Annotated in this window: 384 protein-coding genes, 2 tRNA genes, 2 rRNA genes, 1 pseudogene and 2 riboswitches (2 of these 391 only partly in view); of the genes and pseudogenes, 219 read left to right on the top strand and 170 right to left on the bottom strand. The window is 68.1% G+C overall.

The window, feature by feature from the left end; translation table 11 throughout:
• Both ABL840_RS35085 and rrf read left to right on the top strand, forming a co-directional pair.
• Positions 1–2,430 (top strand): 23S ribosomal RNA (locus tag ABL840_RS35085) (it extends 441 nt beyond the left edge of the window).
• Positions 2,431–2,557: 127 nt separating this feature from the next.
• Positions 2,558–2,670: ribosomal RNA gene (rrf, locus tag ABL840_RS35080) — 5S ribosomal RNA — on the top strand.
• A gap of 84 nt (positions 2,671–2,754) precedes the next feature.
• Here rrf and ABL840_RS35075 read toward each other — a convergent pair.
• The 5 genes from ABL840_RS35075 to hppD form a co-directional block, all read right to left on the bottom strand.
• Complete coding sequence (locus tag ABL840_RS35075; protein ID WP_093304729.1) at positions 2,755–3,687, bottom strand: MBL fold metallo-hydrolase; 933 nt, start codon at positions 3,685–3,687, stop codon at positions 2,755–2,757.
• Positions 3,688–3,690: 3 nt separating this feature from the next.
• The gene (locus tag ABL840_RS35070; protein ID WP_093304727.1) at positions 3,691–5,388 is read right to left on the bottom strand and encodes an AMP-binding protein; all 1,698 of its coding nucleotides are present in this window, start codon (positions 5,386–5,388) and stop codon (positions 3,691–3,693) included.
• Between the two features lie 137 nt (positions 5,389–5,525).
• Positions 5,526–6,398, bottom strand: coding sequence for a phenylalanine 4-monooxygenase (phhA, locus tag ABL840_RS35065; protein ID WP_093304726.1), 873 nt, complete (start codon positions 6,396–6,398; stop codon positions 5,526–5,528).
• 28 nt (positions 6,399–6,426) lie between these two features.
• Positions 6,427–7,233 carry a transporter substrate-binding domain-containing protein gene (locus ABL840_RS35060; protein WP_093304724.1) on the bottom strand — a complete coding sequence of 269 codons (807 nt, stop codon included), beginning with the start codon at positions 7,231–7,233 and terminating at the stop codon, positions 6,427–6,429.
• A gap of 37 nt (positions 7,234–7,270) precedes the next feature.
• Positions 7,271–8,398: a 4-hydroxyphenylpyruvate dioxygenase gene (hppD, locus tag ABL840_RS35055; protein WP_093206016.1), complete on the bottom strand. Its 1,128-nt coding sequence runs from the start codon at positions 8,396–8,398 to the stop codon at positions 7,271–7,273.
• A 154-nt stretch (positions 8,399–8,552) separates the two neighbouring features.
• Here hppD and ABL840_RS35050 point away from each other — a divergent pair, with 154 nt between their 5' ends.
• The 4 genes from ABL840_RS35050 (at position 8,553) to lnt (ending at position 12,432) form a co-directional block, all read left to right on the top strand.
• On the top strand, positions 8,553–9,026 hold the full coding sequence (locus ABL840_RS35050; protein WP_093206014.1) for an Lrp/AsnC family transcriptional regulator: 474 nt from the start codon (positions 8,553–8,555) through the stop codon (positions 9,024–9,026).
• 120 nt (positions 9,027–9,146) lie between these two features.
• Complete coding sequence (locus ABL840_RS35045; RefSeq protein ID WP_093206012.1) at positions 9,147–9,875, top strand: GNAT family N-acetyltransferase; 729 nt, start codon at positions 9,147–9,149, stop codon at positions 9,873–9,875.
• Between the two features lie 110 nt (positions 9,876–9,985).
• Positions 9,986–10,864 (top strand): HlyC/CorC family transporter, encoded by an 879-nt coding sequence (locus ABL840_RS35040; RefSeq protein WP_093206010.1) that lies wholly within the window; start codon positions 9,986–9,988, stop codon positions 10,862–10,864.
• On the top strand, positions 10,864–12,432 hold the full coding sequence (lnt, locus tag ABL840_RS35035; protein ID WP_093304723.1) for an apolipoprotein N-acyltransferase: 1,569 nt from the start codon (positions 10,864–10,866) through the stop codon (positions 12,430–12,432). The genes ABL840_RS35040 and lnt overlap by 1 nt, the downstream gene beginning before the upstream one ends.
• A 3-nt stretch (positions 12,433–12,435) precedes the next feature.
• Here lnt and ABL840_RS35030 read toward each other — a convergent pair whose 3' ends face one another.
• The 7 genes from ABL840_RS35030 to ABL840_RS35000 all read right to left on the bottom strand — a co-directional run bounded on the left by ABL840_RS35030 (position 12,436) and on the right by ABL840_RS35000 (position 19,340).
• Positions 12,436–13,818 (bottom strand): FAD-binding oxidoreductase, encoded by a 1,383-nt coding sequence (locus ABL840_RS35030; RefSeq protein WP_093304721.1) that lies wholly within the window; start codon positions 13,816–13,818, stop codon positions 12,436–12,438.
• Positions 13,819–13,827: 9 nt separating this feature from the next.
• Positions 13,828–14,637, bottom strand: coding sequence for an ABC transporter permease (locus ABL840_RS35025; RefSeq protein WP_093304720.1), 810 nt, complete (start codon positions 14,635–14,637; stop codon positions 13,828–13,830).
• A complete protein-coding gene (locus tag ABL840_RS35020) occupies positions 14,634–15,470 on the bottom strand; it encodes an ABC transporter ATP-binding protein (RefSeq protein ID WP_093304718.1) in 837 nt (278 codons plus the stop codon). Before ABL840_RS35020 ends, ABL840_RS35025 begins: the two co-directional genes overlap by 4 nt.
• 64 nt (positions 15,471–15,534) lie before the next feature.
• Positions 15,535–16,518 carry an ABC transporter substrate-binding protein gene (locus tag ABL840_RS35015; protein WP_093304716.1) on the bottom strand — a complete coding sequence of 328 codons (984 nt, stop codon included), beginning with the start codon at positions 16,516–16,518 and terminating at the stop codon, positions 15,535–15,537.
• An 82-nt stretch (positions 16,519–16,600) separates the two neighbouring features.
• Positions 16,601–17,464, bottom strand: a complete 864-nt coding sequence (locus ABL840_RS35010; RefSeq protein ID WP_093205998.1) for a creatininase family protein — start codon at positions 17,462–17,464, stop codon at positions 16,601–16,603.
• A gap of 17 nt (positions 17,465–17,481) precedes the next feature.
• Positions 17,482–18,756, bottom strand: a complete 1,275-nt coding sequence (locus ABL840_RS35005; protein ID WP_093304714.1) for an amidohydrolase family protein — start codon at positions 18,754–18,756, stop codon at positions 17,482–17,484.
• Positions 18,753–19,340 (bottom strand): NAD(P)H-dependent oxidoreductase, encoded by a 588-nt coding sequence (locus ABL840_RS35000; RefSeq protein WP_093205994.1) that lies wholly within the window; start codon positions 19,338–19,340, stop codon positions 18,753–18,755. The genes ABL840_RS35005 and ABL840_RS35000 overlap by 4 nt, the downstream gene beginning before the upstream one ends.
• Positions 19,341–19,659: 319 nt before the next feature.
• On the opposite strand from ABL840_RS35000, the gene ABL840_RS34995 reads away from it, so the two are divergent.
• The 6 genes from ABL840_RS34995 (at position 19,660) to ABL840_RS34970 (ending at position 25,392) form a co-directional block, all read left to right on the top strand.
• Positions 19,660–20,175, top strand: a complete 516-nt coding sequence (locus ABL840_RS34995; RefSeq protein ID WP_093304712.1) for a spore coat U domain-containing protein — start codon at positions 19,660–19,662, stop codon at positions 20,173–20,175.
• A gap of 20 nt (positions 20,176–20,195) precedes the next feature.
• Positions 20,196–20,927 carry a molecular chaperone gene (locus ABL840_RS34990; RefSeq protein WP_093304711.1) on the top strand — a complete coding sequence of 244 codons (732 nt, stop codon included), beginning with the start codon at positions 20,196–20,198 and terminating at the stop codon, positions 20,925–20,927.
• Positions 20,878–23,289, top strand: a complete 2,412-nt coding sequence (locus ABL840_RS34985; protein WP_418116106.1) for a fimbria/pilus outer membrane usher protein — start codon at positions 20,878–20,880, stop codon at positions 23,287–23,289. Before ABL840_RS34990 ends, ABL840_RS34985 begins: the two co-directional genes overlap by 50 nt.
• The gene (locus ABL840_RS34980; protein WP_093205988.1) at positions 23,286–24,302 is read left to right on the top strand and encodes a spore coat U domain-containing protein; all 1,017 of its coding nucleotides are present in this window, start codon (positions 23,286–23,288) and stop codon (positions 24,300–24,302) included. Before ABL840_RS34985 ends, ABL840_RS34980 begins: the two co-directional genes overlap by 4 nt.
• A gap of 251 nt (positions 24,303–24,553) precedes the next feature.
• Complete coding sequence (locus ABL840_RS34975) at positions 24,554–24,949, top strand: hypothetical protein (protein WP_418116105.1); 396 nt, start codon at positions 24,554–24,556, stop codon at positions 24,947–24,949.
• A 131-nt stretch (positions 24,950–25,080) separates the two neighbouring features.
• Positions 25,081–25,392, top strand: coding sequence for a hypothetical protein (locus ABL840_RS34970; protein ID WP_093304707.1), 312 nt, complete (start codon positions 25,081–25,083; stop codon positions 25,390–25,392).
• 46 nt (positions 25,393–25,438) lie between these two features.
• On the opposite strand, the gene ABL840_RS34965 is transcribed toward ABL840_RS34970, so the two are convergent.
• Together ABL840_RS34965 and ABL840_RS34960 are read right to left on the bottom strand one after the other, a co-directional pair.
• Positions 25,439–26,569: a hypothetical protein gene (locus ABL840_RS34965; RefSeq protein ID WP_143042965.1), complete on the bottom strand. Its 1,131-nt coding sequence runs from the start codon at positions 26,567–26,569 to the stop codon at positions 25,439–25,441.
• A gap of 185 nt (positions 26,570–26,754) precedes the next feature.
• Positions 26,755–27,432 (bottom strand): TetR/AcrR family transcriptional regulator, encoded by a 678-nt coding sequence (locus ABL840_RS34960; protein ID WP_176947546.1) that lies wholly within the window; start codon positions 27,430–27,432, stop codon positions 26,755–26,757.
• Between the two features lie 173 nt (positions 27,433–27,605).
• Here ABL840_RS34960 and ABL840_RS34955 point away from each other — a divergent pair, with 173 nt between their 5' ends.
• Complete coding sequence (locus ABL840_RS34955; protein ID WP_093206052.1) at positions 27,606–28,676, top strand: asparaginase; 1,071 nt, start codon at positions 27,606–27,608, stop codon at positions 28,674–28,676.
• Positions 28,677–28,758: 82 nt separating this feature from the next.
• Here the strand turns inward: ABL840_RS34955 and ABL840_RS34950 are convergent, their stop codons facing one another.
• Positions 28,759–29,577, bottom strand: a complete 819-nt coding sequence (locus ABL840_RS34950) for a phosphatase PAP2 family protein (RefSeq protein WP_093205978.1) — start codon at positions 29,575–29,577, stop codon at positions 28,759–28,761.
• 149 nt (positions 29,578–29,726) lie between these two features.
• On the opposite strand from ABL840_RS34950, the gene glyQ reads away from it, so the two are divergent.
• From glyQ to ABL840_RS34920, 6 genes are all read left to right on the top strand, one after another.
• Positions 29,727–30,635, top strand: a complete 909-nt coding sequence (glyQ, locus tag ABL840_RS34945; protein ID WP_093205976.1) for a glycine--tRNA ligase subunit alpha — start codon at positions 29,727–29,729, stop codon at positions 30,633–30,635.
• Positions 30,636–30,650: 15 nt separating this feature from the next.
• Positions 30,651–31,202, top strand: a complete 552-nt coding sequence (locus tag ABL840_RS34940) for a metal-dependent hydrolase (RefSeq protein WP_093304704.1) — start codon at positions 30,651–30,653, stop codon at positions 31,200–31,202.
• 98 nt (positions 31,203–31,300) lie between these two features.
• Positions 31,301–33,433: a glycine--tRNA ligase subunit beta gene (glyS, locus tag ABL840_RS34935; protein WP_093304702.1), complete on the top strand. Its 2,133-nt coding sequence runs from the start codon at positions 31,301–31,303 to the stop codon at positions 33,431–33,433.
• Positions 33,434–33,473: 40 nt separating this feature from the next.
• Positions 33,474–34,052 (top strand): D-glycero-beta-D-manno-heptose 1,7-bisphosphate 7-phosphatase, encoded by a 579-nt coding sequence (gene gmhB, locus ABL840_RS34930; RefSeq protein WP_093205970.1) that lies wholly within the window; start codon positions 33,474–33,476, stop codon positions 34,050–34,052.
• Complete coding sequence (locus tag ABL840_RS34925; RefSeq protein WP_093205968.1) at positions 34,052–34,825, top strand: lysophospholipid acyltransferase family protein; 774 nt, start codon at positions 34,052–34,054, stop codon at positions 34,823–34,825. Before gmhB ends, ABL840_RS34925 begins: the two co-directional genes overlap by 1 nt.
• 24 nt (positions 34,826–34,849) lie before the next feature.
• Entirely contained in the window at positions 34,850–35,806 is a 957-nt protein-coding gene (locus ABL840_RS34920) for a M48 family metallopeptidase (RefSeq protein WP_418116104.1), read from the top strand.
• A gap of 688 nt (positions 35,807–36,494) precedes the next feature.
• Here ABL840_RS34920 and ABL840_RS34915 read toward each other — a convergent pair.
• From ABL840_RS34915 to ABL840_RS34900, 4 genes are all read right to left on the bottom strand, one after another.
• The gene (locus tag ABL840_RS34915) at positions 36,495–37,265 is read right to left on the bottom strand and encodes an SDR family oxidoreductase (protein WP_093205966.1); all 771 of its coding nucleotides are present in this window, start codon (positions 37,263–37,265) and stop codon (positions 36,495–36,497) included.
• A gap of 77 nt (positions 37,266–37,342) precedes the next feature.
• The gene (locus tag ABL840_RS34910; protein WP_093304700.1) at positions 37,343–38,263 is read right to left on the bottom strand and encodes a pseudouridine synthase; all 921 of its coding nucleotides are present in this window, start codon (positions 38,261–38,263) and stop codon (positions 37,343–37,345) included.
• Positions 38,260–39,570, bottom strand: a complete 1,311-nt coding sequence (locus tag ABL840_RS34905; RefSeq protein ID WP_093304699.1) for a protein kinase — start codon at positions 39,568–39,570, stop codon at positions 38,260–38,262. The genes ABL840_RS34910 and ABL840_RS34905 overlap by 4 nt, the downstream gene beginning before the upstream one ends.
• Positions 39,571–39,579: 9 nt before the next feature.
• Positions 39,580–40,659: an MBL fold metallo-hydrolase gene (locus ABL840_RS34900; RefSeq protein ID WP_093304697.1), complete on the bottom strand. Its 1,080-nt coding sequence runs from the start codon at positions 40,657–40,659 to the stop codon at positions 39,580–39,582.
• Between the two features lie 128 nt (positions 40,660–40,787).
• On the opposite strand from ABL840_RS34900, the gene ABL840_RS34895 reads away from it, so the two are divergent.
• The 10 genes from ABL840_RS34895 (at position 40,788) to iaaH (ending at position 51,710) form a co-directional block, all read left to right on the top strand.
• Complete coding sequence (locus tag ABL840_RS34895) at positions 40,788–41,207, top strand: MerR family transcriptional regulator (protein ID WP_093205958.1); 420 nt, start codon at positions 40,788–40,790, stop codon at positions 41,205–41,207.
• A gap of 27 nt (positions 41,208–41,234) precedes the next feature.
• Positions 41,235–41,975 carry a carbonate dehydratase gene (gene can, locus ABL840_RS34890; protein ID WP_093205956.1) on the top strand — a complete coding sequence of 247 codons (741 nt, stop codon included), beginning with the start codon at positions 41,235–41,237 and terminating at the stop codon, positions 41,973–41,975.
• A 48-nt stretch (positions 41,976–42,023) separates the two neighbouring features.
• Complete coding sequence (aceK, locus tag ABL840_RS34885; RefSeq protein WP_093304695.1) at positions 42,024–43,844, top strand: bifunctional isocitrate dehydrogenase kinase/phosphatase; 1,821 nt, start codon at positions 42,024–42,026, stop codon at positions 43,842–43,844.
• Between the two features lie 64 nt (positions 43,845–43,908).
• Positions 43,909–45,093: an acetyl-CoA C-acyltransferase gene (locus ABL840_RS34880; RefSeq protein WP_093304693.1), complete on the top strand. Its 1,185-nt coding sequence runs from the start codon at positions 43,909–43,911 to the stop codon at positions 45,091–45,093.
• A gap of 163 nt (positions 45,094–45,256) precedes the next feature.
• Entirely contained in the window at positions 45,257–45,880 is a 624-nt protein-coding gene (locus tag ABL840_RS34875) for a hypothetical protein (RefSeq protein ID WP_143042964.1), read from the top strand.
• The gene (locus tag ABL840_RS34870; protein ID WP_093304689.1) at positions 45,881–46,762 is read left to right on the top strand and encodes a hypothetical protein; all 882 of its coding nucleotides are present in this window, start codon (positions 45,881–45,883) and stop codon (positions 46,760–46,762) included.
• A gap of 73 nt (positions 46,763–46,835) precedes the next feature.
• Positions 46,836–48,083, top strand: coding sequence for a glutamate carboxypeptidase (locus ABL840_RS34865; RefSeq protein WP_093304687.1), 1,248 nt, complete (start codon positions 46,836–46,838; stop codon positions 48,081–48,083).
• A 47-nt stretch (positions 48,084–48,130) separates the two neighbouring features.
• Entirely contained in the window at positions 48,131–49,261 is a 1,131-nt protein-coding gene (locus ABL840_RS34860) for an acyl-CoA dehydrogenase family protein (protein ID WP_093304685.1), read from the top strand.
• Positions 49,258–50,091, top strand: a complete 834-nt coding sequence (locus ABL840_RS34855) for a metallophosphoesterase (protein ID WP_093304683.1) — start codon at positions 49,258–49,260, stop codon at positions 50,089–50,091. The genes ABL840_RS34860 and ABL840_RS34855 overlap by 4 nt, the downstream gene beginning before the upstream one ends.
• 98 nt (positions 50,092–50,189) lie before the next feature.
• The gene (iaaH, locus tag ABL840_RS34850) at positions 50,190–51,710 is read left to right on the top strand and encodes an indoleacetamide hydrolase (RefSeq protein ID WP_093304681.1); all 1,521 of its coding nucleotides are present in this window, start codon (positions 50,190–50,192) and stop codon (positions 51,708–51,710) included.
• Positions 51,711–51,740: 30 nt separating this feature from the next.
• Here the strand turns inward: iaaH and ABL840_RS34845 are convergent, their stop codons facing one another.
• Positions 51,741–52,499, bottom strand: a complete 759-nt coding sequence (locus tag ABL840_RS34845; RefSeq protein ID WP_093304680.1) for a helix-turn-helix transcriptional regulator — start codon at positions 52,497–52,499, stop codon at positions 51,741–51,743.
• Between the two features lie 128 nt (positions 52,500–52,627).
• Between ABL840_RS34845 and ABL840_RS34840 the strand changes: the two genes are divergently transcribed.
• The 6 genes from ABL840_RS34840 to ABL840_RS34815 all read left to right on the top strand — a co-directional run bounded on the left by ABL840_RS34840 (position 52,628) and on the right by ABL840_RS34815 (position 59,332).
• Positions 52,628–54,451, top strand: coding sequence for a hybrid sensor histidine kinase/response regulator (locus ABL840_RS34840; protein WP_093304678.1), 1,824 nt, complete (start codon positions 52,628–52,630; stop codon positions 54,449–54,451).
• A 56-nt stretch (positions 54,452–54,507) separates the two neighbouring features.
• Entirely contained in the window at positions 54,508–54,927 is a 420-nt protein-coding gene (locus ABL840_RS34835; protein WP_093205936.1) for a YchJ family protein, read from the top strand.
• Between the two features lie 40 nt (positions 54,928–54,967).
• Positions 54,968–55,073, top strand: a riboswitch (TPP riboswitch).
• A 92-nt stretch (positions 55,074–55,165) separates the two neighbouring features.
• Positions 55,166–57,049, top strand: a complete 1,884-nt coding sequence (gene thiC, locus ABL840_RS34830; RefSeq protein ID WP_093304677.1) for a phosphomethylpyrimidine synthase ThiC — start codon at positions 55,166–55,168, stop codon at positions 57,047–57,049.
• A gap of 697 nt (positions 57,050–57,746) precedes the next feature.
• On the top strand, positions 57,747–58,439 hold the full coding sequence (locus ABL840_RS34825; protein ID WP_093304675.1) for an HAD family hydrolase: 693 nt from the start codon (positions 57,747–57,749) through the stop codon (positions 58,437–58,439).
• A gap of 61 nt (positions 58,440–58,500) precedes the next feature.
• Complete coding sequence (locus ABL840_RS34820) at positions 58,501–58,827, top strand: thioredoxin family protein (protein WP_093205930.1); 327 nt, start codon at positions 58,501–58,503, stop codon at positions 58,825–58,827.
• A 43-nt stretch (positions 58,828–58,870) separates the two neighbouring features.
• Positions 58,871–59,332 (top strand): hypothetical protein, encoded by a 462-nt coding sequence (locus tag ABL840_RS34815; RefSeq protein WP_093304673.1) that lies wholly within the window; start codon positions 58,871–58,873, stop codon positions 59,330–59,332.
• Between the two features lie 6 nt (positions 59,333–59,338).
• Here the strand turns inward: ABL840_RS34815 and ABL840_RS34810 are convergent, their stop codons facing one another.
• Positions 59,339–60,367, bottom strand: coding sequence for an AraC family transcriptional regulator (locus ABL840_RS34810; protein ID WP_093304672.1), 1,029 nt, complete (start codon positions 60,365–60,367; stop codon positions 59,339–59,341).
• A 143-nt stretch (positions 60,368–60,510) separates the two neighbouring features.
• Here ABL840_RS34810 and ABL840_RS34805 point away from each other — a divergent pair, with 143 nt between their 5' ends.
• The 10 genes from ABL840_RS34805 to yfcF all read left to right on the top strand — a co-directional run bounded on the left by ABL840_RS34805 (position 60,511) and on the right by yfcF (position 71,715).
• Positions 60,511–61,683 (top strand): isovaleryl-CoA dehydrogenase, encoded by a 1,173-nt coding sequence (locus ABL840_RS34805; protein WP_093205924.1) that lies wholly within the window; start codon positions 60,511–60,513, stop codon positions 61,681–61,683.
• A gap of 75 nt (positions 61,684–61,758) precedes the next feature.
• Positions 61,759–63,441 carry an AMP-binding protein gene (locus ABL840_RS34800; RefSeq protein WP_093304670.1) on the top strand — a complete coding sequence of 561 codons (1,683 nt, stop codon included), beginning with the start codon at positions 61,759–61,761 and terminating at the stop codon, positions 63,439–63,441.
• Positions 63,438–65,060, top strand: a complete 1,623-nt coding sequence (locus ABL840_RS34795; protein ID WP_093304669.1) for a carboxyl transferase domain-containing protein — start codon at positions 63,438–63,440, stop codon at positions 65,058–65,060. The genes ABL840_RS34800 and ABL840_RS34795 overlap by 4 nt, the downstream gene beginning before the upstream one ends.
• A gap of 22 nt (positions 65,061–65,082) precedes the next feature.
• Entirely contained in the window at positions 65,083–65,946 is an 864-nt protein-coding gene (locus tag ABL840_RS34790) for an alpha/beta hydrolase family protein (RefSeq protein ID WP_176947545.1), read from the top strand.
• 16 nt (positions 65,947–65,962) lie between these two features.
• Positions 65,963–66,763, top strand: coding sequence for an enoyl-CoA hydratase/isomerase family protein (locus ABL840_RS34785; RefSeq protein WP_093205916.1), 801 nt, complete (start codon positions 65,963–65,965; stop codon positions 66,761–66,763).
• Positions 66,739–67,275, top strand: a complete 537-nt coding sequence (locus ABL840_RS34780; RefSeq protein ID WP_093429395.1) for an SMI1/KNR4 family protein — start codon at positions 66,739–66,741, stop codon at positions 67,273–67,275. The genes ABL840_RS34785 and ABL840_RS34780 overlap by 25 nt, the downstream gene beginning before the upstream one ends.
• Before the next feature lie 19 nt (positions 67,276–67,294).
• On the top strand, positions 67,295–67,969 hold the full coding sequence (locus ABL840_RS34775) for a DUF4126 domain-containing protein (RefSeq protein ID WP_093205912.1): 675 nt from the start codon (positions 67,295–67,297) through the stop codon (positions 67,967–67,969).
• Positions 67,962–69,968 carry an acetyl-CoA carboxylase biotin carboxylase subunit gene (locus ABL840_RS34770; RefSeq protein ID WP_093304664.1) on the top strand — a complete coding sequence of 669 codons (2,007 nt, stop codon included), beginning with the start codon at positions 67,962–67,964 and terminating at the stop codon, positions 69,966–69,968. The genes ABL840_RS34775 and ABL840_RS34770 overlap by 8 nt, the downstream gene beginning before the upstream one ends.
• Before the next feature lie 71 nt (positions 69,969–70,039).
• Positions 70,040–71,011 carry a DUF4349 domain-containing protein gene (locus tag ABL840_RS34765; RefSeq protein WP_418116103.1) on the top strand — a complete coding sequence of 324 codons (972 nt, stop codon included), beginning with the start codon at positions 70,040–70,042 and terminating at the stop codon, positions 71,009–71,011.
• A gap of 71 nt (positions 71,012–71,082) precedes the next feature.
• Positions 71,083–71,715 (top strand): glutathione transferase, encoded by a 633-nt coding sequence (gene yfcF / locus ABL840_RS34760; protein WP_093304662.1) that lies wholly within the window; start codon positions 71,083–71,085, stop codon positions 71,713–71,715.
• 21 nt (positions 71,716–71,736) lie between these two features.
• Here yfcF and ABL840_RS34755 read toward each other — a convergent pair whose 3' ends face one another.
• The gene (locus ABL840_RS34755; RefSeq protein WP_093205902.1) at positions 71,737–72,051 is read right to left on the bottom strand and encodes an EthD family reductase; all 315 of its coding nucleotides are present in this window, start codon (positions 72,049–72,051) and stop codon (positions 71,737–71,739) included.
• 118 nt (positions 72,052–72,169) lie between these two features.
• On the opposite strand from ABL840_RS34755, the gene ABL840_RS34750 reads away from it, so the two are divergent.
• The 14 genes from ABL840_RS34750 (at position 72,170) to ABL840_RS34685 (ending at position 83,556) form a co-directional block, all read left to right on the top strand.
• Positions 72,170–73,090 carry a 2-hydroxyacid dehydrogenase gene (locus ABL840_RS34750; RefSeq protein ID WP_093304660.1) on the top strand — a complete coding sequence of 307 codons (921 nt, stop codon included), beginning with the start codon at positions 72,170–72,172 and terminating at the stop codon, positions 73,088–73,090.
• Between the two features lie 93 nt (positions 73,091–73,183).
• Positions 73,184–73,933 (top strand): IclR family transcriptional regulator, encoded by a 750-nt coding sequence (locus tag ABL840_RS34745; RefSeq protein ID WP_093304659.1) that lies wholly within the window; start codon positions 73,184–73,186, stop codon positions 73,931–73,933.
• Positions 73,930–74,328: a cupin domain-containing protein gene (locus tag ABL840_RS34740; protein ID WP_093304657.1), complete on the top strand. Its 399-nt coding sequence runs from the start codon at positions 73,930–73,932 to the stop codon at positions 74,326–74,328. Before ABL840_RS34745 ends, ABL840_RS34740 begins: the two co-directional genes overlap by 4 nt.
• A gap of 31 nt (positions 74,329–74,359) precedes the next feature.
• Complete coding sequence (locus tag ABL840_RS34735) at positions 74,360–75,376, top strand: Bug family tripartite tricarboxylate transporter substrate binding protein (RefSeq protein ID WP_093304655.1); 1,017 nt, start codon at positions 74,360–74,362, stop codon at positions 75,374–75,376.
• Positions 75,377–75,506: 130 nt separating this feature from the next.
• Positions 75,507–76,724: a CaiB/BaiF CoA transferase family protein gene (locus ABL840_RS34730; RefSeq protein ID WP_093304653.1), complete on the top strand. Its 1,218-nt coding sequence runs from the start codon at positions 75,507–75,509 to the stop codon at positions 76,722–76,724.
• A 1-nt stretch (position 76,725) separates the two neighbouring features.
• Positions 76,726–77,895, top strand: a complete 1,170-nt coding sequence (locus ABL840_RS34725; RefSeq protein WP_093304652.1) for an acyl-CoA dehydrogenase family protein — start codon at positions 76,726–76,728, stop codon at positions 77,893–77,895.
• Between the two features lie 17 nt (positions 77,896–77,912).
• Positions 77,913–78,209 (top strand): acylphosphatase, encoded by a 297-nt coding sequence (locus ABL840_RS34720; RefSeq protein WP_093205888.1) that lies wholly within the window; start codon positions 77,913–77,915, stop codon positions 78,207–78,209.
• Positions 78,210–78,367: 158 nt separating this feature from the next.
• Positions 78,368–79,288 carry a hydroxymethylglutaryl-CoA lyase gene (locus tag ABL840_RS34715; RefSeq protein ID WP_093304650.1) on the top strand — a complete coding sequence of 307 codons (921 nt, stop codon included), beginning with the start codon at positions 78,368–78,370 and terminating at the stop codon, positions 79,286–79,288.
• Positions 79,289–79,321: 33 nt separating this feature from the next.
• Positions 79,322–79,960, top strand: a complete 639-nt coding sequence (gene rhtB / locus ABL840_RS34710) for a homoserine/homoserine lactone efflux protein (RefSeq protein ID WP_093205884.1) — start codon at positions 79,322–79,324, stop codon at positions 79,958–79,960.
• Positions 79,961–80,017: 57 nt separating this feature from the next.
• The gene (locus ABL840_RS34705) at positions 80,018–80,506 is read left to right on the top strand and encodes a YbaK/EbsC family protein (protein WP_093205882.1); all 489 of its coding nucleotides are present in this window, start codon (positions 80,018–80,020) and stop codon (positions 80,504–80,506) included.
• Entirely contained in the window at positions 80,503–80,778 is a 276-nt protein-coding gene (locus tag ABL840_RS34700) for a DUF1289 domain-containing protein (RefSeq protein WP_093304648.1), read from the top strand. The genes ABL840_RS34705 and ABL840_RS34700 overlap by 4 nt, the downstream gene beginning before the upstream one ends.
• Positions 80,775–81,422: a 2-hydroxychromene-2-carboxylate isomerase gene (locus tag ABL840_RS34695; RefSeq protein ID WP_093205878.1), complete on the top strand. Its 648-nt coding sequence runs from the start codon at positions 80,775–80,777 to the stop codon at positions 81,420–81,422. The genes ABL840_RS34700 and ABL840_RS34695 overlap by 4 nt, the downstream gene beginning before the upstream one ends.
• Before the next feature lie 176 nt (positions 81,423–81,598).
• On the top strand, positions 81,599–83,293 hold the full coding sequence (locus ABL840_RS34690) for an MFS transporter (protein WP_093205876.1): 1,695 nt from the start codon (positions 81,599–81,601) through the stop codon (positions 83,291–83,293).
• Positions 83,294–83,406: 113 nt separating this feature from the next.
• Positions 83,407–83,556, top strand: coding sequence for a hypothetical protein (locus tag ABL840_RS34685; RefSeq protein ID WP_019656389.1), 150 nt, complete (start codon positions 83,407–83,409; stop codon positions 83,554–83,556).
• Positions 83,557–83,667: 111 nt separating this feature from the next.
• Here ABL840_RS34685 and ABL840_RS34680 read toward each other — a convergent pair whose 3' ends face one another.
• Together ABL840_RS34680 and ABL840_RS34675 are read right to left on the bottom strand one after the other, a co-directional pair.
• On the bottom strand, positions 83,668–84,780 hold the full coding sequence (locus ABL840_RS34680) for an ABC transporter substrate-binding protein (RefSeq protein WP_093205874.1): 1,113 nt from the start codon (positions 84,778–84,780) through the stop codon (positions 83,668–83,670).
• Between the two features lie 175 nt (positions 84,781–84,955).
• Entirely contained in the window at positions 84,956–86,068 is a 1,113-nt protein-coding gene (locus ABL840_RS34675) for an ABC transporter substrate-binding protein (RefSeq protein WP_093205873.1), read from the bottom strand.
• Between the two features lie 187 nt (positions 86,069–86,255).
• On the opposite strand from ABL840_RS34675, the gene uvrA reads away from it, so the two are divergent.
• Positions 86,256–92,006: an excinuclease ABC subunit UvrA gene (gene uvrA, locus ABL840_RS34670; protein ID WP_093304646.1), complete on the top strand. Its 5,751-nt coding sequence runs from the start codon at positions 86,256–86,258 to the stop codon at positions 92,004–92,006.
• Positions 92,007–92,046: 40 nt separating this feature from the next.
• Here uvrA and ABL840_RS34665 read toward each other — a convergent pair whose 3' ends face one another.
• The 7 genes from ABL840_RS34665 to gabT all read right to left on the bottom strand — a co-directional run bounded on the left by ABL840_RS34665 (position 92,047) and on the right by gabT (position 100,223).
• On the bottom strand, positions 92,047–93,525 hold the full coding sequence (locus ABL840_RS34665; protein ID WP_093304644.1) for an NAD-dependent succinate-semialdehyde dehydrogenase: 1,479 nt from the start codon (positions 93,523–93,525) through the stop codon (positions 92,047–92,049).
• A 50-nt stretch (positions 93,526–93,575) separates the two neighbouring features.
• Positions 93,576–94,538, bottom strand: a complete 963-nt coding sequence (gene speB / locus ABL840_RS34660) for an agmatinase (protein WP_093304761.1) — start codon at positions 94,536–94,538, stop codon at positions 93,576–93,578.
• Positions 94,539–94,549: 11 nt separating this feature from the next.
• Positions 94,550–95,368: an ABC transporter permease gene (locus ABL840_RS34655; RefSeq protein ID WP_093205867.1), complete on the bottom strand. Its 819-nt coding sequence runs from the start codon at positions 95,366–95,368 to the stop codon at positions 94,550–94,552.
• A gap of 34 nt (positions 95,369–95,402) precedes the next feature.
• Complete coding sequence (locus ABL840_RS34650; RefSeq protein ID WP_093304642.1) at positions 95,403–96,659, bottom strand: ABC transporter permease; 1,257 nt, start codon at positions 96,657–96,659, stop codon at positions 95,403–95,405.
• Between the two features lie 42 nt (positions 96,660–96,701).
• Complete coding sequence (locus ABL840_RS34645; protein ID WP_093205863.1) at positions 96,702–97,730, bottom strand: ABC transporter substrate-binding protein; 1,029 nt, start codon at positions 97,728–97,730, stop codon at positions 96,702–96,704.
• 66 nt (positions 97,731–97,796) lie between these two features.
• Complete coding sequence (locus ABL840_RS34640; protein ID WP_093205861.1) at positions 97,797–98,903, bottom strand: ABC transporter ATP-binding protein; 1,107 nt, start codon at positions 98,901–98,903, stop codon at positions 97,797–97,799.
• A 27-nt stretch (positions 98,904–98,930) separates the two neighbouring features.
• Positions 98,931–100,223 carry a 4-aminobutyrate--2-oxoglutarate transaminase gene (gene gabT, locus ABL840_RS34635; RefSeq protein WP_093304641.1) on the bottom strand — a complete coding sequence of 431 codons (1,293 nt, stop codon included), beginning with the start codon at positions 100,221–100,223 and terminating at the stop codon, positions 98,931–98,933.
• Positions 100,224–100,393: 170 nt separating this feature from the next.
• Here gabT and ABL840_RS34630 point away from each other — a divergent pair, with 170 nt between their 5' ends.
• The 4 genes from ABL840_RS34630 to ABL840_RS34615 all read left to right on the top strand — a co-directional run bounded on the left by ABL840_RS34630 (position 100,394) and on the right by ABL840_RS34615 (position 105,199).
• Entirely contained in the window at positions 100,394–101,803 is a 1,410-nt protein-coding gene (locus tag ABL840_RS34630; protein ID WP_093205857.1) for a PLP-dependent aminotransferase family protein, read from the top strand.
• 147 nt (positions 101,804–101,950) lie between these two features.
• Positions 101,951–103,000, top strand: a complete 1,050-nt coding sequence (locus ABL840_RS34625) for an ornithine cyclodeaminase (protein WP_093205855.1) — start codon at positions 101,951–101,953, stop codon at positions 102,998–103,000.
• Positions 103,001–103,040: 40 nt separating this feature from the next.
• Positions 103,041–104,081, top strand: coding sequence for a histone deacetylase family protein (locus ABL840_RS34620; protein ID WP_093304639.1), 1,041 nt, complete (start codon positions 103,041–103,043; stop codon positions 104,079–104,081).
• A gap of 131 nt (positions 104,082–104,212) precedes the next feature.
• Positions 104,213–105,199 carry a tripartite tricarboxylate transporter substrate binding protein gene (locus tag ABL840_RS34615; protein ID WP_093304637.1) on the top strand — a complete coding sequence of 329 codons (987 nt, stop codon included), beginning with the start codon at positions 104,213–104,215 and terminating at the stop codon, positions 105,197–105,199.
• Here ABL840_RS34615 and ABL840_RS34610 read toward each other — a convergent pair.
• Entirely contained in the window at positions 105,186–105,764 is a 579-nt protein-coding gene (locus ABL840_RS34610; protein WP_093304635.1) for a TetR/AcrR family transcriptional regulator, read from the bottom strand. The genes ABL840_RS34615 and ABL840_RS34610 overlap by 14 nt on opposite strands.
• Positions 105,765–105,853: 89 nt before the next feature.
• On the opposite strand from ABL840_RS34610, the gene ABL840_RS34605 reads away from it, so the two are divergent.
• Positions 105,854–107,110: an MFS transporter gene (locus ABL840_RS34605; protein ID WP_093304633.1), complete on the top strand. Its 1,257-nt coding sequence runs from the start codon at positions 105,854–105,856 to the stop codon at positions 107,108–107,110.
• A gap of 203 nt (positions 107,111–107,313) precedes the next feature.
• A complete protein-coding gene (locus tag ABL840_RS34600) occupies positions 107,314–108,531 on the top strand; it encodes a porin (RefSeq protein WP_093304630.1) in 1,218 nt (405 codons plus the stop codon).
• Positions 108,532–108,656: 125 nt separating this feature from the next.
• Here the strand turns inward: ABL840_RS34600 and ABL840_RS34595 are convergent, their stop codons facing one another.
• Positions 108,657–109,511 carry an HAD-IIB family hydrolase gene (locus ABL840_RS34595; protein WP_093304759.1) on the bottom strand — a complete coding sequence of 285 codons (855 nt, stop codon included), beginning with the start codon at positions 109,509–109,511 and terminating at the stop codon, positions 108,657–108,659.
• Between the two features lie 92 nt (positions 109,512–109,603).
• Here ABL840_RS34595 and ABL840_RS34590 point away from each other — a divergent pair, with 92 nt between their 5' ends.
• From ABL840_RS34590 to ABL840_RS34580, 3 genes are read left to right on the top strand one after another with little or no spacing between them, the layout of a single operon-like run.
• Positions 109,604–110,599, top strand: coding sequence for an ABC transporter ATP-binding protein (locus ABL840_RS34590; protein ID WP_093304628.1), 996 nt, complete (start codon positions 109,604–109,606; stop codon positions 110,597–110,599).
• Positions 110,600–110,604: 5 nt separating this feature from the next.
• A complete protein-coding gene (locus tag ABL840_RS34585; RefSeq protein WP_093304757.1) occupies positions 110,605–111,447 on the top strand; it encodes an ABC transporter permease in 843 nt (280 codons plus the stop codon).
• 5 nt (positions 111,448–111,452) lie between these two features.
• Positions 111,453–112,256, top strand: a complete 804-nt coding sequence (locus tag ABL840_RS34580; protein WP_093304626.1) for an ABC transporter permease — start codon at positions 111,453–111,455, stop codon at positions 112,254–112,256.
• Between the two features lie 7 nt (positions 112,257–112,263).
• Here the strand turns inward: ABL840_RS34580 and ABL840_RS34575 are convergent, their stop codons facing one another.
• The 9 genes from ABL840_RS34575 to ABL840_RS34535 all read right to left on the bottom strand — a co-directional run bounded on the left by ABL840_RS34575 (position 112,264) and on the right by ABL840_RS34535 (position 121,305).
• Positions 112,264–112,923, bottom strand: coding sequence for an SIMPL domain-containing protein (locus ABL840_RS34575; RefSeq protein WP_093304624.1), 660 nt, complete (start codon positions 112,921–112,923; stop codon positions 112,264–112,266).
• Between the two features lie 9 nt (positions 112,924–112,932).
• Positions 112,933–114,561 carry a peptide chain release factor 3 gene (locus ABL840_RS34570; RefSeq protein ID WP_093205838.1) on the bottom strand — a complete coding sequence of 543 codons (1,629 nt, stop codon included), beginning with the start codon at positions 114,559–114,561 and terminating at the stop codon, positions 112,933–112,935.
• Positions 114,562–114,641: 80 nt separating this feature from the next.
• Positions 114,642–115,256: a GNAT family N-acetyltransferase gene (locus tag ABL840_RS34565; RefSeq protein WP_093304622.1), complete on the bottom strand. Its 615-nt coding sequence runs from the start codon at positions 115,254–115,256 to the stop codon at positions 114,642–114,644.
• Positions 115,253–116,329, bottom strand: coding sequence for an alpha/beta fold hydrolase (locus ABL840_RS34560; protein ID WP_093304620.1), 1,077 nt, complete (start codon positions 116,327–116,329; stop codon positions 115,253–115,255). Before ABL840_RS34560 ends, ABL840_RS34565 begins: the two co-directional genes overlap by 4 nt.
• The gene (locus ABL840_RS34555) at positions 116,326–116,769 is read right to left on the bottom strand and encodes a hypothetical protein (protein WP_093304618.1); all 444 of its coding nucleotides are present in this window, start codon (positions 116,767–116,769) and stop codon (positions 116,326–116,328) included. Before ABL840_RS34555 ends, ABL840_RS34560 begins: the two co-directional genes overlap by 4 nt.
• Positions 116,770–116,820: 51 nt before the next feature.
• A complete protein-coding gene (locus ABL840_RS34550; protein ID WP_093304616.1) occupies positions 116,821–117,741 on the bottom strand; it encodes an alpha/beta fold hydrolase in 921 nt (306 codons plus the stop codon).
• A 35-nt stretch (positions 117,742–117,776) separates the two neighbouring features.
• Positions 117,777–118,277, bottom strand: coding sequence for a TIGR01841 family phasin (gene phaP, locus ABL840_RS34545; protein WP_093205828.1), 501 nt, complete (start codon positions 118,275–118,277; stop codon positions 117,777–117,779).
• Between the two features lie 160 nt (positions 118,278–118,437).
• On the bottom strand, positions 118,438–119,085 hold the full coding sequence (locus ABL840_RS34540; protein WP_093304614.1) for a hypothetical protein: 648 nt from the start codon (positions 119,083–119,085) through the stop codon (positions 118,438–118,440).
• 144 nt (positions 119,086–119,229) lie between these two features.
• Entirely contained in the window at positions 119,230–121,305 is a 2,076-nt protein-coding gene (locus tag ABL840_RS34535; RefSeq protein ID WP_143042963.1) for a hypothetical protein, read from the bottom strand.
• A 176-nt stretch (positions 121,306–121,481) separates the two neighbouring features.
• A riboswitch (S-adenosyl-L-homocysteine riboswitch) is annotated at positions 121,482–121,552 on the top strand.
• A 67-nt stretch (positions 121,553–121,619) separates the two neighbouring features.
• Here ABL840_RS34535 and ahcY point away from each other — a divergent pair.
• The 4 genes from ahcY to ABL840_RS34515 all read left to right on the top strand — a co-directional run bounded on the left by ahcY (position 121,620) and on the right by ABL840_RS34515 (position 125,386).
• Positions 121,620–123,059, top strand: a complete 1,440-nt coding sequence (gene ahcY / locus ABL840_RS34530) for an adenosylhomocysteinase (protein WP_093205822.1) — start codon at positions 121,620–121,622, stop codon at positions 123,057–123,059.
• A 29-nt stretch (positions 123,060–123,088) separates the two neighbouring features.
• Positions 123,089–123,874, top strand: a complete 786-nt coding sequence (locus ABL840_RS34525) for a TlyA family RNA methyltransferase (RefSeq protein ID WP_093304610.1) — start codon at positions 123,089–123,091, stop codon at positions 123,872–123,874.
• 10 nt (positions 123,875–123,884) lie between these two features.
• Positions 123,885–124,709: a methylenetetrahydrofolate reductase [NAD(P)H] gene (gene metF, locus ABL840_RS34520; RefSeq protein WP_093304608.1), complete on the top strand. Its 825-nt coding sequence runs from the start codon at positions 123,885–123,887 to the stop codon at positions 124,707–124,709.
• Positions 124,710–124,771: 62 nt separating this feature from the next.
• On the top strand, positions 124,772–125,386 hold the full coding sequence (locus ABL840_RS34515) for a septal ring lytic transglycosylase RlpA family protein (protein WP_093205816.1): 615 nt from the start codon (positions 124,772–124,774) through the stop codon (positions 125,384–125,386).
• Positions 125,387–125,418: 32 nt separating this feature from the next.
• On the opposite strand, the gene ABL840_RS34510 is transcribed toward ABL840_RS34515, so the two are convergent.
• Positions 125,419–126,372, bottom strand: a complete 954-nt coding sequence (locus tag ABL840_RS34510; protein WP_093304606.1) for a 23S rRNA (adenine(2030)-N(6))-methyltransferase RlmJ — start codon at positions 126,370–126,372, stop codon at positions 125,419–125,421.
• 157 nt (positions 126,373–126,529) lie between these two features.
• Here ABL840_RS34510 and ABL840_RS34505 point away from each other — a divergent pair, with 157 nt between their 5' ends.
• The 6 genes from ABL840_RS34505 to mdtD all read left to right on the top strand — a co-directional run bounded on the left by ABL840_RS34505 (position 126,530) and on the right by mdtD (position 131,490).
• The gene (locus tag ABL840_RS34505; RefSeq protein ID WP_176947544.1) at positions 126,530–127,141 is read left to right on the top strand and encodes a hypothetical protein; all 612 of its coding nucleotides are present in this window, start codon (positions 126,530–126,532) and stop codon (positions 127,139–127,141) included.
• Positions 127,138–128,412, top strand: a complete 1,275-nt coding sequence (locus ABL840_RS34500) for a S1C family serine protease (RefSeq protein WP_093304604.1) — start codon at positions 127,138–127,140, stop codon at positions 128,410–128,412. The genes ABL840_RS34505 and ABL840_RS34500 overlap by 4 nt, the downstream gene beginning before the upstream one ends.
• 174 nt (positions 128,413–128,586) lie before the next feature.
• Positions 128,587–129,018: a 50S ribosomal protein L13 gene (gene rplM, locus ABL840_RS34495; protein WP_093205810.1), complete on the top strand. Its 432-nt coding sequence runs from the start codon at positions 128,587–128,589 to the stop codon at positions 129,016–129,018.
• 12 nt (positions 129,019–129,030) lie between these two features.
• Positions 129,031–129,423 (top strand): 30S ribosomal protein S9, encoded by a 393-nt coding sequence (rpsI, locus tag ABL840_RS34490; RefSeq protein WP_093205808.1) that lies wholly within the window; start codon positions 129,031–129,033, stop codon positions 129,421–129,423.
• A gap of 183 nt (positions 129,424–129,606) precedes the next feature.
• Entirely contained in the window at positions 129,607–129,972 is a 366-nt protein-coding gene (erpA, locus tag ABL840_RS34485; RefSeq protein ID WP_007827949.1) for an iron-sulfur cluster insertion protein ErpA, read from the top strand.
• Between the two features lie 90 nt (positions 129,973–130,062).
• The gene (gene mdtD, locus ABL840_RS34480; protein ID WP_093205806.1) at positions 130,063–131,490 is read left to right on the top strand and encodes a multidrug transporter subunit MdtD; all 1,428 of its coding nucleotides are present in this window, start codon (positions 130,063–130,065) and stop codon (positions 131,488–131,490) included.
• 1 nt (position 131,491) lies between these two features.
• Here the strand turns inward: mdtD and ABL840_RS34475 are convergent, their stop codons facing one another.
• On the bottom strand, positions 131,492–132,616 hold the full coding sequence (locus ABL840_RS34475; RefSeq protein WP_093304602.1) for an anhydro-N-acetylmuramic acid kinase: 1,125 nt from the start codon (positions 132,614–132,616) through the stop codon (positions 131,492–131,494).
• Between the two features lie 37 nt (positions 132,617–132,653).
• Positions 132,654–134,000: a M23 family metallopeptidase gene (locus tag ABL840_RS34470; RefSeq protein WP_093304600.1), complete on the bottom strand. Its 1,347-nt coding sequence runs from the start codon at positions 133,998–134,000 to the stop codon at positions 132,654–132,656.
• 185 nt (positions 134,001–134,185) lie between these two features.
• Between ABL840_RS34470 and tyrS the strand changes: the two genes are divergently transcribed.
• Positions 134,186–135,394, top strand: a complete 1,209-nt coding sequence (gene tyrS, locus ABL840_RS34465) for a tyrosine--tRNA ligase (RefSeq protein WP_093205800.1) — start codon at positions 134,186–134,188, stop codon at positions 135,392–135,394.
• 35 nt (positions 135,395–135,429) lie between these two features.
• Here the strand turns inward: tyrS and ABL840_RS34460 are convergent, their stop codons facing one another.
• Entirely contained in the window at positions 135,430–136,062 is a 633-nt protein-coding gene (locus tag ABL840_RS34460) for an OmpA family protein (protein ID WP_093304756.1), read from the bottom strand.
• Positions 136,063–136,073: 11 nt separating this feature from the next.
• Positions 136,074–136,610 (bottom strand): FecR family protein, encoded by a 537-nt coding sequence (locus ABL840_RS34455; RefSeq protein ID WP_093304598.1) that lies wholly within the window; start codon positions 136,608–136,610, stop codon positions 136,074–136,076.
• A 152-nt stretch (positions 136,611–136,762) separates the two neighbouring features.
• Between ABL840_RS34455 and ABL840_RS34450 the strand changes: the two genes are divergently transcribed.
• Positions 136,763–137,680, top strand: coding sequence for a cation diffusion facilitator family transporter (locus ABL840_RS34450; RefSeq protein WP_093304596.1), 918 nt, complete (start codon positions 136,763–136,765; stop codon positions 137,678–137,680).
• Positions 137,677–138,120: a D-aminoacyl-tRNA deacylase gene (gene dtd / locus ABL840_RS34445; RefSeq protein ID WP_093205794.1), complete on the top strand. Its 444-nt coding sequence runs from the start codon at positions 137,677–137,679 to the stop codon at positions 138,118–138,120. The genes ABL840_RS34450 and dtd overlap by 4 nt, the downstream gene beginning before the upstream one ends.
• Before the next feature lie 19 nt (positions 138,121–138,139).
• Here the strand turns inward: dtd and ybeY are convergent, their stop codons facing one another.
• Entirely contained in the window at positions 138,140–138,607 is a 468-nt protein-coding gene (gene ybeY / locus ABL840_RS34440) for an rRNA maturation RNase YbeY (protein ID WP_093304594.1), read from the bottom strand.
• A 1-nt stretch (position 138,608) separates the two neighbouring features.
• Complete coding sequence (locus ABL840_RS34435) at positions 138,609–139,565, bottom strand: PhoH family protein (RefSeq protein WP_176947543.1); 957 nt, start codon at positions 139,563–139,565, stop codon at positions 138,609–138,611.
• 20 nt (positions 139,566–139,585) lie between these two features.
• Here ABL840_RS34435 and ruvA point away from each other — a divergent pair, with 20 nt between their 5' ends.
• A complete protein-coding gene (ruvA, locus tag ABL840_RS34430) occupies positions 139,586–140,158 on the top strand; it encodes a Holliday junction branch migration protein RuvA (protein WP_093205790.1) in 573 nt (190 codons plus the stop codon).
• A 22-nt stretch (positions 140,159–140,180) separates the two neighbouring features.
• On the opposite strand, the gene ABL840_RS34425 is transcribed toward ruvA, so the two are convergent.
• From ABL840_RS34425 to ABL840_RS34390, 8 genes are all read right to left on the bottom strand, one after another.
• Positions 140,181–141,176, bottom strand: coding sequence for a Bug family tripartite tricarboxylate transporter substrate binding protein (locus tag ABL840_RS34425; protein ID WP_093304592.1), 996 nt, complete (start codon positions 141,174–141,176; stop codon positions 140,181–140,183).
• A gap of 30 nt (positions 141,177–141,206) precedes the next feature.
• Positions 141,207–142,484 carry an alkyl sulfatase dimerization domain-containing protein gene (locus ABL840_RS34420; RefSeq protein ID WP_418116102.1) on the bottom strand — a complete coding sequence of 426 codons (1,278 nt, stop codon included), beginning with the start codon at positions 142,482–142,484 and terminating at the stop codon, positions 141,207–141,209.
• Positions 142,481–143,815 carry a DUF1254 domain-containing protein gene (locus ABL840_RS34415; protein WP_093304590.1) on the bottom strand — a complete coding sequence of 445 codons (1,335 nt, stop codon included), beginning with the start codon at positions 143,813–143,815 and terminating at the stop codon, positions 142,481–142,483. The genes ABL840_RS34420 and ABL840_RS34415 overlap by 4 nt, the downstream gene beginning before the upstream one ends.
• A gap of 9 nt (positions 143,816–143,824) precedes the next feature.
• Positions 143,825–145,213: a DUF1254 domain-containing protein gene (locus ABL840_RS34410; protein WP_093304588.1), complete on the bottom strand. Its 1,389-nt coding sequence runs from the start codon at positions 145,211–145,213 to the stop codon at positions 143,825–143,827.
• Between the two features lie 49 nt (positions 145,214–145,262).
• Positions 145,263–146,255, bottom strand: coding sequence for a Bug family tripartite tricarboxylate transporter substrate binding protein (locus tag ABL840_RS34405; protein WP_093304586.1), 993 nt, complete (start codon positions 146,253–146,255; stop codon positions 145,263–145,265).
• A gap of 22 nt (positions 146,256–146,277) precedes the next feature.
• Positions 146,278–148,389: an acetate--CoA ligase family protein gene (locus tag ABL840_RS34400; protein WP_093304584.1), complete on the bottom strand. Its 2,112-nt coding sequence runs from the start codon at positions 148,387–148,389 to the stop codon at positions 146,278–146,280.
• Positions 148,390–148,411: 22 nt separating this feature from the next.
• A complete protein-coding gene (locus ABL840_RS34395; RefSeq protein WP_093304582.1) occupies positions 148,412–149,476 on the bottom strand; it encodes a porin in 1,065 nt (354 codons plus the stop codon).
• Positions 149,477–149,614: 138 nt separating this feature from the next.
• Entirely contained in the window at positions 149,615–149,770 is a 156-nt protein-coding gene (locus tag ABL840_RS34390; RefSeq protein WP_170217215.1) for a hypothetical protein, read from the bottom strand.
• Between ABL840_RS34390 and ABL840_RS34385 the strand changes: the two genes are divergently transcribed.
• Complete coding sequence (locus ABL840_RS34385) at positions 149,769–150,383, top strand: Crp/Fnr family transcriptional regulator (RefSeq protein ID WP_093206039.1); 615 nt, start codon at positions 149,769–149,771, stop codon at positions 150,381–150,383. The two genes, ABL840_RS34390 and ABL840_RS34385, sit on opposite strands and share 2 nt — an antisense overlap.
• Before the next feature lie 18 nt (positions 150,384–150,401).
• Here the strand turns inward: ABL840_RS34385 and ABL840_RS34380 are convergent, their stop codons facing one another.
• Genes ABL840_RS34380 through ABL840_RS34350 form a run of 7 tightly spaced genes read right to left on the bottom strand, consistent with a single transcriptional unit; the run spans position 150,402 to position 156,856 of the window.
• Positions 150,402–150,995 (bottom strand): YdeI/OmpD-associated family protein, encoded by a 594-nt coding sequence (locus tag ABL840_RS34380; RefSeq protein ID WP_093304581.1) that lies wholly within the window; start codon positions 150,993–150,995, stop codon positions 150,402–150,404.
• On the bottom strand, positions 150,992–151,948 hold the full coding sequence (locus tag ABL840_RS34375) for a phosphatidate cytidylyltransferase (RefSeq protein WP_093205772.1): 957 nt from the start codon (positions 151,946–151,948) through the stop codon (positions 150,992–150,994). The genes ABL840_RS34380 and ABL840_RS34375 overlap by 4 nt, the downstream gene beginning before the upstream one ends.
• Complete coding sequence (locus tag ABL840_RS34370; protein ID WP_093206037.1) at positions 151,945–152,637, bottom strand: lysophospholipid acyltransferase family protein; 693 nt, start codon at positions 152,635–152,637, stop codon at positions 151,945–151,947. The genes ABL840_RS34375 and ABL840_RS34370 overlap by 4 nt, the downstream gene beginning before the upstream one ends.
• A 47-nt stretch (positions 152,638–152,684) precedes the next feature.
• The gene (locus ABL840_RS34365; protein ID WP_093205770.1) at positions 152,685–153,131 is read right to left on the bottom strand and encodes a hypothetical protein; all 447 of its coding nucleotides are present in this window, start codon (positions 153,129–153,131) and stop codon (positions 152,685–152,687) included.
• On the bottom strand, positions 153,121–154,473 hold the full coding sequence (locus tag ABL840_RS34360; RefSeq protein WP_093304579.1) for a phosphatase PAP2/dual specificity phosphatase family protein: 1,353 nt from the start codon (positions 154,471–154,473) through the stop codon (positions 153,121–153,123). The genes ABL840_RS34365 and ABL840_RS34360 overlap by 11 nt, the downstream gene beginning before the upstream one ends.
• The gene (locus ABL840_RS34355) at positions 154,470–156,236 is read right to left on the bottom strand and encodes a bifunctional alpha/beta hydrolase/class I SAM-dependent methyltransferase (RefSeq protein ID WP_093304577.1); all 1,767 of its coding nucleotides are present in this window, start codon (positions 156,234–156,236) and stop codon (positions 154,470–154,472) included. Before ABL840_RS34355 ends, ABL840_RS34360 begins: the two co-directional genes overlap by 4 nt.
• The gene (locus ABL840_RS34350; RefSeq protein WP_093304575.1) at positions 156,233–156,856 is read right to left on the bottom strand and encodes a CDP-alcohol phosphatidyltransferase family protein; all 624 of its coding nucleotides are present in this window, start codon (positions 156,854–156,856) and stop codon (positions 156,233–156,235) included. The genes ABL840_RS34355 and ABL840_RS34350 overlap by 4 nt, the downstream gene beginning before the upstream one ends.
• Before the next feature lie 88 nt (positions 156,857–156,944).
• Here ABL840_RS34350 and ruvB point away from each other — a divergent pair, with 88 nt between their 5' ends.
• Both ruvB and dmeF read left to right on the top strand, forming a co-directional pair.
• The gene (gene ruvB / locus ABL840_RS34345) at positions 156,945–158,009 is read left to right on the top strand and encodes a Holliday junction branch migration DNA helicase RuvB (protein ID WP_093205760.1); all 1,065 of its coding nucleotides are present in this window, start codon (positions 156,945–156,947) and stop codon (positions 158,007–158,009) included.
• 5 nt (positions 158,010–158,014) lie between these two features.
• Positions 158,015–158,962 carry a CDF family Co(II)/Ni(II) efflux transporter DmeF gene (gene dmeF, locus ABL840_RS34340; RefSeq protein WP_093304573.1) on the top strand — a complete coding sequence of 316 codons (948 nt, stop codon included), beginning with the start codon at positions 158,015–158,017 and terminating at the stop codon, positions 158,960–158,962.
• A 40-nt stretch (positions 158,963–159,002) separates the two neighbouring features.
• Here the strand turns inward: dmeF and ABL840_RS34335 are convergent, their stop codons facing one another.
• Positions 159,003–160,748, bottom strand: a complete 1,746-nt coding sequence (locus ABL840_RS34335) for a lysoplasmalogenase family protein (protein WP_093304571.1) — start codon at positions 160,746–160,748, stop codon at positions 159,003–159,005.
• A 94-nt stretch (positions 160,749–160,842) separates the two neighbouring features.
• Between ABL840_RS34335 and ABL840_RS34330 the strand changes: the two genes are divergently transcribed.
• The gene (locus tag ABL840_RS34330; RefSeq protein WP_093205753.1) at positions 160,843–161,712 is read left to right on the top strand and encodes a UDP-2,3-diacylglucosamine diphosphatase; all 870 of its coding nucleotides are present in this window, start codon (positions 160,843–160,845) and stop codon (positions 161,710–161,712) included.
• A 24-nt stretch (positions 161,713–161,736) separates the two neighbouring features.
• Here the strand turns inward: ABL840_RS34330 and ABL840_RS34325 are convergent, their stop codons facing one another.
• Entirely contained in the window at positions 161,737–161,982 is a 246-nt protein-coding gene (locus tag ABL840_RS34325; protein WP_093304569.1) for a hypothetical protein, read from the bottom strand.
• 249 nt (positions 161,983–162,231) lie between these two features.
• Here ABL840_RS34325 and ABL840_RS34320 point away from each other — a divergent pair, with 249 nt between their 5' ends.
• From ABL840_RS34320 to ABL840_RS34300, 5 genes and pseudogenes are all read left to right on the top strand, one after another.
• Entirely contained in the window at positions 162,232–163,431 is a 1,200-nt protein-coding gene (locus ABL840_RS34320; protein ID WP_093304567.1) for an acyl-CoA dehydrogenase family protein, read from the top strand.
• Positions 163,432–163,440: 9 nt separating this feature from the next.
• Positions 163,441–164,592 (top strand): acyl-CoA dehydrogenase family protein, encoded by a 1,152-nt coding sequence (locus tag ABL840_RS34315; protein WP_093304565.1) that lies wholly within the window; start codon positions 163,441–163,443, stop codon positions 164,590–164,592.
• 73 nt (positions 164,593–164,665) lie between these two features.
• Complete coding sequence (locus ABL840_RS34310; RefSeq protein WP_093304563.1) at positions 164,666–165,796, top strand: CaiB/BaiF CoA transferase family protein; 1,131 nt, start codon at positions 164,666–164,668, stop codon at positions 165,794–165,796.
• A pseudogene (locus tag ABL840_RS34305) lies at positions 165,750–167,344 on the top strand (long-chain-fatty-acid--CoA ligase). The gene ABL840_RS34310 and the pseudogene ABL840_RS34305 overlap by 47 nt, the downstream one beginning before the upstream one ends.
• 46 nt (positions 167,345–167,390) lie before the next feature.
• Complete coding sequence (locus ABL840_RS34300) at positions 167,391–168,539, top strand: acyl-CoA dehydrogenase family protein (protein ID WP_093304561.1); 1,149 nt, start codon at positions 167,391–167,393, stop codon at positions 168,537–168,539.
• A gap of 18 nt (positions 168,540–168,557) precedes the next feature.
• Here ABL840_RS34300 and ABL840_RS34295 read toward each other — a convergent pair whose 3' ends face one another.
• The 4 genes from ABL840_RS34295 to ABL840_RS34280 all read right to left on the bottom strand — a co-directional run bounded on the left by ABL840_RS34295 (position 168,558) and on the right by ABL840_RS34280 (position 173,755).
• Positions 168,558–168,935 (bottom strand): hypothetical protein, encoded by a 378-nt coding sequence (locus ABL840_RS34295; RefSeq protein ID WP_093205737.1) that lies wholly within the window; start codon positions 168,933–168,935, stop codon positions 168,558–168,560.
• A gap of 73 nt (positions 168,936–169,008) precedes the next feature.
• A complete protein-coding gene (locus ABL840_RS34290) occupies positions 169,009–169,836 on the bottom strand; it encodes an AP2 domain-containing protein (protein WP_093304559.1) in 828 nt (275 codons plus the stop codon).
• 221 nt (positions 169,837–170,057) lie between these two features.
• Complete coding sequence (locus ABL840_RS34285) at positions 170,058–170,885, bottom strand: AP2 domain-containing protein (RefSeq protein ID WP_240652274.1); 828 nt, start codon at positions 170,883–170,885, stop codon at positions 170,058–170,060.
• A 203-nt stretch (positions 170,886–171,088) separates the two neighbouring features.
• A complete protein-coding gene (locus tag ABL840_RS34280) occupies positions 171,089–173,755 on the bottom strand; it encodes a LuxR C-terminal-related transcriptional regulator (RefSeq protein WP_093304557.1) in 2,667 nt (888 codons plus the stop codon).
• Between the two features lie 113 nt (positions 173,756–173,868).
• Between ABL840_RS34280 and ABL840_RS34275 the strand changes: the two genes are divergently transcribed.
• The 4 genes from ABL840_RS34275 to ABL840_RS34260 are packed head-to-tail and all read left to right on the top strand — an operon-like array spanning position 173,869 to position 177,960.
• A complete protein-coding gene (locus ABL840_RS34275; protein WP_093304555.1) occupies positions 173,869–174,651 on the top strand; it encodes an SDR family NAD(P)-dependent oxidoreductase in 783 nt (260 codons plus the stop codon).
• Between the two features lie 47 nt (positions 174,652–174,698).
• The gene (locus tag ABL840_RS34270; RefSeq protein ID WP_093304553.1) at positions 174,699–175,877 is read left to right on the top strand and encodes an acetyl-CoA C-acetyltransferase; all 1,179 of its coding nucleotides are present in this window, start codon (positions 174,699–174,701) and stop codon (positions 175,875–175,877) included.
• A gap of 2 nt (positions 175,878–175,879) precedes the next feature.
• Positions 175,880–176,740, top strand: coding sequence for an enoyl-CoA hydratase-related protein (locus tag ABL840_RS34265; RefSeq protein ID WP_093304551.1), 861 nt, complete (start codon positions 175,880–175,882; stop codon positions 176,738–176,740).
• Between the two features lie 50 nt (positions 176,741–176,790).
• Positions 176,791–177,960 (top strand): GGDEF domain-containing protein, encoded by a 1,170-nt coding sequence (locus ABL840_RS34260; protein ID WP_093205720.1) that lies wholly within the window; start codon positions 176,791–176,793, stop codon positions 177,958–177,960.
• Between the two features lie 23 nt (positions 177,961–177,983).
• On the opposite strand, the gene ABL840_RS34255 is transcribed toward ABL840_RS34260, so the two are convergent.
• From ABL840_RS34255 to ABL840_RS34230, 6 genes are all read right to left on the bottom strand, one after another.
• A complete protein-coding gene (locus ABL840_RS34255) occupies positions 177,984–178,343 on the bottom strand; it encodes a hypothetical protein (protein WP_143042962.1) in 360 nt (119 codons plus the stop codon).
• Positions 178,344–178,468: 125 nt separating this feature from the next.
• Complete coding sequence (locus tag ABL840_RS34250; protein WP_093304547.1) at positions 178,469–179,374, bottom strand: DMT family transporter; 906 nt, start codon at positions 179,372–179,374, stop codon at positions 178,469–178,471.
• A 36-nt stretch (positions 179,375–179,410) separates the two neighbouring features.
• Positions 179,411–180,214 (bottom strand): helix-turn-helix domain-containing protein, encoded by an 804-nt coding sequence (locus ABL840_RS34245; RefSeq protein ID WP_093304545.1) that lies wholly within the window; start codon positions 180,212–180,214, stop codon positions 179,411–179,413.
• 33 nt (positions 180,215–180,247) lie between these two features.
• Positions 180,248–180,508 carry a hypothetical protein gene (locus tag ABL840_RS34240; protein ID WP_093304543.1) on the bottom strand — a complete coding sequence of 87 codons (261 nt, stop codon included), beginning with the start codon at positions 180,506–180,508 and terminating at the stop codon, positions 180,248–180,250.
• Between the two features lie 79 nt (positions 180,509–180,587).
• Positions 180,588–181,382 carry a phosphodiesterase gene (locus tag ABL840_RS34235; protein WP_093304541.1) on the bottom strand — a complete coding sequence of 265 codons (795 nt, stop codon included), beginning with the start codon at positions 181,380–181,382 and terminating at the stop codon, positions 180,588–180,590.
• Between the two features lie 60 nt (positions 181,383–181,442).
• Positions 181,443–182,114, bottom strand: a complete 672-nt coding sequence (locus ABL840_RS34230) for a nitroreductase (RefSeq protein WP_093304539.1) — start codon at positions 182,112–182,114, stop codon at positions 181,443–181,445.
• Between the two features lie 122 nt (positions 182,115–182,236).
• Between ABL840_RS34230 and ABL840_RS34225 the strand changes: the two genes are divergently transcribed.
• Both ABL840_RS34225 and ABL840_RS34220 read left to right on the top strand, forming a co-directional pair.
• On the top strand, positions 182,237–183,877 hold the full coding sequence (locus ABL840_RS34225; RefSeq protein WP_093304537.1) for a 3-(methylthio)propionyl-CoA ligase: 1,641 nt from the start codon (positions 182,237–182,239) through the stop codon (positions 183,875–183,877).
• Positions 183,878–184,341: 464 nt separating this feature from the next.
• The gene (locus ABL840_RS34220) at positions 184,342–184,653 is read left to right on the top strand and encodes a hypothetical protein (RefSeq protein ID WP_093304535.1); all 312 of its coding nucleotides are present in this window, start codon (positions 184,342–184,344) and stop codon (positions 184,651–184,653) included.
• A 63-nt stretch (positions 184,654–184,716) separates the two neighbouring features.
• Here ABL840_RS34220 and ABL840_RS34215 read toward each other — a convergent pair whose 3' ends face one another.
• From ABL840_RS34215 to ABL840_RS34190, 6 genes are all read right to left on the bottom strand, one after another.
• On the bottom strand, positions 184,717–185,223 hold the full coding sequence (locus tag ABL840_RS34215; RefSeq protein WP_256229609.1) for a hypothetical protein: 507 nt from the start codon (positions 185,221–185,223) through the stop codon (positions 184,717–184,719).
• A 278-nt stretch (positions 185,224–185,501) separates the two neighbouring features.
• Positions 185,502–185,981 carry a copper chaperone PCu(A)C gene (locus ABL840_RS34210; RefSeq protein ID WP_176947542.1) on the bottom strand — a complete coding sequence of 160 codons (480 nt, stop codon included), beginning with the start codon at positions 185,979–185,981 and terminating at the stop codon, positions 185,502–185,504.
• 33 nt (positions 185,982–186,014) lie between these two features.
• A complete protein-coding gene (locus tag ABL840_RS34205) occupies positions 186,015–186,626 on the bottom strand; it encodes an SCO family protein (RefSeq protein WP_093304533.1) in 612 nt (203 codons plus the stop codon).
• Between the two features lie 132 nt (positions 186,627–186,758).
• Positions 186,759–187,163, bottom strand: coding sequence for a DUF2946 family protein (locus tag ABL840_RS34200; protein ID WP_418116101.1), 405 nt, complete (start codon positions 187,161–187,163; stop codon positions 186,759–186,761).
• Between the two features lie 93 nt (positions 187,164–187,256).
• Positions 187,257–187,333 (bottom strand) — tRNA-Met (locus tag ABL840_RS34195).
• A gap of 55 nt (positions 187,334–187,388) precedes the next feature.
• A complete protein-coding gene (locus tag ABL840_RS34190; RefSeq protein WP_103893622.1) occupies positions 187,389–188,921 on the bottom strand; it encodes a vWA domain-containing protein in 1,533 nt (510 codons plus the stop codon).
• 136 nt (positions 188,922–189,057) lie between these two features.
• Here ABL840_RS34190 and ABL840_RS34185 point away from each other — a divergent pair, with 136 nt between their 5' ends.
• The gene (locus ABL840_RS34185; RefSeq protein ID WP_093304751.1) at positions 189,058–189,723 is read left to right on the top strand and encodes a sigma-70 family RNA polymerase sigma factor; all 666 of its coding nucleotides are present in this window, start codon (positions 189,058–189,060) and stop codon (positions 189,721–189,723) included.
• On the top strand, positions 189,720–191,087 hold the full coding sequence (locus ABL840_RS34180; RefSeq protein ID WP_093304529.1) for a hypothetical protein: 1,368 nt from the start codon (positions 189,720–189,722) through the stop codon (positions 191,085–191,087). Before ABL840_RS34185 ends, ABL840_RS34180 begins: the two co-directional genes overlap by 4 nt.
• Before the next feature lie 25 nt (positions 191,088–191,112).
• Here the strand turns inward: ABL840_RS34180 and ABL840_RS34175 are convergent, their stop codons facing one another.
• A complete protein-coding gene (locus ABL840_RS34175; RefSeq protein WP_019656299.1) occupies positions 191,113–191,892 on the bottom strand; it encodes an enoyl-CoA hydratase in 780 nt (259 codons plus the stop codon).
• Positions 191,893–191,998: 106 nt separating this feature from the next.
• Between ABL840_RS34175 and ABL840_RS34170 the strand changes: the two genes are divergently transcribed.
• Positions 191,999–192,334 (top strand): SMR family transporter, encoded by a 336-nt coding sequence (locus ABL840_RS34170; protein ID WP_093304527.1) that lies wholly within the window; start codon positions 191,999–192,001, stop codon positions 192,332–192,334.
• A 66-nt stretch (positions 192,335–192,400) separates the two neighbouring features.
• The gene (locus ABL840_RS34165; protein ID WP_093304525.1) at positions 192,401–192,991 is read left to right on the top strand and encodes a DUF2325 domain-containing protein; all 591 of its coding nucleotides are present in this window, start codon (positions 192,401–192,403) and stop codon (positions 192,989–192,991) included.
• A 7-nt stretch (positions 192,992–192,998) separates the two neighbouring features.
• On the opposite strand, the gene ABL840_RS34160 is transcribed toward ABL840_RS34165, so the two are convergent.
• Genes ABL840_RS34160 through ABL840_RS34150 form a run of 3 tightly spaced genes read right to left on the bottom strand, consistent with a single transcriptional unit; the run spans position 192,999 to position 196,710 of the window.
• Entirely contained in the window at positions 192,999–194,825 is a 1,827-nt protein-coding gene (locus tag ABL840_RS34160; protein WP_093304523.1) for a M61 family metallopeptidase, read from the bottom strand.
• Complete coding sequence (locus ABL840_RS34155; protein ID WP_093205676.1) at positions 194,825–195,547, bottom strand: DsbC family protein; 723 nt, start codon at positions 195,545–195,547, stop codon at positions 194,825–194,827. Before ABL840_RS34155 ends, ABL840_RS34160 begins: the two co-directional genes overlap by 1 nt.
• 35 nt (positions 195,548–195,582) lie before the next feature.
• A complete protein-coding gene (locus ABL840_RS34150) occupies positions 195,583–196,710 on the bottom strand; it encodes an FAD-dependent monooxygenase (protein ID WP_093304521.1) in 1,128 nt (375 codons plus the stop codon).
• 182 nt (positions 196,711–196,892) lie between these two features.
• On the opposite strand from ABL840_RS34150, the gene ABL840_RS34145 reads away from it, so the two are divergent.
• Complete coding sequence (locus ABL840_RS34145; RefSeq protein WP_093304519.1) at positions 196,893–197,774, top strand: MOSC domain-containing protein; 882 nt, start codon at positions 196,893–196,895, stop codon at positions 197,772–197,774.
• Positions 197,775–197,889: 115 nt separating this feature from the next.
• On the opposite strand, the gene rbsD is transcribed toward ABL840_RS34145, so the two are convergent.
• The 6 genes from rbsD to ABL840_RS34115 are packed head-to-tail and all read right to left on the bottom strand — an operon-like array spanning position 197,890 to position 203,978.
• On the bottom strand, positions 197,890–198,282 hold the full coding sequence (gene rbsD / locus ABL840_RS34140; protein WP_093304517.1) for a D-ribose pyranase: 393 nt from the start codon (positions 198,280–198,282) through the stop codon (positions 197,890–197,892).
• Positions 198,279–199,244 carry a ribokinase gene (rbsK, locus tag ABL840_RS34135; RefSeq protein ID WP_093304515.1) on the bottom strand — a complete coding sequence of 322 codons (966 nt, stop codon included), beginning with the start codon at positions 199,242–199,244 and terminating at the stop codon, positions 198,279–198,281. The genes rbsD and rbsK overlap by 4 nt, the downstream gene beginning before the upstream one ends.
• Positions 199,241–200,359 carry a LacI family DNA-binding transcriptional regulator gene (locus ABL840_RS34130; protein ID WP_093205664.1) on the bottom strand — a complete coding sequence of 373 codons (1,119 nt, stop codon included), beginning with the start codon at positions 200,357–200,359 and terminating at the stop codon, positions 199,241–199,243. The genes rbsK and ABL840_RS34130 overlap by 4 nt, the downstream gene beginning before the upstream one ends.
• Positions 200,360–200,393: 34 nt before the next feature.
• The gene (locus tag ABL840_RS34125) at positions 200,394–201,389 is read right to left on the bottom strand and encodes an ABC transporter permease (RefSeq protein WP_093304513.1); all 996 of its coding nucleotides are present in this window, start codon (positions 201,387–201,389) and stop codon (positions 200,394–200,396) included.
• A complete protein-coding gene (locus ABL840_RS34120; protein ID WP_093304511.1) occupies positions 201,386–202,978 on the bottom strand; it encodes a sugar ABC transporter ATP-binding protein in 1,593 nt (530 codons plus the stop codon). Before ABL840_RS34120 ends, ABL840_RS34125 begins: the two co-directional genes overlap by 4 nt.
• Before the next feature lie 46 nt (positions 202,979–203,024).
• Positions 203,025–203,978, bottom strand: a complete 954-nt coding sequence (locus ABL840_RS34115) for a sugar ABC transporter substrate-binding protein (protein ID WP_093304509.1) — start codon at positions 203,976–203,978, stop codon at positions 203,025–203,027.
• 211 nt (positions 203,979–204,189) lie between these two features.
• On the opposite strand from ABL840_RS34115, the gene ychF reads away from it, so the two are divergent.
• Positions 204,190–205,281 (top strand): redox-regulated ATPase YchF, encoded by a 1,092-nt coding sequence (gene ychF / locus ABL840_RS34110; RefSeq protein ID WP_093205654.1) that lies wholly within the window; start codon positions 204,190–204,192, stop codon positions 205,279–205,281.
• A 180-nt stretch (positions 205,282–205,461) separates the two neighbouring features.
• Positions 205,462–206,136, top strand: coding sequence for a glutathione S-transferase (locus ABL840_RS34105; RefSeq protein ID WP_093205651.1), 675 nt, complete (start codon positions 205,462–205,464; stop codon positions 206,134–206,136).
• Between the two features lie 18 nt (positions 206,137–206,154).
• Here ABL840_RS34105 and ABL840_RS34100 read toward each other — a convergent pair whose 3' ends face one another.
• Positions 206,155–206,625 (bottom strand): YqaA family protein, encoded by a 471-nt coding sequence (locus tag ABL840_RS34100; protein WP_093205649.1) that lies wholly within the window; start codon positions 206,623–206,625, stop codon positions 206,155–206,157.
• A 175-nt stretch (positions 206,626–206,800) separates the two neighbouring features.
• Here ABL840_RS34100 and dusB point away from each other — a divergent pair, with 175 nt between their 5' ends.
• From dusB to purH, 3 genes are read left to right on the top strand one after another with little or no spacing between them, the layout of a single operon-like run.
• Positions 206,801–207,865 (top strand): tRNA dihydrouridine synthase DusB, encoded by a 1,065-nt coding sequence (gene dusB, locus ABL840_RS34095; protein WP_093205646.1) that lies wholly within the window; start codon positions 206,801–206,803, stop codon positions 207,863–207,865.
• Between the two features lie 17 nt (positions 207,866–207,882).
• Positions 207,883–208,119 carry a Fis family transcriptional regulator gene (locus ABL840_RS34090; protein ID WP_093205644.1) on the top strand — a complete coding sequence of 79 codons (237 nt, stop codon included), beginning with the start codon at positions 207,883–207,885 and terminating at the stop codon, positions 208,117–208,119.
• 16 nt (positions 208,120–208,135) lie between these two features.
• Positions 208,136–209,743, top strand: a complete 1,608-nt coding sequence (gene purH / locus ABL840_RS34085; RefSeq protein ID WP_093304507.1) for a bifunctional phosphoribosylaminoimidazolecarboxamide formyltransferase/IMP cyclohydrolase — start codon at positions 208,136–208,138, stop codon at positions 209,741–209,743.
• 90 nt (positions 209,744–209,833) lie between these two features.
• On the opposite strand, the gene ABL840_RS34080 is transcribed toward purH, so the two are convergent.
• Genes ABL840_RS34080 through thiD form a run of 3 tightly spaced genes read right to left on the bottom strand, consistent with a single transcriptional unit; the run spans position 209,834 to position 212,565 of the window.
• Positions 209,834–210,319 (bottom strand): hypothetical protein, encoded by a 486-nt coding sequence (locus tag ABL840_RS34080; RefSeq protein WP_093205639.1) that lies wholly within the window; start codon positions 210,317–210,319, stop codon positions 209,834–209,836.
• Positions 210,320–210,322: 3 nt separating this feature from the next.
• Positions 210,323–211,603: a glutamate-1-semialdehyde 2,1-aminomutase gene (gene hemL, locus ABL840_RS34075; RefSeq protein ID WP_093304505.1), complete on the bottom strand. Its 1,281-nt coding sequence runs from the start codon at positions 211,601–211,603 to the stop codon at positions 210,323–210,325.
• Positions 211,603–212,565 (bottom strand): bifunctional hydroxymethylpyrimidine kinase/phosphomethylpyrimidine kinase, encoded by a 963-nt coding sequence (gene thiD, locus ABL840_RS34070; protein ID WP_093205634.1) that lies wholly within the window; start codon positions 212,563–212,565, stop codon positions 211,603–211,605. The genes hemL and thiD overlap by 1 nt, the downstream gene beginning before the upstream one ends.
• Before the next feature lie 111 nt (positions 212,566–212,676).
• Between thiD and ABL840_RS34065 the strand changes: the two genes are divergently transcribed.
• From ABL840_RS34065 to ABL840_RS34040, 6 genes are all read left to right on the top strand, one after another.
• Positions 212,677–212,847: a rubredoxin gene (locus tag ABL840_RS34065; protein WP_007838397.1), complete on the top strand. Its 171-nt coding sequence runs from the start codon at positions 212,677–212,679 to the stop codon at positions 212,845–212,847.
• Between the two features lie 84 nt (positions 212,848–212,931).
• The gene (locus ABL840_RS34060; RefSeq protein ID WP_093205631.1) at positions 212,932–213,330 is read left to right on the top strand and encodes a response regulator; all 399 of its coding nucleotides are present in this window, start codon (positions 212,932–212,934) and stop codon (positions 213,328–213,330) included.
• Positions 213,330–213,695 (top strand): response regulator, encoded by a 366-nt coding sequence (locus ABL840_RS34055; protein ID WP_093304503.1) that lies wholly within the window; start codon positions 213,330–213,332, stop codon positions 213,693–213,695. Before ABL840_RS34060 ends, ABL840_RS34055 begins: the two co-directional genes overlap by 1 nt.
• 19 nt (positions 213,696–213,714) lie before the next feature.
• The gene (locus ABL840_RS34050) at positions 213,715–214,248 is read left to right on the top strand and encodes a chemotaxis protein CheW (RefSeq protein WP_056595423.1); all 534 of its coding nucleotides are present in this window, start codon (positions 213,715–213,717) and stop codon (positions 214,246–214,248) included.
• Between the two features lie 30 nt (positions 214,249–214,278).
• Positions 214,279–216,588 carry a methyl-accepting chemotaxis protein gene (locus tag ABL840_RS34045; RefSeq protein WP_093304501.1) on the top strand — a complete coding sequence of 770 codons (2,310 nt, stop codon included), beginning with the start codon at positions 214,279–214,281 and terminating at the stop codon, positions 216,586–216,588.
• Between the two features lie 38 nt (positions 216,589–216,626).
• Positions 216,627–222,782 carry an Hpt domain-containing protein gene (locus ABL840_RS34040; RefSeq protein ID WP_093304499.1) on the top strand — a complete coding sequence of 2,052 codons (6,156 nt, stop codon included), beginning with the start codon at positions 216,627–216,629 and terminating at the stop codon, positions 222,780–222,782.
• A gap of 64 nt (positions 222,783–222,846) precedes the next feature.
• Here ABL840_RS34040 and ABL840_RS34035 read toward each other — a convergent pair whose 3' ends face one another.
• Positions 222,847–224,346, bottom strand: coding sequence for a cryptochrome/photolyase family protein (locus tag ABL840_RS34035; protein ID WP_093304497.1), 1,500 nt, complete (start codon positions 224,344–224,346; stop codon positions 222,847–222,849).
• Between ABL840_RS34035 and ABL840_RS34030 the strand changes: the two genes are divergently transcribed.
• The 6 genes from ABL840_RS34030 (at position 224,347) to ABL840_RS34005 (ending at position 229,263) form a co-directional block, all read left to right on the top strand.
• Positions 224,347–224,946, top strand: a complete 600-nt coding sequence (locus ABL840_RS34030; RefSeq protein WP_093205621.1) for a YqgE/AlgH family protein — start codon at positions 224,347–224,349, stop codon at positions 224,944–224,946.
• A 118-nt stretch (positions 224,947–225,064) separates the two neighbouring features.
• A complete protein-coding gene (gene ruvX, locus ABL840_RS34025) occupies positions 225,065–225,493 on the top strand; it encodes a Holliday junction resolvase RuvX (protein ID WP_093304495.1) in 429 nt (142 codons plus the stop codon).
• The gene (gene pyrR / locus ABL840_RS34020) at positions 225,490–225,987 is read left to right on the top strand and encodes a bifunctional pyr operon transcriptional regulator/uracil phosphoribosyltransferase PyrR (protein ID WP_093205616.1); all 498 of its coding nucleotides are present in this window, start codon (positions 225,490–225,492) and stop codon (positions 225,985–225,987) included. The genes ruvX and pyrR overlap by 4 nt, the downstream gene beginning before the upstream one ends.
• A complete protein-coding gene (locus ABL840_RS34015) occupies positions 225,987–226,949 on the top strand; it encodes an aspartate carbamoyltransferase catalytic subunit (protein WP_093205614.1) in 963 nt (320 codons plus the stop codon). The genes pyrR and ABL840_RS34015 overlap by 1 nt, the downstream gene beginning before the upstream one ends.
• Positions 226,950–227,088: 139 nt before the next feature.
• Positions 227,089–228,375 carry a dihydroorotase gene (locus ABL840_RS34010; protein ID WP_093304493.1) on the top strand — a complete coding sequence of 429 codons (1,287 nt, stop codon included), beginning with the start codon at positions 227,089–227,091 and terminating at the stop codon, positions 228,373–228,375.
• Positions 228,376–228,516: 141 nt separating this feature from the next.
• Positions 228,517–229,263 carry a lysophospholipid acyltransferase family protein gene (locus ABL840_RS34005; protein ID WP_093304491.1) on the top strand — a complete coding sequence of 249 codons (747 nt, stop codon included), beginning with the start codon at positions 228,517–228,519 and terminating at the stop codon, positions 229,261–229,263.
• 78 nt (positions 229,264–229,341) lie between these two features.
• Here ABL840_RS34005 and ABL840_RS34000 read toward each other — a convergent pair whose 3' ends face one another.
• Entirely contained in the window at positions 229,342–230,139 is a 798-nt protein-coding gene (locus ABL840_RS34000; protein ID WP_093205606.1) for an IclR family transcriptional regulator, read from the bottom strand.
• 186 nt (positions 230,140–230,325) lie between these two features.
• On the opposite strand from ABL840_RS34000, the gene ABL840_RS33995 reads away from it, so the two are divergent.
• The 10 genes from ABL840_RS33995 to ABL840_RS33950 all read left to right on the top strand — a co-directional run bounded on the left by ABL840_RS33995 (position 230,326) and on the right by ABL840_RS33950 (position 241,484).
• Positions 230,326–232,086 (top strand): FAD-dependent oxidoreductase, encoded by a 1,761-nt coding sequence (locus tag ABL840_RS33995; RefSeq protein ID WP_093304489.1) that lies wholly within the window; start codon positions 230,326–230,328, stop codon positions 232,084–232,086.
• 37 nt (positions 232,087–232,123) lie between these two features.
• Entirely contained in the window at positions 232,124–232,900 is a 777-nt protein-coding gene (locus tag ABL840_RS33990) for an SDR family NAD(P)-dependent oxidoreductase (RefSeq protein ID WP_093205600.1), read from the top strand.
• A 61-nt stretch (positions 232,901–232,961) separates the two neighbouring features.
• Positions 232,962–234,170, top strand: coding sequence for an ABC transporter substrate-binding protein (locus ABL840_RS33985; protein ID WP_093304488.1), 1,209 nt, complete (start codon positions 232,962–232,964; stop codon positions 234,168–234,170).
• Between the two features lie 31 nt (positions 234,171–234,201).
• Positions 234,202–235,125: a branched-chain amino acid ABC transporter permease gene (locus ABL840_RS33980; RefSeq protein ID WP_093304486.1), complete on the top strand. Its 924-nt coding sequence runs from the start codon at positions 234,202–234,204 to the stop codon at positions 235,123–235,125.
• Positions 235,122–236,912, top strand: a complete 1,791-nt coding sequence (locus ABL840_RS33975) for an ABC transporter permease subunit (RefSeq protein WP_093304484.1) — start codon at positions 235,122–235,124, stop codon at positions 236,910–236,912. Before ABL840_RS33980 ends, ABL840_RS33975 begins: the two co-directional genes overlap by 4 nt.
• A 19-nt stretch (positions 236,913–236,931) precedes the next feature.
• Positions 236,932–237,642 (top strand): ABC transporter ATP-binding protein, encoded by a 711-nt coding sequence (locus ABL840_RS33970; RefSeq protein ID WP_093304749.1) that lies wholly within the window; start codon positions 236,932–236,934, stop codon positions 237,640–237,642.
• A gap of 29 nt (positions 237,643–237,671) precedes the next feature.
• Positions 237,672–238,640, top strand: coding sequence for an MBL fold metallo-hydrolase (locus tag ABL840_RS33965; RefSeq protein ID WP_093304482.1), 969 nt, complete (start codon positions 237,672–237,674; stop codon positions 238,638–238,640).
• A gap of 1 nt (position 238,641) precedes the next feature.
• Complete coding sequence (locus ABL840_RS33960) at positions 238,642–239,571, top strand: DMT family transporter (protein WP_418116100.1); 930 nt, start codon at positions 238,642–238,644, stop codon at positions 239,569–239,571.
• 24 nt (positions 239,572–239,595) lie between these two features.
• A complete protein-coding gene (locus tag ABL840_RS33955; protein ID WP_093304480.1) occupies positions 239,596–240,786 on the top strand; it encodes an NADH:flavin oxidoreductase/NADH oxidase in 1,191 nt (396 codons plus the stop codon).
• The gene (locus ABL840_RS33950; RefSeq protein WP_093304478.1) at positions 240,783–241,484 is read left to right on the top strand and encodes an EthD family reductase; all 702 of its coding nucleotides are present in this window, start codon (positions 240,783–240,785) and stop codon (positions 241,482–241,484) included. Before ABL840_RS33955 ends, ABL840_RS33950 begins: the two co-directional genes overlap by 4 nt.
• 28 nt (positions 241,485–241,512) lie before the next feature.
• Here the strand turns inward: ABL840_RS33950 and ABL840_RS33945 are convergent, their stop codons facing one another.
• Positions 241,513–243,027, bottom strand: coding sequence for a hypothetical protein (locus ABL840_RS33945; protein WP_176947541.1), 1,515 nt, complete (start codon positions 243,025–243,027; stop codon positions 241,513–241,515).
• A gap of 201 nt (positions 243,028–243,228) precedes the next feature.
• Here ABL840_RS33945 and ABL840_RS33940 point away from each other — a divergent pair, with 201 nt between their 5' ends.
• On the top strand, positions 243,229–243,549 hold the full coding sequence (locus tag ABL840_RS33940) for a hypothetical protein (RefSeq protein WP_093304474.1): 321 nt from the start codon (positions 243,229–243,231) through the stop codon (positions 243,547–243,549).
• A gap of 20 nt (positions 243,550–243,569) precedes the next feature.
• Here the strand turns inward: ABL840_RS33940 and ABL840_RS33935 are convergent, their stop codons facing one another.
• On the bottom strand, positions 243,570–245,246 hold the full coding sequence (locus ABL840_RS33935) for a methyl-accepting chemotaxis protein (RefSeq protein WP_093304472.1): 1,677 nt from the start codon (positions 245,244–245,246) through the stop codon (positions 243,570–243,572).
• Between the two features lie 385 nt (positions 245,247–245,631).
• Positions 245,632–248,607, bottom strand: a complete 2,976-nt coding sequence (locus ABL840_RS33930; RefSeq protein WP_093304470.1) for a hypothetical protein — start codon at positions 248,605–248,607, stop codon at positions 245,632–245,634.
• A 447-nt stretch (positions 248,608–249,054) separates the two neighbouring features.
• On the opposite strand from ABL840_RS33930, the gene ABL840_RS33925 reads away from it, so the two are divergent.
• On the top strand, positions 249,055–249,426 hold the full coding sequence (locus ABL840_RS33925; protein ID WP_093206025.1) for a phage protein NinX family protein: 372 nt from the start codon (positions 249,055–249,057) through the stop codon (positions 249,424–249,426).
• A gap of 192 nt (positions 249,427–249,618) precedes the next feature.
• On the opposite strand, the gene ABL840_RS33920 is transcribed toward ABL840_RS33925, so the two are convergent.
• Positions 249,619–250,725: an S-(hydroxymethyl)glutathione dehydrogenase/class III alcohol dehydrogenase gene (locus tag ABL840_RS33920; protein WP_093304468.1), complete on the bottom strand. Its 1,107-nt coding sequence runs from the start codon at positions 250,723–250,725 to the stop codon at positions 249,619–249,621.
• Between the two features lie 657 nt (positions 250,726–251,382).
• On the opposite strand from ABL840_RS33920, the gene ABL840_RS33915 reads away from it, so the two are divergent.
• The 5 genes from ABL840_RS33915 to ABL840_RS33895 are packed head-to-tail and all read left to right on the top strand — an operon-like array spanning position 251,383 to position 255,818.
• On the top strand, positions 251,383–252,561 hold the full coding sequence (locus ABL840_RS33915) for an aminotransferase class V-fold PLP-dependent enzyme (RefSeq protein WP_093304466.1): 1,179 nt from the start codon (positions 251,383–251,385) through the stop codon (positions 252,559–252,561).
• A gap of 41 nt (positions 252,562–252,602) precedes the next feature.
• On the top strand, positions 252,603–253,502 hold the full coding sequence (locus ABL840_RS33910; RefSeq protein ID WP_093304464.1) for a transporter substrate-binding domain-containing protein: 900 nt from the start codon (positions 252,603–252,605) through the stop codon (positions 253,500–253,502).
• A gap of 42 nt (positions 253,503–253,544) precedes the next feature.
• On the top strand, positions 253,545–254,318 hold the full coding sequence (locus ABL840_RS33905; protein ID WP_093304462.1) for an amino acid ABC transporter permease: 774 nt from the start codon (positions 253,545–253,547) through the stop codon (positions 254,316–254,318).
• A complete protein-coding gene (locus tag ABL840_RS33900) occupies positions 254,315–255,007 on the top strand; it encodes an amino acid ABC transporter permease (protein WP_093206506.1) in 693 nt (230 codons plus the stop codon). The genes ABL840_RS33905 and ABL840_RS33900 overlap by 4 nt, the downstream gene beginning before the upstream one ends.
• A 19-nt stretch (positions 255,008–255,026) precedes the next feature.
• Entirely contained in the window at positions 255,027–255,818 is a 792-nt protein-coding gene (locus ABL840_RS33895) for an IclR family transcriptional regulator (RefSeq protein ID WP_170217132.1), read from the top strand.
• Between the two features lie 34 nt (positions 255,819–255,852).
• On the opposite strand, the gene ABL840_RS33890 is transcribed toward ABL840_RS33895, so the two are convergent.
• From ABL840_RS33890 to ABL840_RS33880, 3 genes are read right to left on the bottom strand one after another with little or no spacing between them, the layout of a single operon-like run.
• A complete protein-coding gene (locus ABL840_RS33890) occupies positions 255,853–256,587 on the bottom strand; it encodes an amino acid ABC transporter ATP-binding protein (protein WP_093206508.1) in 735 nt (244 codons plus the stop codon).
• Positions 256,588–256,611: 24 nt separating this feature from the next.
• Positions 256,612–257,859 (bottom strand): M20/M25/M40 family metallo-hydrolase, encoded by a 1,248-nt coding sequence (locus ABL840_RS33885; protein ID WP_093304460.1) that lies wholly within the window; start codon positions 257,857–257,859, stop codon positions 256,612–256,614.
• Between the two features lie 5 nt (positions 257,860–257,864).
• Entirely contained in the window at positions 257,865–260,813 is a 2,949-nt protein-coding gene (locus ABL840_RS33880) for an FAD-dependent oxidoreductase (protein WP_093304458.1), read from the bottom strand.
• A gap of 109 nt (positions 260,814–260,922) precedes the next feature.
• Here ABL840_RS33880 and ABL840_RS33875 point away from each other — a divergent pair, with 109 nt between their 5' ends.
• The 6 genes from ABL840_RS33875 (at position 260,923) to ABL840_RS33850 (ending at position 268,267) form a co-directional block, all read left to right on the top strand.
• Positions 260,923–261,819 (top strand): dihydrodipicolinate synthase family protein, encoded by an 897-nt coding sequence (locus tag ABL840_RS33875; protein WP_093304456.1) that lies wholly within the window; start codon positions 260,923–260,925, stop codon positions 261,817–261,819.
• A 104-nt stretch (positions 261,820–261,923) separates the two neighbouring features.
• Complete coding sequence (locus ABL840_RS33870; protein ID WP_093206512.1) at positions 261,924–262,757, top strand: ABC transporter substrate-binding protein; 834 nt, start codon at positions 261,924–261,926, stop codon at positions 262,755–262,757.
• Positions 262,758–262,805: 48 nt separating this feature from the next.
• Positions 262,806–263,528: an amino acid ABC transporter permease gene (locus ABL840_RS33865; RefSeq protein WP_093206513.1), complete on the top strand. Its 723-nt coding sequence runs from the start codon at positions 262,806–262,808 to the stop codon at positions 263,526–263,528.
• Between the two features lie 25 nt (positions 263,529–263,553).
• Entirely contained in the window at positions 263,554–265,008 is a 1,455-nt protein-coding gene (hydA, locus tag ABL840_RS33860) for a dihydropyrimidinase (RefSeq protein WP_093304454.1), read from the top strand.
• Between the two features lie 72 nt (positions 265,009–265,080).
• A complete protein-coding gene (locus tag ABL840_RS33855; protein WP_093206515.1) occupies positions 265,081–265,767 on the top strand; it encodes a GntR family transcriptional regulator in 687 nt (228 codons plus the stop codon).
• Between the two features lie 103 nt (positions 265,768–265,870).
• On the top strand, positions 265,871–268,267 hold the full coding sequence (locus ABL840_RS33850; protein ID WP_176947540.1) for a DNA polymerase II: 2,397 nt from the start codon (positions 265,871–265,873) through the stop codon (positions 268,265–268,267).
• Between the two features lie 74 nt (positions 268,268–268,341).
• On the opposite strand, the gene ABL840_RS33845 is transcribed toward ABL840_RS33850, so the two are convergent.
• Positions 268,342–269,265, bottom strand: coding sequence for a LysR substrate-binding domain-containing protein (locus tag ABL840_RS33845; RefSeq protein ID WP_093304452.1), 924 nt, complete (start codon positions 269,263–269,265; stop codon positions 268,342–268,344).
• Positions 269,266–269,392: 127 nt separating this feature from the next.
• Here ABL840_RS33845 and ABL840_RS33840 point away from each other — a divergent pair, with 127 nt between their 5' ends.
• Positions 269,393–273,013 carry an ABC transporter ATP-binding protein gene (locus ABL840_RS33840; protein WP_093304450.1) on the top strand — a complete coding sequence of 1,207 codons (3,621 nt, stop codon included), beginning with the start codon at positions 269,393–269,395 and terminating at the stop codon, positions 273,011–273,013.
• Between the two features lie 82 nt (positions 273,014–273,095).
• Here ABL840_RS33840 and ABL840_RS33835 read toward each other — a convergent pair whose 3' ends face one another.
• Both ABL840_RS33835 and ABL840_RS33830 read right to left on the bottom strand, forming a co-directional pair.
• The gene (locus tag ABL840_RS33835) at positions 273,096–273,911 is read right to left on the bottom strand and encodes a class I SAM-dependent methyltransferase (protein WP_093304448.1); all 816 of its coding nucleotides are present in this window, start codon (positions 273,909–273,911) and stop codon (positions 273,096–273,098) included.
• A complete protein-coding gene (locus tag ABL840_RS33830) occupies positions 273,908–274,297 on the bottom strand; it encodes a hypothetical protein (RefSeq protein ID WP_093304446.1) in 390 nt (129 codons plus the stop codon). The genes ABL840_RS33835 and ABL840_RS33830 overlap by 4 nt, the downstream gene beginning before the upstream one ends.
• A gap of 141 nt (positions 274,298–274,438) precedes the next feature.
• On the opposite strand from ABL840_RS33830, the gene ABL840_RS33825 reads away from it, so the two are divergent.
• Positions 274,439–277,594 carry an ATP-binding protein gene (locus ABL840_RS33825; protein WP_093304444.1) on the top strand — a complete coding sequence of 1,052 codons (3,156 nt, stop codon included), beginning with the start codon at positions 274,439–274,441 and terminating at the stop codon, positions 277,592–277,594.
• 121 nt (positions 277,595–277,715) lie between these two features.
• Here the strand turns inward: ABL840_RS33825 and ABL840_RS33820 are convergent.
• Positions 277,716–277,790, bottom strand: a tRNA-Arg gene (locus ABL840_RS33820).
• A gap of 252 nt (positions 277,791–278,042) precedes the next feature.
• Here ABL840_RS33820 and ABL840_RS33815 point away from each other — a divergent pair.
• The 4 genes from ABL840_RS33815 (at position 278,043) to ABL840_RS33800 (ending at position 282,113) form a co-directional block, all read left to right on the top strand.
• Positions 278,043–279,074 carry a Bug family tripartite tricarboxylate transporter substrate binding protein gene (locus ABL840_RS33815; protein WP_176947539.1) on the top strand — a complete coding sequence of 344 codons (1,032 nt, stop codon included), beginning with the start codon at positions 278,043–278,045 and terminating at the stop codon, positions 279,072–279,074.
• A 105-nt stretch (positions 279,075–279,179) separates the two neighbouring features.
• Positions 279,180–279,701, top strand: a complete 522-nt coding sequence (locus ABL840_RS33810; protein ID WP_093206545.1) for a tripartite tricarboxylate transporter TctB family protein — start codon at positions 279,180–279,182, stop codon at positions 279,699–279,701.
• Positions 279,702–279,726: 25 nt separating this feature from the next.
• On the top strand, positions 279,727–281,259 hold the full coding sequence (locus ABL840_RS33805; protein WP_093206546.1) for a tripartite tricarboxylate transporter permease: 1,533 nt from the start codon (positions 279,727–279,729) through the stop codon (positions 281,257–281,259).
• 17 nt (positions 281,260–281,276) lie between these two features.
• The gene (locus tag ABL840_RS33800) at positions 281,277–282,113 is read left to right on the top strand and encodes a cytidylate kinase family protein (protein WP_093304442.1); all 837 of its coding nucleotides are present in this window, start codon (positions 281,277–281,279) and stop codon (positions 282,111–282,113) included.
• A gap of 71 nt (positions 282,114–282,184) precedes the next feature.
• Here ABL840_RS33800 and ABL840_RS33795 read toward each other — a convergent pair whose 3' ends face one another.
• Positions 282,185–282,793, bottom strand: a complete 609-nt coding sequence (locus ABL840_RS33795; RefSeq protein WP_056595369.1) for a Crp/Fnr family transcriptional regulator — start codon at positions 282,791–282,793, stop codon at positions 282,185–282,187.
• Between the two features lie 150 nt (positions 282,794–282,943).
• Between ABL840_RS33795 and oxc the strand changes: the two genes are divergently transcribed.
• From oxc to ABL840_RS33740, 11 genes are all read left to right on the top strand, one after another.
• Positions 282,944–284,773: an oxalyl-CoA decarboxylase gene (oxc, locus tag ABL840_RS33790; RefSeq protein WP_093304440.1), complete on the top strand. Its 1,830-nt coding sequence runs from the start codon at positions 282,944–282,946 to the stop codon at positions 284,771–284,773.
• Positions 284,774–284,806: 33 nt separating this feature from the next.
• Complete coding sequence (gene frc / locus ABL840_RS33785) at positions 284,807–286,078, top strand: formyl-CoA transferase (protein ID WP_093206549.1); 1,272 nt, start codon at positions 284,807–284,809, stop codon at positions 286,076–286,078.
• Between the two features lie 94 nt (positions 286,079–286,172).
• Positions 286,173–286,619, top strand: a complete 447-nt coding sequence (locus ABL840_RS33780; protein ID WP_093304438.1) for a PAS domain-containing protein — start codon at positions 286,173–286,175, stop codon at positions 286,617–286,619.
• A 154-nt stretch (positions 286,620–286,773) separates the two neighbouring features.
• Entirely contained in the window at positions 286,774–288,021 is a 1,248-nt protein-coding gene (gene frc / locus ABL840_RS33775) for a formyl-CoA transferase (RefSeq protein WP_093206551.1), read from the top strand.
• A gap of 234 nt (positions 288,022–288,255) precedes the next feature.
• Entirely contained in the window at positions 288,256–288,573 is a 318-nt protein-coding gene (locus tag ABL840_RS33770; protein ID WP_093206552.1) for a hypothetical protein, read from the top strand.
• Positions 288,574–288,608: 35 nt separating this feature from the next.
• A complete protein-coding gene (gene sucC / locus ABL840_RS33765; protein ID WP_093304437.1) occupies positions 288,609–289,787 on the top strand; it encodes an ADP-forming succinate--CoA ligase subunit beta in 1,179 nt (392 codons plus the stop codon).
• 34 nt (positions 289,788–289,821) lie between these two features.
• Positions 289,822–290,721 (top strand): succinate--CoA ligase subunit alpha, encoded by a 900-nt coding sequence (sucD, locus tag ABL840_RS33760; protein WP_093206554.1) that lies wholly within the window; start codon positions 289,822–289,824, stop codon positions 290,719–290,721.
• Positions 290,722–290,772: 51 nt separating this feature from the next.
• On the top strand, positions 290,773–291,555 hold the full coding sequence (locus tag ABL840_RS33755; protein ID WP_093304435.1) for a fumarylacetoacetate hydrolase family protein: 783 nt from the start codon (positions 290,773–290,775) through the stop codon (positions 291,553–291,555).
• A 46-nt stretch (positions 291,556–291,601) separates the two neighbouring features.
• Positions 291,602–292,615, top strand: coding sequence for a 2-dehydropantoate 2-reductase (locus ABL840_RS33750; protein ID WP_093304743.1), 1,014 nt, complete (start codon positions 291,602–291,604; stop codon positions 292,613–292,615).
• A gap of 154 nt (positions 292,616–292,769) precedes the next feature.
• The gene (pyk, locus tag ABL840_RS33745) at positions 292,770–294,188 is read left to right on the top strand and encodes a pyruvate kinase (protein WP_093206556.1); all 1,419 of its coding nucleotides are present in this window, start codon (positions 292,770–292,772) and stop codon (positions 294,186–294,188) included.
• A gap of 21 nt (positions 294,189–294,209) precedes the next feature.
• Positions 294,210–295,133, top strand: coding sequence for a LysR family transcriptional regulator (locus ABL840_RS33740; protein ID WP_093206557.1), 924 nt, complete (start codon positions 294,210–294,212; stop codon positions 295,131–295,133).
• 66 nt (positions 295,134–295,199) lie between these two features.
• Here ABL840_RS33740 and ABL840_RS33735 read toward each other — a convergent pair whose 3' ends face one another.
• A complete protein-coding gene (locus tag ABL840_RS33735) occupies positions 295,200–295,364 on the bottom strand; it encodes a hypothetical protein (protein ID WP_170217133.1) in 165 nt (54 codons plus the stop codon).
• 678 nt (positions 295,365–296,042) lie between these two features.
• On the opposite strand from ABL840_RS33735, the gene oxlT reads away from it, so the two are divergent.
• From oxlT to ABL840_RS33700, 7 genes are all read left to right on the top strand, one after another.
• Positions 296,043–297,323: an oxalate/formate MFS antiporter gene (gene oxlT, locus ABL840_RS33730; RefSeq protein WP_371287213.1), complete on the top strand. Its 1,281-nt coding sequence runs from the start codon at positions 296,043–296,045 to the stop codon at positions 297,321–297,323.
• A gap of 107 nt (positions 297,324–297,430) precedes the next feature.
• A complete protein-coding gene (locus ABL840_RS33725; RefSeq protein ID WP_093304429.1) occupies positions 297,431–297,919 on the top strand; it encodes a gamma carbonic anhydrase family protein in 489 nt (162 codons plus the stop codon).
• Between the two features lie 306 nt (positions 297,920–298,225).
• The gene (locus tag ABL840_RS33720; RefSeq protein WP_093206559.1) at positions 298,226–298,738 is read left to right on the top strand and encodes a formate dehydrogenase subunit gamma; all 513 of its coding nucleotides are present in this window, start codon (positions 298,226–298,228) and stop codon (positions 298,736–298,738) included.
• Positions 298,735–300,294 carry a formate dehydrogenase beta subunit gene (locus tag ABL840_RS33715; protein WP_093304426.1) on the top strand — a complete coding sequence of 520 codons (1,560 nt, stop codon included), beginning with the start codon at positions 298,735–298,737 and terminating at the stop codon, positions 300,292–300,294. The genes ABL840_RS33720 and ABL840_RS33715 overlap by 4 nt, the downstream gene beginning before the upstream one ends.
• A gap of 188 nt (positions 300,295–300,482) precedes the next feature.
• Positions 300,483–303,356 carry a formate dehydrogenase subunit alpha gene (gene fdhF, locus ABL840_RS33710; RefSeq protein ID WP_093304423.1) on the top strand — a complete coding sequence of 958 codons (2,874 nt, stop codon included), beginning with the start codon at positions 300,483–300,485 and terminating at the stop codon, positions 303,354–303,356.
• A gap of 19 nt (positions 303,357–303,375) precedes the next feature.
• On the top strand, positions 303,376–304,230 hold the full coding sequence (gene fdhD / locus ABL840_RS33705; RefSeq protein ID WP_418116384.1) for a formate dehydrogenase accessory sulfurtransferase FdhD: 855 nt from the start codon (positions 303,376–303,378) through the stop codon (positions 304,228–304,230).
• 43 nt (positions 304,231–304,273) lie between these two features.
• Positions 304,274–304,528 carry a formate dehydrogenase subunit delta gene (locus ABL840_RS33700; protein ID WP_093206563.1) on the top strand — a complete coding sequence of 85 codons (255 nt, stop codon included), beginning with the start codon at positions 304,274–304,276 and terminating at the stop codon, positions 304,526–304,528.
• A gap of 15 nt (positions 304,529–304,543) precedes the next feature.
• Here the strand turns inward: ABL840_RS33700 and ABL840_RS33695 are convergent, their stop codons facing one another.
• Complete coding sequence (locus ABL840_RS33695) at positions 304,544–304,879, bottom strand: hypothetical protein (protein ID WP_240652167.1); 336 nt, start codon at positions 304,877–304,879, stop codon at positions 304,544–304,546.
• Positions 304,880–305,235: 356 nt separating this feature from the next.
• On the opposite strand from ABL840_RS33695, the gene ABL840_RS33690 reads away from it, so the two are divergent.
• Together ABL840_RS33690 and ABL840_RS33685 are read left to right on the top strand one after the other, a co-directional pair.
• Entirely contained in the window at positions 305,236–305,856 is a 621-nt protein-coding gene (locus tag ABL840_RS33690; RefSeq protein WP_093304418.1) for a TetR/AcrR family transcriptional regulator, read from the top strand.
• Positions 305,857–305,907: 51 nt separating this feature from the next.
• Positions 305,908–306,507, top strand: coding sequence for a DUF6151 family protein (locus tag ABL840_RS33685; protein WP_126471270.1), 600 nt, complete (start codon positions 305,908–305,910; stop codon positions 306,505–306,507).
• A 63-nt stretch (positions 306,508–306,570) separates the two neighbouring features.
• Here ABL840_RS33685 and ABL840_RS33680 read toward each other — a convergent pair whose 3' ends face one another.
• The 6 genes from ABL840_RS33680 to ABL840_RS33655 all read right to left on the bottom strand — a co-directional run bounded on the left by ABL840_RS33680 (position 306,571) and on the right by ABL840_RS33655 (position 315,625).
• Entirely contained in the window at positions 306,571–310,647 is a 4,077-nt protein-coding gene (locus ABL840_RS33680) for a translocation/assembly module TamB domain-containing protein (protein WP_093304412.1), read from the bottom strand.
• A 15-nt stretch (positions 310,648–310,662) separates the two neighbouring features.
• Positions 310,663–312,609 (bottom strand): autotransporter assembly complex protein TamA, encoded by a 1,947-nt coding sequence (locus ABL840_RS33675; RefSeq protein ID WP_093304410.1) that lies wholly within the window; start codon positions 312,607–312,609, stop codon positions 310,663–310,665.
• Between the two features lie 63 nt (positions 312,610–312,672).
• Positions 312,673–313,860: a vWA domain-containing protein gene (locus ABL840_RS33670; protein ID WP_093304408.1), complete on the bottom strand. Its 1,188-nt coding sequence runs from the start codon at positions 313,858–313,860 to the stop codon at positions 312,673–312,675.
• Between the two features lie 44 nt (positions 313,861–313,904).
• Positions 313,905–314,492: a GNAT family N-acetyltransferase gene (locus ABL840_RS33665; protein ID WP_093304406.1), complete on the bottom strand. Its 588-nt coding sequence runs from the start codon at positions 314,490–314,492 to the stop codon at positions 313,905–313,907.
• 29 nt (positions 314,493–314,521) lie between these two features.
• Positions 314,522–314,767, bottom strand: coding sequence for a hypothetical protein (locus ABL840_RS33660; RefSeq protein WP_093206568.1), 246 nt, complete (start codon positions 314,765–314,767; stop codon positions 314,522–314,524).
• 3 nt (positions 314,768–314,770) lie between these two features.
• Complete coding sequence (locus tag ABL840_RS33655) at positions 314,771–315,625, bottom strand: AAA family ATPase (RefSeq protein WP_093206569.1); 855 nt, start codon at positions 315,623–315,625, stop codon at positions 314,771–314,773.
• A 169-nt stretch (positions 315,626–315,794) separates the two neighbouring features.
• Between ABL840_RS33655 and ABL840_RS33650 the strand changes: the two genes are divergently transcribed.
• Positions 315,795–316,487, top strand: coding sequence for a c-type cytochrome (locus tag ABL840_RS33650; RefSeq protein WP_093206570.1), 693 nt, complete (start codon positions 315,795–315,797; stop codon positions 316,485–316,487).
• Positions 316,488–316,579: 92 nt separating this feature from the next.
• On the opposite strand, the gene pcaG is transcribed toward ABL840_RS33650, so the two are convergent.
• The gene (gene pcaG, locus ABL840_RS33645) at positions 316,580–317,188 is read right to left on the bottom strand and encodes a protocatechuate 3,4-dioxygenase subunit alpha (RefSeq protein ID WP_093304741.1); all 609 of its coding nucleotides are present in this window, start codon (positions 317,186–317,188) and stop codon (positions 316,580–316,582) included.
• A gap of 17 nt (positions 317,189–317,205) precedes the next feature.
• Complete coding sequence (pcaH, locus tag ABL840_RS33640; protein WP_093304403.1) at positions 317,206–317,931, bottom strand: protocatechuate 3,4-dioxygenase subunit beta; 726 nt, start codon at positions 317,929–317,931, stop codon at positions 317,206–317,208.
• 118 nt (positions 317,932–318,049) lie between these two features.
• Between pcaH and ABL840_RS33635 the strand changes: the two genes are divergently transcribed.
• A complete protein-coding gene (locus ABL840_RS33635; RefSeq protein ID WP_093304401.1) occupies positions 318,050–319,048 on the top strand; it encodes a LysR substrate-binding domain-containing protein in 999 nt (332 codons plus the stop codon).
• Between the two features lie 3 nt (positions 319,049–319,051).
• On the opposite strand, the gene ABL840_RS33630 is transcribed toward ABL840_RS33635, so the two are convergent.
• Positions 319,052–319,486 carry a DUF1841 family protein gene (locus ABL840_RS33630; RefSeq protein WP_019656213.1) on the bottom strand — a complete coding sequence of 145 codons (435 nt, stop codon included), beginning with the start codon at positions 319,484–319,486 and terminating at the stop codon, positions 319,052–319,054.
• Positions 319,487–319,799: 313 nt separating this feature from the next.
• Between ABL840_RS33630 and ABL840_RS33625 the strand changes: the two genes are divergently transcribed.
• The 6 genes from ABL840_RS33625 to ABL840_RS33600 all read left to right on the top strand — a co-directional run bounded on the left by ABL840_RS33625 (position 319,800) and on the right by ABL840_RS33600 (position 333,425).
• Positions 319,800–324,446 carry a hypothetical protein gene (locus ABL840_RS33625; protein WP_418116099.1) on the top strand — a complete coding sequence of 1,549 codons (4,647 nt, stop codon included), beginning with the start codon at positions 319,800–319,802 and terminating at the stop codon, positions 324,444–324,446.
• Positions 324,447–324,542: 96 nt separating this feature from the next.
• On the top strand, positions 324,543–325,046 hold the full coding sequence (gene pal, locus ABL840_RS33620; protein ID WP_093206713.1) for a peptidoglycan-associated lipoprotein Pal: 504 nt from the start codon (positions 324,543–324,545) through the stop codon (positions 325,044–325,046).
• A 112-nt stretch (positions 325,047–325,158) separates the two neighbouring features.
• The gene (locus tag ABL840_RS33615; RefSeq protein ID WP_093304399.1) at positions 325,159–328,245 is read left to right on the top strand and encodes a glutamate ligase domain-containing protein; all 3,087 of its coding nucleotides are present in this window, start codon (positions 325,159–325,161) and stop codon (positions 328,243–328,245) included.
• Between the two features lie 392 nt (positions 328,246–328,637).
• Positions 328,638–330,461 (top strand): peptidase domain-containing ABC transporter, encoded by a 1,824-nt coding sequence (locus tag ABL840_RS33610; protein WP_093304397.1) that lies wholly within the window; start codon positions 328,638–328,640, stop codon positions 330,459–330,461.
• 40 nt (positions 330,462–330,501) lie between these two features.
• On the top strand, positions 330,502–331,818 hold the full coding sequence (locus ABL840_RS33605) for an HlyD family type I secretion periplasmic adaptor subunit (RefSeq protein ID WP_093206578.1): 1,317 nt from the start codon (positions 330,502–330,504) through the stop codon (positions 331,816–331,818).
• Complete coding sequence (locus tag ABL840_RS33600; protein WP_093304395.1) at positions 331,815–333,425, top strand: TolC family protein; 1,611 nt, start codon at positions 331,815–331,817, stop codon at positions 333,423–333,425. Before ABL840_RS33605 ends, ABL840_RS33600 begins: the two co-directional genes overlap by 4 nt.
• Before the next feature lie 160 nt (positions 333,426–333,585).
• Here ABL840_RS33600 and ABL840_RS33595 read toward each other — a convergent pair whose 3' ends face one another.
• From ABL840_RS33595 to ABL840_RS33515, 17 genes are all read right to left on the bottom strand, one after another.
• Positions 333,586–335,022: a sigma 54-interacting transcriptional regulator gene (locus ABL840_RS33595; RefSeq protein WP_093304393.1), complete on the bottom strand. Its 1,437-nt coding sequence runs from the start codon at positions 335,020–335,022 to the stop codon at positions 333,586–333,588.
• 18 nt (positions 335,023–335,040) lie between these two features.
• Positions 335,041–337,107, bottom strand: coding sequence for a TadG family pilus assembly protein (locus ABL840_RS33590; RefSeq protein WP_093304390.1), 2,067 nt, complete (start codon positions 337,105–337,107; stop codon positions 335,041–335,043).
• Between the two features lie 14 nt (positions 337,108–337,121).
• Entirely contained in the window at positions 337,122–337,613 is a 492-nt protein-coding gene (locus tag ABL840_RS33585; protein ID WP_418116098.1) for a TadE/TadG family type IV pilus assembly protein, read from the bottom strand.
• Complete coding sequence (locus ABL840_RS33580) at positions 337,610–338,089, bottom strand: TadE/TadG family type IV pilus assembly protein (RefSeq protein WP_093304388.1); 480 nt, start codon at positions 338,087–338,089, stop codon at positions 337,610–337,612. The genes ABL840_RS33585 and ABL840_RS33580 overlap by 4 nt, the downstream gene beginning before the upstream one ends.
• 36 nt (positions 338,090–338,125) lie before the next feature.
• The gene (locus tag ABL840_RS33575) at positions 338,126–338,590 is read right to left on the bottom strand and encodes a DUF3613 domain-containing protein (RefSeq protein ID WP_093304385.1); all 465 of its coding nucleotides are present in this window, start codon (positions 338,588–338,590) and stop codon (positions 338,126–338,128) included.
• Positions 338,587–339,561, bottom strand: a complete 975-nt coding sequence (locus ABL840_RS33570) for a hypothetical protein (RefSeq protein WP_093304382.1) — start codon at positions 339,559–339,561, stop codon at positions 338,587–338,589. The genes ABL840_RS33575 and ABL840_RS33570 overlap by 4 nt, the downstream gene beginning before the upstream one ends.
• A complete protein-coding gene (locus ABL840_RS33565; RefSeq protein WP_093304380.1) occupies positions 339,558–340,520 on the bottom strand; it encodes a type II secretion system F family protein in 963 nt (320 codons plus the stop codon). The genes ABL840_RS33570 and ABL840_RS33565 overlap by 4 nt, the downstream gene beginning before the upstream one ends.
• Complete coding sequence (locus tag ABL840_RS33560; RefSeq protein WP_418116097.1) at positions 340,517–341,533, bottom strand: type II secretion system F family protein; 1,017 nt, start codon at positions 341,531–341,533, stop codon at positions 340,517–340,519. Before ABL840_RS33560 ends, ABL840_RS33565 begins: the two co-directional genes overlap by 4 nt.
• Positions 341,526–342,848, bottom strand: a complete 1,323-nt coding sequence (locus ABL840_RS33555) for a CpaF family protein (protein WP_093429401.1) — start codon at positions 342,846–342,848, stop codon at positions 341,526–341,528. The genes ABL840_RS33560 and ABL840_RS33555 overlap by 8 nt, the downstream gene beginning before the upstream one ends.
• A 4-nt stretch (positions 342,849–342,852) precedes the next feature.
• The gene (locus ABL840_RS33550) at positions 342,853–344,136 is read right to left on the bottom strand and encodes an AAA family ATPase (protein WP_093304375.1); all 1,284 of its coding nucleotides are present in this window, start codon (positions 344,134–344,136) and stop codon (positions 342,853–342,855) included.
• Between the two features lie 44 nt (positions 344,137–344,180).
• Positions 344,181–345,599: a type II and III secretion system protein family protein gene (locus tag ABL840_RS33545; protein WP_093304373.1), complete on the bottom strand. Its 1,419-nt coding sequence runs from the start codon at positions 345,597–345,599 to the stop codon at positions 344,181–344,183.
• A 49-nt stretch (positions 345,600–345,648) separates the two neighbouring features.
• Positions 345,649–346,644, bottom strand: coding sequence for a Flp pilus assembly protein CpaB (gene cpaB / locus ABL840_RS33540; protein WP_093304371.1), 996 nt, complete (start codon positions 346,642–346,644; stop codon positions 345,649–345,651).
• Between the two features lie 81 nt (positions 346,645–346,725).
• A complete protein-coding gene (locus tag ABL840_RS33535) occupies positions 346,726–347,250 on the bottom strand; it encodes an A24 family peptidase (RefSeq protein WP_093206592.1) in 525 nt (174 codons plus the stop codon).
• 15 nt (positions 347,251–347,265) lie between these two features.
• On the bottom strand, positions 347,266–347,451 hold the full coding sequence (locus tag ABL840_RS33530; protein ID WP_093206593.1) for a Flp family type IVb pilin: 186 nt from the start codon (positions 347,449–347,451) through the stop codon (positions 347,266–347,268).
• A gap of 85 nt (positions 347,452–347,536) precedes the next feature.
• Entirely contained in the window at positions 347,537–347,725 is a 189-nt protein-coding gene (locus tag ABL840_RS33525) for a Flp family type IVb pilin (RefSeq protein WP_093206594.1), read from the bottom strand.
• 423 nt (positions 347,726–348,148) lie between these two features.
• The gene (locus tag ABL840_RS33520; protein WP_093304369.1) at positions 348,149–349,708 is read right to left on the bottom strand and encodes a L,D-transpeptidase family protein; all 1,560 of its coding nucleotides are present in this window, start codon (positions 349,706–349,708) and stop codon (positions 348,149–348,151) included.
• On the bottom strand, positions 349,675–350,766 hold the full coding sequence (locus tag ABL840_RS33515) for a nuclear transport factor 2 family protein (RefSeq protein WP_093304368.1): 1,092 nt from the start codon (positions 350,764–350,766) through the stop codon (positions 349,675–349,677). The genes ABL840_RS33520 and ABL840_RS33515 overlap by 34 nt, the downstream gene beginning before the upstream one ends.
• Positions 350,767–350,924: 158 nt before the next feature.
• On the opposite strand from ABL840_RS33515, the gene ABL840_RS33510 reads away from it, so the two are divergent.
• From ABL840_RS33510 to ABL840_RS33465, 10 genes are all read left to right on the top strand, one after another.
• Entirely contained in the window at positions 350,925–351,887 is a 963-nt protein-coding gene (locus ABL840_RS33510; RefSeq protein ID WP_093304365.1) for a LysR family transcriptional regulator, read from the top strand.
• Between the two features lie 254 nt (positions 351,888–352,141).
• On the top strand, positions 352,142–352,672 hold the full coding sequence (locus ABL840_RS33505; protein ID WP_093304363.1) for a hydroxyquinol 1,2-dioxygenase: 531 nt from the start codon (positions 352,142–352,144) through the stop codon (positions 352,670–352,672).
• A gap of 37 nt (positions 352,673–352,709) precedes the next feature.
• Complete coding sequence (locus tag ABL840_RS33500; protein ID WP_093206599.1) at positions 352,710–353,717, top strand: hydroxyquinol 1,2-dioxygenase; 1,008 nt, start codon at positions 352,710–352,712, stop codon at positions 353,715–353,717.
• Positions 353,718–353,874: 157 nt separating this feature from the next.
• The gene (locus tag ABL840_RS33495) at positions 353,875–355,338 is read left to right on the top strand and encodes an aldehyde dehydrogenase family protein (RefSeq protein WP_093304738.1); all 1,464 of its coding nucleotides are present in this window, start codon (positions 353,875–353,877) and stop codon (positions 355,336–355,338) included.
• Between the two features lie 48 nt (positions 355,339–355,386).
• The gene (locus tag ABL840_RS33490) at positions 355,387–356,640 is read left to right on the top strand and encodes an ABC transporter substrate-binding protein (RefSeq protein ID WP_093304360.1); all 1,254 of its coding nucleotides are present in this window, start codon (positions 355,387–355,389) and stop codon (positions 356,638–356,640) included.
• 13 nt (positions 356,641–356,653) lie between these two features.
• On the top strand, positions 356,654–357,373 hold the full coding sequence (locus ABL840_RS33485; RefSeq protein WP_093304358.1) for an ABC transporter ATP-binding protein: 720 nt from the start codon (positions 356,654–356,656) through the stop codon (positions 357,371–357,373).
• Positions 357,370–358,089: an ABC transporter ATP-binding protein gene (locus ABL840_RS33480; RefSeq protein WP_093304356.1), complete on the top strand. Its 720-nt coding sequence runs from the start codon at positions 357,370–357,372 to the stop codon at positions 358,087–358,089. The genes ABL840_RS33485 and ABL840_RS33480 overlap by 4 nt, the downstream gene beginning before the upstream one ends.
• On the top strand, positions 358,082–358,945 hold the full coding sequence (locus ABL840_RS33475; protein ID WP_093304353.1) for a branched-chain amino acid ABC transporter permease: 864 nt from the start codon (positions 358,082–358,084) through the stop codon (positions 358,943–358,945). Before ABL840_RS33480 ends, ABL840_RS33475 begins: the two co-directional genes overlap by 8 nt.
• Before the next feature lie 5 nt (positions 358,946–358,950).
• Complete coding sequence (locus ABL840_RS33470; protein ID WP_093206604.1) at positions 358,951–359,991, top strand: branched-chain amino acid ABC transporter permease; 1,041 nt, start codon at positions 358,951–358,953, stop codon at positions 359,989–359,991.
• Positions 359,992–360,094: 103 nt separating this feature from the next.
• Complete coding sequence (locus ABL840_RS33465) at positions 360,095–361,105, top strand: Bug family tripartite tricarboxylate transporter substrate binding protein (RefSeq protein ID WP_093206605.1); 1,011 nt, start codon at positions 360,095–360,097, stop codon at positions 361,103–361,105.
• A 37-nt stretch (positions 361,106–361,142) separates the two neighbouring features.
• Here the strand turns inward: ABL840_RS33465 and ABL840_RS33460 are convergent, their stop codons facing one another.
• Entirely contained in the window at positions 361,143–362,600 is a 1,458-nt protein-coding gene (locus ABL840_RS33460; RefSeq protein WP_093304351.1) for an esterase-like activity of phytase family protein, read from the bottom strand.
• Positions 362,601–362,696: 96 nt separating this feature from the next.
• Entirely contained in the window at positions 362,697–363,482 is a 786-nt protein-coding gene (locus ABL840_RS33455; protein WP_093304349.1) for an IclR family transcriptional regulator domain-containing protein, read from the bottom strand.
• Positions 363,483–363,621: 139 nt separating this feature from the next.
• Here ABL840_RS33455 and ABL840_RS33450 point away from each other — a divergent pair, with 139 nt between their 5' ends.
• The 4 genes from ABL840_RS33450 to ABL840_RS33435 all read left to right on the top strand — a co-directional run bounded on the left by ABL840_RS33450 (position 363,622) and on the right by ABL840_RS33435 (position 367,358).
• On the top strand, positions 363,622–364,323 hold the full coding sequence (locus ABL840_RS33450; RefSeq protein WP_093304346.1) for a 3-oxoacid CoA-transferase subunit A: 702 nt from the start codon (positions 363,622–363,624) through the stop codon (positions 364,321–364,323).
• Positions 364,320–364,973, top strand: a complete 654-nt coding sequence (locus ABL840_RS33445) for a 3-oxoacid CoA-transferase subunit B (protein WP_093206609.1) — start codon at positions 364,320–364,322, stop codon at positions 364,971–364,973. Before ABL840_RS33450 ends, ABL840_RS33445 begins: the two co-directional genes overlap by 4 nt.
• A 29-nt stretch (positions 364,974–365,002) precedes the next feature.
• The gene (gene pcaF / locus ABL840_RS33440) at positions 365,003–366,208 is read left to right on the top strand and encodes a 3-oxoadipyl-CoA thiolase (protein WP_093304343.1); all 1,206 of its coding nucleotides are present in this window, start codon (positions 365,003–365,005) and stop codon (positions 366,206–366,208) included.
• 145 nt (positions 366,209–366,353) lie between these two features.
• Positions 366,354–367,358: a Bug family tripartite tricarboxylate transporter substrate binding protein gene (locus ABL840_RS33435; RefSeq protein WP_093304340.1), complete on the top strand. Its 1,005-nt coding sequence runs from the start codon at positions 366,354–366,356 to the stop codon at positions 367,356–367,358.
• Positions 367,359–367,377: 19 nt separating this feature from the next.
• Here ABL840_RS33435 and ABL840_RS33430 read toward each other — a convergent pair whose 3' ends face one another.
• The 3 genes from ABL840_RS33430 to ABL840_RS33420 all read right to left on the bottom strand — a co-directional run bounded on the left by ABL840_RS33430 (position 367,378) and on the right by ABL840_RS33420 (position 369,033).
• Positions 367,378–367,788: a ribbon-helix-helix domain-containing protein gene (locus ABL840_RS33430; protein ID WP_093304338.1), complete on the bottom strand. Its 411-nt coding sequence runs from the start codon at positions 367,786–367,788 to the stop codon at positions 367,378–367,380.
• A 71-nt stretch (positions 367,789–367,859) separates the two neighbouring features.
• Positions 367,860–368,438, bottom strand: coding sequence for a DJ-1/PfpI family protein (locus ABL840_RS33425; RefSeq protein WP_093304336.1), 579 nt, complete (start codon positions 368,436–368,438; stop codon positions 367,860–367,862).
• 136 nt (positions 368,439–368,574) lie between these two features.
• Positions 368,575–369,033 carry a hypothetical protein gene (locus tag ABL840_RS33420; protein WP_093206614.1) on the bottom strand — a complete coding sequence of 153 codons (459 nt, stop codon included), beginning with the start codon at positions 369,031–369,033 and terminating at the stop codon, positions 368,575–368,577.
• Positions 369,034–369,327: 294 nt separating this feature from the next.
• Here ABL840_RS33420 and ABL840_RS33415 point away from each other — a divergent pair, with 294 nt between their 5' ends.
• Positions 369,328–369,744, top strand: a complete 417-nt coding sequence (locus tag ABL840_RS33415) for a hypothetical protein (RefSeq protein WP_093206615.1) — start codon at positions 369,328–369,330, stop codon at positions 369,742–369,744.
• 40 nt (positions 369,745–369,784) lie between these two features.
• On the opposite strand, the gene ABL840_RS33410 is transcribed toward ABL840_RS33415, so the two are convergent.
• Positions 369,785–370,297 (bottom strand): DinB family protein, encoded by a 513-nt coding sequence (locus ABL840_RS33410; RefSeq protein ID WP_093304334.1) that lies wholly within the window; start codon positions 370,295–370,297, stop codon positions 369,785–369,787.
• A 112-nt stretch (positions 370,298–370,409) separates the two neighbouring features.
• Here ABL840_RS33410 and ABL840_RS33405 point away from each other — a divergent pair, with 112 nt between their 5' ends.
• Together ABL840_RS33405 and ABL840_RS33400 are read left to right on the top strand one after the other, a co-directional pair.
• On the top strand, positions 370,410–371,045 hold the full coding sequence (locus ABL840_RS33405) for a TetR/AcrR family transcriptional regulator (protein ID WP_093304331.1): 636 nt from the start codon (positions 370,410–370,412) through the stop codon (positions 371,043–371,045).
• Between the two features lie 83 nt (positions 371,046–371,128).
• The gene (locus tag ABL840_RS33400; protein WP_093206618.1) at positions 371,129–371,491 is read left to right on the top strand and encodes a hypothetical protein; all 363 of its coding nucleotides are present in this window, start codon (positions 371,129–371,131) and stop codon (positions 371,489–371,491) included.
• Between the two features lie 23 nt (positions 371,492–371,514).
• Here the strand turns inward: ABL840_RS33400 and ABL840_RS33395 are convergent, their stop codons facing one another.
• From ABL840_RS33395 to rtcR, 6 genes are all read right to left on the bottom strand, one after another.
• Positions 371,515–371,781 carry a hypothetical protein gene (locus ABL840_RS33395; protein ID WP_418116096.1) on the bottom strand — a complete coding sequence of 89 codons (267 nt, stop codon included), beginning with the start codon at positions 371,779–371,781 and terminating at the stop codon, positions 371,515–371,517.
• Positions 371,782–371,876: 95 nt separating this feature from the next.
• Positions 371,877–372,815 (bottom strand): ornithine cyclodeaminase family protein, encoded by a 939-nt coding sequence (locus tag ABL840_RS33390; RefSeq protein WP_093304328.1) that lies wholly within the window; start codon positions 372,813–372,815, stop codon positions 371,877–371,879.
• An 11-nt stretch (positions 372,816–372,826) separates the two neighbouring features.
• Positions 372,827–373,687 carry an alpha/beta hydrolase gene (locus tag ABL840_RS33385; protein WP_093304326.1) on the bottom strand — a complete coding sequence of 287 codons (861 nt, stop codon included), beginning with the start codon at positions 373,685–373,687 and terminating at the stop codon, positions 372,827–372,829.
• Positions 373,684–374,262 carry an exonuclease gene (locus ABL840_RS33380; RefSeq protein ID WP_093304324.1) on the bottom strand — a complete coding sequence of 193 codons (579 nt, stop codon included), beginning with the start codon at positions 374,260–374,262 and terminating at the stop codon, positions 373,684–373,686. Before ABL840_RS33380 ends, ABL840_RS33385 begins: the two co-directional genes overlap by 4 nt.
• 4 nt (positions 374,263–374,266) lie before the next feature.
• Entirely contained in the window at positions 374,267–375,106 is an 840-nt protein-coding gene (locus ABL840_RS33375) for a 2'-5' RNA ligase family protein (protein ID WP_418116095.1), read from the bottom strand.
• A gap of 37 nt (positions 375,107–375,143) precedes the next feature.
• Complete coding sequence (rtcR, locus tag ABL840_RS33370) at positions 375,144–376,748, bottom strand: RNA repair transcriptional activator RtcR (protein WP_093304318.1); 1,605 nt, start codon at positions 376,746–376,748, stop codon at positions 375,144–375,146.
• A gap of 734 nt (positions 376,749–377,482) precedes the next feature.
• Between rtcR and ABL840_RS33365 the strand changes: the two genes are divergently transcribed.
• The 8 genes from ABL840_RS33365 (at position 377,483) to rtcA (ending at position 384,783) form a co-directional block, all read left to right on the top strand.
• Positions 377,483–378,634 carry a slipin family protein gene (locus ABL840_RS33365; RefSeq protein WP_093304316.1) on the top strand — a complete coding sequence of 384 codons (1,152 nt, stop codon included), beginning with the start codon at positions 377,483–377,485 and terminating at the stop codon, positions 378,632–378,634.
• A gap of 288 nt (positions 378,635–378,922) precedes the next feature.
• Positions 378,923–379,417, top strand: a complete 495-nt coding sequence (locus tag ABL840_RS33360; protein WP_093304313.1) for a hypothetical protein — start codon at positions 378,923–378,925, stop codon at positions 379,415–379,417.
• 24 nt (positions 379,418–379,441) lie between these two features.
• A complete protein-coding gene (locus tag ABL840_RS33355) occupies positions 379,442–380,677 on the top strand; it encodes an RtcB family protein (protein ID WP_093304737.1) in 1,236 nt (411 codons plus the stop codon).
• 36 nt (positions 380,678–380,713) lie between these two features.
• Complete coding sequence (locus ABL840_RS33350) at positions 380,714–381,253, top strand: hypothetical protein (RefSeq protein WP_093304310.1); 540 nt, start codon at positions 380,714–380,716, stop codon at positions 381,251–381,253.
• A gap of 5 nt (positions 381,254–381,258) precedes the next feature.
• The gene (locus ABL840_RS33345) at positions 381,259–381,909 is read left to right on the top strand and encodes a zinc-ribbon domain containing protein (RefSeq protein WP_093304735.1); all 651 of its coding nucleotides are present in this window, start codon (positions 381,259–381,261) and stop codon (positions 381,907–381,909) included.
• Between the two features lie 2 nt (positions 381,910–381,911).
• Entirely contained in the window at positions 381,912–382,871 is a 960-nt protein-coding gene (locus ABL840_RS33340) for a ribonuclease Z (RefSeq protein WP_418116094.1), read from the top strand.
• A 27-nt stretch (positions 382,872–382,898) separates the two neighbouring features.
• Positions 382,899–383,753: a nucleotidyltransferase domain-containing protein gene (locus ABL840_RS33335; RefSeq protein ID WP_176947537.1), complete on the top strand. Its 855-nt coding sequence runs from the start codon at positions 382,899–382,901 to the stop codon at positions 383,751–383,753.
• The gene (gene rtcA, locus ABL840_RS33330) at positions 383,746–384,783 is read left to right on the top strand and encodes an RNA 3'-terminal phosphate cyclase (protein ID WP_093304305.1); all 1,038 of its coding nucleotides are present in this window, start codon (positions 383,746–383,748) and stop codon (positions 384,781–384,783) included. Before ABL840_RS33335 ends, rtcA begins: the two co-directional genes overlap by 8 nt.
• 1 nt (position 384,784) lies before the next feature.
• Here the strand turns inward: rtcA and ABL840_RS33325 are convergent, their stop codons facing one another.
• Positions 384,785–385,234: a MarR family winged helix-turn-helix transcriptional regulator gene (locus ABL840_RS33325; protein WP_093206630.1), complete on the bottom strand. Its 450-nt coding sequence runs from the start codon at positions 385,232–385,234 to the stop codon at positions 384,785–384,787.
• A 74-nt stretch (positions 385,235–385,308) separates the two neighbouring features.
• Between ABL840_RS33325 and ABL840_RS33320 the strand changes: the two genes are divergently transcribed.
• The 7 genes from ABL840_RS33320 to ABL840_RS33290 all read left to right on the top strand — a co-directional run bounded on the left by ABL840_RS33320 (position 385,309) and on the right by ABL840_RS33290 (position 392,869).
• Positions 385,309–386,304, top strand: coding sequence for a Bug family tripartite tricarboxylate transporter substrate binding protein (locus ABL840_RS33320; RefSeq protein WP_093304301.1), 996 nt, complete (start codon positions 385,309–385,311; stop codon positions 386,302–386,304).
• Positions 386,305–386,311: 7 nt separating this feature from the next.
• Positions 386,312–387,283 carry an amidohydrolase family protein gene (locus tag ABL840_RS33315; protein WP_093304299.1) on the top strand — a complete coding sequence of 324 codons (972 nt, stop codon included), beginning with the start codon at positions 386,312–386,314 and terminating at the stop codon, positions 387,281–387,283.
• A 1-nt stretch (position 387,284) separates the two neighbouring features.
• Complete coding sequence (locus ABL840_RS33310; RefSeq protein ID WP_093304297.1) at positions 387,285–388,511, top strand: 3-hydroxybenzoate 6-monooxygenase; 1,227 nt, start codon at positions 387,285–387,287, stop codon at positions 388,509–388,511.
• Positions 388,508–389,905: an MFS transporter gene (locus ABL840_RS33305; protein WP_256230020.1), complete on the top strand. Its 1,398-nt coding sequence runs from the start codon at positions 388,508–388,510 to the stop codon at positions 389,903–389,905. Before ABL840_RS33310 ends, ABL840_RS33305 begins: the two co-directional genes overlap by 4 nt.
• On the top strand, positions 389,902–390,327 hold the full coding sequence (locus ABL840_RS33300) for a DoxX family protein (protein ID WP_093304293.1): 426 nt from the start codon (positions 389,902–389,904) through the stop codon (positions 390,325–390,327). The genes ABL840_RS33305 and ABL840_RS33300 overlap by 4 nt, the downstream gene beginning before the upstream one ends.
• Positions 390,328–390,423: 96 nt before the next feature.
• Positions 390,424–391,782 carry an MFS transporter gene (locus ABL840_RS33295; RefSeq protein WP_093304292.1) on the top strand — a complete coding sequence of 453 codons (1,359 nt, stop codon included), beginning with the start codon at positions 390,424–390,426 and terminating at the stop codon, positions 391,780–391,782.
• Between the two features lie 22 nt (positions 391,783–391,804).
• Positions 391,805–392,869, top strand: coding sequence for a maleylacetate reductase (locus ABL840_RS33290; RefSeq protein ID WP_093304290.1), 1,065 nt, complete (start codon positions 391,805–391,807; stop codon positions 392,867–392,869).
• A 9-nt stretch (positions 392,870–392,878) separates the two neighbouring features.
• Here the strand turns inward: ABL840_RS33290 and ABL840_RS33285 are convergent, their stop codons facing one another.
• The 3 genes from ABL840_RS33285 to ABL840_RS33275 all read right to left on the bottom strand — a co-directional run bounded on the left by ABL840_RS33285 (position 392,879) and on the right by ABL840_RS33275 (position 395,685).
• Positions 392,879–393,259, bottom strand: coding sequence for an alpha/beta hydrolase (locus ABL840_RS33285; RefSeq protein ID WP_093304287.1), 381 nt, complete (start codon positions 393,257–393,259; stop codon positions 392,879–392,881).
• A gap of 239 nt (positions 393,260–393,498) precedes the next feature.
• Entirely contained in the window at positions 393,499–393,888 is a 390-nt protein-coding gene (locus ABL840_RS33280) for a helicase SNF2 (protein WP_093304284.1), read from the bottom strand.
• A gap of 114 nt (positions 393,889–394,002) precedes the next feature.
• Positions 394,003–395,685, bottom strand: a complete 1,683-nt coding sequence (locus ABL840_RS33275; protein WP_093304283.1) for an adenylate/guanylate cyclase domain-containing protein — start codon at positions 395,683–395,685, stop codon at positions 394,003–394,005.
• 67 nt (positions 395,686–395,752) lie between these two features.
• On the opposite strand from ABL840_RS33275, the gene ABL840_RS33270 reads away from it, so the two are divergent.
• Entirely contained in the window at positions 395,753–396,472 is a 720-nt protein-coding gene (locus ABL840_RS33270) for a Crp/Fnr family transcriptional regulator (protein WP_093206641.1), read from the top strand.
• A gap of 12 nt (positions 396,473–396,484) precedes the next feature.
• Here the strand turns inward: ABL840_RS33270 and ABL840_RS33265 are convergent, their stop codons facing one another.
• Positions 396,485–396,958, bottom strand: a complete 474-nt coding sequence (locus tag ABL840_RS33265) for a DoxX family protein (RefSeq protein ID WP_093206642.1) — start codon at positions 396,956–396,958, stop codon at positions 396,485–396,487.
• 129 nt (positions 396,959–397,087) lie between these two features.
• Positions 397,088–398,017 carry a LysR family transcriptional regulator gene (locus tag ABL840_RS33260; protein ID WP_093206643.1) on the bottom strand — a complete coding sequence of 310 codons (930 nt, stop codon included), beginning with the start codon at positions 398,015–398,017 and terminating at the stop codon, positions 397,088–397,090.
• 178 nt (positions 398,018–398,195) lie between these two features.
• On the opposite strand from ABL840_RS33260, the gene ABL840_RS33255 reads away from it, so the two are divergent.
• The 3 genes from ABL840_RS33255 (at position 398,196) to ABL840_RS33245 (ending at position 400,531) form a co-directional block, all read left to right on the top strand.
• Positions 398,196–399,035, top strand: a complete 840-nt coding sequence (locus tag ABL840_RS33255) for an intradiol ring-cleavage dioxygenase (RefSeq protein WP_093304281.1) — start codon at positions 398,196–398,198, stop codon at positions 399,033–399,035.
• A gap of 31 nt (positions 399,036–399,066) precedes the next feature.
• Positions 399,067–399,672, top strand: coding sequence for a nuclear transport factor 2 family protein (locus tag ABL840_RS33250; protein ID WP_093304278.1), 606 nt, complete (start codon positions 399,067–399,069; stop codon positions 399,670–399,672).
• A 100-nt stretch (positions 399,673–399,772) separates the two neighbouring features.
• The gene (locus ABL840_RS33245) at positions 399,773–400,531 is read left to right on the top strand and encodes a sulfite exporter TauE/SafE family protein (protein WP_093304275.1); all 759 of its coding nucleotides are present in this window, start codon (positions 399,773–399,775) and stop codon (positions 400,529–400,531) included.
• A gap of 100 nt (positions 400,532–400,631) precedes the next feature.
• On the opposite strand, the gene ABL840_RS33240 is transcribed toward ABL840_RS33245, so the two are convergent.
• From ABL840_RS33240 to ABL840_RS33220, 5 genes are all read right to left on the bottom strand, one after another.
• A complete protein-coding gene (locus ABL840_RS33240; protein WP_093206647.1) occupies positions 400,632–400,991 on the bottom strand; it encodes a DUF1428 domain-containing protein in 360 nt (119 codons plus the stop codon).
• Between the two features lie 70 nt (positions 400,992–401,061).
• Positions 401,062–402,528, bottom strand: coding sequence for a DHA2 family efflux MFS transporter permease subunit (locus tag ABL840_RS33235; RefSeq protein ID WP_093304273.1), 1,467 nt, complete (start codon positions 402,526–402,528; stop codon positions 401,062–401,064).
• Between the two features lie 36 nt (positions 402,529–402,564).
• Positions 402,565–402,984, bottom strand: a complete 420-nt coding sequence (locus ABL840_RS33230) for a VOC family protein (protein WP_093304271.1) — start codon at positions 402,982–402,984, stop codon at positions 402,565–402,567.
• Between the two features lie 34 nt (positions 402,985–403,018).
• Positions 403,019–403,546, bottom strand: coding sequence for an SRPBCC family protein (locus tag ABL840_RS33225; RefSeq protein WP_093206650.1), 528 nt, complete (start codon positions 403,544–403,546; stop codon positions 403,019–403,021).
• Positions 403,547–403,594: 48 nt separating this feature from the next.
• Positions 403,595–404,032 carry a VOC family protein gene (locus ABL840_RS33220; RefSeq protein ID WP_093304268.1) on the bottom strand — a complete coding sequence of 146 codons (438 nt, stop codon included), beginning with the start codon at positions 404,030–404,032 and terminating at the stop codon, positions 403,595–403,597.
• A gap of 131 nt (positions 404,033–404,163) precedes the next feature.
• Between ABL840_RS33220 and ABL840_RS33215 the strand changes: the two genes are divergently transcribed.
• Positions 404,164–404,817 (top strand): TetR/AcrR family transcriptional regulator, encoded by a 654-nt coding sequence (locus ABL840_RS33215; RefSeq protein ID WP_093206652.1) that lies wholly within the window; start codon positions 404,164–404,166, stop codon positions 404,815–404,817.
• 15 nt (positions 404,818–404,832) lie between these two features.
• Here ABL840_RS33215 and ABL840_RS33210 read toward each other — a convergent pair whose 3' ends face one another.
• The 6 genes from ABL840_RS33210 to ABL840_RS33185 are packed head-to-tail and all read right to left on the bottom strand — an operon-like array spanning position 404,833 to position 411,597.
• On the bottom strand, positions 404,833–405,324 hold the full coding sequence (locus ABL840_RS33210) for a MarR family winged helix-turn-helix transcriptional regulator (RefSeq protein ID WP_093206653.1): 492 nt from the start codon (positions 405,322–405,324) through the stop codon (positions 404,833–404,835).
• A gap of 46 nt (positions 405,325–405,370) precedes the next feature.
• Positions 405,371–407,119, bottom strand: a complete 1,749-nt coding sequence (locus tag ABL840_RS33205; protein ID WP_093304265.1) for an acyl-CoA dehydrogenase family protein — start codon at positions 407,117–407,119, stop codon at positions 405,371–405,373.
• Positions 407,120–407,152: 33 nt separating this feature from the next.
• The gene (locus ABL840_RS33200) at positions 407,153–408,145 is read right to left on the bottom strand and encodes a Bug family tripartite tricarboxylate transporter substrate binding protein (RefSeq protein WP_093304262.1); all 993 of its coding nucleotides are present in this window, start codon (positions 408,143–408,145) and stop codon (positions 407,153–407,155) included.
• Between the two features lie 41 nt (positions 408,146–408,186).
• Complete coding sequence (locus ABL840_RS33195; RefSeq protein WP_093304260.1) at positions 408,187–408,951, bottom strand: SDR family NAD(P)-dependent oxidoreductase; 765 nt, start codon at positions 408,949–408,951, stop codon at positions 408,187–408,189.
• A gap of 22 nt (positions 408,952–408,973) precedes the next feature.
• Positions 408,974–410,827: a feruloyl-CoA synthase gene (locus ABL840_RS33190; protein WP_093304258.1), complete on the bottom strand. Its 1,854-nt coding sequence runs from the start codon at positions 410,825–410,827 to the stop codon at positions 408,974–408,976.
• Positions 410,824–411,597 carry a crotonase/enoyl-CoA hydratase family protein gene (locus ABL840_RS33185; RefSeq protein ID WP_093304255.1) on the bottom strand — a complete coding sequence of 258 codons (774 nt, stop codon included), beginning with the start codon at positions 411,595–411,597 and terminating at the stop codon, positions 410,824–410,826. The genes ABL840_RS33190 and ABL840_RS33185 overlap by 4 nt, the downstream gene beginning before the upstream one ends.
• 102 nt (positions 411,598–411,699) lie before the next feature.
• Here ABL840_RS33185 and ABL840_RS33180 point away from each other — a divergent pair, with 102 nt between their 5' ends.
• A complete protein-coding gene (locus ABL840_RS33180; protein WP_093304253.1) occupies positions 411,700–412,578 on the top strand; it encodes an amidohydrolase family protein in 879 nt (292 codons plus the stop codon).
• Here the strand turns inward: ABL840_RS33180 and ABL840_RS33175 are convergent.
• Positions 412,567–413,466, bottom strand: coding sequence for a MurR/RpiR family transcriptional regulator (locus ABL840_RS33175; RefSeq protein WP_093206718.1), 900 nt, complete (start codon positions 413,464–413,466; stop codon positions 412,567–412,569). The genes ABL840_RS33180 and ABL840_RS33175 overlap by 12 nt on opposite strands.
• 116 nt (positions 413,467–413,582) lie before the next feature.
• Between ABL840_RS33175 and ABL840_RS33170 the strand changes: the two genes are divergently transcribed.
• A complete protein-coding gene (locus tag ABL840_RS33170) occupies positions 413,583–414,578 on the top strand; it encodes a Bug family tripartite tricarboxylate transporter substrate binding protein (protein ID WP_093304251.1) in 996 nt (331 codons plus the stop codon).
• Between the two features lie 11 nt (positions 414,579–414,589).
• Entirely contained in the window at positions 414,590–415,540 is a 951-nt protein-coding gene (locus ABL840_RS33165) for a succinylglutamate desuccinylase/aspartoacylase domain-containing protein (RefSeq protein ID WP_093304732.1), read from the top strand.
• A 26-nt stretch (positions 415,541–415,566) separates the two neighbouring features.
• Here ABL840_RS33165 and kefC read toward each other — a convergent pair whose 3' ends face one another.
• Positions 415,567–417,423 (bottom strand): glutathione-regulated potassium-efflux system protein KefC, encoded by a 1,857-nt coding sequence (kefC, locus tag ABL840_RS33160; protein WP_093206662.1) that lies wholly within the window; start codon positions 417,421–417,423, stop codon positions 415,567–415,569.
• Positions 417,424–418,185: an NAD(P)H-dependent oxidoreductase gene (locus ABL840_RS33155; RefSeq protein ID WP_093304249.1), complete on the bottom strand. Its 762-nt coding sequence runs from the start codon at positions 418,183–418,185 to the stop codon at positions 417,424–417,426.
• A gap of 101 nt (positions 418,186–418,286) precedes the next feature.
• Here ABL840_RS33155 and ABL840_RS33150 point away from each other — a divergent pair, with 101 nt between their 5' ends.
• Together ABL840_RS33150 and ABL840_RS33145 are read left to right on the top strand one after the other, a co-directional pair.
• The gene (locus ABL840_RS33150; protein ID WP_093304246.1) at positions 418,287–418,907 is read left to right on the top strand and encodes a ParA family protein; all 621 of its coding nucleotides are present in this window, start codon (positions 418,287–418,289) and stop codon (positions 418,905–418,907) included.
• Between the two features lie 70 nt (positions 418,908–418,977).
• Positions 418,978–419,295, top strand: the 5' portion of a protein-coding gene (locus ABL840_RS33145) for a MaoC family dehydratase (protein WP_093206665.1). The gene runs 153 nt beyond the window's last position; 318 of the gene's 471 nt are visible here — the first part of the coding sequence; its start codon is at positions 418,978–418,980; the stop codon falls past the right edge of the window.

Below are 419,295 nucleotides of genomic sequence, written 5' to 3'. Positions count from 1 at the left end.
TAGTGAACTAGTACCGTGAGGGAAAGGCGAAAAGAACCCCGGGAGGGGAGTGAAATAGATCCTGAAACCGCGTGCTTACAAAAAGTAGGAGCCCGCAAGGGTGACTGCGTACCTTTTGTATAATGGGTCAGCGACTTACATTCAGTGGCAAGGTTAACCGAATAGGGAAGCCGTAGAGAAATCGAGTCCGAATAGGGCGATCAGTCGCTGGGTGTAGACCCGAAACCAAGTGATCTATCCATGGCCAGGATGAAGGTGCCGTAACAGGTACTGGAGGTCCGAACCGACTAGTGTTGCAAAACTAGCGGATGAGCTGTGGATAGGGGTGAAAGGCTAAACAAACTTGGAAATAGCTGGTTCTCTCCGAAAACTATTTAGGTAGTGCCTCAAGTATTACCTTCGGGGGTAGAGCACTGTTTTGGCTAGGGGGTCATGGCGACTTACCAAACCAAGGCAAACTCCGAATACCGAAGAGTACAGCTTGGGAGACAGAGCACCGGGTGCTAACGTCCGGACTCAAGAGGGAAACAACCCAGACCGCCAGCTAAGGTCCCTAAAATTGGCTAAGTGGGAAACGAAGTGGGAAGGCTAAAACAGTCAGGATGTTGGCTTAGAAGCAGCCATCATTTAAAGAAAGCGTAATAGCTCACTGATCGAGTCGTCCTGCGCGGAAGATGTAACGGGGCTAAGCCAGTTACCGAAGCTGCGGATTTGCAATTTATTGCAAGTGGTAGGAGAGCGTTCTGTAAGCCTGTGAAGGTGCGTTGTAAAGCGTGCTGGAGGTATCAGAAGTGCGAATGCTGACATGAGTAGCGTTAAAGGGGGTGAAAAGCCCCCTCGCCGTAAGCGCAAGGTTTTCTACGCAACGTTCATCGGCGTAGAGTGAGTCGGCCCCTAAGGCGAGGCAGAGATGCGTAGCTGATGGGAAACAGGTCAATATTCCTGTACCGATGTGTAGTGCGATGTGGGGACGGATCTTAATAGGTCATCCGGGTGTTGGATATCCCGGTTTAGTTGGATGTAGGCGTGCATTAGGCAAATCCGGTGCACATATACCGAGGCCAACGATCGAGCCAGCTTGCTGGTGAAGTGACTGAACGAGGTTCCAGGAAAAGCCACTAAGCTTCAGCTACACACGACCGTACCGCAAACCGACACTGGTGCGCGAGATGAGTATTCTAAGGCGCTTGAGAGAACTCAGGAGAAGGAACTCGGCAAATTGACACCGTAACTTCGGAAGAAGGTGTGCCCTATTAGTGTGAAGTGAACAACGGAGCATGAATGGGTTGCAAAAAATCGGTGGCTGCGACTGTTTATTAAAAACACAGCACTCTGCAAACACGAAAGTGGACGTATAGGGTGTGACGCCTGCCCGGTGCTGGAAGATTAAATGATGGGGTGCAAGCTCTTGATTGAAGTCCCAGTAAACGGCGGCCGTAACTATAACGGTCCTAAGGTAGCGAAATTCCTTGTCGGGTAAGTTCCGACCTGCACGAATGGCGTAACGATGGCCACACTGTCTCCTCCTGAGACTCAGCGAAGTTGAAATGTTTGTGATGATGCAATCTCCCCGCGGAAAGACGGAAAGACCCCATGAACCTTTACTGTAGCTTTGTATTGGACTTTGAACAGATCTGTGTAGGATAGGTGGGAGGCTTTGAAGCAGGGTCGCTAGATCTTGTGGAGCCAACGTTGAAATACCACCCTGGTGTGTTTGAGGTTCTAACCTAGGTCCATTATCTGGATCGGGGACAGTGCATGGTAGGCAGTTTGACTGGGGCGGTCTCCTCCCAAAGCGTAACGGAGGAGTTCGAAGGTACGCTAGTTACGGTCGGACATCGTGACGATAGTGCAATGGCATAAGCGTGCTTAACTGCGAGACTGACAAGTCGAGCAGATGCGAAAGCAGGACATAGTGATCCGGTGGTTCTGTATGGAAGGGCCATCGCTCAACGGATAAAAGGTACTCTGGGGATAACAGGCTGATACCGCCCAAGAGTTCATATCGACGGCGGTGTTTGGCACCTCGATGTCGGCTCATCTCATCCTGGGGCTGTAGCCGGTCCCAAGGGTATGGCTGTTCGCCATTTAAAGAGGTACGTGAGCTGGGTTTAAAACGTCGTGAGACAGTTTGGTCCCTATCTTCCGTGGGCGCTGCAGATTTGAGGAAGCCTGCTCCTAGTACGAGAGGACCGGAGTGGACACACCTCTGGTGTATCGGTTGTCACGCCAGTGGCATTGCCGAGTAGCTAAGTGTGGAAGAGATAACCGCTGAAAGCATCTAAGCGGGAAACTCGTTTCAAGATGAGATCTGCCGGGGCCTTGAGCCCCCTGAAGAGTCGTTCAAGACCAGGACGTTGATAGGTCAGGTGTGGAAGCGCAGTAATGCGTTAAGCTAACTGATACTAATTGCTCGTGCGGCTTGACCCTATAACTTTGATCAGTCAGATCAAGGTGTTATGCCAAGTTGACGCATTCAAAACAATTCGCCAAAGCTGATTCCAAACTCTATGAATTCGTTTGATTGATCACGTGATCAATCAGACAACCCTTTATGCCTGATGACCATAGCGAGTTGGTCCCACTCCTTCCCATCCCGAACAGGACAGTGAAACGACTCAGCGCCGATGATAGTGCGGGTTCCCGTGTGAAAGTAGGTCATCGTCAGGCTCTTACAGCCCAGAAACCCCCAGTCGAATATCGGCTGGGGGTTTTTGCTTTGCAGTCGCGGAAACGGAAAATACCGAGAAGCAGCTAGAGATTGTGCAGGCCTGAAATGTTCACCTCGGCTCCGCCTGCGGCTATCAATTCCGCCAAGATATCTCCGGTCAGCCGATCCAATTCGATCTCGCTGAAAAAACGCGACCGAATTGCATCCAGATAGGCAGTGCCTCGCAGCCAGGCCTCCCAATCCGCAACGGAGATCGACTGCACCTCCAGCAGCTTGAACTTCATCAGCACCTTGATGGCGTGCCGCGCATGCTTGATCGGATCGCGCCGCAGGCCGTCAAGCCGCCGACGCGCAACAGACAGCGCCGCATCGACGTTATCGAACACGGCGCCATGTCCCGGAATCACCCGCTGCGGTGCAAGCTCCGCGATCAGATCCAAAGTGGCCCCCACATCGTCGAACGAAGGCTCTCCGGCCAGTTCGGGAAACGCAATGCCGAAGCCGTTTTCCCATAGAGCGTCCGCAGAAATCAACGTCCGCGTCTCAGGCTCGAACAGAATGACCGAGTGAGGATCGTGTCCCGGCGCGGCATGCACCTGCCACGGCCTGTCCCCGAGCACGCACTCGCTCCCCGGCCGCAGCAGCCCGGTGAAGCCGAATCGCGGACAGGTCTGCCCCGTCGCCAGAAAACTCAAGCCTTGCTGATCCCAGCTTTCGACGAACGCAGCTTCGCCTGGCGGGATATCCGTACGAACTGACGGGTAACGTGCTTGCAGTGCCGCGTTCCCTCCGCAGTGGTCGCTGTGCAAATGCGTATTCAGGATGCGATCGAGCGGCCTGCCGCCAAGCACCGACTCGATAAGGGCGACCGTCTGCTCCGCATGCGTCGCATACCCCGTATCGACGATGGCTGTCTCTTCGCCGCCCACGAACAGCACATTGTTCGACGAGAGCCAGCCCCGCTCGAAAACGACGACATTCGCCGGCAGCCCGGCGCTCGCCGACGAATGGCTCATCGTTCAGGCGCCCGCGTTGACGCGAAGTTCGCGGCGCAGAATCTTCCCGACATTGGTCTTCGGCAACGATTCCCTGAACTCGATGTGCTTGGGCCGCTTGTAGCCGGTCAGCTGCGAATGGCAGTACTGCAGCACCGCATCCTCGGTCAGCGTCGGATCCCTGCGGACCACGAAGACCTTGATGGCTTCGCCCTGCTTCTCGTCGGGCACGCCCACTGCGGCGCATTCCACGACACCCGGGCACAGCGAGATCACGTTCTCGAGCTCGTTCGGGAACACGTTGAAGCCACTGACCAGGATCATGTCCTTCTTGCGGTCGACGATGCGGCTGTAGCCGTCTTCCTGCATCACCGCGATGTCGCCGGTGCGCATGAAGCCGTCGGGCGTGAACGCCGCGGCGGTTTCCGCCGGCTGGTTGTAGTAGCCCGTCATCACGTTCGGCCCCTTGATGCAGAGCTCCCCGGGCTGGCCGTCTGGCAGCGAATTCCCCTCGTCATCCTTGATCGCGATCTTGATGCTGGGCAGCGGCAGGCCGATCGTCCCGGTGAACTTCGTGTTCGACACCGGGTTGTTCGTGCCGATCGCACAGGTCTCGCTCATGCCCCAGCCTTCGATCATCGGACAGCCGGTGGCCTCGAACCACTTGCGCGCCGTGCCTTCGGAGGCAGCCATGCCGCCCGCCTGCGAGACGAACAGCGTCGAGAAGTCGATCGACTTGAAGTCCGGATGCATCAGCAGCGCATTGAACAAGGTGTTCACCGCAGGCAGCATGTGGAAGGGCCGCTTCTTCAGCACCGCGATGAACTTGTTGAAGTCGCGCGGGTTCGGAATCAGCGTCATGTGCGAGCCCTGGCGGATCACCAGCAGGCACAGCGTCAGCGCGAAGATGTGATACAGCGGCAGCGCCGCGATGCTGTTGACCTTCGCCAGATCGCCGGCACGCGACAGCGCCGGCGTGAACCACGCCTCGGCCTGCAGGGTGGCCGCGACGATGTTGCGATGGGTCAGCACCGCGCCCTTCGACAGGCCGGTCGTACCGCCCGTGTACTGCAGGAAGGCAATGGAATCGAGGGTACTTTGGTCCGGGCCCAGCGTGCGGCCGCGTCCCTCCGAAATGGCCTGGTTGAACGGCGTCACGCTGCGCCCGTCGCTCAGCGGCAGCTTGTAGGCAGGCACCAGCTTCGCGAGGTGCCGCACGGCCATCGTGATCCATGCGCCGTACAAGCCACCGAGCAGGTCGCCCATCGAGGTCATGACCACGTGCTTCACCGGCGTGCGCTCGATCACCTTCTCGAGCGTGGCCGCGAAGTTCTCGAGGATGACGATGGCCGTCGCGCCGGAGTCTTTCAGCTGGTGCTCGAGTTCGCGCGCCGTGTACAGCGGGTTGACGTTGACGCAGGTGTACCCCGCGCGCAGCACGCCGCACATGGTGACCGCGAACTGCGGAATGTTGGGCAGCATGATCGCCACTCGTGCACCGGGTTCGAGTCCGCGCGACTGCAGCCAGGCGCCCAGCGCCTTCGACAGGGTGTCGAGCTCGCCGTAGGACATCCAGCGCTCCATGCAGACCGAGAAAGGCCGGTCGGCATAACGGGCGAAAGCCTCGTCGAACATCTGGGGCAACGAACGGTACTGCTCCGGATGAATCTCGTGCGGCACGCCGGCCGGATAGTTCTGTCGCGCGGAAGATGTGGTCTGCATGCAAGCTCCTTTGGCGCGGATTGTGGAAGGCACTTTGCCTCCGCGACCAGCGGGCTTGTCCTAGGGCAAGGGCGCGTGCTGTCGCGCGCGCGATAGCTGCGCGCAGCGAAGAGGGCGCAGAGCAACCCTTCGGAAATTCAGGCCTTGCCCGATTCGCCCGACAGCAGCACCCCGGCCTCGATGTCGGTCGCGACCTCCAGCGACTCGTACAGCGGCGTGAAGTCGGGCTCCGTGAGGTCGAACAGCTGCTTGAAGCTGTCGATCACGAAGTAGTTGGCCTGGTAGGTGTCGATCTTGTAGCGCGTGCGCATGGTGCGCAGCAGATCGAGCGGCAGCCGCCGCGGCTCGTCGCTGAGCACCGCGTGCTTCAACTCGCCCACCGAGCTAAGGATGCCGGCGCCGTAGGCGCGCAGGCCGTCCGGCTGGCGGATCAGCCCGAACTCCACCGTGTACCAGTAGAGCCGCGCCAGCTTCTCGCCGGCACCAAGATCGTGCGCCTTGATACCGCCCTGCCCATAGCGCTGCACGTAGTCGGCAAAGGTCGGGTCGAACAGCATCGGCACGTGACCGAACAGGTCGTGGAACACGTCGGGCTCGACGATGTAGTCGAACTCCTCGGGCTTGCGGATCCAGTCCGTCACCGGAAACTTGCGGTTCGCGAGCAGCGTGAAGAAAGGCAGCTCCGGAATCAGCCCCGGCACCGCCACGATCTCCCAGCCCGTCGCGCGGTGCAGTCGCTCGTTGAGTTCGTCGAAGCGCGGGATGCGGTCCTTTACGCCCAGCGAGGGCAGCGCCTTGATGAAGGCGTCGCAGGCCAGCCCCGGCAGTTGTGCCACCTGGCGCTCGTAGAGCCGGCGGTAGGTGTCGTGATCGGCCGGCGTGTAGCTGGCCCAATCCTGCGGGCAGGTGTAGTCGGCCAGCACCGCGCCGCCGCGCGAATAGTCGCCGCGGGGCGGGCGGTCCGAGGCACCGTAGACGGCGGGAGTGACGACAGCTGCAGGGGTTTCCATCGAGATCGGTCTTGAGTTGCTTCGTTGCTTACTTGAGCCAGCGGTCCATCGTCCGCTGGAAGTCGCCGCCGGCCTGCTGCAGGTGCAGCCACTGGTCGACATACGACTTGAATGCCACATCGTCGCGCGGCAGCATCCATGCCATTTCGCCGTACTGCAGCGGCTTGTCGGGGTTGACCGCGCACAGGCCAGGCTTGAGCTTCTGCTGTGTGATGGCCTCGGCCGCCTCGGTGACGAACACGTCGGCGCGGTTGGCGAGGATCTCGTCGAAGATCGTCACGTTCTCGCCGTGCAGCGTGAGCTTGGCCTGCTTGAAGTTGGCGCGGGCGAAGCGCTCGTTGCTGCCGCCCGGGTTGAAGATGACGCGCACCGACGGCTTGTCGATGGCCGCCACGCTCTGGTACTTGGCCACGTCGGCGCAGCGCGCGATGGGCGTCTTGCCATTGACCATGTAGGGCGCGCTGAAGAAGGCGCGCTTCTGGCGGTCGGTGGTGACCGACACGCCGCCCACGGCGATGTCGCACTTGCCGGCGGTCAGGTCGGGCAGCAGGTTGGCCCAGGTGGTCTTGACCCACTCGGGCTTCGCGCCGAGGCTGGCGCTGAAGCCCGCCATCAGGTCGACGTCGATGCCCTCGAAGCTGCCGTCGGTCTTCTGGAAGCTGAAGGGCTTGTAGTCGCCCGGCGTGCAGATGCGCAGCACCGCTGCCTTCTGCACCGTGTCCAGGTGCGAGGCGCCGGCCGCCGGCGTGGCCGCGGGCGCCATCGCGCAACCCGAAAGAACGGCGGCAGCCGCCGCAATGAAGGTCAAACCGATCGAAGGCGTACAGCTGCGCATGCGTGCTCCAGAAGCAGGTAAATAAGGGAAGGGGCCCTTATTTTGCGGCGCTCAGCACGCCGCGGCGCATCTGGTCGAGCTCGATGCTCTCGAACAGCGCCTTGAAGTTGCCGTTGCCGAAGCCGTCGTCGCCCTTGCGCTGGATGAACTCGAAGAAGATCGGGCCGAGCTGGTTCTCGCTGAAGATCTGCAACAGCAGGGCATCCTTCTTGCCGTCGATCAGGATCTTGCGCTTGTGCAGCGCTTCCACGCTTTCGCCGTGGCCCGGGATGCGCTTGTCGACCAGTTCGTAGTAGGTGTCGATGGTGTCCAGCAGCGTCACGCCGTTGGCGCGCAGCGCGTCGACGGTGGCGTACAGGTCGTCCGAGCCCATGGCGATGTGCTGGATGCCTTCGCCCTTGTACATGTCCAGATATTCCTGGATCTGGCCGGCCTGCTCCTTGCCTTCCTCGTTGATCGGGATGCGGATCTTGCCGCAGGGGCTGGTCATGGCCTTGCTCTTCACGCCCGTAACCTGGCCTTCGATGTCGAAGTACTTGATCTCGCGGAAGTTGAAGAGCTTCTCGTAGAAGCCGGCCCAGACGTTCATCCGGCCGCGGTACACGTTGTGCGTCAGGTGGTCGATGTAGGTCAGGCCGTTGCCGAACGGCGAAAGCGCCTGTTCCGGGGGCACGCCGGGCAGAGCCTCGAAGTCGACGTCGTAAAAGCCGATGTTGCCGATGTCGCCGGGCTTCGCTCCGTTCTTGCCAGGCCAGCGGTCCACCAGGTAGATCAGGCTGTCGCCGATGCCCTTGATGGCGGGAATGTTCAGCTCGCCGGGGCCGGCCTTGTCGGCGAAGCCCCATGCGCCCAGCGCCGTGGCGCGTTCATAGGCCTGCTTGGCATCCTGCACGCGGAAGGCAATGGCGCACACGCTCGGGCCATGCTCGCGGGCGAATTTCTGCGCGAACGAGTCGGGCTCCGCATTCAGGATGAAATTGATCGTGCCCTGGCGATAAAGCAGCACGTTCTTGTGGCGGTGCTTGGCCACGGCCTTGAAGCCCATGCGCTCGAATACCTTGCCCATGGCAACCGGATCGGGTGCCGCGTATTCGATGAATTCGAAGCCGTCGGTGCCCATGGGGTTCTCCCAGGGAGTGAAGGCGGGTGCGTCGGCTTGGCTCATGTGCGGTCTCCGGTAGAGGTGGGGATTGATTGGATTGAATGAACAAGGCGCGAAATCGGCCGGTCATGCAATGTAGGGTGGATGCCTCTCAGGTTTTCTGCGTTTCCACGCGCCCATGGTGGTCATCACGCAGTAAAACTGCAAGAATGATGAAATGGAAGCACTGGACAAGATTGATAGGCTGATTTTGCGCACGCTGCAAGCAGACGGTCGCGCAACCTACGACCAGATCGCCGAGCAGGTGAGCCTGTCGCCCAGTGCAGTGCTGCGGCGGGTCAAGCGCCTCGAGGAACACCGCGTGATCGACCGCTACGTGGCGCTGGTCCAGCCCGAAGCCATCGGCCTGGGCCTGACCGCCTACCTCAACGTGCGGCTCGAAAAGCACACCGAGACCCACAAGCGCAACCCCATGGACCTGTTCCGAGCCAGCGTGCAGACCTGGCCCGAGGTCGTCGAGTGCGCCGCCCTGACCGGCGACATGGACTACCTGCTGCGCGTGGTGGTGGCCGACATGGCGCACTACAGCCGCTTCATCATGGACACCCTGCTCAAGCACCCCAGCGTGGAGGACTGCAAGACCAGCTTCGTGCTCGACCGTGTCAAAGCCACAACAGCTGTGCCCGTTTAGCTACATTTCGGTTGCGTGAGAGCCACACGGTCTGGTCGCGGTCTGGCACTGGGTCACAAATGTGTCCCGTGATTGACCTTGCGAACTTGTTGTTTAAGGGGAAACCCTTATATTTGAGCCATGCTTACCGCCAAGACCCTTCTCAAAGCGTCTCTCGGCATTGGCTCTTTCCTGAAAGCGCCGATGGTTGAGGCGCAACCACGCGCCGTCAGCGCGCCTCAACCGGTGATGGTGCCGATCCGCTCGATCGGCCCGCGCGAACGCGAGCGCATCGCCCGCCACCTGCTCGACCTCACCCCGCACGATCGCTACCTGCGCTTCGGCTATGCGGCGGCCGACGAGCAGATCCAGCGCTACGTCGACAGCCTCGACTTCGAGCGTGACGAGCTCTTCGGCATCTACAACCGCCGCCTCGACCTTATCGCGATGGCGCACCTGGCCTTCGCTCCCGGCGACCAGCACAGCGACTGCGCCGAGTTCGGCGTGTCGGTCTCGGCCCATGCCCGCGGCCGCGGCTACGGCGCCCGCCTGTTCGAGCGCGCAGTGGTCGTGGCGCGCAACGAAGGCGTGGGCATGCTCTTCATCCATGCGCTGAGCGAGAACGCCGCCATGCTGAAGATCGCACGTAATGCAGGCGCCACCGTGGTGCGCAGCGGCGCCGAAGCCGAAGCCCACCTCGAGCTGCCCAGCGCCACCTTCGACAGCCGCATGAGCGAGATCGCACTGGAGCACTACGCTGCCGTCGACTACGCGCTCAAGACCCGCGCCAAGCAGTTCTGGGCCTTTCTAGCCAGCCTGCAGGAAGTGCGCAGCGGCATGCGCGACGCGCGCAAGAAGTCGGCCCAGTAGCTGCCGGCGCCCGGATGGCGCCTGCGTGCTTACCCTCGCCGGAATTGCCCGGTAGAGCGTGTCACACGCAATCCGGTATCCTTGTTCCTCCTCAACTCCGCCCTCCCGCAGTGGCCGACCCTCACCCTGAACGCGCTCCCGTCGAACGGGAAGACAAGCGCAGCTTTCTCCAGAAACTCGCCGAATTCATCCACCCCGGCCCTGACTCGCGCGACGAACTGATCGAAACCCTGGCTGACGCCGAGGACAACGAGGTGATCGGCGCGGAGTCGCGCGTGATGCTCGAAGGCGTGCTGCGCATGGCCGACATGACCGCCGGCGACGTGATGGTCGCCGCGCCGCGCATGGACCTGGTGAACATCGACGCGCCCTTCGACGCGCTGCTGCACCTCGTCATCGACACCGCGCACTCGCGCTTCCCGGTGTACGAGGGCGAGAAGGAAAACATCATCGGCATCCTGCTCGCGAAGGACCTGCTCAAGCTGCAGCGCGCGCCGGGCCTGAACATCCGCGCGCTGCTGCGCCCGGCCACCTTCGTTCCCGAGAGCAAGGGCCTGAACGACCTGCTGCGCGAGTTCCGCGGCAACCGCAACCACCTGGCCATCGTCATCGACGAGTTCGGCCGCGTCGCGGGCCTCATCACCATCGAGGATGTGCTCGAGCAGATCGTGGGCGAGATCGAGGACGAGTTCGACATCGCCGAGGACGAGGGCGACATCTTCGGCCTCGCCGACCACACCTACCGCGTCTCGGGCGACACGCCCATCGAGCGCGTCGCCGAGGCCTTCGGCATCGTGTTCGACGAAGAGCAGCTCAGCGAAGACTTCGACACCATCGGCGGCCTGATCGCGCACGAGATGGGCCATGTGCCCAAGCGCGGCGAGCACCACGCGATCGGCGGTTTCGACTTCGTCGTGCTGCACACCAAGGGCGGCGCCGTGCGCTGGTTCAAGGTGTCCCCGGCACGCGGCGGCGACGCGGCCGACTGATGGCTCGCGCGCAGGCTTCCTCCCTCGCTTCCCTGTTTCGCCCGCTCGGCTTCGTCGCCGCCGGGCTCGCCCAGGCGCTGTCGATGGCTTCGCCCGCGGGCGGCAAGCCGCTGTGGTGGCTGCAGCTGCTGTCGCTCGGCGCCTTCGTCTGGCTGCTCGACGGCCTGCGCGCGCAGGGCGCCGGCTGGCGTCGCGCCGGCCTGCATGGCTGGCTGTTCTCCACCGCCTGGCTCACCGGCAGCTTCTGGTGGCTCTTCATCTCGATGCACACCTATGGCGGCCTGCCTGCGCCGCTTGCGGCCATCGCCGTGCTCGCGCTGGCGGCTGCGCTGGGCCTTTACTACGCCATCGCAGCGGCATGGTTCGTCGTGCGCGGACCCGAGGGACGCGTGACAGGCGCGGTGGTCTTCGCCGCGCTCTGGACGCTCGCGGAGCTGGTGCGCGGCAGCTGGTTCACGGGCTTCCCATGGGGCGCGGGCGGCTATGCGCATGTCGAAGGACCACTCGCGGCGCTCGCGCCATGGGTGGGCGTGTACGGCATCGGCGCGGCTGCTGCGCTGGTCGTCGCGCTGATCGTGCTGCACCATCGCCCGCTTCGCATTGCCGAAGCCGTGCAGGTCGTGGTGCTGGTCGCGCTGGTGTTCGCCGTGCCGAATCTCGTGCCCGCGCTTCGCGAAGACGTGCAGAGTGCGAAGGGCACCGCCGGCAGCCTGAACGTCGCTCTCCTGCAGGGCAACATCCCGCAGGACGAGAAGTTCATTCCCGGCGGCGGTATCGAGACCGCGCTTCGCTGGTACGGCGAACAGCTGCGCGATGCCAAGGCCTCGCTCGTCGTAACGCCCGAGACCGCATTGCCGCTGCTGCCCGTGCAACTGCCGGCCGGCTATCTCGACGCGATCCGGGCGCGCTACAGCCAGGGCACGCAGGCGGCCATCGTCGGCCTGCCCCTTGGCGGACAGGGCACCTACAGCAACTCGGTGCTCGGCTTCCGCCCCGGCGACGCGCAGCCCTACGTCTACAGCAAGCACCACCTGGTGCCCTTCGGCGAATTCATTCCGCCGGGCTTCCGCTGGTTCATCCAGATGATGAACATCCCGCTGGGCGACTTCGCGCGCGGCGGCCTCGCGCAGGCGCCCTTCGTGTGGCAGGGCCAGCGCATCGCGCCGAACATCTGCTACGAGGATTTGTTCGGCGACGAGATCGGCGCGAACTTCCGCGACGAGGCCACGGCGCCCACCATCCTGCTCAACGTGAGCAACATCGCGTGGTTCGGCGACACCGTCGCCATCGACGAACACCTGTCGATCTCGCGCATGCGCGCGCTCGAATTCGCGCGGCCGATGGTGCGCTCCACCAACACCGGCGCAACTGTGGTGATCGACGCCCAGGGCCGCGTGACGCACGAGCTGCCGCGCCTCACGCGCGGCGTGCTCGAAGCGAACGTGGAAGGCCGGCGCGGCCTCACGCCCTTCGCGCGCTGGGTGGCGCCCTTCGGCCTCTGGCCTTTGTGGCTGCTGGCCATGGCCATCGTGGCGGTGACCTGGGTGCAGGGCCGCCGCCGGCGCTGAGCATCAGGCTGCTGCGGGCAGAGCCTTCACCGGCCAGTCGCGCAGCTTGCCCGGGTTCAGCAGGCCCAGCGGGTCGAAGCGCTTCTTCACCTCGATGACTTCCGGCGGCAGCGGCCCGCCGGCCTTGCCGTCTTCGACGATGTTCACGTGCGGGTTGTTGATGTGCACGTTGTGCTCGCGATGGATGCGCATGATCTCCTGCAGCCGCTCCTCGGTGCTGAAGCGCACCAGCTGCAGCCCGCTGCAGGTCATGAGGCCGGCCACGTTGCGCAGGAACTCAATGTGCATCATCACCTCGCCTTGCTCAGCGCCCAGCAGCTTCTCCATCTCGATGACCTGTTCGACGTGCCTGCCGGGAATGAAGCCGCTCTGCAGGTAGGTCAGGTTCGGGTCGATCTTCAGCGCGTGCAGCGTCGTGTGGTTCCAGGTGAACTCCATCAGCGTGCGGTTGCTCTTCTGCACCTCGGCGGCAGTCTTGCGGTAGCTCACGGTGCCGCCGTGCGCTTCCACCAGCTGCAGCAACGCGGGCTCGCACGATTCGGCCACCAGCGACAGCACCGTGTGGCAGCCCTTCGGCAGATGCGCGGCCAGTTGCGCCAGATGGTCGGAGATTGGCGCCGCGAAGAAGGTCACGCCGCGCTTCACGATGCCCGGCGCGTGCGCGAGCTTGTCGGCGAAGTTCAGCGCGCTTTCGAAGTCGCCGAAGGTCACCAGCGTCTCGAGCCACGGATGCGCGGGTGCCAGCGCGATCTCCAGTTCCAGCACGAGGCCGTTGGTGCCCCACAAATGATGCATGCGCATCGCCTCCGCGCCGCGCAACTCGACCACCTGCGGCTCGGCCTCGATGGTCATCGCGCGGATGCCGATCACGTTGCCCGGCGCGCCCAGCGGCCCGTAGTTGATGGAGCCCACGCCGCCGAAGCCGCCGCCGAACAGGCCGCCCAGCGTCGCGCTGCGGTAGGTGGAGGGCACGCAGCGCAGTTCCTGCCCCGTAGGCTTCGTCTGCTTCTCGAGCTCGCCGAGCCGGATGCCGGCCTGCGCGCGCGCCACTCCCGGGCGCACCCATAGGCAAGTGTTGTAGCCCGTCATGTCGAGCACCACGCCGCCGGCCAGCGGCGTGGTCTGGCCGTAGTTGCCGGTGCCGCTTCCGCGGATGGTGATCGGCACGCAGCGGCGCGCGCAGGCGCCGACCACCGCGCGGATCTCTTCCTCGGTGCGTGGGCGCACGACGACGTCGGCGCGCTTGTCCTTCAGCTGGCGCACGAGCACCGGGCTGAACCACGAGAAGTCGGAGGACAGCCGCGTGACGCGGCTTTCGTCGGTGATCCAGTCGAGGTCTGGCAGTTCGAGCAACAGCTGCTCGATGGCGGAAACAGGAGCGTTCATGGTCAAGGTTCAATCCTGGGAAAGTTCGCTCGCATGCCACGAGCCCAGCGCCAGCTTCGTGAGCCAGGCCATCAGCACGAAGAGCGCGACACCGGTGAGGGAGATGAGCAGCAGGGCCGCGAACATGCGCGGAATGTTCAGCTGGAAGCCCGCCTGCAGGATCTGGTAGGCCAGCCCCGCGCCGGAGCCACCCGTGCCCGCGACGAACTCCGCCACCACCGCGCCGATGAGCGCGAGGCCGCTGGAGATGCGCAGTCCGCCGAAGAAGTAGGGCAGCGCGCTCGGAATGCGCAGCCGCACCAGCTGCTGCCAGCGCGTGGCACGGTTGAGCTTGAAGTAGCTCTGCAGGTCGGGGTCGATGCTGCGCAGGCCCAGCGTGGTGTTGCTGATGATCGGGAACAGCGCCACCAGCGCCGCGCACACCGTCATCGCCGCCACCGGGTTCTTCACCCAGATGATGATGAGCGGCGCCACCGCCACGATCGGCGTCACCTGCAGCAGTACCGCGTACGGAAAGAGCGCGGTCTCGATGCGCTTGCTCTGCACGAACAGGAAGGAGATCAGCACGCCCGCCACCGTTGCGAGCAGGAACGAAAGCACCGTGATCTTCAGCGTGACCAGCAGCGCGTTGCCCAGCGGCGCCCAGTCGGTCACCAGCGTCTGCACCATCAGGTACGGAGAGGGCACGAGGTAGGGCGGCAGCTCCATGGCCACCACCATCCATTGCCACAGCGCGACCAGCACCACGCCGATCAGCACGGGGTAGAGCACGCGCTGCACGCGCGGCTGGCCCAGCAGGGGAACGGCCTTGGCGGTCATCGTGCGGCCTCCTCGTCGGTGCTGCTGGCGCGCAGCAGGCTGTCCTGCAGCCGCTTGGCGTGGCGCGCGAACTCTGGCGTGACCATGAAGTCCGCGCTGCGCGGATAGGGCTCGTCGATGCGGAACTCCTCCACCACGCGGCCCGGCCGCGCGGCCATCATCACCACCCGGCTCGACAGGAACACCGCCTCGTGGATCGAGTGCGTCACGAAGATCACCGTGAGCTTCTTCTTGCGCCACAGCTCCAGCAGGTCGGCGTCGAGCTTGTGGCGCGTGATCTCGTCGAGCGCGCCGAAGGGCTCGTCCATCAGCAGCAGGTCGGGCTGCGTGACGAGGCCGCGCGCGATCGACACGCGCATCTGCATGCCGCCCGAGAGTGCGCGCGGCAGCGCGTCGGCGAACTTCTCGAGCCCCACGAGTGCGAGCGATTCCGTCACCCGCGCATCGGCCTCCTTGCGCGGCACGCCGGCCAGGTCCAGCGGCAGCCGCACGTTGGTGCGAACGCTGGCCCAGGGCATCAGCGTGGGGGACTGGAACACGAAGGACATCTTGTGCGGGCAGTCGTGCAGCTGCGCCACCGGCCTGCGCCACACCAGCAGGCGGCCGTCGCTGGGCTCGAGCATGCCCGCCACCATCTTCAGCAGCGTGCTCTTGCCGCAGCCCGAGGGGCCGAGCAGGGTGACGAACTCGCCCTCGGCGATGGACAGGTCCACCGGCAGCAGCGCCTGCGTGCCGTTGGGGTACGTCTTCTCGGCCGAGAGCACTTCCACTGCCGGCACGGCGGGCGCGAGTTCAGGCGGGGGCGCCAGCGTGTGAGGGTCGATGCGATTCATTCGTGAGGCCTTTCGAGAACGGCCGCATTGCGCGGCCGCCTGGTTTCAGGGCAATGCCGGAGCGTCAGGGCAGGACCTTGGCGTCCTTGACGAACTCGGTGCTGTAGGTCTTCGCCAGCTCAACCTTCGACGGGTCGAGCAGCTTCGCACTCACCAGGAAGTCGTAGCTGGCCTTGGCGCGCGCATCCGTCATCACGCCGATGCCGAGCTTGGCCGCGTCGCCGCCGGTGATCATCCCCATCTCCTTGAGCTTGGCCACGCTGTAGGCCAGCTGGTCGTCGGTCATGTTGGGGTTGTCCTTCTTGATGAGGGCATTGGCGGGCGCCGGGTCGGCGAGGTAGCTCTTCCAGCCTTCGGCCGAGGCCTTCACGAAGGCGGCGACCTGCTTGCTGCGGTCCTTCACCGTCTTCTCCATGCACGACACGGTGGTCGCGTAGGCCGGGAAGCCGTGGTCGCTGAACATCAGCACGGTGCTTTTCACGCCGGCCTTCTGGATGGCGTAGGGCTCGGAGGTGAGGTAGCCCTGCTGCGCGGTGTTCTTGTCGGCAACGAAGGGCTGGATGTTGAAGGTGTAGGGGCGCGTCTGCTCGTCGGTGAAGCCGAACTTCGCCTTCAGCCAGGGCCAGTAGCCGCGCTGCGCCTGGGCGCCGATCAGCAGCGTCTTGCCCTTGAGGTCCTCGAACTTCTTCACGTCCTCGTGCGCGATCAGCACCTGCGGGTCTTTCTGGAAGAAGGCCGCCACGTTGACCACCGGCACGCCGCCTTCGCGCACCTGCATCATCTGGATGTCGCTCGAACCCATGATGCAGTCGGCCTGGCCGGCGGCCATCATCTGCGTGATGTTGACCTGCGGGCCGCCCATCTTGATGGTGACGTCGAGGCCATACTTCTTGTAGATGCCCTGTGCCACGGCCTGGTAGAAGCCGCCGTGCTCGGCCTGCGCGTACCAGTTGGTCATGTAGGTGAACTTGTCCTCGGCCTGCGCGGGTGCGGCGGCGAGGAATGCGATGGCGGCGGCGCCGGCGATGGACAGTGCGAAGGAGCGCATGGAGTGAACCTCTCGTGGCAGGGGAGTTGAAGAAGAAGGAAAAGGAGAAGCGGCCGTTGCAAGAAGCGGGCTCGGGCCGGGCTCAGGCCGGCTGGAAGCTCTGCTGCACGAAGCCCTGCTGGTGCCCGCGCTCCCAGGTGGCTTCTTCGCGCACCACCCAGCGCAGCGCGTGCAGCTCGGTCAGTGCCTGCACCCAGCTGTCGGAGAGCGTGTCGAGGATGGCTTCGCCCTGTTCGCGCGTGGCGGTGGTCGGGTCGCCGATCACGCCGCTCGGGCCGAAGTCGCGCGAGGTCCAGGCGCAGGCCGGACGGCCATCGGCCGACAGCAGCTTGATCGGGAATGGCGGCGGAAAGTTGGCGACCGCGTGCTCCATGTGCACCGTCTCGGGCGCCAGCGCGAGCATCAGCGCCGTCTCGGAATGGCCTGCGTGCATCGCGAGCTTCTTTTCCTGCTCGCTCACCTGCTTGCTCGCAGCGCTCGGCAGGCGAGACACGCCGTGCGGTACCACCACGAAGTCGCCGTGGCGCAGGCGCAGTTCGCGCGCCGCCATCTCCAGCACCTGCGGCTGGCCGCCGTGGCCGTTGGCGAACAGCAGCTTGCGAAAGCCCGAGCGGTATACCGACTCGCCGATCTCGATCACGGTCGACAGCAGCGTGGTGCCGGTCAGCGTCATGGTGCCCGGGAAGTGCAGGTGCTCTTCCGACTTGCCGTAGGTGATGGTCGGCAGTGCGAAGGCGCGCACCTCTGCGGGCAGCTTCTCGAGCGCCTTGCCCATCACGCCCGAGCAGATCACGCTGTCGACCGAGCACGGCAGGTGCGGGCCGTGCTGCTCGATGGCGCCGCAGGGCAGCACGATGACTGTGTTCTCGCGATCGGGCAGCGCGGCGATCTCGGTCCAGCTCAGGTAGGGCAGGAAGCGGTGGGGCGGGATGTAGCCGTGGAGCATGGGAAGTCCTTGTTCTCTTACTTGGGGAAGAAAGGCGTTGCGTCGCCGTGCGTGACGCGGCCCTCGCGCAGCACCACGCGGGTGGCGGTGCGAGAGGGCCAGCCGTGGCGGTCGGCCTGCGTGAACAGCACCAGGTCGGCGGAACGGCCGACCAGCGAAGGCGTGGCCGACGCAGGTGCGCGCTGCAGCCAGTCGCTGCGGCACAGCGCCTGCGACCAGGTGTCGAAGGGCTCGTCGAGCTGGGCCACCAGCGCGGCGGTGCCAAGCGCTTCCACGGGGTCGAAGCTGCCCAGGCGGCAGAAGGGGTCCTGCACGTTGTCACTCGCGAAGAGCAGCGGAATGCCGCGGTCGCGCGCCTCCTTCACCAGGGTGATGCCGCGCAGGCGCGGCGTGCGGCCGGTGACTGCGTCCTGCAGCAGCAGGTTGGTGGCGGGCAGCGAAACGACAGTGATCGGCGCGCGCGCCACCGCGTCGAGCGTGGCGAAGGCCTGCGCCTCGGGCTGGGCCGCGAGCGCGCAGATGTGGCCGCAGACCACGCGGCCTTCGTAGCCGATCTCGCGCAGGATGCGGGCGGTGGTCTGCAGGCCGACGGCCGAGGCGTTGAGTTCCTCGTCGACGTGCAGGTCGATGTCGAGGTCGCAGGCCTGTGCCGACAGCAGCAGGTTGCGCAGTGCGTTCTCGCTCCAGTTGGTCGAATGCACGAAGCCGCCGAGCAGCGCATGCGGCCCGGTCGCCTTCACTTGCCTGGCAAGGCGCATGGCCTGCGCGGCGTCTTCGAAGAGCGGCAGCTTGATGAGGCTCACCTGCTCCAGCCGAACCCTGCCGGCCCACTCCTGTGCCAGCTCGGCCATCACCGGCCATGCCATCGGCACGGCATCGGGCTCCCACCAGTCGACGTGCGTGCGCAGGTGCGCCGTGCCGCATTCCCAGGCCCATTGCAGGCCGCGCGAGGCGCGCTCGCGCACGTCGGCGGGCGTCCAGTGCACGCGGTCGGCCAGCATCGCGTCGATGGCGCCGAGCAGGCCGGGCTCCACCTGCTTCATGCGCGGCAGGGTGAAGGCCTTGTCGAGATGCGTGTGGACGTCGACGAACCCAGGCAGGGCCAGCGTGCCGGCGAGGTCCCAGGCGGAAGGCGACGGCTCGGACGCGGCCGGCTGCACCGACTGCACGCGGCCCGCATCGATGGCGATGCGCGCGAGAGCCGGCACGCCGTCGTGCTGCGGCCAGCCGCCGGGCAGCAGCCAGCGCGGCAGCCGCACGTTGTCGAGCAGGGTGGGGGCGGGCGCGTTCATGCGAAGCGCGCCATCGCCTGGCCCACGCGTGCCATGAAGCGCTTGAGCTGGGGCTCGGTCGCGACGTTCATGTGGTAGTGGGCGTGGTAGTCCACCTTCGCGCGCTGGCCGGTCAGCCGCTTCATGTAGCGCGTGACGATCTTGCGTGGCGGATCGCCCATGTAGATGGCCATCCAGCGCGGCCGCCCGTAGGTGACGACGGCGCTGATGCGCTTGATGTGCGTGAGCATCGGCTTCACGTTGGCCGGGTCGCTGATGTCGAAGGCCACGCCCGGCATGAAGAGCCGGTCGAAGTAGCCCTTGAGCATCGCCGGCAGGCCGAAGCACCACGTCGGAAAGCAGAACACGATGCCCTCGGCCCACTGCAGCCGCTCCACATAAGGCTTCAGCGGCAGCTGGTTTGAGGGCACGTCGTGATAGCCGAGCCGCTCCTCGCGCGAGAGCACCGGGTTGAAGCCCTCGGCGTAGAGATCGCAGTCGTCCACCTCGTGCCCGGCGGCGCGCAGGTTCTTCAGCACCTCCTGGTGCAGGGCGGCGTGGAAGCTGGTTTCGACCGGATGGCAGTAGACGACGAGCACGCGCATGGTGTGTTTGACCGCTTAATCAGAGCAAGTGGTCAGGTTATGCAAGCGACGTGCCAGTGGTGGTGCACTGGTTTGGGGCGGCGTGGTAGCCGTGCGACGGAACCGTCGGGAGGCTGACCGACGAGTGGCCTAATTTCGTAACAAAAGTCACGCTGGCCTGGAAAAACGCGGCTGTCGGGAAAGAGTTTTGGTTGTTTCTGTAACAGTAACTCACCCTTTCTGCCAATTGTTAACTAAAATTCACAGTCCCAAATTTGTGAACTTTGGGCCTCATTTCTCTCTTCATCAACGCGTTCGATAACCGAGAGTCCTGCTTCTCATGAAAAAACCTACCCTCATCGTTGCCGCCGTCCTTGCAGTCATGGCCACCAGCGCGGCGATCGCCGACACGGCCAGCTCCACGTTCAAGGTCCTCATCACCGTGACCAAGGCCTGCTCGGTCACGGCAGGTGCGGGCTCGAACATCGACTTCGGCTCGGTGACCTCCGCCGCCACTGCCCTGTCGGCCAGTAGCAACATCAGCGTGACCTGCTCCAAGTCGACGCCCTACAACATCGGCCTGCAGCCCTCGAGCACCGCCGCCACCGACACCTCCGGCGCCGGCTTCATGAGTCCCATCGTGGCTGGCCCGGACACCATTGCCTACCAGCTTCGCTCGGTGAGCGCGACAGGTCCCATCTGGGGCAACACCGCCACGCCCACCGCGGTTGGCAATGGTGTGGCCGGCACCGGCACCGGCGCGGCCCAGTCGATTCCCGTGTTTGCGACGGTCGCGAGCGCCAACGTGACGCCCGGCGCCTATGCCGACACCGTGACCGTCCAGGTCAACTACTGATCCATTGCCTGAGACAGACCGTGCACCGCCTGCTGCGCCACACCCTTGCCCTCGCGCTCGCCCTGCTGGCGCACGCGGCCGCCTCGGCGAGCGGGCTGCAGGTCTCTCCGGTCACGCTGACGCTGCAGGCCACGCAGAACGCGGATGGCCTCTGGCTCAGCAACACCGGCGACGACGTGGTGCATGCCCAGGTGCGGGTCTATCAGTGGGCGCAGGAGAACGGAGCCGAAAAGCTGACGCCCTCGCGCGAACTCCTCGTGAGCCCGCCGATGGTTCAGCTGGCCCCGTCCGAGCGGCAGCTGATCCGCGTCATCCGCACCGGCATTCCCGCCGGCGCGGTCGAGAACTCGTACCGGGTCATCATCGATGAGCTGCCGGTCGAGATGAAGGAAAAGAAGGGCCTGCAGCTCGTGCTGCGCTATTCGGTGCCCATCTTCATCGCAGCCGCTGGGGCACAGCCGACAACGCCCCAGCTCACGTGGTCGCTGCGCCGCGAAGGCGGCCAGGCGTTGCTCGAAGTCGCCAACGGCGGCGGCATGCACGCCCAGCTTGCCGATCTGGATTTTGTCGATACCGCCGGCCGCCGCACCGCGGTGCACGGCGGCCTGATGGGCTACGTCCTGCCGGGCGCGAGCATGCGTTGGCCCTTGAAGACTCCCGTGGAAGCATTTGCTTCCGGCGGCGTCCTGGAAACGAAGATCAATGGCAACGCGACGCAGGAAAAGATTCCGCCACTTCCACGCGTCCGCTGAGCGCCTGCTCCCACTGCTGCTTCTGTCGGGTCTGGCGCCATTCAACGCCCAGGCCGAGAAGACTGCAGCCGGACCGGGTTCATGGCTGGTCGCATCCGCCGCGGAAGGCGACCTCACCGGTCCGACCGGCAACGACCTCTATCTCGAGCTGAGCCTCAACGGCAATCCCCAGGGGCTGGTGCATTTCGGCTTGCGCGACCGGGAACTCTGGGCCAGCGCCGCGACGCTGCGGCAACTGGGTTTTATCCTGCCGGCGGGCGTGTCCGATCCCGTGAGGCTCAAGAGCCTTCCCGGCGTCAAGGTCGCGTACGACGCGGCAACGCAGAGCGTTGCAATCAACGCCTCCGCCGACGTGTTGCGGCTGCCCACGACCGTGGTGAACACATCGACGGTCCTCACGCCGAAGGCCAGCGCATCGCCCGGCCTGCTGCTCAACTACGACCTCTATGGCACGCAGGGCCGGGGCAACAGCTCCAGCCTCAACGCGCTTGCCGAAGTGCGCGCCTTCAGCGGAAGCAGCGTGTTCACCAGCACGATGATGTCGCGCGCCTACCGCTCCGGCAACGAGGACTGGACGCACGACTCGGTGCGACTCGACACCACCTGGAGCCAGTCGTTTCCCGATGACATGCTCACGCTTCGCGTGGGCGACACCACCACCGCGTCGCTGCCGTGGTCGCGTTCGACCCGGATCGGCGGCATCCAGCTTTCGCGCAACTTTTCGCTGCAACCCTATCGCACCACCACCCCGCTGCCGGCCTTCCTTGGGTCGGCCACGCTGCCCTCGCAGGTGGAGCTCTACATCAACGGCCTGCGCCAGTACACGGGCCAGGTCCCTGCGGGGCCCTTCCAACTGAACACGGTTCCGAGCATCAACGGCGCGGGCAACGCCCAGGTGGTTCTCACCGACGCCTTCGGTCGTGCCACGACGCTCGACTTCTCGCTGTACGACACCCAGCGGCTATTGCAGGAAGGCCTGTCCGACTGGTCCGTCGATCTCGGCGTGGTGCGCAAGAACTACGGCCTGCGCTCGAACGACTACGGCAATGACCCCGCCGCCACCGGTACCTGGCGCTACGGCGTGAGCAACGGCTTCACGCTGGAGGCGCACGGCGAGGCCACCAAGGGGCTGGTCAAGGGTGGCGTCGGCGGTGCATGGCTGCTCGGGCAGAGCGGCGTGTTCACGGGCGCCGTGGCGCACAGCAGCTATCGCGGCGAGCAGGGTTCGCTGCTCAACCTGGGCTACAGCTGGCGCGACAACCAGTTCAATTTCGCGGTCGAGGGCACGCGCACGCGCGGCGAATACCGCGACGTCGCCTCCCTGTACGGCAGCGCGCCGCCGCGCGGCTCGGGCCGGGCGTCGATCGGCTACACCACCAAGGACTTCGGCAGCTTCGGCCTCAGCTACCTCTACCTGCGCTACCCGGCGCAGGAGGCGACGCGCATGGCGAGCGTCTACTGGTTCAGGGCGATCGGAAGCCGCGCCTCGATGAACGTGAGCCTCAACCAGAACCTGGACAACCGCCGGGAGCGCAGCCTCTTCGTCGGCTTCACCTGGGCGCTGGACGGCAACATCACGGCCAGCGCCGGCGTGCAGCGCGACAACGGCCAGACCGTCTACACCGCCGATGCGCAGAGCTCCATGCCGGGCGACGGCGGCATCGGCTGGCGCGCCGGCCTGCGCCAGGGTGGGGGCCAGAACGGCGGACAGGCCGAGATCGATTACCTGGGCCGTTACGGACGCGCCATGGCCGGCATCAGCGTGCTCGGCGACAGCCGCTTCGCCTATGCCGGCGCCACCGGCTCGATCGCGGTCATGGGCGGGCAGCCCTTCGCGGCCCGGCGCATCGACGACGCCTTCGCGGTGGTCTCCACCGATGGCATCGCCGGCGTGCCCGTGAGACTGGAGAACCGGGACATCGGCACTACGGACGACAAGGGCATGCTGCTGGTGGCCCCGCTGCGCTCCTACCAGAACAACCAGCTGTCCATCGACCCGATGCAGCTGCCCGCCGACGTGAAGATCGAACGCGTGAAGACGGTCGCCACGCCGAGCGACCGCGCCGGCACGATGGTGCGCTTCGGCATCACGCCGGTCAGCGCGGCCGCGCTGCTGCTGGTGGACGAGGCGGGCAAGCCCCTGCCGCTGGGCAGCCGTGTGCGCGTCAACGGGCAGGGCGGCGAGCCGGCCCTGGTCGGCTTCGACGGCGCGGTGTATCTCGAATCGCTCCAGGCCCACAACACGCTCGACGTGCAGACGCCCGGTGGCGCCTGCCGGACCAGCTTCGACTATCGCAAGGACGGCGCCGCAATCCCGCAGATCGGGCCGCTGCGCTGCGCCAGGGAGGCCAAGACACCATGAGTCTTCTGATCCGCACGCTGCAGGCCCTGCGCCTGCCCCTGTTCTGCGCGCTGCTGTGGCTGCTGTCGGTGGGCAGCGCCCAGGCATCGATCAATTGCACCGCGTCGATGACGGCCGTGGCTTTCGGGCCGGTCGACCTGGTCGCCGGCACGGCTACGCCCGTCAATGCCACGTTGAGCTACACCTGCACCAAGACCGGCAACAACAACACCACCGAGTACGCCAGGGTCTGCTTCAACATCGGCGACGGCAACGAAGGTCTCACAAACTTCAATCCTCGCGTCATGAAGAGCAGCGCAGGCAACTCCTTGAAGTTCCAGCTCTACCAGGGGACGAGCAGCACGATCTGGGGCTCGAACGGCAACGCCGCGGTCCCGAATCCGTTCACCATCAACATCAGCATTCCCGCCCGGTCCACCACGTCCTCGGGGACCGCCACGATGCGCGGGGAGCTGCTCTCGGGCCAGAGCACGGTGCCTCCGGGCTCGTACCAGGACAACTTCGCCGGAATCCATACGTCGATCACGCTGACCTCGAGCACGAGCGCTCCGCCGACCACGTGCGGCACGACGCTGGCGGACCAGTTCGCCTTCATCGTCAGCGCGACCGTTTCCAAGAGCTGCCTGGTCACGGCCGATCCGCTGAACTTCGGGTCCGTCGCAGGTCTCCCGGGCGGGGCCAACATCGACCAGATCAGCACGATCAACGTCACCTGCACGACGCCGACTTCCTACACGGTCGCGCTGACGCCTTCCAACAACGTGACCTCCGGTGCAGGGGTGATGACACCGACGGGAGGCGTGCCCGGCAACACGGACACGGTGGCCTACCAGCTCTACCGCAACGCCGGCCGCACAAATGCCTGGGGCAGCGTCACGGGAACCAACACCGTCGCGGGCACCGGCAGCGGCCAGGTTCAGGCGCTGCCCCTGTACGGCCGCGTTCTGGGGGCCAGCGCCAACGTGCGGCCCGACAGCTACATGGACGTCGTGACGGTCACCGTGACCTACTAGCCTGGGCCGCAGCGGCGCCTGCGGCCGCCCCGGTACGGAATGCCCGCTGGCAAATTCCAGGCAATGCGCCAAGAATAGCGCCCGGACAGCCTTCATTTTTCCGCGACTCTGCCGATAAGCCTGACTGGGCATCGATCCGATGCCTTCCCCAGGTTGCGACGAGAGGAGTTCCCATGCCCGGAAACAGGCGCGCTGCAAGGACGACCGCGCTGCGGTCGCCGCAAACGGTACCCCCGCTGGCTGCCGTCGGCATGCTGTTGCTCCTGCTGCCGCTGCCTCTGCAGCTCAGCTCCGCGGAGCCGATGCGCGGCACGAGCAGCGCCATGGGCCGCTTCAACCTGACGATCAACGTTCTGCCGACCTTCAAGGTGCTCGAGGTCACGCCCGTGAAAGGTGGGCATGAATACCGCGTCTGGACCAACATGGCGTCGGTGGTCATCAAGGGGCGGGAGTACAGGTTCGACAAGGTTGGCGAAACGACCTTCACGGTGCCCGGAACCGATGCCGACGGCCGCGACAGCCTCGGCTTCGCCTGGCACGGCGCGATCGGTGCGATGGCCGCGACCACGGGCGGCGCGTCGCCGCAGGCCACAACCGCTCCGGTCGGCGATGGCAGCAACGCAATCCGGGTGACCGTGACCTACTAGGCCGCAGGCGGGGCGCCGATCCTGCCCGGGCGGACCCTGCATTTCTTCTCGTTCCTGCCGATATCCGGAGATCGGGCGCATGTGTCGCGCCCGCACCTCATGTTCTTGCGATGGACAACGGATCGGGCCTTATGACGGGAAGTCGACTGCAATCGGCGCGCGCCACCCTGGGTGCGCTGATGCTTGCGCCGATGCTGTGCGCGGCGGAGAGCAGCCTGGGCGCCGGTTCAGCAACGGCGAGGGTGCGCCTCGTGGTGGTCGTGCCGGCGGTGTTCCAGGTGCTGCGGTCCACGCAGACCGCCGAGGGACATGACTATCTGGTCTGGACCAACATGAAGTCGATCATGATCGGCGGCCGTGAGTACCGCTTTGCCCGGCCCGGCGAGAACACCGTGCACGTACGCGCGCCGCCTGCCGGTGCCTGGGTCGTGCACGGCCTGTAGGCCGCCTGCGCAACCCAGAAGAGCCCGCTCGCTGCGGGCTTGCCGCTCAGTTCCGGTCGCTGGTCTCGGTTCGGTCGGGCGACAGGCACAGCGGTCCCGTGCAGGCCGACGACCGGAAGAAGATCGGCGAGTCGGGTACGCCGAAGTAGCGGAGGCCGTTGGCCGTCTGCGCGTTCGCCTGTGCTGCATTGGCCTCCTGCAGGCCGAACACGGGGTCCGGGTTGTCGAGGAACTCGTATTCGAAGCTGCTCGACTGCGTCGTGTCCTTCACGTAGTAGATGTAGTCCTTCGATTCGCCGTTCGCGTCTTTCAGGAAGCGGTCCTTCAGCAGCCGGTAGCCTTGCGCACCCTGTTCCCGGATCTGTGCCTTGACGTCCTTCACTTCGCCGCCCACCACGCTCAGCGGGCTGATCACGGCCTTGAAGTGGTAGCGCGATGCGCTGCCCAGGTCTTTCAGGAAGAACTGGTAGCCGCCCTGGTTGACCAGGAAGGGCGTGGCCCACGGCCGGTAGCCGTTCGCGCCCTGCGCGTTCGCGCGGCTCACGTAGTCGGCGACGTTCTCGGCATACAACTCGGCCGTCACGTCGTAGGTGGCCGACGAGCCGAGATCCTTGCGGTAGAGCACGGCGAATTCGGGATCGAGGTTGCTGTTGAGATCGATGGGCGCCAGGATCTTGAGCAGCACCATGCCCTTGGCTCCCTGTTCCTTCGCCTGCTGCAGCAGCGCCTGCAGCGCGGTGGTCTGCAGGATGTCGTAGGTCAGCCGCTTGTACTCGTAGCTGTAGGTGCTCTCCGTGTCCTTGACCAGCATGAAGCTGTCCTGCAGGCGCACGATGGTGCCCCCGGCCTCTCCCTCGAGGTAGCGGTAGCCGGCGGCGCCCTCCCGGTTGAGCAGTGCGATGTAGTCGTTGAAGCGCTTCTCGGCCGATTCGGTGTCCGGATCGCGGTTCTGCTCGAATTTCAGGAACTTGTAGCTCGCGGCAATGGGCGTGGGCGTCGGGGTCGGGTTGGGGTTCGGCTCCGGGTTGGGTTCGGGGCTCGGGCCCGCGCCCGGCCCCGGTGACGGAGGCACCCAGCCGACTGGCAGGCTCCCGAAGTTGCCGCCGCCTCCTCCACCACCGCCGCAGGCTACCAGTGCCGCCGTCGCGAGCGCCGCAAAGAACAATCTCGTTTTCATGATCCTCTACTCCTGTTTGTTCGTGATTCGCCGCCGCAAGAAAAAAGAGGGCGGGCGGCGAAGCGAGCGAAGGTAGGCGCGCGGGCACGCCCAACACAGTGCAGAAAGTCACTGCGTTGCAGGAAGCGCGAGGAATACGGGAGGGAGTTAAGACGAAAGGATTGGCCCTGGGGCAGGGCCCGCGTTCAGGCCTTGATGCCGCAGCCGTTGAGCACGAAGGCCACGAGCTCGCGCGCGATGGGCTCGCGGTCGATGGGCGCGTCGGGCGGCAGGCCGAGCATCACGCGCGTCTGGATCGCGTAGTCGGCATAGCTCTGGGTCATGGCCCAGATGTGCATCAGCAGGATGCGCGCGTCGAGCGGACGCATCTGGCCGCGCGCGATCCAGCCGTTGATCACGTCGATCTTGTTCTGCGTCCAGGCCCGCGCGTTGGGCCAGTAGCGGTCGAGGTTGCGCCCGCCGTCGAGGATCTCGCGCGTGAAGAGGCGCGACATCTCGGGGCTGTCGATGGCGTGGTCGAGCTTCTTGCGGATGTAGTTGCCCAGCACCGTGGCAGGGTCGCTCGCGTCCTCGAAGGAGAACACCACCTTCCATGCGTGCAGCACCTGCATCAGCAACTCTTCGTAGAGCTCTTCCTTGCCGGCGATGTAGTAGTGCAGCTGTGGCTTGGTGAGGCCCGCGCGCGCTGCGATGGCCTGCGTGGAGGTGCCCTTCAGGCCGTGCAGGCTGAACTCCGTGACGGCCGCGGTGCGGATCGCCGCCATGATGCGCTCGCGCCCCGGCCGTGCGCGCGACAGGGGCCCGTCTGGCGCGGGCATTTCCCGGGCGGGTGAAACGGGGAGGGCGGCGGGATCGGCGTTCATGGTGGCGGATGGGCGGTGCGGCGGTGCGCCCGGTCGATGGTAATACCACCGGCTCCACCGGCGTCCCGCGCATGACCGCATGCCATGCCGGCATGGGCGCGAAGGGCATGCAGGCATGGTTCATGTATCGTCCTCGCCGCCTCGAAAGAATCCACTCAACACAGGAGTTCTACATGTACCTCTCTCCCCGTTTCCGTGCCTTCGCGGCCGGCGCCGCGCTGCTGGCCGCCAGCGCGCTCGCGCAGGCGCAACAGGCGCTGCCCAACGTGGTGATCCTCGCCACCGGCGGCACCATCGCCGGGGCCGGCGCCTCGGCCGTCAACAGCGCCACCTACGCGGCCGCCAAGGTCGGCGTCGAGAAGCTCATCGCCGGCCTGCCGGAGCTCTCCAAGGTTGCCAACGTGCGCGGCGAGCAGGTGTTCCAGGTCGCATCGGAAAGCCTGACCAACGACAACCTGCTGACGCTGGCCAAGCGCGTGTCGGCGCTGTCGAAGCAGTCGGACGTGGACGGCATCGTCATCACCCACGGCACCGACACGCTGGAAGAAACCGCCTACTTCCTCACGCTGACCGTGCACACGAACAAGCCGATCGTGGTGGTCGGCTCGATGCGCCCGGGCACCGCGCTGTCGGCCGACGGCGCACTGAACCTGTACAACGCCGTGAACGTGGCGGGCAGCAAGGACGCAATGGGCAAGGGCGTGCTCGTGACGATGAACGACAACATCGACACCGGCCGCGACGTGAGCAAGAACGTCAACATCAAGACCAGTGCCTTCTCCAGCCAGTGGGGCCCGCTGGGCATGATCGTCGAGGGCCGCAACTACTGGTTCCGCGCGCCGGTCAAGCGCCACACCATGAACTCGGAGTTCGACATCGACAGCATCACCACGCTGCCGCCGGTGGAGATCGCCATGGGCTACGAGGGCGTGAGCTCGGTGGCCATCGACGCCATCGCCAAGAGCGGCGCCAAGGCGCTGATCCATGGCGGCACCGGCAACGGCTCGGTGGCCGATCGCATCGTGCCGAACCTGCAGAAGGCCCGCTCCGACGGCGTGATCGTGATCCGCAGCGCGCGCGTGCCCGACGGCTTCGTGATCCGCAACGCCGAGCAGCCCGACGACAAGTACGACTGGGTGGTGGCGCACGACCTGCGCCCGCAGAAGGCGCGCATCCTGGCGATGGTCGCCCTGACCAAGACCAACAACACCAAGGAACTGCAGCGCATCTTCTGGGAGTACTGATCTCCCTTGGGGGCGTCTTCGGCGCCCCGTGCGTGCCAGGCCGCAGCGGTGAAAGCCGCCGCGGCCTTTTCTTTTTTCCTGCCTATCGGCGGCCCGTTCCGCGATGGTGCCGTGCGTACTCGATGCTCGCGATGCAGATCGCCAGCCATGCGGTGCCCGAGCACAGCCCCGCGAGCACGTCGCTCGGGAAGTGGGCCCGCACGAAGATGCGGCTGCAGGCCACGGTGACGATCACGGCGGTCGCGGCCATCACCGAAGGCACCCGCCAGCGCGCCGGCAGCATGCGCAGCCCCAGGTAGCCCAGCATGCCGTAGAGCACCATCGAACCCGAGCTGTGGCCGCTCGGAAATGAATAGCCCGACACCTGCGCGAAGCCGAAGTCGTGCACCGGCCGCGCGCGCTCGAAGATGTGCTTGAGCATGTGGTTCAGCACCGCATTGCCGACCGTGGCCGCGACCCAGCCGGCCGCGAAGCCGCGATGCCCGCGCAGCCACAGCGCCACCGCCACGCCGGTGCACAGCAGCACCACGGTGATCGGGTCGGCCAGATGGGTGAGCCACGAGAACACCTCGCGCACGGCCGGCGGGGTATGGACGCCGACCGAATGGCTGATCGTCTCGTCCAGCAGGCCCATCGGCCGGCCGTCGCCCAGGCCTTCGGCCACTTCGGCGAACCCCCAGGCTAGCGCCAGCACGGCCGCGGCGCCGATGGCCAGCCCGCCGAACAGCAGCCCGGTGCCCGGCTCGGGCTGTGCCGCGCGGCGGCGCCGCAGGTGCTCGAAGCTCCAGGCGGCGATGCCGGCGACCAGGGTCAGCAGGGCGAGAAGAACCAGGAATCCGGGCCAGGCCTGGGCGCCGACGCGTTCTCCCAGGGCGATCAAAGCGGCATGGTCAACGGGCATGGAAGACAGAGGGGGTTTCGGGGCGGGGCCGGGTGGGCAAAGGGCGAGAGCATAGCGGCCCGCTCCTGACTGCCCGCTGCCTCGTAAAATAGCCGGCTCGTTGCGCCGCGGGTTCTTCTCCCGCCGGGCGGCCGCCTTCACGCAGATCCATGCTGACCTTCCAACAAATCATTCTCAAACTGCAGTCGTACTGGGCCGACAAGGGCTGCGCGCTGCTGCAACCGTACGACATGGAAGTGGGCGCGGGCACCTCGCACACCGCCACCTTCCTGCGAGCCCTGGGCCCGGAGCCCTGGAAAGCCGCCTACGTGCAGCCCAGCCGCCGACCCAAGGACGGCCGCTACGGCGAGAACCCCAACCGCCTGCAGCACTACTACCAGTACCAGGTCGTGCTGAAGCCGGCGCCCTCGAACATCCTCGAGCTCTACCTCGGCAGCCTCGAAGCCCTGGGCTTCGACCTGAAGAAGAACGACATCCGCTTCGTGGAAGACGACTGGGAGAACCCCACGCTCGGCGCCTGGGGCCTGGGCTGGGAGGTGTGGCTCAACGGCATGGAAGTGACGCAGTTCACCTACTTCCAGCAGGTCGGCGGCATCGACTGCAAGCCCATCACCGGCGAGATCACCTACGGCCTGGAGCGCCTGGCCATGTACCTGCAGGGCGTGGACAACGTCTACAACCTGACCTGGACCGACGGCCTGAGCTACGGCGACGTCTACAAGCAGAACGAGGTCGAGCAGTCGACCTACAACTTCGAGCACAGCGACGCCGAGTTCCTGTTCACCGCCTTCAATGCGCACGAGAAGCAGGCGAAGCACCTCATGGAAGCCCAGCTCGCGCTGCCCGCCTACGAGCAGGTGCTGAAGGCCGCGCACAGCTTCAACCTGCTCGACGCGCGCGGCGCGATCAGCGTGACCGAGCGCGCTGCCTACATCGGCCGCATCCGCAACCTCGCGCGCAGCGTGGCGCAGAGCTACTACGACAGCCGCGAGCGCCTGGGCTTCCCGATGGCGCCGCGCGAATGGGTCGCGCAGATCCCTCCGAAGAAGGCTGCCTGAAGCAGCTGTCGTCGCATGCCCACCGTCTTCACCCACGTCGCCGTCCCGGTCTGCGCAACCATTGCGCTGGGCACGCGGCGCGTGCCGGTCGCGGCGCTGCTGGCGGGCATGCTCGCTTCCATCGTGCCCGACTTCGACGGCCTGGCCTTCAAGCTCGGCATCGCCTACGGCGGCATGTCGGGGCACCGCGGCTTCACGCACACGCTGGTGTTCGCGCTGCTGCTGGGGCTCGCCGGCTGGTGGCTCGCGCCCCGCTGGGGCATGCGCCGGGCGGCGGGGTGGGCGTGGATCTCGCTGTGCACCGTGTCGCATCCGCTGCTGGACATGCTGACGAACGGCGGCATCGGCATCGCCTTCTTCTGGCCGTTCAGCGACGTGCGCTACTTCAGCCCGTGGCGGCCCATCGAGGTGTCGCCGATCGCGCTGAAGAAGTTCTTCTCGCCGCGCGGCGCGCAGGTGCTGTTCAACGAGATGCTCACCGTGTGGGCGCCGTTGCTGGTGGCTTCGGTGGCCGTGCTCGTCGCACGCCGCAATGTGGAGCGGCGCGTCGGCGCCGTCGCCGCATGAATCCGGTTCTTCCTCTTTCTTTCCCTTCCACGGCGCTGCCCAGTCGCGTGCCCGTGGCCGGTGCCGCTCGCGGCCCATTCCCTCCTACTCTCTGAGCCATGTCGTCTGCCAGCCTTCTTGTCGAACTGTTTGTCGAGGAATTGCCGCCCAAGGCGCTGAAGAAGCTCGGTGACGCCTTTGCCGGCGTGCTGCGCGACCAGCTCGCGGCGCAGGGGCTCGTGGAGCCCGGCGCCGTGCTGACCCCGTACGCCTCGCCTCGCCGCCTTGCCGCGCACGTCACGCATGTGGCCGAGCGCGCTGCCGACAAGGCCGTGTCGCAGAAGCTCATGCCCGTGGCCGTCGGCCTCGACGCATCCGGCCAGCCCACGCCCGCGCTGCTCAAGCGCCTGGGCGCGCTCGGCGCCGATGCCTCCGCCGTGCCCGGCCTCAAGCGCGCCATGGACGGCAAGGCCGAAGCGCTGTTCTACGAAAGCACCGCCAAAGGCGCCACGCTGGCCGAAGGCCTGCAGAAGGCGCTGGCCGAAGCCATCGCCAAGCTGCCGATTCCCAAGGTCATGAGCTACCAGCTCGAAAGCGGCTGCGAGCTGCCGGGCTGGAGCAGCGTGAGCTTCGTGCGCCCCGCGCACGGCCTCGTGGCGCTGCACGGCGATGCCGTGGTGCCGGTCGAGGCGCTGGGCCTGAAGGCCGGCCGCGAAACGCACGGCCACCGCTTCGAGGCGGCGGTCGACCCGGTCGTGCTGCGCGATGCCAACAGCTACGCGCTGCAGCTGCAGGAAGAAGGCGCGGTCATCGCGAGCTTCGAGGCACGCCGCGCCGAGATCGCGCGCCAGCTCGCGGCGGCCGCGGTGAAGGTCGGCGGCGGCTCGGTGCCCATCGAGGACGAAGCCCTGCTCGATGAAGTCACCGCCCTAGTCGAGCGCCCGAACGTGCTGGTCTGCTGCTTCGAGCGCGAGTTCCTCGAAGTGCCGCAGGAATGCCTCATCCTCACGATGAAGGCCAACCAGAAGTACTTTCCGCTGCTCGACGCGTCGGGCAAGCTCACCAACAGGTTCCTGGTCGTCAGCAACATCAGCCCCGACGACGCGAGCGCGGTCATCGGCGGCAACGAGCGCGTGGTGCGCCCGCGCCTGGCCGACGCCAAGTTCTTCTTCGACCAGGACCGCAAGAAGTCGCTGGCCTCGCGCGTCGAGTCGCTGGGCAAGGTGGTCTATCACAACAAGCTGGGCACGCAGGGCGAGCGCGTGGAGCGCGTGATGCGCATCGCGCGCGGCATTGCGGAGAAGCTCGGCGACGCGACGCTCGCCGCGCATGCCACGCAGGCTGCCCAGCTGGCCAAGGCCGACCTCGTGACCGACATGGTCGGCGAGTTCCCCGAGCTGCAGGGCATCATGGGCCGCTACTACGCGCAGCACGACGGTCTCGACGCCTCGGTGGCCGACGCCATCGAGGATCACTACAAGCCGCGCTTCGCCGGCGACGAACTGCCGCGCAACACCGTGGGCCTCGTGGTGGCGCTGGCCGACAAGCTCGAGACGCTGGTCGGCATGTTCGGCATCGGCAACCTGCCCACCGGCGACCGCGACCCGTTCGCCCTGCGCCGCCACGCGCTGGGCGTGATCCGCATGCTGATCGAGAAGGACCTGCCGCTGGGGCTCGACGCGTTGCTGCAAGACACCGCCGCGCAGTTCAGCGGCATCGCCGGTTTCGAGAGCAGCCGCGCCACCGGCGAACTGCAGGACTTCATCCTCGACCGTCTCGCCGGCTCCCTGCGCGAGCAGGGCGCCAGCGCCCAGGAGGTCGAAGCCGTGCTGGCTCCGCGCCCGCAGCGCCTGGGCGAAGTGCCCAAGCTGCTGGCCGCCGTGCGCGCCTTCGCGGCCCTGCCGGCCGCCGCCGCGCTGGCCGCTGCGAACAAGCGCATCGGCAACATCCTCAAGAAGGCCCCCGAGGCCGACGCGCACGTCAGCGAACTGCTGCTGCAGGAGCCCGCCGAGAAGGCGCTGCACGCAGCCATGGCGCAGGTCGTGCCCGCCGCCAACGCGCAGTTCGAGGCTGGCGATTACACCGCCTCGCTGCAGACGCTGGCCGCGCTGCGCGAGCCGGTCGACGCCTTCTTCGACGGCGTGATGGTCAATGCCGAGCAGGCCGATCTGCGCCTGAACCGCCTGGGCCTGCTGATGTCGCTGCACGCCGCGATGAACCGCGTGGCGCAGCTCGAACGGCTGGCCGTCTGACCCCGACCACGACGCCTCCACTACCAGGAGCGGCACCGCCATGAAACTCGTCATCCTCGACCGCAACGGCACGATCAACGTGCACCGCGAAGACTTCGTGAAGAGCGACATCGAGTGGACGCCGCTGCCCGGTGCGCTGGAGGCGGTTGCGCGCCTCAACCATGCGGGCTGGCACGTGGTGATTGCGTCCAACCAGTCGGGCCTGGGCCGTGGCCTGTTCGACATGGCCTCGCTCAACGCCATGCACGCCAAGATGCACAAGATGCTCGCGGCCGTGGGCGGCAAGGTCGACGCGGTGTTCTACTGCCCGCACAGCCCCGACGAGGACTGCGACTGCCGCAAGCCCAAGCCGGGTTTGTTCCTGCAGATCGGCGACCGCTACGGCATCGATCTCGAGGGCGTGCCGACCTGCGGCGACAGCCTGCGCGACCTGCAGGCCGGCGCGGCCGCCGGCTGCGAGCCGCACCTGCTGCTCACGGGCATGGGCGCGGCCTGCCGCGGCGTCGATCCGCTTCCTTCCGAATACCCGGCGAACACGATGGTCCACGACGATCTCGCCGCCTTTGTCGACTTTCTGCTCGCGCGCGAAGCGCGGGACGCACTGCAGGTAGCTCTCTGATGGCGTTGTTCCGTTCCGTTCTCCACGCACTGTGGATGCTCGTCACCGTGGTGCCCTGGGGCATCATCATGTGCGTCAGCTCGCTCTGGAAGCGCGGCGTGCCGCTCTACTGGATGGCCGTGCGCTGGCTCGGCTGGGCCATCGGCGGCGCGCGCGTGCTGCTGGGCATCAAGACCCGCGTGAGCGGCATGGAGAACCTGCCGACCGACAAGCTCGCCGGCGCGATCCTGCTGGTGAAGCACCAGTCCACGCTCGAGACCTTCCTGATGCCCACGCTGATGCCGCACCCGCTGGCCTACGTGTTCAAGAAGGAGCTGATCTACATCCCCTTCTTCGGCTGGGCGATGGCACGGCTGGACATGATCCACATCGATCGCAGCCAGCGCGCGCAAGCCTTCAACAAGGTCGTGAACCAGGGCCGCAAGCTGCTCGCGCAGGGCATCTGGATCATCATGTTCCCCGAGGGCACCCGCATTCCGCGCGGGCAGAAGGGCACCTACAAGAGCGGCGGCACGCGGCTGGCCTGCGAGACCGGCGTGCCGGTGATCCCCATCGCCGTGACCTCGGCCAAGGTGTGGCCGCGCAAGGCCTTCATCAAGCGTCCGGGCGTGGTCGACGTGTCCATCGGCCCGGCCATTCCCAGCGTGGGCCGCAAGCCCGACGAGCTGATGCGCGAGGTCGAGGAATGGATCGAGGCCGAAATGCGCCGCCTCGACCCCGAAGCCTACGTCGACAGCTCCCCGCAGCCCGCGCAGCAGGAAGCGGTGAGCTGAGGAAGAAGAGAGAGAAGGCCCGCCATGGGGGGACTGCTCCGGTTCACGATGGACCTCTTCGAGGGGCTGGGCAGCGAATTCGCGCCACCGGCTCCCGCGCCGGCGCGGCCGCGCCGGACCAGTAAGAAACCGGAGCCCCCGGTTGCGCCACCGGCCGTCGTGGCGCCGGTCGAAGACCCGCACGCGCCGCCGGCGGTGCCGCTGGCCGACACGCTGACGCTCGCGAACTTCGTGCACCCCCAGGCCACGCGCGAGGTGGTGCTCGGCTCAGCGCGCGTGGCTTACGAATTCAAGCGCGGCAAGCGCAAGACGATCGGCTTCCTGGTCGGGGCCGAAGGGCTGTCGGTGCGGGCGCCGCGATGGGTGGCGCTGCGCGACGTCGACGCGGCCATTCGCGAGAAATCCGACTGGATCCTGCGCAAGCTGACGGAGACGCAGCAACGCCATGCACGCGTCGAAGCCACGCGCATCGAATGGAAGGACGGCGCGGGTTTTCCCTTCCTGGGCGAGCAGATCGTGATGCGGCTCGATCCGAAGCACGGCTTTGCCGGCGTCGGGGGCACGCTCGATCCGGCCGAGGGCGACGGGCCCCGGGTCCTGAGGCTGGCCGTGTCGCAGAACGCCGAGCCTTCGCAGATCCGCGATGCGGCGCAGGCCTGGCTCATGCGGCAGGCGCGAAAGCTGTTCATCGAGCGGCTGGATCACTTCGCGCCGCTGCTCGGGGTGCGGTGGGAGAAGCTGTCGCTTTCCAATGCCGCCACTCGGTGGGGGAGTGCGAGTGCGGATGGGTCGATTCGGCTCAACTGGCGGTTGATTCACTTTCGGTTGGAGGTGATTGACTATGTCGTTGCGCATGAGCTTGCCCATTTGAGGGTCATGGATCACTCGCATCGGTTCTGGGAGACGGTGGAGAGTGTTTTGCCGGACTATGGGGTGTTGAGGCAGCAGCTTAAGGATGAGGCTGTTCCTCGCTGGAACTGATTGCTCTTAGGTGGTTGTTTCCCGGGGCCGGGACTCGCCCCGGCGGGCGACCTACTTTCTTTTGCTTCGCCAAAGAAAAGTAGGCAAAAGAAAGGCGACCCTACTGTCTGCGTCCCTTCGCTTCGCTGCGGGCAACCTGCGGTGCTCGACGTAGGAGGGGGTCCGCAGAACTCGCTTCGCTCAAACAGCTGCGAGCCCTGATCCGCGAAACGCTGCGCTCCTCGGCGCAGCCAGAGGGGAGGGGGAACAATTGGGCCATCGCGTTGCTCGGCCCCCAAGGCACAGCAAGCGCTTCGCGCCTGCTGTGCTTGGAATAGAGCGTAGTGTCTGCAGGAGTCGCGGGGACTCAATATGTGGCCGAGCGAAGCGAAGGCCAGTGTGGGCTGTTCAGAAGGCCGAGCGCAGCGATGGCCTGTTTGGCCTCCAACTCCCTTCTGGCTGCGCCGAGGAGCGCAGACGTAGGAGGGACAAGGGCCGCAGCTGTTTGAGCGAAGCGAGTTCTGCGAGACCCCGCGAAACGCGAGCACCGCAGGTTGCCCGCAGCGAAGCGAAGGGTCGCAGACAGTGGGGTCGCCTTTTCTTTGCCTACTTTCTTTTGGCGAAGCAAAAGAAAGTAGGTCGCCCGCCGGGCCGAGACCCGGCCTCGGAAAGCAACCCCCCAGCAAACATCGGCTTAGGGAGTAGCAGCTCACCGAGCATGCGTAACCCCCCCATCCACCACCAACGTAGACCCCATCACATAGTCCCCAGCCCGCGACGCAAGGTAGATGGCCGCCCCCGCCATATCCTCCGGCACCCCGATCCGCCCAGCCGGAATCCTCCCCTTGATCTCATCCCCATGATCCCGGGCCACCTTGTTCATGTCCGAAGCAAACGCCCCAGGCGCAATCGCACTCACCACGATGCGATCCTGCGCCAGTCGCAACGCCATGCGGCGCGTGAGCTGGATCAGTCCGGCCTTGCTCGCCGCATACGAATACGTCTCCTGCGGATTGATCGAGATCCCGTCGATCGAAGCGATGTTGATCACCTTCGCCAGGTGATCCGTCGCGGCCTTCTTCAGCATCGGCGTCAGCGCCTTGGTCAGGAAGAAGGGCGTCTTCAGGTTCAGGTCCACCACCTTGTCCCAGCCGCTCTCTGGAAACTCTTCATAAGGCGCACCCCAGGCCGCGCCTGCGTTGTTCACCAGGATGTCCAGCGAGCCTTCGTGCTTCGCATAGGCATCGACCAGCGCCTGTGCGCCCTCGACGGTCGACACGTCCGCCGGCAGCGACACGCAGTGCCCGAAGGCCGACAGTTCCTTCGCCGTCTCGTCGCAGGCCGCGGCCTTGCGCGCAGAGATGTACACGCGCGCGCCCTGGGCCAGGAAGCCTTCGGCGATCATGCGGCCGATGCCGCGCGAGCCGCCGGTGATCAACGCGGTGCGTCCCTTCAGCGAGAAGAGTTGGGTGGTGTCCATGGTGCGGGTGTCTCCTGAATGAGTGATCGTGATCGGATTCAGGAAACGAGCTTAGTGCGCGCCGCGCCGCGCGCGCGTCACCTCGGTGTCAGCAGCAGGCTGCGGGGGCTGGTGAAGCTGCGGGGAGCGCCGGTCAGCGGATCGGAGAAGTCGAGCGACCGGGCCAGCAGCTGCATGGGCTTGTCGAAATCGTCGGCGCCCTCGGGCAGCAGCACGGGGTAGATCGGGTCGTTCACGATCGGCATGCCCAGCGCCATGCAGTGCACGCGCAGCTGGTGCTTGCGGCCCGTGATCGGCGACAGCCGCAGCAGCGCCTGGCCTTCGTGCACCCGCAGCACCTCGATGCGGGTCTCGGAGTTGGGCTCGCCGGGCTCCTCGCGCACGCGCATGAAGTGATCGTCGTCGACCAGCCGGCTGCGATAGACCTCGGGCACCGACGACACGCCCTCGCGCCAAGGCACCACGGCCTCGTAGTGCTTGGTGATGCGCCGCTCGGGAAACAGCGACTGGTAGGCGCCGCGCGTGGCGGGCCGCACGGAGAACAGCACCAGCCCCGAGGTGCTGCGGTCGATGCGGTGCAGCGGCACGAGGTCGTCGAGCTTCAGCTTGCGCTTGAGGCGCACCAGCAGGCTTTCCTTCAGGTACTTGCCCTTGGGCGTGACGGGCACGAAGGGGGGCTTGTCGACCACCAGCAGCTCGTCGTCCTGGAACACGACCTGCTCCTCGAAGGGAATGGCCGTCTCGCCGTCGAGCGTGCGGTAGTAGTACACGCGCAGAGGCGACTGGTAGCGGCGCGTCAGGGTCACGGGCACGCCGTGCTCATCGACCACGTCTCCCGCCTCGATGCGCTCCAGCCAGGCTTCGCGCGTGATGACGGGAAAGCGCTCGATCAGGAACTCGGCGATCGTCGGCCAGGGGCCGTACGGCAAGCCGATGCAGCTCGGGCCGACGCCGTCGCGCGTGGGCAGCGGCAGCTGGGGTGGCCGGCGCCGGGTCATGGCGCGGAAGATGCCTGCTGTAGCAGCGACAGGGCCTCGGCGAATGTCGGGCGCGTGGCGGGGGCGGGATGCAGGCAGCGGTCTTTCAGCGCGGCCACCGATGCGGGAGCTGCATCGGTGCAGCGCTCGAGCAGTTCCTCTAGCAGGCAGCCGAAGGCGCGCACTTCCAGCGCCTGGAAGGCTCGTGCCTGTGCCGCATCGAGCGAACCCGTGAGCCAGGCGGCGCCGAAGTCGCCCAGCCGTCCGCCGCCCTGGGCGTGCCAGAGGATGTTGTGTGCGTAGAGGTCGCCGTGAAGAATCCCGCGCGCGTGCAGGTGCCGCATGGCCGATGCGATGTCGCGGGCGATGCGCAGTGCCGCGCCGGATGTCCAAAGCGCCTCGTCGGCATAGACGTCGCGCGTGCACGATGCGAGGCTCGGCGGCCCTGCGAGCGTGGCGAACGCGGGATCGACCAGCGCCATCACCAGGCCCTCCGTGCCTTCGGGATGGCCGTCGATGCGGCTCTGCGCGGCGATCAGCGTGGGGTGTGCGCCGGCCGCAATGCTGGCGGCCATTTCGCTGTGCGGCCAGCCGTCGCTTGTCACCGCGCCCTTGAAGAGCTTGACCGCCACGGGCTGAGCGGCAGCGCCGAGCGTGGCCCCGTGGATCACGCCCGAGGCGCCTTCGCCGAGCTTCTCGCCCAGTGTCAGTTCGCTCCAGTCGACATGCGGTACCGACTGGGCGACGATGGCCGCGTCCTCGGCTTGCGTGTCGAAGGGATTGCCCGCGCAGGCGAGCCACGACAGGCGCGGCAGCGAAAGCAACCATTCGGGCAGGGCCTCGAAGCGATTGGCGGAGATGCGCAGCAGTTCCAGCTGCCTGAGCGCGGCCATCGACGCGGGCAGCGCGCGCAGGCGGTTGCCTGCCAGCATCAGCTTCTGCATCCGCGTGCATGCGCCCAGCGACTCGGGCAGTTCCTCGATTGCGTTGTCGGTGAGGATCAGCCAGCGCAGCGAAAGCGGCAGCGCCGCGGCCGGAACCCTGCTGATGCGGTTGGCCTTGAAGCCGACGATGTCGAGGCCATGGCAGCGGCCTATCGATTCGGGCAGCGTGGTGAAGCGGTTGTCCGAGCAGAAGAGCACGCGCAGCCTGCGCAGGCGATGCAGGTCGTCGGGCAGGGCGTCGAGCGCATTGCCCGACAGGTTCAGCACCTCGAGCGAATCGGCAAGGTCGAAGACCTCGCGCGGAAACTCGGTGAGTCCGCACGAGAGGTCGATGCGTGTTGCGCCTGCCAGCCGGCCCGCGCGCAGCTGAGCCAGCGTGTCCATCCGCCGAGTCTAAGCCGTCGCGGCCACCGTGGCCTTGGGGCCGAAGCGATAGATGCCGTCCTTGCCCAGCTCGCGCCGCACCTGGCCCGCGAACCAAAGCAGGTGAAGGTGCGCCACGGTTTCGCCCATCGCGAAGGTCATCTGGTGCAGGTCGAGTTCGCGCTTGAACAGGATCGGCAGGCCCTCGGCGGCCGTCAGAGCGCGCGCGGTGCAGGCCTCGAGCAGTTCGGCGAGCCGGTCGCGGTGGTGCTCCTGCAGCTGCTCGACGCGGCGATGGATGCCCCGGAAGGGCTTGCCGTGCGAGGGCAGGCCCAGCGTGTCGGCCGGCAGCGACTTGAACCTCTCGATGCTGTCGAGGAAGAGGCGCAGCGAGTTCGCCTCGGGCTCGCCCGCGTGCACGCTCACGTTGGTGGAGATGCGCGGCAGCATCATGTCGCCGCCCAGCAGCAGCTTGAGCTCGTCGCAGTACAGCGAGATGTGCTCGGGCGCATGACCGTAGCCGCTGATGCAGCGCCAGGCGTGGCCACCGATGTTCACTATGTCGCCGTCGAGCATGCGCACGAAGCTGTCGGGCACCGAGGGCACCATGTTCGCGTAGTAGTTGGTGCGCGCACGGATCTTCGCGACGGACTCGGGGTCGGTCAGGCCGTGAGAGGCGAAGAAGCGAGCGGCCTGCTCGCCGCCCGCCAGGGTGTCGCCGGCGGTGCTGAGCACGCGGGCCACGTGGTAGTCGGTCGAGCTGATCCACAGGGGGGCGTTCCAGCGCTTGCAAAGCCAGTCGGCCAGGCCGATGTGGTCGGGGTGCATGTGCGTGACGATGACGCGCAGGATCGGCATGCCCTGCAGCTGCGTCTCGAACACCTGTTCCCACTGGGCGCGCGCCTCGTCGCGGGCGATGCAGCAGTCGACCACCGTCCAGCCCTCGACGCCGTCGATGCTGTCGCGCAGCAGCCAGAGGTTGATGTGGTCGAGCGCGAAGGGCAGTCGCATGCGGATCCAGCGCACGCCGGGTGCCACTTCCAGGGCCTGGCCGGGCTCGGGGAGCGTGTCGCCGAGGGGGTAGTGGAGTTCGCGTTCGAGGAGGTTCATGTAAGATTGACGTTTACGTAAACGTCATGAGTCAAGGGCACCATTGTAGGGATCGCGGCGCAAACCTGCTGTCGCGCCCGTAACGCCCCCAGTCAAGGCCATTTTTCCCGCCAGCCGCCATCGTCGTCATGCCCGCGCAGACCTTCACCATCAGCCAGCTCGCGAAGGAGTTCGACCTCACGACGCGGGCCATCCGCTTCTACGAGGACATGGGCCTGCTGGCCCCCGAGCGCGCCGGGCTGCAGCGCATCTACAGCACGCGCGACCGCGCCCGGCTCACGCTCACGCTGCGCGCCAAGCGCCTCGGCCTGAGCCTGACGGAGGCAAAAGATATCCTCGACATGTACGACAGCCCGCGCGATACCGTCGCGCAGCTGGAGAAGTTCCTCGGCGTGCTGGGTACCCACAGGGCCCAGCTCGAGGCGCAGCTGGCCGAATTGCAGGCCAACCTCGCGGAAGTGAAGGAGCACGAGAAGAAGGGGCGGGCGACGCTCGCCAAGGCGCAGAAGGCCGGCAAGGCCCCCAGACCGGCCGAAGCCAAGGCCTGATACACGACTCATCGACAATAGCCAACTATGTCCGACAAATCCGATACCCTCGACGACCTCTTCGCCCACAACCGCGCCTGGTCCGCCCAGATGGAGCGCGACCGGCCCGGCTTCTTCACCAGCCTGGTGAAGCAGCAGACGCCGCGCTACATGTGGATCGGCTGTTCCGACAGCCGAGTGCCCGCCAACCAGATCACCGGCCTGGAGCCGGGCGAAGTGTTCGTGCACCGCAACGTCGCCAACATCGTGGTGCACTCCGACCTCAACGCGCTCTCGGCGATCCAGTTCGCGGTCGAGCACCTGAAGGTCGAGCACATCATGGTGGTGGGCCACTACGGCTGCGCGGGCGTGAAGGCCGCGCTCAGCGGCAAGCGCATCGGCCTGGCCGACAACTGGATCCGCCACATCCAGGACGTGCGCGACCGCCACCACGTGATGCTCGAGAGCCTGCCCGACGAGGATGCTCGCGTCGACGCACTGTGCGAGCTCAACGTGGCAGAGCAGGTGGTGAACGTGGCCGTCAGCACCGTGATGGTCGATGCCTGGGCGCGCGGCCAGAAGGTCAAGATCCACGGCTGGACCTTCGGCGTGCACGACGGCCTGCTGCAGGACCTGGGCCTGAGCGTGGACGGCACCCAGCCGCTCGACGCCGCCTACAAGGCCACGGTGCAGCGCATCCGCCACAAGTGGAGCAAGCCGGGCGAGGTGGTGCGGTCGGTCGGGGCGCAGGGCACGCAGCCCAAGGCCGAAGGCACAGACCAGGCCTGACACCGAGCGGCCCGCCGCCTTCCCGTCCAGCCGCGCCTTCGCCCCGTCATGTTCCCGCAGCGCCTCGATTCGCCGCTGGCCTACGACATCGCGAAGGCGATGATGGACGGCTTCAACCGGCACTACCGGTTGTTCAGGGCCGAGTCGGCGCGCGCCAAGCACCGCTTCGAAACCGCCGACTGGCACGGCCAGCAGCGCGCGCAGCGCGAGCGCATCGAGTTCTACGACCTGCGCGTGAGCGAGGCCGTGGCCCGGCTCGAGAAGGAGTTCAAGGCCGGCGAGCAGCCCATGGACGTGTGGCACCAGATCAAGCTGCACTACATCGGCCTGCTGGTGGACCACCACCAGCCCGAGCTGGCCGAGAGCTTCTTCAACTCGGTCACCACGAAGATCCTGCACCGCGCGTACTTCCAGAACGACTTCATCTTCGTGCGCCCGGCCATCAGCACCGAGTACATCGAGCCGCGCGGCGCACCCACCTACCGCCCCTACTACCCCGCGCCCGACACGCTGGCCGACACCATCGAGCAGATGCTCGACGACTTCGCCCTGCTCGGCAGCTTCGCCAACAAGCGCCGCGACGCGGAGCGAGTGGCTCGCGTCATCCTGAACCGCTTCCACCAGGTCAAGCTGCGCGCCAACTTCCAGCTGCAGGTGCTGTCGGGCCTGTTCTTCCGCAACAAGGGCGCGTACGTGGTCGGCAAGATCATGAACGGCTTCACCGAGCTGCCGTTCTCGCTGCCCATACTGCACGACAGTCACGGCCGGTTCTACATCGACGCGGCGCTCTTCGGCGAAGACGACCTGCAGATGCTCTTCAGCTTCGCGCGTGCGTACTTCATGGTCGACATGGAGGTGCCCTCGGCCTGGGTGCAGTTCCTGCGCTCGCTCATGCCGCGCAAGCCGCGCGCCGAGATCTACAACGCGCTGGGCCTGGCCAAGCAGGGCAAGACGCTCTTCTACCGCGACTTCCTCTCGCACCTGAACTACTCGAGCGACCGCTTCCGCATCGCGCCCGGCATCAAGGGCATGGTCATGCTGGTGTTCGACCTGCCGTCGTTTCCGTTCGTGTTCAAGGTCATCAAGGACTTCTATCCGCCGCAGAAGGACACCACGCGCGAGCAGATCAAGGGCAAGTACATGCTCGTGAAGCAGCACGACCGCGTGGGCCGCATGGCCGATACGCTGGAGTACAGCGACGTTGGCTTCCCGCTCGACCGCTTCGAGCCCGAGCTGATCGAGGAGATCCGCAAGTTCGCGCCCAGCCAGCTCGAGATCGGCGACCGCGACGGCAACGGGGAAATGGAAGTCGTGGTCAAGCACGTCTACATCGAGCGGCGCATGATCCCGCTCAACATCTACCTGCAGGAAGCCTTCGACGCACTGGCCAACCCCGAGAGCCCGGCGCACGCCAAGCGCGCGAAGGAGCAGCTGGAGCGCGCGGTCATCGAATACGGCAATGCCATCAAGGACATGGTCGCGGCCAACATCTTCCCCGGCGACATGCTGTGGAAGAACTTCGGCGTCACGCGCGGCGGCAAGGTCGTGTTCTACGACTACGACGAGATCGAATACGTCACCGACTGCAAGTTCCGCAAGGTGCCCGCGCCGCGCAACGAGGAAGACGAGATGAGCGGCGAGGTCTGGTACTCGGTGGGCCCGAAGGACGTGTTCCCCGAGACCTTCGAGCCCTTCCTGCTGGGCAACAAGGACGTGCGCGCGGCCTTCATGGCGCACCACGCCGACCTGCTCGACGCCGCCTTCTGGCAGCACCACAAGGAGCGCATCCAGGCCGGCCAGATGCTGGATGTGTTCCCTTACGAAGAGTCGCAGCGCTTCCAGCACGAGGGGCACGCGACGCATTTCTGACCGATCGTTCCCTATTCCGCTTTCGTGATTCCGCTTTCGCATTACTGAACTGAAGGAGACCTCCATGTCCGAATCCATCGTCATCGTCGGCGCCGCACGCACCCCCATGGGCAGCTTCCAGGGCGACTTCGCCTCCCTCTCCGCGCACGACCTCGGCGGCGCGGCCATCAAGGCCGCCGTCGAGCGCGCCGGCATCGCGCCCGACAGCGTGGGCGAGGTGCTGTTCGGCAACTGCCTGATGGCCGGCCAGGGCCAGGCCCCGGCGCGCCAGGCGGCCTACAAGGGCGGCCTGCCCGACAGCGCGGGCGCGGTCACGCTCAGCAAGATGTGTGGCTCGGCAATGAAGGCCGCGATGCTCGCGCACGACCTGCTGCTGGCCGGCACGCACGAGGTGATGGTGGCCGGCGGCATGGAAAGCATGACCAACGCGCCCTACCTCATGCTCAAGGGCCGCGGCGGCTACCGCATGGGCCACGACCGCATCTTCGACCACATGATGCTCGACGGCCTCGAAGACGCCTACCAGCCCGGCCGCTCCATGGGCACCTTCGGCGAGGACTGCGCCGCCAAGTACAAGTTCACCCGCGAGCAGCAGGACGCCTTCGCCATCGCCAGCGTCGAGCGCGCCAAGAAGGCCACCGACACTGGCCTCTTCAAGGACGAGACCGTGCCCGTCACGGTCAAGGGCCGCGGCGGCGACACCGTGATCTCGGTCGACGAAGGCCCGGGCAAGGTCAAGCTCGACAAGATCCCCACGCTCAAGCCCGCATTCAAGAAGGAGAACGGCACCATCACCGCCGCATCGAGCTCGTCGATCAACGACGGCGCCGCCGCGCTGGTGATGATGACCGAGTCGCACGCGAAGAAGATCGGCGCGAAGCCCATCGCCCGCGTCGTCGGCCATGCCACGCACGCGCAGCAGCCCGAGTGGTTCTCCACCGCACCGGTCGGTGCCGTGCAGAAGCTCTTCGCCAAGACCGGCTGGAAGGCCCGCGACGTCGACCTGTGGGAAGTGAACGAAGCCTTCGCAGTGGTGCCGATGGCGCTGATGCACGAGCTCGACGTGTCGCACGACATCGTCAACGTGCACGGCGGCGCCTGCGCTCTGGGCCACCCGATCGGCGCCAGCGGCGCGCGCATCATGGTCACGCTGATCCACGCGCTGAAGGCGCGCGGCAAGACGCGCGGTGTGGCCACGCTGTGCATCGGTGGGGGTGAAGGTACGGCCGTGGCGCTCGAACTGATTTAATTTATTTGTTGTTAACGATTTATATATTTCGTCATTTTTGGTCATTAATGACGTCATTGAAAAAATAATGTAAATCGGCATTTATTTTTCTGCTTCTCTGATACCATCCGCGCGCCAAAGATCGCCAAGGCGTGGCGACAAGGCGCGTGGAATGGAATTCATAATGAACGAGAAGAGAGGGATGGGGCTCGTATTGGCTGCAGGCCATCCGGCGATTTGTGGGCAATTTCCGCGGTCATTGCTCGATGCCCTGAAATTGCCAGCATTGGTATCGATCGGGGCGATTTTTCTGGCACTCCTCGCCTTGCGGGAGCCGTCTGCCAGTCTCGTTTTTGCCGAAGCCGATGAAATACTTTTGAGGCTGACGGCATTGGGTCGGGAAGGCGCCGCCGTATTGTGCGATCCTCAAAGCATCGAGCGACGACTCTCCGTTCGAATTGACGGAAATTACCTGAATAAAGGCTCTGTCAGCAATTTCTCGAATTTCACGGAAATGCCGGGGCAGGCTGTTTTGGGCAGCTATTCGAAATTCCAGTCAGATGGCAGCACCATCTGCAGGCTCCAGCTGCGGGTTTCGGGCCATCGTTTTTGCGACACCGATTCTGCGCGCGCGCAGCGCCTAATCGGCCGTCGTCTCCAGCCTCGGCTGGCCACGCTGGACGAGTCGGGCATCTACGACCATGGCTATGAGCTTGTGCGCGACGCACGCACAAGAACGGTCATCGGATGGCGGGAGCCCGGTCGCTCGTGTCCCGCCGATGTGGAAATCGTTGCGGCCAGCCGTTGAATGGCCGCGCAGAATCGTCGGCCGCTGCCTTGGCTGGCGGCATCCGTGGGGGCGCTCTTTTTCGCCGCCTGCGCCATGCTGCTGTTCGAGTCGACTCGCGAGCATTTCCCTCGCAGGGACCTGCCCGCCTTCGACTCGCGACACGCCGCCCGGCTGAGCGTCGAGCAGCGGACCATTCACGAGCGGGAGCTCTTCAGCGAGTTGTCCCAATGGAATCGACCCAGCCGCCGCTATGCGACAAAGGAGGGCCTCATTCAGCGCGAGAGGCGTTGGAGGCAACTGGCGGCCGAAGGCTTCGAGTTGGCGCACCTCGCGCTGCAGGTGCTGCAGCCGGATGGAGGCTTCGTGTATCCGCTCGAACGGCCGATGAATCGATTGGAGGAAATGGCGAAGGGCGGTGACGCTGCAGCGATGTGCCTGATGACGGGCCTTGTGAGCCAGGTCAAGCGCGGACGGCTGTCCTCCGGGCATGCCGACATCGCCAGGCATTGGCTGCTCCGGGGCGCTGAACGCGGACATCCGGAGTGCCGTCTGCAGCTGGGGCGCCGCCTGCTTCTGGGCATCGATGGCATGACCAAGGATGCGGCGCGTGGCCTGGAGCTGGAGTTCGCAGCGCGCCGGGCCGGATACGCGCACGATACGGATGGGCTGGTCGCGTATTTCCAGCAGCGATGGTCGACCGACCCCATAGATCTCACGAGACTTTATTGCTGGCTCTCGATCGATGCGCAGTCGCGGCTCACAGACGCACAGCTGCACATGCTGAAGCTTCTGCGTGCCGATGCGCATCGCCTCGGATCGGAGCGGCTGCAGGGCCTTGCGAATCAGCTCGGGGGAACCGCCTTTTCACTGCAGCAGTGCGTCGAACTCGGGGCTCGCTGAGAGCGTTTTCTCCCTAGAGCGGTGCCTAGAATGGCAGCTTCGCCTATCTATTTGTCACCTGGAGACTTCGCTCATGTATTCGGCCATTCCCCGTCACACCGTCGCCGCATTGGCCGCCCTGATTTTCCTGGCGCCGGCTGCCTGGGCCCAGAAGCGCGACAACGTGCTGTTCCAGGCCGCCACCGACGAGCAGCCGGCCGTGATCAAGACCCTGGAGAAGCTGGTCAACATCGAGACCGGCACCGGTGACGCCGAGGGCATCGCCGCCGCCGGCAACTACCTCGAGGCCGAGCTCAAGAACCTGGGCTTCACGGTCACGCGCAGCAAGTCGGTCGGCCTCGTGGTGGGCGACAACATCGTGGGCAAGATCAAGGGCCGCGGCGGCAAGAACCTGCTGCTGATGTCGCACATGGACACGGTCTACCTGAAGGGCATCCTCGCGAAGGCGCCGTTCCGCGTGGAAGGCGACAAGGCCTACGGCCCCGGCATCGCCGACGACAAGGGCGGCAACGCGGTCATCCTGCACACGCTCAAGCTGCTGAAGGACTACGGCGTGCGCGACTACGGCACCATCACCGTGCTGTTCAACACCGACGAAGAAAAGGGTTCCTTCGGCTCGCGCGACCTGATCCAGGAAGAAGCCAAGCTGGCCGACTACGTGCTCTCCTTCGAGCCCACCAGCGCCGGCGACGAGAAGCTCTCGCTGGGCACCTCGGGCATCGCCTACGTGCAGGTCAACATCACCGGCAAGGCGTCGCATGCGGGCGCGGCGCCCGAGCTGGGTGTGAATGCGCTGGTCGAGGCCTCCGACCTGGTGCTGCGCACGATGAACATCGACGACAAGTCGAAGAACCTGCGCTTCAACTGGACCATCGCCAAGGCCGGCAACGTCTCGAACATCATCCCCGCCAGCGCCACGCTGAACGCCGACGTTCGCTACGCGCGCAACGAGGACTTCGACGCAGCCATGAAGACGCTGGAAGAACGCGCGCAGCAGAAGAAGCTGCCCGAGGCCGACGTGAAGGTGATCGTCACCCGCGGCCGTCCGGCCTTCAATGCCGGCGAAGGCGGCAAGAAGCTGGTCGACAAGGCCGTGGCCTACTACAAGGAAGCCGGCGGCACGCTGGGCGTGGAAGAGCGCACCGGCGGCGGCACCGACGCCGCCTATGCGGCGCTCTCGGGCAAACCCGTGATCGAAAGCCTGGGCCTGCCGGGCTTCGGCTATCACAGCGACAAGGCCGAGTACGTGGACATCAGCTCCATTCCGCGTCGCCTGTACATGGCCGCCCGCCTGATCATGGACCTGGGCGCCGGCAAGTAAGCAGAAGCAAGAAGCACGAACGAGAAAGAAAGACAGGAGACAACGCCATGCTGCTCAGCGCCGACCAGGAAGCCATCCGCGACGCGGTACGCGATTTCTCGCAAGCCGAACTCTGGCCCAACGCGCCGAAGTGGGACCGCGAGCACAGCTTTCCGAAGGAAGCCCACCAGGGCCTCGCGGCGCTGGGCGCCTACGGCATCTGCGTGCCCGAGGAGCATGGCGGCGCCGGCCTCGACTACCTCACGCTCGCGCTGGTGCTGGAGGAAATCGCGGCCGGCGACGGCGGCACCAGCACCGCCATCAGCGTGACCAACTGCCCCGTCAACGCCATCCTCATGCGCTACGGCAACGCGCAGCAGAAGAAGCAATGGCTGGAGCCGCTGGCGCAGGGGCAGATGCTCGGCGCCTTCTGTCTCACCGAGCCGCAGGCCGGCAGCGATGCATCCAGCCTGCGCACCACGGCGCGCAAGGACGGCGACGGCTACGTGATCGACGGCGTGAAGCAGTTCATCACCAGCGGCAAGAACGGCCAGGTGGCCATCGTCATCGCCGTGACCGACAAGGGCGCAGGCAAGCGCGGCATGAGCGCGTTCATCGTGCCCACCGACACGCCCGGCTACGCCGTGGCGCGCCTGGAAGACAAGCTGGGCCAGCACAGCAGCGACACCGCACAGATCAACTTCGACGGCTGCCGCATCCCGCGCGAGAACCTGATCGGCGCGGAAGGCGAGGGCTACAAGATCGCGCTCGGCGCGCTGGAAGGCGGGCGCATCGGCATCGCCGCGCAGAGCGTGGGCATGGCGCGCAGCGCCTTCGACGTGGCGCTGGCCTATGCCAAGGAGCGCCAGGCCTTCGGCGGCTCGATCTTCGACCAGCAGGCCGTGGGCTTCCGCCTTGCCGAATGCGCGACGCAGATCGAGGCTGCGCGCCAGCTCATCTGGCATGCGGCCAGCCTGCGCGATGCCGGCCTGCCCTGCCTGAAGGAGGCCGCCATGGCCAAGCTGTTCGCCAGCGAGATGGCCGAGCGCGTGTGCAGCGCGGCCATCCAGACGCTGGGCGGCTACGGCTACGTCAACGACTTCCCGCTCGAGCGCATCTACCGCGACGTGCGCGTGTGCCAGATCTACGAAGGCACTTCGGACATCCAGAAGCTGCTGATCCAACGCGCGCTGGCGTGAGCGAACGCCGCGGGCGCCGCTGGGGCCGCATCGCCGCGGCGCTCCTGCTGGCGGCGCCGGCAATCTGGGGCTTCGTCATCGAGCCGCGCTGGGTGGCGGCGCGTGTCGAGCCCTTGAGCTCGACGGAGTGGACCGCGCCGGCAGGCCTCAAGTTGGCGGTGGCGGGCGACTGGCATCTCACCACGCGTTCTGCGTGGCGCATCACGAGCGTGGAGCGGGCCGCGCGCCTCGTCGACGAGATCAATGCCGCGCAGCCCGACGTGGTGCTGCTGCCCGGCGACTTCCTCGCCGGCTCGGGCGACGACGAGGCGCTCTCCATCGAGGAGATGGCCGCCGTGCTGGGCCGGCTCGCGGCGCCGCAGGGCGTGTACGCGGTGCTCGGCAATCACGACTGGTGGCATGACGGGCCGCGCACCGCCCAGGCGCTGGCCGCGCATGGCATCCGCGTGCTGGAGAACGCCTCGGTGCGGCTGCCCGGCCACGACGTCTGGGTGGTTGGCATCGGCGACCACTCGACCGGCCATTCGGAGCCCATGCGGGCGCTGGCCGGCGTGCCGCCCGGCGCTGCGACGCTGGTCATGATGCACGACCCCTTCAGTTTCGCGACCATGCCGCGCACGCGGGGGCTGGTGGTGGCTTCGCACACGCATGGCGGACAGGTCAGCCTGCCGGGGCTCGGGGCGCTGATCGTGCCGGGAGCGGCCCCGCGCGAGTGGGCCTACGGCTGGGTCACCCACAAGGGCCGGCGCATGTACGTGACCAGCGGGCTCGGCGTGAGCCTCCTGCCGGTGCGCTTCAACATGCGGCCCGAGTGGGTGATGTTCAGGTAGGGCGGCGGCGACCCGTTCCTGCCTGTCATCGGTTTGGATGACAGACAGGCGCCGCGCGCCGGCGCACCATGGCCGCCTCTTTCCCGGAGGCCCTTGCCATGACCGTTCAGAAACCCATTCCCCTTGCCGCGCGGCTGGCGCTCCTGCCGTTCGCCGTCGCGTTCGCCTTTTCCGCCCGGGCCCAGCCGGCGGCACCCGACATCGCAACGCTGACAGCGACGGAGGCCATGCGGCAGCTGTGCGCGGGCACGGTCACCAGCGAGCAGCTGACGGCGGCCTACATCGCGCAAGCCAAGGCGAAGGCGAACCTCAACGCTTTCATCACCCTCGACGAGGCCGGTGCGCTGAAGCAGGCGCGCGCGGCCGACGCACTGCGCAAGCGCGGCGGCGCATGCAAGCCGCTGGCGGGGCTGCCGGTGGCCATCAAGGACAACATCCAGGTGCAGGGCCTGCCCGCGACGGCCGGCTCGCCCGCGCTCAAGGGCTTCGTGCCCGCGGCCGACGCTCCTGTGGTGGCGAAGCTGCGCGCCGCCGGCGCCGTCATCCTCGGCAAGACGAACATGCACGAGCTGGCCTTCGGCGTCACCGGCTACAACCCCGGCTTCCACAGCGGGCCCGACGTGGGCGTGCGCAATGCCTACGACGCGACCCGCATCGCCGGCGGCTCGTCCTCGGGGAACGGCACGGCGCTGGGCGCGCGCATGGTGCCGGCCGCGCTGGGCACCGACACGGGCGGCTCGGTGCGCATTCCCTGCGCGTTCAACGGCTGCGCGTCGCTGCGTCCGACGGTGGGGCGCTACCCGCAGCAGGGCATTGCGCCGATCTCGCACACGCGCGACACCGCCGGGCCGATGGCGCAGTCGATGGCCGACGTCGCGCTGCTCGACAGCGTCATCGCCGGCGGCAAGCCGTCGAGGCCCGCCGACCTGAAGCGCGTGCGCCTCGGCGTGGTGCCGGCATTTCTCGCCAACCTCGATGCCGACACGCGCGCCGTCACCGACGCCGCGCTCGCGAAGCTGCGCGCGGCCGGCATCACGCTGGTGGACGTGGAGATGCCGAAGCTGATGGAGCTCAATGGCGCGGTCGGCTTTCCGCTCGCGCTCTACGAGGCGAACGACGACATGGTGGCCTACCTCTCGAAGTACCGCACCGGCATCGACATCGCGCAGCTCACGGCCGGTATCGCCAGCCCCGACGTCAAGGGCACCTTCGAGGCCTTCGTCATCCCGCGCAAGCTGCCGGCGCCGAACGGCGTGGTCGATGCGAAGCCGGTCTACGACAGCGCGATGCGCGTCGCGCGCCCCGCGCTGCAGAAGCTCTACCGCGACACCTTCACGAAGAACAGGCTCGACGCGCTGGTGTTCCCGACGGTGCCGCGCGTGGCGCTGGCGGCGGCCCCGGAGGCCAGCAGCCCCGAGAACTTCGGCGCGCTGATCCAGAACACCGACCCCGGAAGCAACGCCGGCATTCCGGGCGTGCAGCTGCCCTCGGGCCTCGGCGCGACGACGGGCCTGCCGGTGGGGCTGGAGCTCGACGGACCGGCAGGCAGTGACCGCAGGCTGCTGGCCCTGGGGCTCGCGGTGGAGCAGGTGCTGGGCCGCCTGCCGGCGCCGAGGTGATGACGGCCGGGCGATAGGCGGGCGTCGTCGTCAGCGCGCGGCCGGCATGGTCCGGCCCGCCAGCGCCGAGCGGCGCTCGATGCCCAGCTTGTCGAAGATGCGACGCAGGTAGGTGCGCACCGTGGGCACGCTCACCGCCATGCGCCGCGCGATCTCCTTGTCTGTGAGCCCTTCGCGCACGCAGCGCGCCACTTCCTGCTCGCGTGCGCTCAGCAAGGCCCAGGCGGCGTCCTGCGCGCCGGACGGCAAGGGCGATGCAGTCGCCGCCACGCGCTGCGCCCGCTGCAGGGCCCCTATGAATGCCGGCTCGATCAGGTCCAGGAGCGCCTTCTCGTGATCGCCGAAATCGCCGCGCCCCTTGCGACGCCAGATGCGCAGATCGCCCAGCGCACGATCGCCCTCGAAGGCATGAAGGTTCATGCCCCAGTGCAGCCCGTCGCGCGCGAGGAAGTCGTTGAAGAAGGGTGTGCGCATCAGCTCGCGCTGCGGTATCACCTCGGTCACGCGCGTGGCGCGGCGGCGCGACTGCAGCACGAAGGTGATCGGGTCGTGGTGCTGGTGCCACCGCGCGTAGCTGTCGAGGTTGGCAGGGTCCATGTGCAGCGCCACGCGCGAGCCGAAGCTGCCGCTTGCGGCGTCCCACACGAACGAGGCGAACTGGTCCGCATGCAGCAGGTCGAGCAGTGCCCGGCCCAGGCGCTCGCGGATCTCGCGTTCGTCGCGGTCGTCTTCGGCCAGCAGCGCGAAAACGCCGCGCAGGGCCTGCTGTTCAGGAGCTGTGAGGTACATCGCGTGCTTTCTCGAAGGCGTTGTAACGCTAACGTTTAGCAAGCGCCGCGCCAAGAGTGGATGCCCGCGGGGCCCGCGCGAATGCCCTGCAAAGCGCGCAAAATCGGGCGCCGGTTACCTGCCCCTCAATGCAGCCGTCCTCCCCCAGCTCCACCCGCGCGCCCTTTCCGGCACCGCTGCTGCGGCGCCTGCGCGACTACTGGGTCGAGGCGCCCAACCCCAATCCGCTGGTAGACCAGAGCCTCGCACGGGCCTACCTGGACGACACCTACGACACGCCGCTCATGGCGGCCAGCGTCGCCGCCATCTTCTGGATCACCTTTCTCGTGCTCACGCACAACCTGGGCGCGCTGGCGTGGGGGCTGCTGGTGCACACCTCGCAGTGGCAACGGCATCGCTACCTGCGCCGCTTCGATCCCGCCGGCATCGACGCGGGCAATGCGGTGAGCATGCGCCGCCGGCTCGAAGTGCGCATGCTGGTGCCGGGGCTGATCTGGGGGCTGGCGCCGTGGCTCTTCTTCCCGCACGACAACCTCACGCTGATCCTGCTGATGTATTTCTTCATCAGCGGCGTCTCCGGCGTCGTCATCGCGGCGCTCGCGCAATGGTGGCTGGCCGCGCTGTGCTTCAGCGTGCCGATGTTCCTCGGCATGGCGCTGCGGCTGGTGGTGGAGCCGGGCAGCGTGACCATCCTCATGGGCTGCCTGGTGGTGTCGCAGATGTTCGCGGCGCTTTATTACGCGCGCAAGCAGAACCGGCTGATCGTGCGCTCCATCGAGCACGGCTTCGAGAACGCACGGCTGGCCGATGCGCTCGCGCGCCAGCTCGACCACGTGGCCCAGCTCGCGGCGCAGCGCGCGCGCATCTTCGCGGCCGCCAACCACGACCTGCGCCAGCCGATGCATGCGCTGGCGATCTTCGTCGATGCGCTCAACACCCGCGACGCGCCGAACGCCGACAACCTGCGCTTCATGCGCGACAGCGTCGATGCGCTGCGCGGTTCGGTCGATGCCCTGCTCGACATCGCGCAGCTCGACGGCGGCGTGGCCCCGGTGCGGCTGGAGGCCGTGCAGCTCGATCCCGTCTTCGAGGCGCTGAACGGCCGCTTCGCCGCGCTGGCAGATGCCAAGGGCCTCGCGCTGCGCATCCGCCCGACCGAGGCCGTGGTGCGCGCCGACGCGCGCATGCTGGCGCGTCTTTTGGGCAACCTCGTGGACAACGCCATCAAGTACACGCCCGGGGGCACGGTCTTCGTCTTCGCGCGCCGGCTGCATCGTTCTGCCGATGGCCTGCCCGCATGGCGCATCGAGGTGCGCGACTCCGGCGTGGGCATCGAGGCGCGGCACCAGGCGCATGTGTTCGAGGAGTTCTTCCAGGTCGACAACCCGGGGCGCGACCGCAGCCGGGGCCTCGGGTTGGGCCTGTCGCTGGTGGCGAGCATGGCCCAGGCCATGGGCTCGCGCATCCAGGTGCGTACCGCGCCGGGGCGCGGCAGCACCTTCTCGCTGGTGCTGGAGGAAGCGGCCGCGTCCGCCGGTGCGGCGGCGCAGCAGGACGGCGAAGCGGCGGCCGTACCCGTTGCGGGAGCGGCCCTGGCGCCGATCCGCATCCTCGTGCTCGATGACGAGGAGCCTGTGCGCGAAGCCATGCGCTCGCTGCTGACCAGCTGGGGCCACGAGGTCGCGCTGGCCTCGAATCCGCGCGAGGCCCTGCAGCACGGCGGCGTGTTCGACCTGATGCTGAGCGACCTGCGGCTGGGCAGCGGCCTCTCGGGCCTGGCGGCGGCGCAGGCCCTGCAGGCCGTCGGCAAGGCGCGCAACGTGGTCATCCTCACCGGCGAGACCGCGCATGCGACACGGGCCGAGGTCGAGCGCGCAGGCTATGCGCTGATCTACAAGCCGGCCGACGCGCAGGCGCTGCAGGAGGCCATCGCCGCGAGCCGGTCTTCATAGCCTCGGGGCTTGCCCTGTCGGCAGCAGGTCCGCAAGGTGTTCCAATAGCGGTCTTCATGAGTTCCATCGATCCCCCTACCGGGCCTTGCCCCTGCGGCCGAACCGACCGCCGCGACAAGCCCGTGGCCTACGCCATGTGCTGCGGCCGCTATCTCGACGATTTCTCGAACACGCCCGCGCCGGATGCCGAATCGCTGATGCGTTCGCGCTATTCGGCCTTCGTGCTGGAGCGAGGCGAGTACCTGCTCGCCACCTGGCACGCGTCGAAACGTCCGGCTTCCATCGAGTTCGAGCCGGGCGTCAAGTGGCTGGGGCTCGACGTCCGTTCGCGCTCCGTGCTCGACGCGGACCATGCCGAAGTCGAGTTCGTCGCGCGCCAGCGCGGCCCTTCCGGCGCCGCCACGCGCCTGCACGAGCGCAGCCGCTTCGTGCGCGAGGACGGGCGCTGGTTCTACGTCGACGGCGACCTGCAGTAACAACCCCGGGTTGACGCGCCGGGCCGGGGCTCGCACAATCGGCCCCGCTCCGGGGTGCACGCATGTGGCGTGCTGAGATGGCAAAGCTGCCGACCCGCGAACTTGATCCGGGTCATACCGGCGTAAGAAGAGCTGCACTCCCTGACTCCGGTCCGTCACCCCCCCCTTCCGTGACGGGCATCCCGAAGTCCACCGAGCGATTGCGGAGCACCCTTTCCCTCAACAAGGAGTGCCTCCGATGAATGCCCCCGACAAGTTCACCTCGCTGCTTTCGCTGACGCGCGAGCCCTTTCCCGCGTCGCACAAGTGCGTGATTCCGGGCAGCCGGCCCGATCTGTTCGTGCCCGTGCGAGACGTGCAGCTGACCAACGGCGAGACCGTGTCGCTCTATGACACCTCGGGCCCGTACACCGATCCGAAGGTCGAGATCGACGTGCGCCGCGGCCTGCCGGACGTGCGCGGCGCGTGGATCGCGGAGCGCAACGACACCGAGAGCTACGAGGGCCGCATGCACCATGCGCTGGACGACGGCGCGAAGAACGAAGACCGCGACGCCCAGCGCCTGGCAGAGCTTCGCGCCGGCGCCTCGGCGCTGCAGCGCACGCCGCGCCGAGCGAAGTCGGGCGCCAACGTCACGCAGATGCACTACGCGCGCCGCGGCATCGTCACGCCCGAGATGGAGTACGTGGCCCTGCGCGAGAACGGCAAGCGCGAGTGGATGGCCGAATACCTCGCCAACGAGGAGCGCGCGAAGCGCGTGGCGGGCAACCCGATGGGCGCGAGCATTCCGCGCATCATCACGCCCGAGTTCGTGCGCGACGAAGTGGCGCGCGGCCGCGCGATCATTCCGGCCAACATCAACCACCCCGAAGTCGAGCCGATGGCCATCGGTCGCAACTTCAAGGTGAAGATCAACGCCAACATCGGCAACTCGGCCGTCACCTCGAGCATCGAGGAAGAGGTCGAGAAGCTGGTGTGGGCCATCCGCTGGGGCGCGGACAACGTGATGGATCTTTCCACCGGCAAGAACATCCACACCACGCGCGACTGGATCGTGCGCAACAGCCCCGTGCCGATCGGCACCGTGCCCATCTACCAGGCGCTCGAGAAGGTCGGCGGCGTGGCCGAGGACCTCACCTGGGAGATCTACCGCGACACGCTCATCGAGCAGGCTGAGCAGGGCGTCGACTACTTCACCATCCACGCCGGCCTGCGCCTGCCGTTCATCCACCTCACGGCAAACCGCATGACGGGCATCGTGTCGCGCGGCGGCTCGATCATGGCCAAGTGGTGCATCGCGCACCACAAGGAGAGCTTCCTCTACACGCACTTCGAGGACATCTGCGACATCATGAAGGCCTACGACGTGAGCTTCTCGCTCGGCGACGGCCTGCGCCCCGGCTCGGGCGCAGATGCCAACGACGAAGCCCAGTTCGCCGAACTGCGCACGCTGGGCGAGCTCACGCAGATCGCGTGGAAACACGATGTGCAGACCATGATCGAAGGGCCGGGCCATGTGCCGATGCACATGATCCAGTCGAACATGGACGAGCAGATCAAGCATTGCCACGAGGCGCCGTTCTACACGCTCGGGCCGCTGACCATCGACATCGCGCCGGGCTACGACCACATCGCCAGCGCGATCGGCGCGGCGATGATCGGCTGGGCGGGGACTGCGATGCTCTGCTACGTGACGCCGAAGGAGCACCTGGGGCTGCCTGATCGGGACGATGTGAAGCAGGGGATCATTGCGTACAAGATCGCGGCGCATGCTGCGGATGTGGCGAAGGGGCATCCGGGGGCTCGGTCGCGGGATGATGCGCTGAGCAAGGCGCGGTTCGAGTTTCGTTGGCAGGACCAGTTCAACCTGGGGCTTGACCCCGACACTGCGCGGGAATTCCACGACGAGACCTTGCCCAAGGATTCGAGCAAGGTGGCGCACTTCTGTTCGATGTGCGGGCCCAAGTTCTGCTCGATGAAGATTACTCAGGAAGTGCGGGAGTACGCGGCGAAGAAGGGCGTGGCCGAGACTGCCGCCGTGGCGGAGGGCATGGAAGAGAAATCGAAGGAGTTCATGGCGGGCGGGGGCGAGATGTATATCCCCATCCGGGCCGTGTCTTGAGATTGCTTTCCGGGGCCGGGTCTCGGCCCGGCGGCCGACCTACTTTTCTTTGCTTCGCCAAAGAAAAGTAGGCAAAAGAAAGGCGACCCTACTGTCTGCGTCCCTTCGCTTCGCTACGGGCAACCTGCGGTGCTCGCGTTTCGCGGGGTCTCGCAGAACTCGCTTCGCTCAGACAGCTGCGATCCCTGATCCGCGAAACGCTGCGCTCCTCGGCGCAGCCAGAAGGGAGTTGGAGACCGAGCAGGCCATCGCTGCGCTCGGCCCCCAAGGCACAGCAAGCGCTGCGCGCCTGCTGTGCTTGGAATGGGGCAAGGGGCCCATTGCAGTTTCGGGGCCTCAATGCGTGGCCGAGCGAAGCGAAGGCCAGTCCAGGCTGTTCAGAAGGCCGAGCAAAGCGATGGCCCGCACGTCTCCCCTCCCCTCTGGCTGCGCCGAGGAGCGCAGACGTAGGAGGGATAAGGGCCGCAGCTGTTTGAGCGAAGCGAGTTCTGCGGACCCCCTCCTACGTCGAGCACCGCAGGTTGCCCGCAGCGAAGCGAAGGGACGCAGACAGTAGGGTCGCCTTTCTTTTGCCTACTTTTCTTTGGCGAAGCAAAGAAAAGTAGGTCGCCCGCCGGGCCGAGACCCGGCCCCGGACCAGCAATTCCAAAGCCGGTTGCTACCATCAAGGCAATCCGAAAGTCAGGCCCCAATCCCAATGACCCCCTTCCCCTTCTCCGCAGTCCTCTTCGACTGCGACGGCGTCCTGGTCGACTCCGAACCCATCACCAACCGAGTCCTCGCCGAAATGCTCGGCGAACTAGGCTGGCAAATCACCACGGAAGAATCCATGAACACCTTCACAGGCAAAGCCGTGAAGGACGAAGCCGCCCTGATCGAATCGAAGACGGGCTTCAAGATCACCGACGACTGGCTCAAGACCTTCCGTGCCCGCCGCAACGAGGCACTGGAGCGCGACCTCACGGCCATCCCCCATGCCCCTGCCGCGATCCGCGAGATCCACTCCAGGCTCAAGGGCCGCATCGCCTGCGCATCGGGCGCCGATCGCCACAAGGTCGAGCTGCAGCTCGCCAAGGTCGGCCTGCTCGACTGTTTCCAGGGCCGCATCTTCAGCGGCCACGAGATGCCGCGCTCCAAGCCGCATCCCGACGTGTACCTCGCCGCAGCCGAAGCACTGGGCGTCGACCCCAGGCGCTGCGCCATCGTGGAAGACACGGTCACCGGCGCGATGGCCGGCGTGGCCGCGGGCGCGACGGTGTTCGGCTACAGCACGGGCGAGTCGGGCCACAGCGGCCCCGGCCCGTTGCTGAGCGTGGGCGCGGTGAAGGTGTTCAGCGACATGGCCGAACTCCCGGCGCTGCTTTCGGGCTACGGGCTGCAGGCGGCCTGAGTTTCTGTTGGAATGCGAGGGAGCACAGCCCACTCCCCAGCCGCAGGAAGCAAGCACCCCCATGACCTCCGAATACAAAACCGAGCAACCCGAGCGCAGCGAGATCGACGCGCTCTCCGGTCCCGCCGTCGTCGAGTTCGGCACCAACTGGTGCGGCATCTGCAAGGCCGCGCAGCCGAACATCACCGAGGCCTTCGCGAAGTATCCGAACGTGCGCCGCATCAAGGTGGAAGACGGCAGCGGCCGTCCACTGGGCCGTTCGTTCAACGTGCGGCTCTGGCCCACATTGGTGTTCATGCGCGACGGCAAGCAGGTCGCGAAGCTGGTGCGGCCTGAAGACAGCCAGTCGATCGCCGACGCGCTGGCGCTGATAGACGCACCTGCCTGAGCACAGCAGGCGATGCTCTATCCACCGAGAAAGGGCGCCTGACATGAATACGGAACTCCAGCGGCTCGCCAGGACCGCAGATCTCGATGCGGAGGCCCATGCCCCGTTGCGGTTTCGCTTCGGCTTCATGTGCGCGCAGCGCGTGAGGCACCTGCTGGAGTCGCCCGAAGCATTGAGCGGCCTTGACACGCTCGGGGCCTTTGTCGATGGCCATGCCGATGCTGCCGCGCTGGCATCGGCGCAACAGCGCATGGCCGTGGTGGCGGGCAGCCATCCGGGCTCGCGCTCCATCGACGGAACGGCCCATGCAGCGGTGTCCGCGACCTATGCCGTCTACCAGGCGGTGGCCGGCCGCGCGCTGCAGGCGGCGGAGTACGCGGCCTACGCCATGGTCTACGCCTATGGCGCCTACGCGATCACCGATCCCGACGCCTTCGCGGAAGAGTTCGCGTGGCAGGTCTCCGCGTTCGAGGGCCTGCTGCGGGACCGCGAAAAGACGGCCTGATCCCGTTCATTTGCCCTGCTGCCGGAAGTCGCGCGGCGCCTGCCCCGTCCATTGCAGGAAGGCGCGCGAAAAGCTCTTCTCGTTGCGAAAGCCCACCGCCAGCGCCACCTGCTTGATCGGCCGCGTGGTGCGGCGCAGCTGGTCGACGGCCATCTCGTGACGCACCTCGTTCTTCAGCATCTGCAGCGAAGTGCCTTCCTCGTGCAGCTGCCGGTGCAGCGTGCGGCCCGACACGTTGAGCAGCGCGGCCAGCGCCTCGGCGGTGGTGGCCTCGCTGGCGCGCGAGCGCAGCAGTTCGCGCACGCGCTGGCCCAGCAGGCGGTCGCGCCGGTACTGCAGGATGGTGAGCGGCAGCGCGCGCTTGAGCATGGTGCGCAGCGCACGCTCGTCGCGCTGCAGGGGGAGGGCCAGGTAGCGCTCGTCGAAGGCGATGCCGGCCTGCGGCGCGCCGAAGCGCACGTCGGGCGTGAACATCAGCGGGTAGGCGTCGCTGTGCGGCGGCGCGGCGAACGGAAAGCTCGCATGGCGCAGCGAGATGCGCGAGTCGATGGCCCAGCACATGTAGCCGTGCACGAAGCGCAGCGTGGTCACCAGGCAGAACTCGCGGAAGGCGTCGTCGAGCGGGCGGTTCTCGGCGATGCGCAGCGTGGCCACGCCGCCGGCCAGGTCGAGCGAGAGGCCGATGTCCTCGGTCAGCAGCCGGTGGTGGCGGCACCAGCGCTTGAGGGCCACGCCCAGGTCGGGCGATGTCAGCGAGGCTCGGCACAGCATGCCGTAGCTGCCCCAGGGCAGGCGCCGCGTGAACCAGCCCAGCGTTTCGTCGTCGAGTTCCTGCATGGCGTGGCCGGACAGCGCCTCGAACTGCGCGGCCGTCACGCGCGCGCCCGGCCGGGCCAGTTCGCGCGGCGTGATCTGTGCCGCCTTCAGGGCCTCGGCGGGGTCCATGCCGTAGCGTTCGTAGGCCTGCACGATGGCTCTCACGAAGGCCATGGGCGTGACGGCGCGGGCGGGTCGGAGGAACGAGGGGGGCGACATGGTTCGGCGATTCGGTCGTGGCGCGATTTGCAACCATTGTGGCGCCAATTGAGGCACCGCGAAGCGTAAGCTGCGGTCTTTCAAGCAAGCGCCATCCCGCGCGGGTAGCCCTGCGCGCCGACCCCTCAGAGGAGACAAACCCCATGCACGATCCCGGCCTGAACTTCGACCTGGGCGAGACCATCGACTCGCTGCGCAGCGCGATCCAGGACTTCGCCGCGAACGAGATCGCTCCCCGAGCCGCCGACATCGACCGCGAGAACCTGTTCCCGCACGACCTCTGGAAGAAGCTCGGCGACCTCGGCCTGCACGGCATGACGGTGAAGGAAGAGTACGGCGGCACCGAGCTGGGCTACCTGGCCCACATCGTGGCCATGGAGGAGGTGTCGCGCGCATCGGCCTCGGTGGGCCTTTCGTACGGCGCGCACTCCAACCTGTGCGTGAACCAGATCCACCGCAACGGCAGCGAGGCGCAGAAGAAGAAATACCTGCCCAAGCTGGTGAGCGGCGAGCACGTGGGCGCGCTGGCCATGAGCGAGCCCAACGCCGGCTCCGACGTGGTGAGCATGAAGCTCAAGGCCCAGAAGAAGGACGGCTACTACGTGCTCAACGGCGGCAAGATGTGGATCACCAATGGTGGCGACGCCGACACGCTGGTGATCTACGCCAAGACCGAGCCCGAGATGGGCGCGCGCGGCATGACGGCCTTCATCGTCGAGAAGAACTTCAAGGGCTTCTCGGCCGGCACCAAGCTCGACAAGCTCGGCATGCGCGGCTCCAACACCTTCCCGCTGTTCTTCGACAACTGCGAAGTGCCCGAAGAGAACGTGCTCGGCGGTGAAGGCATGGGCGCCAAGGTGCTGATGAGTGGCCTCGACTACGAGCGCGCCGTGCTCTCGGGCGGCCCGCTGGGCATCATGGCCGCATGCATGGACGCTGTGCTGCCCTTCATCCACGAGCGCAAGCAGTTCGGCCAGAGCATCGGCGAGTTCCAGCTCATGCAGGGCAAGCTGGCCGACATGTACTCCACCTGGCAGGCCACGCGCGCCTATGTGTACGCCGTGGGCAAGGCCTGCGACCGCAACGACCATGCGCGCACCTTCCGCAAGGACGCGGCCGGCGCCATTCTGTACTCGGCAGAGAAGGCGACGTGGATGGCCGGCGAGGCGATCCAGACGCTGGGCGGCGTGGGCTACACCAAGGAGTTTCCGGTCGAGCGCCTGTGGCGCGACGCGAAGCTGTACGAGATCGGCGCGGGCACCAGCGAGATCCGCCGCATGCTGATCGGCCGCGAGCTTTTCGCAGAGACGGCATAGGATGTTTTCTCCCTGCCCCGGCACGAACCGGGCAGGGAAGAAAAGCGAAAAGAGCGAACGGAGACAAGGAAGGAAATGAGCATGACTGCTTCGTTGACCGAGAGCTACGGCAAGGGCGCCACCGACGTCCCCCTGATCGAACAACCCATCGGCGACTTCTTCGACGACATGGTCGCGAAGCAGCCGGATCGCGAGGCGCTCGTCAGCCGCCATGAAGGCAGGCGCTACACCTACCGCGAGCTGCAGACCGAATCGAACCGCCTCGCCAGCGCGCTGCTGAAGCTGGGCCTCGTGCCCGGCGACCGCGTGGGCATCTGGTCGCACAACAACGTGCCGTGGGTGCTGATGCAGATCGCCACCGCGAAGGTCGGCCTGATCCTCGTCAACATCAACCCGGCGTATCGCACCTCCGAGCTCGAATACGCGCTCAACAAGGTCGGCTGCAAGGCGCTGGTGACGATGGCGCAGTTCAAGACCAGCGACTACCTCGGCATGCTGCGCGAGCTGGGCCCGAAGCGCCTGCCGCAGCTGGCCCACACCTTCTGGATCGATGCGAAGCCGGGCGAGGGCGACGAGCAGCCCGGCATGCAGCGCTTCTCGCAGCTTCTCGCGAGCGGCGATGCCAACGACCCGCGCGTCGCGCAGGTGCAGAAGACGCTGAAGGCCACCGACCCGATCAACATCCAGTTCACCAGCGGCACCACCGGCTTTCCGAAAGGCGCGACGCTCACGCACCGCAACATCCTGAACAACGGCTTCTTCATCGGCGAATGCATGAAGCTCTCGCCCGTCGACAGGCTGTGCATTCCGGTGCCTCTGTACCACTGCTTCGGCATGGTGCTGGGCAACCTGGCCTGCCTCACGCACGGCTCGGCCATCGTGTACCCGAACGACGGCTTCGATCCGCTCACCGTGCTGGAGACGGTGCAGGCCGAGAAGTGCACCGGGCTGCACGGCGTGCCGACGATGTTCATCGCCGAGCTCGACCATCCGCGCTTCAGGGAGTTCGACCTGTCGACGCTGCGCACCGGCATCATGGCCGGCTCGCCGTGCCCCATCGAGGTGATGAAGCGCGTGGTCAGCGAGATGCACCTGAGCGAGATCACCATCGCCTACGGCATGACCGAGACCAGCCCCGTGAGCTGCCAGAGCAGCACCGACACGCCACTCGACCGCCGCGTGTCGACCGTGGGCACGGTGCAGCCGCACCTCGAAGTGAAGATCGTCGACCCCGAGACCGGCGCCGTGATGCCGCCGGGCAAGTCGGGCGAGCTGTGCACGCGCGGCTACTCGGTGATGCACGGCTACTGGGACGACGAGGCCAAGACCCGCGAGGCGATCGACGCCGAGCACTGGATGCACACCGGCGACCTCGCCACCATGGACGCCGAGGGCTACGTGAACATCGTCGGGCGCATCAAGGACATGGTGATCCGCGGCGGCGAGAACATCTATCCGCGCGAGATCGAGGAGTTCCTGTACCGCCATCCGAAGGTGCAGGATGTGCAGGTCGTCGGCCTGCCCGACCGCAAGTACGGCGAGGAACTGTGCGCCTGGATCATCGTCAAGCCGGGACAGAGCGCCACCGAGGAAGACATCCGCGAGTTCTGCAAGGGCCAGATCGCGCACTACAAGGTGCCGAAGTACATCCGCTTCGTGAGCGAGTTTCCGATGACGGTAACCGGCAAGATCCAGAAATTCAAGATCCGCGACGCCATGACCGAGCAGCTCGGCCTGAGCCAGGAAAAGACAGCATGAGCCAACTCGAGACCAAACTGAACGCCCGCTCGGCGGACTTCCAGGCCAACGCCGCCGCCATGCGCGCGCTGGTCGACGACCTTCGCACGCAGTTCGCGAAAGTGGAGCAAGGCGGCGGCGAAGCCGCGCGCGCCAAGCACACGGCACGCGGCAAGCTGCTGCCGCGCGACCGCGTGGCCGAGCTGCTCGACCCGGGCACGCCATTCCTCGAGATCGCGCCGCTGGCCGCGCATGCGATGTACCTCGACGGCAAGGGCGTGGAGTCGGCGCCGGGCGCCGGCATCATCGCGGGCATCGGCCGCGTCAACGGCGTCGACTGCATGATCGTGTGCAACGACGCCACGGTGAAGGGCGGCACCTACTACCCGATGACGGTGAAGAAGCACCTGCGCGCGCAGGAGATCGCCGAGCAGAACCGCCTGCCGTGCATCTACCTCGTCGACTCGGGTGGCGCCAATCTGCCGAACCAGGACGAGGTGTTCCCCGATCGCGAGCACTTTGGCCGCATCTTCTACAACCAGGCCAACATGAGCGCCCAGGGCATCCCGCAGATCGCGGTGGTGATGGGCTCTTGCACGGCCGGCGGCGCATACGTGCCTGCGATGAGCGACGAATCGATCATCGTAAAGAACCAGGGCACCATCTTCCTGGGCGGCCCGCCGCTGGTGAAGGCGGCCACCGGCGAAGTGGTGACGGCCGAGGACCTGGGCGGCGGCGACGTGCACACGCGCCTGTCGGGCGTGGTCGATCACTTGGCGCAGAACGACCTGCACGCGCTGGCGCTGGCGCGCTCGGCGGTGGCGAACCTCAACGCCAAGGCGGCCGAGGCCCCGGCGAAAGCCGCGGTGCGCGAGCCAGCATTCCCGCGCGAAGAGCTCTACGGCGTGATTCCCACCGACACGCGCAAGCCATTCGACGTGCGCGAGATCATCGCGCGCATCGTCGACGGCAGCGAGTTCCACGAGTTCAAGGCGCGCTTCGGCGCCACGCTGGTGTGCGGCTTCGCCGAGATCGAGGGCATGCCGGTGGGCATCGTGGCCAACAACGGCATCCTGTTTTCCGAATCGGCGCAGAAGGGCGCGCACTTCATCGAGCTGTGCTGCCAGCGCAAGATCCCGCTGGTGTTTTTGCAGAACATCACCGGCTTCATGGTGGGCCGCAAGTACGAGAACGAAGGCATCGCGCGCCACGGCGCCAAGATGGTGACGGCGGTGGCCACCGCCAACGTGCCCAAGTTCACGATCATCATCGGTGGCAGCTTCGGTGCCGGCAACTACGGCATGTGCGGTCGCGCGTACAGCCCGCGCTTCCTCTGGATGTGGCCCAACGCGCGCATCAGCGTGATGGGCGGCGAGCAGGCCGCGAGCGTGCTGGCCACCGTGAAGCGCGACGGCATCGAGCTCAAGGGCGGCAGCTGGAGCAAGGAAGAGGAAGAAGCCTTCAAGGCGCCGATCCGCCAGCAGTACGAAGACCAGGGCCACCCCTACTACGCCACCGCGAGGCTGTGGGACGACGGCATCATCGATCCGGCCGACACGCGCCGCGTGCTGGCGCTGGGGCTTGCGGCTGCGCGCAATGCGCCGGTGCCGGAGCCGAAGTTCGGCATCTTCCGGATGTAGGGCGAGGGACGGAGTCGCTCTCATGACGCTGCGCCGGCTCACGCTCATCGCCGCCTTGCTCTGCGCGGCGCTGGGCGCGCACGCGCAGAGTGTGGCGCGCCGCGACATAGAAATTCCGATGACGGTAAAGGGCTTCTTCAGCGAGTCCCACATCAAGCTGGCCGCCACCGAATACAGGCCCGAGGGCAACGGGCCGTTTCCGGTGCTGGTGATCAACCACGGCACGCCGCGTTCGTCCGCCGACATTCCGAAGATGCAGGACCGCTACGCGCGGCAGGCCGAGATGTTCGCGAAGCACGGCTTCCTGGTCCTCAACCCGCTGCGGCGCGGCTACGGCAAGTCCGACGGGCCGTGGGCCGAGAACTACTTCAGCTGTGCCAACCCCGACTACGTGCAGGCCGGCCTCGAAAGCGCGAAGGACATCAGCGCCGCGCTCGATTACGCGCGCACGCTGCCGTATGCCGACGCGCAGCACATGGTGCTGCTCGGCAAGTCGGCAGGTGGCTTCGGTGTGCTGGCGTTGTCGAGCCTGAACCCCGAGGGCGTGGTCGGCACCATCAACTTTGCGGGCGGCCGCGGCTCGCGCGGGCCGGACGACGTGTGCAACGAAGCGAAGCTGGTCGATGCCTTCGGCCGCTACGCATCGACCACCAGGGTGCCGATGCTGTGGGTCTATTCGGAGAACGACCATTTCTTCGGCCCCGCACTGGCGACCCGGCTGCTGGAGGCCTACAAGGCCAAGGGCGTGGACGTGCGTTTCGAGCGCGTGCCGCCCTACGGCAACGACGGTCACGCCTTCTTCGAGGGCCGCGACAACGCCGCGATCTGGGTACCCATGGTGGACCAGTTCCTCGCGAAGCTGGGCTTGCCCCGGCACCCGCAATGACGACAAGACAACCGACATGAGCGAATACACCAAACTCCAGCTGAGCTTCGACGGCGCGATCGCCCGCATCTGGCTCGACCAGCCCGACGCGCGCAATGCCTTCGACGACATCGTCATCGCCGAACTGACGCGGGCCTTCACCGAGGCCGGTGCCGCGCCGCAGGTCAAGGCCATCGTGCTCGGCGCGAACGGCCCGGCCTTCTGCGCGGGCGCGAACCTCAACTGGATGCGCCGCATGGCCGACTACACGCGCGACGAGAACATCGCCGACGCGGGCAAGCTGGCCGCCATGCTGCGCACCATCGCCGAGTGCCCCAGGCCCACCATCGCGCGCGTGCAGGGCGACGTGTACGCAGGCGGCATGGGGCTGGTGGCGGCCTGCGACATGGCCGTGAGCGTGGACAGTGCCTGGTACTGCCTGAGCGAAGTGAAGATCGGCCTCGTGCCCGCGACCATCAGCCCCTACGTGCTGCGCGCGATGGGCACGCGCGCCTCGCAGCGCTACTTCCTCACGGCCGAGCGCTTCACCGCGGCCGAGGCGCATCGCATCGGCTTCGTGCACGAGGTGGTGGCCGCCGATGCGCTCGATGCGAAGGTCGACGAGCTGGTGAAGGCGCTGACCGGCGCGAGCCCAGCCGCGGTGCGCGCCTGCAAGCAGTTGATCGCCGACGTGGCCGGCCGCGAGATCGACGACGCATTGATCGCGAAGACGGTCGAGGGCATTGCCGACATCCGCGCGAGCGACGAAGGCCGAGAGGGCGTGCAGGCCTTCCTGCAGAAGCGCAAGCCCTCGTGGCTGGAAGCGAACAAGGCCTGAGCGACATGGTGCAGCATCGCGAACTCATCGGGCGCATGGACGCGTGGCTGGCCGTCCGTCGGCCGGACTACCACGCGTTGCTGCAGCCCGGCGTGGACGACGGTGCGCTCGACGCCTTCGAGGCGAAGTTCTCGCTGAAGCTGCCCGAGGCCTTCCGCGCGCTCTACCGCTGGCGCAATGGCCAGCCGAACAGCAGCTTCGACAGCCTGCAGGGCAACCGCATGTTCAGCGCGCTCGAGGACATCGCCGACACCAAGGAGATGCTCGACGACATGATCGGCTTCGACTTCGAAGACCCGGCCACGTGGCGTCGCGGCTGGGTGCCCTTCCTGTCGAACGGCGGCGGCAGCTACCTGTGCGTGGACATCGATACGCAAGGCGGCGGCCAGCCTGGGCAGCTTGTCGGTTTCTGGAAGGCCGATGAAGACCGCCCCGTCGAGCATGCGTCGGTCGAGGCATGGCTCGCCGAACTCGTGGCTTCCATGGAAGCCGGCACCGTCGAATTCGACTGAAGAGAGAAGGGGCCTCGCCATGAACACCAGCCTCGACATGCCGCAGCTGCTCGCGCTGGCCGCCGCCATCGGCTGGGCCAGCGGCGTGCGGCTCTACCTGGTCGTGCTGCTGACGGGCCTGGCCGGCTACTTCGGCTGGGTGCCGCTGCCGGGCGGGCTGCAGATGCTGGCGCATCCGGTGGTGATCGCGGCCAGCGGCTTCATGGTGTTCATCGAATTCTTCGCCGACAAGATCCCCGGCCTCGATTCGCTGTGGGACGTGGTGCACACGGCGATCCGCATTCCGGCCGGCGCGGCGCTCGCGGCCAGCGTTTTCGGCGTCGACCATGGCGTGATGGCGATCGTCGCGGCGCTGCTCGGCGGCAGCTTCGCGGCCACCGCGCACGCGGCCAAGGCCACGACGCGCGCGGCCATCAACACATCGCCCGAGCCGTTCTCGAATGTCGGCGCCTCGCTGGCCGAAGACGCCATGGTGCCCACGGGGCTGTGGCTCGCGGTGGCGCATCCGTTCGTCTTCCTCGTGCTGTTCGTGCTGGTGCTTGTGGCGAGCGTGTGGCTCATCCGCAAGAGCTGGCGTTTCCTCAAGGCGCTGTTCGCCCGCGTGGCCCGCATCTTCAGCGGCCGGCCCGATCCGGGCGTGGTGCCCGCGTTTCAACTGAAAAAGAATCCTCCGGGAGACACTCCGAATGTTTAAGAAGATCCTTATTGCGAACCGTGGCGAGATTGCTTGCCGAGTTGCCGCGACTGCGCGCCGCATGGCGATCCGCACCGTCGCCGTGTATTCCGATGCCGACGCGCACGCCAACCACGTGCGCGCCTGCGACGAGTCGGTGCACCTCGGCGGCAGCGCCCCGAAGGACAGCTACCTGCGCTGGGAAAAGATCCTCGAAGCCGCCAAGGCCACGGGCGCAGAGGCGGTTCATCCGGGCTACGGCTTCCTGAGCGAGAACGAGGAGTTCGCGCAGGCCTGCGCCGACGCGGGCCTGGTCTTCATCGGCCCGCCGCCCTCGGCCATCAAGGCGATGGGCCTGAAGGCCGAGTCGAAGCAGCTGATGGAAAAGGCCGGCGTGCCGCTGGTGCCCGGCTACCACGGCCACGACCAGAACCCGCAGCTGCTGCAGCGCGAGGCCGACCGCATCGGCTACCCGGTGCTCATCAAGGCCAGCGCCGGCGGCGGCGGCAAGGGCATGCGCGCGGTCGACAAGGCGGAAGACTTCGCCGCCGCGCTCGCCTCGTGCCAGCGCGAGGCCATCAACAGCTTCGGCGACGATGCGGTGCTGATCGAGAAGTACGTGCAGCGCCCGCGCCACATCGAGATCCAGGTGTTCGGCGACACGCACGGCAACTATGTCTACCTGTTCGAGCGTGACTGCTCGGTGCAGCGGCGCCACCAGAAGGTTCTTGAAGAAGCTCCTGCGCCCGGCATGACCGAGGCCATGCGCAAGCAGATGGGCGAGGCCGCCGTGGCCGCCGCGCGCGCGGTGAACTATGTGGGCGCGGGCACGGTCGAGTTCATCGTCGAGCAGCGCGAGGGCGGCGAGATGAACTTCTTCTTCATGGAGATGAACACGCGGCTGCAGGTGGAACACCCCGTGACCGAGGCCATCACGGGGCAGGACCTCGTCGAATGGCAGCTGCGCGTGGCTTCGGGCGAGACGCTGCCCGCGAAGCAGTCGGAGCTGCAGATCCACGGCCATGCCATCGAGGCGCGCATCTGCGCCGAGAACCCGGACAACAACTTCCTGCCCGCCACCGGCACGCTGCGCGTGTACCGCAAGCCGCAAGCCACTGCCTTCCAGCGCAGCCGCGTGCGCATCGACGACGGCGTGCGCGAGGGCGGCGAGATCTCGCCGTTCTACGACTCGATGATCGCCAAGCTGATCGTGCACGGCTCCACGCGCGAAGAGGCGCTGGCCCGGCTCGATGCGGCGCTGGCGCAGGTGCAGATCGTGGGCGTGGCCACCAACGTGCAGTTCCTGCGCGGCATCCTGGCGACGCAGTCGTTCTCGAAGGCCAACCTCGACACCGCGCTGATCGAGCGCGAGCGCGCCGTGCTGTTCGACCGCGAGCCGCTGGGCCTGCCGCTGGCGGCTGCCGCGGCCATCACGCGCACGCTGATCACCGAATGGCCCGCGAAGATGCCCGATCCGTTCGCGCGCCGCGACGGCTGGCGCTCGCTGGGCGAGTACCGGCGCCACTTCGACTTCGAGTTCCGCGGTGCGGAGCAGACCGCCGTGCTGACCTACAAGCGCGACGGCAGCCTGTGGCTCGAGGCCGGCGGCGCAGCAGGGCCGCTGGTGATCGGCCAGTTCCCGGCCGGCGAGTTCGAGGTGGAGTTCGCCGGCACGCGCCAGACGCTCGACGTGCACGTCGACGGAGCCACCGCGCACGTCTTCGCATCGAAGGGCGCCACGAAGATCACTGCCATCGACCGCCTGGCCCACGCCGGCGACACCCATGCCGAAGGCGGCCGGCTTACCGCGCCCATGCCGGGCAAGGTGGTGTCTTTCGCGGTCAAGGCAGGCGACAAGGTCAGCCGCGGGCAGCCGCTGGCGGTGATGGAGGCGATGAAGATGGAGCACACCATCGCCGCGCCGGCCGACGGCACGGTGGAGGAGCTGATGTTCGCGCCGGGCGAGCAGGTGGCCGAGGGCGACGAACTGCTGCGGATGAGTGCGGCGGTGGCGGTTTGAAAAAAAGTTAACCCCGTTCCGGGCGCTCGCCCGTATGAGCTGCGGTAGTCATCACTCGAGGGAATCGTTCCATGACCTATCGCCTGCCCCGTTTGCCCCTTTTGTCCCGTTTCTCTGCCCGTCGCCATGCGGGCATTGCCCTGCTGGCCCTGGCGGCCGCGCTGTCGCTGGCCGGCTGCAACCGCAACAGCGGCGAAGCCGGCGTGCTCGCCGAATCGGCCCCGCCGCCCGCGCCGATGCAGGCAGCGGCCGGCTACGGCGGCGGCATGGCCATGAAGGAGCAGCGCATGCGCTCGGCGGAGCCGGCCTCCGCGCCTTCCGCCTCCGACCAGCAGCAGGACGGCACGCCCCTGCAGCGCTTTCTGGCCGTGCGGCAGGACCTGAACGTCGAGGTGCCGGCCGAGCAACTCGCCGATGCCTGGGGCAAGGTGCGCGACCTGTGCGGCACGCTGAAGTGCGAGCTGCTGTCGTCCTCCCTGCTGCGCGAGACGCCCCAGCAGCCCGGCAACGCCATGCTCGAGATGCGCGTGGAGCCCGCCGACGTCGACAAGCTGCTCGGCGGCCTGGCTGGCGTGGCGAACGTGGTCTCGCACACCACCACCAGCGATGACAAGACCGCCGAGGTGATCGACGTCGAGGCCCGCATCAAGAACCGCACCGAGTTCCGCGACAGCCTGCGCACGATGCTGCGCGACACCGTCACCAAGCGCACCATGACCGACCTGCTGGCCATCCAGCGCGCGCTGTCGGACACGCAGGCCGAGCTCGACGCCATCGCCACGCAGCGCAAGGTGCTGGCCCAGCAGACCAGCAAGCAGCACATCCAGATCCAGTTCTCGGCCAAGCGCGCGCTGGTGAGCAGCGGCGACGGCTACAGCCCGATGCGGCATGCGCTGCGCAACGCCGGCTCGGTGCTGGCGGAAAGCGTGGGCTCGCTCATCACCTTCATCGCGGCGGTGCTGCCGTGGCTGGTGCTGGTGGTGCTGCCGGTGGGCTGGCTGGTGCGCGTGCTGTGGCGCCGCCGCCGCGCCGCAACCAAATGACGCGGCCGAGTAAGTAAGATCGGGGAGGGCTCTGTTCTAGGCCCTTTTTCTTACCCCAGGAGCCTTTTCCGATGCCGGATCCGCTGCGTCTCTACGTGGATGCCCAGTACGCCAGTCCCTATGCCATGTCGGTGTTCGTGGCGCTGCACGAGAAGCAGCTCGGCTTCGACATGTCGCCCGTCGACCTGGGCGCGCTGGAGCACCGGGCGGCCGGCTTCGCGCAGTTGTCGCTCACGCAGCGCGTGCCGACGCTGGTGCACGGCGACTTCGCCCTGTCGGAGTCTTCCGCCATCACCGAGTACATCGACGAGACCTTCACGGAAGGGCCGGCGCTGTATCCCGCCGAGCCGCGCAACCGGGCCCGGGCGCGCCAGCTGCAGGCCTGGCTGCGCAGCGACCTGATGCCGATCCGGCAGGAGCGCCCCACCGAAGTGATCTTCTACGGCCCGGCCGGCGTGCCGCTCTCGGCCGTGGCCCATCGGGCGGCGAAGACGCTCTTCCAGGTGGCGCAGGCGCTGCTCGCGGACGGCGCCGAGAACCTGTTCGGCGAATGGTCTATTGCCGACGTCGACCTGGCACTGATGCTCAACCGCCTGGTCATGAACGGCGATGCCGTGCCGCAGCGGCTGGCCTCCTACGCGGACCGCCAGTGGCAGCGGCCCTCGGTGCAGCGCTGGGTGGCGCTGGAGCGGCCGCCGCGCTGACCGGATGGTGAGGGGGCTTCTTCAGCCCACCACCACTTCGCTGATCTGCGTCGCCGGCACGATGTCGGTGTAGTTCTTCACGTCGTCCCTGATCTCCTTCGCGTGCGGGCCGAAGGCCTTCTGGAAGGATTCGACGGATTCGGCGAACACGTGGCACATGGCTACGTAGGTGGGCGCGGAGCCCGGCGCGCCGCCGCCCAGGCCCTTGTCGATGGTGTAGGAGAGGCATGCGTCGCCCATGCGGGCCGCGAGCAGGGGCATGTGCTTGTCGCGGTAGTAGTCGTGATCGAACCGTGCGCCGGGGGTGTGGGGGTACATCACGCTGAACTTGATCATTGAAGGTGGCTCCTGAGGTGAGCGTTCGAGGATAGGAGATGGCCAGTGCCCGCACAAGCCGAGGGCGAGCCGGGCGCGACTCTGCGTGTCGCGCGGGCGGCCCCTAAGATGCGTGCCCATGCGAATCACCGTCTACCTCACCGACAACCGCCCGGAACCCTGGATCGAAGGCCTGAAGGCCGAACTCCCCGATGCCGTCATCGAAGCCTGGAAGCCCGGCGCTCCCCAGGCCGACCATGCCGTTGTCTGGGCACCGCCGCAGGAGTTCCTCGACGAGCAGCCCAAGCTGCGCGGCATCTTCAACATCGGCGCGGGCGTCGATGCACTGCTCAAGCTGAAGGTGCCGGCGCACACGCGCATCGTGCGGCTCGACGACGCGGGCATGTCGGTGCAGATGGCCGAGTACGTCTGCCACACGCTCATCCGCCACTTCCGCGAGTTCGACGCCTACGAGGCCGATGCGCGCGAGGGCAAGTGGAGCTATCGCAAGCCGAAGCTGCGGCGCGACTTCCCCGTCGGCATCATGGGCCTGGGCGTGCTCGGCGAGCGCGTGGCGAAGGCCGTGGCGCAGTTCGAGTTCCCGGTGCTGGGCTGGAGCCGTTCGCCGAAGGAGATCGAAGGCGTGCGCGTGTTCAGCGGCGAGGCGCAGTTCGACGAGTTCCTGTCGTCCACGCGCGTGCTGGTCAACCTGCTGCCGCTGACGGAGGCGACGCGCGGCATCCTCAACCGCGACACGCTGGGCACGCTGAAGCCCGAGGGCTATCTCATCAGCATCGCGCGCGGCGGCCACCTGGTTGAAGACGACCTGATCCCGCTGCTCGACGCCGGCCGGCTCGCGGGCGCGACGCTCGACGTGTTCCAGGTCGAGCCGCTGCCTTCCGACCACGCCTTCTGGCGCCATCCGAAGATCACCGTGACGCCGCACGGCTCGGCGCGCACGCTGCGCGAGGAGTCCATTGCCCAGATCGCCGGGAAGATCCGCGCGATGGAGAAGGGGCTGCCGATCGCCGGCGTGGTCGATCCGGCACGCGGCTACTGACGGGAGCGCGTCCTCCTTCCGGGCCCGCCGGAATGCATCGCGGGCAGGGGAAACCCTGAAACACATGTTTTTCACAAGTATGAAAATCTTTTCATGACTGTGAAAACTGCGTTTCGGGTGATCGAGATCGTCGAGCTCTTCGCCCGGGAGAAGCAGCCGCTGGCTCTTTCCGAGATGGCGCGGCTGCTCGACATGCCGGTGTCGAGCTGCCTGGGCCTGATCCGCACGCTCGAGGAGCAGGGCTACATGTACGAGACCGGCCGCCGCCAGGGCTACTACCCGACGGGCCGGCTGCTCGCGATGGCGCAGGTCATCGCCGCTCACGACCCGGTGCTCGACCGGGTGAAGGCCACGCTCGAAGAATTGCGCGACGCGGCGCGCGAGACGGTGGTCTTCGGCAAGTTCCGCGACGCGGGCCAGGTGGTGTACCTGGAGGTGCTGAGCGCGCCGCAGAGCATCCGCTACACCGCCGAGTCGGGCGAGACGCGCCCGGCCTACGCCAACTCCATCGGCCGCGCGCTGCTGTCCACGCTGGCCTCCGACGAGCGCCGCAGGCTGCTCGAAGGCGCCACGCTCGCGCCGCTGACCGACGCCACGCTCACCACCGCCGACGCCATCGAGGCCGAGCTGCAGCGCTCCGCCACGCGCGGCTGGTACGGCAACCTCGGCGAGAGCATTCCCGACCTGATCGGCCTGGCCTGGCCGCTGCGCATCGGCGGCGAGGCCTATGCCATCTCCGTCGCCGGCCCGCGCTACCGCATGGAGGCGCGCATCGAGGAGATCGCCGCGATGCTGCGCTCCGCCTGCCTCGCCATCGAACCCAAGAACGAAAGCCCCCGATGACAACGACGACTGCAGCAGCCCCCCGTTATTTCGTCCGCGAGGCCGAGATCGCCGGCTACCACCCCGCGAACCACACCGGCACGCTGAACAAGCGCCTGATCGGCCCCGAGACCGTGGGCGCGAAGCAGCTCGAGGTGCTGGTCGGCCACATCCAGAAGGGCAAGGGCGCGCTGCCTCACGCCCACCCGGGCATCGAGCAGGTCTGCTACATGCTCGAGGGCCGCGCGGTCGCCGAGGTGGGCGGCCAGCGGCAGGAGCTGCACCCGGGCGACAGCTGCTTCTTTCCCGCCGACGCGATGCACACCTTCACCGTGGTGAGCGACGAGCCGGTGCGCGTGCTGGTGATCTACAGCCCGCCGTACGAGGAATCGCCGGAGCGCGTGATCCGGCCCTGAGAACCGACAGCACAACAACCGGAGACAAACCATGCAGACAACGAAGAACGCGACCGGGCAACCGGCCGCGATGGCGAACCGTCGCCGTTTCATTTCCATCGGCGCGGCCGCGGGCCTCGCGGGCGCCATGCCCTGGGCCTTCGCGCAGGACGGCTACCCGAAGCAGCCGATACGCATCGTCGTGCCCTTCGCCGCCGGCAGCGGCACCGACGCGGTGGCGCGCATCACCGGGCAGATGCTGGGCGAGGCGCTCAAGGCCTCGGTGATCATCGACAACCGGGCGGGCGCCAACGGCGTGATCGCGGCCGAGTACGTCGCCAAGGCGGCGCCGGACGGCTACACGCTGTTCATGACGACCAACACCACGCATTCGGCCAACCCGAGCCTGATGAAGTCGCTGCCCTACGACCCCGTGAAAGACTTCGCGCCGGTGAGCCGCATGGGCAACCTGCCCTTCATGCTGGTGGTGAACAACGACTTGCCCGTGAAGAGCGTGGCCGAGCTGCTGGCCTGGGGCCGCGCCCACCCGGGCAAGCTCACCTACGCGAGCGGCAACAGCACCGGCATCGTGAGCGGCGCCACGCTCTCGCGCATGAGCGGCGTGCCGATGCTGCACGTGCCCTACAAGAGCACGCCGCCGGCCATCGCCGACCTGATCGGCGGGCAGGTCTCGATGATGGTGGTCGACCTCGCGGCGGGCCTCGCCACGGTGAAGGCCGGCAAGATGCGCGCGATCGCCGTCACCACGCAGGAGCGCACCAAGCTCTTTCCCGAACTGCCGCCACTGGCCGACACGCCGGAGCTCAAGGGCTTCGACATCACCTCGTGGAACGGCGTGTTCGCGCCGGCCGGCACGCCGCGCGACATCGTGCTGAAGCTCAACAAGGCGCTCGCCGAGATGGCGAACGGCCCGGTCTTCCGCGAGCGCGTGGCGAAGCTGGGCTTCGACGCCTTCGGCAGCACGCCGGAAGAGCTGGGCGGATTCACCGTGTCGGAACTGGCGAAGTGGAAGAAGCTGATCCAGGCCGCGGGGATCCAGCCCGAATGAGCACTGCCTTGAATCTGCATTTCTCCCTCCCCCGTTGGGGGAGGGCAGGGGTGGGGGCATGCGGCGTCTCCATCGGGCGCCCTGCCTGCCCCCATCCCAGCCTTCCCCCAGAGGGGGAAGGAGCGAAGACATGAATACTCCTGGACCTCTCGAAGGCATCCGCATCCTCGACCTCACGGCCGTGGTGATGGGGCCGTATGCGACGCAGACGCTGGGCGACCTCGGCGCCGACGTCATCAAGGTCGAGCCGCCCGGCGGCGACAACCTGCGCGCCGTCGGCCCGATGCGCAACCCGGGCATGGGCGCGATGGCGATGCACCTCAACCGCAACAAGCGCTCGATCGTGCTCGACCTCAAGCAGCCCGAGGGCCGCGAAGCCTGCCTGCGGCTGGCGGCGGGCAGCGATGCGCTCATCTACAACACGCGGCCGCAGGCGATGGCGCGGCTCGGGCTAGGCTACGAGGCGGTGTCGGCGGCGAACCCGAAGATCGTCTACCTCGGCGCCTTCGGCTACGGCGAGCAGGGCCCTTATGCGGGCAAGCCGGCGTACGACGACCTGATCCAGGGCGCGGCCGGCGTCGCCTCGCTGTTCGCGCAGCAAAGCGGCGGCGCGCCGCGCTACGCGCCCGTCACGCTCGCCGACCGCGCGGTGGGGCTGCAGGCCGCCATCGCGCTGCTGGCCGCCGTGTTGCATGCCCAGCGCACCGGCAAGGGCCAGGCCGTCGAGGTGCCGATGTTCGAGGCGCTGTCGCAGTTCGTCATGGGCGACCATCTCGGCGGGCACAGCTTCGAGCCCCCGCTCGGCCCCACCGGCTATGCGCGCCTGCTCGCGCCGCATCGCAAGCCGTACGCCACGGCCGACGGCTACCTCAGCGTACTCATCTACAACGACAAGCACTGGCAGGCCTTCTTCGACGTGATCGGCCGGCCGGAGCTGCGCAGCTCGCCGATGTTCGGCACGCACACCGCGCGCGCCGCGAACATCGGCGCGGTCTATGCGTTCGTGGCCGAGGTGATGGCCACGCGCGGCAGCGACGAGTGGTTCGCCGCGCTGTCTGCCGCCGACATCCCGGTCGCGCGCCTGCACAGCACCGAATCCCTGCTCGACGACCCGCACCTGCGCGCCGTCGGTTTCTATCCCGAGCTCGACCACCCGAGCGAGGGCCGCATCCGCACCCTCGCGCCGGTCGGCCGCTACAGCGCCACGCCGGCCGCCATTCGCCGCCCGGCGCCGCGCATCGGCGAGCAGAGCGTGGAGCTGCTGCGCGAGGCGGGCTACGGCGACGAGGCCATCGAGCGCATGCTCGAACGCGGCGTGACGCTGCAACCCGACACAGCCAAGGACTGAAATGGACTTTTCCCTGAACGAAGACCAGCGCTCGCTGGTCGCCGCCATCGAACGCCTCTGCGAGGACTTTCCCATCGACTACTGGCGCGACCACGACGACCGCGCCGTGTTCCCGCACGAGTTCCACCGCGCCGTGGCCGAGAGCGGCTGGCTAGGCATCGCCATGCCCGAGGCGCAGGGCGGCGCGGGGCTCGGCATCACCGAGGCGGCGCTGATGATGCGCGCCATCAGCGCGTCGGGCGCGGGCATGTCCGGCGCGTCGTCGGTGCACATGAACATCTTCGGGCTCAACCCGGTGGTGGTGTTCGGCAGCGAAGAGCAGCGCCAGCGCTTCCTGCCGCCGCTGATCGCGGGCACCGAGAAGGCCTGCTTCGCGGTGACCGAGCCCGATGCGGGGCTCGACACCACCAGCCTGAAGACGCAGGCCGTGCGCCAGCCCGATGGCGGTTATCTGCTGCACGGCCGCAAGATCTGGATCTCGACCGCGCAGGTGGCCGACCGCATGCTGATCCTCACGCGCACCACGCCGCTCGACCAGGTGAAGAAGCCCACGCAGGGCCTCACGCTGTTCTACACGCCGCTGGATCGCAGCAAGGTCGAGGTGCGCGAGATCCACAAGCTGGGCCGTGCGGCGGTGGACTCCAACATGCTCTTCATCGATGGGCTCCACGTGCCGGAGGAAGACCGCATCGGCGAGGAAGGCCGGGGCTTCGAGTACATCCTGCACGGGCTCAACCCCGAGCGCATATTGATCGCGGCGGAAGCCATCGGCATCGGCCGTGCGGCGCTGCGCATCGCCTCGCAGTACGCGCAGGAGCGCGTCGTGTTCGGCCGGCCCATCGGGCAGAACCAGGGCGTGGCGCATCCGCTGGCGCGCGCCTGGGCCAACCTGGAGGCGGCCGACCTGATGATGCTCAAGGCCGCGACGCTCTACGACGCGGGCGAGCCTTGCGGCATCGAGGCCAACGCCGCCAAGTACCTCGCGGCCGAGGCGGCGCACGATGCTTGCCAGAACGCGGTGCTCACGCTCGGCGGCATGGGCTATGCGAAGGAATACCATGTGGAGCGGCTGCTGCGCGAGAGCTACATCCCGCGCATCGCGCCGGTAAGCCCGCAGATGATCCTGAACTTCATCGCCGAGAAGGCGCTGGGGCTGCCCAAGTCGTACTGATCTCTTCCTCTCGAGCCATGAACACCGTCACCCGCCATCTCGTGATCCGCGGCCTCGTGCAGGGCGTGGGCTACCGCTGGTCGATGGTGCAGGCCGCGCGGCGGCTCGGCGTGCGCGGCTGGGTGCGCAACCGGCGCGACGGCAGCGTGGAGGCGCTTGCCGCAGGCGAGGCCGGCGCAGTGGAGGCTTTGGTGCGCTGGGCGCATCAGGGGCCGGACGGTGCGCGCGTCGATGCCGTGGACCTGGGCGACATGGTCGGCGCCAGGCCGGCGGACGACCTGCCCGAAGGCTTCGAGCAGCGCGAAACCGTTTAGCCGGCTCTTCCAGCCGCCGGCGCCGCGCGGCTGGCACCATTTGCAACGCCACAGGCACGCATTGCTACCTTCCGCCGCTTGTGTACCAGGCAGGGTATTTCCATGTGGCCGACAATCGGAGGCGGTCTTCCATCCTCCTGCGATACAAGAGACATCCCATGAAACTCCCCACCAAAGTCAGCCTCGTCGACGTCGGCCCGCGCGATGGCCTGCAGAACGAAAAGCAGCCCGTCTCCGCCGAAGTGAAGATCGGCCTCGTGCACCGCCTGCAGGACGCGGGCCTGAAGGAGATCGAGGTCACCAGCTTCGTGAGTCCCAAGTGGGTGCCGCAGATGGCCGACAACGCCGAGGTGATGCACGGCATCCGGCGCAGGCCCGGCGTGCGCTACTCGGTGCTCACGCCCAACATGAAGGGCTTCGAGGCGGCCATCGCCGCACCGCGCGAGGAATGGCCCGACGAGATCGTGGTGTTCGGCGCGGCGAGCGAGGCCTTCAGCCAGAAGAACATCAACTGCTCCATCGCCGAGAGCATCGAGCGCTTCGCGCCCGTGGTGGCCGCGGCGCTCGAGAAGGGCATCCAGGTGCGCGGCGCGATGTCGTGCACGGTCGGCTGCCCCTACGAGGGCGAGATCGCGCCGGCCAAGGTCGGCTACCTCGCGCAGCTGATGAAGGGCATCGGCGTGCAGCGCGTGGACGTGGCCGACACCATCGGCGTGGGCACGCCGCGCAAGGTGCAGGCGGCCATGGAGGCCACGCTGGCGCACTTCGATGTCGACGCCATCTCCGGCCACTTCCACGACACCTACGGGCAGGCGCTGGCCAACACGCTGGCGGCGCTCGAGCTGGGCGTGTGGAACTTCCAGTCGTCCTCGGCCGGCCTGGGCGGCTGCCCCTACGCCAAGGGCGCGACGGGCAACGTGGCGACGGAAGACGTGGTCTACATGCTGCACGGCATGGGCATCGAGACCGGCATCGACCTCGACAGGCTGATCGACGCGGGCGTCTACATCAGCGAGGCATTGGGCCGCGAGCCGAACTCCCGCGCCTCGAAGGCCATCCGCACCAAGCGGGCCGGCTGAAGCGCATCGCAAACCGAAAGAAGAGGAACAAGCGTGGACCTGCATGTCTGGCTCGCATTCCTGGTGGCGAGTTGCGTCATCGCCGTGTCGCCCGGCTCGGGCGCCGTGCTCAGCATGAGCCATGGCCTCAGCTACGGTGTGCGCCGCACCACGGCGACCATCGTCGGGCTCCAGCTGGGGCTCGCCGTGATCCTGCTGGTGGCCGGCCTCGGCGTGGGTGCGGTGCTCACCGCCTCGGCTACCGCCTTCACGGTCATCAAGGTGGTCGGCGCGTGCTACCTGCTGTGGCTGGGCTGGCGCCAGTGGCGCGCCCCCGTCGCGAAGGCTGAAGGCAATGCGCAGGAGGCGTCGGCCGAGCCCGACCTCACGGCCTCGCAGCGCGTGCTGCGCGGCTTCCTGACCAACGTGACCAACCCCAAGGGCATCGTCTTCATGGCGGCCGTGCTGCCGCAGTTCATCCAGCCGACGCGGCCCCTGTGGCTGCAGCTGCTGGTGCTGCTGGCCACGACGGTGATGGTCGACGTGACCGTGATGCACGGCTACGCCTGGCTGGCGGCGCGCCTGCAGGGCATGCTTCGCAGCGTGCGCGCACGGCGCGCGCAGAACCGCGTCTTCGGCGGCGTGCTGATGGCGATGGGCGCGTTCCTGTTCATGTTCAAGCGCAGCGCCTGAGCGGCGCTCGACGACGCTCTACCGCCAGTCTGGCGACAGCCTGATAGATTCGAATCCATGTGCGGTTCTGAACTCCAATCCCTCCCCGAAGGCGTCCGGCGCGTTTCCCGCGCGCTGCAGGATGCCGGTCATCCCCATTCCCCACGCATGCTCGACGACGCCTGCCGCACCGCGCAGCAGGCGGCCGACGCGCTCGGCATCTCGGTCGGCCAGATCGCCAAGAGCATCATCTTCCGGCGCAAGAGCGATGAAGTGGCGGTGCTCGTCATCACCTCGGGCGACAAGCGCGTGGACGAGAAGAAGGTCGACGCGCTGGTCGGCAAGACCGGCCGCGCCGACGCCGACTTCGTGAAGGCGCGCACCGGCTTCACCATCGGCGGCGTGTCGCCCGTGGGTCATGTGACGCCGCCCGTGGTGCTGATCGACCGCGAGCTGTTCCGCTTCGAGGAAATCTGGGCCGCGGCCGGCCATCCGCATGCAGTGTTCCAGCTTCGCCCGCACGACCTCGAGAAGCTCACCGGCGCGCCGGTGGCCGACGTGGTGTGAATTTCGCGGAAGCCGAGACGCTTGCCGAACGCGCCGTGGCCGTGCAGGCCATGGTGGAAGACGTGCCCTCGCCGTGCTCGTCGGTCTGTCGCATGGACCGCCTGAGCGGCTTCTGCGAAGGCTGCCTGCGCACCATTCCCGAGATCGCGGGCTGGAGCAGGATGGAAGACGAAACCCGGCGCCACGTGTGGCGCGCGATAGAGTTGCGGGCCAAGGCCGGCATCTGGCGGGCTCCAGACGGCACAAGCGACACAGGAGACAGGCACGCATGAAGCACATCGACTTCCATCTGGACTTCATCTCGCCCTACGCGCACCTCGCCTTCGAGCACCTGCCCGAGGCGCTGGAAGGCCTGAGCTACAGCGTGGCCTACAAGCCGGTGCTGCTGGGCGCGCTGCTCAAGCAGCACGGCCAGCTCGGCCCGGCCGAGATCCCGTCGAAGCGCAGCTGGACCTACCGCCACGTGCTCTGGCTGGGCCACACGCACGGCATCGAGATCCAGATGCCGGCCTCGCATCCCTACAACCCGCTGCCGCACCTGCGGCTCGCGGTGTCCACGGGCGACGACGGCAGCATCAGCCGCCTCGCTGCCGAGACCATCTTCCGCCACGTGTGGCGCGGCGGCGAGGATGCGGGCGATGCCGCGCGCCTTGCCGCGCTCGCCGCACAGCTCAAGCCGAAGCGCGACGCGAACAGCGACGAGAGCAAGGCCCTGCTCAAGCGCAACACCGACGAAGCGCTGCAGCAGGGCGTGTTCGGCACGCCTTCCTACGTGGTCGACGGCCGCCTGTTCTGGGGCTTCGACGGCCTGCAGATGCTGCGCGCATACCTGAAGGGCGATGCCTGGTTCGACGGTCCGCAATGGGCCTCGGCGGACCAGCGCCCGGCCTTGCTGCGCGGCAGCAAACCGGCCTGAGTACAAACCCGCGCAAGGGTCCGATTTCTTACAAGCTGAAACGCGCCCCGCGGGTTTCACCCTAATCCGTAAGCACCGGTTCAGTTTCGCGAAAGGCTCGGGTCAGTCGCGCCTCCAAGAATGCCTCACGGTCCCGAATGCCGGGAACGAATGTACGCATACACAGGAGACGACCAATGGCAGCCACACTAGATTCGAGGGGAGTGCCGCATCCGGCCCCCCGGCCCATGTCCTCGGAGGAGAAGAAAGTCATCTTCGCCTCCTCGCTCGGCACCGTGTTCGAGTGGTACGACTTCTATCTCTACGGCTCGCTGGCCGCGATCATCGCGAAGCAGTTCTTCAGCGGCCTGGATGCCGGCGCCGCCTTCATCTTCGCGCTGCTGGCCTTCGCCGCCGGCTTCCTGGTGCGTCCGTTCGGCGCCATCGTGTTCGGCCGCCTGGGCGACATGATCGGGCGCAAGTACACCTTCCTGGTGACGATCCTGATCATGGGCCTGTCGACCTTCATCGTCGGCCTGCTGCCGAGCTACGCGACCATCGGCGTCGCGGCGCCGGTGATCCTGATCGCGCTGCGCATGCTGCAGGGCCTCGCGCTCGGCGGCGAGTACGGCGGTGCCGCCACCTACGTGGCCGAGCACTCGCCGCACGGCAAGCGCGGCGCCTACACCTCGTGGATCCAGACCACCGCCACGCTCGGCCTGTTCCTGAGCCTGCTGGTGATCCTGGGCGTGCGCGAGTTCATGGGCGAAGCGGCATTCAACGACTGGGGCTGGCGCATTCCGTTCCTGGTGTCGATCCTGCTGCTGGGCATCTCGGTGTGGATCCGCCTGACGCTGTCGGAGTCGCCCGCCTTCCAGAAGATGAAGGCAGAGGGCAAGACCTCGAAGGCGCCGCTGTCCGAGTCCTTCGGCCAGTGGAAGAACCTGAAGATCGTGATCCTGGCGCTGGTGGGCCTGACGGCCGGCCAGGCAGTGGTCTGGTATTCGGGCCAGTTCTATGCGCTGTTCTTCCTGACGGCACAGCTGAAGGTCGACGCGACCACGGCCAACCTGATGATCGCCGCGGCACTGCTGCTGGGCACGCCCTTCTTCGTGGTGTTCGGCACGCTGTCGGACAAGATCGGCCGCAAGCCCATCATCATGGCCGGCTGCCTGCTGGCCGTGGTCACCTACTTCCCGGTCTTCAAGATGCTGACCGAAGCCGCCAACCCCGACCTCGCCCGCGCACAGGCCACGGCCGGCGTGACGGTGACGGCCGACCCGGCGACCTGCTCGTTCCAGGGCAACCCGGTGGCCCGCGAGATCGACTTCCGCAGCTCGTGCGACATCGCCAAGCGCTACCTCGTGCAGAACTCGGTGAGCTATGAGAACGTGGCCGGCGCGCCGGGCTCGAAGGCCGTCGTGAAGATCGGCGACAAGACGGTCGAGGCGCCCGTGGGGACTGTCGTGAACTCCAAGTTCGACGAGAACTCCGTCAAGGAGATCGCCGCGTTCAAGAAGGGCGTTGCCGAAGACCTGAAGGTCGCGGGCTATCCGGCCAAGGCCGACCCCGCCAAGATCAACAAGGTGCTGACCATCGTGCTGCTGTTCTGGCTGGTGCTGCTGGTGACCATGGTCTACGGCCCGATCGCCGCGATGCTGGTGGAGCTGTTCCCCACGCGCATCCGCTACACCTCGATGAGCCTGCCGTACCACATCGGCAACGGCTGGTTCGGCGGCCTGCTGCCGACCACCGCCTTCGCCATCGTTGCCTCCACCGGCAACATGTTCAACGGCCTGTGGTATCCGATCATCATCGCCGGCATCACGCTGGTGGTGGGCACGCTCTTCATCCGCGAGACCAAGGACGTGGACATCTACGCGAACGACTGATCGTCGCGAACAAGAGCAAGACAAAAGGAGGGCGCCGCGCCCTCCGTTCAACAAAGAGGCTTCATGCCGACCGCATGAGGCCTTTTTCTTGAACCATCCAGGAGACAAAACCCATGTGGAAACTCGTCGTCGGCTTCGTCATCTTCGCCGCCATTGCCCTGTACGTGATCTCGAAGGCCGGTGACAAGGTCGACATGTCGGGCGAGAAGCATGGTGGCGACACCACCACGCACGAGCCGGCGCCCGCCGCCGCGCCGAAGTAAACCCGAAGATTCATGCGGAACACCGCGGAACCGGCTTTGCCGGGCCGCAGGTGTTGCCTCCGGCAGAGGGTCGGCGAAGCGCACGAGGTGCGCGCAGCCTGAGGGCGAGCCCTACCTCTTGAAGCGGCCGTCGCTCACGATCGACAGGTCGACGTAGTCGATGCCGGTGTGGTCGGTCGGCGAGTAGCTGATGTCGAGCCCGCCTCCCACGTCGTACTGGAAGGCGTTCAGCGTGGCGATGAGCTTCGCGCGCGTGGGCTTCGGGCCGGTGCGGCGCAGCGCCTCCACCATCACCTTGGTGGCGACGAAGCCTTCGAGCAGCGCGGGCGACAGCTCGTTCTGGCCCTTGGCCTTGGCCAGCGCCAGCGCTTCCTTGATGAGCGGATGGCCGAACGAGCGCTCGTAGGGCAGCACCTGCGTGACGATCACGCCCGCGCTCGCCGAGCCCAGCTCCTTGATGAAGCCCGAGGCCGCGTTGTTCGACAGCGTGATGATCTGTGCCGCCGAGCCCGCGGCGCGCAGCGCCTTCACGCCGTCGGTGACGGCCGTGCCCGAGCCGATCCACAGCACCGCCTGCGCGTTCGCCTTGGTGAGCTGCGGCACGATGGTCGCGTAGTCGGGCTTGTTGCGGTCGGCCAGCGCCACCACGGCCGGCTTCAGGTTGGCCTTCTCGAAGCCCTTGTTCGCGCCTTCCATCGCGTCCTTGCCGAAGGAGTCGTCGGCCTGCACGACGGCGATGCGCTGGATGCCGGTGGTCTGCAGGTGCTGCACCGCCTTCTCGGCCTCGCGCTGGTAGGTCGAGCGCACGTTGAAGATGTTCTTCTGCAGCGGCTTGTGCAGCGCCATCGCGCCCGTCGAGGGGCCGACCAGCGCCACGCCGTACTTGTCGAGCAGCGGGATCACCGCGAGCGTGTTGGGCGTGCCGCGGTTGAGCAGCAGCGCGAGCACCTTCTTGTCCTCGATGAGCACGCGCGTGTTCTCCAGCGAGCGCTTGGCGTCGAGGCCGTCGTCCATGCGGATCATCTCGATCTGCTCGCCGTTGATGCCTCCCTGGGCGTTGACCTGGTCGATGACCAGCTGCGAGCCCATGATGGTTTCCTTGACGCTGGCCGCCACCGGGCCCGAGAGGTCGGCGGACTGGCCGATCAGGATCTGGGCCGAAGCACCCGGCGCCGCCATGGCCAGGAGCAGCGCAACGGCGCAGGACGTGAACGTCTTCTTCATCGAGCAAAGCCTTTCCACGAAGCGGGGTGCTTCTGTCAACAGGTGTGTAATGTGTTGCTGAACGTCACAGATCGCTAGCTCGCGCAAACCCTGTCAGACCAAGGTTTTCAGGCGAAAAAAAAGCCCGCCGGTTCGCACCGGCGGGCCTGTGGAAACGCCCTCTGGGGGCGGGGACTCAACGCTTGAAGCGCCCGTCGCTGATGATCGACAGGTCCGCGAAATCGATGCCGCTGTGGTCGGTCGGCGAATAGCTCACCTCCAGCCCGCCGCCCAGGTCGTAGCCGCGCAGGCTTTCGAGCGCTGCCACCATCCTTGCGCGCGTGGGCTTGGGGCCGGCGCGGCGCAGGGCCTCCACCAGCACCTTGGCCGAGGCGAAGCCCTCGAGCGCGGCCGGCGACAGCTCGGCCTGGCCCTTGGCCTGCGCGAGAGCCAGGGCTTCCTTCACCATCGGCTGGCCGAGCGAACGCTCGTTGGGAAACACCTGCGTCACGATCACGCCCTTGCTCGCGTCGCCCAGCTGCTTGATGAAGCCCGACGAGGCGTTGTTCGACAGCGTGACCACCTGCGCCGCCGAACCCGCCGCACGCAGCGCCTTGATGCCGTCGACCACCGCCACGCCGGAGCCGATCCACACCACGGCCTGCGCATTGGCGTCCTTGATGGCGGGCACGATGGCCTTGTAGTCGGGCTTGTCGCGGTCGGCCGGGATGGTCACGGTCGGCTTCGCGTTGCCCTTGGCGAAGCCGGTCATCGCTCCTTCGAGGGCGTCGGAGCCGAAGGAGTCGGTCACGTACACCACCGCGATGCGCGTGAGGCCGATGGTCAGCAGGTGCTGCACCGCCTTCTCGGCCTCGCGCTGATAGGTGGCGCGAACGTTGAACACGTGCTTCTGCAGCGGCTTGTGCAGCGCCATCGCGCCGGTGGAGGGGCCGATGAGCGCCACGTCGTACTTGTCGAGCCAGGGGATGATCGCCTGCGAGTGCGGCGTGCCGCGGCTCATGAAGAGCGCCAGCACCTTCTTGTCCTCGATCAGCACGCGTGCGTTCTCGCTGGCGCGCTTCACGTCGAAGCCGTCGTCCATGCGCAGCACCTCGATCTTCTCGCCGTGGATGCCGCCCTGGGCGTTGGCCGCGTCGATCACCAGCTGCGCGCCGCCGATGGTTTCGTTCACGCTCGCCGCCACCGAGCCGGTCATGCCGGCGGTCTGCCCGATCAGGATCTGGGCCGACGCGCCGAGCGCGCTGAAGGCCAGCAGTGCGGTGGCGCAGAGCATGCGCGTTTTCGTCATGGAAACCTTTCGAGGCAATGCGGGCGCCCGGTTCGGGCTGCCATGAAAACAAATGTGGTATTTGTTTCTGAAAGTGTCGTGAATTCCATCAGGACAAACCCCTGCGCAACCCCCGACCTTGTGACCTAGTGCGCAAACCCGTCACGGAGCACTCCCTAGAATGTTTGCCCCACCCCCCAAGGCACTCATGACACAGGGCTCCATCCGGATTCGCGGCGCGCGCCAGCACAACCTCCAGAACCTCGATCTCGACATCCGCACCGGCGAAATGACGGTGGTCACCGGGCCCAGCGGCTCGGGCAAGTCGAGTCTCGTTTTCGACACCCTCTATGCCGAAGGCCAGCGGCGCTACGTGGAGACCTTCTCCGCCTACGCGCGCCAGTTCCTGGACCGCATGGACAAGCCGGCCGTCGACAAGGTCGAAGGCGTGCCGCCCGCCATCGCCATCGACCAGACCAACCCGGTGCGCTCCTCGCGCTCCACGGTCGGCACGATGACCGAGCTGAACGACCACCTGAAGCTGCTCTTCGCGCGCGCGGCGAACCTGTTCGACCGCGAGACCGCGCTGCCGGTGCGCCACGACTCGCCCGACAGCATCTACGCGCAGATCGTCGAGCGCGCGGCTGCGGCGGGTGATCCGCGCCTCGTGGTCACCTTCCCGGTCGAACTGCCGGCGAGCACCACGGCCGAGGAGGTCACGCAATGGCTGTCGGCGAGCGGCTTCACGCGCGTGCAGGCCGAGCGCGAGGTGGCCACGCCCACCGGGCCGCGCAAGGTGCTCGACGTGGTGGCCGACCGCTTCCGCGCATCGAGCGCCGAGCGCTCGCGCGTGGTGGAAGCCATCGAGGTTGCGCTCAAGCGCGGCAGCGGGCGCGTCACGGTGCATGCCACGGGGTCCGAGGAAAACGCGTCCACCGACGTGTGGAAGTTCTCGACCGGCCTGCACTGCCCCGAGAGCGACATCCGCTACGCCGACCCGATCCCGTCGATGTTCTCGTTCAACTCGGCCGTCGGCGCCTGCGAGACCTGCCGCGGCTTCGGCCGCGTGATCGGCGTCGACCTGGGGCTGGTGATCCCGAACGACAAGCTCACGCTGCGCGCCGGCGCCATCAAGACCATCCAGACGCCGGCATGGAAAGAGGCGCAGGACGACCTCATGCGCCACGCAGAGGCGGCCGGCATTCCGCGCGACACGCCCTGGAACAAGCTCACCGAGGAGCAGAAGCACTGGGTGATCGAGGGCACGCCCAACTACAAGGAAGGCAACTGGAACAAGCAGTGGTACGGCGTGCGCCGCTTCTTCGGCTACCTGGAGAGCAAGGCCTACAAGATGCACATCCGCGTGCTCTTGTCCAAGTACCGCAGCTACACGCCGTGCCCCACCTGCAGCGGCGCGCGCCTGAAGCTCGACAGCCTGCTGTGGCGCATCGGCAGCAAGGAAGACGCCGACGCGGTGCTGCCGCCCGAGAAGCGCTTCATGCCCACCGGCGCCAGGTGGACGCGCGCGCAGCTCGAGGCGCTGCCCGGCCTGTGCCTGCACGACCTGATGCTGCTGCCCATCGAGCGGCTGCGCCAGCTCTTCGACCGCATCGAGCACCGCAGCAACGGCCACACGGCGAGCGAAGGCGAGCTGCAGGCGCTGAAGCTGCTGTTCGAGGAAATCACCACGCGCCTGCGCTACCTGCACGACGTCGGCATCGGCTACCTCACGCTCGACCGCCAGAGCCGCACGCTCAGCGGCGGCGAGGTGCAGCGCATCAACCTCACGACCGCGCTCGGCACCTCGCTGGTCAACACGCTGTTCGTGCTCGACGAGCCCAGCATCGGTCTGCACCCGCGCGACATGAACCGCATCACCGAGGCCATGCTGCGCCTGCGCGACGCGGGCAACACGCTGGTGGTGGTCGAGCACGACCCGGCCGTGATGCTGGCCGCCGATCGCGTGATCGACATGGGCCCGGGGCCCGGCGCGCGCGGCGGGCAGGTGGTGTTCGACGGCACCACCGACCAGCTGCGCGACGCCGAGACGCTCACCGGCCTGTACCTGGGCGGGCGCAAGAAGATCGGCATGGGCTTCAAGCGGCTGGTGAGCGAGAACACGCACCGCCTCATCCTCGAAGGCGTGCGCGAGCACAACCTGAAGAACGTGACGGTCGAGTTCCCGCTGGCGCGGCTGGTATGCGTTACCGGCGTGAGCGGCTCGGGCAAGTCCACGCTCATACAGGACGTGCTGGCGCCGGCGCTCATGCGCCACTTCGGCAAGGCCACCGAGAGCCCGGGCGCGCACGACCGCCTGCTGGGTGCCGACCACCTCGGCGACGTGGTGTTCGTCGACCAGTCGCCCATCGGCAAGACCGCGCGCTCCAACCCGGCGAGCTATGTGGGCGCGTGGGACGCCATCCGCGAGATCTTCGCCACCGCGACGCTCTCGCGCCAGCGCGGCTACACCGCCAGCAAGTTCAGCTTCAACTCCGGCGACGGGCGCTGCCCGACCTGCGGCGGCTCGGGCTTCGAGCACGTCGAGATGCAGTTCCTGTCCGACGTGTACCTGCGCTGCCCCGACTGCGACGGCAAGCGCTACCGCCCCGAGATCCTCGAAGTGCGCGTGGAACGCAAGGGCAAGAGCTACAACGTGGCCGACGTGCTCGAACTCACCGTGGCCGAGGCGGCGGCGGTGTTCGAGGCCGACCGCGACGTGCTGCGCGTGCTGCAGCCGATTTCCGACGTGGGCCTGGACTACGTCAAGCTCGGCCAGCCCGTGCCCACGCTCAGCGGCGGCGAGGCGCAGCGGCTGAAGCTCGCGGGCTTCCTGGCCGAGGCCGCGAAGAACGCCACCGCCAGCAAGCAGTCGGTGGCGCGCAAGGGCACGCTCTTCCTGTTCGACGAGCCGACCACCGGCCTGCACTTCGACGACATCGCGCGGCTGATGCGCGCGCTGCGCAAGCTGCTGGACGCCGGCCATTCGCTGATCGTGATCGAGCACAACCTCGACGTGATCCGTGCCAGCGACTGGCTCATCGACCTCGGCCCCGAAGGCGGCGAGGGCGGCGGCCAGGTGGTGGCCGAAGGCACGCCCGAGCAGCTGCGCGAGAACCGCGCCTCGCTCACCGGCGCCGCGCTGGCCGACTACGAGCTGGCCATCGGCCCCGACGCCTACAAGGTGGCCGAGCGCGCCGCGCGCCGCTACATCGCCAACGCCAAGAAGGCGCCGGGCGCCGATGCCGTGGAGATTGTCAACGCGCGCGAGCACAACCTGAAGAACCTGAGCGTGGACATCCCGCGCGGCAAGTTCAGCGTGGTGACGGGCGTGAGCGGATCGGGCAAGTCGACGCTGGCCTTCGACATCCTGTTCAACGAAGGGCAGCGCCGCTACCTGGAATCGCTCAACGCCTACGCGCGCAGCATCGTGCAGCCGGCCGGCCGGCCCGAGGTGGACGCGGTGTACGGCATTCCGCCGACCGTGGCCATCGAGCAGCGCCTGTCGCGCGGCGGTCGCAAGAGCACGGTGGGCACCACCACCGAGGTCTGGCACTTCCTGCGCCTCTTGTACGTGAAGCTGGGCATCCAGCACTGCATCCACGACGGCGCCGCCGTGCAGCCGCAGACGCCCGACAGCATCGCCGCGCAGCTCATGCGCAACTTCAAGGGCCAGCACATCGGCCTGCTCGCGCCGCTGGTGACCAACCGCAAGGGCGTGTACACCGAGCTGGCCGACTGGGCGCGCCCGCGCGGCTTCACGCATCTGCGCGTGGACGGCGACTTCCTGCCGACCACCGGCTTCCCGCGCATCGACCGCTTCAAGGAGCACAGCATCGAGCTGCCGGTGGCCAGCCTCGACGTGCTGCCCTCGAAGGAGAACGAGCTGCGCGAGGCGCTGGCCAAGGCGCTGGAGCACGGCAAGGGCGTGGTGCACGTGCTGAGCGAGCTCGACGGGCTGCGCGCCGCGATGATGGCGGGCGTGTCCGCGGCCGGCATCGGCCGCGTCAACGTGTTCTCCACGCTGCGCGCCTGCCCGGTGTGCAGCACCAGCTACGCAGAGCTCGATCCGCGCCTGTTCAGCTACAACAGCAAGCACGGCTGGTGCCCCGACTGCGTGGGCACCGGCGTCAAGCTCAGCAAGGACCAGCGCAAGGTGTTCGACGACTCCGTGCTGGCCGGCGACGACAAGGGCCGCGAGCAGACCTTCGCCGAGCCCGAGGTGGAAGACCTGGCCGACGTGGCCTGCCCGACCTGCGAGGGCACGCGCCTGAACGCCACGGCGCGCGCCGTGAGCTTCGGCACCGCGGCCGACGGCTCGGGCGGCATCGGCATCACCGAGCTCGCGCGCATGAGCGTGACCGAGGTGCGGCAGTGGTTCGACGGGCTGACGCTCACCGGCCGCGAAGCCGAGATCGCGCGCGACCTGGTGCCGGAAATCAGGAGCCGGCTCGAGTTCCTGGAAGAAGTGGGCCTGGGCTACCTCACGCTCGACCGCGGCGCGCCCACGCTCTCGGGCGGCGAGGCGCAGCGCATCCGCCTGGCGGCGCAGCTCGGCAGCAACCTGCAGGGCGTGTGCTACGTGCTCGACGAGCCGACCATCGGCCTGCACGCGCGCGACAACCAGATCCTGCTCGACGCCCTGCACAAGCTCGGCGACAAGGGCAACACGCTGGTGGTGGTGGAGCACGACGAGGACACCATCCGCCGCGCCGACCACATCATCGACATCGGCCCGAGCGCCGGCAAGCGCGGCGGCAGGCTGGTGGCCGAAGGCACGGTGGCCGACATCCAGAAGGCCGACGACTCGCAGACCGGCCGCTACCTGCGCGACGCCATCAGGCACCCGCTGCAGGCGCGCCGCCTGGTGCCCTCGCCCGACCCCAAGGCCGGGAAGAGCGGCGAGTGGCTCACCGTGCACGGCGCCGACCTGCACAACCTGCAGGACGTGACCGCCACGCTGCCGCTGCAGCGCCTGGTGGTCGTCACGGGCGTCAGCGGCTCGGGCAAGTCCACGCTGGCGCGCGACGTGCTGCTGGCCAACGTGCAGGCCATCGTGACGCAGCGCATGACCAAGGCGGGCCGCGACTCGGACGCCGCGGGCAAGCGCCCGGCATGGGCGGGCTGCCGCAGCGTCGAAGGCTACGAGACCATCGACCGCGTGCTCGAGGTCGACCAGACGCCCATCGGCAAGACGCCGCGCAGCTGCCCGGCCACCTACATCGGCTTCTGGGACACCATCCGCAAGCTCTTCGCCGACACGCTGGAGGCCAAGGCGCGCGGCTACGGCCCGGCGCGCTTCAGCTTCAACACCGGCGAAGGCCGCTGCCCGGGCTGCGAGGGCGCGGGCGTGCGCACCATCGAGATGAGCTTCCTGCCCGACGTGAAGGTGCCCTGCGAGGTCTGCCACGGCGCGCGCTTCAACCCCGAGACGCTGGCCGTGAGCTGGCGCGGCAAGAGCATCGGCGACGTGCTGAAGATGGAAGTCGACGAGGCCGTCGAGTTCTTCGCGAGCATGCCCAACATCAGCCATCCGCTGCAGCTGCTGAAGGACGTGGGGCTGGGCTACCTCACGCTGGGGCAGCCCTCGCCCACGCTCTCGGGCGGCGAGGCGCAGCGCATCAAGCTGGTGACCGAGCTGAGCAAGGTGCGCGACGACATCACCCGCCGCGGCCAGAAGGCGCCGCACACGCTGTACGTGCTCGACGAGCCGACCGTGGGCCTGCACATGGCCGACGTCGAGAAGCTGATCCACGTGCTGCACCGGCTGGTGAACGGCGGCCACAGCGTGGTGGTGATCGAGCACGACCTCGACCTGATCGCCGAGGCCGACTGGATCCTCGACCTCGGGCCCGAGGGCGGCAACGCGGGCGGGCGCATCGTCGCGGCGGCGCCGCCTGAAGAAGTGGTGCGGCTGGGGACGCACACCGGCGTGGCCCTGGCGCCGGTGCTGGCGCGGTAGGGCAGGGCGGGGCTCGCCTCCGCCCCTTTTCCTGCTCCTCTTACTTCTGGATGTCGCCCAGGCAGAGGTACTTGATCTCGACGTAGTCGTCCATGCCGTGGTGCGAGCCTTCGCGCCCCAGGCCCGACTGCTTCACGCCGCCGAAGGGCACGTGCTCGGTGGCGATCACGCCGGCATTGATGCCGACCATGCCGTACTCCAGCGCCTCCGCCACGCGAAAGATCCGGCCCACGTCGCGGGTGTAGAAGTAGCTCGCCAGGCCGAACTCGGTGTTGTTCGCCGCGTCGATGCCGTCCTGCTCGGTCCTGAAGCGGAACACGGGCGCGAAGGGGCCGAAAGTTTCCTCCCGCGCGCACAGCATGTCGGGCGTGGCTTCGGCAATCACGGTCGGCTCGAAGAACTGGCCCTGCAACCGGTGGCCCCCCGCCAGCACCTTGCCGCCCTTGGCGACGGCGTCGGCCACATGGCGCTGCACCTTGTCGAGGGCGGCATCCTCGATCAGCGGGCCCTGCACCACGCCGTCGTCGAAGCCGTTGCCGACCTTGAGCGCCCTGACCCTGGCGGCGAACTTCTCGACGAATGCGTCATAGATGCCTTCCTGCACATACAGCCGGTTCGCGCACACGCAGGTCTGGCCGGCGTTGCGGTACTTGCTCGCGATGGCGCCCTCGACCGCCGAATCGAGATCGGCGTCGTCGAACACCAGGAAGGGCGCGTTGCCGCCCAGCTCCAGCGACAGCTTCTTGACCGTGGGTGCGCACTGGCTCATCAGGATGCGGCCCACTTCCGTGGAGCCCGTGAAGCTCAGGTGGCGCACGACGTCGCTCTCGCACAGCTCCTTGCCGATCGCGATGCTGTTCTGGCTGTCGGCCGTGAGCACGTTGAGCACGCCCGCCGGAATGCCGGCGCGCACGGCCAGTTCCGCCGCGGCGAGCGCGGTCAGCGGCGTGAGTTCGGCCGGCTTGATGACGACCGTGCAGCCCGCGGCCAGCGCCGGCGCCACCTTGCGGGTGATCATGGCCAGCGGAAAATTCCACGGCGTGATCGCCGCGCACACGCCAATGGGCTGCTTCATCACCAACAGGCGGCGGTTGTTGTCGAACTGCGGCAGCACCTCGCCATTCACGCGCTTGGCTTCTTCGGCAAACCACTCGATGAAGCTCGCGCCGTAGGCGACCTCGCCCTTGGCCTCGGCAAAGGGCTTGCCCTGCTCGGCGGTCATCAGGCGGCCCAGGTCTTCGGTGTTGGCGATCAGCAGGTCGAACCACTTGCGCAGCACGATGCTGCGTTCCTTGCCGGTCTTGCCGCGCCAGGCGGCGAGCGCCTCGTTGGCGGCGGCAATGGCATGCGCGGCGTCCGCACGCGTAAGGTTGGCGACGTCGACCAGCTTGCGGCCGGTGGCCGGGTCGTTCACGTCGAAGCGGCTGGCGCCGGCGACCCATTTGCCGGCGATCAGTGCGTCGGTCTTGAGCAGGGTCGGGTCGTTCAGCAGTGCGAGGGGGGATGTCTTCGTATCCATGGTGTCGTGTTGTCTCGAAGGAATTGAATAACCGGTGCAGGCACCCGGTGTCAGCGGAAAGGAACGCCGGGGAGCACGCAGAGCATTTCGTAGAGCAGATTGGCCCCGAGCAGCGCGGTGTTCCCGCTCGTGTCGTAGGGCGGGCTGACCTCCACCAGGTCGGCGCCCACCACGTTCAGGCCGCGGCAGCCGCGCACGATCTCCAGCGCCTGCGGCACGGTGAGCCCGCCGATCTCGGGCGTGCCCGTGCCGCCGGCGAACGAAGGATCGATGCCGTCGATGTCGAAGCTGATGTAGACCGGATGAGTCGGCCCGATGCGCTCGCGAACCTGCGCCATCAACGGCGCGAGCGACTGGTACCAGACCTCGTGCGCCTGCACCACGGTGAAGCCCTGCTCGCGCGGCCAGTCGAAATCGTCCGCCGCATAGCCGGTGCCGCGCAGGCCGATCTGCCAGACCTTGTCGCAGGCCAGCAGCCCTTCTTCGACGGCGCGCCGGAACGGCGTGCCGTGGGCGATGCGCTCGCCGAACATGTCGTCGTTCACGTCCGCATGGGCGTCGACGTGCACCAGCGCGACCGGACCATGCCTGCGCGCCACCGCGCGCAGGATCGGCAGCGCGATGGTGTGGTCGCCGCCGAGCGTGAGCGGCGCGCAGCCGGCGGCCAGCACCGTGTCGTAGAAGGCCGAGATGATGGCCAGCGACTTGTCGAGCGAATAGGTGTTGATCGGCACGTCGCCCAGGTCGGCCACGCTCAGCTTGTCGAAGGGCGCCGCGCCGGTGGCCATGTTGTAGGGCCTCAGCAGCGCCGACTCGGCGCGGATCTGGCGCGGTCCGAAGCGCGCTCCCGGCCGGTTGGAAGTGCCGATGTCCAGCGGCACGCCGATGAACGCCGCGTCCAGTCCTTCGGGCGATGTTGCGGAAGGCAGCCGCATCATCGTGCCGGGGCCGGCGAAGCGCGGCATGGTGTTGCCGCCGAGCGGCTGGTTCGGTGTCGTTGTAGTGGTGGGCATCGTGTGTGTATTCAGCGCCGCCGGCCGCGCAGCCATTCGAGCGCGAGCAGCAGCGTGGTGGTGAAGACGATCAGCAGCGTCGCCACGGCCGCGATGGTGGGCGAGATGTTCTCGCGGATGCCGGTGAACATCTGGCGCGGCAGCGTGACCTGGTCCGGCCCCGCGAGGAACAGCGTGACCACCACCTCGTCGAACGAAGTGGCGAAGGCGAACAGCGCGCCCGAGATCACGCCCGGCGCGATCACCGGCAGCGTGACGCGCATGAAGGTCCTGAACGGCGTCTCGCCCAGGCTCAGCGATGCGCGCACAAGGTTCTGGTTGAAGCCGGCCAGCGTGGCGAGCACAGTGGTCAGCACGAAGGGCGCGCCCAGCGCCGCATGCACGACGATCAGCCCGAAGTAGGTGTCGGCCAGCCCGATGGGCGCGAAGTAGAGGTACGTGGCGACGCCCACCACCACGATCGGCACCACCATCGGCGAGATCAGCACGCTCATGAGCAGGCCCTTGAAGGCGAAGTTCGTGCGCGACAGCCCCACCGCCGCCAGCGTGCCCAGCACGGTGGCCAGCACGGTGGCGGCCGGCGCGACGATGAAGCTGTTGCGCGCCGCGCGCGCCCACTCTGGCGAATCGAAGAGGTTGCGATACCAGCGCAGCGACCAGCCCGGGATCGGATACGCCAGGAACGAGCTGTCGGAGAACGACAGCGGGATCACCACCAGGATCGGCGCCAGCAGGAAGGCCAGCACCGCGACGCAGCCGATGCGCACGAGCCACCAGCCGAGCTTGTCGGCGAAGGTGGCGTAGGCCGGGAATTGAGGGAGCTTCAGCATGCTTGTCCGTCTTTCGTACAGCTTCTCGTGTCGCTCAGCCGAGGCTCAGCTCGGCCTTGCCGATGCGGCGGTACACGGCATAGAGCACCAGCGTTGCGACCAGCAGCACGGCGCCCAGAGCGCAGGCCATGCCCCAGTTGATCTCGACGTTGGTGTAGCGTGCGATGTAGTAGCTCAGCATCTGGTCGTCCGCGCCGCCGAGCAGCGCGGGCGTCACGTAGTAGCCGATCGCCAGGATGAAGACCAGCAGCGCGCCGGCGCCGATGCCCGGGTAGGTCTGCGGCACGTACACGTGGAAGAAGGCCGCCAGCGGCGAGCTGCCCAGCGAGACGGCCGCGCGCAGGTAGGTGGGCGGCACGCTCTTCATGACGCTGTAGAGCGGCAGGATCATGAAGGGCAGCAGGATGTGCACCATCGCGATGATCACGCCGGTGCGGTTGAACAGCAGCGCCAGCGGCTGGTCGATCAGGCCGATGCCCATGAGGCCGCGGTTGACCAGCCCCTCGGACTGCAGAAGCACGATCCATGCGGCCACGCGCACCAGGATGGAAGTCCAGAACGGCACCAGCACCAGGATCATCAGCACGTTGGCCTTGCGCGCAGGCAGCGTCGACAGCCACCACGCCAGCGGATAGGCCAGCAGCAGGCAGAAGAAGGTGACCACGGCGCTGATCTGGAAGGTGCGCAGCAGGATGCCGGCAAAGGCGCGCTGGTCGGCTGGCATGCGCTCCACCTCGCCGGCCACGTCGCGCCGCAGGTCGACCGAGGCGAGCAGGTAGTCGGGCGTCCAGCGCGAGCCGTTCTTGGCGATGGCCTGCCAGTACGGCGCCTCGCCCCAGCGCGGATCGAGCTCCAGCATGCGCGCCTTGATCTCTTCCGGCGTGCCGGTGATGGGCAATGCCCTGAAGGCGCCCATCACCAGCGAGCGGGCGCCGGCGATCTCGGTGTTGAGGCGGCGCGCCAGGGCGCCCGCGTCGGAGCTGTCGGGCAGCTGGCCCAGATCGGCCGCCATGGCTGCATAGGCCGCGGGCGCGGGCGCCTCCTTGCGGTTCCAGCCGTCGAGCGCGCGCACGGTGCGCGGCAGCGCGTTGGCCACTTCGGGGTTCTCGACCGCCCGCTGCAGCAGCGCCACGATGGGCACCAGCAGCGTCAGCAGCAGGAACACCAGCAGCGGCGCCGTGAGCGCGAAGGCGCGCCACTTGCGGCGGGCTTCGGCGCGCGCCAGCGCACGCCGCAGATCGCCGGGCGGGGCCTGCGTTGGAACCGGGGGGACAGACGTTGCCGCGTGCATGGCCTCTTTCGCGCTCGCTCGTTGGTTGGTTCGTCTGTCTGGTTACTGCGTGGCCCAGGCCGCGAAGCGCTTCTCGAGCGCCTCGCCCTGGTCGGCCCAGAAGCCGACGTTGAACTGCAGCGCATCCTTGGCGTTGGTCGACGAGGTCGGCAGGTCGGCCAGCACCTTGGGGCTGAGCGAGGTCAGCGCCTTGGTGTTGGTGGGGCCGTAGGCGATGTTCTGGGCATAGACCGCCTGGTTGGCCGGCTGCATCGCGAACTGGATGTACTTCAGCGAGGCTTCCTTGTTCGGCGCGCCCTTCGGGATCACCAGGTAGTCGAGGTCGTAGATGCCGCCCGGCCAGTAGATCTTGAGGTCGCGGCCTTCGCGGTTGGCCGCGTCGATGCGGCCGTTGTAGACGGTGGTCAGCACCACGTCGCCGGCCACCAGGAACTGCGGCGGCTGCGCGCCGGCTTCCCACCACTGGATGTTCGGCTTGAGCTCGGTGAGCTTCTTGAACGCGCGGTCGGCGCCTTCCTTGGTGCCGAGCACCTTGTAGACGTCGGCCGGCTTCACGCCGTCGGCCATGAGCGCGAACTCGAGGTTGTAGCGAGCGCCCTTGCGCATGCCGCGCTTGCCGGGGATCTTCTTCACGTCCCAGAAGTCGGCCCAGCTGCTGGGCGCGGTCTTGAGCTTCTCGCCGTTGTAGGCCATCACGGTCGACCACACGAACAGGCCCACGCCGCAGTCGGTGACGGCGGCCGGCAGGAAGTCGGCCTTGCTGCCGATCTTGGAGTAGTCGAGCTTCTCGAACAGGCCCTCGTCGCAGCCGCGCGCGGCGTCGGGCGACTCGACCTCGACCACGTCCCAGGTGACCTTCTTCGTCTCGACCATGGCCTTGATCTTGGCCTGCTCGCCGTTGTATTCGACCGGAATGATCTTGGTGCCGGTCTTCTCGTAGGGCTCGTAGTAGGCCTTCTTCTGGGCATTGGCGTTGGCGCCGCCGAAGTTGACCACGGTGAGCTGCTGCTGGGCGAAGGCCGGCAGGGCGAAGCTGGCGGCGACGGTGCAGGCGAGGAGAGTCTTTTTCATGGTGGAAGTCTTCCTGGGTGATGGAGAAGGGGAGAAGGGAAACGAGGGAACAACAACCGGCCGGGTTCAGGGGGCGTAGATGCGCGCATGCGCCGTCGGAAACTCGAGCACCACCGCTTCGCCGGCCTGCGGCGCGGCGGCGCCGTCGAGGCCGTTCAGCGGCAGCTTCACGGTGGCCTCGGCCTGACCCCCACCGACGCTGCACAGCAGCCGCAGGTGATCGCCGAAGTAGATGACCCGCGCCACCTCGGCGTCGAGCATGTTGGCGCGCTGCGCGTCGGGCCGGCGATGCAGCACCACCCGCTCGGGGCGGATGCAGGCCTCGACGGTCGCGCCCGCTGCCGCGCCGCTGACGTTGAGCCCGTGCAGGACGCGGCCGTCGGGCAGCTTCATTTCCGCATGCTCGCCGCCATGGCCCTGTTGCTGGCCCAGCTGTCCCTTGAGCACCGTGTTGTCGCCGACGAAGCCGGCCACGAAGCGGTTGGAGGGCGTCTCGTAGAGCCGGTCGACCGTGTCCAGCTGCTGGATCACGCCTTCGTTGAACACCGCCACGCGGTCGCTCATGGTGAGCGCCTCGCCCTGGTCGTGCGTCACGTACACGAAGGTCACGCCGAGCTGGCGGTGCAGGTCCTTGAGCTCGATCTGCATGTGCTCGCGCAGCTGCTTGTCGAGCGCGCCGAGCGGCTCGTCCATCAGCACCAGCTGCGGCTCGAACACCAGTGCGCGCGCCAGCGCCACGCGCTGCTGCTGGCCGCCCGAGAGCTGGCCGGGCAGGCGGTCGGTCATGCCGCGCAGCTGCACCATGTCGAGCGCGCGCTGCACGCGGCGCTGCTGCTCGTCCTTCGGCACCTTGCGCACGGTCAGCGGATAGGCCACGTTCTGGCCCACGCTCAGGTGCGGGAACAGCGCGTAGTTCTGGAAGACCATGCCGAAGTTGCGCTTGTGCGGCGGCGTGCGGGTGATCGGCTTGCCGTCGAGCAGGATCTCGCCCGAGGTCGGCGACTCGAAGCCCGCCAGCATCATCAGCGTGGTGGTCTTGCCCGATCCCGAAGGCCCGAGCAGGCTAAGGAACTCGCCGCGATGAATGTCCAGATCGAGCTGGCGCACCACCAGGTGCTCGCCGTCGTAGGTTTTCTGGACACGCTGGAAGCGCACCAAGGGTTCAGCTGTCATGGAGGATTTCAGGAAAGGATCGTTCGATCAGCGCAGCGCGGCGAAGCTGTCCGCGAGAAGCGCCAGGCCTTCGTCCACAAGCAAGTCGGATGCCGTGAGCGGCACCAGCACGCGAATTACATTGCCGTAGGTGCCGCATGACAGCAGGATTAACCCGCGTCGCGCCGCCTCCGCGACCACCTTGCGGGTCAGTGCGGCGTCAGGTCGCGCGGTGTCGCCCTCCTCGAACAGCTCGATGGCCACCATGGCGCCGAGCCCCCGCACGTCGCCGATGGCCGGCACGTCGGCGGCGATGCGGCGCAGGCCGGCCGTGAGCCGCTCGCCCAGCGCACGGCTGCGCGCCAGCAGCTGCTCGTCGTCGAACACCTTCAGCACCGCGAGCGCCGCGGCGCAGCCGATGGGGCTGCCGGCATAGGTGCCGCCCAGGCCGCCGGGCGCGGGAGCGTCCATCACCTCGGCGCGGCCCACCACGCCGGAAATCGGGAAGCCGCCCGCCATCGACTTGGCGGTGGTGATCAGGTCGGGCGCCACGGGCCACTGCTCGCTGGCGAACCAGGTGCCGGTGCGGCCCGCGCCGGTCTGCACCTCGTCGGCAATGATGAGGATGCCGTGGCGGTCCGCCAGCGCGCGCAGGCCCTCGACGAAATCGTTGGGCGCCACGTAGAAGCCGCCTTCGCCCTGCACCGGCTCCAGGATGAAGGCCGCCACGCGCTCGGGCTCGATGTCGTTCTTGAACAGCAGCTCGACCGAGTGCAGCGCATCGTCCACGCTCACGCCGTGCAGCGCGTTCGGGTACAGCGCATGGAACACCTCGCCCGGGAACGGGCCGAAGCCGACCTTGTAGGGCGCCACCTTGCCGGTGAGGCCGAGGGTCATCATCGTGCGGCCGTGGTAGCCGCCGGTGAAGGCGATGACGCCGGGACGCCGGGTGTGGGCGCGGGCGATCTTGACCGCGTTCTCCACCGCCTCGGCACCGGTGCTCAGGAACACCGACTTCTTCGCGAACGCGCCCGGCGCCAGCGCATTCAGCCGCTCGGCCAGCTCCACGTAGGGCTCGTAGGCCACCACCTGGAAGCAGGTGTGCGAATAGAGGTCTGCCTGCGCCTTGACGGCGGCCGTGATCTCCGGGTGGCAGTGGCCGGTATTGAGCACCGCGATGCCGCCGGCGAAATCGATATAGCGGCGACCCTCCACGTCCCAGAGTTCGGCGTTGGCGGCCCGGCTGACGAAGATTTCATGGGCCTGGCCGACGCCGCGGGCGACTGCCGCGCTGCGGCGGGCCATGAGGACGGCATTGCTGAGGTGGGGTTCGCGTTGCATGGTACGACCTGTGCTTTGGTGCTTGGAGGAAGGAATCCCGGCACTCTAGGTCGCACGATTCGGTCCGGCCATGTACACCGGAAGCGATCGATCGGAAGACTGTACTGGTCTTGTATCCTGTACATACTTTCCTCAATATGGTGCAGGCCGGTCTGCCGGAGACACCCCCGATGCTCATTCTTCGCCCCGAACAGCCGACGCCACTGGTCAGCCAGATCGTTGAAGGGCTGCGCGGACTGATCGGCTCGCAGAAGCTCAAGGCCGACAGCAAGCTGCCGTCGATCCGCGCCTTTGCAGCGGCCCACGGCGTCAGTGTCTTCACGGTGGTCGAGGCCTACGACCGGCTGGTGGCCCAGGGCCTGCTGGTCTCGCGTGCCAATGCGGGTTTCTTCGTCAAGCGGCGCAGCGAGGACAGTGCCGCCGGAGCGGCCATCGCACCCCGGCCGGACCCCCGCTTCGACGCCCGCTGGTACCTGCAGCAGATCTTCGAGAACCGCAACCTGCCGCTCAAGCCAGGCTGCGGCTGGCTGCCGCACGACTGGCTGTTCGAGGACGGCATGCGCCGCAGCCTGCGCCACCTGGCTTCCGAGGGCACCGACATCGGCGGCTACGGCCTGCCCTTCGGCCACATGGCGCTGCGCATGGCGACGGCCGAGGCGCTTTCGGAGCAGCAGATCGTGGTCGAGGCCGCCCAGGTGCTGCTGACCCAGGGCTCGAGCCAGGCGCTGGACCTGGTCGCGCGACGTCTGCTCAAGCCGGGCGACTCGGTACTGGTGGACGACCCGGGCTATCCGAACCTGATGTTCATGCTGCGCTTCCTGGGTGTGGAGATCATCGGCGTGCCGCGCACTCCTGCGGGCTACGACATGCCCGCGCTCGAGGCGCTGCTCGCGGTGCACCGGCCCAAGGCCTTCTTCACCCAGCCCCGGTTGCAGAGCCCGACCTGCTCGATGGCCTCGCTGCCGCAACTGGTGCAACTGCTTCAATTGGCCCAGACGCACGACTTCACGCTGGTCGAGAACGACATCTACGCCGAGATGGACGCATCGATGCGCCCCTCGCTCGCCAGCCTGGGGCAGTTGCGCCGCGTGGTCTACGTGAGCAGCTACTCGAAGACCATCTCGCCGAACATCCGCGTCGGCTACGTGGCCGCGCAGCCGGAGCTGCTCGAAGACCTGGCACAGCTCAAGATGATCTCGGGCCTCACCTCGTCCGACATCACCGAGCGCCTGGCCTTCGGTACCGTGACCGACGGCCGCTGGCGCAAGCATCTCAAGGCCCTGCGCGAGCGCCTCGCGCAGGCACAGGGCAGCGTAGCGAGGCGGCTGGGCGGTCTGGGCTTCGAGCTGTTCCACGAAGCGGCGGCCGGCATGTACCTGTGGGCCCGCCACCCGGACATTACCGACAGCGCCGAGCTCTCGCGCCGCGCCGCGGCGGAAGGAATCATGCTCGGCCCGGGCCAGCTGTTCCTGGTCAACCCGCATCCCACCGGCTGGCTGCGCTTCAACGTGGCCTTCAGCGAAGACGAGCGGCTGTGGCGCTTTCTGGAACGCAACATCGAAGAACACAGGCACGACTGAAGACGCGACCGACAGGGCTCGCAATAGCCCGCAAGCAGGCGCACAATGGCTCCAACCCTTGGCGCAGGCGCATCCTGAATCAGCCATGGCGGAGTAAACATGTGAGGGGATGAAGCGCCGCGGCGGGGCTACGCAAGGAGCCATGTCATGACCCGCTTCATCGATGTTCACAGCCTGGTCCGCCTGGTGGACGAGACCGGTGTTCCGCAGTTCCTCACCGCGCTGGCCGACGCGCTGCGCGACGACTTCATGCGGTGGCGGGAGTTCGACAAGAAGGCGCGCGTGGCCAGCCATTCGCACCTCGGCGTGATCGAGCTGATGCCGGTGGCCGACGACGGCGCCTACGCCTTCAAGTACGTCAACGGGCATCCGCACAACACCCAGGTCGGGCTGCCGACCGTCATGGCCTTCGGCGTGCTGGCCGAGGTCGACACGGGTTACCCCGTGCTGCTTTCCGAACTCACGCTCACCACCGCGCTGCGCACGGCGGCCACCTCGGCGATGGCCGCGAAGGCGCTGGCACGGCCCGATTCGCGCAGCCTCGCGCTGATCGGCAACGGCTCGCAGAGCGAGTTTCAGGCGCTGGCCTTCCATGCGCTGCTGGGCATCGAGGAAGTGCGCGTGTACGACATCGATCCGCACGCCACCGACAAGCTGGTGCGCCACCTCGCGGCCTGCACGCCGCTGGAGATCGTGCGCGCGCGCTCGGTGGCCGAGGCGGTGCGCGGCGCGGACATCGTCACCACCGTCACCGCCTACCAGGGGCGCGCGACCGTGCTCACGCCCGACATGATCGAGCCGGGCATGCACATCAACGCGGTGGGCGGCGATTCGCCCGGCAAGACCGAGCTGCATCCCGGCGTGCTCGGCAAGGCGCGCGTGTTCGTCGAGTACGAGCCGCAGACCCGCGTCGAAGGCGAGATCCAGCAGGTGGCCGCCGACTTCCCGGTGCAGGAGCTCTGGCGCGTGCTGCTCGGCGAGGTGCCCGGCCGCGAGAGCCCCGCGCAGGTCACGCTGTTCGACTCGGTGGGCTTCGCGCTGGAGGACTACACGGCGCTGCGCTACATCCAGCGCATCGCCATGGAGCGAGGCATCGGCCGGCAGATCGCGCTGGTGCCGGAGCTCGACGACCCGAAGGACCTGTTCGGGCTCACCGCCTCGGGGCGGCGCCGGGCGGTGCTGCGGCGTGCGGCATGATGGGCGGCTTCACCACCGCCGATCCTGCCTTTCCTCTTCCATGCTCACCATCTACAACGACCAGCACGTTCTCCATCAGGGCAAAGTCGAGATGTTTCGCGGCGAGCTCGTGCCGTGCTTCGAGGTGCCCGCCCGCGTCGATCATGTGAAGAGCGAGCTGGAGCGCAGGGGCCTCGGCCCGCTGCAGGCGCCCGATGCCTTCGACGAATCGCTGCTCGCCAAGGTGCATGCGCCGCGCTACCTGGACTTCATCGCGCACGCCTGGGACGAGTGGGTGGCGCTGGACCCGGCCAACGCGACGCGCGACGCGCTGCCTTCGTACTGGCCCACGCGCGGCATGCGCAGCGACGTGCTGCCCAAGAGCTTTCCGGCGCGCATGGGGCTGTTCTCCTTCGACGCGGGCACGCCGCTGATGGCCGGCAGCTGGGCGGCGGCACGCCACGGCGCCGCCTGTGCGTGGACCGCGGCACGGCGCGTCATCGGCGGCGAGCGCTCCGCCTTCGCGCTGACGCGGCCACCGGGCCACCATGCGGGCGCCGATTTCTTCGGCGGCTACTGCTTCCTCAACAACGCCGCCGTGGCGGCGCAGGCGCTGCGCGATGCGGGCGTCGAACGCGTCGCGGTGCTCGACGTCGACTACCACCATGGCAACGGCACGCAAGCCATCTTCTACGAGCGCGACGACGTGCACTTCGCGAGCCTGCACGGCGATCCGCTGACCGACTACCCCTACTACCTGGGCCACGCCGACGAGCGCGGCGCCGGAAGAGGCGAGGGCTTCAACCACAACCTGCCGCTGCCGCGCGGCACGGACTTCACGGCCTGGCGCGCGGCGCTGAAGACTGCGCTGGCCCGCATCGCCGAGGTGAAGGCCGGCGCGCTGGTGGTCTCGCTCGGCGTCGACACCTTCGAGGGCGATCCGATCTCCGGCTTCAAGCTCAGGAGCGACGACTACCTGCGCATGGGCGAAGACCTCGCGCGCGCCGGCCTGCCGACGGTGTTCGTGTTCGAGGGCGGCTATGCGGTGGCCGAGGTGGGCGTCAACGCGGTGAACGTGATCGAAGGGTTCGGGCAGCTCTGACCGGCTGACGCGCAGGCGACTCGGATCTCACGAATCGCCCCGGTTTCGCGGGGAAATCAGGGCAGCCCCGATTGCCTTCGCCGATGCAGCGGGGCCCAATCGGCGCTTTCAAAGTCAGGACCCAGTCAGCCATGCTCCGCCGCTCCACCTTCCTCCGTACCGCCGCCGCACTCGCCGCGGGCTGCGGGCTCGCCCTCCCGATGGCGGCGCTCGCGCAGGCCTTTCCCGCCAAGCCCATCAAGCTGGTGATCGCCTTCCCGGCCGGCGGCCCGACCGACATCACCATGCGCCAGCTCGCCGAGAACGCGAGCAAGATCCTCGGCCAGCCCGTGATCATCGACAACAAGCCCGGCGCCGGCGGCACGCTGCCCGCGCAGGCGCTGCAGACCGCGCAGCCCGACGGCTACACCGTCGCGCAGATCCCGCTGGGCGTGTTCCGCCTGGGCTACACGACCAAGATCAACTGGGACCCGCTGAAGGACATCACGTACGTGCTGAACGTCACCGGCTACGCCTTCGGCATCGTGGTGCCGGCCGACAGCCCCTTCAAGACCTGGGCCGACTTCGTCGCCTACGCCAAGGCCAACCCCGGCAAGCTCACCTACGGCTCGACCGGCACGCTGACCAGCCCGCACCTGACCACGGAGATCGTCGCGCAGAAGGCCGGCATCCAGCTGCAGCACGTGCCCTACAAGGGCAGCGCCGACCTGATGCTCGCGGTGGTCAGCGGCCAGCTGATGGCCGCGGCCGACAGCACCGGCTTCGCGCCGCAGGTCGAGGCCGGCAAGCTGCGCGTGCTCAACACCTGGGGCGAGAAGCGCTTGGCCAAGTTCCCCGACGCGCCCACGCTGAAGGAGCTGGGCTACGACGTGGTGCAGAACTCGCCCTTCGGCATCGGCGCGCCCAAGGGCACGTCGCCCGAGGTGGTGAAGAAGCTGCACGACGCCTTCAAGCAGGCGATGGAAGAGCCGAGCTACGTGGCCTCGCTGGGCCGCTACGACATGCTGCCGAACTACATGAGCTCAGCGACTTACACCAAGTTCGCGCAGGACACGGTGGTGCGCGAGAAGGCCATCATCGACAAGCTGGGCCTGGCGAAGGAAGTCAAGACGAACTGAGCGAGCTGAGGACGAAGAGCTCGTCCACCAGCCGGGACGCCAGTTCCGGCTGCACCGCATCGCCCCCGAAAACCAGCCGGAACACGATCGGCGCGATCAGGTGATCGATCACCTGCTGCGGCTCGGGCGCGCGCTCGCCCCGGGCGTGCGCCTGCTCGACCAGCGTCAGCGCTTCCCTGCGGCGGTTGCGCAGGCAGTCGGTGTCGGAGTTGCCGTTGGCCAGCGCGGCCGCGGCTTTCAGCAACGAGGTATTGCACGGCTTGGCCAGGTGCTCGATGAGCTCGCGCGCCCAGGCTTCCAGGTCGGCGCGCAGGGTGCCCGTGTCGGGCAGCGGGCGGTTCGGGTCCAGCCGGTGGGTGGCCGTTTCAGCCAGCAGGCCCTGCAGATCGCCCCAGCGCCGATAGATGCTGGAGGCGCTGACGCCTGCGCGCTCGGCCACGGCCGGCACCGTCACGCGCTCCCGTCCCTGCTCCGCCACCAGTTCTTCGAGGGCGGTGCGCACCAATGCCTGTACCTGGGCGCTGCGGCCACCGGGACGCTTGTTGGGGAGGGCGATGTCGGTCATGGTCTGGACTTTAACGCAAAGATATTTGCTTTAGAAGGTTCTCAGGTCTAGAATCGCAAAAGCAAAAAAAGTTGCATTAAGGATCCGCCATGCCATCCTCCTGCCCCGAACTCGCTTCCGCCACCGCCGAGATCGCTGCCCGCTCCAGGCCCTGGCGCCTGCCGCAACGCGCTGCCTTTCCGCTGCTGGCCGCGGTGCTGTTCGCCTTCTTCTTCGCGGCTGCCGCGCCTTCGCCGCTATTCGTGGTGTTCCAGCACGCCTGGCACTTCTCGTCGTCGCTGCTAACGGTGGCCTTCGCTGTCTATGCGATCGCGCTGCTGGTTTCGTTGTTGATCGCGGGCTCGCTGTCCGACCACATCGGGCGGCGCCCGGCGGCGCTGGTGCTGCAGGCGGTGGCGATGGGGCTCTTCCTGCTCGCGAACGGCATCGGCGGGCTGATCGCCGCGCGCGTGGTGCAGGGCATTGCCACTGGCGTCGCGAGCGGCGCGCTGAGCGCGGCGGTGGTCGAGGCCGCACCGGCCGCGCGCAAGCGGCTGGGCGCGATGATCACGAGCGTTTCGCCGCTGGCCGGCCTTGCCCTGGGCGCGCTGCTGACGGGCGTGGCGGTGAAGTTCTCGCTGCAGCCGGTGATGCTGGTGTTCGGCGTGCTGGCCGTGGTGTTCGCGCTGGGTGCTGCGGTGGTGCTGTGGATGCCCGAGACCGTCACGCCGCGTGCAGGTGCGCTGGCCTCGCTGGTTCCGCGCGTGTCGATTCCCGCCCAGGCCAGGGCCGAGTTCGCTCGCGGGCTGCCGGTGTTCGTCGTGGTGTGGGCGCTCGGTGGGCTGTACCTGTCGCTGGCGCCTTCGCTGATGCTGCATGTGTTCGGCATCGACAACGGCGTGGTCAACGGCCTCACGGTGGCGGTGCTGTCGGGCATGGGGGCGATCGCGCCCACCTTGCTCGCGCGCTTTGCCGCGCCGAAGCCCGTCATCCTCGGCATGGCGAGCATCGCGGCCGGGCTGGTGCTGCTGCTGGCTTCGCTCGCAACGCGCTCGCTCGCGCTGTTCTTCGTCGGCACGGCGGTGGCGGGCCTGGGCTTCGGCGGCGCGTTCTCCGCGCTGGTGCAGACGCTGGCGCCGATGGCGCAGTCGCACGAGCGCGGCGAACTGTTCGCGGCGATCTTCGTCGTGAGCTACCTCGCGTTCAGCCTGCCGGCGATGCTGGCGGGCTTCCTGGTGGCGCCGCTGGGGCTGCTGAACACCACCGAAGGCTATGCAGCGGTGCTGCTGCTGATCGCCGCCTTCGGTGTCTGGAACCAGTGGGCGGGCCTGCGTCGGCGCTCGCGCGAGCTGCCAGTGAGCGAGTAGCCGCGAGGCGCTTCGGGTCAGGAAACAGTCAGGACACTCATGTCAAGAGCCTTGGCCCTTCGGCGGCCAAGTGTTTACCCTATGTAATTCGTTTGTCTTCCACGATGGAAACACTCCGATGCAGTCTTGTGGCGTGAAAGCCCGGGCTCTTAACAGCTGCATCTGAATCGGAGCGGCAACTTCCCCATCCTGGAGTGATACGAATGAAGAAATCCCTGCTTGTTCTGGCCGCCATGGCGGCCTGCGGTGCCGCATCGGCGCAATCGACCGTGACGCTGTTCGGCGTGGTCGATGCCGCCTACCGCAACGTGTCGAACAAGAGCGAGTCGATCCCGGCTACCCCCTTCACCCCCTTCTACAGCGTGAAGGCCAGCCGTAGCGAACTGGCCAATTCGGGCCTGAGCTCCAGCCGTCTCGGCTTCCGCGGCGTGGAAGACCTGGGCGGCGGCCTGTCGGCCAGCTTCTGGCTCGAAGCCCCGATCACCAACGACGACGGCGCCACCGGCATCTCCAACTTCACCCGCCGCTCGACGGTGAGCATTGCCGGCGGCTTCGGTGAAATCCGCCTGGGCCGCGACAAGACCGCCACCGTGCTGAACGACGAGCAGTTCGACCCCTTCGCCGACACCGGCATCGGCGGCTCGCTGATCATCGACGCCAACGAAGCCAGCGTGTCGGGCACCGGCTACGGCAGCAACAGCACCTACAAGCGCGCCGGCAACATGGTTCAGTACTTCCTGCCGCGCAACCTGGGCGGCTTCTACGGCAACGTCGGCTACAGCTTCCACGAAATCACCCGCACCTCGCCCGACACTTTGGCCGGCGCCGACCGCACCAACACCGGCCGCCACATCGGCGGTCGTGTCGGCTATGCCTCGGGTCCGTTCGACGTCGCCGCCAGCTACGCGCAGAACGACACCAGCTTCACCACCGGCACCGGCGCGGCCGCCGTGGCGCGCCCGGGCAAGATCAAGACCTTCAATCTCGGCGCGACCTACGACTTCGGCGTGGCCAAGGTGTTCGGCGAGTACTCGCGCTCGAAGGACCAGCGCGATCCGCTGAACGTCTTCACCCGTGTGCCCAGCACCGACCTGACCGGCTACCTGATCGGCGTGACCGTGCCGATCGGCCCGGGCCAGATCCGCGCCTCGTACTCGCAGGTCAAGTACGACTTCAACCGCACGCCGGCCCTCTTCGCGGTGAACGCTCCCGATCCGAAGTCCAACAAGTTCTCGCTGGGCTACGTGCACAACCTGTCGAAGCGCACCGCGCTCTACGCCACGGTCGCTCGCGTCAGCAACAAGAACGGCGCGGGCAACACGGTCGGTGCCGGCCCGTCGTACGTCGCCACGTACAACCGCGTGGCGCTGCAGCCCAAGACGTCGACCGGCTACGAGTTCGGCATCCGCCACGCCTTCTGAGCCACGGCGGCTACACGCAACCCTTTCTCCAAGGAGCCTTCACCGGTCCTTTTCGCCCGCCTCGCGCGGGCTTTTTTTCGTCCGTGTGTTGTTAGTTCGCTGCGCCGTGTCGCGCAGCGAGATGCTCAGCGCTCGGGGCGGGCGGCCCGGGCCGAGAGAATCGCGCGCGCCGCCTCGGCGAACCCCGTGCCGCGTTCGCCCTGCGTCACGTAGCGCGGCAGGTGCTCGAGCTGCGGCACGAAGCGCGCGACGTTCGCCACGCCGATGCTGTGCGCGAAGCTGCGGAACATCAGCTGGTCGTTGGTGGAGTCGCCCACGTAGGCCCAGCGGTCCATCTCGTCGTCGAGCGCGCGGCCCCACAGTTCGCGTGCGATCCAGCGCGCGCCTTCGAGCTTGTCGTTGTCGCCGTACCAGCCGTTGATGTGGATGCTGCTCACGGTGGCGTGCATGCCTTCGCCGCGCATCAGCGCCACCACCCGCGCGATGGTGGCGTCGCTCAGCTGCACGAACTCGCTGTGGTCGATGGCGATGTCGGTCTCGCGCCCCGGCGAGTCGGTGGCGCGGCCCACGCCCGGCAGTTCGCGCTCGATGCGCTCCAGCACGGCCTGCATGCGCGCGAAGTTGGCGACGCGCGTGGGCTCGTCCTGCTGGTAGCGCTTCTCCACGCGGCCATCGGCCGAAGGCAGCAGCGCCACCGCGCCGTTCTCGGCCACGATGGCATCGATGGGCCAGGTGTTGACGAAGGGCAGGCTCCAGCCCACCGGGCGGCCCGTGATCGCCACCACCGACAACCCCGCCGCCTTGAGCTCGCTCAGCGCCTGCAGCGCGTCGGGCGTGATCGCGCCGTCGTGGGTCAGCGTGTCGTCGATGTCGGTGAAGACTCCGACGAGGGCGCCGCGCGCGGCAGCCTCCCAGCGGGACAGCGGCAGCAGGTGGTGGGGCGAGGAGGGCAGCGGAGGCTGGGGGAGCGATGGGGGCATGGCGATCGAACCGGAAGGAGCAGCGATCGTACCGGTGCTTTCGTGTAGCATCCCGCCCCCGCCGTGCCTTCGAGGCCGGCGCGGCGCTCTCCATGCCCCACATCCTCGTCGACGACCTCCGCAAGACCTACCGCATCTCCGAACGCAACCCCGGCGTGATGGGCGCGCTGCGCGGCCTCGTGCAGCGCCGCCATCGCACGGTGGAGGCGCTCTCGGGTGTGTCGTTCTCGCTGGAGCGCGGCGAGCTGCTGGGCTTCATCGGGCCGAACGGCGCGGGCAAGTCGACCACCATCAAGATCCTCTCGGGCATCCTGCGGCCCGACGGCGGGCGCGTGGAGATCGACGGGCGCGACCCTTTCACCGACCGCGAGCGCCACGTGGCGCGCATCGGCGTGGTCTTCGGCCAGCGCACGCAGCTGTGGTGGGACCTGCCCGTGGGCGACGGCTTCGACCTGCTGCGCGACATCTACCGCGTGGACCCGGCGCGCTACCGCCGCACGCGCGACGAGCTGGTGGCGCTGCTGAACCTGGAGCGCGTGCTCGCGCAGCCGGTGCGGCAACTCTCGCTGGGCCAGCGCATGCGCGCCGAGATCGCGGCGGCGCTGCTGCACGAGCCCGACATCCTGTTCCTCGACGAGCCGACCATCGGCCTCGACGCGCCTTCGAAGCTGGCCGTGCGCGACTTCGTGCGCCGCGCCAACCGCGAGCGAGGCACCACCGTGCTGCTGACCACGCACGACATGCACGACATCGAGGCGCTGGCGCGGCGCGTGATCATCATCGGCCACGGCCGCGTGCTGGCCGACAGCCCGGTCGAGGCGCTGCGCGCGCAGGTGATGGCCGAGCGCCGCCTCGTCGTCGATTTCGCGCAGGGCGCCGAGCTGCCCGCGCAGGTGGACGGCGCACGGGTGCATTCGCGCGACGGCCAGACGCTGGTGCTCGACTTCGATCCGGCGCAGACCGCGGCACCGGCGCTCATCGCGCGCATCGCCGCCGCGCACGCGGTGGAGGACATCCGCCTCGAAGGCCTGGCGATCGAGGCCGTGATCGCCCGCTTCTACGCCATGCACGGAGCCGCCGAAGCATGACGGCGATGAGCCCGCACGACCTCGCGCGGCCCTACATCGCGGCCTTCGCGTCGCGCTTCCAGCAGATGCTGCAGTACCGCACCGCCGCGCTCGCCGGTTTCGCCACGCAGTGCTGGTGGGGCGGCATCAAGGTGATGGTGTTCGCGGCCTTCTATGGCGGCGCGACAGCCTCGGGCGCCAGCACGTCGATGTCGCTCGCCCAGGCCGTCACCTACACATGGCTGGCGCAGGGGCTGCTCGTGCTCCTGCCCTGGCTGGGCGATCCGGAAGTGGCGCAGGCGGTGCGCACCGGCGCCGTCGCCTACGACCGCCTGCGCCCCGTGGACGCCTATGCGCTGTGGTTCGCGCGCAGCGCCGGCTGGATCGCCGCGCGCGTGCTGCCGCGCATCGCGCTGATGGCGGCCTTCGCGATGGTCGCGTTGCCGCTGCTCGGCCTGGGCGAGTGGGCATGGCAGCTCCCGGCGGGCGCGGCGGCGGGGCTCGCCTTCGCGCTCTCGTCGGTCTTCGCGCTGCTGCTCTCCACGTCGATGGTGATGCTGCTGAACGTGGCGGCCACCGCCGCGCTCAACGAACGCGGCATCAGCGCGGTGACCACGCCCGTGGTCATCGTGTTCTCGGGCAACCTGCTGCCGCTCGCGATGCTGCCCGACGCCTGGCAGGCCGCGCTGCTGCTCCAGCCGCTGGCCGGGCTGATGGACATTCCGGCGCGGCTCTACTTCGGGCAGCTGCAGGGCTGGCAGGCCGTCGGCGGGCTGGGGCTGCAGGTCTTCTGGATCGCCGTGCTCGTGGCGCTGGGGCACATGGCGATGGGCCGCACGATGCGCAGCCTCCAGGTGCAGGGCGGGTGAGGGCGATGGGATCGATTCCGCTTTTCTTCCGGCTGGTGGGCGCGTCCATCGGCGGCCAGGCGCGCTACCCGGCCTCGGCGCTGATGACGACGGTCGGCCAGTTCCTCGGCACCGGCATCGAGGCCGTCGCCGTGTGGGCGCTGTTCCACCGATTCGGCGACGTGCAGGGCTGGCGCATCGGCGAGGTGGCGCTGTTCTACGGTCTCGTGAACTGCATGTTCGCGCTGGCCGATGCGCTGGGGCGCGGCTTCGACGTGCTGGGCACCGAGTTCCTGCGCACCGGCGCCTTCGACCGCCTGCTGTTGCGTCCGCGTCCGCTCTCGCTGCAGCTCATGGGCAACGACTTCCGCATCAGCCGGCTGGGCCGCCTGCTGCAGGGGCTGGCGATGATTGCGTTCGCGACGCAGCAGATGGGCATCGCGTGGACACCGGGCGCCGTCGCCATCGCGCTGCTTGCCGTCGCGGGCGGCGTGGCGCTGTTCCTGGGCATCCTGGTGCTGCAGGGCACGCTGGCCTTCTGGACCGTCGAGAGCCTGGAGATCGCGAACGTGCTGACCTACGGCGGCGTGCAGGCGGCGCAGTACCCGCTGGCGCTCTATGCGCGATGGTTCCGGCGCGTGCTGACCTTCATCGTGCCGCTGGCCTGCGTGGCCTACTACCCGGTGCTGGCGATTCTGGGGAAGGCCGATCCGCTCGGTGCGCCGGCATGGGTGGGCTTGGTGTCGCCGCTCGCGGGGGGCGTGTTTCTCGCGGCGGCGTTCGGGGTGTGGCGCATCGGGTTGCGCCACTACGCTTCGACGGGGAGCTGAGAAGGCCTCAGCCGATCAGGAAGCGCACGCGGTAGCGCAGCGTTCGTGTGCGCCTGGCTCCCGCCAATTCCTCGAAGTCGTCCCCAGGGCCGGCGGACGCCAGTGCCACGGCACCACCCGCATACCCCCAGTTGCGATCGCCGTAGGCACCCGAGTTGTCCGCTTGCGAACCAAGCTCCTCGACCTGCGCGACCGCGCCCAGCGTGACACCCGCTTCCTTCGCAAGAATCGACGCCTTGCTGCGCGCATGCCGGATCGCGGCCATGCGTGCCTCGGCTTCCGCGTCGTCCTGCGCTTCGAAGCGGGGCTGCTGCATGTCGACGCCCATGGTGTAGCGCGAGTTCGTGAACAGCGGTTCGAGCGCGTCGAGTGCCTGATAGAGACGGCGCGTTTCCTTGCAGGCGATCAGCACGCGGTGCGCCACTTCCTGGCCCACGCTGCGCTTCAGATACCAGGGCTGCCAGGCGTCGCGCCCGCCTTCGGTGATCTCGTCAGGCGTGAGGCCGGCTTCTTTCAGCGTCCGGATCGCGTCGTTGCGCAGCTTGGTCGCTTCGGCCAGTGCCACCTCGGTCTTCGATGCCTTGACGGTGATCGTCAGGGCGGCGCGTTGCTCGACGATCGTTTCGGTCAAGTCGCCGAGCCCCGCCACCTGGATGTAGGTTTCCATGGCGAATGCCTATCCCGCGCTCTGCAGCGCCAGCCCCGCATGCTCGCGCAGCGGATGGAAGTGGATCTTCGGAAAGCGCTCCTGCGCCAGCCGCACGTCGTACGGCGAGGTGCACAGGAAGGCCAGCGTGTCGGCCGCATCCTTCGCCATGCGCTGCGGGTACGCGTTGACGAACTCGCGCAGCTCGGCCGGCGTGTCGGCCGTGATCCAGCGCGCGCCGGTGTACTGGCAGCCCTCCAGCTTCACGTCGGCGTCGTACTCGGCCTTCAGGCGGTGCTGCACCACTTCGAACTGCAGCTGGCCGACCGCGCCCAGCAGCATCGGGCCGCCGATCTCGGGGCGGAACACCTGGATCGCGCCTTCCTCGCCGAGCTGGGCCAGGCCCTGCTGCAGCTGCTTGGTGCGCAGCGGGTTCTTCAGGATCACGGTCATGAAGAGTTCGGGAGCGAAGAAGGGCAGGCCGGTGAACTGCAGGCTCGCGCCGTCGGTGATGGTGTCGCCCAGCTGCACGCCGCCGTGCGTGGTGAAGCCCACGATGTCGCCCGCGTAGGCCTCTTCCACCGCCTCGCGGCGCTGGCTCATGAAGGTCACGACGCTGGTGGGGCGCAGTTCCTTGGCGGTGCGCTGCACCTTCAGCTTCATGCCCGGCGTGTACTTGCCCGAGGCCATGCGCACGAAGGCGATGCGGTCGCGGTGGTTGGCGTCCATGTTGGCCTGCACCTTGAAGACCACGCCCGCGAAGTCCTTGTCCTCGGGCTGGATCTCCTTGACCACCGGCTGGCGGTTGACCAGCGTGGTGCTGGTGCGCGAGCGCGGCGAGGGCGCCAGGTCGACCAGCGCGTCGAGCACTTCCATCACGCCGAAGTTGTTCACGCCGGAGCCGAAGAACACGGGCGTCTGCTTGCCGGCCAGGAAGGCCTCGCGGTCCCAGGCGGGCGATGCGCCGGTGGCGAGCTCCATGCTTTCCATGGCGGTCTCGAAGTCGGCGCCGAAGCGCTTGACCAGCGTGTCGCGCTCGGCGAGCGGGATGGTCTCGAAGTCCTGCGGCAGCCGCTCGCTGCCCGACTCGAACACCGTCATCGCCTGCGTGCGCAGGTTCATGATCCCGCGGAAGCTCTTGCCCTGGCCCACGGGCCAGGTCATGGGCACGCAGGGCATGCCCAGCTCGCGCTCCACCTCGTCGAGGATGTCCAGCGGCTCGCGCACTTCGCGGTCCATCTTGTTGACGAAGGTGATGATGGGCGTGTCGCGCTGGCGGCAGACCTCGATCAGCCGCCGCGTCTGCGCTTCCACGCCGTTGGCCGCGTCGATCACCATCAGCGCCGAGTCGACGGCGGTGAGCACGCGGTAGGTGTCTTCCGAGAAGTCCTTGTGGCCGGGCGTGTCGAGCAGGTTGATGACGTGGTCGCGGTAGACCATCTGCATCACCGACGAGGCCACGGAAATGCCGCGCTGCTTCTCGATTTCCATCCAGTCGGAGGTGGCATGGCGCGAGGCCTTGCGCGCCTTCACCGAGCCGGCGATCTGGATCGCGCCGGAGAAAAGCAGCAGCTTTTCGGTCAGCGTGGTCTTGCCGGCGTCAGGGTGGGAAATGATCGCGAAGGTGCGGCGGCGGCGGGTTTCGGCTACGAAAGACAAGGTGGGCAATCTGCGGGGGGAATCCGCGATTTTAAAAGGCCGGCGGTTTCCGCCCCCGCCGGCCCGTGCGAAGGGGCACTTCAGCCCCCGAGCGCCTCGCCCATCCCATACGCCCGCATCTGCGCCTCGAACCGCGCCACGTCCTGGCTCAGCACCACCAGGTCGTGCGTCAGCCCCTGGCGGTCCTTCACGTGCTTGCCCAGCAGCGCCTCGGGCTTGAAGCCCAGGGCCTGGAAGACGGCGATGGCGCCGCGCTGGTCGACGGTCATGCGGGCGACGAGCTTTTCCGCTCCGCGCTCGATGGCCAGCGCGCAGGCCTCGCGCGCGAGCTTGTGGCCCAGGCCGCTGCCTCGCAGCTCGGGTGCGGCGAGCACGCGAAGCTCGGCGACGTGGCTGGACCAGGAATGCGGATCGCGGATCACCGCCGCGCAGCCGAGCACCGCCTCGTCGCGCACCGCGAGCACGCTGTCGATGTCGCCGCGCTCGATGGCGCGCACCCAGGCGCTCATCACCTTGGGCTGGGTGATGTCGCGCGGCAAAAAGAGCAGGTCGTGCGCCGGCAAGGCCTGCGCGAAGGCGAGCACGGCGCCGGCGTCTTCCGCGCCCATGAGGCGCAGGACGATGCTGCCCTCGCTGCTCGTCACGGTGCGCGGGTAGGTCCGCGAGAAAGAGTCGGTCACGATGGTGATGCTCATGTCGATCGCACTCCAAGCCATTCGTCGAGTTTGGGCCACAGCCTGCGCACGGCGTTCGGGCCGGCGGCGAGGCTGACGTGGCCACCCTTGAGCACCACCTCTTCCTTGTCGGTGGAGCCTATGCCGGCGACGAGCGGCTGGCCGGCCTCGTACGGAACGATGTGGTCGTGCTGCGCGAGCGCGTGCAGCACCGGCACCTTGATGTTCTTCAGCTGCACCTTGCGCCCGCCGAGCACCAGTTCGCCCTTGAGCAGCTTGTTGCCCCACATCAGTTCCTTGACGGTCTGGCGGAAGTACTCGCCGGCCAGCGGCAGCATCTCGTTGCCCCAGCGGTCGAACATGCGGTACGACTTGACGAACTCGTCGTTGTCCATGTTGTCCCACAGCTGCACCATGCCGGCGCTCCGGCCCGCGGGGCGCAGCATGTCGAAGGAAGTGAAGAGCATCTCGGGCGGCACGTTGCCCACGGTGTCGATGAGCCGGTCGACATCGAAGTAGCGGCGGTCCGACCATGCGTGGAACAGCTTCATGCGGCTGAAGTCGACGGGCGTGGTGAAGAGCGCGAGGTTCTTCATCGGCCCGTCGGGGTGCAGCGCGGCGTACAGCGTGGAGAGCACGCCGCCCATGCAGTAGCCCACGAGCGTGATGTCTTCCTCGCCGGAGCGCTCCTGCACGTGCCGGATCGAGTCTGGGATGAAGTCGAGCACGTAGTCCTCGATGCGCAGGTACTTCTCCTGCGGGCGCGGCGCGTTCCAGTCCATCATGTAGACGTCGTAGCCGCGCAGCAGCAGGTGCTCGACCATGCTCTGGCCCGGCGCGAGGTCGAGGATGTAGCCGCGGTTGGTGGTCGCCATCACGATCAGCAGGGGCACGCGGTAGATCTCGTCGACCATCGGCCTGTAGTGGTACAGGCTCAGCGTGCCCCGGCGGTGGATTTCGTCCTTGGGCGTCTGGCCGACGGAGGGCGCGGTCGAGGCGAGGAAGTCCAGGCCCTTGATGTTGCGCTGGATCGCGCGCTCGATCTCGGCGGCGATGTCGGGCAGGGCGAAGGTGTCGTCTGCCGCTGCGGTCATGACGGGCGCTTTCCGGCGGGCTTGCGCGTACGGGCCGGTGCTGGGGGGGCTTTCGATGCCGTCGGCGCAGGCGCGGCCGCAGGTGGCTGGCGGGTGCGGCGCGGCCCCGGCGCTGCCTTGGCGGTCGCGGCGGAGGACGCGTTCCCGCCTTCCACCGCGCGGGCGATGCGCGCCAGGTGGTCGTCGATGCGCTGCAGCTGCTCGCCGAGCACCTGCAGGTCGGCGCGCGTGGGCAGGTTCAGCATCGTGAGGTAGCGCGCCATGAGGTCGCCCAGCGCATTCTGCGCGGTGAGCGAGGCGTTCATGCCGCCGTGCATGCCCTGGCGGAACGGGTCCGAGGCCATGGTTTCGTTGGCGAATTCGTTGGTGCTCTTTTCCCACTGGGCCGTGAGTTCGCGCCACATGGCCATCGGGTCGAGGGGAGAGAACTTGTTCGTCATGGCGGAAGCTCCCTTCTTGTCTGTCGCCTTGTTCCGTTCGTGCCTGCTGTCTCAGCTGCCCGCGTGCCGCGCCGTGTGCGCCGCGATGGCGTCGACGATCTGCGGCCACATCGGGATCGGCAGCGCGTGCCCCATGCCCGGGATGCGCAGCAGCTGCGCGCCCGGAATCGCATCGGCCACGTCCACGCCGCAGGCCACCGGCACCAGCGGATCGTCGTCGCCGTGGATCACCAGCGTCGGCACGCGCACTTCGCGCAGCGCGGGCTTGCGGTTGCCCGAGGCCAGAATGGCGGCGAGCTGCCGCGCCACGCCGGCCGGGTTGAGTCCGCGCAGAAAGACGAGCTGCGCCTTCTCGGCATCGCGCGCCTCGTCCAGCGGAAAGCTCGCCGGGCCGCGCAATATGCGCCACACCTTGGCGTGGTGCGCCTGGTAGGCATCGAAGGTGGTCGGCGCGGGCGAGAAGAGCACGGCCATCGCCTCGGGCGTCGGCGGCGGCAGGCCCGGCGCGCCGGTGCTCGACATGATGCTGGTGAACGACAGCATCCGCCGCGCGTGGTGGATGCACATCTCCTGCCCGATCGCGCCGCCCATCGAGGCGCCCACGACGTGGGCCCGCTCGATGCCCAGCGCGTCGAGCAGCCCGACGCAGTCGGCCGCCATGTCGCGCAGGTTGTAGGGCGTCCGCAGCGGCTGGCCGGCCATCGCCTGCACCATCAGCGCCTGGATGTCGGGCACGCCCAGCAGCGTGAGGTGCGTCGAGTGGCCGATGTCGCGGTTGTCGAAGCGGATCACGCGGTGCCCGCCGGCCTCGGCGAGCCGGGCGCAGAAGGCGTCGTCCCACGCCACCATCTGCGCGCCGAGGCCCATGACCAGGAGCAGCGGCGAGCCGGCCGGGTCGCCGAAGCTGTCCCAGGCCAGCTCGATGTCGTTGGCGCGCGAGCGCCGCTCCACGCGCGGCGCGACCGTGGTCATGCTTGCGGCTCCGGCTTGTTCCTGCCTGCGGGCTCTTACTTGCGCTGCAGCAGCTTCGTCACTTCGTCCACGTTGGCCTGGATGCGCTGGCGCACCACGTCGAAGGCGTCGGCCTGCGACTTGGCCGCGAGATTGGCCAGCTCCTTGATGTCGTCGATCGCGCGCTGGAACGACTGGCGGCCGAGCTCGTCGAGCTTGGCGAGGTTTTCCTTCGGGTCCTTGCCGGGCATTTCCTTGGCGGCGGCCTGCCACTCGGAAATGGCGCTCTTGATCATCTCTGTCTGCCGCGCCACGACGGTCTGCAGGCCCTGGTAGGACTTCTCGTTGGCCTGCATCAGCGCCGCCAGGTCCTTGCGGCCGCTCTCCAGCAGCTTGCCGGCGCCGCCGGTCAGGTTGAGGTTCTGCAGCCTGTCGGCCATGCCTTTCAGCGGATTGAGCATGTCCGCGGCGTTCGGTGCCGCCTTCTTCGCGCTGGAGGTGCTGCTGCTACTGCTGGCGGTGGTCTTCTTCGCGGCGGCTTTCTTGGCAGTGGCCATGGTGCGGAATCTCCTGTGACGTTGGACGTATGGATGGCGAGGACCAAGCCTGACGGCAAAAATCCCTCGCCACGATACGCCGCGCCGGAGCGCCGCAACGACAAAATTGCCTGCGGGATTTCCCTTGGATGCCCGCCGGGCCTCCCGCTCGCGGCCTCGCCTACATCGGCGGCGCGAAGCCGTTGCGCCCGGCCGTCACGCGCAGCGCCGTGGGCGTGCCGTTCTTCTCCTGCGCGTTGACCAGCACGCGGGCGCCGGGCACCAGCAGCGCATCGGTACCGGGACGGAAGGTGACCACCGGCACGTCGGGTGGCACGACGACGGTCTTCTCGCCGCCCTTGTAGGTCAGGTGCAGCTGCTGGCCGCCGCGCACCGACTTCGGCGCCGCGGCCAGGTCGGCGACGGTGGCGTTGGTCATGGTGCTCTGCGGCAGCAGGTCCCAGGGGCGATGGCCCTCGCCGGTGCCGCGCGCCGCCTCGGGAAAAACCACCACTTCGAGCGCCTTCTGCGTGCCGTCGGCCTGCGGCATGGCGGCGGTGCCGATGAAGCTGCCGCGCTTGATGTCGGAGAGCTTGATCGGATAGACCTCGGAGACGGCCAGGTCGGCAGGGCGGGCGAGCGAGACGACCTCGCCGCCGCGGTCCTGCACCACGAGGGTGCTGGCATCGACGCGAACGAGGGTGCCGCGGATGCGGACGGTTTCGGCGCTCTGGGCCGAGGCGACAGTCGGCAGGGCGGCTGTCAGGCAAAGGGCGGCAACGGCGGCGAGCAGGTGAGCCCTGGACGCGCTGGACGAAGGAATCGGCATGGTGGCTTTCGGGACGATGGGGCTGGCCAATGTACGTCCCGGCGGCGAAACGTGCAGGCGGCCGTCTTAGGCCTGAATGAGCAAGAAAAAAGGCCGCATGCCCCGCGACGCGGCATGCGGCCTTCCGGGCGGGCGCCCGCGGCTTCAGTCGATCAGGTCGATCTCCATCGCGCCGGCCGTGGCCGGGTTGCGCGAGCCGACCATCGCGAAGAGCTTGCTGCTCTGGCTGGCGAAGTGGTAGGCCGGGCCGGCGAAGGTGGCAGCGCGCATGTTGACGGGACCGTTCGTGCCCATGGTGCCCAGGCTCGCGCTGAGCGTGGCGCTGGTGCCGTCGGGCAGCGTCTGCGTGCGCGCGTAGCTGGAGGCGTCGACGGCCGTGCTGCCCCAGCTGCCGCTGGTGGCGCCGCCGCGCGCCGTGACGGTGGGCCATGTCGCGCGCTCCGGCAGGCCGATGCGGAACACAGACCTCGTGGGCGTGGACGGCACGATGCCGGCCGAGAGGTAGATGTTCTCGCTGCCGACGCGCGCGATCGCGAAGCTGCCGTTGTCCGACGGATTGGCCACGTTCACGATGCGCCAGGTGTCCACGGTCGTGCCGGCCGATACGGTGTAGGTCAGCACGGAGGCCGCGGGGCAGGTGTCGATGCGGTAGACCACGTTGTCGTTGCACAGGTAGAGCACCGTACCGCCGCTGGCGATCTGGATCTGCGTGATCGACGAGTCGCCGGCGGTGGCCGTCAGGTTGATGCCCAGGCGGTTGTAGGTGCCGTCGAGCGCACTCTGCGTCTTCACCAGCGCGCGCGATGCCACGAAGGGCCGCACGGCATAGCTCTCCGGCGTGACCTGCGCGACCGCGAACGGGAACGAGCCGACCACCGTGTCCGTCGCGAAGCGGAAGCGCGCCGTGTTCGCCGTGCTCGTGATGCGGCTGCTCGCGAAGACGAAGCTGCCGGCCTCAGCCGTGTCCTCGGCGAAGCTGCCCGAGGCGACGGTGCCGGCGCCGTCGGTCATCTCGTAGCGCTTGCTGTCGAGGTTCAGGGCCAGCGTCTGCCGCGAGCCGTTGGTGGCGTAGACCTTGTAGCGGCCGTTGCGTGCATCGGGTGCGGCGCCGGTGTCGATCAGGTTGAGCTGGATGTAGCCCTGCGTGGCGGTGTTGCTGCGCGCGCCGACCAGTACCGAAAGCTCGCCGCCCTGCATCGCGAAGTATTTGCTCGCGCCGCTCATGTTGACGCCGCGGATGCCCAGGGGCTGGTTCGCGTAGGCGGTGCTGTCCACCGGCATCGTCAGCGTTCCGTAGGTGTCGTCCGTGCCGGTGGAGGTGCGCACCGAGCTTGCGGTGTCGATCAGGTTCGTGCCCCAGCTGCCCGTGGTCGACGAGCCGATGCCGCGCGTGGTCGGCCAGCTCGAAGACTCGGGCAGGGCGATGCGCATGAACTGCTGGGCCGGCGAGACGCTGACGCCCCCGCCGAGGTACACGTTCTGGCCGCCGATGCGCGCAACGCGGAAGTTGGCGACGTCGCTGCTGTTGGCAACGTTGGTGGCGACCCAGGCGTCGTCGGTGCCGGCCGTGACCGCGTAGGTGCGCTTCGAGGCGGCGGGGCAGAGGTCGATCTTGTAGATGATCGCGTCGTTGCAGAACTCCAGCACCGTGCCGCTGCCCGACAGGCGCATCGAGAGGATCGACGAGTCCTGCGCGCCGCCGGGGCTGCGCGTGACGCTGAAGCGGTTGTAGGTGCCGTCCAGCAGTGCCGCGGTGGTGACGAAATCGCGCGCTGCCACGAAGGGCTGCGCGGCGTACGCTGCGGGGCTCGAGTACGCGGTCTGGAACGGGAACGCGCCGACGAGGGCGTCGCTCGTCACCCGGAAGCGCGAGGTGTTGGCCGCGGTGGTGATGCGGCTGCTGGCGAACACGTAGGTGCCCGGCTCGGTGAAGTCCTCGGCGAAGGTGCCGGACTCGGGCACGCCGAGGTTGTCCGTCATCGTGTAGCTGCCGGCGTCGAAGTCGACCGAGAGCTGCTGCTGCGTGCCGTTGGCCGCGTAGACGCGGTAGCTGCCGTTGCGCACGTCGGGCGTGGCCAGGGTCTTGGTGGCCTGGGCTTCCGGCTTGGAGCTGCCGCCTGCCGACAGCGACAGGCCGCCGGAGCTGCCGCCGCCTCCTCCTCCGCAGGCCGCCAGCAGGGCGGCCATGCTCAGGCTTGCGAGATACCTTGTCATCCTCATGTGTTGTTCCCTCTTGTTTTCAGAACGGGCCCTGCAGCGAGCCGGCTGGCTCCTGAACCTGGCCCGGGGGAAATCGTAACCAGAGGTCAATGCAACGCCGAGGCTGGCGGATGTCAGCCGATGCCCGGCCGAATCCCGCAGCATTGGCGCGGACGGCCGCGGCGACTACAATCCGCCCCTCCGAGGAGCGTTGCAGCGCCGTCAGGCGTGAGGCTCGGACCACATATAGCAACGACGCTCACCCGCTGTTCTTGCGGTGAGCCTTTTTCCCCGTATCCGGCGGCATCTTTCAAACCAGTTTTGTTGGAGTTCCCATGAGCGCTGTTCTCAAGCCCACCCCCGTTTCGACCGCCGACCAGGCGATCGCCGACCTGTCCCTCGCCGCCTGGGGCCGCAAGGAAATCAGGATCGCCGAAACCGAGATGCCCGGCCTGATGGCCATCCGCGAGGAGTTCTCGAAGTCGCAGCCGCTGAAGGGCGCGCGCATCACCGGCTCGCTGCACATGACGATCCAGACGGCCGTGCTGATCGAGACGCTGCAGGCGCTGGGCGCGCAAGTGCGCTGGGCATCGTGCAACATCTTCTCGACGCAGGACCACGCCGCCGCAGCCATCGCCGCCGCCGGCACGCCGGTGTTCGCGATCAAGGGCGAGTCGCTGAAGGACTACTGGGACTACACCCACGCCATCTTCGACTTCGGTCCCAAGGACTCGAAGGGCGAAGGCCCGAACATGATCCTGGACGACGGCGGCGACGCCACGCTGCTGATGCACCTGGGCCAGCGCGCCGAGAAGGACCAGAGCGTGCTCGCGAACCCGACCAGCGAGGAAGAGCGCATCCTCTACGCCGCCATCAAGGCCAAGCTGGCTGTCGACGGCACCTGGTACACCCGCAAGTCGGCCGAGATCATCGGCGTGACCGAAGAAACCACCACCGGCGTGCACCGCCTGAACGAGATGTCCGCCAAGGGCACGCTGCTGTTCCGCGCGATCAACGTGAACGACTCGGTCACCAAGAGCAAGTTCGACAACCTGTACGGCTGCCGCGAGTCGCTGGTGGACGGCATCAAGCGCGCGACCGACGTGATGATCGCCGGCAAGGTGGCGCTGGTGGCCGGCTACGGCGACGTGGGCAAGGGCTCGGCGCAGGCACTGCGCGCGCTGTCGGCGCAGGTGTGGGTGACCGAGATCGACCCGATCAACGCGCTGCAGGCCGCCATGGAAGGCTACAAGGTCGTGACGATGGAATACGCCGCCGACAAGGCCGACATCTTCGTGACCACCACCGGCAATCGCGACGTGATCCGCCACGAGCACATGGCCGCCATGAAGGACCAGGCCATCGTCTGCAACATCGGCCACTTCGACAACGAGATCGACGTCGCTTCGATCGAGAAGTACGAGTGGGAAGAGATCAAGCCGCAGGTCGACCACATCAAGTTCCCCGACGGCAAGAAGATCATCCTGCTGGCCAAGGGCCGCCTCGTGAACCTGGGCTGCGGCACGGGCCACCCGAGCTTCGTGATGTCGTCGTCGTTCGCGAACCAGACCATCGCCCAGATCGAGCTGTTCACCAAGCCCGACGCCTACCAGGCCGGCAAGGTCTACGTGCTGCCCAAGCACCTCGACGAGAAGGTCGCGCGCCTGCACCTGAAGAAGGTCGGCGCCATGCTCACCGAGCTGACCGACACCCAGGCCGCCTACATCGGCGTGGACAAGAACGGTCCGTACAAGCCGGACACCTACCGCTACTGAGCGGGCAGGCAGGCGACAGGCAGCAGCGCGTGCGCGCCGATCAGTTGCTGGTGGAGCGCGGCCTGGCCGCGTCGCGTTCGCAGGCGGTGCGGCTCATTGCCGGCGGCCTGCGCTGGCGCGACGCGGGCACCAGTGACGCGTGGCGTTCCGTCGTCAAGAACAAGGACGACGTGCCCGAATCCGCCGAACTCGAACTTGTCGATGCGGCGGAGGCCCGGTACGTCTCGCGCGGCGGGCTCAAGCTCGAAGGCGCGCTGGCGGCGAGCGGCATCGACCCGGCCGGCAGACTGTGCCTCGACGTGGGCCAGTCGACCGGCGGCTTCACCGACTGCCTGCTGCAGCGCGGCGCGGCGAAGGTGGTGGGCGTCGACGTCGGCCACGGGCAGCTGCATGCGCGGCTGCGCGAGGACGAACGCGTCGTCGCCATCGAGGGCGTCAATGCGCGCGCGCTGTCGGCCGATGACCTGGGCGAAGAGGGTGATGAAAGTGACCCACGCTTCGACCTGATCGTGGGCGACCTGTCGTTCATCTCGCTCACGCTGGTGCTGCCGGCGGTCGTCGGATTCATCGCGGACGACGGGCACCTGCTGATGCTGGTCAAGCCGCAGTTCGAGCTGCAGCCCGGCCAGGTCGGCAAGGGCGGCATCGTGCGCGACGAGTCGCTGTATGCGGTGGTCGAGAAGCGCCTGCGCGATGCCTGCGAGGCGCTCGGCCTGCGGGTGCTGCAATGGTTCGACAGCCCGATCGCCGGGGGCGACGGCAACCGCGAGTTTTTCATTCACGCCGTTCGCGCTGTTCACGCGAACGGTTCCTAAGGAGACGCAGGTGCGCCTTCCGTTGAGTTTCGAATTCTTCCCGACCAAGACGCCCGAAGGCGCGGTCAAGCTGCGCGCGGTGCGCCAGCAGCTGTATGCGCGCAAGCCGCAGTTCTGCTCGGTCACGTACGGCGCGGGCGGCTCCACGCACCAGGGCACCTTCGGTGCGGTGCAGGAGATCCTGTCCGAGGGCGTGGACGCCGCGAGCCACTTCTCGTGCATCGGCGCCACGCGCGCCACGGTGCGCGAGCAGCTCGCCGAGCTGAAGGCCATGGGCGTCAAGCGCCTCGTGGCCCTGCGCGGCGACCTGCCCAGCGGCTACGGCATCGGCGGCGAGTTCCAGTACGCGAGCGATCTGGTCGCCTTCATCCGCGAGGAGACGGGGCGCGACTTCCACATCGAGGTGGCCTGCTACCCCGAGATCCACCCACAGGCCCGTTCGCCCGAGGCCGACCTGCAGGCCTTCGCCGCCAAGGTGAAGGCGGGCGCCGATTCGGCGATCACGCAGTACTTCTTCAGCCCAGAGGCCTACTTCCGCTTCGTCGACGACGTGCGCAAGCTGGGGCTCGACACGCCGATCGTGCCGGGCATCATGCCGATCACGAGCTCGACGCAGCTCATGCGCTTCTCGGACGCCTGCGGCGCCGAGATCCCGCGCTGGATCCGCCTGCGGCTGCAGAGCTTCGGCGACGACACGGCATCGATCAAGGCCTTCGGCCTCGACGTGGTCACCGACCTGTGCGCGCGCCTGCAGGAAGGCGGCGCACCGGCGCTGCACTTCTACACGATGAACCAGTCGGCGGCCACGCTGGCTGTGCTGGAGCGCCTCGATTGAGAGGGCGCGCGGGGCTTCGGGCGGCGCTCGTCGCGGCGACTTGCGTTCTCGCGGGATGCGCGATGCCGCCTGCGACCGACGCCGAGGGCAACGCGAAATTGCTGCCCCTGCCTCGCGCCATCGCGGTGCCCCCGGGCGCGGCCGCGCGCTCCAGCGTGCCGGCGGTGCGCTATGACCTCGCCGTCTCCGGCACCGGCGAGCAGGCCCCGGACGACGGCGTGCCCGACGACGGGCCGCGCGAGATCTTCGAGCGCGGCGGAGCCTCCTGGTACGGCATCCAGTTCCATCAGCGCAAGACCGCCAGCGGCGAGCGCTTCGACATGACCGCCATGACGGCGGCGCACAAGACCCTTCCCTTCAACACGCGCGTGTGCGTTCGCAGCCTCGTCAACGGCAGCGAGGTGCTGGTGCGCATCAACGACCGCGGCCCCTACGCGGCGGGCCGTGTGATCGACCTGAGCCGCGCGGCGGCCGACCGGATCGGCCTCACGGGGCTGGGCATCAAGCAGGTGGCGCTGACGGTGATCGACCGCGACGGCATGCGCTGCGGCGGCCTGCAGGTCGAGGCCAGCGATGCGGCGGCACCGGCGGCCTCGAGCGAGCCGCAGCAGCAACGCGCGCGTACGCCGGCTCCGGCGCGGCGCAAGGCGGCTGTGCCGCCCCGTCGCCGCAAGTAAGCAGGCAAGCAGATGCGGGGAGGGCGGCTTGCTCAGCCGTCCGAATCGAGCGAGAACGCGGCGTTGCGGTCCTGGCCCAGGCGCTGCACCAGTTGCGGCAGCGCGGCCGCCAGCAGCGGCTTCAGCGTGTACGGCGGATTGATCAGGAACATGCCGCTGGCCGGCAGCCCCGGCCGATGGGTCTCGCCCGAGGCGGCGTCCTTGGTGATCTTGCTGGACTTGACCGTCAGCGTGGCATGCAGCCACGACTTGCCGGCCTTGGTCGCCATGGTCTTGAGCCGGCGCGGCAGGTCGTGCGCCTCGGGGCGCGGAATGATCGGATACCAGACCGCGTAGGTGCCGGTGGCGAAGCGCTTGAGCGCCTCGGCCATGAAGTCGAGCACGCGGCCGTAGTCGGTCTTCATCTCGTAGCTGGGGTCCATCAACACCAGCGCGCGGCGCGACGGCGGCGGCAGGAACTTGGTGGCGCTGCCGAAGCCGTCCTCGCGCAGGACGGTGATCTGGCGGCCAGCCTCGAGCTGGGCGATGTTGGCGTCCAGCGTGCGTGCGTCGGTGGGGTGCAGCTCGAACAGCTTGAGCTTGTCGTGGTCGCGCAGCAGGTGCTGCACGATGAACGGCGAGCCGGGATAGACGCGGGCGCCGCCCTTGGGGTTGAAGTCCTGGACCACGCTCAGGTAGCGGGCGATGGCGTCGGCCAACGGGGCCTCAGCTTCGGGCGCTACCTTTTTGGTAGCGGATTTCGCCGTGGGGGCAGGGGTGGCGGGATCTTTCTTGTCCGAAAGAAGGCGCAGGATGCCGTCGGCCGCCTCGCCGCTGGTGCCGGCGTAGTCGCCGTCGAGCCGGTAGAGGCCGGCGCCGGCATGGGTGTCTACGACCGTCAGGGCTGCTTCTTTTTCAAGCAGGTGGTCGAGCGTGGCAATCAGCACCGTGTGCTTGAGCACGTCGGCGTGGTTGCCGGCATGGAAGGCGTGGCGGTAACTGAACATGAGAAATAGTGCCTGAAGAATGAGAGTTGGAACGCTAGACTTTCGCGCCGCAACATCGGTTTACAAAAAGAGGGTGCAGATGCGAGGAGTCGGATGGCGATTTTGGGGCCTGTGCGCAGGCGCGGGTGTTCTGTCTATTCTGACGGGCTGTGCATCGGTGACGCATGGCACCACGCAGAACGTGAAGATCGAGACGATGACGACCACGGGCAAGGTGGTGGACGGCGCGAAGTGCCTGGTCACCAACGATCGCAACGACGTGGTCATGCGCTCCGGCGACACCGTGCCGGTCCGGCGCTCGGGCGCCAATCTCAACATCGAATGCAGCCAGCCTGGCTTCGCGCCGGCCAATGGACAGGCGGTGTCGCGAGCCAACGTGGGCATGGCGGGCAACATCCTGATCGGCGGCATGATCGGCGCCGTGGTCGACGCTAGCACGGCGGCGGGCTACAACTATCCGAGCTGGATCCAGCTGATTTTCGGGGAGGTGCGAAGCATCGACCGTAGCGCGCAGACGGGCGAAGGGCCGACGGCCGGTGTCCGGATCGGGACGACCGAGATGGTTGCAGCGCAGCCGGTGGTGCCGCCGAAGGCCGTGGCGGTGAAGCCGCCTGAGGAGCCGGCGCCTGTCAAGGTGGTCGCGCCTGCCGCACCCGTGGCTCCGTCGCCGAGCCAGGCCCTGGCGCCCCCTCCACCTTCGTCGCAATCCAGGCCCGAAACGCGCGTTTCGATGGACGACCTGAACGGCTTGCTGCCGGGCAAGCCATGAGCGGTCTGCGGATGAGAGCTTGGCCGCTGCGTGCGGCATCCGCGTTCCTGGGCCTGGCCCTGGCGGTGGGCACGGCCGCTGCGCTGGAGCCGGACGCGCTGTTCAACAAGGTATCGGGCAGCGTCTGGTCGGTTCGTACCTTCGACGCCCAGGAGCGCCCCCTGCGCGCCGGCAGCGCGGTGGTGATCGCGCCCGGCCGCCTCGTGACCAACTGCCACGTGCTGGCCAAGGCGAGCAGCTTCGTCGTCAAGCAGGACAACGTCACCTTCGGGGCGACTCTGGAGTTTCCGGACCCGGCGCGCGACCTGTGCCAGATCAAGGTGGCCAATTTCACGGCGCCTCCGGTCGTGCTGGCGCCTGCGGGCAGCGCGCGCGTGGGGCAACGGGTGTATGCCATCGGCAACCCGCGCGGGCTGGAAAACACCCTCAGCGAGGGGCTGCTGTCGGGCCTGCGCGGCGGCGGTGGCGGCGAGTCGGAAGCGCGGCTGCTGCAGACCACCGCGGCGATCTCGCCCGGTTCGAGCGGCGGCGGGCTGTTCGACAGCGAGGGGCGCCTGCTCGGCATCACCAGCTTTGCCGCTCGCGATGGCGGCAGCCTCAATTTCGCGATGCCGGTCGAGTTCCTGGCGGAGCTGCCGATGCGGGCCAAGGCGATGCTGGAGGCCCGAGCCCGTGAGCCCGGCGGGTCGTCGGAGCGGCGGGTGCCCGGAGTCGAAGTGCCGCTGAACGAGCCTCTGCGGCCTGGGGACGCCCTTGAATACGTGCGGATTGACAAGTTGACGGGTAACCGGTCGCCGGTGGTCTATCGGTTGGACAAGGTCAACGGCGATGAGCTGTCGTTCAACATGGGAGGGCGCATCGAGAAGGCCGGCGGGGAAGTCGTGTCCGTCACATCACCGGCTGGCGGCATGTTCGACACTTCGTCGCCTCCTGGGGGATGGGCCCGGAAGGGCATGCAGCCCGGCATGCGCTGGCATCTCGACTACATCGCTGCAAGCGGAGACAGGCTGCGGCACGAACTGGACGTGACGGTCGGTGGAGAGCGCCCGTTCCGGGTGGGAGGCGTGGAGCTCAATGTGCTGCGCATCGGTTACGAGGGGTGGATCTATGCCTCCTACGGGACCGGCGCTTCTCTCGTCGGCACGCGCTTCGTTGGCTCGGCCCTCTATAGCCCCGAACTTGGCCGGATCGTTCGGTTCGAGGGCGAACATCGGCGCGGCAACTCCAGCGCGACGAATGAGGCCCTGGAGCTTGTCCGCATCCAGCGCTGAAAACGGTCCGAGGTCCGGAAATTGGCCATTTGGCCGTTTCTTCATATAATCGCGGGCTTCGCAGCGTTTTTGTGGCCCCGCGGCGAAGACTTCAAACCCACCTAAGAGATTCCCGCCAGAGGAACGCCGACCGTGGAAAAGGGCCCGCCAAACCCTCTTTTCAAGAGAAAACTCATGACCAAAACGTTCAGCGCCAAGCCCGCTGACGTGACGCACGAGTGGTTTGTGATTGACGCGACCGACAAGGTCCTCGGACGAGTAGCCAGCGAAGTTGCTCTCCGTTTGCGCGGCAAACACAAGGCCATTTACACGCCTCACGTCGATACCGGTGACTTCATCGTCATCATCAACGCATCGCAACTGCGCGTCACCGGCGCCAAGTCCATCGACAAGGTGTACTACCGTCATTCGGGCTACCCGGGCGGCATCACGGCGACCAACTTCCGCGACATGCAGAACAAGCACCCGGGCCGCGCCCTGGAAAAGGCTGTCAAGGGCATGCTGCCCAAGGGCCCGCTCGGTTATGCAATGATCAAGAAACTCAAGGTGTACGGTGGCGCTGAGCACCCGCATACCGCCCAACAGCCCAAAGTGCTGGAACTGTAAGGAGCCTTGAGAATGATTGGTGAATGGAACAATGGCACCGGCCGTCGCAAATCCAGCGTCGCCCGCGTGTTTCTGAAAAAGGGCTCGGGCAAGATCACGGTCAACGGCAAGGACATTCAAGAGTTCTTCGGCCGCGAAACCTCGATCATGATCGCGAAGCAACCCCTCGCGCTGACCAACAACCTCGAAACCTTCGACGTGATGGTCAACGTGCACGGCGGTGGCGAATCGGGTCAAGCCGGCGCTACGCGCCACGGCATCACCCGTGCGCTGATCGACTACGACGCAGCACTGAAGTCGGTGCTGAGCCAGGCTGGCTACGTCACGCGCGATGCACGTGAAGTCGAGCGTAAGAAGGTCGGTCTGCACTCCGCCCGTCGTCGCAAGCAGTTCAGCAAGCGCTGATCCGCTTGTTGCGAGCAAGAAGCCGCCTTCGGGCGGCTTTTTCATTGGAACGCCCTTGGCGGTGGGCGCTCCGACCCCACTTGCAATGGGGTGCGCGCCTGTACCGGCCTGCCGAGATTGCGTCATTGCAGTAGGATTCGTTTCATTGGCCGCACATCCGGCCCCCCAAGGAGTTATCAGTCCATGAGCGCCGTAGCCGAAAACATCCAGACCCAGATGCCCGAGCCGATCGTCTTCACCGACAGCGCGGCAGCCAAGGTGGCCGACCTGATCGCCGAAGAAGGCAACCCCGACCTCAAGCTGCGCGTGTTCGTGCAGGGCGGTGGCTGCTCCGGCTTCCAGTACGGTTTCACCTTCGACGAAATCACCAACGAAGACGACACCACCATGACCAAGAACGGTGTGTCGCTGTTGATCGACGCCATGAGCTACCAGTACCTGGTCGGCGCCGAGATCGACTACAAGGAAGACCTGCAGGGCGCCCAGTTCGTGATCAAGAACCCGAACGCCACCAGCACCTGCGGTTGCGGATCGAGCTTCTCGGCCTGATCTCCCGCCGAATGCTGCTCACCCAGCCCCTCTGAAAAAGCCGCCTCCGGGCGGCTTTTTCGTTCCCGCCGTTTTCCCTGCCCTGCCCCCATGACATCCGAGGCCGAAGCCGCCGCCGCCAATCCCGTCCGCAAGAGCCTGCTGTGGCTGGTCGCCGTCGGCTTCTTCATGCAGACGCTCGACGCCACCATCATCAACACGGCCCTGCCGGCGATGGCCGCGAGCCTCGGCGAGAGCCCGCTGCGCATGCAGTCGGTGGTGGTGGCCTATGCGCTGACCATGGCGATGCTGATCCCCGCCTCGGGCTGGATCGCCGACCGCTTCGGCACGCGCCGCGTCTTCTTCTCGGCCATCGTGCTGTTCGCGCTGGGCTCGGTGCTGTGCGCGCTGTCGCACAGCCTGGGCCAGCTGGTGGCGGCGCGCGTGGTGCAGGGGCTCGGCGGGGCGCTGCTGCTGCCCGTGGGGCGGCTGTCGCTGCTGCGCACGGTGCCGCGCGGGGAGTTCCTCCAGGCGATGAGCTTCGTGGCCATTCCGGGGCTCATAGGCCCCCTGCTGGGCCCCACGCTGGGCGGATGGCTGGTGCAGTACGCCTCCTGGCACTGGATCTTCCTGATCAACGTGCCCGTGGGGCTGGCCGGCTGCATCGCCACGCTCAGGTACATGCCCGACCTGCGCGGCGTGGTGCTCAAGCGCTTCGACAGCGTGGGCTACGCCCTGCTGGCCTTCGGCATGGTGGCGATCTCGCTTGCGCTGGACGGCGTGGGCCTGCGCCAGGGCGGCGTGATGGTCGTGCTGATCTTCGGCTTCGCCAGCATCGTCGCCTACTGGTTGCGCGCCGCGCGCACGCCCGAGCCGCTTTTCTCGCCGTCGCTCTTCCATGTGCCGACACTCAGCATCGGCCTGATCGGCAACCTGTTCTCCCGGCTGGGCAGCAGTTGCATGCCGTTCCTGGTGCCGTTGCTGCTGCAGGTGTCGATGGGCTACTCGCCGGTGCATGCCGGGCTGATGATGTTGCCGATCGCGCTGGCCGGCATGGCCATGAAGCGCTTCGCCACGCCGCTGATCACCCGCCATGGCTATCGCAGGGTGCTGGTGGTCAACACCATCCTCGTGGGCTGCACCATGGCGAGCTTCGGGCTCACGGCGCCTGGCCAGCCGATGGCGCTGCACCTGCTGCAGCTGCTGGCCTTCGGCGCGGTCAATTCGTTGCAGTTCACAGCCATGAACACCATCACGCTGAAGGACCTGGACGGCAGCATGGCCAGCAGCGGCAACAGCCTGCTGTCGATGGTGCAGATGCTGGCCATGAGCATGGGCGTGGCCGCCGCGGGCGCCGTGCTGGCAGGCTACAACGGCATCTTCGGCACGGATACGCCGGCACACACGCTGGACGCCTTCCAGGCCACCTTTGCGAGCATGGGGCTCATCACGGTGGCTTCTGCTCTGATCTTCTGGCATCTGCCATCAGAGGTGCGCGCGCCGCACCCGGCGCAGCCGGAGGTTTCCGGCCAGGGCTGATTCAGGCCGGGTAGATCGCGCCGAGCACGCGTTCTCCGCGCGCACCGGTCACGCTGGCGAGATTGCCCGCCTCGCGACGGACGCTGGCGCGGGCAAGCCAGGCGAATGCCGCCGCCTCGACTTGCTGGGGCGGCAGGCCGTGATCGGTCGAGGCTGCGACCGTCACTCCGGGCAGCAGGGCGCGCAACCGGTCGAGCAGGTGGTCGTTCAGGGCGCCGCCGCCGCAGACGATCAGCAGCTTGCTATCTTTTCCATAGCTCTTGAGGTCCGCCGCGCAGGCCTGAGCGGTCAGCTCGGCCAGGGTCGCCTGAACGTCCTCCGGCGCCATGGCCGTCGTGCCGAGCTGCGCAGCCAGCCAGGCCGGATTGAACAGGTCGCGTCCGGTGCTTTTGGGCGGCGTCCGCGCGAAGTACGGATCCGCCAGAAGCTGCGCGAGCAGGCCGGGCAGCACCTGCCCACTGGCTGCCCATTGGCCGCCGCAGTCGAAGGGTTGGCCCTGGTGGGCCTGGCACCAGTGGTCCATCAGCGCATTGCCGGGGCCGCAGTCGAAGCCGAGCACGGAGGTATCGCCGGCCGTGTTCGTGGCCGGCAGCAGGCTCAGGTTGGAGATGCCGCCGATGTTCAGCACCGCGACCGTCTCGTCGGGTCGCGCGAACAAGGCCCTGTGGAAGGCTGGCACCAGCGGTGCGCCCTGGCCGCCGGCCGCGAGGTCGCGGCTGCGGAAATCCGCGACCACGTCGATGCCGGTCAGCTCGGCCAGCAGCGAGGGATTGTTGATCTGGAGTGTGTAGCCGACCTCGTCGAACTCGAGCGGCCGGTGGCGCACGGTCTGGCCGTGCGCGCCGATGGCGGTGACGGCGCGGGCGTCGGTGCCGCTGTCCGCCAGCAGTTGCTGGACCACGCCGGCATAGGCCCGAGCGAGCCCGTTGCCGGCAAGGGCTGCCCTGTGCAGTTCGTTGTCGCCGGGGGTGTTGAGTGCGAGCAGTTCCGCGCGCAGTGCCACGGGGAAAGCGGCCGTGGCGTAGGAGCGCACCGCGATGCGGCCGCCCGAGAAGTCGGCGAGTACGCCGTCGACGCCGTCGAGCGAGGTGCCCGACATCAGGCCGATGAAGAGCTCGGCCGCCATGGCTGGATCGGTGGGAGGCCGCGCGGCGACGACGGAATCAGTCGGCGCTGGCCTGGATGACGGAGAAGGCCGCAGCCAGTTCGGTGCGCGCGCCAACGGCCACGCGTTCGAAGGCCGGACGCATGGCGGCGGTGATCGGTGCGCCGCCTTCCTGTGCGATGGAGGCCGGATCTTGATAGACGCCGCCAACGCGGAATTCGAAGTGCAAGTGCGGGCCGGTGGCCCAGCCGGTGGAGCCCACCGCGCCGACCGTCTGGCCCTGGCTCACGACCTGGCCGGCCTTGACGTCGATGCGGCTCAGGTGCGCGTACGCCGTCTGCTGGTTGTTGCGGTGGTTGATGATGACGATGTTGCCGTAGCCGTTCTGCGTGCCGGCGAAATCGACCGTGCCGTCGCCGACCGAGCGCACCGAGGTGCCCGTGGGCGCTGCGTAGTCGATGCCGTTGTGCTGGCGCCAGCTGTTCAGGATCGGATGCATGCGCATCGCGAAGCCGCTGGACACGCGCGAGAACTCGACCGGCGTCGCCAGGTAGGCCTTGCGCAGGCTGTCGCCGTTCGGGCGGTAGTAGCTGCCCTTCTGGCCCGCGCCCGGGGGCTGGAACCAGACGGCCTGGTGGATCTTGCCGTTGTTCTCGAACTCGGCCGACAGCACGCGGCCGCTGCGCAGCGCCTGCCCGTCGGCTTCGAAGGTCTCGTACACCACGGCGAAGCGGTCGCCCTTGCGCAGGTTCCGCACGTCGACGTCGCCCGCGAAGATGTCGGCCAGCTGGCTCGCCACCGCGTCGGGAATGCGCGAGTCGTCGGTGGCGGCGAACAGCGAGGTGCGGATGGTGCCGCTCGCCAGGCGCGTGCCCGGGGTGAGCGAATCGCGCTCGGTCACGCCGGCGAAACCGGTGGGCGTGCGCTCGATGACAAAGCGCTTGAAGCCGCCGTCGCCGTCGGGAATCCAGCGGGCGCTGAGCCTCTTGAGCTGGTTTTCCTGCGTGGCCTCGGCCGTCACGGTGCGGCCGGCGCGAGAGAAGAGTGCATTGCGGGCCTCGACGCTGCCGCGCACGAAGGCGGTGGCGGCCGGGTCGGAGATGCCCAGGCGCTTCATCAGCGCGTCGGCGGTGTCGCTGGAGCGGGTGACGTCGGTGCGGAAGAGGGTGAAGCTGAAGTTCTCGAGCGATTCGCTCTGGTCGGCGAACGAGACGGGCGCCGTGGCTTCGAGGATCTGGTGGACCGGGAGGTCGGATGCGTCGGGGCCGAGGGAGGCCACCGCGAGGGTGCCGGCGCTCAGCAAGGCGGCCGCGATGATCGCGGTGATCTGCCTGGGGTACGTCCGGAATGTATAGGCCACGCGAGAAGCGAGTAGCTCCTCGGCGGCAAGAATGCCGTTGATCAAACTATGAATTCCAGCTCAGGTTCTGCAGGTCCGTGCTGCAAGGCCCAGTCACGTTCAGGGCGGCAGGAGACGGTGCGGAAAGAAGCGCCGCTTAGAATTCGGCGCTTGAAAAGTCGGGCTGAGTATAGCTTCGGCACCCCAAAAATCAGCCAAAAAAGCCCGTAAAGGCCGAATCTGTTACATCCATGAGCCTCTCGAATAGTGTAGGACGCGCGCTCGAAATCTCCCTCCGGGGCGCCGACGAGCTGCTGCCGCAGGACGAATGGGTGCGCAAGCTCCAGCGCTCCGAAGCGACCGGAACCCCCCTGCGGATCAAGCTGGGCCTGGACCCGACCGCGCCGGACATCCACGTCGGCCACACCGTGGTGCTCAACAAGATGCGCCAGCTTCAGGACCTGGGCCACCGGGTGATCTTCCTGATCGGCGACTTCACCACCACCATCGGCGACCCCTCCGGCCGCAACAGCACCCGCCCGCCGCTCACCCGCGAGCAGATCGAGGCGAACGCCCAGACCTACTACAAGCAGGCCAGCCTGGTGCTGGACCCCGAGAAGACCGAGATCCGCTACAACTCCGAATGGAGCGACCCCCTGGGCGCTCGCGGCATGATCCAGCTCGCCGCCAAGTACACGGTGGCCCGGATGATGGAACGCGACGACTTCAACAAGCGCTTCAAGGCCGGCCAGTCGATCTCGGTCCACGAATTCCTCTACCCGCTGATGCAGGGCTACGACTCGGTCGCACTCAAGAGCGACCTGGAACTGGGCGGCACCGACCAGAAGTTCAACCTGCTCGTCGGTCGCCATCTCCAGCAGGAATATGGCCAGGAGCCGCAGTGCATACTCACTATGCCGCTGTTGGAGGGCCTCGACGGCGTCGAGAAGATGTCGAAGAGCAAGAACAACTACATCGGCATCAGCGAAGACGCCAACACCATGTTCGCCAAGGTGCTGTCGATCTCCGACGACCTGATGTGGCGCTGGTACACGCTGCTGAGCTTCCAGTCGCTCGAGCAGATCGCGGCGCTGAAGGCCGAGGTCGAGGGCGGCCGCAACCCGAAGGACGCCAAGGTCGCGCTGGCCAAGGAAATTACGGCGCGCTTCCACAGCGCGGCGGCAGCGGACGCGGCCGAGCAGGATTTCATCAACCGCAGCAAGGGCGGCGTGCCCGACGAGATCCCGGAAGTGTCGCTGTCGGGCGCCCCGCTGGGCATAGCTCAGGTGCTCAAGCAGGCGAACCTCGCGCCCTCGACCTCGGAAGGCAACCGCCTGATCGACGGTGGCGGCGTGCGGATCGACTCCGCCGTGGTCAGCGACAAGGCGCTGAAGCTGCCCGCGGGCAGCTACGTGGTGCAGGTCGGCAAGCGCAAGTTCGCGCGCGTGACCCTGAGCTGAGCCCGGGGGCTCGGCTCGTTACCTGTTAGACCCGATCAGCGGACCTCGATGGTGACGCGCCGGTTGCGCGGCTCGTCCACCTCGTCGGCGGTCGGGATCGCCAGGTCGCGCTCGCCGCGGCCCACGGCCTCGATGCGGTTCGCCGGGAACTGGCGCTCGACGAAGAGTTGGGCCACTTCCTGCGCCCGGCGGCGCGACAGTTCGTCGTTCTGCTCGCCGTTGCCCTTGGTGTCGGTGTGGCCGGTGACCACGATGTCGCCGCCGCTGCGCGCCAGCGCCGCGGCCAGCGCCTCGGTCATGATCTGCTGCGACGCCGGTGTCAGCGTGGTGCCGCCGAGCTCGAAGTACACCGTGTAGCGCTGCGGCGGGGGCGGGCGCATGTCGAAGAGCGCCTTGTTCTCCGCCTGCACCTTGGCCGGATCGACGCTGTCGACCACCGGCGCGCCCTTGGCGCCGACCGCGGCCGTGGCGCGCTGGTAGGGCGTGGAAAGCACTTCCTCGCCGTCCTTGGCGCGCACCACCACCGCGGAGGGCTTGCCGTCGGCCTGCGGCAGGAGCACCACCCGCGTGCCGGGCGTCGAGCACGCGGCCAGCAGCGCCGCGGCCAGCGTGGCCGCGAAAAGGGAGGCGAGGCGGGAGGCGAGGCGGGAGGATCGGAGTTTCGGCATCTGCATCTTCGTCATGGCTGGCCGTCGGCTTGCACGATGAAGTCGGTACCGCGGATGCCGATGGTGGCAGTCTGCGTCTCGACCCGGACCGCGTCGGGGTTGGTCTTGCCGATCAGGCCGGTGATCATGCGCATCGAGCCGCGCAGCAGCGAAAGAAGCATGCCGCCGTCGCGCGTGGTGCCGTCGAAGTGGAATTCCTTGAGATCGAGCCGGGAAGAGGGGCCGACCACCAGCGTCGTGTCGTCGCGCAGCACCACGGAGGCCGAGGAGTCGGGGCCGGTCACGATGCGATCGACTGCGCCCAGCGCGTCGCCCGGGTTGGCGGTGCGGGCGGCGCCGGCGCCGTTGAGCAGCTGCACGCTGCCGCGCACGGATTTCACGAAGCCGGCCTGGAGATCGGGTTTCGCGACTGGTGCGGCCGGTGCGGCTGCTGTTGCTGCGGGCGTGGGCGCCACAGCGGGAGCTGCCGGCGGCGTCTGCGTCTGGGTCTGTGCCAGCGCGGCTCCCGCGATGGCGAGGCTGCCCAGGGCAGTCAGGAGATTTTTCATCGTCTGGCTCTCTGCGAAGAACTGTTGCGCAATGGTCGCAAATATTAATGCGAAGGCGTTACATATGGACACGAGGCCGATAATTCAGGCAGTTTCTGCGGCCTTTTACCGCTTTTCGCGTTGCTTCCTGCCCCTTTCCTGATGGCTTTTGCATGATGTTTACCCCTAAGACGCTGCTTCGCGTGTCGATCGGCGTGGCATTGATCACGATCGTGCTCAAGGGCCTGGCCGGCTACATGACGAACTCCATGGGCCTGATCTCGGACGCCATGGAGTCCTTCGTGAACCTGGCGAGTGCCATGTTCGCGCTCGCCATGGTGACCATCGCCGAGCGGCCCGCCGACGAAGACCACCCCTACGGCCACCACAAGGCCGAGTACTTCTCCTCGGGCTTCGAAGGCGTCCTGATCGTCGGCGCGGCCATTGCCATCCTCTGGGTCTCGGTGCAGCGCCTGCTGTCTCCCCAGCCGCTGGAGCAGCTGGGCTGGGGCCTGGCGCTGTCGGTGCTCAGCTCGGGCTTCAACGCCGGCCTGGCCTTCCTGCTGTTCCGCGCGGCGCGGGCCCACCGCTCCATCGCGCTGGAGGCCGACGGCCGCCACCTGATGGCCGACGTCTGGACTTCCGCCGCAGTGCTGGCCGGCATCCTCGGCGTGCTGCTCACAGGCTGGTTGTGGCTCGATCCGCTGCTGGCCATCGGCGTCGCGCTGAACATCGCGCGCGAGGGCGTCAAGCTGGTGTGGCGCTCGTCGCAGGGGCTGATGGACAAGGCCCTCGACCCCGAAACCATCGCCGTCGTGCGCGCCACGCTGGAGGCCTTCGCCGCCCGCGTGCCCGACGGCGCCCGGCTGCGCTTCGACGACATGGCCACGCGCGGTGCCGGCCAGCGCCGCTTCGCCGACCTGCACATGCACGTGCCCGGCGAATGGACCCTGCAGCACGCCGCCAGCATGCGCGACGAACTCGAGCAGGCGCTGATGGACGCCGTGCCCGGCCTGCGCGTCACCATCCAGCTCCTGCCCCTCACCATGGAAGCCCGCGCCACCCAGGCCGGCGAACATCACCCCCTATGAAAGCTGTTCTGCAACGCGTCGCGAATGCACGCGTCGACATTTCCGGCCGCACCGTCGGCGCCATCGACGCGGGCCTGCTCGTGCTGCTTTGCGCCGAGCGCGGCGACGTCGACGCGCTCGCCGACCGCATGCTCGCCAAGATCCTCAAGCTGCGCATCTTTGCCGACGAGGCCGGCAAGATGAACCGCAGCGTGCAGGACATCGGCGGCGGCCTGCTCGTGGTGAGCCAGTTCACGCTGGCGGCCGACGCGAGCGCGGGCAACCGCCCCAGCTTCACCCAGGCCGCGCCGCCCGACGAAGGACGGCGCCTCTACGAATACTTCGTGGCGCGGGCCCGCGCCGCGCATCCGGTGGTGGCCACCGGCGAATTCGGCGCCGACATGCAGGTGCACCTGCTGAACGACGGCCCCGTCACGATCCCGCTGCAGATGACGGCCTAGCGGCGGCCGGCTGCCCCGGCTACTTGCCGTACGGGCTGCGGATGCCCAGCCCCGCGAGGATCTCGATCTCGTACGCCTCCATCTCGTCGGCGTCGGCCTCGCTGGTCTCGTGGTCCCAGCCCTGCGCGTGCAGCGTGCCGTGCACCAGCAGGTGCGCGTAGTGGTCGGCCAGCGTCTTGCGGTTTTCCTTCGCCTCGCGCGCGACCACCGGCGCGCACAGCACCAGGTCGGCCATCACGACCGGGCCCTGCGCATAGTCGAAGGTCAGCACGTTGGTCGCATAGTCCTTGCCGCGGAACTCGCGGTTCAGGCGCTGGCCTTCCTCGGCATCGACGATGCGCACCGTGATCTCGCCGTCGATGTCGAGCGCATGGCGGATCCAGCGCGTCACGCTGTGGCGCGGCAGCGCGGCGCGATGGCGCTCCACGCCCTTGAAGCGGCCGAACTGCAGCGAGAGCGAAAGCGCCGGGAGCTTCGATGCGGCCATCTCAGTGGCTCCCCGCGCGCTTGCGATGGCCGTCGTAGGCATCGACGATCTTCGCCACCAGCGGGTGGCGCACCACGTCCGCGCTGGTGAAGTGCGTCATGGCGATGCCGTTCACCCGCTTGAGCACGCGCTCGGCGTCGATCAGGCCGCTGAGCTGGTTCTTCGGCAGGTCGATCTGGCTCACGTCGCCCGTCACCACCGCGCGCGCGCCGAAGCCGATGCGCGTGAGGAACATCTTCATCTGCTCCGGCGTGGTGTTCTGCGCCTCGTCGAGGATCACGAAGGCGTTGTTCAGCGTGCGCCCGCGCATGAAGGCCAGCGGCGCGATCTCCAGCGCGTTGCGCTCGAAGGCCTTCTGCACCTTCTCGAAGCCCATCAGGTCGTAGAGCGCGTCGTACAGCGGGCGCAGGTACGGGTCGACCTTCTGCGTCAGGTCGCCGGGCAGGAAGCCCAGCCGCTCGCCTGCTTCGACGGCCGGCCGCGTAAGCACGATGCGCTGCACGGCGGCGCGCTCCAGCGCATCGACCGCGCAGGCCACCGCGAGATACGTCTTGCCGGTACCGGCCGGGCCGATGCCGAAGGTGATGTCGTGCTTGGCGATGTTGTCCAGGTAGATCGCCTGCGTGGGCGTGCGCGGCCGCAGGTCGCCGCGGCGGGTGACGAGCATCGCCACGTCCTCGTCGCCGTCGATCATTCCGCCGTCGCCGGCCAGCGTGAGCTGCACCACCGCCGCGTCGATGGGCCGCTGCGCGATCTCGTAGAGCGCCTGCAGCACGTCCATCGCGCGCTGCGCGGCGGCCTTGTGCCCGTCGACCTTGAACTGCTCGTGGCGGTGCGCGATCTTCACGTCCAGCGCCTCCTCGATGCGGCGCAGATGGGCGTCCAGCGGGCCGCACAGGTGGCTGAGGCGCGAATTGTTCAGTGGGGTAAAGGTGTGTCGCAGAATCACGCCGGACATTTCAAGGAAAAAGGGCACCCATGATAGGCAAACTGACCGGCACCCTGGCTGAGCGCAATCCGCCGCAGGTGGTCGTGGACTGCAACGGCGTCGGCTACGAGGTCGACGTGCCGATGAGCACGTTCTACAACCTGCCGAACGTCGGCACCAAGGTTTCACTGCTCACGCACTTCGTCGTGCGCGAGGACGCGCAGATTCTCTACGGCTTCGGCACGGCCGAGGAGCGCGCGGCCTTCCGCCAGCTCATCAAGATCACCGGCGTGGGCCCGCGCACCGCGCTGGGCCTGCTCTCGGGCATGAGCGTGGGCGAGCTCTCGCAGGCGATCACCACGCAGGAGCTGGGCCGGCTCGTGAAGATTCCGGGCATCGGCAAGAAGACGGCCGAACGGCTGCTGCTGGAGCTCAAGGGCAAGCTCGGCGCCGACATCGGCCTGCCGGCGCACGCCGCCTCCGACGCGCAGGCCGACATCCTGCAGGCGCTGGTCGCGCTGGGCTACAGCGACAAGGAAGCCGCGCTCGCCCTCAAGGCGCTGCCCAAGGATGCGACGGTCAGCGAGGGCATCAAGATGGCGCTGAAGTCGCTGGCCAAGTAAGCCCGGGCCAGCGGGCGGCCGCTCACTCGAGCGTCAGCCCGATGTCCTTCACCAGCACGCTCCAGTCGTGCAGGTCCTTCTGCATCGTCGCGGCGAACTGCTCGGGCGTGTTCTGCGGCAGGTCGGTGAAGTTGAGTTCGCGCAGGCGCTGCACCACGGCCGGGTCCTTCAGCACCTGGTTCACGGCGATGTTGAGCTTCTTCACGATGGCCGGCGGCGTCTTCGCGGGCGCCAGCACGCCGTACCAGGAGTAGTTCGTGAAGGGGTAACCGGCCTCGGTCATCGTCGGCACATCGGGCAGCATCGGGATGCGCGATGGCCCGCTGTTGGCCAGCGCCTTCAGGCGCCCGGCGCGCACCAGCTCCACCGTCGAGGACATGTCCGCGAACGCCGCATCCACCTGGCCGCCCATCAGGTCCTGCACGCAGGGGCCGCTGCCCTTGTAGGGCACGTGCGTCATCGCCAGGCCGGCCTGCTTCTTGAGGCTTTCCATCGCGAGGTGGCCGCCCGAGCCGTTGCCCCACGAGCAGTAGTTGAGCTTGTCGGGGCGCGCCTTGGCATAGGCGACGAATTCCTTGAGCGTCTTCACTGGCAGGTCCTGCCGCACCAGCAGCAGGTTGCCGCCGCGCCCGATCTGCGCCACCGGCGCGAAGTCCTTCACCGGGTCGTAGGGCAGCTTCCTGTAGAGGCTGGGGTTCACCACCATCGCCGCGGCGTAGGTGAACAGCAGCTTGTAGCCGTCGGGCGTGGCGCGCGCCGCGAGTTCGGTGCCGAGGATGCCGTTGGCGCCGGGGCGGTTGTCGATGATGAAGGGCTGCTTCTGCTGCTTGGAGAGCGCGTCCGCGATCAGTCGCGAGATGGTGTCGGTGCCGCCCGCGGCTGCCGTGGGCACGATCAGCGTCACCGGCTTGTCGGGGTAGGCATCGGCGCCTTGCGCGTGGACGGCCGTCACCGCCCAGGCCGCGAGCGCGCTCAGCGCAAACGCACGCAGGTGGCGTCGAAGGAGTGTGGTTCTCATGTCTTGTCTCCTGATCTCTGTATCGGTCTGTCAGTGGATGCCGAAGCGCCCCTGCGTTCCCTGCTCGATCATGTCCGCGCCGACGCGATACAGGTTGCGCGACACGTAACTGGGCACCTGTCGCGCGCGCTCGCGCAGCCACTCGGCCTTGAGCGAGCGCGCCTCCGCGATCTCGGGCGCATCGCCCTCGGCGATGGCCAGCAGGTCGATCACGTGCAGCGCCAGCTGCCAGCGGCCTTCCTTCGCCAGGCTGCACGCATGCGCGATCACGCCGCGCTTGTCGGTGATCGCCTCGGCCACGGCCCGGCCGATGGTCTCGGGCGCCTCGGGGTGCAGCGATGTCGGGTTGCGGTCCCACCAGCCGTTCTCCGAGCGGTAGATGTCGCGCACGATGTAGCCGGGGTCGCCGTATGTAGGCTTCATCCACTCGACGCCGAACAGCTCGTCGGGAAAGCGGATGCGCGCGAGCACGCCGCGCTCGTTGAAGCCCTCGTTCATCAGCCGCACGACCTCGGCGCGCAGCCAGCGCAGCGCACGCGCGGTGTGCGTGAGCACGTGACGCACCTGCTCCTCGCCTTCGAGCGTGGCGCCGAACTCGCGCACCGCCTTGCGCGCGCCGAGCGCCGCGAGCGCATCGAGCGTGTCGGCCCAGCGCACCGTGTCGCGCATCGTGCGAAAGGGCGTGCCGATGTTGGGAATCGAGTCGATCAGCGCCGCGCCGCCGTACAGCACGCGCTGCGACGGGCTCCACAGCGCGATCGCGTCGTCGGTCTCCGAAGGCGCCCAGCGCAGCTCGACGCGGCTGTCGCCCTGGCCGATCTGCAACCGGTCGTCGAAGGTCTCCGTGGGCGCGTGCATGGTGAGCCGACGGTCGAAGAAGCCGGCGGGCCGGTTGAACTGGATCTCGGCCATGCGGTGCTGCAGCGCCTCGGTTTCCCGGTAGCGGGCCTGGCGTCGAAGCACGTTGCGGTGTGCGATGACGCGAGGCGGCGCATCCCCGCGCTGCGCGGCATGCGCGAGCCACATCGGCACGCCGGAGTTGTAGCCCACGTGCCCGTGGCTGTAGCAAAGCGCATGCAGCGGCGCGTTGCTGAGCTGGCGCACCGCGTCGATCATTCCCTGCGTCACCGGGCCGCCCGGCCCGGCATCGATCACCACGAGTCCGGCGTCCGTCTCGGCCACGAAGGACTGGCCCTGCCCCCGCAGGATGTGCAGGCCCGGCGCCACCGTCTCGGTGCCCGTGCCGACGATGAGGAAAGGCTTCTCCTGCTCGGCCTTGTCGATGTTGCTCGTGTCTTTCGTGTTCATGCAGCCTCCCCGGTACGGACCAGTGCCGGCAGCGCATAGCGGCCGTCCAGCATTTCCTCGCGCGGCACATAGGCGCGCAGGCAGAGATAGAAATCGCCGGCAGGCGCCGGCAGCCAGTTCGCCCGCGCAGCCTCGTCTTCGGGGCGCGCATGCTGGATGTGCAGCGTGAGCCCGCCGTCGGCGTCATGGCGCAGCGCTGGCGTTCGGTCGCCGATGGCGTAGCGGTCGATGGGGTTGTCCACCAGCATGTAGTCGCGGCTGTCGTACATCGTGAGCGACCAGAAAGCCTCGACTGGCGGCAGCGCGCCGGGCGCGAAGCGCAACGTGTAGCGGCCGCTTCCGTTGAGCTTGCGCCCCGAGGCGTCGTTCCAGGCCAGCGGATAGGTCGCCTCGCGGCTTTCGAGCATGCCGATGTACTTGAGCGCCACCAGTGCGCGCGCCAGGTGGTCATCGCCGAAGCTGCCTTCGACCAGCGGCATTTGCACCCAGCCGGTGGAAGACGTGGCGCCGGATTGCGCGCCGCGAAGCTGCGGCAGCACGGCATCGAGCGCGTCCTGCAGCACGCTGCGCTGCGTGTCGTCGAGTGCATCGACGTCAGGCCCGAGACCGAGCGCGGCGAAGCGGGCGATCAACCCGGCCTCGCGCGCGGGCGGCGGGTTCTCGCGCAGCGCGCGGTTCACCTGCGTCGCGAAGTGTTCGGCGCTCAGCGGCGCCTTCGGGTCGCAGGCCGGGTCGAAGTGCTTCGGCATCGAAGACGTCTTGCCCGCTTGCCAGTCGCCGAGCGTGCGCACGATGAAGCCGTCCTGCAGCGCATTGACGGCAGGCACGTCCTGCGGCCCGTCGACCAGGATGCGGCCGATCACCCAGAGCCAGCGCGTCGGCGCCTCGACATGCGAGCCGGCCTCCCGGAACGCGGCCGGCACTTCGCCGCGCCAGCCCGGCGGCGTGACGAGAAACGAGCGCGCGGCCGTGCCCGTGAGCCGCTGGCCGATGTGCGCGAAGGGGTTCGTGTAGAAGTCCAGCAGGCCCAGCACGTAGTAGCGCCCGGCCGTGTCCGGCACGTCGATCACGAGCGGCCCGTCGCCCAGGTCCAGCCAGGCGTTGGTGTAGAGCGTGTCGTTGTTCGGCGTCACCACGCGGCTCTTGCCCGCGCCCAGCAGCTGACGCGCGTGCGTGAATACGTTGCACCAGCGATGGGGCTTCGGAGCTTCTCCTGCGACGTCGGTGCGCTGCGGCGAGGTGGCCGCGCGCATGCGGCTCATCTCGTAGAGCGGGAAGGCGTAGACGATGGCCTCCTCGGCCAGCGTGCGCAGTTCGTTGTCGATGGGCATCGGCACGGCTCAGCTCTCTTGTGCCTGCAGGGCCGGAACGCGCCAGCTCTGCACGCCTTCGCGCGGGTAGTACATGCGCAGGATCAGGTAGAAGCGCCCGGCCGGCGCGGGCAGCCAGTTCGCGGCGTCGGCCGGACGCGCGTGGCTCATGCGGATCTCCAGGCTGCCGTCGGCGCCGTGCTTCAGGCCGGGCGTGCGGTCGCCGATGGCGTGGCGCTTGATCTCGTTGAGATAGAGGAATCGGTCGGCGTCGTAGAGCGTCACCGACCAGAAGGCATCCGCCGGCGGCAGGTCGTCGGCCTCGAAGCGCATCGTGTAGCCGCGCTTGCCGTCCAGCGGTTCCTGCTTCGCGTCGTAATGCGCCGCGGCGTACACGGCCTCGCTGGTGGCCAGCGCGCCCAGGCCCAGGTAGGCGGTGCGGGCGCGACCGAGGAACTCGTTGCCGTAGCGGCCCGTGGCGGGTGCCATCGACCAGGGCTTGGGACGGCGGTTGCGGCCTGCAGCACCGACGAGCTGCACGCCTTCGGTGAAGCCCTCGATCAGGCCTTCGCGCGCGGGCTCGTCCAGCGTGTCCCATGAGAAGGCAGCATCCGGCCGCAGCCCGACCTGGCCGAACCAGGCCACCAGCGCACGGTCTTCCACGCGGCCCGGGGCCTCTGCGAGCTCCCGGCACATGTTGGTGAAGAAGCGCTGCGCCACCTGCGCGGCCGGCTCGCCGTTCTCGAAGGCTGCGGCCATCGCGTCCACCGGAGGGCCGTCCCAGTGCTCGACAGCGGACGGCCGACCCTGCAGCACGGTGCCGGGGGCGGGTGCCAGCCTGATCTCGGACTGCAGCGCGCGCGCTGCCGGCCAGTCGCTTTCGTCGCCTACGAGGATGCGGCCGATCAGCCAGACGAGATCGGTGGGGCAATGCACCACGCGGTGACCGGCGAGCGATGCGGGCACCGTGCCGTTCGGCCCGACGAGCACCACGGTCTCTCCCTCAGGGTCGCAGTTGCGCGGCCCCAGGTTCTCGAAATTCTCGGTATAGGCGTCGTACAGCGGCAGCACGAAGTAGCGGCCCGGATGGCGCGACGACGCGGGCACGGTCAACAGCATCGGCCCATGGGCCAGGTGGACCCATGCGATGGTGTAGAGCAGGTCGTTGGCCGGCGTCACCACGTCGCGGTCTTCATGGGTGGAGGGGCGCGGTGCGTGGTGCAGCGTGTTCAGCGGCGCGCGCACGTCCGAGCCGTGCGAGGCTCCGGCGCGGCGCTCGGCCTGCGGCGCGGTCTGCATGGCGCAGGTGCGGTAGGTCTCGGTGAGCGGGTAGCCGTAGACGAAGGCGGCCAGGCCGACGGAGCGGGCGAGCGCCTTGCGCGCGAGGACGACGGCGAGATTGGGATCGGGAGCGTTCATGGTGGATGTCTCTTTGCTGGAGTTCATGGAATGCGGATGGGCGCGGCGCTCAATCGAGCTTCACGCCAGTGGCCTGCGTGAGCCGCAGCGTCACGGGAAGGAAAGCCTTGTAGGCGGCAGTGGCCTCGGCCGGCAGGTTGCCCACCGACTCGGCGCCCAGTTCCTCGATGCGCCGGCTCACTTCCGGCTGGCGGACCACAGCGCTGACTTCGCGCCCGAGCCGTTCGATCACCGCGTCGGGCGTCTTCGCCGGCGCCATCAGCGATGTCGGCCCGGTGAGCGCATAGACCTCATCGGTGTAGCCCTGCTCGGCGAAGGTCGGCACATCGGGCAGCGCCCTGGCGCGGCGCGGGCCGGCCACCGCCAGCGGCCGCAGCTTGCCGGCCGCGATGTACGGCTGCAGCGTGGTGACCGAGCCCACGGTCATGTTGATGACGCCGCTGATCAGGTCGACCGCCATCGGGCTCTCGCCCTTGTAGGGCACGTGCAGCGTCTGCAGGCCATAGGTCTTGTCCATGTAGACCTGGATCTGGTGCGGCTGCGTGCCCGGGCCCCACGAGCCCATCGTGTACTTGCCGGGCGCGGCCTTCACGGTGGCGATCAGGCTCTTGAAGTCCTTGGCCGGTACCGAGGGGTGAACCGCCAGCACGGTGCGCGTGGTGGCGATGTCCGAGACCATGCGCAGGTCGGTGCGTGGGTCGTAGGGCAGCTTGCTGTAGAGCACCATGTTCGCGGTGACCGGGCCCGGCACCGTCAGCAGCAGCGTGTAGCCGTCGGGCGTGCTCTTGGCGACGTAGTCGGTGCCGATGATTCCGCCCGCGCCGCTGCGGTTCTCGACCACCACCGGCTGGCCCAGCCGCTTCGACAGCCCCTCCGCCACGATGCGCGCGAGGATGTCGGTGGAGCCGCCCGCCTGGTACTGCACGATGATGCGCAGCGGCTTCGACGGAAAGGGCGCTTCGGCCTGCGCGCTGCCTGCTGCGAGCGCGATGGCGGCGCCGATGCTGCCGAGCAGGGCGCGTTGTCTTTTCGATGTCGTCATGCGATCTGTCTCCGGTCGTTGTTCATCCGACGCGTCCGACGACCAATGCGTCGACTGCCACGCAGCCGCCGTCGGCCAGCGGCCGCGCGATCAGCGGGTTGATCTCGGCGCTGTCGAGCGAATCGCCGGCGCGCAGCGCGAAACCGGCCAGCGCACACAGCGCATCGGCGATCGAATCGAGGTCGACCGGCGCACGGCCGCGCGCCCCATCGAGGATCGCGAAGGCGCGCAGCTCGCGCACCATGGCCAGCGCGTCGTCGCGCGTGATCGGCAGCGCGCGCAGCGACACATCGCGCAGCGTCTCGACGTGAATGCCGCCCAGGCCGAACATCAGCACCGGGCCGAACACCGGATCGCGGTGCACGCCGGCGATGCATTCGACGCCGCCGCCCAGCATGCGCGCCACCAGCGCGCCGTCGAGCCGCGCATCGGGCCGCGCGGTGAGCGCGTGGTCGCGCGTGCGCTCGAAGGCCGCGCGCGCCTGCGCCGCGCCGCGCAGGCCGAGCGCCACGCCGCCGACGTCCGACTTGTGCGGGATGTCCGCGCTCACGATCTTCACCACCACCGCGTCGCCGATCGCTTCAGCGGCGGCAGCGGCCTCGTCGGCGCTGCGCACCACGCGGTGCTCGACCACGGGCACGCCGGCTTCGGCAAGCAGCGCCAGCGCGTCGGGCTCGGACATGGTGCCGGGGGCGAGCTTCAGCGGATTCGACGCAGGAGCGGAGGCCGTAGAAAGCGGCGCGCCGGTCTTCAACCCGGCCAGCGCGGCAATCGTGCGGATGCCATCCGACGGGTCGGCGAACACAAGGCAGCGCATCGCCTCCAGCTCGGCGCGGCGCTCGGGCGCCAGCAGCGTGCTGATGGCGAGCAGCGTGTCGGGGTAGGCCTTGCGCAGCGAGCCCACCAGCTCGCGCAGCACCGGCCAGAACGCATCCGACGCACCGGCGGCTGCGAGAAAGCCCATCCACGACGCGAAGCCGCGGTCGTCGAGCATCACGCGCGCGCTGCGCTCCAGCAGGCTCATGTCGTTCGTGACCTGCCCCGTGATGTCGACCGGGTTGCGCGGCGCCGCGAAGGGCACCCAGCTGCGCAGCGTGCCCTGCGCGGCCTCGCTCAGCGGCTGCACGTCCAGGCCTTGCGCCGAGGCCTCGTCGGCCATCAGCGCCCCCACGCCGCCCGAGAGCGTGAACAGGCCGATCGAGCGGTCGCGCGGGCGGCCGGCCACCGCCGCGCTGTGTGCCAGGTCGAAGAACTCGGTGAGGTTGCGCGCGCGCAGCACGCCGTACTGGCGGAACACCGCGTCGTACACCGCGTCGTCGCCCGCCAGCGCGGCGGTGTGCGAGGCGGCGGCCTGCGCGCCCAGTGCCGTGCTGCCGACCTTGACCATCACCACCGGCTTGCCGTTCGCCTGCGCGAGGGCCAGTGCAGCGCGCAGCCGGGGGCCGTCGCGGCAGCCTTCCATGTAGCCCATGATCACGTCGGTGGCCGGGTCCTGCGCGAGCCAGGCCAGGCAGTCGGCGAACTGCACGTCGGCCTCGTTGCCGGTGGTGGCCCACAGCGACAGGCCCACGCCGCGCGCTCGCGCCATCGAGTAGGCGTACGCGCCGAACGCGCCCGACTGGCTCACCAGCCCGATGCGCCCCGCGCTCACGCGGCCCACGCCGGGCGCCGGCGAGAAGGTCGCGTAGACATTGCGGGCGATGTTCATGAAGCCCAGGCAGTTCGGGCCGATGAGCCGCACGCCGGCCGCGCGCGCCTTGTCGCCGAGCCGTGCCTGCGCGGCCGAGCCCTCGGCGCCGGTTTCTGCGAAGCCCGACGAGAACAGCACCACGCCCTTCACCTTCGCGGCGATGGCGTCGTCGAGCGCGCCGTCGACCAGCGCGGCGGGCACGGCGAGCACGGCCAGGTCCACCGGCTGGCCGATGGCGCGCAGGCTGGGCCAGGCCTGCAGCTCCTGGATGCGGTCGGCGTTGGGGTTGACCGGGTAGAGCGCGCCGTCGAAGCCGAAGCGGCGCTGATAGTCGACCGGAATGCCGCCGATCTTCTGCGGATTGGACGAGGCGCCGACCACCGCGATGGAGCGTGGCGCGAACAGGGCCGAGAGCGATTCGGCCTGGGAGCTGAAGAAATCCATGAGTCGAGGCGGGAAGGCGGTTTCAGAAGTTGTGGCGGATGCCGGCGGCGAGCACGCGCACGCCGTTGCCGCTGTCGGGTGCGACCGTGATGGTCGCGAGCGAGGCCGAGGCGCCGTTGCGGTTGAGCAGGCGCAGCCAGCGCGCGTACAGCACGGTGCGCTTGCTCAGGTAGTAGTCGTAGCCCAGCGTCCAGGCCAGCTGCGAGCGGCCGGTGTCGTCCACCTTGCGCTGCATGGCCTCGAACATCAGGTTCGAGGCGGGCGTCACGTTGTAGGTGACGCCCAGGCTCGCGAGCTTTGCCGTGGGAACACGCGGCAGGCTCGAGCTGTTGCGCACGTAGTTGGCATAGAACTGCAGGCCGATGTCCGGCAGCTCGTACGCGCCGCTCAGCGCCTGGTAGGTGGTGGTGGCCGGCTCGGCCACGGGCGCCGCGGCCGAGCCGGAGCGCGCGCGCTGGAACGCATAGGCGATGTAGTAGGGCTTGCGCGACCAGCCCAGGCTGCCGCCGTAGAAGTTGCCGCTCTGGTGGCTGGGCGCGCTCGATTCGCCGGGTGCGTAGGCGATGTCCGCGAAGAAATCGCTGCTGGCCGGCGTGCGGTAGCGAATCATGTTGCTGGCACGCGCGGCGAAAGGCGTGAGCCCCGGCTGCGCGTCGGTGGCCGCCACCAGGTTGATCGGCGAGAACACCGAGTTCACGCCGTACGGGTCGGCCTTGAACAGCGTGTAGAACATCGGCGTGTACATGCGGCCCGCGTCGATCTGCCCCCACGGCCCCGACAGGCCGACGAAGGACTGCCGGCTGAACGACATGGCCGGCCCGGGCAGCGTGCCGTTGCCGGTGTCGGGCGCGAAGCCGCTTTCGAGCGTGAAGTGCGCGCTGAGTCCGCCGCCGAGGTCTTCGGTGCCGCGAAAGCCCAGGCGCGAGGCGGTCTGGCCGCCGTCTTCCAGCCGCTTCGACGACGTGTTGCCCGACTTGGCGAAGGCCATGTAGAGGTCGACCGTTCCGTAGATCGTCACGCTGCTCTGCGCCAGCGTGAGCGAGGAGTAGGCCGCCAGCGCGAGGCCGGCGGCTGCTGTCTTCTTCATGTGTTGTATGTCTCCGGTAGGGCTTGCCGCATGCGGGTGATGCATGTCGGTGCCGCTTGTGTGCTTGTGGATGTCCGGTGCTTACGATAGAAATGAAGGACTCCCGAATCTGTCAACGCTTTGACAGATTCATGAACATCACGGCAGGGAGAACCCGCTGACCCGATCGCCCCGCTCAACCCCTCGGAATGCAGAAGAAAGCACCGCGCTCATCGAGCGCGCGCTGCGCTGGAACGAGCTGTTCTCGCGCTGGCCCGATGCGCGCCGCACCGAGCTCATGAAGTCGGCGCGCATGGAGCGCTACAGCCGGCGCACGCAGGTGCTGGCGCACGACCGCAGCCGGCGCGAGCTGCTGGTGGTGGTGTCGGGATGCCTCGAGATCAGCAGCATGAGCACCCATGGGCGCAAGTACGTCAACGCGCTGCTGGGGCCGGGGCAGGTGGCGCCGCTGGTGCGCCTGCTGGAAGACGTGCCGCTGCCCTACGACTACCACGCGCACGAGGACTCGGTGATCATCCACCTGCCCAGCGACGCCGTGATCGCGGTGCTCGACGCCGAGCCCGTGCTGTGGCGCGACGTGGCCAAGCTGGGCCTGCAGCGCCAGCGGCTGAGCATCGTGCTGCTGCAGAACCAGATGCTCAACTCGATCCACGGGCGCGTGGCCGCGACGCTGATGAGCCTGGTCCACTTCTACAACGGACAGGGACCGGGCGCGGGAGAAGGCGACGATGCCGGCCCGCTGGTGCGCCTGTCGCAGAACGACCTGGCGGCCATGCTCGGGCTGTCGCGCCAGACCATCAACAAGGAACTGGGGCGCCTGGTGGAAGAGGGCGCCATCGACATGCGCTACAAGCGCATCCGCATCGTCGATGCCGAGCGGCTGGCGCGCATCGCCGCCGGCACCTGAAGAGCCTCGGAGGCTGCCTCAGGGGTGGATCTTCTCGCCCTTGGCCAGCATTTCCACGAACTGCGCGATGCGGCGCGCGCGGGTCTCGGGCTTCTTCGCGCTCTGCGTGCGGAACAACACCGCGAAGCGGTTGCGCGAATCTAGCGTGGCGAAGAACTTGGCGGCCTTCTTGTTGGCGTCGAGCGCGGCCTGCAGGTCGGGCGGCACGGTGGCCGCGGCGACGCCCTCGTAGGCCGCGTCCCAGCGGCCGTCGGCCTTCGCGCGTTCGATCTCGGCATGGCCGGCCGGCTGCATGCGGCCTTCCTCGATGAGCTTCAGCACCTTGGCGCGGTTGATCTGCGACCAGATGCTGCGCTTGGTGCGCGGCGTGAAGCGCTGCTGGAAGTACTGCGCGTCGTCGCTCTTGCGCTGGCCGTCGATCCAGCCCCAGCACAGCGCTTCTTCGAGCGCCGCGGCGTAGTCGATGGAGGCGATGCCGCTGTCCTTCTTCGCGATGCGAAGCCACACGCCGGCGGCGCTGGCGTGGTGGCGCTTGAGCCAGCGAGCCCACGAGGCGGCATTGGTGCATTCGACGGGCGTGTCGTGGACGACGCGCTCTTCTGTCTTGCTCATGGCACCCACCAGTAGCGCAGCGCGTGGAAGTAGATGGGCGCCGCGAAGATCACCGAATCGAGCCGGTCGAGCATGCCGCCGTGGCCTTCGATCATCGAACCCCAGTCCTTCACGCCGCGGTCGCGCTTGATGGCCGACATCACCAGCCCGCCGAAGAAGCCCATCAGGCAGATGGTGAGCGCCATCAGCGCCGCCTGCCACGGGTTGAAGGGCGTGGCCCAGTACAGCGCCGCGCCCAGCGCGGTGGCGCTCGCCACGCCGCCGATCAGGCCTTCCCATGTCTTGGAGGGCGACAGCTCGGGCGCCACCTTGCGCTTGCCGAAGAGCTTGCCCCACACGTACTGCAGCACGTCGCTGCCCTGCACCACGATCACCAGGAAGGCGATCAGCAGCAGGTTGCGGCCCTCGAAGCCCGGGATCTGCAGCGTGAGCAGCGCGGGTACGTGGCTGATGCAGAACACGCACACCATCAGCCCCCACTGGATCTTCGAGGTGCGTTCAAGGAAGCGCCGCGTGTCGCCGCTCACCGCCGCCAGGATGGGCAGCAGCAGGAAGGCGTAGACCGGGATGTAGATGGCGTAGAGCCCGTACCAGTCGATCCAGATCAGGAAGTACTGCCCCGGCAGCGCGAGGTAGAAGGCCAGCGCGATCGGCGCATGGTCGCCGCGCCGCGTGTAGGCCAGGCTGATGAACTCGCGCAGCGCATAGAACGAGATCAGGTAGAACAGCACGATCACGCCGCCCTTGCCGAAGGCGAAGGCGATGCCGATCACCGCCACCATCACCCACCACGCGTTGACGCGCGAGTTGAGGTTGTCGATCACCGAATGCGGCTGGCCGTGCGCCACCCGCCACTTGAGCAGCGCGCCGATGGCCGAGGCCAGCACCAGCACGCCGGCCACGCCACCGAAGAGCTTGAGCGTGGTCCACGCGAAGGGAGAAAGCTCGATCATGCGGCGGTCCCTCCGTTGTTGTTCTGGCTGCCGGCCGTGCCGTTCTCGTCGATGCGGTCGTACTCGGGCCGCAGGTCGAGCATGGCGGCGCGGGCGCGGGCGATGAAGCTGTTCTTGTCCTCGCCCTCGGCCAGCGAGATCGGCGCGCCGTAGCGAACCGTGCAGGCCAGCGGGATCGGCACCAGCGTGCCCTTGGGCAGCACGCGCTTGAGGTTCTCGATCCACACCGGTACCAGCCGCACGTTGGGGCAGGCGCGCGCCAGGTGGAAGAGGCCGCTCTTCAGGGGCAGCAGGATCTCGTCGCCGGTGTTGCGCGTGCCCTCGGGGAACATGATGAGCGAGTCGCCGGCGTCCAGCGCCTGCTTCATCTGCTCGACCGGGTTCTCGCCCTGGCCCGAGCCGTCGCGGCGGATCATCAGCGCGTTGAACACGTCGATGCCGATGAACTGCCGCGTCTTCGAGGCCATCCAGTAGTCCTGTCCGGCCACCGGGCGCGTGAGCGCGCGCAGGTCGGGCGGCAGAGTGGCCCACAGCAGCACGAAGTCGCCGTGGCTCGTGTGGTTGGCGAAGTACAGCGTCTGCTCGGCCTTCGGCGTGGAGCCCGACCAGATGGCGCGCACCCCGGTCAGCAGCCCGGCCGCGCCGATGATGAGCTTGCCCGCCACGATGGCGAGGCCGCGCCGCAGCACGGTGCTTTCGGGCTTTTCGTCCTTGTTCTTGTTTTCTTCTTCTGCGTTCAAGAGATGTCCTGTGTCATCAAGGCAAGTAGGAACATGGCGCTCTGGCAGGCCACCACGATGGCGTGGCGCTGCATGAGCTGACGGGTGCCCTGCACGCGATCGTCCAGCGGGCGGGGAGCGTGCTGCGAGGGCGGAGGCTCGCGCAGGCCGAGGGAGGCGAGCGAGCGGTCGAGGGCGTCGAGCGAGGCGACGGTGTTGCGCGCCAGGCCGTCGAACAGCGCCTCGTCGAAGCGCAGCCGGAAAGCGAAGTAGCGCTCCAGCGCGCCGAGGATGACGACCGCGCCGAAGCCCATGGTGGCGGTGGTCGAGAGCGAGCGCAGCGTCAGCGCGAGCACCAGCGCCGAGATGCAGGTGAGCGCGAAGCCCCAGAGGGCCAGCAGCGCCATCGCGCGCAGCAGCGCCGCGAGCGCGGCGCAGGTGGTTCTGTCGTTGTCATCGGTCATGGCGCGGCACCTCCTGCAAGGGCTTGATCGGCTCCAGCGACATCCGCCAGGCGTCCCGCAGCACGATCTGCGGCCGCGCCCGGCGCACCGTGTCCTCGGCCTGGGCAACGCCGCCGGCCGCCCCGTAGCGGCCCAGCCAGGCGATCACCGCCGCCGCGCTGCGCGAGAAGCCGAGCGCGCAGCAGACCCACACTGTGGCACCGTCCGCGCTCCTGCGCTGGCCTTCGACGACGGCGGCCGCGCGCTGCAGGCGCACGGTGGGCGGCACCGTCAGGTCGAGCACCGGCACGCAGCGCGCATGCGGCACGCCGGCAGGCATCTGCAGCTCGGCGCACAGGCTCACCAGCCGGGGCCGCCCGGCGGCCAGCCATTCGGCGTGCGTGGGCCGGCGGCCCAGCCGAAGGCCCGGCACCACCTCGACCGAGGCCGGCAGCTTGCGCGTCCAGAGCCAGGCGTTGACGGCGGCGCCGAGGCGGTAGGGCGCCAGCATCCAGCGCGCCGCCCAGCCCATGCGGCCGCGGCCGTTCATCTGGAAGCCGCGCGCGCCGAAGCCGGCGTAGTTCAGCGCCACCAGCGCGAGCGAGGCGGCCGGCCATGCGAGCCACAGCGCGATGCCGCCGCCGTAGAGCGCGGCCGCCAGGAACAGCGCCGCGCCCACGGCGTAGAAACCCGCCAGCTTCCAGCGCTGCGCATCACTGGCGGTGCGCCATGCGCGCGGCATCGACACCACGCGCTCCAGCGGCCACAGCCACACGCAGAACAGGCCGAGCAGCGCGCCGGTAGGAATGTCGATGAAGTGGTGCTGCCAGGTCGTGAGCACCGAGGCGCAGATGGCGAAGGCCCACAGGTGCAGCACCAGCCGCGCCCACAGCGGCCGGATGAACTGCCGGTACCAGTCCCACAGGATCACCGCCAGCGCGATGTGCAGCGAGGGCGCCTGGTTGAAGGGCTGGTCGAAGCCGCGCAGCGCGTTGAACAGGAAGGCCGGTGCCCCGTCGACCGGCGGCTGTCCGAAGCTGAAGTGCAGCGGCCAGAGGATGAAGCAGGTGCAGGCGACCAGCGTGGCCGTCACCAGCCGCAGCGCATGCCGGTCGAGCGTGTGCCGGCTGCGCGCGAGGAACAGCGACAGCGCGTAGAAGACGTTGATCGTCCAGTACGGGAAGATGGTCCACGGCCAGAACGGCACCTGCCGCTCCCACTCGAAGGCCATCGACGGCACGTCGGCGCGCGTGGTGGCCCACCAGTTGGCGAAGCCGTAGGTCGCGTAGAACAGCGGCCCCAGGAACACCAGCCAGGCGGCGGCGCGCTTCCAGAGCCGTCGTGCCGGCGGGGTGCGCGTCATTGCGTGACGCGCACCGCCAGAGACACTGTGAAGATGCCCCATTCGTCCACCCGCTGGTCGATCTTGCGGAAGCCCGCTTCCTCCACCAGCTGGTCCATCTCGTACTGGGTGCGGCGGCGCATCACCCAGGCTTCGCCCTGGCGGTGGCTGGTGAGGGCGCGCGCGATCATCTCGAGCTGCGGATGCCATGGCTGGCCGGTGTAGACCAGGTAGCCGCGGTCTTCCACCGCGTCGCCCACGCCCGCGAGCGAGCGGCGAACCATCTCGTTGTCGGGGAAGAGCTCGTACAGGCCCGACACCACGGCCAGCGTGGGACGCGGCGTGACGCTGGCGAGGCTCATGCGGTCGAAGGCGTCGGCCTGCACGAACCGCGCGACGTCTTCCAGGCCTTTCTCGGCGATGAGCGCGCGGCCGTCGCGCACGTTGATGTCGCTGTAGTCGCGCAGCAGGATCGAGCTGGCCTTGACGGGGCTCGCCAGCACAGCGTCGAGCACGTAGCGGCCGTGGCCGGCGGCGATGTCCATCAGGCGCACCTCGCGGTGCATCTCGGCTAGCCGCTCCATCGCGATGCGCAGCAGCTCCTCGACGTGGATCTTGCGCTGGCGGATGCCGCGCCAGCCGATCGACTCCAGGTAGGTCTTGTCGATCGAGCGGCCGATGAACGAGCTGCCCTGCGGATGATTGCGGTAGACGTAGTCGAGCGTGCTGCCCGAGTCGAAGCCGGTTTCGTGGCCGAGCTTGATGCCCTCGGACATCGTGCCGCCCAGCTTCAGCCCGGCACGGGTCATGGCCCAGTAGGCGCCGCGCGGCGACAGGGGCGAGAGCGGCTCGGCCAGCGCGCGCGATTCGTCGGCCGTGTCGCCGCTCAGGTGCGCCTCGCGGCGGTCGACCGGCACGGCGGGCTCGTCGAAGCGCTGGAGGATGAATTCGCGGATCTGCGCCACGGCCGGCGCGCGGTCCTTCTCGCCCAGCGTGTCGTGGAAGAAGCCCGGCAGCTCGGTCTTGGTCTTCACCGCGCTGCCCAGCCGCTCGAAGAACTGGTGCTGTGGCTTGTGGTGCACCACCCAGTCGGCGCCCGAGATGAGCAGCTGCACAGGCAGCGTGATCGCGTTGGCGTCGGCCACCACGCGGTCGGCCGCCTCGTACAGGCCCAGCAGGATGTTCACCGCGATGGGCCGGCTGATGAGCGGATCGCTCTCGTAGCTGGCGATGCGTTCCGGGTCGTGCGTGAGGAATTTCGCCTTCACGTAGCTGTTGACGAAGAAAAGCCCGCGCAGCTTGTGCATCAGCGCCAGGCCGGGCCGCGCGAACGGCACGTAGAGCTTGACCTTGAAGGCCGGCGAGGCGAGCGTGAGGCCGCGCACCTTGGGGGCGTAGTCGTGCGCCCAGGTGGCGATCAGCACCGCGCCCACGCTTTGCGCGACCACGTGGATGTCCTGCTCGGGCACGCCGTGGACGGCGCCGATGTGCTGCACGAAGGTCTGCACGTCGCGCACCGAGGTGCCGAAGCTGGGGCTGTAGCCGCGCTGGCCGGGCGAGCGCCCGTGGCCGCGGGCGTCCCAGGCGTAGAAGTCGAAGTCGGGCAGGTCGAGTTCGTCGACCAGGTGCGCCATGCGCGCGCCGTGCTCGTGGCCGCGGTGGAACAGCAGCACGGCGCCGCGCCGCGCCGCGCCCGTGGCGGGCCAGCGGCGGTAGAACAGCGATTCGCCGTCGTGCGTCTGGAAGTGGAGTTCTTCGGCGATGCGAGAAGTCGTATTTGTCATTGAGTCCCTGTGGAATTGGTGTCGGCCTCTGCCAGTGCCCGGCGAATGCGGTTGACGATGGTCCATGCCACGAGCGCGGCCAGCAGCGGCATCAGCCAGGCCGTCCAGCCCGGCAGCGGCCCGCCCAGCGCCACATAGAGGCCGAGCGCGCCGAACACGAAGGCCCGGTCGCTCTTGCCCAGCGGGCCGTCGTAGCGGCGCGAGGCGCCCACGGTGGGGCCCAGCGCGCCGGCGAATTCGCTCAGCCCGGCCAGCACGATCACCGTGCCGACCCAGAAGCCGCTGAAGGGCTGCACCAGCGCGAAGGGCAGGTACAGCGCCGCGTCGGAGACCACGTCGGTCAGTTCGTTGAGGAAGGCGCCCAGCCTGCTTTGCTGGTTGTGCTCGCGCGCCAGCATGCCGTCGATGGCGTTGAAGGCCATGCGCAGGAACATCCACAGCGGGATGAGCCCGAAGGCCGCCAGCGAGGGCGCCGCGAAGAAGAGCCAGAGCCCGAGCGCGACCGAAACCACGCATGCCGCCAGCGTGACCTGGTTGGCCGTGACGCCCATCGCATGCAGGCGGACCACCAGCGGCCGCAGCAGTGCCTGGAAACGCGGCTTCAGTTCGTAGATCGACACGTGCTGGCTTCCCCTCGTTCGTTATATGGCCGAAGCATTCTGCCAGTGTGTGGCAGGTACTAAACTCCCCAGCGAAGACCCCTCCGCAATGACCATCCAGACTGACGACTTCGCGCCCGCCCCCCAACGCGTGGTGTCCGCCGCCCCGGCCTCTCCCAACGAGGAGGCGATCGAACGGGCCCTTCGCCCCAAGCTGCTCGACGAGTACGTCGGCCAGGCCAAGGTGCGCGAGCAGCTCGAGATCTTCATCGGCGCCGCGCGCAAGCGGAAGGAGGCGCTCGACCACGTCCTGCTGTTCGGCCCGCCGGGCCTGGGCAAGACCACGCTGTCGCACATCGTCGCGGCCGAGCTGGGCGTCAACCTGCGCCAGACCTCCGGCCCCGTGCTCGAGAAGCCCAAGGACCTGGCGGCGCTGCTGACCAACCTGGAGCCGAACGACGTGCTCTTCATCGACGAGATCCACCGCCTGAGCCCGGTCGTCGAGGAAATCCTGTACCCCGCGCTGGAGGACTACCAGATCGACATCATGATCGGCGAGGGTCCCGCGGCGCGCAGCATCAAGCTCGACCTGCAGCCCTTCACGCTGGTGGGCGCCACCACCCGCGCCGGCATGCTGACCAACCCGCTGCGTGACCGTTTCGGCATCGTCGCGCGGCTGGAGTTCTACACGCCCCAGGAGCTCGCGCTGATCGTGCGCCGCAGCGCCGGCCTGCTCAAGGTGGAGGCCGACGAGGCCGGCGGCTTCGAGATCGCCCGCCGCTCGCGCGGCACGCCCCGCATCGCCAACCGCCTGCTGCGCCGCGTGCGCGACTACGCCGAGGTCAAGGGCAACGGCCGCATCACCGAAGACATCGCGCACCGGGCGCTGGCCATGCTCGACGTCGACCCGCAGGGCTTCGACCTGATGGACCGCAAGCTGCTCGAGGCCGTCATCCACCGCTTCGACGGCGGCCCGGTCGGCCTGGACAACGTGGCCGCCAGCATCGGCGAGGAGCGCGACACCATCGAGGACGTGATCGAGCCCTACCTCATCCAGCAGGGCTACCTGCAGCGCACGCCGCGCGGGCGCATCGCCACCTTGGCCGCGTACCGCCACCTCGGCGTGGCCCCGCCTTCCGGCCGTGCCGACGGCCCCGACCTTTTTGGAACCTGACCCCCATGCACACCCATGACCTGAGCGCCTGGCAGCACGACCACCATTTCGGCGCCGACACCTCTTCCGCCGAGCGCAGCACGCGCCTCGTGATGTGGATCACCTTCGCGATGATGGTCGTCGAGATCGGCGCCGGCTGGTGGTTCAACTCGATGGCGCTGCTGGCCGACGGCTGGCACATGAGCTCGCACGCGCTGGCCATCGGACTGAGCGCCTTCGCCTATGCGGCCGCGCGCCGCTATGCACGAGACCCGCGCTTCGCCTTCGGCACCTGGAAGATCGAGGTGCTCGGCGGCTTCGCGAGCGCGCTGGCGCTGCTGGGCGTGGCGGCGCTGATGGTGGTGGGCTCGCTGGAGCGGCTGTGGTCGCCCGCGGCCATCCACTATCCAGAGGCCATCTCGGTGGCGGTGCTGGGGCTGGTGGTCAACCTGGTCTGCGCACGGCTGCTGGGTGGGGCGCATCATGACCACGGCCATGCGCACGACCACCACGATCACCACGACCATGGGCATGGCCACGACCTGAACCTGCGCTCGGCCTATCTGCACGTGGTGGCCGATGCCGCGACCTCGGTGCTCGCCATCGCGGCGCTGCTGGGCGGCTGGTTCTACGGCTGGGCCTGGCTCGACCCGGCGATGGGCATCGTCGGCGCGGTGCTGGTGGCGGTCTGGGCCAAGGGGCTGCTGAAGGAAACGGGCAAGGTGCTGCTCGACCGCGAGATGGATCACCCGGTCACGCAGGAGATCCGCGAAGGCGTCGAGACCATGCTGGCCGACTCCGAGACCCGCGTGGCCGACCTGCACGTGTGGCGCGTGGGCCGCGACGCATACGCCTGCGCGCTCACCGTGGTGACGCACTCGCCGACGCTCACGGCCGACGAGGTGCGGGCGTGCTTCTCGATGCACGAGGAAATCCGCCACTCCACGGTGGAAATCCAGCGCTGCGCCGACTAGTTTGACTCCTTCCCCCGCTGGGGGAAGGCGCAAGCCAAAGTCAGGCGACCTTGGCGCGCGCGTGGCGCACGATCAATATCTGAGCCGCATAGTAGGTAGCCAGCACCCACAGCGGCGCCAGCGGCAGCGGCGTCACGAACTGGTTGGTGGCCAGCAGCGAGTCGCTGAGCATGAAGAAGCAGGCACCCACCGCGACCCAGGCCGGGGACGAGTCCGAATCCTTCAGCACGGTGGCGCGCCCGATGGCCTGCGCAGCCATGCAGGCGATCACCACCACATAGGCGCCGACCGGAATCCGCAGCGCCGCGGGCAGTCCGCCCTGCCAGAGGAAGGCGTACATGCCGGCGCCGATCAGCAGCGTCGCCGCCAATGCCCCGCGGCGCGGAAACATGCCAACGCCGATGCGGAACAGCGCGATGTAGGCGAGGTGGGCCAGCAGGAAGCAGACCAGGCCGGGAACGAACATCCTGTCCGGCCCCATCAGCAGCACGTCGCCCGCCAGCGAGGCGACCAGGCCGGCCAGCAGCAGGCCGTCGAAGCCGGTCACGGAGCCTGCAGACATCGCCCGCCGGGCCGCGAAGAAGATCGCGATCGACAGCGCCAGCGGCTTGAAGACGTGGTGCAGCCAGCCGATGCCCAGTGCCGCGCTGGCCGTGGCCAGGGCCGCTGCCTCGACCAGTAGCACCTCGGTGACGGTCAAGCGCCCCTGCAGCACGCCGCCGATGGCCCACAGCATGGCCGTCAGCGCGGCCAGCCACACGGCGGACTTCGCCAGCGGCATCTGGTCGGAGAACCACAGGAAGACCACCGCGAATCCGATCAGCAGCAGGAATTGAATGCCCGCGAACCATTGCACGCCCGCGCTCACCGCCGGCTCGTAGCGCGTCACACGGGCGATGTCGAAGGCCGGCTTCGGAAAGCGCGCCGCCACGTCGACCGGCCGCCAGCCGGGCGGCTTGATCCACACGCGCAGCTTGTCGGCCCAGCTGCGCGCGTGCCATGAATCCTTCGCGAGCGCCCAGTACACCTCGGCGTTGGCCCACAGCGGGTCCCAGCTGCGCAACTCGCCGCGCGTGCCGTAGACGCAGCGCTCGTCCTCCTCGCGGAAGCTGCCGAACATGCGATCCCACACGATCAGGATGCCGCCGTAGTTGCGGTCGAGGTAGCTGTCGTTCACCGCGTGGTGCACGCGGTGGTTCGACGGCGAGCAGAACCAGCGGTCGAACCAGCCCAGCTTGCCCACCTGCTCGGTGTGCACCCAGAACTGGTAGAGCAGGTCGATCAGAGCCACCACGCCGAACACCAGCGGCGGCACGCCCGCCACCGCCATCGGCAGGTAGAAGATCCAGCCCAGCAGCGCGCCGCTGGAGGTCTGCCGCAGCGCGGTCGACAGGTTGTAGTGCTGGCTCTGGTGATGCACCACGTGCGCCGCCCACAGCACGGCCGACTCGTGGCCCATGCGGTGCAGCCAGTAGTAGCAGAAGTCGTAGAACAGCAGGGCGAGCAGCCAGCCGTACCAGGTGGTCCAGAACTCCTTCGCGGCCTCCTGGGGAAAGAGCGCCACCGCCGAATACACGGCCGTGTAGATGCCGATGCGCAGCAGCCCGGTGAGCACCGCGCTGACCTGGCTCAGCATGCCCAGGCCGATGCTGTTCACGGTGTCGGCGAGGCGGTAGGTGTCCTGCCCGGCGCCGCGGCGGGCGCGGGCACGGCCGACAGCGAATTCGATCGCGATCAGCAGGAAGAAGACGGGGGTTGCGAGAACGATGATCTGGCCAGGACGCATCGCGCGATTGTGGCGTTGCGACAGCCCCACAAGTCATCGGGATGTCACGGGGGCGCCATCGTATGGTCACCCGGCGGTGGGAGCCTACCGGGCCATGCAACGCGACGACGCTTTCCTTCGCGCATGGCGCGACACCGCGGTCCGGGCCCTCGACCCGGAGGACGACGACCGCGCGCGTCCACCACTGCAATTCCGAACCCTCTGGATCTCCGACCTGCACCTGGGCACGCCCGGCTGCCAGGCCCGGGCCCTGCTCGACTTCCTCAAGCACACCGAGTGCGAAACGCTGTTCCTGGTCGGCGACATCATCGACGGCTGGCAGCTCAAGCGGCACTGGTACTGGCCGCAGGCGCACAACGACGTGATCCAGAAGCTGCTGCGCAAGGCGCGCAAGGGCACGCGCGTGATCTTCATCCCGGGCAACCACGACGAGTTCGCCCGCAAGTACCTGCACCACAACTTCGGCGGCATCGACGTGGCCGAGGAATGGATCCACGAGACGGCCGACGGCCGCAAGCTCTGGATCATCCACGGCGACCTGTTCGACGGCGTGATCCAGTGCGCCAAGTGGCTGGCCTACGTGGGCGACTCGCTCTACGAATTCACGCTCAAGCTCAACCGCCACCTCAACTCGCTGCGCGCGCGCATGGGGCTGCCCTACTGGTCGCTTTCCAAGTACCTCAAGGGCAAGGTCAAGCGGGCCGTGAGCTACGTGGGCGACTTCGAGAAGGCCGTGGCCCGCGAGGCCCGCAACCGGGGCGCGCAGGGCGTGGTCTGCGGCCACATTCACCATGCCGAGATGCGCGACATCGACGGCATCCTCTACTGCAACGACGGCGACTGGGTCGAGAGCCTGACGGCGCTGGCCGAGCATGCCGACGGCAGGCTGGAAATCATCGAGTGGGCACAGCACATGCCCGTGCCGTCGAAGGCGACGCCGCAGCGCGAGGTCGTTGCGGCCTGAAGAAGAGAAGCAGGGCCGCCGGGGTCAGCCCTTGCGGTCGCGGTCGTTCGGCTTCGTCGCGTGCTCGAGCTGCTCGCGCCAGGCGTCGTAATGCCTGAACATGCTCTTGCCCAGCTCGTCCATCCACAGCCACCAGGCCAGCGCGAGGTTCTCGGGGCCGTCGGGTTCCGGTGGATTCCGGGAAAGCGTGGCGTCAGGCTGTTCCGGCAACTCGTAGTCGCACAGGCGCTCGACGCTGCTGTGCGAAAAGCCGGGAATGACAGTGCTCACTGCAATGCTCCTTCGGGGGCGGCGCTTTCTTCTCTGCCGCCCGGAACAACAACTCCCCGGGGGCGATTGAAGCAGGAACCGGTGCCCCGCCGTATCGGACTATCCCGAATGAAAACAAAGGTCTACGGAAATCCGTGAGTCCCGGCGGCGCACGACGCGCACCGCCACGTTCGTCCGATCCGACGATGCCGGCCGGCCCCGCCGGCATCACACTCGGGCGGAGCATTCCGACAGGAGACGACCAACATCATGGCCTGGGCACTCACGACCGCGGAGGCCGCGTTCCGCGACGAGGTCAGAGACTTCCTCGCGCGCGAGCTGACGCCCGAGCTGCGCGCCGCTGGCCGGCGCAGCTCCGGCATCTTCAGCGACCACGAATTCGGCAACCGCTGGCACCGCATCCTCGCGAAGCGCGGCTGGAGCGTTCCGCACTGGCCGGTGGAGCACGGCGGCACCGGCTGGTCGCCGATGCAGCACTACATCTTCTCGGCCGAGCTGGCGGCAGCCGACGCACCGCCGCGCGCGCCCATGGGCCCGGGCATGGTGGCGCCTGTGATCATCGCCTTCGGCACCGAGGCGCAGAAGCGCGCGTGGCTGCCCGGCATCCGTTCGGGCGAGGACTACTGGTGCCAGGGCTATTCCGAGCCGCAGTCGGGCTCCGACCTGGCCTCGCTGCAATGCAAGGCGGTGCGCGATGGCAGTCACTACATCATCAACGGCACCAAGATCTGGACCACCCACGCACAGTACGCCAACCGCATGTTCTGCCTGGTGCGCACCACGTCGGGCGGCAAGCCGCAGCAGGGCATCAGCTTCCTGTGCTTCGACATCCCGGCGCCGGGCATCACCATCCGGCCGATCATCAGCATCTCGGGCGACCACGAGCTCAACCAGGTGTTCTTCGACGACGTGCGCGTGCCGGCCGAGGGGCTCATTGGCGAGGAGAACCAGGGCTGGACCATCGCCAAGTACCTGCTGCAGCATGAGCGCGGTGGCGCGTGGGCGCCGATGCTGCGCGCCCGCCTGCGCCGGCTGCAGGCGGCCGCCGATGCGGCTTTCGCGGCCGCGGCGCACGACGCGCACGAGGCCGACGACATGGCCCTGCGCCTCGCCGAGGCTGAATGCGCCATCGACGCGCTCGAGGCCACCGAACTGCAATCGCTGCGCGCGCAGGCCCGCGGCGAGCCGCACGGCATACGCCCGTCGATGGGCAAGGTGCTGGGCTCCGAGCTGCGCCAGCGACTGACCGAACTCGGCGTGGAAATCGCCGCCCACTACGCCGCGGCCGACCTGCCACTGGACGACAGTCTTCAGCGCGGCGAGCTGCCCATTCCCGAGGACGCCGTGTTCTCCATGTCGGCCTACCTCAACGACCGCGCGGCGTCGATCTACGCGGGCTCCAACGAGGTGCAGCGCAACATCGTCGCGGCCCACCTGCTGGCGAACTGAGGCTCTTCGATGACGACAGCCACCACCGAACGCGACGACACCCTGGCGATGCTGCGCGACAGCCTCGCGCGCTACCTCGACGACAACCACGGCTTCGAGCAACGCCTGTACGCGCTGCGCAAGGCCGACGACGCACCACCGCCGTTCTGGCGCGGCCTTGCCACCGAACTCGACCTGCTGGGCGCGGCCCTGCCCGAGTCGGCGGGTGGCCTCGGCGGCGGCATGGCCGCGCACCTCGCGCTGATGGAGACGCTGGGCGGCGCGCTCGCCGCCGAGCCGTACCTGTCGACGATGGTCATCGGCGCTGGCCTGCTGCAGCGCAACCCCGGCGCACAGGCCGACGCGCTGCTGGAGCGCGTGGTCGCGGGCGAGGCCGTGCTAGCGTTCGCGCACGGCGAGCCGCAGAGCAGGCACGACCGCGCCGACGTGCAGACCGAATTCGTGCGCGATGCCGACGGCTCCTTCCGCCTGAACGGCCGTAAGGCCGTGGTGCACGCAGCGCCATGGGCCAGCCACCTGCTCGTGAGCGCGCGAAGCGGCGCCGGGCTCTCGCTGTTCGTCGTTCCGAGGAACACGCCGGGCTTGCGCCTGCGCGCCTACCCGACGCGCGACGGTGGCCGTGCGGCGGACATCGCCCTCGACGACCTGCGCCTGCCGGCCGACGCACTGCTGGGCGAAGAGGGCGGCGCGCTGCCGAAGATCGAACAGGCGCTCGACGAGGCCACGCTCGCCGTCTGCGCCGAGTCCATCGGCGTCATGCGTCGCCTGATGCGCGACACGCTCGACTACGTGCGGCAGCGCAAGCAGTTCGGCGTGCCGATTGCCAGCTTCCAGGTGCTGCAGCACCGCTTGGCCGACATGCACATGGCGCTGGAACAGGCCGCGGCGCTCACCGCCAGCGTGGGTGAAATCATCGACGACGCATCGAGCGGCGAACGTGCGCGCGCCGTCTCGTCCGCCAAGGTGGCCGCCGCCAAGGCATGCAAGGCGGTCGGGCAGGGCGCGGTGCAGCTGCACGGCGGCATGGGCATGACGGAGGAGCTGGCAGTCGGGCACTACGTGCGCCGCGCCACGCTCATCGAGGGCCAGTTCGGCCCGCCGTCCTGGCACCTGCGCCGCGTCGCGAAGCTGCGCGCAGCCCTGGTGCAGGCGCAGGCGTAGCGCATTCGTCGCTTTCGACGATGCGGCGCCGTGGGGCCGGCGCCAAGATGTCTCCACACACAGGAGACAGACCATGGCAGGTCCACTGCAAGGCCTTCGGGTGATCGAGATGGCGGGCATCGGCCCCGGCCCGTTCTGCGCGATGCTGTTCGCCGACATGGGCGCGGAGGTGATCCGCATCGAGCGCCCCGGCACGCGCACCGCGCCGCACGACATCCTCGCGCGCGGACGCAGCACGCTGCAGGTCGACCTGCGCGCGGAAGGTGCGGCGCAGTCCGTGCTCGACGCCATCGCCAAGGCCGACGTGCTCGTCGAGGGCTTCCGCCCCGGCGTGATGGAGCGGCTGGGGCTGGGCCCCGCCGAATGCCACGCACGCAACCCGCGGCTGGTGTACGGCCGCATGACCGGCTGGGGCCAGCACGGCCCGCTCGCGCACGCTGCGGGGCACGACATCAACTACATCGCCATCAGCGGCGCGCTGCACGCCATCGGCCGCGCGGGCGAACCGCCGGTGCCGCCGCTGAACTACGTGGGCGACTTCGGCGGCGGCGCGATGCTGTTGGCCTTCGGCATCCTGGCCGCGTTGCACGAGGCGAAGAACTCCGGCCAGGGCCAGGTGGTCGATGCCGCCATGACCGACGGCGCGGCGCTGCTGTCGGCCATGATGTACGGCTTCAAATCGGCGGGGCAATGGAGCAACCAGCGCGGCGAGAACATGCTCGACGGCGGCGCGCACTTCTACGACACCTACGCCTGCGCCGACGGCAAGTACGTGGCGGTGGGCGCCATCGAGCCGCAGTTCTACGCGTTGCTGCGCGAGCGCTGCGGCATCGCCGACGACACCGCATTCGACGCGCAGATGGACGCCGACCGCTGGCCGCTGCTCAAGCTGCGCATGGCCGACGTGTTCCGCACGCGCACGCGCGACGAGTGGTGCGTGCTGCTCGAAGGCAGCGACGCCTGCTTCGCGCCCGTGCTCGACTGGGACGAGGCGCCGGAGCACCCGCACAACGTGGCGCGCGGCACCTTCGCCAACGTGGGCGGCGTGGTGCAGCCCGCGCCCGCGCCGCGCTTCAGCCGCACCGCGCCGGTGCTGCCGCAGGCGACCGCGCGCGACGACGGCCCTGCCGTGCTGCGCCGCTGGGGCGTGGCGGCGGATGCGATCGCGCCTCTTGCGCCTCTCGCGCCTCTTGGCAGTGCCTGAAGGAGACAACCTCGTGTTCCTCACCCAACCCCTGCACAAGGGCCGCCGCGAGAAGGCGAAGGCCATCGCCATCGTCTGCGGCGGCACCAGCCTCGATTTCGCGACTTTCACCGACCGCGTCGCGCGCCTGGCCACCGTGCTGAAGCAGTTCGGCATGGCGAGCGGCGACCGCGTCGGCATGCTGAGCCTCAACTCGCACCGCTTCGTCGAATACTTCTTCGGCACCTGGTGGGGCGGCGGCGTCATCAACCCGGTCAACATCCGCTGGAACCCGAAGGAGGTCGCCTACTCGCTGGACGACTGCGACACCCGCATCCTGCTGGTCGACGACCTGTTCGTGCCGATGGTGCCGGCGCTGCGCCAGCTCTCGGCGTCGCTGCGCACGGTGGTCTATTGCGGCGACGGCGCGGTGCCCGAGGGCATGGTGGGCTACGAGGCGCTGCTGGCCAAGGCCGAGCCAGCGGAAGACGCGCCGCACGGCACCGACGAGCTCGCGGCCATCATGTACACCGGCGGCACCACCGGGCAGCCCAAGGGCGTGATGCTCACGCACGGCAGCCTCTGCATCAACGCGCTGAGCACGGTCGCGGCACTGCCGCGCGATGCGCAGAACGCGGTGTCGCTCGTCGCGGCGCCCATGTTCCATGTGGCGGGCTGCGGCTGATGCCGATGCACGTGCTGCCCATGTTCGACGAGCTGGCGGTGCTGCAGGCCGTGCAGTCCGCGCGCATCACCGAGATGTTCATGGTGCCGACCATGATCAAGCGCGTGATCGAGCATCCGCGCTTCGCCGACTTCGACCTATCGAGCCTGCGGCTGCTGTTCTACGGCGCGGCGCCCATCGACGCCGCGCTGCTCGACCAGGCGATGCGCGCGATCCCGAAGGCCGCCTTCGCGCAGGTCTACGGCATGACGGAGCTCTCGCCCGTGGTCACCGCGCTGTCGCCGCATTGCCACCAGCCGGGCCCCGATCGCGACCGACTGCTGCGCTCGGCGGGAACGCCGGTGCCCATTGCCGAGATACGCATCGTCGACGGCGAAGACAGGGAGGTGCCGCCGGGCCAGGTCGGCGAGATCGTCGCGCGCGGCCCGATGGTCATGAAGGGCTACTGGAACAAGCCGAGGGAAACCGAGGCCGCGCTGCGCGGCGGATGGATGCACACCGGCGACGGCGGCTACATGGACGACCAGGGCTTCGTGTTCGTGGTCGACCGCATGAAGGACATGATCGTGAGCGGTGGCGAGAACGTGTATTCGGCCGAGGTCGAGAACGCCATCGCGCAGATGCCGCAGGTGCTGATGTCAGCGGTGATCGGCGTGCCCGACGACAAGTGGGGCGAACGCGTGCACGCGGTGATCGTGCGACGCGAGGGCATGGCGCTGGAGGCCGAGGCCGTCATCGCCCACTGCCGCGAGCACATCGCCGGCTACAAGTGCCCGCGCAGCGTGGAGTTCCGCGACGCGCTGCCGCTGTCGGCGGCCGGCAAGCTGCAGAAGTTCCAGCTGCGCGAGCCCTTCTGGGCCGGCAGGGAACGGCGTGTGGGCTGAGCCGCGCCGATCAGATACGACAGAAAAGAAAGCAAAGGAAGACAACATGGCCATCGATTTCCGCCGCTCCTGGAGCGACGAAGACCTGGAGCTGTACCGCGACAACGTGGTGCGCTTCATCGAGACCGAAGTGCTGCCGCACGACGAGGAAGCCCGCAAGCGCGGCCACGTGGGCCACGAGGTGTGGCGCAAGGCCGGTGCGCTCGGCCTGCTGTGCGCCGACATCCCCGAGGAGTACGGCGGCGCCGGCGGCGACTTCCGCCACGAGGCCGTGTTCTACGAGGAGATGTCGCGCCGCGCGCTCACCGGCATGGCGACCTCGGTGCACAGCATCGTGGCGCACTATTTCCTCAACCACGGCACCGAGGAGCAGAAGCGCAACTACCTGCCGCGCATGGCGCGCGGCGAGCTGGTGGGCGCGGTCGCCATGACCGAGCCCGGCGCGGGCTCCGACCTGCAGGGCGTGCGCACCCGCGCCGAGAAGAAGGACGGCGGCTACGTCGTCAACGGCTCCAAGACCTTCATCACCAACGGCTTCCTGGCCGGCGTGGTGCTGGTGGTGTGCAAGACCGATCCCGCGCAGGGTGCCAAGGGCACGTCGATCCTCATCGTGGAGACCGAGGGCTGCAAGGGCTTCCGCGTGGGCCGCGTGCTCGACAAGATCGGCATGAAGGCGCAGGACACCTCCGAGCTCTTCTTCGACGACGTGCGCGTGCAGGCCGACGCACTGCTCGGCGGCGTGGAGGGCCAGGGCTTCTTCCAGCTCATGAGCGACCTGCCCTACGAGCGCACCATCATCGGCCTGAGCGCGCTCACCACCATGGAAGGCGCCTACCAGGCCACGCTCGACTACGTGCGCGACCGCAAGGCCTTCGGCAAGCCCATCGCCGAGTTCCAGAACACCAAGTTCAAGCTGGCCGAGATCGCCACGCAGATCAAGGTGGGCCGCGCCTTCATCGACCGCTGCATCGAAGACCTCGTGGCCGGCAGGCTCGACACCGCCACCGCCTCCATGGCCAAGCTCTGGGGCTCGGAGGCGCAGGGCCGCGTGATCGACGAGTGCCTGCAGCTCTTCGGCGGCTACGGCTTCATGAACGAGTACATGGTGGCGCGCATGTACGCCGACGCGCGGGTGCAGCGCATCTATGGCGGCACCAACGAGATCATGAAAGAGGTGATTGCCAGGGCGCTCTGAGCCCCGGGCCGCGCCCGCTCAGGACAGCCGCCGGATCTCCGCCCGCGCGATCTCGCGGTGGTGGTACGAGGGCGACAGGCCGATGAACTGCGTGTATTTCTCGCGCGCGGCCTCGGTGTCGCCGGCGTCTTCCAGCTCCAGAGCCTCGAGCGTGAACTGGGTGAAGAGCCGGTTGGCGTCGTGCTCGCGCGCGGTGGCGGCCAGCGTCTTCGGCTGCAGTTCGGGCTGCGCGGCGTAGATCTGCCGCTGCACTTCGATCACCTCGATCAGCGCGCGGCCGATGCGCTGGATGTTCTCGTCCACGGGGTCGAGCCCGGTGCCGCGCACGTCCGTCGCGGCCTGGTCGAGCAGGTGCGAGGCAACTCGCAGCAGCTGGTGGATCCGCCTGTGTGTCATGTGCGGCCCGCTCCGTCCGGGCGACCGCTTCCGGGCTTCGCCGCTTCCGCGAAGCCGCTTCCTTGCAATTCACTCATCCGTTGTTCCGCTTGGCGCCGGGGGCCGTTGCGGCCCGCCCGCGCGACTGGCGCCCCAGGGTCGGCGAGGCCTCCCTGCCGGCTGCCAGGGCTTCTTCTTCCGTGCGCAGCTTGTCGGCGAGCTGGCTCGCGCGCTCGGCGATGGCCAGGCTCTTGGCCGCCTCGGCGCCGTGTGTCTTCACCGAGAAGGCCTTGCTCACGCTGCCCTTGCCGGCGGTGTAGGTGATGGCGAGCCAGTAGCCGGGGTGGCTGGGGTTGGGCGTCTTGAAGTGCACGCCGCTCACGCCGCTGGTGTTGTTGCGCCGGGTGATCTCCGACTTCGATCGCTTGGCCGTGCGCGGTCCCGCCGCATGGGCCGACAGCCCCATGCGGATCGCCTCCTCGGCCGGATGGATGCGCGCCAGCCCCGTCATGCGCTCGAGCTGCCGCGCGCGCTCCTGGATCGCCAGCGCCTGCGCGTCGTCGCCCAGGTCGGCCACGGAGAAGTCCGTGCGCAGGATCTCGTCGGGCGCGATATAGGTCTTGGCCATCCAGGCGCGCACCCGGCCGTTCGGTGCGAGATGGTGGAACACGCCCGTCACGCCGGTGCTGTTGTTCGTCCGCTGCTTCTCGGCGCGCTCGCTGCGCGTCTGCGGCGGCATGCTGCGCACGATGTGGTCGCGCCAGTCCTGCGCGTGGAGCAGCGCCTGCTCCGCGCCGCCGTAGCTGGCCTTGCCGAACAGCCTGTGATGGCGAACGCCGTTGCGGACGATGGAAACTTCGAACCCCCAGGACCTGGAGTAGATGCCGTACATGGCTGCCGGGTTCGGGATACCTTTGGGCATTCTCGACTTGATGCTGCTACTTTCGTACTCAGCGCTGCTGATTCCGATGGGCTCCCCGACTTGCCCGCTGCTCTTTGGCGCGCGAATTTCGCGGCTATTTTGGCCGAAGCACAAAGGCAAATCGGCGCGTGCGGCCGCGCCTGAAAAAATATCATCGACCCGGGCACGCGAGCATCCGCCGGCCGCCGTGCGAACGGGGCCGGCCCCTGCGAATCGCGTGTTCACTGCTGCGGCCTTGCCCCGGCGGCCAAGCCGTGCGGGCGAGCACCCTGGCGGGGCTCCTGCAGGTAGGGAATCGAGAGCGCGCCGGCCGCGGCCTGCTGCATGTGCACCAGCTTCTGCTCGAGCTGGCGTTCGCGCTCCTCGATCGCCAGCAGCTTCGCCTTCTCGGCCCCGTGCTCCTTGATGGAGAAGGCCTTGCTCACGCTGCCCTTGCCGGCGGTGTACGTGATGGCCAGCCAGTAGCCCGGATGGCCCGGGTTCGGCGCCTTGAAGTGCACGCCACTGACGCCGCTCGAATTGGTGCTGCGCTTGATCTCCGATTTCGAGCGCTTGTTCGACAGCTGCTCCGGCGCAAAGGCCGGCGGGCTCGTGCGGATCGCCTCCTCGGCCGGGTGCAGCTTGGCCAGCCCGTCCATGCGGTCGAGCTGGCGCGCGCGCTCCTCGATGGCCAGCGTCTGCGCCGCCTCGCCCATCGTGTTCACGGGGAAGTCGGTGCGCAGGATCTCGTCCTGCCCGATGTAGGTCTTGGCGACCCAGGCCCGCACCTTGCCGCCCGGGGCGACCTGGCAGAACACGCCCGACACGCCCGTCGTGTTGTTGATCCGAAGCTTCTCGGCGCGGTCGCGCCGGGGGACCGGCGGCACGCTGCGCACCACACCGTCGCGCCAGTCCTGCGCCTGGCGCAGCGCCTGCTGGTCGCCGCCGTAGCTGGCGCGGCCGAACTGCTTGAAGTAGCGCGTGCCGTTTCGCACGATCGACACCTCGTAGCCCCAGCTGCGAGGGTAGATGCCATACATGGCTGCGGGATTGGGGATTCCTTTGGGCATGGTGCTTCGGCTTGAGTCCGCTCTCTGGTGCTTTCGATGGCTCCCTGCGCCGGTCGCGCGACTCTCCGCGTCGCCGCGCTGCTTGCGCTATCGCAGCAGTTGGAAGTCTTCGGGGGAATGCTAGGGACGCCCGCAGTGGCGGGGTATCACCGGAATCCGTAGTTCAAGGGGTAGCCGGTGCGGAGGAGAGACTGGATGTAGGTCTATCGAATTACACCGAGCCTGCGCGCGATCGCCACCGCCTGCGTCCTGCTCTTCGCATCCAGCTTCATGTTGATGTTGCGCAGGTGCGTGCGCACCGTGCTGTCCGACACGAAGAGCTTCTCGGCCATCGCGTTGTTCGAGTAGCCCTCGGCCAGCAGCTGCAGCACTCGGATCTCCTTGCGCGTGAGCGGCTCCTTCATCGCGTCGCCGCCGGCCGGCGCTTCGGCTTCGGCCGCGCCGGTCATCGGGCCCACGGCCTGCAGCAGGCGCTGCAGGTGGTCCGCGAGGATCGGGTCGATGGTGGCGCCTTCCTGCATCGCCGCGGCGCAGCGATGGACCAGCGGGCCCACGGCGGGCCCCTCATCGAGGATCAGCCGCATGAAGCCTTCCTGGCTGGCCGCCTGCAGCACTTCGCCGAACTGCTCGACGGCGGCCGACAGGTCGCCAGCGCGCTGCAGCGCCAGCGCGCGCAGCACCCTGAGCTTGAGCGCGCGCCGGTTGCGGGCCACGGCGAGTGCGGCGTGCAGCTCCGCGTCGAGCACGCCCAGCGCCGCGCGCGCGTCGCCGAATGCGATCTCCCAGCGCGCCTTGGCCAGCGCGAGGTAGTCGAGGTCGTGCGCGGGCAGGCGCTGGCGCAGTTCGCGTTGCCACAGCGCGGGGTCGTCGGCGCGCAGCAGCTCGTCGTGCGACGCGGGGCCGTTGCCCTGCAGCAGCAGCATGCGCGAGCGCTCCAGCTTGGCGCCCGCCACCACGCGCGGCAGCTGGCGCGCGTGGCCCAGGTACTCGAGCTCGGTCAGGGCCTGGAAGGCCGCGTCGATGTCGCCCGCGTGGAAGGCCAGCCGCGAGCGCATCACGTGGCTCAGGATCATGTGGTCGGGCAGGCCCACGTCGCGCGCCAGCGGCAGGTACACGTTCAGCAGGCGCTCGGCCTGCGCGAGCTGGTTGGTCTCGTAGACGGCGCCCGCATACAGCACGCCGGCCCATGCGTTGCCGTGGCTGTGGTTGTACGACACCGCGTGCGTCGAATCGACCGCCATACGCAGCCGCGCTGTGGCCTGCCGCAGCCGGCCCTCGTGCAGGTCGAACAGGCCGGCCAGCGACTCGGTGTACATGCGGTTGAAGGCGCTGTTGCCCTGCTGGCGCCGCGCCGCGTCGAGCAGGCGCCGCGCCTCGTGCTGGTCGCCGCGCACCGCGAGGATGTGGGCCATGGCGTTGAGCAGCACGCTGTCGGCAAAGGCGAGGCCGGTGGGCAGGCGCGCGAGGCTCTGGCGGCCGGCCTCGTAGGCTTCGTCGTGACGGTCCTGCATGGCCAGCAGCAGCGGCACCAGCGTGTGGGCGCTCGCGCGCACCTCGGCGATGGGGCTGTCGAGGCAGCCCGACTTCTCGAGCTGCCGCATCGCGTCCCACGGGCCGTGCGTGAAGCAGGTGGCCCACAGCGAGATCGGCTGCAGGAACGGGTGCTCGCGCAGCTGGTGCTCGGGAATGGCCGAGAACCAGCGCGCCAGCATGCGCATGCGGCCCTCTTCGAGGAACTGCGCGGCGTGGCTGTCGAGCAGCGTCAGCGCATGCGGATGGTCCCCGCCTTCGATGGCATGGTCGATGGCGGGCACCGGCCGGCCATGCGACTCGTACCAGCCCGATGCCGCGAGATGCAGCCGCGCGGGCTCGCCGGGCATCTCGCGCGCGAGCTGCGCGCGCAGGAAGTCGGCGAAGAGGCTGTGATAGCGCCATGCATCGCCGTCGCCGCTCACCGGCGTGAGGAACAGGTTCGACGCGGCCAGCTGCTCGAGGATGGCTGCGCAATCCATGCGCGGGCACAGTGCCTGGCAAACAGAGGCGTCGAGTTGCCGCAGGATGCTGGTGCGCAGCAAAAAGTCGCGGATCTCCTTCGGCTGGTGCGCGAGCACGTCCTCGGCCAGGTAGTCGGCCACGGCACGGTCTGAGCCCGAGAAGCGCTCGACGAAACCGGTCGCGGTGCCGGTGCCGTGGCGTTCCAGCGCCATCGATGCGAGCCAGATCGCCGCTACCCAGCCCTCGGTCTTGCGGTGCAGCAGCGAGAGCATCTCCGGCGGCAGCGCCTGACGAAGGCCGAAGAAGGCGCTGGTTTCCTCCAGGCTGAAGCGCAGCCGGTCGGTGTCGATCTCGGTCAGCTGCCCGCGCGCGCGCAGCCGGCCCAGGCCCAGGTCGGGCAGGCTGCGCGAGCCGATCACGATCTGCCCCCTGCGCGGCAGGTGTTCGACGATCTCGCGCATCAGGCCCAGCACGGCCGGCTCCTGCACCCGCTCGAAGTCGTCGAGGAAGAGCGTGAAGGGCGACTCGTGCGCGGCCAGCGCGGCCACCGCGTCGAAGGGGCTGCTGTTGCTGCCGCGCGGGTCTTCCACGCCCAGGCGCTGCACGGCCTCGGCCAGGCAGTCGAGAAAGCGCGAGACGTCGTTGTCCGCGCGGTCCAGCGTGAGCCACGCGGTGGCGATGCCCCGGGCCTCCATGCGCTCGCGGATCTGCGCCATGGCGGTGGTCTTGCCGAAGCCGGCAGGCGCGCGCACGAGCACCAGCTTCACGGCCGCCGAGGCGACCTCTTCCCCGATCGCGGTGCGCTGCACCTGCGTGGCGACGAAGGCCGGGGGATTGAGCTTGGTTTCGAGGATCCGGGGTGTGGGGGACTGCATGCGGCGCTGAAATCCCGTCGTTTCCGACGATGTGTGCGGTCGATTCTGCTTCCTAAACTGGATGTGGACAAACCATCCCAGACACCTCCAGGACACCTCAAGGACACCAGCAGATGCAACTCGATTCCAGCATTGCGGCCGTCGTCACCGGCGGCGCCTCGGGCCTCGGCGCCGCCACCGCGCGCCGCCTCGCGGGCCACGGCGTGAAAGTAGCGCTCTTCGACCTCAACGCCGAGCAGGGCGAGGCCCTGGCCAGGGAGCTCGGCGGCATCTTCTGCAAGGTCGACGTCACCTCCGAGGAGCAGGTGGACGCCGCCTTCGCCAGGGCCCGCGCGGCGCACGGCCAGGAGCGCGTGCTCGTGAACTGCGCCGGCACCGGCAACGCCGTGAAGACCGCGAGCCGCGACAAGGCCACGGGCGAGATCAAGCACTTTCCGCTCGCGAATTTCGACCGCATCATCCAGATCAACCTGGTCGGCACCTTCCGCTGCATCGCCAAGTCGGCGGCGGGCATGCTCACGCTCGACACGCTGCAGGACGGCGAGCGCGGCGCCATCGTCAACACCGCCTCGGTGGCCGCGCAGGACGGCCAGATGGGCCAGGCGGCCTACACCGCCTCGAAGGCCGGCATCGTCGGCATGACGCTGCCGATCGCGCGCGACCTCATGAGCGAGGGCATCCGCGTGAACACCATCCTGCCGGGCATCTTCGACACGCCGCTGCTGCAGGGCGCGCCCGACAACGTGAAGGCCGCGCTGGCCGCGTCGGTGCCGTTCCCGAAGCGGCTGGGCAACCCGGCGGAGTACGCGACGCTGGCCGAGCTGATGATCACCAACGGCTACTTCAACGGCGAGAGCGTGCGGCTCGACGGGGCTATCCGCATGGCGCCGCGCTGACCCGAACCTTCGCACCCGCACAGACACGGAACAGACAGGAGAACTCCATGCCCGAAGCATTCATCGTCGCCGCCGCACGCACCGCCGGCGGCCGCCGCAACGGCCGCCTCGCCGGCTGGCACCCGGCCGACCTCGCCGCGCAGGTGCTCAATGCCCTGGTGGATCGCACCGGGGCCGACCCGGCGCTGGTCGAGGATGTCATCATGGGCTGCGTCGACCAGGCCGGCGAGCAGTCTTCCAACATCGCGCGCAACGCGGTGCTGGCGTCGAAGCTGCCCGAATCGGTGCCGGCCACCTCGGTCGACCGGCAGTGCGGCTCGTCGCAGCAGGCGCTGCACTTCGCTGCGCAGGCAGTGATGTCGGGCACGATGGACATCGTGATCGCCGCCGGCGTGGAAAGCATGACGCGCGTGCCCATGGGCATGCCCGTCACGCTGCCGCTGAAGAACGGGCTGGGCTTCTACGTGAGCCCGCTCATGGCGAAGCGCTATCCCGACGTGCAGTTCAGCCAGTTCACCGGCGCCGAGATGATCGCGAGGAACTACGGCATCGAGAAGGACGAGCTCGACCGCTATGCACTCGAGAGCCACAGGCGCGCCATCGCCGCCACGCAGGCAGGCCATTTCGAGCGCGAGATCGTGCCCGTGACCGTGCGCATGGCCGACGGCACCGAGCCCGGCGAGCAGCACACCGTGGACGAAGGCATCCGCTTCGACGCCACGCTGGAGAGCATTGCCGCCGTGAAGCTCATCGCAGAGGGCGGGCGCTGCACTGCCGCCACCGCCAGCCAGATCTGCGACGGCGCGAGCGGCCTGATGGTGGTGAACGAGCGCGGCCTGAAGACGCTGGACGTGGAGCCGCTCGCGCGCATCCACCACATGAGCGTGATGGGGCACGACCCGGTGATCATGCTGGAGGCCCCTCTGCCTGCCACGCAGCGCGCGCTGAAGAAGGCGGGCATGAAGATCTCCGACATCGACCTGTACGAAGTCAACGAGGCCTTCGCGCCGGTGCCGTTGGCCTGGCTGCAGACGCTGGACGCCGACCCGGCGCGGCTCAACGTGAACGGCGGCGCGATCGCGCTGGGCCATCCGCTGGGCGCGTCGGGCACCAAGCTGATGACCACGCTCGTGCACGCGCTCGGCCAGCGCGGCAAGCGCTACGGCCTGCAGACCATGTGCGAGGGCGGCGGCATGGCCAACGTGACCATCGTCGAGCGGCTCTGAGCATGGGCAGCGGCACCGACGAAGATCCGCTGCTGTGCGAGCGCGACGGCGACGTCGAGATCCTCAGCTTCAACATTCCGAAGCGGCTCAATCCGCTGACGGAGGTGCTCCAGCAGGCCCTGCGTGCAAGGCTCGCGCAGCTGCGCGAGGAGGCCGAGGCAGGCACGGTGCGCGCGCTGGTCCTCACCGGCGTGGGCAAGTCCTTCTGCGTGGGCGCCGATCTTTCGAGCATGGGCCCCGCCGGCGGAAGCGATGGAAGCGGCGGCAGCCTCGGCCAGCGCACGGCGAGTGCGATGGAGGCGCTGTCGAACCGGCTCATCGAGGACCTGCGCGGCATGCCTTTTCCGGTGGTGAACGCCGTCAACGGACCGGCGGCGGGCGCCGGCGTGGGCGTGGCGCTGGCAGCCGACGTCGTGATCGCGGCGCGCTCCGCGTACTTCTACCTGCCCTTCATGCCGCGGCTGGGCATCGTGCCCGACCTCGGAACCACGTGGTTCCTCGAACGGCTGGTGGGGCGTGCGCGGGCCGTGGGCATGTCGCTGCTCGGCGAGCGGCTTCCGGCCGAGCAGGCCGCGCAATGGGGCCTGGTGTGGGCCTGCGTGGACGACGCCGAGCTTCGCGCGCAGGCCGTGTCGGTGGCCCGGCGCCTGGCGAGCCTGCCCGCGCACGCGGCGCGCGAGATCCGCGCGGTGTACGAGTCGGCCGCGAGCCAGCCGCTGGTCGCGCAGATGAGCCACGAGGCGGCGCGCCAGCGCGAGCTGCTGGACCGGCCCGAGTTCGCCGAGGGCGTGAAGGCCTTCATGGAAAAGCGCGAGCCGGTGTTCCGCCGGAATGCCGCCGGGGCCGGGCCGCGCAGTCCATAGCCCGTTCCCGGGAGGGCGAAGCCCGGCGGATGCCAACATAATCGGGCCTCATGGGAGCTTCGCCAGCCATCCTCGATCCCCGCTCCATCATCCTGCTCGCCGGTGTCATGGGCGTCATGATGGCGCTCGTGGTGTTCTTCATGCGACGCAGCTATCCGCGCAGCATCCAGGGCCTGGGAGAGTGGTCGCGCGCGCCGCTGGTGGCGTTCGTGAGCACGCTGCTCTTCGCGGCGCGGGGGTACTTCCCCGATTTCCTGACCATCGTGGTCGCCAACTTCGTGCTGTTCCAGGCCTGCATCCTGTACTACGCCGGCAGCCAGAAGTTCCTGTTCGGCCACGGCGACACGCGAGGCTGGACGGCGCTCAACGGCATGCTGGCGCTGCTGCTGTTCTGGTTCGGCATCGTGAAGCCCGACTTCGAGGTGCGCCTGCTGTTCGTCACCGCGGCGGTGTCGGCGCTGTTCTTCCGGCATGCGCAGCTGTACATGCGCCACAAGGGCCGCGTGTTCGGCAAGCGGCTCATGACCGGGCTGCTGCTGGCGCAGGCGCTTGTGGCGGGGCTGCGCTTCGTGTCCGTGGTCGCGGGCATGGCGGGCAGCGGACTCATGGAGGGCAGCTGGATCCAGTCGATCTACATCAGCATGTACTCGTTCACCGTCCTGCTGCTGTCCATCGCCGTCATCCTGATGGCCACCGACCGCGTGCACACCGAGTTCGAGTACCTGGCCACGCGCGACCCGCTCACCGGCGCGCTCAACCGCCGCGCGCTGCTGGACGCCTGCCACGGCGCGTTCGCCTCCGGCGAGCGTCGCGGCGCCTTGCTGATGGTGGACCTGGACCACTTCAAGAGCATCAACGACCGCTTCGGCCACCAGATGGGCGACGCCGTCCTGCGCGAGGCGGTCGGCCGCATGCAGCGCGCGGTCGGCGACAAGGGCCTGCTGGGTCGCTATGGCGGAGAAGAGTTCCTGGTGCTGCTGCCCGACGCCGGCAAGGCCGAGGCGATGGAAGTCGCGGCACGCCTCAGGCAGGCCATCGGCGAGCCCTTCCCGTCCGATTCGCCGATGGCCGCCGTCGGCTCGATCGCGGCGAGCATCGGCGTGGCGGCCGGCGAGGACAGCTCCGGCCGCACGGACATCGACGACGTGCTGGCGCTGGCCGATGCGGCGCTGTACCGGGCGAAGGAGATGGGGCGGGACCGGGTGATCGCGGCGGCCTGAGCGAGGGCCGCCCTGGCGCCTCGTCAGCCGGCGCTTTCCCAGTCGCAGCGCAGCCTGTGGCGGGCTCCGGAGAAAGTCAGCGTGCCCCGCGTCTTCGAGACGTTCAGCATCGTGGTGCGGCCCGAACCGCCGAGGCTGGTTCCCTTGAGGCTCATGACACGCCGCTTGTAGTCGACGGCCCTGTGCTGCAGCTCGAATCTTTCCGGCTGCGCTTCATCGTCGTCGGCGCGCGCCACGATCAACTGCGTCGGCTCGCCCGAAGAGAGCCGGAACTGGATCTCCGCCGAATACGGCTTGCCCTCGCACTGCATGCTGCCGGTGGCGAAGGCCGGGGTCGAGCATGCGAGCGAGAGTGCCACTGCCAACAGGATTTTGGTGAACATCGGCATGAGCGTGTTTCGTATGACTGTTGCGGCGATCGGTCACTTGGCCGGATGAAGCCGATGTTCCGGCTCCGCACGATGCGGACATTCCTGGCGACGGTGCGCAGCATTCTGCCCGCGGCGGTTCATGCCGATGGCTGCGTGCCCCTTGCGCGCCATCGCACCGCGCCGCTCGCGAGCACGATCCCCGGCACCACCAGTGCGAGCGCCAGCAACACGGCACCTGTAACGGGCTCGTTCATCCACGCCGCCGCGCCCAGCGTGGTCAGCACCGGCACCAGTGCCGCGGAAAGCGAGGCGCGCGGCGCGCCGAGCCTGGCGACAGCCACCATGTAGACCACCAGCCCCAGAAAGCCGGCGATCACGCCCTGCATCGCGGCCTGCAGCGCTGCATCGGGCCATGGTGCATCGAGCAGCTTCGGCGCGCCTGCGATCAGCCATGCGGGCAGCAGCATCAGCGCCGACCATCCGTTCACGAAGGCCGCGCCCTGCCAAGGTGTGAGCCCGCAATGCGCGAACGCCAGCGAGTGCGCGGCCCAGAGCATGGCCGCCGCGAGAAAGAGCAGGTCGCCGCGCCAGTCGAGCGAGCCGCCGCTGAAGCTCCCGCCGGCGAACAGCGCCATGCCGACGGCGATGCAGGCCAGCCCCGCGAGCCTGGTGCCTTCGACCTTCTGCCTCGTGTGAATCCACGCGCCGATGGCGGTGAAGAGCGGCAGGCTGCCCGCCATGAAGATGCCCATGTGGCTCGCGGGCGCCCATTGCGCGCCGGCCAGCACCAGCAGGCCGAAGGGCAGGCCGCCGCCGATGACGAGCAGCGCGAGCACCAGCCGCGAGGCCTTCGGCGCGATGCGCTTGCGGCCGAGCCACAGCGGCGCGAGCAGCAGTGCGGGAATGCAGTAGCGCATCAACGCGAGGTCCAGCGGCCCGAGCGTGGTGGTCACGCCGTGGCGCGAAACGAGCTGCCAGGCGCTGCCGATGACGGCTGCGGCCAATGCGGCGAGCAGTCCGGTGAAGAGACTCCGATCGATCATCGCGGCGAGTCTCGCGGCAGCACCGCGCGGCGGCTATCAAATTCGTGCGCTGCTGCTGCCGCTCTTGCTGCTGCCGGCCAGCACGCGGCGGGCTTCGCCCAGCGTCACGCCCACTTCGCGCCGGAACACCGCGCCCAGGTGGCTCTGGCTGCAGAAGCCGAGATCGTGCGCGATGCCGGCGAGGTCGGCGTCGCCATCGGCCAGCCGTTCCATGGCCGAGGCGAGGCGCAGGTGCTGGCGGTACTGGTGAGGGCTCAGGCCGGTCTCGTGGCGGAAGCTGCGCGCCAGGTGGAAGGGAGAGCGGGAGACCGCGTCGGCGAGTTCGTGCAGCGAGAGCCGAGTGTCGCGATCGGCGGTTTCCGCGAGCAGCCGTCTGGCGCGCGCGACTGCGCCCGTCAGCGGCGACTGCCGCCGGGATGTTCCGAGTTCGTCGACCAGCGATGCGATGGCCACCGTGCCGCCGTCGCCCGCACGCAGCCGATGCTGCGCCGCATGAACCCGGTACAGCGACCTCGGCGAGAGCAGGCAGAACGCGGGCGCCGCATCGTCGGCGCGACTCGGCCGGTGCCGGCTGACCACCAGGCTGCGGCGGGTGGCGTGCGTTGCGGGGCGCAGCTGGTAGACCATGGCGTCGGCCAGGCGCATGGCTGTGAGCCCGTCGACTTGCCAGGTGCTGCCGCCCCAGCGCAGGTCGAGCATCGTGCGGCCGACGGGGAAGATGATGCGGCGCGATTCCAGCGTGTAGGGGCCGCTCCAGCCGGGCTCTTCCTTCGTGTGCGAGCGCAGGTGTTCCACCGTGAACTCGTGTCCGGCGTACAGGAGCGTGCGGTCGTGGGGCATGGCGGCATTCTGCGCGCGAGGGCCGCCAGCGGCCTATTTCTTGTTGTCGTCGCCCCAGCGCCAGCGAGGCGGCTCGCCCTTGAGCCAGCAGACCGCGACGAGCGCGAGGGTGGGAATCGCGAGCCCGAGGAAGAAGCGCAGCGGTTCGTGCCCGGGGTGAAGCGAATACACCGCCGTCAGCACCAGCGCGGCGTAGATGACGATCACTACCCAGCCTTGCCAGCGATTGGGAAGCCCCCAGCCCCAGCCGTAGCGCTTGGCGGGAAACCAGTAGGGCTGTTGTCGTTTCTGCATCGAGTCTCTCCTTGCGGAACCCGGGCGGATTCTGTCCGCCTTGCCTGAAGAGATCCTGAGCGTCCGGGCGATGGCCGGCTCAGGCAAACGGAAACGGCCCTTCCATCGCCCCGATGTGGCTGACATGGGTCACCATGCCATGCGCTTCGCTCCACAAATGCAGCATGCAGCCCGGCCGGCCCATGTACGACGCAGGTGCCGCGTCTTCGGCCAGCTGCAGCGCGATCTCGGTCGTGCTGCTCGGGCAGGCGCAAACAACAGTGCCGGCCCAGCGCCGAAGCATCGTGCGGTGCACGTGGCCGCACAGCACCAGCTCGATGTTGGGTGCGTCGCGCACGATGGTCTCGAGCGGTGCCGTGTCCATGTAGCGGTACGCGTCCATGTAGGGAATGCCGCTCGTGAAGGGCGGGTGATGCAGCATCAGCAGCGTCGGCTTCGTGCGCTCGGCCTCCAGCGTGCGCCGCAGCCATTCGAGGCCCCGCGCATCGATGCCGCCGTGATGAAGCCCGGGAATGCACGAGTCCAGCGCCACGATGCGCACGGGATGGTCGTCGACGCAGTAGTGCAGCGCGCCTTCGGCCGGCAGGTAGGCGTGGTCCGCGAAGGCCGCGCGAAAGTTCTCGCGGCTGTCGTGGTTGCCGGGAATCACGAGGTGCGGAATTTCCAGCTTCGCGAGCAGGCGTCGGACCTGTGCGTATTCATCGGGGCGGCCCTCGTCGACGAGGTCGCCGGTCAGCAGCACCAGGTCGGGCCGCCGGTCGAGCGCGTGCAGATGGTCGATGGCTTCCTCGAACATTCGGTTCGAGTCGGCCACGCCCTGGTAGAGCTGGCCGGCAGGGCGGATGTGCGGGTCGGAGATCTGCGCGATGAGCATGCGGTGAGGCCTGGTGTTGCTGTCGCCGCGAAGGCAAGCACGATCCGTTCCGCCGCGGGCTCAGATGCCGGTGAACTCCGCCACTTCCGACAACGGCGCGCGCTCGGTCACCAGCGCATCGATCGGCCGGCTGCGGTCGGCATAGCCGATGGACATGCCCGTGAACAGCATGCGCTCGGGCGGCAGCGCGATGAAGCTGCCGATGGTCTGCGGATAGATCGCCCAGCATTCCTGCGGGCAGCTGTCGAGCCCTTCGGCGCGCAGCAGCAGCATCACGTTCTGCAGCACCATGCCGAGGTCGGACCACTGCGGCGGGCCCATGCGGCGGTCGACGCTGCAGAAAAGCGCGAGCGGCGCGCCGAAGAACTGGTAGTTGCGAGCGAACCATTCGCGGCGCGCGGCCTTGTCCTCGCGCGGAATGCCCAGGCGCGCGTACATCGCCTCGCCCACTGCGAAGCGGCGGTCGCGGTACGGCGCCACGAGTTCGCGCGGGTAGATGTCGTACTCGCTGCCTTCGCCGGTGGGCGCCTCCTGCACGCGCGTGCGCATGATCGCCTTGAGCTCGGCGAGCTTTTCCCCGCCCACCACATGCAGGTGCCAGGGCTGCAGGTTGCCGCCGGAGGGCGCGCGCAACGCCTGCTCGAGCACGCGACGGATGACGTCGCCGGGCACCGGCGTGTCGAGAAATTCGCGCACCGAGCGGCGGGTGGCGATGGCGTCCTGAACGTTCATGCAAAAGTCCTCTTGGGAGTCGATGCTAGGGGCAACCCTCGGATGGCCTCAATCGTCCGTTCCGACGATGCCGCGGAGCATGGCCGCTGCCTAGCATCCGGCCAGCGTACAGGAGACAAGACATGTTCGGATTGATGCAAGACCGCCCGCTGCTGATCTCGTCGCTCATCGACTATGCGGCCACCTTCCATCCGCACGCGGAGATCGTGGGCCGCACGGTCGAAGGGCCGGTACATCGAACGAACTACGCCGAGGTCAGGCGCCGTGCGAAGCAGGTGGCCAATGCCTTGAAGACGCTGGGCATCGAGCCCGGCGACCGCGTGGGCACGCTCGCGTGGAACACCTGGCGGCACCTCGCGCTGTACTTCGGCGTTTCGGGTTCGGGCGCGGTGCTGCACACGGTGAACCCACGGCTCTTTCCGGAGCAGATCGACTACATCGTCAACCACGCCGAGGACAAGGTGCTGTTCTTCGACACCACCTTCGCGCCGCTGGTGGAGAAGCTTGCACCTGGATTGAAGTCGGTGCGCGCGTTCATCGCGATGACCGATCGCGCGCACATGCCTGCCATCGACGTGCCCAACCTGCTGTGCTTCGACGAGCTCGTCGGCTCGCAGAGCGAGCAGTACGAGTGGCCCGAGTTCGACGAGCGCACCGCCTCGTCGCTTTGCTACACGTCGGGCACCACGGGCAACCCGAAGGGCGTGCTGTATTCGCATCGCTCCACCGTGCTGCATTCGCTGATGGAGTGCGCGCCCGACACCTTCGGCGTCAACTCGCAGATGACGCTGCTGCTCGCGGTGCCCATGTTCCACGCCAACGCATGGGGCATGCCGTATGCGGCGGCGATGACCGGCATGAAGCTGGTCATGCCCGGTCCGCACATGGACGGCCAGAGCCTCTACGAGCTGATGCGCGACGAGAAGGTCGGCTTCTCGCAGGCCGTGCCCACCATCTGGCTGATGCTGTTCCAGTACTTCGATGCGCATCCCGAGATCGACACGCGCGCCATCGGCCTCAAGCGCATCGGCGTGGGCGGCGCCGCCACGCCGCGCAGCATGATCGAGCGCTTCGAGCGCGACTTCGGCGCCGACTTCGTGCAGGGCTGGGGCATGACCGAGACCAGCCCCATCGGCGTGATCGGCAACCTGCTGCCCAAGCACCTGTCGATGCCGAAGGAAGAACAGACGCGCGTGAAGATGCGCCAGGGCCGCGGTGTGTGGGGCGTGGAGCTGAAGATCGTCGGCGAGGACGGCCAGCGCCTGCCGCACGACGGCAAGGCCTTCGGCCACCTGCACGTGCGCGGTCCGTGGATCGCGAGTGGTTACTTCAAGAGCGAGGGCGGCCCGGTGCTCGATGCGGAAGGTTTCTTTCCGACGGGCGACGTCGCCAACATCGACGAGGACGGCTACGTGCAGCTGGTCGATCGCGCGAAGGACGTCATCAAGTCGGGCGGCGAGTGGATCTCGTCCATCGACCTCGAGAACGCGGCGAGCCTGCACCCTGCGGTGGCCGAAGCGGCGGTGATCGGCATCGCGCATCCGAAGTGGCAGGAGCGTCCGCTGCTCATCGTGGTCAAGCGTGCGGGCATGGAAGCCACGCGCGAGGAACTGCTCACATTCCTCGCGGAGCGCGTCGTGAAATGGTGGCTACCGGAAGACGTGGTCTTCGTCGACAGCCTGCCGCATACAGCCACCGGAAAACTGCTGAAGACAAAGCTGCGAGAACAGTTCAAAGGTTACGTTGCGACGACATCTCTTTGACAGTTCAGTGACTTGTTCGAATTTTCTGTGGACAACTCTGTGAGTTGTGGGTGGAGGTAGGGAGGCAGAGCTAGAACTGGCGTGGCTTCCCACCACGTTGCCTGTTGAATAGGCAGTGGCTCGCGCGGCATGGAAGCGGTCGCAAATGTATACACGCGCGGCCGGACACAGGCCCGTCGCCGTCGATTGACGGGGTTAGAACGGACGGCTACATTCCAGACCGCTTCGCGACCAGCGAGGCCGGGTTTGACAGCCTGAAAGAACCGCGGTGAAAGCCGCATACCGCATTTGGTTTGCGGCTTTTGCCATTCCGGCTTCCCTTTTCAGGCGGCTCGGATGGGAGGGCTCGCGCCCTGCCGGTTTCGCCTAGCGGTTCCCGGTCTGTCAACCTGTTCGAGCCGCCGCCTTCGTTTGACAGCGGATGCGACGGTTGCAGCAAAGCTGAACCGACAGGGAGGGCCAACATGGCCGATTCATCAAGTACCGCGCAAACGACCGGCGCGGAGTTCAAGCCGTTCGCCTGGAATCCCGTTCACGGGCTCGATCACGAGGAACGACGGCGAGCCTTGTTCCTCAACGACGCGCGCGACGTGATCGACGGCGCGCACACGCTGATGCAGCTGCTCGCATGGGACGAAGGGCGCCGCGATGCAACGCAGCCCTTGCTCGACGATGCTCATCGATCGTCGATCCAGCGCCTGCTGATCGCTTCGCTGGGCATGCTGCACGCCGGCATCGAAGGGCAGTGCGAAGCGCTCGACGTTGCGCGGATGTAGGCGCGCGGCGCGCAACCGGCCGGGTCTTGGGCCCGGCTCATCGAAATTCCGGATGCCGCGAAATCACTTGGTTGCGCCGCGCGCGAGCTGCGCGCGACCGAACGGCGTGATGCGCTTGATCACCGCCAGCTCCTGCGGCTCGCCGCCGGCGTCCTTCCATGCCAATGCGGGGCTGATGACCGCATCGACGAAGCCGGCCTGCTTGAGTGCCTCGATGCAGCCGATCTCCTGCCGGTCTTCCACGCGAAGGGGGAAGGCCGAACGTTCTATGGCGCGCAGGTAGTCGAGCGGCTCGAGGTTCTTCGCCTTCGATGCTTTCCTCGATGACGCGTCGATGCCGTCGCGGCCGCGCAGCCGGTCGATCTCGGCGTGCCCCTCCTCGGTGATGCAGACCACCAGCGCGGCCTGCGCCAGCCTGTAGCTGCCGTGCCCGGTGTCGTAGGCCGGGTCGATGGAGGCCTCGATGAGACCGGTTGCCTTCAGGACGGAGACACGTCGCACGTCCGGCGCGTCGGTCACGTGCATCGGCAGGCGAGCGTGCTCCAGATGGAGGAGGTAACTGAGCGGCACCGAAAAACCCCTGTGTGCACCTCCCTCGGCCATCGATGCCGCGCAGAGCTACCCAGCCGGAGCCGGAACGGCGAGAACGCCTTCCGGCTTCCTGGACAACTCATGAGCCCCGGTGCGATCCGTTCCATGAACGGGCCGGCCGGGGAGGGGATGAATTGTGAATGTTTGTCAACAATTCTTGTGGGTCCGGGGGGCCGGCGCCATCACCGAAACAGGGTATTTCCTCCGGCCAGTTTCCGCAGCGCAGGGGCTGGCCGGGTCGGCCGCTCGGTGGCCGCTCAGTGCTTGTGGCCGCCGTGCCCCGCAGGCTGGGCCGACGCATTCAGCGCCCGCACCGGCGCCTTCACCTCGAGCGACTCGCGCTTGCCGTCCTTGCCTTCGAACACGAGCGTGAGCGGCACGGTGTCGCCTTCCTTCACCTGCTGCTTGAGGTCGAGCAGCATCACGTGATAGCCGCCCGGCTTGAGCTCGACGGTCTTGCCGGCGGGCAGCTCCAGCGTGGGGACCTGGCGCATGCGCATCACGTTGTCCTGCATGGCCATCTCGTGCACTTCGACCAGCGGGGTGATCGGCGAGCTCGCCGAGACCAGCTTCGTGTCCTTCGCGGCGCTGAGCTGCATGAATGCGCCGGTGGCCTTCTGCTGGGGCACGGTGGCGCGCACCCATGCGTCCTTGACGGTGACCTGTGCGTTCGCTGCGTGCGCGGTGAGCAAGGCGGCGCTGGTGATGGCGAGGATGTGTGCGATACGGTTTTTCATGAACGGAATCTCCTTGGGTTGGAATGATGAGGCTCAGGCGGACTGCAGGATCTTGCGGAGGTCTTCGGCGCATTCCTGCGCGCTCTGTTCGTGGCGCAGAACGATGCGGATCCTGCCCTTGGGGTCGAACACATAGCTGAAGGCCGAATGGTCCATGGTGTACGAGGAGCCGGTGGGCACCTTCCTGTAGAACACCTTGAAGTCCTTCGCTGTCTCGCTGGTTCGCTGCATGTCGCCGTAGAGGCCGATGAAGCTCGGGTCGAAGGCCTGCGTGTAGGCCTTGAGCACCACGGGCGAATCGCGCTCGGGGTCGACGGTGACGAAGATCACCTGCAGGCGCTCGCCGTCCGCGCCGAGCATCTTCCTGATCTCGGCCGCGCGCACGAGCGCGGTGGGGCACACGTCGGGGCACTGGGTGAAGCCGAAGAACATCATCACGGCCCTGCCCTTGAAATCGGCCAGCGTGCGTTCGCGGCCGTCCGCGTCGGTCAGGCGGAAGTCCTTCGCGTAGTTGGCGCCGGTGATGTCCACGCCGTTGAAGCTGGCGGGCAGCACCTTGTCGCAGGCCGCGAGTGCCGTGAGCGCCGCGAGGCTGCCGCCGGACAGCAGCAGGCGGCGCCGCGTTGGATGGGGAATGCGGTTCATCTGAGGAAATCTTTCTCTCTTTCCGGCACCGCTGCATGCGGGTGCCGATTCGTTGCTGCAGGAACGCACGCTGCGGGCGGGCCTCGCCTTGAGGCCGCATGCATCACGCGCGCGGGAGCTGAGGAAGAAGCGTCAGATGAACGCGGGAGGCCCGCGTGCCGGCAGGGGCGCGGCGTGGGCTGCCGCGACGTGCGCGGATGGAATCGACTGGACCGCGCGCGCCATCGGCACGAGCACCGGCAGTTCGACGGCGGGCGTCGTCGCGGGCGGGGCCGCGTTGAGCACGCACAGCGGGCAGTCCATGTGGCCCGCGCCCAGTTCCTGCGCGCCGTCGTCGGTGTGAACGATGGCCTTCACCGAACCGGCGTTCGAACAGACCAGCTCCACCGTCTGCGGATGCACGAGCGGCGACGCGACGGCCACGCCGAGCGACAGCGCGAACCACAGCAGCACCCAGCGGATCAGGCCCGCACCCGGACGCCGCAGGCCGGCGCGGACTGCAGGCCTTTTCAGGATGGCGTGGGAGGGCGGGAGCATCGGCTGGAATTATCGGCCAGCCCTTGCCGGGCTCGGCGCGGCAAAGAAAAAAGCCTTGCAAGTCGTTGACCTGCAAGGCTTTTTTGGTTTTGTTGGTGGCTCTTCACGGACTCGAACCGCGGACCTGTGGATTATGATTCCATCGCTCTAACCGACTGAGCTAAAGAGCCGTTCGGTGGTGTTGCACACCGAGCCCAAGATTATAGCCCACTCCGAACGCGTTGCTCAACCACCCGACGGCAACCTGCCCAATTCTTCGGAAACGAGCCGCACGATCAGCTTGTCCAGCGTCTGCACCGAGTAGTTGCCGACGTCGTGCACCGTCTGCGTTCCCGGGCCGCTCGCCGGGTTCGTCGCTTGCTTGTAGGTCAGGAACACGAAGCGCCCGCCCGTGTACTGCGCGATCTGGCGCTGGATGTATTCGCCCTGCTTGTCGAGCCCGGAGGCGCCCACGCTGAACACCTTGATGCCCTTGCCCAGCGCGGCGACCATGTCGTCGTCGTACTGCGGGCCGCCGTAGTCGAGGTGCGGCGGCGCATCGGCCAGCAGCACCACGAGGCGGGTGGTGTCGCTGCCGCGCCAGCTCAGCTTGTGGACGGTTTCGTTCAGCGCCTCGTTCATCGCCTCGGGGTAGTCTCCGCCGCCCGCGGCGCGCAGCGTGTCGAGCACGCCCTGGAAAGCGTTCAGGTCGTTGGTGAAGTCGTGGCGGCGCACCAGGAACTCGTCGCCGCGGTCGCGATAGGCCACGAGGCCGAAGCAGGTGTCGGGGCGGCTTGGCAGCCCGGCGACTTGGTCGGCGATGGTGCGCAGGGTGCTCTTGAGCTTGGCGATCTCGTCGTCCATCGAACCTGTGGCGTCGATCAGGAAGACCAGGTCGAGCCTGGCGCGTGCCGGTACGGCGCCGGGCTTGCCGCCGAGCACCACGTCGACCGCGTTCTTCTGGCCGCGCTGCAGGAAGGCTGTGCTCTGGCGGCCGTTCTTGCGCACCGTGACTTCGTAGACCGGGCTTTGCGCCTTGTCGAAGGCGTTCGGGTGCAGCCACGCGCGGCCGCCCGCATCCGTGCGGGCCCACATGGCGGCGCCGTTCGCGGCCTGCACGGCCACTTCGGCATCGGGTACGACCGTGCCGCGCGCGTCGCGCACCTGCAGCAGGTAGCGCGCGCTGATGTCGCGCTCGCGGTGCGGAACCTGCGTGCGGCCGTGGAAGGCCAGGTATTCGCTGAAGTCGGCGTTGTCGTCGACCATGCCGGCGGTGACGGGTTCGTTGGCCGGGCGCTGGGCCTGTACGGGCGCTTGAAGCTCGCCGGAAACGCGAGCCGCGGGGGCGGGCGCGACCGGTGCGACCGAGGCCGGCGGCGCTTCCGCGATGGCATCGGCGAGAGCTGCTCCGGCCGGGGCCGACCTGGCCGCGGGTGCAGCCAGCGGCTTTGGCGTCGTGGGCGAAGGCGCGACGGAAGGACTCGCCCTGTACTCCTTCGATGCCTCGGCGTACCTGCGTTCCTCCCGCGCGCCGGAGACGCGCGGCATGCCCGGCGTCTCGTAGGTGCGCACCGGCCGCGCGCAGTGCGTGGCGGAAGGCGCTTCGAAGTTCGGCAAGGTCTGCGTCGGCAGTGTGCGGCTGTCGGGCGCGGGCGTCGGCCAGCGCACGGAGCTTCCGATGGCGGGCATTTCTGTGGCGCCGCTGGCGCCCATGAGCAGTTGGGCACACAGCAGCACGACGAGCGGGCGGCGGAAGCGGGTGGCGAAAGGCTGGGTCATGGAAGCACTCCGGGTGGTTGGGTGCAGGCTGATACGGCCCGCTTGCGCCGGCGGGGTTAGTCGGTCGTGAATTTTTTTGCCGCCCCGAACCCCGGTGCGCCTCTTCGTCCGTACAAGCTCGGGTGAAAATCCTCCGATGTCCGCGCTTCCCCGCGCCCCTTCAGCCAAGAACGCCCCCGAGCGAGAGACCATGCCCGACGATCAGTTGATGCTGGCCTACGCGCAGGGCGACGCGGCCGCGTTCGACGTGCTCTACGCGCGCCACGAAGGCGGGCTGTTCCGCTTCGTCAAGCGGCTGCTGGGCGCGCGGCTCGCGGCGCAGGCCGACGAGGTGTTCCAGGACACCTGGGTGCGCATCATCTCGGCGCGCGAGAGCTTCTCGCCGCAGGGCGCGACGTGGCGCACCTGGGCCTTCACCATCGCGCACAACCTGGCGATGGACCGGCTGCGCGTGAGCGGGCGCGAAGTGGCGCTCGACGCGCATCCGGACGACGACGGCGACGCCGTGCCCACGCTCGATCGCGGCGTGCGCGGAGCCGTCGATGCGGCGGCGCATCCGTCCGCCGAAGAACTCGCCTTCTGGCGCGCCGCGGGCCGCCGCCTGTTGGCCTGCCTCGACGAGCTTCCGGCCGAGCAGCGCGCCGCGTTCCTGCTGCACCATGAAGACGGCCTGACCGTCGAGGCGCTGGCCGCGAGCCTTGAGATCGGCTTCGAGACCGTGCGCAGCCGGCTGCGCTACGGCCTGCAGAAGCTGCGCGGCTGCATGGAGCGCTATCTGTCGGTGCTGGAGAAGCAGGCATGAGCGGCAACGACATCACCGCATCCGGCGACGAGCGCGACGACCTGCGCGACCCGGCGCTGCGCCGTGCGCTCGACCACGCGCCCGACAGCGAAGCCACGCCCCATCCGCGCACCCGCGAGGCGATCCTGAAGATGGCGCACAACCTTGCGCCCGTGCAGGCCGCCGCGGGCCAGGCCGCCAACAACGCGAGTGCGCAGCCCTGGTGGCGTCGCCTGTTCGGCGGGGGCGAGCCGCGTGCGCGCATGCCGTGGAATGCAGCTTTCGCCACGGTGCTGGTGGCCGCTTTCGTGACGGTGCTCTGGCATCGCGAGCCGGTGCCCGATGCGCGGCTCGATGGCGAAGCGCGCGTGGGTGAGGCGACGACTGCTCCGGCGCCCGCCGCTGCGCCGGCACCTGCGTCGGCACCCGCCCAATCTGCCGCGGAGGCTGCTTCGCCGGCCGGTGCGCAGGAGGCTCCCGCCGCAGCGCCGACACCGCCTGCTGTCGCGCGAGCGCCCGCGGGGCCTGCCGCCGAACAACGTGCCAGGGCTTCGCGCGATTCTTCTTCGGCCGCGAAGGAGTCCGAGCGGGTTGCCAAGGCCGCGAATGCGGACGCCGTCCGGCAGGCAGCAAAGCCGGCGCCATCCGCTCCGCAGGCTGCTCCTGCCGCGCCGGTCGCACCCGCGGAGCCGGTGGCTCCAGCCGCTCCGGCGGCGGCGCCTCCGATCGTGGCCGAGCAGGCCGCGCCGGCACCCATCACGCGCGACGAGCGTCGCGAGTCGTCCGCGAGAGACGAGCAACAGCAACGCCGCGCCTATGCGGCAGGGGCTCCTCCCGTTGCAGCCGCGCCGCCGCCGCCGGTCATCGTTGCAGTCCCCGCGCCTTTGCCCGCGCCTGCCGCTGCGCCCGCACCGGCTGCCGCGCCGCCATATCGCGAGCCGCAACAGGATTCCGCGCCGGCATTCGCCGCCCAGGACAACGCCAGCGCCGGGGCGTCCGGTGCCTTGCACCCGACTGCGCCGGGCACAGCCGCAGCCAAGCTCGCAAGGCCGCGAAGCACGACGGCAGCATCCTTCGCGGCGCTTGATCGCTGGACGTCTTTCGGCTTCACGCGCGCAGGCGCCAGCGTGCGCCACGAGCGCGACGACATCGAAGGCCTGCCGGCACTGGTGAGCACCGTGGCGCGCTCGGCCAATACGCCCGACGAGCCGCTGGCCGCGCCCGTCGAGGCGCGGCTGGAGCTCTATCGGGGTAAGACGCTGGTCGCCGTGCTGGAGATCGCTGGCGGCCAGGTGCGCTGGACTTCACCGTCCGGAGGCGTTGCGCTGGTCGGCACCCCGCCGGCCCAGGCGCTCGACGCGCTGCGTTCGCTGCTGCAGCGCTGACGAGCAGCGGGCAGTCCCGCCGCCGTCAGGCGTTCTTGAAGTCGGGCTGGCGCTTGGTCAGGAAGGCGTCCATGCCTTCCTTCTGGTCCTGCGTGGCGAACAGCGCGTGGAACAGGCGGCGCTCGAACATCACGCCGTCGCTCAGGCCGCTCTCGAAGGCGCGGTTGACCGATTCCTTGGCCGCGATCACCGAGATCTGCGAGAAGCCGCAGATCACCAGCGCCGCGCCCAGCGCCTCGTCGGCGAGCTTCTCGAAGGGCACCACGCGGCTCACGAGGCCGGCGCGCTCGGCTTCGGCCGCGTCCATCATGCGGGCCGTGAGCACCATGTCCATGGCCTTGCTCTTGCCCACCGCGCGCGGCAGGCGCTGCGTGCCACCGGCGCCGGGGATCACGCCGATCTTGATCTCGGGCTGGCCGAACTTGGCGTTGTCGGCCGCGATGATGAAGTCGCACATCATCGCCAGCTCGCAGCCGCCGCCCAGCGCGAAGCCGGCCACCGCGCCGATCACCGGCTTGCGGATCGAGCGGATGGTTTCCCAGTTGCGCGTGATGTAGTCGCCCTTGTAGGTGTCGATGAAGCTGTACTTGGCCATCGCCGCGATGTCGGCGCCGGCGGCGAAGGCGCGCTCGCTGCCCGTGAGGATGATGCAGCCGATGGCGTCGTCGGCATCGAAGGCCTTCAGGGCCTGGCCCAGCTCGGTCATGAGCGCGTCGTTGAGCGCATTCAGGGCCTTGGGGCGGTTGAGGGTGATGATGCCGACCTTGCCTGCTTCGGTCCGCACTTCGATGTTTTCGTAGCTCATGGTGTCTCCGGGGGGAACGGGAAAGGGGAAGAAAAACGCGCTTCACTATACCCAGCATGGCCGCCGCGGGTGCGGGGGCATTGCGGGTTCCCATAGAGTGGCCGCCATGAACTCCAACTACGGCTTCCTGTTCGTCGCCATCGTGGCCGAGGTGATCGCCACCAGCTTCCTCAAGAGCTCCGAAGGCTTCACGCGGCTGTGGCCGACGCTGGCTTCGGTGGCGGGCTACGTGATCGCGTTCTACTTTCTCTCGCTGACGCTGCGCACCATACCCACGGGCATCGCCTACGCGATCTGGTCCGGCGTGGGCATCGTGCTGATCTCGCTGGTGAGCTGGCTGTGGTTCGGCCAGAAGCTCGACGCGCCGGCCATCGCAGGGCTCGGGCTGATCATTGCGGGCGTGGTGGTGGTGAACGTGTTCTCGAAGTCGGTTTCCCACTGAGCGGCAAGGGTGAGGCGCCACAATTGAGAATTGCTCTCATCTAGAATGCCCGCCATGGAGTTCCCGATGCAAGAACATGCCGTGTTGCTGCGGGCCTATGCCCGCGTGCAGGAGCGCTGCTCGCGCCTGCTGGTCGAACAGGCCGCGCTCGTCGAGCGGCTGGAAGCACAGATCGTGCGCCTGCGCGGCGCTCTGGTGGCGAGGGATTCGGCCATCGCCATCGTGCGCGAGGAGCTCGCCGCCCGCGCCTCGGCCGGTGGCGCGCTGCCCAAGCGGCTCAACGCGCTGCTGTCGCCGGGCAGCAAGCGCCATCTGGCGATGCCGCCGCAGTCGCAGGCACCGGCCGACCTGCGGGAGAAGGCCGTGCTGTGCATCGGCCACGAGGAAGAGGCGCCTTCGCTCGCGCGCCAGCTGGTCGAGATCGCCGGCGGCCGCTACCTGCATCACGACGGCGGCGACGGTGCGGCGGACGACCCTGCGCTCGAAGCCAGCCTGCGCGCGGCCGACCTCGTGATCTGCCAGACCGGCTGCCTGAGCCACGGTGCCTACTGGCGCGTGCAGGACCACTGCCGGCGTACCGGCAAGCCCTGCGTGCTGGTGGGCGAGCCGCAGCCGATGATGTTCGTGAGGAATCCGGCCGCGGCGGAAAGCGCGTGAACCGGCCCTAGCCGGACAGCCAGTTCGTCAACTTGCCGGCATCGTGCGAGAACAGGCGCCAGGTGGTCGCGCCCGTCGGCAGCACGAGCGGCAGCCGGATCAGCTTGCGGTCGCGCGCCACGATGGCCGTGCACGTCGTCGTCTCGCCCAGGTAGAGCGCCAGGTCGTCGAGCCTGGCGATGCGCCAGGCCTGCGCGGGCCGTTGCTGGCCCTTCTTGCCGGCGGCGGGCAGCTCGACGCCGATCCATTCGTCGTTCGCGGAAAAGCCGGCCTTCTCGGCCGCACCGCCGCGCAGCACCACCTTCACCTGCACGCCGCCGTTGGCCTCGGCCACGCGCAGGCCCAGCGCCTGCGCCGGCTGCGACGGGTCTTCGAGCGTGGCGACGCCGTGCACGCGCAGCAGCTGCGACAGCGGAAGCTCCTCGGTCGAATGCACCCAGCGCGCCAGTTCCAGCGCGTACGAGCGGCCGCCCACGGCCTCGAGCGCGGCGGCGATGTCGTCCTCGGAGATCGGCCCGCCCTCGCTCTTCGTCCACAGCAGGCGCATCACGTCGTCGAGCGAGCCCTTGCCTTCATGGCGCAGCGTGAGGTCGAGGCACAGCGCCACCAGCGCGCCCTTGGTGTAGTAGCTCACCGTGCTGTTGGGCGTCTGTTCGTCCTGGCGGTAGTACTTGACCCAGGCGTCGAAGCTCGCGTCGGCCACCGGCTGCACCAGCCGGCCCGGCGTCTGCATGACCTGGTTGATGGTCTTGTTCAGCAGGCGCAGGTAGGCCGTGTCGTCGATGCGCCCGGCGCGCCGCAGCAGCAGGTCGTCGTAGTAGCTCGTGAAGCCCTCGAAGAACCACAGCAGCTGCGTGTAGTTCTCCTGGCTGTAGTCGTAGCGCGCGAACTCGGCCGGCCGCATGCGCTTGACGTTCCAGGTGTGGAAGTACTCGTGGCTGATGAGCCCCATCAGCGTGGTGTAGCCGTCGGGCTGCTTCTTCTTGTCGCCGCGCTGAGGCAGGTCGCGGCGGTTGCAGATCAGCGCGGTGGAGTGGCGGTGCTCGAGCCCGCCGTAGCCGTCGTCGACCGCGTTGAGCATGAACACGTAGCGGTCGATCGGCGGCTTCGGGCCGCCGCGCTTGCCGACCTTGTCGCCGTGCCAGAAGCGCATCTCGGCTTCGCAGATGGCCTTGGTGTCGGCGATGAGCCTCTCGCCGTCGAACGATGCCGCGGCGCCCGCGACCACGAAGCGGTGCGGCACGCCGCAGGCTTCGAACTCGGCGCTCCAGAAGGCGCCCATCTCGACGGGGCTGTCGGCCAGTTCGTCGTAGCCCGAGGCCTTGTAGCTGCCGAAGCCGTGCTTGTCGGCCTTCAGCGGCACGAGGGCGGTGGCGCACGACCAGCGCGCGGCGTCGTCGGCCAGCGCTGGGGCGACGATCTCCAGCGCATGCGGCTCCTCGGTCTGACCCTCGACGCGCAGGCACACGCTGGTGCCGTTGAAGAAGCCGCGCTCGGCGTCGAGCCAGGCGGTGCGCACCGAGTTGTCGTAGGCGCAGACCTGGTAGTTCAGCACCAGCGGCTGCCCGGGCGTGCATTCGACGAGCCAGCTGCACTTGTCGAGCTGCGTCAGCACCGGCTTGCGGCGGCCCTGCGCGGCACGCAGGCCCTGCAGGTTCTTGGCGAACTCGCGCACCAGGTAGCTGCCCGGAATCCACACCGGCAGCGACACGCGCTGCTGCGCGGCCGGCGCGTCGATGGTGAGCGTGACTGCGAACAGGTGCGCGTGCGGATCGGCGCATTCGACGCGATAGCGCACGCCCGCCGCGTGCTGCGCCTGAGCCTTCGTCGCCATCAGCTGGACGAAGCCGCGAGTTGCTTCTCGACCTGCTCCGCGGGAATGGCACCCGGCGTGCGCGTGCCGTCGCTGAAGATCAGCGTGGGCGTGCCGGTGATGTTGTACTTGCGGCCGAACTCGACGTTGCGCTGCAGCGCGGTCACGTCGCAGCTCGCGGGCGCGGAGGCCGGGCGGGTGCTCGATTCCATCCAGTCGCTCCAGGCCTTGCCCTTGTCCTTGCTGCACCAGATGTCGCGCGACTTGACGTTCGAATCGGGTCCGAGCACCGGATACAGGAACAGGTACACGGTGACGTTGTCGACCGTCTTCATGTCCTTCTCGAAGCGCTTGCAGTAGCCGCAGTTCGGGTCTTCGAACACCGCGAGCTTGCGTTTGCCGTTGCCGCGCACGATCTTGATCGAGTCCTTCAGCGGCAGCTGGTCGAAGGCGACGGCGCTGAGCTTCTCGACGCGCTCCTCGGTCAGGTTCTTGCGCGCCTTCACGTCGATCAGGTTGCCCTGGATGAGGTAGTTGCCCTGCTCGTCGGTATAGAAGATCTGCGAGCCGTTCACGCGCACTTCGTACACGCCCGGGATCGGCGACTTCGACACCTCGTCGATGGCCGGGAACTGCGGAATGCGCGCAGGCAGGTTCTTGCGGATCTCGGCTTCGCCTGCGGTGGCGGCCACGACCGCGCCGAGCGTGCAGGCGGCGAGAAGAAGGTTGCGTACGAATGTCATCGGGAGTCCGTTTGTTCGGTCGGAAGTGAATGGGCTCAGGCCTTCAGGCCCATCGCCTGCGCGGTGATCCAGTGCTTGACGAGGCGCGTGCGGTCGAAGCCGCGCATGCCCCAGTTGCGCAATGCCTGCAGCGGGCCCAGGTCGTGCGCGAAGAGCTGCTGCAGCCCGTCGGTCGCGAGGCTCATCTGCAGCACGTCGGAGCGGCGGGCGCGTTCGTAGCGGCGCAGCAGGCGAGCGTCGCCCACGCTGCGCCAGTAGTCGCGGTTCTTGATCACGTCGGCCAGCTCGGCCGCGTCGGCCAGGCCCAGGTTCAGGCCCTGGCCGGCGAGCGGGTGCACCGTGTGGGCGGCATCGCCCGCCAGCGCCCAGGAGCGGCCCGGCTGCCCGGGCATGGCGCCGGTCCAGCGGTCGGCGATGGCGCGGGCCAGCGGCCAGGCGGCGCGCTCGCTCGTGAGCTTGAGCGCGCCCAGCGAGTTGTGGCTGGCCTCGGTGACGGCGGCGGCGAATTCGTCGTTGCCCTGCGCGAGCAGTTCGGGCGCGCGCAGCTGGTCGGCCGACCACACCAGCGCGACCGTCTTGCCGTGCGTGCCGTCCAGCGGCAGCAGCGCGAGCACCTCGCCCTTGTCGTTGAACCACTGGCGCGCGATGCCGTCGTGCGACTGCGCCGCTTCCAGCCGTGCCGCGATCGCGTGCTGCGGATAGCGCGTGATCTCGTAGCTCACGCCGAGCGCCTCGCGCGTGGCGCTGGCCTTGCCTTCGCACACCACGGTGAGCGGCGCGGCCACGGGCTCGTTCACCACTTCGATCAGCGGCTGGAAGCGCACCGCGTCGGCCAGCTGCCGCTCGAGCGCGGGAACGTCGACGATCCAGGCCAGCGCATCGACCTTCTGGCGCGCGGCGCTGAACTGCACCCGGCCGCCTTCGTCGCCGTGCACCAGCATTTCGCGCACGGCCGTGGCGTGCGCCGCGTCGGGCCAGGCGCGCAGTGATTCGAGCAGCGCGCGGGAGGCGGTGTTGAGCGCGTAGGCGCGGATGTCTTCCTTGCCCTGCGCGGCCGGCGGCACCACCAGCGCGACGCGCACGCGCTCGCGTGCGAGCAGCAGGGCCAGCGTACGGCCGACGATGCCGGCGCCGCGAATGCAAACTTCGGGGGGGAGAGCCATCGAGGGATTGTATGGACTGCGGCCGCCCCCAGGCTACGCGCACTTCGTGTCGCTTCGCCAACCCCCTCACGGGGGCAATACCAGCGGCCCGGCAAAGCCGGTTCCGCGGTATCCCTGGAAGGAACCAGGAATTTTCGAAAGCTGCAGGACAATCGCGGCCGAATTCCAAGGAAACCACCACCGTGTCCCAGCCCGCCTTCGATCTCCAGGCAACCATCTCGCGCCTGTTCGTCTACCCCGTCAAGTCCTGCGCCGGCGTGGAGCTCCCCGAAATGCTGCTGACCGAGGCGGGGCTGGAGTTCGACCGGGCCTGGATGGTGGTCGACGAGCAGGGCGAGTTCGTCACCCAGCGGCAGCTGCCGCGCATGGCGCTCATCAAGCCGCAGATGAAGTACACGGAAGTGGTGCTGCGCGCGCCCGGCATGCTGGCGCTGCACCTGGCCTTCGACCGCGTCGAGAAGCCGGTGCGGGTGCGCGTGTGGAAGGACGAAGTCGCCGCCTACGACATGGGCGACATCGCCGCGCAGTGGTTCAGCGATTTCCTCTCCGAGCCCGGCAAGCCGCAGACCCTGCGCCTCGTGCGCTTCGACCCCGAGCACAGGCGCCTGTCGAGCATAAAGTGGACCGACGGCGTGGAAGCCCAGACCCAGTTCGCCGACGGCTACGCGCTGCTGGTGGCCAGCGAAGGCTCGCTGGCCGAGCTCAACGACCGCCTCGCGGCCCAGGGCCACGGCGCCGTGGGCATCGAGCGCTTTCGCCCGAACATCGTGCTGGCCGGCATCGAGTCGCACGACGAGGACCGCGTCGACGCGCTGCACATCACGACCGGCGAAGGCGAGGCCGAGCTGCGCCCCGTCAAGCCCTGCACGCGCTGCCCGATCCCCGACATCGACCCGGCCACGGCCCTGAGCAGCCCCGAGGTCGGCAACACGCTGCGCACCTACCGCGCCGACGCGCGGGTGGACGGCGGCATCACCTTCGGCATGAACTGCATCGTGATCCAGGGCGTGGAGCACACGCTCAAGGTCGGGCAGCCGGTGGGCGCGAACTACAGGTTTGAATAGCCGGGCAGGTTCCGTCTGTTCCAGGAATACCGCGGAACCGGCTTTGCCGGGCCGCTGGTATCGCCCCCTGCAAGGGGGTTGGCGGCCACACGAAGTGGGCAAGCCTGGGGGTTAGTCAGAATGCGACCCCGGCGATCAGGATGATGTTCGCGTAGGGCGTGCATTCGCCTGTACGCACCATGGCGCGCGCTTTCGCGGTGCGGCGCTTGAATTCCTCGTGCGGCACCGTCTGCGGCTCGATGCCCAGCGATTGCGGATACCAGCCCGGCAGCTTCTTCGCATCGCCCAGCGCCTCGTCGGCCACGACGATGCCTTCCACCTGCATTTCCGAAAGCACCGCATTCAGCACGTCGTCGAGCAGCGGCACGCCGCGCGCCACGGCGAGGTCGATGCGCCGCGGCCCGTCGGGAATCGGCAGGCCGGCATCGCCGAGCACGAGCATGTCGCCGTGGCCCAGCGAGGCGATCACGTGGGACAGTTCGGCGTGCAGCAGGGGAGAGCGTTTCAAAGCTTGATCCAGTCGGGAGGCATGGGGCTGCGCAGCACGGCGTCGCGCTGCGGAATGGAAGGCTGGGCGCCGGGCTGCTGGATGCACAGCGCCGCGGCGCGGATGCCCAGGCGCACGGCTTCGTCGAAGGACTGGCCCTCGCCGAGCGCGACCGCGAGTGCGCCCAGGAAGGTGTCGCCGGCGGCCGTGGTGTCGACCGCCTGCACCTTCGGCGCGGGATGATGGCGCGCGCCGTCGGCATCGACCGCCACCGCGCCGCGCGCGCCCAGCGTGACCACCACGCGCGCGATGCCCCTGGCACGCAGCGCCTGGCCTGCCTGCGCAGCCTCCTGCGGGCTGTCGGCGGATTGGCCGCACAGCGTCTGCGCCTCGATCTCGTTGACGACCAGCGTGTCGATCAGCGGCCACAGCGGCTCGGCGATCGCCTGCACCGGCGACGGATTCAGCAGCACCTTGCAGCCCGCGCCGTGCGCCACGGCGATGCCACGCGCGACCTGTTCCATCGGCGTCTCGAACTGCGCCACGAGAAAGGCGGCCCCCTGCACCTGCTGCTTCAGCGCGGCTTCGTCGACTTCCACCCGCGCGTTGGCGCCGGGAATCATCACGATGCGGTTCTGCCCGCCGTCTTCCACGAGGATCAGCGCCGTGCCGGTGGGCTCGCCCGACACGGTGCGCAGCGCGGCGGTGTCGATGCCATCGCGCTGGAGCGAATCGCGCAGGGCGGCACCGTGCGCGTCGTCGCCGACGCAGCCGATCATCTGCACATGGCCGCCTTCGCGCGCGCAGCTCACGGCCTGGTTGGCGCCCTTGCCGCCGGGAATGGTGGCGATCGAGTGGCCCAGCAGGGTTTCGCCCGCGGCCGGCGCATGCGGCACGCGCAGCACCAGGTCCATGTTGAGGCTGCCGAGCACCACGATGCGCGGCGCCCGGGCTGGGCTGCTGGATGAAGGCTTCAGGCTCACGGGGTGCGGGACTTTCGGGTTGGCGTGGAAGGCGTTTCGGCTGCGGTGGGTGCGGCGGCCCCGGCGGAGGCCGCAGGCGCGGCGGGCTCGCGGAAGCTCGCGTGCCGCGCGGTCGACGCACGCACGCGCAGCTCGGGCTGCAGCACCACCTTGCGCGCGTCGCGGCGCTTGCCGCCGACGCGCTCCAGCAGCATGTCGACCGCCATCGCGCCGATGCGCTCCTTGGGCTGCGCCACGGTGGTGAGCGGAGGGCTGGTGTAGGCAGAGAGCTCGATGTCGTCGAAGCCGACGATCGAGAGCTCGTCGGGCACGCGCACGCCGCTTTCGTGCGCCGCGCGCAATGCGCCGATGGCCATCAGGTCGTTGCAGACGAAGACGGCCGAGGGCTTCTGCTCGGTGCGCAGGATGGCGTGCATCGCCTCGTAGCCGCCCTGGCTGGTGAAGCCGCCGCGCCACAGCAGCGGATCGCCGTTGGCGATGCCGGGCGTGGCGCCGGCCTCGGCCAGCGCGATGCGCCAGCCTTCGATGCGCTGCTCGCTCGGCATCACGCCCACCGGCCCGCCGATGCAGGCGATGCGCCTGTGGCCCAGCGACAGCAGGTGCCGCACCGCGAGCAGTCCGCCCTGCATGTGGGCGGTTTCCACCAGGTCGCAGGCGGGGTCTGCGATCTCGCGGTCGACCAGCACGGTCGGCATGCGCAGGCCGTGCAGCTGCTTGGCCAGCGCGTCGTGGTCGCCCTCGCCGGTCGACACCACGATCAGGCCGTCGATGCGGCGCTCGGCCAGCACCTGCAGGTACACGCTCTGGCGGTGGGGCTCGTCGTCGGTGTTGCACAGCACCAGCGTGTAGCCGGCGCCGAAGCAGCGGTCTTCCACGGTGCGCACGATCTCGGCGAAGTAGGGGTTCGAGCTGTTGGGAATCAGCATTCCCAGCGTCGAGGTGGTGTTGCTCTTCAGGCTGCGCGCCATCGCGTTGGGCACGTAGCCCAGCTCGCGGATGGCGAGCTCCACGCGCTCGCGCACCTTGGCGCTCACGTGGCGGGTGTCGTTGACCACGTGCGAGACGGTGGTGACCGACACCTCCGCCTTCAGCGCGACGTCCTTGATGGTGGCCATGTCTTTTCTTCCTGTTCCTGGATGGGCTGCGTCGTCAGGCCAGGCGGCGTTCCGCGCGGCGCTGGCGCAGCGTGTCGATGATGACCGCCACGACGATCACCGCGCCGGTGATGATCCGCTTGCTCGGCTCGCTGGCGCCCACCTGCGCGAGGCCGGCTTCCAGCACCGCGATGATCAGCACGCCGAAGAAGGTGTTGATGACCGAGCCGCGCCCGCCCATCAGGCTGGTGCCGCCGATGACCACTGCCGCGATCACCTGCAGCTCGATGCCGACGCCGGCGTTCGGGTCGGCCGCCTCGAGGCGCGCCGACTGCATGAGGCCCGCGAGCCCGGCCAGCAGACCGGTGACCGCGAACACGATGATGCGGATCGGGCGCGGATCGACGCCCGCCAAGCGCATCGCTTCTTCGTTGGTGCCGATGCCCACCACGTGGCGGCCGAACACGGTGCGCGTGAGCACCATCTGGCCGACGACCACCAGCACCACCGCCAGCACGAAGGCGGCCGAGATGCCGCCGATCCACGGCGCGGCCAAGCCCGAGATGGCGTCGCCCACGTACTGCGTGCGCGAGTCGGTCACGAGGTAGGCGCCGCCGCGCACCGCCTCGAGCATGCCCAGCGACACGATGAAGCTCGGCAGCCGCCAGGCCACCGACACCGCGCCGGTGACCGTGCCGCAGACCAGCCCGGTGGCAAGGCCGAGCGCCGCGGCCAGCGGCACCGAGAGCTTCCATTCGAGGATGGCGGCCGCCGTGACGGCCGCGCTCAGCGCCAGCACCGAGCCCACCGAGAGATCGATGCCCGCGATGATCAGCACGAAGGTCATGCCGACCGCCATCACGGCCAGCGCGGGGATCTCGTTCGCGATGGAGACGAAGGTCTCGCGCGTCAGGAAGTATTCGCTGAGCGATCCGAAGAGCGCGATCATGCCCACGAGCACGACCGTCAGGCCCAGGTAGGTGCCGAGCTGGCCCTTGAGCGCGGAAGGCGCGGGCTTCGGGGTGGAGGTCGGGGAGGCGGCAGCGTTCATGGTGTGTCGGCGGTGACCGGGGTCGGAACGGAAACGGGAGATACCGTCGGCGGGTTGGCGGCGCGTCCTGTCGCGTCGCTGAATGCTGCGGCCAGCAGCGATTGTTCGGTCCACTCGCCGCGCTCGAACACGGCGACGAGACGCCCGGCGCTCATCACGCCGATGCGGTCGCACATGGCCATCAGTTCGCGCAGGTCGCTCGACACCATCAGCAGGGCCTTGCCGGCGTCGGTCATGCGGTCGAGCTCGGCGTAGAGGTCGGCGCGCGCGCCCACGTCCACGCCGCGCGTGGGCTCGTCGAGCAGCAGCACCTTGCATTCGCGGTGCAGCCAGCGCGCGAAAACCACCTTCTGCTGGTTGCCGCCGCTGAGCGTGGAAACCGGCTGCTCGATGCTGCGCGAGCGGATGCGCAGCAGTTCCACCAGCTTCTGCGCGATGCCGCGTTCCTTTGCGCGCTGCAGCCAGCCTGCGTGCGAGATCGCGCCCAGGTCGCTCAGCGTGGCGTTGACGCGGATCGATTGCGGCAGCAGCAGGCCCTGCGACTTGCGGTCTTCGGTGACCAGGCCGATGCCGGCGCGGATGGCCTGCATCGGCGAGCGCCAGCCCTTGCGCGCATGCTGCACGGGCTGGTTGTTTTCATGAAGCGTGATCTCGCCGCGGTCGGCGCGGTCGGCGCCGAACAGCAGCCGCACCAGTTCGGTCCGGCCCGAGCCGACCAGGCCGGCCAGGCCCATGACTTCGCCCGCGCGCAGGTCGATGTCGACGTCGCGCACGACCTGCGCCCGGCCGATGCCGCGCGCGCTCAGCAGCACGGGGCCGGCCACCCGGCGGTCGCGGCCTTCGTGCTCGTGCACCGCGCGGCCGACCATGCGCTGCACCAGTTCGGATTCGCGTACGCCGGCCATGGCGCGCACGTCCACCAGCCGGCCGTCGCGCAGCACCGCCACGCGGTCGGCGATGCGCTGCAGTTCTTCCAGGCGGTGCGACACGTAGACGATGGCCACGCCGCGCGCCTTCAGCAGGTCGATCTGCTCGAACAGGTGCGAGGTTTCGCGCGGGGTGAGCATGGCGGTGGGCTCGTCGAGCACCAGCACGCGCGTGTCGTCCTGCAGGTTGCGCGCGATCTCCACCATCTGCTGCTGGCCGATGCCCAGCCGCGCCACGGGCGTGGCCGGGTCGATGTTCTCCATGCCGATCTTGGCGAGCTGGCGCGCGGCCAGCTCGTGCAGCTTGGCGCGGCGGATCCAGCCGGTCTTGTTGGGCAGGCGGTCGAGCAGCAGGTTCTCGGCCACCGACAGCGTGGTGACGAGGCCGAGCTCCTGCATGACCATGCGCACGCCCAGGCGCTCCGCGTCACGGCGCGAGGCGGGCGCGAAGGGCTTGCCGTCGAGCAGCATCTGGCCGCGCGTAGGCTGCACCAGGCCGCAGACGATCTTCGACAGCGTGCTCTTGCCGGCGCCGTTCTCGCCCGTGAGGGCCAGCACTTCGCCGGGATTGAGCACGAGCGAGACGTCGTCCAGCACCGGTGCCGCGTAGTCCTTGCCCATGGCGCCCAGGGAGAGCACGGGCAGGGCCGTTGATGGGGTCATGGCGGCGGATGCTGTCAACGTCTGCGCTTTCTCTCTTGTGTATTGCTTACTTCGAGTCCTTGGTGACCAGCACCACGTCGGTCTTCACCTCGGCTGGCATGTCCGCCTGCTTCTTCTTGTCGGCGATGGCCTTCAGCGCGGTCTCGATGCCGAACACGGCCTGCTTGGCGGCGAACTGGTCGGCCGTGGCGAGCACGCGGCCGTCCTTCAGCATCGGCTTGATGGCGCCGATGTTGTCGTAGCCCACCACCAGCACCTTGCCGGTCTTGCCCGCGGCCTTGACGGCGGCCACCGCGCCCAGCGCCATGCTGTCGTTGCCGGCGAGCAGCGCCTTCAGGTCGGGGTGCTCGCGCATCATGCCGGCGGCGACCGTGTTGCCCTTGTCGATTTCCCACTGGCCCGACTGCACGCCCACCACCGTCACGCCGGCGGCCTTCATCGCGTCTTGATAACCCAGCGTGCGCTGCTGCGCATTGAAGGTGGTCGACACGCCTTCGATGATGCCGACCTTGTCGCCCGCCTTCAGCTCCTTGGCGAGCGCGTCGCCCACCAGCTTGGCGCCGGCGCGGTTGTCGGGGCCCACGAAGGGCACCTGGATGCCCTTTTCCTTCAGTGCGGCGGCGTCGAACTGGTTGTCGATGTTGACCACCAGGATGCCCTTGTCGATGGCTGCCTTGATCGCCGGCACCAGTGCCTTCGAATCGGCCGGCGCGATGACCAGCGCGTTGATCTTCTGCGCCACCATCTGCTCGACCATCTTGATCTGGGCGGCGGTGTCGGTCTCGTCCTTGATGCCGTTGGCCACCAGCGTGTACTTCGAGGCGTTGGCCTTCTGGTGCGCCTTGGCGCCGTCTTCCATGGTGCGGAAGAATTCGTTGGCCAGCGACTTCATGACCAGCGCGACCTTGGGTTTTTCCTGCGCGAAGGCGGGCGTTCCGGCCAAGGCGCCCAGCAGCGTCAGTGCGGCAGCGCTTTGCAGGGTACGGCGGGTGAACTTCATGTTGGATGTCTCCTGGGATTGGTTGATCGGAACAACGGTGCGCCGGTCTTGGCCGGGGCGCCGATGTTAACTGAGGGAAACGTTTGCGCAAACGTTTGCGAATCGGTGCTAACCCTGATCGCAAAAGACGGCGCGCGGCGGCTCGAAGACCTGTCGGATGGGCATCCGGACATGCTCGCCTAAAATTGCGGGTTACCCAAGAGGACCTCCCATGAGTTTGCAATGCGGCATCGTCGGCCTGCCCAACGTCGGTAAATCCACCCTTTTCAATGCGCTGACCAAGGCCGGCATCGCGGCGGAAAACTATCCCTTCTGCACCATCGAGCCCAACGTGGGCGTGGTGGAAGTGCCCGACCCCCGCCTCGACCAGCTCGCCGAGATCGTCAAGCCCGAGCGCGTGGTGCCCGCCATCGTCGAGTTCGTCGACATCGCGGGCCTGGTGGCCGGCGCGAGCACCGGCGAAGGCCTGGGCAACAAGTTCCTGGCTCACATCCGCGAAACCGACGCCACCGTCAACGTGGTGCGCTGCTTCGACGACGAGAACGTGGTGCACGTGGCCGGCAAGGTCGACCCGATTTCCGACATCGAGGTGATCCAGACCGAACTCTGCCTGGCCGACCTCGCCACGGTCGAGAAGGCGCTGCACCGTCACACCAAGGTGGCGCGCTCCGGCGACAAGGACGCGCAGAAGCTCGTCGGCCTGCTCGAACGCTGCCAGGCTGCGCTGAACGAGAACACGCCGGTGCGCGCGCTCGAGTTCACCAAGGAAGAGCAGCCGCTGGTCAAGAGCTTCACGCTGATCACCGCCAAGCCCGCGATGTTCGTCGGCAACGTGGCGGAAGACGGCTTCGAGAACAACCCCTACCTCGATCGCCTGCGCGAATACGCCGCCAAGCAGAACGCGCCCGTGGTCGCCATCTGCGCCAAGATCGAAGCCGACCTGGCCGAGATGGACGACGAGGACAAGAAGATGTTCCTCGCCGAAATCGGCCAGGAAGAGCCGGGCCTGAACCGCCTGATCCGCGCGGCCTTCAAGCTGCTGGGCCTGCAGACCTACTTCACCGCCGGCGTGAAGGAAGTGCGCGCCTGGACCATCCACATCGGCGACACCGGCCCGCAGGCGGCAGGCGTGATCCACGGCGACTTCGAGAAGGGCTACATCCGCGCCCAGACCATCGCGTTCGAGGACTACATCGCCTTCAAGGGCGAGCAGGGCGCGAAGGACGCGGGGAAGATGCGCTCGGAAGGCAAGGAATACGTCGTCAAGGATGGCGACGTGATGAACTTCCTGTTCAGCTCCTGACCTGACTCGCCCCCAGGCTTCGCGACACTGCGTGTCGCTGCGCCAACCCCTACCGGGGGCAACACCTGCGGCCCGGCAAAGCCGGTTCCGCGGTGTTTCGCGAAAAGAGCTTCGTGGGTTTTCGAGGGGCTTGTTGGATAGACTCCGCGCGCCTCGACTTTCCTTCCCAGGCCCACACCCATGCTCACCGTCCATCACCTCAACAACTCGCGCTCGCAGCGCGTTCTCTGGCTGCTCGAGGAGCTCGAGCTGCCTTACGAGATCGTCCACTATCAGCGCGATCCGCAGACCATGTTGGCGCCCGCTTCGCTGCGGGCCATTCATCCGCTGGGAAAGTCACCGGTTGTCACGACGGATGACGGACTGACGCTCGCGGAGTCGGGCGCGATCATCGAGGCCATCATCGAGCGCTACGGCAGTGGCCGCCTCGCGCCGGCGGCGGGTTCGCCGGAGGCGTTGCGCTATCGCTACTGGCTGCACTTCGCCGAAGGCACCGCGATGTCGCCGCTGTTGCTGAAGCTGGTGTTCGACCGCATCGAGACGGCGAAGATGCCTTTCTTCGCGAAGCCGATCGCCAAGGCCATCGCGGCGAAGACGAAGTCGGCGTTCATCAATCCGAACATCGCGAGCCACCTGAACTACATGGAAGCCGAGCTCGGCAAGAGCGAGTGGTTCGCTGGTGACGCGTTCACCGGCGCGGACATCCAGATGAGCTTCGTGGTCGAGGCCGCGCAGGCGCGCGGCGGGCTCGATGCGAAGAGGCCGAAGCTGATGGCGTACCTGGATCGGATCCATTCGCGTCCCGCGTACAAGCGCGCACTCGAGCGCGGCGGGCCCTACGAACTGCTGAATTGAGGAGCCGGAGCCCGGGCCTCAGGAAGGGAACACGTAGAGCAGCGCGACCGTCATCGTGACGTAGCGCAGGAACTTCCCGATCGCCATGTAGGCCACGCACGGCCAGAAGGGCAGCTTGAGCCAGCCCGCCACGGCGCACAGCGGATCGCCCACCAGCGGCAGCCAGCTCAGCAGGCAGGCCTTCGGGCCGAGCTTCTCGAGCCAGCCCAGAACGCGCACATGGTGTTTCGAGTGCGAGTATTTGTCGGCCACCTTGTGCGCGCCGTAGCCCATCCACCAGTCGACCGCGCCCCCCAGCGTGTTGCCCAGGGTAGCCACCGCGATGGCGGGCCAGAACATCTCGGGGTTGAGCTTGAGCAGCCCGAAGAGGAACGGCTCGGAGCCCACCGGCAGAAGCGTCGCGGAGACGAACGCCGCGACGAACAGGGTCGAGAGGCCGTACTGCGGCAGGGCCAGCAGCGCCAGGAGGGAATCGAGCCAGGCTTGCATAAGGTCGGCGCAGTATAGGCAGCGGCGGTGCCGCAACTGCGTGGGAGAAAGCCCCGGCGCGCACCGGTATTTGTACGGGTGCCGGAGGCGCAAATCGTTTCAGTCGCTGAAATGCGGCGTGGCTACAATCGTGCCTCATTTTTCAGCAGCCGAACGCGCACGCTCCCCCTTCAAAATGACCTTGCAGATCGGCAACCACACGCTGGAAAACCGCCTGTTCGTCGCGCCCATGGCAGGCGTGACGGACCGGCCCTTCCGCATGCTGTGCCGCCAGCTCGGCGCCGGCTACGCGGTCAGCGAGATGGTCACCTCGCGCAAGGAGCTCTGGGGTTCGCTCAAGACCTCGCGCCGCGCGAACCATGACGGCGAACCGGGCCCCATTGCGGTGCAGATCGCCGGCACCGATGCGGCCATGATGGCCGAGGCCACGGTCTACAACATCGAGCGCGGCGCGCAGATCATCGACATCAACATGGGCTGCCCGGCCAAGAAGGTCTGCAACAAGTGGGCGGGTTCGGCGCTCATGCGCGACGAGCCGCTGGCGCTCGAGATCGCGCGGGCGGTGGTCGATGCCGCGCAGCCCTTCGGCGTGCCGGTCACGCTCAAGATGCGCACCGGCTGGAGCCAGGAACACCGCAACGCGGTGAAGCTCGCGCGCGACTTCGAATCGGCCGGCGTGCGGATGCTCACCGTGCACGGACGCACGCGCGAGCAGGGCTACAAGGGCTTCGCCGAGTACGACACCATCGCCGCCGTGAAGGCCGCGGTGCGCATTCCGGTGGTGGCCAACGGCGACATCCGCTCGCCCGAGAAGGCGCGCGACGTGCTCGCGGCCACCGGCGCCGACGCCGTGATGATCGGCCGCGCCGCGCAGGGCCGGCCGTGGATCTTCCGCGAGATCGCGCACTTCCTGGAAACCGGCACGCACCGCGCGCCGCCGCTGGTGGCGGAGGTGCGCCGCTTGCTGCTCGACCATCTCGTGGAGCACTATGCGCTCTACGGCGACTACAGCGGTGTGCGCACGGCGCGCAAGCACATCGGCTGGTACGTGCGCACGCTGCCGGACGGCGAAGCGTTTCGCGCACGCATGAATCTCATCGAGGACTGTGCCGAGCAGCTGCGCGCGGTCGGCGACTATTTCGACGGGCTTGCGGACCGCATGGACCGCATGCCCGCGCAGCACCTGGTGGACGAAGAGGCGTTGCCGGGTGAAGAGGAGACGGCCTGCGCCGTCGATTGAAAAAAAGAGAAGAAGCAATGAGCAAGAAACACATCGAGGACTGCGTGCGCACCAGTCTGGACAGCTACTTTCGCGATCTGCGCGGCACCGAACCCGACGGCATGTACGACATGCTCGTGCGCGTGGTCGAGAAACCCCTGCTCGATGTCGTGATGACGCGCGCCGAGGGCAACCAGTCGAAGGCCGCGCAGTGGTTGGGCCTGAATCGCAACACGCTCCGCAAGAAATTGGTCGAGCACAAACTTTTGAAATAACTCCACGGCATATCCAATGGCCCAGACTGCACTCATCTCCGTTTCCGACAAGACCGGCATCCTCGAATTCGCCCAGGCGCTGCATGCGCTGGGCATCAAGCTGCTGTCCACCGGCGGCACCGCCAAGCTGCTGGCCGACGCCGGCCTGCCCGTCACCGAGGTGGCCGACCACACCGGCTTTCCCGAAATGCTCGACGGCCGCGTGAAGACGCTGCATCCGAAGATCCACGGCGGCCTGCTCGCGCGCCGCGACCTGCCCGCGCACGTTGCCGCCATCAAGGAGCACGGCATCGACACCATCGACCTGCTGGTGGTCAACCTGTATCCGTTCGAGGCCACCGTGGCCAAGCCCGGCTGCACGCTGGAAGACGCGATCGAGAACATCGACATCGGCGGTCCGGCCATGGTGCGCAGCGCGGCCAAGAACTGGAAGGACGTGGGCGTGCTGACCGACTCGTCGCAGTACGCCGTGGCCCTGGCCGAACTCAAGGCGAACGGCAAGCTCAGCGACAAGACCAAGTTCGCTTTCTCGGTGGCCGCCTTCAATCGCATCGCCGACTACGACGGCGCGATCAGCGATTACCTCTCGGCCATCGACTTCGACGCCAGCATCGGCCAGCCCGCGCCCAAGCGCTCGCTGTTCCCGGCGCAGAGCAACGGCCGCTTCGTGAAGGTGCAGGACCTGCGCTACGGCGAGAACCCGCACCAGCAGGCCGCGTTCTACCGTGACCTGTATCCGGCGCCCGGCTCGCTGGTGTCGGCGAAGCAGCTGCAGGGCAAGGAGCTCAGCTACAACAACATCGCCGATGCCGATGCCGCGTGGGAGTGCGTGAAGAGCTTCGACGTGCCGGCCTGCGTGATCGTGAAGCACGCCAACCCCTGCGGCGTGGCCATCGGCAAGGACGCGGCCGAGGCCTACGGCAAGGCCTTCAAGACCGATCCGACCTCGGCCTTCGGCGGCATCATCGCCTTCAACCGTCCGGTGGACGGCGCCACCGCGCAGGAAATCGCCAAGCAGTTCGTCGAAGTGCTGATGGCGCCCGGCTACACGCCCGAGGCGCTCGAGGTGTTCCAGGCCACCAAGGCCAAGCTCAACGTGCGCGTGCTCGAGATCGCACTGCCCAAGGGCGGCACCACCGACTGGGACAACGGCCGCAACGCCATGGACGTCAAGCGCGTCGGCTCGGGCCTGCTGATCCAGACGGCCGACAACCACGAGCTCGCGGTTGCCGACCTCAAGGTCGTCAGCAAGAAGCAGCCCACGCCGCAGCAGCTGCAGGACCTGCTGTTCGCATGGAAGGTCGCGAAGTACGTCAAGAGCAACGCGATCGTGTTCTGCGCCAACGGCATGACCATGGGCGTGGGCGCGGGCCAGATGAGCCGCCTCGACTCCGCGCGCATCGCCAGCATCAAGGCCGAGCACGCCGGCCTGTCGCTGAAGGACACGGCCGTGGCCAGCGACGCCTTCTTCCCGTTCCGCGACGGCCTCGACGTGGTGGTCGATGCGGGCGCGAGCTGCGTCATTCAGCCGGGCGGCTCGATGCGCGATCAGGAGGTGATCGACGCCGCAGACGAGCGTGGCGTGGTGATGGTGCTGTCGGGCGTGCGCCACTTCAGGCACTGAAAGTGCAGCCGTCCCGCCAAGGGGCGGCACGGTATTTCCAAGAAAAAGGCCGGCAGTGCTGCCGGCCTTTTTCTTTGGTGACGACGACGGCTACTCGTGGTTGCCGAAGCGGTATTTCAGCTGGAAGGTGACCGCGCCGTACAGCCGGTTCTTGATGGTCGGCACGTAGGCGATGTTGAGGCCCCAGTTCTTGCCCTCGATGGCTGCCACCGGAAGGATGGCCGGGAACCAGTTGCCGTTGCGGTAGTTCGGGTAGCCGTCGAAACCGCCAACCACCGCGCCGAACTTCACGCCGTAGAACTCGAAGGGCAGCGCGTACAGGCCCACGTAGTTCGACTGCCGGCGGTCGCTGTTGCGGAAGGTGCCCGCCGTGACCCGGAAGGTGTCGTTCAGCGGGTACTCGAAGCCCAGCCCCTGGTTGACGTTCTCCAGGCCCTTGCCGCTGTCGAAGTGTGCGGAATAGAAGCCCGGGTTGATCCAGATGTTCTTCGGATCGAAGGATGACTCCTGCGCTGCCGCGAAGCCGGGAAGGAGAAGAGCGATGCTCAAGACCGGCAACGTGCGCAGGGAGTTCATGGGCTAGGGTGTCCTGAAGATTTGTCGTGCTGCTTCGATGGTGGCGGCGATGTCCTCGTCGCTGTGGGCCGCGCTCACGAAGCCTGCTTCGTAAAGCGCGGGCGCAATATACACGCCGCGATCCAGCAAACCGTGAAACAACGCATTGAACTTCGCGTTGTCGGTTGTCATCACGGTGGCATAGTTTTGCGGCAGGTCTTTCATCAGGAAGAAGCCGAACATGCCGCCTTCGCTGTCGGCGTTGAAGGGCTGGCCTTCGGCCGCCGCGGCCGCCTTCAGGCCGTCGACCAGCGAGTGCGTCTTCTTGCCGAGCGCCTCGTAGAAACCGGGCTTCGCGATCTCCTTCAGCGTGGCGAGGCCGCAGGCCGTGGCGACCGGATTGCCCGACAGCGTGCCGGCCTGGTAGACCGGCCCCAGCGGCGCGAGCTGCTCCATGATCGCGCGCGGCCCGCCGAAGGCCGCGAGAGGCATGCCGCCGCCGATGACCTTGCCGAGCACCGTGAGGTCGGGCTTGATGCCCAGCACGCCTTGCGCGCCGTGCAGTCCCACGCGAAAGCCCGTCATCACTTCATCGAACACCAGCAGGGCGCCGTGCTGCGTGCAGAGCTCGCGGCAGCGGCGGGCGAATTCGGGCGTGGCGCGCACGAAATTCATGTTGCCGGCGATCGCCTCGATCATCAGGCAGGCGATGTCCTTGCCGTGCAGCGCGAAGGCTTCCTCGAGCTGCTGCAGGTTGTTGTACTCGAGCACGATGGTGTGCTGCACCACCTCGGGCGGCACGCCGGCGGAGGTCGGGTTGCCGAAGGTGGCGAGGCCGGAGCCGGCCTTCACGAGCAGCGCGTCGGCATGGCCGTGGTAGCAGCCTTCGAACTTGACGATGCTCTTGCGGCCGGTGGCGCCGCGCGCCAGGCGCAGGGCGCTCATGGCGGCCTCGGTGCCCGAGCTCACGAGCCGCACCATCTCCATCGACGGCACCAGCGCGAGGATGGCCTCGGCCAGCTCGATCTCGCGCTCGGTCGGCGCGCCGTAGGAGAAGCCCTCGAGCACTGCCTTCTGCACGGCCTCGACCACGGCGGGATGGCCATGGCCCAGGATCATCGGGCCCCAGGAGCCGATGTAGTCGATGTAGCGCTTGTCGTCGGCGTCCCAGAAGTAGGCGCCCTGGGCGCGCTGGATGAAGCGGGGCGTGCCGCCCACGGCCTTGAAGGCACGCACGGGCGAGTTCACGCCCCCGGGGATCACGGCGCGGGCGCGCTCGAAAAGAATGTCGTTGCGGTCGGTCATCAGTGTCGGGTGTCGTGTGGGGGAAGGGCGAAGTCGGGCGGTGTGTCGGGGTCTTCGCCGCCGTCTTCGTCCTCGGGTTCGGCCCAGAACAGGCGGTCGGGCAGCACGTGGCCCATGCCCGGGCGGAAGCCGGCGTCGAGGCAGCGGTCCATGTAGGCCAGCGCTTCGGTGGTCGCGGCCACGAGGTCGGTGCCGCTGGCGAGCAGGGCGGCCAGCGCGGCCGACAGGGTGTCGCCCGCGCCGGCGAAGACGGCCTCGAGCCGCTCGTATTTCTCGCTGGCGAGCACCGACTGCGGCGAGGCCAGCACGTTGTCGATGAACTGGTCCGGCAGCATCAGGCCGGTGACCAGCGTGTAGGGCACGCCGAACTCGCCGGCAGCCTTGGCGATGTCCCGCGCGCCGGGCGGACGATCGCCGTTCCAGTCCGGAAGCAGCCAGCGCCACAGGGTGCTGTGGTTTCCAACCAACACCGTCGTCTGGGGCAGGACCAGCTCCCGAAAAGCGTCCAGATAGGGCTCGATCAGGTTCTCGTCCCACCACGAAAGGTTGGGCATGTAGGCCACCACGGGCACCTCCGGATAGTCGGCGGCGGTTTCCGCGATGGTGCTCAGCGCCTCGGTAGTGCCGGCAAAGCCCACCTTGATCAGCTGGACTTCCACGTCCTCCAGGATGGAGCGCGCCTGCTCGGCGATGGCTTCCTCATCGAAGGGGAAGTGATCGAAAATCTCTGCCGTGTCGCGGGCATAGGCACCCGTGACGACCGGCAGGATGTGTGCGCCTACCGACCCCATTGCCAGGGCGTCGGCCCCCAGGCCGCCCGCCCCGCTGGGATCGCTGGCGTTGAAGACCAGCACGCAGGGGGGATTCAGGTCGCGTTCGGCCAGTTCGCCGTCGTCCTGCGAGGGGTCGTTAAGATCGCCCGGTTTGCGGGCGTTGTCTGCTGGAAGTAAGTAGATGGTCATACGCCGTGCGGAATCCCCTGGATGGTGGCATAGGCGCGACGTTTACCGTCTGCCAGTGAGATACGCATAGATACACTCGTTGCATTTAATGAACAAGGACTTTAAGCTCCGATGAATACGAAAACTTGGATGTGCCTGATTTGTGGGTGGATCTATGACGAAGCGGTTGGTGTACCGGAAGATGGCATCGCGGCAGGCACGGCCTGGGCCGATGTTCCGATGAACTGGACCTGTCCTGAGTGCGGTGCGCGCAAGGAAGACTTCGAAATGGTTGAAATCTGAAAGCATGGCATAGATAGAGCTACGCGGTCTGCGTCGATGTTCGGCGCGGCGGGCTTCCAAGTCTCATGAGCAGGAGCGTTTGCAATGGGCCCGAATGGATCTGGTTACAAGGTGCTGGTCATCGACGACAGCAACACCATCCGGCGCAGTGCCGAGATTTTTCTGAAGCAGGGTGGGCACGAGGTTCTTCTCGCGGAAGACGGCTTCGACGCGCTCTCCAAGGTTAACGACCACAAGCCGCATCTGATTTTCTGCGACATCCTGATGCCGCGCCTCGACGGCTATCAGACTTGCGCCATCATCAAGCGCAACGCCCACTTTTCCAACGTCCCGGTCGTCATGCTGTCGTCGAAAGACGGTGTATTCGACAAGGCACGCGGCCGCATGGTCGGTTCCCAGGACTACCTGACCAAGCCTTTCACCAAAGACCAGCTGCTGCAGGCCGTGCAGCAGTTTGGCACTGTTCAACAGGAAGTGCAGTAATGCCTATTCGCAAAATCCTCGTCGTCGACGACTCCAAGACGGAACTGGTGTTCCTGTCCGACCTCCTCCAGAAGAACGGCTTTGCCGTCAAGACGGCCGAAAACGCCGACGACGCCATGCGCCGCCTCGAGGAAGAGCACCCCGACCTGATCCTCATGGACGTGGTCATGCCCGGCCAGAACGGCTTCCAGCTCACGCGCGCCATCGCCCGCGACCCGAAGTACGCCGCCATCCCGATCATCCTGTGCACCAGCAAGAACCAGGAGACCGACCGCGTGTGGGGCATGCGCCAGGGCGCGCGCGACTACATCGTGAAGCCGGTCAACGCCGCCGACCTGATGTCCAAGATCAGCGCGCTGAACTGAGCGAAAGCCTGCCGAGTCCATGGCGAATCGCGATGCTCTGAGAGCCTTCCAGTCCCGGCTGGCGAGCCGCCTGCAGGCCGCTCGCACGACGGGCGTGGCCGCCACGTGGCTGGCGGTCGAGGCGGGTGAGGGCAAATACCTCTTTCCGCTGGGACACGCCGGCGAGATCTTTCCCTGGACGCCGCCGCAGCCAGTGCCCTACACGGAGCCGTGGTTCCTCGGCGTCGCCAACCTGCGCGGCGGCCTCTACGGCGTCGTGCAGCTTTCGGCGTTCGCCACCGGCGTCCCGGGCGCGCTGGCCGCTACCGAGGCGGCGCGCATCCAGTCGCGGCTCGTTGCTTTCAACGAGCTGCTCGAAGTCAACTGCGCATTGCTGGTCGATCGACTGGCGGGGTTGCGGGGGGCGGAGGCCTTCACGGCGTCCGAGCCTCCTGGCGCAGAAGCACCTGCCTGGCACGGGCATCTGTTTACCGATGCAGCGGGGGAGCGCTGGCAGGAAGTCAACCTGCAGGCGCTTTCGCAGCAACCCCAGTTTTTGAGTATTGGTGCGTAGTCGTACCGGAAACCACCTGAAGGACCGACCGTGAGCTCGATCGCCGACAAGTTCAAGAAATTACTGCCCGTGAACAACGGGAACGACAAGGCCCGCGTCGATGGCTCCGGTTCGATATCGATCGACGATGTCGACACCGTCCAGGTTCCGGACGAGAAAACCGTGCGCCTCGCCAAGAAGGGCGCCGCGCCCGCCGACACCAGCTTCGGCGACGTCGACCTGCCCGGTGGCGGCGATGCCGCCAACGAGCCCGGCGCGGCGGCCGTCGAGGCGCGGCCCGACGCCACCGGCGGCCGTGCGGGTTCCAGCCCGGCGAAACAGCAGCGGATCCTGGCCATCATGCTGGCGATCGTGGTGCTGTTGCTGCTGCTGGTTGCCGGCTCCTCCATTCTTCGCGCCGAGCGCCTCGCGCAACAGGTGGCGGCCACCGGCCAGTCGCTGATGCAGTCGCAGCGCCTGGCCAAGTCGATCTCCCAGGCCCTCGTCGGCAGCCCCTCGGCGTTCGTCGAAGTGAAGGACAGCGCCGACGACCTCACGCGTCGCGTGCACGGCCTGACCAACGGCGACGACTCGCTGCGCCTGGAAGCCGTCGGCAACCAGTACGACGAGGAGATGGGCAAGATCAACCCCCTCGTCACCCGCGCCGAGGCCAGCGCCAAGGCCGTGCTGGCCCAGCGCCAGATCCTGACGCAGGTGGGCGCCGCTCTGCGCGACATCAACCAGCAGTCGTCCACGCTGCTCGAGATGACGGAAACCGTCGCCTCGCTGAAGATGCAGCAGAACGCCACGCTGCCCGAAATCTCCGCCGCCGGCCAGCTCGTGATGCTGACGCAGCGCATCGGCAAGTCGACCAACGAGTTCTTCACGGTCGAGGGTGTGAACCCCGACGCCGTGTTCCTGCTGGGCAAGGACCTGAACACCTTCCAGGAAACCACCCGCGGCCTGCTCGACGGCAATGCGCAGCAGCGCTTCCCCGGCTCGAAGGACCCGCAGACGCGCCAGCAGCTCGAGGCCATCCTGAAGACCTACGAGCAGATGCGCACGCAGGCTTCGGCCATTCTGGGCAACCTGCAGGGTCTGGTGGCCGCGCGCGAAGCGCAGGCATCCATCCTGACCGACAGCGAGCCGCTGCGTAAGTCGCTCGGCGACCTGCAGGAAAAGCTCTCCGCCCGCACCGGCCTGGGCGCCGGCACCATCGTGCTGCTGTTCGTGCTGTCGCTGGCCGCCCTGGCACTCGCCGGCGCCATCGGTTTCGTGCAGGTGCGCGAAGGCCGCGAACGCGCCGCCGTCGCCGAACGCGAGCGTCTGGCCGCCGAACAGGCTTCCGACGAAGCCAGCCGCGTGAACAACGCCAACCAGGCCGCCATTCTTCGCCTGATGAACGAACTGCAGACAGTGGCCGAAGGCGACCTGACGCAGGAAGCGACCGTGACCGAGGACATCACCGGCGCCATCGCCGACTCGGTGAACTACACGGTGGAAGAACTGCGACTGCTGGTGGGCAACGTGCAGAACACGGCGACCCGCGTGGCGCAGACGACGTCGCAGGTGGAAAGCACCTCGACCGAACTGCTGGCGGCTTCCACTGAACAGCTGCGCGAGATTCGCGAAACCGGCCAGTCGGTGCTGACCATGGCCGAGCGAATCAACGGCGTGTCCACGCAAGCGCAAGAGTCCGCCACGGTGGCGCGCCAGTCGCTGCAAGCCGCATCCTCGGGTCTGCAGGCCGTGCAGAACGCCATCGGCGGTATGAACTCCATCCGCGACCAGATCCAGGAAACCTCCAAGCGGATCAAGCGCCTGGGCGAATCCTCGCAGGAGATCGGTGAAATCACGGAGCTGATCTCGGACATTACCGAACAGACGAACGTGCTGGCTCTGAACGCCGCCATTCAGGCAGCGTCCGCCGGTGAAGCAGGCCGAGGCTTCTCGGTGGTGGCGGAAGAAGTTCAGCGACTGGCCGAACGCTCCGCGGACGCCACGCGCCAGATCTCGGCGCTGGTGAAGGCGATTCAGACCGACACGCAGGACGCGGTGGGCGCCATGGAGCGTTCCACGCAGGGTGTGGTCGAAGGGGCCAAGCTGTCCGACAACGCGGGTACCGCACTGTCCGAGATCGACCGCGTGTCGCGCCGACTCGCCGACCTGATCGAGCAGATTTCGCAATCCGCCTCCCGCGAAGCCGACTCGGCCAACGTGGTGGCTGCGAACATCCAGCACATTTTCGCGGTGACGGAACAGACCGGAGAAGGTACGCGTACCACGGCCCAGCAGGTGCGCGAACTCTCGCAGATGGCCGAAGAACTGCGCCGCTCGGTCGCCCGTTTCAAGATTGCCTGATCCACAAAACAGATAGATAAGAACGGCGAGCACCCAACGTGTCGACTCAAACCCCTGCCACGGCCCCTCACGCCGGCAACACGCCGGTCACCGAAGACCTCGGGCCGCTGGCCTGGGTGCTGGGAGAAATCCAGAAATCCCTCGACGGTGTAGGCAAGTCGTTGCGGCGCTTCGTGCGCGAGGTGGATGCCGCGAGCGAGCCCGAGAGCGGGCCGCTGCAGATGGCCCGCCAGCAACTTCACCAGGCCGTCGGCGCGCTCCAGATGGTGGGGCACTCCTCGCCCGCGCTGGTGCTGGGCGCCATCGAGTTCGCGGTGCAGGGCTTCATCGCCGAGCCGCAGCGCTGCAACGAAGCGGCAGTGAACAAGATCGAGCGTGCCGGCTTCGCCGTCACCGACTTCCTCGGCGCGCTGCTGGCCGGCAAGCCGGTCTCCTCGGTGGCGCTCTTTCCCCAGTACCGCGATGTGCTGGAGCTGGTCGGCAACGAGCGCGTGCACCCGGCCGACCTCTGGAGCACCGCCTGGCGCTGGGTCGAGATCAAGCCGGCGCTCACGCAGGCGGCTGTCGCTTACGACCCCGCCGTGCGCTCGCGGCTCGACCGCGAGGTGCTGCAGCTGATCAAGAGCGGCGACACGCAGGCCGCGCGCCGGCTGCATGCGCTGTGCCTGGGCCTCGGCCGCGGCGCGCTGCTGCCCCGCGTCGCGAGCTTCTGGACGCTGGCCGCGGGCTTCTTCGAGGCCCTGGCCACCGGGCTGATCACGCCCGACGCCTACGTCAAGCGCGCCGCCTCGCGCGTGCTGCTGCAGTACGCCACGCTCGCGCGCGGCGACAGCCTCGTGTCCGATCGCCTCGGGCAAGACCTGCTGTTCTTCTGCGCGCAGGCCGTGCCCACAGCCGGCGACGACGCCGCCACGCTGCGCACCGTGCGCCTCGCCTGGGGCATCGCCGGCGAGCAGCACGTCGACTACAACGTCGAGCAGTTCGGCCGCTTCGATCCGCTGGTGCTGCAACAGGCCCGCAAGCGCATCGAAACCGCCAAGGAAATGTGGTCGGCGCTCTCGGGTGGCGACATCACCCGCACGCGCCAGGTGGCCGACACCTTCGCGCAGCTCGGCGAATCGCTGCAGAAGCTGCATCCGCCGAGCCTGCCGATGGTGCAGGCCCTCACCCATGCGGTCGAAGCCTCCGTGCGTTCCGGCCAGGCTCCGGGCACCGAACTCGCGATGGAAGTCGCCACCTCGGTGCTCTACCTGGAAGCCGCCCTCGAAGACCTGGACCCGAGCGATCCGCAGCTCACCGCCCGCACGCTGCAGCTGGCGGGCCGCATCGAGCGCGTGCGCGCCGGCGGCCATTCCGAGCCGCTCGAACCGTGGATGGAGGATCTCTATCGCCGCGTGAGCGACCGCCAGACCATGGGCACCGTGGTCGACGAGCTGCGCAGCCACCTGAGCGAACTCGAGAAGTCGCTCGACCAGTATTTCCGCCGCCCCGCCGAAAAGGGCCTGCTGCGCACCGTGCCGACGCAACTCATGCAGATGCGCGGCGTGTTCTCCGTGCTCGGCCTCGACCAGGCCGCGCTCACCGTGCAGCGCATGCGCGAAGACGTCGAGGCGATGCTCGTCAGCACCTCGCCGGCCGAGGAAATGGCCGGCTTCGACGCGCTGGGCAACAACCTCGGCGCGCTCGGCTTCCTGATCGACATGCTGGGCTACCAGCCCGCGCTGGCCAAGCGCCTGTTCGTGTTCGACGCCGACGCCGGCGAACTCAAGCCGCTGATGGGCCGCCAGGCCGCCGACGCCACGGCCGGCGAGGGCGCCGCGCCCAGCCAGGCTCCGGCCGCCCCGGTGCTCAGCATCGAGGAAGTCGACGCCCAGATCGCCTCGAAGCTCGCGGCGCTCGCCGCGCCCAAGGCCAAGCCCTCGCCGATCGAGGAATTCAGCAGCAAGGCCGACAGCTGGACCAACAAGATCTCCGGCCCGACCGCGCTGCCCGACACCGAAGTCACCGAGCTCGAAGAAGACGACCTGCAGAACATCTTCCTCGACGAAGCCCGCGAGGTGGTGCAGAACGGCCTGGCCGCCATCGCCGAGCTCGCCAGCTACCCGGACGACACCGAAGAACTCACGATCCTGCGCCGCGCCTTCCACACGCTCAAGGGCAGCTCGCGCATGGTCGGCCTCACCGAGTTCGGCGATGCCGCCTGGTCGCTCGAGCAGGTGCTCAACACCTGGCTGGCCGACCAGCGCGCCGCCACGCCGGAACTGCTGGCAGGCACCGAACGCACGATGAAGGAATTCGGCGAGTGGGTCGAGGCCATCGCTTCCGGCTCCGCGCAGGGCTGGAAGTCCGCGCCGTTCAGCCGCGTGGCCAACGCGCTGCTGGCGGGCGAACCCGTGCCTCCGCCGGTGCGCGTGGCCGATGCCGAAGCCCTTGCGGTGGCCGCGCGCCACATCGCGGCCGAGCCGCCCGTTTCTGCGCCAGAACCCGCGCCCATCGAGGTCGTGGCCCCGGTGGTGGCGGAGCTGCCTCCGCTGCAGTTGCCCGACCTGCCGGACCTGTCGCTGACGACGGAAGCGCCCGCGCCGGCACCTGTGGCCGCTGCCCCGGAAGTTCCCGAAGCCCCGCTCGAAACCCTGGCCTGGCAGGAGCCGGAGCCCGCGAAGGCCGCCGCCACGCCCGAGGCCGACGACGATTTCGCCTCGACCGACTTCATCGACTTCGAAGCCAAGCAGACCGACGAGCCTCCGCCGCCGCTGGTGCTGCCGAGCGGCGAGATGTTCGACTTCCTGGCGCCGCCCGCCAGGACGCCTGCCGTCGTGGAACTGAAGTCGGAGCCCGCCGAACCGCCGGCTCCCGCTGCCGAACCCATCGTCACCTCCGTGCCCACCACGGCCGGCCTGCCCGACCTGCAATGGGAACCCGAGCCGTTGCCCGTGCAGGCCGCCGCCGAGCCCGTCGTCGAACCCGAAGTGGTCGAGGCCGCGCCCGCGCCCGAACCGCTGCATGCAGTCCATGTGGAAGAGCCGGTCGCCGAGTCCGCGCCGCAACCGGTGGCCGAATCCGAACCCGAGCCTGCCCTGCTAGCTGCCGAGGAAGTGGTCGTGCCCATCTTCGAGGCGCCCGCCGTGCCCGAAGAAGCGCAGATCCTCGTCGCCGACGCCGCTCCCGAGCCCGTGGCGCCCGTCGAGCCCGAGCCGGTCGTGGCCGCCGCGCCGGCCGCGTCGCAGGAAAGCGCCGAAGACCAGGTCAAGGTGATCGGCCCGCTGCGCATCGGCATCCAGCTCTACAACGTCTACCTCAACGAGGCCGACGAATGGTCCCGCCAGCTCGCCACAGACGTGGGCGAGTGGGCGCTCGAGTCGCATGAGCGCCTGTCCGACTCGACCGTCGCGCTGGCCCACTCGCTGGCCGGCAGCTCCGCCACCGTCGGCTTCCACAGCCTCTCGGGCATGGCCCGCCTGTTCGAAGCCGCGCTGCAGCACCTGCAGATGCAGGGCAGCGGCACGCGCGAGCAGGGCATGGTGCTGGTGACCGCCGCCGACGAGCTGCGCCGCCTGCTGCACCAGTTCGCGGTCGGCCTCCTGCGTGACCCCGCCGAAGGCACGCTGCAGGCGCTGCGCGACATCGCCAATTCGCCGATGCCCACCGAAGTCGCCATGCGCGCCGAAGCCCGGCCGCTGCAGCAGGTGGTGGTCAGCGAGCCCGTCGCCGACGTGGCTCTGGACGATTCCGAAGACGCCATCGACCTGGCCGACGCGGTCGACGTCGACCTGTTCCCGATCTTCGAGGAAGAGGCGGCCGAACTGCTGCCCCAGCTCGGCGAGGCGCTGCGCCAGTGGGCGCACCACCCCGACGACAGCGCGCCGCGTGCCTCGGTGCTTCGCACGCTGCACACGCTCAAGGGCAGTGCGCGGCTGGCCGGCGCCATGCGCCTGGGCGAGCGCGCGCACCGCATGGAGTCCGAGATCGAAGTCCTGGGCTCCCAGGGCGCCGAGCGGGCCGACATCGAGAAGCTGCTGGCCCGCCTCGACGCCCTCCAGGCCACCTTCGACGCGCTGCGCGCGGCCGACGACGCCACGCAGGTCGAGCTGGCCCAGATCGTGGCCGCCGCCACGTCGACGGCGCCCGTCGCTGTCGCTTCGCAGGCGCCCGAAGCCGGCGTGCCGGCGAACGACGAGACCGTCGCTCCTGCGGCGAGCCTCGACGACGAGCCCTCCGCCGAAACGGCGCCGGCAGCAACGGCACCCGCCACGCTGCAGCCGCGCCCCGCGCCGGCCGCCCTGGTGGCACCGCTGCGCGCCGCGACCGGCCAGGCCGTGCGCATCCGTACCCAGCTGCTCGACCGCCTGGTCGCGCAGACCGGCGAGGTCATCATCACGCGTTCGCGCCTGGAAGCCGAGCTTGGCCAGCTGCGCGGCTCGCTGTCCGACCTGACGGGCAACCTGGACCGCCTGCGCCAGCAGCTGCGCGACATCGAGGTGCAGGCCGAAAGCCAGATGCAGTCTCGCCTCGCGCAGGCCAAGGACTCGCAGCAGAGCTTCGACCCGCTGGAGTTCGACCGATTCACCCGCGTGCAGGAGCTCACGCGCATGATGGCCGAGTCGGTGAACGACGTGGCCACCGTGCAGCGCACCCTGCAGAAGACGGTGCAGGCGACGGAAGACGACCTCAGCGTGCAGGCGCGCCAGACGCGCGAACTGCAGCGCGGCCTGCTGCGCACGCGAATGGTGGAGTTCGAGGGCATCTCCGACCGCCTCTACCGCGTGGTGCGCCAGGCCTCGAAGGACACCGGCAAGCAGGTGCGCCTGGACATCGTCGGCGGCTCCATCGAAATGGACCGCGGCGTGCTGGACCGCATGACGCCCGCCTTCGAGCACCTGCTGCGCAACTGCGTGGCCCACGGCATCGAGGATGCGGCCGTGCGCGAGAAGGCCGGCAAGGACGCCAGCGGCCTGATCGTCATCGACCTGCACCACGAAGGCAACGACGTGTCGGTGAGCTTCCGCGACGACGGCGCCGGCCTCGACCACAAGCGCATCGCCGAGCGTGCCCGCACGCTGGGCCTGCTGGGCGCCGACCAGGAGCTCACGGCCGAGGAGGCCACCGAGCTGATCTTCAAGCCCGGCTTCTCGACGGCGGGGCAGGTTTCCGAACTGGCCGGCCGCGGCATCGGCATGGACGTGGTGCGCGCGCAGATCGCGGCGCTCGGCGGCCGCATCGAGACGCACAGCACCCAGGGCCAGGGCACCACCTTCAAGCTGGTGCTGCCGCTGACCACCGCCGTGACGCACGTGGTGATGCTGCGCGCGGGCGAAGTGTCCATCGGCGTTCCGTCGAACCTGGTGGAGCTTGTGCAGCGCGTGGGCGGCACGGATCTCGAAGCGGCCTACCTGAACAACAGCCATCCGTTCGGCAGCGAACATGTGCCGTTCTACTGGACCGGCGCGCTGCTGCAGGCCTCGACCCGCAGCGAGCACGGCCCGGCCCGGAACAACACCATCGTGGTCGTGCGAAGCGCGGCGCAGCGCGTCGCCCTGCACGTGGACGAAGTGCTGGGCAACCAGGAAGTCGTGGTGAAGAACCTCGGCCCGCAGCTCGCGCGGCTGCCCGGCCTGGCCGGCATCTCGGTGCTGGCCTCGGGCGCGGTGGCGCTGATCTACAACCCCGTGGCGCTGGCCGCGGTGCACGGCGAACAGGCGCGCGAGCGCCAGGCTGCCGCGCTGACGGCAGCTCCGGCGGCGACCGCCCCGGTCGACCAGGGTGCGCCGCAGGAACCGTTGCAGGCGCTGGCGCCGGTGGCGCCGCAGATTCCGCTGGTGCTGGTGGTGGACGACTCCATCACCGTGCGTCGCGTCACGCAGCGTCTGCTGCAGCGCGAAGGCTATCGCGTGTCGCTCGCGGCCGACGGCCTGCAGGCACTCGAGCGCCTGCAGCAGGAGCGCCCGGCGGTGGTGCTGTCGGACATCGAGATGCCGCGCATGGACGGCTTCGACCTGGCCCGCAACATCCGCGCCGACGCCGCTCTGGCCGAGCTGCCGATCATCATGATCACCTCGCGCATCGCCGAGAAGCACCGCGACTACGCGCGCACGCTGGGCGTGAACCACTACCTCGGCAAGCCGTACTCGGAAGAGGAACTGCTGCGCCTGGTGCGTGCGTACACGACCGAGTCGGCGCTGGCTGCTGCCGCCTGACGCTGGCTGATGCGTTCGCCGCCTGCGGGCGGTGATCGAGAAAAAGGGGCCTGCGGGCCCCTTTTCATTTCTGCAGGCTCTTCGCCCGTGCCACCCCGTAGCGCTGCAGCGTCTTCTCCCGCGCCTCGGCGTGGTCGACCACCGGCTTCGGGTAGGTCTCGCCGAGCTTGACGCCGGCGGCTTCCAGTTCCACCGGCGAGGCCAGCCACGGCGCGTGGATCGCCGCGTTCGACAGCCCCGCCAGCTGCGGCAGGTAGCGGCGGATGAACTTGCCCTCGGGGTCGAAGCGCTCGCTCTGCGTCACCGGGTTGAAGATGCGGAAGTAGGGCTGGGCGTCGCAGCCGCTGGAGCTGGCCCACTGCCATCCGCCGTTGTTCGAGGCCAGCTCGAAGTCGTTCAGGTGCAGCGCGAAGTAGGCTTCGCCGCGCCGCCAGTCCAGCCCCAGGTCCTTGCACAGGAAGCTTGCGGCCACCATGCGCAGGCGGTTGTGCATGTAGCCGCTCTGGTTGATCTGCAGCATGGCCGCGTCCACCAGCGGGTAGCCGGTGCGGCCCTGGCACCAGGCCTCGAAGAGCTGGTCGGCGTGCTTGCCGTGGTGCCACTGGATCTTGTCGTACTCGGGGCGGAAGCTCTTCGACTCGCCGCCTTTGTGCACGTGCGGGAAGTGCGCCAGGATCTGGAAGTAGAACTCGCGCCAGATCAGTTCGCTCAGCCAGGTCGCGGCGCCCGTGTTGCCCTGCAGCGAGAGCTGGTGCGACAGGCTCGCCATCTGCCGGATCGACACCGTGCCGAAGCGCAGGTGGATGCCCATGTAGCTGGGGCCGCGCACGGCGGGGAAGTCGCGCGCCTGGTCGTAGCGGTCGATGCGCTCGAAGAAATCCTCGAAGAGCTGGCCGGCGCCGCGGGTGCCGGTGGGGATCTCCAGCGTCGACAGGTTGCTTTTCTCGAAGCCGATCTCGCGCAGCGCGGGCACCGGCTCGCCCCAGGCCTGCGGAGACGGCACCAGGGCGTCGACGTGGTTGCGCACCGGGTACGACTTGAGGAAGAAGGAATCGAGCTTCGCCAGCCAGGCCCGCTTGTAGGGCGTGAACACGGTGTAGGGCTGGCCGATCTTGGTCATGACCTCGTCGCGGTCGAAGACGGTCGAGTCCTTGTAGGTGTGGAAGGTCACGCCGGCATTGGCCAGCGCGCCGAAGACCTTGGCGTCGCGCTCCAGCGCGTCGGGCTCGTCGTCGCGGTTGGCGAACACCGCCTGCACGCCCAGCTCCCGGGCAATCGCCGGAATCTCCTGCGCCGCCACGGCGTGCCGCACGATCAGCCCGCCGCCCAGGGCGCGCAGCTCGGCCTCGAGCTCCACCAGCGACTCGCGGATGAACTCCACCCGCCGGTCGACCGTGGGCAGGGCGTCCAGGATCGCCTTGTCGAACACGAAGACGCACAGCACCTGCCGGCAGGCCCTCAGCGCCCGGTAGAGGGCGGCGTTGTCGTCCACGCGCAGGTCGCGGCGGAACCACATGAGCCCTTTGGGATAGGTCTTGTCGACGGCCAGTAAAATCGGGGGCATATGGCCGCCGATTCTGCCCCGATGAACCTCACGCATCACTTTTTGATAGCGATGCCCGGGATGGAAGACAAAACTTTCAACCGCAGCGTCGTGTACCTCTGCGAGCACAGCGAGCGCGGCGCGCTCGGCCTTGTGATCAACAAGCCCAGCGACATCAACCTCAAGGTGCTGTTCGAGAAGATCGAGCTGCACCTGGCCCGCCCCGAGCTGGGCGAAGCCCCCGTCTTCCAGGGCGGCCCGGTGCAGACCGAGCGCGGCTTCGTGCTGCACGAACCGGTCTTCACCCAGGCCGAGAAGCCCGAGGAATCCGTCTACGCCTCGACCATGACCATCCCCGGCGGGCTCGAGATGACCACCTCCAAGGACGTGCTGGAGGCCCTGGCCACCGGCGCGGGCCCGCGCAAGGTGCTGGTCTCGCTGGGCTACGCGGCCTGGGGGGAAGGGCAGCTCGAGTCCGAACTGGCCGAGAACAGCTGGCTCACCGTGGGCGCCGACCCGGCCGTGATCTTCGACACCCCCATCGAGCAGCGCTACGACAAGGCGCTGATGCTGCTGGGCCTCGAGGCCTGGAAGCTGTCCCCCGACGCCGGACACGCATGATGAACTTGGCTCGCCCCCAGGCTGCGCGCACTTCGTGTCGCTTCGCCAACCCCCTACCGGGGGCGGGCCGGCCGCTTCGGGCGGCCGTGCGCGGCGGCCCCCTGTGAGGGGTCCGGCAATGTCCGAGAGCGCTCAGTCCCCGGCATCTGCCGCTGTTCCCGCCCATTTCCAGAGCTTCCTGGCCTTCGACTTCGGCCTGAAGCGCACGGGCGTGGCCACCGGCAACCGGCTGCTGCGCACCGCCACCCCGCAACCCACCATCAAGGCCGAGGGCGACGCCCGCTTCGCGCAGGTCGGGGCGCGCATCAAGGAATGGCAGCCCGACGCGCTGGTGATCGGCGTGCCCTACCACCCCGACGGCGCGGAGCACGAGAACACCCGCCGCGCGCAGAAGTTCGCGCGCCAGCTGCGCGGCCGTTTCAATCTCCAGGTGTTCGAGGTCGACGAGCGCTACAGCACCACCGAGGCGCTGGCCTCGGGCGCGCGCGACGCCGACGCGGCCTCCGCCTGCATCATCCTGGAGCAATTTCTGAGGAGTCTCCCGTGAGTTCAATTCCCGATGCCGAAGCGCTCTACACGAAGCTGCTGGCCGGCGTGAAGCCGCTGATGCGCCCCGAAACGAAGCTGGTGGGCATCACCTCCGGCGGTGCCTGGCTGGTCGAGCGGCTGCAGAAGGACCTGGGCCTGCCCGGCGCGCCCGGCGTCATCTCGTCGGCCATGCACCGCGACGACTTCTCGCGCCGCGGCCTCTCGGCCAGCGCGCAAACCTCGCTGCCCTTCGACGTGAACGGCGCCGACGTGCTGCTGCTCGACGACGTGCTCTACACCGGCCGCACCATCCGCGCGGTGCTCAACGAGCTGTTCGACTTCGGTCGCCCGGCCAGCGTGCGCCTCGCGGTGCTGGTGGATCGCGGCGGGCGCGAGCTGCCGGTTGCCGCCGACTTCGCGGCCGAGAAGCTCACGCTGCCGAACTCGCAGCTGCTCGCGCTGGCCCGCGCCGCCGACGGCGCATTCAGCCTCAAGGTGGAGGAAAGCAAGTAATGCTCTACAAGCGAAACCCCCAGCTCAACAAGAACGGCGAGCTGATCCACCTGCTGTCGATCGAGGGCCTGCCCAAGGACATCGTCACGCACATCCTCGACACGGCCGCCAACTTCACGAGCGTGAGCGACCGCGAGGTGAAGAAGGTGCCGCTGCTGCGCGGCAAGAGCGTGTTCAACCTGTTCTTCGAGAACAGCACCCGCACGCGCACCACCTTCGAGATCGCGGCCAAGCGCCTGAGCGCCGACGTCATCAACCTCGACATCGCACGCTCCTCGGCCACCAAGGGCGAGTCGCTGCTCGACACCATCGCCAACCTGAGCGCGATGGCCGCCGACCTGTTCGTGGTGCGCCACAGCGAGTCGGGCGCGCCCTACCTGATCGCGCAGCACGTCGCGCCGCACGTGCACGTGGTGAATGCCGGCGACGGCCGCCACGCGCACCCGACGCAGGGGCTGCTCGACATGTACACGATCCGCCACTACAAGAAGGACTTCTCGAATCTCACGGTCGCCATCGTCGGCGACGTGCTGCATTCGCGCGTGGCGCGTTCCGACATCCACGCGCTCACCACGCTGGGCTGCGCCGAGGTGCGCGTGGTCGGCCCCAAGACGCTGGTGCCGAGCGACATGGCCGGCATGGGCGTGCGCGTGTTCCACACGCTGGAGGAGGGCATCAAGGACTGCGACGTGGTCATCATGCTGCGCCTGCAGAACGAACGCATGAGCGGCGCGCTGCTGCCCTCGTCGCAGGAGTTCTTCAAGACCTTCGGCCTCACGCAGGAAAAGCTGCAGCTGGCCAAGCCCGACGCCATCGTGATGCACCCCGGCCCCATCAACCGCGGCGTGGAGATCGACTCCGCCGTGGTCGACGGCAAGCAGAGCGTGATCCTTCCGCAGGTCACTTTCGGCATCGCAGTCCGCATGGCCGTCATGAGCATCGTCGCAGGCAACGAAGCATAGAAATGTTGCTCGCCCCCAGTCTTCGCGCACTTCGTGTCGCTTCGCCAACCCCCTACCGGGGGCAACACCAGTGGCCCGGCGAAGCCGGTTCCACGGTGTTTCCCGAAAAGGCCATGACTGTCACCGGAAGTACAGACGCATGAACATCCACATCACCAACGGCCGCGTCGTCGATCCCGCGTCGGGCACCGACAAGAAAGCCGACATCGCCATCGCCGACGGCAAGATCGCCGGCATCGGCGGCAGCATTCCCGCCGGCTTCCAGGCCGGGCGCACCATCGACGCCTCGGGCTGCATCGTCACGCCCGGCCTCGTGGACCTGGCCGCGCGCCTGCGCGAGCCCGGCTACGAGCACGAGGGCATGCTCGAGAGCGAAATGGCCGCGGCCATCGCGGGCGGCGTCACCAGCCTCGTGTGCCCGCCCGACACCGACCCGGTGCTCGACGAGCCCGGCCTGGTCGAGATGCTCAAGTTCCGCGCCGAGAAGCTGCAGGCCGCGCGCCTGTTCCCGCTGGGCGCGCTCACGCGCGGCCTGGCCGGCGGCGTGCTGACCGAGATGGCCGAACTCACCGAGGCCGGCTGCATCGGCTTCGGCCAGGCCGACGTGCCGCTGGCCGACACGCAGGTGCTACAGCGCGCGCTGTCGTACGCCAGCACCTTCGGCTACACCGTGTGGCTGCGCCCGCAGGACCGCGACCTCGGCAAGGGCGTCGCCGCCAGCGGCCCACTGGCCACGAGGCTCGGCCTGGCGGGCGTGCCGGTGTCGGCGGAGACGATCGCCATCTTCACCATCGTCGAGCTGATGAAGGCCACCGGCGCGCGCGTGCACCTGTGCCGCATCTCCAGCGCCCGCGGCGTGGAACTGGTGCGCCAGGCCAAGGCCCAGGGCCTGCCGATCACCTGCGACGTCAGCATCAACTCGCTGCACCTGGCCGACACCGACATCGGCTACTTCGACAGCCGCGCCCGCCTGAACCCGCCGCTGCGCCAGCAGGCCGACCGCGACGCGCTTTCGGCCGCGCTGGCCGACGGCACCATCGACGCGCTGGTGTCCGACCACACGCCGGTCGAGGCCGACGCCAAGACGCTGCCCTTCGCCGAAGCCGAGGCCGGCGCGACCGGGCTCGAGCTGCTGCTGCCGCTCGCGCTGCAGTGGGGCGAGCGCAGCGGCGCGGGCCTCGCGCGCGCCATCGAGGTCGTCACCTCCGCGCCCGCGCGCCTGCTGAGCGCCGCCGATGCGGGCACCGGCATCGGCCGCCTGCAGGAAGGCGGCGTGGCCGACCTGTGCATCGCCGATCCGGCGCTCGAATGGCAGGTGGAGCCCGGCGCGCTCAGGAGCCAGGGCAAGCACACGCCTTTCGCCGGCTATCCGCTGCAGGGCCGCGCGCGCCACACGCTGGTGGCGGGCCGCATCGTCCACGGCTGAGATGACGCTCACCCCCAGTCTTCGCGCACTTCGTGTCGCTACGCCAACCCCCTTGCAGGGGGCAACACCGGCGACCCGGCAGAGCCGGTTCCGCGGTGTTCCGCGATCGCGCATTGACGTAGCGGGGAAGGGGCCCGTTCGATGATTCATTCGCTGAAAGCCTGCTGGCGCCTGTCGCGCGCGGTGGCGCACGCGGCTTCGGGCTGGTGGACGATCCGCTTCACCTTTCCGAAGCTGTCGCAGCTCGAGCGCAACGCGCGCGTGCAGGCCTGGTCGCGGCGCATGCTGGAGCTCATGGGCATCACGCTGGTGGTGCAGGGCACGCCGCCGCCCAAGGGGCCGGTGCTGCTGATCTGCAACCACCTCTCGTGGCTGGACATCACCACCATCCACGCGGCGCGGCACGTGCGCTTCGTGTCGAAGTCGGACGTGAAGGGCTGGCCGCTGATCGGCACGCTCTCCAACGGCTCGGGCACGCTCTACATCGAGCGCGAACGCCGCCGCGACGCGCTGCGCGTGGTGCACCACATGACCGACGCGCTGCGCAACGGCGACCTGATCGGCGTGTTCCCCGAGGGCACGACCAGCGACGGCCACGGCCTGCTGCCCTTCCACGCCAACCTGCTGCAGGCTTCCATTTCCTCGGGCGCGCCGGTGCTGCCCGCCGCGCTGCGCTTCGCCGACGCCGCCACCGGCGAGACCAGCCAGGCGCCGCGCTACATCGACGACGACAACCTCGTCGTCTCGCTGTGGAACACGCTGCGTGCGCCGCCGCTGCTGGCCATCGTGCGATTCGGCGAGCCGCAGGATCCGGAAGGCCGCGACCGGCGCGCCTGGGCGCACTCGCTGCATGAAGACGTGCAGCAGCTGCGCCGCGAGACGCACTGACCGGTTCTTCGGAACCATGAAAAAAGGCGCTTCACGAAGCGCCTTTTTTCTTGTTGAAGGGGCGGTGGCGCCCCGTGCTCAGGGCTGCTCGCCCGTGGGCACGAAGCCCAGGCGGCGCGAGATCTCCAGCGCGCAGGCCCTCAGCGGCGCCGCCACGCGGCCGTCCCATTCGCGGTCGAAGGTGGCTTCGGGGCCCATGGCGGTGATGCCCAGCACCAGGTTGTTGGTCGAGTCGAACACCGGCGCGCAGAAGGCGTCGATGCCCGGGATCGGCTGGCCCAGCGTGCGCGACATGCCGTGCAGCCGCGTCTCGACCAGCAGCGCCTCGATCTCCGCGCGCGACAGCTCCACGGTGGAGCCGCGGCCGTCCGCCGGACGTGCGCGCGCGAGGTCCTCCAGCATCATCTTCTCGACCACCTTGGGCGGCAGGTAGGCCGCGAAGAGCCGGCCCGTCGCGGTGTAGGCCAGCGACATGACGGTGCCGGTGCGCAGGTTCACGTGCAGCGGATGGATCGGCTCCTCCAGCCGCACCACGGTCGGTCCGAAGTTGCCCCACACGGCCACCGCGATGCTCTGCTCGGTCTCGGAGGCGAGCTGCTCGATGAGGGGCGACGCCTCCTTGATCGGGTCGAGCCGCTGCAGCTTGGCCAGCCCCAGCTGCAGCGCCAGCGGGCCCAGTTCGTAGCGGCCCGCGCTGTCCTGCACGACGAAGCCGACCTTCAGAAAGCTGACGAGATAGGGGTGTGCCTTGCCGACGGGCACGCCCGCGGCCTTGCCCAGGTCGCGCAGCGCCATCGGCGCCACGTGGCGCCCGAGCGCCACCAGCAGTTGCGTTCCGATTTCGACGGACTGAATGCCACGTCTTGGCTTTTCCATGGGGCGCCCGGCGTGGGGAGTGAGAGTGGGGGCGAGTATAGCCATCGGGGTTTCTACTGATATGGTCGTGTTCAATCGATGATGATTGATCATCTGATAGTAACGAAGACACTTGACCATATCAATCTCGCTGCCTAAACTGCGGCGCAACTTTGGTCTTACACAAACGAGCGAACAGACAGAGACATGGAACAGAACACTTTTGAATGCGACGTGCTCGTCGTCGGCAGCGGCGCATCGGGCATGGCCACCGCGGTCACCGCGGCATCGCAGGGGCTGAAGGTGCTGGTGGTCGAGAAGGAGCCGCGCTTCGGCGGCACCACCGCGCGCTCGGGCGGCTGGCTGTGGATTCCGGGCACGCGCCTGGCCACGGAGCAGGGCATCCACGAGCCCGAGGGCGCCGCGCTCGAATACATGAAGCACGAGACCACGACGCACTTCGACGCCGCGCGCGTCGGCGCCTTCCTCGACATGGGCCCCAAGGCCATCGACTTCTTCACGCGCAACACCTGCGTGCAGTTCGACATGCCGGCCGTCTTCCCCGACTACCACGCCGAGGCACCCGGCGGCCAGCAGGGCGGGCGCTCGATGGTCACGCGCCCGTTCGACGGCCGCGAGCTCGGCAAGCGCATCAAGCAGCTGGCGCCGCCGCTGCCCGAGCTCACCGTGTTCGGGATGATGTTGGGCTCGGGCCCCGAGATCAAACACTTCATGCGGGCCTTCAAGTCGCCGACCTCGTTCTGGTACGTGACCAAGCGCCTGAGCCGTCACTTCCTCGACGTGCTGCGCCACGGCCGCGGCATGACGCTGACCAACGGCAACGCGCTGGCCGGCCGCCTGGCCAAGGCCGCGATGGACAAGAACATCCCCGTGTGGCTTTCCTCGCCCGTGAAGAAGCTGGTGGTCGAGTACGACGGCGTCTCCGGCGCGGTGGTGCAGCACGAAGGCCAGAACGTGCGCGTGGTCGCCAAGCGCGGCGTGGTGCTGGCCTGCGGCGGTTTTCCCTACGACGTGGAGCGCCGCAAGCAGCTCTTCCCGCACGCACCCACCGGCCGCGAGCACTACTCGCCATCGCCGTCCACCAACACCGGCGACGGCCTGCGACTGGCCGAGGCCGTGGGCGGCCGCGTCGACGGCACCATTCCGCATGCCGCGGCCTGGGTCCCGGCGTCGGTCACCACGCGTCCCGACGGCAGCAAGGGCGTGATGCCGCACTTCATCGACCGCGCCAAGCCCGGCGTGATCGCGGTCACCCCCAAGGGCCGCCGCTTCACCAACGAAGGCAACTCGTACCACGACTTCGTGCAGGCGATGGTCAAGGCCTGCGAGGGCGAGCCCGAGGTCACGGCCTGGCTGCTGTGTGATCACAAGGCGCTGCGCGACTACGGCCTGGGCTGCGTCGCTCCCGCGCCGCTGCCCATCGGCCGGCATCTCAAGAGCGGCTATCTCAAGCGCGGCGCCAGCATCGGCGAACTGGCCAAGGAACTCGGCATCGCACCGGCCACGCTCGAAGCCACCGTGCAGGAGTTCAACAAGGGTGCGCGCAACGGCGACGACCCCGCCTTCGGCAAGGGCAGCAAGGCCTACAACCGCTACCAGGGCGACGCCAACATCACGCCGAACCCGTGCGTGGCGCCGCTGGAGAACGGCCCGTACTACGCCATCAAGCTGGTGATCGGCGACATCGGCACCTTCGCCGGCCTCGTCACCGACGAGAAGACCCGCGTGCTCGACGCCAACCGCCAGCCGATCAAGGGCCTCTACGCGGTGGGCAACGACGCGGCCAGCGTCATGGGCGGCAACTACCCCGGCGCCGGCATCACGCTCGGCCCGGCTTTGACCTTCGGCTACGTCGCCGGGCTGCAGGTCGCGCAGGCCGAAGCCAAGGCGGCGGCGCAGCTGAAGCTGGAGCAGCGCGAGGCCGTGCCGGTCAGCCGCGCCGCCTGAGCTTCATACACACATAGATAGAAAGAAGGAGACACCGATGGCCTTTCCATCCAACGTCGCACCACGCCTGCTCGAAGGCCGCCTCGCCTTCATCACCGGCGCGGGGCAGGGCAATGGCCGCGCGCTCGCGCTGGGCCTGGCGCAGGCCGGCGCCCGCATCGTCGTCACCGACATGAACGACGCCACCGTGCGCGAAACCGCGCAGCTGGTGCGCGACGCGGGCGGCGAGGCCTGGTCCTTCGTGCTCGACGTCACCGCGCCCGAGGCCTGCCAGGCGCTGGCCGAGCGCGTGGGCAAGGAGATCGGCAACGTGGACCTGCTGGTCAACAACGCCGGCATCATCATCCGCGAGAACACCAGCAGCCCGAACGCAGCGGCCAACTGGAAGAAGACCATCGACGTGAACGTGCACGGCACCTTCAACACCACGCTGGCCTTCATCCCAGTGCTCAAGCAGACCAAGGGCTCGATCATCAACATCGCCTCCATCGCCGCCTACGCGGGGCAGGGCGCGAGCCTGGGCTATTCGCCGTCGAAGGGCGCGATCAAGATGCTCACGCAGTCGCTCGCGCAGGAGCTCGCGCCCGCCGGCGTGCGCGTCAACGCGCTGGCCCCCGGCGTGATCGAGACGCCCATGACCGCCGCCACCCGCGAGAACCCGCAGCGCCTGGAGTCGTTCATGACGCGCATCCCCATGGGCCGCGTCGGCCAGACCGAAGACCTGGTCGGGCCGGTGATCTTCCTGGCCAGCGACATGTCGCGCTACGTCACCGGCATCGTGCTGCCGGTGGACGGCGGCTTCCTCGCCGTCTGAGCCGCGCTTCCTTCCCTTTCTCTTTTCCGCTTCCTCGTCCGTCAACCTCAGGAGACAAAAAATGAAAACCATCCGTCTGTACAAGACGCTGCTCGCCACGGCCGCGTTCGCCGCCTTCGCGGCAGGCACCACTGGTGCCATGGCGCAGGACATCAAGGTCGGCTACAACGGCGACCTTTCCGCGTCGCCCTCGGCGCAGAGCGGCCAGGCCGCGGTGCTGGGCATGGAAGCGGCCATCGCCGACATCAACGCCGCCGGCGGCGTGCTGGGCAAGAAGCTCGCGCTGGTCACGCGCGACGACGTGTCGGCACCGCCCAAGTCGATCCAGAACATGAGCGACCTGATCGACAACGAGAAGGTGGTCGCCGTGTTCGGCCCCACCAACTCGGGCAACGCGATGGCGTGGAAGCACATCGCCAACCAGAAGAAGATTCCCGTGCTGGGCAACGTGGGCTCGGGCACCGACATCACCAAGCCCATGAGCCCCGGCGCCGACAACTACATGTTCCGCGTGTCGATGGTCGACCGCGAGCAGGTCGCCGCGCTCATGGCCTACGTGAAGAAGAACACTGCCGGCTCCAAGGTGGTGGGCCTGATGGCCGAGACCACCGGCTACGGCCAGGGCGGCCTGAAGGACATGGAAGAGATCGCCAAGCTGCAGGACATCAAGATCGCGGCCACCGAGCGCTTCGGCGTCGGCGACACCGACATGACCTCGCAGCTGAGCAAGATGAAGGCCGCCAACGTCGACACCGTGGTGGTGTGGGCGCAGGGCACGCCCATCGCGCAACTGGTGCGCAGCATGGAGAAGATCAACTACTTCCCGCTCACGCTCACCTCCTGGGCCGCCGACAACATCACTTTCTACGACGCCGCCGGCAAGGCGCTGGCGGAGAAGCCGATCTTCATGCGCACCGTGAGCGAGACGCGCACGCCCGCGCAGCAGAAGCTGTTCGACCGCATCGGCACCAAGCTGAAGGCACCGGGCTCGTTCTCTTTCGCGCTGCACGGCTATGACTCGATGCAGCTGCTGGCCCAGGCCATGAAGCAGGCCAACAGCACTGACGGCGCGGCAGTGCGCGCCGCGCTCGAAGACCTGAAGACGCCGGTGCAAGGCGTGCTCAAGACCTACGAGAAGCCTTTCAGCAAGACCAACCACGAAGCCCTGACCGCCAAGGACCTGGTCTGGATCCGCTGGAAGGACGGCAAGCTGCTGCCCTACAACGACGCGCTGATCGACGGCCTGAAGCCGGCCGACTTCAAGCAGTAAGCAAAGCAAGAAGCAAGAAGAGACACAGACCATGGTTGTAGCGCTCCTGCAGGCGCTCATCAGCGGGCTCGCCGTCGGCGGTGCCTATGCGCTGGTGGCGCTCGGATTCAGCATCACGTTCACGACGACCAAGACGCTGAACTTCTCGCACGGCGAGTTCGTCTCGGCCGGCGCGTTCATCGGCATGAGCGCTCTGTTCCTGGTGCTGGGCAAGCCGCTGAGCTCCACCACCTTCGGCGACGCCGTGCCCGGCGCGGGCGCGCAGCTCTTCGCGCTGCTGGCGGCGCTCGGCGTGATGGGGCTGCTCGGCTGGCTGCTCTACGTGCTGGGCGTGCGGCCCTTCGCCGGCCGCCCCGGCATGGCGTGGGTGATGAGCACGCTGGGCTTCGGCGTGATCCTGCAGAGCGTGGGGCTCGCCATCTGGGGGCCGAAGCCCGTGGTGGTGCCCGCGCCCGTGGGCGACACCGTGATCCGCATGTTCGGCGTGGGCGTGCGCCCGCAGGAACTGCTCACGCTGGGCGTGGCGGTGGTCGTCATGCTCGGCTTCGACCGCGTCATGAACAACACCATGATCGGCAAGGCGATGCGCGCCGTGGCGCAGAACGGCAACGTCGCCAGCCTCATGGGCATCAACACCAACGCGATGATGATCGGCGCCTTCGTCGTCAGCTCGGCGCTGGCGGGGCTCTCGGGCTTCCTGCTCGCGCCCATCGCGCAGGCCTCGCTCTTCATGGGACTGACCGTGGGGCTCAAGGGCTTCTCGGGCGCCATGATCGGCGGCCTGAGCAACCCGCGCGGCTGCGTGATCGGCGGCTTCCTGCTCGGTGTGCTCGAGTCGATGGTCAATCTCTGGCAGGCGCAGTGGCGCGAGGTGGCGGTGTTCGCGCTCGTCATCCTGGTGCTGGCCTTCCGCCCAACGGGCCTGTTCGGCCGCACGACGGTGGAGAAGGTATGAAGCGCCTGGCCCATCCCCTGGCCGTGGTGCTGGTCGCCGCGGTGCTCTGCGGCATCGTCTCGATGTCGGGCAACGACTACTACCTGCGCATCGCCTTCATGATGTGCGTCTACTACCTCTGCGCCGCCGGCATGAACGTGCTGGTGGGCTACGCGGGGCAGAAATCGCTGGGCCAGGCCGGGCTGTTCGCGGCCGGCGCCTACGGCGTCGCGCTGCTGACCTCGCGCACCGACATGGACCCGTGGCTCGCGCTCGCGCTGGCCGCCGTCATCTCGGGCCTGTGCGGCGTGCTCATCGCGCTGCCCTCGCTGCGCGTGAAGGGGCCGTACCTCGCCATGGTCACGCTGGCCTTCGGCATCGTGGTCGAGAAGCTCGTGGGCGAATGGACCGACGTGTTCGGCGGCGCGCAGGGCATCTACGGCATCCGCCCGCTGACCTGGAAGGGCGCGCCGCTGGACACCACGCAGTGGGTCATCCTCGGCATCGTGCTGTGCGCGGCGATGCACCTGCTGCTGCGCAACCTGTTGAACGGTCGCTTCGGCCGCGCGCTGCTGTCGCTGCAGGCGGACGAGATCGCCTCGTCTTCCGTGGGCGTGCGCGTGTACCGCGCAAAGGTCATGGCTTTCGTGGTCGCTGCCGTCACCTGCGGCATCGCGGGCGCGCTGGTGGCCCAGCAGAACCAGTACATCAACTCCGACTTCATCACCTTCCACCTGTCGATCTTCATCCTGCTGCTGGTGCTGTTCGGCGGCGCGGGCTCGATGTACGGTCCGCTGGTGGGCGCGGTGCTGCTCACGCTGACCGACGCGCTGCTGGCGCGCTGGCCCTCGGCGCAGCATTTCCTGTACGGCTTCCTGCTGCTGTTCGCGCTGTACGTGATGCCTGGCGGCGTGGTGGGCCTGTTCAACAAGTGGTTCATGAAGTCGCGCCATCGCGGCGAAGGCGCGGGCGGCAACGGCGTGCCGGGCCAGATCGGCCCCGGCGGCGAAGGCGAGCTGCTGGTGGTGCAGGGCGTGACCAAGTCGTACGGCGGCGTGAAGCCGGCGCAGGACGTGTCGTTCCGCCTGCAGCGCGGCCACATCCACGCGCTCATCGGGCCGAACGGCGCGGGCAAGAGCACGATGATCAACATGCTCACCGGCGTGATCGAACCCGACGCGGGATCCATCCGCTTCCTGGGCCGCAACATCGTGGGCCAGCCGGCGCACACCATCTGCTGCCTGGGCATGGGCCGCACCTTCCAGAACCTGCGCCTGTTCGCGGATCTCTCGGTGCTCGACAACGTCATGCTCGGCCGCCACAGCCGCATGAGCAACGGTTTCCTGTCGTCGCTCGTTGCATGGCCAACGGCGAACCGGCAGGAGAAGGCGACGCGCGATCGTGCGCTGCAGCTGCTCGACCTCGTGGACCTTGGCCACCTCGCGCACTGGCCCGCCGGCAGCCTGCCCTACGGCCTGCAGCGCCGCGTGGAACTTGCGCGCGCGCTGGCCACCGAACCGCAGCTGCTGCTGCTCGACGAACCGGCCGCCGGCCTGAACCCGCAGGAAACCGCCGAGCTCGGCGAACTGCTGCTGCGCATCGGCAAGTGCGGCGTGTCGATCCTGATGGTGGAGCACCACATGGACCTGGTGATGTCGATCTCCGACCACGTGATCGTGCTCGACTACGGCATCAAGATCGCCGAGGGCAAGCCCGCCGAAGTGCAGGCCAATCCGCGCGTGGTCGAGGCCTACCTGGGCGTCGACGACGAGCAAGAAGAACCGCAGGCACATGCCGTGGCCGCCTGAGCAGAAAGACCGGAACACCATGTTGAAGATTGAATCGGTGAAGGTCTCGTACGGCGCCATCGAGGCCGTCAAGGGCGTGAGCCTGGAAGTGCGCGCGGGCGAGGTCGTCACCATCATCGGCGCCAACGGCGCCGGCAAGAGCACGCTGCTGAAAAGCATCGTCGGGCTGGAGCCCGTGGCCGAGGGCCGCGTGCTGATCGACGGCAACGACAGCACGAACGTGCCTTCGCACAAGCGCGTGGGCCTGGGCGTGGCGCTGTCGCCCGAGGGGCGCGGCGTGTTCCCCGACCAGACGGTGCGCGAGAACCTCATGCTCGGTGCCTATTCGCGGCGCAACGACAAGGCCTTCGTGGCGCGTGGCATCGAGCGCGAGTTCGCGCGCTTCCCGCGCCTGAAGGAGCGCCAGAACCAGCACGCGGGCACGCTGTCGGGCGGCGAGCAGCAGATGCTGGCCATCGCCCGCGCGCTCATGAGCGAGCCGCGCCTGCTGCTGCTGGACGAGCCTTCGCTGGGGCTCGCGCCGCTCATCATCAAGGACATCTTCGACGCCATCCGTCAGCTGCGCAGCTCGGGCCTGACCATCCTGCTGGTGGAACAGATGGCCAAGCAGGCGCTGGGCGTGGCCGACCGCGCCTACGTGCTCGAGACCGGCTGCATCACGCTCGAAGGCTCCGGCCGCGAGCTGCTCGACAACCCCAAGGTGAAGTCCGCGTACCTCGGCACGCATTGACTTCCATCGCTCATTTCAAAGGAACTCCCATGACCACCAAGAAATTCGCCAGCCACGCCGACCTCGAGGAAAAGAAGGTCTCCTTCACCCGCCTCTCGGAGAACGCGTATGCCTACACCGCCGAGGGCGACCCGAACACCGGCATCTTCATCGGCGACGAGGCCGTGATGGTGGTCGACACCCAGGCCACGCCCGCGATGGCGCAGGACGTGATCCGCCGCATTCGCGAAGTGACGCCGTTGCCGATCAAGTACGTGCTGCTCTCGCACTACCACGCGGTGCGCGTGCTGGGCGCGTCGGCCTACTTCAAGGAGGGCGCCGAGCAGATCATCGCCAGCCGCGACACCTACGACCTGATCGTCGAGCGCGGCGAGCAGGACAAGGCCAGCGAGATCGGCCGTTTCCCGCGCCTGTTCCGCAACGTCGAATCGGTGCCGCCGGGCCTGACCTGGCCCACCATGACCTTCGACGGCACCATGAGCGTGTGGCTGGGCAAGAAGCTCGAAGTGAAGATCGCGCAGGTCGGCCGCGGCCACACCAAGGGCGACACCATCGCCTACCTGGAAGACCAGAAGATCTGCTTCGCGGGCGACCTCGTCGAATATCAGAGCACGGCTTACGCAGGCGACTGCTACTTCCGAGACTGGCCCACCACGCTCGACCGTCTCGCGGGCTTCGGCTTCGAGAAGCTGGTGCCCGGCCGCGGCGCAGCGCTGGAGAACGCAGCCGACGTGCGCAAGGCCATCGCCTCCACGCGCGCCTTCATCTCCGACGTGTACACGCTGGTCAACAACGGCGTGGCGCAGGGCAAGACGCTCAACGCGATCTACAAGGAAACCGTGGCGGCGCTGCGCCCCACGTACGGCCACTGGGTGATCTTCGACCACTGCATGCCCTTCGACGTGACCCGCGCGTACGACGAGGCCACCGGCTATGCCCATCCGCGCATCTGGACTGCGGAGCGCGACATCGAAATGTGGAACGAACTCGAAGGCTGAGGTGAATCCCGCCCCCGCCGCGCGCGCACCGGACGCGACACCCGCCGCCGTGCAGGCCTGGCTGCTGCTGGCGATGCTGGTGTGGGGCGTGAACGTGTCGGCCGTGAAGGTGCTGACGGGTTTCTTCGACACCCTGCCGCTGGCGGCGCTGCGCATGGCGGTGGCCTGCCTGGCGCTGAGCGCGATCGTGCTGTGGCGGCGCGGCGGGGTGCCGGTGTTCGGCATGCGCCGTCTCGCGGCGCTGGCCGGCTGCGGCTTCCTGATGGTGTATGCCAACCAGATCCTGTTCGCGCTGGGGCTGCAGCGCTCCACCGCCACCAACGGCGCGCTGATCATGGCGCTGAGTCCGCTGGTGTCGGCGCTGATGGCCGCGCTGGTGTTCCGCGAGGCGCTCACGGCGCGGCGCCTCTTCGGCGTGGCGCTCGGCTTCGCGGGCGTCGCGGCTGTAGTGCTTAGCCATCCGGGCGCGAGCCTGTCTAGCGCGGGCCTGGGCGACCTGATGCTCGCGCTCTCGGTGGTGAGCTTCGCCGTCGGCGGCGTGGGCGTGCAGCGCCTGGCGCGGCAGATCGATCCGCTGTCGATGAGCTGGGGCATCTACGTCCTGGGCACCGCGATGCTGTTGCTGCACACGCTGCTCGGGCCCTCGCCGCTGGGCGCGGCGCAGATCTTTCCGGGGGCGTGGCCTTGGGCGCTGGTGCTGTTCTCGGGCGTGGCCGCCACTGCCGCCGGCAACCTGATCTGGAACCGCGCCATCTCCGTCATCGGCGTGGCGCGCACCGCCGTCTTTCTCTACTGGGTGCCGGTGTTCGGCGTCGCGTTCGCGGCGCTGCTGCTCGGCGAGGTGCTGACCTGGTGGCACCTTCTCGGCTTCGCCGCCGTGATGAGCGGCACCTGGCTGGGCACGCGGTCTCCCGCGGCCACCGTGTCCTGACCGATGCCCTGATTCCTTCGATTCATGTCTTCCGACTCTCTTCCCCTGCTGTTCCAGCCCCTGCAACTGCGCGGCCTCACGCTGTCCAACCGCGTCGTCATCTCGCCGATGTGCCAGCACGCCGCCGACCATGGCCATGCCACGCCGTGGCACATGGTGCATCTCGGCAAGTTCGCGCTCGGCGGGGCGGGGCTGATCCTCACCGAGAGCACCGCGGTCGATCCGCGCGGGCGCATCGGCACCGCCGACCTCGGCCTGTGGAAGGACAGCCAGATCGCGCCGCTGAAGGCCGTGGTCGATTTCGTTCATGCCCAGGGCGGCGCCATCGGCGTGCAGCTCGCGCATGCGGGGCGCAAGGCCGGCAGCGAGCCGCTGTGGGAAGGCGGCGCGGCGCTGGGCGATGCGCGCATGGCCGCCGACGAGGAGCCGTGGGAGCGCCTGGGACCGAGCGCGCTCGCGGCGGGACCGGGCTGGTCGGCGCCGCGCGCGCTCGATGCCGACGGCATCGCGGCGGTGGTGCAGCGTTTTGTCGATGCGACGGTGCGCGCGGACAAGGCTGGCTTCGACGTGGTCGAGCTGCACTTCGGGCATGGCTACCTGGTCGCGAGCTTCCTGTCGCCCAACGCCAACCATCGCGACGACGCACTCGGCGGCAGCCGCGACAACCGCATGTGGCTCGCGCTGGAAATCGCGCAGCGCGTGCGCTCCGCATGGCCGGCGCACAAGCCATTGTTCTGCCGGCTCTCGGCGGTCGACGGCACGCTCGACGGCTGGAGCCTCGACGACTCGGTGGTGCTCGCGCGCGAACTCAAGCGCTGCGGCGTCGACGTGATCGACTGCTCCTCGGGCGGGCTCACCGAGGAGACGCGTGCGCTGCCGGTGCCGCGCGGGCTGGGCTTCCAGGTGCCGTTCTCGGCGCGCATCCGGCGCGAGGCGCAGGTGCCCACGCAGGCCGTGGGAATGATCGTCGACGCGCAGCAGGCCGAAGCCGTGCTCGCCGCCGGCGACGCCGACCTGATCGCGCTGGGCCGCGAGGCCCTGTTCGACCCCTACTGGCCGCACCACGCGGCCGCCGCGCTCGGCGCGGACCCTGGCTTCGAGCTCTGGCCGGTGCGCCATGGCGTGTGGCTGGCCAAGCGCGCGCCCGGCCTTGCGCGTGCGCGCGCTGGAGCCCGCGAACAACAGCAACCTGACAACGAGGAGACAAGCAGATGACCGAACCGACGACCCTGCGCATGGGCCTGATCCGCAGGAAACCTGAATGGACCGACGAGGCCTTCCGCGACCACTGGCGCGACAGGCACGGCCCGCTGGTGGCGCAACTACCCACGCTGCGCGGCTACCGGCAGAACCTCGTGCTCGACCGGCTGCAGCGCGGCATCGACTTCGCACGCGGGCCGTGGGACTTCGACGGCTTCTCGCAACTGCGCTTCGACGAGAGCGCGCAGGCCGACGCGGCCTTCAACCGCGGCGAGCTCGCCGCAGCCATCCGCGCCGACGAGGAGCGCTTTCTCGGCGGGCTGCACATCGTGACCGTCGCGCAGACCGAGGTGATCGCGCTGCCGCCGAAGCCCGAGGGCCTGCTCAAGCGCATCTCGCTGCTGCGCCGGCCTATCGAGCAGTCGGAGGACGACTTCCGCCGCGAATGGAAGGTGCACGCCGATCATGTGCGCCGCATGCCCGGCGTGAGCGGCTACCGCCAGAACGTGGTGACGGCGCGCGAGCTCGTGAAGGGCACGCCCTGCGGCTATGCGGAACTGCCGATAGACGGCATCGTCGAGCTGTGGTTCGAGAGCACCGACACGCTGAACGCCGCCTTCGCCTCGCCGCAGGGGCAGGTGACGATGGCGCATGCGCTCACCTTCCTGGCGGAGATCACGGCCTTCGTGGTGCAGGAGCACCGCGTGGTGTGAGTGCCGCGGGGCACCCGCACCCTGCTGCTCAGAAGTTCTTCAGCGTGTCGAGCTGCAGCTGCGTCAGGCCGCGCTGGTAGAGCACATTGGTGCGGAAGTCCGCGGCGATGGCGGCGGCCTGCGCGTCCACATCGGTGGCGCGGGTCGCGATGCCCGCGGCGCCGATCCAGGTGTTCGTGCCCGTCAGGATCAGGAAATTCGCCAGCGTGACCGTGCCGCCGGCCGGCACGGTGATGTCGAAATCCATCGTCACCACGTTGCTGCCGTCCGAGCTGTTGAGCGCCGAGGTCGAGGCGTAGTCCACGTGGTCCGCCGCGCCGAAGACGAAGCCCGCGTCGCGGCCCTTGCCCAGGCCGTCCCACACCGCCAGCGCCTTCTGCGGCGCGCCCGCCGGTGGATAGATCACGCCCGCGCCGTAGGAGCCCAGGAAGCTGGTGTACGTCACCTTTGCCGTGATGGGCGATGCCGAGGGGTTGTGGAAGGTGTCCGTCATGCGCCCCCATGCCTGGTCGGGTTGCGCGTAGAAGGTGCGCTGCACGTCGAGGCCGCGCAGTGTCCTCACGCCGGATCGGATGTTCTGCGCGCCGCGAGTGGGCGACACGGTCCAGCCTGTCAGCCCCCTGCTGAAGTCGCCGTTGACGATGAAGCTGCGCGCGGCGTCGTCGTCCACCGACACCATCTCGATCGACGTGCCCTGGCCGCGGTTGCATTGCTCGAACGACAGCACCACCACCTGGCCGATATAGGACGTGAGCCAGGCGAACCCCCACGGGCCCGACTGGCCATTACTGTCGACCCTGAAGAGCGTGGAGAGCAGTCCGCCGCTGGTGTCGCGCAGCACCACCTGCATGAAGGCCGACTCGTCGTGGAAGTTGCCGCGCTCCACGCCCCAATTGCCGGTCCACCCGAGGCTCACGCGGCCGGTGGTCTGCCGCAGGTCCAGGGTCTGCTGCAGCCGTGCATCGGGCACCGCGTGCAGGAATGCCGCGACGCCGTTCGACTGGAACTGCGGGTCGGTCGTGATCGACACCACTTTCAGGCCGTCGGCCGCTGTCATCTCGGGGCCGAGCGGCGTCAGTTCGGCGAAGGTCTGGTTGATCTTGAAGCCCGCGAAGCCGCCACCCACGGTCACGCCCAAGGTCAATGCGCCCGAACCCGCGCCTGAACCCGAGCCGGCGAACTGGCCGTTCCAGCCGTTCCCGATGCTGAAGTCGGGCGTCAGGTCCCAGAAGTTCGCCTGGCCGGGGCCGACGGCGGCGTTGATGTCGTCGTCGTGGATGGCGAGGCTCTGCGAAAGGATCGTCGATGCGGGCAGCGAGGTCGGCGTTGCAAGCTCGGGAACGGGAGCCGGTGCCGGTGGGTTGGGCGCGGGCGGGGCCGGCGGCTGCGGCGCGGGAGGTGCCGGAGGTTCGCCCGGCGCGGGGGCGGGCGGCGCGCCGACGGGCGGGAAGGCGAATCCGCCACCGCCTCCGCTGCCGCCACCACCGCAACCGCTCAATACCGCGACGCCCACCGCGGTGAGTGCAAACCTTCTCCGATCCATGCCCGAGCTCCTCGTCGATTCTTCTGAAGACAGTTCCAGCGCGGCACGCCGATCGCGGCCGCAAGGCGCCGATTGGAGCGACTCGGACGTCTTCGATCCATAACCGAAATTGGGGAGGGAATGGGGGCAGGGGGCATGCGCCGCGATGCCGGAAGGGGCGCAAAAGTAACATCGACCTTCGGCAACACCGGAGCAGCACGCATGGGGCGCAGCATCTTCTTACTGGGCATCGTCATGGCCACGGCCGCATGCGCGGCGTCCGCCCAGACGCGCAAGCCGCTTCCGCCCGGCGTGGTCGGCGTGATGCGCATCGACGCCGGCACCGACTACGTGTTTCTGGACCGGCCCACCACCGTGGGCGGCGCGTGCAAGGGGTGGAAGGCGGTGTCGATACAGGCACCGGGCCCGGCGGGCTCGGGCATCACCAACCTCATGTGCTGGAAGGAATCGAACGGCCAGCTGCTGACGGCGACCGAGGCGAAGGTGACGCCGCAGGTCGCGCCGATGAGCCTGATCCGCTGAGGCGGACAGGGTGACAGTGTTCAGGCCGGCAGCAGGCGGCCCTTCCGTGCCGTCGCCAGTCGCACTGCGCGGGCCGGGGCGTCCGCGCGTGCGGGCAGCCACTGCGCATCTTCCGCCGCGGCCTTGCCGTCATCGCCCGGCAGCACGAACTGGCTGATCAGCGCGTCGAGGCTGCGTGCCTGATCGCGCAGGCCTTCCGACGCGGCTGCAGACTGCTCGACCAGCGCCGAGTTCTGCTGCGTCATCCGGTCCAGGTGCGCGACGGCGGCGTTGATCTGCGCGACGTCGTGCGTCTGCGAACGGGTCGCCGCCGTGATGGCGCCCACGGTGTCGGCGACCTCCCCGATCGACGCCACGATGCGCCCCATGGTCTGGCCCGCGCCGTCGGCCAGCACGGTGCCGGCTTCGATGCGCTGCACGGAGTCGTCGATCAGGCTCCTGATCTCGCGCGCCGCCGAGGCCGAGCGCGTGGCCAGCTGCCGCACTTCCGACGCGACCACCGCGAAGCCGCGCCCCGCCTCGCCCGCACGCGCCGCCTCGACGGCGGCGTTGAGCGCGAGGATGTTGGTCTGGAACGCGATGCCGTCGATCACCCCGGTGATGTCGGCCACCTTGCGCGACGCGCGATGGATGTCCTGCATGGTGCCGACCACCTGCGACACCACCTCGCCGCCCCGCGCCGCCACGGATGCCGCGGCGCCGGCCATCTGCTCGACGCGGCCCGCGGCCTGGCTCGATTGCTCGACCTTGCGCATCACCTGCTCGAGCGCCGCGGCGGTCTGCTGCAGGCTGGACGCGGCTTCCTCCGTGCGCGCCGACAGGTCCGAATTGCCGTGCGCGATTTCGTTCGCCGCCACGCGCACGCCCTGCACCGACTCGCGCACGCGCAGGACCAGTTCGCGCAAGGAGCCCTGCATCGCACCGAGCGCCAGCAGCATCCGGCCGGCTTCGTCGCGCGAATGGCCCTCGATGTCCTGGCGCAGGTCGAGGCTCGCGACCCGGCCGGCTGTTTCGCCGGCCGCGCGGATCGGCCGGCTGATGCTGCGCACCAGCCACTGCGCCAGCACCGCGCCGAGCAGCAGGGCCGCCGCGCCGAACACCACCAGTGCCAGGCGGCCGGAGGCGCTCAGCGCCTCGACGTTGCTGCCGGCCTCGTCGATGGCTTCGCGCTGCGCGAGCGCCAGTCGCGACAGGGCTTCCAGCAGGGCGGCCGAGCCCGGCTGGAAGCGCTGGGCGTAGACCGTGCGGATGCGTTCGGTGAGGCCGGAGTCGCGCGCGGCGACGAGCTCCTTGACGGCGATTCCGAAGTCCTTGCCCGCGGCCTGTGCCCGCTCGAGCAGCTCGCGGTCGGAGGCTCTCCGCAGGCGCTGCGACACCTGCTGCATCAGCCCGGCGTACTTCGTCTCGGTCGCCTGGATGTCCGCGGCCAGGATCTCGCCGACTTCGGGCTCGGAGCTCAGCGCCATCGCCTTGTAGCGCTCGGCGTTGATGGACTGCAGGCGATAGGCGTCCACCACCATGCGCTCCGAGACGCCGTGCTGCCGGATGGCCTCGCGCGTCGCCTCGTCCACCTTGGAGAGCGCGCGGATGCCGATGCCGGAGCCGGCGAGCGTCAGCAGCAGAACGATGCCGAAGGTGGCGAGCAGGCGGCGGCCGAGGACGTTGGTGGAGCGGGGAGTGCGGAGATCGGAGGTCACTGGAGATCGATTTCTCCCGCCGCGTCGGGCGGGGAGGATGTGGGCGGGAGGAGGTTTACAAATCTGATCAATCTGATTACATCGATGCCTTGTTACGTGGCATTGACTGCGCGGCGACTGTGTCCGGCCCAGCGCGAGGCGGGGGCGCGGGCAAAAAAAAGCGCTCCTCGAGGGAGCGCTTAACGACGCGATGAAGCGCCGTGAGGAGGAACCGAAGTCCGTTCGCGGAATGGAATTTCTTCCGTCTTCCGCCGAAGACCTTCAGGCCTCCAGATTGGCCGCGCGGGCGGCCCGTGACTGCGGGACAAGACAGGCCGGGCGCGTGGGCGCTTGCCTACATTGCCTGCGGCAAGCGATGCGCGGGCCCGCCCGTCCGCCGGCCTGGTCAGCCCAGCAGGCCGTGAAGGATGTTGGTGACCGGGCTCACGACGTGGCTCACCGTCTGCTCGACCTGGCTGGTGATCGGGGCCACCGCGTCGCCCAGCCCGGTGCTCACGGCATGGCCTGCGCCTTCGACGACGCCGGCCACCGTATCGACAACCGGTGCGACGGCGCTCGCGGCACCGGCCAGGATGTCCGTCGCCGGGGCGGTGGTGCTGCCGGCCGTGCTGCCGGCGGCGGCGACCGTCGTGGCGGCCGTGTCTCCCGCCGGCTGCAGCACGTTGGCCACCGGACCGTCGCCACCCAGCGCGCCGAGCAGGCCGCCGACCAGACCGTCGTTGCCCAGGATCTTGCCGACGAGGCCGTCGTCGCCGAGCACGCCTCCGAGCAGACCGCCTGCGCCGCCGCCGTCGCCGCCGAGCACACCGCCCAGCAGGCCGTTCTCGCCGAGGACGCTGCCGAGGAGGCCGCCTTCGCTGTTGCCGCCGCCGACCACGCCGCCGAGGAGGCCATCGCTGCCGAGGAGGTTGCCCACGAGGCCGTCTTCGCCGAGGACGCCACCGAGCAGGCCGCCTCCGCTGTCGCCGCCGCCGAGCACTCCGCCCAGCAAGCCGTCGTCGCCGAGTACACCGCCGAGGAGGCCACCGTCACCGCCGAGCACGCCGCCCAGGAGGCTGTCGTCGCCCAGAACGCCACCCAGCAGTCCATCGTCACCAAGGACGCCGCCGAGCAAGCCTCCATCGCCGCCCAGCAGGCCGCCGAGAAGGCCGCCGTCGCCGCCAAGCAGGCCACCCAGCAGGCCGTCGTCGCCGAGCGCGCCGCCCAGCAGACCGCCGAGCGGACCCTCGGCGCCGAGGAGACCGTCGTCGGCCAGTACACCGCCGAGCAGTCCGTCTCCGCCAAGCAGGCCACCGACCAGGCCGTCATCGCCCAGCACGCCGCCGAGCAGACCACCTTCGCCGCCCAGCAGGCCGGCCAGCGGGGTCGCGCTCAGCAACTGACCGACCGTGCCGTCGGGCCCGAGCAGGCTGTCGACCAGTCCGCTCTCGCCGAGCAGTCCGCCCGTGAGACCTTCGCTGCCCAGCAGGCCGGAGAGCGAGCCCTCTCCGCCGAGCACGCCGCCCAGCGGGCCGTCGTCGCCCAGGACGCCGCCGAGGAGGCCGCCGTCGCCGCCGAGTACGCCGCCCAGCAGGCCGTCGTCACCCAGTACGCCGCCGAGCAATCCACCGTCGCCGCCGAGTACGCCGCCCAGCAGGCCGTCATCACCCAGGACTCCACCGAGGAGTCCACCATCGCCGCCGAGCAAGCCTCCCAGCAGACCGTTGTCGCCCAGCACGCCGCCGAGGAGGCCGCCGTCGCCGCCGAGCACACCGCCCAGCAGGCCGTCGTCACCCAGCACGCCGCCGAGGAGGCCGCCGTCACCGCCGAGCAAGCCACCCAGCAAGCCGTCGTCACCCAGCACGCCACCGAGGAGGCCGCTATCTCCTCCGAGCAGGCCACCCAACAGGCCGTCGTCGCCCAGCACACCGCCGAGGAGGCCACCATCGCCGCCGAGCAGGCCGCCCAGCAGGCCGTCATCACCCAGCACGCCACCGAGCAATCCACCGTCGCCGCCGAGCAGACCGCCCAGCAAGCCACCATCGCCCAGCAACTGCCCGACCAGTCCGTCCTCGCCGAGCACGCTGCCAATCAGGCTGCCGTCGCCCAGCAGGCCTTCGAGCACCTGGCTGACCACGCCGTCGTCGCCGATCAGGCCGTCCACGAGGCCGTCGATGCCCAGGCCGGTGGTCACGCCGCCGAGCAGGCCGTCGCTGCCGAGCACGTTCTCGAGGATGTTGTTCAGCGCATCGGTCAGGTAGTCGACCTGGCCGTTCAGCGACCCGATGAGCGCGTCGGTCAATCCGTTGCCCAGCAGGCCGTCCACCACGGGAGTGAGCACGCCGCCGAGGTTGACGGTGATGTTGTCGACGGTGTTGTCCAGCGGGTCGAACCCGTTCGGATCGTTGGGCCTGAACTCGTCGCCGGCGATGGGCGAGAGCACGTCGTCCACCAGGTCGGTGAGGCCGTCGACCGTGGGCAGCAGCGAGCCCAGCGTGCCCGCGGAGTTGGTGACCGCGGCGCTGCGCGCGGCGGCTGCCGTACCGCCGCTCCCGCCCAGGCCGAGCAGGTTGTCGAGGGCGCCGACCAGATGGCCGGCGACGCCGTCGCCCGGGTCGAGCAGGTGGTCGGCGTCTGCGTCCGCGTCTGCGTCCGAATCCGAGTCGGAATCCGAGTCCGAATCGGAATCGGAATCTGCATCGGAATCCGAGTCGGCATCCGCATCCGCATCAGCGTCGGCATCTGCGTCCGCATCGGAGTCCGCATCGGCGTCTCCTTCGCCGATGCCTGGAATGAAGAAGGGAACGGCGCTGTCGCTGCCGCCGCCACCGCCCAGTGCCGCGGCGAGCCCAACGGCGCCCAGCGCGCCGAGCGCGAACTCGCCCAATCCGATGCCGCTGCCGGCAGCGGTTTTCTTGCTCACCGCGAGCGCGGCGGCTTCGGCGTCGCTGTCGGGCGCGGTCACTTCGAGGTCGCCCTTGGCCACATCCACGTTCACCTGTTCGAGCCCGGTGGCCAGCTTGGTCGAGCTGATGGTGGCGTCGGTTCCGCCGGTGAACACGCCGGCGAGCGGGGCCTTGTTGGTGGCCGATCCGGGAAAGAGCACATTGGCGTGGCCGTCCTGCGGAACGATCACGCGGTCGCCGGCCATCAGCGTCTGGTTGCCCGAGACGGGAATCGCCACCCCGTCGCGCATCACGACCGTGCCGGGCGTGGCGTTGGACAGCGACCCGACACCTGCCGGCGCGGCCGGCGGCACCGTGGCGGCCGCCGCGCCCATGGGAGCGACCGGCCTCACTGTCGATTGCGCGAGGATCACCGGTGCGGCACCGCCATCGGCGCCTCCGGCGGTCGAAGAAATCGTTGTGTTGGCATCCGTCATGGCAGCCTCCTCGGTGATGGGACTGGCTGACGGGGCAACTTGTGTGCCGCTTTTTTGCGCAGCTGCCGGAACGGCGCCGATCCATATGCAAGTCGTTGATCTGCATATGGATTTTCGGCAGGCACGGTGTGAAGGAAGCCCGTCGGGAGGCCTCCTGGCGGGCGCGCTTCGGCGCTTGTTACGTAGCGTTGTTACATGCCAGGGCCGTAACAGTCACGGCCCTGGCGCGTGTTGCTGGACTCGGCAAGAGAACCTGCGAATTTGTAAGCGCTTTACATCACGGGCCTTCGAGCCGGGTGTAGGCCTAAGGCAGTCGTTCGGTGTTGCCTTCCCTCTGTGTCAACCCAGGGAAAAGTGGGAAGCTTTCAGTGCATTCGATGCAAAACGTCACGAATGCCGCCGTTCCTGGTGCCGGCTCCGGGGTCTTTCCCGGAAGAATGGCTGGTCATGAGAGTTTCAGAAGTAAACGGGGCGGAACTTGACTACTGGGTGGCGCGTGCCCTTGGCATGATGCCGACCATCCTTCGGCCCCAGGGAAGGCCGTCGTGCTTCGTGATTCCCGCAAAGCGCGAAGCGTTTTCATTCGCTCCGTCTTCGATGTGGTCCGATGGCGGACCGATCATCGACAGGGAGCGGATCAGCTTCAGGTGGGACGGATTCGGGGCGACCAGATGGTGCATCGCCGTCAAGCAGGGCTTCAGGACAGTCGAGGCCAATGGCGAGACTCTTCTTGTCGCGGCAATGAGAGCCGTCGTGATCGACCAGTTCGGCGATCTGGAGCTTCATCCGGTCAAGCTCCCGCGGGAAGGCTCCTATTGAGCATGTCGCGGACGACCCAGCTCCCGGGATAGCTCTCTACCAAGCAAGAAAGCCGTTGATGAACTCAACGGCTTTTTTCTTTCTGGTGTTCGACAGAAATCAAGAACGAACTGACAGGCCTATCCCATCCGCTGCCAGTCGTTGCGCGCCACCATGGCAGAAGTGCTCCGGGACCAGCGTGAAGCTCATCGCTCAGTACAGCACCACGCCGCGGATCGACTCGCCGCGCTTCATCAGGTCGAAGCCCTCGTTGATCTTCTCCAGCGGCATGGTGTGCGTGATCAGGCTGTCGATGTCGATCTTGCCTTCCATGTACCAGTCCACGATCTTCGGCACGTCCGTGCGCCCGCGTGCGCCGCCGAAGGCCGAGCCCTCCCACTTGCGGCCCGTGACCAGCTGGAACGGCCGCGTGCTGATCTCCGCACCAGCCTCCGCCACGCCGATGATGATGCTGCGCCCCCAGCCCTTGTGCGTGCACTCCAGCGCCTGGCGCATCACCTTCGTGTTGCCGATGCACTCGAAGCTGTAGTCCGCGCCGCCGTCGGTCAGCTGCACGATCGCATCCACGATGTTCTCGTGGTCCTTCGGGTTCAGGAAGTGCGTCATGCCGAACTTGCGTGCCATTTCCTCGCGCGCGGGATTCAGGTCGATGCCGATGATCTTGTCGGCGCCCACCATCTTCGCGCCCTGGATCACGTTCAGGCCGATGCCGCCCAGGCCGAACACGACCACGTTGGCGCCGGCTTCCACCTTGGCGGTGAAGATCACCGCGCCGATGCCGGTGGTCACGCCGCAGCCGATGTAGCAGACCTTGTCGAAGGGGGCGTCCTCGCGGATCTTGGCCAGGGAGATCTCGGGCGCCACCGTGTAGTTGCTGAAGGTGCTGGTACCCATGTAGTGGGCGATGGGCTTGCCGTCGAGGCTGAAGCGGCTGGTGCCGTCGGGCATCAGGCCCTTGCCCTGGGTGCCGCGGATGAGCTGGCACAGGTTGGTCTTGCGGCTCAGGCAGAACTTGCACTGGCGGCATTCGGGGGTGTACAGCGGAATGACGTGGTCGCCCTTCTTCAGGGTGGTGACGCCGGGGCCGACGTCGACCACGATGCCCGCGCCTTCATGGCCCAGGATGGCGGGGAAGATGCCTTCGGGGTCGGCGCCCGAGAGGGTGTAGTAGTCGGTGTGGCAGATGCCGGTGGCCTTGATCTCGACGAGCACTTCGCCGAACTTCGGGCCTTCGAGGTCCACGGTTTCGATGGTGAGCGGAGCTGCGGATTTCCAGGCGACGGCGGCTTTGGTTTTCATGGTACGAAGGTTCCTCGAGGGGCGAACGCCGCAAGGCGCGGCGATGTACGTTGGCTTCGTGGCAGAGGGAAACCCGCAAGCACCGAAGCGCATGGCACGGCAATCAGCCTGCTCACGAAGTCCTGCAGCTGCAGGGCGCGGCGGATGGTATGTCCGCATGCCGCCTCGAGGTGTTCGGATTTCGATACGCAGGAGCCCGACGCGTGGGCTTTCGCAGGCCGCCTCCTGCATCGCGCTTGCCCGTGTGGCGCGCTGGTTGCATTCGCGTCCGGAAAGTGCAACGCAAAAAATCATCCGAACGGTTCCGGGCTCACGTCGCCCCGGCATGGTGCAGGAGTCCTGCTCTGGCAAGGGCGTCATCGCAGGGGGCGCCTGCTGCCCAGCCCTCTCCAAAACCCTGCAGGCAGTGCTTGGAAGCGCTCGTTCGACGCGGTTTGCAGCGAAATTTTGTCTCGAAATCCGGACGCGACTTCTGGAGCGATCTACCCGTGTTTTTCCTCGTAAGCCCGGCCTCCGGAACGGCCGAATATCGAGACGTGGTGACTCGAAGGCACTCCTAGGATGACACCGTCGCATCGATTCACGTCACACGGGGGTCATGCGTTCCGTGCACCAGCCGCCCCATTCCGGGGCAACGATTGTTGAACTGAGGAAGCCATGTCCGCCATTCTCGAGATTGATTCCATCCGCCAGGAGTTTCCGGTCACCAAGCGGATGCTCTACCTGGACTCCGCGCACCAGACACCCATGGCGACCTGCGTGCGCCAGGCGCTTTCCGAATTTCTCGCGGAAGGCAACGAGATGGCCGGCCCGAAGCCGGTGTGGATGCGCCGCGTCGAGCGCGCCCGGGAGGACGTCGCCGCGCTGCTGAACGCATCGCCCGGCGAGATCGCCTTCACGAAGAACACGTCCGAGGGCCTCAACATCGCAGCCAATGCCGTTCCGCTCGCGGAAGGCGACACGGTCCTGATGCTCGAGGGCGACCATCCGAACAATGCCTATGCCTGGCTCAACCTGAAGCGCAAGGGCGTGCAGGTGCGCTTCGTGAAGGTGGCGGACGACGAGGTCGCGACGGCGGAAACCTTCGAGCCCTTCATCGACGCCAGGACCCGGGTCATCTCGTTGTCGCACGTGACCTTCCATGCGGGCCAGCGACACGACATCGCAAGCATCGGCCGACTGTGCGCGCAAAAGGGCATCTACCTGGTCGTCGACGCGATGCAGTCCATCGGCGTGCTGCCGGTCGATGTGCGGAAGCTGGGCGTGTCCGTGCTGGCGGCCGGTTGCCACAAGGGATTGCTGGTGCCCCAGGGGCTGGGCATCCTCTATGTGAAGGCAGGTCTCGACGAGCTGCAGCCGGCGTACCTGGCGATGAGCAGCCTGGCGAATCCTCCCGAGGACTACATCGCGCGGCCCGACGATCTGACGCCGCGCAAGGATGCAGGGCGCTTCGAGTTCGGCAACTACAACCTCCCCGACCTGCATGCCTTGGCGAGCTCGATCGAACTCATTCGAAAGACCGGCGTCGATCGCATCGAGGCCCATGTGCTCGAGCTGGGCGACCGGCTGATTGGCGGGCTCGAAACGCTCGGCGTGCGCCTCGTCGGTCCACGAGCCCGTGCGGGCCGCGCGCACATCTACGTGCTGGACCTGCCGGTCGCGGAGTGGCTGGACTACTTCACGCAGAACCAGGTTCGCGTATCGCCCGAGCGCGGCGGCATCCGCATCTCCTTCGGCCTCTTCAACACTTCCGAAGACGTCGACCAGGTCGTATCGCTGATCCGGCAGCGCCTGAGCCGTGCCGCCCAGCCGGCCGCGGCAAGCCGGGTCGACTGATCGCCATCCGTTTTTTCTTCATTGATCGCAGGAGAGTCTTCATGAACCCGAAGTCGTCGTTTCTCACCGTTGCAGCCGCATGCCTGCTGGCCGCGACCATGCCCAGCTTCGCCCAGACCGGCGGGGACACGCTGCAGAAGATCAAGGAAACCGGGGCGATCACGCTCGGCTACCGCGAGTCGTCCGTGCCGTTCTCGTTCCTGGACGGCCAGCAGAAGCCCGTCGGCATCTCGATGGACCTGTGCGCGGCCATCGTGGACAAGGTGAAGCAGCAGCTGAACCTGCCGAAGCTGGAGGTCAAGCAGGTGGCCGTCAACTCGTCGAACCGCATCCCGCTGGTCGTCAACGGCACCGTGGACGTCGAGTGCGGAGGCACGGCGAACAACGCGGCGCGGCAGAAGCAGGTCGCGTTCTCCGTGGCCACCTTCGTCAGCCAGCCGCTGTGGCTGGTGCGCGTGGACTCCGGCGTGAAGAGCGCGGCCGACCTCAAGGGCAAGACCATCGTGGTTACGCAAGGCTCCAACGCCGTGGGCTTCGCGCGCAAGTTCAACGAAGAACAGAAGATGGCGCTGATGACGATCGCGGCCAAGGACCATGGCGAGTCGATGCTCACGCTCGACAGCAACCGGGCCGTGGCCTGGCTCGAGGACGACATCCTGCTGGCGGGCGAGAAGGCGAACTCGCGCAACCCGGCGTCGTTTGCCCTCGTGCCCGGCGGCTTCGACAATATCTACTACGGCCTGATGCTGGGAAAGGACGACCCGGCGTTCAAAGCTCTTGTCGACGGCGTGATCGGCGGCCTCATGAAGAGCGGCGAGTTCGACAGGCTCTACAGGAAGTGGTTCGAGTCGCCGATCCCGCCGCGCAACGTGAGCCTGGCCTTTCCGATGACGGAGAAGCTCAGGGAGCGCGTGAAGGCCCCGAGCGACCGGATCGACTGAGGCATAGCGACCACCATCACCTGACACTGACCGGAGCTCGATGTGTTCGAAGTTCTTTTCGAGACAGTCCAGGACGGCGAGGAGCTCTACCTCGCCTGGCTGTTCAGCGGCCTGGCCTGGACGGTCGCGCTGGCCCTGGCGGGCTGGTGCGTGGCCTTCGTGCTGGGGGTTCTGGTCGGCTGCGGCCGGACATCCTCCAACAGGGCCATCGCGCTGGCCGCGCGGCTCTACGTCGAGGTCTTCCGCAACATTCCCATCATCGTCCAGATGTTCCTCTGGTACTTCGTGCTGCCGGAACTGCTGCCGGCCGATCTCGGCAGCGCGATGAAGAAGATGGTGCCGCCCTGGGGCGCCTTCTTTCCCGCGCTGATCGCGCTGTCGCTCTACACCGGTGCGCGGGTGGCTGAGCAGGTCAAGGCAGGAATCGAAGCCTTGCCCTACGGCCAACGCTCGGCGGCCCGGGCACTGGGCATGACGGAGCTGGGGGTGTATCGCACCATCCTGCTGCCGCAGGCGCTGCGCATCATCATGCCGACGCTGACCAGCGAGGTGATGGGCATCTTCAAGAACACGTCTGTGGCACTGACCATCGGCCTCCTCGAGCTCACCGCACAGGCCCGGCAGATCAACGAGTTCACCTTCAAGACCTTCCAGGCCTTCGGCGCGGCAACCATCCTCTATCTGCTGCTCGCGCTCTCCGTCTACGCCGTCATGCACGGCCTGGAGAAACGACTTCGCACGCCCGGCACGGAGCCCGTGATCGCGAAGCGCCGATTCCTTTTCTTTCCCATGCGAAAGGAGGCGGCGAAGCCATGAACCACTTCGACTTCTCCGTGATCGCGCAGGCCTGGCCATTCCTGCTCGACGGCCTGGTGTTCTCCCTGCAGCTCACGGCGGTCGGCTTTGCCGGCGGCCTGGTGCTCGGCATCGGGCTCGCTCTCGTGAGGCACCTGGAGGTGCCGGTCGCGTCGCAGCTCGCGAGCGCGTACATCACGCTGATTCGCTCGGTGCCGCTGATCATGGTGCTCTTCTGGTTCTTCTTCCTGATGCCGCTCGTGCTGATGTGGATGACCGGGGCTTCGCGACCCGTGCAGATCGGACCCGTGTGGACTGCCTTCGTGACGTTCACGCTGTTCGAGGCCGCCTACTACGCCGAGATCATCCGCGCCGGGTTCAAGTCGATCGCGAAGGGGCAGTACGGCGCGTGCAGGGCGCTGGGGATGTCGACCTGGCAAGGCTACCGGTTGATCATCCTGCCGCAGGTGCTGCGCGTGGTCAGCCCGATCCTGCTCACGCAGACGATCATCCTGTTCCAGGACACCTCGCTGGTCTACGTGCTGTCGGTCACCGACCTGCTGGGCGCCGCCTCGAAGATCGCCCAGCGCGATGCGCGCCTCGTCGAGATGTACCTGGCGGTCGCCGTGATCTACATGGTGCTCTGCTCGGCGACGTCGCAGCTCGTGGCCGTACTGAAGAGTCGCTATGCCGTCCCGGGCCGACGCTAGAAGCCGGAATAATGCGGCCATGGGCGCTGCGACCAGGAAAGCGAAGAAGACCTCGACGGCCGTCGCGGGAACGCCTGTCGAGCGGCTGTTCGCGGTGCTCAACCTGGCGGCGAAGATGGGCATGATCTCCGCGGCCGACATCGTCTACCTCCTCGACCTGCCCAGGCCCACGGCGCATCGCATGATCGCCACGCTGGAGGAGCTGCAGTTCCTCCAGAAGATGCCGGTCAAGGGCAAGTACGCGGTCGCGCCCAAGCTGGTCGGGCTGGCGACGTCGATCCTGGGCTCCACGATCGTCTACGCGCCGATCCAGGCGCTGCTGACGGCCGTTGCGCAGAAGACCGGGGAGACCTGCGGCCTCGCGCTGATGTCCTCCGGCGAGGTCGAGTACATCGCGAGCGTCATGGGGCAGTCTCCGCTCACGCTGCAGTTCCAGGCCGGGCAGAAGGCACCGCTGCACTGCACGTCCAGCGGGCAGGTCTTCCTGGCGGCGCTGCCGCCGGACGAACTCGCCAGGTTCATGGCCTCGGGGCCCTGGGAGCCGCTCACGCCCAAGACCATCACCGAGCCCAAGGTGCTCCAGGAGCGCCTTCGGAAGGTGAAGAACCAGGGGTATGCGGCCAACGAGTCGGAGTACATCGTCGGCGTGGTCGGCGCCGCGGTGGCCATACAGAACACGGACGGCCAGGTCGTGGCGGCGCTCACGATCTCCGCACCGAAGAGCCGCCGCACGCTGGAGGAGGTCGTGGCGATGGTGCCGACGCTGACGACCTACGCGGACCGGATCAGGCGGGCGATCCAGCCCAGGTGAGATCCCGGCGGCTCCAGGCGCAGGCGGTGCCGTCTCAATGCTGCAGGATCTTCGAGAGGAACTGCCGCGCGCGGTCGGAGCGCCCCGAGGGGTTGCCGAAGAACTCCTCCTTGGCGCAGTCCTCGACGATGCGCCCGCGGTCCATGAAGATCACGCGGTTCGCCACCTTGCGCGCGAAGCCCATCTCGTGGGTGACGCACATCATCGTCATGCCTTCGCGTGCGAGCTCGACCATCACGTCGAGCACCTCGTTGACCATCTCCGGGTCGAGCGCGGAGGTGGGCTCGTCGAACAGCATGGCCACCGGGTTCATCGCGAGCGCGCGGGCGATCGCCACGCGCTGCTGCTGGCCACCGGAGAGCTGGCTGGGAAACTTGTGCGCATGGGCGCGCATGCCGACGCGCTGCAGCAGCGCCATGGATGCGGTGCGGGCCTCGGAGGCGGAGCGCTTGAGCACCTTGACCTGCGCGATCGACAGGTTGTCCTCGATCGACAGGTGCGGGAACAGCTCGAAGTGCTGGAACACCATGCCCACGCGGGCGCGCAGCCTGTTGAGATCGGTCTTCGGATCGCCCACCGACACGCCGTCGACGGTGATGCGGCCCCGCTGGAACGGCTCCAGCGCATTGACGCACTTGATGAGGGTGGACTTGCCCGAGCCCGAAGGCCCGCAGACCACCACGACCTCGCCCTTGCGGACCTGGGTGGTGCAGTCGGTCAGCACCTGGAAGGCGCCGTAGCTCTTGTCGACGTGGCTTATCTCGATCATGTCGTGTCCTCGATGCGATGGGATTCAGCGCGTGAGCAGCCGGTGGAGGGTGTTGGCGACCACGCGCGTGGCCTTGCGCAGCTCGTCCAGCGGCACGCGCTCGTCGGCGCGATGCCCGTTGGCTTCGAGCAGCGACTCGGGGCCGGCGCCGTACATCACGGTGGGAATGCCCGCCTCGCTGTACAGGCGGGCGTCGGTGTACAGCGGCACGCCGATGGGCGTCACGGGCTTGCCCATCACTTCGCTGGCCTCCTGGCACACCAGGGCAGCCAGTTCGTCGGCGCCGGGCGCGGGCGCGAAGGGGCGGGCCAGCAGGATCTGGCGGACTTCCGCCGAGATGCCGGGCAGCGGGCGGCAGGCCGCTTCGATCACTTCGCGCAGCTCGGCCTCGACGGCCTCGGGCGATTCCTCGGGCACGATGCGCCGGTCGATGCGCAGGGTCAGCACGTCGGACACCACGTTGGTGTTGATGCCGCCGTCGATCAGGCCCACCACCATCGTGGGATGGGTGATGCCCGGCGTGCGCGAGGGGCGGGCGGCGAGGCTGTCGCGGTAGCGGTAGAGCGCGGGCAGCAGGGTGGCCGCGGCTTCGATCGCGTCGTGGCCGGTGTCGGGGCGCGCGGCATGCGCCGAAGTGCCGCGCACGACGACCTCGAGGTGGAGGCAGCCGTTGTGCGCCACCACGACGTGGTGAGAGAACGCGGCGGAAAGCACGAAGTCGGGCTTGCTCAGGCCCTTCGAGAGGATCCAAGCGGGGCCGGTCATGCCGCCGGTCTCCTCGTCGTAGGTCAGGTGCAGCTCCAGCGTGCCGGCCAGCGGCGTGCCCGAGGCCGCGAGGTGCTTGAGCGCGCGCATCGCGAAGGCGTAGGTGGTGAAGTCCGACTTCGACACCGCGGCGCCGCGTCCGTAGAGCCAGCCGTCGCGCACCTCGCCGCCGTAGGGGTCGACGCTCCAGCCCGCGCCGGGCGGAACCACGTCGCCGTGCGCATTGAGCGCCACCACCGGGCCGTCGCCGAAGCGTTCGCGCACGATCAGGTTGGTCACGCTGCGCATGCCGTGCGCGGCCGCGTGTTCGGCGGGCACCTCATGGCGCTCCACCTCGAAGCCCATGGCCTCGAGCAGCCGCGCGGTGAGCTCGGCATGCGGGGCGCAGTCGCCCGGCGGGTTGTCTGAGGGGCAGCGCACCAGCTCGGCGAGGGTGCGCACCTGCTCGTCGAAGTGCGTGTCGATGAAGTCGCGCAGCGTGTCGCGCGGGGAGGCGTTTTCGGTCATGGCGGTCAGAGGAAGCGGTCGATGAGAAAGGGGCTGATGTCGATGTCGGCGCGGCCGCGCACGATCAGGTCGGTGACCAGCCGCGCGGTGATGGGGGCGAGCGTGTAGCCGTTGGAGGTCACGGCGTTGTAGAAGCCGGGGCGGCCCGGCACTTCGCCGAGGATCGGCGCGCCGTCGATGTTCACGTTCATGCCGGCCCAGCAGCGCACCATGTGCAGCCCGCGCACGGCCGGCAGTACGTGGCCGGCCACCCAGAGGTTGCCTTCGATGCTCTCGCGTTCGGCGCGGTTGAGGCGCATGTCCTCGTTGAAGGCGGCTGTCCAGCCGCCGCCGATGATCAGGCCGCCGCTGGCCGCCTGCTTCAGGCTCAGGTGCCGGTCGGCGTGCGCGACGAGATGATTGACCAGCGGCGGCGCGGGCTCGGTCACGATCATCTGCAGCGGGGCGCCCTTGACCGGGATGCTCACGCCCAGCATGCGGCCGACGGCGCTCGACCACGCGCCGCTCGCGTTCACGACGCGCCCGGCGTGGATGGTGCCGCGCGAGGTGCGCACCATGAAGCCGGCGCCTTCGCCCGGCAGCGCTTCGATGGACTGCACGTCGCAGCCGCGCAGCATGCGCGCACCCTGCTGTTGCGCGCGCCGCGCGACCGCGTAGGTGGCACGCAGCGGGTTGATCTTTCCTTCCATGGGGCAGAGTTCGGCGCCCAGCAACTCGGCCGATAGCGCAGGTGAGAGGCGGCGCAGCTCGGCGCTGTCGATCACCTGCGCGTCGATGCCGTGGCTGCGCTCCAGCGCGGCCTTGGCTTCAAGAAAGCGCATGCCGGCCTCGCTGTCGGCGACCATGAGGCCGCCGGTGATCTTGATCTCCAGGTCTTCGCCGCAGTCGGCCTCGATCTCCTGCCACAGGCGCACCGACATCGGCCCGAGCGGCAAGGTGGCCGCGGCCGGGCCACCGCCTTCCTGCGCCTTGGCGCCGAAGTCGAAGGACAGCAGTTGCACGTGCAGGCTGCCGGCGTTGGCGCCCGAGGCCTGCAGGTTGATGTCGTCGCGGTCGACTACCGTCACGTCCTGGCCGGCCTTCGACAGGTAGTAGCCGAGGCAGGAGCCGAGCACGCCGGCGCCGATCACGAGCACGTCGGTGCGCAGAGTGGTCTCGAACGGCGCTTGTTCCACCGGCCGCGCGAGGTTGGGCGTGATGGCGGGCTTGTGGCCGCCCCACTCGGGTTTCTCGAAGCCGAGTGCGCCGGCCGGCACCGGCTTGGCTGGTGGGCGAGGCGCGAAGTACTGCTCCACCTGCGGCGGTCGGCCGGTCATCTCGGTCAACAACCTGCCAGCGGTGACGGCGCAGTAGCGCGCCTGGCAGCGGCCCATGCCCAGGCGCGTGTTGCGCTTGAGCGCGGCCAGCGTGTCGCTGCCGGCTCGGATCTGCTCGCGCACCGAGCCGAAGGTGATCTCCTCGCAGCGGCACAGCAGGGTTTCGTCGGGCACCGCTTCGAGGGATATGGGCGGCGGTGCGTAGATCGACCACAGCGCCTGCTGGAAGCATTCGGCGCGATGCAGTTTTTCCGTCGCTTCTTCGGGTTCCGGGGCTTGCAGGCCCAGATTGCGCGCGACGGCGGTGCCCGCCAGCGTGCCGCGCGCAAGCGCGACGCGGGAGCCGCCGAGATCGGCGCCGTCGCCCACCACGTACACGCCGGGCAGGCTGGTGGCTCCGTCTTCCTGCGTGACGGTCGCGAGATAGCCGAGGTGGCGGGGCGCGAGGCGGTGCTCGCAGCCCAGCATGCGCGCGAGCTCGGTGGAGGGGATGAAGCCGTAGCCGAGACAGAGCGTGTCGGCTTCGAGGCGGCGCGCCGTGGAGGGCACGGCGTGGCCTTGGGCGTCGATCCGCGCGACTTGCACCGAGCTCAATTCGGGGGAGCCTTCCGCGGAAACGACGGCGTGTTCCCACAGCACGGGCACCTTGTGCGCGCGCAGCTTCCGCATGTAGCGCCAGCCATCGATCAGCAGGTCGGGGGCCGTGCGCGCCGCCGCCAGCAGATGACGCCATTGCCGCGGCGAGGGGCGCGGGGCCGACTCCAGCACGGCGACGACCTCGGCGCCGCCGGCGAGAAGCTCCGCGGCGAGCTGCAGGTTGAGCGGCCCGTTGCCGGCGATCACCACGCGGCGCCCGGGTGCGACGCGGTATGCGCGCGCGAGCGTCTGGCCGGCGCCGGTGGTCATCACTCCGGGCAGGGTCCAGCCGGGGAAGGGCGCGGGGCGCTCGTAGGCGCCGGGTGCGATGACGAGCTGCCGGCAGCTGATGACGCAGGCTCGTCCGTCGACGAGCGCCGCGACCTCGCGCGGCGAGAAGGCGGCCCAGACCTGCGCGCCCTGGGCGATGGCGACGCCGGCTGCGCGGACTTCATGTTCGAGCGCGAGGCCCTGCGCGAACTGGCGGTCGGCCGGGGAGGGCGCCTCGTGAGAAGGCGCGAGCGGCTTGTAGAACTGGCCGCCGGACTGCGGGCGCTCGTCGAGTACCAGCACATCGGCACCGGCGCGACGCGCGGCGAGCGCGGCCGAAAGTCCGGCCGGGCCAGCTCCGACGACGAGCACGTCGACCTGCCGGCGCTCGGGTTCGGCGCCGGGCCCTGGGGTGAGCGGCCGCAGCGGATCGTCGGGCGTGCCGGCGGGCTGCGCCGAGCGAACCTGCTGGCCGTCGGCCACTTTCGTGAGGCAGGCGCGCTGGCTGGCCTGGCCATCGACGGTGACGAGGCAGTCGAAGCATGCCCCCATGCCGCAGTAGAGACCGCGGCGCTCGCCGCCGCGCGTGTGGCGCATCGCCTTGATGCCGCCGGCCGCCAGCGCCGCCGCGATGGTTTCGCCTTCCAGGCCCTCGACGGGCTGCCCGTCGTACCAGAAGCGCACGGGGCGCCCGGCCGGGGTGATGGAAGGGTGGGTCAGTCTGGCGCTCATGGGCAATGCGGAGGAAGAACGTCAACTTACGGTTGACGAGTCGAATTGTATACGTATACTCAACGTATACATATACCGAGTCGATCCGAATTTTCCCCAAGGACTGCCCATGACAGCGTTCCGAGGCACCTATACGGTGCTCATCACCCCCATGACCGCCGACGGCAAGCACGTGGACGTGCCTGCGCTGAAGAAGCTGGTCAACTGGCAAATCGAGGAAGGCATCCACGGGCTGATCCCCCTGGGAAGCACCGGTGAGTTCCTCTCGCTGACGCCCGACGAGCGCCAGCTGGTGATCGAAACCTGCGTGGGCACCGCTGCAAAACGCGTGCCGGTGTTGATCGGCACCGGAGCGGAGTGGACCGACGAATGCGTGCGGCTGAGCCGCGAGGCCGAGGACATGGGCGCCGACGGCGTCATGATCATTCCGCCCTTCTACAGCACGCCCACCGACGACGAGCTGTTCGAGCACTACCGCAAGGTGGGCGAGGCGATCGGCATTCCGATCATGGTCTACAACAACCCGGCCACCGCCAACGTCGACCTCAAGCCCGAGCTGGTGGCGCGCCTCTCGCGCATCGACAACTGCAAGTACATCAAGGAGTCGACGCTCGAGGTGACCCGCGTGCGCGACATCATCGAGCTGTGCGGCGACCGCATGACCGTGTTCGCGGGCATCCTGGGCTACGAATCGTTCTGGCTCGGCGCCCAGGGCTGGGTGGCCGTGTGCTCCAACCTCATCCCGAAGATGTCGGCGCGCCTGTTCGAGCTGGTGGCCGACGAGCGCGACATGCCCGCCGCGCTCGCGCTCTATAAAAAGATGCTGCCTATCGTGCGCTGGGTCGGCGGCCACCGCTACGTCGCGGCCTCCAAGGACGGCCTGTCGATGATGGGCCTGCCGGTCGGCAAGCCCCGCGCCCCCCGCCTGCCGCTGCCCGATGCGGACGTCGCGGACCTGCGCCGCGAGCTCGCGCGGCTCGAACTGCTGGACTCGATCCGCGCCTGACGCCACCGCCGCTCCACGCCAGGCATCTCATTCCCGCTTCTCCGTTTCCCCGTTTTTTCCGTTTCTCACCTCGTCGCCTCGATCCTCCCTCCAGGACAAACATCATGAAACTGCTCCCCGCTCTCGCGTCGGCAACGGCACTCTTCATCTCCTGCGCTGGCGTCGCGAACGCGCAGCAGGCCTGCAAGTCGCCCGTGCCGGATTCGGCCCTCGTCAAGAAGGGCACGCTGACCATGTCGGTCAACCCGACGCTGCCGCCGATGCAGTTCGTCGACCAGTCCGGCGCACTCAAGGGCATGCGCGTGGAGCTGGGCGAGCAGATCGCCAAGCGCCTGTGCCTCACGCCCGAGTACGTGCGCATCGAGTTCTCGGCCATGATCCCCGGCCTGCAGGCCGGCCGCTGGGACGTCATCAACACCGGCATCTTCTTCACCGACGAGCGCGCCAAGCTGATGCAGATGCTCGTCTATGAAGACCAGGCCATCAGCATCAGCGCCGCCAAGGGCAACCCGCTGAAGATCGCCAAGCCCGAAGACCTCTCGGGCAAGAGCATCGGCGTGGAGATCGGCGGCTTCGAGGAGCGCAAGGCGCGCGAGCTCGACAAGCAGCTCACCGACAAGGGCATGAAGGGCATGACCATCCGCACCTTCGAGAACTTCGCGATGGCCTTCCAGGCACTGCGCGCGGGGCAGGTCGAGGTGGCGCTGTCCATCGACTCGACCGGCGCCGAATACCAGAAGCGCGGCGACTTCGAGCGCGTACTGCACGGCCTGTTCCCCACGCCGGTCGCGCTGGCCGCGCGCAACAAGGACCTGGCCGCCGCGATGGCCAAGGTCATGAACGACATGAAGGCCGATGGCAGCTTCCAGAAGCTGTTCGACCAGTACGGCGTCAAGGCCGCCGATGGCGCCGTGGCCGTCAAGGGCCCGGCGAGCTGACGGCGCGCCGTCATCGCCATCGCCATCGAGCAAGCGAAGGAGACTTCCATGGGACAAGGCTGGAGCTGGTCGGGCTTCTTCGACTACCTGTTCAATCCGTACATCCTCAGCGGCGCGGTGACCACGCTGTGGCTCACGCTCGCGGCGATCGCGGGCGGGCTGGTCGTGGGCTGCGCGCTGGCACTGGCCCGCCTGTCCAGCCACCGCTGGCTGGCGGCGCCGGCGCATTTCTACATCTGGGTGTTCCGCGGTACGCCGCTGCTGGTGCAGCTCATCATCATCTTCACCGGGCTGCCGCAGCTGGGGCTGAAGCTCTCGGTGATCGAGTCGGCCCTGCTGGGGCTGATCCTCAACGAGGCGGCCTACCTGGCCGAGATCGTGCGCGGCGGCATCCAGTCGATTCCCGTCGGGCAGACCAACGCGGCGCGCGCCGTGGGCTTCAGCAGCGCGCAGACCATGCGCTACATCGTGCTGCCGCAGGCCATGCGCCTGATCGTGCCGACGCTGGGCAACAGCATCAACGGCCTGCTCAAGACCACCTCGATCACCTCGGTGATCTCGATGGAAGAGCTGCTGCGCCGCACGCAGGTGCTGATCCAGGAGAAGTTCATGGTGCTCGAGCTCTTCATCGTTGCCGCCATCTACTACCTGCTCATGACCACCGCCTGGGACTTCGTCCAGCGCCGCATCGAGCGCCACTACGGCCGTGCCTACGGCAATGCCGCCACGCCGCCGGCGGTGCCCGCCGAACCTGCGCTGGAGCAGCGCTAGGAAGAACGATGAGGAACCAACGCCCATGAGCACCTACGACCTGATCCTGCGCAACGCCGACATCGCCACCGCCGGCGATCGCTACACCGCCGACATCGGCGTGCGCGACGGGCGCATCTGCGCCATCGCGCAAGGCCTCGACGCGAGCGCAGCGCGCGAGATCGACGCGCGCGGCCGGCTGGTCACGCCCGGCGGCGTCGACGGCCACTGCCACTTCGACCAGCCCACCAGCGACGGCTCGCGCTTCGCGGACGACTTTCTCTCCGGCACCCGCTCGGCGGCCTGCGGCGGCACCACCACCGTGCTGCCCTTCGCCGCGCAGCAGAAGGGCCGCAGCGTCCAGGAGGCCGTCGACGACTACCACCGCCGCGCCGAGGGCAAGGCGGTGATCGACTACGCCTTCCACCTGATCGTGGCCGACGCCACGCGCGACGTGACGCAGCGCGAGCTGCCCGCCTTGATCGAGAAAGGCTACACCTCCTTCAAGATCTACATGACCTACGACGACCTGAAGCTGGACGACCGCCAGATCATCGAGGTGCTGGCCACCGCCCGCCGCCACGGTGCGATGACGATGATCCACGCCGAGAACAGCGACTGCATCGCCTGGCTCACCGAGCAGCTGCTCGACGCGGGCCTCACCGCGCCGCGTTACCACTCCAGCTCGCGGCCGATGGCGGTGGAGCGCGAGGCGACGCACCGTGCCATCGCGCTGGCGGAGCTGGTCGACACGCCCATCCTGATCGTTCACGTCTCGGGCCGCGAGGCCGTCGAGCAGATCCACTGGGCGCGCGGGCGCGGGCTGCCCATCCATGCCGAGACCTGTCCGCAGTACCTGTTCCTGAGCGCGGAGGACCTGGGCATCGACCCCGACGATCCGATGCACGGCGCGCGCTGCATCTGCAGCCCGCCGCCGCGCGACAAGGCGAACCAGCAGTTCATCTGGAACGGCCTGTCCAGCGGACTCTTCACCATCGTCTCGTCCGACCACGCGCCCTTCAACATGAACGGCAGCGACGGCAAGCGAGTGGCCGGCGACGACGCTTCCTTCGACCGCATCCCCAACGGCATTCCCGGCGTGGAAACCCGCCTGCCGCTGCTCATGAGCGAAGGCGTGCTCAAGGGGCGCATCGACATCCACCGCTTCGTCGAACTCACGGCCACGAACCCGGCGCGCCTGTACGGCCTGTACCCGCGCAAGGGCACCATCGCCGTGGGCAGCGACGCCGACTTCGTGGTGTGGGACGTGTTCCCCCAGGGCCAGGAGAAGCTGCTGTCCAACGACATGCTCCACCACGACGCCGACTACACCCCCTACGAGGGCATGCGGCTGCGCGCCTGGCCCGGCCTGACCGTCTCGCGCGGGCGCGTGGTGTGGCGGGACGGCGTGTTCCAGGCCGAGCCCGGCTCCGGCCAGTTCCTTCCGTGCCTGCGGCCCCGTGCGCCCAACGACGGCAATCCGCTGGACAAATGGCTCTGAAAGAATGGCCCTGAGCCCGCCAGGCCGGCCCTGCTAAGCTCACCCGCCCTCGTGGCTTCCGCCCATTCCCGCATGCCCAGCCTTCCCAGCCCCTCGCAGCCCGCCACCATCACGATCGCCCCCCTGGAGGTGCGCTCGGCCAGCCTGGCCGAACAGGCCTACGACCGGCTGCGCACCCTCATCCTCGATCGCCAGATATCGGCCGGCAGCCCGCTGCAGGAGGCGCGGCTGGCGGAAGACCTGCGCATCTCGCGCACACCCATGAGGGAAGCGCTGGTGCGGCTGGCGGGGGAGGGGCTGCTGGTGCGGCGCGACGCGCGCTCCTACGCCGTGCGTGCGCTGGAGACCAAGGAATACTTCGACTGCATGCGCGCGCGCGAGGTGATCGAGTGCGAGGCCATCGCGCTGGCGGTGGGCAAGATCACCGACGCCGAGATCGAGACGCTCGAGGCCGACATCGCGACGCTCGGCGCCAGCGAGCACAGCGAAACCGAACACTGGCACTTCGACGATCGCTTTCACATGCTGATCGCCACGGCCAGCGGCAACGTGGTGTTTCCGCGGCTGGTGGAAGAACTGCGCGTCAATGCACGGCTCTTCCGGCTGCACAGTCCGCTGCACCGGCAGCCGGAGAACCACGACGAGCACGGCGAGATCATTCGCGCGCTGCGCGCGCGCGACGCCGAGCGCGCCCGCGCGGCCATGCGCGACCACCTGCGCAACCTGCAGGAAGACGTGAAGCGCGCGCTCACCGAGTAGCTCGGCTGCTTGCCGGAAGGCGCCCGGACGAGTGGCGCTGTCAGATGCAGTGGCGACTGCGCAAGAATCGGTGGTGACCGAGTCCGCCCTTCCTCGCACCCCCATGCTCCAGCCTCCCGTGGCGCCCACCGAACTCAAGGGCTTCATCCTCACCCGCCACTGGCGGGATGCCCCGGCAGGCACGGAAATCGAATACTGGCTGGCCACGGATGCGGGGCCGATGCGGGTCGTGCTCACTTCCCAGACCTCCGTCGCCTTCGTCGCGACCCGGCACCGCGCGGCAGTGGAGGCGCAGCTCGCCGCCATGCCGGGGGTGGAGATTCGCGAGCTCGAGCTGAAGACCTTCCAGCAGGAGCCCGTCGTCGGTGTCTACGCGAAGCACTTCCGGCAGATCGGCCGGCTGGCGCGCGCACTCCGGGCGCAGGACATCCCGCTGCTCGAGGCCGATGTGCGTCCGCACGACCGCCACCTCATGGAGCGGTTCATCACCGCCGGCGTGCAGGTGGAAGGAGGGCACACGGACCGTTGCGCGCTCGTCGACTGCAGGCTCAGGCCCGCGCCCGACTACCGTCCGGCGCTCAGGATGGTGTCCCTGGACATCGAGACCAGCCAGTACGAGGCGCTCTACTCCGTCGCGCTGGACGCAACACAGGACCGGACCGTCTTCATGCTGGGCGAGCCGCCGGCCGTGCCGGGCGAGGCAGCGGCGAGTGCGGACTTCTCGCTCGTCTACTGCCCGACCCGCAAGTCCATGATCGAGAAGCTCAACGACTGGTTCGAGAGGAACGATCCGGACGTCATCGTCGGCTGGAGCGTCATCCAGTTCGACCTGCGCGTGCTGCAGAAGACGGCCGACGACTGCGGGGCGCAACTCCTTCTTGGACGGGACCGACACACCATCGACTGGCGCACCCATCCGGGCAAGCAGGGCTACCTGTTCGCCTCCGTGCCCGGGCGGGTGATCGTCGACGGCATCGAGGCGCTGCGGGCCGCGATGTGGAGCTTTCCCTCCTTCAGCCTGGAGAGCGTCTCGCAGGCGCTGCTGGGCGAGGGCAAGGCCATCGGCGACGAGTACGACAAGATGGCGGAGATCGAGCGGCGCTACCAGGAGGACAAGCCCGCGCTCGCGCTCTACAACATCCGGGATTGCGAACTGGTCCTGCGCATCTTCGAGAAGGCGAAGCTGCTGCAGTTCGTGATGGAGCGGGCCCAGACCACGGGCCTGCAGATCGACCACTTCGGCGGCTCCATCGCGGCGTTCAGCCACCACTACCTGCCGCGCATGCATCGCCTGGGCTACGTGGCGCCGAGCGTGGGCGAGATTGCGAGCAAGGCCTTTCCCGGCGGCTACGTGATGGACTCGAAGCCGGGGTTCTACGACTCCGTCGTGGTGCTGGACTACAAGAGCCTCTATCCCTCGATCATCCGGACCTTCCTCGTCGACCCCGTGGGCCTCGTGGAAGGCGCCAACGCCGCCGACCCTTCAATGCTCGTCCAGGGGCCCCAGGGGACGACCTTCTCGCGTACGAGGCACTGCCTGCCCGAGATCGTGACCACGCTCTGGCGTGCGCGGGACGAGGCCAAGCGGGCCAGGAACGAACCGCTGTCGCAAGCCCTGAAGCTGCTGATGAACTCGTTCGCCGGCGTTCTGGGTGCGTCCGAATGCCGTTTCTTCAATCCCAGGCTGGTGTCCGCCGTGACCCTGCGCGGGCACGAGATGATGAAGCTCACGCGCGAATTCGTGGAGCGCCGGGGCTACGAGACCATCTACGGCGACACCGACTCCATCTTCATCTGGCTCGGGCGCACCCACGCCAACGAGGAGGCACATGCCGTCGCGGCGGGCCTGGTGAAGGACATCAACGACTGGTGGACGCGCACCCTTCGCGAGACACACAAGCTCGAGAACTTCCTGGAGATCGAGTTCGATACCCACTACAGCAAGTTCTTCATGCCCACCATCCGCGGCTCGGACGTGGGCAGCAAGAAGCGCTATGCCGGCCTGAGCAAGGACGCCGCGGGCAAGGAGGAAATGATCTACCGCGGCCTGGAGATGGCCCGCAGCGACTGGACCCCGTTGGCGCGGCAGTTCCAGGAGGGGCTGCTCTCGCGCATCTTCCGGGGCGAGCCCTACGAGGAGTTCGTGAGTGAATACGTGCGCTCGACGCTGTCCGGCGGCAAGGACGAGCTGCTCGTCTACAGGAAGCGCCTGCGCCATCGCCTGGATGCCTACCTCGTCAACGTGCCGCCGCAGGTGCGCGCCGCGCGCATCGCGGACGAACACAACGACCGGCTCCACAGACCCAGGCAGTACCAGAACGGCGGCTGGATCCGGTACGTCATGACCCGCAGCGGCCCGGAGCCGATGGAGGCCCTCCACTCCCGCATCGACTACGACCACTACCTGAGCCGGCAACTGCAGCCGATCGCCGACGCCATCCTCCAGCCCATGGGCAAGAGCTTCGCGGCCCTGACGACCTCGCAGCAGCATCTTTTCTAGCGCGCCGCGAGCGGGGCGAGGCTTTCCGGACTCGGCGTCCGGGCCTTCGTCCGGTCACCCCGAGCCATGCAAGGTCACCACGTCGGCGCGCGGCGGCCCTCTTCGGTCAGGAACTCCACCAGCGTCGGCAGCGATGCGTCCATCGGCCGGTTGGCGTGGATCCGCATCACATAGCCCCATGAGCCGGGCATGCTCAGGCCCGGCGTCAGCGCCACCAGCCGGCCGCGGGCGAGTTCCTCGTCGATCAGCGGCGCCCGGCCCAGCGCGATGCCGACGCCCGCCGCCGCGGCGGCGGCCACGGTGGACAGGCCGCTGAGCACCAGCGGATCCTGGCCGGCGCCTTCCGGCAGGCCCAGCCGCACGCGCCATGTGCGCCAGTCGGTCTCGGGGCTGTCGACATGCTTTTCCTGCAGCCAGCGGTGGCGCGCGAACACGGCCGGATCGTCGCGCTCGTGCGGCGCGACCAGGGCCGGGCTGCAGACCGGCACCACGGTCTCGGTCATCAACGGGATGTCGCCGGGCGCCGCCAGGTGCGGCCCGAGGTCGCGCACATGCAGGAACGCGAGGTCGATGTCCTGCGCCTTCCAGGCCGGGTCCTGGCTGGCGTGCAGGAACACCTGCACGTCGATGTCGGGGTGCAGCTCGATGAAGCGCCCGATGCGCGGCGCCAGCCACAGCGCGGCCAGCGAGGGGTTGGCCGACACGTTCAGGCTGCGGCGGCGCCCGCCTCGGGCGCTGGCGCGCGCATTGCCGCAGGCGGTCTCGAGCAGGGTCAAGGCCTGTTGTACGGATGCCAGCAGCGCGGCACCGGCCTCGGTGGTCTGCGCGCGGCGCACCGTGCCGCCGCGGTGCAGCAGGAGCACCCCCAGGTCGGACTCCAGCGCACGCAGCTGGTGGCTGACGGCGCTCTTGGTGACGTTGAGTTCCGACGCGGCACGGCTCAGGCTGCCCAGGCGGGCAACGGCTTCGAACGCGCGCAAGGCGGCCAGGGGCGGCATGGGGATCGGGATGAACGGCAGGTCGTCGGAGGGTGCAATTTATCTCAACTCCCGATTGAAAAACTATCGCTTTCGCGCGTACGGCGGATGCAAGACCATCGCGGCTTCGCAGAAAGCATCGACCGACATGTACTTCGACATCAGGCTTTGGCAATTGACCGCGGGACTGCGCTTGCGCATGGCGGGCGGCATCTTCCTGGGGTTGCTGGCGCTGGCCGCCGGCATCGCCCGCTACGTCTTCCTCGGCCAGCTGCTGGCGCGCGTGTTCGAGGGAGCACCCGCCAAGGAGTGGATCGCGCCGGCCGCCTGCGTCGGCGCCATGGTGCTGCTGCGCGCCTTGTTCGACCACCTGCGCACGGTGCAGGCCAACCGTTCCTCGGCCGACGTGCAGCAGGCGCTGCGTGCGCGGCTGTACGACCGCATCGTGGCGCTGGGCCCGGCCTGGTTCGCCAACCAGCGCACCGGGGGCGTGATGCTGACGGTGGTGGACGGCGTGGAGCAGCTGCAGACCTTCTTCGGCCAGTACCTGCCGCAGGTCGTCATCGCGGCGGTGGCGCCGTTCGCGATCTTCGCGGTCATCGCCGTCTGGGACGTGCCGACCGCGCTGGTATTCCTGGTCGCGGCGCTGTTCGCGTTGTTCGGCCCGATGGCGGTGCACATGCTGGACCGCCGCGCCAGCCTGGCGCGCAGCCGTTCCATGGACGAGTTCGGCGAGGAGTTCCTCGACGCGGTGCAGGGCCTGCCTACCCTGAAGTCCTACGGCCAGGGCAAGGCCTGGGGCGAGCGCCTGGCCGCGCGCGCCCGCAAGCTCTCCGACAGCACCTTCTGGGTGCTCTCGGTCAGCCTGCTCACGCGTGGCATCAGCGACCTGGGCGTGGCGCTGGGCGCCGCACTGGCGCTGGCACTGGGCGCCTGGCGGGTGGCGTCCGGCGACATGAGCGTGGAAGCGCTGCTGATCGTGCTGATGGCCGGCACCGAGATCTTCCGGCCGCTGCGCGAGCTGCGTTCCGTCCTGCACCGGGGCATGCTGGGCCAGTCCGCCGCGGCCAGCATCCACGCGCTGATGGACGCCCAACCGGTGACCGCCGCACCCGCTGCCCAGGCGACGGCCGCACCGGCGCGCCTGGAACCCACCATCGAATTCGACGGAGTGGCGTTCTCGTACTCGCCGCAACGTCCCGCCCACCGGGGCCTGTCGTTCCGCATCGCGGCCGGCGAGCGTGTCGGCATCGTGGGCCCGAGCGGCGCGGGCAAGTCCACCATCGTGCGCCTGCTGCTGCGCGAGTGCGTGCCGCAGGCCGGCACCGTCCGCGTGGGCGGCCACGACATCAACGGCCTCGACACGCAGACGCTGCTGAGCCAGATCGCACTGGTCAGCCAGGACATCACGCTGTTCCACGGCACCATCGACGACAACCTGCGGCTGGGGCGGCCCGACGCCACCCACGAACAGGTGCGCGGCGCGGCCCGTGCCGCCAACATCGACGACTTCATCATGGCGCTGCCGCAGGGCTACGACACGCCCATCGGCGAACGCGGCCTGCAGCTGTCGGGCGGCCAGCGCCAGCGCGTGGCGATCGCACGCGCGCTGCTGCGCGACGCGCCCATCCTGATCCTGGACGAAGCGCTGTCGTCGGTGGACACCGAGAACGAGGCATTGATCCAGCAGGCGCTGGACCGCCTCATGGCCGGGCGCACCACGCTGATCCTGGCGCATCGCCTGGCCAGCATCATCGGCGCCGACCGCTGCCTGGTGCTGGACCAGGGGCGCGTGGTCGAGCAGGGCCGGCACGCCGAGTTGATGCGCCAGCAGGGCCTCTATCACCGCCTGATGCACGAGCAGGCGCTCGACCTGGCCGGCACCGACACCGCCGTCGCTCCGGCGCCCGCGGCGGCGCAGACGGCCTCGCCGCGCGGCTCACGAGAAGGCGGCGATGTCGATGACGACGGCGGTCGCAGGCCGGAGCCGCGCCTTCTGGACGCCGATGCCGACAAGGTCGGCTGGAAGGCCACGCTGGCCACCCTGCTGTCGGTGGTGCGGCCCTGGCGCGGTACGCTGATCGCCACGATCCTGCTGGGCGTTGCGCGCGTGGCGGCTTTCATCGGCGTCGGCGTGCTCAGCGCGCTGGTGGTGGCCGCGATCCGCGACGGCCGCGACACGACCGCGCTGATCGTCGGCCTGCTGGTCGCCGCGCCGCTGGCCGCGCTGTTCCACTGGCTCGAGTCCTGGCTGGCGCACGCCATGGCCTACCGGCTGCTCGCCGACATGCGCATCAAGCTCTACGACAAGCTGGAGCGGCTGGCGCCTGCCTACCTGCTGCAGCGGCGCTCGGGCGACCTGGTCGCGCTGGCCACGCACGACGTGGAAATGGTCGAGTACTTCTACGCCCACACCATCGCGCCCGCCATCGTCTCGGTCCTGGTGCCGCTGTCGGTGCTGGGTTTCCTGGCGGCGTACAGCTGGCCTGTCGCCCTGGCGCTGCTGCCGTTCCTGGCCTATGCGCTGGTGTCGCCCATCAGGGGCCGGCGCAAGGTCGACGCACTGGGCGACCGTGCCCGTCACGCGCTGGGCGAGATGAGCGCCCACACCGCCGAAACCATCCAGGGCCTTGCCGACCTGACCGCCTTCCAGGCCACGGGGCGCCGCCGCGCGCAGTTTCTCGCGGTGGCCGACCAGAGCCGCGCGAGGCGCCTCGAGATCCTGGACGACCTGTCGCGCCAGACCGCGTGGTTCGAAATTGCCATGGGGCTGGGCTGCCTGACCGTCGCCGTGATCGGCGCGTGGCAGGTGGCCATCGGTGCCTTGCCCGCCGGCATGCTGCCGTTGCTGGTGCTGATCGCGTCGGCCACCTTCCTGCCGGTGTCCGAGATCTCGCAGGTCAGCCGGCAGCTGGCCGACACCATCGCGGCCACCCGCCGCCTGCATGTGGTCAACAACGAGCCCGAGCCGGTCGTCGACGGTCCGCTGCTTCCGCCGGCGTCGACCCACGGCCTGTCGCTGGCCTTCGAGCGGGTCTTCTTCGCCTACCCCGGCAAGACGCGGGACGCCCTGCGCGACCTGAGCTTCGCCGTTCCGGCCGGAGCCACCGTGGCCGTGGTCGGCGCCTCCGGCGCGGGCAAGAGCACCGTGGCCAGCCTGCTGCTGCGGTTCTGGGACCCCCGCCAGGGCACCGTCAGCATCGACGGCGTGGACGTGCGCCAGCTTCGGCTCGACGGCCTTCGCGAACGCGTCGCGCTGGTGTCGCAGGACACCTACCTGTTCAACGACACGCTCGAGGCGAACATCCGGCTGGCCCGCCCCGACGCCGGCGGCGAGGAACTGGCCCAGGCCCTGGAGCGTGCCGCCCTGACGGGCTTCGTGCAGACCCTGCCCGACGGCCTGGCCACGCGCGTGGGCGAGCGCGGCATGCAGCTGTCGGGCGGCCAGCGCCAGCGCATCTCGATCGCCCGCGCCTTCCTGAAGAACGCTCCGGTGCTCATCCTGGACGAGGCCACCTCGCACCTGGACACGCTCTCGGAAATGCAGGTGCGCAGCGCGCTGGACGTCCTGATGCAGCACCGGACCACGCTCGTGATCGCCCACCGACTGTCCACCATCCGCGACGCCGACCTGATCCTGGTGCTGGACGACGGAGCGCTGGCCGAAGCCGGCACGCACGAGCAACTGCTGCGCCAGCAAGGCATCTACGCGAAGCTGGCCAGCCACCAGGGGGCGGGCGTGATGCAACCGCAGCGCGCGCGGGCGTGAAGGAGGATCGAGCCGCAGGCCGCGCGTGGAAGCGCGAGCGCTTCCCGCGGTTCGTGCCGGCCGGGCGACGGGACACCGCGGATCAGCCCACTTCCACCGTCACTCGCAGGAACGTCGCGGCGATCAGGCAGGTGTTGGGGTACTGGCTCTGGTTCTGGCTCTGGAACAGCGTCACCAGTTCCGTGCGCAGTTCGTCGGTGCGCCCCGCCTGGGCTGCCGCGTCGAATGCATTCATGGTCGGGCCGTAGAACTGCCGGAACGTGTCGACGAACTCCGCCGGTGAACCTTTGAAGTCGAAGATGTAGCTATCGCGTTCGTAGCTGATGGCCTCCGAAGCGACGCCCGCTGCGCCAAAGCGCTCGATGATGTTCGGGGTCGAGCCCCAGCCCATCGGGCTCACGAAGCCCTCGGGCGGCGGGGGCGCATACGACGAGCTGATCTTCAGGATCTGCGCCACCAGCGTGGGGTCGTTCGGGATCCAGTTGCCCATGAGGATGCGGCCGCCCGGGCGCGTGACACGCACCATCTCCCGTGCCGCGTCGAAGGGCCTGGGCGCGAACATGGCGCCGAACATGCTGATGACGAGGTCGAAGGACTTGTTCTCGAGCCGCAGGTCGCAAGCGTCCCCTTCCTCGAACCGGCAGCTGGCCGACAGCCCGGCCTGGGCTGCCCGCCGGTTGCCCGCGGCGACCAGGTTGGCGGCGATGTCGACGCCCAGCACCTGTGCGCCGAGTTTCGCGGCCGGGATGGCGGTGTTGCCATCGCCGCAGCCGAGGTCCAGCACCTTCATGCCGGGCGTGATGTGCGCGTGCCGCACGACGTCTTCACCGCTCTCGCGCATGCTCTCGGCGATGCGGGTGAAGTCGCCTTTTTCCCAGAGGGCCTTGTTCGGGTTCATGACTTCACCTTCTCGATCATGTGGTCGATCACGTGCGTGTGCTCGTGTTGCGGGCTGAACATCACGATCTCCGCGTCGGCGTCGACCTTGACGTTGTGGCCGGGCGGCCAGTAGAACAGGTCGTTGGCCTGGACGGTCTCCTGCTCCCCGGCGTCGTCGGTGGTGGTGATCCGGCCCTTGAGCACGAACCCCCAGTGCGGGCACTGGCAGGAGTTGTGGTTGTTCAGGCCCTGGAAGAGCGGCGTCGTGTCGACGCCCGCCGACAGCGTGAAGTACTCGCCGCTGATCTTGCTGTAGCCGGTCGCGTCACCGAAATTCAAACGCTGCCGGATCACGGCACCGGGAATTTCCATCTTCACGTCGACTGCGTCTTTTGCGATATGCATGAGGTACTCCTTGAGGGTCCGCGGGCGCGGGGGTAGTGCGTCTATTCGTTGCACCCGCCAGGTTCGATAGACGGCATACTCATCCTCCACGCTTGGCGTTCCTGAAACGTTCCCGGCCTGTGCCGGTGGAAAGGAATCGCGATGTCGCCCCCACCGACTCCGTCGTTCGATGCCGTGTCGATCCGGCTGCTGGGCCCATTCCGCCTGAGCGTGGGGTTGGCCGGGGATGACCCGCCGGCTCCGCTGGTGCCGCTGACCCGGCGGGCCGCCGAGCTGCTGCAGCTGCTGGCGTTGCAGCCCGGACGCAGCCTGGCGAACGAGCAGGTGGTGGAAGCCCTGTGGCCGCACCTGGACCCCGACGCAGGCAGCGCCAACCTGCGCAAGGCGGCGCACCACGCGCGCCAGTTCATCGGCCGGCCCGACGCCCTGGTGCTGCGAGGCGGCCGGGTTTTCCTGCTGCCCGACCAGGCTGTGGCGTGCGACGTCGACCGGTTCGAGCGCGCAGCGGACGAGGCCCTGCACAGCGGCGACCCGCAGGCCTGCAAGGCGGCCGCGCAGTTCTACGGCGGCGACCTCCTGCCGGACGCCCGCTACGAAACCTGGACCGAGGCGCCGCGCCAGCGGTTGCGCCACAAGTTCCTGCAGCTGCTGCGCCAGACCGGCGACCTGGAACGGCTGGTGCGCGAAGACCCCACCGACGAGGCGGCCCATGTGCAGCTGATGCGCGAGGAACTGGCGGCCGGGCGACGCTCTTCGGCGCTGCGCTGGTACGGCCACCTGCGCGACCATCTGCAGCAGACCCTGGACATGCGCCCCGGCCCGCCGGCCGAGGCGCTGTACCGCGAATGCGTGGCGGGCCTGGAAGGCGCCGCGCCGCGTTTCGTCGGCCGCGCCATGGAACTTGTGCGTGTCCTGGGTTGGCTGCGCGCCAGCCTCGCGGGCCGTCCGGGGGGCGCGGTGGTGCGCGCGCCGGCAGGAATGGGCAAGACCGCGTTCTGCCGCCGCCTCGCCGAAGAAGCGCGGGGCCTGGGCTGGCAGGTGCGCTCGTTGCAGGCCGGCGACTGGACCCGGCCCTACGGCATCGCGGCCGACCTGGTGGAGCCCCTGCTCGGCGAGCTGCCCGACGCGGCACAGGCCATCGGTGCGCACGCCCAGGCCGTGCTGGCGCAGATGACCGCCTCGGGCGACGTGAAGCCGCTGGCCCTGCCGCTCGGGCGCCACCAGATGGTGGGCGCCGTGCGCCGGCTGCTGCTGGCCACCGCCGCGCAAAAGCCGGTGCTGCTCATCGTCGACGATGCGCACGCGGCGGACGACGCGAGCGCCCAGGCGCTGACGCAACTGGCTGCGAGCGGCCCCCCGGTGTTCGTGCTGCTCGCATGCCGGCACGCGCTGCCGCCCCTGCTGGATCGGAACACCTCGCGCTTGCAGCGCGCCGGCCAGCTGGAGGCCCTTGAACTGGGCCCGCTGTCCGAGGAAGAAGCGGCGCTGCTCGCAGCCCGCTCGGCCGACGCACCGATGACGGCCGAGGCCGCCACCGCCATCGCCCGTCGTGCCGAAGGCCTGCCGTTTGCCGTGGTCGAGCTCGCGCGCGGAGCGGCCAGCTCAGACGGCGCCACGGCGGTGATGTCCCGCAGCCTGTCGTCGGCCCTGGCCGAGCGCCTGTGCGACCTGGACCCCGGCGCGACGGAGGCCCTGCGCCGGTTGGCCCTGTCGGCCGAAGATTTCGACGTGGCCACGGCCGTGGCGCTGGCCGCCGACGAAGGCCACGACGCGTTGGCGCGGCTCGACCAGGCGCTGGCCGCGGGCGTGCTGGTGGTAGCCGATGGCCGCTACCGTTTCCGCCACGCACTCGTGCGGGACGCGCTGGCCGAAGGCATCCCGCCGCACCGGCGTGTACTGTTGCATCGCGACGTGGCGGCGCGGCTCGCGCAAGGCGGTGCGGCACCGGGCCTGGTGGGCCATCACTGGCTTGCCGCGGGCGATGCCGAGCGGGCGATGCCGTGTTCGCTGGCGGCTGCGCGTCAGGCCTTCCGCCTCGGTGCCTACGAGGACGTGTTGCGCCACGTCGAGCCGCTGCTCGCGCACCGGGCGGCGCAGCCGGAAGCCCTGGCGCTGCGTGCCGAGTCCCTGGATGCGCTGGGCCGGCCTGGCACGTTGGCCGCCTACGATGCGGCCGCCGCCGTCGTTCCGGAGGCGCTGTCCCACGAACTGCGCGCCAAGCGGGCCCTGGCGCAAGTGAAGATGAGCGACCCGCCCGGTGCCCTGCAGTACCTGCGGGACGTGCATCCCACCACGGTGGCGGGGCGGCTCGCCGAAGCGCTGGCGTACAGCGGCGCGGCGGCCCTGGGCTTCGGGGACCCCGCCGAAGGTACGCGCCGGTCGGCCGAAGTGCGGCGGATCGCCCTGGAGACCGGCGACGAAGGCACGCTCGTGATCGCCTCCTGGTCGCAGGCCGCGGCGGCCCACGCGCGCGGCGACCTGCACAGCAGCGTGTGGGCCGACCTCAAGGAGACTAGCCACCTGCCGCAGCTGGCGGTGCGCGTGTTCGATGGCCACCTGTGCATCACGCAGCGCTTCCTGTACGGCTCGCGGCCGTACGCCGAGGTCATCGCGTTCGCCGATGCGCTGGCCACGCAGGCGCAGCAGCTGGGCGCGGCGCGCGGGCATGCGTTCGCGGTCACGCTGCGCGGCGAGGCCCGGCTGCTCAGCGGCCAGCTCGACGCCGCCGAGCAGGACCTGGTGGCGGGCGGGCGCATGCACCGCGCGATCGGCGGCGCGACAGGCGAAGCGCTGTCGCTGCAGCGCCGTTCCGAACTGGCGATCTACCGCGGGCAGATGGACCGGGCGCGCGGCCTGCTCGACGAAGCGCTCGACGTCGCGCGCCAGTCCGACGTCGGTTTCCACCTGCTGGACCGCATCTACGGCACCCGCATCGCGATGGCCACGCAGCCCGATGCTGCGCTGGGCGTGCTGGAGGAGGCCGAGGCCAACGTGCGCGGCCCGCTGGAAAGCTGCCCCGGCTGCCGCATCACCTTCGCCATCCCGGCCACCATCGCGGCCGCGAGAGCGCACGAACTGGACCTGGCGGCCAGCCACCAGCAGCAGTCCGAATACCTGGCCAACGTGGTGATGAAGCTGCCGGCCTGGTACGCGTCGCTGCACGAGGCGCAGGCGCACATCGAACGGGCCGCCGGCCGTGTCGCTGCCGCACGCGAAGGCTTCGTCGCGGCGGCGCGGGAGTTCCACGCCTGCGGCCATGCGCTGGACGCCGCACGCTGCCGGGAGTCAGCCGGCTAGGAGGCCCGCGCGGCACGAGCGTGACGAACGGATGGGGCTGCCGACTTCAGCGTCCGAAATCTGCTGAATGTCCCACGTATGTCCCGGTCGAAAAAAAAGCCGTTGAACATCAACGGCTTGCTGGTGCCTTCGACAGGAATCGAACCTGTATCTGAGTCTTAGGAGGACCCCGTTCTATCCATTGAACTACGAAGACCGGATGGATGCGCGAGGCGGTGAGTCCGCAGCGCGCCCGCGATTTTATAGGGTTTGCGATGACAGTCCGGTCCGGGGTCGCGAGCAGCCCCGCGCGCATCGCCAGCGCGGGCTAACCCGAATACGAAATCTTCGAAAAGTTGACCGCGATCAAGCCGCCTCGAATCGTCGGCGCGCACCATCGTGCCCGTTCGCATCTCTGCTCAGATTCAAGAACAAAAAAGAGCGAAATCACTACACAGGAGACACCCTGATGAAGAAGATCGCCTCGAATGTTCTGAGCCGCGCGACTGCCGTACTTGCCACCACTGCCGCCGCGGCGGCGCTGGTGACCGGTGCCGCGCCCGCCTTCGCATGGGAACCCACCAAGCCGGTGGAGTTCGTGATTCCCGCCGGCACCGGCGGTGGCGCCGACCAGATGGGGCGCCTGCTGCAGGGCATCGTCATCAAGTACAAGCTGATGAAGGAGCCGCTGATCGTCGTCAACAAGTCCGGCGGCGCGGGCGCCGAGGGCTTCCTGGCGGTGAAGGAGGCGAAGGGCGATCCGCACAAGATCGTCATCTCGCTGTCGAACCTGTTCACCACGCCGATGGCCACGGGCGTGCCCTTCAACTGGAAGGACATGACGCCGGTCGCGATGCTGGCGCTCGACCAGTTCGTGCTGTGGACCAACGCCTCCGAGCCCTACAAGAGCGCCGGCGAATACGTCGCCGCGGTGAAGGCCGCGGGGCCGAACAAGTTCAAGATGGCCGGCACCGGCTCGAAGCAGGAAGACCAGATCATCACGGTCGCGCTCGAGAAAGCCACCGGCACCAAGTTCATCTACGTGCCCTTCAAGGGCGGCGGCGAGGTGGCGGTGCAGCTGGTGGGCGGGCACGTGCAGTCGACGGTCAACAACCCGATCGAGGCCGTGGCGCAGTGGCGCGCGGGCAAGCTGCGCGCGCTGTGCGTGTTCGACGACGAGCGCATGCCGTTCAAGGCCAAGGTCACCGACACCCAGTCCTGGAACGACATCCCCACCTGCAAGGAAGCGGGCGTGCCCACCAGGTACACGATGCTGCGCGGCATCTTCATGCCGCCCGGCGTCACGCCCGACCAGCTCGCCTTCTACAAGGACCTGCTGACCAAGGTGGCCGCGACGCCGGAGTGGAAGGAGTACATGGAGAAGGGTGCCTTCAACCCGACCTTCATGACCGGCGATGCCTTCGCCAAATGGCTCACCGAAGCCGAGGCCACGCACCGCACGCTGATGTCCGACGCGGGATTCCTCGCGAGCAACAAGTAGGCGGGCAGACCGCCGACGACCGCCTGCCGCGCCCTGCGGCAGCGGGCGCGTGCGCCAGGAGTGCACGCCGATTTCCTTCTTCCACACAACCACGATGGGGGCTCCATGGAGCACGACGAAACATCCGAGGGCCCGGCGCGCACGGGCATCTCCACTCACCTCGTAGAGGCGGCGGTCGCAGTGGCGCTGCTGGTCATCGGCCTGGTGGTCGTCTTCGAGGCGCGCAAGCTCGGCGCCGGCTGGACCACCGACGGCCCCGGCGCCGGCTACTTCCCGTTCTTCATCGGCGTGATCATCACGATCTCGGGCGCCGGCATCCTCTACCAGTCGCTGCTCGGCAAGAACCGCAACACCGCGGTCTTCGTCGACTCGGTGCAGCTCAAGCGCGTGCTGTCGGTGCTGGTGCCGGCCACTGTCTACGTGCTGGCGATCTCCATTCTCGGCATCTACGTGGCGTCGGCGATCTACATCGCGCTCTTCATGGTGGTGCTGGGCAAGTACGCGTGGTTCAAGAGCGTGTTCGCCGCGCTGGCGGTGAACACGCTCTTCTTCTGCATGTTCGAGGTCTGGTTCAAGGTGCCGCTCTTCAAGGGCGCGCTCGATCCGCTTCGATTCCTCGGCTACTGAACCCGACCCAAGGAGCACAAGCGAAATGGAAGAAATCAGTGCCCTGATGCAGGGCTTTTCGGTGATCCTCTCGCCGATGAACATCGGCCTGATGTTCGTCGGCATCATCCTCGGCGTGCTGATCGGCGTGCTGCCGGGGCTCGGCGGCGCCAACGGCGTCGCGATCCTGCTGCCGCTCACGTTCACGATGTCGCCTACCTCGGCCATCATCATGCTGTCGTGCATCTACTGGGGTGCGCTCTTCGGCGGGGCCATCACCTCGATCCTGTTCAACATCCCGGGCGAGCCGTGGTCGGTGGCCACCACCTTCGACGGCTATCCGATGGCGCAGAACGGACAGGCCGGCGCGGCGCTCACCACCGCCTTCACCTCCTCGTTCGTGGGCGCCTTCCTCGCGGTGGTGATGATCACCTTCCTCGCGCCGCTGGTCGCGAAGTTCGCGCTCAAGTTCGGCTCGCCGGAATTCTTCGCGGTGTACCTGCTGACCTTCTGCAGCTTCGTCGGCATGGGCAAGGGCTCGCCCTTCAAGATCCTCGCGTCGATGGCGCTGGGCTTTGCGTTGGCCAGCGTGGGCATGGACACCGTCACCGGCCAGCTGCGCCTGACCTTCGGCCAGCCCGAGCTGATGCGCGGCTTCGACTTCCTGATCGCGGTGATCGGCCTGTTCGGCATCGGCGAGATCCTGCTGTCGATGGAAGAGGGCCTGAAGTTCTCGGGCAAGAGCGCGAAGATCGACCCGAAGGTGGTGTGGCAGACCTGGAAGCAGCTGCCCAGGTACTGGCTGACCTCGATCCGCAGCTCGCTCATCGGCATCTGGATGGGCATCACGCCGGGCGGCGCCACGCCGGCCTCGTTCATGGCCTACGGCCTCGCCAAGAAGATGTCGAAGAAGGGCGCCAAGTTCGGAACCGGCGAAGCCGAAGGCGTGGTCGCGCCCGAGACCGCCGCGCACGCGGCCGGCACCAGCGCGCTGCTGCCGATGCTCGCGCTGGGCATTCCCGGCTCGCCCACCGCCGCGGTGCTGCTGGGCGGTCTGCTGATCTGGGGCCTGCAGCCCGGGCCGCTGCTCTTCGTCGAGCAGAAGGACTTCGTCTGGGGCCTCATCGCAAGCATGTACCTCGGCAACATCGTCGGGCTGATCGTGGTGCTGAGCACCGTGCCGCTGTTCGCGTCGATCCTGCGCATTCCGTTCTCGATCATCGCGCCGGTGATCATCGTGATCTGCGCGATCGGCGCCTACACCGTGCACAACGCGATGCTCGACATCTGGTTCATGCTCGGCTTCGGCGTGCTGGGCTACCTGTTCAAGAAGCTCGACTTCCCGCTCGCGCCGCTGGTGCTGGCGCTGGTGCTCGGCGACAAGGCGGAAGACTCGTTCCGCCAGGCCATGCTGGTGTCGCAGGGCGACGTGATGGTGATGTTCTCGAATCCGCTGGTCGGCGGCATCACCACGCTGGCGCTGGTGCTGCTGTTCTGGCCGCTGATCTCCAAGGCGCTGGCCTTCGTGAAAAAGCCGAAGAAGCCCGACGAGTTCGCGGTCGAGCGGCCGGTGGATTGAAGGAAGGAGGAGAGCACATGCCAGTGATCGCACTGACCCAGGAGATGGGTTCCCTCGCGAAGGATGTTTCGCTGAAACTCGCCGAGACGCTCGGCCTCGCCGTGATGCGCCACGAGGTCATCGAGCACGTGGCCGACCGGATGCAGGTCTCCACGAGCCTGATCGGCCGGCTGCGCAGCGGCAAGGCGGGGCTGGTGGAGCGCCTCACCACCGACAGGCGCAGCGTGGCGCTCTACACCGCCGAAGAGCTCTTCGCGCTGGCCGACCGCGGCAACGTGGTGCTGCGCGGCTGGGGCGCCACCTGCCTGCTGCGGGCGGTGCCGCACGTGGTGTGCGTGCGCATCACGCGCTCCATGAAGAAACGGGTCGAATGGCTGATGGCAGACCTCGAGACCGACGACGCCGAATTCGCCGAAGCCGAGATCCGCCGCAGCGACCAGGCGCACGCCGCGCGCATGCATTCGCAGTTCGGCGTGACCTGGGGCGACCCGGTGCTCTACGACCTGGTGCTCAACACGGACCGCCTGTCGGTCGAGAGCTGCGTCGAGCAGATCAGGCTGATGGTGAATCGCCCCGAGTTCGCCGAAACGCCGGCCTCGCGCGCGCTGCTCGCCAACATGGCGCTGGAGGCACGTGTGCGCGCCGCGCTGAAGGAGCACGATGCGACGCGCGACATCAACGTGACGATCACTGCGAACCAGGGCGAGCTGCTGCTGCGCGGCATCGTGCTCGACAGCGAGGAGAGAGCACAGACCGAGAACATCGCGGCTTCCGTGGTGGGCGTGACGGGGGTGCACAACCAGCTGAGGCTGATGGCCAGCACGCGGCGCTTTGCTTCGGCGAAGCAGACCTGAGCGCGGAGCCTGGAATTCGCTTCTTGCTCCCTCTCCCGCAAGCGGGAGAGGGAGCAATCCCTGAGCCGCGTTCAGATCTTCCCGCGCTTGCGAAGCCGGCTAAGGGTTTCCGCTGAGAGATTCAGATACGAAGCCAGCTCCTTGCTGGGAATCCGGTCTTCCAGCTCCGGATGCTTGCGCATGAACCGGTGCACGCGCCCCGCGGCGTCGAGCAGGTGCAGCGTGATGGTGTGCGCCATGATCTCGCTCATTCCGCGCATCACCAGGAACTCGAACAGTTCCTTGGTTTCGGGATGCTTGTTCAGGAAGGCGATCCACTCCTTCAGCGGCAGGCTCGCCACCCGCGCCTTGGTCACGCAGACGATGCCGTAGGGCGTGGGCGTTCCCAGCCGCAGCGCGGCGTAGCTCGTCTCCATGTCGTTCTCGTCGGCGAAGCGAAGGATCATCTCCTTGCCCTCCGGGTTGCTCACCACCCGCTTGAGGATGCCGTCGAGGATGAAGTACTGCTCCATCTCCCGCACGCCCTGGTGCAGCAGGAACTCGCCCTTGTTGCCGTCCACGATGACCAGATGGGCTTCCAGTTCGGCGCGATCCGCCTCGCTCAGGTCCTTGAGAAGCACGTTCTGCCGGAGCTGGGCACGAATGATGTTCTTCTCCGGATGGTTTTCCAACAACGTCATGGTCACCGTCTTCTCGAGTTCGCTGCCGGCGCTGCTCATCGGGGGCTGCGCCGTTTTCGGGAAAGTTGACCGAGGTCAACGGCCGAAAGTTTGGCCCGAATCATAGTCGCGGCTCGGGCCTAGGCCATTCACCCATGCAGAAGGAGAGACATGTCTTCAGTCAGAACAGAGAAAGAGGCAGCCACCACGCTGGACGAAGCCCTCAAGCCTGCGAAAAACCGTGATGCCGAAGGCGACGCGGTGGTCCGCGTCCTCAAGAGCGTGACGGAAGACAGCACGCCGGTGGGCGAGACCACCGACGGCTTCCATCTCGTCATCGATGCCCTCAAGCTCAACGGCATCGACACCATCTTCGGCCTGCCCGGCATTCCGATCACCGACCTCACGCGCATGGCCCAGGCCGAAGGCCTGCGCGTCATTTCCTTCCGCCACGAGCAGCACGCCGGCAATGCCGCCGCCGCCGCCGGCTTCCTCACGCAGAAGCCCGGCATCTGCCTGACCGTGTCGGCCCCCGGCTTCCTCAACGGCCTCACCGCGCTGGCCAACGCCACCACCAACTGCTTCCCGATGATTCTCATCAGCGGCTCCAGCGAGCGCGAGATCGTCGACCTGCAGCAGGGCGACTACGAGGAAATGGACCAGCTCGCCATCGCCAAGCCGCTGTGCAAGGCCGCCTTCCGCGTGCTGCATGCCCAGGACATCGGCGTGGGCATCGCGCGCGCCATCCGCGCCGCGCTGTCGGGCCGTCCGGGCGGCGTGTACCTCGACCTGCCGGCCAAGCTCTTCGCGCAGACCATGGACGCGGCGGCCGGCAAGGCCTCGCTCATCAAGGTGGTCGATGCCGCGCCGCGCCAGATCCCGGCGGCCGACGCCGTCCAGCGCGCGCTCGACATCCTCAAGGGCGCCAAGCGCCCGCTGATCCTGCTCGGCAAGGGTGCCGCCTACGCGCAGGCCGATGCCGACATCCGCGCGCTGGTCGAGAAGACGGGTATTCCCTACCTGCCGATGTCCATGGCCAAGGGCCTGCTGCCCGACACGCACGCGCAGTCGGCAGCCGCCGCGCGCTCCTACGTGCTGCAGGAGGCCGACGTGGTGGTGCTCGTCGGCGCGCGCCTCAACTGGCTGCTCTCGCACGGCAAGGGCAAGACCTGGGCGCAGGAGAAGGGCGCCAAGCGCTTCATCCAGATCGACATCGCGCCGACCGAGATCGACAGCAACGTCGCCATCGAGGCCCCCGTGATCGGCGACATCGGCTCCTGCGTGGCTGCGCTGCTGGCCGGCATCGACGCCAAGTGGGCCAAGCCGCCGGCCGAGTGGACCGGCGCCATCGCCGAGCGCAAGGACAAGAACCTGTCGAAGATGGCGGCCACGCTGGCCGCGCGGCCCTCGCCGATGAACTTCCACAGCGCGCTCAGCGTGATCCGCGACCAGGTGAAGGCACGGCCCGACGCCATCGTCGTCAACGAGGGCGCCAACACGCTGGACTTCGCGCGCAGCATCGTCGACATGTACGAGCCGCGCAAGCGCCTCGACGTGGGCACCTGGGGGATCATGGGCATCGGCATGGGCTTCTCCGTGGCCGCCGCCGTGGTCACGGGCAAGCCGGTGATCGCCATCGAGGGCGACAGCGCCTTCGGCTTCAGCGGCATGGAGGTCGAGACCATCTGCCGCTACAACCTGCCGGTCTGCGTCATCGTCTTCAACAACAACGGCGTCTACCGCGGCACCGACGTGAACTCCAGCGGCACGCCCGACGTGGCGCCTACGGTGTTCGTCAAGAACGCGCGCTACGACAAGCTGATGGAAGCCTTCGGCGGCGTCGGCGTCAACGCCACCACCGCCGACGAGCTGCAGAAGGCCCTGGCCGAGGCCGTCGCCTCGGGCCGCCCGACGCTGATCAACGCCGTCATCGACGAGACCGCCGGCACCGAGAGCGGCCGCATCACGAGCCTGAACCCCGCCACGGCGAAGAAGAAGTAACCCGCGTTTCGTTTCATTCAAGGAGATATCCCAATGAGCAACAAGCCCCTCAACGGCATCAAGATCATCGACTTCACGCACGTGCAGGCCGGCCCCGCGTGCACGCAGTTGCTGGCCTGGTTCGGCGCCGACGTGATCAAGGTGGAGCGCCCCGGCGCGGGCGACGTGACGCGCTCGCAGCTGCGCGACATTCCGGACGTCGACGCGCTCTACTTCACCATGCTCAACAGCAACAAGCGCTCGATCACGCTGGACACGAAGAAGCCCGAGGGCAAGGCCGTGCTGGAGAAGCTGATCCGCGAATCCGACGTGCTGGTGGAAAACTTCGGCCCCGGCGCGCTGGACCGCATGGGCTTCACCTGGGAACGCATCCAGGAGCTGAATCCCAAGATGATCGTCGCGTCGGTCAAGGGCTTCAGCGAAGGCCACCACTACGAGGACCTGAAGGTGTACGAGAACGTGGCGCAGTGCGCCGGCGGCGCCGCCTCCACCACCGGCTGGTGGAAGGGCGGGAACTCCGTCCCGACGATCTCGGCGGCGGCGCTGGGTGACTCCAACACCGGCATGCACCTGGCCATCGGCATCCTCACGGCCATCATCGGCCGCGAGCAGACGGGCAAGGGCCAGAAGGTGGCCTGCTCGATGCAGGACGCCGTGCTCAACCTGTGCCGCGTGAAGATGCGCGACCAGCAGCGCCTGGACAGCGTGGGCTACCTCGAGGAATACCCGCAGTACCCGCACGAGATGAGCGCATTCGCCGACAAGGTCGTGCCGCGTGGCGGCAACGCCGGCGGCGGTGGCCAGCCCGGCTGGATCCTGAAGTGCAAGGGCTGGCAGACCGACCCCAACGCATATATCTACTTCACGGTGCAGGGCCATGCCTGGGAGCCGATCTGCGACGCGCTGGGCAAGCCCGAGTGGAAGACCGACCCCGACTACATGACGGCCAAGGCCCGCCAGCCGCACATCGAGCAGATCTTCGCCACCATCGAGGACTTCATCAAGGACAAGACCAAGTTCGAGGCGGTGGACATCTTCCGCAAGCACGACATCCCCTGCGCCCCGGTGCTGTCGATGAAGGAACTGCTGCACGACGAGTCGCTGCGCAAGAGCGGCTCGATCGTCGAAGTCCCGCACAAGGAGCGCGGCAGCTACTGGACCATCGGCAGCCCGATCAAGTTCTCGGACCTCAAGCCCGAAGTCACCGCCTCGCCCCTGCTGGGCGAGCACACCGACGACGTGCTGGCTGAGCTCGGCTACAGCCAGGACCAGATCGCCAGCCTGCACGCGGCCAAGGCCGTGTAGGGCAGCAGCAGCCCTGTGCGGGGGGCTTCACACCAACCAGATTCCCCCGCACAGTGACAGACCCCAGCCAGCAGTCAGCGCCCGGGAGGCACTCATGCAAGCGAACCTGGATTTCAAGCAGCTCGTCGAAGGCGCCGGCGATGCGATCATGGTGTGCGACGCGCAGGGCGCGATCACGCTGTGGAACCGCGCAGCCGAGCGCATCTTCGGCTTCAGCGAGGCCGAGGCCCTCGGCCAGTCGCTCGACCTGATCATTCCCCAGCGCCAACGTCAGCGGCACTGGGACGGCTACAACAAGACGATGGAAACCGGTGTCACCAAGTACGGCGCCGACCTGCTGCGCGTTCCCGCGCTGCACAAGGACGGGCACACGCTCTCCATCGCCTTCACGGTGTCGATGCTGTTCTCCGCCGATCGCGAGGTCACCGGCATCGTCGCCATCGTCCGCGACGAGACAGCCCGCTTCGCGGAGGAGCGCAAACTTCGCGCCCGTCTGGTAGAAGTCGAAGCCACGATGAACGAACCTGGGAACGACAGTTGACTGCGCCCGCCAGCACCACCCTCGACGCGCCATGCGGCGTTGCTCCTCCTTGCGGGCGCGAGCCCGCGGCGTCGTCCCGCCTTGCCTGGCACGCCGATCGTGGCACCGGCGAGCACAGTCAACTGCAGTTCCCAGGTCAAGAAGGAGACAGTCAATGAGCCAAGCACTCGAGGGCGTCCGCATCCTCGACTTCACCCATGTGCAGTCCGGCCCCACTTGCACGCAACTGCTGGCGTGGTTCGGCGCCGACGTGATCAAGGTCGAGCGCGCCGGCGAAGGCGACGCCACGCGCGGCCAGCTGCGCGACATTCCCGGCGCGGACAGCCTCTACTTCACGATGCTGAACCACAACAAGCGCTCGATCACGCTGGACACCAAGAACCCCAAGGGCAAGGAGGTTCTCGACAGCCTGATCAAGACCTGCGACGTGCTGGTGGAGAACTTCGCGCCCGGCGCGCTCGACCGCATGGGCATCACCTGGGCCCACATCCAGAAGCTCAACCCGCGCATGATCGTGGCCTCGGTCAAGGGTTTCGGGCCCGGCAAGTACGAGCACTGCAAGGTCTACGAGAACGTGGCCCAGTGCGCCGGCGGCGCGGCCTCCACCACCGGCTTCGAGGACGGCCCGCCGCTCGTGACCGGCGCGCAGATCGGCGACAGCGGCACCGGCCTGCACCTGGCGCTCGGCATCCTGGCGGCGCTCTTCCAGCGCAACAGCACCGGGCGCGGCCAGCAGGTGCTCGCGCCGATGCAGGACGCGGTGCTCAACCTCTGCCGCGTGAAGATGCGCGACCAGCAGCGCCTGGAGCGCACCGGCACCATGCACGAGTACCCGCAGTACCCCGACGGCAAGTTCGGCGACGCGGTGCCGCGCGCGGGCAACGCATCGGGCGGCGGCCAGCCGGGCTCCATCCTGAAGTGCAAGGGCTGGGAGACCGACCCGAACGCGTACATCTACTTCATCACGCAGGCGGCCGTGTGGCCGGCGGTGTGCAAGGTCATCGGCGAGGAAGGCTGGATCAACGACGAGGCCTACGCCACGCCGGCCGCACGCCTGCTGCACCTGAAGCCGATCTTCGCGCGCATCGAGCAGTGGACCATGACCAAGACCAAGTTCGAGGCCATGGACATCCTCAACGAGTACGACATTCCCTGCGGGCCGATCCTGTCGATGAAGGAGATCGCCGCGGACGAATCGCTGCGCGAGACCGGCACCATCGTCGAGGTCGACCACCCGGTGCGCGGCAAGTACCTGACGGTGGGCAACCCCATCAAGATGTCCGACAGCCCGACGGTGGTGACGCGTTCGCCGCTGCTCGGCGAACACACCGAGGAAGTGCTGAGGCAGCTCGGCTACGGCGCGGACGACCTGGCGACCCTGCGGGCCGAACGCGTGATCTGAGGCGCGGCGCAGGCCCGCCTTCCCGTCATCTTCGAGTCTTGAGACAGCGCCGCCTGCGGGCGGCGCAGGGGGGTCCTGCGCCTGCGAATTGCGCGCCTCCGGTCAATAACTCATGGTGAATGGTTTTTATAAATTCATTTAATTTTTATTTATCGTCCATCGATCCTACATTTTGAACTCGCCGGAATTTCTCGATCAATTCAACCTCTTCGGCATTCATTCAAGGAGAAGATCATGGAAAACCATTCGCCCGTCCAATACTGGCGCGATGAAATCGAGCGCAATGCCTACAACGCCGCATTCTTCGAATTGGGATTGCGCTGGCATTGGGACGGAGAGACCTACGACCGCCTGATGGGCCTCGGCCAGGACGCGAACGAGCGAATCGGCCATTACCTGAAGACCCACCAGCCACATCTCCTGAAGGCCTACGACGCCGAATTCCTGGCGGTCGCCATCGAGCAGAAGAAGGAAATTCACAGAAAACGGGAAATGGCCTCTTCGAGCTATTTCAATTGGGCCGAAAGCCACGGCGTCGAGCTCGGCGCCTGAATTCCTCCAATTCAAATGAACGACCCGTTCCGGCCATGAACATCCACGAATACCAGGGCAAGGAAGTGCTGCGCCAATACGGCGTGGCGACCCCTCGCGGATTCGTCTGCCGCTCGCCCGACGAGGCGGCCGACGCCGCCAGTCGCATCGGCGGCCGGGCCTGGGTGGTCAAGGCGCAGATCCATGCGGGCGGCCGTGGCAAGGGCGGCGGCGTGAAGCCGGCCTGGTCGGTGGACGAGGTGCGCCGCCACGCCGGGCAGATGCTCGGCATGACGCTGAAGACGCCGCAGACCGGCCCCGAGGGCCGCGTGGTGAGGCAGCTGCTGGTGGAGGAGAGCGTCGAGATCGACAAGGAGCTGTATCTCGGCTTCGTGGTCGACCGCAATTCGCAGCGCGTGGCCCTGATGGCCTCGAGCGAAGGCGGCATGGACATCGAGGAGGTGGCCGCGCGCACGCCCGAGAAGATCCACAAGCTCTTCATCGACCCCGATGCCGGCCTGCGCATCGCGGACGCGGACGGCATGGCGCGCCGCATCGGCATCACCGAGCGTTCGCTGGTGCAGGCGCGCGTGCTCATGCAGAACCTCTACCAGGCCTTCGACGGCAGCGATGCCTCGCTGGCGGAGATCAACCCGCTGGTGCTGACGCGCGACAACCGCGTGATCGCGCTGGACGCGAAGTTCGACTTCGACGCCAACGCGCTCTTCCGCCAGCCGGAGATCGCGGCCATGCGAGACACCGACGAGGAAGACCCGATCGAGGTCGAGGCTTCGAAGTTCGACCTCTCGTACATCGCGCTCGACGGCGACATCGGCTGCCTCGTCAACGGCGCGGGCCTCGCGATGGCGACGATGGACGCGATCAAGCTCTACGGCGGCGCGCCCGCCAACTTCCTCGACGTGGGCGGCGGCGCCACGCCCCAGAAGGTGACCGAAGCCTTCAAGCTGATGCTGCGCAACCCGAAGCTCAAGGCGGTGCTGGTCAACATCTTCGGCGGGATCATGAAGTGCGACGTGATCGCGCACGGCGTGGTCGCCGCGGCGCGCGAGACCGGCCTGGCGGTGCCGCTGGTCGTGCGCATGAAGGGCACCAACGAGGACCTGGGGCGGACCATCCTCGCGCAGTCGGGCCTGTCGATCATCAACACCGACGACATCGCCGAGGCCGCGCAGCGGGCCATCGGGGCGGCCAGCAACTGGGAGCGCCAGCGATGAAGCGCTCATCCCCAAAGTCGATGGAGCTTGCGACATGTCCATCCTGATCAACAAGCACACCCGCGTCATCACGCAGGGCATCACCGGCAAGACGGGCCAGTTCCACACGCAGGCCTGCCTGGAGTACGGTAATGGCAGGCACTGCTTCGTCGCGGGCGTGAACCCGCTGAAGGGCGGCCAGTCGATGGCAGGCATCCCGATCTTCGGCACCGTGAAGGAGGCCAAGGCCGAGACCGGAGCGACCGTCTCCGTGATCTACGTGCCGCCGCCCTTCGCCGCAGCCGCGATCGACGAGGCGGTGGATGCGGAGCTCGACCTCGTCATCTGCATCACCGAAGGCATCCCGGTGCGCGACATGATCCGCACGCGGCACCGCATGCAGGGCAGCAAGACGCAGCTGCTGGGCCCCAACTGCCCGGGGCTCATCACGCCCGGCGAGATCAAGATCGGCATCATGCCCGGCCACATCCACCAGCGAGGGCGCATCGGCGTGGTCTCGCGCTCGGGCACGCTGACTTACGAGGCCGCGAGCCAGCTCGCGAGCTTCGGCATCGGGCAGTCGACGGTGGTCGGCATCGGTGGCGATCCGGTCGGCGGACTGCGGCACATCGACGTGCTGAAGATGTTCAACGACGACCCGCGCACCGACGCCGTGATCATGGTCGGCGAGATCGGCGGCGACGCCGAGGAGCAATGCGCGCGCTGGATCCGCGACCACATGACCAAGCCCGTGGTCGGCTTCATCGCGGGCGCAAGCGCGCCGCCCGGCAAGCGCATGGGCCATGCGGGCGCCATCGTCTCCGGCGGCCGCGGCACCGCGCAGGAAAAGCTCGCGGTGATGAAGGAGTGCGGCATCCACGTCACGCGCAATCCGGCGGACATGGGGAAGCTGCTGGCCTCGCTCGTGATTCCCGACTACCTCCCGTTCGACTGACCGACCGGCGACGGGCCCGAATTCTCATCAATCCAGAAAGCAGATAACAACATGGAACAGCAGCACCAGCAGAGGAAATGGGTCCGCTTCGAGCACGCGGGCGGCATCGGCTTCGGCACGCTCGAGGGCGACGCCGTGCACGAACGCCGGGGCGACATGTTCGGCAGCTCCGAGCCCACCGGCCGCATGTTCGCGCTGGAGGGGCTGCAGCTGCTCACGCCGACCGAGCCCACCAAGGTGATCGCGCTGTGGAACAACTTCCACGCGCTCGGCGCCAAGCTCAGCCTGCCGGTGCCGGCCGAGCCGCTGTATCTGCTGAAGACGCCCAACTCGTACCTTTCGCCCGGCGCGCCCATCCGCAAGCCGCTGTGCGACGGCAAGGTCGTGTTCGAGGGCGAGCTCGGCATCGTCATCGGCAAGACCGCCACCGCCGTGTCGGAAGCCAATGCGCTCGACCATGTGTTCGGCTACACCTGCGCCAACGACGTGACGGTGGCCGACATCCTCAACCGCGACGCCTCCTTCGCGCAGTGGGTGCGCGCCAAGGGCTTCGACACCTTCTGCCCCATGGGCCCGGTGGTCGCCACCGGCCTCGATCCCGCCACGCTCACCGTGACCACGCTGCTCAACGGCGAGGTGCGCCAGGACTATCCGATCAGCGACATGCGCTTTTCGGTGCAGCAGCTCGTGAGCCTCATCTCGCAGGACATGACGCTGCACCGCGGCGACGTGATCCTCTGCGGCACCTCGGTCGGCGTCGGCTCCATGAAGCCCGGCAGCCTCGTGGAGATCGAGATCGGCGGCATCGGAAAGCTCAGCAACCGCTTCGGCTGAACGCAGCAGAAGGGTCGCGCAAGGATTTCAACTCTTGGGGATCGACATGAAGATTGCAATCATCGGCGCAGGCGCCATCGGCGGACTGGTCGGCGCAAAACTCGCGCTGGCCGGCGAGGACGTCACGTTCATCGTGCGCGGCGCCAACCTCGACGCCATATCGCGCAACGGCATCAAGCTGGTCTCGGCCGAGGGCGAGGAACAGGTGGCGCGCAACGTGAAGGCCACCGACCGCTACGACGAGGCCGGCCCGCAGGACATCGTCGTGCTCGCGATGAAGGCCCACCAGGTCGAGGCCGTGGCCAACGACGTGCCGAAGCTCTTCGGGCCCGACACGGTGGTCGTGACCATGCAGAACGGCATCCCGTACTGGTACTTCCACAAGCACGGCGGCGCGCTCGAGGGCACGCCGGTGCGCAGCGTCGATCCTTCGGGCACCGTCGCGGCGAAGATTCCGGCGCAGCGCGTGATCGGCTGCGTGGTCTATCCGGCGTCGGAGCTCATCGCGCCCGGCGTGGTCAAGCACATCGAGGGCGACCGCTTTCCGGTCGGCGAGCTCGACGGCTCCGCGAGCGAGCGCGTGAACAGCGTCTCGGCCTGCTTTACCGGCGCGGGCTTCAAGGCGCCGGTGCTCGACAACATCCGCGCCGAGATCTGGCTCAAGCTGTGGGGCAACCTGACCTTCAACCCGATCAGCAGCCTCTCGCACTCGACCCTCGTCGACATCTGCCAGTACCCGCCTTCGCGCGAGCTGGCCGCCGCGATGATGCGCGAGGCCCAGGCCGTCGCGCACAAGCTCGGCATCGAGTTTCGCGTGACGCTCGAGAAGCGCATCGCGGGCGCGGAGAAAGTCGGCAAGCACAAGACCTCGATGCTGCAGGACGTGGAAGCGGGCCGCGCGCCCGAGATCGACGCGCTGGTCGGCGCGGTGGTCGAGCTGGCCCGGCTCACCGAGACGCCCACGCCGCACATCGACACCGTCTACAGCCTCGTGAAGCTGCTCGCGCGCACCATGGAAGACCAGCGCGGTCGCGTGAAGCTGCACGAGATCGCGGCATGAGCGCGATGCCTTGCTCCCTCTCCCCTTGGGGAGAGGGTTGGGGTGAGGGGGGTGGCCTTCGCGCGCACCCCGCCTCGATCACCGCCGTCGGCCCTCACCCCCGCCCTCTCCCCGAGGGGAGAGGGAGCAATACCCTGGATCCCGAGGTCCGTCGATGAGACGCACGCGCAGCGCCAGGATCGTCGCCACCCTCGGCCCGTCCACCACCGAGGAGCCGGCCATCCGCGAGCTGTTCGAGCGCGGCGTGGACGTGTTCAGGCTCAACTTCAGCCACGGCACGCAGCACGACCACGCGCGGCGCCTCGAGACCATCCGCCGCCTGGAGCGGGAGTCGGGCCGGCCCATCGGCATCCTGCTCGACCTGCAGGGGCCGAAGCTGCGCCTGGGCACCTTCGAGGGCGGCCGCGCGCAGCTCGATGCGGGCGCGCGCTTCAGGCTCGACATGGACAAGGCAGCAGGCAATGCACGCCGCGCGCCGCTGCCGCATCCGGAAATCTTCGCCGCGCTGCAGGACGGCACCGAGCTGCTGCTCGACGACGGCAAGCTGCGTCTGCGCGTGGACAGCCACGGCCCCGACTTCGCCGAGACCACGGTGCTGGTCGGCGGCCCGATCTCGGACCGCAAGGGCGTCAACGTGCCCAGCGTGCTGCTGCCGATCTCGCCGCTCACGCCGAAGGACCGCGACGACCTGGCTTTCGGCCTGTCGATGGGCGTGGACTGGGTCGCGCTCTCTTTCGTGCAGCGGCCCGAGGACATCGAGGAAGCGCGCGCCATCATCGGCTCGCGCGCCTGGATCATGGCCAAGCTGGAGAAGCCGGCGGCCATCGAGCACCTGGACGCGATCGTCGCGCTGTGCGACGGCATCATGGTGGCGCGCGGCGACCTCGGCGTGGAGCTGCCGCCGGAGCAGGTGCCCGAGCTGCAGAGGCTGATCGTGCGCGCCTGCCGCAAGCGCGGAAAGCCGGTGGTGGTGGCGACGCAGATGCTCGAATCGATGATCGCCTCGCCGGTGCCCACGCGCGCAGAGGTGTCCGACGTGGCGACAGCCGTGTACGACGGCGTCGATGCGGTGATGCTCTCGGCCGAGTCGGCCTCCGGCAAGTATCCGTTCGAGGCGGTCGCGATGATGGACCGCATCATCGCGCGCGTGGAGGCCGACCCGTCATACCGCGCGGGCATCGACGCCACGCACGATGCGGCGCTGTCGACCACGGCCGACGCCGTGTGCGCCTCGCTGCGCCAGGTGGCTTCGCTGCTCGCGCCGGCGGCCACCGTGACCTATACCTCCTCAGGTTTCACGAGCCTGCGCGCCGCGCGCGAGCGCCCTGCAGTGCCCATCCTGAGCCTCACGCCCGACATCGCCGCGGCGCGCCGCATGGCGATGGTCTGGGGCGTGCACGCGGTGCTGGTGGACGACGTGCACGACGTGGGCGAGATGATCGACTGTGCCTGCCGCACGGCGCGCGCCGAAGGCTTCGCGAAAGAGGGCGACGACGTGGTGGTGGTGGCGGGCCTGCCCTTCGGGCAGTCGGGCACCACCAACCTGCTGCACGTTGCCCGAATACCGCGCTGAGTGCTGCAGCAGGCGGCCCCCATGAAGCACGCGACCCTGCGCCAGCTGAAGGTCTTCGAGGCGGTGGCACGGCTGTTGAGCTTCTCGCGCGCGGCCGAGGAGCTGCACCTCACGCAGCCCGCCGTTTCCACGCAGGTGCGCAAGCTCGAGGAGCACGCGGGCAATGCGCTCTTCGAGCAGTTCGGCAAGAAGGTGTATCTCACGGCCGCGGGCAGCGAGCTGCTGCAGATCAGCCGCGCGATCATCCAGCAGTTCGAGGCTGCAGAGAACGCGATGATGCAGTTCAAGGGCGTCTCGGGCGGCAAGCTCAACGTGGGCGTGATCAGCGCGGGCGACTACTTCTTTCCGCGCCTGCTGGTCGAGTTCGCGAGCCGCCACCAGGGCGTGACTCTGAACTTCACCGTGCACAACCGAGCGGGGCTTTTGACCCACATCGCCGAGAACCTCACGGACCTGGCGATCATGGTGCGCCCGCCCACCGATCTCGACACCGTCAACCAGCCTTTCGCGCCGCACCCTTACGTGATCGTCGCGGCGCCGGGCCATCCGCTGGTGGGCGAGAAACGGATTGCGGTGCAACGTCTGATGCGCGAGCCCTTCGTGGTGCGCGAGAAGGCGTCCGACACCTGGCATTCGATGGAAGACGGCTTCGGCGGCGACCTGAGCGGCATCAACATCGCGATGGAGATCCGCAGCACCGAGACCATCAAGCAGGCCGTGATCGCGGGCATGGGCGTGAGCTTCGTGTCGGCGCATACCGTGAGCCAGGAGCTGCGCGCGGGTAGCCTTCGCGTGCTCGACGTCGAGGGCTTTCCTCTGATGCTCAACTGGTACGTGGTGCATCGGCGCAGCAAGCGGCTGCCGCCGGTGGCGCAGGCCTTCAAGGACTTCCTGCTGAGCGACGGGCCCTCGCTGATCTCGCAGATCGTGCCCTTCGAGGGCTAGAAAGAAAAAGAGCGCGGCGACTGAATCGCGCGCGCTCTTCGGGAGAAGTAAATCCGGCGTTGCGGCTCAACGCTGCACGGGCGCCGAACGGCGCTGCATCAGTGCGGTGCGCGCGGCCTTGTAGAAGATCACGATGGGCATCACGGCGAACAGCTCGCGCATGATGTTGCCGGCGGTCGACGAGGAAGCGGGGGCGCGCAGTGCGTTGGAATCGATGGTGGTGTGGCTCATTGAGTGCTCCAAAAAAAAGAATCTGAAACTGAATCGGAAAGACCGAAGGGATTACCCTGAATTTTAGGGTTTACCCTAGACGAGAGCAAACGCGATTTTTGCGTTTCTTGACCTAGGTCAATTTTTCCTTGCCGGACCAGGCGCCGGATACGCCTCGGGTTCCGCTGCCATAGCCTCTGTCGGAGCCTCTGCCAGAGCCGTTCGAAAGAGCATCGGATGCACGCGCAACGCGCATCGCGAAGCCATCGAAAACATCGCGCGAACCGTCGCTTGCATCGCGCAAGCATCACGCGGAAATCATCGAAGTTCCGTCGTCGATTTCTCTTCATTCATGCAACGCGAACGCATCGTTCGATGCGTCTCGCAGAGCACTCTCTTCGCGCATCGAATGCAGTGCGATTTCATAGGGATACCTCGGGGGTTCCGAGAGAGCGCGATTCGTGTGAACTTGACTGAGGTCAAGAGTTTTTGAGTCGCTCGGTCCGACAGTCATCCACGCGCAGACAACTGGTGATTCCCATGCCGTGTATCGATGTCAACGAGGCCTCGTCGCCCGTCGATGCGCACTGATCGCTCGACTGATTGCCCTGCTTTTGCAGCCTGTCGGATTTCAACGAAAACACCAAGGACAACTCCATGACTCGGCCCACCTCCACGATCGCAGGATCCAACCCCGCGATGTACCCCCCGTCCGAAACCTATGGCGCCAGCGCGACCCGATCCGAGGCGTACCGATGGGGTCAATTGCTCATAGGCATCGTCTGCATGGCGATGATCGCCAACCTGCAGTACGGCTGGACGCTTTTCGTCAATCCGATCGCAGACAAGCATGGCTGGAGTCGCGCGGCGATCCAGGTCGCGTTCACCATCTTCGTCCTCACCGAGACCTGGCTCGTGCCCATCGAGGGCTACCTCGTCGACCGCTTCGGGCCACGCCCCGTGGTGCTGGTGGGCGGTGTGCTGTGCGGCGTCGGCTGGGTGCTCAACTCGGTGGCCGACTCGCTGGCGCTGCTGTACATCGCGGCGGCCGTCGGGGGCATCGGCGCGGGCGCCGTCTACGGCACCTGCGTGGGCAATGCGCTCAAGTGGTTCCCCGACCGGCGCGGCCTCGCGGCGGGCATGACCGCGGCGGGCTTCGGCGCGGGCTCGGCGCTCACGATCATCCCGATCTCCGCGATGATCAAGTCCAGCGGCTACGAAGCAGCGTTTCTCTATTTTGGGATCGGGCAGGGACTGATCGTGTTCCTGCTCGCATGGATGCTGACCCGCGCTCCCGATCATGCAAAGGCTTCGGGAAGCCGCAACGTGCAGCAGTCGCGCCGCGACTACGCGCCGTCCGAGGTACTGCGCTCGCCGGTGTTCTGGGTGATGTACGCGATGTTCGTGATGGTGGCGGCCGGCGGCCTGATGGCCACCGCGCAGCTCGCGCCCATCGCCAAGGACTTCAAGATCATCGACGTGCCGGTGAACATCATGGGCCTGGTGCTGCCTGCGCTGACCTTCGCGCTGGCCATCGACCGCGTGCTCAACGGCCTCACGCGGCCCTTCTTCGGCTGGGTGTCGGACAAGATCGGCCGCGAGCAGACCATGTTCATCGCCTTCGCGATCGAGTCGGTCGGCATCCTGATGCTCTACCACTACGGCCAGAACCCGATCCTCTTCGTGATCCTCACCGGCATCGTGTTCTTCGCCTGGGGCGAGATCTACAGCCTGTTCCCCTCGACCTGCGCCGACACCTTCGGCTCCAAGTTCGCGGCATCGAACGCCGGCATGCTCTACACCGCCAAGGGCACGGCCTCCCTGCTGGTGCCGCTGTCGAGCGTGCTGGCCGCCTCCACCGGCAGCTGGCAGGCCGTCTTCATCGCGGCCAGCGCGGTCAATGCGCTCGCCGCGCTCATGGCCTGGTTCGTGCTGCGGCCGATGCGCCGCAAGCACATCGAGGCGAGCCGTACCGAATAGAACAACTTCAGGCCGCCATCGCCGGTACCATCCGGACATTCCTTCCCCCCACACAGCCCCGCCATGAAGATGGCGGGGCTTTTTGCCGATGAACAGGAGCCCCCGCAGTGACGATCTACCGACTTGACGCGCATGAACCGGACATCGACGCCAGCGCCCGCGTGGCCGAGAGCGCCAGCGTGATCGGCCAGGTCGTGCTCGCGCCCGGCAGCCGCATCGGCGCGCACTCGGTGCTGCGCGGCGACAACGAGCCCATCAAGGTCGGCCGCGGCAGCCACGTGCAGGCGGGCGTGATGCTGCACGCGGACCCGGGCTATCCGCTGACCATCGGCGCCGACGTGACGGTGGAGCCCCACGTGATGCTGCACGGCTGCACCGTGGGCGACGGCGCGGTGATCGGAGAGCACACCATCGCGCTCAACGGCTCGGTGGTGGGCCGAGGGTGCGTCGTCGAGTCGGGCTCGCTGCTCACCGAGGGCAAGGTCTTTCCCGACCGCTCGCGCATCGCGGGCCGCCCCGCGAAGGTCGTCGGCGAGGTCGACGACGCGCAGGCCGAAGCGCAGCTGCAGAGGGCGCGCGAAGCCTCCACCCGATAGGGTCTTTCCGGTCCTTCCGAAACCCTGCGCGGCCGCAGGGGTGTGCGCATTGAAACCCTGCGCGGCCGCAGGGTTGGGCGCATTGAAACCCCGCGTGGCCGCAGGGTTTGTGCGCATTGGCACCGTGCTTGTTTCGGCGGAAATTGACTTGTGTCAAGGCCCCCGACGCCCGATTCATCGACATTGATCCCCAAGCGGATGACCACGGGATTCGCGTCGAATCCAACGACGTCGAACCCGTGACAGAACCACGATGAAAACAGCTCCGCTTGCAAGCTGACGGCAACGGAGCAGATCGGACGGACCATGAAACCAGAACAGGTTCAGCAGGCGCGGCAAGGGCAGCACGACACGGACGAACTCGCGGCCGTGCAGCGCATCCTTCAGCTGCATGCGGACGAGCCCGGCGCGCTGCTGCCGATACTGCACGACGTGCAGGACGCACTCGGCTACATCCCCGCCGACGCGGTGCCGGTGATCGCGGAGGCGCAGAACCTCTCGCGCGCCGAGGTGCACGGCGTCGTCACCTACTACCACCACTTCCGCAGCCAGCCCGCGGGCCGGCACGTGATCCAGATCTGCCGCGCCGAGGCCTGCCAGTCGATGGGCGCGGATGCATTGCTCGCGCACGCCGAGCTGCGCCTGGGTTGCAGCGCGCACGGCACGACGAAGGACGGCGCGTTCACGCTGGAGCCGGCCTTCTGCCTCGGCCTGTGCGCCTCGTCGCCCGCGATGACGCTGGACGAGCAGCCGTATGCGCGCATGACGGCCAAGGGGTTCGACGCATTGGTCGCGCAGACCGAAGGAGGCCGTGCATGAGCACGATCACCGTCTACGTTCCGCGCGATTCGGCCGCGCTCGCTGCCGGCGCAGACCGCGTGGCCCGATGTATCGCCAAGGAGGCCGCGGCGCGCGGCCTGATGCTCGAGCTGGTGCGCAACGGTTCGCGCGGCATGTTCTGGCTCGAGCCGCTGGTCGAGGTGAACACGCCCGCCGGCCGCATGGCCTACGGACCGGTGACGCCCGACGACGTGGCCGCCCTGTTCGACGCCGGCTTCCTCACCGGCGGCAGGCACCCGCTCGCGCTCGGCCCGACCGAAGAGATTCCGTACCTGAAGAAGCAGGAGCGCCTGACCTTCTCGCGCATGGGCATCACCGACCCGGTGTCGCTCACCGACTACCAGGCCTACGAGGGCTTCGCCGGCCTGCGCCGTGCGCTGGCGCTTGCGCCCGAGGAGATCGTGCAGCAGGTGCTCGACTCGGGCCTGCGCGGACGCGGCGGCGCGGCCTTCCCGGCGGGCATCAAGTGGAAGACAGTGCTGGGCACGGCGGCGGCGCAGAAGTACATCGTCTGCAACGCCGACGAGGGCGATTCGGGCACCTTCTCCGACCGCATGACCATGGAGGGCGACCCCTTCATGCTGATCGAGGGCATGACCATCGCGGGCCTCGCCACCGGCGCGACGCAGGGCTACATCTACGTGCGTTCGGAGTACCCGCATGCGATCGCGACGCTGAACGAGGCCATCCGCGTCGCGGAGGCCGCGGGCTTCCTCGGCGACAACATCCTGCGTTCGGGCAAGCGCTTCTCGCTCGCGGTGCGCAAGGGCGCGGGCTCGTACGTGTGCGGCGAGGAAACTGCGCTGCTCGAGAGCCTGGAGGGCAAGCGCGGCATCGTGCGCGCCAAGCCGCCGCTGCCGGCCATCGAAGGCCTGTTCGGCCAGCCCACGCTCATCAACAACGTCATCACGCTGGCCAGCGTGCCGCTGATCCTGGCGCGCGGCGCGGCCTTCTACCGCGACTACGGCGTGGGCCGCTCGCGCGGCACGCTGCCGATGCAGCTGGCCGGCAACATCAAGTACGGCGGCCTGGTCGAGAAGGCCTTCGGCGTCACGCTGCGCGAGCTGCTCTACGACTACGGCGGCGGCTCGGCCTCGGGCCGGCCGATCAAGGCGGTGCAGGTCGGCGGGCCGCTGGGCGCCTACCTGCCCGAATCGAAGTGGGACCTGCCGCTCGATTACGAGGCCTACGCGGCCGTCGGCGGCACGGTGGGCCACGGCGGCATCGTGGTGCACGACGACACGGCCGACCTGTCGAAGCTCGCGCGCTACGCGATGGAGTTCTGCGCATTGGAGTCGTGCGGCAAGTGCACGCCCTGCCGCATCGGCTCGACGCGCGGCGTCGAGGTGATCGACAAGATCCGCGGCAACCAGAACCGACCGCAGCAGGTGATGCTGCTGCGCGACCTGTGCGACACGATGGTCCACGGCTCGCTGTGCGCCATGGGCGGCATGACGCCGTTCCCGGTGCTCTCGGCGCTGGACCATTTCCCGCAGGACTTCGGAATCGAAGCGCCTGACCGCAAGGCTGCGTGATATGCCCATCCCCGTTGCTTGCTCACTTCGTGTAGCCGCCTCCCCCTCAAGGGGGCAACACCGGTGGCCCGGCAAACCCGGTTCCACGGTGTTCCGCGACCCAGGTGCGGGCGCCGCAGGTGTGAAGGAGTCGGTTTGCGCTTCGCACAGCCGTGGTGAATTGCCAGATCAGAGAGAAAGCTAAAGACATGTTGGACCATCTCAAGGACATCGACTACGGCACTCCCAAGCGCGAATCCGAGCGCGAGGTGACGCTGGAGATCGATGGCAACGAAGTCACGGTGCCCGCGGGCACTTCGCTGATGCGCGCGGCGGTGGATGCGGGCATCCAGGTGCCCAAGCTCTGCGCCACCGACAGCCTGGAGCCCTTCGGTTCGTGCCGGCTGTGCCTGGTCGAGATCGAGGGGCGCAGGGGCTTCCCGGCCTCGTGCACAACGCCGGCCGAAGCTGGCATGAAGGTGCGCACCCAGACGCCGAAGCTGCAGGATCTGCGCAAGGGCGTGATGGAGCTCTACATCTCCGACCACCCGCTCGACTGCCTCACCTGCTCGGCCAACGGCAACTGCGAGCTGCAGGACATGGCGGGCGTCACCGGCCTGCGCAACGTGCGCTACGGCTTCGATGGCGCCAACCACCTCAAGAGCGAGAAGGACGAATCGAACCCGTACTTCAGCTACGACCCGTCGAAGTGCATCGTCTGCAACCGCTGCGTGCGCGCCTGCGAGGAAACGCAGGGCACCTTCGCGCTGACCATCAGCGGCCGCGGCTTCGAGTCGCGCGTGTCGCCGGGCCAGGACGAGGCCTTCATGGATTCGGAGTGCGTGAGCTGCGGCGCCTGCGTCGAGGCCTGCCCCACCGCCACGCTGCAGGAAAAGTCGGTGATCTGGCTCGGCCAGCCCGAGCACAGCGTGATCACCACCTGCGCCTACTGCGGCGTGGGCTGCGCCTTCAAGGCCGAGATGAAGGGCAACGAGGTCGTGCGCATGGTTCCGTGGAAGGACGGCAAGGCCAACGAAGGCCACTCCTGCGTGAAGGGCCGCTTCGCCTGGGGCTACGCCACGCACCAGGACCGCATGCTCAAGCCGATGATCCGCAAGAACATCACCGACCCGTGGCAGGAGGTGAGCTGGGACACGGCCATCAACTATGCCGCCAGCGAGTTCAAGCGCCTGCAGGCCAAGTACGGCAAGGACTCCATCGGCGGCATCACCTCGTCGCGCTGCACCAACGAGGAAACCTACCTGGTCCAGAAGCTGGTGCGCGCCGCCTTCGGCAACAACAACGTCGACACCTGCGCGCGCGTGTGCCATTCGCCCACGGGCTATGGCCTGAAGCAGACGCTGGGCGAGTCGGCGGGCACGCAGACCTTCGCGTCGGTGGACAAGTCCGACGTCATCATGGTGATCGGCGCCAACCCGACCGATGGCCACCCGGTGTTCGCATCGCGCATGAAGAAGCGGCTGCGCCAGGGCGCGAAGCTGATCGTGGTCGATCCGCGCCGCATCGACATCGTGAAGTCGCCGCACATCAAGGCCGCGCATCACCTGCAGCTGCGGCCCGGCACCAACGTGGCCGTGGTCACGGCGCTGGCGCACGTCATCGTCACCGAAGGGCTGATGGCCGACGACTTCGTCGCCGAACGCTGCGACTCGGCCTCTTTCAAGGAATGGAAGTCGTACGTGGAGCGCCCCGAGCAGTCGCCCGAGGCCACCGAGGCGGTGACGGGCGTGCCGGCGGCCGAGATGCGCGCCGCCGCGCGCCTCTTCGCCACGGCGGGCAACGGCGCCATCTACTACGGCCTGGGCGTGACCGAGCACAGCCAGGGCTCGACCACGGTGATGGGCATCGCCAATCTCGCCATGGTCACCGGCAACGTCGGCCGCGAGGGCGTGGGCGTGAATCCGCTGCGCGGCCAGAACAACGTGCAGGGCTCCTGCGACATGGGTTCGTTCCCGCACGAGCTGCCGGGCTACCGGCACGTGTCGGACAGCACCACGCGCGCCACGTTCGAGTCGGCCTGGGGCGTGCAGATCAACCCCGAGCCGGGCCTGCGCATTCCCAACATGTTCGATGCAGCCATCGGCGGCAGCTTCAAGGGCCTGTACTGCGAGGGCGAGGACATCGTGCAGTCCGACCCGAACACGCAGCACGTGGCGGCCGCGATGATGGGCATGGAGTGCGTGGTGGTGCAGGACATCTTCCTCAACGAGACCGCCAAGTACGCGCACGTGTTCCTGCCGGGCTCTTCGTTCCTGGAAAAGGACGGCACCTTCACCAACGCCGAGCGCCGCATCTCCCGCGTGCGCAAGGTGATGCCGCCCAAGGCCGGCCTTGCCGACTGGGAAGTGACGGTGAAGCTCGCGCAGGCCCTCGGCTATCCGATGGACTACAAGAGCCCGGAAGAGATCATGGACGAGATCGCCGCGCTCACGCCCACCTTCCACGGAGTGAGCTACAAGCGCCTCGACGAGCTCGGCAGCATCCAGTGGCCCTGCAACGAGAACGCGCCCGACGGCACGCCCACCATGCACATCGACCGCTTCGTGCGCGGCAAGGGCAAGTTCATCGTCACGCAGTACGTGGCGACGGATGAGAAGGTCACGCGCAAGTTCCCGCTGCTGCTGACCACCGGGCGCATCCTCTCGCAGTACAACGTGGGCGCGCAGACGCGGCGCACCGAGAACAACCAGTGGCACAGCGAGGACCGGCTGGAGATCCATCCGCACGACGCGGAGGAGCGCGGCGTGAAGGAAGGCGACTGGGTCGGCATCCAGAGCCGCGCGGGCGAAACGGTGCTGCGCGCCACGGTGTCCGAGCGCGTGCAGCCGGGCGTGGTCTACACCACCTTCCACTTCCCCGAGTCGGGCGCGAACGTGATCACCACCGACAACTCCGACTGGGCCACCAACTGCCCCGAGTACAAGGTCACGGCGGTGCAGGTGATGCCGGTGATGCAGCCTTCTTCCTGGCAGCAGGAGTACAGCCGCTTCAACCGCACGCAGCACGAGTTGCTCGCTGCCGCATCGGCGCCGCAGGGTGGCGAGACGGTTCCGGCCAAGTGAGGACGCGACCCGCATGAACATGCTGGCCACCGATGCCGACACCGTCCGGTTCTGCGAAGGCGCGCAGCTGTTGCCCGTGCACGGCGTGCGCGGCGGCAGGCCCTTCGACGTGCAGGACTGGGTGGCCGAGGAGGTGCCCGTGGCGCTCGAATACAACGGCATCTCGCACGCGGTGATGCTCGCGACGCCGCTCGACCTGGAAGACTTCGCGCTCGGCTTCTCGCTGAGCGAGGGCATCCTCGATGCGGCGCACGAGCTCTATTCGGTGGAGGCCGAGCAGTCGGCGCTGGGTTTCACCGTGCACATGCAGGTGTCGGGCGCGGCCTTCACGCGCCTGAAGCAGCGCCGCCGCTCGATGGCCGGGCGCACCGGCTGCGGCCTGTGCGGCACCGAGAGCCTGACGCAGGTCTCGCGAGAGCTGCCGGTGCTGCAGGACGATGCCTCCGTGCGCTTCGAGCGCGAGGCCATCGGCCGCGCGATGTCGCAGCTGCCGTCGCAGCAGACCTTGCAGGAAGCCACCGGCGCCGTGCACGCGGCCGCATGGTGCTCGGACGACGGCGAGGTGATGTGGCTGCGCGAGGACGTGGGCCGCCACAATGCGCTCGACAAGCTGGTCGGCGCGCTCGCGGCCAACGACGTCGATGCCTCTGCCGGCTTCATCGCGGTCACCAGCCGCGCGAGCTTCGAGATGGTGCAGAAGGCCGCGATGGCCGGTGCGCCGCTGCTCGCGGCGGTGTCGGCGCCGACCTCCTTCGCGGTGGCCACGGCGCAGCGCGCTGGCCTCACGCTGGTGGGCTTCGCGCGCGAGCAGGACCTGGGCGTCTACAGCCACCCGCAGAGGCTGCGCACGGCACAGCCGCACAGCGTGCGCTGAAGATTCATCACTTCATCAAGCAACACATTTTTCAGAAAGTCCCATGGAGCACGATCACTCGGCACAGCTGGTCAAGATGGCCAACCAGATCGGCACCTTCTTCCAGGCGCAGTCGCCGAGCGACTCGGGCGCCGCGACGCAGGCGATCGCCGCGCACCTGAAGTCGTTCTGGGCGCCGAGCATGCGCATCCAGCTGATACGCGACTTCGACGCGGGGAAGACGCCGCTGCTGATGCCGATCGTCGCCTCGGCGATCCGCAGCCATCGCGCGACGCTGCTGCCCGCTGCGGCGGCCTGAGCCGGCGCAGCGGGCTCAGGCCTGCAAGGGCCTGGGCGCGACGGAAGACTGGGGCTGAGGCTGTTCGGGCGCCGTGCCTTCCTGCGCCTGCAGCAGCGACTCGTAGTAGAGGCACAGCGGCATCGCGACGAACACCATGCCAGCCACGTAGATCACGAGGCTCGTGACCGGGAAGTGCTCGCCACCCCAGTAGGGAATGGAAGCCACCGCCGCGATGCCCGCGATCAGCGCGATCGTGCCGCGCAGCGCGCCGCGCATGAACGCGATGCGCGAGAGCCCGGGTGGGGCGGACGTCCGAGAACCTTCTGGAAAGCTCGAAAGGTTCTCGCCCTTGTCTCCATCTTTTTTCATCGTCGTCGCTCCTCGGTGAAGGCGAGGGACGGTTCTTATCACGCGCGCGAGACGCGGGTCAAGGCCGAAGTCCGCGAGCGTTTGTTTGTCCAAGTGCTTCCACGCAGAGCAACAGCGACAGGCAAACATGATCGCTCGCGTATAACCTGACTGCGGTGCCGCTGTGCTGCGCGATATCGAGCAACGACCGCTGCTGACGAATCCTCGAGCATCGTCGTGCCGACTTCCATCTGGTGCAGTTCAGTTGATCAACTGCTCACATCGCTTCCGCCGAGAGCGTCAATGAGGACGCTTGCTCAAGATTTATTTACGTCGTATATTTACTGTGTAAATAATAAAAGCAGACTGAATACGACATGCCCAAAGTGTTGTCAGATGCGGAGGTCCAAGACTTCCGCCGTCGCCTGCTCGACGTCGCAGAGCGCGCCTTTGCCGACCAAGGCGTGGAAGGCGTCTCGGTGCGGCAACTTGCGCAACAGCTGGGCTGCAGCGCGATGACGCCGTACCGCTACTTTCGCGACAAGAACGAAATTCTTGCCGCCGTCACCGCGGCTGCGCTCGATCGCTTCTCGCAAGCCCTGGAGGATGCGTTCGGGCTGCAGGGCAGCGCCTGGGAGCGTTCGGCTGCGGTACGCAAGGCCTACCTTCGCTTCGCATTCGAGAACCCACGGGCGTACAAGCTCATGTTCGATCTGCCGCATCCCGCGATTTCGGACTTCCCGGACCTGGAGAGGGCTGCGCAGCGTGCCGAGCAGATCATGACGGCTCCGATGGAGCGACTGGTCACGGACGGTTCCCTCGTGGGGGATCCGCGCCTGCTGGGGCGGATCTTCTGGAGCGCAATCCACGGAGCCGTGTCCCTTCAACTGGCCGGAAAGCTCGGTCGTTCCGCGGACTTCGACGAGGTGCTCGAGAACATGCTTCGTTTCATCGTCGCCGGCGCGAGCAGCACCAGCAGCAGTACCCGCAGCAGATAGGAATCGGCAAGTGACCGACCTGCGCCCCTCAACTCTTCTTCTCCTTCGTCCATGAGCACACCTCACCCCATCCGCTGCCGCTGCGGCCAAGTGCGCGGCGCGCTGGCCTTCCCCGACCAGGCCCTCAGGCTCGTGTGCTATTGCCGCGACTGCCAGACCGCCGCGCATGCGCTCGGCGCGCCGGAGCGCACGGTGGATGCGAACGGCGGAACGGCGATCGTCGCCTCGCTGCAGAGCAACCTCGCCTTCACGCAGGGCAGCGACCAGCTGGCGTGTCTCTCGCTCACCGACAAGGGCCTCTATCGCTGGTACGCGAGCTGCTGCGGGACCCCGATCGCCAACACCGTCCGGCGGCCCCAGATGTCGTACGTGGGGATCGTGCACAGCTGCCTCGGAGAGTCGGCGCAGCAGGTGGCCCAAGCATGGCCGGGACATTTCGACGTCAATCCCACCCATGCGAAGGGGCCTGTCGCCAAACCGGGGTTCAAAGCGCTTGTCGGCACCTTGAAGATTGCACGCTTCGTGCTGGGCGCCCGCTTCACGGGGCGTTGGCGCCAGAGTCCCTTCTTCAGGAACGGCTCGGCGCAGCCCGCCACGGACGTACGGGTGCTGGCGCACGCCGAGCTCGAGAGGGCCCGACAGTCGGTCTGACCCGGGCGAAAGGGCGTGCCTTGCTGATCGCGCGCCGAAGTCGGGGCAATACGCTCCCGGTCCTCAGTCGTACTTGACCGTGTAGATCAGGTCGAGGCCGCTGGTCTGCCCGGCCTGGCCGCGCAGGGTGAGGCGCGTCGTCAGGTCGTAGAAGATGAAGAGGGTGCCGAAGGTGCCGCCGATGCTGCGTTCGTAGGTGATGTAGAAGTCCTTCGACAGGCGCTTGCCCAGCGTCACGGCCGATTCGCGCAGGTCGCCGCCGTTGCCCGGTCCCTTGAAGCCGAGTTCGTCCAGCCCGAAGCGGCTGGCCAGGCTGCCGCCGGTGGTGGCGCCGCCGATCTTGCCGAGCAGCGACAGCGCGGCCTGCTGCAGCAGCGCCGACTCGCCGCCGCTGGTGGCCGAGGCGCGACCGAGGATGACCCACGAGAGCGTTTCGGCATCGGACAGCGCCGGCTCCGAATACAGCTTCACGCGCGGCGATTGGGCGGTGCCGGTGATCTGCACGCCCGCGCGCTGCGACAGGTTCGGGCGGATCGCGAGGATGTCGAGCGCCGGGTTGTCGAAGGGGCCGTTGAAGCGCGCGATGCCGGTCTCGACGTCGAGCTGCTGGCCGTAGGCGCGGTACTGGCCCTTCACGGTCTTCACCTCGCCGGTGATGCGCGGTGGCGCGTTCAGGCTGGTGCTGCGGATTTCCAGGTTGCCTTCGAGCCGCGTGGTGATGCCGCGGCCTTGCACCGCGAAGTCGTCGCCGAGGTCGAACTCGACGGCCACGTCCGGCGGCTTGGCCGTCTGCGGCTTCGCGGCCTGCGCGTCGGCGCGGGCGGATTCGCGCTGCGCCGCCTCGGCGGCCTCGCGGTCCTTGGCAGCGGAGCGCACGACCACGTCGCTGCCCAGACTGGGCGCGGTCTCGTCGGGCAGGATGATGACGGCGCGGTCGGTCTTGAGCTTGCCGCGCACGGTGAACTGGCCGTTGTCGAGCTTTGCCTGCAGGTCGCCCGAGAGCGTGACCTGCCGGTCGGTGCGCACCAGCACGCGCAGCGCGCGCAGCTGGCCCTGCAGCGCCATGCGGATGCCCGTCGCGCTGCCGGTGGCCGGGCCCCAGCTGAGGTCGCCGGTGGCGGAGAGGGTGCCGCCATCGGTGCGGGCTTCGCTGGCGGTGGTGCTGCGGTTGCCGCTCTGGCCGCCGATGCGCGCGGAGCTGCCGGCGCCGCCCTTGAGCGTGAATTCGGTGATCTCCACGCGCTCGCCGGTGAGCGTGGCGCGCAGCCGGCCGTCGCGCAGGTCCAGCCCTTCCACCGGCGCGCGCAGCGCGAGCTTGTCGGCGCCTAGCGTGCCGTTCCAGCGCGGCACGGCGCGGTTGCCCGAGAGCGTGGCGCTGGCGTCGAGCGTGCCGGCGATGCGCCAGCCCGGCGGCGCGAGCATCGACCACACGCCGAGGTTCGGCAGCGTGGCCTTGATGGTGCCGCCCAGCGGCGCGTCGGGCGCCCACTGCCAGCCGCCCGCGCGCTGCTGCACGCGGGTGTTGATGTCGGCGTCGATCTTGCCGGCGCGCTCGCTGTCCCATGCGAGCACAGCGCGCACGGCGTCGCCGTCGGCGTCGAGGCGCAGCTCGGCCTGGCGCAGGCCGGCAGGCGTGCTGGGCGCGTCGCCGCTGGCCGAGGCGGAATTCATCGTGCGCTCGCTGGCGGTGCCCGTGCCGGTGCTGGTGATGCGCGTGACGAGCGCGGCCTCGCCCGCCTGCACGCGGATGTCGCCGCTCTGGCGCGCGAGACGAGCCTTGGCGTGCAGCGTGTCGCCGGCGTCGATGTCCCAGTCGCCGTTGAACATCAGGTCGCCGCTGATGCCGTATTCGCCGAGCGTGGTGTTGGCGCCGAACGCGCCCGCCCAGGCCATCGGCAGCCCCTGCATCTGGCCCTTGGACTGCAGGCGGAACACGCGGTTGGGCGCGGCGCCGCTCTGGCTGAAGCGCAGCGGCTGCCAGTCGATGCGCACCGTGCCGGGCACGGGGCCGCGCAGCGTGGCCGAGGCAGCGGAGGCCTCGACGTCGAGGCGAGGCGCGGTGCCGGCGCTGTTGTTGCCGGTGCGGATCGTCGCCGTGACCTCGCGGCCCAGCTCCAGCACCCATGGCGCGCCGGGGCGGGCGCTGTCCTGCGCCTGCAGCTTCAGGCTGGCCAGCGCCGCGCGCCACTGGCCGGCGCCGGCGATGCCGCCGCTGGCGCGGGTGTCGATGTCGATCTTCTGCGTGCCGGTGGCGGCTTCGCCCTTCAGCGCGAGCGTGGCCTGCGCGAGGCTGCCGGCAAGGTCGGCCTGCAGGTTGCGCACCTGGACGGAGGTGGGGGCGCCGCCGGGTTGCTCGGAGGGCAGGGCGAGGTCCAGGCGGGGCACGCCGAGCGCTGCCTTGATGTTGGGTTCGGTGCTGCCGCGCGGTGCGGGCGCGTTGGGGTTTTCGAGCCGGCGCTGGATGGTGCGCCATCCGCCCTGCCAGCTGGCGTCGAGCTTCGCAGAGCCCTTGACGCTCGCGTCCGCGAACACCTTCGACAGCCCCGGCAGGCCCTGGACCCAGCGCTGCACGGTGTCCGCATCGTCGATGGCGGCCCTGATCTCGCCGCTGCCCGAATCCGGCGCGATGCGGCCTTCGACCTGCGCGCTGCCGCCGGGCAACGCGAGGGCCAGCTTGCCGCTCGCCGCCTGCTCGGCCACGCGCACCTGCAGGCGGCCGTCGACGCTGGCGCGCTGCGCCTCGATGCGCAGCGTGCGCAGGTCGAGCACCTGGTCCTTCCACTGGCCCTGCGCCAGCGCGCGGTCGAGTGCGAAGCCGGGCAGGGCCTTGCTGCCCGCGCCGCCCTCGGCGCGCAGGTTGGCGTCGAAGACGATGGTGCTTTCCTTCTGCTCGGCCTTGAGCTGGCCGCTGACCGGCGCTCCCGAGAGCTCGCTGTAGAGCGCGCCGGGCCGCACGCCGCGCACCGTGGCCTGGGCTTGCCAGGGGGAGGGCGCGGGGCTCCACTTGCCGGCCGCGTCGATGCGCCCGCCGCCCGCGCGCACGGTGGCTTCGGAAATCGTCCAGCTCGTGCCGTCGAAACCGACCTTGGCCAGCACCTGTTCGAGAGGCAGCTTCTCCTGGTCCCAGGGGCCGGGCACGGCGTTGCGGATGTCGGCCGAGGCCTTCCATGCGGAGGGACCGGTGTCGGCGTCGGGCTGGAGTTCGACGATGCCGGTGAGCCTTGTCTCGGGGGCCCCGGGCCACAGGCTCGATGCGTCGACATTGCGCAGGTCGGCCTTCGCGTCGATCACCGGCTGGGGCAGCCAGGGCGCGATCTGTGCCTGCAGGCTGGCTTCCATGGGGGCGTCTGCGTTCTCCTCGGCGGGCTTCAGCTCGGCGGCCACCTGCAGGCGCGCGGCGGTGCCGGCGAGCGTGCCCTTGACGGTGGCCGAGGCCAGCACGTCGATGTCGTGGTCCTCGGCCAGCGGCGCCTTCACGCGGCCGTCGAGCGCGACGTCGATCGCCATCGGCGCGGGGCCCTGCAGCTTCACGCGGGTGCTGTAGTGGCCGTCGGCGATGTCCACGCCCTTCACCTCGAGCAGATGCTCGGCCGCCTTGTAGCTGTAGTTGCCCGAGAGATTGAGCGCCTGCAGCACGGGCGGGCCGGCCCAGCGCAGTTCATCCACGCGGAAGGGCAGCTCGACCTCGACCGGCAGCGCGAGCTGTTCGAGCGGCTCGGTGGGCTTGTCGCTCGGCGGGCCGCGCTTCTCGATCAGCACCTGCTTCGCGTGCACCTCGCCGAGCTGCACCTTGCGCTGGAGCAGCGGCGCGAGCTGCCAGCCGATGGTGGCGTCGTTCACCTCCACGGCGATGCTCTCGCTCTGGTACTTGAGCCAGCCGATGCGCCCGCCGGTGCGAAGCGAGCCGCTCACGTCGCGGCTTTCCAGCGTCTGGCCGGCCGGAAGGCGCTGCGCCGCCTGAGCGAGCGCGAAGGCGAGCGATGTGTCGGAGCCCAGCCACCACCATGCGCCGGCGACCAGCAGTGCCACCGCGAGCAGCAGGCCGGCGATGGTCCAGGCGAGGGCGCGCATCGCGCGCCGCGCGCGAGAGCGGCGGGGAGGCGAGGGCGGCGTGGACTTGTTGTCGTCGTCGGTCTGCATCTGGCGTTGCCTGCGTCAGAAGGTGAAGCCGAGGCGGAAGTGCAGGCGGAACTTCTTCGAGTCCACGCCGTAGGCCAGGTCGGCCTGCACCGGCCCGACCGGGCTGCGCCAGCGCGCGCCCACGCCCACGCCGACCTTGGGCTTGAGTTCGCCGGGCTTGTCGGCCACGGCGCCGGCGTCGACGAACACCACGCTCTCCCATTCGGTGAGCTTGTTGTTGTAGACGAAGGGGCGCTGCCACTCCACGCTGGCCACGCCGAGGTAGCGGCCGGCCACGGTCGTGCCGTCGGCGCGCACGGTGCCGATCTGCTTGTAGCTGTAGCCGCGCACGGTGGTGTCGCCGCCGGTCAGGAACATCAGCGTGGAGGGGATCTGCGCGCTGTCCTTGGCCGACACCGCGCCCGCCTCCACGCGCAGCTGCAGGCGGCTGCGGCGCGCGCGCAGTTCCTTGTCCTCGGCCGAGCCCAGCGGCAGCACGCCGAGCCAGCGCGCATAGGTGCGCGTGAAGGGCACCTGCTCGCCGGTGAGCGTGTAGCCCGCAGCCACTTCGAGCGCGAGGCCGAAGCCGCGCGAGGGCGTGGCGTTGTCGTCGAAGTAGCGCCCGGTCCAGCCCCAGTTGGCCGTCACGGCCGAGGCCGAGGGCGGTGCGTTGGTGCCGCGGTTCTGTGCGTAGTCGTACTGCAGGAAGTAGCTGCGGTCGATGTGGTCGCCCGACTTGCTGCGCCCGCCGCGCAGCCGGCCGCTGTCGACCACGTAGCTGCCCGACTGCTCGCTCTTGAGCTCGGCGCCGGAGAACCAGCGCCAGCCGCGGTCGTCGGGAATGGCCTTCAACTCGGTCGACAGCGACTTGATGTCGTTGTCCACCGACAGCCGCGAGACGGCGCGCCAGCCCAGCAGCGGGACCTGGTTATGGATGTGGTCGATCGAAAGCCGCGGGCCGTTGTCGGTGGTGAAGCCCACGCCCAGCACCACTTTCTGCAGCGGCGCCTCGCGCAGCTGCGCGATGACGGGCGCGGCCAGCGGGTCGGCGCTCTCGGTGTCGAGCGTGAGGAACACCGAGTCGTAGTAGCCGCTGCTCGCCAGGCGCTGCTGGGCGTCGAGCAGCTTCTGCTGGTCGTAGTCCTGGCCGCTGGGCAGGCGCGCGATGCGGCGCGCGCCGTCGGGGTCGTAGCGCTGGATGCCGCGCAGCACCAGCGGCCCGAACTTGTAGGCCGGGCCCGACTGGTAGGTGACGCTCAGGCGGGCTTCGCTGCGGTCGGCATCCACCTCGGCGCGGCTGATCTGGATGCTGCCTGTGGGGAAGCGCCTGGCGGTGAGGCTGCGCAGCGCCGTGGTCTTGGCCTCGTCCCAGGCCTGCTGGCTGAAGGGCTGGCCGGCGCGCAGGGCCCATGCGGTTCGGATGGTGTCGCGCTGCGACTCGGCGGCGGCATCGTCGGCGATGGGGCCGGCATAGCTGATCTGCACGTTGCTCACCTTGGTGAGCTCGCCGGGCGAGACGTTGATGACGATCTCGCGCGGGGCCTTCTCGCCCTGCGGCGTCTCGTTGAGCTCCAGTGTCAGCGTGGGGGTGAAGTAGCCGAGCGTGGCGAGCAGCTCGCGGGCGTTGGTCTCGGCCGCCACCATGAGGCGGGAGATCTCGGTCGCGCCGAGGTCGTCGAGCTCGCGGTAGCGCTGGATCTCGAGGTGAAGCTTGAGGTAGTCGCGCACGATCTCGGGGCCGCGCACGTCGACGGTGAAGGCGTCGCGCTTGTTGCCGGCCTTCTTGTCGTCGCCTTCTTCATCCTTGTCGGACGCGGTGGTGCCGGCACCGGCCGTGCCGCTGCGAACGAGGCCGGTCACGGGTTTGTTTTCTTCGGCGGATTCCTTTTTCGGCAGCAGACTGCAGCCTTGCAAGAGCAGGACGCCGAACAAAAGGAAAGCCGGCCACCATGCCGGCGAAGAAACAGGAACCGCCCTGACCATGGGCGGATTCTGACAGCAAGCCCGGCCGGTTCCTGAAGGCCCGGCCGGATCGCCGGCATCGTCCTACTTGGACAACATGCGCATCGCTTCCTCGAGGCCCCGCAGCGTGAGGGGGTACATGCGGTTCGACATCAGCTGCTGCATCACCGCGATGCTCTGGCGGTACTGCCACACGCCCTGCGGCTCGGGGTTGATCCACGCGAACTTCGGGAAGGTGTGCGTGAGGCGCTGGATCCACTCGGCGCCGGCTTCCTCGTTGTTGTATTCGACGCTGCCGCCGGGCTGCAGGATCTCGTAGGGGCTCATGGTCGCGTCGCCGACGAAGATGAGCTTGTAGTCCTTGTTGTACTTGCGCAGGATGTCCCAGGTGGCGAACTTCTCGGAGAAGCGGCGCTTGTTGTTCTTCCACATGAAGTCGTACACGCAGTTGTGGAAGTAGAAGAACTCCAGGTGCTTGAACTCGGTCTTCACGGCCGAGAACAGCTCTTCCACGCGCTGGATGTGCTCGTCCATCGTGCCGCCCACGTCCATCAGCAGCAGCACCTTGACGTTGTTGTGGCGCTCGGGCCGCATCTTGATGTCGAGGAAGCCGGCGTTGGCGGCGGTCGAGTGGATGGTGTCGTCGAGGTCCAGCTCTTCATCGTGGCCCTCGCGCGCGAACTTGCGCAGCCTGCGCAGCGCGACCTTGATGTTGCGCGTGCCGAGCTCCTGCGTGTCGTCGTAGTCCTTGTAGGCGCGCTGGTCCCACACCTTCACGGCGCTCTTGTTCTTGCCCGCGCCGCCGATGCGCACGCCCTGCGGGTTGTAGCCGCCGTTGCCGAATGGCGAGGTGCCGCCGGTGCCGATCCACTTGCTGCCGCCCTCGTGGCGTTCCTTCTGCTCCTCGAAGCGCTTCTTGAGCGTTTCCATGAGCTCGTCCCAGCCCATCTTCTCGATCTTGGCTTTCTCTTCGGCCGTGAACTCGCGCTCGAGCGTCTTGCGCAGCCAGTCGAGCGGCACTTCCTTGGTGAAGTCGGTCAGCATCTCCACGCCCTTGAAGTAGGCGGCGAAGGCGCGGTCGAACTTGTCGTAGTGCTTCTCGTCCTTCACCAGTGCGGTGCGCGAGAGGTAGTAGAAGTCGTCCAGGCTGTGGGCGCCGTCGGAGTTGGGGCCCACCACGTCGGCCTGCAGGGCCCCCAGCAGCGTGAGGTATTCCTTGACCGACACCGGCAGCTTGGCCGAGCGCAGGGTGTAGAAGAAGTCGATGAGCATGGTGGCGCTCCTTCGTTGTGTGTTGTCGTCGCTCGCCGGCGCTTTTAGCCGCGCGGCTTGTCGAGCAGGTACAGCAGCTGCGCCTTCACCTCGGGCCATTCGCCCGCGCGCAGGCTGTACATGACGGTGTCGCGGATGGTGCCGTCGCGGCGCATCACGTTGCCGCGGATCACGCCGTCCTTCTTCGCGCCCAGCCGCTCGATGGCGCGCTGCGAGGCGAAGTTGAAGTTGTCGGTGCGCCAGCCCACGACGTTGCAGCCCAATGTGTCGAAGGCATGCGCGAGCAGCAGCAGCTTGCAGGTGGTGTTGACATGCGTGCGCTGGCAGCGCGCGGCGTACCACGTGTAGCCGATCTCCACACGCTTCACGGCCGGCAGGATGTCGTGGTAGCTGGTGCTGCCGAGCACGGTGCCGGTGGACTCTTCGGTCACGGCGAAGGCGAAGCGGTCCGCGGTCTTGAGTGCGGTCTCGATGTAGGTGCGCGTGTTCTCCGGCTCGGGCACGGAGGTGACGCGCAGCTTCCACAGCTCGCCGTCGGCGGCCGCGGCGCGCAGGCCTTCTTCATGGGCCGGCGCGAGCGGCACCAGCGCGATGCCGCGGGCCTTCAGCGTGACGGGTTCGACGAATGCCATTCTTTCCTCCAGGCTCTTCGCGGGCTTCCTCAGCCGCGCGGGTCGCCGTACTTGCCCACGTACCAGAAGCGCGCGGCCTGCGCGCCGGCGCCGCCGCCCAGGCCGATGAGCGCGATGCCGATGAGCTCGCGCTTGTTGTATTCGCCGCTGCCGAAGGCGTCGAGGCCCAGCAGCAGCCCGAGCCCGCGGCCCAGCAGCGCGCCCACCATGAACATCACGGCCTGGGCGATGCCCAGCTTCATGAGCTGCCTGGTGGAGTGTTTCTGGCTGCTCATGGATCAGCGGTTGTTGCGCTGCATGAAGACGAGCTTCTCGAAGAGCGTCACGTCCTGCTCGTTCTTGAGCAGCGCGCCCACCAGCGGCGGCACGGCAACCTTGTCGTCCTTGCTCTGCAGCGCCTCGAGAGGGATGTCCTCGGCCACCAGCAGCTTGAGCCAGTCGAGCAGCTCGGAGGTGGAAGGCTTCTTCTTCAGGCCGGGCAGGTTGCGCACGTCGTAGAAAGTCTTCATCGCGGCCGCGAGCAGTTCCTGCTTGAGGCCGGGGAAGTGCACGCCGACGATGTGCTTCATCGTCTCCGCGTCGGGGAACTTGATGTAGTGGAAGAAGCAGCGGCGCAGGAAGGCGTCGGGCAGCTCCTTCTCGTTGTTCGAGGTGATGAACACCACCGGCCGGTGCTTGGCGCGGATGAGCTCGCGCGTCTCGTAGCAGTAGAACTCCATGCGGTCGATTTCGCGCAGCAGGTCGTTCGGGAATTCGATGTCGGCCTTGTCGATCTCGTCGATGAGCAGCGCCACCGGCTGGTCGGCCGTGAAGGCCTGCCAGAGCACGCCCTTGACGATGTAGTTGTTGATGTCGCTCACGCGCTCGCCGCCGTCGACGTCCTTCAGCTGCGAGTCGCGCAGGCGGCTCACGGCGTCGTATTCATAGAGACCCTGCTGCGCCTTGGTGGTCGACTTGATGTGCCACTGCAGCAGCGGCAGGCCGAGCGACTGGGCCACTTCCTCGGCCAGCATGGTCTTGCCCGTGCCGGGTTCGCCCTTGACGAGCAGCGGGCGCTTGAGCGTGATGGCAGCGTTGACCGCGAGCATCAGGTCCTGAGTGGCGACGTAGTTGTCTGAGCCCTGGAATTTCATGAGTGCGATGGATGGAACGGATGGAACGAGGACGGGGGTGGAGAAAAGAACACACCCGATGTGCGTCGTGCAGCCTCAGGGTTGGCCTGCACAGGGTTCCAGGGGACCCCTGCATATAATCGAATGTTGATCCGAAAAACTGTACTCTCCACGAGATTGTGCGCGCAAAATGAACAAGTTGTTGACCACGATGTTTGCCCTTGCTGTCGCTTCCGTGACGGTCTCGGCTGAAGCCCAACAAGTCACTGGCAAGGCCCAGGACGGAGCAAAGAAGGTACAGATGTGCGTGGGCTGCCACGGCATCATCGGCTACCAGGCCAGCTTCCCGGAGATTCACAAGGTGCCGATGATCGCTGGCCAGAGCGCCACCTACATCACGGCGGCGCTCACCGCGTACAAGGGCGGCGACCGCAAGCATCCCACCATGCGCGCCATCGCGGACACGCTCACCGACCAAGACATCGCCGACATCTCCGCCTACTACAGCCAGCTCGGCCTGAAGGACGGCAGCGCGCCGCCGGCCACGCTGGCCAAGGCCACGCCCGCCAACGTAGAAGCGCTCATCACCCGCAACGCCGACAACAGCTGCACCAAGTGCCACGGCGCCAACTTCAACACGCCGAACGACGGCACCGTGCCCAAGCTGGCCGGCCAGCATGCGGACTACCTGTTCGTCGCGCTCAAGTCGTACCGCGTGAAGAACAACTCGCACCTGGGCCGCTCGAACGCGGTGATGGGCCAGCAGGTCGAGGAGAAGAAGTTCACCAACGCCGAGCTCAAGACGCTGGCCAGCTACATCAGCTCGCTGCCTGGTGAACTGAAGACGGTGCCCGAGTCGCGCATCCACCACGGCGCCGAATAAGCGTTCAGTGCAGGCGCTTCGTTGCGCACAAACAAAAAAGCCCGCTGCTGCGGGTTTTTTTGTGTCGGGGATTTCCCTGAGAGATCGGTGGCTCAGACGTCGAAGAACGCCGTCTCGTCCGCGCCCTGCATGCGGATGTCGAAGCGATAGGTGACGGCGCCGCCTTGCTCCACGCGCTCGGCGATCAGCGTATGGCGGCGGTCGGCCGGCACGCTCTGAAGCACCGCGTCCTTCGCGTTGGCCTCGGCCTCGTCGCTGAAGTACGCGCGCGTGAACGCATGCAGCAGCAGGCCGCGCATCAGCACGATGACGTTGATGTGCGGTGCCTCGCCGGGCGATTCGGCGCCGGGCTTGACGGTGTGGAACACGAAGCGGTTGCCTTCGTGCGTGCCGGTGCCCACGCGGCCGAAGGCGCGAAAGCCCATGGCGCGCGCTTCCTCGGGCGTCTGCGGATAGCGGCCTTCGCCGTCGGGCTGGCTGATCTCGACCAGCGCGTCGTTGATCGGGTTGCCGTCGCCGTCGATCACGCGGCCTTCGAGGCGGATGCGCTGGCCCTTGGCATCGTCGAGCGCGAGCACGGCGTCGAAGGGCTGGTCGAAGTCGTAGCCGTACTGCGTGGCGGTGAGGCCGTAGGCGAAGTAGGGGCCCACGGTCTGCGAGGGGGTCTGGCCGAAGTCGGCTTCCTGTGCGGTCATCAGCATGATGCGTGTCTCCTGGCTCATCGGTTTTCGAAGGGCGTTTCGTCGGCGCCGCGCAGCACGATGTCGAACTGGTAGCCCAGCGCGTAGCCTTCCTCGGTGATGTCGAGGCTGAAGTCGGCGATCAGGCGGTTGCGGTAGCGCTCGGGCGTGCCGGTGATCATCGGGTCGTACTGCATCAGCGGGTCGCCGGGGAAGTACATCTGCGTGACCAGGCGGCTCGCGAAGCTCTGGCCGAACAGCGACAGGTGGATGTGTTGCGGGCGCCAGGCGTTCGGGTGGTTGCCCCACGGGTACGCGCCGGGCTTGATGGTGAGGAAGCGGTAGCGGCCTTCGCTGTCGGTGAGGCAGCGGCCCGCGCCGAGGAAGTTGGGGTCCAGCGGCGCGTCGTGCTGGTCGACCTTGTGCACGTAGCGGCCGGCGGCGTTGGCCTGCCACAGCTCGACCAGCGTGTTGGCCACCGGGCGGCGGCGCTCGTCGAGCACGCGGCCGGTGAGGATCATGCGCTCGCCCAGCGGCTCGCCGTTGCGGCGAGCGTTGCGCGTGAGGTCGTTGTCGAACTCGCCGATGCTGTCGTGGCCGTACACCGGTTGCTGCAGCTCGCCGAGCGAGGCCTTCAGCGGAATGAGTGGCTTCTGCGGGCCGCGCTTCACGGTGGACTTGTAGCCGGGGTAGACGTAGCTGGGGTGGGCATCCCAGTCGCGCGGCGTGAGGATGGGCGAGGCGCCCTTGGTCTTGGTCAACATGAACGTTGTCTCCTGTCGTGGGACGAATCCGGAAGCCGCCACTTTAGAAGCGGCATCCGATGATGTAAATTGAAGATTGCTACGTTTTCAATAACCATAGGGAATTGAAAGCCCACCCTTGAAAGACCCGCTCACCGATCTTCGCCAGGACTTCGTGCGCAACGTGCAGCTGCGGCACCTGCGCTGCCTCGTCACGGTGGCGCAGGAGCGCCATCTCGCGCGCGCCGCCGAGCGGCTGGCGCTGAGCCAGCCGGCGGTGTCGAAGACGCTCTCGGAGCTAGAGGCGATCGCCGGCACGCGGCTGGTCGAGCGCAGCAAGGCCGGCCGGCGCGGCGTGCAGGGACTCACGGCCGCCGGCGAGCAGCTGCTCGCGCACGCGCTGCGCGTGCTCGAGGCGCTCGACGCCAGCGCGCAGGCCGTGGCACCGGAGACGGGCGCGCGCATCGAGCGCCTGCGCATCGGCGCGCTGCCCAGCGTGGCCCCGGCCCTGCTGCCGCTGGCGCTGGCGCGGCTGCGCGACAGCCGGCCCTCGGTGCAGATCGTGGTGAAGAGCGCGGCCAACGCCGCGCTGCTCGACGAGCTGCGCGCCGGCGAGCTCGACCTGGTGGTCGGCCGCATGAGCGATCCGCGCCTGATGGGCGGCCTGAGCTTCGAGCTGCTGCACACCGAGGCGCTGGTGTTCGCCGTGCGCGCCGGCCATCCGCTGGCGCACAAGGCGGTGTCTGTGCAGGCGGTGCTGGCCTATCCGCTGGTGGTGTACGGCGAGGGCACGATCCCGCGCCACAACACCGAGAGCTTTTTATCGGCGCGCGGTCTCGTGCTGCCGGCCAATGCGCTGCAGACGCTCGACGTGGCGGTGGCGCGCGCGTTGGTGGCGGTGTCCGACGCGGTGTGGATCACGCCGCTGGGCGCCGCGCGAAGCGAGTTGACCGACGGGCGCCTCGTGCGGCTGCGCATAGAGACCGGCGGCACCGAGGAGCCGGTCGGCTTGCTGCAGCGCAGCGACGCAGAGCCCTCGGCCCTGCGCGCCGCCATGGCCGCGCTGCTGCGCGAGGCGGCGAAGGAACAGGGCGCCGTTCCGGCAAGGGCCAGGAAAAAGCCGAAGGCCGGCGGTTAGTCGTCAGTCTTTCGTGGCTCGGCGCTGCACGCAGGCCACGTAGCCCTCGCCATCAGGCGGCCGACCCGCGCGCTGGCTCTCCCACATCATCTGGCCCAGGCACTCCATCGCCTCGTGATGCGCATGGAGCAGCGAACCGCGCCGCGCCGCCAGCAGCTCGACCGCCTGGCGGATGCCTCGCGGCTGGTCGATGGAGCACTGCTCGCTGATCGACAGATGCATCGACAGATGAAGGAACGGGTTCTCGCGCCCGTTCGATCCGTCGTAGACCCGCGCCACCGCCGCGTCGGCGTCGGCCAGGTCCTCGTGGTACTCGGGGTGCTGGTCGATCCAGCCGGCGGCGATGGTCTCGAGCGCTTCCATCGGCAGGCCCTGCCGATGCTTGGCGTAGACGTCGCAGAAGAAGCGGCGCACGTCTTCCTGGGAGGGGTTGAACATATCTATATAGAGGTGAAGGAAAGAAGAGTGGGGGCGGTGCTCGCGGGCGCCCTTGCAGGCGCATCCGCAGGTGTGTCCACGAGCCCTCGGATGTGTCGGACGTTCCGGGTACGCGGCGTTACTTCGTTACGTAACGATTCGCCAAATGACCTGCTTACGAGCTGTTTCCACACCCCGCAGGCAGCCCGCCAAAAAGAAAATTTTCCATACGAATCAACAGGTTGCGATGCTCCGGGCCGCTTTGGCATGGGGCGCGGAAAAAGCGGCACGCTAGTTGCCCCTGAGTAGGCATCTTTTGTCACAGAAGGCTGCCATGACCGCTCAACAAGCATCGACCAATACGACCGAGGGACTTGCCGCCGCTGGCGCTGCTCCTGTGGTCATCGCCCAGGCTACCGTCACACCGCTCGGCACTCCCGGCGTGGTGAGTTCGGCGGCACCAGCCGCAACCGCGGCCCCCGCCGGCATCGGCACATTATCGAATGCCACGCCAGGCGTTGCGGTGATGCGCGACGGTGTCCGCATTCCCGTCGATGGCAATCAGACACTGATGGCCGGCGACCGCGTGATCGTTCCACAGGACGGCCACGCCAATGTTCTCTTCCCCGGATCGGCCACCAACAAGGCCCCGCTCGCAGGTGTGTTCACCGGCGGCACCGACGCCACCATCGGCTCGACCAAGCTGCCCGGCGGCCTCGAACAAGTGAATGTGGATGTCGCCTCGGGCGACCTGCAGGTGACCCCGCCCGACAGCGATGCGGATGCCGCTGCCCTGGCCGTCACCAAGAAGCTCGCTGCCGGCAGCGGCATCGGGCTGGGTGAATTCGCACTGGGCGCACTGGGCGCCGCAGCCTTGGGTGCCGCGCTCAGCGGCGGTGGCGGCGGCAGCGACAGCGCGTTCCCGCTGCTCGTCGGTTCGGGCAACCCGACCAACCCTGGCGATTCCGACGCGGATGCCGACTCTGATGCGGATGCCGACGCCGACGCGGATGCGGACGGTGATGCTGACGCCGATGCCGATGCCGATGCCGATGCCGATGCCGACGCTGACGCTGACGCTGACGCTGACGCTGACGCTGACGCCGACGCCGACGCCGATGCCGATGCCGATGCCGATGCCGATGCCGACGCCGACGCCGATGCCGACGCCGACGCCGACGCCGACGCCGACGCCGATGCCGACGCCGATGCTGACGCCGATGCCGATGCCGATGCCGATGCCGACGCTGACGCCGATGCCGATGCTGACGCAGACGCAGACGCCGATGCCGATGCCGATGCCGATGCCGATGCCGATGCCGACGCAGACGCAGACGCAGACGCAGACGCAGACGCAGACGCAGACGGCGACGCCCTCCTCAACCCCGGCGACAGCCTCGTCAACCACGCCGTGGACAGCCTCGGCGGCGCGCTCGGCCTCGGCGATTCGCTCACGCCGGTCACCAACGCGGTCGACGGCCTGACCGACACGCTCGACGACGTGCTGGCTCCGCTGCTCGGCAGCGAGTTCACGCCGAACGACCCCAACCAGTTCGACCCGATCGACAACACCGTCGGCAGCGTGACCGACCTGCTGGGCGACAGCCTGAGCCCCACGCTCGACAACCTGCTGGGTGCCGGTGCCACCACCGCCATCCTCGGCACGGTGCTGGGCCAGGTCGACTACCTGACCGACGCGCTGGACAACGGCCTGACCAACCTGGTCGGTGACCACGGCATCATCAGCGGCCTGACCGACGCACTCGGCCTGAGCGGCCTCACCGACCAGTTGGTGGGCAACGACGGCCTGCTGGGCGGCGTGCTCGACAACGTGCTCGGCGAAGGCAGCCTGGTGTCCGGCCTGCTGGCCGAAGACGGCCTCGTGGGCGGCCTGCTCGGTGACGACGGCATCGTCGGCGGCCTGCTCGGCGAAGACAGCGCGGTGGGCGGCCTGCTGGGCAACGTGCTCGGCGACGACGGCCTCGTCGGCGGCCTGCTGGGCGACGGCGCGGTGGGCAGCCTGACCGGCGGCCTGCTGGGTGACGACGGCCTGCTGGGCGGCCTGCTCGGCGACGGCAGCGCGGTGGGTGGCCTGCTCGGCGACGACGGCCTGGTCGGCGGCCTGCTGGGCGGCGAAGGCACCCTTTCCAACCTGCTCGGCAGCGGCGGCCTCACCGGCGAGCTGCTGGGCCACGGCGGCCTGGTCGACAGCCTGCTCGGCCAGGACGGCGCCATCTCCGGCATCATCGCCGACAGCCCGCTGGGCGGCCTGCTCGGCGGCGAAGGCGGTCTGCTTGGCGGCGCGGTGGGTGGCCTGCTCGGCGACGACGGCCTGGTCGGCGGCCTGCTGGGTGACGACGGCCTCGTGGGCGGTCTGCTCGGCAACGATGGTTTGCTCGGCGGTGTCCTGGGCGGCGACGGCCTGCTGGGCGGTGTGCTCGGCGATGACGGCCTGCTCGGCGGCGTGCTGGGCGGCGACGGTCTCGTCGGAGGCCTGCTCGGTGGCGACGGCCTGCTGGGTGGCGTGGTGGGCGATGACGGTCTGGTCGGCGGCCTGCTGGGCGGCGACGGCCTCGTGGGTGGCCTGCTCGGCGACGACGGTCTTGTCGGCGGCCTGCTGGGTGACGACGGCCTGCTGGGCGGCGTGCTCGGCGACGACGGCGTCGCTGGCGGCCTGCTCGGGCCGGACGGCCTGGTCGGCGGCCTGCTGGGCGAAGAAGGCCCGGTCGGTGGCCTGCTGGGTGAGGACGGCATCGTCGGCGGCCTGCTCGGCGGTCTGCTGGACGGCGTCGGCGGTGGCGGCACCCCCGGCACCGGCGCTGCGCTGCTCGACCCGGCCGACGGCGTGCTCGGCAACCTGGTCGACGGCCTGAATCAAGGCGTGCTCGGCGGGCTCGGCCTGACCAATGTGCTCGGACCGGTGGTCGGCGTCGCCGACGGCCTGACCGACACGGTCGGCGGCCTGCTGGGCCCGGTGCTCGGCACCAGCTTCTCGGAAAACGACCCCAACGTGCTCGACCCGGTCGACGGCCTCGTCGGCCAGGTGGCAAGCGGTGCCGCGGGCCTGCTGAGCCCGCTGACCGACCAGCTGCTCGGCACGAACACGACGGCGGCGCTGCTGAACGGCGTCACGGCGCAAGTCGACTACCTGACCGACGGCGTGGCCAACGTCCTGTCCGGCGACGGCCTCCTTGGCGGTGTCCTGGGTGACGACGGCCTGCTGGGCGGCGTGCTCGGCGGTGACGGTGGTCTGCTCGGCGGTGTTCTGGGTGACGACGGCGGCCTCCTCGGCGGCGTGCTGGGTGACGACGGCCTGCTGGGCGGCGTGCTCGGCGGTGACGGCGGTCTGCTCGGTGGTGTGCTGGGTGACGACGGCCTGCTGGGCGGAGTGCTCGGTGGCGACGGCGGCCTCCTCGGTGGTGTTCTCGGCGACGACGGCCTGTTGGGCGGAGTGCTCGGCGGTGACGGTGGTCTGCTCGGTGGCGTGCTGGGCGACGACGGTCTGCTGGGCGGCGTGCTCGGCGGTGACGGCGGTCTGCTCGGTGGTGTGCTGGGTGACGACGGCCTGCTGGGCGGAGTGCTCGGTGGCGACGGCGGCCTCCTCGGTGGTGTTCTCGGCGACGACGGCCTGTTGGGCGGAGTGCTCGGCGGTGACGGTGGTCTGCTCGGTGGCGTGCTGGGCGACGACGGCCTGCTGGGTGGCGTGCTTGGCGGTGACGGTGGTCTGCTCGGCGGAGTGCTGGGTGAAGACGGCCTGGTCGGCGGCCTCCTCGGCAGCGTGACCGGCGGCGACGCTGGCGGCCTGCTCGACGGCGTGCTCGGCAGCGACGGTCTCGTCGGTGGCTTGCTCGGCACCGTGACTGGTGGCGACGCTGGTGGTCTGCTCGACGGCGTACTCGGCAGCGACGGCCTGGTCGGCGGCCTGCTCGGCACCGTGACCGGTGGCGATGCTGGTGGTCTGCTCGACGGCGTGCTCGGCAGCGACGGTCTGGTCGGTGGCCTGCTCGGCACCGTGACTGGTGGCGACGCTGGCGGCCTGCTGGATGGCGTGCTCGGCAGCGACGGACTCGTCGGTGGCCTGCTCGGCACCGTGACCGGTGGCGATGCTGGCGGCCTGCTCGACGGCGTGCTCGGCAGCGACGGCCTGGTCGGTGGCCTGCTCGGCACCGTGACTGGTGGCGACGCCGGCGGCCTGCTCGACGGCGTACTCGGCAGCGACGGCCTGGTCGGCGGTCTGCTCGGCACCGTGACTGGTGGCGACGCCGGCGGCCTGCTCGACGGCGTACTCGGCAGCGACGGCCTGGTCGGCGGTCTGCTCGGCACCGTGACTGGTGGCGACGCCGGCGGCCTGCTCGACGGCGTACTCGGCAGCGACGGCCTGGTCGGCGGTCTGCTCGGCACCGTGACTGGTGGCGACGCCGGCGGCCTGCTCGACGGCGTACTCGGCAGCGACGGCCTGGTCGGCGGTCTGCTCGGCACCGTGACCGGCGGCGACGCTGGTGGCCTGCTGGACGGTGTCCTCGGCAGCGACGGTCTCGTCGGCGGTCTGCTCGGCAGCGTGACCGGTGGCGACGCCGGCGGCCTGCTCGACGGCGTACTCGGCAGTGACGGCCTCGTCGGCAGCCTCCTGGGTCAAGACGGCCTGGTGGGCAGCCTGCTCGGCGGCCTGACCGGCAGCGACGGCGCGGTGGCCAACATCCTGCAGCCGGTGACCGACGTCGCCGGCAGCGTGACCGACACCGCGGCTCCGGTCGTGTCGAGCGCCACCAGCGCAGTGCACGACGCGACCGCTCCGGTGACCGACATCCTGGCAGGCGCCACGACGACGGTCGCTCCGGTGGCGGATGCCGTCAACAGCACGGTGAGCGGCGTCGAACATGCCGTGACCCCGCTGGTGACCGAGGTCGTGACCCCGATCACCAGCCTGGTCGAGCACGCCGTGTCGCCCGTGACGAACGTCCTGCACGGCCTGCTGGGCTGATCGTCCGGAAACAGACAACAGAAGGAAGAGGGGCGAGGGAGCTTGCTGCAGCACCAGGGACAGGCCGCCACCGGCCTGTCCCGCGAAAGGACCAACATGAAAAAGAACTTCCAGACACTGGCCATCGTCGCGCTCGGCGCAGCACTCGTGGGCTGCGCGGCCCCCAAGAGCGGTCGTGACGATGCGACCTACTACTACTCGAACAAGGCCGCCACCGCGGTGCCGAAGGTGGAGCCGGCACCGCCGCCGCCGGTGCAGAACGGACCGGTCGGCGTGCCGAAGATCGTCTACTTTGACTTCGACAAATACAACATCAGGCCCGGCGACCGGAACATCGTGGAGGCTCACGCGAGCTTCCTGCGCAACCGGCCGCAGAGCCGGGTCGTGATCGAGGGCCACACCGACCAGCGCGGCGGCCGCGAATACAACCTGGCGCTGGGCCAGCGCCGTGCCGACTCGGTGGCGCGCGCGCTCACGCAGCTCGGCGTGCCCGCCGAACGCATCGAGGCCATCAGCTGGGGCCTGGAAAAGCCCGCATCGAACGAAACCACGGAGGAGGGCTATCAGCTCAATCGCAGAGCCGAATTCAGCTATCGCTGAGGCCGGATCACCGCGATGACTTCGGTCGTGGCAGTTCCCGGTCCGCGCACACGTCACCAGAGCGAAAGCAGATGACGGGCGTGGCCGGTTTCCCGCATCCGAACGGGGCCGAATGATGTCCTTCACAGACCAGCTCCACGCCTGCCACGAACGCCTTGTGTCGGTGTGCGCGGCGCTGCCGGCCCCGTATCCGGCCTTCACGCTGTTCTTCTCCGTGAGCGACGGCTCGCAACGTGCGCACGTGGTGCACGCGCGGGCCGCCGATTTCGAGACCGCCTGGCGCGAGGGCGCCGGACACATGGAGAGCTGGGTGCGCGAGCGCGGCATCGTGTCGCCGTGGCTGCGCATCGACTGGGTCGAGGGCGCGAGCCCGATGGACTGGGCCCAGTTCAAGACCCAGCTCACCGCCGTCAAGCGCAACTACTTCCGCCTCGGGCTGGCCTTCGACAAGGACTTCTCGATGGCCTTCACCGAGCAGGAGCTCAACGCCAACGCGATGCTGTGCGGCGACTCGACCATTCCGCACTCGGTGGTGAACGCGCGCAACTTCGAGGTCTACAGCCAGGCGCGCTTCGAGCGCTCGCCGCCGCTGGACATGTCGGCGGACCAGCCGGTCTACCTGCTCGCGACCGTGGGTGTGTTCTGCCAGCCCGATGGCGTGGTGCACAAGCTGGTGGGCACGGGGCTCGACGCGGGTCGTCGGCAGTTGCCGGCGCTCAATCCGCAGTCGGTGCTCGACCTCGTGCGCAGCGGCTCGTCGTACCTGGCGCGCCAGGTGCAGGGCGACGGCCTCTTCGTGTACGGCTACTTCCCGTGCTTCGACCGCCGCATCCCGACCTACGACGCGATGCGCCACGCGAGCGCGGTCTACGCCATGCTCGAGTCGTGGGAGCTCACGCGCGACGAGACGCTGCGCGCGGCCATCGACCGGGCGCTGGACCATCTCACCGGATCGCTGATCCGCGACTACACGCTGCTCGACGGCCGCGCCGTGGCCTTCCTGGTCGACACCGGCGGCGAGATCAAGCTCGGCGGCAACGCGGCCTGCGTGCTCGCGCTGGTGAAGTACTGCGAGCTGATGGAAACGCGCCGCTGGCTGCCGCTGCTGGAGCGGCTCGCGCTGGGCATCGTCTCGCTGCAGGACCCGGCCACCGGACGCTTCAACCACGTGCTGCACGCGGCCGACCTCACGGTCAAGCAGGCCTCGCGCATCATCTACTACGACGGCGAGGCGGCCTACGGACTCATGCGCCTGTACAGCCTCACGCGCGAGCCGCAATGGCTTGCCGTGGTGGAGAAGGCCTTCGACCATTTCATCGCCAGCCAGCACTGGCAGGCGCACGACCACTGGCTCAGCTGCTGCGTGCACGAGCTCACGCACTGGAGCCCGCAGGAGAAGTACTTCCGCTTCGGCCTGCAGAACGTGGCGGGGTATCTCGATTTCGTGCTCGACCGGAAGACCACCTTCCCGACGCTGCTCGAACTCATGCTGGCCGCGCAGCAGATGCTCCAGCGGCTCGAAGGCATGCCCGCGATGCGGCACCTTCTGGACGAGCTCGACACCGAGAAGTTCTACCGCGCGCTCGACTACCGCGCGCACTACCTGCTCAACGGCTTCTTCTGGCCCGAGATGGCGATGTACTTCCGCCGTCCGTCGACGGTGGTGGGCTCGTTCTTCATCCGCCACCACTCGTTCCGCGTGCGCATCGACGACGTCGAGCAGTACCTCTCGGGCTTCGCCGCCTACCACCGCTACCTGGTGGAGCGGCGGGCCTCGCCGGGCGCCGCGGGCACGGGCTCCGGCGGAGGCCGCGACGACGGCGCCGTGTGGACCGCGAGCGAGATGGCTCGCGTCACCGGCGGCGAATGGGTCGTGAAGCCCGAGGACGGATGGCGCGCCGCCGGCGTTGCGCAGCGCTCCTTCATGCGCAAGGGGCGCGTGGTGTTCGACCACCAGACGCGGCCCTCGAAGACGCCGCTGGCGGCGGTCACGCTCAAGGGCGTGCTGCAGCCGGCCGCGGCCGTGCTGTGCTCCGACCCCAAGCCGCATCTCGACAAGCGCGTGCCCGTGCTCAAGGTGTCGAACGTGCTGCAGGCCGTGCTGGAGCTGGGCGACCATGCGCGCGCCGAATTCGCGGGCCGCGTGTGCGGCGTGCTCGGCAGCGGCGCGGGCAGCGGCACCGTGGCCGCCATGCTGGCCGGCGCGCTGACCGTGTGGGGCGAGGTCGGCCAGCCCGAGGGCAACATCAGCCTGCCGTCGGGCATCGCCTGGAACATGACCTGCATGCCGCGCCATGCGGCCTACTGGGTGCTGGAGATGGGCACCTCGCACATGCCGGCTTCCGCGCAACTGGTGCGCCCGTCGCTCATGGTGGTGACGGGGCTCTCGACCGCGTCGCAGAAGCACCGCGGCCCCTCGGAAGCGGCCGCGCGGCTCGACAGCCGGATCTTCCAGGCCATGGTGCCGGGCGACAGCGTGGTGCTCAACCGCGACATGGCCGAGTTCGCGACCTTCGCCGAGGCGGCGATGGCGCAGCAGCTTCAGATCGTGACCTGCGGCGAGCACAGGGACGCCGACGTGCGCCTGCTCGGCTTCGACCACGGCGAGGTGCAGGCGCTGGTGGCGGGCGAGCCCTTCCAGCTGCGGCTGAATGCGCCGGGACGCCACATGGGCGCGAGCGCCATCGCGGCGCTCGCTGCACTGCAGGCGATGCGCCTGCCGCTGGCGGCCGCGGTCGAGCCCTTCGCGCACTTCGAGCCGCCGGGCGGACGCGGCGCGCTGCACACCATTCACATCGGCGGCGGCAGCTTCAAGCTGATCGACGAGACCTACGACGCCAACCCGAGCTCGATGCGCGCGGCGCTGGAGCTGCTCTCGCAGGCGCCCTGCGAGCCGGCGCGGCGAGTGGCGATCCTCGGCGACATGCAGGAGCTCGGCCCCACCGCGCAACGCCACCACCTCGACCTCGAGGCCGAGCTGCTTGCATCGCAGCCCGACCGCGTGCTGCTGTGCGGACCGCTGATGCGCGCGCTGCATGCGCGCATCCGCACCAAGGTCCGCTCGCACTGGTTCGTCGACGTGTCCGACCTGTCGACCGCGCTGGGCGGGCTGCTGCAGCCCGGCGACTGGGTGTTGGCGAAGAGTTCCGCGGGCATCGGCCTGTCGAGGCTGGCCCGCGTTTTGAAAGCACTGCCATGAGATGGAACGCACTCCTGCATTCGCCCTTCTTCGATCATGAGCCGCGGCTGCGGCGCGAGCCCTCGCGGCGCTGGTGGCTGGGCTGGCTGCAACTGCTGTGCGCATGGGTGCTGTGCATGCTGCTGTGCGCCAACATCGCGCTGGTGTTCGCACAGGGTTTGCCCGGACAGACAGGGGAGGCCAGGGCAGGGAGGCCGGCCGGTTGCGCGGTTACGGGAAGCGCCGCGCAACCGGAGCCGGTTCATGGGATCAGGGCCGATGTGACGAGAGGGCAGAAGCTGTCTTGCTGATGTGTGTTTGAAGCGCACCGCGCATCAATTTTTGCCTTGTAACAGCCGGGTAACAGTTGATAATGACGCAGGCGTCATTGCACGACGAACCGGCTCTTCTCCATGATCAAGTTCCTCCTGCCAAGCCAACTGGTTGCCGAGACTCCGGACGAGCCCGGTGCCAGTCCCTACGCGGGCGCGCTGAACGCCGCGTTCCGCGCCGCCTACCCGCTCGTGAAGAGCGCCGCATGGCGCTCGCTGCCCATCAGCCTGTTCGGGCTGCTGCCCTCGATCTTCCTGCTGCAGGTGTATGACCGCGTGCTCTCGCGCAGCGGCACGTCGACGCTCGCGGCGCTGGTCAGCGGCATCCTGTTTTTCCTGTGCATCGAGTTCTGGCTGCGCACGCGCCGCTCGCGTCTGCTGCGCAATGCGGGCGCCATCGTCGATCACGGTGTCTCGGGCGCATTGCTCGATTCGATGCTGGGCCGGCCGCTGCGCGCGCTCGAGGCGCGGCCCGCGTCGGTGTGGCACCTGTACTTCCGCGACGTGGCTTCGGTGCGCGGCACCATCACCGGCGGGCTGGCCCAATCCATCTTCGACCTGCCCATGGCCGTCTTCGCGCTGGTGGTCATCGGCATCGTCGCGCTGCCGGTGCTGCCGGTGGTGTTGCTGTTCCTCGCGATCATGTCCTTCCTCGCGTGGTGGTGGGCCGACGAGGTGCGCTCCGGCCGCGTCGAGGAAGTGCAGCGCGGGCGCGGCCTGGAGCGCGTGACCGCCGAGATCTGCAACGCGCGCGAGACGCTCAAGGCCCAGGCCAACGACGGTCCCACCGTCGAGATGTGGCGCCAGACCTACAACGCCTGGCTCGCCGAGAGCTTCAGCAAGAACGGCCAGATCGAGAGCGCGCGCGACGGCACCACAGTGCTGCTGACCGTGTTCTCCGTCGTCGTCGTGACCGTGGGCGCGGTCTCGGTGATGGAGCAGTGGATGACGGTGGGCGGCCTCGTCGCCTCGAACATGCTGGCGCTCAAGGCGCTTCAGCCGGTGGCGGGGCTGGTGTCGAACTGGCGCTCGCTAGCCACCGCGAAGGAAGCAGCCAAGCGCCTGGAGACCGTGCTGCGCGAGCCGGTGGAGAAGCCGCCCACTGGCATGACACTGCCCCAGCCGCTGGGCCGCATCACGCTGAAGGACGTGAGCTTCAGCTTCACCGAGAACTCGCAGCAGCCGGTGCTGGAAAACGTCGACCTCGACATCGGCCCGGGCGGCCTGCACGTGATCGTGGGGCGCAACGGCGCGGGCAAGTCCACGCTGGTGAAGCTGCTGTCGGGCCTGTACACGCCCACGCGCGGCATCGTGAGCATCGGCGAGTACGACCTCTCGCAGTTCGGCCGCGAAGAACTCTCGCGCTGGATCAGCTACCTCTCGCAGGAGGTCTACTGGTTCGGCGGTTCGCTCATCGACGTGATGCGCCGCAACGCGCCGGGCCAGAGCGACGAGCAGATCGTCGCGGCCTGCAAGCTCTCGGGTGCGCACGACTTCATCTCGCGGCTGCCCGACGGCTATCGCACCATGGTGGGCGAAGGCGGCACCGGCGTGTCGGTGGGCGAGCGGCGCAAGCTGGCGCTGGCCATGAGCTTCCTGCGCAAGCCCTCGGTGCTGGTGCTCGACGAGCCCAGCAACGACCTCGATTTCCAGAGCGAGCGCAACCTGCTCGCCACGCTGCTCGCGGTGGCCAAGGTGCGCACCGTGGTGGTGGTCACGCACTCGCTGCGCATCGTCTCGGCGGCCAACGTGGTCTACCACGTCACCGGCCAGGGCAATGTGGAGCAGGGCGCGGCCGCTGTGATGGTGCCGAAGCTTTTCGGCGTGAAGAAGCCGCTGGTGGCGCTGGGCGATTCGGAAGACGGCGCGGCGGGAGCTACGCCGGCCTCCCGTTCGATGGCATGACGCGCAGCAGCGATGAACGACGAGTGACCGGGGACGCGATTTGAAAATAGACCTGCCGCAGATTCTTCAGGACGAGAACGACAAGCGCGCGGCACAGACCTCGCCGCAGGGACGGCGGCGCCAGTGGATCATCGGCGGTGCGATCGGCCTGCTCGCACTGGTCGGCCTGGGCTTCCCGATGGAGACCGTGGTGGTCGCGCCGGGGCGCGTGATCCCGTCGGACCGCGTCAAGTCCATCCAGCATCTGGAGGGCGGCATCGTCAGCAACGTGCTGGTGAAGGAAGGCGAGAAGGTCAAGCAGGGCCAGTCGCTGGTCGAGATCGACCTCGGCGGCAGCGGCCTCAACCTCGAGGAGCTCACCGCCCGCTACGCCGCCACGCAGGCCACGCGCGTGCGGCTCATGGCCGAGAGCCGCGGCCAGCCGCTCACGCGCGCATCCTTCGCGACAGACATCGACGAGGGCGTGCTCGAAGGCGAGACCGGTGCCTACCAGGCGCGCGCGCTCGAGCAGCGCGGCGTGATGGCCGGTGCCGTGTCGGGCCTGGAGCAGGCGCGCAGCAAGAAGCTGGAGCAGGAGGCCAAGGCCAAGGGCCTGAGCGACCGGCTCGCGCTGATGCAGAAGGAACTGGAGATCTCCGAGCAGCTGCTCAGCGAGAAGCTGGTCGGCCAGGTCGAGGTGCTGGAGAAGCGGCGCCAGGCCGAGAGCGTGCGCAGCGAGCTCGCGGTGGCGCGTCAGGGCGTCGTCTCGGCCAATGCCTCCATCACCGAGGCGCAGGCCAAGATGGCCGAGGCCGAGGGACGTTTCCGCCGTCGCGCATCGGATGAGCTGGCCACCGTCGAGCGCCAGTTCGCGAGCCTGGCCGAGGACCTGGCGCGCGCGCGCACCCAGCGCTCGCGCACCGTGGTGAAGGCGCCGTCGGACGGCATCGTGAAGGGCCTGCGCAACTCCAGCCCGGGCTGGGTGGTGAAGCCCGGCGAATCGATTCTCGAAGTGGTGCCCGACGAGGACGAGATCATGGTCGAGGCGCGGCTCAATCCCAACGACCGCGGCTTCGTCGAAGTGGGCCAGCAGGCACGCGTGAAGATCACCGCCTACGACTACCTGCGCTACGGCGCGGTCGAGGGCAAGGTCAAGCTGGTGGCGGCCGACGCCGACCGCGACCCGGCCATCTCCAACGGCGCGCCTTACTACCGGCTGCTCATCAGCATGTCGCAGTCGCACGTGGGCCGCGACGAGAACCGCATCACCGCCGGCATGGAGTCCGAAGTGGACTTGCGTGTGGGCACCGACCCGTTCATCTGGTACATCCTGCGACCCGTGCTCAAGCTTCGCCGCGAAGCCTTCCGCGAACCATGAAGTACCGCAAACCGGTCGATCTGCGCCGCGTGGGCACCGGCGCCGTCTGCGCGGCCCTGTACGGAAGCCTGTATGCGGGCCTCGCGGGTCTCGCGCTGCCGCCCGCCGCCTTCGCGCAGGAGCAGCAGCCGTTCCAGGAAGAGACGGTCGTCACCTCGCCGGCTGTTCCGCTGGTTCTCGCGCGCCGGCTTTCTCAGCCGTCGCTCGGCGCGGCCAGCTACGCGCAGCAGGTGAAGCAGGCCCTGATCGTGCTGTCGCAGGAATACCCCGAGGTGCAGACCGCGCAGGCCGCGGCCAACACCAGCAGCTACGGCGTGGATGCCGCGAAGCAGGCGCGCTACCCGAAGTTCAAGGTCGGTACCTCGTCCGGCAACTACAACAGCGGCGCGGCCAATGCCAAGACGCAGAGCTACACGGTGCTCACCGCCGAGGCGCGCGTGAGCCTGCTCGACGGCGGCGCCATGAGCGCAGCGCAGCGCGCCGCCGAGGCCGGCAACCAGGCGGACGACGAAGCCGTCATCACCACATCGCAGAAGGTGGTGCTGGACGCGCTCACCGCCTACCTGCAGGTGCAGCGCTTCGACCTGAAGAAGCAGATCGCGCACAAGGCCACCGAGGTGGTGGCCGAGCTCTCGAAGGCCGAGGCCCGCCGCGTGGCGCTGGGCGTGAGCGGCGACAACGACCTCAACATGGCCGCCTCGCGCCGCGCGCTGGTGGCCGCGCGCGAATCCGACTTCGAGGCCCAGCGCGACGAGGCGATCGCCAAGTTCCGCAACTACTTCAAGTTCTCGCCCAATGCCGAGTCGCTGCCCGTGCTCGCGGCGCCCGCGCAATGGCGCATCGCCACGCAGGAAGAAGCGCTGCGCCGAGCCGAGGCGCGCAGCACCGAGATCGCCGAGGCGCAGGGCCGTATCGAGCGGGCGAGGGCGCTGGCCGACCAGCAGGACGCGAGCCTCTACCCCACGCTCGACGCCGTGCTCGTGAAGAGCAGGGATCCGCGCGGCGTGTCGCCGCAGGACCCGACGCGCGCGGCCTTCGAACTCAACTGGAACTTCGGCAACGGCTTCGACCGGCAACTGCGCCTGAAGTCGGCGCTGGCCGAAGTCGCCAACCAGGAGGCCAAGCTCGAAGGCGTGAAGAACAACCTGTTCGAGCTTACGGCCGCCTCGTGGTCGCGCACCGTCTCCGGCCGCGAGCGCGAGAAGCAGCTGATGGAAGCCGTCAGCACCTCGGGCCAGGCCTTCCGCGGCCGCCGCCGCCTGATGGAATTCGGCCGCGAGACCCTGCCCAAGGTGCTCGACGCCCAGCTCGACTACTACACGCTGCTGTTCGACTACGTCGACGGCGTCTTCGACCTGCGCATCTCGGAACTGCGCCTGGCGCGCACCACCGGCGAACTGCGCATCGACCCGCTGAGCCCCAACGGCTGGATCGACGGCCTCTTCGGTGCCCCCAGGCGCCAGGTGCTCACGGAAGACGGCCTGCTAGGCACCCTCTGCATCTCCAGCAACACCGCCTGCGCCACCGAGCCGGTGGCCGAACGCACGGTCGGAATGGCAGGGCCTCCGCCCGCCCTGCGCAAAACCCAAAGACTCTCCATCCCCTGACCAAACCGGGAACGGGCAAGCGCAAGCGAAGCCCAATTTCGAGAACACCGAGGAACCGGCTCTGCCGGGCCTCAGGTGTTGCCCCCGGTAGGGGGTTGGCGAAGCGGACACGAAGTGCCGCGAAGCCTGGGGGCGAGCCAAGTCTTGCCTGGGGGCGAGCCTATTGTTCTTCGGGGATGCCAGGCTCGCCGTCGAGGATCTGGTACTTGCGCATCTTCTCCCACAGCACCTTGCGGCTGATGCCCAGGTGCTGCGCCGTGTCCTGGCGCTTCCAGTCGTTGATCTCCAGCGCCGCGATGATGCGGTTGCGCTCGCTGCTGTTCCAGCCCTTGCGGTCGGCGCTGCCGTCGAGAAAACCGCCCGCGCCATTGCCGTTGCTGCCCGCGCCGTTGCGGTCGGCCGAGGCCGCCGGCGCCGGCGTGCCGCGTGTGAGCGCGATGGCGCGCTGGATCAGGTTCTGGTCCCAGCTGTGCAGCTGCCGCGCGATCACGCCCACGCGTTCCGCGAGGTTGCGCAACTGCCGCACGTTGCCGGGGAAGTACGTCTCTGCCACCGCGTCGCTGAGCCAGTGCGGCGTCTCGCCCAGCGCTTCGAGCTCTTCGCCGAGCACGTTGGTCAGCAGCGCCTTGAAGATCGCGATCTTGTCGATCTCGCCGCGCTCCTCGAGGCTGGGCACATGCAGCTCGATCACCGCGAGCCGGTAGAACAGGTCGGCGCGGAACTCGCCGCTCGCCACCATCTCGCGCAGGTTGCGGTTGGTGGCGGCCACGAGCCGGAAGTCCACGCGCACCGGCGCCGTCGCGCCCAGCCGCGTCACCGCGTTGTCTTCCAGCACGCGCAGCAGCTTCACTTGCTGGTAGCGCGGCAGGTCGCCGATCTCGTCGAGGAACAGCGTGCCGCCCGTGGCCTGCTCGAAGTAGCCGCGATGCGCATGCACCGCGCCCGTGAACGAGCCCTTGGTATGACCGAAGAAGAGCGACTCGAAGAGCCCGTCGGGAATCGCGCCGCAGTTCACCGCCACGAACGCGCCCTTGCCGTAGCGCTGGTGGCCGAGGTGCAGTTGCTGCGCGATGCGCTCCTTGCCAACGCCCGTTTCGCCGCGCACCAGCACGCTGTGGTCGCAGTCGGAAAATGCGTTCACTTCGGCCAGCAGGGCCTTCATTGCATCGGAGTGCGCCACCAGCACGTCGGGCGCCTGCGGTGCCACCTCGCGCGCGCGCAGCTGCCGCACCAGCTTCGCGACCATCGTGCGCAGCTCGGCGCAGGTGAAGTCGTAGGGCAGCACGTGCAGGTACTCGGGCGGATAGGTGCGCGAGTCGCGCTCGCGCGAGCCCGCAGCCACCCAGATCACCGGCATGCCCTGCAGCAGCTCGGTGGCATGCGCCAGCCCGCCGCTGTCGATGACCGTGACGCTGATGATCGCCACCGAAGGACGAAGAGCCGCACCCTGCTCCTGCGGCGGAGGCGGCATGCCGTCGGCCCGGATGACCTCCACGTCGAAGCTCGCCATGCACCGCGCGATGCGGTCGAGGATGTCGGCTTTGCCTTCCCAGACAAAGAGGTCGAGTTCGTCGAAATTGGCGGCGGGGGAGCTCATGTTGGAAATACGTGCATATCAATAGACCAGCTGGGCACCTCGATTGCAGGAGAGGCGGGCACCGACCTCTGCTTGCGCAAGGTCGATTCCCAGGAGGTTCAGTAGTGCATTGACGGCAGGGTCAAGCAGGGGGCCGAGTGCGTTCGTGACCACCGTCTGTAGAGTGTTCAGAAGGTTGCTGATCAGGCTGAAGGTGCCGTTCAGCAGGCCTCCGAGGACACCGCTGCTGTCGCTTGAGTAGGGCTGAATCTGGATTCCACCCAGCGTGGACCCCAAACTTTGCACAAGCGACGTAGAGCTAATGGCCTTGAATGATGGATCCTTGCCTGTGCCGTCATATGGCGCGGCATCGATCTCTGGTAGGTTTGCCGGAGCTGGAGCAACATAAGTCAGCGCGGTGCCACTTGCGCTCCCGCCGACGTCCGAGTTGACGACAAGGCCAAGTCCGGAGATGACAGTTTTCTGGGCAAGCCCCATGTCAGTCACATACGTGCCGTTCGCAGCCTTCCATTTCTTGGGGCTGCAGATCAGCGACAGAAGACACCAGTCGAACTTGGCTTCGCGATAGCCGATCTCGACGATGCCTACAGGAGCGGCTGTTGCCGGCACAGAAGACGAAAAGATGTTCGAAACCTTGCCGACATTCAACCGAGCCACACTAGTGCTGGCTTGGACATTCAATGATTTGCTATCAGAGCTGTTGCATGTATGGCCTGTAACCAGTCCGGCACCATTGCCAGCACTGATGCCAATTTCAATGGGTGCGGGAAGAGCTTGCGTGTAAATAACCTTTGTCACTGGGCAATTGCCGCTGCAGACAATCGTTGCAACCAAGTCGGACACAATCGTTCCGAGATTCAAGGTCGCGACGCTATCGAGGAAATTGATAAGTGGAGAGAGTGCTCCAGTCACAGTGGAAAGTAAGTTCGAAAGAAGGTTTGTGATTCCGTCGAGATTGACGGACAAGAGCAAACGGACTTGCGCAGTGCGCACGTAGATCCTGTTCGGATCGTTAACCCCGAGACTGGGATTCACGAGCATCGGATTCCCCACGGCCGAGACTTGAGGAGGCTCGACCACCTGCACCTTCGCTGTGACGCTGGCAATGCCAGGGACGGTGATCGGCACAGTGGCTGCAAGGCCGTTCTTGCCGTTCGCGACCTGGATCATTCCCTGGACGAGCTGGAAGAGTTGAAGGTTGGTGCTCAGTCCGGCGGCGTCCGTTCCACTCGCGACACCCAGCAGGTCGGCGAGCTTGAGCGTGAACGGCGAAGCCTGGACGCTGACGAGTATGTCGCGCAATGCCTGTATGGTGGCGGCGGCAGTGTTGCCGCTGCGTTCCATGACGGAGATCATGGCCTGGAGCAGGACGCCGGCGTCTACATTGGTCGCGAGCACCTGGTCATAGTTGGCGGCGCTGATGTTCAGGGCAATCTTGAGTTGATCGAGGAAGCTCAACAACTGGATGTCGGTGTTGAGCAGCCCTTGCCAGCCCGCAGCCTGAACCGATAGAGAGCCGCCCAACAGGCCGCCAAATAGGGCATTCAGCAAGGCCGACTGGCTGGAGTCTATAGTCAGCAGCGTGCTTCGAATGCTCAGCGAAGCCAACGGCTGTCGCTGTGCGGCAAGCGCCTGCACGCTGATGGTGGTTGCGGGGCTGCCGGAAATGCCTGGAAGGAGCAGCGCCGGAGTCCTCGTGATGGTGACCCGAACGGCATTGAAGGCCTGGCCGGTGCTGGGTGCACCGAAGTACTGGGGTGCCGTTCGGCTGGGATTGCCCGGATCCCAGTTTCCGCATTCCACATCCGCCTGCGTGAGAGCAGGGAGCAGGGGCGGCATGTTCTGTGCAGCGTTCGTCACGGCTGCAGCCTTCGCATCGGTGCAAAGAAACGGTTGAAGTGATTGAGCTCCCGACAGGGCTGCAAGGTCTGCAGTCTTTTGAAGTTCGCGCTTGATGAAGAAGAGATAGCCGAGCTGAGTGCCGAGCAGGGTGATGATGATCAGGCTCAGCGCAATGGCCGTATTGATCAGGACCGATCCCCGATTCCGCTTGCGACGAGAGAGGTTATGGAGTGCTGCGTTCATGGCAATGGAACTCCTCAGGACGATCGAAGCGCGATGGTCGAGCGACTCCGCAATTGATTCGGCATCCACGTGCTGATATCCAGAAACGGTATCGATGGCAGCAGGCGGTTCGCGCTGTAGGGGTAGCTCACCGTCACCACGTAGATGGCAGATGTCCCGGCGCCGCTCGTGACAGGGTCGACAGACACGTTGGACACGATCCAGCTGCGCCTGGTGGTCACGTCGGCGTTTGCCGAAACAGGGACGACGAGTGAATTGGCCAGGGCGGCGTAGACAGCGTCCTTGACTCGTCCGTCACCTGCGACGGGCGACGTAATGAGGCCTGCTGTCCGAGCACCTTCTTCCGCGGCGCGTGTTACTGCCTGCTGCGTATAGAGCACTGCACCGAACGTGGCGAGCGCATAGAGGACGCTGAATAGCAGGCTGAAGACCAGCGCGAATTCGATGGCGGCCACGCCGCGCTCGCGAGCCGGTCTGCGCGTGCGGGTCCTGCCTTTGCCGCTCATGGCGCCCTCCCGTCGAGCAGCATGCTGGCCTTGCCGACGATGGTGGTGGGCATGGCGAAGCTCGGGAACGGCGGCAGCAGCATCTGCAGGTTGGTGGCAGTGACGGTCACGACCATCTGGCAGCGTGTGTCCCACGTGGCGCCGCAGGTGGGAGCCGTGCAGTTGTTGCTGACCACGCCGCACACGGTGGCGCTGACGGTGCGCGTGACCACCGCGGGCATCCAGTTGCTGCTGGCCGTTGCCGTCGTCTGGGCCTGGGTGGCGCGTGCCGCGAAGGTCGACTGGTAGCGCAGCGCGGCGCGCGCGCCGTCTTCCGCCGCGTTCTGCAGCCCGAGCCGGAACGCGAACAGCATGCCGTAGCTGATGATCCCGTAGAGAAGCGCGAAGAAGATCAGGAACACCATGGCGAACTCGACCGCGTACGCGCCGCGCTGGGAGTGCGCGCGCGTGCGGGTGAGAAGACGTGGTGTTGCCATTGCGATGTCTGGTTCTCTGTTCGCGCCTGGGGCTGCCTACTTCGGCGCACCGCCGCCGGAACTGGAGCCGCCGCCCGATGTCGACTTGACGCTGGACGTCATGCGCTCCGGGATCGGGTATTCGAAGCTCTTCAAGTAACGCTCGTAGCTGCGGCTGGCGACGTCGCCCGCGATGGTCCGCGGCGTGGTGGACGAGATTTCTCCACCGCGCTGCCAAGCGAGCAGCCCCTGCGTGGCGTCGCCCACCTGCAGCCGCTCATAGACGTACTCGCCGGCCTCGGCCATCTCATCCTGGCCTTGCTGCGGCGCTGCTGTTGCGGCAGCGGCAGGTGTCGGCGCGCTTGCTGCAGGCGCTGCGGGCTCCGGTGCCTTGGCCGCGCTGGACGGCTGCTGCGGTTGTTGCTGCTGCTGCGCGAGCGCCATGGGCGCGGCCACCATCAGCGTGGCGGCGAAGCCGGACGCGCAGAGCGCGGCAAGACGGGCAGTGGGTGTCTTTCTCATGGGGTGCCTCGTGAAGTCGAATTCGGCGAAAGGGAGACTGCGGCGGCATTCGCGGTGGCGTCCGCCGCAGCGGGATTGAGTTGGCTGGCGGTACGGATGCCGCCGTTGCCCGACCAGCGCGAGGCCTTGAGCATCAGTGGCGGCGGGGCCGCGTCTTCGCGTGCCAGTGCCGCAGTACTCGGCAGCGGGCGCACGGCCACGGGGGCAGGCGATGCGCCGGTGGCCGCCGGTGCGACACCGCCTGCGCGAAGCTGCTGCGCTGCGTCGCGCACCGCTGCGCGGGCGGCGGGGGACATGCGATTGGCTTCCATCAGTCTGTTGGCCTGCTCGCCCTGGTCCGTGACTTCGAGATACAGCGCCAGGTTGGACTGGGCCTGTGCGCTGTCGGGGCGCAGCTGCAGGGCCTGCATCAGCGGCAGCCGCGCGTCGGCGATCTGCCCGGCGCGCAGGCTGGCATAGCCCAGGTCGCTGAGCAGGGCGGCGTCGGTGGGTGTCAGGCGCTGGGCCTGCCTCAGCAGTTGTGCGGCCTCGGCGTAGCTGCCGCGAGCGCCTGCGAGGAGGCCGAGGCCCCGGTAACCGGCGCTTTCGAGCGGCGTGCCGATCAGCCGCTTGTAGGCCTGCTCGCTCGCCTCGGCCTGGCCGGCCTGGCGAAGGGCGTCGGCACGCATGCGCGTGGACTCGGGCGACACGCCCCAGCGCTGTTCGAGCGCGTCGATGTGTGCCAGCGAGGCGAACCACAGGCCTTCCTTCTGCATCTGCTCGACGAGCTTGAGATAGGTGGCCTTGGTGTCGACCGCGGCGCCGGCCTTGGCGTCGGCCGCGGCTTCGGCGGAGGCGCGTTGCTGGGCGTCGGCAGTGGCGGCGTATTGGTCCTTGAGCGCGCCGCAGCCGGTGATGGCGATCGCGGCGGCGACGCACGCCAGCAGGCGGCTGGCGGCGAGTGTGCGAGCGGGAAGGTTTTCGGTTCTCACTTGATGATGCCTCCCAGTGAACGGAATATCGCGATGAAGCCCGGCCCCGCGGTGACGATGACCAGCGCCGGCAGCAGCGTGCTCACCATGACCCCGGTCATCTTCACGGTGATCTTCCCGATGCGCTCCTTCAGTTCGGAGCGGCGGCTTTCGCGCAGCCGGTCGCTGAACACGCGCAACGGCTCCTGCACCGCGCCGCCGTGCCGGTCGACCTGCACCAGCAGCGAGACGAGGCCGCGCATGTTCTCGTTCTTGTGCAGCGTGGCCAGGCGGTGCAGCGAGTGCTCGCGGGTACGGCCCTGGCTGTATTGCGCATTGGCGATGCTCAGCTCGTAGCCCAGCACGCGCAGCACGTGCGAGAAGTCGGTCGCCATGATCTGCAGGCTCTGGTCCAGGCTCAGGCCCACGCCCTGCAGCAACCGCAGCAGGTCGACGAACAGCGGCAGCTCCCGCGCCGCGCGTTCGCGCCGGCCGGAGGCGATCCGGCCCAGCACCCACTTGGGCGCCATGAATCCGATGGCCGCAGCTGCCGCAAGCACGATGGTGACAGTGCTGCGCGTGTGTCCGCTGCTCCAGAACAGGTACGCCAGCAACGGCAGCAGGAAGGCGAGAGAGATCCGCGCGATGAGGAAGACCAGTTGGGCCCGCTTCGACGGCAGCCCGCACTGGTCGATGAGGTTGCGATCCTCGTCCGCCACCAGGGCCCGGCCGATGCGCGAATCCAGCCAGTGGAACGGCAGGTCCAGTTCGGGCTTGAAGGGCGCATCGGGGTCCGCCGGAGTTTCGACGGTGGACTTGAGGTCCGGCACGACGGCTGCCTGCCGGATGGCCCGGCCGATGGCCTGCCCGCTGCGTGTGCGTCGCAGTTCGGCCGCGACGAGCGCTCCGGCGCCGACCAGCAGGCCCAGCGCCAGCAGCACGAGGCTGACGATGGCGAGCAGGTTGGGCGTCAATGTCATGCCAGCCTCGCCAACCGGTAGAGCAGCGCCGCGCCCGTCAGCTGCAGGCCCACCGCGGAAAAAATCAGGATGCGGCCGGTGTCGTCGTTCCACATCCCCAGGAAATAACTGGGGTTGGTGAGGATCAGGAAGGCACCCACGCCCACTGGCAGCAGGCCCAGGATCCAGGCCGACAGACGCGTCTCCGACGACAGCGCGACGAGCTCCTGCTCCGCCTGCTCCCGGTCGCGCATGAAGTTGCCCACGCGTTCCAGCAGCAGGTCGGCGCGTCCGCCGTAGCGCACGCCCAGGCCCAGGATGGAGGCGAGCAGGTACATCTCCTCGATGCGAACGTTCTCCGCCGTCTGGTGCAGAGCACGGTCGAGGTCCACGCCTGCGCGCACCAGTGCCGCGGAGCGTTCCAGGTGACCGCGCAGCGGTGCCTGGGTGGTGGCGATCGCGAGCTGGAAGGCGGCCTGCGTGGAGTTGCCGATGGTGATCAGTCGCACCATCGCGTCGATGTAGCCAGGCAGCTGGCGGATCAGCTTGCGGCGGAACTTCTGCAGCTGCAGCCAAAGGGCGAAACTCGTCATCAGAACCAGGAGGAACAGCACGCCCAGCGCGGCGAGTCCTCCGACGAGAACGCCGACCAGCAGGCAGATACCGGCAATGACACCCAGCGTGAAGGCGATGGTGCGTGGCTCGACCACGCCCATCATCCAGCCGGGAATTGCCCGTTCGAGCAGGCTGGCGCGTACAGGAGCGGCGGTCGCCGCCTCGGTGGCGAGCCATGGGTCGGTGGTGAGGCCGGAGGCGAGGCCGTCGCTGGCGAGGTCCCGCAGCGGCATCGGTATCGGCGTTGCATTGGCTGCCGAGGCCGAGGCCGAGGCCGCGGCAGTGGCCTGGATCTGCTGATCGAGATGCCGCTCCGTCGCCAACCGCACCTGCCGGTTCTTCGCCCATTGCCACAGCAGCAGCCCCGCGGCCGCCATCAGCAGCGCGATGCAGAGTGCGACGAGCAGGGCTTCACGCACGGTGGTCCCCTCCATGCTGCGATGCGCGCTGCAGCGACTGGCGGAAGCGCGTGATCTTGGGCGAGTGCGGCGCGATGCCCAGCGACACCCAGCGGTCGCGCTCCTCGCCATCGGGCGAGACGATGGGCTCGTAGCGGTAGAGCTCCTGCATCGCTACCACGTTGTCGTTGACGCCTGTGACCTCGCTCAGCGAGATGATGCGGCGCTGTCCGTTCGACAGCCGTCCGATCTGCACGATGAAATCGATGGCGTTGGCGATCTGGCGGCGCAGGCTCACTTCGCTGCCCTGGTAGCCGGCGAAGCCAGCGAGCATCTCCAGGCGGTAGAGGCATTCGCGCGGCGAGCTCGCGTGGATGGTGCCCATCGAGCCTTCGTGGCCGGTGTTCATGGCCTGCATCATCTCGATGACTTCGGCGCCGCGCACCTCGCCCACGATGATGCGGTCGGGCCGCATGCGCAGGCTGTTGCGCAGCAGGTCGCGGATCGACACCACGCCCTGGCCGTCGAAGCCGCCGGGGCGGCTTTCGAGCCGCACCACGTGGCTGGTGCCCAGCGAGAGTTCGGCCGTGTCCTCGATGGTGATGACGCGTTCGCGCGCCGGAATGAAGCTGGCCAGCGCGTTCAGCAGCGAGGTCTTGTCCGAGCTGGTGCCGCCGCTCACGAGGACGTTGCAGCGCGCGCGCACCGCGATCTCGAGCAGCTGCGCCATGCCCGCGTCGAAGGTGCCGAGCTTCACCAGGTCGGCCGGCGTGAGCGGCTCCTTGCGGAACTTTCGGATCGACACCGACAGGCCGTCGATGGCCAACGGCTCGATGATCACGTTGATGCGCCCGCCGTCGGGCAGGCGCGCGTCGACCATCGGGTTCGATTCGTCGAGCCGGCGACCGAGCGGCGCGAGGATGCGCCGCACGATGCGCATCACGTGCTCGGAATCGGCGAAGCGCACCGTCTCGCGCTCCAGCACGCCGTGGCGCGACACGTACACGTTCTGGTAGCCGTTGATCAGGATGTCTTCGACGGCCGGGTCGTTGAGCAGGTCTTCCAGCGGGCCGAAGCCGGCGAGTTCCTTCGTGAGCGCATCGGAGATGAGCTGCATCTCCCGGTCGTTGATCGGCACGCGGCGCAGGCGCACGAAGCTGTCGACCTCCAGTTCGACGAACTGCTGGATCGATGCGCGCGACCAGCGGCCGAACTCCGCGCCCAGTTCCTCGATGCGGCTGAGCAGGTGATCGTGCGTCCAGCTCTTGATGTCCTGGAACTGCTGGGAGTTGATGAACGCCTGGTCGTCGTCGGCGAATTCGATATCGGTGGACATGGGCTCAACCTTCGTGTGAACTCTTCCAGAGGCCGGTGACCTGCGACATGAGCGCAACCCAGCGTGGATCCTTGGCCGGGGGTTGGCCCGTGGCAGACATGTATTCCTGGTGCAGGCTGCGGGCGAGTCCCGTCACGGCCTGCGAATAGGGGTCGCTGCGCGCGGTGCGCACCAGCATTTCTCCGCGGCTGGCGGCGGCGAGCAGTTGCGCGCTGCGCGCCGGCAGCACGTGCCGCAGCGGCAGCTCGAGCCGCTCGGCGATGTCCTTGGCCGACAGGCCCACGTGGCTGTCGAACTTGTTCACCACCAGCGAGAGCCGTTCGGTCTCGACGCCGCGTGCGCGCAGCTCCTTGAGCATGTTGGCCGTGGAGACGATGCCGCCGATGCTCTGGTCGCACACCACCCACGCCTGCTGGGCCTCGCGCACGGTCTGGGCCATGAAGTCGATGGTCGAGAAGCCGCCGAGGTCCGCGATCTGGAAGTCGAAGAAGTCGGCCAAGCGCTTGATGAGCGAGACCGAGTCGGCATGCGAGATCTCGCGCACCTGCGCAAGGCTCGCGGGCAGCGGCAGGATGGCCACGCCGCTGGTGTGATGCGCGAGCGCGGTGTGCAGCAGCGTCTGGTCGAGCCGGCGCAGGTTGCGCACGCCGTCGACGAAGCTGAAGCCGCTTTGCGTGTCGAGATAGAGCAGACCGTCGCGCGCTGGCAGGCCGAGGTCGAGCAACGCAACGCCGTGGCGCGAGCTGCGGCCCGGCGGGCGCTGCGGCGCCTGCGTGAGCTGGTCGTTCAGCGACAGCGAGAGGCTGGTGGCCAGCGTGGTCACGCCGAGCCCGGCGCGCGCGCCCAACAGGGCCAGCGTGCTGCCGCGCGTGCCGCCCTGCAGCGTGCTGCGGCGCTCGAGCAATGTGCGCAGCGTGACCACCGCGTCGGTGGGCGGAGCGGCCATGTCGATGAAGTCGTCCACGCCAGCGCGCAGGGCCGAGAGCATGGCGGCCGGCTCTGCCGACACGCCGGTGGCCAGCACCGGCAGCGTGGGCCAGTCGCGTTTGAGGCGCTGGTGGAGCTGGCTGGCGGTGGCGCCCTGGTCGGGCGAGAAGTCGATGAAGACCGCCACCGGCCCCAGCAGGGCGATGCGTTCGTCGATCGACTTCGTGTCCGGCGGCAGGACCACCACGGAGCCGAGGGTGCCGAGCGCATCGGTCAGCCACGTGATGTGGCCGCCGTTGCTCGACGCGAAGAGATAGGTCTCGCTGCCTGTTTCGGGAATGCTGTCGCGTGGTGCGTTCATGGTGCCAGCCTGCGATGCATGGTCCGGGTCATTGGTTGCTGTCGTCAGCGGGAGAAGCCTGGAACCGGCGTGTCGATCGCGCCGCCCAGGAAATAGGAGCGCCACACCGCGCCGTCGCGCTGTTCGGCGGTGCCGGGAAGGTAGGGCGTGAGATCGGTGCCGCGCGCAATGGGCTTGACCAGGTGCGGCGTGACCAGGATCACCAGCTCCTTCTCCTTCATCTGGTAGTTGTTCTTGCTGAAGAAGGTGCCCAGGATCGGCAGGTCGCCCAGCAGCGGCACCTTGTCCGCGTTCGAGGTGGTGGTGCGGCTCACGAGGCCGCCGATGATGAAGCTCTCGCCGTCGCCTAGCTCGACGGTGGTGTCGGCGCGGCGTGTGGAGATCGAGGGCACCGCGACGCCGTTGAGGCTCAGCGCGTTGGTGTAGTCGAGGTCGCTTGCTTCGGGCGCCACCTTGAGCACGATGCGTTCGTTCGACAGCACGGTGGGCGTGAGCGTTAGGCCGATGCCGAAGGGCTTGTATTCGATGCTCGTGGTGCCCAGGCCCTGCGGCACGGGAATCGGAAGCTCGCCGCCGGCCAGGAAGCTCGCACTCTGGCCCGACAGTGCCACCAGCGTGGGCTCGGCGAGCACCCGGGCCATCCCGTTGCCTTCGAGGAAGCCCACGTTCAGGCCGATGCCAGCCTTGCCGAAGTTGAAGAGAAGATCGAAAGCCTGCGATACCGGGTTGCTGTATTCGCCGCTGATGCTTCCATCGCTGGAGAAGGTGGTCTTGCCTAGCGACGAAGGCGTGAAGACGCCGAAGCTGAATCCGCTCGAGTTGGCTCGCGTGCTGAAGATGTTGAGCCCCGCCTGCTTGAGCACGCTGCGGTTGAACTCGACCACCTTCACTTCGACCTGCACGGTGCTGCTGCGCACGTTCACGGTCGAGCGGTCGATGAGGTCGGTCTTCTCGGCTCCGGGCGGCAGGCTGGCCAGTGCCGCGGTTCGCTGCGCCTGGTGCGCTGCCATGTTGTCCATGGTGCCGGTGACGTTAGCGGTGGCGCGCCGCACTTCGATCGCGTAGGTGGTCGCGGCGGTGTTGCCCTTTTCCCAGACCATCAGCGTGGTGTGTCCGACGGCCTTGCCCGTCACGATCAGCCGCGCGGCCGGCGAATTCGGTGTCTGCCGGGTGATGGTGACGGCAGCGATGGCCTCGTCGCCGATGGCCATGCGGTCGATGCCCTTGCCGACCAGCAGTTCCCGCTGCGTGCCGACGGGGAGAGCCATCGGGCGCTGCGGCTGGAACTGCGGCCGTGTTCCCGTTCCCTGCGCGTCGGCGGCGGTCGCGGCCAGTGGCCAGACGGCCTGCGACATCGCGAGTGCGGCGATCAGCGACGAGCGCAGCAGTCTCGGCGCGGCATCCTTCACGTCTCTTGAACTGCGAGCGGCACGGGTCGACGACTCGCGGGGCATGTGATGCATTTGATTTTCCTGGGTGACCTGTGTCTGGTGGCGGCTGGCCGGCATGGGCTCAGTAGTTCACGGTTTCGCTGCGGTTGCCGCGAATGACTTCGACCTGGAGCCCGCCGCTGCGCGCGGGCTTTGCGGCGCGGGCGGGGCCGGAAACTGCGCGGACCTCCGTGGCCATCGGGCGGACGGAGGGGCCCTTGCCGCCGGTGACGAGATCGGCGGTGGTCAGTCCGGCCTGGGCGAGATCCAGTCCTTCCAGCGGGCCGCGGTGCGCCTCGCCGGCCTTGGCCTGGGCGGGCTGCAGGGCCGTGGGCAGTTCGGCGAAGAGCTTGGGATCGGGCTCCGACTTGTCCGCCGGGTTGCGCAGCGCGAGCATCAGGCGGCCGCTGGCGTCGCCGATGGTCAGGCGGTTCACTTCGTCGATGGGCACGGCCAGCACTGCGGTGCGGGCCTGGTCGTTGCGCTGGGCTTGCTGGGCCGCCTTGTCCGGGGCCTTCGACGGAAGGCCGTCGACCGAGGCGTTGCCGAAGGCCAGCACCCGCTTGCGCGAGAGCAGCAGGCGTGCCTGGCTGCGGTCCACGTCCTTGCCGTCGGACTTGAGAGTGATGAACACGTCGACGAAATCGCCGGGCTGGATCTTGTTGCCCACGCCCATCACTTCGTCCGCCTTGATCGCGACGGCGCGCTCGCCTTCGTCGATGCGCGTGGCCAAACCCGACACCAGCTGGTTTTCCATCACGGGGGTGCCTTCGGCAAGGTCCAGCACCGGCACGCGGCCCACGGCGACGTTCACGTCCTGGAAGGCGCCGACCGGGTTGATCGTGAGGCGCTCCACGCGCAACGCATCGGCGGGAATCGCCTCGCCCGCGGGCAGGGACTTGGCCGCCACCACCACCGGATAGACCAGCACCTCGCGCACCTTGGTTGGCGCGGTGGCCGGGTTCGCGGCCGCCGCGGCCGGAGCGGGGGCCTGCCGGCTCAGCATCCATGCATAGCCTCCCAGCGCGATGGCCAGGAGCACGAGGACTGCGGCGATGATTTTCGTGATGTTGATCATGGGCGGCGGATGAAAGAGTGGGGGCAAGCGATCGTGTGGATTGAGAGATGGATGACCCGCAGTGACAGAGGCAGTGAACTGCTAGCCCTGTCGCCCCCAGACCATCCAGACCGCAGTGGCCATGGCGAGATAAGCCGCGTAGGGAACGATGCGCCTGCGCTTCGGCGCGGCGCCGCCATCGGTTTCGACAGCGGAGAAAGAGGGGGTGCCTGAAGAGGCGCGGCCTTGCAGCATCAGTGCAAGCCGGGGGAGAACGGGCCAGCGTTGCAGCACGAGCCAGAGCGCGCTGTGAAGCCCGGCCAGCAGGCTGGCGCCGACCCAGATCGGCAACAGCGCGGGCAGGCCGACCCAGAGCCCGAGCGCACCTGCGAATTTCACGTCGGCTGCTCCCATCAGGCCGATCGCGTAGATGACCAGCAGGCAGCCGAAGCCGACGGCTGCGCCCGTGAGTGCCGTGGTCCAGTCGAGGCCGAAGGGCTGCATCCCGAGGGCAAGTGCCGCCAGCGCGACTGCGGCGCCGGCAAGCACGAGCCAGTTGGGGACGCGGCGTTGACGGAAGTCATACACGGCAACGAACAGCAACCACAGCAAACACGCCGATCGCATCACTGGTTCGGATGCTCAGGTCGTCGGAACGGTCAGCTTGCCGGCGATGTAGGTGAAGATGCCGGAGAGCTTCTTGCCGAGACCGGTGTCGCCCGAGAGCACGCCCACGATGGCGATGGAGATCAGCCCCGCGATGATTCCGTACTCGATGGCAGTGGCGCCTTCTTCGTCGCGAAGGAAACGGGTGATGGAGTTAAGCATGATGCGGCCTTTCAGGGATGAAAACTAAAGACTTGAAAACGGGATTTCGAAAATCAACGGAAAACCGTGGGAACGGAGTCGTCGGCTAGGGGGTGCTGATGGACGCCAACTTGGTCGTGATCGTGGAAAAAACGGTCGAAAGCTTGCCGCCCAAACCAGTATCTCCAGAAAGAACCCCGACGATTGCGATCGAAATAAGGCCCGCAATAATTCCATATTCAATTGCGGTCGCGCCTTCCTCATCGTGCAAAAAACGCTTTATTGAGCTATGCATGATTTCCCCTTTCAGGAAGTGTTAACAAAGGCTTGCGAGGTGGATGTTATACAGCGTAACTCCGTGTATCAACAAGGCAAACCCGCAAGACTTTCGTCAGGGTGTGCTAGCCAAAAGGGGTAAAGCAGGATAGCGGCCAGCCTCTTGCCAGCCGGAACCGGGGAAACCCTGGACAGCTGGTTAACAGTTGGGAAACGAATTTTTCCCTCTGTGGGCCACATGGCGCCTCCCATGAAGGGGGGATGTGACGTTACGCCGCGGGGAACGCGCGGGGCGGGGCTGTTACGGGAACAAACGCGTTACGTGTTACGTAGCACAGCCCCCGGAGGGGCAGATGTAACACTCAAGAAAGGCCAAACTCGTGAGCAAAAAGTCACGAGTTGGAGGGGGTGACCCCGTTGGTGGGAGGGCTTCGGCCGGGCCTCAGCCCAGGATTTCTTCGTGGAAGAGCTTCCACTCGGTACCCTGGCGTAACCAGTACTGGCGCCGGGAACGTCCGCTCTTCTCGCCTTCAAACACTTCGCCGAAGGTAACGACCATGGTGTCGTCGCCGTCCCGCCAGTGCAGGTACGACATGTCCTTGAACTGCACGCGCTTGCCTTGCGCGAATTTCACTTCGTCGTCGACAACCGAAATTCCATCGGTTGTTTTTTTGCTGCTGATGCGCTGGAAATCGGGCAAATAGAATTTCTTCAATTGCGCTTCATTTCCGCTGGCGCGTGCATCTTTCCAACTGGTGATAGCACTTGTAATTGACTGTGCTTCTTTTTCTGCCTGCGGTTGCGAAATCCATTGCAGGCTGCGCGCGGTCACCACCGGGGTGGCGCCGATTTGCACTTTTCGCAAAAGCTGCTTCAGGTCGGGGTTTGCCATGACCACGCAGCCGTCGCTGGCCAGCGGCGCCCGGGCGAACTGCTGCGGCGGAGTGCCGTGCAGCCAGATGCCGCCGCCGGTCTTGCCGCGCCGCACGTCGTACGGGTTGGGGTAATTGATGGGCAGGGCGCCGGCGCCGTAGAAGTCTTTCAGCGACTTAGGGTCGAGGCTGCTGGTGATGTAGTACACGCCCAGCGGCGTGCGCGCATCGCCTTCGGTGACCTTGTCGGTGCCCGACTTGCCCACGGAGATGTAGTAGTCGGCCGTGAGCTTCAGGCCCTTGTCCGAGTTCTCGAACAGGTACAGCCGCGAGCGCGAGGCGTCGACGGCGATCGCGTAGCGGCTGCGGGTGGACAGCGCCAGGAACTGCGAAGGCACGGTGTTGGCCGGCGGGCGTTCGCGCAGCGCCTGCAGGCGGCGCTTCGATTCCTCGTGCAGCTCGGCCATGGCCGGGTTGCCGCGCATCTTCGCGATGCTGGCGGTGTCGGGCAGCGAGTTCGACGGCGGCACCTGCGCCGCGAGCAGGTCGCCGTAGACGAGCTGCGCGAGCTGGAAGTTCGGGTAGTCGCGCACCAGGTCGCGCGCCTTGGCCAGCGCAGGACGGGTCTGGCCGCGGCCGAACAGTTCATACACCGCGATCAGGCGGGCTTCCGCGTTGCTGGCTTCCTGGATGGCGCCTGCCGATGCGGGCTTGCGCGTGGTTCTTGCCGCTGCTGCAGCGGTCGCCGCAGTCGCTGCCGCCGCGGCGACTGTCGTCCGGGCTTCGGCCGCGCCCTTCTTGCCTCGGGCACCGCGGGATTCCCTGGCTTCCCTGACGGAAGAAGCGCGGCCGGTCGTGCCGGCTCGTGCCGTGGCGCGTGCGTTGCCTGCGGAGGCTTTCGCTTTGGCCTTTTCCTTGTGGGCGCTGCCGCCCGCCTTGGTGGTGCCCGGCTTGCCGGGGCCGTTCGATGCGAGCGCGGCGCCGGGCGCCGCGAGCATCAGCGCCGACGCGGTCATCAGTGCCGCAATCAGCTGTTGCCCGCCACGCAGACGGAACGGAGGAGTCTGGAGCCGGCCCTGCCGGACGATGTCTGCCACTAGCCGCCGACGCTTTCCTTGCGAATGTGCCATTGATTGCCGGAGCGCTGCATCTCCAGCGTCTTGCGGCTCGAAACGTTGAGGTTGTCCGCGCGGTAGATCTGGCGGAACCGGGCCGTCGCGTTCTGTCCGTCGACCTTGATCGCGAGGTTCTCGATGTTCACGCTGATGCTCGACTTGCCGACGATGCGCGCACGACGGTCTTCTTCCCAGCTCTTGCGGCTCTGGCCGCCGGCCGGCGCGAAGTCGGAGCCGTAGGCAGCGAGATAGCGATCCATGTCCTGGCTGGCCCAGGCCGAAGCCCAGGCGCGCACGGCCGATTCGACCTCGGCGTTGGCGGCCGTGCTGGCCGCCGGAGCCGGTGCGGGAGCAGGCACTGCTTCCGGCGCCTTGGGCGCGGCGGCCACCGGGGCCGGTGCGGCCGCGACCTTGGCGGGCGGCGGCGGTGCGGCAGGTGCGGGAGCCGGTGCCGGGGTCGCCTTCGCGGCCGGAGCGGGCGCGGGAGCAGCGGCGGCGATCAGCGCCGTCGGCTTGCCGCCCGGCGGCGTCGGCGTGAAGAGTGTGCGGATCACGGCAAGCTTGGGCTGCACCGCCGTGTTGTTCTGGTCGAGCTGCAGCGCCTTGCTGTAGGCCTGGCTCGCGAGCCGCGCGTACACGTCGCCGAGGTTCTCCTGGGCGGTGGCGTAGCTGGGGTTGGTGCGGATCGCGCTTTCGAGCGCGGCGCGGGCCTTGTCGAACTGGTTCTGGCTCGCGTAGATCACCGCGAGGTTGTTGTAGGGCTCGGGCAGCTCGGGCGCGTCGAGTGTGAGCTGCGTGAAGGCGGCGATGGCTTCGTTGCGCTTGCCGGTGTCGAGCTGGATCACGCCCTTGAGGAAGCGCATCTGCGGATCGCGCGGCTTGTCCTTGAGGAAGGCCTCGGCCTTCGTCATTGCCTCGTCGAGCTTGCCGGCCTGCATGAGCTTGTCGACTTCCTCGTGCTCGATGGCAGCCAGCGCGGGAAGCGCGACGCCACAGGTGGCCGCGGCCAGGAGCAGGGCGCGCACGGTGGGGGAGAAGCTGAAACGGGCGCGTGGCCTGGGGCTCTTGGGCATTGCGGACAAGACCTCGTAGGGGTGGGTGATGCGGCAGGGATTGTAAGTGGGGCGGGTAACCCCCCGATACAGGGATGACGGGCCTTTCGCGCCCTTTAGGCTTGCCCGCAACGCCGCCCGAAGCCCCGCGCCGGGCGGCCCCGCAGTACAGTGCCGCCGTGGACCGCCTCCAAAGTATTGAAACTTTCGTTCGCGTAGCGCAGACCCAGAGCTTCGCCGAGGCCGCGCGGCAGCTGCGCGTGGCCAATTCGGTCGTCACCACGCGGGTCAAGCAGCTCGAGGAGTTCCTCGGCGCGCCGCTCTTCCACCGCAGCACGCGCGTGGTGCGGCTCAGCGACATGGGCCAGGCCTTCCTGCGCGACTGCACCGAGCTGGTGGCGCGCGCCGACAGCATCGTCGACCAGATGCGCGAGGCGCGCGGCACGCCCTCGGGTACCCTGCGCGTGCATGCGCTGACGGGCATGGTGCTGGGCCGTTTCGCCACGCTGCTGCGCGAGTTTCAGACCACCTACCCCGACATCCACCTCGAGCTGATCGTGAGCGATGCGGTGGCCGATCCGGTGAAGGCCGGCGTCGATTGCGCGCTGCAGATCTTTCCCGCGGCCTCGCAGGAGCTGGTGTCGAGGCCGCTCTTTCCGGTGCGGCGGGTGCTCTGCGCCACGCCGGCCTACCTGAAGGCGCACGGAGAGCCGGTCACGCCGCGCGAACTGCACCGGCACAAGCTGGGCCTCTACTCGGGCTACCCCACGCGCGACCGATGGACCTTTCACCATCAGGGCGAGCAGATCACCATCTACCTGGCGGCAGCCCTGCTGACCAACAGCGTGCACCTGCTGCGCGAATACGCGCTGGAGCACGCGGGCATCGTCTGCCTGCCCACGCTGGTGGCGGGCGACGCCATCGCGCGCGGCGACCTGCGCGTGGTGCTGTCCGACCACCAGCTGTCGTCGTTCTCGCTGAGTGCCGTGTACGCGGGCACCTCGCGCAATGCGCTGAAGCTGCGCCTTTTCATCGAGCACATCGCCACCCGCTTCACGCGCGTGCCGCCGTGGGATGCGACGCTGATCGAGCGGGGCCTGATCCCGGCCGAACTCATCGAGTTCAGCCGCTCTAGCGGGTGAAATGAATACTCCCCCAGGCTTCGCGCACTTCGTGTCGCTTCGCCAACCCCCTCGCCGGGGGCGACGCCTGCGGCCCGGCGGAGCCGGTTCCGCGGCGTCTCGCGAACAAGCTCGATGGCGTGCTCGTGGTGAGCAGGTCGAACAGGGGTAAACCCCAGCGATTATTCGGAAGCTCCGAATAATCCTCTTCCAAACTGGTCCCTACCGGCGTCGGCGCCTGCCTCCTAGAGTTCGCTCATCCAAGGAGACAAGCCATGCCAGCCACCACTTCGGCCGCCCCGGCCGCCTACAAGACCCGCTTCGGTTCCCTCAAGCACTTCGAGAAGGGCCACGTCGAGCCTATCGACGACGACGTGCGCCACTACGCGTTCTCCAACTGCTTCGAGATCGCGAGCATCAGCAAGCCCTACGAGAAGGTCGTGTTCGGCCAGAACCAGATCTACGTGCTGGAGACGCTGCGCGCCGAAGGCACCTCGCCCTGGTACACCTGCGCGCACGACGAGTTCGCGCTCGTGATGGACGGCGACGTCGAGGTGCACCTCGTGCAGCTCGACGAGAGCCAGACGGTGGCCGACAAGGACAAGAACGGCGCCGTGCTCGTGAAGGGCGAGCCCAAGGGCAGGAAGATGGGCTGGATGAAGCTCTCGCGTGGCCACCAGGGCCTGCTGCCGAAGAACACCGCCTACCAGTTCCGAAATGCCGGCGAGCCTGGCGTGATCGTTCTCCAGAGCTGCAAGGGCGATCTCTCTGTAGAGAAGTGGGCCGACATCTGCCAGTCCCACTGACCGCATCGAACGCACCAGAACCCAGGAGCCACACACCATGAACGCACCCGCAGAACTCGCCAAGGTGATCGCGTCGCAGCCCGACGCCACGCTCGGCTATAAGGACTTCTCGCTCGGCAGCTTCAGCTTCCACCGCGACGAATACTTCGTGCACATCGGCTGGAAGACCCGCGACGGCCGCCCCATGAGCCACACCATGGACGCCGGCAGCTACCTGCGCGCACTGATGCGCGACGTGGCCTGGGGCTTCTTCTACGGCTGGGTCAACTTCGACGACGTGTTCGGCACCGTCAACCACTACGAGTCGGTCGACCTGTACGCCGGCAGCTTCAACGGCACCATGAAGGACGCCGGCATCGACCTGCTCGAGAACTTTCCGACCGCCCAGATCCGCGCCACCTTCGAGGCCATGCTCGACGACTGGACCAACGAGAGCTTCGACCCCTTCGCCGCGCCGCAGGAAACCGGCTCGCCCTACGGCCGCAAGAACGGCAACAACACGGCCAAGATCACCAGGGCGCGTGAACTGGCCAAGCGCTGCGTGGGCCTGAAGGGCGACCTCGATCTGCGCAGCGACGAGCGCGGCGCGCCTGTCAACCGCGCCTTCGCCGACGTGCCGCAGGGCCAGCCCGAGCTGCACCCCGAGCCCGGCTTCGAGAACGATGTGCACGCCTTCAATCTCTTCGGCTTCCTGAGCCGTTCGCAGGTGACGTGGAACCCGAGCTTCACCTCGGTGGTGAAGCACAGCTACATGTGCCCGACAACCGAGGAGCACATCCTGCCGATCATCCACGGCAACGATCGCGTCGAGTGGTTCTTCCAGATGACCGACGAGATCCACTGGGACTGCGGCGACAAGAACACCGGCAGGCCCATGGCCCGCGTGATCATGAAGGCCGGCGACATGGCCGCCATGCCCGCCTACTGCCGCCACCAGGGCTTCAGCCCCAAGCGCTCGATGCTGCTGGTGTGGGAGAACGGCTCGCCGAGCCTGGTGTACGAGATCCAGAAGGGCGAGTCGCCGGAGATTCCGGTCCAGTTCTGAATGGCCCCCTCTCCCGCGAGCGGGAGAGGGCTGGGGTGAGGGTGGTGTTCTTGCCGCCGCTGCCCCCTCACCCCAACCCTCTCCCCAAGGGGAGAGGGAGGAATGCAAAGACATGAAGCCCATTGACATTGCCGCCTCGGCAGGCCCGCGCACGCCCATCCGCCACCAGCTCTTCATCGACGGCCGCTTCGTCGACGCCGAATCCGGCGAGACCCTCGCCACGCTGAACCCGCACGACAACACGCCCATCATCGACGTGGCACTCGCGGGCAAGGCCGACGTCGACAAGGCCGTGGCCGCCGCGAAGCGCGCCTTTCCGAAGTGGAGCCGCATGGCCGCAGCCGACCGTGGTCGCATCCTGCTGAAGCTTGCCGACCTCATCGAGGCCAATGCGGAAGAACTCGCGCGCCTCGAATCGCTGGACACCGGCCACCCGATCCGCGACTCGCGCCGCCTCGACGTGCCGCGCACCGCCGCGTGCTTCCGTTACTTCGGCGGCATGGCCGACAAGTTCCAGGGCGAGACCATTCCGGTGGAAGAGGGCTTTCTCAACTACACGTTGCGCGAGCCCGTCGGCATCGTCGGCCAGGTGGTGCCGTGGAACTTCCCGCTGATGTTCACCAGCTGGAAGATGGCGCCCGCGCTCGCGGCCGGCAACTGCATCGTGATGAAGCCGGCGGAGATCACGCCGCTGAGTTCCCTTCGCATCGCCGAGCTGATGGCCGAGGCCGGCCTGCCGCCCGGCGTGGTCAACATGCTGCCGGGCCTGGGCAGCGTGGCGGGCCAGTACATCGCGGAGCACCCCGAGATCGCGAAGATCGCCTTCACCGGCAGCACCGCCACAGGCCGGCGCATCGTGCAGGCCAGCGCGGGTAACCTGAAGAAGGTGCAGCTGGAGCTAGGCGGCAAGGGGCCGAACATCGTGTTCGAAGACGCGAACCTGCAGGCCGCCGTCAACGGCAGCGCATGGGCCATCTTCCACAACCAGGGGCAGGCCTGCATCGCGGGCTCGCGGCTGATGCTGCACGAGAAGATCGCCGACGAGTTCCTCGACAAATTCATTCCGCTCGCCAAGTCGATCCGCCTCGGCAACCCGCTCGACGATGCGACGGAGATGGGCCCGCTCACCAGCGCGCAGCATCGCGAGCGCGTGCTGGGCTACGTCGACGTGGCGCAGGGCGAGGGCGGCGAGCTGCTCGCGGGCGGCAAGTCGCCCGGCGGCGACCTGGCCAGGGGCTGCTATGTCGAGCCAACGGTGATGCGCGCGAAGTCATACAAGGACCGCGTCGCGCAGGAAGAGGTGTTCGGCCCCTTCGTCACCGTGCTCACCTTCAAGTCCGACGAAGAGGCGATGCAGATCGCCAACGGCACCGACTACGGCCTCGGCAGCGGCCTGTGGACCCGCGACCTGCAGCGCGCCCACAAGGTCGCACGCGACCTGCACGCCGGCATGGTGTGGATCAACAGCTACAAGCGCGTGAACCCCGGCTCGCCCTTCGGCGGCGTAGGCCAGAGCGGCTACGGCCGCGAGATGGGGTTCGACGCGATGCGCGAATACACGCAGGTCAAGAGCGTGTGGGTGAACGTCGACGCGCAGATACCGCCGCACTTCGCGCGCTGACTTCGGCCGGTGGCGGCAGGCACATACGTACAAGAGAAGGAGACAACCATGGCAATCAATCGCAGACAGTTCACGCAGGCCACGGCCGCGCTGGTGGCATCGGGCGCGGCGCCGCTGGTGTTCGCGGCCGACACGCTGAAGATCGGCTACGTGTCGCCGCAGACCGGGCCGCTCGCGCCCTTCGGCGAGGCCGACAAGTGGGTCATCGACCAGATGAAGGCCGCTTTCAAGGATGGCATCAGCGTGGGCGGAAAGAAGTACGCCGTGCAGATCGTGCTGAAGGACAGCCAGTCGAACCCCAACCGTGCGGGCGAGGTGGCGAACGACCTGATCCTGAAGGACAAGGTGGCGCTGGTGCTCACCGCGGGCACGCCCGAGACCGCCAACCCGGTGAGCGACGCCTGCGAGCTCAACGAGGTGCCCTGCGTCTCCACCGTGGTCCCGTGGCAGCCGTGGTTCTTCGGCCGCAAGGGCGATCCGGCCAAGGGCTTCAACTGGACGTACCACATGTTCTGGGGGCTGGAGGACGTCATCGCCAACTTCACCAACGGCTGGAAGACGCTGGCCACCAACAAGAAGGTGGGCGGCCTGTTCCCCAACGACGGCGACGGCAACGCATGGGGCGACAAGGAACTGGGCTTTCCGAAGCCGCTCGCGCAGATGGGCTTCGCGCTCACCGACCCGGGCCGTTTCCAGAACGGCACGCAGGACTTCAGCGCGCAAATCGCGGCCTTCAAGAAGGAGGGCGTCGAGATCGTCACCGGCGTGGTGATTCCTCCCGATGCCAAGACCTTCCTCACGCAGGCGCGGCAGCAGGGCTTCAAGCCCAAGGTCATCACGCTGGGCAAGGCGCTGCTGTTCCCCGGTGCCATCGAGGCGCTGGGCGACCTGGGCGACGGCCTCTCGACGGAGGTGTGGTGGAGCCCCTCGCATCCCTTCACCTCGAGCCTGACGCAGCAGAGCGCGAAGGCGCTGGCCGAGGCTTACGAGGCCGGCACGAAGAAGCAGTGGACGCAGCCTATCGGCTTTGCGCATGCGCTGTTCGAGGTGGCGGCTAACGCGCTCGGGCGGGCGAAGTCGCTCAAGGCATCGGACGTGCGCGATGCGGTGGCTGCGACCTCGATCAACTCGGTGGTCGGCCCGGTGAAGTGGGGCGGTCAAGGGCCGTTCAAGAACGTCAGCAAGACGCCGCTGGTGCTCGGCCAATGGGGCAAGGGCCAGAAGTACAAGGTGGAGCTGACCATCGTGAACAACGAGGCGGCCACGAACATTCCCACCGGCGGCAAGCTGCGGCTGCTCTGAGCCCGGGAACACCATGACCCTGCTGGCACTGCATGCCGTGAGCAAGTCCTACGGCGCGCTCAAGGTCACCGACGACATCACGCTCGCGGTGACCGAAGGCGAGACGCTGGGCATCCTCGGGCCGAACGGCGCGGGAAAGACCACGCTGTTCAACCTGATCTCCGGCGACGTGCGCGTCGACGCCGGGCGCGTGGAATACGCCGGCCGCGACGTGACGCGGCTGAAGCCGCACCAGCGCTGCCACGCCGGCATAGGCCGCAGCTACCAGGTGCCGCAGCCCTTCGGCAACATGAGCGTGTTCGAGAACCTGGTGACCGCCGCCTGCTTCGGCGGGCAGCAGACCGAGCGCGAGGCATGGCGCACCGCGCACGAGGTGCTGGAGCAGACGGGCCTGATGGCGCATGCCAACAAGCCGGCGGGCGGGCTGACCCTGCTCGATCGCAAGCGGCTGGAGTTGGCGCGCGCCCTCTCCACACGGCCGCAGTTGCTGCTGCTCGACGAGATCGCGGGCGGGCTCACGGAGCCCGAGGCCGCGGTGCTTGTCGGCGAACTCAAGCGCATCAAGGCGCGTGGCGTGACGATGATCTGGATCGAGCATGTCGTGCATGCGCTGCTCTCGCTGGCGGACCGGCTCTTCGTCATCAATTTCGGGCAGAAGCTCGCGGAAGGCCTGCCGCGCGCGGTGATGAACGACCCCGAAGTGCGGCGCGTGTACATGGGGATGGAGGCATGACCGCGCTGCTCGACACCCGCGCGCTGAAGGCCTTCTACGGCGACGCGCAGGCTCTCTTCGGCATCGACTTCTCGCTCGAGCGGGGCGAGCTGGTGGCCATCATCGGTGCCAACGGCGCGGGCAAGTCGACCTTTCTCAAGAGCCTGACGGGGCTGGTGCGCGCGCCGATCGATGCGATCCGTTTCAAGGGCGAGCCCATCGGCGGCCTGCCGCCCGGCGACATCGTGCGCCGCGGGCTCGCCATGGTTCCCGAGGGCCGCAGGCTGTTTGCCAGCCTCAGCGTGGAGGAGAACCTGCTCATGGGCGCCACGCCTGCGCGCAAGGGGCCGTGGAACCTTCAGCGCCTGTACGCGCTCTTTCCCATCCTCGCCGAGAAGCGCAACCAGCCGGGCACCTCGTTGTCGGGCGGGCAGCAGCAGATGGTCGCGCTCGGCCGCGCGCTCATGAGCAACCCAGAGGTGCTGCTATGCGACGAGCTCTCGCTCGGGCTCGCGCCCATCGTCATCCGCGAGATCTACGCGGCCATGCCGAGCATCACCGCGGAGGGCATGACGGTGGTGATCGTCGAGCAGGACGTGACGATGGCGCGGCAGGTTTCGCGGCGCATCTACTGCTTCCAGGAAGGCCGCGTGTCACTCGAGGGGCACTCCGCCGATCTCACGCGCGAGCAGATCTCGCAGGCCTACTTCGGCATCGCGGAGGCGGCCCATGCTTGAGACCATTGTCCAGGGCGTGCTGCTCGGCGGCCTCTACACGCTCTTCGCGCTGGGCCAGTCGCTGATGTTCGGCGTGATGCGGCTCACCAATACCGCGCAAGGCGACTTCATCATCCTCGGCGCTTTCGCGGTCATCGCGGGCGTTTCGTTGACGGGCGATGCAGCGCCGTGGCTCGTGGCGCTCGCCGTGCTGCCGGTGGCCTTCGGCTTCGGCTACGCGCTGCAGCGCTACGTGCTCAACGGCACGCTCGGGAAAGATCCGCTGCCTTCGCTGGTCGTCACCTTCGGACTTTCGATCGTGATCCAGAACCTGCTGCTGGAGCTGTTCTCGGCCGACCCGCGTGCCATCGAGACCGGCGGGCTCAGCACGAAGGGCATTGCGCTGGGCGATGCGATGTCGGTGGGCGTGCTGCCGCTCGTGGTGCTGGCGATCGCCCTCACTGCCACGGGCGCGTTGCAGTGGCTCTTCGCGCGCACGGCGCTGGGGCGGTCGTTCCGCGCGGTGTCGGACGACCGCGAGATCGCCGAGCTCATGGGGCTGAACGCGAAGAAGGTCTACGCGTTCGCCACGGCCATCGCCTTCGTGCTGATCGCCGTCGCGGGGGCGCTGCAGGGCATGCGCACGACAGTGTCGCCGTCCGACGGGCCACTGCTGCTGCTCTTCGCCTTCGAGGCCGTGATCATCGGCGGCATGGGCTCCTTCTGGGGCACGCTGGCCGGCGCGATGATCCTCGGCATCACGCAGCAGATCGGCTTCAGGCTAGACCCGGGCTGGGGCATCTGGTTCGGGCACATCGTGTTCCTGGTGGTGCTGGTGTTGCGGCCGCAGGGACTCTTTCCAAAGACACGCGGATAAGGCCGATGACGAACATGCCTCCTTCCATCGTCGCGGTCGAACGCGCGACAGCCGCGAGCCGCGCGGCACTCGTTGCCGGCGTTGCCATCGTGCTCGTTGCCGCCAGCCTTCCGTTCTGGGGCGAGTCGAGCTGGATGCGCGAGTTCGTCGAGATCGCCTGCTACTTCATCTTCGCGATGATGTGGAACCTGCTCGCCGGCTACGGCGGCATGGTGAGCATCGGGCAGCAGGCCTTCTTCGGCTTCGGCGGCTACGTGATGCTGATGCTCGGCAACTTCGCGGGCGTCAATCCGTTCATTGCGATACCGCTGGGTGCGCTGGCGGCGGGGCTGGTGGCGATACCGGTGTCCTTCGTCGCGTTCCGGCTCTCGGGCGGCTACTTCGCGATCGGCACCTGGGTCATCGCGGAAGTGTTTCGGCTCAGCTTCGCCAACGTGTCGGCGGTAGGTGGGGGCTCGGGCACCACGCTCACCGCGCTGCGCGGCATCGACAAGGCGACGCGCGAGAGCACCACCTACTGGATGGCGCTGGCTTGCGTGGTCGCGGCGGTCGCGCTGGTGTACCTGTTCCTGCGCAGCAAGCGCGGTCTCGCGCTGCTCGCGATACGAGACAACGAAGTGGCGGCCGAGTCGCAGGGCATTCCGGTCGCGCGAATGAAGCTCGCGGTGTACGTGGTCGCGGCCTTCGGCGCGGGGCTCGCGGGTGCGCTTTATTTCGTGGGCAACCTGCGCATCAGTCCCGACGCGGCATTCAGCGTCAACTGGACGGCCTTCGCCATCTTCATGGTGGTCATCGGCGGCATCGGGCGCATCGAGGGGCCGCTGGTGGGCGCGCTCATCTTCTGGGCGCTCAACAAGTTCCTGAGCGACTACGGCACCTGGTACCTGCTGGGGCTCGGGTTGCTCGCGATCCTCGTCACGCTGTTCTTCAAGCAGGGGCTGTGGGGCCATGCGCAGCAGCGATGGGGCTGGTCGCTGTTTCCCACGCAGAGAAAACTGCTCGATATATCGCCTTCCGGTAGTACTTTCCTACGCGAGAGACCCTGACGGGAAGCCACTTCGGACTTGCGAAAAGCATCTTCGTCCTGTAACGTCTTGTAAACACAATGTAAGCACTTTCCCCAGTTTTTCTCACTCTCCTGGAGTCATCTTGACGATCACCAAACGCCGCCTGCTCGAAGGCGGCGCGGCAGCCATTGCCGCTTCGCTGCTTGCGAAGACTTCGTGGGCCCAGCAACGCAACGGCAGCACCGGCGACGCCACGTGGCCGACCAAGCCGGTCCACATCCTCGTCGGCTTTCCTGCAGGCGCATCGCCCGATCTCGCGGCCCGTGCCATCGCGGAGCCCTTGTCGAAGATCCTGCGTCAGCCGGTGATCGTCGAGAACAAGCCCGGTGCCAGCGGCAACACCGTTGCCGACCAGGTGGCGAAGGCCACCGACGATCACACTGTCGGCGCGCTGATCAACGGCAACCTGACCATCGCCAAGCTGCTCAACCCCGCGCTGCCCTTCGATCCCGAGAAGGACTTCGCGCCGGTCGGCCTCATCGGCACCGCGCCGCTGGTGCTGGCGGTGTCGGGCAGCGCCACGGGCAAGACCTCGGCCGAGCAACTGCTGTGGGTGCGCAACCTCGGCAGCGGCGGCAAGTACGGCACGCCGGGCGTGGGCACGGTGGGCCACCTGGGCATGGAGCTCATCAAGAGTCGCGCGGCCATCACTGCGCAGCACAAGCCCTACACCGGCAATCCGCAGGTCATCGCGGGCCTGCTGGCCAACGAGATCCAGCTGGCGCTGCTGCCGCCGGGCCTCGCGATGCCGCACATCAAGTCGGGAAAGATCAAGGCCATCGGCGTGACCTCGCCGGAGCGCAGTCCGCTGGCGAGCGAACTGCCCACCATTCGCGACGCGGACGTGCGCGGCGCCGACCTCGAGATCTGGACCGCGCTGGCCGCGCCCGCCGGCATGAAGCCCGCGGCCGTCGCCAGGCTCAACGCGGCGCTGGTCGAAGTGATCAGCTCGCCCGACGTGAGCCAGGCGCTGCTGAAGACCGGCTGGCAGGCCCAGCCCGGTTCGCCCGACACGCTGGCCAAGCGCATGCGCGCCGACACCACGCGCCTGGGCGGCGTGATCATCATGAAGGGCATCCACTCGGAAGGCTGACCGCAGGCGCGGCCAGCCCGCCGCGCGGCAGTCTTCTTCAGCTCTTGCGCTTGAACAGCGGCTGGTCGAAGCGGATGGTGATGACTTCCGTGTCGTCCGGCTTGCCCTGCACCCGGCCGTCTTCGGTCGGGAAGTTGGTGTCGATCGCGACGGCCAGCGTGTTGTCGTCCACCACCTCGACGCTCTCCACCGAATCGAATGGCATGGTGAACTTGCCGGCCGCAACGCCAGCCAGCGGGCCGCCGATGCCCGTCGGGTCGGAGATGTTCAGCAGGTCGACCAGCAGCGTCTTCTTCAGCACGCCGTCGGCATCCTTCACGTCGAGGTCGACCATGTACAGGCGCTTGACCACAGCCTTCGCTCCGTAGAGGCTGTCGCGCTCGATCAGCACGAACTTGTTGCCGCCAATGTTGGTCATGTCGCCGATCACGATCTGGTTGTCCTTGACCGGACCGTCCTTCCTGTAGACCGGGTTCTTGCCGGTGTAGAGCATCGAGGCGGGATCGAATTCGAAGAAGTTCAGATAGCGCTCGTCGTCGGCCACGGGGCGCAGCGCGGCGAGCGAGGGCGCTGCCTCGGGCACTGCGTAGAGGCGGGTCTTGTCGCCGTTGAAGGCCAGGCTCTCGAAGCCGCGGCTCGAAAGCGAGGTCACGGTGGCGCCCTGGGTCATCACGAGCGGGTTGGATGGGCTGCGCAGGAAAGGATGCGGCACCGGGTCGCCCATCAGCGTGCCGTTCTTGTCGAAGTGCAGGATGTAGGGGCCGAACTCCTCGCCCACGAAATAAGTACCGTCCTTCGCGCGGGCGATCGATTCCACGTCGAGGTCGAAGCCCGTCAGCAGCCGGCCGCTGACGATGCTCGGGTCCACGGGCGTACCGGTGTCGACGAGGTTGTTGCCATCGACCTTCTGGTAGTTGGCGAAGTCGGCGGTGATCTTCAGGTCGACGCCCTTGCCGTTCTTCAGGAAGCCGTTGGCGTCGTTGAAGGCGACATGGCTGTTCACCTTCACGGTGCCGGGCACCGTGGTGCCGTTGGCCACCGTGCGGAAGTCGATGCTGACGTTGTAGAAGCCGACCACGAAGTCGCCGGAGTTGCTCTTGCTGCCGTAGCCGTTGTCGGGCATGGCGGTCCAGGTGCCGTCGTCGTTCTTCAGCAGTGCCGAGAAGCCCGGCAGCGGCTGGCCGCCGACGAAGGGCGGCGTCACGCCGAGCGCGGCGGTGATGAACTGGCCCGTGGTCGGGCCGGGCTGGCGGAACGAGGCGGGCAGCGAGGCCCAGCCGGTCAGCTTGTGCGGCAGTCCCGCGGAGGGGTCCTGCTGCGGTGCAGGAGCGGGTGCCGGCGCCGGGGCAGGCGCGGGAGCCGGCGTGCCCGCCACGGGCGGAAAGACGATGCCGTTTCCGTTGCCACCGCCGCCGCAAGCGGCGAGGACGGCAGAGGCAACGGCCGCGATCGCGAGATGGCGCGGCAATGCGGACGAGATGAAGCGACTGGACATGATTGGACCCTCCGGTGTTGTAGTGAGGGGCGCAATCTAGAAAACCGATGTGACCTGTCCATGAATGCCCATTCGGTTGCGAGGCCGCAGGATCGATCAGAGCATTCGCGAGATCCTGTCCGCCGCTTCGCGCAGCGCGGGCAGCATGGTCTCCTGCATCGCTTTCGCGCTGGTGCGGTTCGCCTGTCCGCTGATGTTGAGCGCGGCCACCATGCGCCCCTGGCGGTTGACGATGGGCGCGGCCACGGAGATCAGGCCCTCCTCGAGTTCCTGGTTGACGACGCACCACTGCTGCTTGCGTGCCTGCGCGACCTTGGCCATGAGCGCGTCGATGTCGGTCAGCGTGTGCTTGGTCAGCGCCTCGATGTTCGATGCCTCGAGCCGCGCGCGCACTTCGTCGTCGTCGAGGTCTGCCAGCAGCAGCCGGCCCAGCGAGGTGCAGTAGGCCGGCAGGCGCGAGCCCACGCCCAGGTTGATGTGCATGATCTTCTTGGTCGGCACGCGCAGCACGTAGACGATGTCGGTCGCATCGAGCACGGCGGCCGAGCACGACTCCTGCACCTGCTGCACCAGCGCTTCCATCACCGGCTCGGCGCGGTTCCAGATCGGCATCGACGAGAGGTACGCGAACCCGAGGTCGAGGATGCGCGGCGTGAGCGTGAAGAGCTTGCCGTCGGTCACAACGTAGCCCAGCGTCTGCAGCGTGAGCAGGATGCGGCGCGCGCCCGCGCGCGTCAGCCCGCTGCCGGCCGCCACCTCGCTGAGCGTCTGGTGCGGCGCGCTGGCACTGAACGAGCGGATCACCTGCAGGCCCCGCGCGAAGGACTGCACGTAGCTGTCGCCGGGCGCGGGTGTTTCGGGTTGTGCGGGGTGGGTTGCCATGGTGCTCGATCCTCTCTAGAATTCATTATACGAACAAATGTTCTTTAGACGAACAAATCGGCGGTTCGCAAAATCGGTCGACGTGTTCAGGATCGGTTCGTTTCTTCGCTCACTTTCCTCACTCCCGGAGACAGGCTTCATGATCAACAAGATCGCGCGCTCGGTCGCCGATGCCCTGGCAGGCATCCAGGACGGCGCCACGGTTCTCATCGGCGGCTTCGGCACCGCCGGCATTCCCAACGAACTCATCGAGGGCCTCGTCGAGCAGGGCGCCAAGGACCTCACCGTCGTCAACAACAACGCGGGCAACGGCGAGACCGGCCTCGCGGCGCTGCTCAAGGCAGGCCGCGTGCGCAAGATCATCTGCAGCTTTCCGCGCCAGGCCGACAGCCAGGTGTTCGACGGGCTCTACCGCAGCGGCAAGATCGAGCTCGAACTCGTGCCCCAGGGCAACCTCGCCGAGCGCATCCGCGCCGCGGGTGCCGGCATCGGCGCCTTCTTCTGCCCCACGGGCTATGGCACGCAGCTCGCGGGCAACCGCGAGACCCGCGAGATCGACGGCGTGCAGTACGTGCTCGAGTACCCCATCCACGGCGACGTGGCGCTCATCAAGGCGGAGCGCGGCGACCGCTGGGGCAACCTGGTCTACCGCAAGGCGGCTCGCAACTTCGGTCCGGTGATGGCCATGGCCGCGAAGAAGACCGTCGCCACCGTGCACGACATCGCCGAACTCGGCACCCTCGACCCCGAAACCATCGTCACCCCGGGCATCTTCGTGCACCAGGTGGTGCGCATCGAACGCGTGGCCACGCAGGCCGGCGGCTTCAAGAAGGCAGCATGACCATGAGCACCACGTACACACGCCGCACCAAGGACCAGCTCGCCGCCCGCGTGGCGCAGGACATCTTCGACGGCGCCGTCGTCAACCTCGGCATCGGCCAGCCCACGCTGGTGGCCAACCACCTGCCCAAGGGCCGCGAGGTCATCCTGCAGAGCGAGAACGGCATCCTCGGCATGGGCCCGGCGCCCGAGGCCGGCGAAGAAGACTACGACCTCATCAACGCAGGCAAGCAGCCAGTCACGCTGCTGCCGGGCGGCTCGTTCTTCCACCATTCCGACAGCTTCGCGATGATGCGCGGCGGTCACCTCGACATCTGCGTGCTCGGCGCGTTCCAGGTGTCGGCCACCGGCGACCTCGCCAACTGGCACACCGGCGAGAAGGACGCCATTCCCGCCGTCGGCGGCGCGATGGACCTCGCCATCGGCGCCAAGCAGACCTGGGTCATGATGGACCTGCTCACCAAGCAGGGCGTGAGCAAGCTGGTGAAGGAATGCACCTATCCGCTGACCGGCATCGGCTGCGTCAAGCGCGTGTACTCCGACCTCGCCACGCTCGAATGCACGCCGCAGGGCCTGAAGCTCGTCGACCTGGTCGACGGCCTGAGCCGCGAAGAACTCGAGAAGCTCGTCGGACTCCCGATCGCAGCCTGACCCCTTCAAGCAATCCAAGAGAGACAGACATGACCAACCAAGCCTTCATCTGCGACGCCGTTCGCACTCCCTTCGGCCGCTACGGTGGTTCGCTCAGCAGCGTGCGCACCGACGACCTCGGCGCCGTGCCGCTCAAGGCGCTGATGGAACGCAACAAGAACGTCGACTGGCAGGCCGTGAGCGATGTGCTCTACGGCTGCGCCAACCAGGCCGGCGAGGACAACCGCAACGTCGCGCGCATGTCGGCGCTGCTGGCCGGCCTGCCGATCGAACTCGGCGGCGCCACCATCAACCGCCTGTGCGGTTCGGGCCTCGATGCAGTGGGTACTGCCGCGCGCGCCATCCGCGCCGGTGAGGCCGGCCTGATGATCGCCGGCGGCGTGGAAAGCATGAGCCGCGCGCCCTTCGTCATGCCCAAGGCCGAGAGCGCCTTCAGCCGCAACAACGCGGTGTACGACACCACCATCGGCTGGCGTTTCGTCAACAAGCTCATGAAGGCGCAGTACGGCGTCGACTCCATGCCCGAGACGGCCGAGAACGTGGCCACCGACTACAAGATCGAGCGCGAGGCGCAGGACCTGATGGCGCTGAACTCGCAGCTGCGCGCCGTGGCCTCGCAGAAGTCGGGCTTCTTCGACGCCGAGATCGTGCCCGTGACCGTGCCGCAGAAGAAGGGCGACGCGATCATCGTCAACAAGGACGAGCATCCGCGCGAAACCAGCCTCGAATCGCTCGCCAAGCTCAAGGGCGTGGTGCGTCCCGACGGCACCGTCACTGCCGGCAATGCCAGCGGCGTGAACGACGGCGCCTGCGCGCTGCTGCTGGCCGACGAAGCCAGCGCCGCGAAGCACGGCCTCACGCCGCGCGCACGCGTGGTCGGCATGGCCACCGCCGGCGTCGCACCGCGCGTGATGGGCATCGGCCCCGCGCCCGCCACCCAGAAGGTGCTGGCGCTCACCGGCCTGAAGCTCGACCAGATCGACGTCATCGAACTCAACGAAGCCTTCGCCGCGCAGGGCCTCGCCGTGCTGCGGCTGCTGGGCCTGAAGGACGACGACGCGCGCGTGAACATCAACGGCGGCGCCATCGCGCTGGGCCACCCGCTGGGCGCCAGCGGTGCGCGCCTGGCCACCACGGCGGTGAATCAGCTGCACAAGAGTGGCGGCCGCTACGCGCTTTGCACCATGTGCATCGGCGTGGGGCAGGGCATCGCGGTGATCCTCGAACGCGTCTGACGACGGCACGCGCCGCGGGCGACGCAGGACGACCGAACCGAAAACAACAGAGAAGCAAGAAGACAAGGCCATCGGCAGCCGCGGCAACAGCGGCCCGATGGCATTTTTTCAACCCAAGAGGACAGAGAGAAAGAAGGATCAGAGGATGAACCACACGTCGAAGAAGACAACGCGCCGCGGCGCCGGCATTGCCGCGCTCGCACTGGCCGCCGCAGCCCTGTTGCCTGCGGCCGCGCCCGCGCAGCAGGCCTTTCCCACCAAGCCCGTGCGCATCATCACGCCGTTCCCCGTGGGCGGCGGCCCCGACGGCGTGGCCCGCCTGGTGGCCGACAAGCTCTCGCGCGCCTGGGGCCAGCCCGTGGTGGTCGAGAACCGCCCCGGCGGCAACGGCTTCATCGCCATCGATGCCTTCAAGCGCGGCGCGAAGGATGGCCACGACATCATCGTGCTCGACAACGTGCACCTCGCCGCGTACCCGGCGCTCTTCAAGAAGCTGCCCTACGACACGAGCAAGGACTTCGACGCGCTGCTGCCGCTGTTCAAGACCTACTTCTTCTTCACCGTCGCCACCAACAGCAAGTACAAGACCGTGGGCGACCTGATCGCCGATGCCAAGGCCAACCCCGGCAAGCTCGACTACGGCTCGTGGTCGGTGGGTAACCCGGTGCACCTCGGCTCCGAGCTCTTCGAGTCGGCCACCGGCACGCAGATGGAGCACGTGATCTACAAGGAAACCACGCAGCTCTACACCTCGGTCGCCACCGGCGAACTGGCCTTCGCGCTGGGCAGCAGCGCCACCGCCGGCCCGCTGCAGCGCGCGAACAAGCTGCGCTTCCTGGCCGCTGCCGCGCCGCAGCGAGTGGCAGCCTTCCCCGACGTGCCGACGGTCGCCGAATCGGGCGGCCCGAAGGGCTTCGAGGTCATCGGCTGGAACGCCATCGCCGTGCCCAAGGGCCTGCCCGCATCGGTCACCGAGAAGATCAAGCGCGACATCGAGAAGGGCCTGGCCGAGCCCGACGTGCTGGAGAAGTTCAAGAGCTTCGGCTACGAGCCCTTCCCGACCACGCGCCCTCAGTTCGACGAGTTCGTGGCGAGCGAGACGAAGCGGTTCACCGACGTGATCCGCAAGGCGAACGTTTCGCTGGACTGACGCGACAGGCGCAAGCGCGTCATCGCGCTGCCGCGCGCAGCGTGTGTACCTTGGCGGTGGGCCGTTGTTCGGAAAGCGGCCCGCCCCAGCCCTTCGGCAGCTCGTGCAGCACCGCCTTCGCATCGAGCGAGCGGATCGCCACCGAGTTGTCGGCCGGAATGCGCCCCTGCGCGAGCAGCGCTTCGTAGCGCAGGGCGCTCACCCGCAGGAACGACGCGAAGTTGCCGACTTCGCCGCGCGCGGCCACCAGCTCGTCGTAGAGCCGCTCGATGAGCTGCACCACGACCATGCCGTCGCGTTGCGCGATTTCCTCCAGCACTTGCCAGAACAGGTTCTCCAGCCGGATGCTGGTGACCACGCCGTGCAGCCGCACCGAGCGCGTGCGCGCGTCGTAGCTCTGAGGATCGGCACTGATGAAGACTTCGCACATGGTGGGCTGTCTCCTATGCGGGGAGGAAGATGGAGGGCGACGCGCGCACTGTAGCGCCGCCCGCCCGGATTTCAATGCTCGATGCGCGTGCCCAGCACCGCCAGGAACTGCGAGAGCCACGCCGGATGCGCGGGCCACGCGGGCGCGGTGACCAGGTTGCGGTCGGTCACGGCCTGGTCGACCGGAATGCCCATGTACTCGGCACCCGCCAGTTCCACCTCGACCTGGCAAGCGGGGTAGGCCGACACCTTGCGACCCTTCAGCAGGCCGGTGGCCGCGAGCAGTTGCGCGCCGTGGCACACCGCGGCGAGCGGCTTGTCGGCGGCCAGGAAGTGCCGCGCGATCTCGACCACGCGGGTGTTCATGCGCAGGTACTCCGGCGCGCGGCCGCCGGGAATGACCAGCGCGTCGTAGGCCTCGGGGCGCACGTCGGCGAAATTGGCGTTCAGCGTGAAGCGGTGGCCCGGCTTCTCGCTGTAGGTCTGCGCGCCCTCGAAGTCGTGGATGGCGGTGTGGACCCAGTCGCCGGCCTTCTTGTCGGGTGCCACGGCGTGGACCGTGTGGCCCACGGCCAGCAGTGCCTGGAAGGGCACCATGGTTTCGTAGTCTTCGGCGTAGTCGCCGCAGAGCATCAGGATCTTGCGCGCCATGTCTCTTGTCTCCTTCGAACGAGGTTGGAATGCGGACCGGCCCGTAGGGGCGCGGGCCGTCGCCGCATTATTCGAAGGGGCAGGGTGCAGCGGGTAGCAGCCGGCTGTGACTTCGGCCTTGCACGATGCAGTGGCCTCAGATGATCGTCGCGCTCACGCCGCGCGCCACCGCGGGTGCGATGCCGGCGTAGAAGAAGCCCAGGTCGTCTTCGGGGCCGTTGGTGGCTCGTCCGCGCACCTTGCCCATCACGCACACGCCGACCTGCGAATCGCCCTGGCCGATGACGAGCACGAAGGGGTTGTCCTCGTCGCCGCGCAGGTAGCGCCCGCCGAACTCGCGGCGCGCGACTTCGAAGACGTAGGCCGATGCAAGGAAGTGGAGATCGTCCGGCAGGGGCGCCTGCTGCTTGAAGAAGTCGTCGAGCACGCGGTCGACCAGCGGCAGCGAGGCCGACGTGTAGTCCAGCCGCGAGCCGTCGATGGGCGCACCGGGTTGCGAGAAGGCTCCGACGAAGTCTTCGGCCTGCGAGGCCATGCCCTCCTCGAGCGTTGCGGGCATGGCGGGTTTCTTCTTCAGGAAGTCGAACAGTCCCATGGTTGCGGTTTTCCCCTCGTTCGTCGGATGTTTCGTTGGATGCGATCGGGCCGAAGCCGGGCGACTGTCTCAGAACCCGAGCCCTGTGCGCAAGCGTGAAGCGCTTCGGCGGGGCAGGTGACGCCGTTCTGGTTAACAGAAGTTCGCAGAGGTTGCATGGCGCGGCGAAGAGCCGGGCCGCGCCGCGGGGGCGTCATTGACCTGCCTTTTGCCCTGAATAGCCTCGTTCAGGGTTTTCCCGCATCCCCGTGGAAGCCTCATCCGGACCGACAACTCACAGAAAAGACCCGAATCATGAAGACCTCCCGACTCGCCCTTGCCGCGGCACTCGCCGTGCTCTCCCTCGCTTCCGCCCACGCCCAGCAACGCACCCGCGAAGCCGTCGAAGCCGAAGCCATCGCCGCCGCTCACGCCAAGGACCAGAACGTCACGCGCGGTTCGCGCGGCGCCGATCCGTTCACGTCCACGGCCGATTCCGAAGCCATGTACAAGCAGGCCGTCGAGACGGCCCACGCACCCAACCAGAACGTGACGCGCGGCTCGCGTGGCGCCGACCCGTTCACCTCCAGCCGCGACCCGGCGCAGGTCTACCAGGAAGCCATGGCCACCGCCGCGGCGCCCGATCAAAACGTGACCAGCGGCTCGCGCGTCAACAGCAAGGTCATCTCGACCATGCAGAACCCGGTGCTGCAGTCGGCACAGGGCAAGTAAGCCGGCGGATCTTCCTGAGCCTGGCCTAAAAGCGCCGCCGCTACGCGCCCTGCGTGCGGCGTGCTGGCTCGGCCTGGTGCAGGTAGCCGGTGAAGGTGTCGGGCGGCGACGAGCCCGTGAGGCGGGTCATGATCCGTCCGACCTCTCCCCGGTGATAGCCCGCGTGCGCCACCACGTGGCCCAGCATTTCCTCGCGTGACATCCGTCCTGGCGCCCCGTCGGTGAAGGTGAATTCGATGCTTTCCTCGAGCTCTTGCGGGCTCAGCCGCGAGACGTAGTCGACATACCAGCGATCGGTTTCCCGCACCGCATCGGCCAGCGCTTCCAGCGGCCGCGGCTCGGGTGCGCCGGTGGCTGTGAAGGCGTGCGCCGTGCGCTGCACGTTCGCCACGAAGATGCGGTCGACGATGGCCGCATGGTTGAAGACGCGCAGTGCCGTGCGGTAGTCGTCGGGCGGGGCTTTCCCGGCAAGGTCGGCCAGGCCTGCCAGCAATCCTTCGTCGGCCCAGGCCTTGTAGCGGAACAGCGAGGCCAGAAGCGTCTGCGTACTCATCACAATCTCCCCCTTGAACGATGAAACGGGCACTGCGCGTGCGTGCGGTCCGGTCCTATTCTTGAGTGGAGCTCCGATCTTGGGTACTCGCATTCCCCCACAGCGCAGGACCATGCGCAAGGCGCCCAGCCAGCGGCGTTCGCGCGTCACGGTGGACGTGATCATCGAGGCCGCAACTCGCGTTCTGGCGCGTCGCGGATGGGCGCGCTTCACCACCAACGAGATTGCGGCGGTCGCCGGCGTCAGCGTCGGTTCGCTCTACCAGTACTTCCCGGACAAGCTCGCCATTGCCGAGGCCATCAGGGAGCGCCATCTCGCCGAGGTGCTCGTGGCGCTGTCCGACCCGGAAGAGGAAGCAGAAGACGGCAACGAAGCTGTCTCGCTCGACCGGCGGGTGGAGCGTTTCGTCGACGGCGTCATCGCCGCCCACTCGGTCGACCAGGCCTTGCACCGCGTGCTGGTCGACGAAGTGCCGCTTGCCGCGCGTTCCAGCTATCCGGAGTTCGAGGCGGAATACCAGCGGCGCTATCGGGCGCTGGTCGCATCGAGCGCGCACGCAGGCCGGGCCGGCCGTGACGGCGACGACAGCAGCAGCGAAGACGAGACGGCTGCTCGCATGCTCTCCTCCGCAGTCGAAGGGGTCGTCCATGCGGCGGCGCGTCGTGGCGACCTGGGCTTGCCCGTGCTCAGGAGCGAGCTCGTCCGGCTGATCGCAGCCTATCTGCGCGATCGCCGGCACGCAGGCTGAGGGCGCTCCGGAGTGGACAGCACGCCCTGTCCCTGACCACAATGCCCGCCGAGTTTCTTCACTCGTCCTGAAAGGTCATCGCAATGAAAAAAATGCTCGTGCCGGTCGGTCTGGCCCTGGCTCAGATGATGGTCGTGTCGGTGGCATCCGCGCAGTCTTCCGGCGAAGCGGATCCGGCTCAAGGAAAGGCGCGGCCCACGGCGCCCACTACCAGGGCGGAGCGCGCGGAGGCGCGCAAGGAACGCCGTGTGGACGGCGCCGCGGCGGCACGCGGGCCGCAGATGCAGGAAGGTGAAGTCCGCGCGACCACTGCGCCCAAGATGTCGAGGGAAGAACGCCGCGCCGCCGCGGCCAAGCGCCGTGCGGCGAACCGCGAGGCGATGAAGGCGGGCCAGCTGCCGCGCGGCGGCAGCAACGACGCGCCGGAAAAGCAGAAGAAGCCCTGAAGAACGCCCGGCCTGCCGGGTTCTCAGGCGTAGGCCTTGGCCGAGCGAAGCTGCAGCAGGGCCAGCATCCTCGCCTCCTCCGCGTCGCGCAGGCTCTTGGCGGCGCGGCTGGCGGCGTACGTCACGTAGAGCGTGTCGACGGCCTTCTGCCAACACTGGATCGTCTGATACGCGCTGTTGGCATCCCCCGGCCTGGCCGGCACGGTGTATCCGGCCTTGCGCAGGATGTTGGCTTTGTGTTCGGTACTGAGCATGTCGTGACCCCCCGAGTCGATGGTGTCAGGTGCCACGGTACGCTCGTTGCGTCCTGTGCGCTATTAGCTACACGACGTATCCAGATGTAGGAAAACCCTACCCTGGAGGGGTGGAAACTAGGCCATAAGGATTAGCCGATGTCGCTCGATTGCCACACCAGCGTGGCGGCGGTGAGGTCTTCGAGGGCGCTGCCGACGGCCTTGAAAACCGTGCGTCCGGCCTCGTTCGGACGGCCGGGCTGCTCTGAACGGCACAGCGTGGCGAGCGTGCCGCGGACATCCTCGGCGCGCAGCGTGCCGGCCGCCATCGCGTCGAGCAGGTCGCCGGATTTCTGCAATGCCTCTTCGGTGTCGATGCAGACATGCGCGCCCGCGAAGCATTGCACGTCCGCCTCGCGCATTGCGGGCGTGAAGCTGCCGATCAGGTCCAGGTGCGAGCCCGGCGCCAGCCATTCGCCGCGCACCAGCGGCGCGGTGGCCAGCGTGGCGCAGCTCACGATGTCGGCTTCTCGCACGGCGGCTTCCAGGTCGGTGGCGGCCCGTGCGTTCCAGCCCTCGGCACGCCACTGCGCCGCCAAGGCCTCGGCGCCTTCAGGCCTATGGCTCCAGACCCACAGCTCGTCGATGGGCCGCACGCTCGCATGCGCGGCCGGCAGCATGCGCGCGATGCGGCCGGTGCCCAGCACCAGCAGCCGGCGCGAATCCTGCCGCGCCAGGAAGGATGCGCCCAGCGCCGATGCCGCGGCCGTGCGGCGCGCGGTGATCTCGTTGCCGTCCATCATCGCCAGCGGCACGCCGGTGCGGGCGTCGTACAGCACGTAGGTCGCATGCAGGCCGGGCAGGCCCTGCGCGCTGTTGCCGGGGAAGATGTTGATGGTCTTGATGCCGAGGAAGCCCGCGTCGCTCCACGCCGGCATGATGAGCACGGTGCCCTTGCTCCCGGCGGCTTCGATGGCGTGCACGTGGCGCGGCGGCACCCGGGCTTCGGCCGCGAAGGCCGCGCGCAATGCGGGCACCAGCCGATCGAAACCGAGCGGTGCGCGGGTGGCGGCTTCGTCGAAATGCTTCATGGCTGTGGTCGTCACTGCTGCATCGGATGCTGTGCCGACTCGAAGAACTCGGTCAGCGCCTTGCGGTAGGCGGCGCCGTAGCGCAGGGCCGTCATCGGCTCGAGGTGGCCGGCGCCCGGCACTTCGATCAACCGCCTGGGCTCGCGCGCCTCGGCCAGGAGGCGCTTCGAATGCGCGAGCGGAATCACCTGGTCGGCCGTGCCGTGGATCAGCAGCAGCGGAATGGGTGCCACTGCAGCCACGTACTTCGACGCCGCGTACTCGTCGCTCACCAGCAGGCCGGCGCCCTTGAGCTTGTCGTTCGCGATCGACGAATAGGAATAGAAGGTCGACTCGATGGCCGCCGCCTTCACGCCCGCGCGGTTGCCCGCGCCCACCACCGCGATGGCGTTGGTGCCGCCCAGGCTCTGCCCGAAGACGAACAGCCGCTCGGGGTCGACGTCGCCGCGCGAGCGCACGTAGTTCAGCGCGGCGTTGGAGTCCTCGAACACGCCCTTGGGCTCCGGCTTTCCTTCGGACTGGCCGTAGCCGCGGTAGTCGAACACGAACACGTTGTAGTCGCGCTTCGGAAGCCAGGCCACGAAGCGCCAGTGCGTGCTCATGTTCTGCGCGTTGCCGTGGAAGTGCACCACCGTGCCCTTGGCCTCCTTCGGGTTCTGGCGGTTCTCCGCGGGCAGGAACCAGCCGCTGAGGCGCGTGCCGTCGGCGCTCGCGAACTGCACGCTCTCGTAGCGCATGCCCAGCGCGTCTGGCGTTTCGTAGCGCACGTTGTCGGGGTAATAGAACATCGACTGCACGCAGCCGCCCAGCATGAGCGGCAAGGCGCACATCGCCAGTCTTCCGAACCAACGACGCACCGCGCTGCCCTTCATGCGGGCTTTCCGCCGGCAGATGCCGCGCGGTTTTCCGCGAGCATGTTGCAGAAGAGCGCGCCCTGTTCGATGGCATCGTCGAGCGCCACGTGCGTGTGCGGCAGCCCGGCGTCGAACCAGCGACGCGGCATGGCGCGCTTGGTGCTGTCGCGGTAGTCGAGCCTGAGCATCGCCATCGCGAACGACTTCACGTCGAGCGCCGAGTGGCTGAACGGGCTCTCGCCCGCGAAGCGCATCAGGTACCAGTAGACGAAGAGAAAGTCGAAGCCCGCCGGATACGCGACGAACACCGGCCGCGCGTGCAGGCCCTTGAGCCAGCTCACGTAGTTCTTCATGGCCTGGGCCGGCTCCTGCAGGTCGGTGCGGCAGGCGGCCCAGGCCTCGGGCTGGGTCTTCCACCATGCGGCGGTCTTGGGGTCGGCCTCCGCGCCGGGCAGCGTGTGCAGGTTGGCGCTGAAGGTGGAGACGAGCTGCTTGTCGGCCGTGTAGGCGGCCGAGCCGAAGCTGAGCATCGAGTTCGGGCCCGGGATGGGGCCGTCGGATTCGACGTCGGTGCTTATGTAGATTTCTGACATGGGTTCAATCGATTTCGAGGATGGACCCGACCGAGCGTTGGAGTTCTTCTATCAGTTCGGGGTCCATGTATTTGTATTCGTCGGGAATGTCGAGCACGTGGACCGGCTTGTGCGCCAGCATCCGCGAGAACTCGGCCATCAGCCTCGACTTGTGCTTCTCTTCCATCACGAGGATCACGTCGGCCCATTCGATGTCGTCGACGGAGACCCTGTGCCGCGCATTCGGGCTGGTGCCGGCCGAGCGCGCGGAGACCAGCGGATGCCGGCGCCAGAGCTGTTCCGCCGTCGGGCTGCGCCATTGGTTGCGACTGCAGATGAAGAGGACGTTGCGCATGGGTCGTTCGGGGGCTTGGGTCAGCTGGAAGACATGCATGTCACGCCAGTTGCCCGATGAGTTCTCCATCAGCGTGACTTCCGTGCATGCCGCGCGCACGGCGCCCGATGCGATCAGGCGCGACTGGAGCTCGATGGCAGCCGCATCCGCGTCGGCCGCACTGCCGTGCGCCACCGAGAGATGCGGAACGACGCTGTCGTGCTCACCGCCGTACGGCGGAAATTCGGGAAACGCTTCCGCCAGCGCCAGGGTCATCTCGATGAAGGGTGCGGCCGGCTCCGGCGCAAGGTAGGCGGTTTCGGGAAAGCGTCCGACCTCGCGCAGGGCGAAGTCGAACGCCGGCGTCCGGCTCAGTGCCTGCTGCGCGCGTTGCAGCACTTCGGCGCCGATCAGCGCCGGGTCCATGAAGGGAACGAGCACTGTGATGTGAGCCGGCACTCCCTGCACTGCCGTCGCGTCGTAGCGATGGCGCAGGTCTGCGACCTGGTGCTCGGCTGCGGGGACTTTCACTGCGAATGCGGAAATGGCCATCGCGGCGGAGGATAGCTCAGGCGTCCGCTATCCGGCCCCATTCCAGGCCGTGCTTGACGAGGTACTTGCGCAGCCGGTCGGCGTCGTTCACCACGCTGCGCTGCGCGCGCGAAGCCTGGAAGAGCTGGCGGCCGGCGTCGGACAGGCTGCGCGACTGCCGGCAGACGCGCACCACCGCCTCGAGCTGCAGGCGGTCGAACAGGTCGAGCGCCGATGCGCGCTCCTCGCCGAGCAGTGCGTCGAGGTCGACGTCGCTGCTGGTTGCGGGTGCGGTGCCCGCGTGCTTCCACAGCCAGCGCAGTCGTGCGATCTCGGCTTCCACAAGCGCCACCGGAATCCGTCCGCCGTCGGCCAACGTGGCCAGCCGCGTCACGCTGGCCGACAGGTCGCGGAAGTTGCCGCTCCAGATCGCCTCGCCGCTTTGCGCGAAGCGCAGGTAGGCGGCGCGCGCCTCGGCGTTGAAGCGCACCACGCGGTTGTTCTCGGCGGCGTGGATGGCCAGCAGGTGGTCGACGTTGGGCTCGATGTCCTCCGGCCGCTGCGCGAGGCCAGGCAGGTCGTAGGTCCAGAGGTTGATGCGCGCGAACAGGTCTTCGCGGAAGCGGCCTTCGGCCACGTCGCTGCGCAGGTCGCGGTTCGTGCCGGCAATCAGCTGGAAGTCGCTTTCCACTTCCTTGTCGGCGCCCACGGGGAAGAAGCGTTTCTCCTCGATGGCCTTCAGAAGCATCGCCTGCTCGTCGAGACCGAGCTCGCCGATCTCGTCGAGGAAGAGGGCGCCCTGGTGCGCGGTGCGCAGCAGGCCCGCGCGATCGGCCGCGGCGCCGGTGAACGAGCCTTTCTTGTGGCCGAAGAGCGTCGATGCCGCGCCATCGCCGCGCAGCGTCGCGCAGTTCACCTCGACGAACGGGCCCGTCATCTGGTGGCGCGACTGCTTCAGCTCGAACATGCGCCGCGCCAGGAAGGACTTGCCCGCGCCCGTCGGACCCACCAGCAGGATCGGCGCGCGAGAGCGCACGGCCACGCGCTCGATCTCGTCGATCAGCGCATTGAAGCGCGCGTTGCGCGTGGCGATGCCGCTCTTCAGGAACGCGACCGCGTCGCGCTGCTCCGCGTCGAAGCGCCGCGCGATCACGTCGTAGCGCGAGAGATCGAGGTCGATCAGCGTGCACTTGCCGGCTTCGCCTTCGCGCTGCTTCTTCGGCGGCGAGGTTTGCGCCAGCACGCCGGGCACCACGCGCGATTCGGACAGCAGGAACATGCAGATCTGCGCGACGTGCGTGCCGGTGGTGATGTGCGTCCAGTACTGCTCGCGCTCGGTGTCGAAGCTGTAGCCGCGCGCCCAGTCGTACAGGCGGGTGTAGACCTCGCCGAAGTCCCACGGGTCCGCGAGGTCGAGCGGCACGAGGTTGACCGTGGTCTCGGGCGAAACGGTGGCGATGTCGGCCTTCACCACCTCGGCCAGCGCCTTGTGCCGCACCGTGTAGAGCAGCTCCATGCGCGAGACGACCATGTCCTCGTGCTGCGCGAGCGAGACGGTGGGACGCCACTTGTTCCAGCGGCCCGCGCCCTGGCCGGCGTCGAGCTGGGTGCCGAGGAAGCCGATGACGACGATTGGCTTCATGAATAAAAAGTTAGCTGAATTTATACAAAGTGCCTGGATGCTAGCAGGTCGAAGGCAGCACGAATCGATCGGTGGAAAAGAATTTATTTACTCATATCAATAACTTACGCGATTCTCGAATGCGTTTTCACCTTGCTTTTTCCGGCCTGGCACGCTGGCTGCAATAGACAACCCGTCGGATGCAGTTCATCCGCTCGCAGGTGCCGCATGAAAGCGGCCCGGTGCCGCAGGCCAGATCCTGTCTTGGGTTCGCGGTATGCCGCTGTTGAACTGGCTGGCAACTGAACTTGTTTCAGTTCTGCTCATGGTTGAGCACCGTGCTAACCACACGGCGTTGTGGGTTCGATTCCCGCGAAAAACCCTGGCGGTGCTCGCACCGCCATCTGATGGGGCGAAAGCCCCCCGCCCCGGCACACCGGAGCGATGGCGCAGGGCCCGAAAACCCTGCGGCGCGCGACACAGTGCCAAGCGCAGGCGGCTTGCGCACCGCGTGCGTGGCAAGGAACTGCGTGTGGCCATTGACGGCGAGGGAAGTGACGGCGTTGCGCATGCAACGAGGGAGGCACCGACCGGACCGCGCGACCGCCGCATGTCAGGCCTTGGCTGCTGCAGTGTCCGCCGCCTGCCCTTTCGAGGGCCTTGATTGATTGATGAAGTAACGACCGATTGACTGGCTGAGCGAACGAAAGAACGAACGAAGCGAACAGCCGAACCGAACAAACAGGAGAAGAAAAATGCTGGGTTTCAACCAATACACCATCAAGAAGAACGAACGCGCGCTGTTGCTGCGAAACGGGGATTTCGAGCGATTGCTCGGCCCTGGAAAGCATCGCGTGTTTGCGGGCTTCGACACCGTTCAGCTGCAACGCTTCTCGCTCGCCGACCCCGTGTTCGAACACGAGCTGGCCGACTACTTCCTGGCTCGTGAGCCTGAACTGGTCGAGCGCGAGTTTGTGCAGGTGTCGCTGGCCGAGACCCAGGTCGGCCTGCGCCATGAAGACGGCGTGCTGGTGCAGATCCTGCCGCCCGCGACGCGAAAGCTGTACTGGCGCGGCCTGCGCGAGCAGCGCATCGATGTGATCGACGTGGCCGCCGATGCGCGCCTGCCGGCCGAGCTGCTGGCAAAGCTGCAGAGCGTGGCGCTGCGCCCGCGTGCGGTGCAGGGGCTCGAAGGCGTTCTGCTGGTGCAGGTGCCCGAGTTCCATGCCGGCGTGCTGACGCTCGAAGGACAGATGCAGGCCTTGCTGCCGCCGGGAAACCACGGTTTCTGGCGCTTCAACCGACAGGTGGCAGTGACCTGCGTGGACCTGCGTTCGCAGATCGCCGAGGTGAGCGGACAGGAAATCCTGACCCGCGACAAGGTGGGCCTGCGACTGAACATGTCGGCGGTGTGGCGTTTCACCGATGTGCGGCAGGCCATGGCACAGATGCCGAAGCCTGCCGAGCATGTGTATCGCGAACTGCAGTTCGGCCTGCGCGCCGCCGTCGGCGAACAGACGCTCGATGCGCTGCTGGAAAACAAGGCGGCGATCGACCAGACGGTGCTGGCACAGGTGCGCGAACGGCTGGAAGGTACCGGCATCGCGCTGGAAAGCGTGGGCGTGAAGGACATCATCCTGCCCGGCGAGATGAAGACCATCCTCGCCCAGGTGGTGGAGGCAGAGAAGTCGGCCCAGGCCAACGTGATCCGTCGCCGCGAGGAAACCGCGGCAACGCGCTCGCTGCTGAACACCGCCAAGGTGATGGAGGGCAACCCTGTCGCATTGCGGATGAAGGAACTCGAAACGCTGGAGCGCGTGGCCGAGCGGATCGACAAGATCTCGGTGGTCGGCGGTCTGGACCAGGTGCTCAACGGACTGGTGACGCTTCGGCCGAACGGTTCCTGAGCGATAGCTCGGAAAGAGAAAGAAGAGATACGGGCACGCAGGCACAGAAGGGAGCGCCACTGCCAAAAATGTTGATATTGCCAGGCAGCCTGGGTAAGACCAGGTACGGCGGGCAAGTCGGTCGACGAGCAAGGTTGAGGATGCAGGTGCTGGCTCCGATGACGGGTCTGTCACTGGCGCGCGTTTCCAATCGTCGACTGGGCCGCTGGATTCAAACACCACGGTCGCCGTATTGATGCGGGTTCGAATCCCGCCGTGTCCACCAATGAAGCGCAAAGGGAAAGAAAAATGATCGAAGAAGAATCGCAGGCAAAGGATCTGATCGCATACGACCTGCACGACGCAGGCTGGGCCGAAATGAGCTTTCGCGCCGAGCCGCAGCGGCTGGAGTGCGCGGTGTCCTATCTGCACGACTCGCTGGGCGATCTCGCGCGCATGGGCCTGGCCTTGCAGAAAGGCTCGGCGCATTCGGAGGCGGTGTTCATGGACGAGCCCGGCGAAGCGATTCTCGTGGTCGCCGGCGCCGGGGATACTTTGCAGTACGAGCTGCGCCAGTACCGTGATTGGGCAAGCTGGGGCATCGTTGCGGTGGACGACCACGAAGTGATCGCGCGAGGCGAGATCCGGCGAGCCGAGTTGGTGCGCAACATCCATGCGGTGCTGCAGCGCATCCATGTGGAAGTGGGGCCGAAGCGATACCGCGAAATGTGGGTCGAGCACGATTTCCCGCTGCGGGACTACGAAAGCCTTTCCATCGCGCTGCACAAGCGGTCGATGGCCTGAACGAATTTGACGAACGAGACGATGATGAAAGAAGAGAATCAAATGAACTACAACCTGCACGCAGTCGAAAACGGCGTGCCCGTGAAGATGTGGACCCGCGGCGTGCCCGTGGAAGACGAGGCGCAGAAGCAGCTCGAGAACGCGGCGCGCCTGCCCATCGTCTTCAAGCACATCGCGGCCATGCCCGACGTGCACTACGGCATCGGCGCGACGGTGGGCTCGGTGATCCCGACCTTCAAGGCCATCATCCCGGCCGCGGTCGGCGTGGATATCGGTTGCGGAATGATGGCGTGCAAGACCACGCTGCACGCCAACGACCTGCCCGACAACCTGGCGCCGCTGCGCTCCGCGATCGAGAAGGCCGTGCCGCACGGATCCAACCCCAAGCGCATGGGCCGCGACAAGGGCTCGTGGGAGACGCCTCCCAACGAAACCGACGTGGCCTGGGCAGGACTGGTGGACGAGTTCGACGCGATCTGCGAAGACTATCCGCGCCTGAAGAACACCAACAACCACAAGCACCTGGGAACGCTGGGTACTGGCAACCACTTCATCGAGGTGTGCCTGGACGAGGCAGGTTCCGTGTGGTTCATGCTGCACTCGGGTTCGCGCGGCGTGGGCAACGCCATCGGCACGCACTTCATCGAACTCGCGAAGAAGGATGCCGAGCTGCACCAGCGCAACCTGCCCGACCAGGACCTGGCGTACTTCGAAGAGGGCGCCAAGTACTTCGGCGACTACGTGCGCGCGGTGGGCTGGGCCCAGAAGTTCGCGCGTGCGAACCGCGAAGTGATGATGCAGCGCGTGGTCGCGGCCGCGCGAAAGGTCATCACCAAGCCCTTCGAGGCGCACGTGGAAGCGGTGAACTGCCACCACAACTACGTGAGCCGCGAGACGCACTTCGGCGAAGACGTGCTCGTGACCCGCAAGGGCGCGGTGAGCGCGAAGGCCGGCGAGCTGGGGATCATCCCGGGAAGCATGGGCGCCAAGAGCTACATCGTGCGCGGAAAGGGCAACCCCGAGAGCTTCATGAGCTGCAGCCACGGCGCCGGTCGAAAGATGAGCCGTACCAAGGCGAAGAAGCTCTACACCGTGGCCGACCAGATCGCCGCGACGGAAGGCGTGGAATGCCGAAAGGACGCCGACGTGATCGACGAGATCCCGATGGCCTACAAGGACATCGACGCGGTGATGGATGCGCAGAAGGACCTGGTGGAGGTGGTTTACACGCTGAAGCAGGTTGTTTGCGTGAAGGGATAGCCGACCGTCCATCGAGGCCGGCACAGGAGGGCCAAGATGAGAATCGACCAAAGGTGCATTCGACAAACTGAAGCTGAACTGAGGCGCCGGGAGCTGGCCTTGCAAGAGGCCTTCACGCAACGCGGACGTTCCGAATCGGCGTGGTCTGCCTGGAAGGTTGCAGCCGAACGCCTTCGCAGCTATGAGAGCCCTGTGTTCGAGTTGTGGAGCGATGAGGCGCGGAAAGGGATTCTTCAAGGCAAGGGAGCATGGCGCGAATCGGCCATTCTCTACGTCGACCTGGGGCCGCGATTCTTCCGGTCCGGCTATCTGCGCGATCGACTGTGCCACCTGCTGAAGCAGAGCGATCTATCCAAGCAGGAACGCAGCGGTGTACTGAAGAGTCTGCTGACGTCGTTGGCACGCAGGCCTTCTACAGGGCGGTTTTGTCACGATTGCCGGCTTGCTGGTCGGTGGGCGGACGACGAGTTCACCACTCGCGTCCGCGAGATCTCGACCCACAAGGATCGTTGGACAGGTGGGCGCGCACGACGGATGTTGCACGCCATCGAGCAAGACAAGAGAAAGCGAGGATGAGCGCCATGAAGAGCAACAAGCAACGCCGCGCCGAAATCAAGGCGCGTCGCCTCGAACGCGCTGCCGCATCGGCTGAACGTCTGCGTGAGAAGGATGTCCGCCTGCCTCGGCCTGATTTCGCGTTTGCGCTCGGCCACGAGCCTGCGGATCGGTTCGTCCTCGAGCAATACAACAACAGCTACGGCATGCTGCCGGACTTCTATGTAGATCGCCCCTTCAGCTGCCGTGATTGCGGATCCGAGGAAGTATGGACGGCCAAGCAGCAGAAGTGGTGGCACGAGGTTGTGCACGGCCATATCGATAGCCGCGCCGTGCGATGCCTGGCATGCCGCCGCGCGCGTCGCGAGTGCCTGCGGAACGCGGTTCCGGGCGCGAACCTCCTGCGAGAGCAGACGGATCGTCTTCGTGCGCTGGGTGATGCGAAACCGACCACGCAGGCTGTTGCCGAAGTCGATACTGCGCTTCAAGGCAAGTGGTGGAGCCTGCGTGTCGTGGCGATCCAGACGATGGCGCGTTGGGGTGGCGAATCGAACCTCGCGAAGCTTCACGAACTGATGGCGGCTCGTCCCGAGGGCGGTCGCCGATACTTTGCCTGGGAGCGCGTTGCTGCAGATGCGGCGAGGAGCGCGCTGATGAACAGGGAGCGATGGCCTTGACGATGATGAAACTGACTTTCCTGGGTACCTCCTCCGGCACCCCCACGCGCCACCGCAACGTCTCCGGCCTTGCCGTGCAGACGGTGCTCGGCGCAGACTGGTTCCTGATCGACTGCGGCGAAGGCACGCAGCACCGTGTGCTGCAGACGCCGCTGTCGCTGAACGACCTGGCCGCCGTCTGCATCACGCACGTGCACGGCGACCACTGCTACGGCCTGCCGGGCCTGCTCGCGAGCGCGGGCATGGGCAAGCGGACGAAGCCGCTGAAGCTGATCGCGCCGCTGCCGGTATGGCAGTGGTTCGAGGCCACGCGTGCGTTGACCGACCTGCATCTGCCTTACGAAGTCGAGCATGTGGATCTCGAAGAGCAGCCGCTGGTGTATGAAACACCCGGCGTGCGCATCGAGCGCCATGCGCTGCTGCATCGTGTGCCCAGCCACGCCTACCGTGTGCAGGTCGAGACGCGTCGCGTGCGGCTGAAGGCAGATGCGCTGCGTGCAGTCGGCCTTCCGCCCGGCCCTGCGTGGCGTGCGTTGCAGAGCGGTGAAGACGTGCCCTTCAATGGCGAGGTGCTGCGCAGTGCCGACTTCGCGGAGACGCAGGTCGACACGGCCATCGTGGTTGTCGGCGGTGACAACGCCGAGCCCGCGCTGCTGCGCGATGCCTGCAAGGACGTGCGGCTGCTGGTGCACGAAGCCACCTTCACGCAGGACGCGCTCGACAAGGTGGGGCCAGGTCCGATGCACAGCTCCGCGCGCTTGCTGGCCGAGTTCGCGCAATCCGTCGAAGTGCCGAGCCTGATCCTTACGCATTTCAGCGCGCGCCACCAGAACGAGGAAGGCATGACGGCGCTGATGGCAGAGACGCAGGCGCACTACCGCGGCAATGCGTTCCTGGCCAACGACCTGGACGTGTACGAGCTCGACAGTGCCGGCAAGGTGAGCGTCACCCCGGCTCGATGAGAACAAAGAAGAGAAAGAAGAAGAGAGATGAGTATCGAAGAAGAATTCCTGCGCTCCGCCCACCCGATCGAGCCCGCCATGCGCGCGCAGATCATGGAGGCCCTGCGCGACATCGAAGCGAAGCACGACGTGACCGTGCTCTTCGCCTGCGAATCCGGCAGCCGAGGCTGGGGCTTCGCCTCGCCCGACAGCGACTACGACGTGCGCTTCATCTACGTCAACCGCCTGCCGTGGTACCTCACGGTTGCGCCGCACCGCGACGTGATCGAGGTGCCGATCAGCGGCGACCTCGACATCAACGGATGGGATCTGCGCAAGGCGCTGGGCCTGATGCGCGAATCGAACCCGACGCTGCTCGAATGGCTGCGCTCGCCGGTCGTTTACCGCGACGACGCGACCGCGATGCCGCGCTTTCGAGAGCTGTCGGAGGCGGTGTTCTCCAACGCGCGCGGCTGGCATCACTACAGCTCGATGGCGAAGAAGAACTTCCGCGAGCACCTGCAGGCCGACGAGGTGCGCTACAAGAAGTACCTCTACGTGCTGCGCCCGCTGCTGGCTGCACGCTGGATCCGTTCGCATCCGGGCGTGCCGCCGATGCGTTTCGCCGACCTGGCGCAGCGCACGCTCGACCCGGTGCGCGACGCCGCGCTGATCGACGAGATCAACGCTCTGCTCGAAGTGAAGATGCGCGCTGGCGAGGCTGCGACCAGCCCGCGCTGGAACGGCATCCATGCATTCATCGAATCGGAGCTGGCGGCCAACGCCGCGGAGCCGGTGACGCCGCTGCCGCAGTCCGAGCAGGCAGGCCTCGATGCCTTCCTGCACGAGACCGTGCTGCGCTTCGAGAAGCAGAAGAATGACGAGGAGGCCGCTCATGGTTGAACTCGACGGCTCCCAAGGCGAGGGCGGCGGCCAGATCCTGCGCACCAGCCTCGCGCTGTCGATGGTCACGGGCCAGCCCATGGCCATCGAGAAGATCCGCGCGGGTCGAGCCAAGCCGGGCCTGATGCGCCAGCACCTCGCGTGCGTGAACGCGGCCGCTGCCATCAGCGGCGCGGAAGTCGATGGTGCCGAGCTCGGGTCGCAGTCTCTGCGTTTCGTGCCCGGCCCGGTGCGTGCTGGCGAATATCGCTTCGCGATTTCCGGCGCGGGCAGCTGCATGCTGGTGCTGCAGACCGTGCTGCCGCCTCTGCTGCTGGCCGGTGCGCAGAGCCGCGTGCACCTGAGCGGCGGCACGCACAACCCGATGGCACCGCCTTTCCACTTCCTGGAGCGCGCCTTCGCCCCGCTGGTGCGCCGCCTGGGTGCGGACCTGCAGCTGACGCTGCGTCGCTGCGGCTTCTATCCGGCCGGCGGTGGCGAGGTCGAGGCGGTCATCGAGCCGGCAGCCGGCGCGCTGCAGGGCTTCGACCTGATGACTCGCGGAGCGCACCAGTCGAGCTACGCCGAGTGCCTGGCGCCGGGCCTGCCGCGCCATGTGCCGACGCGCGAGCTCGACACGCTGGGCGGCGCGATGGGCTGGTCCGGCGAGCAGCTGCGCTTCGGCTCGGTGCGTCAGAACGAAGGCCCGGGCAACGCGCTGCTGGCGACGCTGGCCTACGAGCACGTCACCGAAGTGTTCACGGTCTTCGGCGAGAAGTCGCTGAGCGCCGAGCAGGTGGCGCATGGGCTGGTGAAGGAGCTGCGCGCGTTCCAGAAGAGCGAGGCGGCCGTCGGGCCGCATCTCGCCGACCAGCTGGCGCTGCTGCTGGCGCTCGCGGCGTGGCAGGGCAAGAAGGAATGCGCCTTCACCTGCAGCGAGGTGACCGAGCACACGCGCACCAACTGCGCGGTCATCGAGCGCTTCCTGCCTGTGCGCTTCGCGATCGTCGAAAGCCGCCAGGCTTCGACGGTACGGGTCTCGCCGACCTAGGTCAGGCCAGCGGCGTCGCGTTCGCGTACAGGCGCAGCAGCATCGCGCGCAGCGTCTTCACCTCCGCTGCGCTGAAATCCGAGGTCGCAACGGCCTCGTAGTGCTGCGCGAGCGGAATCAGCTCCAGCGTCAGGGCGAGCCCGCGCTCGGTGAGCGCGATGCGCACCGCGCGCTTGTCGGTGTCGCATTTCTCGCGCGCCACCAGTTCATGTGAAGCCAGCCGGTCGACGATGCGCGACAGCGCCGAGAGATCGGTGGATGCGTGCGCGGCCAGCTCCGACAGCGTCTGCTGCGGCGTGTGCTGCAGCGACGCGCAGACGCGCCATTCGCTGAGGCTCAGTCCATAGGGTTTCAACGCCTTCGCGAAGGCATTGCCCATGCGTGCGCCGGCGCGCGCCAGGAGGAAGGGGATCGCCTTCTCGAGATCGTGGTCTTGGGGGAGGGTTTTCATCTAGACATGCTTGAACAATCAAGTATATAGTCCGCCGCAATTGCTTGAATAATCAAGTAAAAAAGGAGACGAGGATGAACCTGAAACCTTCCCGGAGAGCTGCCCTTGCATGGGCTCTTGCGTCCTTTCTTCCCTGTGCGGCGACGCTGGCGCAAGCGCAGGGCACGGCGGCCAGGTGGCCGCAGCAGGCGGTGCGCTTCGTCGTGCCGTTTCCGGCGGGCTCCGCGCCCGACGTGCTGATCCGCCACGTAGGCGCCAAGCTCGGCGAGAAGTGGGGGCAAGGCGTCATCGTCGACAACAAGCCCGGCGGCAGCGGCGTGATCGGCATGAACGCGATCCTCGCGGCGCCGACCGACGGCTACACCTTCGGCTTCGTGCAGGGCTCCGCGATCTCGGTGGCGCCCAGCACCATCAAGGGCGTGACCTACGACTTCAACCGCGACTTCGTGCCGGTCACGCTCGCGGCCGTCGCGCCCTTCATGCTCGCGGTGCCGGCCAACTCGCCCTACAAGACGCTCGCAGACTTCATCGCCGCCGCGCGCGCCAAGCCGCAGGGCATCGAGGTGGCCGACAACGGACGGGGCACGGCGCCGCACCTGGCGTCGGCATTGCTGGGGCTTCAATCAGGAGCGCAGTTCCTCGAGGTGCACTACCCCGGCGGCGCGCAAGCCATGCAGGCCACGCTGGGCGGCCAGACGCAGATGATGGTCGAGACCTACAACGTGGTCGCCGGCAACGTGCAGGGCGGCCGCATGCGCGTGCTGGCCAGCATGGGCGACCGCGTCGAAGCGGGGCTGGAGCAGTTCCCGCTCGCGAGCAGGACGGTGCCGGGTGCGGTGGCGCACGGCTGGTTCGCCGTGATCGCGAAGAAGGGCGTCGATCCGACAGTGCTCGCGAAGCTCAACAGGGACATGAACGAGGCGCTTCTCTTGCCCGACGTGGTCGCCAAGTCGCGCGAGCTCGGGACCTACCCGCGCCCCGGCACCCCCGAACAACTGGCGAGCTACATCGCCGAGGACCGCAAGACCTGGCAGGCCGTGCTGGACAAGCTCAATATCAAACCGGAGTGATTTCCCCATGAAGAACAAGATTGCGCTCGAAGAGCATTTCGCGATCGACCTGACGATTGCCGATTCGCAGGTGTACGCCCGCCCCGAGATGTGGCAGGGCCTGAAGAACAACCTGCTCGACTTCGAGCAGCAGCGCATCGAGCAGATGGACGAGTGGGGCACCGAGCTGTCCATCCTCTCGCTCAACTCGCCGGCTGTGCAGGGCATTCCCGACGCGAAGCGCGCCGTCGAGGTCGCGCGGCGCGCGAACGACGTGCTGGCCGAGCAAATCAGGCGCCATCCCACGCGCTTCGGCGGATTCGCCGCGTTGCCGATGCAGGACCCCGAGGCGGCCGCGCGCGAACTGGAGCGTTGCGTGACGCAGCTCGGCTTCCACGGTTTCCTCGTCAACGGCTTCTCGCAGGTGGGCGACGAGAACACCGTCGTCTACTACGACGATCCGCGCTTCGCCGATTTCTGGTCGACCGCGGCTGCGTTGAAGAAGCCCTTCTACATGCACCCGCGCGACCCGCTCCTGAACCGCGAGCCGATCTACGAAGGTGCGCACTGGCTCACCGGCCCGACCTGGGCCTTTGCGGTGGAAACGGGCATCCATGCGCTGCGCCTGCTGTCCAGCGGCCTCTTCGACCGCCACCCCGAGCTGCAGATGATCCTCGGCCACTTCGGCGAAGGCATTCCGTTCAACATCTGGCGCGTGGACCACATCCTGCGCAAGGGCCGTCGCGGCATGCCCTGCGACAGGGAGATCGGCGACTACCTGCGCAGCAACGTGCACATCACGACCAGTGGCAACTTCCGCACGCCCACGCTGCTGTCGACCATGCTCGAGGTGGGGGCGGACCGCATCATGTACTCGGTCGACTACCCGTTCGAGAAGCACGAGGACGCGGCGCGCTGGTTCGACAGGTGCGAGATCAGCGAGAACGACCGCCGCAAGATCGGCCGCGAGAACGCGGTCAAGCTCTTCGGGTTGAAGTGACATGGGCACGCGGCACAAAGACACGCGCCCCGTGCTCGTGGCCGGCGGCGGCATCGGCGGCATCGGCGGCCTCGCGGCGGCGCTGGCGCTGGTGCGCGAGGGCTACCACGTGAAAGTGATCGAGCAGGCGGCCCACATCGGCGAGATCGGCGCGGGCATCCAGCTCAGCCCGAACGCCTTCGCGGCCTGCGATGCGCTGGGCGTGGGGGAGAACCTGCGCGCCAAGGCGGTCTACACCGAGGAGATGGTGATGTTCGACGCACTCGACGCGAAGCGGGTGGCCTCCATCTCTCTGTCGGACGGGTTTCGCAATCGCTTCGGCAACCCCTATGCGGTGATCCACCGTGCCGACATCCACGGCGCGTTGCTCGAGGGCGTGAAGGCCACGACCGAGGGCATCGAGTTCCTCACCTCGACCAAGGTCGTGCAGATCGAGCAGGACGAGGGCGGCGTGACGCTCATCGACGCGCAGGGCAACCGCCACGAAGGCCAGGCCGTGATCGGCTGCGACGGCGTGCGCTCGGCGGTGCGCCAGCAGTACGTGGACGACAGCATTCGCGTATCGGGCCACGTGGTGTTCCGCGCGGTGATCGACACGGCCGATTTCCCCGAGGCGCTGCGCTTCACCGCGCCGTGCATCTGGGTCGGGCCCAACTGCCACCTGGTGCACTACCCGCTGAAGGGCGGCGACAAGTTCAACATCGCCGTCACCTTCCACAGCGACCAGCCCGAGGAGTGGGGCTCGATGGACGGCGATCCGGCCGAGGTGCAGCGCTATTTCCGCCCGACCTGCGAGCAGGTGCAGCAGCTGCTGCGCATTCCCAAGGCCTGGAAGCGCTACTCCACGGCCGACCGCAACCCCATCGAGCAATGGACCTTCGGCCGCGCCACGCTGCTGGGCGACGCCGCGCACCCGATGGTGCAGTACCTGGCGCAGGGCGCCTGCATGGCCTGCGAGGACGCGGTGACGCTGGGCCTCGCCCTGCGCCGCGAGGAGGGCGACTGGCCGCGCGCGCTCGCGCTGTACGAGCGCTCCCGCGTGGCGCGCACCGCGCGGGTGGTGCTGTCGGCGCGCGAGATGGGCCGCATCTACCACGCCAAGGGAGTGGAGCGGCTGGTACGCAACAGCATGTGGAAGGGCCGCCCGCAGGAACGCTTCTACGACGCGCTCGAATGGCTGTACGGGTGGACGGCCGCCAACTGCCTCGACGACGAGGCCGTCGCGTGAAGCTCCTGCCGAACTCCCCGGACACCGGTGGCGCAGCCGCTGCCACCGCCATCGACATCCCCGCGCTGATCGACAGCCACCCCGTCGGTACCTTCCAGAAATGGATCTTGCTGCTGGTGGGCTGCGCAGTCGTCATGGACGGCTTCGACGTGCAGGCCATGGGCTTCGTCGCTCCCGCCATCGTGCAGGCCTGGGGCATAGAGAAGGCCGCGCTGGGCCCCGTGTTCGGCGCGGGCCTGCTCGGCATGCTGGTCGGCTCGCTGGCGCTGAGCGTCTGCGCCGACCGCATCGGGCGCCGCCCAGTGCTGCTCGGCGCCACGGTGTTCTTCGCCCTGTGCATGCTGGCCACCGTCTTCGTCCGCACGCTCGACCAGTTGCTGGCGATGCGCTTCATCACCGGCATCGGGCTGGGCGGCATCATGGCCAACGCCAGCGCGCTGGCCAGCGAGTACAGCCCCCAGCGCCGCCGCGTCACGCTGATGATGTGGGTATCGTGCGGCTTCACGGGCGGCGCGGTGCTGGGCGGGCTGATCTCGGCGGTGCTCATCCCCTGGGGCGGCTGGCGGGCGGTGTTCGTCTTCGGCGGCGTGGTGCCGTTGCTGATCGCGGCGCTCATGTGGCGCTACATGCCCGAGTCGATGCAGTTCCTGGTGCTGCGGGGCCGCAAGCTCGACCGGGTGCAGCAGTGGCTGGGCCGCATCGCGCCCGGCGTGCGCGCCGGCCCCGGAACCCGCTACGTGGTGCACGAGGCGAAGCAGGACGGCGCACCGGTGGTCGAGCTGTTCCGCGCGGGGCGCGCACCGGCCACGCTGCTGCTGTGGGGCATCAACTTCATGAACCTGCTCAACCTGTTTTTCCTGGCGAACTGGCTGCCCACCATCGCGGCCGGAGCGGGCTACAGCGCGGGCACGGCGGTGCTGGTGGGCACGCTGCTGCAGGTGGGCGGCGTGGTCGGCACGGTGGCGATGGGGCCGCTGATCGACCGCGTGGGCTTCTACCGCGTGCTGGTGCCGGTCTTCGGCGTGGCGGCGATTGCCATTGCCGTCATCGGCCAGCCGGCGTTGCCGTTGATGCTGCTGCTCGCGGTGGTCTCGGTCAGCGGCTTCTGCGTGGTCGGTGCGCAGCCCGCGCTCATCGCGCTGGCCTCGGGCGTCTACCCGACGACGGTGCGCGCCACCGGCATGGGCTGGAGCCTGGGCATCGGCCGCGCGGGCTCCATCGTGGGGCCGGTGCTGGCGGGCTGGCTCATCGGGCTGCACTGGACGAACAGCGCGCTCTTCATCGCGGCGGCCGTGCCGGCGCTGCTGTCGTGCGCCATGGTGCTGTGCATGGGGCGACTGAAATTCACGGGCGCCGCCGCGCGCCCGGCAACATCTTCCGGAGAAAACGAATGACGACGACAACCACAACCAACGACGACACCGGGCGCGGCCTGGTCCTGGCCGCGCGAGTGCTGATGGCGGCGATCTTCCTGGTGGCGGGCGTGCGCAAGCTCCTGACCTACGGCGCAACGCTCGGCTACTTCGGCAAGCTCGGCATTCCGCTGGCCGACGTGGTGCTGCCGCTGACCATCGCGCTCGAAGTCGGCGGCGGGCTGCTGCTGATCGCCGGCTGGCGCGTGCAATGGGTGGCCGGCGCGCTGGCCCTGTTCACGCTGGCCACGGGCTTCGTCGCGCACGCCTTCTGGGCGGCCGACGCGGCGCAGTTCAACGGGCAGCTCAACAACTTCCTGAAGAACGTGGCGATGGTGGGCGGTTTTCTCGTGCTGATCGCCCATGCCTCTGCGGTCGGGCGCAAGGCAGGCCCCGCAGGCTGAGCGGAAAACTCCTTTCCGTTCCTGTCGTTGAACCGGTCCCGGGCCGGCGGGACACTCGCGCCCATCGCAAACCAGCGATGGAGACAAAAGAAACCCATGACCGACACAGGTTCAATCGCCACGCGCCGCACCGTCGACGTGCAGTGGCTCATCAACACCCGCCCGCTGTCGCCCTACCAGTGGGGCATCGTGGCGATGTGCTTCCTGATCGTGCTGCTCGACGGCCTCGACACCGCCGCCATGGGCTTCATCGCACCGGCGCTCGTACGCGACTGGGGCGTGCCCAGTGCCTCGCTGGGCCCGGTGATGAGCGCCGCGCTGGCCGGCATGATCTTCGGCGCGCTGGGCTCGGGGCCGCTGGCCGACCGCTTCGGGCGCAAGGCGGTGCTGTGCCTGTCGGTGGCGGTGTTCGGAGGTTTCTCGCTGTGGTCGGCCTTCGCGACCGGCATCGACCAGCTCGTGGTGCTGCGCTTCCTGACCGGGATCGGGCTGGGGGCGGGCATGCCGAACGCGACCACGCTGCTGTCGGAGTACACGCCCGAGAAGGTCAAGTCGCTGCTGGTGACGACGATGTTCTGCGGCTTCAACCTGGGCATGGCGGGCGGCGGCTTTCTCTCGGCCGCGATCATTCCGCACTGGGGATGGCACAGCCTGCTGCTGATCGGCGGCATCGTGCCGGTGCTGCTGTTGCCCGTGCTGCTGTTCTGGCTGCCGGAGTCGGCGCGCTTCATGGTGGTTCGGGGGCAGCCCGTCGAGCGCATCCGCAAGGTGCTGCAGCCGGTCGCTCGCGAATCGCTGGCGGGCGTCGCGCAGTTCACCATTCCGGGCCAGCAGGCCCGAGACAAGGGGCCGCGCGGCCCGGTGCTTGCACGCATGTTCGCCGGCGGCCTGGGCCCGGGCACGCTGCTGCTGTGGGGCACCAATTTCATGGGGCTCATCATCATCTACCTGCTCACGAGCTGGCTGCCGACGCTGATGCGCGAGAGCGGCGCATCGATGACGCAGTCGGCCGTGGTGGGAGCGCTGTTCCAGTTCGGCGGCGTGCTGAGCGCGGTGGGCGTTGGCTGGGCCATGGACCGCGGCAACCCGCACAAGGTGATCGGCATCTGCTACCTGCTGGCCGGTGTGCTCGCCGTGGCGGTGGGCCACAGCATGGGCAGCGGGCTGGCGCTCGTGCTGCTGGTGCTGTTCGCGGGCATGTGCATCAACGGCGCGCAGTCGGCCATGCCCTCGCTGGCGGCGCGCTACTACCCGACCCATGTGCGGGCGACGGGCGTATCGTGGATGCTCGGCATCGGGCGCTTCGGCGCGGTGCTGGGCGCCTGGCTCGGAGCGGCGCTGCTGGGCCTTGGCTGGAACTTCGAGCAGGTGCTGACGGTGCTGATCGTGCCCGCGGTGCTGGCGATGACCGGCGTTTTCATCAAGGGCCGTATCAGCCATACAGACGCTGCATGAACATTCGAGAGACAGGAAAGCCATGACCACACCATCGTTCGTCTACAACAGCGTGCCCCAGCGGGTGGTTTTCGGCGCCGGTTCGCTGCAGCACCTGGCACGCGAGATCGATGCGCTCGGCGCGCGCCGGGCACTGGTGCTGTCCACGCCCGAGCAGCGCCCGCAGGCAGAGCGCGTGGCCGACATGCTGGGCGCGCACGCGGCCGGCGTGTTCGACCGGGCCGTGATGCACGTGCCCATCGAGACCGCGCGCGAGGCGAGGGAAGTGGCAGCTCGCCTGGGCGCCGACTGCGCCGTGGCCATCGGCGGCGGCTCCACCACGGGGCTGGGCAAGGCCATCGCACTGGATTCGGGCCTGCCGATCCTCGCCATTCCGACCACCTACGCGGGCTCCGAGATGACGCCGATCTACGGCATCACCGAAGCCGGCATGAAGAAGACGGGCAAGGACTTCAAGGTGCTTCCGCGCACCGTGATCTACGACCCCGAGCTTTCGCTGGGCCTGCCCGTGGGCATGAGCGTGACCAGCGGCATCAACGCCATCGCGCATGCGGCCGAGGGGCTCTACGCGGTCGACTCGAACCCGATCATGGACCTGATGGCACAGGAGGGCATCGCCGCTCTCGGCCGTGCGCTGCCGGCCATCCGCGCCACACCCAAGGACCCGGATGCGCGCAGCGACGCGCTCTACGGCGCATGGCTGTGCGGCACGGTGCTGGGCAACGTCGGCATGGCGCTGCACCACAAGCTGTGCCACACCCTGGGTGGCAGCTTCAACCTGCCGCATGCCGAGACCCACACCATCGTGCTGCCGCACGCGCTCGCCTACAACGCCGCGGCGGCGCCGCGGGCCATGGAGCGCATCGTGAAGGCACTGGAGGGAAGCGGCAGCGCCGCGCAGGCGGTGTACGACCTGGCGCGCGACAACGGTGCGCCGGTCGCCTTGCGCGACATCGGCATGAAGGAATCCGACCTGGACCTGGCCTGCGAGCACGCGCTCAAGAACCAGTACCCCAACCCGCGCCCGCTGGAGCGCGCGGCGATCCGCGCATTGCTGCAGAACGCCTGGGAAGGCGTGCGGCCCTGAGCTCGGGCGTCAGGGGCGTGCCGTGCTCGGCAGGCCGGCCTGCTGCGTGAACGAGACGCTGGGCTTCTTGTAGGCGGCAGGCACTTCGTCGCGATAGAAGGCGCGGCGGTCCAGGCTTTGCAGCGGATTGTTCGCGGCGGCCACGGCTTGCTCGCGAACGGCGTTGCGATCGAGCGTGGACTTGAAGGCCACGGCGCCTTCGGCGGCGGTGTCCGAATACGTGTTGCCTTCGCGCGTGGCAGCCACGGCTTCGGCGTTCACGTCGGCGCGGCTGGCCGACGAGGTGATGGCATGCACGCCGTCATAGGCTTCGGCATGCGCGGCGACGGCGCCCAACAGGGCGAAGGCTGCGGCGAGAGCGGAAGAGGCGATGCGTTGCTTGGTGTTCATTGCGGGAGTCCCTTTGGTTCACTGCGTGGGCGGCGGTCATTCGTCGTTGCCACGGCATGCAGTGTCGAACCGCAGCGCGATGGGCGCTGTGCGTTTGCGCACCGCTTCGGGCAATCGGGTATCAGGCAATAGGGCAAGCCGCCGTCGATGTACACGCACAAGAAAAAACCGGCCCCGCTTTCGCAAGGGCCGGCTTCGGTGCGCGCGCTCGCCGAAGCGAGGCGGATGGCGGGTGCCGATTACAGCGGCAGCGCGTCGCCACGTGCGGCTGCGCGGGCCGCCGCACGCACAGTGGCGCGGTCGACCGTGCTGGCCACCATCGGGGCCACGCCCGACGAAGCGCCTTCTGCGTAGGGGTTGTCGGCATGCGCGGCGGCAACGGCTTCGGCGCGGACCGTGGCGCGGGTGGTCGACGAGGCGATCACCGCGGCGGGGCCGGCGTCTGCGCCGTCGGCGTAGGGGTTGTCGGCGCGAGCGGCTGCCACCGCTTCGGCCCGCACGTCGGCGCGGCTGGCGGCGGAGGTGATCGGATGCACGCCTTCATAGGTTTCGGCGTGTACCGCGCCCGCTGCGCCCAGCATGGCGAATGCGATGGCGGAGAGAGCGGCGATGCGTTGCTTGGTGTTCATGATGCGAGTCCCTTTGCTGACTGGTGTGGGCGGCGGACATTCGTCGTTGCCACGGGATGCAGTGTGAAACCGCATCGTGGTTCGCGATGTGCGTTTGCGCACCGCTTTCGGCAATTACAGCGGGACGGTGTCGCGCGATGCGTAGAGCACCGCGAGAGGCTCGGAGCGGCCACGCACGACGAGCATCTCGGCCGTGCCCATGGCCTGCGCCACGCCGGCCTGCTCGGCTGCGAACAGCGACACGACGAGGCGCGACGACGCGGTCTTCGAATGGTCCTGCAGCCGGCTCGCAGTGTTGACCACTTCGCCGATGGCGGTGAATGTGGTGGTTTCCAGATAGCCCACTTCGCCCACCGCCGCGCGGCCCGCGTGCAGGCCCATGCCGAACTCCAGCCGCTGGCCGAACTGCGCCTCGAAGCCTTCGCTCCATGCGTCCATGCGCTGGCCGATCAGCTCGGTCGCGCGCAGCGCCTGCCTGCAGGCGGTGGGCAGGTCGCACTCGAGGCCGAAGATCGCCATCACGCTGTCGCCGATGAACTGGTTGGGCACGCCGCCGCTCTCGCGCACGGCCGCGCCCACGGTGGCGAAGTAGCGGTCGAGCACGTAGGCCAGGTCGAAGGGCCACTGCCGCTCCGACAGGCCCGACCAGCGCCGCAGGTCGACGAACAGGATCGCCACGTCGCGCTCGTGCCCGAATCGGCCGACCGGCGCGGGCCGGCCCTCGTTGGGCAGCGGCGCGAACAGCGGCGTGACTTCGATGTCGCCGCGCGGGCGCAGCTGGCAGGCCAGCCGCACGTCGGCCGGCGCGCGCACCCGTTCGAGCGTGCGCCGCTCGTCGCGGCCCGCCTCGCCGATGTGTTCGGCGGGGCCGGCCACGCGCACGCGGCAGGTGGAGCAGCGCGCCCGGCCGCCGCAGATCGACACATGGTCGATGCCGTGCGAGCGGCTCGCCTCCAGCACGCTCCAGCCGCGCGGTACCTGCACGGTGCGCTCGGGGTAGCTCAGCGCGACCATCGGCTGCCGCGACCAGCGCGCGAAGCTGTTGCGGCCCCAGCGCGCCGCCAGCAGCGCGGCCAGCGACAGCCCGTAGAGCCACTTGATGGCGTCTTCCGCCGTGCCGAGCGCCTGGGCCTGCTCGGGCGTCGGCAGCACGACGGGCGGCACGCCGCTCCACTGGAACTCCCGCCCCATCGAGACGAAGCCCATTGCCGCCGCCAGCGGCAGCACCACCGCGACGGCCAGCAGCAGGTGGGAGAAGCGCCGCCACGCCGGCTGCGCCCGCAGCGCGAAGTGCAGGCCCAGGCAGCCATGGGTCCAGGCCGCCAGCATCATCAGCAGTTGCGCGGCCGCGCCCTGCCATTCCCACAGCCCCCAGACCACGCGCACGTAGGAGCCCTCGATGCCGTAGGCCAGGTAGGCGCCGCGCATGGCGGCGAGGTGCTTGATCAGCAGCAGCGGCAGCACGAAGCCCAGCGCCACGCGCAGGCCCTCCAGCGGCGGCATGCGCAGGGTGCGCCGCTCCCACAGGGCCACCGCGGCCAGGGCCAGGTGCGTGGCGGCGGCGCCGTACAGCAGCACCGTGCCGGCGAGGCTGTGCCAGAACGCCTGCACGCCGCGCAGCACTGTTTCGGCCGCGGCAAAGGAATAGATGCCGAGAGAGTGGTTGAGCAGGTGCGCCGTGACGTAGGCCATCAGCACCAGGCCGCTCGCCCAGCGGAGATTGCGCCGGGTCGGCGGTCTCAGCGAAAAGGGGGCGGCAGTAGCGGCGGAGGCGGCTTGAGGGGAACGTCTGGCCATGAACGGGTTCGAAGCGGCACCCGAGCATAATCCGCGCGCCTATTCCCGTTGACCACCGACCTCCGGCATGGCCAAACCCGAACCTACCCTCCGCTCCAGCCTCGCACTGCGCCAGATCGCGCTGCTCGAAGGCCTTTCAGACCAGCGCCTCGACCTGCTGGCCCAGCAATGCCTCTGGCACAGCGTGGAAGCCGGCAAGCCCCTGCTGCTGCGCGCCGAGCAGCAGGGCGAGGTGTTCCTGCTGGTCTCGGGCCGGGTGCGGGTGACGACCTATTCGGCCAACGGCCGGCAGGTGACCTTCCGCGATTCCGAGGCCGGCGAGCACTTCGGCGACATCGCCGCCATCGACGGCGGCCCGCGTTCCGCCGATGTCGTCACCCTCGAGCCCAGCGTGGTGGCCAGCCTCGACCGCGCCGCCTTCATGGCCCTGCTGCGCGACGAGCCGCTGGTGGCCGGCCGGGTGATGCTGCGGCTGGCGACGCTGGTGCGGCAGCTCTCCGAGCGGGTGATCGACCTGAGCACCCTGGGCGTGCAGAACCGGCTGCATGCCGAGCTGCTGCGTCTGGCCCGCGCCGCCGGCGTCGAGGGCAACCAGGCCCGGCTGGACCCGGCGCCAAAGCATGCGGCGCTGGCCAGCCAGATCAGCACCAACCGAGAGCAGGTGACCCGCGAGCTCAACGTGCTGGCGCGCAGCGGCGTGCTGCGCAAGGACGACAAGGCTCTTCTGGTCGCCGACGTGGCCCGCCTGGAGGCTATGGTCTCGCAGGTGCGCGGCGACGCCGGCTGAGCCCCGGGTCGATCAGTTCCAACGGCCCTTGGTGCCGCCGATGGAGAAGCGGCCGGCGCCCAGCAGCACCACGGTCAGCGCGCCGAACAGGTACAGGCCCTGCAGTTCCAGCGCCCAGCCGCCTTGTTTCGTCATCGCGAACAGGTCGGCCATGTGCACCAGGCCGAAGGCCACCAGCATGTTGATGACGACCACGCCCGCGGCGGCGCGGGTGTAGATGCCGGCGATCATCAGCAGCGGGGCGACGATCTCGCCCACGTACACCAGGTAGGCGATCCCGCCCGGCAGCCCGGACTTGGCCAGCATGCCGGCGATGAAGCCCACGCCGGCCGACAGCTTGAAGATGCCGTGCAGCAGCACCAGGAAGCCGATCGTCACTCGGATCAGCAGCTTGCCGGAGTCGTCCAGCGTGGCGGGGGAGAGGGCGGACAGCGGCGACGCGATCGGCGCACGCGGGGTGTTGGCGGCGGTGGCCTGGGTGTTCATGGCAGATCCTTGCTGGAAAACGGTGGGTCCGCCGCGGAATGCGACGGTTGCGGTTCCAGTGTGCGGGGCTGCGGAAATGCGGAATGTGCGTTTACGCACATGTTTTGGCGAAAAGGCCCCGGGGCCGGGTCAGTGGGGGCCGAAGTGGGCCGTCCACTTGCGCTCGTAGTCCATCTTGCGGAAATGCGCCGCCATGAAGTCGATGAAGCTGCGCACCTTGGCCGACAGGTGCTTTCGGCTCGGGTAGGCCAGGTTGATGGTCAGGTGCGGCAGGTCCCAGTCGTCCAGCGTGGGCACCAGCCGGCCGGCCACGATGTCGTCGTAGACGATGTAGGTCGGCTGCACCAGGATGCCCATGCCGTCGAGCGCGGCGGCGCGCAGCACCTGCCCGTCGTTCGACTCGAGCAGGCCCGTGACCGACACCGTGTGCGTTTCCTTCCCCCGCCTGAAGCGCAGCTCGTTCGGGTTGTTGGCGTGGGTGTAGATCAGCAGCTTGTGCTGCTTCAGCTCGTCCAGCGTCTTCGGGAAGCCGTGCTGCGCGAAGTAGCGCGGCGAGGCCGCCAGGATGCGCCGCGTTTCGCCGAGGCGGCGGATCGTCACGTTCGAGTCGGGCTCGTACTCGCGCGTGCGGATCGCCACGTCGATGTTGTTGTCGATCAGGTCGAAGTAGCGGTTGGCCGTCTCCACGTGCACCGTCACGCCCGGGTAGCGCTGGGTGTACTCGCGCAGCAGCGGCGCGATGTGGTGGATCGAGAACGACAGCGAGGCCGTGATGCGCAGCGTGCCCGTGGGATTGAACGCGGTGGCGTTCACCGCCGATTCGGCGTCCGACAGGTCGGCCAGGATGGTGCGGGCCCGGCCGCAGAACTCGCGGCCGGTGTCGGTGAGGTACAGGCGGCGCGTGTTGCGCTCGACCAGCCGCGCGCCCAGCCGTTCTTCCAGCGCGCTCAGGTGGCGGCTCGCGGCGGCGTTGGAAAGGCCCAGCGCCTCGGCGGCGCGGCTCAGGCTGCCGGCATCGGCGATCTGCACGAGCAGGGCGATTTCGGTCCAGCGGTCCATGGGGCGGCGTCTCCGGGATTGTTTTTCAGGGCCGGATGATTTTGGCGCAGGCCGCGCCCGACCGTTCCGCTGGGCGGAAAAATGATTTGCGCCCCGATGCTTTCGTGCCAACCGCGCGCGGCCTACAGTGCGCCCTATTCCCGGAGACCCCGGAGACAACACCACGGAGACAGCCACGATGCGCAACCTCAACCAGGACAACATCACGCAGGCCGTGCTCGCGCGCTTCGCCGACACGCCCGATCCGCGCCTGCGCGAGATCCTGACCAGCCTGGTGCAGCACCTGCATGCGTTCGCGCGCGAAGTGAAGCTCACCGAGGACGAGTGGTTCCAGGGCATCCAGTACCTCACGGCCACCGGCCAGAAGTGCGACGACAAGCGGCAGGAGTTCATCCTGCTGTCGGACGTGCTGGGGCTCTCGATGCTCACCATCGCGATGAACAACGACAAGCCGGCCGGCTGCACCGAGGCCACCGTGTTCGGCCCCTTCTACTTCGATGGCGCGCCAGAGTACGAGCACGGCGACGACGTGGCCAACGGCGCCGAGGGCGAGCCCTGCGACGTGTACGCCACGGTGCGCGGGCTAGACGGCGAACCGGTGGCCAATGCCGTCGTCGACGTGTGGCAGGCCGACGCGGGCGGGCACTACGACGTGCAGCACGCAGGGCTCGACCATGCGGAGAACCGGGGCACGCTGCGCACCGGGCCTGACGGCTCGCTGCACTTCCGCAGCGTGGTGGCGGTGGCGTACCCGATCCCGGTCGACGGGCCGGTGGGCGACCTGCTGCGCGCGACGAAGCGCCATCCGTGGCGGCCCGCGCACCTGCATTTCAAGATCGAGGCGCCGGGCTACGAGCGGCTCATCACGCATGTGTTCCGTGAAGGCGACGAGTACCTGGATTCGGACGCCGTGTTCGCGGTGCGCCAGTCGCTGGTCGCGCCGTGGAAGAAGCAGGACAACGGCCGCTGGCGCCTCGATTTCGATTTCGTGCTGAACCCGCTGTCGCAGCCCGCCTGATCCAGCAAGACCAACCAAGGAAACAACGCAAATGAACGAAACCCTGCAGCAGGAACTGCTGATCCGCCGGATGATCGAGCGCTGGGCTGTGTGGCGCGATGCCGGCGACTGGGAGCGCTTCGCCACCGTGTGGCATCCCGAGGGCGTGATGATGGCCACCTGGTTCCAGGGGCCGTACACCGAGTTCATCCGTGTCACGAAGGAAGGCTGGGCCAAGGGCGTGAGCATCCTGCACTTCCTCGGCGGCTCGGCCATCGAGGCGGCCGGCGAGCGCGCCATCGCGCAGACCAAGATGACCATTTCGCAGCGCGGCATGGTCGAGGGCGTGCTGTGCGACGTGGTGTGCACCGGCCGCTTCTACGACTTCGTGGAAAAGCACGAAGGCGAATGGAAGCTGCTGCACCGCCAGCCGATCTACGAAAAGGACCGCATCGACCCGGTGGACCCGGCCGCCACGGTGAAGCTGGACGCGGACGTGCTGGCCGGCCTGCCCGAAGGCTATCGCCACCTGACCTACATCCAGCAGCGCATCGGCTACACGGTGAAGCTCGACATGCCGATGCTCAAGGGGCCGGCAGTGGAGGAGCTGTACCGGCGCGGTGCCCGCTGGCTCGCCGGCGGCGCTCTCGAGCGCTGACGAGGCGGCCACGGGAAGCTCGCCAGCAGGGAACGCCCCATCCTGCTACGCTCGCCGAGCCTGCCTCCACGGCAGGCTTTTTTCTGCGCTCTTCCTTCCCATGGCTTTTCCCCTGATCACCGACCCGCATTTCTACGCGGTCGCCATTCCCGCCGTGCTGCTGCTCGGCATCAGCAAGAGCGGCTTCGGCGCGGGCTTCGGCTCGCTCGCCGTGCCGATGATGGCGCTGGCCGTCACCGTGCCGCAGGCGGCCGCCATCCTGATGCCGCTTCTGTTGCTGATGGACGTGCTTGGCCTCGCGGCGTTCCGGCGCGACTTCGATCGCTCGCTGCTGAAGTTCCTGATTCCGTTCGGGCTGCTGGGCACGGTGATCGGCACGCTGCTGTTCCGCATGCTCTCGGCGCACACGGTGGCGGGCATCGTCGGCGTGTTCACGCTGCTCTTCCTCGCGCAGCGGCTGCTGTTTCCGCCCAAGCCCGATGATCCGCTGCCCTCGCGCGGCATCGGCGCGGTGCTGACGACGGTGTCGGGCTTCACCAGCTTCATCGCGCACGCGGGCGGGCCGCCCATCAATGCCTACGTCATTCCGCTGCGGCTGTCGCCGGTGATCTTCACTGCGACGATGGCCTACTTCTTCTTCGTGGTGAATCTCAGCAAGTGGATTCCCTACGCGTGGCTCGGCCTGCTCGACTTCCGCACCCTGGCCACCTCGCTGGTGCTGATGCCGCTTGCGCCGCTGGGCGTGTGGATCGGCATCCGCATCGCCAGGCGCATCGATGCGACGTGGTTCTATCGCTTCGTCTATCTCGGGATGTTCCTCACGGGCCTCAAGCTCGTCTACGACGGGTTCATTGGCTAACCCCCAGGCTTCGCGCACTTCGTGTCGCTTCGCCAACCCCCTTGCAGGGGGCAACACCTGCGGCCCGGCAAAGCCGGTTCCGCGGTGTTCCCGAAAGAGGTCAGAACTCTACGATGGATTTGAACCCGCCGAAGATCATCCGCTTCGCATCGAAGGGCATGGTCTTCGGGTCCATCGCGGTGATGCGCGGGTCGGCCATCACCTTCGCGTTGACCGTGTCGCGGTGCTTGCGCGACTTGTAGACGATCCACGAGAAGGCCACGGTCTCGTCGGACTTCAGCTTCACGCTTTGGGGAAAGGACGTGAGCTTGCCGGGCTTCACGTCGTCGGCGATGCACTCCACGTATTCGATCGCGCCGTATTCCATCCAGACCTTGCCGGCCTTGCGCGCCAGCTTGCGGTAGGCCTCGACGTTGGCGGTGGGAATGGCGACGATGAAGCCGTCTACATAACGAGCCATGGTTGTTCTCCTGAATAGTCTGTGGAACCGTTGAAGAAAGAAGACCGGTGGTTGCATGGCGTGGTGTCGCTCATTGCGATGCCGCCGTTCCGTGGGGTGCCGCTGCTTCCTCGTTGTTCTGCATCTGCCCCGGCATGGCGGAGCGAAGCAGCAAGGCACCGAGCAGACCCGCCGCGGCCGCGAACACGGCACCGACGAGAAACGCGAGGTTGTAGCCGCCGGTGAGCGCCAGCGGCATCTGCGCGCCGGCCGCTTCCATCGACGCACTGCGCGCGGCCGCCGCGCTGGCCAGCACGGCCAGGCCCAGCGCTCCGCCCATCATGAAAGAGGTGTTGACCACGCCCGAGGCCAGGCCCGAGTCGGAGGGGCTCACCTCGCTCATCGCGGCGAGCAGCACCGGGTTGAAGGCCATGCCCGCGCCCAGGCCGAGCAGCATCATCCCGGGCAGCACGTCGACCACGAAGCTGCCGTTGACCGGCGCGCGCGCGAACAGCGCGAGCCCGATGGCCGCGAGCCAGAGCCCGGCCGCCAGCGGCTTGCGGATGCCGAAGCGCATCACGATCTTCGCGGACAGGCCCAGCGAGAACACCGCCATGATGATGTTGGCGGGCAGGAAGGCCAGCCCGATCTGCATCGGCGTGTAGTTCAGCACCAGCTGCATGTAGAGTGCCGAGATGAAGAACCACGCGAACATGGCCGCGGCCCACAGCACGCCGACCACGTTGGCGACCGACACGCTGCGCAGCTTGAAGAGGCCCAGCGGCATCAGCGGATGCTGCACGCGCGACTCGATGGCGATGAAGATCGCGATCAGCACCACGGCAGCGCCGAGCAGGCCGAGCGTCTGCGTGGAGCCCCAGCCGGCCTCGTTACCGTTGACCACGCCGTACACGGCGAGCATCAGCGACAGCGTGACGGTGATGGCGCCGGCCACGTCGAGCTTCTCTCCGTGCGCATGTCCGCGCGCGCTGGGCAGCAGCGCCACGCACAGCGCATACACCGCGATGCCGATCGGCAGGTTCACCAGGAAGATCCAGTGCCAGCTCAGCGTGCTCGTGAGCAGGCCGCCCAGCAATACGCCGATGCTGCCGCCGCCGGCGCACACGAAGCCGTACACGCCCATCGCCTTGGCGCGGTCGGCCGGTTCGGTGAAGAGGTTCATGATGAGCGAGAGCGACACGGCGGAGACCACCGCGCCGCCCAGGCCCTGCACCGCGCGCGCTGCCACCAGCAGGCCCTGCGAGGTCGAGACCCCGCAGGCCAGCGATGCCAGCGTGAACAGCACCAGGCCCGCGAGGAACACGCGGCGATGGCCGTACAGGTCGCCGAGCCGGCCTCCGAGCAGCAGGAAGCCGCCGAAGGTCAGCATGTAGGCGTTCACCACCCAGACCAGCGAGGTTTCGGTGAAGCCAAGGTCGGTACGGATCGAGGGCAGCGCCACGTTCACGATGGTGGTGTCGAGCACGATCATCAGGACGCCGAGGCACAGCACCATCAATGCGAGCCAGCGCTTGCGGCTGTCGAGTTGGTTGGTCATGGGAAGCGAAATTCCTTTGGAACGATGAAGGTCGGCTCAGACCAGCGGCTTGCCGCCGTTGATGAGCCACGGAGTGCCGAAGCGGTCGGTGACCATGCCGAAGCCTTCGACCCAGAAGGTCTTCTCGAAGGGCATTCCGACATGGCCGCCTTCGGCGAAGGCGTCGAAGATGCGCCGGGCCTCGGCCACGGTCTCGAGGGTCAGCGCGACGCCGAAGCCCTTCATGCCTTCGTACGGCTGGCCGGGCATGGAGTCGGAGGCCATCAGCATGCCGCCACCGTAGGCGAGCGAGGCATGCATGATGCGCTTCTTCGCTTCGGGCGGGAACTGCTCGGTGTCGGGCGCTTCGCCGACGGTCATCATCATCTGCATGGCGCCGCCGAGGGTCTTCTCGTAAAAGCGCATGGCCTCTGCCGCGTTGCCGTCGAAGGTGAGGTAGGCGTGGATCTGAGACATGTGTATTCCTTGGATGACTGGTTGTGTTCGCTGACTACTTTTCGGTAGCCGCCTTGAGATTGGCCAGGCCTGTTTCGAAGTCCTTGCCGATCATCTGGTCCATGTTGAAGAAGATGCCCATGAGCTTTGCCACGTAGGGGCTCGGGCCGTACATGGCCCAGGTGACCTGCGTTGCGCCGCCCTGGGGCTGCAGCGTGAATTCGGCCGTGTTGTGGCCCTCGAAGGGCTTGATGAAGTCGAGCTTGATCGCGACCTTCGACGAAGGCGCCGACTCCACGATCTCCATGCGGCCCGCTCCCGCCTTGTCGTTGCCTTCCCAGGCATAGGTCGCGCCCTTGCCGCTCGCGCTGCCGCCGAAGCTGCGCTTCATGGCGGGATCGAGCTTCTCGTAGGGCGACCAGGTGCCCCAGCGGTGGAAGTCGTCGATCAGCGGAAAGATCTTCTCGGCCGGGGCCTCGATGCGAGCGGTGCGTTCGACGCGGAAGGTGTCGGGCCGGGTGGCGGCGTAGATCAGCAGCGCGGCGATCGCGAGCACGACGACGAGGGCGATTTTCTTGAGCATGGCGGGAGCTTTCTCTGGAGATCGGGGTGCGGGGGGAAAGGCCGACGGTCAGGTCGGCTGCGCGACGACCAGCAGCCAGCCCACGCCGAAGCGGTCGGTCAGCATGCCGAAGTTGGAGGTGAAGAAGGTCGGGATCAGCGGCTGCATGACCTGGCCGCCTTCGGCCAGCGCGTTGAACCACTTGACGACCTCGGTGTCGGTGTTGGCGGTGAGCGCGAGCATGACGCCCTTGAACTCGGCCTTGCCCGAGCAGCCGCCGTCGGATGCCATCAGCTCGGTTTCGCCGATGCGGAACACGGCGTGCATCACCTTGTCCGGCTGCGGCATGCCGCCGGCACAACCGGTCTCGGCGTTTTCCGACGGGGCGCCCGCGGGCGCTTCCTCGTAGCGCATGAGCTGGGTGACTTCGGCGCCGAGCGCCTTCTTGTAGAAGCCGAGCGCTTCGTCGCAGCGGCCTTCGAACGAGAGGTAAGACTGGACTTTCATGACGATTCCTTTGGACTGAAGAGGTGACTCGGAGGCCCCCGGTGCAACGGGCCGCAAACAATCGGATTACTTTGTGTACACCGTCCACAAAGAATAGCAGAGATAATGGACAGTGTCCACATGGAGATGCAATGAAGCTCAACAACGTCCCCGACAGCCTGCCGCCCGCCCGCAGCACTTATCGCCATGGCGATCTGCGCCGCGCGCTGCTGGAAGCAGGCATAGAACTGGCCCGCGACGGCGGCCCCGGCGCGGTGGTGTTGCGAGAAGCGACCCGGCGCGCCGGCGTGGTGCCCAACGCGGCGTACCGGCATTTCGGCAGCCGCCACGAGCTGTTGCTGGCGGTGCGCGAGGCGGCGCTGGCCGCCGCGGCGGTCGCGATGGAAAAGGAACTGGCGGCGCAGCCCTGCGACCAGCCTCCCGCCGACTTCGCGCGCGGGCAGGTGCGCGCCATCGGCACGGCCTACTTGCGCTTCGCCCAGGCGGAGCCCGGCCTGTTCCGCACGGCCTTCGTGATCTCCGACGAGGGCAGCGGCGAACTGGGCCCCGGCAAGGCGGGCGCGAGCGGGCTGGACTCGTTCCAGCTCCTGGGCAAGGCCATCGACCGGCTGGTGGACGCCGGCGTGCTCGACCCGGCGCGGCGCCCGAACGCCGAGTACTGCGCGTGGAGCGCGGTGCACGGCCTGGCGCTGCTCATCATCGACGGGCCGCTGCGCGAGATGCCGGCCGAGGCAACCTACAAGCTGGGCCAGCAGCTCATCGACATGGTCGAGCGGGGCCTCTGAGGCCCGCGGCCTGCGCTACAGATAGATCTTCTGCAGCAGCCGTATCAGCGTCTCGCGCTCCCGCGCGGTGAGCTTGGCGCTGGCGTCGGCCTCCAGTTGCACCACGGTCTGCTCGGCTTCGCGGATGAGCGACTCGCCCGCCGGCGTGAGGTGCAGTCCCACGGCGCGGCCGTCATGCGGATGCGGGCGACGTTCGATCAACCCCCGGCTGTCCAGCGTGGCCACCAGGCTCACGAGATTCGGCGGAAGTATTTCCAGCGCATTGCACAGCTGCCGCGAGGTGGCGCCGGGGTTGTGCGCCAGCAGCGACAGCACCGAGAAATCGATCTGCTTGAGCCCGTAGGGCGCCATGCGCTCCGCGAAGAAGGCGCTGACGATCAGCCACGCCCGGCGGGCGTTGTAGCCGACCAGGGCTTCGAGCATGCGCGCGTCGAGCCGGTCGGGCCTGCCTTGCGGCACGGCGGCCTGCTCGGCTTTCGCGGGGGCGGATTTCGGGGTGGAGGCCATGGCCCGAGCGTAACCGCGGGCGCACTGCAACGAGAGGTTTCAGTGGCTAGTTGGAGACAGCGCCGGCGGGCTCGGCCGCATGCGTCAGGGCGACCGTCTCGCAGGCCTTCTTGACGATGCCCATCCGCATCTCGAATTCGGGCAGCACCCAGCGCCTGAAGGCGGCCGCCACGCGAGCCTTCTCCGCGTCGCCGGGCGAGGCCGCCTCGATGCGGGCCCAGGCCCACGCCAGCATGGCGAGCATGGTCGCGCGCAGGTAGTCGTCGGCCACCTCGTACGGCAGCACCGGATTGGCATGCGCTGCCATTGCGACGGTGGTGCCCAGGTAGCGCAGCTGCGCCAGCCGGCGTTGCACGTCGGCGTCGGCCTCGCGCGAGGCGTCCAGCGTGTCGCGCAGCTCCAGCAGCACCGCCGACATGCCGGCGCCGCCGTCGGGCAGCACCTTGCGTACCAGCAGGTCGATGGCCTGGATCTCGTTGGTGCCCTCGTAGATCATCGTCACGCGCGAATCGCGAACTATCTGCTCGATGCCCCATTCGCGCACGTAGCCGTGGCCGCCGAACACCTGCAGGCATTCGCTCGCGCCGTGGAAGGCCTGGTGTGTGCACGCGGCCTTGAGCACCGGCGTGACGAACGAACACCAGCGCTGTGCGCGCTCGCGCGCCTTCGGGTCGGCGTCGTGCGCGGCCACGTCGAGCATCAGCGCGCTGCGGTAGGCGATGGTGCGCGCGCCGTCGATCCAGGCGCGCTGCGTGTCGAGGATGCGGCGCACGGCCGGGTGCTCGGCGATCAGGTCGGTGCTCTCGCCGCCGCGGCTGGCGGGCACGGGGCCGGGCGCGCGCATCTGGCGGCGCTCGGCGGCATAGGCGTCGGCCTTCTGCCAGGCGGCGTCGAGCAGGCCGATGCCCTGCAGCGCCACGTGCAGGCGCGCCGAATTCATCATCACGAACATCGCAGCCAGCCCGCGGCCGGGCTCGCCGACCAGCCAGCCGGTGGCCTCGTCGAAGCGCATCGTGCAGGTGGGGCTGCCGTGAAGGCCCATCTTTTCCTCGATGCGCTCGCAGTGCACCGCGTTGCGCGCGCCGTCGGGCAGCAGCTTGGGCACCAGCGCCAGCGACAGGCCCTTGGGCCCGGCCGGCGCATCGGGCAGCCGGCACAACACGAGATGGACGATGTTGGGCGTCAGGTCGTGCTCGCCGCCCGAGATGAAGATCTTGCCGCCGCTTACCCGCAGGCTGCCGTCGGCCTGCGGCACGGCGCGTGTGCGCACCTGGCCCAGGTCGCTGCCTGCGTGCGCTTCGGTGAGGCACATGGTCGCGAGCCATTCGCCGGTCGCGATCTTCGACAGATAGCGCTGCTTCAACTCCTCGCTGCCGTGGTGCTTGAGGCAGGCGTACGCGCCGTGCAGCAGGCCGGGCGCCATCGTGAGCCCGTGGTTGGCGGCGGCCAGCCATTCGTAGAGAACGGCTTCGAGCGCGGCGGGCAGGCCCTGGCCGCCGTCTTCCGGCGCGGCGGAGAGAGCAGGCCAGCCGCCGTCGACGAAGGCCTGGTAGGCCTCGCGAAAACCCGGCGGCGAGGCGACCTGGCCATCGGCGAAGCGGCAGCCGGTCTCGTCGCCGCCGCGGTTGATGGGCGCCACCACCTCGCCGACGAAGCGCCCGGCTTCCTCGAGCACCTGCGCATGCAGCGCCTCGTCGACCTCCGCGAAGGGGGCGAGCGCGGCCAGGCGCGCGGGCGCGTCGAGCACTTCGTTCAGGATGAACCGGACGTCTTCGGGGCGGGGCTTGTAATCCATCGGGGCAGGGAAGCAGGAGAACGAATCGGCGAATCAGGATTCGGCCGTGAAGCCGATCTTCTTGACCAGCGGACCCCAGCGTTCGTACTCGGACTGCAGCGACTTGCGCATGTCCTCCGGCGAGGAGCCGTGGGCCAGAAGCCCCACCGACAGCAGGCCGTCGGCCACGCTCTTGTCCTTCAGCGCGGTCTGGATCGCCGTGCTCGCGGCCGTGATGACGGCCGTGGGCGTCTTCGCCGGCGCGAAGAAGCCGAACCATTCGTCGGCCACGATCTCGGGGAAGCCCTGCTCGGTGAAGGTCGGCACGTCGGGCAGATAGGCCGCGCGCTGCGAGCCCGACATGGCGAGCACGCGAAGCTTGCCGGCCTTGGCGAAGGGAATGGCGTCGCCGGCGGGCGTCATGCTCGATGCGATCTGGCCGCCCACCACGTCGTTGATGGCCGGCAGCGAGCCGCGATAGGGCACGTGGCGCAGGTCGGCGCCGCTGTTCAGGCCCAGCAGCGCGCCCAGGAAGTGTGGCGTGGAGCCCGCGCCCGGCGAGCCGTAGCTGGCCTGGCCGGGGTTGGCCTTGGCCCATGCGACGAAGTCCTTCAGCGTCTTCACGCTCGCGGGCACGGCGGGCCCGACGGTCAGTGCGTGCGTCATCACCGCGCCGATGGAGATCGGCGCGAAGTCGGCCATGCCGTAGCCCAGCTTGGTGTAGATGTGCGGATAGATCGACAGCGCCGAAGCCTGCGCGAGGCACAGCACCGACCCGTCGGCCACCGAGCTCTTGAGCGTGTCGAGCGCGATGCGCCCGCCGGCGCCCGGCTTGTTCTCGACCACCGGATTGACCTTCGTGAAGGGCGTGTCGCCCAGCTTCTCGGCCACGCGGCGCGCCACGCTGTCTCCGGCGCTGCCGGCCGGGAAGCCGTAGTAGATCTTCACTACCTGCTGCACCGCCTGGGCGAGCGCGGCGAAGGGATGCAGGGCGGCGATGGCGGCGGTGCCGCCGAGCGCCGTCACGAACTGGCGTCTGTTGGTCATGGTCTTGTCTCCTGGTTTGCGGTGGCTGACTGGAATCGGAATCAGCGCGGCGCCATGCGCAGGGCGCCGTCGATGCGGATCACCTCGCCGTTGAGGTGGCCGTTGGTGACGATGTGGCAGGCCAGCTCGGCGAACTCCGAGGGCTTGCCCAGGCGCGGCGGGAACGGAATCGACGCGGCCAGCGACTGCTGCACCGGCTCGGGCAGCTCCAGCAGCAGCGGCGTGGCGAAGATGCCCGGCGCCACGGTGCACACGCGGATGGCGTGCTGCGCGAGGTCGCGTGCCATCGGCAGCGTCATGCCGACCAGGCCGCCCTTGGAGGCGCTGTAGGCCTGCTGGCCCACCTGGCCGTCGAAGGCGGCGACCGAGGCGGTGAAGAGCATCACGCCCTTCTCGCCGTTGTCGAGCGCGTCGAGCTTCGCGCAGCGCGCGGCGAACAGGCGCGCCATGTTGTAGCCGCCGATCAGGTTGATGTTGACCACGCGCACGAAGTCTTCGAGCGGCGCGGGGCTGCCGTCCTTGCCGACGATGCGCTTGGCGCTGCCGATGCCGGCCACGTTCATCAGGATGCGCGCGGGGCCGTGCGCGGCCTCGGCCTTGTCGAGCGCGGCGACCACGCTGTCGGTGTCGGTGATGTCGCAGGCGCATGCAATGCCGCCGATGTCGGCCGCTACCTTCGCGGCGAGTTCGGCGTTGCGGTCGAGCACCGCGACCTTCGCGCCCAGCCGCGCGAGTTCGCGCGCGGTGGCTTCGCCGAGGCCCGATGCGCCGCCGGTGACCAGTGCGGCTTGTCCTTCGATCTTCATGGTGTGTCGTCTCCTGGAATGTCTAGCGGGGCTTGAGGGTGAAGGGCAGGCTGCCGTCGTGCATCGCATCGGCCAGCGCGGCGCGGTGCTTGAGCACGGCGCGCTGGTTGATGGAGCCCTTGTCGGTGACCTCGCCCTTGTCGATGGACGGCGGTTCGGCCATCAGGTGCAGCCGCGCGATGCGGTTGGCGCTGCCGGTGGCGCCGGCGGCCAGCGTGTCGACGACCTGCTGGAAGTGCGCCTGCACGGGGGCGCTCTCGAGCACCTCGCGCATGGATGCGTCGGCGCTCAGGCCGGCGAGCTGCCGCACCTTCTGCGTCGGGAAGATCAGCGCGCCGACTTCCTTCAGGTTGATGCCGGTCAGCACCGCGTCCTGCACGTAGGGCGCGCCGGCCGCGATGATCTTCGCGCGCATCGGGCCTACGCTCACGAAGGTGCCGGTGGCGAGCTTGAAGTCTTCCGCGATGCGGCCGTCGAAGCGCAGGCCGCGATGGATGTTGTCTTCGGCTATCCACTTCACGGCGTCGCCGGTGGAGAAGAAGCCTTCCTCGTCGAAGGACTCGGCAGTGGCCTCGGGCGCGCGCCAGTAGCCGGGCGTGATGTTGGGGCCGCGGTAGCGCACCTCGGTCTTGCCGTCGACCTCGATCAGCTTGAGCTCGATGCCGGGCGCGGGCAGGCCCACGTCGCCCGACTTCACGTCGGGGCCGGTCACGTAGAGCGCGAAGGGGCCCGATTCGGTCATGCCCAGGCCCGTGCCCATCACGATGCGTTCGCCGACTTCCGACTCCTGCGTGCGGTGCAGGCTGTCCCACACCGGCTGCGACAGCGCCGCGCCCGAGTAGAAGAACATCTTCACGCGCGACAGCAGGTTGCGGCGCAGCACCGCGTCGGTTTCCATCGCCTGCGCGATGGCCTCGAAGCCGGTGGGCACGTTGAAGTAGATGGTGGGCGCGATCTCGCGCAGGTTGCGCAGCGTCTCGGCCATGCCGGCGGGCGTGGGCTTGCCGTCGTCGATGTAGAGCGTGCCGCCGTTGTCCAGCACGATGCCCACGTTGTGGTTGCCGCCGAAGGTGTGGTTCCAGGGCAGCCAGTCGACCAGCACCGGCGGCTCGTCGCCCAGCGCGGGAATCGACTGGCGCAGCTGCTGCTGGTTGGCGCACCACATGCGGTGCGTGTTGATCACCGCCTTGGGCATCTTGGTCGAGCCCGAGGTGAAGAGGAACTTGGTGATGGTGTCGGGGCCGGTCGCGCGCATCGCCGCGTCGATGGCGGGCGTGGCGGGCGTCGAGGCCAGTGCGTCGAACGCGGTGGTGGGGCGGCCTTCGAGCGTGCCCTGCGCCAGCACGACTTCGGTGCCGGCCGGCACGACTGCGGCGATGGCCTTGGCGAAGCGCGCGGCGTCGCTCGCGAAAACGAGGCCCGGCGTGAGCGTGTCGAAGACGTGGCGCAGCTTCTCGAAGTCCTGGCTTACCAGCGAGTAGGGCGGCGACACGGGGCAGTAGGGCACGCCGGCGTAGAGGCAGCCCAGCGCCATCAGCGCGTGCTCGATGCCGTTCTCGCTGAGGATCGCGACTGGGCGGTCGGCGCTCAGGCCGCGGTCCAGCAGGGCTTGTCCGATACCGCGTGCTTCCTCCAGCGCCTGCGCGTAGTTCACGCGCAGCCAGTCGCCGGTGCTGCCGTCGGCCAGCCGTTCGCGGCGGGCGATGAAGATGCGATCGGGCGTGCGCTCGGCCCAGTAGGCGAGGCGGTCGGTCATGCGCTCGCGGTAGGGCTCGAGCTGCGTTTCGGCGCTCAGGTACTGCGTGCCCGGCGCGCCGTCGCGCAGCACAGCGCGGGTGACGCCGAAGACCAGCGGGCGGTATCGGACGGCGCTCATCCCTTGCTCACTTTCGCGGCACGCCCTTCGAGGAAGTCGCGCACGCGCTGCTTGGCTTCGGGCGCGGCCTGCGTGATGCCCGAGATCAGCGCCTCGGTGAAGAAGCCGTGGTCGGCCGACTGCTCTGAGATGCGCGGCAGGGCGTGCATCAGCGCGTAGTTGGTGAGCGGCGCGTTGGTGGCCACGCGCTTCGCGAGCTCGAAGGCCTTGTCGAAGGCCTGGCCCTCGTCGACGAGATACTGGGCGAAGTTGGCGCGCTCGCCTTCCTCGGCGTTGTAGACGCGGCCGGTCATCATCATGTCGGTCATGCGGGCCACGCCGATCAGCTTCGGAATGCGCACCGAGCCGCCGCCGCCCACGAAGATGCCGCGCGAGCCCTCGGGCAGCGCGTAGAAGGTGGAGCGGTCGGCCACGCGGATGTGGCAGGCGCTGGCCAGCTCGAGCCCGCCACCCACCACCGCGCCGTGCAGCGCCGCGATCACCGGCACCGGGCCGTGCTGGATCAGGTCGAGCGCGCCGTGCCACAGGCGCGAGTGCTGCATGCCCTGGCCGGCGTCGCGCTCCTTCAGCTCGCTCAGGTCGAGGCCGGCGCAGAAGTGCGGGCCCTCGCCGTCGATCACCGCCGCGCGCACGCTGGAGGGCAGCTTCTCGAAGGTGTCGCGCAGGGCGAGGATCAGTCCGTCGGACAGCGCGTTGCGCTTGGAACCGCGCGTCAGGCGGACGATGGCGACTTCGTCGCGGATGTCGAGTTGAAGGTCTGGATTGGTCATGATGAGTCCGGGGTTGCGTCGAATTATGGTTATGGGAAATAATCAATTCAAGGAATTTGGAGCCCCCAGAGCCTAGGGACTTACCCGCACCGGAGACAAGACATGGACCACCAGAACCTGATCGCGATCGACATCCACACCCACGCAGAAGTCAGCTGCTGGAACCCGTTCGACAACTACGGCGAGGAGTACGACCGCGCGGCCGACAAGTACTTCGGCTCCAGCGGCCGGCCGACCATTGCCGAGAGCGTGGCGTACTACCGTGAACGGAAGATCGGGCTGGTGATGTTCATGGTCGACGCGGAGTCGAACATGGGCCGTCGCCGCATCCCGAACGAGGAGATCGCCGAGGCCGCGAAGAACAACAGCGACATCATGATCGCCTTCGGCAGCGTCGATCCGCACAAGGGAAAGATGGGTGCGCGCGAGGCGCGCCGGCTCATCGAGGAGCACGGCGTGAAGGGCTTCAAGTTCCACCCCACGGTGCAGGGCTACCACCCCTACGACCGCATGGCCTGGCCCATCTACGAGGTGATCGCCGAATACGGCCTGCCGGCCATCTTCCACACCGGCCACAGCGGCATCGGCTCGGGCATGCGCTGCGGCGGCGGCCTGCGGCTGGAGTACAGCAACCCGATGCACCTGGACGACGTGGCCATCGACTTCCCCGACATGCAGATCGTCATGGCGCACCCCAGCTTCCCCTGGCAGGACGAGGCGCTGAGCGTGGCCACGCACAAGCCCAACGTGTGGATCGACCTGTCGGGCTGGAGCCCCAAGTACTTTCCGAAGCAGCTCGTGCAGTACGCCAACACGCTGCTGAAGGATCGCGTGCTCTTCGGCAGCGACTACCCGCTGATCACGCCCGACCGCTGGATGCGCGACTTCGAGAACGCCGGCTTCAAGCCCGAGGTGATGCCCGGCATCCTCAAGGGCAACGCGATGCGGCTGCTGAAGCTGGACGCAGCCTCAGGCGGCTGACGACGGCTTCCTGCGCGAACGCCCGGCCTGCGCGGCCGAGTCGTTCCAGTGCTGCTCCCACAGGGCGTCGCCGCGTTCGAGCGCGGCGCCCAGTTCCTTCCTGCGGCGCTGCACGACGGCGGTGACCAGCGCGTTGCACAGCGAGAACGCCGCCGTGTACGAATCGAATGGCGACGCGCTCGAGGTGCGCGCCAGCATCACATGGTCGGCCGATGCCGCCGCAGCCACCGAGGGGCCGTCGGTGATGACGATGACCTTCGCGCCCTTCTCCTTGAAGTACTTGGCCGCGCGCGCGGTGGCGAGCGCGTGGCGCCTGAAGGTGAGGGCCAGCAGCACGTCGTTTTCGCCGATCCACAGCAGCTGGTCTTCCATGAGCAGCGGGCCGCCGCCGCTCATGGGGCGCACGTCGGGCAGGCACATGTTCAGGTGCAGCGAAAGGTGGCCGGCCAGCGCGGCGGCGTGCCGCTGGCCGGTCACGTGCACCCGCGCCTTGCGCTGCGTGAGCAGCCGCACGGCGCCCTCGAAGGCGGCGACGTCGAGCGCCGCGAAGGTCGAGGCCAGGTTGTGCTGGTCGTGCAGCAGCGCATTGGCCAGGCAACTGCGCACCGAGGCGTCGTCGGCGATGACGGCGTCCGCGCGCGTGGCCGGCGACGACAGCCGCGCGGTCACCTCCGACCGGGCCTCGATCTGCGCCTCGGCATAGCTGGGGTAGCCGAGCTTGGCCAGCAGCCGCACCACGGTGGAGGCGCTGGTGCCCACCTTCTTTGCAAGGCTCGTTGCAGATTCGAGCAGGCCCTGGGGGTAGCGCGTCTGCAACTCGTCGATCAGGCGCTGCTCGCTCTTGGTGAGCTTCCTGCCGTAGCCCGAGATGCGTTGGTTCAGGTTCATGGTCGCGCGCATTCTGCACGTGGAGTCGTGTTGGGCCTGATTTTGCAATGGTCATTGCAAAATTGAAATCATCTTGCAACAATGCGCGCACTTTTGACTGCACGACAGGACGCCCCATGGAACCCATCTTCACCGCCGCGGCACTGAGCCGCCGCGAGATCCTCGCCGCCGGCCTCGCCTCGATGCTGCCGCTGGCCGCAAAGGCGCAGGCCTGGCCCTCGCGGCCGGTCACGCTGGTGGTGCCGTTCCCGGCGGGCGGCTCCGTGGACCTGATCGCGCGGCTGTACGCCGACCCGCTCGCCAAGGCGCTGGGCACGCCGGTGGTCATCGACAACCGCGCCGGCGCCGGCGGCTCCATCGCCAGCGCACAGGTGGCGCGCGCCAAGCCCGACGGCTACACGCTGGTCGCCTCGTCGCAGAGCTCGCACCTGGCCAACCCGCTCACCCAGCCCAACCCGGGCTACGACCCGATCAAGGACTTCGCGTCGATCAGCCAGCTCGCGCGCTCGATCAATGTGCTGCTCGTGAACCCCGCCGTGCCCGCGAAGAACTTCAAGGAGTTCGTCGCGCTGGTGAAGTCGCGCCCCGGCGAGCTCAACTTCTGCAGCGCGGGGCCGGGCAGCATGGGGCAGCTCAACGTGGAGCTGATGAAGTCTCAGCTGCAGCTCAACGCCACGCACGTGCCGTACCGCGGCGGCGGCCCGCTGGTCACCGCGCTGATCTCGAACGAAGTGCAGTTCGGCCTCGACAACCTGGCGCCCTTCCTGCCGCTGATCCAGTCCGGAAAGCTGCGCGCGCTGGCCGTGGCCGCGCCCACCCGCGTCGCGGCGCTGCCCGACATCCCGACCTTCGCGGAGCTGGGCTATCCGGTGCTGAACACCACCTCGTGGATCGGCCTGGCCGCGCCCGCGAAGACGCCGCCGGAGATCGTCGAGGCGCTGCACAAGGCCGTGCGCTCGGTGGCCGACCAGCCCTCGATGGTCGAGGCGTTGCAGTCGCGCGGCTCGCTGCCGCCCGAGGCGCAGTCGCCCGCGCAGTTCACCGCCATGATGTCGGAGCGGCTCGCGGTCTACGGCGACCTGGTCAAGCGCGCGGGCATCCGCGGCGAATGAGCGACGGCAGCATGACCGAGTCATCGTTCGCGCCTGACACCGCGCCGCTGGAGGTGCTGCCGCGCGACATCTCCGCCTACCGGCAGGGCAACACCGGCATCGACTACGTGCACCGCTTCGAGTCGGGCCGGCCGGGGCCGCACGTGCTGGTCAACGCGCTGACCCACGGCAACGAGATCTGCGGCATGGTCGCCGCCACTCATCTGCTGGACGCCGGCGTGCGCCCGAAGACCGGCACGCTCACCGTGAGCTTTGCAAACGTCGAGGCCTACAACGCCTTCGACATCGAGCGGCCCTACGAGAACCGCCAACTGGTGCACAACCTCAACCGCATCTGGTCGAAGGCCATGCTCGACGGCAGCGAAGACAGCCCCGAACTGCGCCGCGCGCGCGACCTGCGGCCGGTGCTGGACGCGGCCGACTACGTGCTCGACATCCATTCCACGCGCGCGCCGGTGCAGCCCTTCTGGGTCTATCCGGAATTCGAGCGCAACGCCGGGTTGGCGCTTGCCGTCGGCAATCCGCTGGTGCATCTGGTGATGCCGGTGGGCGGCGCGCCCGGCACTGGTGTGACGGCGTATGGCCGCCACGGCGAGGAGGGCGTCGACGGCGGTGCGGTGGTCGTTGAGTGCGGCCAGCATTTCAGCCAGTCGGCGGCCGACTTGGCCACCGACGTCACGCTGCGCTTCCTCGCGCACCTGGGGCTGGTCGACCCGCCGCCGACCGCCGCGGCGAAGGCGCCCGCGCGACGCTTCCGCCTGCTCGAAGTGCACATGGTGAAGACGGAGAGCTTCGCCTTCGCGCGGCCGGTGCTGGGCTTCGAGGTCTTCCAGAAGGGCGAGCTGATCGCCGTGGACGACGGCCACGAGATCCGCTCCCCCTGCGACGACTGCACGATCTTCATGCCGACCCGCGCGCCGCTGGTCGGGCGCGAGGGCGTGTACCTGACCGTCGCGATCTAGTCGGCGCTACAGGCGCTGCAGACGCTTCAGGGCGTCTGCTCCGCCTGCTCTTCTTCCTCCAGCCGTTCCCAGTCGCGTCCCGAGCGGCGCTGCCGCTCCTCGCGCTCGCGCGCCATCTGTTCCTCGAACTGCTGGCGGCCCGCCTTGTTGGCGGCGATCAGCTTGGCGCGGTCCTTGTAGTGCGGATAGATCTCGTCGCTGAGCTTGATGTTGCGGCGCCGGAAACGCATTGCCGATTCGCGTGCCTCGTGCGCCGGCCAGCCCAGCGCCTCGAGCGTGGCGCGCGCGCTGCGCAGCGACGACTCGAACACCTCGCGCTCGACTTCCGTCACGCCGCGGTCGCGCAGCTGGAACAGGTGCGTCACGTTGCGCGCCCTGGCGATGATGCGGGCCTGCCCGAAGTTCTCCTGCACGAGGTCGACGATTTCCAGCGACTGCTCGATGTCGTCCACCGCCACCACGATCACCTTGGCCGTGCCCGCACCCGCGGTGCGCAGCAGGTCGAGCCGCGTCGCGTCGCCGTAGAACACGCGGAAGCCGAACTGCCGCAGGCCTTCGACGGTGTCGGCGTCGTGGTCGAGCACCGTCACGCGCAGGCCCTGCGACATCAGCATGCGACCGACGATCTGGCCGTAGCGGCCGAAGCCGCAGATCAGTACCTTGGCGTCCTGCTGCTCCGAAATCTCCTCCAGCCGGGTGCCGGTGCCTTGGCTGTAGCGCGGCAGCACGAACTTGTCGAGGAGCACCAGCAGCAGCGGCGACAGCAGCATCGAAAGCGCCACCGCGCCGATCAGCAGCGAGGTGACCTGCGGCGGCAGCACGTCGGGGCCCGCCGCCTGGAAAACCACGAAGGCGAACTCGCCGCCCTGCGCGAGCAGCAGCGTGAACACCGGCCGCTCCTGGTAGGCAATGCCCATCGCCTTGGCCAGCGCGTAGATCACCACCAGCTTGATGGCCACGAAGCCGACCACCAGCATCGCCATGATCCAGGGGCTCGCGACCAGCACGCCGAAGTTGATCGACATGCCCACCGCGATGAAGAAGAGGCCCAGCAGCAGGCCCTTGAAGGGCTCGATGTCGGTCTCGAGCTCGCGCCGGTATTCGCTCTCCGCCAGAAGCACGCCGGCGAGGAAGGCGCCCAGCGCCATCGACAGGCCCACCAGCTGCATCAGCGCCGCGATGGCCACCACCAGCAGCAAGGCGGCGGCGGTGAAGATCTCGGGCGTGTCGCTGCGCGCGATCCAGCGCAGGATGGGGCGCAGCAGCAGCCGGCCGCCGAGGATGATGCCGCCGATCACGCCGATGATCTTGGCGGCCTCCAGCGCGCGCTCCAGCCCGGTGATCGATTGTTCGGCCGCTGTGGCGCCGGCCAGCAGCGGCAGCAGTGCGAGGATCGGAATGGCCGCCACGTCCTGGAACAGCAGGATCGAGAAGCCGGCCTGGCCGCTGGGCGTCTTCAGCAGGTTGCGCTCGCCGAACACCTGCAGCGCGATGGCGGTGGACGACAGCGCCAGGCCCAGCGCAGCCACCAGCGCCACGCGCCATTCGGCGCCGACCGCGCAGCCCACCGCGAACAGCACCGCGGCGCAGCTAAGCACCTGCGCCGTGCCCCAGCCGAAGATGGGGCGGCGCAGGTTCCACAAGCGCCTGGGCTCGAGTTCAAGGCCCACGAGGAAGAGCATCAGCACCACGCCGAACTCGGCGAAATGCAGCACGTCCTCGACGCTGGAAACGAGTCCCAGGCCCCAGGGACCGATGGCGATGCCGGCCACGAGGTAGCCGATGATCGAGCCGAGGCCCAGGGCCTTCGAAAGCGGCACCACCAGCACGGCGGCGCTCAGGTAGATCAGGCTGTTGGTCAGCCAGGCGGGTGCGTGTTCCATTCAGGGCGCCTTCCTGCCGTTGTCGTCCGCGGAGGCGGTGGCCGTCGCGGTAGCCAGGCCGTGGGACATCGCCGCCTGGAAGGCATTGGAGACCACCTTGGCGACGTCGTCGTTGTCGGCCGGCCGGTCGCTTTCGGGTACGGGGCAGGACACGCAGACGTCGATCTCCTCGATCTCGGGCCAGTCGGGGTAGCTGCCCAGGCGCTGGGCGAAGGTCTCGACGTGGGACTTCACGTCGGCCTCGCTGGCGCTGCGCGCGCCGTAGAAGATCAGCGGCGGCAAAAAGCGCATGCCGCACAGCGCGGCGGTCTGCTCGTAGGGCGGCAGGAAGGCGTCGAAGAAGTAGCGGTGGTAGTTCTGCGGGTGGTAGCTCGCCTCGGGGCTGCCCGTGGTGGCGACCAGCCAGAGGTCCTTGCCCTGCAGCGCCGTGCCGCCGGGGCCGTAGGCCCAGCCGTAGGAGAGCACGTCGTCGAGCCAGAGCTTCTGCAGCGCGGGCATCGAGTACCAGTGGATCGGGTGCAGCAGCACCACCAGGCTGGCCCGGGCGAGCCGGGCCTGCTCTGCCTCGACGTCGATGGCGAAGTCGGGATAGCTGCCGTAGAGATCGTTGACGTCGACGCCGGGCACGGCGCGAGCGGCGGCGAGCATGCGCCGGTTGACGCGCGAGTCGCGCCAGTGGGGGTGGGCGGCCAGCACGTAGATGCCGCCGGAACCGCCGTCCGGGCGGTCGGCGGGGGTTCCCGTGGATGTTGTTGTCGTCATCCCGCGAACATATCTCAAGAGCACGCTGGCAGGCGTTTCGCCGGGCAAAAACGCGCCAGCGACTAACATCCCCGCTATTGCCGTTCTGGAGGAGTGCATCTATGCCGGTGGTTCTGGTCGCCAATCCCAAGGGAGGCGTGGGCAAGTCGACGATCGCGACGAACGTCGCGGGCTATTTCGCGAGCCGCGGCCACGCCGTGATGCTGGGCGACGTGGACCGCCAGCAATCCTCCCGGCTCTGGCTGGGCCTGCGCCCGCCGATGGCCCGGACCATCTCCACCTGGGAAGCCACCGGGGAAAGCACCGTGGTGCGCCCGCCGCGCGGCACCACGCACGCGGTGCTCGACACGCCCGCCGGCCTGCACGGCTGGCGCTTCAAGGAAGTGCTGGCGCTGGCCGACCGGGTGATCGTGCCGCTGCAGCCGAGCATCTTCGACATCTACGCGACGCGCGACTTCCTCGACCGGCTGCAGGAGAACCGCCGCGCCGAGAAGACGAAGATCGGCCTCGTCGGCATGCGCGTGAACGCACGCACGCTGGCGGCCGACCGGCTCCACGAGTTCATCGCGGGGCTCGGCGTGCCGGTGATCGGCGAGCTGCGCGACACGCAGAACTACGTGCAGCTCGCGGCGCGCGGGCTCACGCTGTTCGACATCGCGCCCGGTCGCGTGCAGCGCGACCTGGAGCAGTGGCAGCCGATCTGCGAGTGGCTCGACGCCTGAGCCGATCCCGGTTTTCCCTGAGCCCGGTTGTCGCAAGGCCGACAGCCGCGCGGCAGCCCCAGACGCCAGAATGCCCCGCATGACCAAAAAGACATTCCAGACCCTTCAGGATCTCGCCGCCTGCGTCGGCCAGGAGGTCGCCGTGAGCGACTGGATCGCCATCACGCAGGAGCAGGTCAACCAGTTCGCCGAGGCGACGGGCGACCACCAGTGGATCCATGTCGACATCGAGCGGGCCAAGGCCGGCCCCTTCGGCGGGCCGATCGCGCACGGCTTTCTCACGCTGTCGCTGCTGCCGCGCTTCTACGAGACGGCGCTCGACGTGGTCGAGTCGCGCATGGGCGTGAACTACGGCCTGAACAAGGTGCGCTTCATGTCGCCGGTGCCG

This window comes from Variovorax sp. NFACC27, from assembly GCF_048301545.1.
In the GTDB taxonomy this organism is placed as follows: domain Bacteria; phylum Pseudomonadota; class Gammaproteobacteria; order Burkholderiales; family Burkholderiaceae_C; genus Variovorax; species Variovorax gossypii.
This window is presented reverse-complemented; position numbering and strand designations above follow the sequence as displayed.

Coding starts and splice junctions, on each gene's coding strand:
- ABL840_RS33480 (WP_093304356.1), top strand. CDS start 357,370: ATGACCGCGCTGCTCGACACCCGCGCGCTGAAGGCCTTCTACGGCGAC.
- ABL840_RS34355 (WP_093304577.1), bottom strand. CDS start 156,236: ATGACAAATACGACTTCTCGCATCGCCGAAGAACTCCACTTCCAGACG.
- ABL840_RS34225 (WP_093304537.1), top strand. CDS start 182,237: ATGTTCGGATTGATGCAAGACCGCCCGCTGCTGATCTCGTCGCTCATC.
- ABL840_RS34450 (WP_093304596.1), top strand. CDS start 136,763: ATGATGTTTACCCCTAAGACGCTGCTTCGCGTGTCGATCGGCGTGGCA.
- ABL840_RS33250 (WP_093304278.1), top strand. CDS start 399,067: ATGAACGAAACCCTGCAGCAGGAACTGCTGATCCGCCGGATGATCGAG.
- fdhD (WP_418116384.1), top strand. CDS start 303,376: ATGCTGGCCACCGATGCCGACACCGTCCGGTTCTGCGAAGGCGCGCAG.
- ybeY (WP_093304594.1), bottom strand. CDS start 138,607: ATGGCCGCATCGAAGCTCCCGGCGCTTTCGCTCTCGCTGCAGTTCGGC.
- ABL840_RS34725 (WP_093304652.1), top strand. CDS start 76,726: ATGGACTTTTCCCTGAACGAAGACCAGCGCTCGCTGGTCGCCGCCATC.
- ABL840_RS34130 (WP_093205664.1), bottom strand. CDS start 200,359: ATGGCCACCATCAAGGACGTCGCGCTGAAGGCGGAGGTGTCGGTCACC.
- ABL840_RS33260 (WP_093206643.1), bottom strand. CDS start 398,017: ATGGACCGCTGGACCGAAATCGCCCTGCTCGTGCAGATCGCCGATGCC.
- ABL840_RS33520 (WP_093304369.1), bottom strand. CDS start 349,708: ATGGCACATTCGCAAGGAAAGCGTCGGCGGCTAGTGGCAGACATCGTC.
- ABL840_RS34735 (WP_093304655.1), top strand. CDS start 74,360: ATGCAGACAACGAAGAACGCGACCGGGCAACCGGCCGCGATGGCGAAC.
- ABL840_RS33685 (WP_126471270.1), top strand. CDS start 305,908: ATGAGCACACCTCACCCCATCCGCTGCCGCTGCGGCCAAGTGCGCGGC.
- ABL840_RS34680 (WP_093205874.1), bottom strand. CDS start 84,780: ATGAAGAAGACGTTCACGTCCTGCGCCGTTGCGCTGCTCCTGGCCATG.
- ABL840_RS33740 (WP_093206557.1), top strand. CDS start 294,210: ATGAAGCACGCGACCCTGCGCCAGCTGAAGGTCTTCGAGGCGGTGGCA.
- ABL840_RS34550 (WP_093304616.1), bottom strand. CDS start 117,741: ATGACCACGGTCGCGCCGCGCGTGGAGCGGCGCTCGCGCGCCAACGAC.
- ABL840_RS34730 (WP_093304653.1), top strand. CDS start 75,507: ATGAATACTCCTGGACCTCTCGAAGGCATCCGCATCCTCGACCTCACG.
- ABL840_RS34845 (WP_093304680.1), bottom strand. CDS start 52,499: ATGTACCTCACAGCTCCTGAACAGCAGGCCCTGCGCGGCGTTTTCGCG.
- ABL840_RS34920 (WP_418116104.1), top strand. CDS start 34,850: ATGGGGGGACTGCTCCGGTTCACGATGGACCTCTTCGAGGGGCTGGGC.
- ABL840_RS34015 (WP_093205614.1), top strand. CDS start 225,987: ATGCTCTACAAGCGAAACCCCCAGCTCAACAAGAACGGCGAGCTGATC.
- ABL840_RS34375 (WP_093205772.1), bottom strand. CDS start 151,948: ATGATCGAGCTTTCTCCCTTCGCGTGGACCACGCTCAAGCTCTTCGGT.
- ABL840_RS34630 (WP_093205857.1), top strand. CDS start 100,394: ATGCTCATTCTTCGCCCCGAACAGCCGACGCCACTGGTCAGCCAGATC.
- ABL840_RS33235 (WP_093304273.1), bottom strand. CDS start 402,528: ATGACCAACCAACTCGACAGCCGCAAGCGCTGGCTCGCATTGATGGTG.
- ABL840_RS33360 (WP_093304313.1), top strand. CDS start 378,923: ATGATCGAAGAAGAATCGCAGGCAAAGGATCTGATCGCATACGACCTG.
- ABL840_RS33245 (WP_093304275.1), top strand. CDS start 399,773: ATGGCTTTTCCCCTGATCACCGACCCGCATTTCTACGCGGTCGCCATT.
- ABL840_RS34410 (WP_093304588.1), bottom strand. CDS start 145,213: ATGAACGCTCCCGATCCCAATCTCGCCGTCGTCCTCGCGCGCAAGGCG.
- ABL840_RS33355 (WP_093304737.1), top strand. CDS start 379,442: ATGAAAGAAGAGAATCAAATGAACTACAACCTGCACGCAGTCGAAAAC.
- ABL840_RS35050 (WP_093206014.1), top strand. CDS start 8,553: ATGGAAGCACTGGACAAGATTGATAGGCTGATTTTGCGCACGCTGCAA.
- ABL840_RS34265 (WP_093304551.1), top strand. CDS start 175,880: ATGGGCAGCGGCACCGACGAAGATCCGCTGCTGTGCGAGCGCGACGGC.
- ABL840_RS34820 (WP_093205930.1), top strand. CDS start 58,501: ATGACCTCCGAATACAAAACCGAGCAACCCGAGCGCAGCGAGATCGAC.
- ABL840_RS34290 (WP_093304559.1), bottom strand. CDS start 169,836: ATGCCCAAAGGTATCCCGAACCCGGCAGCCATGTACGGCATCTACTCC.
- ABL840_RS33230 (WP_093304271.1), bottom strand. CDS start 402,984: ATGTCTCAGATCCACGCCTACCTCACCTTCGACGGCAACGCGGCAGAG.
- ABL840_RS34335 (WP_093304571.1), bottom strand. CDS start 160,748: ATGCGTCCTGGCCAGATCATCGTTCTCGCAACCCCCGTCTTCTTCCTG.
- ABL840_RS34065 (WP_007838397.1), top strand. CDS start 212,677: ATGAATACGAAAACTTGGATGTGCCTGATTTGTGGGTGGATCTATGAC.
- ABL840_RS34535 (WP_143042963.1), bottom strand. CDS start 121,305: ATGAGGATGACAAGGTATCTCGCAAGCCTGAGCATGGCCGCCCTGCTG.
- ABL840_RS34785 (WP_093205916.1), top strand. CDS start 65,963: ATGAGCGAATACACCAAACTCCAGCTGAGCTTCGACGGCGCGATCGCC.
- ABL840_RS33845 (WP_093304452.1), bottom strand. CDS start 269,265: ATGCCGCCCCTGGCCGCCTTGCGCGCGTTCGAAGCCGTTGCCCGCCTG.
- dusB (WP_093205646.1), top strand. CDS start 206,801: ATGACCTTGCAGATCGGCAACCACACGCTGGAAAACCGCCTGTTCGTC.
- ABL840_RS33965 (WP_093304482.1), top strand. CDS start 237,672: ATGACCACCAAGAAATTCGCCAGCCACGCCGACCTCGAGGAAAAGAAG.
- rtcA (WP_093304305.1), top strand. CDS start 383,746: ATGGTTGAACTCGACGGCTCCCAAGGCGAGGGCGGCGGCCAGATCCTG.
- ABL840_RS34775 (WP_093205912.1), top strand. CDS start 67,295: ATGAACACCAGCCTCGACATGCCGCAGCTGCTCGCGCTGGCCGCCGCC.
- ABL840_RS33320 (WP_093304301.1), top strand. CDS start 385,309: ATGAACCTGAAACCTTCCCGGAGAGCTGCCCTTGCATGGGCTCTTGCG.
- ABL840_RS34315 (WP_093304565.1), top strand. CDS start 163,441: ATGACGACAGCCACCACCGAACGCGACGACACCCTGGCGATGCTGCGC.
- ABL840_RS34270 (WP_093304553.1), top strand. CDS start 174,699: ATGCCCGAAGCATTCATCGTCGCCGCCGCACGCACCGCCGGCGGCCGC.
- ABL840_RS33435 (WP_093304340.1), top strand. CDS start 366,354: ATGAACCACACGTCGAAGAAGACAACGCGCCGCGGCGCCGGCATTGCC.
- ABL840_RS34105 (WP_093205651.1), top strand. CDS start 205,462: ATGCTCACCGTCCATCACCTCAACAACTCGCGCTCGCAGCGCGTTCTC.
- glyS (WP_093304702.1), top strand. CDS start 31,301: ATGTCGTCTGCCAGCCTTCTTGTCGAACTGTTTGTCGAGGAATTGCCG.
- ABL840_RS34360 (WP_093304579.1), bottom strand. CDS start 154,473: ATGACGCGCACCCCGCCGGCACGACGGCTCTGGAAGCGCGCCGCCGCC.
- ABL840_RS34280 (WP_093304557.1), bottom strand. CDS start 173,755: ATGCAGTCCCCCACACCCCGGATCCTCGAAACCAAGCTCAATCCCCCG.
- ABL840_RS33265 (WP_093206642.1), bottom strand. CDS start 396,958: ATGAACACCCAGGCCACCGCCGCCAACACCCCGCGTGCGCCGATCGCG.
- ABL840_RS33485 (WP_093304358.1), top strand. CDS start 356,654: ATGACCCTGCTGGCACTGCATGCCGTGAGCAAGTCCTACGGCGCGCTC.
- ABL840_RS34800 (WP_093304670.1), top strand. CDS start 61,759: ATGAGCATGACTGCTTCGTTGACCGAGAGCTACGGCAAGGGCGCCACC.
- ABL840_RS34925 (WP_093205968.1), top strand. CDS start 34,052: ATGGCGTTGTTCCGTTCCGTTCTCCACGCACTGTGGATGCTCGTCACC.
- ABL840_RS33735 (WP_170217133.1), bottom strand. CDS start 295,364: ATGAGCCACACCACCATCGATTCCAACGCACTGCGCGCCCCCGCTTCC.
- ABL840_RS33780 (WP_093304438.1), top strand. CDS start 286,173: ATGCAAGCGAACCTGGATTTCAAGCAGCTCGTCGAAGGCGCCGGCGAT.
- ABL840_RS34100 (WP_093205649.1), bottom strand. CDS start 206,625: ATGCAAGCCTGGCTCGATTCCCTCCTGGCGCTGCTGGCCCTGCCGCAG.
- ABL840_RS34000 (WP_093205606.1), bottom strand. CDS start 230,139: ATGGAAAAGCCAAGACGTGGCATTCAGTCCGTCGAAATCGGAACGCAA.
- ABL840_RS33535 (WP_093206592.1), bottom strand. CDS start 347,250: ATGCGATCGGCGTGTTTGCTGTGGTTGCTGTTCGTTGCCGTGTATGAC.
- ABL840_RS33675 (WP_093304410.1), bottom strand. CDS start 312,609: ATGGTCAGGGCGGTTCCTGTTTCTTCGCCGGCATGGTGGCCGGCTTTC.
- ABL840_RS33335 (WP_176947537.1), top strand. CDS start 382,899: ATGAGTATCGAAGAAGAATTCCTGCGCTCCGCCCACCCGATCGAGCCC.
- ABL840_RS33400 (WP_093206618.1), top strand. CDS start 371,129: ATGAAAAAAATGCTCGTGCCGGTCGGTCTGGCCCTGGCTCAGATGATG.
- ABL840_RS34540 (WP_093304614.1), bottom strand. CDS start 119,085: ATGCCGATTCCTTCGTCCAGCGCGTCCAGGGCTCACCTGCTCGCCGCC.
- ABL840_RS33800 (WP_093304442.1), top strand. CDS start 281,277: ATGCCAGTGATCGCACTGACCCAGGAGATGGGTTCCCTCGCGAAGGAT.
- ABL840_RS34870 (WP_093304689.1), top strand. CDS start 45,881: ATGGCCGCGCAGAATCGTCGGCCGCTGCCTTGGCTGGCGGCATCCGTG.
- ABL840_RS34230 (WP_093304539.1), bottom strand. CDS start 182,114: ATGAACGTTCAGGACGCCATCGCCACCCGCCGCTCGGTGCGCGAATTT.
- ABL840_RS33505 (WP_093304363.1), top strand. CDS start 352,142: ATGCCAGCCACCACTTCGGCCGCCCCGGCCGCCTACAAGACCCGCTTC.
- ABL840_RS33200 (WP_093304262.1), bottom strand. CDS start 408,145: ATGACCAACAGACGCCAGTTCGTGACGGCGCTCGGCGGCACCGCCGCC.
- ABL840_RS34175 (WP_019656299.1), bottom strand. CDS start 191,892: ATGAGCTACGAAAACATCGAAGTGCGGACCGAAGCAGGCAAGGTCGGC.
- ABL840_RS34185 (WP_093304751.1), top strand. CDS start 189,058: ATGTCCGCGCTTCCCCGCGCCCCTTCAGCCAAGAACGCCCCCGAGCGA.
- ABL840_RS34770 (WP_093304664.1), top strand. CDS start 67,962: ATGTTTAAGAAGATCCTTATTGCGAACCGTGGCGAGATTGCTTGCCGA.
- ABL840_RS35020 (WP_093304718.1), bottom strand. CDS start 15,470: ATGAATCGCATCGACCCTCACACGCTGGCGCCCCCGCCTGAACTCGCG.
- ABL840_RS34190 (WP_103893622.1), bottom strand. CDS start 188,921: ATGACCCAGCCTTTCGCCACCCGCTTCCGCCGCCCGCTCGTCGTGCTG.
- ABL840_RS35070 (WP_093304727.1), bottom strand. CDS start 5,388: ATGCAGACCACATCTTCCGCGCGACAGAACTATCCGGCCGGCGTGCCG.
- ABL840_RS33445 (WP_093206609.1), top strand. CDS start 364,320: ATGACCATGAGCACCACGTACACACGCCGCACCAAGGACCAGCTCGCC.
- ABL840_RS34625 (WP_093205855.1), top strand. CDS start 101,951: ATGACCCGCTTCATCGATGTTCACAGCCTGGTCCGCCTGGTGGACGAG.
- ABL840_RS33225 (WP_093206650.1), bottom strand. CDS start 403,546: ATGCTCAAGAAAATCGCCCTCGTCGTCGTGCTCGCGATCGCCGCGCTG.
- ABL840_RS34580 (WP_093304626.1), top strand. CDS start 111,453: ATGGGATCGATTCCGCTTTTCTTCCGGCTGGTGGGCGCGTCCATCGGC.
- ABL840_RS33795 (WP_056595369.1), bottom strand. CDS start 282,793: ATGACGTTGTTGGAAAACCATCCGGAGAAGAACATCATTCGTGCCCAG.
- ABL840_RS34745 (WP_093304659.1), top strand. CDS start 73,184: ATGACTGTGAAAACTGCGTTTCGGGTGATCGAGATCGTCGAGCTCTTC.
- ABL840_RS33940 (WP_093304474.1), top strand. CDS start 243,229: ATGGGGCGCAGCATCTTCTTACTGGGCATCGTCATGGCCACGGCCGCA.
- ABL840_RS34160 (WP_093304523.1), bottom strand. CDS start 194,825: ATGGCGACGAAGGCTCAGGCGCAGCACGCGGCGGGCGTGCGCTATCGC.
- speB (WP_093304761.1), bottom strand. CDS start 94,538: ATGCCCACCACTACAACGACACCGAACCAGCCGCTCGGCGGCAACACC.
- ABL840_RS33185 (WP_093304255.1), bottom strand. CDS start 411,597: ATGACCAATCCAGACCTTCAACTCGACATCCGCGACGAAGTCGCCATC.
- ABL840_RS34420 (WP_418116102.1), bottom strand. CDS start 142,484: ATGAACACGAAAGACACGAGCAACATCGACAAGGCCGAGCAGGAGAAG.
- phhA (WP_093304726.1), bottom strand. CDS start 6,398: ATGGAAACCCCTGCAGCTGTCGTCACTCCCGCCGTCTACGGTGCCTCG.
- ABL840_RS33985 (WP_093304488.1), top strand. CDS start 232,962: ATGAAAACCATCCGTCTGTACAAGACGCTGCTCGCCACGGCCGCGTTC.
- ABL840_RS33680 (WP_093304412.1), bottom strand. CDS start 310,647: ATGCAGACCGACGACGACAACAAGTCCACGCCGCCCTCGCCTCCCCGC.
- ABL840_RS35005 (WP_093304714.1), bottom strand. CDS start 18,756: ATGAACGCGCCCGCCCCCACCCTGCTCGACAACGTGCGGCTGCCGCGC.
- ABL840_RS34975 (WP_418116105.1), top strand. CDS start 24,554: ATGCTGTTGCTCCTGCTGCCGCTGCCTCTGCAGCTCAGCTCCGCGGAG.
- ABL840_RS33405 (WP_093304331.1), top strand. CDS start 370,410: ATGCGCAAGGCGCCCAGCCAGCGGCGTTCGCGCGTCACGGTGGACGTG.
- ABL840_RS33715 (WP_093304426.1), top strand. CDS start 298,735: ATGAGCACGATCACCGTCTACGTTCCGCGCGATTCGGCCGCGCTCGCT.
- ABL840_RS33295 (WP_093304292.1), top strand. CDS start 390,424: ATGACCGACACAGGTTCAATCGCCACGCGCCGCACCGTCGACGTGCAG.
- ABL840_RS33825 (WP_093304444.1), top strand. CDS start 274,439: ATGTCGCCCCCACCGACTCCGTCGTTCGATGCCGTGTCGATCCGGCTG.
- ABL840_RS34330 (WP_093205753.1), top strand. CDS start 160,843: ATGCAACGCGACGACGCTTTCCTTCGCGCATGGCGCGACACCGCGGTC.
- ABL840_RS33660 (WP_093206568.1), bottom strand. CDS start 314,767: ATGAGCAGCCAGAAACACTCCACCAGGCAGCTCATGAAGCTGGGCATC.
- gabT (WP_093304641.1), bottom strand. CDS start 100,223: ATGCAACGCGAACCCCACCTCAGCAATGCCGTCCTCATGGCCCGCCGC.
- ABL840_RS33720 (WP_093206559.1), top strand. CDS start 298,226: ATGAAACCAGAACAGGTTCAGCAGGCGCGGCAAGGGCAGCACGACACG.
- fdhF (WP_093304423.1), top strand. CDS start 300,483: ATGTTGGACCATCTCAAGGACATCGACTACGGCACTCCCAAGCGCGAA.
- ABL840_RS35075 (WP_093304729.1), bottom strand. CDS start 3,687: ATGAGCCATTCGTCGGCGAGCGCCGGGCTGCCGGCGAATGTCGTCGTT.
- ABL840_RS34405 (WP_093304586.1), bottom strand. CDS start 146,255: ATGACGACATCGAAAAGACAACGCGCCCTGCTCGGCAGCATCGGCGCC.
- ABL840_RS34385 (WP_093206039.1), top strand. CDS start 149,769: ATGGAGCGCTACAGCCGGCGCACGCAGGTGCTGGCGCACGACCGCAGC.
- hydA (WP_093304454.1), top strand. CDS start 263,554: ATGAGCACCTACGACCTGATCCTGCGCAACGCCGACATCGCCACCGCC.
- oxlT (WP_371287213.1), top strand. CDS start 296,043: ATGTACCCCCCGTCCGAAACCTATGGCGCCAGCGCGACCCGATCCGAG.
- ABL840_RS34400 (WP_093304584.1), bottom strand. CDS start 148,389: ATGGATTTCTTCAGCTCCCAGGCCGAATCGCTCTCGGCCCTGTTCGCG.
- ABL840_RS35010 (WP_093205998.1), bottom strand. CDS start 17,464: ATGCTCCACGGCTACATCCCGCCCCACCGCTTCCTGCCCTACCTGAGC.
- ABL840_RS34435 (WP_176947543.1), bottom strand. CDS start 139,565: ATGTCCGGCGTGATTCTGCGACACACCTTTACCCCACTGAACAATTCG.
- ABL840_RS33815 (WP_176947539.1), top strand. CDS start 278,043: ATGAAGAAGATCGCCTCGAATGTTCTGAGCCGCGCGACTGCCGTACTT.
- ychF (WP_093205654.1), top strand. CDS start 204,190: ATGAGTTTGCAATGCGGCATCGTCGGCCTGCCCAACGTCGGTAAATCC.
- ABL840_RS33315 (WP_093304299.1), top strand. CDS start 386,312: ATGAAGAACAAGATTGCGCTCGAAGAGCATTTCGCGATCGACCTGACG.
- ABL840_RS33920 (WP_093304468.1), bottom strand. CDS start 250,725: ATGAAAACCAAAGCCGCCGTCGCCTGGAAATCCGCAGCTCCGCTCACC.
- ABL840_RS33270 (WP_093206641.1), top strand. CDS start 395,753: ATGGCCAAACCCGAACCTACCCTCCGCTCCAGCCTCGCACTGCGCCAG.
- ABL840_RS34205 (WP_093304533.1), bottom strand. CDS start 186,626: ATGAACCGCATTCCCCATCCAACGCGGCGCCGCCTGCTGCTGTCCGGC.
- ABL840_RS34200 (WP_418116101.1), bottom strand. CDS start 187,163: ATGCTCCCGCCCTCCCACGCCATCCTGAAAAGGCCTGCAGTCCGCGCC.
- ABL840_RS34415 (WP_093304590.1), bottom strand. CDS start 143,815: ATGCCCATCGACAACGAACTGCGCACGCTGGCCGAGGAGGCCATCGTC.
- ABL840_RS33470 (WP_093206604.1), top strand. CDS start 358,951: ATGACGAACATGCCTCCTTCCATCGTCGCGGTCGAACGCGCGACAGCC.
- ABL840_RS34030 (WP_093205621.1), top strand. CDS start 224,347: ATGGCCGCCGATTCTGCCCCGATGAACCTCACGCATCACTTTTTGATA.
- dtd (WP_093205794.1), top strand. CDS start 137,677: ATGAAAGCTGTTCTGCAACGCGTCGCGAATGCACGCGTCGACATTTCC.
- sucC (WP_093304437.1), top strand. CDS start 288,609: ATGAACATCCACGAATACCAGGGCAAGGAAGTGCTGCGCCAATACGGC.
- ABL840_RS33770 (WP_093206552.1), top strand. CDS start 288,256: ATGGAAAACCATTCGCCCGTCCAATACTGGCGCGATGAAATCGAGCGC.
- ABL840_RS34980 (WP_093205988.1), top strand. CDS start 23,286: ATGAGTCTTCTGATCCGCACGCTGCAGGCCCTGCGCCTGCCCCTGTTC.
- ABL840_RS33300 (WP_093304293.1), top strand. CDS start 389,902: ATGACGACGACAACCACAACCAACGACGACACCGGGCGCGGCCTGGTC.
- ABL840_RS34595 (WP_093304759.1), bottom strand. CDS start 109,511: ATGCCCCCATCGCTCCCCCAGCCTCCGCTGCCCTCCTCGCCCCACCAC.
- glyQ (WP_093205976.1), top strand. CDS start 29,727: ATGCTGACCTTCCAACAAATCATTCTCAAACTGCAGTCGTACTGGGCC.
- ABL840_RS34460 (WP_093304756.1), bottom strand. CDS start 136,062: ATGCCGAAACTCCGATCCTCCCGCCTCGCCTCCCGCCTCGCCTCCCTT.
- ABL840_RS34950 (WP_093205978.1), bottom strand. CDS start 29,577: ATGCCCGTTGACCATGCCGCTTTGATCGCCCTGGGAGAACGCGTCGGC.
- ABL840_RS34120 (WP_093304511.1), bottom strand. CDS start 202,978: ATGACCCCATCAACGGCCCTGCCCGTGCTCTCCCTGGGCGCCATGGGC.
- ABL840_RS33525 (WP_093206594.1), bottom strand. CDS start 347,725: ATGCATAGCTCAATAAAGCGTTTTTTGCACGATGAGGAAGGCGCGACC.
- rplM (WP_093205810.1), top strand. CDS start 128,587: ATGACCAAAACGTTCAGCGCCAAGCCCGCTGACGTGACGCACGAGTGG.
- ABL840_RS33430 (WP_093304338.1), bottom strand. CDS start 367,788: ATGTGCGAAGTCTTCATCAGTGCCGATCCTCAGAGCTACGACGCGCGC.
- ABL840_RS34575 (WP_093304624.1), bottom strand. CDS start 112,923: ATGGAAACCTACATCCAGGTGGCGGGGCTCGGCGACTTGACCGAAACG.
- pcaG (WP_093304741.1), bottom strand. CDS start 317,188: ATGCTGATGACCGCACAGGAAGCCGACTTCGGCCAGACCCCCTCGCAG.
- ABL840_RS33910 (WP_093304464.1), top strand. CDS start 252,603: ATGAACCCGAAGTCGTCGTTTCTCACCGTTGCAGCCGCATGCCTGCTG.
- ABL840_RS34510 (WP_093304606.1), bottom strand. CDS start 126,372: ATGTTCAGTTACCGCCACGCCTTCCATGCCGGCAACCACGCCGACGTG.
- sucD (WP_093206554.1), top strand. CDS start 289,822: ATGTCCATCCTGATCAACAAGCACACCCGCGTCATCACGCAGGGCATC.
- iaaH (WP_093304681.1), top strand. CDS start 50,190: ATGACCGTTCAGAAACCCATTCCCCTTGCCGCGCGGCTGGCGCTCCTG.
- ABL840_RS34255 (WP_143042962.1), bottom strand. CDS start 178,343: ATGTTCACCAAAATCCTGTTGGCAGTGGCACTCTCGCTCGCATGCTCG.
- ABL840_RS33155 (WP_093304249.1), bottom strand. CDS start 418,185: ATGACGACAACAACATCCACGGGAACCCCCGCCGACCGCCCGGACGGC.
- ABL840_RS33590 (WP_093304390.1), bottom strand. CDS start 337,107: ATGAACGCAGCACTCCATAACCTCTCTCGTCGCAAGCGGAATCGGGGA.
- ABL840_RS34620 (WP_093304639.1), top strand. CDS start 103,041: ATGCTCACCATCTACAACGACCAGCACGTTCTCCATCAGGGCAAAGTC.
- ABL840_RS33970 (WP_093304749.1), top strand. CDS start 236,932: ATGTTGAAGATTGAATCGGTGAAGGTCTCGTACGGCGCCATCGAGGCC.
- ABL840_RS34475 (WP_093304602.1), bottom strand. CDS start 132,616: ATGGCGGCCGAGCTCTTCATCGGCCTGATGTCGGGCACCTCGCTCGAC.
- ABL840_RS34260 (WP_093205720.1), top strand. CDS start 176,791: ATGGGAGCTTCGCCAGCCATCCTCGATCCCCGCTCCATCATCCTGCTC.
- dmeF (WP_093304573.1), top strand. CDS start 158,015: ATGCACACCCATGACCTGAGCGCCTGGCAGCACGACCACCATTTCGGC.
- ABL840_RS34310 (WP_093304563.1), top strand. CDS start 164,666: ATGGCAGGTCCACTGCAAGGCCTTCGGGTGATCGAGATGGCGGGCATC.
- ABL840_RS33615 (WP_093304399.1), top strand. CDS start 325,159: ATGATGTCCTTCACAGACCAGCTCCACGCCTGCCACGAACGCCTTGTG.
- ABL840_RS33425 (WP_093304336.1), bottom strand. CDS start 368,438: ATGGCGCGCAAGATCCTGATGCTCTGCGGCGACTACGCCGAAGACTAC.
- ruvX (WP_093304495.1), top strand. CDS start 225,065: ATGTCCGAGAGCGCTCAGTCCCCGGCATCTGCCGCTGTTCCCGCCCAT.
- ABL840_RS34275 (WP_093304555.1), top strand. CDS start 173,869: ATGCAACTCGATTCCAGCATTGCGGCCGTCGTCACCGGCGGCGCCTCG.
- ABL840_RS33885 (WP_093304460.1), bottom strand. CDS start 257,859: ATGACCGAAAACGCCTCCCCGCGCGACACGCTGCGCGACTTCATCGAC.
- ABL840_RS35025 (WP_093304720.1), bottom strand. CDS start 14,637: ATGACCGCCAAGGCCGTTCCCCTGCTGGGCCAGCCGCGCGTGCAGCGC.
- ABL840_RS33750 (WP_093304743.1), top strand. CDS start 291,602: ATGAAGATTGCAATCATCGGCGCAGGCGCCATCGGCGGACTGGTCGGC.
- ABL840_RS33975 (WP_093304484.1), top strand. CDS start 235,122: ATGAAGCGCCTGGCCCATCCCCTGGCCGTGGTGCTGGTCGCCGCGGTG.
- ABL840_RS33870 (WP_093206512.1), top strand. CDS start 261,924: ATGAAACTGCTCCCCGCTCTCGCGTCGGCAACGGCACTCTTCATCTCC.
- ABL840_RS35030 (WP_093304721.1), bottom strand. CDS start 13,818: ATGAACGCTCCTGTTTCCGCCATCGAGCAGCTGTTGCTCGAACTGCCA.
- ABL840_RS33455 (WP_093304349.1), bottom strand. CDS start 363,482: ATGGCAACCCACCCCGCACAACCCGAAACACCCGCGCCCGGCGACAGC.
- ABL840_RS33325 (WP_093206630.1), bottom strand. CDS start 385,234: ATGAAAACCCTCCCCCAAGACCACGATCTCGAGAAGGCGATCCCCTTC.
- ABL840_RS34640 (WP_093205861.1), bottom strand. CDS start 98,903: ATGACAGCTGAACCCTTGGTGCGCTTCCAGCGTGTCCAGAAAACCTAC.
- ABL840_RS34425 (WP_093304592.1), bottom strand. CDS start 141,176: ATGAGAACCACACTCCTTCGACGCCACCTGCGTGCGTTTGCGCTGAGC.
- ruvB (WP_093205760.1), top strand. CDS start 156,945: ATGACCATCCAGACTGACGACTTCGCGCCCGCCCCCCAACGCGTGGTG.
- ABL840_RS34865 (WP_093304687.1), top strand. CDS start 46,836: ATGTATTCGGCCATTCCCCGTCACACCGTCGCCGCATTGGCCGCCCTG.
- thiC (WP_093304677.1), top strand. CDS start 55,166: ATGAATGCCCCCGACAAGTTCACCTCGCTGCTTTCGCTGACGCGCGAG.
- yfcF (WP_093304662.1), top strand. CDS start 71,083: ATGCCGGATCCGCTGCGTCTCTACGTGGATGCCCAGTACGCCAGTCCC.
- ahcY (WP_093205822.1), top strand. CDS start 121,620: ATGAGCGCTGTTCTCAAGCCCACCCCCGTTTCGACCGCCGACCAGGCG.
- ABL840_RS34955 (WP_093206052.1), top strand. CDS start 27,606: ATGTACCTCTCTCCCCGTTTCCGTGCCTTCGCGGCCGGCGCCGCGCTG.
- ABL840_RS34960 (WP_176947546.1), bottom strand. CDS start 27,432: ATGAACGCCGATCCCGCCGCCCTCCCCGTTTCACCCGCCCGGGAAATG.
- ABL840_RS34615 (WP_093304637.1), top strand. CDS start 104,213: ATGCTCCGCCGCTCCACCTTCCTCCGTACCGCCGCCGCACTCGCCGCG.
- ABL840_RS34750 (WP_093304660.1), top strand. CDS start 72,170: ATGCGAATCACCGTCTACCTCACCGACAACCGCCCGGAACCCTGGATC.
- ABL840_RS34645 (WP_093205863.1), bottom strand. CDS start 97,730: ATGAAAAAGACTCTCCTCGCCTGCACCGTCGCCGCCAGCTTCGCCCTG.
- ABL840_RS33580 (WP_093304388.1), bottom strand. CDS start 338,089: ATGGCAACACCACGTCTTCTCACCCGCACGCGCGCGCACTCCCAGCGC.
- ABL840_RS34610 (WP_093304635.1), bottom strand. CDS start 105,764: ATGACCGACATCGCCCTCCCCAACAAGCGTCCCGGTGGCCGCAGCGCC.
- ABL840_RS34590 (WP_093304628.1), top strand. CDS start 109,604: ATGCCCCACATCCTCGTCGACGACCTCCGCAAGACCTACCGCATCTCC.
- ABL840_RS33205 (WP_093304265.1), bottom strand. CDS start 407,119: ATGGATTACAAGCCCCGCCCCGAAGACGTCCGGTTCATCCTGAACGAA.
- ABL840_RS33415 (WP_093206615.1), top strand. CDS start 369,328: ATGAAGACCTCCCGACTCGCCCTTGCCGCGGCACTCGCCGTGCTCTCC.
- mdtD (WP_093205806.1), top strand. CDS start 130,063: ATGACATCCGAGGCCGAAGCCGCCGCCGCCAATCCCGTCCGCAAGAGC.
- ABL840_RS34180 (WP_093304529.1), top strand. CDS start 189,720: ATGAGCGGCAACGACATCACCGCATCCGGCGACGAGCGCGACGACCTG.
- ABL840_RS33500 (WP_093206599.1), top strand. CDS start 352,710: ATGAACGCACCCGCAGAACTCGCCAAGGTGATCGCGTCGCAGCCCGAC.
- ABL840_RS34965 (WP_143042965.1), bottom strand. CDS start 26,569: ATGAAAACGAGATTGTTCTTTGCGGCGCTCGCGACGGCGGCACTGGTA.
- ABL840_RS33475 (WP_093304353.1), top strand. CDS start 358,082: ATGCTTGAGACCATTGTCCAGGGCGTGCTGCTCGGCGGCCTCTACACG.
- ABL840_RS34810 (WP_093304672.1), bottom strand. CDS start 60,367: ATGTCGCCCCCCTCGTTCCTCCGACCCGCCCGCGCCGTCACGCCCATG.
- ABL840_RS34915 (WP_093205966.1), bottom strand. CDS start 37,265: ATGGACACCACCCAACTCTTCTCGCTGAAGGGACGCACCGCGTTGATC.
- ABL840_RS34060 (WP_093205631.1), top strand. CDS start 212,932: ATGGGCCCGAATGGATCTGGTTACAAGGTGCTGGTCATCGACGACAGC.
- ABL840_RS33630 (WP_019656213.1), bottom strand. CDS start 319,486: ATGTTCAACCCCTCCCAGGAAGACGTGCGCCGCTTCTTCTGCGACGTC.
- ABL840_RS34210 (WP_176947542.1), bottom strand. CDS start 185,981: ATGAAAAACCGTATCGCACACATCCTCGCCATCACCAGCGCCGCCTTG.
- ABL840_RS34825 (WP_093304675.1), top strand. CDS start 57,747: ATGACCCCCTTCCCCTTCTCCGCAGTCCTCTTCGACTGCGACGGCGTC.
- ABL840_RS33460 (WP_093304351.1), bottom strand. CDS start 362,600: ATGTCCAGTCGCTTCATCTCGTCCGCATTGCCGCGCCATCTCGCGATC.
- ABL840_RS34860 (WP_093304685.1), top strand. CDS start 48,131: ATGCTGCTCAGCGCCGACCAGGAAGCCATCCGCGACGCGGTACGCGAT.
- ABL840_RS34285 (WP_240652274.1), bottom strand. CDS start 170,885: ATGCCCAAAGGAATCCCCAATCCCGCAGCCATGTATGGCATCTACCCT.
- pyk (WP_093206556.1), top strand. CDS start 292,770: ATGAGACGCACGCGCAGCGCCAGGATCGTCGCCACCCTCGGCCCGTCC.
- ABL840_RS33610 (WP_093304397.1), top strand. CDS start 328,638: ATGATCAAGTTCCTCCTGCCAAGCCAACTGGTTGCCGAGACTCCGGAC.
- ABL840_RS34380 (WP_093304581.1), bottom strand. CDS start 150,995: ATGAGCAAGACAGAAGAGCGCGTCGTCCACGACACGCCCGTCGAATGC.
- ABL840_RS33180 (WP_093304253.1), top strand. CDS start 411,700: ATGGACCACCAGAACCTGATCGCGATCGACATCCACACCCACGCAGAA.
- ABL840_RS35000 (WP_093205994.1), bottom strand. CDS start 19,340: ATGCGCGTGCTCGTCGTCTACTGCCATCCGGTCGAAACCAGCTTCCAC.
- hppD (WP_093206016.1), bottom strand. CDS start 8,398: ATGAGCCAAGCCGACGCACCCGCCTTCACTCCCTGGGAGAACCCCATG.
- ABL840_RS33175 (WP_093206718.1), bottom strand. CDS start 413,466: ATGAACCTGAACCAACGCATCTCGGGCTACGGCAGGAAGCTCACCAAG.
- ABL840_RS34150 (WP_093304521.1), bottom strand. CDS start 196,710: ATGGCTCTCCCCCCCGAAGTTTGCATTCGCGGCGCCGGCATCGTCGGC.
- ABL840_RS34585 (WP_093304757.1), top strand. CDS start 110,605: ATGAGCCCGCACGACCTCGCGCGGCCCTACATCGCGGCCTTCGCGTCG.
- lnt (WP_093304723.1), top strand. CDS start 10,864: ATGGCTCGCGCGCAGGCTTCCTCCCTCGCTTCCCTGTTTCGCCCGCTC.
- ABL840_RS33210 (WP_093206653.1), bottom strand. CDS start 405,324: ATGGCCTCCACCCCGAAATCCGCCCCCGCGAAAGCCGAGCAGGCCGCC.
- ABL840_RS34010 (WP_093304493.1), top strand. CDS start 227,089: ATGAACATCCACATCACCAACGGCCGCGTCGTCGATCCCGCGTCGGGC.
- ABL840_RS34455 (WP_093304598.1), bottom strand. CDS start 136,610: ATGAAAAATCTCCTGACTGCCCTGGGCAGCCTCGCCATCGCGGGAGCC.
- gmhB (WP_093205970.1), top strand. CDS start 33,474: ATGAAACTCGTCATCCTCGACCGCAACGGCACGATCAACGTGCACCGC.
- ABL840_RS33880 (WP_093304458.1), bottom strand. CDS start 260,813: ATGAGCGCCAGACTGACCCACCCTTCCATCACCCCGGCCGGGCGCCCC.
- ABL840_RS34985 (WP_418116106.1), top strand. CDS start 20,878: ATGGCAACGCGACGCAGGAAAAGATTCCGCCACTTCCACGCGTCCGCT.
- ABL840_RS34055 (WP_093304503.1), top strand. CDS start 213,330: ATGCCTATTCGCAAAATCCTCGTCGTCGACGACTCCAAGACGGAACTG.
- ABL840_RS34005 (WP_093304491.1), top strand. CDS start 228,517: ATGATTCATTCGCTGAAAGCCTGCTGGCGCCTGTCGCGCGCGGTGGCG.
- ABL840_RS33420 (WP_093206614.1), bottom strand. CDS start 369,033: ATGGGACTGTTCGACTTCCTGAAGAAGAAACCCGCCATGCCCGCAACG.
- ABL840_RS33220 (WP_093304268.1), bottom strand. CDS start 404,032: ATGAAAGTCCAGTCTTACCTCTCGTTCGAAGGCCGCTGCGACGAAGCG.
- ABL840_RS34840 (WP_093304678.1), top strand. CDS start 52,628: ATGCAGCCGTCCTCCCCCAGCTCCACCCGCGCGCCCTTTCCGGCACCG.
- ABL840_RS34655 (WP_093205867.1), bottom strand. CDS start 95,368: ATGCTGAAGCTCCCTCAATTCCCGGCCTACGCCACCTTCGCCGACAAG.
- ABL840_RS34795 (WP_093304669.1), top strand. CDS start 63,438: ATGAGCCAACTCGAGACCAAACTGAACGCCCGCTCGGCGGACTTCCAG.
- ABL840_RS33700 (WP_093206563.1), top strand. CDS start 304,274: ATGGAGCACGATCACTCGGCACAGCTGGTCAAGATGGCCAACCAGATC.
- ABL840_RS34090 (WP_093205644.1), top strand. CDS start 207,883: ATGAGCAAGAAACACATCGAGGACTGCGTGCGCACCAGTCTGGACAGC.
- ABL840_RS34565 (WP_093304622.1), bottom strand. CDS start 115,256: ATGAGCATCACCATCGTGACCGACTCTTTCTCGCGGACCTACCCGCGC.
- ABL840_RS34875 (WP_143042964.1), top strand. CDS start 45,257: ATGAACGAGAAGAGAGGGATGGGGCTCGTATTGGCTGCAGGCCATCCG.
- ABL840_RS34805 (WP_093205924.1), top strand. CDS start 60,511: ATGCACGATCCCGGCCTGAACTTCGACCTGGGCGAGACCATCGACTCG.
- ABL840_RS34555 (WP_093304618.1), bottom strand. CDS start 116,769: ATGACGAACAAGTTCTCTCCCCTCGACCCGATGGCCATGTGGCGCGAA.
- ABL840_RS33530 (WP_093206593.1), bottom strand. CDS start 347,451: ATGCTTAACTCCATCACCCGTTTCCTTCGCGACGAAGAAGGCGCCACT.
- ABL840_RS33890 (WP_093206508.1), bottom strand. CDS start 256,587: ATGATCGAGATAAGCCACGTCGACAAGAGCTACGGCGCCTTCCAGGTG.
- frc (WP_093206549.1), top strand. CDS start 284,807: ATGAGCAACAAGCCCCTCAACGGCATCAAGATCATCGACTTCACGCAC.
- ABL840_RS33195 (WP_093304260.1), bottom strand. CDS start 408,951: ATGAAGATCGAAGGACAAGCCGCACTGGTCACCGGCGGCGCATCGGGC.
- ABL840_RS33865 (WP_093206513.1), top strand. CDS start 262,806: ATGGGACAAGGCTGGAGCTGGTCGGGCTTCTTCGACTACCTGTTCAAT.
- ABL840_RS33345 (WP_093304735.1), top strand. CDS start 381,259: ATGAAGAGCAACAAGCAACGCCGCGCCGAAATCAAGGCGCGTCGCCTC.
- ABL840_RS33545 (WP_093304373.1), bottom strand. CDS start 345,599: ATGCATCACATGCCCCGCGAGTCGTCGACCCGTGCCGCTCGCAGTTCA.
- ABL840_RS34250 (WP_093304547.1), bottom strand. CDS start 179,374: ATGATCGATCGGAGTCTCTTCACCGGACTGCTCGCCGCATTGGCCGCA.
- ABL840_RS33490 (WP_093304360.1), top strand. CDS start 355,387: ATGGCAATCAATCGCAGACAGTTCACGCAGGCCACGGCCGCGCTGGTG.
- ABL840_RS34240 (WP_093304543.1), bottom strand. CDS start 180,508: ATGCAGAAACGACAACAGCCCTACTGGTTTCCCGCCAAGCGCTACGGC.
- ABL840_RS33995 (WP_093304489.1), top strand. CDS start 230,326: ATGGAACAGAACACTTTTGAATGCGACGTGCTCGTCGTCGGCAGCGGC.
- frc (WP_093206551.1), top strand. CDS start 286,774: ATGAGCCAAGCACTCGAGGGCGTCCGCATCCTCGACTTCACCCATGTG.
- ABL840_RS33695 (WP_240652167.1), bottom strand. CDS start 304,879: ATGAAAAAAGATGGAGACAAGGGCGAGAACCTTTCGAGCTTTCCAGAA.
- ABL840_RS34970 (WP_093304707.1), top strand. CDS start 25,081: ATGACGGGAAGTCGACTGCAATCGGCGCGCGCCACCCTGGGTGCGCTG.
- ABL840_RS34050 (WP_056595423.1), top strand. CDS start 213,715: ATGGCGAATCGCGATGCTCTGAGAGCCTTCCAGTCCCGGCTGGCGAGC.
- ABL840_RS33915 (WP_093304466.1), top strand. CDS start 251,383: ATGTCCGCCATTCTCGAGATTGATTCCATCCGCCAGGAGTTTCCGGTC.
- ABL840_RS34765 (WP_418116103.1), top strand. CDS start 70,040: ATGACCTATCGCCTGCCCCGTTTGCCCCTTTTGTCCCGTTTCTCTGCC.
- ABL840_RS33670 (WP_093304408.1), bottom strand. CDS start 313,860: ATGCTCATCGACTTCTTCTACACCCTGCGCTCGGCCAAGCTGCCGGTG.
- ABL840_RS34755 (WP_093205902.1), bottom strand. CDS start 72,051: ATGATCAAGTTCAGCGTGATGTACCCCCACACCCCCGGCGCACGGTTC.
- ABL840_RS33290 (WP_093304290.1), top strand. CDS start 391,805: ATGACCACACCATCGTTCGTCTACAACAGCGTGCCCCAGCGGGTGGTT.
- ABL840_RS33990 (WP_093205600.1), top strand. CDS start 232,124: ATGGCCTTTCCATCCAACGTCGCACCACGCCTGCTCGAAGGCCGCCTC.
- ABL840_RS33280 (WP_093304284.1), bottom strand. CDS start 393,888: ATGAACACCAAGCAACGCATCGCCGCTCTCTCCGCCATCGCATTCGCC.
- ABL840_RS34690 (WP_093205876.1), top strand. CDS start 81,599: ATGGCAGCCACACTAGATTCGAGGGGAGTGCCGCATCCGGCCCCCCGG.
- ABL840_RS33275 (WP_093304283.1), bottom strand. CDS start 395,685: ATGGCCAGACGTTCCCCTCAAGCCGCCTCCGCCGCTACTGCCGCCCCC.
- ABL840_RS33930 (WP_093304470.1), bottom strand. CDS start 248,607: ATGACGGATGCCAACACAACGATTTCTTCGACCGCCGGAGGCGCCGAT.
- pcaH (WP_093304403.1), bottom strand. CDS start 317,931: ATGTTGACCAAGACCAAGGGCGCCTCGCCCATCCTCACGCCGCGCGAC.
- ABL840_RS34080 (WP_093205639.1), bottom strand. CDS start 210,319: ATGAACTCCCTGCGCACGTTGCCGGTCTTGAGCATCGCTCTTCTCCTT.
- ABL840_RS34815 (WP_093304673.1), top strand. CDS start 58,871: ATGAATACGGAACTCCAGCGGCTCGCCAGGACCGCAGATCTCGATGCG.
- ABL840_RS34705 (WP_093205882.1), top strand. CDS start 80,018: ATGTGCGGTTCTGAACTCCAATCCCTCCCCGAAGGCGTCCGGCGCGTT.
- ABL840_RS33650 (WP_093206570.1), top strand. CDS start 315,795: ATGAACAAGTTGTTGACCACGATGTTTGCCCTTGCTGTCGCTTCCGTG.
- ABL840_RS33450 (WP_093304346.1), top strand. CDS start 363,622: ATGATCAACAAGATCGCGCGCTCGGTCGCCGATGCCCTGGCAGGCATC.
- ABL840_RS34650 (WP_093304642.1), bottom strand. CDS start 96,659: ATGCACGCGGCAACGTCTGTCCCCCCGGTTCCAACGCAGGCCCCGCCC.
- ABL840_RS33515 (WP_093304368.1), bottom strand. CDS start 350,766: ATGCCCAAGAGCCCCAGGCCACGCGCCCGTTTCAGCTTCTCCCCCACC.
- ABL840_RS34515 (WP_093205816.1), top strand. CDS start 124,772: ATGCCGCCTGCGACCGACGCCGAGGGCAACGCGAAATTGCTGCCCCTG.
- ABL840_RS34395 (WP_093304582.1), bottom strand. CDS start 149,476: ATGAAGAAGACAGCAGCCGCCGGCCTCGCGCTGGCGGCCTACTCCTCG.
- ABL840_RS33365 (WP_093304316.1), top strand. CDS start 377,483: ATGCTGGGTTTCAACCAATACACCATCAAGAAGAACGAACGCGCGCTG.
- ABL840_RS33380 (WP_093304324.1), bottom strand. CDS start 374,262: ATGTCAGAAATCTACATAAGCACCGACGTCGAATCCGACGGCCCCATC.
- ABL840_RS33805 (WP_093206546.1), top strand. CDS start 279,727: ATGGAAGAAATCAGTGCCCTGATGCAGGGCTTTTCGGTGATCCTCTCG.
- ABL840_RS33875 (WP_093304456.1), top strand. CDS start 260,923: ATGACAGCGTTCCGAGGCACCTATACGGTGCTCATCACCCCCATGACC.
- ABL840_RS33835 (WP_093304448.1), bottom strand. CDS start 273,911: ATGAACCCGAACAAGGCCCTCTGGGAAAAAGGCGACTTCACCCGCATC.
- rpsI (WP_093205808.1), top strand. CDS start 129,031: ATGATTGGTGAATGGAACAATGGCACCGGCCGTCGCAAATCCAGCGTC.
- ABL840_RS34365 (WP_093205770.1), bottom strand. CDS start 153,131: ATGACCGATGACAACGACAGAACCACCTGCGCCGCGCTCGCGGCGCTG.
- ABL840_RS34245 (WP_093304545.1), bottom strand. CDS start 180,214: ATGCCCCACGACCGCACGCTCCTGTACGCCGGACACGAGTTCACGGTG.
- ABL840_RS34235 (WP_093304541.1), bottom strand. CDS start 181,382: ATGCTCATCGCGCAGATCTCCGACCCGCACATCCGCCCTGCCGGCCAG.
- ABL840_RS34905 (WP_093304699.1), bottom strand. CDS start 39,570: ATGGACACGCTGGCTCAGCTGCGCGCGGGCCGGCTGGCAGGCGCAACA.
- ABL840_RS33810 (WP_093206545.1), top strand. CDS start 279,180: ATGGAGCACGACGAAACATCCGAGGGCCCGGCGCGCACGGGCATCTCC.
- ABL840_RS33950 (WP_093304478.1), top strand. CDS start 240,783: ATGACCGAACCGACGACCCTGCGCATGGGCCTGATCCGCAGGAAACCT.
- aceK (WP_093304695.1), top strand. CDS start 42,024: ATGTTCCCGCAGCGCCTCGATTCGCCGCTGGCCTACGACATCGCGAAG.
- ABL840_RS34715 (WP_093304650.1), top strand. CDS start 78,368: ATGAAACTCCCCACCAAAGTCAGCCTCGTCGACGTCGGCCCGCGCGAT.
- erpA (WP_007827949.1), top strand. CDS start 129,607: ATGAGCGCCGTAGCCGAAAACATCCAGACCCAGATGCCCGAGCCGATC.
- ABL840_RS34940 (WP_093304704.1), top strand. CDS start 30,651: ATGCCCACCGTCTTCACCCACGTCGCCGTCCCGGTCTGCGCAACCATT.
- ABL840_RS33170 (WP_093304251.1), top strand. CDS start 413,583: ATGGAACCCATCTTCACCGCCGCGGCACTGAGCCGCCGCGAGATCCTC.
- ABL840_RS33190 (WP_093304258.1), bottom strand. CDS start 410,827: ATGAGCGCCGTCCGATACCGCCCGCTGGTCTTCGGCGTCACCCGCGCT.
- ABL840_RS34035 (WP_093304497.1), bottom strand. CDS start 224,346: ATGCCCCCGATTTTACTGGCCGTCGACAAGACCTATCCCAAAGGGCTC.
- thiD (WP_093205634.1), bottom strand. CDS start 212,565: ATGACCATCTACTTACTTCCAGCAGACAACGCCCGCAAACCGGGCGAT.
- oxc (WP_093304440.1), top strand. CDS start 282,944: ATGTCTTCAGTCAGAACAGAGAAAGAGGCAGCCACCACGCTGGACGAA.
- ABL840_RS34320 (WP_093304567.1), top strand. CDS start 162,232: ATGGCCTGGGCACTCACGACCGCGGAGGCCGCGTTCCGCGACGAGGTC.
- phaP (WP_093205828.1), bottom strand. CDS start 118,277: ATGGCCACTGCCAAGAAAGCCGCCGCGAAGAAGACCACCGCCAGCAGT.
- ABL840_RS33215 (WP_093206652.1), top strand. CDS start 404,164: ATGAAGCTCAACAACGTCCCCGACAGCCTGCCGCCCGCCCGCAGCACT.
- ABL840_RS33980 (WP_093304486.1), top strand. CDS start 234,202: ATGGTTGTAGCGCTCCTGCAGGCGCTCATCAGCGGGCTCGCCGTCGGC.
- ABL840_RS33385 (WP_093304326.1), bottom strand. CDS start 373,687: ATGAAGGGCAGCGCGGTGCGTCGTTGGTTCGGAAGACTGGCGATGTGC.
- ABL840_RS33555 (WP_093429401.1), bottom strand. CDS start 342,848: ATGTCCACCGATATCGAATTCGCCGACGACGACCAGGCGTTCATCAAC.
- rtcR (WP_093304318.1), bottom strand. CDS start 376,748: ATGAAGCCAATCGTCGTCATCGGCTTCCTCGGCACCCAGCTCGACGCC.
- ABL840_RS34695 (WP_093205878.1), top strand. CDS start 80,775: ATGAAGCACATCGACTTCCATCTGGACTTCATCTCGCCCTACGCGCAC.
- ABL840_RS34155 (WP_093205676.1), bottom strand. CDS start 195,547: ATGACATTCGTACGCAACCTTCTTCTCGCCGCCTGCACGCTCGGCGCG.
- ABL840_RS33350 (WP_093304310.1), top strand. CDS start 380,714: ATGAGAATCGACCAAAGGTGCATTCGACAAACTGAAGCTGAACTGAGG.
- ABL840_RS33390 (WP_093304328.1), bottom strand. CDS start 372,815: ATGAAGCATTTCGACGAAGCCGCCACCCGCGCACCGCTCGGTTTCGAT.
- ABL840_RS33895 (WP_170217132.1), top strand. CDS start 255,027: ATGGGCGCTGCGACCAGGAAAGCGAAGAAGACCTCGACGGCCGTCGCG.
- purH (WP_093304507.1), top strand. CDS start 208,136: ATGGCCCAGACTGCACTCATCTCCGTTTCCGACAAGACCGGCATCCTC.
- ABL840_RS33550 (WP_093304375.1), bottom strand. CDS start 344,136: ATGAACGCACCACGCGACAGCATTCCCGAAACAGGCAGCGAGACCTAT.
- ABL840_RS33240 (WP_093206647.1), bottom strand. CDS start 400,991: ATGGCTCGTTATGTAGACGGCTTCATCGTCGCCATTCCCACCGCCAAC.
- ABL840_RS33600 (WP_093304395.1), top strand. CDS start 331,815: ATGAAGTACCGCAAACCGGTCGATCTGCGCCGCGTGGGCACCGGCGCC.
- ABL840_RS33625 (WP_418116099.1), top strand. CDS start 319,800: ATGACCGCTCAACAAGCATCGACCAATACGACCGAGGGACTTGCCGCC.
- ABL840_RS34300 (WP_093304561.1), top strand. CDS start 167,391: ATGGCCATCGATTTCCGCCGCTCCTGGAGCGACGAAGACCTGGAGCTG.
- ABL840_RS34835 (WP_093205936.1), top strand. CDS start 54,508: ATGAGTTCCATCGATCCCCCTACCGGGCCTTGCCCCTGCGGCCGAACC.
- ABL840_RS33285 (WP_093304287.1), bottom strand. CDS start 393,259: ATGAACACCAAGCAACGCATCGCCTCTTCCGCTCTCGCCGCAGCCTTC.
- ABL840_RS34880 (WP_093304693.1), top strand. CDS start 43,909: ATGTCCGAATCCATCGTCATCGTCGGCGCCGCACGCACCCCCATGGGC.
- ABL840_RS34115 (WP_093304509.1), bottom strand. CDS start 203,978: ATGAAGTTCACCCGCCGTACCCTGCAAAGCGCTGCCGCACTGACGCTG.
- ABL840_RS33565 (WP_093304380.1), bottom strand. CDS start 340,520: ATGACATTGACGCCCAACCTGCTCGCCATCGTCAGCCTCGTGCTGCTG.
- ABL840_RS33755 (WP_093304435.1), top strand. CDS start 290,773: ATGGAACAGCAGCACCAGCAGAGGAAATGGGTCCGCTTCGAGCACGCG.
- hemL (WP_093304505.1), bottom strand. CDS start 211,603: ATGACCGACCGCAACGACATTCTTTTCGAGCGCGCCCGCGCCGTGATC.
- pcaF (WP_093304343.1), top strand. CDS start 365,003: ATGACCAACCAAGCCTTCATCTGCGACGCCGTTCGCACTCCCTTCGGC.
- ABL840_RS33925 (WP_093206025.1), top strand. CDS start 249,055: ATGAGAGTTTCAGAAGTAAACGGGGCGGAACTTGACTACTGGGTGGCG.
- ABL840_RS33595 (WP_093304393.1), bottom strand. CDS start 335,022: ATGAGCTCCCCCGCCGCCAATTTCGACGAACTCGACCTCTTTGTCTGG.
- ABL840_RS33165 (WP_093304732.1), top strand. CDS start 414,590: ATGACCGAGTCATCGTTCGCGCCTGACACCGCGCCGCTGGAGGTGCTG.
- ABL840_RS34220 (WP_093304535.1), top strand. CDS start 184,342: ATGGCCGATTCATCAAGTACCGCGCAAACGACCGGCGCGGAGTTCAAG.
- ABL840_RS33575 (WP_093304385.1), bottom strand. CDS start 338,590: ATGAGAAAGACACCCACTGCCCGTCTTGCCGCGCTCTGCGCGTCCGGC.
- ABL840_RS33150 (WP_093304246.1), top strand. CDS start 418,287: ATGCCGGTGGTTCTGGTCGCCAATCCCAAGGGAGGCGTGGGCAAGTCG.
- ABL840_RS34295 (WP_093205737.1), bottom strand. CDS start 168,935: ATGACACACAGGCGGATCCACCAGCTGCTGCGAGTTGCCTCGCACCTG.
- ABL840_RS35015 (WP_093304716.1), bottom strand. CDS start 16,518: ATGCGCTCCTTCGCACTGTCCATCGCCGGCGCCGCCGCCATCGCATTC.
- ABL840_RS34675 (WP_093205873.1), bottom strand. CDS start 86,068: ATGACGAAAACGCGCATGCTCTGCGCCACCGCACTGCTGGCCTTCAGC.
- ABL840_RS34500 (WP_093304604.1), top strand. CDS start 127,138: ATGAGCGGTCTGCGGATGAGAGCTTGGCCGCTGCGTGCGGCATCCGCG.
- ABL840_RS33830 (WP_093304446.1), bottom strand. CDS start 274,297: ATGCATATCGCAAAAGACGCAGTCGACGTGAAGATGGAAATTCCCGGT.
- ABL840_RS35045 (WP_093206012.1), top strand. CDS start 9,147: ATGCTTACCGCCAAGACCCTTCTCAAAGCGTCTCTCGGCATTGGCTCT.
- ABL840_RS33655 (WP_093206569.1), bottom strand. CDS start 315,625: ATGAAATTCCAGGGCTCAGACAACTACGTCGCCACTCAGGACCTGATG.
- uvrA (WP_093304646.1), top strand. CDS start 86,256: ATGACACAGGGCTCCATCCGGATTCGCGGCGCGCGCCAGCACAACCTC.
- ABL840_RS34560 (WP_093304620.1), bottom strand. CDS start 116,329: ATGACCGCAGCGGCAGACGACACCTTCGCCCTGCCCGACATCGCCGCC.
- ABL840_RS33945 (WP_176947541.1), bottom strand. CDS start 243,027: ATGGATCGGAGAAGGTTTGCACTCACCGCGGTGGGCGTCGCGGTATTG.
- ABL840_RS34910 (WP_093304700.1), bottom strand. CDS start 38,263: ATGACCCGGCGCCGGCCACCCCAGCTGCCGCTGCCCACGCGCGACGGC.
- ABL840_RS34720 (WP_093205888.1), top strand. CDS start 77,913: ATGAACACCGTCACCCGCCATCTCGTGATCCGCGGCCTCGTGCAGGGC.
- pal (WP_093206713.1), top strand. CDS start 324,543: ATGAAAAAGAACTTCCAGACACTGGCCATCGTCGCGCTCGGCGCAGCA.
- ABL840_RS33665 (WP_093304406.1), bottom strand. CDS start 314,492: ATGGCATTCGTCGAACCCGTCACGCTGAAGGCCCGCGGCATCGCGCTG.
- ABL840_RS33900 (WP_093206506.1), top strand. CDS start 254,315: ATGAACCACTTCGACTTCTCCGTGATCGCGCAGGCCTGGCCATTCCTG.
- ABL840_RS33850 (WP_176947540.1), top strand. CDS start 265,871: ATGCTCCAGCCTCCCGTGGCGCCCACCGAACTCAAGGGCTTCATCCTC.
- kefC (WP_093206662.1), bottom strand. CDS start 417,423: ATGGAACACGCACCCGCCTGGCTGACCAACAGCCTGATCTACCTGAGC.
- ABL840_RS33955 (WP_093304480.1), top strand. CDS start 239,596: ATGTCTTCCGACTCTCTTCCCCTGCTGTTCCAGCCCCTGCAACTGCGC.
- ABL840_RS34170 (WP_093304527.1), top strand. CDS start 191,999: ATGAACTCCAACTACGGCTTCCTGTTCGTCGCCATCGTGGCCGAGGTG.
- ABL840_RS33255 (WP_093304281.1), top strand. CDS start 398,196: ATGCGCAACCTCAACCAGGACAACATCACGCAGGCCGTGCTCGCGCGC.
- ABL840_RS34995 (WP_093304712.1), top strand. CDS start 19,660: ATGAAAAAACCTACCCTCATCGTTGCCGCCGTCCTTGCAGTCATGGCC.
- ABL840_RS34605 (WP_093304633.1), top strand. CDS start 105,854: ATGCCATCCTCCTGCCCCGAACTCGCTTCCGCCACCGCCGAGATCGCT.
- ABL840_RS34390 (WP_170217215.1), bottom strand. CDS start 149,770: ATGCGCGCCGACTTCATGAGCTCGGTGCGGCGCGCATCGGGCCAGCGC.
- ABL840_RS33855 (WP_093206515.1), top strand. CDS start 265,081: ATGCCCAGCCTTCCCAGCCCCTCGCAGCCCGCCACCATCACGATCGCC.
- ABL840_RS33585 (WP_418116098.1), bottom strand. CDS start 337,613: ATGAGCGGCAAAGGCAGGACCCGCACGCGCAGACCGGCTCGCGAGCGC.
- ABL840_RS34685 (WP_019656389.1), top strand. CDS start 83,407: ATGTGGAAACTCGTCGTCGGCTTCGTCATCTTCGCCGCCATTGCCCTG.
- cpaB (WP_093304371.1), bottom strand. CDS start 346,644: ATGATCAACATCACGAAAATCATCGCCGCAGTCCTCGTGCTCCTGGCC.
- ABL840_RS34740 (WP_093304657.1), top strand. CDS start 73,930: ATGACAACGACGACTGCAGCAGCCCCCCGTTATTTCGTCCGCGAGGCC.
- ABL840_RS34600 (WP_093304630.1), top strand. CDS start 107,314: ATGAAGAAATCCCTGCTTGTTCTGGCCGCCATGGCGGCCTGCGGTGCC.
- ABL840_RS34125 (WP_093304513.1), bottom strand. CDS start 201,389: ATGAACGCTGCCGCCTCCCCGACCTCCACCCCGAAGCCCGCGCCTTCC.
- ABL840_RS34665 (WP_093304644.1), bottom strand. CDS start 93,525: ATGGATACGAAGACATCCCCCCTCGCACTGCTGAACGACCCGACCCTG.
- can (WP_093205956.1), top strand. CDS start 41,235: ATGTCCGACAAATCCGATACCCTCGACGACCTCTTCGCCCACAACCGC.
- ABL840_RS34895 (WP_093205958.1), top strand. CDS start 40,788: ATGCCCGCGCAGACCTTCACCATCAGCCAGCTCGCGAAGGAGTTCGAC.
- ruvA (WP_093205790.1), top strand. CDS start 139,586: ATGATAGGCAAACTGACCGGCACCCTGGCTGAGCGCAATCCGCCGCAG.
- ABL840_RS33690 (WP_093304418.1), top strand. CDS start 305,236: ATGCCCAAAGTGTTGTCAGATGCGGAGGTCCAAGACTTCCGCCGTCGC.
- tyrS (WP_093205800.1), top strand. CDS start 134,186: ATGAGCCTCTCGAATAGTGTAGGACGCGCGCTCGAAATCTCCCTCCGG.
- ABL840_RS34165 (WP_093304525.1), top strand. CDS start 192,401: ATGCAAGAACATGCCGTGTTGCTGCGGGCCTATGCCCGCGTGCAGGAG.
- ABL840_RS35060 (WP_093304724.1), bottom strand. CDS start 7,233: ATGCGCAGCTGTACGCCTTCGATCGGTTTGACCTTCATTGCGGCGGCT.
- ABL840_RS33410 (WP_093304334.1), bottom strand. CDS start 370,297: ATGAGTACGCAGACGCTTCTGGCCTCGCTGTTCCGCTACAAGGCCTGG.
- ABL840_RS33840 (WP_093304450.1), top strand. CDS start 269,393: ATGTACTTCGACATCAGGCTTTGGCAATTGACCGCGGGACTGCGCTTG.
- ABL840_RS34790 (WP_176947545.1), top strand. CDS start 65,083: ATGACGCTGCGCCGGCTCACGCTCATCGCCGCCTTGCTCTGCGCGGCG.
- ABL840_RS33340 (WP_418116094.1), top strand. CDS start 381,912: ATGATGAAACTGACTTTCCTGGGTACCTCCTCCGGCACCCCCACGCGC.
- ABL840_RS33310 (WP_093304297.1), top strand. CDS start 387,285: ATGGGCACGCGGCACAAAGACACGCGCCCCGTGCTCGTGGCCGGCGGC.
- ABL840_RS34900 (WP_093304697.1), bottom strand. CDS start 40,659: ATGAACCTCCTCGAACGCGAACTCCACTACCCCCTCGGCGACACGCTC.